The 461,373-nt window shown below is 37.2% G+C and carries 444 protein-coding genes, 3 pseudogenes, 3 riboswitches and 1 other annotated feature (1 of these 451 running past the window's edge); of the genes and pseudogenes, 76 read left to right on the top strand and 371 right to left on the bottom strand.

Annotated elements, in window-relative coordinates:
• Positions 1-815 carry the 5' portion of a phosphopentomutase gene (gene deoB / locus CSE16_RS05665; protein WP_099423005.1) on the bottom strand. 364 nt of this gene lie to the left of the window's left edge, so only the first 815 of its 1,179 coding nucleotides appear in the window; the start codon lies at positions 813-815; its stop codon lies beyond the left edge, outside the window.
• Between the two features lie 162 nt (positions 816-977).
• Positions 978-1,880: a site-specific tyrosine recombinase XerD gene (gene xerD, locus CSE16_RS05660; RefSeq protein ID WP_099423004.1), complete on the bottom strand. Its 903-nt coding sequence runs from the start codon at positions 1,878-1,880 to the stop codon at positions 978-980.
• A 182-nt stretch (positions 1,881-2,062) separates the two neighbouring features.
• On the opposite strand from xerD, the gene CSE16_RS05655 reads away from it, so the two are divergent.
• Together CSE16_RS05655 and CSE16_RS05650 are read left to right on the top strand one after the other, a co-directional pair.
• Positions 2,063-2,458 (top strand): MerR family transcriptional regulator, encoded by a 396-nt coding sequence (locus tag CSE16_RS05655; RefSeq protein ID WP_371514635.1) that lies wholly within the window; start codon positions 2,063-2,065, stop codon positions 2,456-2,458.
• Between the two features lie 36 nt (positions 2,459-2,494).
• Positions 2,495-3,820, top strand: a complete 1,326-nt coding sequence (locus tag CSE16_RS05650) for a hemolysin family protein (RefSeq protein ID WP_099423002.1) — start codon at positions 2,495-2,497, stop codon at positions 3,818-3,820.
• An 81-nt stretch (positions 3,821-3,901) separates the two neighbouring features.
• Here the strand turns inward: CSE16_RS05650 and CSE16_RS05645 are convergent, their stop codons facing one another.
• From CSE16_RS05645 to CSE16_RS05630, 4 genes are all read right to left on the bottom strand, one after another.
• Positions 3,902-5,383 (bottom strand): GGDEF domain-containing protein, encoded by a 1,482-nt coding sequence (locus tag CSE16_RS05645; RefSeq protein WP_099423001.1) that lies wholly within the window; start codon positions 5,381-5,383, stop codon positions 3,902-3,904.
• 239 nt (positions 5,384-5,622) lie between these two features.
• On the bottom strand, positions 5,623-6,090 hold the full coding sequence (locus CSE16_RS05640) for a ferric iron uptake transcriptional regulator (RefSeq protein WP_099423000.1): 468 nt from the start codon (positions 6,088-6,090) through the stop codon (positions 5,623-5,625).
• Between the two features lie 63 nt (positions 6,091-6,153).
• The gene (locus CSE16_RS05635; protein ID WP_099422999.1) at positions 6,154-6,663 is read right to left on the bottom strand and encodes a hypothetical protein; all 510 of its coding nucleotides are present in this window, start codon (positions 6,661-6,663) and stop codon (positions 6,154-6,156) included.
• A gap of 148 nt (positions 6,664-6,811) precedes the next feature.
• Positions 6,812-7,360, bottom strand: coding sequence for an NUDIX domain-containing protein (locus CSE16_RS05630; RefSeq protein WP_099422998.1), 549 nt, complete (start codon positions 7,358-7,360; stop codon positions 6,812-6,814).
• Between the two features lie 89 nt (positions 7,361-7,449).
• Here CSE16_RS05630 and CSE16_RS05625 point away from each other — a divergent pair, with 89 nt between their 5' ends.
• Positions 7,450-8,340 (top strand): aldo/keto reductase, encoded by an 891-nt coding sequence (locus tag CSE16_RS05625; protein WP_099422997.1) that lies wholly within the window; start codon positions 7,450-7,452, stop codon positions 8,338-8,340.
• The gene (locus CSE16_RS05620; RefSeq protein WP_099422996.1) at positions 8,337-8,828 is read left to right on the top strand and encodes a VanZ family protein; all 492 of its coding nucleotides are present in this window, start codon (positions 8,337-8,339) and stop codon (positions 8,826-8,828) included. The genes CSE16_RS05625 and CSE16_RS05620 overlap by 4 nt, the downstream gene beginning before the upstream one ends.
• 33 nt (positions 8,829-8,861) lie before the next feature.
• On the opposite strand, the gene CSE16_RS05615 is transcribed toward CSE16_RS05620, so the two are convergent.
• Together CSE16_RS05615 and CSE16_RS05610 are read right to left on the bottom strand one after the other, a co-directional pair.
• Entirely contained in the window at positions 8,862-9,116 is a 255-nt protein-coding gene (locus CSE16_RS05615) for a YqkE family protein (RefSeq protein ID WP_099422995.1), read from the bottom strand.
• A 22-nt stretch (positions 9,117-9,138) separates the two neighbouring features.
• Positions 9,139-10,320, bottom strand: a complete 1,182-nt coding sequence (locus CSE16_RS05610) for an acetyl-CoA C-acetyltransferase (protein ID WP_099422994.1) — start codon at positions 10,318-10,320, stop codon at positions 9,139-9,141.
• A 190-nt stretch (positions 10,321-10,510) separates the two neighbouring features.
• On the opposite strand from CSE16_RS05610, the gene CSE16_RS05605 reads away from it, so the two are divergent.
• A complete protein-coding gene (locus CSE16_RS05605; protein WP_099422993.1) occupies positions 10,511-11,467 on the top strand; it encodes an alpha/beta hydrolase in 957 nt (318 codons plus the stop codon).
• Positions 11,468-11,525: 58 nt separating this feature from the next.
• On the opposite strand, the gene CSE16_RS05600 is transcribed toward CSE16_RS05605, so the two are convergent.
• From CSE16_RS05600 to CSE16_RS05580, 5 genes are all read right to left on the bottom strand, one after another.
• Positions 11,526-11,999, bottom strand: a complete 474-nt coding sequence (locus tag CSE16_RS05600; RefSeq protein WP_099422992.1) for an S-ribosylhomocysteine lyase — start codon at positions 11,997-11,999, stop codon at positions 11,526-11,528.
• A gap of 34 nt (positions 12,000-12,033) precedes the next feature.
• Positions 12,034-12,774: an amino acid ABC transporter ATP-binding protein gene (locus CSE16_RS05595; RefSeq protein WP_099422991.1), complete on the bottom strand. Its 741-nt coding sequence runs from the start codon at positions 12,772-12,774 to the stop codon at positions 12,034-12,036.
• Positions 12,775-12,791: 17 nt separating this feature from the next.
• Positions 12,792-13,451, bottom strand: a complete 660-nt coding sequence (locus CSE16_RS05590) for an amino acid ABC transporter permease (protein WP_099422990.1) — start codon at positions 13,449-13,451, stop codon at positions 12,792-12,794.
• Between the two features lie 179 nt (positions 13,452-13,630).
• Positions 13,631-14,419 carry a transporter substrate-binding domain-containing protein gene (locus CSE16_RS05585; protein WP_099422989.1) on the bottom strand — a complete coding sequence of 263 codons (789 nt, stop codon included), beginning with the start codon at positions 14,417-14,419 and terminating at the stop codon, positions 13,631-13,633.
• Between the two features lie 167 nt (positions 14,420-14,586).
• Positions 14,587-14,805, bottom strand: a complete 219-nt coding sequence (locus CSE16_RS05580) for a YneF family protein (RefSeq protein ID WP_099422988.1) — start codon at positions 14,803-14,805, stop codon at positions 14,587-14,589.
• 214 nt (positions 14,806-15,019) lie between these two features.
• Here CSE16_RS05580 and CSE16_RS05575 point away from each other — a divergent pair, with 214 nt between their 5' ends.
• The 7 genes from CSE16_RS05575 (at position 15,020) to feoB (ending at position 21,215) form a co-directional block, all read left to right on the top strand.
• Positions 15,020-15,376 carry a lmo0954 family membrane protein gene (locus CSE16_RS05575; protein WP_099422987.1) on the top strand — a complete coding sequence of 119 codons (357 nt, stop codon included), beginning with the start codon at positions 15,020-15,022 and terminating at the stop codon, positions 15,374-15,376.
• A 13-nt stretch (positions 15,377-15,389) separates the two neighbouring features.
• Entirely contained in the window at positions 15,390-16,013 is a 624-nt protein-coding gene (locus tag CSE16_RS05570) for a PspA/IM30 family protein (RefSeq protein WP_099422986.1), read from the top strand.
• 110 nt (positions 16,014-16,123) lie between these two features.
• Positions 16,124-16,807 (top strand): cell wall-active antibiotics response protein LiaF, encoded by a 684-nt coding sequence (liaF, locus tag CSE16_RS05565; protein WP_099422985.1) that lies wholly within the window; start codon positions 16,124-16,126, stop codon positions 16,805-16,807.
• Complete coding sequence (locus tag CSE16_RS05560; RefSeq protein WP_099422984.1) at positions 16,804-17,829, top strand: sensor histidine kinase; 1,026 nt, start codon at positions 16,804-16,806, stop codon at positions 17,827-17,829. The genes liaF and CSE16_RS05560 overlap by 4 nt, the downstream gene beginning before the upstream one ends.
• Positions 17,822-18,451, top strand: a complete 630-nt coding sequence (locus tag CSE16_RS05555) for a response regulator transcription factor (protein WP_099422983.1) — start codon at positions 17,822-17,824, stop codon at positions 18,449-18,451. Before CSE16_RS05560 ends, CSE16_RS05555 begins: the two co-directional genes overlap by 8 nt.
• Positions 18,452-18,910: 459 nt before the next feature.
• Positions 18,911-19,159, top strand: a complete 249-nt coding sequence (locus CSE16_RS05550; RefSeq protein ID WP_099422982.1) for a FeoA family protein — start codon at positions 18,911-18,913, stop codon at positions 19,157-19,159.
• Between the two features lies 1 nt (position 19,160).
• Entirely contained in the window at positions 19,161-21,215 is a 2,055-nt protein-coding gene (gene feoB, locus CSE16_RS05545) for a ferrous iron transport protein B (RefSeq protein ID WP_099422981.1), read from the top strand.
• 352 nt (positions 21,216-21,567) lie between these two features.
• Here feoB and CSE16_RS22015 read toward each other — a convergent pair whose 3' ends face one another.
• The 3 genes from CSE16_RS22015 to CSE16_RS05535 all read right to left on the bottom strand — a co-directional run bounded on the left by CSE16_RS22015 (position 21,568) and on the right by CSE16_RS05535 (position 22,730).
• Positions 21,568-21,702, bottom strand: a complete 135-nt coding sequence (locus CSE16_RS22015) for a hypothetical protein (protein WP_256376309.1) — start codon at positions 21,700-21,702, stop codon at positions 21,568-21,570.
• Between the two features lie 44 nt (positions 21,703-21,746).
• Positions 21,747-21,983 (bottom strand): hypothetical protein, encoded by a 237-nt coding sequence (locus CSE16_RS05540; RefSeq protein WP_099422980.1) that lies wholly within the window; start codon positions 21,981-21,983, stop codon positions 21,747-21,749.
• Positions 21,984-22,205: 222 nt separating this feature from the next.
• Positions 22,206-22,730: a P-loop nucleotide/nucleoside kinase family protein gene (locus CSE16_RS05535; RefSeq protein WP_099422979.1), complete on the bottom strand. Its 525-nt coding sequence runs from the start codon at positions 22,728-22,730 to the stop codon at positions 22,206-22,208.
• Between the two features lie 297 nt (positions 22,731-23,027).
• On the opposite strand from CSE16_RS05535, the gene CSE16_RS05530 reads away from it, so the two are divergent.
• Complete coding sequence (locus tag CSE16_RS05530; RefSeq protein WP_099422978.1) at positions 23,028-23,417, top strand: hypothetical protein; 390 nt, start codon at positions 23,028-23,030, stop codon at positions 23,415-23,417.
• A gap of 42 nt (positions 23,418-23,459) precedes the next feature.
• Positions 23,460-23,777: an acyl-CoA dehydrogenase gene (locus tag CSE16_RS05525; RefSeq protein ID WP_099422977.1), complete on the top strand. Its 318-nt coding sequence runs from the start codon at positions 23,460-23,462 to the stop codon at positions 23,775-23,777.
• A 56-nt stretch (positions 23,778-23,833) separates the two neighbouring features.
• On the opposite strand, the gene CSE16_RS22010 is transcribed toward CSE16_RS05525, so the two are convergent.
• On the bottom strand, positions 23,834-23,959 hold the full coding sequence (locus tag CSE16_RS22010; RefSeq protein WP_256376308.1) for a hypothetical protein: 126 nt from the start codon (positions 23,957-23,959) through the stop codon (positions 23,834-23,836).
• Between the two features lie 147 nt (positions 23,960-24,106).
• Between CSE16_RS22010 and CSE16_RS05520 the strand changes: the two genes are divergently transcribed.
• The 3 genes from CSE16_RS05520 (at position 24,107) to CSE16_RS05510 (ending at position 27,125) form a co-directional block, all read left to right on the top strand.
• On the top strand, positions 24,107-25,495 hold the full coding sequence (locus tag CSE16_RS05520; RefSeq protein ID WP_157764754.1) for an HD domain-containing protein: 1,389 nt from the start codon (positions 24,107-24,109) through the stop codon (positions 25,493-25,495).
• 92 nt (positions 25,496-25,587) lie between these two features.
• The gene (locus CSE16_RS05515) at positions 25,588-26,118 is read left to right on the top strand and encodes a GNAT family N-acetyltransferase (RefSeq protein WP_253896174.1); all 531 of its coding nucleotides are present in this window, start codon (positions 25,588-25,590) and stop codon (positions 26,116-26,118) included.
• Between the two features lie 116 nt (positions 26,119-26,234).
• Positions 26,235-27,125 carry a hypothetical protein gene (locus CSE16_RS05510; RefSeq protein ID WP_099422975.1) on the top strand — a complete coding sequence of 297 codons (891 nt, stop codon included), beginning with the start codon at positions 26,235-26,237 and terminating at the stop codon, positions 27,123-27,125.
• A 95-nt stretch (positions 27,126-27,220) separates the two neighbouring features.
• On the opposite strand, the gene CSE16_RS05505 is transcribed toward CSE16_RS05510, so the two are convergent.
• The 3 genes from CSE16_RS05505 to CSE16_RS05495 all read right to left on the bottom strand — a co-directional run bounded on the left by CSE16_RS05505 (position 27,221) and on the right by CSE16_RS05495 (position 30,866).
• The gene (locus CSE16_RS05505) at positions 27,221-28,282 is read right to left on the bottom strand and encodes a hemolysin family protein (RefSeq protein ID WP_099422974.1); all 1,062 of its coding nucleotides are present in this window, start codon (positions 28,280-28,282) and stop codon (positions 27,221-27,223) included.
• Between the two features lie 43 nt (positions 28,283-28,325).
• Positions 28,326-29,642 carry a hemolysin family protein gene (locus tag CSE16_RS05500; RefSeq protein WP_099422973.1) on the bottom strand — a complete coding sequence of 439 codons (1,317 nt, stop codon included), beginning with the start codon at positions 29,640-29,642 and terminating at the stop codon, positions 28,326-28,328.
• A gap of 660 nt (positions 29,643-30,302) precedes the next feature.
• Entirely contained in the window at positions 30,303-30,866 is a 564-nt protein-coding gene (locus CSE16_RS05495; protein WP_099425758.1) for a YitT family protein, read from the bottom strand.
• Between the two features lie 764 nt (positions 30,867-31,630).
• Between CSE16_RS05495 and CSE16_RS05490 the strand changes: the two genes are divergently transcribed.
• Both CSE16_RS05490 and CSE16_RS05485 read left to right on the top strand, forming a co-directional pair.
• Positions 31,631-32,401, top strand: coding sequence for a glucose 1-dehydrogenase (locus CSE16_RS05490; protein ID WP_099422972.1), 771 nt, complete (start codon positions 31,631-31,633; stop codon positions 32,399-32,401).
• 129 nt (positions 32,402-32,530) lie between these two features.
• Positions 32,531-32,647, top strand: a pseudogene (locus CSE16_RS05485) (SAM-dependent methyltransferase); the annotation flags it as partial.
• 182 nt (positions 32,648-32,829) lie between these two features.
• Here CSE16_RS05485 and CSE16_RS05480 read toward each other — a convergent pair.
• From CSE16_RS05480 to CSE16_RS05470, 3 genes are all read right to left on the bottom strand, one after another.
• Complete coding sequence (locus CSE16_RS05480) at positions 32,830-33,258, bottom strand: iron ABC transporter substrate-binding protein (protein WP_099422971.1); 429 nt, start codon at positions 33,256-33,258, stop codon at positions 32,830-32,832.
• A 53-nt stretch (positions 33,259-33,311) separates the two neighbouring features.
• Positions 33,312-34,013, bottom strand: coding sequence for a tetratricopeptide repeat protein (locus tag CSE16_RS05475; RefSeq protein WP_099422970.1), 702 nt, complete (start codon positions 34,011-34,013; stop codon positions 33,312-33,314).
• A 226-nt stretch (positions 34,014-34,239) separates the two neighbouring features.
• Complete coding sequence (locus CSE16_RS05470) at positions 34,240-34,566, bottom strand: heme oxygenase (RefSeq protein WP_099422969.1); 327 nt, start codon at positions 34,564-34,566, stop codon at positions 34,240-34,242.
• A gap of 242 nt (positions 34,567-34,808) precedes the next feature.
• Here CSE16_RS05470 and CSE16_RS05465 point away from each other — a divergent pair, with 242 nt between their 5' ends.
• From CSE16_RS05465 to CSE16_RS05450, 4 genes are all read left to right on the top strand, one after another.
• The gene (locus tag CSE16_RS05465; RefSeq protein WP_099422968.1) at positions 34,809-36,254 is read left to right on the top strand and encodes a bifunctional metallophosphatase/5'-nucleotidase; all 1,446 of its coding nucleotides are present in this window, start codon (positions 34,809-34,811) and stop codon (positions 36,252-36,254) included.
• A 130-nt stretch (positions 36,255-36,384) separates the two neighbouring features.
• Complete coding sequence (locus CSE16_RS05460) at positions 36,385-36,912, top strand: NfeD family membrane protein (protein WP_172954356.1); 528 nt, start codon at positions 36,385-36,387, stop codon at positions 36,910-36,912.
• A gap of 24 nt (positions 36,913-36,936) precedes the next feature.
• Positions 36,937-38,460 carry a flotillin lipid rafts scaffold protein FloT gene (locus tag CSE16_RS05455; protein WP_099422967.1) on the top strand — a complete coding sequence of 508 codons (1,524 nt, stop codon included), beginning with the start codon at positions 36,937-36,939 and terminating at the stop codon, positions 38,458-38,460.
• A 504-nt stretch (positions 38,461-38,964) separates the two neighbouring features.
• Complete coding sequence (locus CSE16_RS05450; RefSeq protein WP_099422966.1) at positions 38,965-39,789, top strand: pentapeptide repeat-containing protein; 825 nt, start codon at positions 38,965-38,967, stop codon at positions 39,787-39,789.
• A gap of 50 nt (positions 39,790-39,839) precedes the next feature.
• Here the strand turns inward: CSE16_RS05450 and CSE16_RS05445 are convergent, their stop codons facing one another.
• The 12 genes from CSE16_RS05445 to CSE16_RS05395 form a co-directional block, all read right to left on the bottom strand.
• Positions 39,840-40,910 carry a branched-chain amino acid aminotransferase gene (locus CSE16_RS05445; RefSeq protein WP_099422965.1) on the bottom strand — a complete coding sequence of 357 codons (1,071 nt, stop codon included), beginning with the start codon at positions 40,908-40,910 and terminating at the stop codon, positions 39,840-39,842.
• A 198-nt stretch (positions 40,911-41,108) separates the two neighbouring features.
• Positions 41,109-42,146: a ribonucleotide-diphosphate reductase subunit beta gene (locus CSE16_RS05440; protein WP_099422964.1), complete on the bottom strand. Its 1,038-nt coding sequence runs from the start codon at positions 42,144-42,146 to the stop codon at positions 41,109-41,111.
• Between the two features lie 13 nt (positions 42,147-42,159).
• Positions 42,160-44,367 (bottom strand): ribonucleoside-diphosphate reductase subunit alpha, encoded by a 2,208-nt coding sequence (locus CSE16_RS05435; RefSeq protein ID WP_099422963.1) that lies wholly within the window; start codon positions 44,365-44,367, stop codon positions 42,160-42,162.
• 192 nt (positions 44,368-44,559) lie between these two features.
• Positions 44,560-44,739: riboswitch (cobalamin riboswitch) on the bottom strand.
• A 77-nt stretch (positions 44,740-44,816) separates the two neighbouring features.
• Entirely contained in the window at positions 44,817-44,957 is a 141-nt protein-coding gene (locus CSE16_RS21235) for a hypothetical protein (protein WP_157764753.1), read from the bottom strand.
• 30 nt (positions 44,958-44,987) lie between these two features.
• Entirely contained in the window at positions 44,988-45,662 is a 675-nt protein-coding gene (locus CSE16_RS05430; RefSeq protein ID WP_099422962.1) for a hypothetical protein, read from the bottom strand.
• Entirely contained in the window at positions 45,659-46,150 is a 492-nt protein-coding gene (locus CSE16_RS05425; protein WP_099422961.1) for an ECF transporter S component, read from the bottom strand. Before CSE16_RS05425 ends, CSE16_RS05430 begins: the two co-directional genes overlap by 4 nt.
• Entirely contained in the window at positions 46,137-46,568 is a 432-nt protein-coding gene (locus tag CSE16_RS05420) for a bifunctional adenosylcobinamide kinase/adenosylcobinamide-phosphate guanylyltransferase (protein ID WP_099422960.1), read from the bottom strand. The genes CSE16_RS05425 and CSE16_RS05420 overlap by 14 nt, the downstream gene beginning before the upstream one ends.
• Complete coding sequence (locus CSE16_RS05415) at positions 46,520-47,116, bottom strand: histidine phosphatase family protein (RefSeq protein ID WP_099422959.1); 597 nt, start codon at positions 47,114-47,116, stop codon at positions 46,520-46,522. Before CSE16_RS05415 ends, CSE16_RS05420 begins: the two co-directional genes overlap by 49 nt.
• The gene (locus CSE16_RS05410) at positions 47,089-47,871 is read right to left on the bottom strand and encodes an adenosylcobinamide-GDP ribazoletransferase (protein WP_253896173.1); all 783 of its coding nucleotides are present in this window, start codon (positions 47,869-47,871) and stop codon (positions 47,089-47,091) included. The genes CSE16_RS05415 and CSE16_RS05410 overlap by 28 nt, the downstream gene beginning before the upstream one ends.
• A gap of 3 nt (positions 47,872-47,874) precedes the next feature.
• Complete coding sequence (locus tag CSE16_RS05405; protein ID WP_099422957.1) at positions 47,875-48,417, bottom strand: bifunctional adenosylcobinamide kinase/adenosylcobinamide-phosphate guanylyltransferase; 543 nt, start codon at positions 48,415-48,417, stop codon at positions 47,875-47,877.
• A gap of 422 nt (positions 48,418-48,839) precedes the next feature.
• On the bottom strand, positions 48,840-49,220 hold the full coding sequence (locus tag CSE16_RS21740; RefSeq protein ID WP_253896172.1) for a glycine-rich domain-containing protein: 381 nt from the start codon (positions 49,218-49,220) through the stop codon (positions 48,840-48,842).
• Complete coding sequence (locus CSE16_RS05395) at positions 49,205-49,375, bottom strand: hypothetical protein (protein WP_157764752.1); 171 nt, start codon at positions 49,373-49,375, stop codon at positions 49,205-49,207. The genes CSE16_RS21740 and CSE16_RS05395 overlap by 16 nt, the downstream gene beginning before the upstream one ends.
• A gap of 789 nt (positions 49,376-50,164) precedes the next feature.
• On the opposite strand from CSE16_RS05395, the gene CSE16_RS05390 reads away from it, so the two are divergent.
• Positions 50,165-52,354 (top strand): YhgE/Pip domain-containing protein, encoded by a 2,190-nt coding sequence (locus tag CSE16_RS05390; protein ID WP_099422955.1) that lies wholly within the window; start codon positions 50,165-50,167, stop codon positions 52,352-52,354.
• Between the two features lie 544 nt (positions 52,355-52,898).
• Here CSE16_RS05390 and CSE16_RS05385 read toward each other — a convergent pair.
• The 3 genes from CSE16_RS05385 to CSE16_RS05375 are packed head-to-tail and all read right to left on the bottom strand — an operon-like array spanning position 52,899 to position 54,940.
• A complete protein-coding gene (locus CSE16_RS05385; RefSeq protein ID WP_099422954.1) occupies positions 52,899-53,315 on the bottom strand; it encodes a Fur family transcriptional regulator in 417 nt (138 codons plus the stop codon).
• Complete coding sequence (locus CSE16_RS05380) at positions 53,312-54,178, bottom strand: metal ABC transporter permease (protein ID WP_099422953.1); 867 nt, start codon at positions 54,176-54,178, stop codon at positions 53,312-53,314. Before CSE16_RS05380 ends, CSE16_RS05385 begins: the two co-directional genes overlap by 4 nt.
• Positions 54,179-54,193: 15 nt before the next feature.
• The gene (locus CSE16_RS05375; RefSeq protein WP_099422952.1) at positions 54,194-54,940 is read right to left on the bottom strand and encodes a metal ABC transporter ATP-binding protein; all 747 of its coding nucleotides are present in this window, start codon (positions 54,938-54,940) and stop codon (positions 54,194-54,196) included.
• Between the two features lie 105 nt (positions 54,941-55,045).
• Between CSE16_RS05375 and CSE16_RS05370 the strand changes: the two genes are divergently transcribed.
• Entirely contained in the window at positions 55,046-55,285 is a 240-nt protein-coding gene (locus CSE16_RS05370; protein ID WP_157764751.1) for an isopropylmalate synthase, read from the top strand.
• Positions 55,286-55,374: 89 nt separating this feature from the next.
• On the opposite strand, the gene pcp is transcribed toward CSE16_RS05370, so the two are convergent.
• The 3 genes from pcp to CSE16_RS05355 all read right to left on the bottom strand — a co-directional run bounded on the left by pcp (position 55,375) and on the right by CSE16_RS05355 (position 58,103).
• On the bottom strand, positions 55,375-55,998 hold the full coding sequence (pcp, locus tag CSE16_RS05365; RefSeq protein WP_099422950.1) for a pyroglutamyl-peptidase I: 624 nt from the start codon (positions 55,996-55,998) through the stop codon (positions 55,375-55,377).
• Positions 55,999-56,019: 21 nt separating this feature from the next.
• The gene (gene dacB, locus CSE16_RS05360; protein WP_099422949.1) at positions 56,020-57,438 is read right to left on the bottom strand and encodes a D-alanyl-D-alanine carboxypeptidase/D-alanyl-D-alanine endopeptidase; all 1,419 of its coding nucleotides are present in this window, start codon (positions 57,436-57,438) and stop codon (positions 56,020-56,022) included.
• A gap of 422 nt (positions 57,439-57,860) precedes the next feature.
• On the bottom strand, positions 57,861-58,103 hold the full coding sequence (locus CSE16_RS05355) for a spore protein Tlp (protein WP_099422948.1): 243 nt from the start codon (positions 58,101-58,103) through the stop codon (positions 57,861-57,863).
• A 175-nt stretch (positions 58,104-58,278) separates the two neighbouring features.
• On the opposite strand from CSE16_RS05355, the gene CSE16_RS05350 reads away from it, so the two are divergent.
• A complete protein-coding gene (locus CSE16_RS05350) occupies positions 58,279-58,989 on the top strand; it encodes a hypothetical protein (protein WP_371514531.1) in 711 nt (236 codons plus the stop codon).
• Between the two features lie 75 nt (positions 58,990-59,064).
• Here the strand turns inward: CSE16_RS05350 and CSE16_RS05345 are convergent, their stop codons facing one another.
• The 3 genes from CSE16_RS05345 to CSE16_RS05335 are packed head-to-tail and all read right to left on the bottom strand — an operon-like array spanning position 59,065 to position 60,826.
• Positions 59,065-59,610 carry a GNAT family N-acetyltransferase gene (locus CSE16_RS05345; protein WP_099422947.1) on the bottom strand — a complete coding sequence of 182 codons (546 nt, stop codon included), beginning with the start codon at positions 59,608-59,610 and terminating at the stop codon, positions 59,065-59,067.
• A 14-nt stretch (positions 59,611-59,624) separates the two neighbouring features.
• The gene (locus tag CSE16_RS05340) at positions 59,625-60,179 is read right to left on the bottom strand and encodes a nucleoside phosphorylase (RefSeq protein WP_256376317.1); all 555 of its coding nucleotides are present in this window, start codon (positions 60,177-60,179) and stop codon (positions 59,625-59,627) included.
• 29 nt (positions 60,180-60,208) lie between these two features.
• Complete coding sequence (locus tag CSE16_RS05335; protein ID WP_371514529.1) at positions 60,209-60,826, bottom strand: zinc dependent phospholipase C family protein; 618 nt, start codon at positions 60,824-60,826, stop codon at positions 60,209-60,211.
• 116 nt (positions 60,827-60,942) lie between these two features.
• Between CSE16_RS05335 and CSE16_RS05330 the strand changes: the two genes are divergently transcribed.
• The 3 genes from CSE16_RS05330 (at position 60,943) to CSE16_RS05320 (ending at position 63,120) form a co-directional block, all read left to right on the top strand.
• Complete coding sequence (locus tag CSE16_RS05330) at positions 60,943-61,758, top strand: lipid II flippase Amj family protein (RefSeq protein WP_172954424.1); 816 nt, start codon at positions 60,943-60,945, stop codon at positions 61,756-61,758.
• Positions 61,759-61,858: 100 nt separating this feature from the next.
• Complete coding sequence (locus CSE16_RS05325; protein ID WP_099422944.1) at positions 61,859-62,419, top strand: ATP-binding protein; 561 nt, start codon at positions 61,859-61,861, stop codon at positions 62,417-62,419.
• Entirely contained in the window at positions 62,416-63,120 is a 705-nt protein-coding gene (locus CSE16_RS05320) for an alpha/beta fold hydrolase (RefSeq protein ID WP_099422943.1), read from the top strand. Before CSE16_RS05325 ends, CSE16_RS05320 begins: the two co-directional genes overlap by 4 nt.
• 101 nt (positions 63,121-63,221) lie before the next feature.
• Here the strand turns inward: CSE16_RS05320 and CSE16_RS05315 are convergent, their stop codons facing one another.
• From CSE16_RS05315 to CSE16_RS05305, 3 genes are all read right to left on the bottom strand, one after another.
• Positions 63,222-64,007 carry an alpha/beta fold hydrolase gene (locus tag CSE16_RS05315; protein WP_099422942.1) on the bottom strand — a complete coding sequence of 262 codons (786 nt, stop codon included), beginning with the start codon at positions 64,005-64,007 and terminating at the stop codon, positions 63,222-63,224.
• 82 nt (positions 64,008-64,089) lie between these two features.
• On the bottom strand, positions 64,090-65,814 hold the full coding sequence (locus tag CSE16_RS05310; protein ID WP_099422941.1) for an ABC transporter ATP-binding protein: 1,725 nt from the start codon (positions 65,812-65,814) through the stop codon (positions 64,090-64,092).
• The gene (locus tag CSE16_RS05305) at positions 65,811-67,544 is read right to left on the bottom strand and encodes an ABC transporter ATP-binding protein (RefSeq protein ID WP_172954355.1); all 1,734 of its coding nucleotides are present in this window, start codon (positions 67,542-67,544) and stop codon (positions 65,811-65,813) included. Before CSE16_RS05305 ends, CSE16_RS05310 begins: the two co-directional genes overlap by 4 nt.
• A gap of 699 nt (positions 67,545-68,243) precedes the next feature.
• On the opposite strand from CSE16_RS05305, the gene CSE16_RS05300 reads away from it, so the two are divergent.
• Positions 68,244-69,101, top strand: a complete 858-nt coding sequence (locus CSE16_RS05300; protein WP_157764750.1) for a stalk domain-containing protein — start codon at positions 68,244-68,246, stop codon at positions 69,099-69,101.
• A gap of 390 nt (positions 69,102-69,491) precedes the next feature.
• Here the strand turns inward: CSE16_RS05300 and CSE16_RS05295 are convergent, their stop codons facing one another.
• From CSE16_RS05295 to CSE16_RS05265, 7 genes are all read right to left on the bottom strand, one after another.
• A complete protein-coding gene (locus tag CSE16_RS05295; protein ID WP_099425754.1) occupies positions 69,492-69,995 on the bottom strand; it encodes a 4'-phosphopantetheinyl transferase family protein in 504 nt (167 codons plus the stop codon).
• Positions 69,996-70,055: 60 nt separating this feature from the next.
• Complete coding sequence (locus CSE16_RS05290) at positions 70,056-73,013, bottom strand: amino acid adenylation domain-containing protein (protein ID WP_099422938.1); 2,958 nt, start codon at positions 73,011-73,013, stop codon at positions 70,056-70,058.
• 39 nt (positions 73,014-73,052) lie between these two features.
• Positions 73,053-74,798, bottom strand: coding sequence for a methyl-accepting chemotaxis protein (locus tag CSE16_RS05285; RefSeq protein WP_099422937.1), 1,746 nt, complete (start codon positions 74,796-74,798; stop codon positions 73,053-73,055).
• An 822-nt stretch (positions 74,799-75,620) separates the two neighbouring features.
• Positions 75,621-75,965 carry a YhjD family protein gene (locus tag CSE16_RS05280; protein ID WP_099422936.1) on the bottom strand — a complete coding sequence of 115 codons (345 nt, stop codon included), beginning with the start codon at positions 75,963-75,965 and terminating at the stop codon, positions 75,621-75,623.
• Complete coding sequence (locus CSE16_RS05275; protein ID WP_099422935.1) at positions 75,958-76,296, bottom strand: YolD-like family protein; 339 nt, start codon at positions 76,294-76,296, stop codon at positions 75,958-75,960. The genes CSE16_RS05280 and CSE16_RS05275 overlap by 8 nt, the downstream gene beginning before the upstream one ends.
• 17 nt (positions 76,297-76,313) lie before the next feature.
• Positions 76,314-77,570, bottom strand: a complete 1,257-nt coding sequence (locus tag CSE16_RS05270; RefSeq protein WP_099422934.1) for a Y-family DNA polymerase — start codon at positions 77,568-77,570, stop codon at positions 76,314-76,316.
• Positions 77,571-78,927: 1,357 nt separating this feature from the next.
• On the bottom strand, positions 78,928-80,358 hold the full coding sequence (locus CSE16_RS05265; RefSeq protein WP_099422933.1) for a MocR-like pyridoxine biosynthesis transcription factor PdxR: 1,431 nt from the start codon (positions 80,356-80,358) through the stop codon (positions 78,928-78,930).
• Positions 80,359-80,731: 373 nt separating this feature from the next.
• Here CSE16_RS05265 and qoxA point away from each other — a divergent pair, with 373 nt between their 5' ends.
• Genes qoxA through qoxD form a run of 4 tightly spaced genes read left to right on the top strand, consistent with a single transcriptional unit; the run spans position 80,732 to position 84,510 of the window.
• On the top strand, positions 80,732-81,622 hold the full coding sequence (qoxA, locus tag CSE16_RS05260) for a cytochrome aa3 quinol oxidase subunit II (protein WP_099422932.1): 891 nt from the start codon (positions 80,732-80,734) through the stop codon (positions 81,620-81,622).
• Positions 81,623-81,678: 56 nt separating this feature from the next.
• The gene (gene qoxB, locus CSE16_RS05255) at positions 81,679-83,625 is read left to right on the top strand and encodes a cytochrome aa3 quinol oxidase subunit I (RefSeq protein ID WP_099422931.1); all 1,947 of its coding nucleotides are present in this window, start codon (positions 81,679-81,681) and stop codon (positions 83,623-83,625) included.
• Positions 83,625-84,221 (top strand): cytochrome aa3 quinol oxidase subunit III, encoded by a 597-nt coding sequence (gene qoxC / locus CSE16_RS05250; RefSeq protein ID WP_099422930.1) that lies wholly within the window; start codon positions 83,625-83,627, stop codon positions 84,219-84,221. The genes qoxB and qoxC overlap by 1 nt, the downstream gene beginning before the upstream one ends.
• 1 nt (position 84,222) lies before the next feature.
• On the top strand, positions 84,223-84,510 hold the full coding sequence (gene qoxD, locus CSE16_RS05245; RefSeq protein ID WP_099422929.1) for a cytochrome aa3 quinol oxidase subunit IV: 288 nt from the start codon (positions 84,223-84,225) through the stop codon (positions 84,508-84,510).
• Positions 84,511-84,954: 444 nt separating this feature from the next.
• Here the strand turns inward: qoxD and CSE16_RS05240 are convergent, their stop codons facing one another.
• The gene (locus CSE16_RS05240; protein WP_099422928.1) at positions 84,955-85,842 is read right to left on the bottom strand and encodes a deoxyribonuclease IV; all 888 of its coding nucleotides are present in this window, start codon (positions 85,840-85,842) and stop codon (positions 84,955-84,957) included.
• A 12-nt stretch (positions 85,843-85,854) separates the two neighbouring features.
• A complete protein-coding gene (locus tag CSE16_RS05235) occupies positions 85,855-87,156 on the bottom strand; it encodes a DEAD/DEAH box helicase (protein ID WP_099422927.1) in 1,302 nt (433 codons plus the stop codon).
• Between the two features lie 179 nt (positions 87,157-87,335).
• Between CSE16_RS05235 and vrrA the strand changes: the two genes are divergently transcribed.
• Entirely contained in the window at positions 87,336-87,932 is a 597-nt protein-coding gene (gene vrrA, locus CSE16_RS05230; protein ID WP_099422926.1) for a VrrA/YqfQ family protein, read from the top strand.
• A 95-nt stretch (positions 87,933-88,027) separates the two neighbouring features.
• On the opposite strand, the gene CSE16_RS05225 is transcribed toward vrrA, so the two are convergent.
• The 3 genes from CSE16_RS05225 to CSE16_RS05215 all read right to left on the bottom strand — a co-directional run bounded on the left by CSE16_RS05225 (position 88,028) and on the right by CSE16_RS05215 (position 90,240).
• Complete coding sequence (locus CSE16_RS05225) at positions 88,028-88,777, bottom strand: HAD hydrolase family protein (RefSeq protein WP_099422925.1); 750 nt, start codon at positions 88,775-88,777, stop codon at positions 88,028-88,030.
• Between the two features lie 74 nt (positions 88,778-88,851).
• Positions 88,852-89,127, bottom strand: coding sequence for a YuzB family protein (locus CSE16_RS05220; protein WP_099422924.1), 276 nt, complete (start codon positions 89,125-89,127; stop codon positions 88,852-88,854).
• A gap of 282 nt (positions 89,128-89,409) precedes the next feature.
• On the bottom strand, positions 89,410-90,240 hold the full coding sequence (locus CSE16_RS05215) for a DUF1835 domain-containing protein (protein WP_099422923.1): 831 nt from the start codon (positions 90,238-90,240) through the stop codon (positions 89,410-89,412).
• A gap of 178 nt (positions 90,241-90,418) precedes the next feature.
• Here CSE16_RS05215 and CSE16_RS05210 point away from each other — a divergent pair, with 178 nt between their 5' ends.
• The gene (locus CSE16_RS05210; RefSeq protein ID WP_099422922.1) at positions 90,419-91,387 is read left to right on the top strand and encodes a 4-hydroxy-3-methylbut-2-enyl diphosphate reductase; all 969 of its coding nucleotides are present in this window, start codon (positions 90,419-90,421) and stop codon (positions 91,385-91,387) included.
• A gap of 44 nt (positions 91,388-91,431) precedes the next feature.
• On the opposite strand, the gene CSE16_RS05205 is transcribed toward CSE16_RS05210, so the two are convergent.
• Positions 91,432-92,136, bottom strand: a complete 705-nt coding sequence (locus CSE16_RS05205) for a response regulator (RefSeq protein WP_099422921.1) — start codon at positions 92,134-92,136, stop codon at positions 91,432-91,434.
• Positions 92,137-92,245: 109 nt separating this feature from the next.
• The gene (locus CSE16_RS05200) at positions 92,246-92,716 is read right to left on the bottom strand and encodes a sensor histidine kinase (RefSeq protein ID WP_253896170.1); all 471 of its coding nucleotides are present in this window, start codon (positions 92,714-92,716) and stop codon (positions 92,246-92,248) included.
• A gap of 35 nt (positions 92,717-92,751) precedes the next feature.
• On the opposite strand from CSE16_RS05200, the gene dctA reads away from it, so the two are divergent.
• Positions 92,752-94,005, top strand: a complete 1,254-nt coding sequence (gene dctA / locus CSE16_RS05195; RefSeq protein ID WP_099422919.1) for a C4-dicarboxylate transporter DctA — start codon at positions 92,752-92,754, stop codon at positions 94,003-94,005.
• Positions 94,006-94,598: 593 nt separating this feature from the next.
• Here dctA and CSE16_RS05190 read toward each other — a convergent pair.
• The 5 genes from CSE16_RS05190 to CSE16_RS05170 form a co-directional block, all read right to left on the bottom strand.
• Positions 94,599-95,576, bottom strand: a complete 978-nt coding sequence (locus CSE16_RS05190; RefSeq protein ID WP_099422918.1) for a bile acid:sodium symporter family protein — start codon at positions 95,574-95,576, stop codon at positions 94,599-94,601.
• 428 nt (positions 95,577-96,004) lie between these two features.
• The gene (locus tag CSE16_RS05185; RefSeq protein WP_099422917.1) at positions 96,005-97,126 is read right to left on the bottom strand and encodes a Nif3-like dinuclear metal center hexameric protein; all 1,122 of its coding nucleotides are present in this window, start codon (positions 97,124-97,126) and stop codon (positions 96,005-96,007) included.
• Positions 97,123-97,818: a tRNA (adenine(22)-N(1))-methyltransferase gene (locus tag CSE16_RS05180; RefSeq protein ID WP_099422916.1), complete on the bottom strand. Its 696-nt coding sequence runs from the start codon at positions 97,816-97,818 to the stop codon at positions 97,123-97,125. The genes CSE16_RS05185 and CSE16_RS05180 overlap by 4 nt, the downstream gene beginning before the upstream one ends.
• 327 nt (positions 97,819-98,145) lie before the next feature.
• Positions 98,146-98,484 carry a c-type cytochrome gene (locus CSE16_RS05175; protein WP_099422915.1) on the bottom strand — a complete coding sequence of 113 codons (339 nt, stop codon included), beginning with the start codon at positions 98,482-98,484 and terminating at the stop codon, positions 98,146-98,148.
• A 144-nt stretch (positions 98,485-98,628) separates the two neighbouring features.
• Complete coding sequence (locus CSE16_RS05170) at positions 98,629-99,771, bottom strand: acyl-CoA dehydrogenase family protein (protein ID WP_099422914.1); 1,143 nt, start codon at positions 99,769-99,771, stop codon at positions 98,629-98,631.
• A 668-nt stretch (positions 99,772-100,439) separates the two neighbouring features.
• On the opposite strand from CSE16_RS05170, the gene CSE16_RS05165 reads away from it, so the two are divergent.
• On the top strand, positions 100,440-101,726 hold the full coding sequence (locus CSE16_RS05165; RefSeq protein WP_099422913.1) for an adenylosuccinate synthase: 1,287 nt from the start codon (positions 100,440-100,442) through the stop codon (positions 101,724-101,726).
• A 242-nt stretch (positions 101,727-101,968) separates the two neighbouring features.
• Here the strand turns inward: CSE16_RS05165 and CSE16_RS05160 are convergent, their stop codons facing one another.
• From CSE16_RS05160 to CSE16_RS05140, 5 genes are all read right to left on the bottom strand, one after another.
• Positions 101,969-102,520: a hypothetical protein gene (locus CSE16_RS05160; protein WP_099422912.1), complete on the bottom strand. Its 552-nt coding sequence runs from the start codon at positions 102,518-102,520 to the stop codon at positions 101,969-101,971.
• Between the two features lie 420 nt (positions 102,521-102,940).
• On the bottom strand, positions 102,941-104,068 hold the full coding sequence (rpoD, locus tag CSE16_RS05155) for an RNA polymerase sigma factor RpoD (protein WP_099422911.1): 1,128 nt from the start codon (positions 104,066-104,068) through the stop codon (positions 102,941-102,943).
• A 31-nt stretch (positions 104,069-104,099) separates the two neighbouring features.
• A complete protein-coding gene (gene dnaG, locus CSE16_RS05150) occupies positions 104,100-105,926 on the bottom strand; it encodes a DNA primase (RefSeq protein ID WP_099422910.1) in 1,827 nt (608 codons plus the stop codon).
• Positions 105,927-106,229: 303 nt separating this feature from the next.
• Entirely contained in the window at positions 106,230-107,042 is an 813-nt protein-coding gene (locus CSE16_RS05145; protein ID WP_099422909.1) for a pyruvate, water dikinase regulatory protein, read from the bottom strand.
• Positions 107,043-107,051: 9 nt separating this feature from the next.
• Positions 107,052-107,690, bottom strand: a complete 639-nt coding sequence (locus CSE16_RS05140) for a transcriptional regulator CcpN (RefSeq protein WP_172954423.1) — start codon at positions 107,688-107,690, stop codon at positions 107,052-107,054.
• Between the two features lie 641 nt (positions 107,691-108,331).
• On the opposite strand from CSE16_RS05140, the gene CSE16_RS05135 reads away from it, so the two are divergent.
• From CSE16_RS05135 to CSE16_RS05125, 3 genes are all read left to right on the top strand, one after another.
• Positions 108,332-109,720, top strand: a complete 1,389-nt coding sequence (locus CSE16_RS05135) for a glycine--tRNA ligase (RefSeq protein ID WP_099422907.1) — start codon at positions 108,332-108,334, stop codon at positions 109,718-109,720.
• A gap of 147 nt (positions 109,721-109,867) precedes the next feature.
• Positions 109,868-110,332, top strand: coding sequence for a hypothetical protein (locus tag CSE16_RS05130; RefSeq protein WP_099422906.1), 465 nt, complete (start codon positions 109,868-109,870; stop codon positions 110,330-110,332).
• Positions 110,333-110,481: 149 nt separating this feature from the next.
• Positions 110,482-111,276 (top strand): EcsC family protein, encoded by a 795-nt coding sequence (locus tag CSE16_RS05125; RefSeq protein WP_099422905.1) that lies wholly within the window; start codon positions 110,482-110,484, stop codon positions 111,274-111,276.
• 553 nt (positions 111,277-111,829) lie between these two features.
• Here CSE16_RS05125 and CSE16_RS05115 read toward each other — a convergent pair.
• The 79 genes from CSE16_RS05115 to CSE16_RS04725 form a co-directional block, all read right to left on the bottom strand.
• Positions 111,830-112,627 (bottom strand): MBL fold metallo-hydrolase, encoded by a 798-nt coding sequence (locus CSE16_RS05115; RefSeq protein ID WP_099422903.1) that lies wholly within the window; start codon positions 112,625-112,627, stop codon positions 111,830-111,832.
• Positions 112,628-112,709: 82 nt separating this feature from the next.
• On the bottom strand, positions 112,710-113,486 hold the full coding sequence (recO, locus tag CSE16_RS05110) for a DNA repair protein RecO (RefSeq protein ID WP_099422902.1): 777 nt from the start codon (positions 113,484-113,486) through the stop codon (positions 112,710-112,712).
• A gap of 63 nt (positions 113,487-113,549) precedes the next feature.
• Positions 113,550-114,731, bottom strand: a complete 1,182-nt coding sequence (locus CSE16_RS05105) for a CapA family protein (protein WP_099422901.1) — start codon at positions 114,729-114,731, stop codon at positions 113,550-113,552.
• Between the two features lie 159 nt (positions 114,732-114,890).
• Complete coding sequence (gene era, locus CSE16_RS05100; protein WP_099422900.1) at positions 114,891-115,808, bottom strand: GTPase Era; 918 nt, start codon at positions 115,806-115,808, stop codon at positions 114,891-114,893.
• A complete protein-coding gene (locus CSE16_RS05095; protein WP_099422899.1) occupies positions 115,795-116,202 on the bottom strand; it encodes a cytidine deaminase in 408 nt (135 codons plus the stop codon). Before CSE16_RS05095 ends, era begins: the two co-directional genes overlap by 14 nt.
• A gap of 66 nt (positions 116,203-116,268) precedes the next feature.
• On the bottom strand, positions 116,269-116,619 hold the full coding sequence (locus CSE16_RS05090) for a diacylglycerol kinase family protein (protein ID WP_099422898.1): 351 nt from the start codon (positions 116,617-116,619) through the stop codon (positions 116,269-116,271).
• Positions 116,606-117,091: an rRNA maturation RNase YbeY gene (gene ybeY, locus CSE16_RS05085; protein ID WP_099422897.1), complete on the bottom strand. Its 486-nt coding sequence runs from the start codon at positions 117,089-117,091 to the stop codon at positions 116,606-116,608. Before ybeY ends, CSE16_RS05090 begins: the two co-directional genes overlap by 14 nt.
• A gap of 16 nt (positions 117,092-117,107) precedes the next feature.
• Positions 117,108-119,213, bottom strand: coding sequence for an HD family phosphohydrolase (locus CSE16_RS05080; protein ID WP_172954354.1), 2,106 nt, complete (start codon positions 119,211-119,213; stop codon positions 117,108-117,110).
• Between the two features lie 179 nt (positions 119,214-119,392).
• On the bottom strand, positions 119,393-120,352 hold the full coding sequence (locus CSE16_RS05075; RefSeq protein ID WP_099422895.1) for a PhoH family protein: 960 nt from the start codon (positions 120,350-120,352) through the stop codon (positions 119,393-119,395).
• Between the two features lie 2 nt (positions 120,353-120,354).
• On the bottom strand, positions 120,355-121,455 hold the full coding sequence (locus tag CSE16_RS05070) for a sporulation protein YqfD (RefSeq protein WP_253896169.1): 1,101 nt from the start codon (positions 121,453-121,455) through the stop codon (positions 120,355-120,357).
• Positions 121,456-121,460: 5 nt separating this feature from the next.
• Positions 121,461-121,697, bottom strand: a complete 237-nt coding sequence (locus CSE16_RS05065; protein WP_099422893.1) for an RNA methyltransferase — start codon at positions 121,695-121,697, stop codon at positions 121,461-121,463.
• Positions 121,698-121,831: 134 nt separating this feature from the next.
• Complete coding sequence (locus CSE16_RS05060) at positions 121,832-122,323, bottom strand: hypothetical protein (protein ID WP_099422892.1); 492 nt, start codon at positions 122,321-122,323, stop codon at positions 121,832-121,834.
• Between the two features lie 23 nt (positions 122,324-122,346).
• Positions 122,347-123,345, bottom strand: a complete 999-nt coding sequence (floA, locus tag CSE16_RS05055) for a flotillin-like protein FloA (RefSeq protein ID WP_099422891.1) — start codon at positions 123,343-123,345, stop codon at positions 122,347-122,349.
• Complete coding sequence (locus tag CSE16_RS05050; RefSeq protein WP_099422890.1) at positions 123,342-124,676, bottom strand: NfeD family protein; 1,335 nt, start codon at positions 124,674-124,676, stop codon at positions 123,342-123,344. The genes floA and CSE16_RS05050 overlap by 4 nt, the downstream gene beginning before the upstream one ends.
• 325 nt (positions 124,677-125,001) lie before the next feature.
• Positions 125,002-125,175, bottom strand: coding sequence for a 30S ribosomal protein S21 (gene rpsU, locus CSE16_RS05045; protein ID WP_004227078.1), 174 nt, complete (start codon positions 125,173-125,175; stop codon positions 125,002-125,004).
• Between the two features lie 111 nt (positions 125,176-125,286).
• Positions 125,287-125,955, bottom strand: coding sequence for a deoxyribose-phosphate aldolase (gene deoC, locus CSE16_RS05040; RefSeq protein WP_099422889.1), 669 nt, complete (start codon positions 125,953-125,955; stop codon positions 125,287-125,289).
• A gap of 251 nt (positions 125,956-126,206) precedes the next feature.
• Positions 126,207-127,556 carry a tRNA (N(6)-L-threonylcarbamoyladenosine(37)-C(2))-methylthiotransferase MtaB gene (gene mtaB, locus CSE16_RS05035; protein WP_099422888.1) on the bottom strand — a complete coding sequence of 450 codons (1,350 nt, stop codon included), beginning with the start codon at positions 127,554-127,556 and terminating at the stop codon, positions 126,207-126,209.
• Positions 127,557-127,800: 244 nt separating this feature from the next.
• Entirely contained in the window at positions 127,801-128,544 is a 744-nt protein-coding gene (locus tag CSE16_RS05030; RefSeq protein WP_099422887.1) for a 16S rRNA (uracil(1498)-N(3))-methyltransferase, read from the bottom strand.
• An 80-nt stretch (positions 128,545-128,624) separates the two neighbouring features.
• Entirely contained in the window at positions 128,625-129,563 is a 939-nt protein-coding gene (gene prmA, locus CSE16_RS05025) for a 50S ribosomal protein L11 methyltransferase (protein ID WP_099422886.1), read from the bottom strand.
• Positions 129,564-129,581: 18 nt separating this feature from the next.
• Positions 129,582-130,697 (bottom strand): molecular chaperone DnaJ, encoded by a 1,116-nt coding sequence (dnaJ, locus tag CSE16_RS05020; protein WP_099422885.1) that lies wholly within the window; start codon positions 130,695-130,697, stop codon positions 129,582-129,584.
• A gap of 485 nt (positions 130,698-131,182) precedes the next feature.
• Positions 131,183-133,033 (bottom strand): molecular chaperone DnaK, encoded by a 1,851-nt coding sequence (gene dnaK, locus CSE16_RS05015; RefSeq protein ID WP_099422884.1) that lies wholly within the window; start codon positions 133,031-133,033, stop codon positions 131,183-131,185.
• A 108-nt stretch (positions 133,034-133,141) separates the two neighbouring features.
• Positions 133,142-133,693 carry a nucleotide exchange factor GrpE gene (gene grpE, locus CSE16_RS05010; protein ID WP_099422883.1) on the bottom strand — a complete coding sequence of 184 codons (552 nt, stop codon included), beginning with the start codon at positions 133,691-133,693 and terminating at the stop codon, positions 133,142-133,144.
• A 12-nt stretch (positions 133,694-133,705) separates the two neighbouring features.
• Positions 133,706-134,740 carry a heat-inducible transcriptional repressor HrcA gene (hrcA, locus tag CSE16_RS05005; RefSeq protein ID WP_099422882.1) on the bottom strand — a complete coding sequence of 345 codons (1,035 nt, stop codon included), beginning with the start codon at positions 134,738-134,740 and terminating at the stop codon, positions 133,706-133,708.
• 108 nt (positions 134,741-134,848) lie between these two features.
• Positions 134,849-135,994, bottom strand: coding sequence for a radical SAM family heme chaperone HemW (hemW, locus tag CSE16_RS05000; protein ID WP_099422881.1), 1,146 nt, complete (start codon positions 135,992-135,994; stop codon positions 134,849-134,851).
• A 162-nt stretch (positions 135,995-136,156) separates the two neighbouring features.
• Positions 136,157-136,483 carry a geranylgeranyl pyrophosphate synthase gene (locus CSE16_RS04995; RefSeq protein WP_099422880.1) on the bottom strand — a complete coding sequence of 109 codons (327 nt, stop codon included), beginning with the start codon at positions 136,481-136,483 and terminating at the stop codon, positions 136,157-136,159.
• Positions 136,484-136,936: 453 nt separating this feature from the next.
• Positions 136,937-138,463, bottom strand: a complete 1,527-nt coding sequence (locus CSE16_RS04990) for a methyl-accepting chemotaxis protein (protein ID WP_099422879.1) — start codon at positions 138,461-138,463, stop codon at positions 136,937-136,939.
• Between the two features lie 442 nt (positions 138,464-138,905).
• The gene (locus CSE16_RS04985) at positions 138,906-139,772 is read right to left on the bottom strand and encodes a 2-oxoacid:ferredoxin oxidoreductase subunit beta (RefSeq protein ID WP_099422878.1); all 867 of its coding nucleotides are present in this window, start codon (positions 139,770-139,772) and stop codon (positions 138,906-138,908) included.
• 2 nt (positions 139,773-139,774) lie between these two features.
• On the bottom strand, positions 139,775-141,508 hold the full coding sequence (locus CSE16_RS04980) for a 2-oxoacid:acceptor oxidoreductase subunit alpha (RefSeq protein WP_099422877.1): 1,734 nt from the start codon (positions 141,506-141,508) through the stop codon (positions 139,775-139,777).
• 422 nt (positions 141,509-141,930) lie between these two features.
• Entirely contained in the window at positions 141,931-142,212 is a 282-nt protein-coding gene (locus CSE16_RS04975) for a stage V sporulation protein S (protein ID WP_099422876.1), read from the bottom strand.
• 194 nt (positions 142,213-142,406) lie between these two features.
• Positions 142,407-142,673, bottom strand: coding sequence for a stage V sporulation protein S (locus CSE16_RS04970; protein WP_099422875.1), 267 nt, complete (start codon positions 142,671-142,673; stop codon positions 142,407-142,409).
• Between the two features lie 189 nt (positions 142,674-142,862).
• The gene (locus CSE16_RS04965) at positions 142,863-143,561 is read right to left on the bottom strand and encodes a CpsD/CapB family tyrosine-protein kinase (RefSeq protein ID WP_172954421.1); all 699 of its coding nucleotides are present in this window, start codon (positions 143,559-143,561) and stop codon (positions 142,863-142,865) included.
• 25 nt (positions 143,562-143,586) lie between these two features.
• Positions 143,587-144,303 carry a YveK family protein gene (locus CSE16_RS04960; protein WP_099422874.1) on the bottom strand — a complete coding sequence of 239 codons (717 nt, stop codon included), beginning with the start codon at positions 144,301-144,303 and terminating at the stop codon, positions 143,587-143,589.
• A 196-nt stretch (positions 144,304-144,499) separates the two neighbouring features.
• The gene (rfbB, locus tag CSE16_RS04955) at positions 144,500-145,519 is read right to left on the bottom strand and encodes a dTDP-glucose 4,6-dehydratase (protein ID WP_099422873.1); all 1,020 of its coding nucleotides are present in this window, start codon (positions 145,517-145,519) and stop codon (positions 144,500-144,502) included.
• 44 nt (positions 145,520-145,563) lie between these two features.
• On the bottom strand, positions 145,564-146,454 hold the full coding sequence (gene rfbA / locus CSE16_RS04950) for a glucose-1-phosphate thymidylyltransferase RfbA (protein ID WP_099422872.1): 891 nt from the start codon (positions 146,452-146,454) through the stop codon (positions 145,564-145,566).
• A 500-nt stretch (positions 146,455-146,954) separates the two neighbouring features.
• Entirely contained in the window at positions 146,955-148,064 is a 1,110-nt protein-coding gene (locus CSE16_RS04945; protein WP_099422871.1) for a DegT/DnrJ/EryC1/StrS family aminotransferase, read from the bottom strand.
• Between the two features lie 17 nt (positions 148,065-148,081).
• The gene (locus CSE16_RS04940) at positions 148,082-149,299 is read right to left on the bottom strand and encodes an ATP-grasp domain-containing protein (RefSeq protein WP_099422870.1); all 1,218 of its coding nucleotides are present in this window, start codon (positions 149,297-149,299) and stop codon (positions 148,082-148,084) included.
• A gap of 328 nt (positions 149,300-149,627) precedes the next feature.
• Positions 149,628-150,848, bottom strand: a complete 1,221-nt coding sequence (locus CSE16_RS04935; protein WP_099422869.1) for an ATP-grasp domain-containing protein — start codon at positions 150,846-150,848, stop codon at positions 149,628-149,630.
• A 9-nt stretch (positions 150,849-150,857) separates the two neighbouring features.
• Entirely contained in the window at positions 150,858-152,105 is a 1,248-nt protein-coding gene (locus CSE16_RS04930; RefSeq protein ID WP_099422868.1) for an ATP-grasp domain-containing protein, read from the bottom strand.
• A gap of 281 nt (positions 152,106-152,386) precedes the next feature.
• Positions 152,387-153,670: a diaminobutyrate--2-oxoglutarate transaminase gene (gene ectB / locus CSE16_RS04925; RefSeq protein WP_099422867.1), complete on the bottom strand. Its 1,284-nt coding sequence runs from the start codon at positions 153,668-153,670 to the stop codon at positions 152,387-152,389.
• Between the two features lie 239 nt (positions 153,671-153,909).
• A complete protein-coding gene (locus tag CSE16_RS04920) occupies positions 153,910-155,373 on the bottom strand; it encodes a lipopolysaccharide biosynthesis protein (protein WP_216641129.1) in 1,464 nt (487 codons plus the stop codon).
• Positions 155,370-156,341, bottom strand: coding sequence for a glycosyltransferase (locus CSE16_RS04915; RefSeq protein WP_099422865.1), 972 nt, complete (start codon positions 156,339-156,341; stop codon positions 155,370-155,372). The genes CSE16_RS04920 and CSE16_RS04915 overlap by 4 nt, the downstream gene beginning before the upstream one ends.
• A 400-nt stretch (positions 156,342-156,741) precedes the next feature.
• A complete protein-coding gene (locus tag CSE16_RS04910; RefSeq protein WP_099422864.1) occupies positions 156,742-157,737 on the bottom strand; it encodes a glycosyltransferase family 2 protein in 996 nt (331 codons plus the stop codon).
• A 263-nt stretch (positions 157,738-158,000) separates the two neighbouring features.
• The gene (locus CSE16_RS04905; protein ID WP_157764749.1) at positions 158,001-159,104 is read right to left on the bottom strand and encodes an EpsG family protein; all 1,104 of its coding nucleotides are present in this window, start codon (positions 159,102-159,104) and stop codon (positions 158,001-158,003) included.
• A gap of 59 nt (positions 159,105-159,163) precedes the next feature.
• Positions 159,164-160,366, bottom strand: a complete 1,203-nt coding sequence (locus CSE16_RS04900) for a glycosyltransferase (protein ID WP_099422862.1) — start codon at positions 160,364-160,366, stop codon at positions 159,164-159,166.
• Positions 160,363-161,493 (bottom strand): non-hydrolyzing UDP-N-acetylglucosamine 2-epimerase, encoded by a 1,131-nt coding sequence (gene wecB, locus CSE16_RS04895; protein ID WP_099422861.1) that lies wholly within the window; start codon positions 161,491-161,493, stop codon positions 160,363-160,365. Before wecB ends, CSE16_RS04900 begins: the two co-directional genes overlap by 4 nt.
• Positions 161,494-161,495: 2 nt before the next feature.
• Positions 161,496-162,605, bottom strand: coding sequence for a capsular polysaccharide biosynthesis protein CapF (locus tag CSE16_RS04890; RefSeq protein WP_099422860.1), 1,110 nt, complete (start codon positions 162,603-162,605; stop codon positions 161,496-161,498).
• A complete protein-coding gene (locus tag CSE16_RS04885; RefSeq protein WP_099422859.1) occupies positions 162,565-163,623 on the bottom strand; it encodes a polysaccharide biosynthesis protein in 1,059 nt (352 codons plus the stop codon). Before CSE16_RS04885 ends, CSE16_RS04890 begins: the two co-directional genes overlap by 41 nt.
• A gap of 89 nt (positions 163,624-163,712) precedes the next feature.
• Positions 163,713-164,900: a glycosyltransferase family 4 protein gene (locus CSE16_RS04880; protein ID WP_099422858.1), complete on the bottom strand. Its 1,188-nt coding sequence runs from the start codon at positions 164,898-164,900 to the stop codon at positions 163,713-163,715.
• Positions 164,901-164,955: 55 nt separating this feature from the next.
• On the bottom strand, positions 164,956-165,558 hold the full coding sequence (locus CSE16_RS04875) for a sugar transferase (RefSeq protein ID WP_099422857.1): 603 nt from the start codon (positions 165,556-165,558) through the stop codon (positions 164,956-164,958).
• A gap of 60 nt (positions 165,559-165,618) precedes the next feature.
• Positions 165,619-167,460 carry a polysaccharide biosynthesis protein gene (locus CSE16_RS04870; RefSeq protein WP_099422856.1) on the bottom strand — a complete coding sequence of 614 codons (1,842 nt, stop codon included), beginning with the start codon at positions 167,458-167,460 and terminating at the stop codon, positions 165,619-165,621.
• 203 nt (positions 167,461-167,663) lie between these two features.
• The gene (galE, locus tag CSE16_RS04865; RefSeq protein ID WP_099422855.1) at positions 167,664-168,671 is read right to left on the bottom strand and encodes a UDP-glucose 4-epimerase GalE; all 1,008 of its coding nucleotides are present in this window, start codon (positions 168,669-168,671) and stop codon (positions 167,664-167,666) included.
• Between the two features lie 167 nt (positions 168,672-168,838).
• On the bottom strand, positions 168,839-169,321 hold the full coding sequence (locus CSE16_RS04860) for a VanZ family protein (protein ID WP_099422854.1): 483 nt from the start codon (positions 169,319-169,321) through the stop codon (positions 168,839-168,841).
• A gap of 331 nt (positions 169,322-169,652) precedes the next feature.
• Entirely contained in the window at positions 169,653-170,450 is a 798-nt protein-coding gene (locus tag CSE16_RS04855) for a TIGR00282 family metallophosphoesterase (protein WP_099422853.1), read from the bottom strand.
• 322 nt (positions 170,451-170,772) lie between these two features.
• Entirely contained in the window at positions 170,773-171,498 is a 726-nt protein-coding gene (locus CSE16_RS04850; RefSeq protein WP_099422852.1) for a PHP domain-containing protein, read from the bottom strand.
• A gap of 123 nt (positions 171,499-171,621) precedes the next feature.
• The gene (locus CSE16_RS04845) at positions 171,622-172,923 is read right to left on the bottom strand and encodes a glucose-6-phosphate isomerase (protein WP_253896168.1); all 1,302 of its coding nucleotides are present in this window, start codon (positions 172,921-172,923) and stop codon (positions 171,622-171,624) included.
• 356 nt (positions 172,924-173,279) lie between these two features.
• Entirely contained in the window at positions 173,280-174,188 is a 909-nt protein-coding gene (locus CSE16_RS04840) for an LCP family glycopolymer transferase (RefSeq protein WP_099422851.1), read from the bottom strand.
• Positions 174,189-174,282: 94 nt separating this feature from the next.
• Positions 174,283-175,047, bottom strand: coding sequence for a tyrosine-protein phosphatase (locus tag CSE16_RS04835; RefSeq protein WP_099422850.1), 765 nt, complete (start codon positions 175,045-175,047; stop codon positions 174,283-174,285).
• Between the two features lie 362 nt (positions 175,048-175,409).
• Positions 175,410-176,963: a ribonuclease Y gene (gene rny / locus CSE16_RS04830; protein ID WP_099425751.1), complete on the bottom strand. Its 1,554-nt coding sequence runs from the start codon at positions 176,961-176,963 to the stop codon at positions 175,410-175,412.
• 329 nt (positions 176,964-177,292) lie between these two features.
• A complete protein-coding gene (gene recA / locus CSE16_RS04825) occupies positions 177,293-178,363 on the bottom strand; it encodes a recombinase RecA (RefSeq protein WP_099422849.1) in 1,071 nt (356 codons plus the stop codon).
• Positions 178,364-178,522: 159 nt separating this feature from the next.
• Positions 178,523-179,791 carry a competence/damage-inducible protein A gene (locus CSE16_RS04820; protein ID WP_099422848.1) on the bottom strand — a complete coding sequence of 423 codons (1,269 nt, stop codon included), beginning with the start codon at positions 179,789-179,791 and terminating at the stop codon, positions 178,523-178,525.
• Positions 179,792-180,103: 312 nt separating this feature from the next.
• On the bottom strand, positions 180,104-180,682 hold the full coding sequence (pgsA, locus tag CSE16_RS04815) for a CDP-diacylglycerol--glycerol-3-phosphate 3-phosphatidyltransferase (RefSeq protein ID WP_099422847.1): 579 nt from the start codon (positions 180,680-180,682) through the stop codon (positions 180,104-180,106).
• A 47-nt stretch (positions 180,683-180,729) separates the two neighbouring features.
• Entirely contained in the window at positions 180,730-181,626 is an 897-nt protein-coding gene (locus CSE16_RS04810) for a helix-turn-helix domain-containing protein (RefSeq protein WP_099422846.1), read from the bottom strand.
• A gap of 74 nt (positions 181,627-181,700) precedes the next feature.
• Positions 181,701-182,498, bottom strand: coding sequence for a DUF3388 domain-containing protein (locus tag CSE16_RS04805; RefSeq protein ID WP_099422845.1), 798 nt, complete (start codon positions 182,496-182,498; stop codon positions 181,701-181,703).
• Positions 182,499-182,760: 262 nt separating this feature from the next.
• On the bottom strand, positions 182,761-183,018 hold the full coding sequence (locus CSE16_RS04800) for a DUF3243 domain-containing protein (protein WP_099422844.1): 258 nt from the start codon (positions 183,016-183,018) through the stop codon (positions 182,761-182,763).
• Positions 183,019-183,064: 46 nt separating this feature from the next.
• Positions 183,065-183,793: an elongation factor P 5-aminopentanone reductase gene (gene ymfI, locus CSE16_RS04795; protein ID WP_099422843.1), complete on the bottom strand. Its 729-nt coding sequence runs from the start codon at positions 183,791-183,793 to the stop codon at positions 183,065-183,067.
• A complete protein-coding gene (gene yfmH / locus CSE16_RS04790; RefSeq protein WP_099422842.1) occupies positions 183,790-185,094 on the bottom strand; it encodes an EF-P 5-aminopentanol modification-associated protein YfmH in 1,305 nt (434 codons plus the stop codon). Before yfmH ends, ymfI begins: the two co-directional genes overlap by 4 nt.
• Positions 185,095-185,097: 3 nt before the next feature.
• On the bottom strand, positions 185,098-186,360 hold the full coding sequence (gene yfmF / locus CSE16_RS04785) for an EF-P 5-aminopentanol modification-associated protein YfmF (protein ID WP_099422841.1): 1,263 nt from the start codon (positions 186,358-186,360) through the stop codon (positions 185,098-185,100).
• Positions 186,361-186,535: 175 nt separating this feature from the next.
• Complete coding sequence (locus CSE16_RS04780) at positions 186,536-187,495, bottom strand: ABC transporter permease (protein ID WP_099422840.1); 960 nt, start codon at positions 187,493-187,495, stop codon at positions 186,536-186,538.
• Position 187,496: 1 nt separating this feature from the next.
• A complete protein-coding gene (locus tag CSE16_RS04775; protein ID WP_099422839.1) occupies positions 187,497-188,543 on the bottom strand; it encodes an ABC transporter permease in 1,047 nt (348 codons plus the stop codon).
• Positions 188,544-190,085, bottom strand: a complete 1,542-nt coding sequence (locus CSE16_RS04770; protein WP_099422838.1) for an ABC transporter ATP-binding protein — start codon at positions 190,083-190,085, stop codon at positions 188,544-188,546.
• Between the two features lie 330 nt (positions 190,086-190,415).
• The gene (locus tag CSE16_RS04765) at positions 190,416-191,504 is read right to left on the bottom strand and encodes a BMP family lipoprotein (protein ID WP_099422837.1); all 1,089 of its coding nucleotides are present in this window, start codon (positions 191,502-191,504) and stop codon (positions 190,416-190,418) included.
• Positions 191,505-191,566: 62 nt separating this feature from the next.
• The gene (locus CSE16_RS04760; RefSeq protein ID WP_099422836.1) at positions 191,567-192,295 is read right to left on the bottom strand and encodes a GntR family transcriptional regulator; all 729 of its coding nucleotides are present in this window, start codon (positions 192,293-192,295) and stop codon (positions 191,567-191,569) included.
• A 206-nt stretch (positions 192,296-192,501) separates the two neighbouring features.
• Positions 192,502-194,787: an FtsK/SpoIIIE family DNA translocase gene (locus CSE16_RS04755; protein WP_305849720.1), complete on the bottom strand. Its 2,286-nt coding sequence runs from the start codon at positions 194,785-194,787 to the stop codon at positions 192,502-192,504.
• A gap of 173 nt (positions 194,788-194,960) precedes the next feature.
• Complete coding sequence (locus CSE16_RS04750) at positions 194,961-196,628, bottom strand: ribonuclease J (RefSeq protein ID WP_099422834.1); 1,668 nt, start codon at positions 196,626-196,628, stop codon at positions 194,961-194,963.
• Between the two features lie 257 nt (positions 196,629-196,885).
• Positions 196,886-197,800, bottom strand: coding sequence for a 4-hydroxy-tetrahydrodipicolinate synthase (dapA, locus tag CSE16_RS04745; RefSeq protein WP_099422833.1), 915 nt, complete (start codon positions 197,798-197,800; stop codon positions 196,886-196,888).
• Positions 197,801-197,816: 16 nt separating this feature from the next.
• The gene (locus tag CSE16_RS04740) at positions 197,817-198,857 is read right to left on the bottom strand and encodes an aspartate-semialdehyde dehydrogenase (RefSeq protein WP_099422832.1); all 1,041 of its coding nucleotides are present in this window, start codon (positions 198,855-198,857) and stop codon (positions 197,817-197,819) included.
• An 82-nt stretch (positions 198,858-198,939) separates the two neighbouring features.
• Positions 198,940-199,530, bottom strand: a complete 591-nt coding sequence (locus CSE16_RS04735) for a dipicolinate synthase subunit B (RefSeq protein ID WP_099422831.1) — start codon at positions 199,528-199,530, stop codon at positions 198,940-198,942.
• Positions 199,523-200,299: a dipicolinate synthase subunit A gene (locus CSE16_RS04730; protein ID WP_099422830.1), complete on the bottom strand. Its 777-nt coding sequence runs from the start codon at positions 200,297-200,299 to the stop codon at positions 199,523-199,525. Before CSE16_RS04730 ends, CSE16_RS04735 begins: the two co-directional genes overlap by 8 nt.
• Complete coding sequence (locus CSE16_RS04725; protein WP_099422829.1) at positions 200,296-200,565, bottom strand: YlmC/YmxH family sporulation protein; 270 nt, start codon at positions 200,563-200,565, stop codon at positions 200,296-200,298. The genes CSE16_RS04730 and CSE16_RS04725 overlap by 4 nt, the downstream gene beginning before the upstream one ends.
• A 153-nt stretch (positions 200,566-200,718) precedes the next feature.
• On the opposite strand from CSE16_RS04725, the gene CSE16_RS04720 reads away from it, so the two are divergent.
• The 3 genes and pseudogenes from CSE16_RS04720 to CSE16_RS21725 all read left to right on the top strand — a co-directional run bounded on the left by CSE16_RS04720 (position 200,719) and on the right by CSE16_RS21725 (position 201,751).
• Positions 200,719-201,090: a GntR family transcriptional regulator gene (locus CSE16_RS04720; RefSeq protein ID WP_099422828.1), complete on the top strand. Its 372-nt coding sequence runs from the start codon at positions 200,719-200,721 to the stop codon at positions 201,088-201,090.
• A gap of 64 nt (positions 201,091-201,154) precedes the next feature.
• Positions 201,155-201,493 (top strand): annotated as a pseudogene (locus tag CSE16_RS21730) (ATP-binding cassette domain-containing protein); the annotation flags it as partial.
• Entirely contained in the window at positions 201,494-201,751 is a 258-nt protein-coding gene (locus CSE16_RS21725) for a hypothetical protein (protein ID WP_253896167.1), read from the top strand.
• On the opposite strand, the gene CSE16_RS04710 is transcribed toward CSE16_RS21725, so the two are convergent.
• From CSE16_RS04710 to CSE16_RS04230, 97 genes are all read right to left on the bottom strand, one after another.
• Positions 201,729-202,955, bottom strand: coding sequence for a M16 family metallopeptidase (locus tag CSE16_RS04710; protein ID WP_099422827.1), 1,227 nt, complete (start codon positions 202,953-202,955; stop codon positions 201,729-201,731). The genes CSE16_RS21725 and CSE16_RS04710 overlap by 23 nt on opposite strands.
• Before the next feature lie 143 nt (positions 202,956-203,098).
• Positions 203,099-205,210, bottom strand: a complete 2,112-nt coding sequence (gene pnp, locus CSE16_RS04705) for a polyribonucleotide nucleotidyltransferase (protein WP_099422826.1) — start codon at positions 205,208-205,210, stop codon at positions 203,099-203,101.
• 341 nt (positions 205,211-205,551) lie between these two features.
• A complete protein-coding gene (gene rpsO, locus CSE16_RS04700) occupies positions 205,552-205,821 on the bottom strand; it encodes a 30S ribosomal protein S15 (protein WP_099422825.1) in 270 nt (89 codons plus the stop codon).
• 135 nt (positions 205,822-205,956) lie between these two features.
• The gene (locus tag CSE16_RS04695; RefSeq protein ID WP_099422824.1) at positions 205,957-206,907 is read right to left on the bottom strand and encodes a riboflavin biosynthesis protein RibF; all 951 of its coding nucleotides are present in this window, start codon (positions 206,905-206,907) and stop codon (positions 205,957-205,959) included.
• Positions 206,908-206,917: 10 nt separating this feature from the next.
• Positions 206,918-207,829, bottom strand: a complete 912-nt coding sequence (gene truB, locus CSE16_RS04690; RefSeq protein WP_099422823.1) for a tRNA pseudouridine(55) synthase TruB — start codon at positions 207,827-207,829, stop codon at positions 206,918-206,920.
• A gap of 131 nt (positions 207,830-207,960) precedes the next feature.
• Positions 207,961-208,305: a 30S ribosome-binding factor RbfA gene (gene rbfA, locus CSE16_RS04685; protein WP_099422822.1), complete on the bottom strand. Its 345-nt coding sequence runs from the start codon at positions 208,303-208,305 to the stop codon at positions 207,961-207,963.
• Positions 208,306-208,356: 51 nt separating this feature from the next.
• Positions 208,357-208,635, bottom strand: a complete 279-nt coding sequence (locus tag CSE16_RS04680) for a DUF503 domain-containing protein (RefSeq protein WP_099422821.1) — start codon at positions 208,633-208,635, stop codon at positions 208,357-208,359.
• Positions 208,635-210,935: a translation initiation factor IF-2 gene (infB, locus tag CSE16_RS04675; RefSeq protein ID WP_099422820.1), complete on the bottom strand. Its 2,301-nt coding sequence runs from the start codon at positions 210,933-210,935 to the stop codon at positions 208,635-208,637. The genes CSE16_RS04680 and infB overlap by 1 nt, the downstream gene beginning before the upstream one ends.
• 14 nt (positions 210,936-210,949) lie before the next feature.
• The gene (locus tag CSE16_RS04670) at positions 210,950-211,258 is read right to left on the bottom strand and encodes a YlxQ family RNA-binding protein (protein ID WP_099422819.1); all 309 of its coding nucleotides are present in this window, start codon (positions 211,256-211,258) and stop codon (positions 210,950-210,952) included.
• Positions 211,255-211,533: an RNase P modulator RnpM gene (rnpM, locus tag CSE16_RS04665; protein WP_099422818.1), complete on the bottom strand. Its 279-nt coding sequence runs from the start codon at positions 211,531-211,533 to the stop codon at positions 211,255-211,257. The genes CSE16_RS04670 and rnpM overlap by 4 nt, the downstream gene beginning before the upstream one ends.
• Before the next feature lie 39 nt (positions 211,534-211,572).
• Entirely contained in the window at positions 211,573-212,700 is a 1,128-nt protein-coding gene (nusA, locus tag CSE16_RS04660) for a transcription termination factor NusA (RefSeq protein WP_099422817.1), read from the bottom strand.
• Positions 212,701-212,713: 13 nt separating this feature from the next.
• Positions 212,714-213,199: a ribosome maturation factor RimP gene (rimP, locus tag CSE16_RS04655; RefSeq protein WP_099422816.1), complete on the bottom strand. Its 486-nt coding sequence runs from the start codon at positions 213,197-213,199 to the stop codon at positions 212,714-212,716.
• Positions 213,200-213,629: 430 nt separating this feature from the next.
• A complete protein-coding gene (locus CSE16_RS04650; protein ID WP_371514524.1) occupies positions 213,630-217,964 on the bottom strand; it encodes a PolC-type DNA polymerase III in 4,335 nt (1,444 codons plus the stop codon).
• A gap of 238 nt (positions 217,965-218,202) precedes the next feature.
• Complete coding sequence (locus CSE16_RS04645; RefSeq protein ID WP_099422814.1) at positions 218,203-219,909, bottom strand: proline--tRNA ligase; 1,707 nt, start codon at positions 219,907-219,909, stop codon at positions 218,203-218,205.
• 519 nt (positions 219,910-220,428) lie between these two features.
• Positions 220,429-221,685, bottom strand: a complete 1,257-nt coding sequence (rseP, locus tag CSE16_RS04640) for an RIP metalloprotease RseP (RefSeq protein ID WP_099422813.1) — start codon at positions 221,683-221,685, stop codon at positions 220,429-220,431.
• A gap of 61 nt (positions 221,686-221,746) precedes the next feature.
• Positions 221,747-222,892, bottom strand: coding sequence for a 1-deoxy-D-xylulose-5-phosphate reductoisomerase (gene dxr, locus CSE16_RS04635; RefSeq protein WP_099422812.1), 1,146 nt, complete (start codon positions 222,890-222,892; stop codon positions 221,747-221,749).
• Positions 222,893-222,914: 22 nt separating this feature from the next.
• The gene (locus CSE16_RS04630; protein WP_099422811.1) at positions 222,915-223,712 is read right to left on the bottom strand and encodes a phosphatidate cytidylyltransferase; all 798 of its coding nucleotides are present in this window, start codon (positions 223,710-223,712) and stop codon (positions 222,915-222,917) included.
• On the bottom strand, positions 223,709-224,503 hold the full coding sequence (locus tag CSE16_RS04625; RefSeq protein WP_099422810.1) for an undecaprenyl pyrophosphate synthase: 795 nt from the start codon (positions 224,501-224,503) through the stop codon (positions 223,709-223,711). Before CSE16_RS04625 ends, CSE16_RS04630 begins: the two co-directional genes overlap by 4 nt.
• Positions 224,504-224,847: 344 nt before the next feature.
• Positions 224,848-225,405 carry a ribosome recycling factor gene (gene frr, locus CSE16_RS04620; RefSeq protein WP_099422809.1) on the bottom strand — a complete coding sequence of 186 codons (558 nt, stop codon included), beginning with the start codon at positions 225,403-225,405 and terminating at the stop codon, positions 224,848-224,850.
• The gene (gene pyrH, locus CSE16_RS04615; RefSeq protein WP_099422808.1) at positions 225,405-226,130 is read right to left on the bottom strand and encodes a UMP kinase; all 726 of its coding nucleotides are present in this window, start codon (positions 226,128-226,130) and stop codon (positions 225,405-225,407) included. Before pyrH ends, frr begins: the two co-directional genes overlap by 1 nt.
• 206 nt (positions 226,131-226,336) lie before the next feature.
• Entirely contained in the window at positions 226,337-227,221 is an 885-nt protein-coding gene (tsf, locus tag CSE16_RS04610) for a translation elongation factor Ts (protein ID WP_099422807.1), read from the bottom strand.
• A gap of 231 nt (positions 227,222-227,452) precedes the next feature.
• Entirely contained in the window at positions 227,453-228,169 is a 717-nt protein-coding gene (gene rpsB / locus CSE16_RS04605; RefSeq protein ID WP_099422806.1) for a 30S ribosomal protein S2, read from the bottom strand.
• 159 nt (positions 228,170-228,328) lie between these two features.
• Positions 228,329-228,952, bottom strand: coding sequence for a DUF6115 domain-containing protein (locus CSE16_RS04600; protein WP_172954353.1), 624 nt, complete (start codon positions 228,950-228,952; stop codon positions 228,329-228,331).
• 8 nt (positions 228,953-228,960) lie between these two features.
• Positions 228,961-229,272 carry an RNA polymerase subunit sigma gene (locus CSE16_RS04595; RefSeq protein ID WP_099422805.1) on the bottom strand — a complete coding sequence of 104 codons (312 nt, stop codon included), beginning with the start codon at positions 229,270-229,272 and terminating at the stop codon, positions 228,961-228,963.
• Positions 229,273-229,283: 11 nt separating this feature from the next.
• Complete coding sequence (locus CSE16_RS04590) at positions 229,284-230,036, bottom strand: FliA/WhiG family RNA polymerase sigma factor (protein ID WP_172954420.1); 753 nt, start codon at positions 230,034-230,036, stop codon at positions 229,284-229,286.
• A 162-nt stretch (positions 230,037-230,198) separates the two neighbouring features.
• Positions 230,199-230,573 (bottom strand): multidrug transporter, encoded by a 375-nt coding sequence (locus CSE16_RS04585; RefSeq protein WP_253896166.1) that lies wholly within the window; start codon positions 230,571-230,573, stop codon positions 230,199-230,201.
• Positions 230,570-231,073: a chemotaxis protein CheD gene (locus CSE16_RS04580; RefSeq protein ID WP_099422803.1), complete on the bottom strand. Its 504-nt coding sequence runs from the start codon at positions 231,071-231,073 to the stop codon at positions 230,570-230,572. Before CSE16_RS04580 ends, CSE16_RS04585 begins: the two co-directional genes overlap by 4 nt.
• The gene (locus tag CSE16_RS04575; RefSeq protein WP_099422802.1) at positions 231,070-231,708 is read right to left on the bottom strand and encodes a chemotaxis protein CheC; all 639 of its coding nucleotides are present in this window, start codon (positions 231,706-231,708) and stop codon (positions 231,070-231,072) included. Before CSE16_RS04575 ends, CSE16_RS04580 begins: the two co-directional genes overlap by 4 nt.
• Before the next feature lie 55 nt (positions 231,709-231,763).
• Positions 231,764-232,210, bottom strand: coding sequence for a chemotaxis protein CheW (locus CSE16_RS04570; RefSeq protein WP_099422801.1), 447 nt, complete (start codon positions 232,208-232,210; stop codon positions 231,764-231,766).
• Between the two features lie 21 nt (positions 232,211-232,231).
• Positions 232,232-234,310, bottom strand: a complete 2,079-nt coding sequence (locus tag CSE16_RS04565; protein ID WP_099422800.1) for a chemotaxis protein CheA — start codon at positions 234,308-234,310, stop codon at positions 232,232-232,234.
• Positions 234,311-234,327: 17 nt separating this feature from the next.
• Positions 234,328-235,470, bottom strand: a complete 1,143-nt coding sequence (locus tag CSE16_RS04560; RefSeq protein ID WP_099422799.1) for a protein-glutamate methylesterase/protein-glutamine glutaminase — start codon at positions 235,468-235,470, stop codon at positions 234,328-234,330.
• Complete coding sequence (locus CSE16_RS04555) at positions 235,471-236,343, bottom strand: MinD/ParA family protein (RefSeq protein WP_099422798.1); 873 nt, start codon at positions 236,341-236,343, stop codon at positions 235,471-235,473.
• Positions 236,327-237,526 carry a flagellar biosynthesis GTPase FlhF gene (gene flhF, locus CSE16_RS04550; protein WP_099422797.1) on the bottom strand — a complete coding sequence of 400 codons (1,200 nt, stop codon included), beginning with the start codon at positions 237,524-237,526 and terminating at the stop codon, positions 236,327-236,329. The genes CSE16_RS04555 and flhF overlap by 17 nt, the downstream gene beginning before the upstream one ends.
• Complete coding sequence (gene flhA / locus CSE16_RS04545; RefSeq protein WP_099422796.1) at positions 237,523-239,556, bottom strand: flagellar biosynthesis protein FlhA; 2,034 nt, start codon at positions 239,554-239,556, stop codon at positions 237,523-237,525. The genes flhF and flhA overlap by 4 nt, the downstream gene beginning before the upstream one ends.
• Positions 239,557-239,579: 23 nt before the next feature.
• Positions 239,580-240,668, bottom strand: a complete 1,089-nt coding sequence (flhB, locus tag CSE16_RS04540) for a flagellar biosynthesis protein FlhB (protein ID WP_099422795.1) — start codon at positions 240,666-240,668, stop codon at positions 239,580-239,582.
• Position 240,669: 1 nt separating this feature from the next.
• Complete coding sequence (gene fliR, locus CSE16_RS04535; protein WP_099422794.1) at positions 240,670-241,446, bottom strand: flagellar biosynthetic protein FliR; 777 nt, start codon at positions 241,444-241,446, stop codon at positions 240,670-240,672.
• Between the two features lie 4 nt (positions 241,447-241,450).
• Positions 241,451-241,720 (bottom strand): flagellar biosynthesis protein FliQ, encoded by a 270-nt coding sequence (fliQ, locus tag CSE16_RS04530; protein ID WP_099422793.1) that lies wholly within the window; start codon positions 241,718-241,720, stop codon positions 241,451-241,453.
• A 13-nt stretch (positions 241,721-241,733) separates the two neighbouring features.
• Positions 241,734-242,399, bottom strand: a complete 666-nt coding sequence (fliP, locus tag CSE16_RS04525; protein WP_099422792.1) for a flagellar type III secretion system pore protein FliP — start codon at positions 242,397-242,399, stop codon at positions 241,734-241,736.
• The gene (locus CSE16_RS04520; RefSeq protein ID WP_253896165.1) at positions 242,396-243,061 is read right to left on the bottom strand and encodes a flagellar biosynthetic protein FliO; all 666 of its coding nucleotides are present in this window, start codon (positions 243,059-243,061) and stop codon (positions 242,396-242,398) included. Before CSE16_RS04520 ends, fliP begins: the two co-directional genes overlap by 4 nt.
• Before the next feature lie 4 nt (positions 243,062-243,065).
• Complete coding sequence (locus tag CSE16_RS04515; RefSeq protein WP_099422791.1) at positions 243,066-243,428, bottom strand: response regulator; 363 nt, start codon at positions 243,426-243,428, stop codon at positions 243,066-243,068.
• 24 nt (positions 243,429-243,452) lie between these two features.
• On the bottom strand, positions 243,453-244,676 hold the full coding sequence (fliY, locus tag CSE16_RS04510) for a flagellar motor switch phosphatase FliY (protein ID WP_099422790.1): 1,224 nt from the start codon (positions 244,674-244,676) through the stop codon (positions 243,453-243,455).
• The gene (gene fliM, locus CSE16_RS04505; RefSeq protein WP_099422789.1) at positions 244,669-245,664 is read right to left on the bottom strand and encodes a flagellar motor switch protein FliM; all 996 of its coding nucleotides are present in this window, start codon (positions 245,662-245,664) and stop codon (positions 244,669-244,671) included. The genes fliY and fliM overlap by 8 nt, the downstream gene beginning before the upstream one ends.
• Positions 245,665-245,718: 54 nt before the next feature.
• Positions 245,719-246,147 (bottom strand): flagellar basal body-associated protein FliL, encoded by a 429-nt coding sequence (fliL, locus tag CSE16_RS04500; protein ID WP_099422788.1) that lies wholly within the window; start codon positions 246,145-246,147, stop codon positions 245,719-245,721.
• Complete coding sequence (locus CSE16_RS04495; RefSeq protein WP_099422787.1) at positions 246,144-246,359, bottom strand: flagellar FlbD family protein; 216 nt, start codon at positions 246,357-246,359, stop codon at positions 246,144-246,146. Before CSE16_RS04495 ends, fliL begins: the two co-directional genes overlap by 4 nt.
• 79 nt (positions 246,360-246,438) lie before the next feature.
• Positions 246,439-247,428 (bottom strand): flagellar basal body rod protein FlgG, encoded by a 990-nt coding sequence (gene flgG, locus CSE16_RS04490; protein ID WP_099422786.1) that lies wholly within the window; start codon positions 247,426-247,428, stop codon positions 246,439-246,441.
• Between the two features lie 98 nt (positions 247,429-247,526).
• Entirely contained in the window at positions 247,527-247,907 is a 381-nt protein-coding gene (locus CSE16_RS04485; protein WP_099422785.1) for a TIGR02530 family flagellar biosynthesis protein, read from the bottom strand.
• Between the two features lie 12 nt (positions 247,908-247,919).
• Positions 247,920-248,663, bottom strand: a complete 744-nt coding sequence (flgD, locus tag CSE16_RS04480; RefSeq protein WP_172954352.1) for a flagellar hook assembly protein FlgD — start codon at positions 248,661-248,663, stop codon at positions 247,920-247,922.
• Positions 248,664-249,905 carry a flagellar hook-length control protein FliK gene (locus CSE16_RS04475; RefSeq protein WP_099422784.1) on the bottom strand — a complete coding sequence of 414 codons (1,242 nt, stop codon included), beginning with the start codon at positions 249,903-249,905 and terminating at the stop codon, positions 248,664-248,666. It abuts the gene before it with no gap.
• A 27-nt stretch (positions 249,906-249,932) separates the two neighbouring features.
• Complete coding sequence (locus CSE16_RS04470) at positions 249,933-250,547, bottom strand: MotE family protein (protein ID WP_253896164.1); 615 nt, start codon at positions 250,545-250,547, stop codon at positions 249,933-249,935.
• A gap of 4 nt (positions 250,548-250,551) precedes the next feature.
• Complete coding sequence (fliJ, locus tag CSE16_RS04465) at positions 250,552-251,001, bottom strand: flagellar export protein FliJ (protein WP_099422782.1); 450 nt, start codon at positions 250,999-251,001, stop codon at positions 250,552-250,554.
• Entirely contained in the window at positions 251,001-252,326 is a 1,326-nt protein-coding gene (gene fliI, locus CSE16_RS04460) for a flagellar protein export ATPase FliI (protein ID WP_099422781.1), read from the bottom strand. The genes fliJ and fliI overlap by 1 nt, the downstream gene beginning before the upstream one ends.
• Positions 252,327-252,331: 5 nt before the next feature.
• Entirely contained in the window at positions 252,332-253,123 is a 792-nt protein-coding gene (fliH, locus tag CSE16_RS04455) for a flagellar assembly protein FliH (protein ID WP_099422780.1), read from the bottom strand.
• A complete protein-coding gene (gene fliG / locus CSE16_RS04450) occupies positions 253,116-254,129 on the bottom strand; it encodes a flagellar motor switch protein FliG (RefSeq protein WP_099422779.1) in 1,014 nt (337 codons plus the stop codon). Before fliG ends, fliH begins: the two co-directional genes overlap by 8 nt.
• 14 nt (positions 254,130-254,143) lie before the next feature.
• Complete coding sequence (gene fliF, locus CSE16_RS04445) at positions 254,144-255,739, bottom strand: flagellar basal-body MS-ring/collar protein FliF (protein WP_099422778.1); 1,596 nt, start codon at positions 255,737-255,739, stop codon at positions 254,144-254,146.
• A 58-nt stretch (positions 255,740-255,797) separates the two neighbouring features.
• Positions 255,798-256,109 (bottom strand): flagellar hook-basal body complex protein FliE, encoded by a 312-nt coding sequence (gene fliE / locus CSE16_RS04440; RefSeq protein WP_099422777.1) that lies wholly within the window; start codon positions 256,107-256,109, stop codon positions 255,798-255,800.
• 6 nt (positions 256,110-256,115) lie between these two features.
• The gene (flgC, locus tag CSE16_RS04435; protein WP_099422776.1) at positions 256,116-256,580 is read right to left on the bottom strand and encodes a flagellar basal body rod protein FlgC; all 465 of its coding nucleotides are present in this window, start codon (positions 256,578-256,580) and stop codon (positions 256,116-256,118) included.
• 2 nt (positions 256,581-256,582) lie between these two features.
• Positions 256,583-256,975 carry a flagellar basal body rod protein FlgB gene (gene flgB, locus CSE16_RS04430; RefSeq protein WP_099422775.1) on the bottom strand — a complete coding sequence of 131 codons (393 nt, stop codon included), beginning with the start codon at positions 256,973-256,975 and terminating at the stop codon, positions 256,583-256,585.
• A 540-nt stretch (positions 256,976-257,515) separates the two neighbouring features.
• Positions 257,516-258,295 carry a GTP-sensing pleiotropic transcriptional regulator CodY gene (gene codY / locus CSE16_RS04425; RefSeq protein ID WP_099422774.1) on the bottom strand — a complete coding sequence of 260 codons (780 nt, stop codon included), beginning with the start codon at positions 258,293-258,295 and terminating at the stop codon, positions 257,516-257,518.
• A gap of 81 nt (positions 258,296-258,376) precedes the next feature.
• Positions 258,377-259,765, bottom strand: coding sequence for an ATP-dependent protease ATPase subunit HslU (hslU, locus tag CSE16_RS04420; protein WP_099422773.1), 1,389 nt, complete (start codon positions 259,763-259,765; stop codon positions 258,377-258,379).
• Positions 259,765-260,307 carry an ATP-dependent protease subunit HslV gene (gene hslV / locus CSE16_RS04415; RefSeq protein WP_099422772.1) on the bottom strand — a complete coding sequence of 181 codons (543 nt, stop codon included), beginning with the start codon at positions 260,305-260,307 and terminating at the stop codon, positions 259,765-259,767. The genes hslU and hslV overlap by 1 nt, the downstream gene beginning before the upstream one ends.
• Before the next feature lie 17 nt (positions 260,308-260,324).
• Entirely contained in the window at positions 260,325-261,224 is a 900-nt protein-coding gene (gene xerC, locus CSE16_RS04410; RefSeq protein WP_099422771.1) for a tyrosine recombinase XerC, read from the bottom strand.
• Positions 261,225-261,533: 309 nt separating this feature from the next.
• Positions 261,534-262,847, bottom strand: a complete 1,314-nt coding sequence (trmFO, locus tag CSE16_RS04405; RefSeq protein WP_099422770.1) for an FADH(2)-oxidizing methylenetetrahydrofolate--tRNA-(uracil(54)-C(5))-methyltransferase TrmFO — start codon at positions 262,845-262,847, stop codon at positions 261,534-261,536.
• Between the two features lie 24 nt (positions 262,848-262,871).
• On the bottom strand, positions 262,872-264,956 hold the full coding sequence (gene topA, locus CSE16_RS04400) for a type I DNA topoisomerase (RefSeq protein WP_099422769.1): 2,085 nt from the start codon (positions 264,954-264,956) through the stop codon (positions 262,872-262,874).
• Positions 264,957-265,081: 125 nt separating this feature from the next.
• On the bottom strand, positions 265,082-265,975 hold the full coding sequence (dprA, locus tag CSE16_RS04395; protein WP_099422768.1) for a DNA-processing protein DprA: 894 nt from the start codon (positions 265,973-265,975) through the stop codon (positions 265,082-265,084).
• Positions 265,976-266,134: 159 nt separating this feature from the next.
• Positions 266,135-267,037 carry a succinate--CoA ligase subunit alpha gene (gene sucD / locus CSE16_RS04390; protein ID WP_099422767.1) on the bottom strand — a complete coding sequence of 301 codons (903 nt, stop codon included), beginning with the start codon at positions 267,035-267,037 and terminating at the stop codon, positions 266,135-266,137.
• Positions 267,034-268,215 (bottom strand): ADP-forming succinate--CoA ligase subunit beta, encoded by a 1,182-nt coding sequence (gene sucC, locus CSE16_RS04385; RefSeq protein ID WP_099422766.1) that lies wholly within the window; start codon positions 268,213-268,215, stop codon positions 267,034-267,036. The genes sucD and sucC overlap by 4 nt, the downstream gene beginning before the upstream one ends.
• A gap of 167 nt (positions 268,216-268,382) precedes the next feature.
• On the bottom strand, positions 268,383-268,682 hold the full coding sequence (locus tag CSE16_RS04380; protein ID WP_099422765.1) for an EscU/YscU/HrcU family type III secretion system export apparatus switch protein: 300 nt from the start codon (positions 268,680-268,682) through the stop codon (positions 268,383-268,385).
• Complete coding sequence (locus CSE16_RS04375) at positions 268,679-270,589, bottom strand: hypothetical protein (RefSeq protein WP_099422764.1); 1,911 nt, start codon at positions 270,587-270,589, stop codon at positions 268,679-268,681. Before CSE16_RS04375 ends, CSE16_RS04380 begins: the two co-directional genes overlap by 4 nt.
• Positions 270,590-270,594: 5 nt before the next feature.
• Positions 270,595-271,368 carry a ribonuclease HII gene (locus tag CSE16_RS04370; protein ID WP_099422763.1) on the bottom strand — a complete coding sequence of 258 codons (774 nt, stop codon included), beginning with the start codon at positions 271,366-271,368 and terminating at the stop codon, positions 270,595-270,597.
• Between the two features lie 273 nt (positions 271,369-271,641).
• The gene (gene ylqF, locus CSE16_RS04365; RefSeq protein ID WP_099422762.1) at positions 271,642-272,520 is read right to left on the bottom strand and encodes a ribosome biogenesis GTPase YlqF; all 879 of its coding nucleotides are present in this window, start codon (positions 272,518-272,520) and stop codon (positions 271,642-271,644) included.
• Between the two features lie 97 nt (positions 272,521-272,617).
• On the bottom strand, positions 272,618-273,184 hold the full coding sequence (lepB, locus tag CSE16_RS04360) for a signal peptidase I (RefSeq protein WP_099422761.1): 567 nt from the start codon (positions 273,182-273,184) through the stop codon (positions 272,618-272,620).
• Positions 273,185-273,339: 155 nt separating this feature from the next.
• Positions 273,340-273,684: a 50S ribosomal protein L19 gene (gene rplS / locus CSE16_RS04355; RefSeq protein WP_099422760.1), complete on the bottom strand. Its 345-nt coding sequence runs from the start codon at positions 273,682-273,684 to the stop codon at positions 273,340-273,342.
• A 133-nt stretch (positions 273,685-273,817) separates the two neighbouring features.
• The gene (gene trmD, locus CSE16_RS04350) at positions 273,818-274,546 is read right to left on the bottom strand and encodes a tRNA (guanosine(37)-N1)-methyltransferase TrmD (protein ID WP_099422759.1); all 729 of its coding nucleotides are present in this window, start codon (positions 274,544-274,546) and stop codon (positions 273,818-273,820) included.
• Positions 274,546-275,064 carry a ribosome maturation factor RimM gene (gene rimM / locus CSE16_RS04345; RefSeq protein WP_099422758.1) on the bottom strand — a complete coding sequence of 173 codons (519 nt, stop codon included), beginning with the start codon at positions 275,062-275,064 and terminating at the stop codon, positions 274,546-274,548. Before rimM ends, trmD begins: the two co-directional genes overlap by 1 nt.
• A 321-nt stretch (positions 275,065-275,385) precedes the next feature.
• Positions 275,386-275,619 (bottom strand): KH domain-containing protein, encoded by a 234-nt coding sequence (locus CSE16_RS04340; protein ID WP_099422757.1) that lies wholly within the window; start codon positions 275,617-275,619, stop codon positions 275,386-275,388.
• A gap of 27 nt (positions 275,620-275,646) precedes the next feature.
• On the bottom strand, positions 275,647-275,919 hold the full coding sequence (rpsP, locus tag CSE16_RS04335; RefSeq protein ID WP_099422756.1) for a 30S ribosomal protein S16: 273 nt from the start codon (positions 275,917-275,919) through the stop codon (positions 275,647-275,649).
• Positions 275,920-276,011: 92 nt separating this feature from the next.
• Positions 276,012-277,370 carry a signal recognition particle protein gene (gene ffh / locus CSE16_RS04330; protein WP_099422755.1) on the bottom strand — a complete coding sequence of 453 codons (1,359 nt, stop codon included), beginning with the start codon at positions 277,368-277,370 and terminating at the stop codon, positions 276,012-276,014.
• Positions 277,371-277,382: 12 nt separating this feature from the next.
• On the bottom strand, positions 277,383-277,718 hold the full coding sequence (locus CSE16_RS04325; protein WP_099422754.1) for a putative DNA-binding protein: 336 nt from the start codon (positions 277,716-277,718) through the stop codon (positions 277,383-277,385).
• 171 nt (positions 277,719-277,889) lie between these two features.
• Positions 277,890-279,146, bottom strand: coding sequence for a signal recognition particle-docking protein FtsY (gene ftsY / locus CSE16_RS04320; RefSeq protein WP_099422753.1), 1,257 nt, complete (start codon positions 279,144-279,146; stop codon positions 277,890-277,892).
• Positions 279,143-282,724, bottom strand: a complete 3,582-nt coding sequence (gene smc / locus CSE16_RS04315) for a chromosome segregation protein SMC (RefSeq protein ID WP_099422752.1) — start codon at positions 282,722-282,724, stop codon at positions 279,143-279,145. The genes ftsY and smc overlap by 4 nt, the downstream gene beginning before the upstream one ends.
• Position 282,725: 1 nt before the next feature.
• Positions 282,726-283,487 (bottom strand): ribonuclease III, encoded by a 762-nt coding sequence (gene rnc / locus CSE16_RS04310; protein ID WP_099422751.1) that lies wholly within the window; start codon positions 283,485-283,487, stop codon positions 282,726-282,728.
• Positions 283,488-283,723: 236 nt separating this feature from the next.
• Positions 283,724-283,960: an acyl carrier protein gene (gene acpP, locus CSE16_RS04305; protein ID WP_099422750.1), complete on the bottom strand. Its 237-nt coding sequence runs from the start codon at positions 283,958-283,960 to the stop codon at positions 283,724-283,726.
• Between the two features lie 42 nt (positions 283,961-284,002).
• Positions 284,003-284,749 (bottom strand): 3-oxoacyl-[acyl-carrier-protein] reductase, encoded by a 747-nt coding sequence (gene fabG, locus CSE16_RS04300; protein WP_099422749.1) that lies wholly within the window; start codon positions 284,747-284,749, stop codon positions 284,003-284,005.
• Positions 284,740-285,693, bottom strand: coding sequence for an ACP S-malonyltransferase (gene fabD, locus CSE16_RS04295; protein ID WP_099422748.1), 954 nt, complete (start codon positions 285,691-285,693; stop codon positions 284,740-284,742). Before fabD ends, fabG begins: the two co-directional genes overlap by 10 nt.
• Before the next feature lie 26 nt (positions 285,694-285,719).
• A complete protein-coding gene (gene plsX / locus CSE16_RS04290; protein ID WP_099425746.1) occupies positions 285,720-286,715 on the bottom strand; it encodes a phosphate acyltransferase PlsX in 996 nt (331 codons plus the stop codon).
• Positions 286,715-287,284 (bottom strand): transcription factor FapR, encoded by a 570-nt coding sequence (gene fapR, locus CSE16_RS04285; RefSeq protein WP_099425745.1) that lies wholly within the window; start codon positions 287,282-287,284, stop codon positions 286,715-286,717. The genes plsX and fapR overlap by 1 nt, the downstream gene beginning before the upstream one ends.
• A 117-nt stretch (positions 287,285-287,401) precedes the next feature.
• Positions 287,402-287,824 (bottom strand): VOC family protein, encoded by a 423-nt coding sequence (locus CSE16_RS04280; protein ID WP_099422747.1) that lies wholly within the window; start codon positions 287,822-287,824, stop codon positions 287,402-287,404.
• A 91-nt stretch (positions 287,825-287,915) separates the two neighbouring features.
• Complete coding sequence (gene recG, locus CSE16_RS04275) at positions 287,916-289,979, bottom strand: ATP-dependent DNA helicase RecG (RefSeq protein WP_172954351.1); 2,064 nt, start codon at positions 289,977-289,979, stop codon at positions 287,916-287,918.
• A 74-nt stretch (positions 289,980-290,053) separates the two neighbouring features.
• Positions 290,054-290,737, bottom strand: coding sequence for an ABC transporter ATP-binding protein (locus CSE16_RS04270; RefSeq protein ID WP_099422745.1), 684 nt, complete (start codon positions 290,735-290,737; stop codon positions 290,054-290,056).
• A complete protein-coding gene (locus CSE16_RS04265; RefSeq protein ID WP_253896163.1) occupies positions 290,734-291,534 on the bottom strand; it encodes an ABC transporter permease in 801 nt (266 codons plus the stop codon). The genes CSE16_RS04270 and CSE16_RS04265 overlap by 4 nt, the downstream gene beginning before the upstream one ends.
• Complete coding sequence (locus CSE16_RS04260; protein WP_099422743.1) at positions 291,531-291,989, bottom strand: nitrous oxide reductase accessory protein NosL; 459 nt, start codon at positions 291,987-291,989, stop codon at positions 291,531-291,533. Before CSE16_RS04260 ends, CSE16_RS04265 begins: the two co-directional genes overlap by 4 nt.
• Positions 291,986-293,239, bottom strand: coding sequence for a right-handed parallel beta-helix repeat-containing protein (locus CSE16_RS04255; RefSeq protein WP_157764748.1), 1,254 nt, complete (start codon positions 293,237-293,239; stop codon positions 291,986-291,988). Before CSE16_RS04255 ends, CSE16_RS04260 begins: the two co-directional genes overlap by 4 nt.
• The gene (locus CSE16_RS04250) at positions 293,232-293,897 is read right to left on the bottom strand and encodes a nitrous oxide reductase accessory protein NosL (protein ID WP_099422741.1); all 666 of its coding nucleotides are present in this window, start codon (positions 293,895-293,897) and stop codon (positions 293,232-293,234) included. Before CSE16_RS04250 ends, CSE16_RS04255 begins: the two co-directional genes overlap by 8 nt.
• A 225-nt stretch (positions 293,898-294,122) precedes the next feature.
• Positions 294,123-295,043, bottom strand: a complete 921-nt coding sequence (gene sdaAA / locus CSE16_RS04245) for an L-serine ammonia-lyase, iron-sulfur-dependent, subunit alpha (RefSeq protein ID WP_099422740.1) — start codon at positions 295,041-295,043, stop codon at positions 294,123-294,125.
• Between the two features lie 12 nt (positions 295,044-295,055).
• On the bottom strand, positions 295,056-295,718 hold the full coding sequence (gene sdaAB, locus CSE16_RS04240) for an L-serine ammonia-lyase, iron-sulfur-dependent subunit beta (RefSeq protein ID WP_099422739.1): 663 nt from the start codon (positions 295,716-295,718) through the stop codon (positions 295,056-295,058).
• A gap of 201 nt (positions 295,719-295,919) precedes the next feature.
• A complete protein-coding gene (locus CSE16_RS04235; RefSeq protein WP_099422738.1) occupies positions 295,920-297,566 on the bottom strand; it encodes a DAK2 domain-containing protein in 1,647 nt (548 codons plus the stop codon).
• Positions 297,567-297,584: 18 nt separating this feature from the next.
• Positions 297,585-297,947, bottom strand: coding sequence for an Asp23/Gls24 family envelope stress response protein (locus CSE16_RS04230; protein ID WP_099422737.1), 363 nt, complete (start codon positions 297,945-297,947; stop codon positions 297,585-297,587).
• Between the two features lie 431 nt (positions 297,948-298,378).
• Between CSE16_RS04230 and rpmB the strand changes: the two genes are divergently transcribed.
• Positions 298,379-298,567 carry a 50S ribosomal protein L28 gene (gene rpmB / locus CSE16_RS04225; RefSeq protein WP_057985888.1) on the top strand — a complete coding sequence of 63 codons (189 nt, stop codon included), beginning with the start codon at positions 298,379-298,381 and terminating at the stop codon, positions 298,565-298,567.
• Positions 298,568-298,991: 424 nt separating this feature from the next.
• On the opposite strand, the gene CSE16_RS04215 is transcribed toward rpmB, so the two are convergent.
• The 14 genes and pseudogenes from CSE16_RS04215 to CSE16_RS04150 form a co-directional block, all read right to left on the bottom strand.
• Positions 298,992-299,621 (bottom strand): thiamine diphosphokinase, encoded by a 630-nt coding sequence (locus CSE16_RS04215; RefSeq protein ID WP_099422736.1) that lies wholly within the window; start codon positions 299,619-299,621, stop codon positions 298,992-298,994.
• Entirely contained in the window at positions 299,618-300,283 is a 666-nt protein-coding gene (rpe, locus tag CSE16_RS04210) for a ribulose-phosphate 3-epimerase (protein WP_099422735.1), read from the bottom strand. Before rpe ends, CSE16_RS04215 begins: the two co-directional genes overlap by 4 nt.
• A gap of 3 nt (positions 300,284-300,286) precedes the next feature.
• Complete coding sequence (gene rsgA / locus CSE16_RS04205; RefSeq protein ID WP_099422734.1) at positions 300,287-301,168, bottom strand: ribosome small subunit-dependent GTPase A; 882 nt, start codon at positions 301,166-301,168, stop codon at positions 300,287-300,289.
• Positions 301,169-301,179: 11 nt separating this feature from the next.
• Positions 301,180-303,147, bottom strand: a complete 1,968-nt coding sequence (pknB, locus tag CSE16_RS04200; protein WP_099422733.1) for a Stk1 family PASTA domain-containing Ser/Thr kinase — start codon at positions 303,145-303,147, stop codon at positions 301,180-301,182.
• Between the two features lie 2 nt (positions 303,148-303,149).
• On the bottom strand, positions 303,150-303,896 hold the full coding sequence (locus CSE16_RS04195; protein WP_099422732.1) for a Stp1/IreP family PP2C-type Ser/Thr phosphatase: 747 nt from the start codon (positions 303,894-303,896) through the stop codon (positions 303,150-303,152).
• A 9-nt stretch (positions 303,897-303,905) separates the two neighbouring features.
• A complete protein-coding gene (gene rlmN / locus CSE16_RS04190; RefSeq protein ID WP_157764747.1) occupies positions 303,906-305,054 on the bottom strand; it encodes a dual-specificity RNA methyltransferase RlmN in 1,149 nt (382 codons plus the stop codon).
• A 3-nt stretch (positions 305,055-305,057) separates the two neighbouring features.
• Positions 305,058-306,419 carry a 16S rRNA (cytosine(967)-C(5))-methyltransferase RsmB gene (gene rsmB / locus CSE16_RS04185; protein ID WP_099422731.1) on the bottom strand — a complete coding sequence of 454 codons (1,362 nt, stop codon included), beginning with the start codon at positions 306,417-306,419 and terminating at the stop codon, positions 305,058-305,060.
• A complete protein-coding gene (fmt, locus tag CSE16_RS04180; RefSeq protein WP_099422730.1) occupies positions 306,416-307,357 on the bottom strand; it encodes a methionyl-tRNA formyltransferase in 942 nt (313 codons plus the stop codon). Before fmt ends, rsmB begins: the two co-directional genes overlap by 4 nt.
• 3 nt (positions 307,358-307,360) lie before the next feature.
• Complete coding sequence (def, locus tag CSE16_RS04175; RefSeq protein ID WP_099422729.1) at positions 307,361-307,852, bottom strand: peptide deformylase; 492 nt, start codon at positions 307,850-307,852, stop codon at positions 307,361-307,363.
• Positions 307,853-308,123: 271 nt separating this feature from the next.
• Entirely contained in the window at positions 308,124-310,532 is a 2,409-nt protein-coding gene (gene priA, locus CSE16_RS04170; RefSeq protein WP_099422728.1) for a primosomal protein N', read from the bottom strand.
• Between the two features lie 20 nt (positions 310,533-310,552).
• Positions 310,553-311,098 (bottom strand): annotated as a pseudogene (coaBC, locus tag CSE16_RS04165) (bifunctional phosphopantothenoylcysteine decarboxylase/phosphopantothenate--cysteine ligase CoaBC); the annotation flags it as partial.
• A gap of 147 nt (positions 311,099-311,245) precedes the next feature.
• A complete protein-coding gene (gene rpoZ / locus CSE16_RS04160) occupies positions 311,246-311,470 on the bottom strand; it encodes a DNA-directed RNA polymerase subunit omega (protein WP_057985867.1) in 225 nt (74 codons plus the stop codon).
• A 3-nt stretch (positions 311,471-311,473) separates the two neighbouring features.
• Positions 311,474-312,091 carry a guanylate kinase gene (gene gmk / locus CSE16_RS04155; RefSeq protein ID WP_099422726.1) on the bottom strand — a complete coding sequence of 206 codons (618 nt, stop codon included), beginning with the start codon at positions 312,089-312,091 and terminating at the stop codon, positions 311,474-311,476.
• A gap of 17 nt (positions 312,092-312,108) precedes the next feature.
• Complete coding sequence (locus tag CSE16_RS04150; protein ID WP_099422725.1) at positions 312,109-312,984, bottom strand: YicC/YloC family endoribonuclease; 876 nt, start codon at positions 312,982-312,984, stop codon at positions 312,109-312,111.
• Between the two features lie 345 nt (positions 312,985-313,329).
• Between CSE16_RS04150 and CSE16_RS04145 the strand changes: the two genes are divergently transcribed.
• Positions 313,330-315,012: an Rqc2 family fibronectin-binding protein gene (locus CSE16_RS04145; RefSeq protein WP_099422724.1), complete on the top strand. Its 1,683-nt coding sequence runs from the start codon at positions 313,330-313,332 to the stop codon at positions 315,010-315,012.
• Between the two features lie 77 nt (positions 315,013-315,089).
• On the opposite strand, the gene CSE16_RS04140 is transcribed toward CSE16_RS04145, so the two are convergent.
• From CSE16_RS04140 to CSE16_RS03870, 55 genes are all read right to left on the bottom strand, one after another.
• Positions 315,090-316,592 carry a succinyl-CoA:acetate CoA-transferase ScpC gene (locus CSE16_RS04140; protein WP_099422723.1) on the bottom strand — a complete coding sequence of 501 codons (1,503 nt, stop codon included), beginning with the start codon at positions 316,590-316,592 and terminating at the stop codon, positions 315,090-315,092.
• Between the two features lie 300 nt (positions 316,593-316,892).
• On the bottom strand, positions 316,893-318,722 hold the full coding sequence (locus tag CSE16_RS04135; protein ID WP_099422722.1) for an oligopeptide ABC transporter substrate-binding protein: 1,830 nt from the start codon (positions 318,720-318,722) through the stop codon (positions 316,893-316,895).
• Between the two features lie 16 nt (positions 318,723-318,738).
• Entirely contained in the window at positions 318,739-319,653 is a 915-nt protein-coding gene (locus CSE16_RS04130; protein ID WP_099422721.1) for an ABC transporter permease, read from the bottom strand.
• 33 nt (positions 319,654-319,686) lie between these two features.
• Entirely contained in the window at positions 319,687-320,649 is a 963-nt protein-coding gene (gene opp4B / locus CSE16_RS04125) for an oligopeptide ABC transporter permease (protein ID WP_099422720.1), read from the bottom strand.
• Between the two features lies 1 nt (position 320,650).
• The gene (locus CSE16_RS04120) at positions 320,651-321,598 is read right to left on the bottom strand and encodes an ATP-binding cassette domain-containing protein (protein WP_099422719.1); all 948 of its coding nucleotides are present in this window, start codon (positions 321,596-321,598) and stop codon (positions 320,651-320,653) included.
• Positions 321,595-322,605 carry an ABC transporter ATP-binding protein gene (locus CSE16_RS04115; RefSeq protein WP_099422718.1) on the bottom strand — a complete coding sequence of 337 codons (1,011 nt, stop codon included), beginning with the start codon at positions 322,603-322,605 and terminating at the stop codon, positions 321,595-321,597. Before CSE16_RS04115 ends, CSE16_RS04120 begins: the two co-directional genes overlap by 4 nt.
• Before the next feature lie 488 nt (positions 322,606-323,093).
• Positions 323,094-323,723 carry an orotate phosphoribosyltransferase gene (pyrE, locus tag CSE16_RS04110; protein ID WP_099422717.1) on the bottom strand — a complete coding sequence of 210 codons (630 nt, stop codon included), beginning with the start codon at positions 323,721-323,723 and terminating at the stop codon, positions 323,094-323,096.
• Positions 323,724-324,431, bottom strand: a complete 708-nt coding sequence (gene pyrF, locus CSE16_RS04105) for an orotidine-5'-phosphate decarboxylase (protein ID WP_099422716.1) — start codon at positions 324,429-324,431, stop codon at positions 323,724-323,726.
• A gap of 2 nt (positions 324,432-324,433) precedes the next feature.
• Complete coding sequence (locus CSE16_RS04100; protein ID WP_099422715.1) at positions 324,434-325,345, bottom strand: dihydroorotate dehydrogenase; 912 nt, start codon at positions 325,343-325,345, stop codon at positions 324,434-324,436.
• Positions 325,342-326,115, bottom strand: a complete 774-nt coding sequence (locus CSE16_RS04095) for a dihydroorotate dehydrogenase electron transfer subunit (RefSeq protein WP_099422714.1) — start codon at positions 326,113-326,115, stop codon at positions 325,342-325,344. Before CSE16_RS04095 ends, CSE16_RS04100 begins: the two co-directional genes overlap by 4 nt.
• Before the next feature lies 1 nt (position 326,116).
• A complete protein-coding gene (carB, locus tag CSE16_RS04090; RefSeq protein WP_099422713.1) occupies positions 326,117-329,314 on the bottom strand; it encodes a carbamoyl-phosphate synthase large subunit in 3,198 nt (1,065 codons plus the stop codon).
• On the bottom strand, positions 329,307-330,407 hold the full coding sequence (gene carA, locus CSE16_RS04085) for a glutamine-hydrolyzing carbamoyl-phosphate synthase small subunit (RefSeq protein ID WP_099422712.1): 1,101 nt from the start codon (positions 330,405-330,407) through the stop codon (positions 329,307-329,309). The genes carB and carA overlap by 8 nt, the downstream gene beginning before the upstream one ends.
• Positions 330,407-331,681, bottom strand: a complete 1,275-nt coding sequence (locus CSE16_RS04080; protein WP_099422711.1) for a dihydroorotase — start codon at positions 331,679-331,681, stop codon at positions 330,407-330,409. The genes carA and CSE16_RS04080 overlap by 1 nt, the downstream gene beginning before the upstream one ends.
• Complete coding sequence (locus tag CSE16_RS04075; RefSeq protein WP_099422710.1) at positions 331,682-332,560, bottom strand: aspartate carbamoyltransferase catalytic subunit; 879 nt, start codon at positions 332,558-332,560, stop codon at positions 331,682-331,684.
• Between the two features lie 183 nt (positions 332,561-332,743).
• On the bottom strand, positions 332,744-334,039 hold the full coding sequence (locus CSE16_RS04070) for a solute carrier family 23 protein (protein ID WP_099422709.1): 1,296 nt from the start codon (positions 334,037-334,039) through the stop codon (positions 332,744-332,746).
• Positions 334,040-334,052: 13 nt separating this feature from the next.
• Positions 334,053-334,598 (bottom strand): bifunctional pyr operon transcriptional regulator/uracil phosphoribosyltransferase PyrR, encoded by a 546-nt coding sequence (gene pyrR, locus CSE16_RS04065; protein ID WP_099425742.1) that lies wholly within the window; start codon positions 334,596-334,598, stop codon positions 334,053-334,055.
• A gap of 643 nt (positions 334,599-335,241) precedes the next feature.
• The gene (locus CSE16_RS04060) at positions 335,242-336,174 is read right to left on the bottom strand and encodes an RluA family pseudouridine synthase (RefSeq protein ID WP_099422708.1); all 933 of its coding nucleotides are present in this window, start codon (positions 336,172-336,174) and stop codon (positions 335,242-335,244) included.
• Positions 336,171-336,650 (bottom strand): signal peptidase II, encoded by a 480-nt coding sequence (gene lspA / locus CSE16_RS04055; protein ID WP_099422707.1) that lies wholly within the window; start codon positions 336,648-336,650, stop codon positions 336,171-336,173. Before lspA ends, CSE16_RS04060 begins: the two co-directional genes overlap by 4 nt.
• A gap of 234 nt (positions 336,651-336,884) precedes the next feature.
• Complete coding sequence (locus CSE16_RS04050) at positions 336,885-337,865, bottom strand: methyl-accepting chemotaxis protein (protein WP_099422706.1); 981 nt, start codon at positions 337,863-337,865, stop codon at positions 336,885-336,887.
• 5 nt (positions 337,866-337,870) lie between these two features.
• Positions 337,871-339,013 (bottom strand): FIST signal transduction protein, encoded by a 1,143-nt coding sequence (locus CSE16_RS04045; protein ID WP_099422705.1) that lies wholly within the window; start codon positions 339,011-339,013, stop codon positions 337,871-337,873.
• Between the two features lie 157 nt (positions 339,014-339,170).
• Positions 339,171-339,497, bottom strand: a complete 327-nt coding sequence (locus CSE16_RS04040) for an AzlD domain-containing protein (RefSeq protein WP_099422704.1) — start codon at positions 339,495-339,497, stop codon at positions 339,171-339,173.
• Positions 339,494-340,210 (bottom strand): AzlC family ABC transporter permease, encoded by a 717-nt coding sequence (locus CSE16_RS04035; RefSeq protein ID WP_099422703.1) that lies wholly within the window; start codon positions 340,208-340,210, stop codon positions 339,494-339,496. Before CSE16_RS04035 ends, CSE16_RS04040 begins: the two co-directional genes overlap by 4 nt.
• A gap of 213 nt (positions 340,211-340,423) precedes the next feature.
• Positions 340,424-343,189, bottom strand: a complete 2,766-nt coding sequence (gene ileS / locus CSE16_RS04030; protein ID WP_099422702.1) for an isoleucine--tRNA ligase — start codon at positions 343,187-343,189, stop codon at positions 340,424-340,426.
• 332 nt (positions 343,190-343,521) lie between these two features.
• Positions 343,522-343,749 (bottom strand) — a binding site (T-box leader).
• Positions 343,750-343,818: 69 nt separating this feature from the next.
• Positions 343,819-344,364: a DivIVA domain-containing protein gene (locus tag CSE16_RS04025; RefSeq protein WP_099422701.1), complete on the bottom strand. Its 546-nt coding sequence runs from the start codon at positions 344,362-344,364 to the stop codon at positions 343,819-343,821.
• A gap of 95 nt (positions 344,365-344,459) precedes the next feature.
• Positions 344,460-345,248, bottom strand: a complete 789-nt coding sequence (locus CSE16_RS04020; RefSeq protein WP_099422700.1) for a YlmH family RNA-binding protein — start codon at positions 345,246-345,248, stop codon at positions 344,460-344,462.
• Between the two features lie 76 nt (positions 345,249-345,324).
• The gene (locus tag CSE16_RS04015) at positions 345,325-345,582 is read right to left on the bottom strand and encodes a YggT family protein (RefSeq protein ID WP_099422699.1); all 258 of its coding nucleotides are present in this window, start codon (positions 345,580-345,582) and stop codon (positions 345,325-345,327) included.
• A gap of 28 nt (positions 345,583-345,610) precedes the next feature.
• Positions 345,611-346,120, bottom strand: a complete 510-nt coding sequence (locus CSE16_RS04010; RefSeq protein WP_099422698.1) for a cell division protein SepF — start codon at positions 346,118-346,120, stop codon at positions 345,611-345,613.
• Positions 346,121-346,132: 12 nt separating this feature from the next.
• A complete protein-coding gene (locus CSE16_RS04005) occupies positions 346,133-346,801 on the bottom strand; it encodes a YggS family pyridoxal phosphate-dependent enzyme (RefSeq protein WP_099422697.1) in 669 nt (222 codons plus the stop codon).
• Between the two features lie 75 nt (positions 346,802-346,876).
• Complete coding sequence (locus tag CSE16_RS04000; protein WP_099422696.1) at positions 346,877-347,116, bottom strand: PRC-barrel domain-containing protein; 240 nt, start codon at positions 347,114-347,116, stop codon at positions 346,877-346,879.
• Positions 347,117-347,442: 326 nt separating this feature from the next.
• A complete protein-coding gene (gene sigG, locus CSE16_RS03995; protein WP_099422695.1) occupies positions 347,443-348,213 on the bottom strand; it encodes an RNA polymerase sporulation sigma factor SigG in 771 nt (256 codons plus the stop codon).
• 82 nt (positions 348,214-348,295) lie between these two features.
• The gene (sigE, locus tag CSE16_RS03990) at positions 348,296-349,003 is read right to left on the bottom strand and encodes an RNA polymerase sporulation sigma factor SigE (RefSeq protein WP_099422694.1); all 708 of its coding nucleotides are present in this window, start codon (positions 349,001-349,003) and stop codon (positions 348,296-348,298) included.
• 13 nt (positions 349,004-349,016) lie between these two features.
• Positions 349,017-349,838, bottom strand: a complete 822-nt coding sequence (locus CSE16_RS03985) for a sigma-E processing peptidase SpoIIGA (RefSeq protein ID WP_099422693.1) — start codon at positions 349,836-349,838, stop codon at positions 349,017-349,019.
• An 850-nt stretch (positions 349,839-350,688) separates the two neighbouring features.
• Entirely contained in the window at positions 350,689-351,858 is a 1,170-nt protein-coding gene (ftsZ, locus tag CSE16_RS03980) for a cell division protein FtsZ (RefSeq protein WP_099422692.1), read from the bottom strand.
• Positions 351,859-351,897: 39 nt separating this feature from the next.
• The gene (gene ftsA / locus CSE16_RS03975) at positions 351,898-353,190 is read right to left on the bottom strand and encodes a cell division protein FtsA (protein WP_099422691.1); all 1,293 of its coding nucleotides are present in this window, start codon (positions 353,188-353,190) and stop codon (positions 351,898-351,900) included.
• Between the two features lie 102 nt (positions 353,191-353,292).
• Entirely contained in the window at positions 353,293-353,658 is a 366-nt protein-coding gene (locus tag CSE16_RS03970; RefSeq protein ID WP_099422690.1) for a small basic family protein, read from the bottom strand.
• A gap of 14 nt (positions 353,659-353,672) precedes the next feature.
• Positions 353,673-354,380: a DUF881 domain-containing protein gene (locus CSE16_RS03965; protein ID WP_099422689.1), complete on the bottom strand. Its 708-nt coding sequence runs from the start codon at positions 354,378-354,380 to the stop codon at positions 353,673-353,675.
• Between the two features lie 23 nt (positions 354,381-354,403).
• Positions 354,404-355,141: a DUF881 domain-containing protein gene (locus CSE16_RS03960; protein WP_099422688.1), complete on the bottom strand. Its 738-nt coding sequence runs from the start codon at positions 355,139-355,141 to the stop codon at positions 354,404-354,406.
• Positions 355,107-355,940 (bottom strand): cell division protein FtsQ/DivIB, encoded by an 834-nt coding sequence (locus tag CSE16_RS03955; RefSeq protein ID WP_099422687.1) that lies wholly within the window; start codon positions 355,938-355,940, stop codon positions 355,107-355,109. Before CSE16_RS03955 ends, CSE16_RS03960 begins: the two co-directional genes overlap by 35 nt.
• Before the next feature lie 38 nt (positions 355,941-355,978).
• Positions 355,979-357,061 (bottom strand): FtsW/RodA/SpoVE family cell cycle protein, encoded by a 1,083-nt coding sequence (locus tag CSE16_RS03950; protein WP_099422686.1) that lies wholly within the window; start codon positions 357,059-357,061, stop codon positions 355,979-355,981.
• Positions 357,062-357,068: 7 nt separating this feature from the next.
• The gene (murD, locus tag CSE16_RS03945) at positions 357,069-358,421 is read right to left on the bottom strand and encodes a UDP-N-acetylmuramoyl-L-alanine--D-glutamate ligase (RefSeq protein WP_099422685.1); all 1,353 of its coding nucleotides are present in this window, start codon (positions 358,419-358,421) and stop codon (positions 357,069-357,071) included.
• A complete protein-coding gene (mraY, locus tag CSE16_RS03940) occupies positions 358,418-359,392 on the bottom strand; it encodes a phospho-N-acetylmuramoyl-pentapeptide-transferase (RefSeq protein WP_099422684.1) in 975 nt (324 codons plus the stop codon). The genes murD and mraY overlap by 4 nt, the downstream gene beginning before the upstream one ends.
• A gap of 88 nt (positions 359,393-359,480) precedes the next feature.
• Positions 359,481-361,397, bottom strand: coding sequence for a peptidoglycan D,D-transpeptidase FtsI family protein (locus CSE16_RS03935; RefSeq protein ID WP_099422683.1), 1,917 nt, complete (start codon positions 361,395-361,397; stop codon positions 359,481-359,483).
• A 59-nt stretch (positions 361,398-361,456) separates the two neighbouring features.
• Positions 361,457-363,631 carry a penicillin-binding protein gene (locus CSE16_RS03930; RefSeq protein ID WP_099422682.1) on the bottom strand — a complete coding sequence of 725 codons (2,175 nt, stop codon included), beginning with the start codon at positions 363,629-363,631 and terminating at the stop codon, positions 361,457-361,459.
• A 38-nt stretch (positions 363,632-363,669) separates the two neighbouring features.
• Entirely contained in the window at positions 363,670-364,041 is a 372-nt protein-coding gene (ftsL, locus tag CSE16_RS03925; RefSeq protein ID WP_099422681.1) for a cell division protein FtsL, read from the bottom strand.
• A 3-nt stretch (positions 364,042-364,044) separates the two neighbouring features.
• Positions 364,045-364,995, bottom strand: coding sequence for a 16S rRNA (cytosine(1402)-N(4))-methyltransferase RsmH (gene rsmH, locus CSE16_RS03920; protein WP_099422680.1), 951 nt, complete (start codon positions 364,993-364,995; stop codon positions 364,045-364,047).
• A gap of 27 nt (positions 364,996-365,022) precedes the next feature.
• Entirely contained in the window at positions 365,023-365,454 is a 432-nt protein-coding gene (gene mraZ / locus CSE16_RS03915; RefSeq protein ID WP_099422679.1) for a division/cell wall cluster transcriptional repressor MraZ, read from the bottom strand.
• A 385-nt stretch (positions 365,455-365,839) separates the two neighbouring features.
• Positions 365,840-367,456 (bottom strand): bacillithiol biosynthesis cysteine-adding enzyme BshC, encoded by a 1,617-nt coding sequence (gene bshC / locus CSE16_RS03910; RefSeq protein ID WP_099422678.1) that lies wholly within the window; start codon positions 367,454-367,456, stop codon positions 365,840-365,842.
• A 141-nt stretch (positions 367,457-367,597) separates the two neighbouring features.
• Entirely contained in the window at positions 367,598-367,993 is a 396-nt protein-coding gene (locus CSE16_RS03905) for a DUF3397 domain-containing protein (protein ID WP_099422677.1), read from the bottom strand.
• Complete coding sequence (locus CSE16_RS03900) at positions 367,990-368,886, bottom strand: 2-dehydropantoate 2-reductase (RefSeq protein ID WP_099422676.1); 897 nt, start codon at positions 368,884-368,886, stop codon at positions 367,990-367,992. The genes CSE16_RS03905 and CSE16_RS03900 overlap by 4 nt, the downstream gene beginning before the upstream one ends.
• A 68-nt stretch (positions 368,887-368,954) precedes the next feature.
• Positions 368,955-370,493, bottom strand: coding sequence for an acyl-CoA carboxylase subunit beta (locus tag CSE16_RS03895; protein WP_099422675.1), 1,539 nt, complete (start codon positions 370,491-370,493; stop codon positions 368,955-368,957).
• A 19-nt stretch (positions 370,494-370,512) separates the two neighbouring features.
• Positions 370,513-370,725 (bottom strand): acetyl-CoA carboxylase biotin carboxyl carrier protein subunit, encoded by a 213-nt coding sequence (locus CSE16_RS03890; protein WP_099422674.1) that lies wholly within the window; start codon positions 370,723-370,725, stop codon positions 370,513-370,515.
• Positions 370,726-370,957: 232 nt separating this feature from the next.
• Positions 370,958-371,341, bottom strand: coding sequence for a transcriptional regulator (locus CSE16_RS03885; protein ID WP_099422673.1), 384 nt, complete (start codon positions 371,339-371,341; stop codon positions 370,958-370,960).
• Between the two features lie 114 nt (positions 371,342-371,455).
• Complete coding sequence (locus CSE16_RS03880; protein ID WP_099422672.1) at positions 371,456-372,220, bottom strand: enoyl-CoA hydratase/isomerase family protein; 765 nt, start codon at positions 372,218-372,220, stop codon at positions 371,456-371,458.
• A 245-nt stretch (positions 372,221-372,465) separates the two neighbouring features.
• Positions 372,466-372,639 (bottom strand): 50S ribosomal protein L32, encoded by a 174-nt coding sequence (gene rpmF, locus CSE16_RS03875; protein WP_057985760.1) that lies wholly within the window; start codon positions 372,637-372,639, stop codon positions 372,466-372,468.
• A gap of 24 nt (positions 372,640-372,663) precedes the next feature.
• The gene (locus tag CSE16_RS03870; protein WP_099422671.1) at positions 372,664-373,197 is read right to left on the bottom strand and encodes a YceD family protein; all 534 of its coding nucleotides are present in this window, start codon (positions 373,195-373,197) and stop codon (positions 372,664-372,666) included.
• A gap of 190 nt (positions 373,198-373,387) precedes the next feature.
• Between CSE16_RS03870 and CSE16_RS03865 the strand changes: the two genes are divergently transcribed.
• Entirely contained in the window at positions 373,388-374,596 is a 1,209-nt protein-coding gene (locus tag CSE16_RS03865; RefSeq protein ID WP_099422670.1) for a nucleotidyltransferase, read from the top strand.
• On the opposite strand, the gene CSE16_RS03860 is transcribed toward CSE16_RS03865, so the two are convergent.
• Positions 374,593-375,642: a SepM family pheromone-processing serine protease gene (locus tag CSE16_RS03860; RefSeq protein WP_099422669.1), complete on the bottom strand. Its 1,050-nt coding sequence runs from the start codon at positions 375,640-375,642 to the stop codon at positions 374,593-374,595. The two genes, CSE16_RS03865 and CSE16_RS03860, sit on opposite strands and share 4 nt — an antisense overlap.
• Positions 375,643-375,734: 92 nt before the next feature.
• Between CSE16_RS03860 and CSE16_RS03855 the strand changes: the two genes are divergently transcribed.
• Positions 375,735-376,628, top strand: a complete 894-nt coding sequence (locus CSE16_RS03855) for a hypothetical protein (protein WP_157764746.1) — start codon at positions 375,735-375,737, stop codon at positions 376,626-376,628.
• Between the two features lie 60 nt (positions 376,629-376,688).
• Here CSE16_RS03855 and coaD read toward each other — a convergent pair whose 3' ends face one another.
• Genes coaD through CSE16_RS03840 form a run of 3 tightly spaced genes read right to left on the bottom strand, consistent with a single transcriptional unit; the run spans position 376,689 to position 379,185 of the window.
• Positions 376,689-377,171: a pantetheine-phosphate adenylyltransferase gene (coaD, locus tag CSE16_RS03850; protein ID WP_099422667.1), complete on the bottom strand. Its 483-nt coding sequence runs from the start codon at positions 377,169-377,171 to the stop codon at positions 376,689-376,691.
• Positions 377,164-377,739, bottom strand: coding sequence for a 16S rRNA (guanine(966)-N(2))-methyltransferase RsmD (gene rsmD / locus CSE16_RS03845; protein WP_099422666.1), 576 nt, complete (start codon positions 377,737-377,739; stop codon positions 377,164-377,166). Before rsmD ends, coaD begins: the two co-directional genes overlap by 8 nt.
• A gap of 27 nt (positions 377,740-377,766) precedes the next feature.
• Positions 377,767-379,185: an RNA polymerase II gene (locus tag CSE16_RS03840; RefSeq protein ID WP_099422665.1), complete on the bottom strand. Its 1,419-nt coding sequence runs from the start codon at positions 379,183-379,185 to the stop codon at positions 377,767-377,769.
• 51 nt (positions 379,186-379,236) lie between these two features.
• Here CSE16_RS03840 and CSE16_RS03835 point away from each other — a divergent pair, with 51 nt between their 5' ends.
• Positions 379,237-379,626, top strand: coding sequence for a DUF7147 family protein (locus CSE16_RS03835; RefSeq protein WP_099422664.1), 390 nt, complete (start codon positions 379,237-379,239; stop codon positions 379,624-379,626).
• Between the two features lie 249 nt (positions 379,627-379,875).
• On the opposite strand, the gene CSE16_RS03830 is transcribed toward CSE16_RS03835, so the two are convergent.
• The gene (locus tag CSE16_RS03830) at positions 379,876-380,148 is read right to left on the bottom strand and encodes a YlbG family protein (protein WP_099422663.1); all 273 of its coding nucleotides are present in this window, start codon (positions 380,146-380,148) and stop codon (positions 379,876-379,878) included.
• Between the two features lie 441 nt (positions 380,149-380,589).
• On the opposite strand from CSE16_RS03830, the gene CSE16_RS03825 reads away from it, so the two are divergent.
• Positions 380,590-381,498 (top strand): glycerophosphodiester phosphodiesterase family protein, encoded by a 909-nt coding sequence (locus CSE16_RS03825; RefSeq protein WP_099422662.1) that lies wholly within the window; start codon positions 380,590-380,592, stop codon positions 381,496-381,498.
• Positions 381,499-381,813: 315 nt separating this feature from the next.
• Here CSE16_RS03825 and CSE16_RS03820 read toward each other — a convergent pair whose 3' ends face one another.
• From CSE16_RS03820 to CSE16_RS03810, 3 genes are all read right to left on the bottom strand, one after another.
• Positions 381,814-382,263, bottom strand: a complete 450-nt coding sequence (locus tag CSE16_RS03820) for a YlbF/YmcA family competence regulator (protein WP_099422661.1) — start codon at positions 382,261-382,263, stop codon at positions 381,814-381,816.
• A gap of 78 nt (positions 382,264-382,341) precedes the next feature.
• Positions 382,342-383,808: a UDP-N-acetylmuramoyl-L-alanyl-D-glutamate--2,6-diaminopimelate ligase gene (locus CSE16_RS03815; protein WP_099422660.1), complete on the bottom strand. Its 1,467-nt coding sequence runs from the start codon at positions 383,806-383,808 to the stop codon at positions 382,342-382,344.
• Positions 383,809-384,159: 351 nt separating this feature from the next.
• Positions 384,160-385,224: a CAP domain-containing protein gene (locus CSE16_RS03810; RefSeq protein ID WP_099422659.1), complete on the bottom strand. Its 1,065-nt coding sequence runs from the start codon at positions 385,222-385,224 to the stop codon at positions 384,160-384,162.
• Between the two features lie 149 nt (positions 385,225-385,373).
• On the opposite strand from CSE16_RS03810, the gene CSE16_RS03805 reads away from it, so the two are divergent.
• Positions 385,374-385,730, top strand: coding sequence for a YugN family protein (locus CSE16_RS03805; protein ID WP_099422658.1), 357 nt, complete (start codon positions 385,374-385,376; stop codon positions 385,728-385,730).
• A 115-nt stretch (positions 385,731-385,845) separates the two neighbouring features.
• On the opposite strand, the gene CSE16_RS03800 is transcribed toward CSE16_RS03805, so the two are convergent.
• The 6 genes from CSE16_RS03800 to coxB form a co-directional block, all read right to left on the bottom strand.
• Positions 385,846-386,307, bottom strand: a complete 462-nt coding sequence (locus CSE16_RS03800; protein WP_099422657.1) for a DUF420 domain-containing protein — start codon at positions 386,305-386,307, stop codon at positions 385,846-385,848.
• Between the two features lie 55 nt (positions 386,308-386,362).
• Positions 386,363-387,277: a cytochrome c oxidase assembly factor CtaG gene (gene ctaG / locus CSE16_RS03795; RefSeq protein WP_099422656.1), complete on the bottom strand. Its 915-nt coding sequence runs from the start codon at positions 387,275-387,277 to the stop codon at positions 386,363-386,365.
• Between the two features lie 218 nt (positions 387,278-387,495).
• Positions 387,496-387,840 carry a cytochrome C oxidase subunit IV family protein gene (locus CSE16_RS03790; RefSeq protein WP_099422655.1) on the bottom strand — a complete coding sequence of 115 codons (345 nt, stop codon included), beginning with the start codon at positions 387,838-387,840 and terminating at the stop codon, positions 387,496-387,498.
• A 1-nt stretch (position 387,841) separates the two neighbouring features.
• Positions 387,842-388,468: a cytochrome c oxidase subunit 3 gene (locus CSE16_RS03785; RefSeq protein ID WP_099422654.1), complete on the bottom strand. Its 627-nt coding sequence runs from the start codon at positions 388,466-388,468 to the stop codon at positions 387,842-387,844.
• The gene (locus CSE16_RS03780; RefSeq protein ID WP_099422653.1) at positions 388,468-390,408 is read right to left on the bottom strand and encodes a cbb3-type cytochrome c oxidase subunit I; all 1,941 of its coding nucleotides are present in this window, start codon (positions 390,406-390,408) and stop codon (positions 388,468-388,470) included. The genes CSE16_RS03785 and CSE16_RS03780 overlap by 1 nt, the downstream gene beginning before the upstream one ends.
• Positions 390,409-390,447: 39 nt before the next feature.
• Entirely contained in the window at positions 390,448-391,518 is a 1,071-nt protein-coding gene (gene coxB / locus CSE16_RS03775; RefSeq protein ID WP_099422652.1) for a cytochrome c oxidase subunit II, read from the bottom strand.
• 766 nt (positions 391,519-392,284) lie between these two features.
• Here coxB and CSE16_RS03770 point away from each other — a divergent pair.
• Positions 392,285-393,196 (top strand): COX15/CtaA family protein, encoded by a 912-nt coding sequence (locus tag CSE16_RS03770; protein ID WP_099422651.1) that lies wholly within the window; start codon positions 392,285-392,287, stop codon positions 393,194-393,196.
• Between the two features lie 693 nt (positions 393,197-393,889).
• Here the strand turns inward: CSE16_RS03770 and pyc are convergent.
• The 3 genes from pyc to CSE16_RS03755 are packed head-to-tail and all read right to left on the bottom strand — an operon-like array spanning position 393,890 to position 398,854.
• Positions 393,890-397,324, bottom strand: a complete 3,435-nt coding sequence (gene pyc / locus CSE16_RS03765) for a pyruvate carboxylase (protein WP_099422650.1) — start codon at positions 397,322-397,324, stop codon at positions 393,890-393,892.
• Between the two features lie 18 nt (positions 397,325-397,342).
• Positions 397,343-398,512 (bottom strand): FtsW/RodA/SpoVE family cell cycle protein, encoded by a 1,170-nt coding sequence (locus CSE16_RS03760; protein WP_099422649.1) that lies wholly within the window; start codon positions 398,510-398,512, stop codon positions 397,343-397,345.
• 60 nt (positions 398,513-398,572) lie between these two features.
• A complete protein-coding gene (locus CSE16_RS03755) occupies positions 398,573-398,854 on the bottom strand; it encodes an Fpa/YlaN family protein (protein ID WP_099422648.1) in 282 nt (93 codons plus the stop codon).
• 169 nt (positions 398,855-399,023) lie between these two features.
• Here CSE16_RS03755 and CSE16_RS03750 point away from each other — a divergent pair, with 169 nt between their 5' ends.
• A complete protein-coding gene (locus CSE16_RS03750) occupies positions 399,024-399,524 on the top strand; it encodes a hypothetical protein (RefSeq protein ID WP_099422647.1) in 501 nt (166 codons plus the stop codon).
• Positions 399,525-399,535: 11 nt separating this feature from the next.
• Positions 399,536-399,739, top strand: a complete 204-nt coding sequence (locus tag CSE16_RS03745) for a YlaI family protein (RefSeq protein ID WP_099422646.1) — start codon at positions 399,536-399,538, stop codon at positions 399,737-399,739.
• 314 nt (positions 399,740-400,053) lie between these two features.
• On the opposite strand, the gene CSE16_RS03740 is transcribed toward CSE16_RS03745, so the two are convergent.
• From CSE16_RS03740 to typA, 3 genes are all read right to left on the bottom strand, one after another.
• A complete protein-coding gene (locus tag CSE16_RS03740) occupies positions 400,054-400,686 on the bottom strand; it encodes a fucose permease (RefSeq protein WP_099422645.1) in 633 nt (210 codons plus the stop codon).
• Positions 400,687-400,792: 106 nt separating this feature from the next.
• Positions 400,793-401,212 carry a YlaH-like family protein gene (locus CSE16_RS03735; RefSeq protein ID WP_099422644.1) on the bottom strand — a complete coding sequence of 140 codons (420 nt, stop codon included), beginning with the start codon at positions 401,210-401,212 and terminating at the stop codon, positions 400,793-400,795.
• Between the two features lie 28 nt (positions 401,213-401,240).
• A complete protein-coding gene (typA, locus tag CSE16_RS03730; protein ID WP_099422643.1) occupies positions 401,241-403,088 on the bottom strand; it encodes a translational GTPase TypA in 1,848 nt (615 codons plus the stop codon).
• Positions 403,089-403,364: 276 nt separating this feature from the next.
• Here typA and CSE16_RS03725 point away from each other — a divergent pair, with 276 nt between their 5' ends.
• Complete coding sequence (locus tag CSE16_RS03725) at positions 403,365-403,580, top strand: DUF5325 family protein (protein WP_099422642.1); 216 nt, start codon at positions 403,365-403,367, stop codon at positions 403,578-403,580.
• 192 nt (positions 403,581-403,772) lie between these two features.
• Here CSE16_RS03725 and CSE16_RS03720 read toward each other — a convergent pair whose 3' ends face one another.
• Both CSE16_RS03720 and CSE16_RS03715 read right to left on the bottom strand, forming a co-directional pair.
• A complete protein-coding gene (locus CSE16_RS03720) occupies positions 403,773-404,564 on the bottom strand; it encodes an inositol monophosphatase family protein (RefSeq protein ID WP_099422641.1) in 792 nt (263 codons plus the stop codon).
• Positions 404,565-404,707: 143 nt separating this feature from the next.
• Positions 404,708-404,905 carry a hypothetical protein gene (locus tag CSE16_RS03715; RefSeq protein ID WP_099422640.1) on the bottom strand — a complete coding sequence of 66 codons (198 nt, stop codon included), beginning with the start codon at positions 404,903-404,905 and terminating at the stop codon, positions 404,708-404,710.
• A 245-nt stretch (positions 404,906-405,150) separates the two neighbouring features.
• On the opposite strand from CSE16_RS03715, the gene CSE16_RS03710 reads away from it, so the two are divergent.
• Complete coding sequence (locus CSE16_RS03710; RefSeq protein WP_099422639.1) at positions 405,151-405,777, top strand: YktB family protein; 627 nt, start codon at positions 405,151-405,153, stop codon at positions 405,775-405,777.
• Between the two features lie 162 nt (positions 405,778-405,939).
• Here the strand turns inward: CSE16_RS03710 and CSE16_RS03705 are convergent, their stop codons facing one another.
• Positions 405,940-406,212, bottom strand: a complete 273-nt coding sequence (locus CSE16_RS03705; RefSeq protein ID WP_099422638.1) for a UPF0223 family protein — start codon at positions 406,210-406,212, stop codon at positions 405,940-405,942.
• Positions 406,213-406,493: 281 nt separating this feature from the next.
• Here CSE16_RS03705 and CSE16_RS03700 point away from each other — a divergent pair, with 281 nt between their 5' ends.
• Positions 406,494-407,963: an aminotransferase class I/II-fold pyridoxal phosphate-dependent enzyme gene (locus CSE16_RS03700; RefSeq protein ID WP_099422637.1), complete on the top strand. Its 1,470-nt coding sequence runs from the start codon at positions 406,494-406,496 to the stop codon at positions 407,961-407,963.
• Positions 407,964-408,029: 66 nt separating this feature from the next.
• Here the strand turns inward: CSE16_RS03700 and CSE16_RS03695 are convergent, their stop codons facing one another.
• The 7 genes from CSE16_RS03695 to pdhA all read right to left on the bottom strand — a co-directional run bounded on the left by CSE16_RS03695 (position 408,030) and on the right by pdhA (position 414,537).
• Positions 408,030-408,311 carry a hypothetical protein gene (locus CSE16_RS03695; RefSeq protein ID WP_099422636.1) on the bottom strand — a complete coding sequence of 94 codons (282 nt, stop codon included), beginning with the start codon at positions 408,309-408,311 and terminating at the stop codon, positions 408,030-408,032.
• A gap of 134 nt (positions 408,312-408,445) precedes the next feature.
• Positions 408,446-409,135 (bottom strand): LrgB family protein, encoded by a 690-nt coding sequence (locus CSE16_RS03690; protein ID WP_099422635.1) that lies wholly within the window; start codon positions 409,133-409,135, stop codon positions 408,446-408,448.
• Positions 409,098-409,508 (bottom strand): CidA/LrgA family protein, encoded by a 411-nt coding sequence (locus tag CSE16_RS03685; RefSeq protein WP_099425741.1) that lies wholly within the window; start codon positions 409,506-409,508, stop codon positions 409,098-409,100. Before CSE16_RS03685 ends, CSE16_RS03690 begins: the two co-directional genes overlap by 38 nt.
• A 149-nt stretch (positions 409,509-409,657) precedes the next feature.
• A complete protein-coding gene (lpdA, locus tag CSE16_RS03680; protein WP_099422634.1) occupies positions 409,658-411,070 on the bottom strand; it encodes a dihydrolipoyl dehydrogenase in 1,413 nt (470 codons plus the stop codon).
• Positions 411,071-411,075: 5 nt separating this feature from the next.
• Complete coding sequence (locus tag CSE16_RS03675; RefSeq protein WP_099422633.1) at positions 411,076-412,422, bottom strand: dihydrolipoamide acetyltransferase family protein; 1,347 nt, start codon at positions 412,420-412,422, stop codon at positions 411,076-411,078.
• A gap of 18 nt (positions 412,423-412,440) precedes the next feature.
• Complete coding sequence (locus tag CSE16_RS03670; protein ID WP_099422632.1) at positions 412,441-413,418, bottom strand: alpha-ketoacid dehydrogenase subunit beta; 978 nt, start codon at positions 413,416-413,418, stop codon at positions 412,441-412,443.
• Between the two features lie 3 nt (positions 413,419-413,421).
• Entirely contained in the window at positions 413,422-414,537 is a 1,116-nt protein-coding gene (gene pdhA, locus CSE16_RS03665) for a pyruvate dehydrogenase (acetyl-transferring) E1 component subunit alpha (protein ID WP_099422631.1), read from the bottom strand.
• A 504-nt stretch (positions 414,538-415,041) separates the two neighbouring features.
• Between pdhA and def (CSE16_RS03660) the strand changes: the two genes are divergently transcribed.
• Positions 415,042-415,599, top strand: coding sequence for a peptide deformylase (gene def, locus CSE16_RS03660; protein WP_099422630.1), 558 nt, complete (start codon positions 415,042-415,044; stop codon positions 415,597-415,599).
• 131 nt (positions 415,600-415,730) lie between these two features.
• On the opposite strand, the gene CSE16_RS03655 is transcribed toward def (CSE16_RS03660), so the two are convergent.
• The gene (locus CSE16_RS03655; RefSeq protein WP_099422629.1) at positions 415,731-416,501 is read right to left on the bottom strand and encodes a Cof-type HAD-IIB family hydrolase; all 771 of its coding nucleotides are present in this window, start codon (positions 416,499-416,501) and stop codon (positions 415,731-415,733) included.
• Between the two features lie 358 nt (positions 416,502-416,859).
• On the opposite strand from CSE16_RS03655, the gene CSE16_RS03650 reads away from it, so the two are divergent.
• Both CSE16_RS03650 and rnjA read left to right on the top strand, forming a co-directional pair.
• Entirely contained in the window at positions 416,860-417,069 is a 210-nt protein-coding gene (locus CSE16_RS03650; RefSeq protein WP_099422628.1) for a DNA-dependent RNA polymerase subunit epsilon, read from the top strand.
• A 5-nt stretch (positions 417,070-417,074) separates the two neighbouring features.
• Positions 417,075-418,742 carry a ribonuclease J1 gene (rnjA, locus tag CSE16_RS03645; protein ID WP_099422627.1) on the top strand — a complete coding sequence of 556 codons (1,668 nt, stop codon included), beginning with the start codon at positions 417,075-417,077 and terminating at the stop codon, positions 418,740-418,742.
• Positions 418,743-418,917: 175 nt separating this feature from the next.
• On the opposite strand, the gene CSE16_RS03640 is transcribed toward rnjA, so the two are convergent.
• Positions 418,918-419,574: a potassium channel family protein gene (locus tag CSE16_RS03640; protein WP_099422626.1), complete on the bottom strand. Its 657-nt coding sequence runs from the start codon at positions 419,572-419,574 to the stop codon at positions 418,918-418,920.
• 109 nt (positions 419,575-419,683) lie between these two features.
• The gene (locus CSE16_RS03635) at positions 419,684-420,115 is read right to left on the bottom strand and encodes a TlpA family protein disulfide reductase (protein ID WP_099422625.1); all 432 of its coding nucleotides are present in this window, start codon (positions 420,113-420,115) and stop codon (positions 419,684-419,686) included.
• A gap of 344 nt (positions 420,116-420,459) precedes the next feature.
• Here CSE16_RS03635 and CSE16_RS03630 point away from each other — a divergent pair, with 344 nt between their 5' ends.
• The 7 genes from CSE16_RS03630 (at position 420,460) to CSE16_RS03600 (ending at position 427,493) form a co-directional block, all read left to right on the top strand.
• Complete coding sequence (locus tag CSE16_RS03630; RefSeq protein WP_099422624.1) at positions 420,460-421,002, top strand: helix-turn-helix domain-containing protein; 543 nt, start codon at positions 420,460-420,462, stop codon at positions 421,000-421,002.
• Between the two features lie 17 nt (positions 421,003-421,019).
• Positions 421,020-422,120 carry an ABC transporter ATP-binding protein gene (locus CSE16_RS03625; protein ID WP_099422623.1) on the top strand — a complete coding sequence of 367 codons (1,101 nt, stop codon included), beginning with the start codon at positions 421,020-421,022 and terminating at the stop codon, positions 422,118-422,120.
• The gene (locus tag CSE16_RS03620) at positions 422,113-422,919 is read left to right on the top strand and encodes an ABC transporter permease (RefSeq protein ID WP_099422622.1); all 807 of its coding nucleotides are present in this window, start codon (positions 422,113-422,115) and stop codon (positions 422,917-422,919) included. The genes CSE16_RS03625 and CSE16_RS03620 overlap by 8 nt, the downstream gene beginning before the upstream one ends.
• Entirely contained in the window at positions 422,919-423,719 is an 801-nt protein-coding gene (locus CSE16_RS03615; RefSeq protein WP_099422621.1) for an ABC transporter permease, read from the top strand. The genes CSE16_RS03620 and CSE16_RS03615 overlap by 1 nt, the downstream gene beginning before the upstream one ends.
• Positions 423,716-424,792 carry an ABC transporter substrate-binding protein gene (locus tag CSE16_RS03610; RefSeq protein WP_099422620.1) on the top strand — a complete coding sequence of 359 codons (1,077 nt, stop codon included), beginning with the start codon at positions 423,716-423,718 and terminating at the stop codon, positions 424,790-424,792. Before CSE16_RS03615 ends, CSE16_RS03610 begins: the two co-directional genes overlap by 4 nt.
• A gap of 400 nt (positions 424,793-425,192) precedes the next feature.
• Positions 425,193-425,981: a M15 family metallopeptidase gene (locus CSE16_RS03605; RefSeq protein ID WP_099422619.1), complete on the top strand. Its 789-nt coding sequence runs from the start codon at positions 425,193-425,195 to the stop codon at positions 425,979-425,981.
• Between the two features lie 327 nt (positions 425,982-426,308).
• The gene (locus CSE16_RS03600; RefSeq protein ID WP_099422618.1) at positions 426,309-427,493 is read left to right on the top strand and encodes an MFS transporter; all 1,185 of its coding nucleotides are present in this window, start codon (positions 426,309-426,311) and stop codon (positions 427,491-427,493) included.
• A gap of 71 nt (positions 427,494-427,564) precedes the next feature.
• Here CSE16_RS03600 and CSE16_RS03595 read toward each other — a convergent pair whose 3' ends face one another.
• From CSE16_RS03595 to fadH, 3 genes are all read right to left on the bottom strand, one after another.
• Entirely contained in the window at positions 427,565-428,464 is a 900-nt protein-coding gene (locus CSE16_RS03595) for a transcriptional regulator CcpC (protein ID WP_099422617.1), read from the bottom strand.
• A 350-nt stretch (positions 428,465-428,814) separates the two neighbouring features.
• Positions 428,815-429,258, bottom strand: a complete 444-nt coding sequence (gene cbpB / locus CSE16_RS03590) for a cyclic-di-AMP-binding protein CbpB (RefSeq protein WP_099422616.1) — start codon at positions 429,256-429,258, stop codon at positions 428,815-428,817.
• Between the two features lie 476 nt (positions 429,259-429,734).
• Positions 429,735-430,502 carry a 2,4-dienoyl-CoA reductase gene (gene fadH, locus CSE16_RS03585; RefSeq protein WP_099425740.1) on the bottom strand — a complete coding sequence of 256 codons (768 nt, stop codon included), beginning with the start codon at positions 430,500-430,502 and terminating at the stop codon, positions 429,735-429,737.
• A 206-nt stretch (positions 430,503-430,708) separates the two neighbouring features.
• Between fadH and CSE16_RS03580 the strand changes: the two genes are divergently transcribed.
• A complete protein-coding gene (locus CSE16_RS03580; protein ID WP_099422615.1) occupies positions 430,709-430,888 on the top strand; it encodes a hypothetical protein in 180 nt (59 codons plus the stop codon).
• 57 nt (positions 430,889-430,945) lie between these two features.
• On the opposite strand, the gene CSE16_RS03575 is transcribed toward CSE16_RS03580, so the two are convergent.
• The 5 genes from CSE16_RS03575 to CSE16_RS22110 form a co-directional block, all read right to left on the bottom strand.
• Complete coding sequence (locus CSE16_RS03575) at positions 430,946-433,111, bottom strand: RNA degradosome polyphosphate kinase (protein ID WP_099422614.1); 2,166 nt, start codon at positions 433,109-433,111, stop codon at positions 430,946-430,948.
• A gap of 1 nt (position 433,112) precedes the next feature.
• Positions 433,113-434,654, bottom strand: coding sequence for a Ppx/GppA phosphatase family protein (locus tag CSE16_RS03570; RefSeq protein ID WP_099422613.1), 1,542 nt, complete (start codon positions 434,652-434,654; stop codon positions 433,113-433,115).
• A gap of 159 nt (positions 434,655-434,813) precedes the next feature.
• Positions 434,814-435,719, bottom strand: coding sequence for a chemotaxis protein (locus tag CSE16_RS03565; RefSeq protein ID WP_099422612.1), 906 nt, complete (start codon positions 435,717-435,719; stop codon positions 434,814-434,816).
• Between the two features lie 121 nt (positions 435,720-435,840).
• Positions 435,841-436,707, bottom strand: coding sequence for an NAD(P)-dependent oxidoreductase (locus tag CSE16_RS03560; protein WP_099422611.1), 867 nt, complete (start codon positions 436,705-436,707; stop codon positions 435,841-435,843).
• A gap of 247 nt (positions 436,708-436,954) precedes the next feature.
• A complete protein-coding gene (locus tag CSE16_RS22110) occupies positions 436,955-437,704 on the bottom strand; it encodes a 3D domain-containing protein (protein ID WP_099422610.1) in 750 nt (249 codons plus the stop codon).
• A gap of 398 nt (positions 437,705-438,102) precedes the next feature.
• Here CSE16_RS22110 and CSE16_RS03550 point away from each other — a divergent pair, with 398 nt between their 5' ends.
• The 3 genes from CSE16_RS03550 (at position 438,103) to CSE16_RS03540 (ending at position 440,397) form a co-directional block, all read left to right on the top strand.
• Positions 438,103-438,438, top strand: a complete 336-nt coding sequence (locus tag CSE16_RS03550; protein WP_099422609.1) for a sigma factor-like helix-turn-helix DNA-binding protein — start codon at positions 438,103-438,105, stop codon at positions 438,436-438,438.
• A complete protein-coding gene (locus CSE16_RS03545; RefSeq protein ID WP_099422608.1) occupies positions 438,435-439,457 on the top strand; it encodes a DUF4179 domain-containing protein in 1,023 nt (340 codons plus the stop codon). The genes CSE16_RS03550 and CSE16_RS03545 overlap by 4 nt, the downstream gene beginning before the upstream one ends.
• Before the next feature lie 316 nt (positions 439,458-439,773).
• The gene (locus CSE16_RS03540; RefSeq protein WP_099422607.1) at positions 439,774-440,397 is read left to right on the top strand and encodes a DUF2238 domain-containing protein; all 624 of its coding nucleotides are present in this window, start codon (positions 439,774-439,776) and stop codon (positions 440,395-440,397) included.
• A gap of 298 nt (positions 440,398-440,695) precedes the next feature.
• On the opposite strand, the gene aac(6') is transcribed toward CSE16_RS03540, so the two are convergent.
• The 5 genes from aac(6') to tenA form a co-directional block, all read right to left on the bottom strand.
• Entirely contained in the window at positions 440,696-441,133 is a 438-nt protein-coding gene (aac(6'), locus tag CSE16_RS03535) for an aminoglycoside 6'-N-acetyltransferase (protein WP_099422606.1), read from the bottom strand.
• 324 nt (positions 441,134-441,457) lie between these two features.
• Entirely contained in the window at positions 441,458-442,102 is a 645-nt protein-coding gene (gene thiE / locus CSE16_RS03530) for a thiamine phosphate synthase (protein ID WP_305849719.1), read from the bottom strand.
• On the bottom strand, positions 442,089-442,913 hold the full coding sequence (thiD, locus tag CSE16_RS03525; protein WP_099422604.1) for a bifunctional hydroxymethylpyrimidine kinase/phosphomethylpyrimidine kinase: 825 nt from the start codon (positions 442,911-442,913) through the stop codon (positions 442,089-442,091). Before thiD ends, thiE begins: the two co-directional genes overlap by 14 nt.
• Entirely contained in the window at positions 442,910-443,665 is a 756-nt protein-coding gene (gene thiM, locus CSE16_RS03520) for a hydroxyethylthiazole kinase (protein ID WP_099422603.1), read from the bottom strand. The genes thiD and thiM overlap by 4 nt, the downstream gene beginning before the upstream one ends.
• The gene (tenA, locus tag CSE16_RS03515; protein ID WP_099422602.1) at positions 443,652-444,335 is read right to left on the bottom strand and encodes a thiaminase II; all 684 of its coding nucleotides are present in this window, start codon (positions 444,333-444,335) and stop codon (positions 443,652-443,654) included. The genes thiM and tenA overlap by 14 nt, the downstream gene beginning before the upstream one ends.
• Positions 444,336-444,399: 64 nt before the next feature.
• Positions 444,400-444,499: riboswitch (TPP riboswitch) on the bottom strand.
• A 107-nt stretch (positions 444,500-444,606) separates the two neighbouring features.
• Positions 444,607-444,706, bottom strand: a riboswitch (TPP riboswitch).
• Between the two features lie 268 nt (positions 444,707-444,974).
• Here tenA and CSE16_RS03510 point away from each other — a divergent pair.
• Positions 444,975-446,144: an endonuclease Q family protein gene (locus tag CSE16_RS03510; RefSeq protein ID WP_099422601.1), complete on the top strand. Its 1,170-nt coding sequence runs from the start codon at positions 444,975-444,977 to the stop codon at positions 446,142-446,144.
• A 236-nt stretch (positions 446,145-446,380) separates the two neighbouring features.
• Here CSE16_RS03510 and CSE16_RS03505 read toward each other — a convergent pair whose 3' ends face one another.
• The 3 genes from CSE16_RS03505 to CSE16_RS03495 form a co-directional block, all read right to left on the bottom strand.
• Positions 446,381-447,406: a VanW family protein gene (locus CSE16_RS03505; protein WP_099422600.1), complete on the bottom strand. Its 1,026-nt coding sequence runs from the start codon at positions 447,404-447,406 to the stop codon at positions 446,381-446,383.
• Between the two features lie 322 nt (positions 447,407-447,728).
• Positions 447,729-447,914, bottom strand: a complete 186-nt coding sequence (locus CSE16_RS03500) for an aspartyl-phosphate phosphatase Spo0E family protein (RefSeq protein ID WP_253896162.1) — start codon at positions 447,912-447,914, stop codon at positions 447,729-447,731.
• Positions 447,915-448,007: 93 nt separating this feature from the next.
• Positions 448,008-448,196: a hypothetical protein gene (locus CSE16_RS03495; RefSeq protein WP_099422599.1), complete on the bottom strand. Its 189-nt coding sequence runs from the start codon at positions 448,194-448,196 to the stop codon at positions 448,008-448,010.
• Positions 448,197-448,378: 182 nt separating this feature from the next.
• On the opposite strand from CSE16_RS03495, the gene CSE16_RS03490 reads away from it, so the two are divergent.
• The 3 genes from CSE16_RS03490 to CSE16_RS03480 all read left to right on the top strand — a co-directional run bounded on the left by CSE16_RS03490 (position 448,379) and on the right by CSE16_RS03480 (position 450,026).
• The gene (locus CSE16_RS03490) at positions 448,379-448,564 is read left to right on the top strand and encodes a YkvS family protein (RefSeq protein WP_099422598.1); all 186 of its coding nucleotides are present in this window, start codon (positions 448,379-448,381) and stop codon (positions 448,562-448,564) included.
• 91 nt (positions 448,565-448,655) lie between these two features.
• Entirely contained in the window at positions 448,656-449,267 is a 612-nt protein-coding gene (locus CSE16_RS03485) for a CPBP family intramembrane glutamic endopeptidase (RefSeq protein WP_099422597.1), read from the top strand.
• A gap of 60 nt (positions 449,268-449,327) precedes the next feature.
• Positions 449,328-450,026 carry a chemotaxis protein gene (locus tag CSE16_RS03480; protein WP_099422596.1) on the top strand — a complete coding sequence of 233 codons (699 nt, stop codon included), beginning with the start codon at positions 449,328-449,330 and terminating at the stop codon, positions 450,024-450,026.
• A gap of 32 nt (positions 450,027-450,058) precedes the next feature.
• Here the strand turns inward: CSE16_RS03480 and CSE16_RS03475 are convergent, their stop codons facing one another.
• Entirely contained in the window at positions 450,059-450,505 is a 447-nt protein-coding gene (locus CSE16_RS03475; protein WP_099422595.1) for a MarR family winged helix-turn-helix transcriptional regulator, read from the bottom strand.
• Positions 450,506-450,594: 89 nt separating this feature from the next.
• Positions 450,595-452,049, bottom strand: coding sequence for an ATP-binding protein (locus CSE16_RS03470; protein WP_099422594.1), 1,455 nt, complete (start codon positions 452,047-452,049; stop codon positions 450,595-450,597).
• 166 nt (positions 452,050-452,215) lie between these two features.
• Between CSE16_RS03470 and CSE16_RS03465 the strand changes: the two genes are divergently transcribed.
• The gene (locus CSE16_RS03465) at positions 452,216-453,949 is read left to right on the top strand and encodes a B12-binding domain-containing radical SAM protein (protein ID WP_099422593.1); all 1,734 of its coding nucleotides are present in this window, start codon (positions 452,216-452,218) and stop codon (positions 453,947-453,949) included.
• Positions 453,950-454,032: 83 nt separating this feature from the next.
• Here CSE16_RS03465 and CSE16_RS03460 read toward each other — a convergent pair whose 3' ends face one another.
• From CSE16_RS03460 to CSE16_RS03445, 4 genes are all read right to left on the bottom strand, one after another.
• Positions 454,033-455,382 carry a TrkH family potassium uptake protein gene (locus CSE16_RS03460; RefSeq protein ID WP_099422592.1) on the bottom strand — a complete coding sequence of 450 codons (1,350 nt, stop codon included), beginning with the start codon at positions 455,380-455,382 and terminating at the stop codon, positions 454,033-454,035.
• A gap of 350 nt (positions 455,383-455,732) precedes the next feature.
• On the bottom strand, positions 455,733-456,494 hold the full coding sequence (locus CSE16_RS03455; protein WP_099422591.1) for a TerC family protein: 762 nt from the start codon (positions 456,492-456,494) through the stop codon (positions 455,733-455,735).
• A 352-nt stretch (positions 456,495-456,846) separates the two neighbouring features.
• Entirely contained in the window at positions 456,847-457,923 is a 1,077-nt protein-coding gene (locus CSE16_RS03450) for an SDR family oxidoreductase (RefSeq protein WP_157764745.1), read from the bottom strand.
• 29 nt (positions 457,924-457,952) lie between these two features.
• Positions 457,953-460,994, bottom strand: coding sequence for an efflux RND transporter permease subunit (locus CSE16_RS03445; protein ID WP_099422589.1), 3,042 nt, complete (start codon positions 460,992-460,994; stop codon positions 457,953-457,955).
• Positions 460,995-461,373: the final 379 nt, after the last annotated feature.

Here is a 461,373-nt window from a genome sequence, read left to right as displayed (position 1 = left end):
CGCTTTACGACATCTACCATCTTATCCATACCATCTGTATTGTTTTTTGTGCGAATCGATTCTGTCACTCCATCTCCGTTAAAGATGTCTGAAATTTTACCAATGGCAATCACATCAAGACCTGCATCCTTCATTTCCGCCATTGTTGTGCGACCGAATGGTGTTAATGCATAGTCATGACGGTTTGACGTACGTGTAAAGTTGCCTGGTGTTCCAACGAATGGACGCGCAATAATGCGACCAACTAAATATTCAGGATCAAGCGTTAATTCACGTACGATTTCGCAAATTTTATACAATTCTTCAAGTGGAATCACTTCTTCATGTGCAGCAATTTGTAGGACAGGATCCGCAGATGTATAAACAATTAGTGCACCTGTTTCCATATGCTCTTTTGCGAAGTCGTCAATAACTTGTGTACCGCTGTATGGTAAATTACAAATTACTTTGCGACCAGTTGCTTCTTCTATTTTTGCAACTAAAGCTGGTGGAAAGCCTTCTGGGTATACTTTAAATGGTTTATCAATATGTAAACCCATAATTTCCCAGTGCCCCGTCATTGTATCTTTTCCAACTGACGTTTCTTGCATCATGCCATAAAATGCTCGTGGATTTTCTGCTTTTTCAATCCCTTTCAATTCATGAATATTCGACAATCCTAAGTTGGCCATTGTTGGCATTGTTAAGCCGTCCATTTGTTCAGCGATATGACCTAATGTATGTGAACCTACATCTCCAAACATATGTGCATCTGGTGCTTCTCCAATACCTACAGAATCCATTACAATAACGTGAATTTTTTTAAACGGGTTCATAATTACTTTCACTCCTCTTTTATCTACTTTATTTTACAAAATTTTTCTCAACAAATAAAGGTCAGACATCCGATAACGCTGAATTTATCTTCGTTCAGCATAAAACACGCATCAATAGTGGAACTTTGGCTAAGAACACAGTATCCAACATCGTGTTGGCTTCTATGCCCGTGGATGAAATTGCTTATAAACTTCCGATAACCTCGTTTTACTTACATGTGTATAAATTTGTGTTGTTGAAATGTCTGCATGCCCTAATAACTCCTGAACTGCTCGTAAATCCGCTCCGTTTTCAATCAAATGTGTCGCAAAGGAATGCCGTAAAACATGGGGTGTAATCTCTTTTTGAATACCCGCTGTCAAAGCGTGGCCTTTAATAATTTTCCAACAGCCCTGTCTTGTAAAGCGTTTCCCTCTCTGTGTAATAAAAAACGCATCATTTTTTGGTGCGCTCCCTAATAATATGTGTCTCGCTTCGTTTAAATAATCCGTACAGGCATGAATCGCTCCTCTTCCTAAAGGAATAATTCGCTCCTTACCACCTTTACCAAATACACGAACGAAGCCCATCGTAATATGGATGTCCTCTAAATTCAATGCGATTAACTCACTAATCCGCATACCCGAGCCATATAATAATTCTAATAGCGCAATATCACGCACTCCTTGTGGTTTCTCAATTGTTGGAGCGGTAATTAATGCATCTATTTCTTCAATAGATAGCACCTTGGGCAAAGTTTGCTCTTTTTTTGGCATTTCTAAATGAACAGTTGGATCTTGTTCTGCTACTTTTTCACGCAATAAAAATTGATGAAAGGATCGCACCGACGATATTTGTCTTGAAATGGTTTTAGATGATTTCCCAACGGCACGTAAACTATCTAAAAAATTTAAAATATGATGACGTGTGACAATGTTAAAGGAATGAATATCTTGTTCAGCATGTAGATGACGTGCATAAGCAATTAAATCCCTTTTATAGGATTGCAGCGTATTATCTGAAAGCTGGCGTTCTACTTTAATAAAGTGAAGATAATCTTCAATTGGATCTTTTAATGATTGCATACAAATCACTCCCCAAAATTGCTTCTGTCCATATATAGTAACATTTTCTAATCGTTAGACGGTACTAATCCTGACACCTTGATTAATAAAAATCCATAAAATCGTGCGTAAATATTTTACAAAAGACATTCTTTACTTTATCCTTAAAACTATAACGTGACAGTTTGAGGTGATTATTTGGGATCGAGAAACTAAAAATTGGTGAGCTTGCCTCTGCATCAGGGGTAACAAAGCGAACAATTGACTACTATACTAATTTAGGACTGCTTACAGTGGAACGCTCCGCATCAAATTATCGCTACTACGACTGTGCGATGATTGAACGAATTCATTGGATTGAAGCGCAAAAAAAACGAGGGAAATGCCTCGAAGAAATTCATTCCTTATTGGCTCCAGCAACAATGATACATGAGGAAATAGATGTTCAAGACATTCGACTACAAATGCGCAAACTTGAAAAAGATGTCGCTATGCTTATGGAACAATTAGATGACAATGAAAAGCAAAAATTAAAGAAAAAAGTGTCTCCCGAAAGTGTAGCACTTATGCAATCACTATTATTAATTTTAAATAACTAGGAGGTGAACGTTCTACTTCGAGAGTAGAACGTATGTTTGACCACAATTATAAACTTAACGATTTTCACGATGTTAATCGCTTTAACCGCATTTTTCGTAGCGACTGAATTCGCTATTGTAAAGGTGCGTCAATCTCGTATTGATCAGCTCGTTGCTGAAGGTAAAACTGGCTCATTAGCCGCTAAAAATGTAACAACTCATCTGGATGAGTATTTATCAGCCTGCCAATTAGGTATTACGGTAACCGCACTTGGAATCGGTATGGTTGGAGAATCGACTTTTGAATTCATTCTCCACCCATTATTCGACACAATAGGTATTCCAACTGATTATATTCATTGGTTCACAATTGGTGGAGCCTTTTTCTTAGCTACATTTTTCCACGTAGTTGTTGGAGAATTAGCACCAAAAACGATTGCGATTCAAAAAGCAGAGGCTGTAACGCTTTTATTTTCTAAGCCAATTCAGTTTTTCTATAAAATCATGTTCCCATTAATTTGGTTATTAAATGGCTCATCCCGTCTATTATTAAAAGCTTTAGGTATGCAACCTGCAAGCGAACATGAAATTTCTCATACAGAAGAAGAATTACGTTTATTACTTTCAGAGAGCTATAAATCGGGTGAGATTAATATGAACGAATTAAAATATGTGAATAATGTATTTGAATTTGATGATAAAATTGCTCGTGAAATTATGGTACCTCGTACAGATATTGTTGGTTTTGAGATTCACGCATCTTTTGAGGAAGTATTAACACAAATTTCAGAGGAACGTTATACACGTTACCCTGTTTATGATGGCGACCGTGATAATATTTTAGGTTTCTTAAATATTAAAGATTTTTTAACACTCGGTATGAATAATCGCATTCAACCTGAAACCTTTATGTTAACTGATTTTATTAACCCTGTTATTCGGACAATTGAAACGACGCCAATTCAAAATTTACTACAAATTATGCAAAAGAAACGCATTCATATTGCGATTCTTTTAGATGAATACGGCGGTACAAGTGGTATGGTGACAGTTGAGGATATTTTAGAAGAGCTTGTCGGTGAAATTCGCGATGAATTTGATGATGATGAAATTCCGGAAATCCGCAAAGTTGAGGAGGACCATTACATTGTCTCTTCAAAAGCTTTATTGGATGACATCTCCAAACTTTTACAACTTGAATTAGAAGATCCTAATATTGACACAATCGGTGGTTGGTATTTTTCTAATATGCAAGACTTAAACATTGAAGATTCTTACATTCATGAAGGCTATGAATTTAAAATAAGAGAAATCGATGGTCACCAAATTCAATATTTAGAAATTAAAAAATTAGTTGCAATGGAAGTTACAGAAAAAGCGTAACAATTTTGCCCCTCTTCCACTTACAGTTGAATTCAAAAATGTCATCTCGCCCGTATTGCGGTAAGATGACATTTTTATTTACTACTTATTTGAAATGAATGAATATTGATCTTTTCCCATATTTTTTGATTGGTAAAGCGCTTTATCTCCGCGCATGAAAATATTCACTTCCGTTTCCTGAGGGTTTTCTTGAATTGTCCCACCAATACTTACAGATAACAATTTCCATATGGAATGTTCTTGTTGTTTCTTTCGGACACTTGTTAATACATCATTCGCTATATTATGTAGCTCCTGGTCATTCGCATCCTCCAAAACAATGGCAAACTCATCCCCACCAAACCGCACAACAGAACCTTTTTTACCGATAGCATTCCGCAAAATATCCGCCATCTGCTTGAGCACTTCATCACCTTCTAAATGCCCATATTGATCGTTTACTTGTTTAAAGTTGTCCAAATCAATTAATAATAAACCGATGTGCTTCATATTTTTCTTCTGGATTAATCGTTCGATATACTTTAAATAGGAAGAGCGATTATATACCCCTGTTAATTGGTCAAACGTTGCTAAACGAATCGTCTCCGTTAATATTTTCAAAATAATAACTAATAGTATGCCTGCTGTGACAATGCCTACTCCTAACAACATCCAAAACTGCTGTGTATTCTTATATAAAAGCTGCAATTCTGTGCAATTGCTATATTGCACATAGATAATCCTTTTCGTTGAATCCCCCTGCTCGTTTACCACATGATACGGAATAAAACGGTGTGTATCCATTTTTCCATTTTTTAAATTAATTATCACTTCCGCTGGTTGGTCGGTTTCAGTTACTTTTTGATACACTTCCTTTAACTCTGTACTTAACTCATCAATCGTTTTAATATCATCTCTCGTTTGTAAGAAGAATCCTTCTTCACTAATAATTTCAATACTATGTAAATCTTCGTATTCCACAATTAAACTATCTGCTGTATCAAAATAATTAAAGGTTTTAAAAATAGGGGAACCTTGCAATTCACCCCCTAACTCTAATATGTATTGTTTGTCTTTCGTAGGTAAAAAACTAAATTTCCACAAATCCTTCGTCACTTCTGCATTTTCTATACCGTCTGTATAAAATTCATCCCACTGTCTTCTTTTATCTAAAAACGCAGCAAACCTTGCACAGCATTCGGATAAATCGAGTCCGACACTCGGTTCATTCGTCGATACGACAATTTTATTTTGTGAATCAATTATGTAAAGTTGCATCCCTGTACGGTCATTTATTTCTTGAACATCCCATGAATAAATATCCGGGTTTGATTCATAATAGTTTTGTAAAAAAAGTAACTCGTTTTTCATTTGCTCAAAATATGTTCGATTAAAATAAAAATGTGCATTATCAACCATTTGCATATCCGACAATATATGATTTTCGATTAGCGCACGGCTTTCATCCTGGCGCTGCTTAATATCCTGTACTAATAGATGCCTATTTGCTAGTGTAATAACACATACGATAATAATCGTAAATATTAATAAACTGAGAAGTAATTTTGCCAATAATTTTTGCATAAAAAAACACCATACCTTATACTTATCTCGTAAATTTTACTATTAAACAAAGGAAATAACTTATAATTCCTCGATACCATTACTTTTACACTATATGATAAATAATACTATTATACTATTCATCAAATAGTAATTCCAATAAATTATCATTTTGGTAATATGCACTTCTTCTAAAAAAAGCAAAAAAAAATTGAACAGCCCCTCAGCTGTCCAATTTTCCAAATCATATTCAATCATTATTAGGCATTACTGTCTCCAACATTTTCTTCTTTATCATGACAACGCCAGCAAATGCCGTGGAACGTTAATCGATGGTCTTTAATAATGAAGTTCCAACGCTTCTCCACAATGACTTCTACGTCTTCCAATAAATCTTCTTGAATTTCGTCTACTGCGCCACATTCGATACAAACTAAATGATGGTGGAAATGTTTTGCACCTTCTTGACGCAAATCATATCGAGATACGCCATCACCAAAATTAATTTTATCCACGATTTTCAATTCTGTTAATAGCTCCAGTGTGCGATAAACTGTTGCTAAACCAATTTCAGGTGCCTTTTCTTTTACTAATAAGTAAACATCTTCAGCACTTAAATGGTCTTCCTCATGCTCTAATAAAACTGCTACGGTTGCTTCTCGCTGTGGCGTCAGCTTATAGCTCGCACTATGCAGTTGTTTTTTAATTCGATCAATACGGCTCTCCATGCGACGCCCTCCTAAACTCACTTCATTATACCAAATGAGTAAATCTGATTACAAGATAATGATTTACTTAAATAAATATGATATCACAAAATTTTCTCCAATAAATACAACATTCATTAAAATGAGCACCGCCACAACTTTTTTCCATGGAACAGCCCCTCTTATCGGTCGTCCAGAACGGTTTATTTGTCCACTTTTATATAGCGCGATCAATAAAAGACAATATAAAAATTGAAAAGGAAACCACCAAAGTGCATATAGTTTAATAGAATGGTGCTGAACAAGTAAAAAAACCGAGCTAAATCCTAAAAAGGTTACCTTAATCGCAATAATAATTGGGGCAATCATCGTTAAAAATTTATGTGTAGAAAATAATAATACCGTGATAATCGCTAATAAAAAAGGAATTATACTCCAAATAAACGTCGGTTTGTCCACCGAAAGTAATCGGCGGTCCCCCCATTCAATAATTTGGGTTACTTGCTGTATGTCAAACAGTTGATAGCAAGCTACCCCGCTAATAAAGCTTAGGACAATCATTGTTGCGTACTGAACATAGATCATTTTGCGCATGTTGGACTCCCCCTTGTCCATACAATCTATGCTTGTCTACTGCTCATATGCTAATAAATTTTAACTTCTATATTTTCACTTTAGAGATTAGCTTATTGTAAAAAAGGAGCGAATTATAATTCAACTACAAGGCCGATTCAGGTTGCAACTATACTGAGGCATTATTGATCTTCATCCATAACACCGCGAAAACGGTCTTTGCGTCGAAAATTTGCTGATTGTTAACCATCTGTTCCGCCTCTTCCACCGAAACTTCCATTAATTCTACAAATTCATCCTCATCTAATTGCGCAGCCGTTTGCATTTTTGTTAAATAACGCGCTACAAAAACATGAATAATCTCATCTGCAAACCCAGGGGAAGTTGAAAAAGATTGTAAATATTGAAGTGAATCTGTCGTATAGCCCGTTTCTTCCTCTAACTCACGACGTGCTGTAACGATCGGTTCTTCATCTTTTTCTATTTTTCCAGCAGGAATTTCAATAATCGAACGTTCAAGTGCTTTACGAAATTGTTCGACAAGTAGAATTTTGTTGTCTTCTGTAATAGCAATGATAGCAACCGCACCAGGATGATTAATAATTTCACGTTTACTTGTCGCACCATTTGGTAATATGACATCATCTACTTTTAACGAAATGACTTTTCCATCAAAAATTTTCTCTGATTGTATTGTTTTCTCTTCGAATTTTTTCATCATTAGGCCCCCACTTGTTTTGCATCTTATTTTCATTGTACCATTAGTATATACTTTTCTATCATACTGAAGATTGGAGGAAATTAAACATGAAAAAAAGAATTTTAGGCACTAGTCCTATTGAGGTTTCTGAAATTAGCCTAGGCTGTATGTCATTGCCTCCAAATAAGGCCTTAGCAGCGAACGTCATTGCTGCCGCTCTTGATTATGGCATTAATTATTTTGATACAGCCGATTTATATGATCGTGGTGTTAATGAAGAAATTGTCGGAGCACTCGTGAAGAAAAATCGACACGACATCATTTTAGCAACGAAAGGAGGAAATCGCTGGGAAGAGGGCAAAGAAGGCTGGCACTGGGACGCTTCACCTGCCTATTTGAAACAAGCCGTAAAAGACAGTCTTCGTCGACTGCAAACGGATTATATCGATGTTTATCAACTACATGGTGGAACAATCGATGACAATTGGGAGGAAATTATCGACACATTTAACCAACTAAAAAAGGAAGGGCTCATTCGCGAATATGGGATTTCATCAATCCGCCCTAATGTTTTCATTCCCTTTTTAAAAGATAGTGCCGCCATTAGTAACATGATGCAACTAAATATTTTAGATCAACGAGCAAGCGAATATTTCACGTCCATTCAACAGTCTGGTGCTTCTGTTGTGACACGGGGTTCGATTGCAAAAGGCTTGCTTACAAATGACTGGCGTAATCGTCTGCAATCCTATATGGGGTATGAAAAAGAACACGTGCATGAAATCATAAAAAAGATTGAGCACCACTATGAAGATGTTCATGCAGCGGCTCTTGCGTTTAATTTGCAATATGAAACAATTGCTTCCACTGTCATTGGAGCGCGAACGATGGAACAGCTTCAGCAAAATTTGACAGCGTATCAAAAAGCGCAACAAATCGATTCGATTTCTACTTTACTTGAATGGATAGAGCCGGAGCGTTATACAGAACACCGATGAAAAAAGCTATTATACTCACGATTGCTGCGCTTATCATCGTTATTTACGCCTCCAATATGACCTATCAGCAACAAACGATTGTACCCGAACTCCGCACACTATTAAAAGACAAACCATTAGAAGGCGCTTTAAGTTCGCTTGAAATACCTTATTGGGGAACGATTATTTCAATTGAATCAAGAGGCTATTTTTACTTTATTGAATTTTTAATTCGCAAGGCAACACATTTTATTGGTTATGGCATGCTTACAGTCATTTTTTATTTCTTATTTTTAAAACTAAGATGGCGGCTTCCAAGTATTTTAGCATTTGTAACTATTTTTATTATCGCTTGTTTAGATGAGTATCGTCAAAGTCAAATCCCTGGGCGAACAGGAATTTTCGATGATGTGCTTATTGATGCTGCAGGTGCTATCTTCTTTTTACTATTAGTCAAAAGTATTGTTTCCATTAAACGAGTTATCACAAAAAAAGCTGCGCACAGTTAAAATGCTCAGCTTTTTTTAATTTCCTTTATGAAATTAAAATTTCGAACCTTTATTACCGTATTGATCTAACAGCTCTTCAAAACTCATATTTTTCTCGCGTTGCTTGCGTTCAAATGCAGCTTTTGCGATACGCTCTTCTTCTTGAACCTTTTCTTCCGCAAGCATATCTTTTTTGGCTGCCTTCAATTTCGCCAGCACATCACCACCTAACTGATCAGCTAATGTTGCCGCCTTTTCTTTCGGTAGCTCAAATCCATTGTTCGTTTGTTGTTGTTTTTTCCTTGCCATCTTTTATTCACCTACAATTTTATTAGCGTTGGACGATTGTTGCGACACCTTGCCCGCCTCCGATGCATAAAGTAGCAAGACCAAGCTTTGCATCCTGCTTTTGCATCTCATGTAAAAGCGTGACTAAAATACGTGCGCCACTCGCTCCAATTGGATGTCCGAGTGCAATCGCGCCACCATTTACATTTAGTTTATCATGATTGAAGGCAAGTTCGCGATCAACTGCTATCGCTTGTGCAGCAAACGCTTCATTTGCTTCAATTAAATCCATCTGTTCTAACGTTAAATTTGATTTTGACAACGCCTTTTTCACAGCTTGAACCGGTCCTACCCCCATAATGGACGGATCAACACCTGCACTCGCATTGGCTAAAATTGTGGCCATTGGCGTCAAACCAAGCTCAAGTGCACGCTTTTTTGACATAACAATTACAGCTGCCGCGCCATCATTAATTCCCGATGCATTGCCAGCTGTAACCGAACCTTCTTTTTTAAAAGCCGGTCGTAACGTACTTAGTTTTTCCGTTGTCGAATTTGGCTTCACATATTCATCTTGTGCAAAAACAATGTGCTCCCCTTTTCGTTGCGGAATTTCAACTGGCACAATTTCATCTGAAAATTTGCCTGCTGCAATGGCCGCTGCGGCACGTGCTTGTGAGCGTGCAGAAAAGTCATCTTGCTCTTCTCTTGTAATTTGATGTAAATCGCATAAATTTTCAGCCGTAACGCCCATATGGTAGTCATTAAATGCACACCATAAGCCATCTTTAATCATTGTGTCAACAACCTTTTGGTCACCCATTCGGAAACCTTCACGTGCATTTTGTAAAACATATGGTGCTTGGCTCATATTTTCAAAGCCGCCCGCAATAATAATATCTGCATCCCCAACTGCAATTGCTTGAGCCGCTAAATGCACCGCTTTTAAACCTGAACCACATACTTTATTAATAGTCATTGCCGACACTTCATTCGGTAAGCCTGCATGTATGCTCGCTTGACGTGCTGAATTTTGTCCCAAACCTGCTGCTAACACATTCCCCATAATTACTTCATCTACTAAATTAGGATCTAAGTTAATTCGTTGTAGAGCCTCTTTCATTACAATCCCACCTAAAACCGGCGCTGCAATATCTTTTAACGTTCCTTGAAATGCACCAATTGCTGTACGTACTGCACTTACAATTACGACTTCTTGTGACACAAATTTTCCCCCTTTGCTTGTCAGTTCCCTTTGTTAAGCGAATGTTTAAAATTCATCCGTCAGCATAATTTTAACAAACATTCCGAATATTTTCGAGATAGGTTTATTTTTTCTACTTAAATAATTTGTGTTTTCTGTTGTATTATAGTGTTTCAAATAGGAAATTACTAAAACAAGTGAGGTGCGAACGATGAAAAAGAAATTTATGTTAGCTTCTAGTATCGCGACAACTTTTTTAGCTACCGCAACGGCTGTTTCAGGAATTATGCTAACAAACCGATTAATGTATATTAAACCTAAAGATGCAGCCTTCATCTATGATCGTGAAGTGAAAGCAAAAAGATTTGACGAAGCATGGTTTAATGGCTGTTTAAAAGAAGAATTAACAATCCAATCCCCGAACGATTACACAATAAAAGGGATTTTTCTAAAGCCCCTAACGACAAAAAATACGATGATTATTTGCCATGGCGTGACCGAAAGTAAAATGAATTCGATTAAATATGCACGCATGTACGAAAGACTAGGCTTTAACACGGTCGTTTATGATCATCGCCGCCACGGAGATTCTGGGGGTAAAACGACTAGTTATGGTCATTATGAAAAATATGATCTACAAGCGATTGTGCAAGCGGTAAAGGCTATTATCGGTGAGAATGCATTGTTAGGCATTCACGGCGAATCCATGGGCGCTGCAACGACTTTGCTCTATGCAGGTACGGTCGAGGATAATGCATCTTTTTATATTTCGGATTGCGCATTTTCAGATTTCCGTGAATTACTTGCGCGCATTATCAAAAATTCCATATCCATCGATTTTAAGTTTGCCATCCATTTTACTAATATTTTTATTCGACTGCGTGAAGGCTATTCGTTTGATCATGTAAATCCTAAGTTGGCTGTAAAAAATATAAGGAAACCTACGTTATTTATTCATAGTGAGCCCGATGATTTTATCCCGTCTACTATGACGGAACAGCTTTTTGATGCGAAGCCGGATGCAAAAATGTTAAAAATATTTAAGGACGGCGCTCACGCACAATCGTTCAATGTATCGCCATTTGAATACGAGCAAGTAATCACTAAGTTTTTACAAGATTTCGTCGGAAATTATTGGAATAACCTAGAGGGAGATCCGTTAGTATAAAAATAAAAGGAATGGAAATCCACTGTTTGTGATTTTCCATTCCTTTTTATTTAGCCGATTATTCCACTTTAAATATTATATGCCATTCATTCCGTTTTTCTAAAAATTCTTGCGCTAATGCTTGTGCACCTTCTAAACTATGACTCGCAGCCCATCCACATTGCACTTCATTACATGCAGGTACAGCAGTTGCAGCGAGTACATCTTGTGCAGTCTTCTCTAATATAGTTAAAATGCCTTCATAATCATCATAGTTTAAAAATGAAACGTAAAAGCCTGTTTGACAACCCATTGGCGAAAGATCCACGACAGCGTCAGAATGATTGCGGATACGGTCTGCCATTAAATGTTCTAATGAATGGAGAGCCGGCATTTCCATATGCGCCTTATTTGGTTGTTTAATGCGAATATCATACTTTGTTACAACATCCCCGTGCTGACCTTGCTTCGTACCTGCCAGACGTACATACGGTGCGACCACTTTCGTATGGTCTAAATCAAAGCTTTCTACATTTGTTTTTTCTGTTGCCATTGTTTGTTCCTCCTTTAAATTCCGTTAAAATTAATTAAATGAATTGCATTGATTGAATAAATGATTTGATGCGAATATTGTCATTTTGCTCGAAAAAGTGGGCAGTCGCACCATCAAAAACAATTTCGCCATGTTCTAAAAATAAAATTCGGTCCGCTACTTCGCGTGCAAAATTTAAATTATGCGTCACGATTATCATGGACTTTTCTTCTTCTGAAAGATCCTTTAACACTTTCAACACTTCGCCTTCTAATTCTGGGTCTAGTGCACTTGTCGGTTCATCAAATAGTAAAAACTTCGGCTCCATCGCCAAAGCCCGCGCAATTGCGACTCGTTGCTGTTGCCCGCCTGACAATTTCGAAGGATAGCTGTCCATTTTATGGCTAAGGCCTACTTTTGCCAGTAATAATTGACCTTTCGTCACAGCGTTTACCCTTTGTTCTTTTAGAACAGTTACCGGTCCTTCAATGACATTTTCAAGCACTTTCATATGTGGAAATAGATTAAAACTTTGGAACACCATCGCTGTGCGTTGACGAATTGCCAATGTATCCTTTTTCTCTACAGGTTTTGTTAAATCAATCATAATGTCATCTATAGAAATCGTACCTTTTTCTGGCTTTTCTAACAAGTTAATACATCTAAGAAGGGTGGACTTCCCAGAGCCAGAAGGACCTAAAATAACCGTTGTTTCACCTTTATTAAGGGTCAAATTAATATTTTTCAACGCTTCTTGCTGCCCAAAATATTTAGTTACTTGCTGAAACTTTACGATACGAAGCCACTCCTTTCTTATACATATTTAGACGCATATTTTTCAAGCCTACCTTGTAAAAACATCAAAAAACTTATAAAAATTAAATAAATAACTGCACACAGCGAATAAATAAGTAAAGGCTCATATGTACGTGCTGTGATTTGTTGTCCGATCATAAACATATCCGCTAGCGTAATGCTGGCAACAAGCGACGTCCCTTTTACTAAATCAATAAAGTCATTCGTAATAGGTGGCAATGAAATGCGAATGGTTTGTGGCGCAATTACACGACGCAATACTTGCCAATACGTCATCCCTAGTGATTCAGCTGCTTCCCATTGCCCTTTTGGAATCGCTAAAATTGAAGCACGAATCGATTCCGATGCATATGCACCTGTGTTTAAAGAAAATGTAATAATCGCGGCCGTCCATGCATCCAGTGTTATTCCTGCTTTTGGAAATCCAAAGAATACGATAAATAGTTGCACAAGCACTGGCGTTCCACGGAAAATCCATACATAAATTCCGAAAATACCACGCAAAACTTTATAATTTGAAATGCGGGCTAGCGCCGTCAAAACCGCAACTACTAAGGCAATCGCAAAAGCAACGAGTGAAAGCGGAATCGTCACAATTAGTCCCGCTTTCAAAATCGGCCAAATAGAGTCAAGTGCTATTTGCATTTCCCTACTCATTGATTACCACTTCCTTTCTTTCAATTATGCTTCGGCTTAATTGCGTTAGGTTTTAGAATTGTGCTCGCACAGGATGTTTGCCTATGTCCGTCGCATCCATGTGACAACGGCTAACTGACCTGCATCGTGCAGGCCTCCTTTCAAAATCGTTGACATCCACCACGACGACTCCATCGTTATTAGTCATTCGAAATAATATTTTCTCCAAAGTACTTTTCTGAGATGGCCGCAAATGTGCCATCTTCCGTTCGATTTTGAATGATTTCATTTAACTTTTTTCGGAATTGTTCGTTGTCTTTATTTAAAATTAATGCAATATTAGATGAACTTGTTGAGCCCTCTACAATTTTTAACTTTGCATCTGACTGTTCTTGTAAATACGTTAAAAACGTCACGCGGTCATGAATCGTCCCGTCTGCACGCCCTTGTAGGACTAATTCAATCGAACTTGTTAAATCGGTTGCCGGAACAATCTCTGCTCCTAATGCCTCCGCATCTTTCGCAAAATTACTCGTGATCGTTTGGGCTGCCTTTTTTCCATCTAAATCTTCAATTTTAGTAATATCTGATTTGTCTTTGTTTACAGCAAGTACGGCTACAGATTCCATGTATGGAATCGAAAAATCATATTTTTCTTTCCGTTCATCTGTAATCGAAACATTATTAATTACAAAATCATATTTATCTGTATCTAAACCAGCAATTAGTGAATCCCACTTTGTTTCAATGAATTCTGCCTTCACACCCAAATCTTCCGCAATTTGAGCAGCAATTTCATATTCAAACCCAGTTAAATCACCTGCTTCGTTATGGTAGCTAAACGGTGGAAATGTTCCCTCTAAGCCGATTTGAATTACACCATCATCTTCAATTTCCTTCAATTTATTTATGCTCGTTGCCTCGTCCTCCCCTCCACACGCCGCTAGTGCCAATGTCGCTAGTGCAAGTGCTGCAAACATTTTTTTCATTGTTGTTTCCTCCCAACTTTAAAACCTAGTTATTTGATAAGTTTTATATTATTACAAAGAATATTGAAAATCAATACTATTTTTAGAAACTTTTATAAATTCAGAACATTTAAAAGAACATAAAAAAACTACCCTTGTAAATTTCTACAAAGATAGTTTCAACTTCATTATTTATCTTGGAACTTGTTCATTTGTGACATCATTTGACGTACTTGCTTTTCAGAAGGTTTACGTCCCATTTGTGCCATCATCATACGAATCATTTGTTCATTAATTGGTGGATTTTCTTTTAAATACTTCATCATATATTGACGAGCAGCGTAGAAACCAATTGCTACACCTGCGATTAATGCTACTACAATACCTAAAATCCATGCCCATGTCATAACTTCCAACCTCCTCCACTACCAATATACCGAGAAAAACTCTCCAAGATGGATTATACACTAAAAAGATAGGCGTTTCTATATATTAATTTAAGACAAATCAGACTTAGTTGCCCTCCGCCTCTAGACCTAGTCAAAAATACAGTTACAGGTCGTTATCGAAAACTTATACACGCGATAAGATAGAAATATCTTAAACGAGGAGGAACAAAACATGAAAAAACTATTCGTATACACAGCAGGTTTCTTTGCAGCACTTGTTGCACTTGTCTTACTTGCACCCGTCGCAGGACTTTTAGTTTCCGGCTTATTATTAGCGGCTGGTTTACATTATTACACAGAAAGCACATCGACTTTCGGAAAAGTAATGAGCCTAGTTTTAGCACTTGCTGGATTAATTAGCGCATTATCGAACATTCCAGGATTTATCGGATTAGTTGCAATCGCGATTCTTTATTACATTTACAAATCACGTAAAAATGAAAAAGTAGAAATTTTTTCAACAACAGAAAAGAAAGAAGAAGATCCTTTCACAAACTTCGAACGTGAATGGGCAAAATTAAACAACTAAGGAGCGGATGAAGATGAAAAACTTATTAGTAAAATTAAAATATTCAATCCAAGCAGATTTACACGATTTATTTGATAAAAAGGTTGAAAAAAATCCTCTGTCCATGTTAAATCAGTATATCCGAGAAGCTGAAAAACAAACGGAGCAAACAGGCAAACTTTTAACGCGTCAAGCACAGCTGAAAAAAGAGTTAGAAGCTCAGCTCATTCAAACAGGTGAAATGCTTGAAAAACGCGAAAAACAACTAGCACTTGCTATAACTACAGAAGAAGCGGCATTAATCGCCTTTGCAAATGATGAGGTTGCCGCTTATGGCACACGAAAACAAGCCTTACTAGCAAGCATGGAAGCAGCAAATGAAGAATATTTTGCACTAGAACGCAAGTTTGAAACTATGAAGCATAAAATTAAAGATATGAAAGTTCGTCAACTCCAATTAATGGGGAAAGAAAATGTTGTACGTGCACATCACCAAATGGACAAAGTATTAACGGAAAATAAGGCTGAAAACTTCGATGAATTATCTACTTACATCGACGACTTAGCACAAAATATCGACCGAAAATATGAAGTCACAACGTTTGAAGCACGTTTAGCACAATTAGAAAAAGAGCAAAAATTAATCGAGCTTTCTTAAAAAATAAACTCTTGATTTTGAATGCTGTTGAATGAAGATCAATGTTATACTGCTATAAGGAGAAAGTCCTCGTACTTTCTCCATTTTGCACGTTAAAAGGAGGTTAGCCCATGTCTAAAATTTCATCTGATCAAATTGCGGTTATTGCCATCAGTTTTGCGTTAGTTATTTTAGTTGAATTGACACTATTTAATAATGGCAGCGTCTTTTTATTTATTGCTGGTTTGGCACTCGTTGTCTTTAGCTTCAAAAAGGAAAAGAAAAAACAAATCACTCTTTGGCTAGGTATTATTTTATTATTTTTTGCCATTATCACTTTATGGACACTTCGACTTCTAATAATTGGAGTTCTCGTTTTTGTCCTATATAAATATTTAACGAAAAAAGAGGAACAAATTGAAATTTTTAAGCATCCGCTAAATGAGCAGCTTCAGCAAAATAAGTTAATTGGGACTACCGCCGCTGAAACGGAAGCATTCCAATGGCGTGACATTCAAATTCAACGTTTTATTGGTGATATTACTTTAGATGTGACGCAAACCATTTTACCTCCTGGGAAATCTATTATTTCGATTCAACAATCTTTAGGTAAAGTTCGTGTCATTGTCCCTTATGAAGTGACCGTTAAACTCCATTACTCCACACTTTACGGAGAAGCGACTTGTTTTGATTATCATCCAAAACGCCTTATCAATGAGCAACTATCCTTTGACAATGGCGATAAGGATGCAAAACGGGTACTTGTCATTTATGTTACTTCTTGGATTGGTGATGTGGAGGTGCAACGCGGATGATTGCATTTATTAGCAGAATGTTCACGTTATTCATCACTTTTTCTATCATGCTATTTATGCTATTGTTGTCCATTTTAGGCGAACCTATAGAAGAAAATTGGCGTTTTTTATGGGATGCTACTTCCAATCAAGTGCCCATTATTGCCATTATGCTTACCCTATTATTAGCACTTAGTTTCGTTATTTCGACTTGGATGGGCATCTCCTTAATTTTGAAAGAAAATAAGACAACCCGCTTCGTCAAAAAAATTGCGGAACCCAATTTTTCTGAAAGTATAAAAAAAACAAGTGGCCCACTAAAAAAGGCATTGCGCGATGCCAATGATTTGATTGAAACCCAACGTGCTTCATTACAACGTTTAGCAACGGAAAAAGTGCAAACAAATGATGCGATTGTGCAAGAACGCCTTCTTGCCGAACGTCAACGACTTGCACGTGAGCTTCATGATTCGGTCTCTCAACAACTATTTGCGGCCTCGATGCTACTCTCTGCATTAACGGAACAAGAGCAAGATGCACAGTCACAAAAACGGCTCGGCCAAGTTGAAAAAGTTGTCCAACAGGCACAGCTTGAAATGCGCGCCCTTCTCTTACATCTTCGCCCTGTTGCATTGCACAATAAAACGTTAGCAGAAGGACTCGAGGATTTAATATTAGAACTACAGGAAAAAGTGTATTTCAATATTGACTATCAAATCGAAGAAATCGCTTTGTCAAAAACTGAGGAAGACCATCTTTTTCGCATCGCACAGGAAGCCCTATCGAACACGCTTCGTCATGCTAAAGCAAATGAAGTCGAGTTATTATTAATTGCACGCGATCAATTAGCCATTTTACGAATTCAGGATAATGGCTTAGGCTTTGATATAGATGAAGATAAAACCTCTTCATATGGCTTACGTAATATCGCTGAGCGTGCTGTGGAAATCGGCTGTACGTATAAAATTGTCTCCGTGCCGAATGAAGGAACCATCGTAGAAGTGAAAGTACCTTTAATAAGGGAGGAACCAAAAAATGATTAAGGTTGTCATAGCGGATGATCATGAAATGGTGCGAATTGGTGTTTCTTCTTATCTATCTGCACAACCTGATATTGAAGTGATAGGAGAAGCAACAAACGGCCAAGAAGCGGTCGAAAAAGTGCTCGAATTACGTCCAGATTTAGTGCTAATGGACAATGTGATGCCGATAAAAAACGGTGCACAGGCTACAGCTGAAATTTTACAGCAATGGCCGGAAGCAAAAGTAATGATGGTCACAAGTTTTATTGATGATGATAAGCTTTACCCAGCGCTAGAAGCAGGCGCTGTGAGCTATATTTTAAAAACGTCGAATGCCCGTCAAATTGCTGATGCCATTCGTAAAACAATGACAGGCGAGACCGTATTAGAGCCAGAAGCAACAACAAAAGTGATGGCTCGAATGCGTAATACAAATGCCGCGCTCCACGACCAGCTAACAGAACGCGAAATGGAAGTCCTTCTATGTATGGCTGCCGGCAAAGCCAATCAAGAAATTGCCGAACAATTATTTATTGCATTAAAAACAGTTAAGACACATGTTAGTAATATTTTAAGTAAATTAGAAGTACAGGATCGCACACAAGCTGTCGTCTACGCATTTCAAAATGGCCTTGTAAAATAAAGAATAGTAGAAGGCATCAACTCACGCAAAAAAAGTACGGGTTGATGCCATTTTTTATTTGAATCTGCTTGAAAACCCTTTATTTGTAGTGGTAGTAGAATTGTTTGGCATGAGATAGACATAGTCATCTTATTGCTCGAAAAGCAACAACAAGACGTTATAAAAATCCAACAATACAACTGTTGAGATGTTAAAAAACACATAATTTTAGATTGTTAATTTTTGTCGTTAGGGGTTATTAATTCAACTTTAATTCTGTCCGGTTCTTCAAAATATGCCGCGTAAATTTCTAGTTATTATGGCCCAATGGGTGCCTAGCAAGTAACTACTTGCCACCTTTCTTCAATCCTAAGCATATATTGGGGCTGAAGAAGTTTTTTATTTATTTCTTAATGGGATTGCTGTATAATAAAAGTTGCTCAAGGGAAACATTTTTATACAACCGAAAAAAAGAGGGAGATGACCAAGTTGAAGAATTCGATTACATTGCTTGACCTTTCGCCAGGCGAGAAAATGAACATAACATCCTTAGAATTAGAAAACGTAATGAGACGAAGATTACTTGATTTGGGTTTTGTACCGGGGTTTATTGTAGAAATGATACAATACAGCCCTCTCGGAGATCCACTTGCTTTTCGAGTAAGTGGAACAATAATTGCCCTACGTAAAGAGGAGTGTGTGAAAATCCTCGGGGAGAGAGTGGGCTAATATGAAAGATACAAATTTTCAAATTGCTTTAGCTGGAAATCCGAATACCGGGAAAAGCACTTTATTTAATGCACTCACGGGGTTAAATCAGCATACAGGAAACTGGCCTGGGAAGACGGTTGAACAAGCTGTTGGCTCATTCACCTATGAAAATCAAGAATTCACATTGATTGATTTACCTGGAACATATTCACTCTATTCCAATTCGACAGATGAAGAAGTTGCAAGAGATTATATTATTTTTGATAAACCAGATGTGACATTAGTTGTTATAGACGCAACGAGCATTACAAGAAATTTAAATTTAGCATTACAAGTGTTAGAAATGACTTCAAATGTATTAATCTGTTTAAATTTAATTGATGAAGCTGAAAAGAAAGATATAAAAGTTGATGATAAACTTTTATCGAAAAAGTTGGGCGTACCTGTTGTGAAAATCTCAGCTCGCAATAAAGTGGGCTTAGACGAACTTCGAAAGACAATTTGCCAAATGGTAGCAGGAAAAATACACACCAATGCATTTACTATTCCATATTCACAAGAAATTGAATATAAAATCGCAGAGATAGAGCCTTCTGTGAAATTGTTGGTTGGAGATTCCTATCCATCTCGCTGGATTGCGCTTCGTTTACTGGATTATGATGAGGTTTTTCTTAACACTCTGACTACTAAAGTTGAAGACTATGAAAGTTTGCAACAGATTGCAGATCAAGCAAAAGCTAACACATCTACTAATTTACGAGAAAATTTAGTTGCTAGTATATATAAACAAACACATGAGATTGCAAATAAAGTGATGTTGACAAATAATCGTTCTGATTTTAAAACAGAGAAGATTGATAAAATATTAACTTCTAAATTATGGGGTTTTCCAATAATGTTTGTCTTGCTCGGAGTTGTCCTATGGCTAACGATTGCTGGAGCTAATGTCCCTTCTTCAATGCTTGCCAACCTTTTTAATGCGATAGAAGGACAATTGACGATTTGGTTTAATTACATGAATGCACCTGAGTGGTTACACGGATTGTTAGTCTTAGGACTATTTAGAGGAACAGGGTGGGTTGTGAGCGTAATGCTTCCTCCGATGGCCATTTTCTTCCCTATGTTTGCGTTACTTGAAAACTATGGATACTTACCTCGTGTTGCCTTCAACATGGATCGGCTTTTTAAATCAGCTGGTGCACATGGCAAACAGTCTTTAACAATGGCAATGGGTTTTGGCTGTAATGCTGCAGCTATTATGAGTACTAGAATAATAGAGTCACCTCGCGAGAGAATGCTAGCTATATTAACGAATAATTTTATTCCATGTAACGGTCGTTGGCCAACACTTATCTTACTAGCTTCCCTATTTATGGCAGCTAACTATACAGGTATTAAAGCTACTTTTTTCACAGCCGGCATATTAATAGGGTTCGTACTTTTTGGAGTTGCCGTAACATTAATCGTTTCGTGGGTATTATCGAAAACAGCATTAAGAGGGATCCCTACTCATTATACGTTAGAACTACCGCCATATCGTCGACCAAAATATATGAATACAATTCTTCGATCTAGTATCGATAAAACGTGGCTCGTTTTATATAGAGCAGTAGTTGTTGCAGCTCCTGCAGCAGTTTTAACGTGGGTATTAGCTAATATCAATATTGGTGATACGAGTATTCTTATGCATTTCGTTCAATTCCTAGATCCATTTGCACAGTTGCTTGGTTTAGATGGATTTATTTTAGCAGCCTTTATCATCGGCTTACCTGCGAATGAAATAGTAATTCCGGTCCTATTAATGGCTTATTTAGCAACAGGCTCTTTAACCGAAGTCACTGAAATGTCGGAGTTAAAACAAATTTTACTGGATCAAGGATGGACTTGGTTAACCGCTTTAAATATGATGCTATTTTCATTATTGCATTATCCTTGTGGTACAACATTAGTAAATATCTACAAAGAAACAAAGAGTAAAAAATGGACGTTCGTGGCCTTTGCGATTCCAACTGGTATAGCAATTTTCGTAACCTTTACGATTGCTACAATTACAAAGTTTTTTGGTTGGGTGTAATCGTGAAATTAGCACATTGTGAAAGTAAAAATCTTCTACGTATGTTATTGTGTGGGTTTAGTAGTGAATATATGAAGGCATGCTTAAATATTTAATAAATGGAAGAGGTTTAGCGGTAGTCTTTCTCGAAGAAACTACCGTCCTTTCTACTTTAAATGAACATTTATCAATTCAAAATTTATCGTATCATAAAAATGCCCTTACCCGCGTGGATTTCTTCTGTCATCCGTCTGGCTCATAATTACTGCCAATATGCGACAGAATGCATAAATCTTTAATAACAGCAAAAAATAAATGCCCCAGAAGTATTTATATTTTACTCCTGGAGCACTTAGTTTCGTACCAATTTTATTTACTTCTTAGGTTTTTGAACATTATTATGAATTACTGCGTTAAATTCTGCTGAATATTCCTCACGATTGCTGTTGGTCTTCGGTTTATCGTCTTTCTTTTTCTTCTTAAAGCTTGTTTTACCTTTCTTTGCCATTACTTGTCCACCTCCATAATTTATTAATCAAAAGATACATTTGACTATTTATTTTTATTGGATTGTTGGTTCTTGTCATGGTTGGTTTTATTGTTTGTATTTTTTGCTTTTGCATCAAATTCTGCAGAAAATTCTTCGTTTAGGTTGTCATTTGGGTTATTGTTATTACTATTGCTGTCGTCAAGGTCCATACTTTTGTAAGTACCAAAAGGGTTATGCGTTCTTGCATTCATTGTCTTATTGCTGTTTCGGTTGTTTTTATTAGTGTTTCTATTCCCCATGGATGTTCACCTCCTATAAAGTAATGTGCGCAAGATAGGAGGAATTATTCTTTTGGTATGTTTCAAAACCTATTCTGGATTCTGACAAAGTGTGGAATTTTGAAGCTCTTTGCATTTAGTGCGGCAGGCGGCGGATTCTTATAAAATTTTGTTTCTGTATCTTTAGGTGATGTACTAGGAAATTCGATTTATAATACAGTGGGAACTGTGTAGGATAAAAAATCAATTATTAATATAATCCATTACATCTTCTATATAGGATTCCAATGGTTGACCTGTATTCAAAATGAAATAGTTACTATTGGAGGGCTTTTTGCTACTTTGAAGAGTAGATTGAAAAGCAGCTTCTAATTTTATCTCAGCTATTTGACTAATCATCCTTTCTCGATTTTTTAATCTATAATTTATTTCTATGAAATCATCAAGAAAACACTCAATATATTTATACTTCACATTATATTTAGAGGATAGTTTCATTCCCTTATCAACCATTTCCTCATATAAACATGGGCTATCAAGTATTACACTTTGCCCTAGCGATAAATGAAAGTCTACTAAGGAGAAATCAATGTTATATGATATTTTCCCAGCAAGTTTCCCATCAATCGCACCTTCATCAATAGAATTTAATAATGCTGACTTAACAATATCGTGGTCAATAATAATACATCCCGTTCTTTTAGCAATCTCACGTGAAAGAGTAGATTTCCCAGAACCAGGAAAACCAGACATTTGAATAAAAAACATGTTTTAACCCCCACTTCAATAAGTTATACATTTTCTCACAAAAATACAAAATTACACTAATTATTATCTATTTTACTTCATTAAGAGCATTCATCAATAATAGTTTTCTGCCCATAAAATCAAAAATACTTACTGGCACAGGTTTCTGTGGTTTACCGTCCGACTGTCTCAAAAATACTACATATATTTCAGTCATTAATACGGATTTCCCATTCTATCCAAATTAGCCTAGTTTGTTTATAATAAATTATTTATTGAAACTATGGTAAAATACAAGATATAGAAATGGAGAAATTTATGAAGAAACTAATTTACACAATCCTCATAATTACTTTCACAGGTTTATTAGGTCAATTTATTTGGAAGATAGAAACCGAAGATCCAATTACAAGTGGTGAAATTCATGCCCTTATAGAGCAAGGTGAAACCCAAATTGATTTAACAAAACTAACCGATTTGGAATGGACTGATGTAAGGGCATTTGGACCGTATACAACAGATGAAATGATTGAAGATTCAATGGGCGTAAAATTTTTATTTGGCGGAATTGACGTCATGGAAACCAATTTCTTATTGGTATTTGCGAATGATAAAAAAGTAGTTAAAACAGTTTCTATTTCTAGAAAATATGGAGACTATTCAATAAAGGATAATAAATTTTTGATTGTGGAAAACGTTAATAATTAATCATTAGAATCCTTTGAAATTTTATAAAATAAGGAGCACACTATGGAAACGACTTTTACGTACGAAAAATTTGAGGTCGATGGTATTTTAACATTACTCGATCCACTCTATATACTCGCTTTATTGTTCTCGGCATTGCTACTCATTGCCGTTTTGCGCTTCACCGTAAACCCAAAAATAATGCTTTTTGTCAGTGTATTTACCATTTTACTCATGGCACAAATTCATATTATCGGAGGCATTTTAGCAGATGAGCTTAACTTAGGGGACTCCAGCAAGAATTTTTATTTTTTAATCGCGATTGTTATCGTGCAGGTGGGCATAATAATCATTTCGTATACGAAAAGTAAGAAAAAATAATCGACCGGGTATCAACTTACGCATTTTAAATAGCGGGTTGATGCCCTTTTTTATGACTATTCTTGAAAACTATACCCCTTTTCATCTATTAAATACTCCTCTACCAGTTTTTCTAATTTCATTTTTTGAATTTCCAAATAGCGAAATGGCACAATAATAATGGTTAACAATACTGATAACACAAATAATTACCTACCTATAGAAATCATCCCCTTTCTCAAAAAATCCCCTTCACATCATCTTATTTACAATTTAATACAATTGGTATACATTTAAATTTCAAAATATCAAAATATTGGAAAATCGAGGTGGGATTGTTGATTAACGAAGTGAAGGATGCAATTATTCAAAAGTGCAATTATTTAACCGAAGCTGAAGTAATACAATTACAATCTGCAATGGCATTCTCAGAAAAAGCACATCAAGGTCAAACAAGAGCAACTGGAGAGCCATATATTATTCATCCACTTGAAGTATGCTTGATGTTATCAGAGTATCACGCAGACATAACTTCTTTAATAAGTGCTTTACTCCATGATGTAGTGGAGGATACCCACGTTTCTTTGAATGAAATTAAAGAATATTATGGTTCGCATGTGAGTTTCATCGTGGATGGATTAACAAAGTTTGAAAAAGGCTCATTTGAAAATGAAGAATACAAAGCCATAAATACGGAAAAACTCCTTTCCACTGCTTTACTTGATATTCGTGTCGCAGTAATTAAACTTGCAGATCGATTGCATAATATGAGAACTCTTGCTATTAAAAGAATTGAAAAGACAATTCCGTACGCCAATGAAACGTTACTATTTTTTTCTCCACTTGCCGAAAAGGTTGGATTATATAAGTTGCAGGAGGAATTAGAAGATTTAGGTTTCAGCTACTTAAACTCTCATCGATATACGCAATATAAAAAGATAATGGAAGAATACACTTTAATTTTCACTGATATTTCCCATAAAATTACCGATGATTTACAATTGAAAGACTTAAACAATGATATTATTCATGTTGAATGGAGAAAAACACCTCTCTATAAATCTTACATTTTATTAAGCGAGGGACAAGAATTTTCAGATCTTTTCACTATTCACATAACAACCAAAACAACACTTAAATGCTATTCTGTTCTGGGAATTATCCATTCCTTATTTGAACATGTGCCTCATAAGCTTATTGACCATATAGCAATAGAAAAGCATCCATTTATTAAATATTTGGAAACGAAAGTTAGAATAAACCAGCTTAATATTCGTGTAGTGATTCATGATGAAGCAACTAGTAACTTTTATAAACATGGTGTTTTTGAATATTTAGATGAAATCCAAATACAATATCTAAGTGAATCGTTATTAAGTAACTCCATTCATTCTATACAATCTATCGCACCTAATTCTGTTGCATTTTGTGATCTAATTTCATTTGAATTATTTCAAAAGGAGATAACAGTGTTCACACCGAATTTGGATTCAATCACACTTCCAGAAAACTCAAACATTATCGATTTTGCATTTGCATTTAACCCTTCACTGGCAAATAGAATGGCTTTTGCAAAAGTGAATGGTGAAGTTACATCTCTCCAAACAATACTACAAGATATGGATATTGTTGAAATCCATACGAATAAGCAGGTAATGGTGACCACTAAATGGTTAATCGGTGTAAAAACATCCAAGGCAATTAAAGAAATAATGCAAATTATTGATGCAAACAAGTAAATAGTAGCCAAATTGCTTTTTCGGAATGAAATGCTTTGCAGATTAGATTTCAACAGTAGTCACACTTCAATTTAAAAAGCGGGGTTTTCTTTTTGACGTTAAAAATACAATTGTTTAATTCTGAGGTAGCGGAACTAATGGAATTACTAAGTATGAATGAATGGCAATTTCACTCAAATCCTCAAATAAAAGCAGCCACTATTAAGAAATCAATTGAAAATGGTTATTATTCAGATGGTCGTGAAACTTTTTGGATAGTTGATAATAAACAAAAAGTAGGTGTAATCATAATTGATGACATTGATGATACCATTCCGTTGATTGATATTCGTTTGACCTCGAATCAACGCGGCAAAGGGATCGGTGTTAAGGCGCTGCAATGGTTACAAGAATATTTATTTGGGGTTAGAGGGAAGATTCGCATAGAGGGATATACTAGAGCTGATAATTTAGCAATGAGAAAATGTTTTTCGAACGCAGGTTTTGTAAAAGAAGGATACTTACGAAATGCTTGGGAAAATGAAGATGGCACACTATTTGATAGCGTATTGTATGCAGCCATTTTTGAAGACTGGAAAAATAACGTGGATACACAAACTAAAATAAATGATTTACCCTATTAATTTTGATACTTCCAGTTGCAAAACAACAGCAACTATACGACGAATTATATTAATACTTTCGCTGATCAACTCGCACTCTACCAGCTAGATGAGCAATTATAAACGGAGGATTATTAATGAACATTAAACCGACAGCAGATGTATTAACTTCTTGGATTAACAGTTATGTACCTGAGAGAGATTTCTTTTTTTTATCTTTAGACGGAATGAAAAAAGGGTTGGATTTTTCAGATGTACTCATTATGCCGATTGAAGAGTTTTACAATCACAATACATATGGACAGATTACCTTTTTAAATAGCTATGAATATTGGAATATTAAAAATGCACAGTATGTCGTAATTGCAGAAAGTAAATGGATAGAACAGCTATCAGAGTTAGAACGCGCATTCATTCTAAACGAACAAATACGATGTGAACGAGGATTAGTATTACCCGCTTCCTTTATCCAAGATATTTCGCAAATCCCACCAAGCTATGTGCATAATAATCAGGTTGTTTTACAACGTAGAATGTGGGAAAAATTAAGTAGATTATGTAAAGAACAGTTACTTACATCGATGGTTTACGAATGGTGGGATATAGGAGCATGTGAAGATATCCCCAATTTCTTACCGGACTTTCTAAAACCGTTTGCAAATAAATTTGGTGTTCATCAAGGCGCCAATTGTTTAGCGGCAGTGTTATTTGCAATTTCTGAAGGAAAACAACAATGGTTTATTAATGAATGGGTCCATCAGCATACATTTATAGAAAAGTTAAATTACTATCAATATGAAAAAGTATGCACTGAAAATTTACAGGAAGGCGATGTCGTTGTATGGATTGACGAAACGGATGTCATTCAACATGCAGCCTACCATATTGGACAAAATTTATTTTTTAATAAACATGGTCAAACGATATTTAATCCATGGAAATTATTAGCTAGAGAACAACTGGAAAACGAATGGATAGCATTAAAACAGGTTGTTTATAGACGTCATCATTGCAAAAGTAGCACGTGATGGTTTCATTTCTCACACATATCCCTCAGCATTTTAATATTTTTTTCTAGAAAAAGAAAGACACTTAAACAGATTGTACTGTTTAAGTGCCTTTTTCACGATGTCGTGAAGACGATATCTCCATCATCTTGAATTTCCCCAACGATTTCCGATAAAATATCTTCCATTGTCACAAGTCCGATGATGGCACCTTTGCCATCTGTTACTACGCCCATGTGTTTATGCGATTGCTGCATTTTTAAGAAAACCTCTTTAATTGCTGTTGAATGTTTAAAGCGTAGGATGTCATGAATAAAAGCTGTACGATCATTCGAACGACCCACAGCAATATCCGTTAACATTTCCTTCGTGTTAATAAATCCAATCACATCATTCTTCTTTTTCGTAACATCAATGACGGGATATCGTGTATATTCAAATTCTTCGATTACGGCTATCATTTGCTCAAGTGTTTGTTGCTTCTCTAGCATCACCATCTTTGAGCGTGGAATCATAATATCCTTTAATTGACGTGAATCAAAGGCAAAGATATTTTCTAAATAGGCAAGCTCCGTTTGATTAATTTCGCCGCCTTCATAGCTTTGCGTCACAATCAACTTTAGTTCCTCTTCAGAATATACCTCATCATGTCCCGCGGGCTTTACACCAAACCCTTTTAATAAAAGTTGCGCTGAACCATTTAACACTGCAATAAAAGGCTTTGACACTTGTCCGAACCAATAGAGTGGAGGCGCTAATAGAAGTGTCATTTTATCTGCATATTGTATTGCTAATGTTTTTGGCATTAATTCGCCAAGTACTACGTGTAAAAACGTGACTACCGATAGCGCAATCGCATAAGACAATGCTGTAGAAACTGTTTCACCTAAATTTAAATAATCAAAAACAGGTGCTAATATTTTCTCAACTGTCGGCTCACCAAGCGCACCTAGAATAAGCGCTGTAACTGTAATTCCTAATTGACATGCTGATAAGTAATAGTCAAGATTCTGTGTTACTTTCTTTGCAATAATTGCCTTTTTATTTCCTTCAGATATAAGCTGGTCAATTCGTGACATACGTACTTTTAAAATCGCAAACTCTGCACCTACAAAAAATGCAGTTAGTAAAATAAATAATGCGATTAATGCTAAGTTTAAAATAATTGTTCCGTCCAATAGATTCCCTTAGTTAAAGGGATTCACCTCCATTAATAATCCGTTATTGTTTAAGAAAATTTTGCTTAAAGACTACTTCTTTAATATGATAGTTGTCCACTTCACCAATAACCCATACATGATTACCGTGTTGTATTTCGACACCTTGAATTACTTCTGATTCAATTGCTAAACCTGATTGAAGTGCCCAACCACCAATTGTATCAATTCCTTCACTATCCTCGAATTCGAGACCGAAGCGATCTTCTAAATCTTCTAACATTACACGGCTATTAATCGTATATTCATTTTCGCCTGTCTTTCGGATTTCATCCACTTCGTCCGCATCAAATTCATCACGAATTTCACCCACAAGCTCCTCTAAAATATCCTCCATTGTTAAAATACCAGCAGTCCCGCCATACTCATCAATAACGACCGCGATATGCACACGTTCTTCTTGCATTTTTAACAATGCATTTTGTATTGAAGTTTGTTCAAATACAAATGGTATAGTGCGGACAAAATCTGTCAAATTCACATGACGATTCGTTACTATGCGGCTTAGTAATTTATTTGCGTTAACAAAGCCAATAATTTTATCTTTATCATTTTCTTCAACAACTGGATAACGGGTATAATTATGTTCATCTAAAATCGAGACAATTTGTTTTGTTTCCATATTTTGATCAATTGCAATAATTTCTCTACGTGGAACCATTATATCTTTTACAACGTGCTCATCAAATGTAAACACATTTTCCATGTATTCTAATTCTTGCTTATCAATTTCCCCGCCCTGGAAGCTTTGTGCCATAATTATTTTCAATTCTTCTTCCGAGTAAGCTTGGTCTTCACTAGCTGACTTTACACCAACTGCACGTAACAAAAAGCGAGATGTACCGTTTAATGCTTTAATAAACGGATACATTACTTTTCCAAAATAGTAAAGTGACGGTGCTAAAAGTAATGTCGTTTTTTCGGAAAACTGAATTGCTAATGTTTTTGGTGCCATTTCTCCAATTACCACATGTAGATAACTTACTACAGCAAGTGCTATACCATAAGATAAAATATTCATAACTGTATCTGGGGTATTTAACCATTCAAATACTGGATACATTAATTGTTTGATATACGGTTTTGTAAATGCACCTAAACCAATTGCTGTGATGGTAATACCTAATTGACAAGCTGATAAATAATAATCAAGATCACTTACTACTTTCTTAGCAATGACCGCTTTCTTATTGCCTTCATCAATAAGTTGATCAATCCTTGATTTACGAATTTTAACGACTGCAAACTCAGCTGCTACAAAAAATGCTGTCAGTCCTAAGAAGATAATTAATAAAATGATATTTAATATATTCGAGTCCAATATGTTCCCTCACATTGAGGGATTCACCTCCGTTTTTTCCTCATAAAATATTGCTTTTGATAGTCCAAAAAAAATCACATATAATATATACGAAAACCAGTACGTGATGGTTTCATGCAAATCAAATATTATCACCTATCTTTAGTATTTATCACAAAGGTGACCAACCTTAACCAATAATGACGCGCTCTTTTGAGTGATGTTATTGCCATTTATTTCCCCTTCGACTAATTGAATAAAGGAATGAAATTAAACCTACACGCAATATAAACATCAGAAACATTGGATAATAATTTTCCCTAAGAATGATAATTCATTCGTAGAAGAATGCGATTGCCAAAGCATAGTAAATTATCATAAAAGTCGTAACAGTGTGATTGATTTAGAAACTATTTTTTAAAATTCAACTATTTACCTGCTCTCGTTTAAAGAATCCCTCTATTATGAAAATAGAGGGATGTTGACTACTCGTTATAAAAATGCAATAAAGGCTAAAAAATGATCCATTGTGATAGCTTCCCAATTTATTACGAGTGATAAGCATAAAGATTCCATCATATTTGGTACACTTTAATCTATTAACAACATGTGAATATTCGATATCAAGCCCTGTATACTCAAAACGATGTTTTAAAAGAAGTCTATATTAGCTGGGAGATCCTATCTTGTAATATAACTCGTAGTTATACCAACAAAAAGTAAAGTTATTATAGAAAGATAAAACGTCTCGGAAGATAATAATATACCACCCCATATAATAACAATTGAATCCATGAGTAAGATAAATATCCCTGCATTTATACCCGTCTTATCACATAAAAACTGGGCAATAAAATCTGTACCTCCAGTACTTGTCTTATTTTTCAACATTAATCCAATTCCAATCCCTACAAAGATGCCGCCTAGAATAGAGCTATATATTGCTTCAATTTCAACTAGATTATTAACAGGTGTTAGTAAATCAATGAAAAAAGAAGAAATAATCATGCCATGTAAACTATTATAGAAATAATTTCTATATTTAAACCATGCGAATATAAAGATCGGAATACTTAATATGATAATTGTTAGTCCAGTATTTAAACCCCATATGTAATTTATTATTAATCCGATACCAACTGTACCTCCATCTAATATCTTATGTGGTACTAAAAATAAATTTATACCTAAAGATAGAAAGATACTGCCTATAATTAGTGCAAAACCTTTTTTTAGAAAGTACAGGTGGATCACCTCTTAATACAGACTTTTTTTAATGATACTTATACAAAACAAATATACTGTTAATTCCCAATGATAAATATATGTTCATTATTCAGTTTAAAGAAGAAAATCAGTTTCAATTTTTTTTATTTTTAGTTGTAATTATCTCGAAACATCGAAAACTAATACTATTTTGCATAGGAATGATTCATTGAAATACTAGGGAGATAATTATTTAATTCAATCTTGAATCGTTAAAAATAATCGCGTAAACCCCTTAAAAATCCATTTACACTTACCCGCACGAATTTTTACGACTATCTGTTTGAATGCCTTCCCTATCCATCACTCGTATCTTTCTATCCGTTTTCCCCATAAACATCGCCAACATTGTAACTATTTGTTGGGCATTTCCATCTTCGCATGTAGACGTAATCCTATAACCAATTAAATAATAGTCAAAAACTACTCAATATAGAGCCCTTTCCTCTACTCTGATAACTTGATGCTAAAAATACGAGTCTCCCCCACGGAATGATTTGATTGATTCAACAATAAAATTAATCGATCTTTCAGAAAATTACAACCGAATACTAATATAATAATTTATTTTCATAAACGAGGACATGGTTATAATCTTCTCGTCCTTAGCGACTAAAACTTCATTCTTATTCATTGACCAATCGTAAATGAATGTTGTATATTAATAATATAGTTTAATGTTAAACCATTTTAATTGAAGATATTTTTTTACAATTAAACAAATTTAGAGGAGATGACATTTTATGATGTTAATGGAAGGTAAAGCTGGTTTAGTAACAGCTGCTGGATCAGGTATTGGACGAGCTAGTGCACTAGCTTTAGCAAAAGCAGGCGCAAAAGTAATGGTATCAGACGTAAATGTAGACGGTGGTCTTGAAACAGTTAAATTGATTCAAGAAATCGGTGGCGAAGCACAATTCTTTAAATGTGATGCTAGTAAAGAAGAGGAAGTAAAAGCACTTGTTGACGAGACTGTAAACGCTTTCGGTAAGTTAGATTTCGCACACAATAATGCTGGCGTAAACTTACAACAAACTAAAATCGGTGATGCTGATTCAGCTGCATGGGATAAAACTATACAAATTAATCTATATGGTACGTTCTATTCTATTAAGCACCAAGTAAATGCCATGATGAAAAATGGTGGTGGTTCTATCGTTAACACAGCTTCTGGTGCTGGTATGGAAGGCGTTGTGAACATGGCTGCATATGTAGCATCTAAGCACGCGGTAGTTGGATTAACTAAATCTGCTGCATTAGAATACGGAAAAGAAAAAATCCGTGTAAATGCCATTGCACCAGGTTCTACTATTACACCAGCTATCGAACGTTGGGCACAGACTTCACCAGACCAATATAACGCGGTTTTAAAAGCTATGCCTTCAGGTGAAATGACTAAAGCTGAGGATCAAGGGAATGCAGTATTATTCTTATGCTCAGATTTAGCAAAACAAGTCAACGGCGTTATCTTACCTGTTGATGGTGGCTACGTAGCAGGAAAATTACCTTTATAAAAGATGTTTGTACACTCCAATACTTCCTACACTGAATTGTGTTAGAGGTGTTGGAGTTTTTTATTTATGAATATTTTTTATACAAATAGCAATTTTATAAAAGCTAATATTTTCAAAGGAGATTGATGTATGACAGAATTTTGGGAATCAAGTTTTATTGAAAATCAAATGATGTGGGGATTTGAACCTTCAGACTCCGCCATCTCGACGAAGGACTTTTTCCTTGAAAAGAAAGTTAATAGAGTATTTGGAAATCATTGAGCCACATAAAAATATGGAAAGTAAACCTCCATTTAAATTAATTATGGTCAAATGCCAAAAACAACTAAAAAACAATTGCTTAACATTTCACACGATTTGTACTATAAAATGCCGTTTCAAATTAGATGAAACGGCATTTTACTTGTTCTTTCTCATTTTCAAGTTAGTTACAGACGCTCCATAAACACCATTAATTTTTCGGATTGCTCCGTTAATTGCTGATGTACATTTTGCTGTTCTTCCTTTGTTGTGGCATCGTTAAAATTATTTAAAAGCTTTTCAATTGCTATGTAATGGTCAAACAATGTTTCGTCACCCTCAGATAAATTCCCAAAAATATCAATAAACATACTCAGCTGATATTGGAAATTATCATCCGCCATTGTTAACACCTTTTTATTAGAATCCACTTCAACTTCACCGTTTATAACCGATTTTTGAAAATCGATTAAAACTTCAAGTGAGCTTACAATTTGTTCTAAATATTGCTGTTCCTTCGCTTCACGTTTATTCCAATCACCGAATTGAATGATTAATATTAAAAATAAGATAATCGTCAAATAAATGGTGACACTTTTCCATGAAAATGGTTTCATGTGATTCCCTCTTTCCCTTCATTAATAAGCAAGTTCAAGTCATTTTACAATAATTAATTAAATAAATATTCCTTCATATTTTCAACAGTTGTATCAATTCCGTTTTTCAACGATTTTTGATCCTCTCTGCAGTATTCTGTCGCACTTTCCAAAGCAATGAGTGCACCTTCTAAAAATAGCTCCTGCTGTAAATCTTTATATAGCTGTGTTAATATAAGCGCCTTATTCCAGTACCAACGTGCATTTTCCGGATCAAGCTCAATCGCTCGTTCAATATAAATCATCGCCTCAAATGGTGACCAATTAAATCGGTTCATTGTTTGTCCTGCGATGCCATAAAATACCGCTTTATTTGGATTGTGCTTTACTGCGTGAATTAAACAATGGACACTTTCATCATAATGATGTGCCATTAAAAATAGCTGCCCTTGTACAAAAAAAGATTGGGCTTTTTGCTCCTCCTCCGCTTCTGTCGCATCCTTTTCAAGCTGCTTTATTCGAAGAGAAAATGGCTCTTCCTCTTTAATTGAACGAATTTCCTCTACTTCGTCAAATTCTCCATAGAGTTCATTACTACGCTCAACACTTTGTACCACCTTTTTTGTCACTACTGGAAACTTGTCATATTCATACTGCGCAAATAATTGAATTAATCGTTCTGCAATTTTATCTTCTTGTACATCTTTATTTTGCTTCGCCGCTTCATAGCAAGCTAAAAATTGGCCGTTATAAAATAAGTTTTCGATTTTTGACAATTCGACTCCCCCTACCGTTTACGTTAATTATTATACATGATTTATCTTCGTTCAGCTGAAAACTTCCATCTCAATAGATTGTGTGGTTGCTATATTCAGCCGATGTCGCATATTTTTTAGGGAGCTTTTCGATCATACTTAAAATGAATCTGGATAAAAGTTAGCCGAGGCGTATTTGATAGAAAAAGCCCGCTGTGACATTTTTATCACAACAGGCTTATGAGCTTTACTTTGAAACAGATGCAGCTACTTCAGCAACCACGATTTGTGAGCCAAGCATTGGAGATTCAGCTTGTTCACCATTTGTGCTAGCAGCAGGTCGTTTATGTGTTTCTTTAAACGCATCGCTTTCACGCCAAGCTTCAAAATTTTCTTTTGATGCCCAATACATGACAACACTCATTTCATCATACTCTTCAAACTGTGTAGAAACTAATACTTCGACCTTCTCAAATCCTTCAAATTGTTGTAAAGGACCTGGTTTTGCAAAGTTTGGTGCCATTTTCATTGCCATACCTTTTTTCACTTTTATACGGTTTGTTACGGTAATCATCTTGCCATCTCCCTCACAATTAAGTTCATACCTCGTTTGAAAAGCACTTTATGTAGCATCGTGCCCTTTCTTAGGCGGATGTCGAATGATGCTTATACTACGAATCCACTAAACAATTTTTATTTAATCACTTTCGTTGCACACATGCAATTAATAACTATTTGCAATTGTATTACATTAATCTCTCTCATATAAGAACACGGTATAATAACTATATGAAACTATGTATAAAGGAGTTCAAGATGAAGTTTTCAATAATTGCAACAAGTGATATTCACGGACATACAGAACGTTTTTCACAACTAGCAAAAATGATTCAAAAGGAAAAACCTGCATTATTAATTGATAATGGTGATTTTTTGCAAGGAAGTCACTTAAGCTATTACTATGAACAAGTCAAAAAAGAAACACATCCTCAAATCACCCTGGCAAATGAAATCCAATATGATGTCGCAATTTTTGGCAATCATGAATTTAATTATCCTTTGAAAGAGATCGCAAATATGAGAAAAGCTTGTCATTTCCCATGGATTGCGGCAAATATACAAGGTTTTGCACAACCTTATTTCATTAAAGAAGTTCATGGCATCCGAATTGCTGTTATTGGGGTTGTGACACAATTTGTACCACAATGGGATGAAAAGGGTTTGACAGCCTCGTTATTTTTCGAAACTGCATTAGAGAGCGCGAAAAGAACTGTACAGTATGTTCGATCACATGAAAATGTACAACTCGTTATTTTGAGTTACCACGGGGGATTTGAGCGTGATATAAATACAGGGCATCGAATTGATTTAGAAGATGGAGAAAATCAAGGCTATGAAATGCTGCAACAAATAGAAGGAATTGATATTTTCATTACGGGGCACCAGCATTTAGAAATCGCGACAACAGTAAATGGTGTTTCGGTAGTACAGCCCGGTGCAAATGCCCATTGCTTCGCTCAAATTACGGTGACAATTGAGAATGGTAAAATAACGCATAATCCTGAACTCATTTATGTGGATGATTCCATTCAACAACAATCTTTTGAACAATTTAACCATTGGAAAAACACCTGGATTGGTGACAGCGAAATCGATTTATCCTATTCCGATTTCTTCTCCCCTAGGTTCCAAAGCATTCCGTATACACAGCTCATCCATCAAATGCAGTTACATTTTACCGATGCACAGCTTTCCGTAACGGAGCTCCCCTACCATTCCACTGGTGGATTTTTTAAAAGTATCTACTTAGGTGATGTGCTCCATAATTTACCACGCACGAACTATTTAAAAGTTATTGCATTGACTGGTTCAGAAATTCGAGATGCACTGGAATTATGTGCAGCGGTGTTTGAATTGAATGATGCAAATGAAATTGATTTTAGTTCGATGATTCATTACCCCAAGCCGCATCCGTACACATATGATTGCTGGGGTGGGCTCGATTATGAATTAACCATTTCAAAAGCTGTCGGTCAACGTGTCACAAAACTGTATTATCAGGGCCGAGAAATTCAGCCAGATGATGTGTTTGAAGTAGCTATCAATAGTTACCGCGCCACAGGTTCACATCAATTTATGATGATGCAAAAACAGGCGATTCGAGAAGTCCCTACGATTATTCCTAAATTGATGATGCGTTATATTCAGGAGCAAAGCCCATTGAAAATTACGCTGACAAGCTCTTTCCAAGTTCGAAAATAGTGGATATGAAGGCGTTGTTCCGAGATGGGACAACACCTTTTTTCTTTTCTTACAATAATTTTATATTTTTTGAAACTTTTTACAATACAATCCGTAAATGTTAGTACGTACATAATAAGGGGGTGTTTACATGCTGTTTGGATTTTCAATAGAGCTAATTTATTTGACGATTTTAATCGGTATCGGCTGTCTCACGGTTGTTTATTTACTTTTCGCGGACGTAGCGGATGTCGCGATGGATGGTATGCCCTTTTTGGATCCCGCTGTTATTTTATCCTTTATCACATTAACTTCAGCTTCAGGCTATTTATTCGAACGATATTTCTCATTTTCTAGCGTCATGAATCTAATCATTTCAATCATCATTGCGTGTATCTTTACTGCACTAATTTACTTTTTTTTACTCGTTCCACTACGCTCTGCGGAAGTTTCCCTCGCCTATACAGATGAGTCATTGGAGGGGCAAGTCGGGAAAATAATTGTTCCTGTTCCACTAAACGGTTTTGGGGAAATGGTTATTGAAACCGTAAATGGCATCATTTCCAAGCGTACTGCTAGCTATCATGAAGTTGAAATTCCTTATGACACGCAAGTATTAATTATTGAAATGAAGGATGGCACGGCTTTTGTAGCGATTTATGAAAAAGAAGCATTTTAACATGAAACTAAAGGGGGATTTTCTTTGACTGGTTCATTGATTGCAATTGGAGTTGTCGCTTTTTTAATTTTATCGATCGTTATTGTTTATGTATCAAAGTACCGTACTGCAAGCCCGGATGAGGCGTTAATCGTGACGGGAAGCTATTTAGGGTCAAAAAATGTACATTCCGACGAATCAGGTAACCGAATTAAAATCATTCGCGGTGGTGGTACATTCGTATTTCCTGTGTTCCAACAAGCACAGCCATTAAGTTTACTATCTAGTAAGCTCGATGTCACAACTCCTGAAGTTTATACAGAACAAGGCGTACCCGTAATGGCAGATGGAACAGCCATTATTAAAATCGGTGGATCAATCTCTGAAATTGCCACTGCTGCTGAACAGTTTTTAGGAAAAGAAAAGCATGAGCGAGAAGGTGAAGCACGCGAAGTACTAGAAGGTCATCTGCGTTCGATTTTAGGTTCGATGACAGTGGAAGAAATTTATAAAAACCGCGATAAATTCTCTCAAGAAGTACAACGCGTCGCATCGCAAGATTTAGCGAAAATGGGCTTAATTATCGTTTCCTTTACAATTAAAGATGTCCGTGATAAAAATGGCTACTTAGAATCACTCGGAAAGCCGCGTATTGCCCAAGTAAAGCGTGATGCGGATATCGCCACTGCCGAAGCGGATAAAGAAACACGTATTAAACGCGCTCAAGCGGCTCAAGAGGCTCAACAAGCAGAACTAGCCCGTGCCACTGAAATTGCAGAGGCCGAAAAAGATAACCAATTAAAAGTTGCCGAATACCGACGCGAGCAAGATATCGCCAAAGCACGTGCTGACCAAGCATATGAACTCGAATCGGCACGAGCTAAACAGGAAGTAACCGAGCAAGAAATGCAAGTTCAAATTATTGAACGTCAAAAGCAAATTGAATTAGAGGAAAAAGAGATTTTACGTCGTGAACGTCAATATGACTCAGAAGTGAAAAAGAAAGCCGATGCGGAGCGCTATGCAGTAGAGCAACGTGCCATCGCAGAAAAGTCGAAGCTACTTGCAGAAGCAGATGCTGAAAAATACCGCATTGAAACACAAGCCCAAGCAGATGCGGAGCGTATTCGATTAGATGGTATTGCCAAAGCCGATGCAGAGCGCGCACGAGGTACAGCAGCTGCGGAAATTATCCGTCTGCGCGGTTTAGCCGAAGCCGAAGCGAAACAAAAAATTGCAGAAGCTTTCGAACAATATGGTCAAGCAGCGATTTTAGATATGGTTGTAAAAATGATGCCAGAATACGCAAAACAAATTGCAAGCCCATTAGCAAATATTGATAAAATTACAGTCGTTGATACTGGCAGCGGTGTTGGCGGTGGCGCTGGTAAAGTAACAGGCTATGCAACAGATTTAATGGCTGGTTTGCAAGAAACGTTAAAAGCATCATCAGGCATTGATATGAAGGATCTAATCGAAACGTATGTAGGAAAGGATTCATTAGGAAAAGCTCTGTCAATTCCACAACGTGAAGTTTTTTCACAAGTTGAGGAATTAGTAAAAAAATAAACCGAAGTTATTTCATTTGGATATAGCTCAAGTGCTGAAACAGCCAAAACAGGTTAAGAATAATTATTCTTAACCTGTTTTTTCGTTTTACCAGAATAGATTATTCCATTCACCGAAAACATAGGAGCTGCCCTGCCCTATAAGGAGAAATTGAGCCTAAAATGTGCAAAACAAAAAACACCAATACTGGTAATGTTGCAAATGGTGGCGTTGAAAAAGTGACTGCCATGCTAAGAATCTAATGTCCAGTTTACAAAAAAAACTCAAGGAATCTTCAGGCATTGACGTAAAAGAACTAAATGAATCGTACGTAGGAAAAACGTCGTCAAAATGAAATTTCAGAAAAATCCAATTTGTTTCTAGTTCCCTAATTGAAATATGCTTATAATAAAATAATCAGGTAGTTATTTCCACTAACTGATTACTCTTAATTTTTACGACTAGTGCTTATTTAGCGATCTTAACAAGCTCTTTCACTAGGCGTTCATTAGGGATGTGTAATTAATGTCTATTCAAGAAATGAAAAACTTACGTGCTGACTGTGGCAATTGTTTCGGTTTATGCTGTGTCGCCCTACCTTATGCTAAGTCTGCTGATTTTGCATTTAATAAGGACAGCGGGACACCTTGTAAAAATTTAAACACCGATTACCGTTGTAGTATTCATCAAAATTTAAGAAATAAAGGCTTCCGTGGCTGCACAGTATATGAATGCTTCGGTGCTGGTCAAAAGGTTTCACAACGAACGTACAAGCAAAACAGCTGGATAAATAACCCATCCACCGCAAGCGAAATGTTTAATGTATTTCCCATTATGCAACAGCTACATGAAATGCTTTACTATTTATATGAAGCTCTTAACTTGAAAGAAGCGCTGCCGTTGTATAAAGATTTGCAAAATGCTGTGGAGGAAACAGCTCAGCTCACTAATTTAAGTCCACAGTTGCTCTTACAGCTTAATATTCCGACTTATAGAGAAAGTATTAATAAATTGCTTCTCCAAACAAGTGAACGTGTTCGTGCAACTATAAAAAACAATAAAAATCCTGCTAAACAAATGAAAAGAACGGACTTTATTGGTGCTAAATTAAGAGGTACTGACCTTAGAGGAATGAATTTAAGAGGTGCTTTGCTTATAGCAGCTGACTTACGGGATTGTGATATGAGAGTCACAGATTTTATCGGTGCGGATATGCGGGACGCGAATTTAAGTGGTGCAAATCTTCTAGGCAGTATTTTTCTTACACAAGCTCAAATAAATGCTGCAAACGGCGACCGAAATACCGTATTACCACCAAACTTTAGCATACCCAAACATTGGCTCGTATAACAAAGCAAGCAGGTAGTTTTTCACTACCTGCTTGCTTCTTATTTTTACAATTATAGTTTAATCGTCCAACCAAATGGATCTTCCATTGTGCCATATTGGATGCTCGTTAATGTATCATAAAGCATTTGCGTAATTTCACCGATTTGTCCGTTATTAATTGTTAGAATTTCATCAAGCCATTTCAATTCCCCTACTGGCGAGATAACTGCTGCCGTACCTGTTCCGAATGCTTCTTCTAACGTCCCATTTCTCGCAGCTTCTACAATTTCAGCAAACGCAATTGCGCGTTCTTCGATTGGAATATTTTTTGATTTTAATACATTTATCATCGAATCACGCGTAATCCCCGATAAAATACTACCATTTAGTGCAGGTGTAACAACCTTCCCTGCAATTTTAAAGAAAATATTCATACTACCAACTTCTTCAACATACTTATTCTCTTTCCCGTCTAACCATAGCGTTTGAGCGTAACCCTGTTGACTCGCAAGTTCTGAGCCTTTTAAGCTACTTGCATAGTTACCAGCAGTTTTTGCCTCACCTGTACCGCCCACAACCGCACGTACATACTGTTGCTCCACTAAAATTTTCACAGGGTTAATGCCTTCTTTATAATAGGACCCTACTGGAGACATAATAATCATAAATTTATACTGCTTAGATGGATTTACACCTAAGTAAGGCTCTGTCGCAATAATAAATGGACGAATGTATAAAGATGTGCCAGGTGCAGTGGGAATCCAATCACGCTCAACACGAATCAGTTCCTTTAATGCTTCCAATGCAAATTCCTCGTCAATTTTAGGAATACAAAGTCTTTCATTGGAAGCATTTAAACGTTTGAAATTGCGATCTGGGCGGAATAAATGAACCTCACCTGAAGCTGTTGCATATGCTTTCAATCCTTCAAATACAGCTTGTCCATAATGAAATACCATAGAAGCTGGACTTAGCTCCAATGGCTGATATGCTGTAATTTTCGCATTATGCCAGCCCTTGCCTTCTTCATAATCCATTACAAACATATGGTCTGTAAATACTTTACCGAAGCCAAGCTGATCGTCTTCAATTTTGTCCTTTTTATTGGTTGTTAGCTCTTTTGTAATTTGATATGTCGTCATGTTCATTACTCCTTAACTAAATAATAAAATTGATACACTCTATCATACCACTTTATTTTTAGAAAATTTATAATTATTTATTATTTATTCATTTTTTTTATTAACTTAGCACAACAGCCCTTTTACTAAGGTTTCTACTATATTCCTAAAGCGATGATTAGTAACGACAGTTAAATTTACGCGAGCTACCATTTCCCTTTACAAATCATCAAATCCATTATCTTCTACGTTAATTTTCGTATATTGTCGTGAACGTTGTTCAAAGAAATCCGTTTTTCCTAAATCGACTTCTTCATATGCTTTAATCCATTTTAATGGGTTTTTACGATAGCCTTCAAAAGGCCGATCATGACCAAGTTGATTGCATCTTACATTTGCATAAAAGTAAATATACGCTTCTACATCCTCTACATCTAGCCCATCAATTTTATCCCCAATTATTTCTCTTGCCCAGTTGACTTCAAGCTCCGCCGCTTCTTTGAAAATCGCTTGTACTTCTTGCTCCCACTCTTGTGTTTGATATTGTGGATATTCCTCAAGCAGTTCCTTGTAAATTTTAATAAATAAATCAACATGTAGCTGTTCATCACGGTTAATATAATTTATCATCGTACTCGTTGCGACCATTTTTTGCTTGCGTGCTAAATGGTAGAAGAAAGCAAAGCCCGAATAGAAAAATAATCCTTCTAAAATGACATCATAAACGATGGCGCGTAGCATATTTTCAACAGTCGGATTTTCAGCAAATTCAATATAACCTTTCACAACGAAATCATTGCGTTTTTGCAACACCGGCTCAGTACGCCAAAAATCGAACGTTTGATCCTGCACATCTTTCGTAACAAGACTCGACAATATGTACGAATACGAATGATTATGAACGACCTCTTGCTGCGCTAAAATAATCATAAGTGCACTCAAGCTTGAATCCGTTAAATAATCCGCTACCTTACCCGCAAAATCTGTTTGAATACTATCTAATAATGCTAACAGCCCAATAATTTTCAAAAATGACGCTTGCTCATCCTCGGTTAATGTAGGAAATTGCTTCACATCTGTACTCATATTAATTTCGAAAGGCGTCCAAAAATTAGCTAGCATTTTTTTGTATTTTGGGTATGCCCAACTATAACGAACATCATCCCAGTTTAAAATATTTGAGGACTGTCCATTCACAATGCCCGTTGAACGGTTCGGAGCAGTCTTTTCCATAATTTTGCGTTTTTCTAATTGCATCTTTATTATCTCCTTAGCTTGAACAAGATTCACATTCTAATAATTCAGTTGATGTTGAACGGACATAATACGTCGTTTTAATACCACTACTCCAAGCATCTAAATGAAGCTGCAATAAATCCTTGGCCTTGATCGTATTTTGGACATATAAATTTAATGAAATCCCTTGATCAATATGTTTTGCGCGTGCAGCATTTTGCTTAATTGTCCAGCGCTGATCGATAAAGTAAGCGGATTTATAATACCAAGTTGTTTTCGAATTTAAATCCGGCACTGTCACCGGAATTTTGTAGTCCTTTTTCTCCTCAGAATAAGATTTCTGGAAAATCGGATCAATTGTCGCAGTCGAGCCCGCTAAAATCGATGTAGAAGAGTTAGGTGCTACTGCCATTAAATAGCCGTTGCGTAATCCCCCCGCGTGTACAAGTTGAGCCAACTCTCGCCATTTTTCAGACGTAAGACCACGCTCCTCAAAATACTTCCCAGTTTGCCAATCAGAGCCTTTAAATAGCGGATACGCACCCTTTTCCTGCGCTAATGCATTCGATGCTTGGATTGTTAAATAAGCAATTTCTTCATACAATTCATCAGCAAACTGAACCGCCTCATCTGATTCCCACGCGATTTCCTGGAGCGCTAGTAAATGATGCCAGCCAAATGTGCCAAGTCCGATGCCGCGATAGCGTTTATTCGTTAAATCGGCTTGTAGTACAGGAATCGTATTTAGTTCAATTACATTATCAAGCATGCGCACTTGAATTGGGATTAAGCGTTGTAAAGCTTGAGCTGGCACGGCACGCCCTAAGTTAATCGAGCTTAAATTACATACGACAAAATCGCCTGCTTTACGACGTGTTACAATCGTATCATCATCTAATATTTGCGATTCAAATTGCGTCGCACTCATGTTTTGAGCAATTTCCGAACATAAATTACTCGAATAAATCATTCCTGCATGCTTATTTGGATTTTTACGGTTTACTTCATCACGATAAAACATAAATGGTACGCCTGTTTCTAATTGACTGCGCATAATACGTTTCATAATTTCAATCGCAGGAATCACTTCTCTGGATAATATTGGATTATCCACACATTCCTCATAGCGTGTACGGAATGAACCTTCACCGCGCTTCTCATCATAAAAATCCTCTAAAGAATAGCCCATTGTTTTTCGCACTTCATAAGGATCAAATAAATGCCAACCCTCTCTTTGCTCAACCGCCTCCATAAAGATGTCAGGTAAGCAAACGCCCGTAAAAATATCATGTGCACGGAGACGCTCATCCCCATTGTTTAAGCGTAAATCTAAAAATGTTAAAATATCGCGGTGCCATACATCTAAATAAACAGCAATCGCCCCTTGACGTTGACCAAGCTGATCAACTGAAACAGCAGTATTATTTAGCTGCTTAATCCATGGCAGTACGCCACTTGATGCACCTTTATATCCTCGAATTTCTGAGCCACGACTGCGGACTTTCCCCATGTAAACACCTATACCGCCACCATATTTAGAAAGCGTTGCGACATCTGTATTCGTATCATAAATACTTTGCAAGCTATCATCCACTGTATCTATAAAGCAGCTTGAAAGTTGACCATGCGTTTTCCCTGCATTTGATAAAGTTGGTGTTGCTACTGTCATATACAAATTGGATAAAGCCCAATATGCTTCTTCTACTTTTTGCAAACGACTTTCCGTTTCATTTATCATGAGCGTCATCGCAATGATTAACCAGCGTTGTTGTGGGAGCTCTGCTAACGAGTTATCAAAATCTCGGACAACATAACGATCCATTAGTGTACGCAAGCCGATATAAGTAAATAATTCATCGCGGGATGGATCCATAATCGTTCCGAGCAATGTTCTTTCTGCTTTCGAATAATTTTCCACTAACATCGGATGAAGCAACTCTTTTTCTACTAACGTTTCTAGCCAGCCATTGAAGTTTTCATATGGTGCTGACACTTGGAATTTTTGCTGATGCTCACGGTAAATTTTTTCCGTTAATAATTTCCCCGCGACAAACGTCCAGTATGGCTCCTGCTCATCGATATAGCTAATCGTTTCAAGGATGCTTGCCTCAATCCAAGCATTCGTTGTTGCACCTTCATTTTTACGTAACCATTTTTGTGAAAAACGAAGCAATTGCTCCAAGTCTTCATCACCAAATTGTTGCACTAATTGTTCCAGTATTTTTTCCTGTACTTCTATCATGACAGCACTTCCTTTTCGTCGTAATCAACTTGGAAAGGTATCACTTGCCTAAAATAGCGCAGCATACTCTCCTTTTTAAACACAAAAAAACGAATCCCATAAAATTCGGATTCGCTACAATTAGAAATGGAAAGAGAATTTATTGCCTAGGAAATAAATCGCTCTATTCCATTTCCTAGCCCCCGAAGAAATGCGTCGTATACTTAAATTGGCAGGTCTCCTGGCTTTGCTTCATTCTTTGATTTCCCTTCCCGCTTATTCGCAGTGGATTATGAAATCATCGTCAGCATTACAGTTGCGGGGACAGCATTAGTTTTTCACTAATTTCCCTTTTAATCTACATGTTGTAGAACCTATCAAGTATTTTTACTATATATTGTGTATCTTTATGCTGTTGCCATTGTATCATATGAATTTTCACAAGGCAAGGGCTATACTTTTTTTATCAATTAAGCCTTGGCATAATTGCGTCCAGATTTTTTTCGAGCAATCTTGATAAACTCCCATAAAAAATCTGTGACATCCGCCGGGGCATTAATTTGATTCAGCATGGGTTCTAAGCCCACTAAATAAAATTGCATATTTGACATTCATACGCCATTTTTTAACGTAGGGGACCTCTACTGAAACAAGTTAATTTCTGTTATTGGTGCGGTCATTTGTTCAAAAAAGCTCTGGATATTTTGGTCATTTACAGCAACTAATACCGCGCATGATGGACCCGCTGATTTTTGTAAAGGGAGTGCGGTTTCATAAACTTTACAGCCTATAAAGCGCTCAATCTCTATGCCAATTCCTTTTGAACCAGTTGGCCAAAGCGCTTGGATAAAGCCTTCTTTTAATCCTGTATAAAGCTCGCCTAATGAAGCAATTTTTTGTGGATTATTGATTACTTCATTCCCTACTAATGGTTCGCCAACTACAAAATATTGGCAGTTTTCAGGATTACTTGCAAATGCTTTTTTCCCTAGCATCGTCAGTGACACAGCAGATTGAAGTGCTTGAAAATTCGTTTCACTAGATCCTGTTACCGGGGGCATTGGTTGATTTATTTCATTAAAAACTTGTTGAAATCCGTTTATGTATGACTGCCATGCATCGTCCCCTGAAAAGTTGGCTAATAACAGCTGCACAGGCATTGCCCCTGCACACCATTGCTCTAAAATTGCCGTTCGTGCCGTAAAATAACCAGTAACCTCATTGGGTACCTGTACTTCATCTTGTGGCTTTTCGCCAATACACCCAGCATTATCAATCGTTACAATGTTCTCACCTACTTGGATTGCATTTCTCATATTTGCGTACCTTGTCGTTGAACAACTAATTTTAATACAGGCATGACAATCATTGCCACAATGACATTAATAACTGTTGCGATGGACAAAGTGACAATCGAAGCCAAATAAAATTCAGCTGAAATTATAAAATAGAATGGCAACGGTGCAATAACCCCATTGGCAATAATGGCAAAAATCCATTTTGAAATATGAAAATTATTTTGGTGCAGTACCGTAAAAATGTAAACGATGAAAAACATTTCAACCGCAATTAGAACGTGGAATATACCAAGCGGCATCCCTGAAGTCAAACCTGTTGCAATATGTCCGAGCGCTCCAGCAATCCCCGCAAAAAGAGGTGGTAAAAAAACAGCACTGATGAATGCCGGTGCAGAATCAAGTGCTGCCGTTGAAATCGGCCCAGGCACTTTTATAAAACTCCCAATAACACAAATTGCTGCAATAAGAGCGGTTAACACCATTAAACGTAATTTATTTTTCTCCATGATCTATCTCTCCTTTTAAAATTTGCGGAAGCCCGTACCAAACACGAATGACGGTATTTGCTTCTTGACAAAGCTTTTGATAAATTCTTCCACATGTGTCACGCATTTGCCGTACCTCTTTTTCAAGTGGCACGACCCCTCGACTCTGGTCTGTGCATATACAAATTACTTGCGCATGCTTATTGAGCTCGCATAGCTGCTCGACAATCATTTCAGCAACCGCTTCTTCTGGTTGCTCTAGCATGGATTGAACAATTGTTTCGAAATCACTAATAACGACAATATCTTTTTCTTGAAATGCTGTAATATCCGGGATTTGCCCTTCACAATAATGTACTGGAACATTTCCTCGTTTTTGTATCATTGTTTCTACATAGTTTCGTTTACCGTTATAGGCGCCTCCGAGAATGACGTACATACTGCCCCTCCTAAAAATTGTTCTAGCTGGTCCCAATGCAATGTATAAAGTACGCGATGCTTGGCAAGCGTATTTTGAAACAATTGCTGCTGTTGTCCAAAATGCGAAAGCAATAGCCGAATTACCCCACCGTGCACGACAAACGTAAAGGTACCTTGTTGCACTATTAATTGTTGAAATGCTTGCAACACACGCTGTTCAAATGCCCAAAAATGCTCGCCATTTGGTGGTGTAACCTCATAAGGATCATCAATCCAAGCGCGATAAATTGGCTGGTTTTTTAATTGTTCGTAAGTATGCATTTCAAAATCACCAAAATTGCTTTCACGTAACTGCTTGACCCCTACATAGTTTGCATTCGGGAAATAGCATGCCGCGGTTTGCTGACAACGTATTAAATCACTGCCATAAACGACAGTTGGTGCTATTGTTAGCTGCGCCGATACTTCCTGTAAAATGGATTCATCTGTCCAACCAATGTATTTTCGTTCAACATTTGCGCGCGTTTTTTCATGCCGAATTAAATGAACAGTAATGCCACGAGCCATAATAGCACCTCCATCCCTTCACAATGCGCTCCGAGTAAATCTCCACTAACTCCACCAAAGTTTTTTATAATCCACTTTCGGTACAGCAAAACGCCGAGTAACATGGCTATTATAAGAATGACCATACTATAGTTTGCGAGTACAATACAAATAACGATGTAACCAACACATAATAGCACCACGCTGATGGAAAGCTGTTTTTTCCAAATAACACCTTTAAAATACGCTGCCAGTCCCGTTTGCTTCGACGTTTCGGTCGTTAAAAATACAGTCAACACACCAATTCGAGCAAGAAATGGAATGTATGTTAAAAATGGAATAATGGCAAAAGCCCCTTGCACAATCGCTTCATAAATAAAGCCTATTTTCAACAATAGTAAGCAAATCACACTAATGACACCGAATGCACCTGTTCGTGGGTCATCTAAAATAGCTAAACGTTTTTCTTTGTCTCCGTATGAAAAGTAAGCATCACTCATATCAATCCAGCCATCTAAATGCAAGCCACCTGTTACAACAATCATCCCGACAACGAGTACGATTGTGAGTAGTAACGGCGAAATATTACTATATGTAAACAAAACATAAGCTGTTGTCGCATACATACCGCCCATGATTAATCCAATAATCGGTAAAAACGCATACATCCATGTGACGGTTTTGTCGTTCATTGTGAGCTGCCTTTTCACGGGGATTGCCGAGAAAAATTGCCACGCTAATAAAAATCCAATTGCACTATTTTTCAACTTGTTCACTCCTTACTTCCATTGCTGTACAAGTTGGTATTGTACTTCATAGACTGACTCACAATGTGCAACAATCCACTGGTGAAGATTTCCAATGAGTGCCCGGTACAATTCTACTTCTTCATTACTTGCGCGCGGTTCATCCAATATTTCATTCGATACTATGACGACTTGCACCCCTTGCCGTTGCCATGCAAGAAGCTGTGTTTGAAAGGCCAACACATAATCTGCAATTCGCTGCTCACGATTTTCAAGCGTTTCTGTATGATACAGCACATTGGCCAACCATGTTGTGACACATTCAAATAACAGCACATACTGGGCATTGAGCTGCTTGATTGCATCTGGTATTTCTACTTGTATTTCAATTGTTTGCCAACGCAATCCCTGTTTTTCCCGGTCTAGCTGATGACGCGTAATACGTGCTACCATTTCTTGGTCAAATGCGACACCTGTTGCGATATAATAATACTGCAAATCCTGTCCAAATTGCTGAACAAGGCGCTCCGCAAAGGAGCTTTTTCCACTCCTTACACCACCTGTAATAAAAATCACCTACATCCCCTCCTTTACAACCTACTTATTAATCTCCACCCCCACCGCAGCTTGAGCAGGAACTATCAGACGAGCTACAACTACAAACGCTCGCCGATCAGCAACTCGTACAACTGGATGAACTGCTGCTACTTGCTTTCATGTAACTGAAAAATTCATCATAATGGAAATAGGAAACCGATAAAAAAGGAACGACCATTGCATTGTAATATTGCTGAATGGTGCGTTTATCATAATCTTTTACTCTATTTGCGGTTTTTTTCATCGAAGAAATAAGCGAGAGGACAACGGGCATGGATTTGGTATCACTTTTAAAATACATCGCGATAAGTTCATTTTCTGGTAAATTTCTAAATTTATCAATTCTATTGGGTTGTACAGTAAATATAAAAAACCTTTATAAAGATGGATGTTCTCCCTTCTTATGATAAAAGTTCTGCATACAGCCAATCAAAAAATCCGCGTAAATCTGGCTCTGGCTCTACATTTACATTCAGACTGTGATGAAGTGCCGCACCTAAATAATTTTTAGAAAAATCCCCATTCTCACGAGTAAACATGAGCATCTCATGCCATAATTCATCCACTTTCTCACTAAACATAAGCGATTCTTTTAAAAGAGCAGTCATAATAAAATAACGTTTCAAATCATGTAGGCGCCATTCATACTCATTGACCTTTAATTTATTTTGTCTCCTTACCCTCTCTTCTACATTTCCCATAAAACCTTTACTAAGAGATTGTTCCAAGTGATCCGTAATAAAACATTCCTTACAAGACGGCTGTATTAAACATCTCCACATAATCGTTTCGCTTCAGTGGTAAGTCCCATATGAATCATTGCTCCCATTACGATTTCATGCAGTTCTTTGTAGTCTTGAGATACATAATGAAGCTGAATTTCCCTCATTAATGCAAGTCGGGAAGCAACAGATGCGGAATAAAGGTATTTTTGCAACTCCTCCAAATCCAAGGTGTATATGCCCTTGAATCGAAAATGGTGTATGTAAGTCCAATAACTTTTAGAGTGTAGCGGGTACCCTGTATTTTCCAAAATTACTATGCATGACGTTAGCTCTTTATTTGTTTTCCATTATCTTACCATGGTCACTTTAATAAAGACCATCCTTTATTGCACAAATTGCTCCGTTATCTCAAACGTAGAAGATGGCTTGACTTGGTCATTCAGATGATTTTGCGCGAGCCTATAAGAAATAGAAAAAAAGGACAAGCATATATCCAATTCATTTTGGGGATTTTAGTAAATAACCGGTGAGGGCAAGTAAGAATCGCCTTTTACATTCAAACAAAACTTAAATTTGAATCTGCAACTTGGCAAGCATTGTTAGTTTCCACCTTCTGAAAAACGATAAATTTAGACATCTTTTGAATCGGTATAGCCTCACATTACATGTTATTGTCAAAATGGTAGTTAAGAAAAATAATTTCCTAAGCTATGTTTTAATACTTAAATTGGTACTCCCTAACTCTAAACCCTTTTGAAAGAATGTACTACATCTCAATTGTTAGAAATCGTCTAACAATTGGAGGTGCAGTTTATTTGGCAAAACATTGTTCAGTGTTAAATTTCAGGCAATTTTAACCTACTTTATTTAAAATAATAGTTGATCATTACAAAAATTAGTCTTTCTATCCCCTTGCCCTTATTTGGTTAGCCATTATTTATTGGGGGTATACTACAATCATTAAGTACCTATCAACTTCAATATAGTAGGGTGGACTAGTTATGAAAAATAGTTGGAATATTTTCAAGACAGACATTCAAAATATAAGTAGGAATTGGGTGGCTGCAATTCTTATAGGAGGTTTAGTCTTCCTGCCTTCTTTATATGCATGGCTTAACATTTATGCTTCTTGGGACCCTTATGCTAAAACTGATCAGATTCCTGTAGCGATTGTAAACGAAGATGCAGGAGCAAAAGTCCAGGGGGAACAGTTAAACATTGGAAATGAACTGATCGATACATTAAAAAACAATCAAGACATGAAGTGGTTTTTTACTTCTCGAAAAATTGCGATGGAAAAAGTTGAATATGGTGATTATTTTGCAGTCATCATTATCCCTGAAAACTTTTCCGAAAAGTTGGCTTCCATCGTATCGGGTAACCCCCAAAAGGCAGATATCGAATACTATGTAAATGAAAAAATTAACTCCATTGCGCCCAAAATAACGGAACAAGGTGCAACGGTTATTGTTCAAGATGTTAGCAGTCAATTCATCTCAAATGTGAATGGCGTCATTTTTGAATTCTTTAATGATTTAGGAATTGAAATAGAAAGCTACCTACCAGATATTCATAACTTTGAAAACTATGTATTCAAAATGGAACAAGAATTGCCAGCGATCCACAAATTGTTGACTGGTGTCCAAAAAGATGCCTCTTCTGTACAGAAAATTATCACTCAAGCTAATTTAATGGTGCCTCGTGCCGAACAAATAACGACTGAAGGTTTAAATCAAATTGAAAAAACAATCGATTTCTTGACGAAAGCACAAAATCGTTTAAATGAACTGGCCCCCACAATTGAAAATGATTTGAATAAAGTATCAAAAATTTCAAAAAGTTCTAATGAATTTCTTCAAAAAGTTCAAAACGTTAAAATGGATTTTACCGACTTGGATCGAGTAAAGGAGGACCTCGACAACAAAATAACCTCCAATATCCAAACAGTCGACTCGATCGGGAAGGACCTTAATTGGTTAAAGGACTTATCCAATAGCTCAAATGAATCGAGTTTGGAAGGAAACAACATAGAACTACAAACAAAACTAGATCAGGCAATTGATAAAACGAACAAATTGAAAGTTTTTTTACAAGAAACACAAACGAATACGCGAATAATCAATACACTTATAAAAGATAAAGAACAACAAATACAAAAAACATTGATTGATTTACAAAAAATAGCTCAGAATACATCCGTCCAACTGGATGCCTTTATAAACGAATACAAAAACACAATTGAACCAACTGTTCTTTCCGAAGTAGCCAATGCAAAAAAGACTTTAGGAAATGCCAAAGAAATGCTGTCCAGTATACAATCCACTTTACCGGAAGTCACACGTATTCTAAATAGCACAGCCGCCCATATTAAAGAGGGAAAAACAACATTGGATCATGCATTGACACAATATCCATATGTATATGACAAAGTGAACGAGCTAGCAGATACGTTACGTAAAGTTCAGGGGGAAACAAATCTCAATGAAATAATCCAGTTACTCCGCAATGATCCACAAGCGGAACGTAGCTTCTTTGAAGAGCCGATCGTCTTGAATGAAAACAAACTTTTTCCTATCGCAAATTATGGAACAGGAATGACTCCCTTTTATACAGTTCTAGCTATATGGGTAGGTTGTTTGCTTCTTATCTCACTTCTTGCTACAGATGCTAAACATGAAAATAATGTTAGCGAACGCGCGGTATATTTCGGTCGATTGTTTACATTCTCAGCTATTGGTCTTTTCCAAGCATTAATTGTAACAATTGGCGACATAGTACTATTAGGTGTGGATGTTAAAAATTCTTTCTGGTTTATAATATTTGGATTTCTTATTAGTTTCGTTTTCATGTCCATTGTTTATACGCTTGTATCCGTATTTGGCGATTTAGGAAAAGCGTTTGCAATCATTATGCTTGTCTTGCAAATTGCAGGGGCAGGCGGAACCTATCCAGTCGTTCTTTTACCAGAGTTTTTTCAGTTGATCAACCCTGCACTCCCTTTTACGTATGCAGTAGATATTATGCGTGAAGCTGTAGGCGGTATAGTTTGGCAGAGAGCATTACGAGATGCTTCCTTCCTTTTGCTATTTAGTTTAGCATTTTTACTATTCGGCACCTTCTTAAAAGAAAAGATAAACCGGAAAACAAAACTACTTCTTAAAAAGTCGCGAGAATCCGGATTATTTCACTGAGCTTTATCGTCACATTGAATAATTCGAGATTAAAGGAACAATTCGTAATAGGTACCAATTTCTCAAACGATTAATAAAGTTAATTCATTAATTCGTTAATGCTGTTAAGCTGATAAACCACGAGTTGGTTACAAGATTATCCTCCAAAATCACTTGATGTTTTGGACAAAAAAACAGATCATCTATATGAACTGCATCCCAATTGTGGAGGTGCATTTAGGCTTCGTTCTTTATCGACTATTTGATAAATTTAGCCCTTCTGCAAAATAAAATTAGAAAATGCCAAAACGCTGATTTAACAGCGTTTTGGCATTTTCTAATACAAGTAATTTTATTGAAAAGGGACTGATGAAGTAGCACCCATTTTTTTTAAACTTGTTTACTTTCACGTTTTCTTTAAGTTACCTGTTAGTTGGATAAGGTTTCTCATTTTAATGATATTGAAACCAAACAAACCATCCTGCTTTTAGCTAAAAATAAAGCTTTTTTAAACCTTCCTATTCCTGTAATCTAATATTAGATAGAACATTGCACAGGAAGTTTTTTAAGCAATTTGACATTGTGGACATTTTCCGTAAATTTCAAATTTATGTGCTTCAACCTTATAGCCGGGAAGCTTTTCACCGAGCATTTCCATCGGGCATATCGAAAGTTCCTTCACATTACCACAATCACGACAAATAAAATGATGATGATGGTGATCTGATTCGCAGTGCATACGGAAATTACGTTCGCCATTTAGCTCGGTTTCCTCTAAAATATCTAACTCAACAAAAGTAGCTAAGTTGCGATAAATCGTGTCAAAGCTCATTCCTGGGGAGTCTTTTTTTAATACTGACAACAAATCACGGGCAGTTAAATATTTGTCCGTAGCTGCAAACATATCCAAGATTAACGCTCGTTTATCTGTCTTTTTATAGCCATTGTCCTTTATTATTTCCCACGCGCGCGTTTCATTCACAGTAATTCTTCCCCTTTCGTTTTGGATGCCATTTTTAAAGTCAATTTTTTCAACATAATCACGATCAATAAAATGAAAATCGATGTGACAACAATTGTTCCACCTGGTGCTAGATTTAAATAGAAGGCCGATACTAACCCAATAATGACAGCTAGTTCACCAAATATGATCGAGTATATGATTGCTTCTTTAAAGCCGCGAGCTAATCGCATTGCTGCCGCTACTGGTAACGTCATTAAGCTTGAAACGAGTAATATACCAACAATACGCATACTTGCAGCTATAACAAGCGCGACAACTATCATAAATAATAGATGCACCCATTTCGCTGGCAAACCGCTTGCCTTCGCATACTCTTCATCAAATGAAAGGACGAATAATTCCTTGAAAAATAAGCGTAAAAATAAGATTACAATAATTGCAATTGCCATTACAATATACAAATCTTGTCTCGATACAGCCGATACCGAACCGAATAAATAACTCATTAAATCCGTGCTAAAACCACTCGCCAGTGAAATTAATATGGCGCTTATCCCAATACCACCCGACATGATGATCGGGATCGCAAGTTCTTCGTAATGCTTATATAATCGACGCAATCGCTCAATTAAAATCGACCCACTAACCGATGCCACAATGCCCAAATAAATCGGATTTAATAACGCCAATGCCGCCACCGATTGACTTAAATAAAGACTACCTGCAATTCCTGCAAGCGTCACATGTGAAAGCGCATCGGCAATAAGTGATAGCCTTCGTACAACAATAAATACCCCAAGTAATGGCGCAATAATCCCAATAATTAGCCCTGAGAAAAAGGCATTTTGTAAAAATTCATAGTTTATAATCGCTTCAATCATCTACGCCTGCTCCTCTTAATGAATCTTTCGCACAGAATGACCGTACCATGTATCTCTCTGCTCTTGCGAAATCGTATCAAAATCGTTTTTATAACCATGGAAATGAATCGTTTGATTTAAGCAGGCCACATGGCTAATACGGTCTGACACAGTATCGACATCATGTGTTACTAAAATCATTGTCATTTGGTGTTGAACATTTAAATGAGCGAGCATATCATAAAATGCCTGCACATTTTCATGATCGATTCCAACAGTTGGCTCATCCAAAATTAAAAGCTTTGGCTGTGCTACGAGTGCACGTGCAATAAAGACCCGCTGTTGTTGACCGCCAGATAGTTGCCCAATGTTTCGTTTCGCAAATGACTCCATTCCCACATCGGCTAATGCACGATTAATGAGTTCATCTGCATTTTTCGGTAAACGCTTAAATAATCCTGTCTTTTTCGCCAAGCCACTTTTCACAACTTCTTGCACAGTTGCTGGAAATCCCGAGTTAAACGCGTTGGATTTTTGCGAAACATAGCCAATCCATTCACGATGTTTAAAAGAATTCGCATTTTCACCAAACAATTCAATTTCACCCGTCATTGGCTTTAATAAGCCTAAAATTAGTTTTAATAAAGTTGATTTTCCTGAGCCATTTTGACCAAGTAGAGCTAAAAAATCTCCTTCCTCCACGCGTAAAGAGATATTTTTTAACACTTGCGTATATTCGTATTGAAACGAGACGTTTTTCATTTCGATTAAAGGTTTTTTCATTTTTTTCGCTTCTTTCTAATTCAAAATCATTACGATTTACAAGTTGTTAGTATAATTGACTTTTTACCAGATGTAAAGAGATTCATATTGAAAGGACTGCATGTTATGAACAAATTAGAGTGGTTTGAAAACTTCCAAAGTATGGATGATCGTGCGTTACAAAAATTTGCTAAAAAAGAGGATTTAAAATTTTCAATAGAGGAAATCCAACAGCTACGTCTCATTTTTCAAAATGCTTCATTAACTTGGCTTTTCTCTGGTATACCCGCCGCTGAATTAAAAAAAGCAGAATCACTAATCGGAGAAAAACGGTTAAAGAAATTAAGAAAAATAATTGGAGTATGATTAATTTTTTTATACATTGAAAAAGAGTATGGAAAACGAGTAAATAAGTTTTCCATACTCTCATTCTATTATTAAATCAGTTTATATTATTACCTAATAGAATCATTTTTACTTTTCACACATTCTTCGATACAAAGCTCGATACTTGCTAGTAAATCACGTTGGGCCCATCCTGGTAGCTTTCCATGTGCAATTGAGAGTTCAAATGATGCTGGGATATGAATAAATCCTGCCTGAACATTCGCTTGCTTACTCGCATAGTGTAAACCTTCATACATGATGTTATTACATAAATACGTGCCCGCTGTATCAGAAATGGTTGCAGGCAAACCCGCTTCATTTAAGCGGTTGACCATTGCGCGAATTGGCAATGTTGAAAAATAGGCCGCATTTCCACCAGCATGAATCGGTTCATCTACTAGCGCCACCCCTGCATTATCTGGTTCCCCATCTTTTATATTAATTGCGATTCTTTCCGGCGTAATTTTCGTACGTCCTGCTGCTAGCCCAAGAGAAATAATGATACTTGGCTGCACTTCTTCTACATATTTCAAAAATTGTGGCGGCGATTTTTCAAAGTCCACACTTAAAATACGCCCCTCCACTTGATAGCCCAATATTACTTTTTCATGTAGCGCCTTCACAATTTCCATTGTTGGATTGATTGGGTTTGATAAAAATGGCTCAAAACCCGTTAATAAAATTTTTTTCATTTACTTTTCCTCCATTAGATTTTATAAATTTTTCATGATATCAGCCATCATACGATCCATATGCACGGTTCCATTTGAACGGTTTTCCAATAAGATAGTGAAAATATACGTTTTACCACTTTTCCCCGTTACATAGCCTGCTAACGTATTCACATTCGGAATATAACCCGTTTTCGCATTTATTTTTCCCTTTACATCACTTGTTTTAAAGCGTTTTCGCAACGTCCCACCAACGAGACGCTCCTCATGACCTGCTACGGGAAGTGATTGATAAAATGTTTGGAAATACGATTTTTGCTGCACCTCATATAATAATGAAGACAAGCCATTCGCTGTCAAACGATTTCGATCAGATAAGCCCGAACCATCAGCCAATATCCAAGTTCCCATTGAAATATTTAACGCTTTCCCATATTCCTGCATTACTTGTAAACCAGCCGTTAAGCTCCCTTTCGCTTGTTGTTGCTGTCCCATTGATTTCACCAAAATATCCGCAATACTATTATTACTTAGCTTCATAAAGGCAGGGAAAATCGCCGACAATGTACGAGATTTTTTCATATGAATAAATTTTGCATCGGCTGGTACCTGTGCTGTCTTAATTTGCGTATTTTTTGCAAATTGAATGCCTGCACCTTGAAGTGTTAATTGGATTGCTTGTAGCGTATTTTTAGTTGGGTCTTGCAGGGTTACCCATTCCTTTTTACTACTTCCCTGTGGTAAATTACCCGAAATAATTATGCGATTCGTATTATATGAGCGCTCAATTTTTATCGTATTTTTTTGCCCTTTTGAAACAGTTTTGGCTTCATTCGCAATGGTCATTCCACTTAGATTCGGGATAATTTCATAGCTTGGCTTCGTTCCAACTTTACCAGGTGTTGCTGTAATAATGACGGTACTTGCATCAAAGTCTAGATTTTGTGACATCGTAATCGCTGACGTCCGCGCTCCAAAGTAGTAGGATTCATCAATTTTATCTACACCCGGTGGCAAAGTATTACCAGAAAAGTACGTATCATCACCAATGATATTTCCATTAATTTTGGAAATACCTTGATTTTTTAATGCCTTTGCAAATGCTAGAAAATCATCCTTATTTAATGTCGGATCACCCGTCCCTTTTATGTATAGATTGCCATTTAGTTCTTTATTAATGATTACCCCGTCAATATATAATTCCGTTGAAAAACGATAATCTTCTCCTAAAATATCAAGCGCAGCTGCACCAGTTAATAATTTCATATTGGAGGCAGGACGCATCAATTTTTCGCCATTGTGCTCATAAATTATCTTCCCTGTTTGCTTATCACGAATTGTCACAGCTACATTACCATTCCCTAAATTTTTCGTAACTGCATCACTAATGGAAGCGAAAGATTGCAGTGGAAGCGCAACGCATAATGTGATTAACAAAATAAAAGAAACGACTTTTTTCAAATATTTTTCCCTCCGTTCAACTCATAGAATTTTCAGTATTTTAAATGTAAGATAATTATAGCAAATTTGAATAGTGATTTTCCGATTTAAATGCGAAAAAAGCTTTTGCAAATATAAATTTTCTAATTGAGATTCTAATTATGGTGTGTTTGTTTAGGCTGACTAAGCACATGAGCCGCAACACTTTGTTGCACAAATCTGTACGACTCACTGTGTGCTTTGTGTAAGGCCAGCCTATATAAAAGTTTGGACTTCTGAAATTTTCTGCATAGATTACGCCGCTACCGTGGGAGGCGGCGGATTTCATATGTTCAATTTATATAAGTTACTTTTATATTTTCATCCTCACATAAAACACCATAATTACCCAAACAAATCCCCCCGCATTTAAAATTTTGCGGGGGGATTTTCATTAAACCTGCTTATTCAAAGCTTTTTTTCCTAGCTTTAAATGCTGCTTTGTCCCTCATTTGCTTTTCCATAATTTCGATGGAATGTTTACGCCGCGCATTTTTTTCCTGTAAGTGCTCTAGTTCCTCAGGCATCGCAAACTCCATACCTATTTCTGCCTCTTCTATATTCTTCTTCGTATTTTTAATCATCCTTCCAACACTGAGTGCATTGGTTGCCTTGCCATTGAAATTTTGCCGTTTTTGATTTTCCATCAGTTAACCTCCGCATTTATTTTAGATTGCTTCATTAGTTTGTTTTGCTTTATTTAATTTATACAAAATTAAATTTGGACATTTTTGAATTTTATTTGAATTGCACACTTACATCCAGAATTGAATATGCTAGTAGAATAGCCCAATCATATTACATCTAGCCGTCCATTGAGGCATGGAAAGGAATGATGGAAAAGTGTCCGCTTATTACTCAAATGATTTTTTCGCGTATCCACTAAGTGCTTCCTACCAACAACCATACGCGCAATATACGTCACCTATTCGGAATTTTTTGCCCCAACAACAAAGCTACAATCAGCAGCGTTGTATAAGTCAGAAAGAGGCCGATTACATGGCGATGAATCGATTACTGTGGTTGGAGCATGTTTACTGGACTCGAATGACGATTATTAGCATTGTCTTCCAATTACCAGATTTACCATTTGTACAGCAACGCCTTTTACGAAATGCAACCGATTTAGGTAATAGTCTTCGTCCTTTTTATGGAGACCAAATAGCGAATCATTATGCTAAGTTGATTGAAGAACATCTAGTTATTGCTGCCGAGCTCGTTACGGCAGCTGTAAAAGGCGATGCAACTACAGTAGTTACTAAAGAAAAAGCATGGTATAAAAATGCAGATGACATTGTTTTATTTTTAAGTAGCATCAATCCATATTTATCAAAAGAAGCTTTACAAAAAATGTTTTACAAACATTTAGAGTTAACGAAAAATGAAGCCGTGACAATGATTCAAAAAGATTATAAGGCAGCTGTTGCAATTTTTGATGAAATTCAGGCAGAGGCATTGGCTATGTCTGATATGATTGCCTCAGCAATTGTCCAGCAGTTTTTTTATCTATTTAAAAGTCCATACATGTGTTGATATTGAGTAAAATTTGTCCTGTAACATAATAAAAAGCTTCTAACCGTTATTATTGGATTAGAAGCTTTTGTTTTTTCAGTGTAGATTATTCTTTTCTTCCCATTCTTCTCTTAATATTCCCATACGAATTGAATCATAATAATGCCCTTCGTAATATCGCACTTTTCGAATCCTTGCTTCCATTTGCATGCCTAGCTTTTCTCCGACACGAATCATTCGTTCATTACCTGACCAAGTCGTAAAACCTACCCGAACTAACGGCAGCGTATTGAATAAATGGTCGATCCATAAAGTTAACACGCGGGTTCCTAAACCTTTGCCCCATGAGCCACTTTCGTGAAAAACAATGCCTACCTCTAGCCATTGGGAAGGTTGATGTTCCCAGTAATAAGAAACAATCCCTCTTATAACTCCGTCTACTTCAATAGCCCAAAAATTGTCTACACCAACCCATTTTGAACCTATTGGTAAAAATGCTTCATAACTCATTGCCTTATGTGGAAAATATGGTGCATCCCATTTTTTCCATTCTGGTTGCTCGTCCTTGTAGATTAACTCCCATAGACGAACTAAATCTGTTTCTGCCACTGGTCGAATGACAAGTTCTTTATCTGTATACATTGAGGTTCCTCTTTTCAATTAAACGATAGTGAAGATAAATAAAGTGCTAAATCTCTAATTTTTTCATCTGTTTCTGATTCAATTAACTCTCTTTCTTTTGTATAAGAATAGAGTGTATCCCCTTCAATTAAATGATCTGAAATGTTTAATAAACTAATAGCCTTTTTATTGAATTTTTTCGCTACTGCTAAAGTTGTTGCTGTTTCCATGTCTACACCCAAATGACCTTTCATAGCCCATCTATTAATTATTTCATGCGTTTCAAGTAGCATAGCGCTTGTAGAAATAACACTTCCTACTACATATGAATAGCCTTTTTTATTGCAATAATCTACAGCCGCAGAAACTAAATCCTTATCAGAATCAACTTTTTTCTCATTAGGTATATACCAATGAGAAGTGCCATCTTGCATTTCTGCTTCAGAAACAATTAGGATATCTCCATAGTTTATTTCTAAGGTTAATCCTCCACAATATCCAGTTTGAATGAACTGATTGGTTCCTGCAGAAGCAAATTGATGTGTAATTAGGGCTGCACTAGGACCACCATAAACGTTAGCAAAGCCTATACGATTCAGAAATGGCTATTGTCCCCTTTTCAAATGGAATCCCGCTTTTGATTGATCCAAAATAGCCCCATTTCCACAGATGTCTCGACATAGCCAACTATTTGATCAAACGTAAATACTTTAAGCTTTTCATTGATTTCACTTTCATTGCAATTCATATCCTCTATTACATATGGAATGAACTTTTTAAAATCCTCAAGCTTAACCTCTTCTAATTCAACGATTGTTGCTGGGCCTTCTAATAATTCTTGTAATTCTTCAGTGTAGCCATAGTATTCTAGTAATTTTCCGTTCAGTAATCGAAAGTCATTGTGATATAAATTTATCATTTCTTCATTCGATTCCATTCTATTTTTTAGCCAAGGTAGGTAAAACCCTTTAAGCCAAATATCATCGGCGATTAAATGTGTAAAATAGCCTAAAACAAAATCATTTTCAGCTTGTAGACGATATTTATGTAAAAAACTGTTATAATCCACACTTCTAGAATAATCATGAGCACTACCTGTAAAAAAATGTGATAAATCTTTATTCGAAGCGGCATCTGCTGCAATACCACCAAGTAAAAAAGAAGTTCGATCTTGTATAGCTATACTCTTTGCAATTTTATTCGCAATGATTAAATGCATAATTCTCGAACCCATCATTTCCCCTCTCCTCTAGTATTTTTCTGTATATTTTAAATATTTTACCAAAACAAGAACTAACTTACTATAAAATCGTCTACACTAACAACTATAAAATTATTTAGGGGTTGTTTATAATCGAATTGTTCACCGATAAATTAATCATAATCGCACTTTTCATATTAATTATTCATTCAATCGAAACGTTAGCTTATGCCGTACGTTTATCAGGTGCTCGTGTAAAGTTACTTGCATCCGCTTTATCTCTATTCAATGTGATGGTCATGGTTTCAAGATTAGCGAATATGATGCAACAACCATTTACAGGAAGTTTAGTGGATAATGCACCAACAGAAAATGCATTTATCTATGTAGAAAATCAATTTCGTATAATTATTGGTGCAGCATCTATTGGTACCTTAATCGGGATTCTTCTTCTCCCTACTTTTATTGCCCTATTTTCAAGAGCAATCATTCTTTTAGCTGAAGAAAGGGGGGACATCCCCGCTTTAATGAAAAGGGGTTTTACGTTTGAATATATAAGACGTGGCGTGAAACACATTCGTAAACCTAGTTTTACTTTTATAAAAGGCATTCGTATAAAAGAAATTCCCATTAAACTATTTGTAATCAATATATTTATCACAGCGATTTATACAATTGGGGTTTTATCTTCTCTCTATGCGGCTTTACTAGTCCCAGAGCATGAAACGACAGCTGCGATGGCTTCAGGGTTAATTAATGGTATGGCTACGATCCTCTTGATTATATTTGTTGACCCTAAGATTTCAATTCTAGCTGATGATGTGCTAAATAAACGAGGGAGCTATTTGGATTTAAAAAGAGTTTCTGTCATGATGATGGCCTCTCGATTTTTGGGCACTTTATTAGCTCAACTGTTATTTATTCCAGGGGCACATTATGTCGCTTGGTTTGCAAACTTGATTGCTTAAGTAAAATAAAAAAATCCTTCCCCTAAACATTCATGGGATGTTGATATTTTACAAATTATGCTAGAATTTAGTTAAATTAATTTTAGAGAGAGGTATTGTTATGAAAAGGATTGCGATTTTGACAATTGGAAAAACCCATAGCGGAAAATCAACTTTTGCAAAATTATTAGAAGCAAATCTTCCAAATTCAGTTATACTCGATCAAGACAATCATGCCGCATTTATCAATTCGTATTACCAAAAACTCCTTCCGACTAGCGGTCCCAATATTTTAAAGTTTGGACTTTCAACGTATATTTTGAACTATGCCATTCAACAAACAAACCTTCACATCATTTTATGTAATTCAAATTCAGAAAAAATCGACCGTGTTGAGTTGTTAAATTCATACTTCCCAAAAACGCAATTTATTCGTGTTCTTATTTACTTCAATGTAAACGATGAAATCCTGTTGAAACGGGTGAAAAAAAGTACACGGGAAACGAATATTTTTAGAGACACCTCATTTAGCTTTGAACAACTATTGGATAGACAATACAACGCAATCAATCCGCCTTCCAATGATGAGGCTGAACTAATTTTTACTGTAGATGAAAATACTGACCAGCTAAAGTTAATAACAAACATCATTCAAAATATAAAAATGGAGCTCCGTATATGAATTATACTGATAGATTCATAAATACCGACATTAATATGCATTATATTGAAACAAACGACTATGTTTATAATTTACTATCTCTTGTATATATTCCTGGAGCCTTGGGGAATGCTGAACAATTCATTGAAGAAACGAAATCTTTTTTTCCTAGACATTGTATTTCTATGAGTCTAAGAGGTAGAGGGAAAAGTGATGCTCCACTAAAAGGATATACTTTTGAAGAACATATACTGGATATTTCTTCAGTTATTAAAAAAAGTAATCTTAGCGCTTATTGTTTAATGGCATATTCTATGGGTGTTCCTTATGCAATAAGATATGCTACTTCAAACCCTAGTGAAGTAAAGGGATTAATATTATGTGATTATCCTGCAAAATACCCTAGAATTCCAGAACAATGGGTAGAAAGCGCACAGAAATTCGTTCAGGAAAATAGACAACATGTAGTCAAAGAAATTCAAAAAGATTCAAAGGAAATAATTTTATGGGAAGAATTAAAAGAAATTAAGTGTCCTGTATTAGTTATTAAGGGTGGAACAGAGAAGGCTTTACTAAAAAAAGACGCTGCTGAAAAATATAAAAGCAACTTGAAGCATGTTGAATTAATAGAATTCACTAACTCAGGTCATGAGTTATGGGTTCCTGACTACAATAAATTTATCATTTCTATAAAAGATTTTTTAAATAAAATAGATACTTAACTATTGCCTTTCCCCTATTAAAAGAAGTGATCAAGAAACCTATAAAATATATTTTAAAAGTCCCCACTATTTTCTTTTAGAAACCTAGTGGGGACTGCTATTCATATACCGATAAACTGTATCAAAAGCTCGTTAAATTTTTCTCGTTCTTCCCAGAATAGACCATGCCCACTGTACTGAAAAGGAACAAGCTGTGAGTTAGCAATTTTTTGATTTAGTTCCTGTGCTTGTGTAAATGGAATCACTTTGTCGTGAATACCGTGAACTATTAAAGTAGGGGCTGCTATTTGTTGAAGATCCGTATATAGTTGCTCATCTTTTAGTAGAACGATGACTGCCGCGGTTGACCACCCTGCCGCCTGTAATCCCATTTGAAAAAACCAGTCTGAGAATGGGCCTGTTATATACTGAAAGAAAAAGGTGTCTATTACATTCTGCATCATCTTAGGGCGGTCATTTAACGCCTCGTTAAGAAATGTATTCGCCGTCTCTGTTGTAAAACCTACAGGAGCAGCAGCGTCTACAAGGACCAATTTCGATACACCGTGACCATTGTATCGCGACATATACCGAATCGCGATTGACCCACCCGTTGAATGACCAACGAGTGTGAAATTAGTTAGTTGAAGTGTACTAACTACAGTACGGATGTCGTCCGCCAATCGGTTATAATTGTAGCCACTCATTGGCTTATCCGAATTACCGAATCCTCTCCAGTCAATTCCTATACAGCGATATCCCTTTGCAGAAAGAAAATCAAATTGATACTCAAACTGCTTATGACTTAATGGCCAGCCATGTATAAAAACGATTGTCTTGCTACCCCCAGGGTTTATATCTTCCACAAATAAATTTACTCCTGGTTCCACATTAACAAAGTATCCCATATGTTCCCCCATAAAAAGGCTTTATCAATAAGATATTCGCTTAAAAAAAATGGGTTACTGTCTATACACGGTTTTGCATGATTCAATAATCAGTATCTTTCATCTCATTCATCACTAATTCATAATACAATGATTTATTTTGTAATAATTCAGAATGACAACCTTGTTCTACAATTTTCCCCTTATCGATAACAAAGATGATGTCTGAATCTTTAATGGTAGAAAGTCGATGAGCAATAATAATTGTCGTTTTATTTTCTCTAATCATGGCAAGATTTTTTTGAATTATTTTTTCTGTGTTTACATCTAATGCCGATGTAGACTCATCTAAAATTAATACCTCTGGATCTCTAATTAAAGCACGAACTATTGCTAACCTTTGTTTTTCACCGCCTGAAATCGTTATTCCACGCTCCCCTAGTGAACTATCATACTTATCTGGCAATTTTTGAATCATATCATCAATACACATTGCTTTGGCTAAACTGATCATTTGAGTATCAGTAATTTGTTTATATCCCAGTAATAAATTATCCCTTATAGTACCTGGAAATATGTATGGATCTTGAAAAACAATACTGACTTTCGATTTCCAAATATCTTTTGAAATATCAGTAATATTAATATTATTTGACTGAATACTCCCCTCCTCAACCTCATATAAACTTTCAAGTAAACTTCCAATAGTTGACTTCCCACTACCACTAGGTCCAACTATAGCTATTTTCTTTCCAATTGGTATATCTAAAGAAAAATTTCTTAATATAAATTTTTCACCTGAATTATACCGAAAAGAAATATTATTAATTTTTAATGATTCAATTGAGGAAATCGTTTTAGTATTCTTTGTTTTATTTGGTTTTGTATTAAACCAATTGCTAATATTTTCAACTGAAGCCATCTTGCCTGAAAATGAAAATATTAAATTGTATACTTTTACAAATGAATGGAGCAGTTCTAATGTAAGTTGGTAAATAACAACTAATAAACCAATTGTCATGGACCCTTTAACGACAAGGTATCCACCATAGCCAATTACAATAATCTGCGCAATGGAAGTTATAGATTCTAGTGAGAATACCATTTTTATTTTTAGCTTTCCTTCCAACATGACACTTTTAAAGTATTTAATAAAACTGTTTTGATATCTCGTGTTTTCCCAATCACCTCGATTATTTGCTATCACATCACGAGTAGAAGTTATACATTCTTCTAATACAATTAGTAGTGAAGATTTTTTATCTTGAATATCTTTCCAAACTTTTTTTTGCTTATTTGATAGTTTTTTTCCCGATTTTATATAGAAAAGAGACAAAGTAAGAATCGATAAGAAAAGTATAGGAGATGCCTTTAAAAATAAAACACAAATAATAATAGTACTTACTAAGTGTTTTATAATATCCGAAATATCTTCTCCTATTAATCTTGCTACAATAGGTATTTCATTCGAAAAAAAATGCACATAGCGAGCATTTCGTTCTTTCTGAACTATATTGATTGGTGTACTATATAAAGTCGATAAACCTTGCTCAACTAATTGATATTTAACACGACCATGAATTTTACTTTGAATATAAGGATTAACAACAAATAATATTATGAATATTAAATAACATAAAGCTATTAATATTACATATATCCAAATACCACCAAAATCTGACCCCATAATTATTTGATCAATAATATATTGTTGCAAAGTGATTGAATAAACAAAGCTTATTGATTCAATTATTAATAAAAAAATAGAAGAAAAATATAATAACTTTTGATTTTTAATATAATACCAAATCCAATACATATTCTTCATAAGAGCCCAGCTTCTTTCGTTTGTATTATAAATTTCTTATAAAGACCATTCTTTGCTAGTAAATGCTCATGTGAACCAGATTCAGTAATCTTGCCATTATCAAGTACGTATATATGATCATAATTTCGAATCGTACTTAATCTGTGAGCAATGGTTATTACAGTCTTACCCATTAGAAAATTATCTAAAGATTTTTGAATATGATTTTCAGTTATATTATCTAAAGCAGATGTTGGTTCATCCAATAATACTATTGATGGATTCATTATAAATAGTCTTGCCAAACCCACGCGTTGTTTGAGTCCACCTGATAAAGTTACCCCTTTTTCATCAACTTTAGTATTATATTGATCAGGTAATTCCATAATATAGTCATGCAGGTGAGCTGCTTTTGATGCTTCAATTATCTCTTCTTCTGATGCGAATGGATTTCCAAATAAGATATTCTCTTTAATGGTAGATCCAAAAATATAAACATCTTGAAAGACAATGCCAATTGATTGTCTAATTGTACCCAAACTCAGGGAGTTAATTGGATTGCTATCAATTGAAATTTCCCCACTATTACAATCATAAAAACGTGTAATCAACTTGGTAATTGTCGATTTCCCACATCCTGACTCTCCAACAAATGCTATTTTCTCACCAGACTTAATATTAAAACTTAAATTTTTTAATATAGGATTATCAGGAGTATAACAAAAGGAGACATTTTCAAAATTGATATTTCCTTCTATCTTATTTAAATGTACAGCACCTTCCTGTTCAATAATAGTTGGTTCTAAATGGGTAAATTCATATAGTTTACTCGCTTGAAACATTAGCATTTTTTGCTCCGTTAAAAGAGTAATTATTGATGTTAATTTATGCATTGTAACTAAATATAATAGTAAAAATGAAACAAATTCCCCTGCAGATATCGTTTCTTCTTTTATTAATAAACAACCTAATAAAATTAGAATAATAGCTCCAAAGTAATAAGTAAAACGACGAATCGATCCTCTTAAATAGGCATACCAATACCGCTTTGTAAATAAATTTGTATTATTCTCTACCTCTTTTAATGTTTTATTTAAATCCCATTCAAAGCTATTAAACACATTCAATTCTTTGAGTAAAGAGACACTTTCATAATATTTTTGTCCTAAATTTATTTGACTATCCGCTAGTTTTTTTGCAATATTCGAAGCTTTCTTTTCAATCTTTGGACCAAATAAATAGTAGAGGGAAAAGCAAGGTATTATAGCTACACTTAAATAAAGACTAATATCTAACATGAAATAAACAGAAATTGAAACAAATAAAATATGTTGTATTATTTCAGGGAAATATCTTCTATATAATTCTTGTAATGCTGCAACTTCAGTGTTCACTAGGGCGAGTATTCTCCCAGTAGAGTTCTTTTCAAGATAACTAACACCAAGAGTTCGTAATTTTGTTACAATACTCCACTGTAAATCTCTCACACTATTTTCCTGAATGTATCGTTGCAAATATTCTTTCGAAGCTGTAGCGATTAATTTTAGTAATAATATTAAAAATATAGCGAACAAACAATAAGCAAATAATTTTATATTCTTATTTTTTAAAACATCGTCTATAAAATATCCAAACATTTTTGGAATTATTAGTTCGCTTACAGAGATAATTAATCCACAAATGATTAATAGTAAAACTTTACTTAAATAAGGCCTTATAAAGGAAATAGCCCATATATAAATTTTAATCAAACTTATTTCCTTAGAGTTTATATTTTTCATCTAATTCAGCAAGGATACTCCCACTTCTATACGTGGAGGAGGAATTGCTGTCCGCTTTTGGAGCGAAAACTTTCTCCCCTTGCCTTGCTCCCTTCTTGTTCGTTCTTTAGTTTCCATAAAAATAATGTCTAAATATTCTAAATATTATTATACAGAGACCGAGAAGGAAATGGAATAAAATTCTATTTTACTCTCCCTTGATTTCAAATGACTTTTAAACAACCTTATTTTAACTTCACAAATAACTATGGCATTATCGCATTGGACGCTCAGTGAACGGTGGAATACTAGGTGCTAAAATCAGTCATCCCTTGCGAAATGATTGCACACGAGGACAAATTTAAAAACCTGCTCAATTCAACGTTTGAGCAGGCTTATCCCTATAGTTTTTGTCTATTTACTTGTCTGAATCAATTTCATAAATCTTCTTTTAATGAGCTTATACTTCCCCTGTATCAAAATTAACGTTTTTAAAATTTAAATGCGCTCATTATTAAAGTAAAAAATACAAAAATTTCATACTTAATACATCTCTTATGAAAATACTGTATGTTCGTAAATAGTACTTTCCACAACCTATAATATTACAAATATCATATTAAAATCAGTAAAAATTAAAACCTTTTTATGGTAATATAGTGATATGTTTCATCGGAAAGGATGGAGGAAATGAAAAAGTTTTTAACGGTATTATTAATAATTTTAATGTTAAGCGGCACTAGCTGGGAAACGGCAAGTGCGAGTACAACGGTCACATTAGACGGCGGTAAAGTAGTCAACAACCGTACCCTCGTACCATTACGAGCTATTTTTGAAGAATTAGGCACGACAGTTCAATGGAATCAAAAAGATAAAACAATTACAGCAAAAAAAGGGCAAACGACAATTTGGTTAGAGGTTGGCTCAAAAACAACGAAAATTAACAACAAAGCGGTTACAATTGACGTGCCTGCGCAAGTGTATAACGGTTCGACATTAGTACCATTGCGCTTTATTAGTGAATCATTTGGCGTAAAAACTACCTGGAACGCAAAAGAAGAAACGGCTATTTTAACGGCAGACGATAAAACAATTATTGTTAACGCAGGCGAGTTTGATAGCGCATTTGCACTGGATACAATCGACATCAAATCTTCACCTGGTGAAATCTATGATACAATTGGTGTCATTTCAGACGGCGCAAACGTAAAAGTTGTAGGAGGTGTACCAACTGGTTACGATCAAGAAGATTGGTACAGCTATGAAATGTACGGCTGGTCGAAAATACAATATGAGGGTTTAACAGGTTGGGTGGCGACTCATAATTTATCATTCCAAAACCCGTACAACTGGGTACCAGGCATAAAAGACAACACGTTAAACCAACTAAAAAAAGAATTTGTCGGTAAAAGCGACAAATTCAAACTAGTTGAAGCGGGCGCATTTAATGGTGTTGGCTCACTAGAATTTTATGTACAATATGACGGTGTTGGCCAGTGGTACCGGGTAGTATCGATTAATCCAAAAACTGGTTGGTATCATGGGTGAAAATTGAATTTTTGGTATCCGTAGTCAAGACCCACAAAAGTGGACACTGCAATTTTGATTAAGAAACCTATAAAATATACGCTAAAATTCCCCACTAATTTCTTTTCGAAACTTAGTGGGGATTGCTATTTATTAGTCACTATACAGATTTGTACTAGCATTGCCTGTGTGCCACATGGGCTCAGCCAGCGAAACAAGCACATACTTTATCAGAATCTATACATGCTCATGTTTGGGAAAGAGCTGATTTTTTTACAAGTACATTTTTTATAAAAGCTGCTCCTGCCGCCACCATTATTGTAACTAGAATAATACATCCCCGCAATTACTGGTGGTAAATTGTAAAATAGGCACTTGTAGTGTAACGTACGTGTGAAATCATGTTGCCACTTATGAAATTTGAAAGAGCTTAATACTTTCTTGATACTCGCTACATACACTTATACATAATCCACTAAAAAACATAGTAGTAACATTCAAATCCATCATCTTATAACTGTTTAACTCACACATATTGTCGCTAATTCCTTCACCAGTATATTTTAAAATGGCTTCTTTTCTAGTCCAAACTTCAGAAAACAATCGACCTTGCTCTATTTTACTTTTTTCTTCTTTATGTAAAACCCAACCGTATAGCTGCTCGTCATATGCTAAATGACTAATTTCTATGTCTACGCCAACCTGACCTAATTCACTTAACGCAATGACTAAATATTCATCTGTATGAGACCAATTGATAAATTGCTTTTCATTCAAAATAAATGGCTTACCGCTTGCATATTTTTGTATATCCATATTTCCCATTATTTTTTTTATTAAAATAATCGACCAATTTGCTCTAGGTTCATTCCTATTCACTTTTTCCAACCAATTTTTCACTACATATAATTTCACCAAAAATAATTTCTCCTATAAAAAAAGCAAGGATATAAAAATATATCCTTACCTCATTTTTTACATTTTAACTGCTACTTTAATAAAGCCTTCTGTAATTGCATAATCAATTAACTTTCTAATATACTCTTTTTCTAATAGAGGTAATTGACTCATGCCTAAATGCTTCATCGTATTTTTACTATCAAATATAGCAGGTGAATCAATAGCACCATCACCATCTAGCTGAGCAACCGCTAGGTTCTTTATTTCTTCATTCACGTTTCCACTTAAAACATATTCATCATAATATGCTTTTTCTACCATTTCTATATCTAAATCCAACTTATTTAAAATTGAAATAAACTGCTCAAACGTAATAGGGTTTGGGTGACATACATGATAGACACGCCCAAAATGCTTTGCTGTCAGTAAAGATTTCACAACGACTTCTGCTGCAAAATCAATTGGTGTGAAGTCCACCATCCATTGTACTTTAGGTGCTTTATTAACCATGATCATCAGCTTCATCATTCGATAAAATGAATTTTCATTAATATTACTTTGGAAACGCCCGTCGCTATATCGACCTGTTAAATTACCCATTCGGTAAATGAAAACTTGTTTACCTTCTTTTGCTTTATCTAATATCCATTTTTCAGCTAACATTTTTGTATCTGTATAAACACTCTCTAGCTGTAAATGTTCAGGTATTTCAGTCGCTTCCTTTAATAAATTCCATTTTCCCTCTGCTAATAAATCTTGTATAACGCCCACAGTAGAAATATGGTGGAAGGCAATTTTCGAATTAAAATCGACTAACTCAAAAATATTTTTCGTTCCTTGAACATTCACTTTTTCAAAATGTTCTCTATCACCGAAATGCCTTACATCAGCTGCTGAATGAATAATCGCATCAATTTTTCTTGCTAATTGCATAAATGCTTCTTTTGGAAGACCAAAATACGCCTTCGTCAAATCACCATTTACAATCGTAATTTTTGTACTTAATTCTTTATTAAAATAGTTGGTCATCGTATCTTTTATACGGTTTTCTGCAGTTTCCCCCCGTACAAGCAAAATGACGTTTTTTCCTTCTTCAATCAATTTATTCGCTATATGACTACCTAAGAAACCTGTCGAGCCCGTTACAAAAATTGTTTGTGCTTCTAGTAATTCTTCATTCACTGGCATTTTTGGGTATTCGGCCAAATGTGTAAACTCACCATTAAACTGTTCTTCTAATACATCTGACGAGTTTAAAACCTTATTTGCTAAATTTTCTACCGTTTTCAAATCGAAGAAATCTTTAATCGTTAAAGCTGGGTACGTTTGTTTTAAGTGCGATAAAATTTCAATCACTTTTAAAGAGTGACCACCAATTTCAAATAGATTATCAATGACACTAATCTCATCAATTTTCAGTACTTTTTTCCAAACATCTACAATATCTTCTTCCACCTTATTACGTGGCGCAATGAATTGTTCCGACCGCGAAAGTGACACACGTTCAGCTTCGATTTTTTCTAAAGCCTTTCTATCTACTTTACCAGTCGGGGCAAAAGGAATGTCAGCTAGTTGTCGCAATTTTGTAGGCAGCATGTAACTAGGTAAATCTGTTTTCAAGGCATCGATTATCGAAGTAAGGTCAACTTGTTTGTTTGATGTAAAAAAGGCTTTCAAAATTTGGTCGCCGTCCTCTTTTTCTACTACAACAACCACATTTTCAACGCTTTCAATTTCATTCATTTTTGTTTCAATTTCAGCAATTTCAATGCGATGCCCACGAATTTTCACTTGAGTATCCATTCTAGAAACAAATTCAACATTACCATCTTTTAATTTTTTCACGAGGTCCCCTGATCTATATACAATTCCCTCATAAAGATCAGGATCAAATGGATTTTTGATAAATACTTCTTCCGTTTTTTCGCTATTATTTAAATAACCTAAAGAAATACCGACAGATGCTATCCAAAGTTCTCCTACTTCATTTTCTTCACATGCTTTGCCGTCTTCATTCACTATGTAAATTTTGTTCCCAGGTAGTTGCTTCCCGATTGGAACACTATATACATCACTAGGCAAATCTTTAGGTACTTCATATGCAGTTGCCATTACTGTGATTTCAGTTGGTCCATATAAATTAAAGAATCTCGTCTCACCACAAAAACTCGATTTAAACTTTCTCGCTAAATCACCCGTTAATAATTCTCCACCTACACCAACTAGTTTGACAGAGGCGAATAAATTCGAGTTATCTTCAGTTAGATGATTTACAATTCGATTAAAAAAAACTGTTGGCAGTACTGGAATCACTGTTATTTCTTCATTTTTCACAACATCTAAAAAATTACTTTCAGCCATTCTTTCTTCATCATCAATTAAATACAATAAAGAACCTGTCAAAAGTGACAGAAAAGTATCTAATACAGATGCATCAAAACTATAGGTAGCAAATTGTAAAATTTTATCGTGCTCATTTACTTGCCAATTTTCTTGCATGTAATGAACTAAATTAACAACACCTTGTTGGCGAATTAGCGTACCTTTTGGCTTACCAGTAGTACCTGATGTAAAGATTGTATAGCATACATCATCTATACTGTCACTTACATATTCAAAGCGTTCTGGTACAAAATTCGTCTTTAAATCTTCTAAAAGTAAAATATTAATCGAAGTTTTTAACTGTAACCCTTTTGTTTTTTGTAACGAATCCATGTTGCTTATAATAAATGAAGTATTAATATCTTCAATGATATAGTTATTTCGATCATTTGGATGTGTAGGATCTAAAGAAACATAAACTCCCCCAGCCTTTATAATTCCTAGTAATGAAATGACCGTATCAATACTTCTTTTTAAATAGATTGCAACAAAATCTCCAGTTTTAAGACCATTTGAAATTAAATAGTTAGCAATTTTATTCGATTCACTATCTAAATCCAAATAAGTTAATTGTCGATTTCTTTCTTTTAATGCAATAGAATTTCCTTGCTTTGAAACAACTTGTTTAAATTTACTTAAAATAGTTTCCATTTAATTTTTAACCTCTTCCAAATAATCAAAATAACCGTGCTAATTTTTAAACTTTTTCACTACCTCTTCTAATTCTTCAGATGTCATATTTAAATGCTCAGACATACTATTGATGTCACTTAAAGTACTTTGCTGATTTTCAACATTATCTACAATGCCTTGATACCCATCTACAATTTCTTTAGCATTTGAAGATAATGTAATAATCATAGCAGCTGATTCTTCTACGCCTGCAGAAATCTCTTCCGTTGCTAACGACACGGATTGTAATTTCATATTAATCTCTTTGTTGAATTCATAAATTTTATTAAACATTTCATTTGTTTTTTGAGTGGATGCTTTACCGCCATCAACACCCTTTTTAATATTCTCCATAAAGGATTCCGCTTCTTTTACCGCTTCTCGAACACGGCTGACAAGCTCGCGAATACCTTCAGTAGATTTAGCAGACTGCTCTGAAAGTTTTTTGACTTCTTGCGCTACTACAGCAAAGCCTTTACCATGCTCTCCTGCTCGAGCCGCTTCAATACTCGCATTTAAAGCTAATAAATTCGTAGCACTCGAAATATCAGTAATAACTTCTAAAATTTGACCAATTTCATCCGATAATTCCACTAAATTCTCAATATTTTTATTTGAATTTGCTACATCATCAACGATAGACTCCATTCGATTCGCAACCTCAGACGTGATATCGTTACCATTTTCTGAATATGAAGTAACTTCTTCGGCATATTTATAAACTTCCGCTACATCTGTAGCAATGTTCTGGACTTGAATAGACATATCTTCCATCGAACGAGCCGCTTCTTCAATCGAAGTTTCTTGCCCTTTTAAGTTCGTCTTCATACCATTAATAGAATTCGTAATTTTTTCAGAAGAATCATACGTTGACTTGAATGCTTTTTCTAATTGTCTTGAATCATCTTTTACCTTTATGGCCGTATTCGTTACACCATTAACCATATTACTTAAAGATGTGATCATTTCATTAAATCTTGCATTAACAGTACCTAATTCATCTCTTCCTTCTGGTAAATTAGCTATTAACTCACCTTTACTTGCTTTATTAATTCCTTTTAATAAATAGTTTAAAGGTTTTAATTGAGATTTAACGATAAAATACTGCAGGATTATAACCAACATTAATAATACAACTAATAAAATAGAAGACCATTTTAATAGTCCTGCTTGCCCTTCACCAACACTTGAGGCATCTACATCAATTGCATAATAGGCAATTAAATCCTTTTGCGCATTAAAAATTGGATACATAAATGTTAGCCATGTACCATAATCATCTTTGTATATTTCTGTGAATTCCGGTTTACCTGTTTCTTTTAATACTTCTAAAGCTTGTACGACTACTTCAGGCTGCTCATATAAAACACCAGGTTCAAAACCTTCCCCTTTAAACATTTCCCAAATTGCATCATCAAAAGAAATTAAAGACGTTTCATTCTTTTTTTCACCACTTAATTCAACACCATAAATATAACCTTGAGCTACAATAGGGTTGTATTCACTCATTTTGTTGAACATATCTGTATATTTTTTATGTATTTCACTTTGAGTATCTTCATCTTGCATTAATTTTTCAACTTCGTTACCTTCAATTTTTTCGTACCATGATTCTGAAATTCCTCTTGTTTGATCTCTAAGTTGTTCCTTTAATAAACTACCTTGTATAAAATAACTTACTCCAATAAGAATTACACCTACAATCAAAATACTTAAAATAGTAACTAGTATATTTTTTGTAAAAAATTTAAGGTTACGAAACATTTTTTTCCTCCTATATTTTATAATAAATTTTTTAATCTTTATTTTATTTAACTCTATTTCATTTTTTTACCTACTACCTAAAAATATATCCATATAATTCTAATGATTATATACTATACCATTAAACCTATTATTTTTTGAGTGCATATAGTCACTTATTACTTTAAAAAACCATAATATACATATTTTATATAGGTCCAATTACCCTTGATTATTACTTTATTATTTTAACTCCTTCGTGAACCATGCATAATTAACTAATTAAATACCCTCTTTAAAAGTCGTATATCAGAATTTTAATTTTTATCAGAATAATTAAATTACTTATCACTACTATCCAATTATAAAAGTCGCTGATTAAATAGAGCTCTTGAGCAAACTTTATAAAGTTTGCTCAAGAGCTCTATATTGTGACCCGGTTTGTTACTCTACATACGGCTGTCTGTGAGATTGCAGGTAAATTTTCGAAAAAAGTTTGGGCGAGTAAATTAAGCAACTGGCTTTGTTCAAAATGAAAATGTTTATATTATAAGCCTTAATACATAAGTACCTGACGATTTTTTTATCTTCTCTTGTAGTTCCTTTCATTCGTCATCCCTAGGGATGGAAAATAAAACGTCAAAATCATATAATCTGCAGGAAGAATTAATTAAAGGAAAGATTACGATGATGGAAAACGGGTATAACGAAGTTAAAGAGCTTTAATAGTCATGTTATTCACCTTTAGTAGACATAACGCCTGAATTAGGCAGTAACGATTAAAGGTTTAGCCTTTGTTATTACTGCCTGTTTTTATTGAAATTCGATATTTGATTAAAAGATTTATACTGAAGTTGCCTTTTGTATGAGCAATTGCTCTACTTCCGTTTTTAACGCTTGGTTTGCATAGCGAAGCACTATATCTTCACCAGCCGTAGCTATAATTACATCACTAAAATATGCATCAATTTTCATCCACCGAACAATACGTATACGCTTGTTCGCTAGCTGTCTTTTTTGCACAATATACGCCTCATTAAGATTCTTCATTAACAAATCCGTCCAACGACTATAAAATGCATGCATCTTCAAACCCTCCAGCTTTGTATAGTCTTGCTGAAGAGAGCGGATGGCCAGATCAAGCACAATAAACTCATGCACAATCGGTCGATCCTCTAAACTAATCATAGCCATCAACTACTTGTGCTGCTTGAATCATTGCAAAATCAAGCTTCTTTACAGCCGTTTCTGTTTCAACTAACAGCTGCTTTTTGGCCAAATGGAGGGCTGTAATCACCCCGAATTCCACAGACCATGTCCCCTGCTTAAAAATTGAAAAAGTAACCGCTAGCTTTTGCTTATATGCTTGTTCAATTGTTTGCTGCAAATCTTCTAGTTCCCATTCTGTTTTTTCTTTTGGTGATGTGTACGCTAGTTCTTTTTCCCAATCACGCAAACGCTGAATATGCTCTGGTAACATCATTGCCGTCCATTTTATCGTACCTCGGTCTTTGTTCATTTTCCTTCTACGCTCCTTTACGCAAGATGCCCTCCAATTAAACGTTCGCGTGAAATCGCTGTGCCTGGTTTCGTAAAAGAAACGGCACGTAAAACCGATGTCGCACCAAATCGCTCTCGTATGCTGTCTACAGTATGCCCTAAAAGCAAACGCTGCTCTTTGCCTGTATCAAATAAATCAAGTTGAATACTACGCTCTTGTTCTACATTAGAAATCCGTACTGACAGCTGACGCGCCGGTTCCCCAGCAAAATGTGTATCGAGTAATTCTTTACACGTCTTATAAATCGCCAACGTTTCATTTGTCGGTTCCGTTATCGTTTTCGAACGGTAAAAACCTTTCGTCATCGCGGCTTTACTATAAGACAGCCCAAGTGAAATGGTACGTCCTACATAACCAGCTGTACGTGTACGCCTTGCCACGTCCTCACACATTTCAAGCAGAACCACACAAATTTCAGCGCGTGTAGCATAATCACGCATCAGCATCTGCCCTTTTCCGAAACTAATTTGCCCACTAACAATCGGCTCACCAAAGGTCGAATAATCAATCCCGTGGGCATGATAATAGAGCTGATTGCCCATTACACCAAATCGTTGCTCAAGCGCCTCTAGGTTCATATTAGCTAAACCCCCGACCGTAAAAATCCCCATGTTATTCAAGTTTACTTCCATCCGATGACCGATTCCCCACATTTTAGAGAGCGGGCGAACTGGCCACAATTTTTTCGGCACATCCTCATACGTCCATTTTACAAAGCCCGCTTTTTTGGCCTCTAAATCAAGTGCCAACTTGGCCATTAACATATTCGGACCTAACCCAATGGCAGAACGAATATGAAATTGCTGAAAAATCGCTTGCTGAATCGCCTTTGCCATTTTTTCGGGAGACCCCCATAGCGTCTCGCTACCTGTCAAATCAATAAAACTCTCATCAACGCTATACACATGAATCGCCTCACGTGGAACGAACTGTGCAATGAGCTTTGTTATCGCCATCGACATATCTAAAAAAAATGACATCTTAGGCTCAAATAAACGGATGTCAGGATGATTGGGAATTTCATAACGTCTATTTCCTGTTTTAATACGAAATCTTTCTTTCATAGGTGGAGATGCCGCTAGTACGACACTTCCAGGCTGCTGAAAATTACCAATCACTGCAATCGGTACTTTCATGACATCCAGCCCCTCCAACATCGCAATACAACTTGCATAAAAGCACTGCATATCAATACAAATAATTGAACGATTCGGCAACGGACTGTCCATCATAAAAACACCCCCAAATAAAACGTATGTTCTCTTTTTTATTTTAAGAACAATTGTTCGTTTTTACAAGTGTTAATTTTATCCTTTAATTTAAATAGAGAATTTAAGTTGAACTAAAGGATTTTTCCTGTTGATGTAAACTTACCATTATGGATTCTGATAAAGTATGTGCTTGTTAGACTGGCTAAGCATTTATAAATGTAAGTAGATTTTTGATATGAGAGTTTCTTCGGCAGAGAAAAATAGCCGAATAGGAGGAGGGAAGAAGCGAGTCTTAGGAATACACTGATTTTTGGGCAGACTTCCCTAATTTACTTGCCACTTTATATTAGACGCATTCGAATCGTTTGGATTTGGATCCCCTTTATGCTTTTACGGGAAACGCTTCGTTAGATTATTGCATGAGTGAGCGCATAAAATCTATGACACCATTGGAGATGTTCGGCGATTATTTTGAGAAACCTAATTTTTCATCAAATTCACGAAAAATCAATTCTCCTGTATCCAAAGAAAGTGCGCCGCCATCATTTGATAATTTAATGGAACGGTTGAAATGTAGGGTATTTTGCGTTTGGAGGGATAGTAGGTCCATACTTTTTCATATATTTCTTGACTGAGGAATTCTTTAACCTTCATTGCCCGTTGTTTCTTTAATTCATACTTTTTTGTTTTTCCCCTTCATACTCATTTGATCGTAAAAAATGTAAAATTATCGTCTGGGACAAATGGGAACCGCTTGATAGAGTCCCTCTGATAAGACCCTTGTTTTCTTGTTGTATAAAAAAGAGTATTTCTCCATCTTAATGATTTGGGATAACGCTCTTTTTCTTGTCATTTAAATAATTTAGAGCCGGAAAAGCTCTAAATTATTTAAATAACTCAGTTTAAAATATACTTAAAGGCAAATTGCCCTGATTTTTTCTTAACAGCAGCAAATGTTATAAAAGACTGTTAGAGTATATGTTTAGTTGGTCATAATTACGATATCTCTCTAAAGCGAAGCATTATTTTAAATACCAACCTTTTCAAATAACAATTGAAACACTACTAATCAGTAGAAATTACCTCTTAATCTTTTTATTTCACTATAATTATAATCTGAATTAGTTTATCACCTTCCCTAAATATAAATATTTCATTGCCTGTGGAGATAATTGTGAATCAACCCACACTTCAATGATATTAAGTAGCCTAAATGGATTGTTTTATCCATGTCACTATCATAAATAATTTAAAAGTATTTTAAACCCTCCACTCGAAAACTTTTTCGACCATCCAATGACAAAAAATTAACAAAATAGGAATAGTTATCAAACCTTAATTCTTCAAATATAAAAGGTGCTTTTTCAAAAGTATATGTTTAAAAACAATTAAGAGCTTCGGCAAATCTTTTGATTCCTTCATCAATTGAATCTTCATCTTCTTTCGCGAAAGTAAAACGAACAAATCCATTTTTAGATCCCATTGTAGAACCTGGTACATACATGACACCTCTTTTAATGGACTCTTCAAGTAATTCAATTTCATCATAATTTTTAAGGATTTTACACCATATATGAATACCACCGTTAGGAATAGAATACTCCACCTGGTCTTTTAAATATATATTAAGACTTTTAATAATTTTATTTCGCCTTTTTTCTAACTCTTTTATTAAATTTTCCATATGAACATTGAAATTAGTTGATTCTAAAAAATCATTCGCAATCCATTGTGTATAGCTAGAATGGCCAAAGTCGATTTGTTGCTTTGCATCGGACAATCTTTCTATTACCGATGTTGGGCCAATAATCCACCCTATTCTCAATCCTGAAGCAACAATTTTAGATAGAGAACTAATATATAATACGTTTCCGTTCTTATCTAGTGATTTAAGGGTTGGTATTTTCTCCCCAGAAAAAGCTGTTAAACTATAAGGATCGTCCTCCACTACGGGTATACCAAGCTTTGAGGATATGTCCAAAATAGCTTTTCTTTTCTTTTCATTCAATAAAGAACCCGTTGGATTTTGAAAATCTGGATTCAAAAAAATCATTTTAATCCGGTGTTTCTTATATAATGACTGCAAATCTTCAGGGTTAATTCCATCCCGATCGACAGGTAGATAATGAATTTGTATACCTGCTGATTTAAAAATTGTCAGATTATAGTTGTAAGAAGGATCTTCTATTGCTATTGCATCTCCAGGCTTTAACAAACATTGTACAATTAAATGCAATGCTTGTTGGGCTCCTGATGTTATAAGTATTGAAGTAGGATGAGTTTCGATTCCCCGACTTTTTTTCATGTGTTTCGTAAGGGTTGTTCTAAGTATTTCACTCCCCTGCGGATGATCGTAACCTAGGCTTCCAATAAAAGAACGTGTCGAAGTTATCTCTCTTAAAAAACTTTTCGGGAAAAGGTCTTCTGACAATTCACCAGTAGCTAAATTTATTAATTGATGATCAACAGTTTCTTTTCTTATTTTTTGTGTTACAGGTAAGTTAGGTAAAAAGGAGCCCGCCACAATATACCTATTCCAACTAGGTATCCGTTTTTTTGTTATACCCCAAATATCTTTACTAATAGTAGTACCACTGCCTCTATTTCTTTCAATTAGCCCCATCGATTCTAATTCGTCATATGCATTTACTACAGTGCTTCTATTTATATTCAAGTCATTGGCCAAACTTCTCTCTGATGGCAATGGTTTATCAGGTGGAAATGTACCATCGGCAATTCCTTTTTCAATATATTCTGCGAGTTGCTTATAGATCGCCTTTTTTGCTTTTCTATCGGGTTTCCAATCCATATATATTCACCTCATTATTTCTACCAAACTTATTAAAATATTCCTTTTATTTTCTGCCATTGTCAGACAATCAAAATAATAAATATTAATATATATCCGTCTAAAATTGACCATCCACTTTTAGTTTATCATTACCATCCATTTAAAATTTCAATTTACATTTTCATATAAAAACCCCAGTTTGACGTATGTTCATCACATCAAAATTATACTAAAATTATTTTTTTGGTTTTAGAACATTTTGTGTTATCTTTCAAAACTCCTTGTTTTTAAAATTTTGTGCAACTATCATAAAAATCAATTGTGAATCAAATTCCACTCAAACCCATAGTAGCCTAAAACACTTTAAATAATAATTAAAAGGGGTTTGTTTATGAAAAATAGATGGATCAAGTTAATCGGTTTTTTCACTATTGTCACTATGCTAACTGGTTGTGACCCATTGTTAGTCTTGGACCCAAAAGGACCTCAAGCTCAAGTACAAGCCAAAGACATTATGCTATCGATAGGAATTATGTCCTTTATCGTACTTATTGTTTTTGTAATTTTAGCTTATATGCTAATCAAATTTAGGGCTTCTAAACAAAGTCCAAATTACAAACCTCCCCATATTAAAGGGAGCATAATGGTTGAGGTAATTTGCGTCGGAATCCCGGTCTTAATTGTCGCCTACCTTTCAATAATTTCAGTTGAAAGTAATTATAAGGTGGAATCACCTCCAGAAAAATACAAAAATGAAGAGCCACTCGTGGTTTATGCTTCAACATCTAATTGGAAATGGCATTTTAGTTATCCAGAGGAAGATATTGAAACAGTGAATTATTTATATATTCCTGTTGGGCGCCCAATTGAGTTTAAACTTTACTCATATGGACCAATTACAAGTTTTTGGATTCCTCAATTAGGTGGCCAGAAATATGCAATGGCCGATATGGTGAATACGTTGCATTTAGCTGCTGATATGCCAGGAGAGTATATGGGGAGAAATGCAAACTTTAACGGGAAAGGATTCGCTGAGAATACGTTCAACGTTACAGCGGTTCAACAAGCTGAATATGATAATTGGGTTAAGGAAGTAAAGGAAACGGCTGATATGTTAACTGAAGAAAAATTTAATACATTGCTAGAACCTGGACATGTTGGTCAATCAACATTTAATGGAACGCATTTAACTTTCTTACCACCACCAGAGGGTGAACACGGCGGACATCAACATGAGAAAGCTGAATCTAAAGATAATAAATCTCTACAAAACAATCATTAAATTATCGAAATTACCTAATTTACTAAAATGTTTACATTGAAAGGAGTCATAGTAATATGGATTACTTTGAACGATTTGCTATACCCCATCCAAGTCCTGCAATTTATGCATCGATGGTAGCAATTGGTCTTACCGTGATAGCAATCATTGTTGGATTAACTTATTTTAAAAAATGGGGCTACCTATGGCGTGAATGGTTAACGACCGTTGATCATAAACGGATCGGTATTATGTATTTAATTTCTGCTATCCTCATGCTTTTCCGAGGGGGCGCGGATGCTATTATGATGCGTGCTCAAATGGCTGTCCCTGACAATAAGTTACTAGATGCTCAGCATTATAATGAAGTATTCACAACACATGGAACAGTAATGATTATTTTTATGGCAATGCCATTTATTATGGCATTTATGAACTACATTGTGCCATTACAAATTGGAGCTAGAGACGTTGCATTCCCACGTTTGAATGCTTTAAGTTTTTGGTTGTTCTTCATGGGGGCAATGCTACTAAACATTTCTTTTGTTATAGGTGGCTCGCCTGATTCTGGATGGACAAATTATTTCCCACTCGCTAATAACGAATTTAGTCCATCAGTAGGAACTAACTATTATTTATTTGCTCTACAGATTTCAGGTCTCGGTACATTAATTACCGGTATTAATATGATTGTAACAATTCTCAAAATGAGGGCTCCGGGCATGACATTAATGAAAATGCCAATGTTTACTTGGTCTTCATTTGTTGCAAATGTGATTATCGTTTTCGCATTCCCCGTTTTAACTGTAGCTTTGACTATGGGGACTTTTGACCGATTACTTGCCACAAATTTCTTCACAACATCCGACGGTGGTATGGATATGCTGTGGGCGAATTTCTTCTGGGTCTGGGGACATCCTGAAGTATATATACTGATATTGCCAGCATTCGGTATTTACAGTGAGATTATTTCTACTTTCTCTGGACGGAATCTTTATGGCTATAAATCGATGGTCGGCTCAATGGTGATCATCTCCTTCCTATCATTTTTAGTATGGACACACCATTTCTTTACGATGGGACAAGGCGCTTTAACTAACAGTATATTTTCGATTACTACAATGGCAATTGCCATTCCAACAGGGGTAAAAATTTTTAACTGGTTGTTTACCCTTTGGAAAGGGAAGATTGTATTTACAACTCCAATGCTTTACTCCATGTTATTTATACCTACTTTTACAATTGGTGGTGTAACTGGAGTAATGCTTGGAATGTCAGCAGCTGACTATCAATATCATAATACAATGTTCCTTGTCGCCCACTTCCATATGGTGATTATTCCAGGTGTTGTATTTGCGATGTTAGCAGGCTTACATTACTACTTCCCAAAAATGTTTGGTTTTATGTTGAATGAAAAAATCGGTAAATTGACAGCATGGATTATAGCAATCAGTACACTTCTAGCCTTTATGCCTATGTTCTTTTCAGGCTTAGATGGACAAGCACGTCGCATGTACACTTATACTGAGTCTACTGGTTTTGGCATCTGGAATATGATTTCTTTCATTGGTGCAATTGGATTTGCAATTGGGTTTGCACTAATTGTTTACAACGTGTACTACAGTATTCGTTACTCACCAAGAAACATCGGTTCAGATCCATGGGATGCACGCACATTAGAGTGGGCTACGCCAAGTCCTGTGCCTTATTACAATTTTGCAAAGGTCCCTCATGTTATTTCAACAGAGGCTTTATGGGACGCAAAATACAATCAGCATGAGTTGTTCCCAGAGAAATATGAAAAAATTCATATGCCAAATAATAGCGGTGTGCCTTTCATATTAGGTTGCATTTTCTTCGCCTGGGGCTTCTCATTTGTATTTAGTATGTGGATTCCAGCTATTCTCACAACTATTGGTATTTTTATTTGCATGGCTCTCCGTTCGTTGGAAAAAGATCCAGGACATTATGTTTCTGTAGAAGAAATTAAAGCAACTGAAAAGAAAATGCGAGGTGTTCAATAATGAAGGTTGATCGATCGCTGCCGCTAGAATATAGTACACAGCAAAATCAAATGAATATATTAGGCTTCTGGGTTTTTATCGGTGCTGAAATTATGCTCTTTGGAACACTTTTTGCAGCTTACTTTGTATTAGGAGACCGTGTAGGAAATGGCCCTACAGGAGCAGAAATTTTTGAAATCACACCTGTTTTATTTGAAACTTTTATTCTCTTAACGAGTAGCTTTACAATTGGCCTAGGTATCCACGCAATGAGAAAGGGCTATACGAAAGCTATGATAACATTCTATGTAATCACGCTATTACTCGGTGTAGCATTCCTTGGTTTCGAAGTTTACGAGTTTATTCATTATGTTCATGTTGGTGCGGGATTACAGACTAGTGCCTTTACCGCTGCTCTATTAACAACACTAGGAACACATGGTGCTCACGTCACATTTGGTGTGTTTTGGGGGCTGCTCATCGTCTACCAGCTGATAAAACGTGGATTAACACCTGAAACAGCCAATAAATCATTCATCTTCTCTTTATACTGGCACTTTTTAGATGTTGTATGGATCTTTATCTTCAGTTTCATCTACTTGAAAGGAATGGTATAAAATGAGTGATTTATTTCCACTTAAACAAGTAATGGGGTTTGCATTATCAATCATTCTTACCATCATTGCTGCTTGTGTGTATTTTATAGATGGCGTATCATTTCCAATTATTATGACGATTTTATTGGTTACAGCATTTATTCAGGCTGGCCTACAATTGGTCGTCTTTATGCATGCTGGTGAAACAGAAGATAAATCTGCCATCTATACAAATATCTATTATGCATTAATAATTGCGCTCGTAACAATTTTCGGTACAATATTATGTATGATTTGGGGCTATTTATAGGTAGGAAAGAAAATATTTTATTGTATTTAATCCTCAGAAAAAATCCTCTTGAAGATATATAAATAAAAACGTCCTTTACTGTTAAACAGATTTACAGAAATCTATTTAAGGTAAGGACGTTTTTTTATTTATGAGAAATATAATGAATTTCTACGTTAGTATATCGCAACCCAATTTTGAGCCAATTTACACTATCTGTCTTTTCCAGAAAAACACCTGATAAACTGAATATAGATATAGTGATTTAACTAAAAAATATTTGAGGTGGGAAAGGTTTCCCACGCGCTTATCGTTATGATAAGTTACCAGATATCAGAATTGCCGCCCTGCTAATAATTCTAGGTGTCTATATAGGATTTACTCATTTTAAATCAAAACAAAAAGGTCTATCAAATTGTAATTTGATAGACCTTTTTGCTAGCTATTGAAATTCCTCCACCAAAACTACCCGCGCATTGCGTCGATTAGCTCTGGTTGGAACTTGCCATCTCGCAGCATGGCGATTTCTTCTTTATAAGGCGCTTGCTTATTTTTCGCGTCTGCCCCTACAAATGGCGTTTCTAAAATTTTCGGTACGTGCATTAACTGTGGGTGATGCACAATATAGTTCATCGCCTCAAAACCAAGCTCACCAAAACCAATGTTTTCGTGACGGTCTTTCCCAGCACCACGTACGTTTTTGGAATCATTAATGTGCAGTACTTTTAATCGATCTAAGCCAATAATTTTGTCGAATTCATTTAATACACCATCAAAATCATTTACGACATCATAGCCTGCGTCATGTGTATGACATGTATCGAAACAAACGGATAATCGTTCGTTATTCGTTACACCATCAAAAATACGCGCAAGCTCTTCAAAATTGCGGCCGATTTCAGTGCCTTTGCCAGCCATCGTTTCCAGTGCAATTTGAACTGGATAATCTTGTGAAAGTACTTCATTTAACCCTTCCACAATTCTCGCAATCCCAGCGTCTACTCCTGCACCGACATGCGCACCTGGATGCAAGACAATTTGTTTTGCTTCTAGTGCTGCAGTACGTTTAATTTCTTCTTGCAGGAAATTTACACCAAGCTCAAACGTTTCGGGTTTTGTCGTATTTCCAAGATTAATAATATATGGCGCGTGGACGACAATATTGCTCATGCCATGTTCTTGCATATGCATAAGACCTTTCGCAATATTCAATTCTTCAATTGGCTTACGGCGCGTATTTTGCGGCGCACCTGTATAAATCATGAATGTATTCGCTCCATAAGAAAGTGCCTCTTCACTTGCACCAAGTAACATTTTCTTACCGCTCATGGATACGTGAGAACCTAGCAACATCAATATTCCCCCCTATTTATTTGTACGACGTTTAATACGACGTTCGCGTTTTTTAACTTTTTCCATTTCCCACTTCATATTACGTTTATACCCTGGTTTTACCTTTTTCGGTTTTCGAACAAGGGCTTTCGCTTTTAAGTCGATTTCGTCTGCTTGCTTCACACGGTTTTTTCGTGAGTGACGCTCTTTCAGTTCTGACCATTCACCATTTTTCACATCTTTTTGTACAAATGGAATACCCATTTTTTCGATACGAACAATTGCATCTTCATCTTCTGGCTGGAACAATGTAATCGCTGTTCCTTTTGTGCCAGCACGAGCGGTACGACCTACACGGTGGACGAAAAACTCTAAGTCTTCTGGAAGCTCATAGTTAATTACGTGTGAAATCCCTTGAATATCAATTCCACGCGCTGCAAGGTCAGTTGCTACGATGTATTGGAATTCTAAATCACGAACTTGCTTCATCATTTTTTTACGGTCACGTGGTGATAAATCCCCATGAATTTGTCCTACACGAATGCCTTGCTCTGCTAAAAATGTCGCAACAGACTCTGCATTTTTACGTGTGTTACAAAATACGACTGCTAAAAATGGATTGATCCCTTTCATGACATCCAATAAACGTGAGTTACGTGATTTTGAACGTACAGGTACTAATACAAAATCAAGGCCTTCCGCAACAGGGCGTTTATCATTCATATGCACATGTGTTGGTGCATCCATATATTTCTTTAAGAACGGCTTTAATTTTTCTGGAATTGTCGCTGAAAATACGAACATTTCTAGCTTTTCTGGCATGCTTGAAGCAAAGCCATCGATTTCCTCGATAAAGCCCATATCAAAGGCTAAATCTGCCTCATCAATAACTAAAATTGGCGCAGTGTGTACTAGTAAGGCGTTTTCTTTTACTAAATCGCGAATACGACCTGGTGTACCTACAACAATTTGAGGTTGTGTTTTTAATCGGTCGATTGAACGCTGTTTATCTGTTCCGCCGATAAATAATTTTGAAGTAATTTCCGTGCCTTCTGTTAACTGGTTTAACGCATCAAAAATTTGTTGCGCAAGCTCACGTGTTGGAGATGTGATAACTGCTTGCACCTCTTGTTTTTCCTCTTGAATACGTTCCACAATTGGTAATAAAAAACTATGCGTTTTCCCTGTACCAGTATGTGCTTGTCCAATCGCACTTTTCCCCTTTAGTACGAGTGGAATAATTTCTTTTTGAATCGGTGTCGGCTCTGTAAATCCAAGCTTTGCAATGGCGTCCTGCAAAAATGGCTTGAAATTATAATCAGTATATTTTGACATGTTTCGTACCTCCTAACATCTGTCCTATTGTACCATGTTTCGTACATTTAAGTGACCATCTGCATATCATAACGATAAATAGTTTTGTCGTCAAACAGGAATGAGGGAATAGGGAAAAAAAATGCGAATTAATTGTCCATTTTAGCAAAATAATGCTGAATTAAAGAAAGGAGCTTATTATGCGTCCTCCGTTTTATTATCCAAATGGTTTTTTCATGAACTCTATGCCTATGCAAATGCCGATGCGCTATCCGATGTATGCACCTTATATGATGCGAGGTCCAATGTTTTCACAAATGCCCATGCCGCGCCAAATACCGTTCCAATCCGCGGGGGCAGGTTTGGCTGGAGCGGGATTGGCAGGAGCAGGTTTAGCTGGAGCTGGAGCAGAAGTAGCTGGTCTAGCGGGCGCAGCAGGGGCAGCAGAAGTAGCCGGAGCAGCCGCAGCCGCAAGTAGTGCCCCGCGCTTAGACAGTTTTTTAGCGGGAGCAAATTCCTTGTTTTCAAATGCCCAAAAGTTTACACCGTACGTTCAGCAGGCTGCTCCTATGTTCAAAAATCTGCCTGCATTATGGAGAATGTATAAAGGCTTTAAAGGAGAACCAGATACGTCTGCTGACTTGGCTCGAGACATTTTCGAGTCGACAGCCCTTGCTCCAACAGAACAAAGAAGCACTCAAAGACAACCGACCGCGCCAGAAACTTCACGACCATCCGTACCACCAACTTCGCGACCATCCGTACCGAAGATCTTTCAGCCGCCATATGACTTTTAACCTCTTAAAAAGAATTTCCGGTACAAAATTCACATGAAAATAGAGGGACTGCCACAAAAGAGTGAATTCTTTCGTGACAGTCCCTATGTTTTGAGCTAGTTGGTGAAAACAGTATTGCTTGCCCAATGTTGCGCAAGATTCTTAATTTTAAGTGCGACTTCCTTTTGTTCTACCCGCTCTGCTGCATAATTCCCTACCTCATGCATCCCGACACAAACGCTGTGCTGTGCCTGTTGGAACATTAATAAATCATTCACATCATTTCCAAAAGCGATGTATTGTTGGATGCCTAAACGATTTAAACCTTTAACTTTATTTAAATGATTTGAGCAGATATCGATAATTTTTTCTTCTTTATATTCAAAAATCGTGACGGGTAATGTATGTATAAATTCCTTTACATGGGACGGTGGATCAAATAATAATACTTTTGAAAATCCATTTAATTGTTCAATCGCTAAGCGTTTTGCTTTTTTCTCACTATTTATCCCACGGTACATCGGATGGTCCTCACTACCTGAATAAGCATAATCCCAATCGCTGTCAGCTAAATACGCTAATTGATGCTGCGTAATCAGTTCCATAATTTGCGTTTGAATCGATGCCTTTAAAAACTCTACCTCGATTTTTCCCTCAACAAATGTAAAAGCCCCATTACTCCCAATCATACGACATGAATGAAAGTCCTTTGGTATGACCGGTAACATATCACGAATTGGACGAGCAGACGCAAAAATAATTTCGTGACCAAGTTCTTCACAAAATTTCAATGCATCTGTTATTTCCTCATCAAGGGGTTGTCCTTGAAAGCAAATGGTTCCATCTAAATCAAATACAAAAATCATTTCCTCACCTCTACCGACTATTTTAACTAATTTTCGGTACAATGTGAAAGACAAATGCACCGCGCTAGAATTAGTTAAACTGAATTTACCTCTAGCTCCTGTTGCACGTTTTGGAGTAATGTATCCGCATCATCTCCAAGCACCATTTCACCATTGACGATGGCAAATAAATGGCATTCGCAAATTTCGCAATTGGAAGTACAGCCGGATTCAGTAATTTCTACATCATCGAGTTCGATGAGCACATCATACACGTCCGCAGCGCCTAATGATAAGTTCGTCATGCAAAATTCTACCTGATTTTTAAGTACCGTTCCCTCTTTTTTCTTTTTAAAAAATGAAAAAACCAAATGCTCTCCCCCATTATGTATAATTTTCCTTGTTCCTTATTATACACAATGATTCGTTCGAACGAGTTGGGTACACTTTAATCCATTGATAAATATAAGTTGAACTAAAGAATCCCGCCCGCTAATGAAATCCTTCTACTTAAGGATTCTGATAAAGTCTGCGCTTGTTTGGCCGCTACCGTGGGAGGCGACGGATTCTTAATTAGATTCCCATTCTCCAATATTAAGTAGGCTTCATATGTTCAAGTTATATATCGTCACAAAAAATAAACACTTTTTAACTTACATATCATTTAACTTCACTTTATACTTACGAATTTCACTTAAATCCCCTTCATACTGGAAAAAACCTTGTTCAATTAGTTTGTGTACACGGTAGTTAATCCATGAATCGGAAATATCATGCTCACTTCCCCCTAATACTTGCCCGATTAACCGCGCTGCATTGAGCCACGTTTTTTCGTCCTGTATTTCACTATGAAGCATTTTTGCCAGCTTAATAATAAAGGCATCATCGCGGTTTTCATCCTCATAATGCATTTTCCCATGTCGCCAAGTACGCACGGAACAATCATTTGCCAATAACTGTTCCGCTTCTTTTTGATAAGTAGCGAACAGCTCATCCGTCACAAGCTCCATCCACTCGTTTCCCATAAATTTCTTCATTTCCTCCGCGCCCATTTCACCTGAACGCCGGATTTCCGTCCATGTATCTTTACCTTTATAAAGTTCGAGCATATTGAAAAAGGTATTACATGTATAGCAAGTAACCTTTTTCTTTGCGAGTATTTTCGTAACAAAACGTAAACCAAACTGTTCTGCTGCGTTTTCACATGTCCAAATAATGATTTTCGTGCCTTCTGTTATTTGCTCTACTTGCTGAAGTCCTAATTCAAATAATTGTTTATAACGCTCACTGTCTTCCACGTCGAATAAATAATTATTTTCAAGCCATTGCAACCGATTTTTTAAACCGTTTTTTGTATGTATATCTTGAACAGGTCCTTCGCCAAAAAAACTCGGAAAAGCAATGATTGTTTCCAGCTTTCCTTTCATTGCAAAGCGTAAAGATCCATAGGCAGATTCACCAAAAATAATATGTACCGTTTGCATCCGTTCCCCTCCACCTCTTCATTACCTGGATTTTACCATAAAACTACCAAAACCATGTGCATCCTTCTACCAATTCCCCCCTTACAAATCTATAATCATACTCCCAGCAACGAAGTTTTGAATTAAACTTCTTAGTCAGCTATAATAGACATACTGAGTTTTGAAAGGGGTTTGCACAATGAAAGTCATTAAAATCAATCCACGCGGCTATTGTTATGGGGTAGTTGATGCAATGGTTATTGCACGCAATGCTGCGCTTGATACATCATTACCAAGACCAATCTACATTTTAGGTATGATTGTGCATAATAAACATGTAACAGATGCATTTGAACAAGATGGTATCATTACGCTAGATGGAGAAAATCGTAAAGAGATTATTGAGCAAGTAAATGAAGGAACAGTCATTTTCACTGCACATGGGGTTTCACCTGAAATTCGTGAAATCGCGAGACGCAAAGGGCTTGTTTCCATTGATGCAACTTGCCCAGATGTTACCGTTACACATGATTTAATTCGTGAAAAAACGGCAGAAGGCTATGAAATTATTTACATCGGTAAAAAGGGACATCCAGAGCCTGAGGGAGCAATTGGTGTTTCACCAGATCATGTTCACCTTGTGCAATCGATGAAAGATATTGAAAATCTTCAATTTGAGAACGAAAAAATATTAGTAACCAATCAAACGACAATGAGTCAATGGGATGTTTCCTTCTTAATGGACAGCTTAAAGGAAAAATTCCCTCATGTTGAAGTGCATAAAGAAATTTGTTTAGCAACACAAGTTCGTCAAGAAGCCGTTGCTGAGCAGGCAGGCGTTTCGGATTTATTAATCGTCGTGGGCGATCCAAAATCTAATAACTCAAATCGACTTACACAAGTATCGGTTGAAATTGCTGGTACACCGTCCTACCGTATTTCAGATATTTCTGAGCTTAAATTGGAGTGGTTAGAAAATGTTGAAACGGTTGCCGTTACAGCAGGGGCATCTACCCCAACACCAATTGTGAAAGAGGTCATTGCATTTTTAGATCAATTTGATAAAAATGATCCAGCAACACATGAAATTGTCCGTTCTGTAACGCTCGACAAAATTCTACCAAAAATTAAAACACCAAAACCAGTCGATAAAATTATGCCTTACTAAACGTAAAAGCAGTAGCACATTCCATACGCGCTACTGCTTCTTTTTCACTCTTCAAAAAAATATTGATTAACCGGTCGCCCTACACTTCCGTACAGAATATCAACATGAATCATCTGATTTTTCTCCATAAAATCTAAGTAGCGTCTGGCTGTTACTCTGGCTACGCCGATGCCCGCTGCCACATCATCTGCTGAGGCACCATCATCCAATTGCTTTAAATACTGCAAAACTTTTGCTAGCGTAGACCGGTTAAACCCTTTTGGCAGCTCCTGTGAAAATGTCTGCACAGGCTCTGGCTCTAAATTCATATGTTTTGTTTGTCCCATTATCTCATCTAATTCCTGCTGGGTTACATCTTCTGCGGACTCCATCTTTTCTTTGAACAAACGATAATTTAGCAATGTTTGCTCGATTCGTTCAAATGTAAAGGGCTTCATAATATAATCATACACACCTAAATGGAGAATTTGCTGGATTGTTTGTACATCATTAGCTGCTGTTACCATAAAACAATCTACCTCTAAATTGTTATAACGAATTTGGCGCAATGACTCAATGCCACCCTGTTCCGGCATAAAAATATCCATAATGACTAAATCTGGTGATAACTCTTTTATTTTTTCAATTCCTTTAATACCATTTGCCGCCATATCAATGACTTCAAATCCTTCAACACGCTCAATAAATTGACGATTTACCTCACGTACCATCGGATCATCTTCTACTAGTAACACTCGGATTGTTTTCACAATTAAACTCTCCCTATCCATTACGCCTCGGCTAACTTTTGTACAGAGTTTCCCTCTTCAACCTGGGTTTCCTCCCATTTTACAAGTAAAAAACTTCTGCTGAAACAAGTTAAAGCTCAAATGTCAAAATAAAGGTCGTCCCCTTATTTTCTTCACTCGCTATCTCAATTGTGCCATTTCCTTTAGTGATAATTTCTTGGATTAAATAGAGACCAATTCCTCGATTTTCGCTATGCTTCGTCGAAAATCCATTTTCAAAAATCTTTTCTACATCATTTGATGGAATACCTACACCGTTATCTGCTACTAAAATAGCTAGAATGCCATCATTATCATCAATTGAAATCGTTACTTCTTTTTGCTCTCGTTCGACTGCAATTAGTGCATCAAATGCATTTTCGATTAAATTCCCAAATAAAACAACAAAATCATGATGGTCCAGATACTCGGGAAAACGCGTCAATTTACTTTCTTCATCAATCAACACTTGAATGCCGAGCTCTTTTCCGCGACTAATCTTGCTTAATAATAGCCCAGATATATTTTCATTGTAAATGCGTTCATTTAAAAACTTCGTCACTTGTTCATGCTGGACTTTATACAGGGGGTTGCCTCATGAAATTACTAAAAAACTTAACAGTCCAAGTAATTATCGCCATCATTTTAGGTATTATCGTAGGTGCGATTTGGCCTGAATTTGGTGCAAGCTTAAAAATACTAGCTGATTTATTCATTAAGTTAATAAAAATGTTAATCGCTCCTATTATCTTCTTAACCGTTGTTATTGGAATTGGCGGTATGGGTGACATGAAAAAGGTTGGTAAGATTGGTGGTAAAGCCTTACTTTACTTCGAAATCGTTTCAACAATTGCCCTTGCAATCGGTATTATGGTTGCAGTCGTAATCAATGCTGGTGCTGGTTTTGATACTTCTAAAGCTGCCGACGCTGACATTTCGAAATATACATCTGCAGCTGAAGCTTCTGGTGAAGGTGGTTTAGGTGGCTTCATCTATGACATCATTCCAGAGAACTTTGTCGGTGCAATCGCATCAGGTGCTTTGCTTCCAACATTATTTTCAGCGATATTATTCGGTATCGCAACTGCTTCTTTAGGGGAGAAAACGCGACCTGTCATTACATTTTTCGAACAAATTTCAGAAATTTTCTTCAAAATTGTTGGAATGGTCATGAAAATTTCGCCAATTGGTGCTTTCGGTGCGATGGCGTATACAATCGGTTACTTCGGTTTAGGTTCACTAAAATCATTAGGCTTATTAATGGTTGCGGTATACGTTACGATGTTCTTGTTCATTGTATTTGTATTAGGCTCAATCGCTAAATACTTCGGCTTCAATATTTTCCGTTTTATTGCATACATTAAAGATGAAATTTTCATCGTTATTGGTACATCTTCTTCTGAATCGGCATTGCCATCATTGATGCGTAAATTAGAAAATTTAGGCTGTGGAAAGCAAGTTGTTGGTTTAGTCGTACCAACAGGCTATTCATTTAACTTAGATGGTACGTCCATTTATTTATCAATGGCTGCGTTATTTATCGCACAGGCGTATGGTGTCGATTTAACATGGCTTGAAATTGCCACACTTCTTGGGGTATTAATGATTACATCTAAAGGAGCTGCAGGTGTAACAGGTTCTGGTTTCATCACACTGGCTGCAACATTAGCTGCATTCCCAATGGTGCCAGTTGAAGGAATTGCCCTTTTAATCGGGGTTGACCGATTCATGTCCGAGGCCCGTGCTGTAACAAACTTAATCGGTAACGGGGTTGCATGTGTCGTTGTTTCTAAATCAGAGAATGACTTTGATGAGGAAATGGCCGCAAAAGCAATGCCTGTAAAAGGATAATATAAGTAAGTAAATATAAAAAAAGGCTACATTTCGTAGCCTTTTTTTCTTCTTATTTAATTTTTTCACTTCTTCCCATTCAATTACCATTGAGCACAATTTGATAGACGATTAATTATACTGCTTTTCTAATCTTATGATCTAAAACCGTTAACACAACAACTAATCCTTAAAATAGAGCAATCTTCCTTTCAAGCCAACAAAAGTTATACATTCATACAATCTAAATACCATTAATCATAATAGGTTCATGAACAAAAATAATAAATAACAAGCTAAAAGGACATAGCCTTCAATATTGCTAATACCCTTTTCTTATTCAGCTGTTTTAAATTGCACAAAATGACGTTTTGAAGATGGGTTATCCATCTGAGAGTACGAATTAATGAAATATTACATACACAGATTGTTAATCAAGACTATCAACCTATAACGATTGAAAATTACATCTGGTTATAAAAGGAGAAAATGGAAAACAAGTGGATGATGGACGTAGTCATTAAAAAAACGCTCAAAAGAAATGAGATGAGGAATTCCTCATCTCATTTCTTTTCATCTGATTGAAAATAGATCAGTTTTGTAGAAAGTAAAAATTACTTTTCATTAGAAAGTAAAAACTTTGGATTTTTTAATTTCTCCTCATTCTTTTCTTCCATACGACTAAAAATGGTTGCTAATATTGGACCTGATATATTGTGCCATACACTAAAAATCGCACTTGGTACAGCTGCTAATGGAGAAAAATGTGCAACGGCTAATGATGCACCTAGGCCCGAATTTTGCATTCCTACTTCAATTGCAATAGCTTTCTTTTTCGCTAAGTTCATACCGAACATCTTTGCGAATAAATACCCGATTAAGTATCCTAAACAGTTGTGTAAAACAACAACAGCAAAGATAATCAAACCAGTTTCAGCAATCTTTTGTTGATTACCCGCAACAACCGCAGTTACAATAGCAACGATCGCTACTACGGAAACGAGAGGCATCACCTTCACACTTGCTGTCGCTTGCTTGTTAAAGAGCTTCTGTACAATAAATCCTAATGCAATCGGAATAATAATTACTTTGATAATCGACATAAAGAGTGCACTAGGAGCAACATCAATGTACTCACTTGCAAATAAATAAATTAGTCCAGGTGTAACGATCGGAGCTAATAAAGTTGTGATGGAGGTAATCGTCACCGATAATGCCACATCACCTTTGGAAAGAAACGTCATAACGTTTGAAGATGTCCCCCCTGGGCAACAACCTACTAAAATAACACCGATTGCAATTTCAGGTGGGAGGTTGAATATTTTCACCAATAAAAAGGCTAAACTTGGCATAATCACAAATTGACCAACTACACCAACTGCCACATCTTTTGGTCTAGTTAATACTTCTTTAAAGTCCGCAACAGTTATTGTTAATCCCATACCAAACATAACAATACCTAGTAATATCGTGATATACGCTCCAATCCAAGAAAATCCATTTGGAACAAAAAAGGCAAGTGCTGCAAAAAGGAGCACCCAAATAGCAAATGTACTGCTAACAAACTGACTAAATCGTTCTAAAATTTTCATCCTGCACCTCTATGAAATATATTATTAATATAAAAGATTATATATAAATAGCGAAATTTATTCAATAGTTAAAATTATTAGAAAATTAATCCGTTTAAAGTGAATACTGATAATCCTCTTTTGCATATCTAAGTTTTGATTATTAAAACTAGTCCTTATAAATCATGAAATAGATTATATTATATTTTATTTTTAATGGTATATTTATCTACATTATTGAAGACCAGCGCGAAATCTAGGATACGTTTGGAACTGACGGGTGGAAAATCTGTGGAGATGTCGGGGAAAACGGGAGAATGTGTTCGATCGTGATTCTGAAAAAGTTCAATTTCTTCTTAAACTAAAGTTTTTTAGTTAAATAAAAAACGTCTCCTACAACTTGTAGAAAGACGTTAGAAACATTGATATTTCTTATTTCACCGAAACATTTAAACAAACGTAAACGGCTCTGTATGAATTATGGATTGAATAAACTGCACGGGTAATTTCTTCGCGTCACATAATTGAGTCATCTTCTGTGCAACCCCTTGAATCATTACCTTTTCAACATGATGTCCTGGGTCAACAATGCTTAAGCCTTGCTGCTCGGCATCTTGTGCCATATGGAAACCAATATCTCCCGTTACGAATACATCTGCACCTGCAAATTTAGCTGTTCGAATATATTTATTGCCGTCGCCACCAACGACTGCGACTTTATGAACAAGTCCGTCTACTGGACCGACAACACGTACAAATGGCACGTCCAATTGAACTTTGACGAATTGTGCAAATTCCTTTAACGTCATCGGTTTATTTAATAAGCCAATTCGGCCGAGGCCTTGCTCATTTGATGATACTTCCGTCGTCCATACATCATACGCCGGTTCCTCATATGGATGTGCATTGAGCATTGCTTTTAACACACGATTTTTTAACGACTGCGGGAACACGACTTCAATTTTCTGTTCGCTCACTACTTCCAATTGGCCGATTGCGCCAATTGTCGGATTTGCGCCGTCTAATGCCTTAAAGCGCCCTTGTCCATCTGTAGAAAAACTGCATGAATCATAATCGCCTAGTTGTCCTGCCCCTGCTTTAGCTAAAGCTGCGCGCATCTCATCCGTTTGGTTTTGCGGGACATAAACTGCTAATTTCATTAAATTCTCATGATACGTCTGTTCTAAAATTTCACAGTTTGTTAATTGCAAAGCAGCTGCTAATAAATCATTGACCCCACCTGGTGCCACATCTAAATTCGTATGTGCCGCATACACCGCAATATTATTTTTAATGCATTTTTCATATAAAGCACCTTGTGGATTGTCTGTGCGCAAATTGGAAAGCTTCATAAAAATAGGTGGATGGTGTGCAATAATAAGCTCACAGCCTTGTTCAATCGCTTCATTTACTACTTCATGCGTCACATCTAGTGTCACAAGTACCTTTGAAACTTCTTTATTCAATGTCCCAATCGCTAAACCAATCGGATCATTTGGCATACAGGCGAATTTTTTCGGTGACCAAGACTCAAATAACTGAATGATTTCTTGCCCATTGACTTTTTTCACTGAATAACCTCCTGTACCATCTCAACAAGTTGTGCCAGCTCTGTAAATTTCGCTTCGTTATCAGCGGTTTTTTCAGCTTTTTCAATCGCTTGCTGTACGCGTTGCCAATTAGCCACTTCACGTGACCATTTTTCAACAAATACAGGCGATTTCGTTGCAATTAATTTTGGACCTAATAATATTTCAGCTTGTGTTAATTCCATCTGTCCTCGTTGCAATACAAGAACTTCATACACTTTGCCGTCCTCTTCTAAAATAACTTCATCTTGTAATGCCCAACGATTAAGAAGTGCCCATTCGCGAATTGCTTTTGCATGAATATTTGGCTGTAAAATAAGACGCGTCACCGATTTTAAAGCTTGTGGATGCTTTTCTAAAATCGAAACAATGAGTGGACCGCCCATCCCAGCAATTGTCACAGTATCAATTTGGTCCGTTTCTTCAACTGCCGCTAACCCATCTGCCATGCGAACGGTAATTTTATTTGTTAAGCCTTCTGTACGTACTTGGCGTACAGCAGATTCGAAAGGACCTTTTACAACTTCTCCTGCTACGGCGCGTGAAGCAATCCCTTTGTGTACTAAATAGCATGGTAAATACGCATGGTCACTCCCGATATCTGCAACAACCGCACCCGTTGGAACAAATGATGCGACCATTTCTAAACGTTTTGAGAGCTTTTGTGCATTCATATTTCAATTTCCTCTTTTCTATTTTACAATGTACCCTTATTATATAAAAAAACCTCTCATTCGTCTTGTAGTTGAGAGGTTAATGCATTGAGAAGGACATAACTAAGGTCAAATTAGACGCTAGTTACTTTCGACTGAAATAAGATCAATTACACCTCGGAGTAATTGCGTCCAGAATTTTTTCGAGCTTGCTTAAAAAAATCCTCTAAAAATCTGTGACATCCGCCGGAGGCTTAACTTATTTCAGCGGGTGTTTGGAAACCCGCTGAAATAAGTTAAAAGCATAGACACTAGATTGCTCTAGTACCTATGCTTCGATTTTCAATATTATAGACCAGAAATGTACTCTGCTACAGCTTTTGCCTCTTCTTCTGTTTTAAGAATTGCAGGCATGCCACCGCTTTCAGTACCATTTAAAGCAACATCTTTAATGTGCTCAGCATCTAATCCAACGATTGAAGGACCCATGCTACCTTTTAAGTCACCACCGTGACATGAAATACAGTTCTTTTGAGCGATTTCTTCACCGCTTAATTCAACCGTTTCACCTGAAGTATCCCCTTCAGCACTATTCTTATTTGCTGCACCTTCAAATGACATGAAGAAAATTAGTCCAATACCGAATGTCATGATAAGTACGTAAGGAATAAGTGGATTGTTTCTCATTGCGTTCCCCTCCCTCATTAGTTATTCTCATTCTATCTGAAATAGAACCTAGTAAACACTAATAATTGTACTGTATATTCTGGAAAACGAAAAGCCCTATTCCCTAAGTTTTACTATGTTTGTAACAATTACGACAAATTACCATTAACGTTGCAATATATGTCTTGCAATAACCATTTTTTGGACTTCTGAAGTTCCCTCTCCTATCTCTAATAATTTAGCATCACGCATATAACGTTCCACTTCATACTCTTTCATATACCCATATCCTCCATGAATTTGGATTGCTTCATCGCACACTTCCATCGCCATTTCAGATGCATAGTATTTGGCAATCGCCGCTTCCTTGCCAAATGGACGTCCTTGATCTTTTAACCAAGCCGCTTTATAAACATAATTTCTCGCGATTTCAATTTTCACTTCCATATCAGCTAATTTAAACTGCGTCGCTTGAAACTGTGACAAAGTTTTGCCAAATTGTTTGCGTACTTTTGCATATTGAACAGCTTTATTTAAAGCACCTTGCGCAATACCAACCGCCATCGCCGCAATTCCGATGCGCCCACCATCCAATGTCGTTAAAAATTGCTTAAAGCCGTTTCCACGCTTGCCTAAAAGATTTTCTTCTTGCACTGTCACATTTTGAAGTAGCAGCTCCGTTGTATTCGAAGCATTTAAGCCCATTTTTTCATAATCGGATTTAATTTGGAAACCTGCTACATCGGTTGGCACGATAATCGCACTAATTTCTTTTTCATTATTTTGTCGATTCGTAATTGCTGTTAACGCTAAATGTTTGGCATAGCTTGCATTTGTAATAAACACTTTGGAGCCATTAATCGTATACTGCCCATTTTCTAAAACAGCCGTTGTTTCCGTGCCACCTGCATCAGATCCAGCATTCGGCTCTGTTAAACCAAATGCTCCAAAGGATTCTCCCGTACAAATCGGGACAAGATACTTTTGCTTTTGCTCCTCTGTCCCAAATAAATAAAGTGGTGCCCCACCTAAAGAAATATGTGCAGAATACGTAATGCCCGTAGAAGCACAAACACGGCTTAACTGTTCCGTAACAATTGCAAAACTAATGGTATCTGCCCCCGCACCCCCGTAAGCTTCTGGAAATGGTAAGCCCATTATCCCCATTTTTGATAATTCCTTAAAAATAGGTAATGGAAATTCTTTTGTCTTATCACGCTCAATTGCCCCTGGTGCTACAACTTCATCTGAAAATTCCCGCATCATTTTTTGCAACATTTGTTGTTCCGCTGTTAAGTCAAAATTCATGTCACCCCACCCTTTCTCCCACTCATGTATCACCTTTCATTCTATACGAAATATATGTATTTTTACAGAAAAATTAAGTTTTAAAGAGAATTTATATACAAATCAACAATCCGATTGTAAGCCCAAAACAAAAAATATGCGTTCTTTTCGGTGGGCAAAGCGAATAGCTAGCTATCTAAATTTTTTTCGGTTAGTTCGCTACTTTTCACATGTTGACTGGATTTGTTACATCCAACCCAGCCTATAAATCATTTATAAGTTCTGGCTGTTGTTGAATTGATAAATTCGGTAGCTCTGTCAGTAGCTTCACTAAGTATCGATACGATTTACCGACCGTTGCGTTAAACCACGCATTTGAAAATAAAAAAGGAATTCAACGGTTCGCAACATTATATGCAAGTAATCGCTTAATTTACCTCCCACCATAACACGAACGATAATTATCCATTTTATAATTTCGTTCGTGTTTTAACTTGTTTTCCATTGACTTCTACTGTTAATCACTGCTACAATAACGCTATTCGATATAATGATACATTTATTGAGTAAATAGACACTAATACGTAATTAAAAAGATCATTGTACGAGTTATTCATTTTTAAATAATTGGATATTTCGCTCAATTAAGGAGAAGAATAAATAAAATTGAGACTAACGGAGGTGCTGATATGACATCAGTTGTAGTTGTAGGAACACAATGGGGAGACGAAGGTAAAGGGAAAATTACGGACTTCCTTTCTAAAAAGGCAGATGTAATCGCTCGATTTTCAGGCGGCGATAACGCAGGTCATACAATCAAAATTGGCGATGAAACTTACAAATTACATTTAATTCCATCAGGTATCTTTTATAAAGAAAAAACTTCAGTGATGGGGAATGGGATGGTTATCAACCCAAAATCTCTCGTATCAGAACTAAAAGGTTTGGAAGAACGTGGGATTGTTACAACAAACTTACGTATTTCAAACCGTGCTCATGTAATTCTTCCATATCATATTTATCAAGATAAAGTGGACGAAGCTTCTCTTGGGGATAATAAAATTGGGACAACTTGTAAAGGGATTGGTCCGTGCTATCAAGATAAAATTGCACGTATAGGAATCCGTATTGCAGACCTACTTGATCGTGAAGTGTTTGAACAAAAACTGCGTGATAATTTAGAGAAGAAAAACCGTCTTTTCGAAAAATTCTACGAAGTGGAAGCCTTAAAATTTGAAGATATCTTCGAAGAATTCTACGGCTATGGCCAAGAGCTCGCGAAATACGTAACAGATACTTCTAAAGTATTAAATGACGTTTTAGATGAAGGTGGCCGTGTGTTATTTGAGGGTGCACAAGGAGTTATGTTAGATGTTGACCATGGAACTTATCCATTTGTTACATCTTCAAATCCTGTTGCAGGTGGTGTAACAACTGGTACTGGTATTGGTCCCTCTCATGTTTCTCGTGTTGTTGGAGTATGTAAAGCATACACTTCTCGTGTAGGTGACGGTCCATTTCCAACGGAACTATTCGATGAAGTTGGTCATCAAATCCGTGAAGTTGGTCGGGAATATGGAACAACGACAGGGCGCCCACGACGTGTAGGTTGGTTTGACTCAGTAGTAGTTCGCCACTCTCGTCGTGTGAGTGGGATTACAGATTTAGCATTAAACTCTATTGACGTTTTATCTGGTTTAGATACAGTTAAAATCTGTACAGCTTATAAATACAACGGTGAAGTGATTACCGAGTATCCAGCAAGCTTAAACATCATTGAAGCTTGTGAACCAATGTATGAAGAACTTCCAGGCTGGACAGAAGACATTACTGGAATTCGTACATTAGAAGAACTCCCAGAAAATGCTCGTAAATACGTAGAACGTGTTGTAGAGCTAACAGGAATAAACTTAATGACTTTCTCAGTAGGGCCAGCTCGTGAGCAGACAAACGTCGTTAAAGCTATCTGGGAATAAGATTGGAACTACTAACGGTAAACAACTGTTAGTAGTTTTTTTATCTGTAAATCCGAATCAAAAAATTTGTGCACATTCCGGTTCGCACGACGAATAGCCAACTATCTGAATTTTATCATGGATAGTTGGCTATTTACATGTTGCCTGGATATTTTTCGATCAAGGTATACAATCATATTTAAGTTTTGGCAGTTGTTGAATTGGTAAATTCGATAGTTCTATCATTAGCTTTAATAAAAATATCATATGTAAAACCAAGCGCCAATAATAATACAAAAACCGATGACTCCGGAAATTGTAAAGTATGTGATTTTCAGCATAATCCCACTAATGAGCCATAAAATACAGTTTGTAATTAATAAGGCAAAAAGCATATTATTATTCCCAGCAAAATAAGTCATACTTATTTTAACTGAAATTCCTAGCATTAATAGGGCTACTGCCAGTTGAAGCATAGTCGCTAATAATTTATTTCTTTTTGCAAAATAAAACGCCCCCACTAAGCAGCTTGCGGCAAAAATACCCGCAATGGCCACGACTACCCATTCATATTGAATTGTAAATAATAGCACTGTAAACAATAGTGCAATGACCGGAAAGATCGATGCAATGCTCCATTTTCTTCTTTTAATTACAGGGTTAATCGCTTTTTTCGCATTCCCTGAAATTTCTTCATTATTATTTCCTTCTGAATAAAGCGTCATTAAAAAATCACAGTAATGCTCTGGTAGCAATTTATTTTGCTTCCAAAAAGTAATTTCATTCATAATAATTTGTTTTTTTGGATTTGACATGTAAATTCCCCAAATCTACTTTATGTATTGATCTTCATTCAGCAAATGACTCCTGCTTCTATAGGTGGCAGGATGAATGAAAGTATAGCCTTTTCAGTGAGCGTCCTTACGCCAACTGAATGAAGATAAGCCCCCGGCGGATGAAAGGAATGAATATAAGGTTGTTAGCCTATGTCGTCGCATCTATGCGACAAACGGCTAACTGACCTGCACCATGCAGGCCTAAACACAATTCAAAATCCTGACGCAATTACGCCGAGGCGTAATTGAACCTATTACTATTGTAAGTATTTGTAAGGGTGCGTACATCAGTAAAAAGTAACAATCTTTTCTTTTTTATGGCATACTTTTTAGCTAAATAATAACATGAAAAAAAGGTGAAGAAAATAATTCAATTTTCTTCACCTCTTACATATCCTTTTATTCTAAGAAATCTTTCAGGCGTTTTGAACGAGATGGGTGACGTAATTTACGAAGTGCTTTTGCTTCGATTTGACGAATACGCTCACGTGTTACACCGAATACTTTTCCTACTTCTTCTAATGTACGTGTACGGCCATCATCTAAGCCAAAGCGTAGACGTAGTACATTTTCTTCACGATCTGTTAATGTATCTAGGACATCCTCTAATTGCTCTTTTAAAAGCTCATATGCTGCATGGTCTGAAGGTGATTGTGCTTCTGAGTCCTCGATAAAGTCTCCTAAGTGCGAATCATCCTCTTCACCAATTGGCGTTTCAAGTGATACAGGCTCTTGTGCAATTTTTAAAATTTCACGTACTTTTTCAGGTGTTAAGTCCATTTCTTCTCCAATTTCTTCTGGAGACGGTTCGCGACCTAAATCTTGCAATAATTGACGCTGTACACGAATTAATTTGTTAATTGTTTCTACCATGTGTACTGGAATACGGATTGTACGTGCTTGGTCAGCAATCGCACGTGTAATCGCTTGGCGAATCCACCATGTTGCATAAGTCGAGAATTTAAATCCTTTGCGGTGGTCGAACTTTTCAACCGCCTTAATAAGACCCATATTCCCTTCTTGAATTAAGTCTAAGAATAGCATACCGCGCCCAACATAACGTTTGGCAATCGATACTACTAGACGTAAGTTTGCTTCTGCTAATCGCTTACGTGCTTCCTCGTCACCTTCTTCGATACGCTCTGCAAGACGAACTTCTTCAGCTGCAGAAAGTAAGTCAACACGACCAATTTCTTTTAAATACATACGAACCGGGTCATTAATTTTTACGCCAGGAGGAACACTTAAATCGTTTAAATCGAAAGTTTCTTCGCTTGCTTCTTGTTTAGAAAGCGCTTCTTCTTCAAACTCTTCTTTTCCTTCAACTGTTACATCATTTTTTTCCACTTCATCAGCAAAGTTAAAAACTTCTTCATTCTCTACTTCAAAAAAAGCGAGCGTTTCAGAAATTTCCTTCATTGACATTTCTCCAACTTGCTTTGCCTTTTGTAAAAGCTTTTTCTTTACTTCTTCTAATGTAAGCCCATTTACTACTGTCTCTTTTGAATGTTTTGACTTTTCCGTCATAAACCTTCCTCCTTCTAAAAAACAAATCGCCTTAAATTCCCTTTACCGATCTTCTTAACTGGATAATCTGTTGGGCTATTTCAAGAGCTCGCCTATGTTCGTGCATCTTTTCTGCTTCTTTTTGATTATGCGTTAATTTTTCTATTTCTATTTCGATACGGTGTTTTTCAATATGCTTTAAACAATCACTAATTTCCGCTTCACCATTTTCTGGATCACGATCGATATATGCTGCTTCCATAACTATTTTACGCAATTCATTGTCATTTAAAACTTCTACAAAACGTTGAAAATCTGCCATTTCATATTCTTCATAAAAACCCACTAGACGGACAAATACGGATAAATATTCTTCATGAATAAATGGCGCGGTGTTTCCTAGTTTCAAAACTTTATTCACCACATTCACATCATGCAACATATGGGCAAGTAATAATCGCTCTGCTCGATCCGTCGCCGTTTTTGGTAGCTTTTGCTGAACCAATTCAATAGGTTGCTTTAATGCATTTTGATTACGTTTTTGTTCTTTAGCACCATCTGCTACAACTTTTCGTAACTGCGCACTAATCGCTTCTTGAGAAATATTTGTCTCATTTGAAAGCTGACGAATGTATAAATCTCGTTCTGTCGGTGAAGAATTATCTTTCAACGTTTCGAGAACTTCTTGAATGTATTGTAATGTGTCATTTTCAAATTGAAAGTTTTTGCCGCGCTTCGCATGCATCATCATAAATGCGATATAAGCGTGCGGTTTTTCGATTATTTGATTTTTAAACGCTTCTTGACCATAATTTTGGATGTAATCATCTGGGTCAAGCTTGTTTGGTAAAACAGCCACTTCAACTTTAATTCGTTCTTCATGTAACATTTGTGAAGCACGTTTCGCCGCTTCAAAACCAGCATTATCACCATCATAGCAAATCGTAATTTGCTGAACTAAGCGTTTGAGCTTTGTAATATGCTGGGGTGTAAGCGACGTACCCATCGTTGCGACTGCATTATATACACCTGCTCGATTGGCAGCAAGTACATCAACAAACCCTTCCATTAAGACTGCGTGACGTGTTTTTCTAATCGACGCACGAGCCTTGTCCAAATTGTAAAGCACCTGACTTTTATGGAAAATAGGTGTTTCTGGACTATTTAAATACTTTGCTTCATCTGCATTTTTGTTAAGGATTCTCCCTGAAAAAGCAACAGCTTTACCATTTTCATCTCGAATCGGAAACATAATTCTTCCACGGAAACGATCGAAAAATGTTTGGTCACTCTCTTTTTGAATGATGAGCCCACATTCTGCCATTACTTCTAAAAGAAAACCTTTACGCTCTAATAATATCGAAAGTGTATCCCAATTCGGTAACGCCCATCCTATTTGATGAGTTTCGATTTGTTCACGCGTAAATCCTCTTTCTAGTAAATAATTTAATGCTAATTCTCCATCTTCTGTATTCATCAACAAATGATGATAAAATTCGGCAGCAACTGCATGTCCTTCTCGCATCATTTCTTCTTTTTTTGAATAAGAAGTATTCGACGTCGTTAGCTCTGATTGCACTTGAACGTCTAATGGAATACCTGCACGATCTCCCAGCTTGATTAATGCATCCGGGAATGCGATATGCTCGATATCCATTACAAAAGTTATTGCATTTCCCCCAGCTCCACAACCAAAGCAATGGAAGATTTGTTTTTCTTGAGACACGGAAAAAGAGGGTGTTTGCTCTCCGTGAAATGGACATAATCCAAACCAGTTGCGCCCTCTTTTCGTTAACTGCATATAATCGCTAATCACATCGACTATATCAGACTGCGAACGAATCTGCTCAATCACATGTTCAGGTATTTTCCCAGCCATCTTTATCACCATCTACTATTACTATCTACATAATTCGAGAAGAAATAAAAAAACCCTCTAAAATACGACAAAATTTAAGATTTTTTTATTGAACTACTCATTCGTAATATTTTTACCACAATTTTATTATTATAAAACAAAAAACCGCTTGTTGCTATCTATTTTTTACTATTTCTGTGTTATCAACTATATTTCCTACTAAAAATAGAAAAAAAAGTAGTTTTTTTTTGAAGGATCGCTTTTCATATGATGGTTTACGACCAAAAAACCGCCTCTTTTCACTGAGGTGGCTTATGTGGGCTATTATTTTTCGCCTTCTAGCATGTCTAAAATCTTATTTGCAGTTTCTTCGACTGCCCGATTTGTTACATCAATAACCCGACATCCTATTCTATCAGCTATTTGGTTGAAATAGCGAATTTCCTGCTCAATTCGTTGTTGCTGTGCATAAGAAGCATTTTCCGTTAATCCAAGTGCGATCAGACGTTCTTTACGAATATTATTTAATTTTTCAGTAGAAATGACTAAACCAAAGCATTTTTGGGGGTCAATTTTCATTAACTCAATTGGTGGCTCCACCTCAGGAACAAGTGGCACATTCGCTACTTTATAGCTTTTATGTGCTAAATATTGCGAAAGCGGTGTTTTTGAAGTTCGTGACACCCCAATTAATACAATATCCGCTAATAATATTCCTCTTGGATCTTGGCCATCGTCATACTTTACGGCAAATTCAATCGCTTCAATTTTTTTAAAATAATCATCATCTAGTCGATGGACAAGGCCCGGCTTTTGTAACGGAGGCTCATCAAATGAAAGTTCAATTAAATCCATCATTGAACCTAGTAAATCAACTGTCGGTACATTATTTTCTACTGCTAAATTATAAAGTGCTTTTCGCATTTCTTTTTCTACTAATGTGAAAACTATTGCAGCTTGTTGGTTCACCGCGATTTGTACTATTTTTTCAATGAGCTCAACATCATTTATTCTGGGAAATTTGCGTATTCTCACTTTGTCAAAATTTGGCCGAAATTGGCTGACAACTGCCTTTACCGCATTCTCACCTGTTTCACCAACTGAATCTGAAACGACAAAAATTGTTAAATTTTTCATTGTGCCCACCTATAAATCATGCGTTTCAGCTAAAGAGATGAAGGCACGCGTAATACTTGTTTTTGTTAAGCGTCCAATTACTTCAACTCCATTTTCAGTTTCCTTTACAACAGGCATCGAATCAATTTCGCGTTCTATTAATTTTTTCGCTGTTAAAACTAAGGAATCTGACTGTAAGCAATACGCAATATTTGGCATTCTCGTCATAATAATATGTACCGGTATTTTATTTAAGTCTTGTGTACCTATACTCGATCTTAATAAGTCTTTGCGTGATAAAACCCCTTGTAAAAAATCATCTTTATCCAATACAAATAACGTTCCAACATCTTCTAAAAACATATGACATATTGCGTCGTAAACTGTCATACCTTCAGAAACAACTACTGGTGCAGATTGGAAATCCTTCACTTTTAAATTCAGCATAGACTCTGTAATTGCCACAGTGGATTTCTTTCCAGCATAAAAATAGCCTACACGTGGTCGTGCATCTAAAAATCCAGCCATCGTTAAAATGGCCAAATCAGGGCGCAACGTTGCACGCGTTAATCCAAGACGCTCTGCGATATGCTCTCCTGTGATTGGTCCGTTCTCTTTAACAATTTGCAAGATAGCATCTTGACGTTTATTGAGTTCTATTAGACTCACCCGCTTCAAATAATGTTATACTTTTATCTTAATTATTATATACTATTTCGTTCAATATTGCGAAGAAAACAATCACATGCTACAATATGAGCATAGAACGATATTGTTCATATTGTTCTTTCTAAACAACTTTATAATACAGCGATGATGGGATTAATAAGTATCAATTTAACTAGCAGCGAGTAGGGATAGTGTAAGCCTATATTCAAATTGAGAAACGGCACCCTGAGCTTTTTTAAAAGAGGTTTTTTAATTATGTTTTTAGTACAATCTTCGTACTCATAGTGGAGAATTTTTCCTCAAACGGCTGATGCAGTTTACATAATTTAGAAAACAAGCGGGGTGGAACCGCGGGTATATCACTTATGATGCACTCGTCCCCGGGCATAGTTACTGTGCCCGGAGACGGGTGCTTTTATTATTTTCATTCAGTGGGTATTCAAATATCCACTGAATAAAAATTAGCCTAGGTGAATGTCACAGATTTTGAACAGAATTTAATTGAGGAGGTTAGCCTAAATTCTTCGCGTCTATGTGACAACGGCTAACTGACCTGCATAGTGCTGACCTCACAATTCAAAATCTGGACGCAATTTCGTCGAGGCATAATTGATTACATTTTACATTAGGAGGAATTTTTCATGACACAAAAATCAATGGAAACAATCGTATCTTTAGCAAAACATCGTGGATTTGTATTCCCTGGATCTGAAATTTACGGTGGTTTAGCAAACACTTGGGATTACGGTCCACTAGGCGTGGAACTTAAAAACAACGTTAAAAAAGCTTGGTGGCAAAAATTCGTTCAAGAATCTGAGCACAATGTAGGTCTTGATGCAGCCATTTTAATGAACCCAAAAGCATGGATAGCTTCTGGTCACGTAGGAAACTTCAATGACCCAATGATCGACTGTAAAGCATGTAAATCTCGCCACCGTGCAGATAAATTAATTGAAGATGCTTCATTAGAGAAAACTGGAAACGAAATTATCGTGGATGGTATGAGCTTTGACCAAATGAAAGAAAAAATGGAAGAGCTTGAAGTGGCTTGTCCAGATTGCGGTAAAGTTGATTTCACGGATATCCGTCAATTCAACTTAATGTTCAAAACGCATCAAGGTGTAACTGAATCTTCATCAAACGAAATTTTCTTACGTCCTGAAACAGCACAAGGGATTTTCGTAAACTTTAAAAATGTTCAACGTTCGATGCGTAAACGTACGCCATTCGGAATCGCACAAGTGGGTAAATCATTCCGTAACGAAATCACACCAGGTAACTTCACATTCCGTACACGTGAATTCGAACAAATGGAATTGGAATTCTTCTGTAAGCCAGGCGAAGACCTTGAATGGCATTCATACTGGAAAAACTTCTGTAAAGATTGGTTATTAAACCTTGGTATGAAGCAAGATTCAATGCGTTTACGTGACCATGAAGATGATGAGCTTTCTCACTATTCAAACGCAACAACGGATATCGAATTCCGCTTCCCATTCGGTTGGGGTGAACTATGGGGGATTGCAGACCGTACAGACTTCGACCTAAAACAACATATGGAGCATTCAGGTGAAGATTTCACTTACATTGATCCAATTACAAACGAACGCTACGTACCATACTGCATCGAGCCATCATTAGGTGCAGACCGTGTGACATTAGCATTCTTATGTGATGCATATGATGAAGAGCAGTTAGAAGGCGATGACAAACGTACTGTATTACGCTTCCACCCTGCTTTAGCACCATTTAAAGCGGCTGTATTACCGTTATCAAAAAAATTATCTGAAGAAGCTGGCGATGTTTGGGCTGATTTACGTAAAGCCTTCCCAGTAGACTTCGACGAATCACAATCAATCGGTAAACGTTACCGTCGTCAAGACGAAATCGGTACACCATTCTGTATTACGTATGACTTTGACTCAAAAGAGGATGGTCAAGTAACAGTGCGTCACCGCGATTCGATGGAACAAACGCGTATGCCAATCGCTGATGTAAAAGCATATATCGAAAAACATTTACAATTCTAATCAAAATAATCAAGACCGAAATGTTGTACACACAACATTTCGGTCTTTTTTTACTTATTTCATTGGATGTCCCCCAGAACTTAAGAAGCAAATTAACTGAAAATAAGTTATAATTTTCTGACAAGTAATTAGAATGGGGGTATTTATATGTTTTTCCAGTTAAAAGAATCAACGAAAACTGATCATGATACATACCATAAAGCTTTTCAACTCGTAAAAGCTTTAATCCATCATGAATGTCCCGAACATCGTGCCAATCACCATATTTTGTATTCAGCAAATCAAAAATTGGAGGCCTACTTAGAAGCGCAAAAACATTTCCGTCAGTTCGAGGACCCTGCAACCGTTCTCGGAACATTTAGCACTGAAGCCTATCAAGTAGCAACCAAAAAGTATCACCAACTATATTTCATCATACGTGGCTACATGCATTTAAGCGATGAAAGCAGGCGTGACCATTTCAATCATCATTTTCGTTTTCATGCCGAAAAATTGAACACCATGTATTTACTATGGGAGCAAAAAAATTACTGGCAGCTACTAAATTTAGATATTTCATTTTACGAGCAATTAAAAGAAGATTTAGTCCCTTTGCTCACACAATTTGAATAGAAAACTTGTGCTCCTATTTTGACAAATACACCAGCAAGTAATGCTCTTCCTTAATTTAATAATAAATAATCGAATTCGAAACTTTTCGGGCATTCAATTCGTAAATATATGAAAATAACACGATGTTCATGTAAAAAGGAGGCAACTTAGTGGAATCAAAAGAACAATTAATACACCATTTAACGATAATTGAAGAATGGGAAAAGGATCAAAAAGGGCTATGGTTTTGGGAGAAAATTGGTCGAATCCCATTTAAAATACTTGATAAATTAACACCAAAAATCATTCAGGAGAAGATATCCTTATTAATCGACGAATTAGTAAGCTATGTTCAAACTGGTGGAAAATATTTAATGAGCGAAAAATCGATGCTCCAACATATCCAAAAGCATACATTGCATTCAATCGAGTCCATTGAGGATATTCAAACTATGCCGATTGCCGATATGATTGAAATAAGCGAAAAACTCCAAAAGAATCGCGCAAAACTGGCAACAGTCCAAGGTGCATCGGCAGGCTTTGGAGGCATTTTTACACTTGCCATTGATATTCCTGTTATCTTAGGGATGGCACTTAAAACATTGCAAGAAATTGCATTTATTCACGGCTATGATCCGAATGATAAAATGGAACGTATTTTTATCGTCAAATGCTTACAGTTCGCCTCTTCTGACATTGTTGGTAAGGAATCTATTCTAAAGGAATTATCAAAAGATTATACAGAACCGAAGTCAACAGAAAATATGGTGTCCCAAATGCAAGGCTGGCAAGAGGTGTTTTATACGTACCGCGATAGTTTCGGCATGAAGAAGTTTTTACAAATGATCCCGATTGCTGGGATGGTGTTTGGCGCATTTATTAATAAGTCCATGATTGAGGATATTGCTGAGGCGGGAATGATGCTGTATCGCAAACGTCGAATCATTGAAAGATTATCCGCATAAATCAACGTCAACTAATTCTTGAAAACCTACTTCAATTTTAGTTGACGCAGTTTCATAGATGGCTATCTGAAAACAGGATACCTGGTAAAACTCAACTTCCTCTTATTTCCACAATTTCACCAGCAATATATCGGTACTGCTCTTTCGTCGTTTTATGATAAATAATCCATTCATCATAACCTGAAAATAAAGAAGGTTTTTCAATCTGAAATTCCTGAATGGGAACAACTTTACCCTCACTTATGAGGTATTGTGATAACTCCCCAAGTACAAGTTGCTCAAATTCTGAAATCTTTTTTCTTCATTCAGCAGAAGACTCCCACCTCAATAGGCGTCGAGATGAATGCAAGTATAACTTTTTTCAGTGGACTTCCAATTGTGCAAGCACAATTCAAAATCCTGACACAATTACGCCGAGGCGTAATTGATGATAGACAAAAGCGGGTACTACTAGAAGGGGGAAACAAATGGACAAACTCACAATCCCAATCATCAACCTATTCAATGTAATCCCCCTTCTTTACACCGTTTACACTTCGGCGTTCAAGCTTCATTATTCCTCCATTTTCACCATGTCGAGATTTCGATGGTGAGCGTCCTTCATCCCATCAAAAAATCGGTATTTTTTTTGCAGATGTCCTTCAAGTTTTGAATCTAGATTTACTAAACTTTGCAAGTACATTTTTGATGCCATTATGCGCTCAGCAATTTCTGAAGGCTTTGTCGTTACAGTCCCATGCCCTGGAACAAGCGTATGAATGCCATGCTTGTGAAAGATTCCTTCCGCTTTTTCCATAGTCGCTACATAATCAGCATAGCTACTATAAATAAATGGAAACTCGACATCAGACAAATAATCTCCTGCTAGCAGGATACCCTGTTGCTCAACAATCGTAAATAACCCATCATTCGTATGCCCTGGAGCTAAATAAAAAATGAATGTCAATGATGCTAGTTCCAGCTTTTGCCCATCTTCTTCAATGACCATATCAACAGTAGGGTAATAAATCGAATAGTTTCTCGTAAGATAATATTGCGCATCAAATTTTTTAATTTGTTGAACGTCGTGTTCTTTATTTGGATTATTCGCAAACGCTTTTGAAGCAATTACGGTGGCATTTGGAAAAGCTCCCGCTGCAATAATATGATCAAAATCGCTATGTGTAAAAATTAAATACAGTTTCCGATTATTTAAAACACGCCCAACATAACTTTTAATTTCATCCACTTCATTGGGCAACCAATTTGGGTCTACTAAAATAACAGCATCTGTCGTTTCAATCAAAGTGGTCGTTGTCTTATACAAAGCACTTTGAAAAACCGTAATATTTTCATTTTGATAATGAATCATTTTGTCCTCCTGTACAATAATCGATAGAAAAAACCAGCTATTAGGTATTCCCTCTAACTGGTCTTATGCTTTCGATATCACTTTAATCCGTTGACTCTTTCTTTTCTCGCAATAATAATGGTGTTCGCTCTAATTGTTCAATAAAACTTCTTGATTTTAAACGAATCCCTGTTTGCTCCTCATAAATCGTCGTGACAATTTTTTTAATAAACTGCTTCGTCTGTGGCTTTAAATCGAGCTTGCCTACTTGGTCAATTGCCACTGTGTAAAACATACGAATGAACTTAAGTTGCGTTGGTGATAATCGGATTATATAAGGATCTCTATGAAAACAGCGATGACATAAAAATCCACCTTGCGTAAATGAAAAAGCAAACTCCCCATCGACTGCCCCGCAACTTGCACAAGCATGTAAAATCGGCTGTATCCCAGCATAAGCAAGCATCTTCCAATCCACAAATAACGTAATTGCTTCTGGGTCATATCCTTCTTCAATCGCAGTTAAAGCTTGTAATAACACGTCAAATGCAAACGGCTCTGCATTGCCTTCCTCTACTAACCGATCAACAAGCTCGATAATATAACTGGCATATGCCGTCGCTACGATATCGGTTTGTATATGACGCATTGCATTCAAATGCTCACCCTGTTGCAGCGTCCCCATTCCTGTTGTACGCTGCGCGAGGAAGGTACCATGCATAAAGGGCTGTGTCACCCCTGCTAAACGGCTTGTTGGCTTTTTAGCACCGCGCGCCATACAAGCCACTTTACCTGCTTCACGTGTCATCAACGTAACAATCTTATTGGATTCACCGTAGGCACGCGCTTTTAAAACGATGCCTTCCCATTTATGTAGCATCTTCGCACATCCTTTATTTCGTTCATCCTCTTATTATACATGACATGCTTCGTTGAAATCACTTTAATGAACTGTTACCCCTTCACCAAGCACTTTTTTTACCCACCCCAAGTTTTGAACTGCGCGTGCTTCTACATCTGCTAATGGATAAACGCGGTAAACACCGTCTTTATCAAGTAATGTTGCCGTTGCATCAAATTGAGGTTTGCCAATCGTGACGGTTTCGCCTTCTTTTGTAATTTCAAAGCTCCCAATTCCGCCAACCATTGTATTAGGCACAGTCAATATCGTCGAAAAGTAATTTCCGAGAGAATAAAATACATGTGTTTCGTGTCCGGCATCATTCTTAATTTTCTTATAAGGCTGCAATACATGCGGATGCGAACCAAAAATAATATCCGCTCCGGCCTTATTTAATACTTTCGCATGATGACGTTGATAATCACTTTCCGAAACCGTATACTCAGGACCCCAATGCATCGATACGACAACGACATCGACTAACCCTCGAAGCGCTTTAATATCCGCCGTCATCTTTTCCTCTTGAATATAGTTCACGATAAACGGAGAGCCTTTCGGTAAATATAAGCCATTAGTGCCATATGTATAGCCTAAAACACCAATTTTTATTGAACCAAATTCAAGAATCCTTTGCGCAGATGCATCTTCTTTCGACTTATAAGCACCTGCATAAGGCATGTTATACTTTGCTAAATTTTCAAAAATAGTTCGTATGCCGCCTTCCCCTTTATCAACCGTATGATTATTTGCAAGATTGACCATATCTACACCAGCATTTTGTAAATCACGAATAATATGAGGAGGACTTGAAAATTTGGGATACCCGCTTAGTGCATATTTATTCCCAACAGGTGGCGATTCTTGGTTAGCGAGTAAATAATCATAGCTTTGCATAAGTGGTGTGACCGTAGCAAATGACGAGGAAAAATCCTTATATTGGGCCAAACGTAAATGCAACAAAACATCTCCGAGCATCGCAAAACGGATCGAATCTTTTACAATAACAGGATCCGGTTCTGGTTCAACCATTTTTTTCACTACAGGCTCTTCTACCTTAGGAGATTCACTCACAAAATTTTCATGTGTTTCAATAATTGCTACTGTATTTTTTACATCTTTACGTTCCATTTCAATTGGATCTATTCCAAACGCAACCACAACAAACACTAATGCGGCGAGTGATAATATCCAAAATCCAAAAAGAATTTTATTTAACCTACTCAAAACTATCAGCACCACCTTTTATGTAAATTTTTCCCTAATTATAATAATACCAAATCTATTTTTTAAATCAATAGTAATAGCGCAATAGCAAAGAAACCACATAGTTAAATTGAATTTTCACAAAAAAACAGATGCGACATAAGCCACATCTGCAAAATTTTAATATTCGTCTTCGCGGAAACCGAAGTCTCGTAAATGCGTTTGTTTATTACGCCAATCTTTTTGAACTTTTACCCATAGCTCTAAATAAACCTTTGAGCCTAAAAGCATTTCGATATCTTTACGCGCTAATGAACCAACTTCTTTTAAAAGTGCTCCACGCTTCCCGATTACAATCCCTTTTTGCGAATCGCGTTCTACCATAATTGTCGCTTGCACATGAATCATATTTTCCTTTTCTTCATGCGGTTTAATACGATCAATAACAACTGCAATCGAATGTGGAATTTCTTCACGTGTTAAATGCAATACCTTTTCACGAATCAGTTCTGAAATAATAAATCGCTCTGGATGATCTGTTACTTGATCGGCTGGATAATATTGTGGACCTTCTGGTAAATATTTTTCAATCGTTGACAGTAAATTTTCCACATTATTTCCTTGTAATGCGGAAATCGGAATAATTTCTGCAAAATCAAATTTATCTTTGTATGAGTCAATAATTTTTAGTAACTCATCCGGATGTACAAGATCAATTTTATTAATAATTAAAAAGACTGGCGTTTTATTGCCTTCAAGCAATTCAATAATAAATTCATCGCCTTTACCAATCTTTTGTTCTGCATTTACCATGAACATAATCGCGTCCACTTCTCTTAATGCATTACGAGACGTTTTTAACATGAACTCGCCTAGCTTATGCTTTGGCTTATGAATGCCTGGTGTATCGATAAAAATAGTTTGTGAATTGTTTTGCGTTAAAACACCTTGCACTTTATTACGTGTCGTTTGTGGCTTATCAGACATAATCGCAATCTTTTGTCCGATTACGCGGTTTAGAAATGTTGATTTCCCTACATTTGGGCGTCCTACAATCGAAACAAAGCCCGATTTGTAGCCGCTATTATTTTGCTGCATTTTCCATATCCTCCGATGTGAAAGCACCTGGTAAAAGGTCTCCCACTGTTGTTTGTTGAACGTCTCCATTCATGTTTGTTAAATAGACTGGCATCGTTTGTGAACAAAACTCCGCCATTACCTGTCTACAAGCACCACAAGGCGAAACAGGTCCTGGAGTGTCTGCTATGATTGCGATTGCCGTAAATTTAGTCATACCTTCAGAAACCGCTTTAAAAAACGCTGTACGCTCGGCGCAATTTGTCATACTATAGCTTGCATTTTCAATATTGCAGCCATGATAAACCGTACCATCTTCTGTAAGTAGAGCTGCCCCTACCTTAAATTTCGAATACGGAACATAGGCCTTTTCACGCGCTACTTTTGATTGAGCTATTAATTGATCCATGTTCATGGGATTATTCCCTCCTATTCAATTACGCCTCGGCGTAATTGCACTTTCTACTGAATGAAAATATGGTTAAAACCATTTTGGTAAAAATATGAGTAGTCCGATTATAACACTTGCGCTCGCAAATACAAGTACAGCCCCTGCTGCAATATCTTTTGCGTCCTTTGCTAAAGGATGGATTTCTGGTGAAGATAAGTCCACAACTCGTTCAATAGCTGTATTAATCATTTCTGCACCGATGACAAGCGCGATGATGAGCGTTAAAATAAGCCACTCTGTTACGCTTAGTACCGTTACGATTCCTGCAATTACTACAACAAGCGTACTCATCATGTGAAAACGTAAATTTTGTTCCTTCGTTGCTGTTAAAATCCCTTGAACCGCGTAAGTAAATGAACGAAAAAATTTACGGACGTTCATTTGTATCACGACCTAAGCCGTAAGATTCTAATACTTCATCTTGCTTCCCAAACATGACTTTTTCATCTTCAGGCGTCATATGGTCATAACCAAGTAAATGTAAAAAGCCATGGACAGCTAGGAAGCCTAACTCACGCTCAAACGAATGACCATATTCCTCCGCTTGCTCACGTGTACGATCCGTCGAAATAATAATATCGCCAAGCACTCGTGGTATACCCTCGCCAATAATTTGAATTTCATCTTCTCCTAGTTCTTCAAGGGCAAAAGAAATGACATCTGTCGGTTGATCCTTATCACGATACTCGCGATTAATTTCATGAATGGCTTCATTTGTTACGAACGTTACCGAAACTTCCGAGCCATCTTCAATTCCTTCGATTTGGGCAGCATGTTGAAGCAGTTTTTCAACCAAATCCAGATCCGCTTCCTTTACTCCATTTGTTTCATCTAAAAAATCAATTGTTAACATGTTGTTCCTCCTAGCGTTATTTTGGATATTCAATACGTGAGTGGAACGTTCCATTTAATGTTTCACATAACACATCTTCAATAATTTTCAGCTCTTTTAATGAAATATCACATTCATCAAATTGGCCATCTTGAACACGGTCTTGAATAATCGATTGTACTAATTTTTGTATTTTCTCGGCACTTGGATGCTGCATCGAGCGCACGGCTGCTTCCACACTGTCTGCCACACTAATAATAGCCGCTTCCTTCGTTTGTGGCTTTGGTCCTGGGTAGCGGAATACACTTTCATCCAGTTCTTGTCCTTCTTCTTTTGCTTTAAACAAGAAGAATTTTAACAAGCTTGTCCCGTGATGCTGTAAACAAATATCAATAATTTCTTGAGGCATTTTATGCTTCCGTAGTAGCTCTGCCCCATCGGTCGTATGTGCAATGATAATTTTCGCACTGTTTTCAGGGGGCAAGGAATCATGCGGATTTGTCCCCATCTGATTCTCAATGAAAAATAAAGGTCTTCGCGTTTTCCCTACATCATGATAGTAGCAACCCACACGAGCAAGTAAGCCATCTGCACCAATGGCCTCACTTGCGGCTTCTGCCAAGTTCGCGACCATAATACTATGATGGTACGTCCCCGGCGTTTCTGTTAAAACCTTCCGCAATAACGGATGATTCGGGTTCGACAGCTCAATTAACCGCATCGTTGACAAGAAGCCGAATGCTGATTCAAAATACGGTAATAATCCCATAGTTAGCGCACCCGAAAGCAAGCCAGAAATAATACCTGCTGCTATATATAACGAAACTTCTCTCAAGCCATATCCTGACTGTGCCATTAATAAATAAAATGCAATAAACAATACATTCATAACTGTTACAACTGCAACTGATTGTAAAATGTGAGAACGCTTTTCTACGCTTCTCATAAAGAATAATGATGCAAAACCACCAAATAACACATAAAGTGCAGCATCCATTTGAAGAACGGCAGCATACCCTTCATGGAAAATGATTCCGGCCGAAGCAGCGGTAATAAGCGTTACAACACTTGCTGCACGGTCATCGGCAAGTAAGCGAACGAGCATTGTTGCCATTGCAGAAGGATAAACAAAGGCCAATACTAATTCAAAGTTTATAGCAATTAAACTAATGAGCTTCATCATAACAATTGCAATAGAATAAACAATGACCGTCACGAGCAAAGCATTTCGTTTTTTCGATAAGTCTTGCTTTGAACGTTCAAAAATTATGTAAAGAAACGACATTTGTAGGAAAATTAAAATAACTAATCCGACTATCGGCTTTACGGACGTTTTATTATCAAGCATCGCTAACAGTTCAAGCTGACGATAAACTTCTCGAGTAATCACTTCACCTTCTTGGACGATAATTTGTCCTTGTAAAATGCGCGTAGGCTCAACCGCTTCACGTGCTTGTTGTTTCGCAACTGCTGTTTTTTCTTCATCCAATATTTCTGTTTCCACAATCGCTACACGACCAATAAGGACTGCCAAGCTCATCAGTGGTTCAGGAATGGAATATTGCTGACGAATTTTACTTTCAAATTCATTGCGAAATGATACTAATTGTTCTTTTCGTATCGGTCGCACCAGACTTTCCTCTACTAAAGTAACCAGTGTATCTCGTGTAGTAATTATATTAGCTGATGAAGCATTCAATAAATTCATCAGTTGTCCATCCGAGATCGAAAAACTTGAGTGGTTATCTATTATATCTTTTAAACTCTTTCTCAATAAAGCAACTTGCTCAGCTGGAGGTAATTCATCCTCTTTTTCAATTTCCTTTTTTACTTCTAAAACAATATCAAATATTGTCATAACGAATGTCGAGCGATGTTCGGCAATTTCTTCATTTAATACGTAGACGGGTTCGATTAATTGCTCGGCAGTTTCTTTGTCTAATTCTGTTTTTTCTGTATCTTCTACCGTTTTTGCGGAACGAATCGTTTCTGGCGCTAGTTCTGTTAATTGAATATCATATGTAATACCTCGCACATTATCCAGCATCATCGTGAACTGTAATATTGCAGTGAGGAGAAGGACTATAATTAAAAAAGGTCTAAAACTAATCATTTTAATTATTTTCTTTATTTGCTTTACCATCATGCACCTCCAATTATGTATATAAGTATTCTACCAAATTTATGACAACCTGTTTATGAAAAGCCTCTATGTTTCCCATCATATTTGTCGATTTAAGGAAAAAGTAGTTTCACTTATTAAAAAAAAAGCTTCCAATTCCCTATATAAAGGAATGAAAGCTTCTTGAATGTGCAATTATTTTACAATTCTTTTTCCGAATAAGCTTGAATGACTTTAGCAACGAGCGGATGACGAACAACATCACCTTGCTCGAGAATTTGGAAATGAATATCTTTTACATGCTTCAATGTTCGCTCAGCTACTATCAAACCAGATTCGGTATTTTTCGGTAAATCAAGTTGTGTTTTATCACCTGTAATGACCATTTTAGAGCCAAAACCGAGTCGTGTTAAAAACATTTTCATCTGCTGATGCGTTGTATTTTGCGCCTCATCTAATATAACAAAGGCATCATCTAGTGTTCTCCCACGCATGTAAGCAAGTGGCGCAATTTCAATTGTCCCGCGCTCGATTAATCGCTGTGTTTGTTCTTGCCCATATATGTCATGTAACGCGTCATATAAAGGACGTAAATAAGGATCGACCTTTTCTTTTAAATCCCCCGGTAAAAATCCTAAAGATTCCCCCGCCTCAACAGCTGGACGTGTTAATATAATACGCTTCACATGCCCATTTTTTAATGACTGTGTTGCCATGACAACCGCTAAATATGTTTTCCCAGTACCCGCCGGACCAATCCCAAATATTAAATCTGCATGGCGTATAGCGCGAATATATTCACGTTGCCCAATCGTTTTTGCACGAATGGACTTACCCTTCGTATTACGTGCAATTTCTTCATCATAAAGCTCAGCATAGTATTCAATCGTACCTTTATTCGCCATTTCAATAGCAGTTGAAACATCACGTTGATCGATATTAATATTTTTACGAATCACGTTTAAAAGCGCCTCTAAAACAGCATGTGCTTTATGTTTTTGTGTATCATTATCACCGGCAATTTGAATCACTTCACCACGCGTAATAATTTGAACACCGTATGTTTCTTCAATAAGCGTTATATTTGCATCGGACATCCCTAAAAGCATCACCGCTTCATTCGGATTGTCAATTTGGAGCTCAACAAGTTTTTCTGACATACTCATTCTCCTTGATCAATTGGACGTGGTTTTGCAATATTTTCATTTACCAAAAATAGGACTTTCCCTTTTACTGTATCATCATCGGTCGTCACGTGCAAAAGTTTTTCATTTTTGATTGTTGATTCGAGAGGCAAGGACCGAATCATTTTCTCATGTAATAAAGGTAATACAAACGTATTTATTTCATCTTCATCAATCAGTTCCGTTTTTTGTTCAAATTTTTGGTAAGGCGTATATGAAATGATCGTTTTTAATGGTTTAATCGATTGTTGCTGCAATGCCTTTTGAAGCTGCTCCCAGTTCCATTTATACTCCCAACCATAATCTGACAATACATTTAATGTTACTTGTCTCGGAATGGAAAAAGTGGATTCTAGCCAATAATCCGCAAAAACTTCCCCTTGCGCATCCACGACAAAATGTTTACCATCTCGTTCCAATACACCAGATACGAGAGTATCGCCCTTATACACTGTTTCATTAGGGTCTACTTTACGGACGCCGCTTGAAATTTTAAAATGCGTAATAACGCCACTGTTAGATGCAATTAAATGCTGTTTTTTTGTTGCTTTCTTAGGAACCGATAATTTGGGCGCTAATTGTGGCGCAACGATAATATGACTTCCCTGCTTCGTTATATGTATCCACGAAAATTCACGAAACTGTTCCATCAATTGTTGACGCAATAAATAATCCTCGGTAAATTGCCCTCGTCTCACGGGCAATTGAATCGCTAATCCATCCGTTAAATATTGATATACCTCGTCTTCTAGCTCCACAGTGTTTGCCTGAACATCGATTTTCCAAACAAATTGTGAAAGGATGATCGGAATAACAAGTAATATGAGTAAACCAAAAATACTTACTATATCTTTTTGCAAAATTCGATTCGGTGTTGCGTACCGTATTTTTAATTTTACATAATAATTTCTACGAGCATTTCTTATGATCGGTAAATGAAAATGGGCTACATAAAAAGTAATTTCCTGTTGCTTAAAGCGGATGTTGTATAAAGGAACTTGATGATTTTTTAAATATTGTATGAACGATGATGCCGCATTCCCTTGCTTTAACGATATATATAATAAGCGTTGATTCATCTTGGTCATCGTTGAATGCGCTCTATGGTGATTTTTTGCAATGATTTACATGTTAATAAGAATCCATCTTCCTGTAAAAACTGCACCGCAATTTCTTTTCCTGTAACGTTCATATGAAATTGTTCAATCACACATTCATACTGTTCGGTCGTAATATTTCGAATTTGATACGTACCGTTATAGCGTATTTTTTCTGCGTTTGAAATTTTTAATGTAGGTTCTGCTGGAAATAACTTTTTCAAATCAATATGCCCCCTTAGCGATACTATATGCGTACAACCTTAAGGACATGTGTTACCTATCTCATTTGTTCAAATCTCTACACTAAGAAAAAACCATCTTACTTCACAATACTTGTGAAGTAAGATGGTTTGATTTATCTTTGTTTTGCCTTTGGTGGGCCTAATATTTCAGTCATAATAATTGCTTGCATCAATTCTTTTTGATTTGATGGAACAATCTTTAATTGATTTGCTTCTTGTTGCTTAATCATTTGTATGATTGGACGTTCTTGCATGCCACGATTACTTTTTGGCACTTCCTTGGATTCCGAATTTCGCTCTACAATTTCCCGTGCAGGCCTTGTTTTTGGCAATTCAACCTCTATTTTAGCAGGTTTTTCAATTGGCTTTAGCTCCGGTTTTCGTTTGTCATTTAATTGACCGAAAACTTCATTGGCAAAGTCTTCTAGAGATTTCGGTTGTTTCGTTTCTACCCTTCTAGGACGAACCTCTTCACGTGGTCGAGGAGCCGATTGATTGCTAAATGGTGGCATTGGCTTTGTTTGCTTCTTTTTATCTTCTGCTTTGCCTTTTGTAAATAAAGAACTTAACACAAACATGACAATCATAATGATGATACCTTCCATTTAGTGATCACTCCCTTCCTCGGTTATTTATTTGTTGGATCTGGCTTATCATTCGATGCTTTTGAAATGGATTCACGCATTGAAGTATCGGCTTGAATATTTTTGTAATTCATATAATCCATAATGCCAAAGTTACCTGAACGTAATGCTTCCGCAATCGCCATCGGAACTTCCGCTTCTGCTTCTACTACTTTTGCTTTCATTTCTTGCACTTTCGCAACCATTTCTTGCTCATTAGCTACGGCCATTGCACGACGTTCCTCAGCTTTTGCTTGTGCAATATTTTTATCTGCTTGAGCTTGCTCAATTTGAAGCTCGGCACCAATGTTTTTACCGATATCAACGTCTGCAATATCAATTGATAAGATTTCAAATGCCGTCCCAGAATCTAAACCTTTTGAAAGAACCGTTTGAGAAATCAAATCTGGATTTTCTAACACTTTTGAATGCGATACGCTTGAACCAAGTGTCGATACAATCCCTTCACCAACACGAGCTACAATTGTTTCTTCACCCGCACCACCAACTAAGCGGTCTAGATTGGCACGTACGGTAATACGCGCTTTTGCTTTTACTTCAATACCATTCATCGCAACCCCTGCAATAAATGGTGTTTCAATTACTTTTGGATTTACTGACATTTGTACAGCTTCTAATACGTCACGTCCAGCTAAATCAATTGCCGCTGCACGTTCAAAAGTTAATTCGATATTTGCGCGGTGTGCTGCAATTAATGCATTTACTACGCGGTCGACATTACCACCAGCTAAATAATGGGACTCTAATTGGTTAATTTGTACTTCAATACCAGCTTTATGAGCTTTAATTAACGGGTTCACAATTCGTGATGGAATTACGCGACGTAATCGCATCCCAATTAGTGTGAAAATACTTACTTTTACACCTGCTGCCAGAGCACTAATCCATAGTGCAACCGGAACAAATGTGAAGAACACGGCTAAAATTACGAAAGTAACCACGATTGCAATTATTAATGAAATTGCTGCTGCATCAATCATCATTTAACTTCTCCACCTTTTTCATTTTTTTCTCTCACGACAATGCGCGAGCCTTCTACTTTAATAATCTCAACATTTTTCCCCGCATCAATGTAACTGCCTTCTGTCACGACATCGATCCGCTCTTGGTCTTGCAAAATTGTACCGGCAGGACGTAGAGGCGTTAATGACTGACCAACTTTCCCAATCAGTTCAATTCGATTCATATTCGACACATAACCATCCTCTGTTTTCGTCGCATCCTTTAAAATAAGTCTATTAAATATATGCAGCCTTTTGCCAAAGAATTTCATAAGAATCACCATCCCTACTACCGCAACTATCATTGCGATTATAATTGAGTACGCCATATGGACGAAGCTTGCTCCTGAGAAAAGTAAACTACCTAGAATGAGGATCCCTCCAATAATACCTACAATTCCACCTGGAACGATAAACTCCGCCAACAGCAATATGAGGCCAACAACAAAGACAATAATCGTTTCATAGCCTGCAAATCCAGCAACTGTGTGTCCGAAGAAAAACAGCCCTAGTGAAGTCAAGCCCATAATACCAGGCACTCCAAAACCAGGTGAGTACAGTTCAACAACTAGCCCGATACTCGCAATAGATAATAAAATTGGTACGACAACTGGATTCGTAATGATTCTGGCAAGCTTTTCTGAGAAAGTTGGGTCAACCTTAACAATTTCACTGTCTCCTAAATTGGCCATCTTCATTACTTCTTGAATCGTACTTGCCGTTCCCTCTGAATACCCAACTTCCTTTGCATCTTCGGCTGTTAGGGTTAATAGTTTTCCTACGGGGGCCCGATACTCAGCTAAGTCGATGTTTTTATCAGCCATCGCAATTGCATATTGGGGATTTCGCCCAGAACTTTCCGCTGCAGAAGCCATTTGTGCCAACCAAGCACTATTGGCTTTCTCATCGGCAGCATTTCCAGCCGAATCAATTACTGCCGCTGCACCCATTGTAGCATTGGGAGACATATAAATCTGATCTGCATGAAGTGCGATAAAAGCTCCGGCTGAATGCGCTTTCGAATTAATAAAGGCAATAATCGGAAGTTGTGTTTCATCCATTAACTTCCCTATATCCGTTGCGGCATCGACAAATCCGCCCGGTGTATGTATTTCTAATAGGATCGCCTTCGCATTGTTTTGCTCCGCTTCCGCAAAACCGCGCTTCAAATATTGGTACAAGCCTTTTTCCACTTCATCCTCAATGGTGATTTCATACACTTTACCGTTCGCAAACGCCGTCATAGAAGGGACTATTAAAAGAAATGAAAGGACTATTAGAAATATCCAACTGAACCCTTTTGTACGTTTCATCATGTCACCTCATTTCTAAAAAATATGTATAGTTGTAATACGGATGACTTTGTAATAGGTTTCAAATTTTTCAAGTTATTTTTCACAAAATTAATCCTCGTGGTATTTTTTCCACTTTTCAATTTTGCGCTACTCCCCACCAACCATAAATTATATTCTCTTTTATGTATAAAATACCCTTTATTTGAAAATAAAGAATACTTACCATCAATTTATTTCCATATAACGCAAATAACCCACAAATCGAAATTTGTGGGTTATATCATTTGTCTGCTCAGTTCAATCTGAAAATTGCGTGTTATGAACGTAGGGATTTACAGGGAAATTACCACTTACGTTTACGTGCAGCTTCTGATTTCTTTTTACGTTTTACGCTAGGTTTTTCGTAGAATTCGCGCTTTCTAACTTCTTGAATTGTACCTGATTTTGATACAGTACGTTTGAAGCGACGAAGAGCATCTTCAAGCGATTCGTTTTTGCGAACGACAGTTTTTGACATCTCTCTTTCCCTCCCTCCGAACACACGTCAATACAAACATTAGCTATTAGTTAATGTGTACTAAAGTAGTATATCGTAACATTATACAAGAGTCAACAAAAACAATAGATTTTAATAGTTCGATTGTGATGTTAAACCATTCATAATCGCAACACCTGACGAAGCACCGATACGTGTCGCACCATTGTCAATCATTGTCTTCATATCTTCCAGGCTACGAACGCCTCCTGAAGCTTTGACACCAATTGTTGGACCTACTGTTTTACGCATTAATGCAATATCTTCAGCCGTCGCACCACCAGTTGAAAAACCTGTAGAAGTTTTTACAAAATCGGCGCCCGCTTCAACTGCTAATTCACACGCTTTAACTTTTTCTTCATCCGTTAATAAACATGCTTCAATAATTACTTTTACTAAAGTGCCGTTTGCCGCATTTACTACCGCTTTAATATCTTCCAAAACAACATTAAATTGACCATCTTTTAACGCTCCGATATTAATAACCATATCAATTTCGCCTGCTCCATTTGCAATGGCATCTTTCGTTTCATACGCTTTCACAGCTGAAGTGGATGCACCTAATGGGAAACCAATAACTGTACATACTTTTACATCAGTGCCAGCTAATTGCTCTGCACAAAATTTTACCCATGTAGGATTTACACATACAGATGCAAAAAAATATTGTTTTGCCTCATCACAAATTTTCTGAAACTGCTCCACTGTTGCTTCTGCCTTAAGTAGTGTATGATCAATCATTTTTGCATAATTTTGAGTCATGATAAATAGCTCCCTTTACGTTTAATTAAGTTGTCCGTACCTCTCCATCATAGCATGTAATTACCTATACGGAAATTGTCAGATAACTTTCCGTTTTCACCTTCCGCAAAGCATAGTTCAATTATTTTATCCGTATTACATAGTTCATATTCATCGCGATGGACGGTATATTTCAAATCGATAAATCCAAATCGAGATCAATCAAAAAGCAATGTAATGCTAGAATTTTTTCCAGTTTACATTGCTTTCTTTTATTGTGCTTGTTCTTCCATTATTCGCACAAATTGTCCTTCGTTATATGGATAGCCCGCTTTTGTAATTTTTACCTTCGTAAGTTTACCAATCAACTGTTCTGAACCTTCAAAAATTATTTTCAAGTAGTTCGTTGTATAACCTACGTATAAATTTTCATTAGCGCCTTCTTTAAAGCGTTCTTCGGGAATAACTTCCAATACTTCTTCTTCAAAGCGTGCTGCGTATTCTTTTGCCAATTGATCATTTAACGCAATTAAACGGTGTACACGTTCATTTTTCACTTCTTCATCTACTTGATCTTCCATTCGTGCAGCTGGTGTTCCTGTACGTTGTGAGAATGGGAACACATGTAATTCAGAAAACTTATGATCCCGAATAAAGTTATACGTTTCCATAAATTCTTCTTCTGTTTCACCTGGGAATCCAACAATAACATCTGAAGTAACGGCTAAATCAGGTAACGCCACTTTTAATTTCTCTAAGCGCTCTGCGAAAAACTCCATTGTATATTTACGACGCATACGCTTTAGCACCGTATCCGAGCCCGATTGAATCGGAATGTGTAAATGGTTCACTACAATTTCAGAGTTTTGTAATACTTCAATGACCTCATCTGTTAATTGAGAGGCTTCAATAGAAGAAATACGTAAACGTTTTAAACCTTTTACTTGTGATTCTAAATCACGTAATAACTGTGCTAAATTATAATCTTTGAAGTCTTGTCCATATCCACCAGTGTGAATACCCGTTAAGACGATTTCTAAATACCCAGCATCGACTAATTGCTGTGCTTGACGAATAACTTCTTCCGGATCACGAGAACGCATTAAACCACGCGCCCAAGGAATAATACAAAACGTACAGAAGTTATTGCAACCTTCTTGAATTTTAAGAGAGGCACGTGTACGGTCTGTAAAAGCGGGAACATCTAATTCCTCATAAACGCGATTTTTCATAATATTGCGTACCGCGTTAATCGGCTGACGTTCTTCACGGTATTGCTCTATATAACCAAGCAGTTTTTCTCGATCTTGTGTACCAACAACAATATCAACACCTGGAATAGCCATAATTTCTGCTGGTGAAGTTTGCGCATAACAGCCTGTAACGCAAATAACCGCATTCGGATTTTGACGAATAGCACGACGGATTACTTGACGAGATTTTTTATCACCTGTATTTGTTACTGTACAAGTATTAATAATATACACATCTGATTGATGATTGAACTCAACGCGATCATAACCTTGGTCTTTAAATAGCTGCCAAATCGCTTCAGTTTCATAGTGATTAACTTTACAACCTAAAGTATATAGACTCACGGTGCGGACGCTTTTTTCTTGCATAAGAATCAACCTTTCGATATTGCACTTTGTTTCTTAATATTTGATATAAACTTAGTGAATTTATTTTTTTCCATACGTCATTTATCATAACATAAACCTTTTGAAATCAATAATTTTTAAGTTTTTTGTACACACAACAAAAGCACCTCCCTGTTCAGGTAGCGCTTTTGTTTACAACATTAAAAACATAACCTAGCATCCAACGCTATTCTATGAAGTTTTATGAATTTATTGTGTGCCTCACTCATTCAAATTCATAAGAAATGGCAGAAAGTGCATATAACGGGGCCGTTTCTGCACGTAAAATACGGGGGCCGAGTGACATCGTTTGTGCGCCAGAAGCGATCAATGCCGCACTTTCTTGACGTGAAATACCGCCTTCCGGACCAAATATACATAATATTTTCGTTGAATTATTTTTAGACAATTTCTTGAGCTTATCCGAAAACTTTGTGCGTTCTGCTAATTTCGCATCTTCTTCATCGGCAATAAAAACCGCATCGTACTCTTTAATTTTTTGTAAAAGTTGTTTAAAGCTAATAGGGAATTCGATTAACGGTACAAGCGTTCGATGCGATTGCTCTGCTGCTTCCTGTGCAATCTTTTGTAAACGCTCTTGATTTTTCTTGCCCTTTTTTTCATCCCATTTTACAATCGAGCGTTCCGCTGCAAATGGTAGAAGTGCATGCATACCAAGCTCGGTCCCTTTTTGCGTTATGAGCTCTAATTTATCACCTTTTGGTAATCCACACGCAATGTCGACTTGAATCGGCATTTCTGGAGATGGAATCGTTTGTCCTGTTTGACAAACAATAACATCCACCTCAAGTGATGTAATTTCGCATATATGGGCAACATTATTCTGAACAATGATAATTTGATCCCCAATCGTCATGCGCATTACTTTACTTATATGACGCGCATTATCACCACTAATCGTAAACTCCTTTTGGTCATTTGCTGGCTGTTCTACAAAATAACGTTGCATCTAATTTTCCCTCTTTTTCAATTAATCCTTATTTAGACAAAAACAACAGCCGCGTAAAATGCAGCTGTTGTTTTGTTTTATTATGGGCGGCGTGAAATAATCGCTACCCAATCTTCCATCATCAATACTTCTTCAATGATGAAGCCTGAATTTTCAAGCGCTTCTTTTACATCTTCTTTTTTCGCACCGATAATACCGGATGTCACATAAAGTCCACCTGGTTTTACAATCGAATAAGCATCATCCGTAAATGACATAATAATTTCGGCTAAAATATTGGCTACTACGATATCCGCTGGTTCTTTTACCGTATCAAGTAAATTACCGTGGAATACTTCAACAACTGAATCCACTTTATTTAAGGAAATATTTTCACGTGCAGCGGTAACTGCCACTTCATCTAAATCTAGAGCATGCACACTTTTCGCACCAAGCATTGCTGCTCCGATTGAAAGGACACCTGAACCCGTTCCAACATCAACAACGGTATTGCCCTGTTGAACAACCTCTTCAAGCGCTTGTAAACACATAACTGTAGTAGGATGCGTTCCTGTTCCGAATGCCATGCCTGGATCTAATTCGATAATTAATTCATCTGTACTCACTGGTGTATAATCTTCCCAAGTTGGCACAATTGTAAATCGCTCTGAAATTTTTACCGGGTGATAATATTGCTTCCATGCTGTTGACCAGTCTTCCTCATCAATTTCGCATAGTGTTAAAACATTTTCACCAATATTAATATCAAAATTAACAAGGTTGGCTATTGCAAGTTTGATTTCTTCCACTGTTTCAGATAGGAAACTTGATGCAGACAAGTATGCTTTTAAAATGACACCAGTCTTTGGAAAGTCCTGTGGGTTTAAGGCATAAATCTCGCCAAATTTGTCGATTCTTTCTTTATCTAATTCTTTTGAATCTTCTATAACCACGCCATTTGCGCCTGCTTCATGTAGAATGTTCGTTACTGCATCAACTGCTTCATGTGTCGTTAATATCGAAAGTTCCGTCCACTTCACTTACAATCCACTCCCTTATTAATCGCCTTTTATTTTTTTCTTAATTTTATCGAATAGTGAGCTTCCTTGTTCTTCTGGAATGTCGCCACTAATTTCGGCAAACTCACGCAATAATTGTTTCTGCTTTTCCGTTAATTTCGTTGGTGTGACTACATTGACGATAACATATTGATGCCCTGTTCCATAGCCATGTACATTTTTAACACCTTTATCCTTTAATCGGAATTGCGCTCCTGATTGTGTACCAACTGGAATTTTTAATTTCACTTTTCCGTGAATTGTCGGTACTTCAATTTCGTCACCTAATGCCGCTTGTGGGAATGTTAATTTTAGTTCATACATAATATCGTCGCCGTCACGCTCGTAAAACTCATGCTTACGAACCGAGAATACGATATATAAATCACCAGATGGACCGCCGTTAAAGCCGGCTTCTCCTTGGCCTGACACGCGTAGTTGTTGTCCATCATCCACACCTGCTGGAATCGTAATTTTAATTTTTTTCTTTTTCGTTACTTGACCTGCACCACGACATGTTGAACATTTATCTACGATGATTTTCCCTTGACCGCGACAGCTTGGGCATGAACGTTTATTCATCATGCGACCAAATGGCGTATCCACCGCTTGGTTAATTTGACCAGCGCCGTTACATTGCGAACATGATTGTGGCGTTGTTCCTGGTTTTGCACCTGAGCCATGACAAGTTCCACATGATTCTTCTGTCGGAATTTCAATTTCTGTTTCTTTTCCGAATACAGCCTCTTCAAACGTAATGTTCATGCGATATTGTAAGTCGTCCCCTTTGCGAGGCGCGTTTGGATCTTGACGACGTCCGCCACCACCAAAGAATGAACTGAAAATATCTTCGAAGCCGCCGAAACCACCAGCTCCTCCACCGCCAAATCCAGCATTTGGATCTTCATGTCCAAATTGATCATAGCGCGCACGTTTTTGTTCATCAAAAAGGACTTCATACGCTTCTGCTACTTCTTTGAATTTTTCATCAGCACCTGGTTCTTTATTAATGTCCGGGTGATATTGTTTCGATAATTTACGATAAGCTTTTTTTATTTCATCTTTGCTTGCACTTTTTGCTATGCCAAGCACTTCATAGTAATCACGCTTACTCATTATTCACACTCCGCTCTTTTTACATAACGTCTATTTTAACATGTTAAAAAAATGATGTATACATTTTGCTACACCATTCGTTTTTTTTAAGTCTATTTTATCAATATACATTGAACTAAAGAATCCTACCTGTAAATGTAAGCTTTCTATAATGAATTCTGAAAGAGTATGACCTTATTAGGATAGCTAAGCACATGAGCAACATAGCTTTGTGCAAGGCCGGGCCAGCACGTTGTTGGTCACTCAGGCGTTGCCACAGGACGTGGCGATTTTATCCTGAGTTCCCCCCTGTATTAGTTTTCCCTACTGAAACTTTCTGCATCGAGGGCGCTGCTACCATGGGAGGCGGCGGAATTCTTATTTAGATTTTCATTCTAATATTAAGATAGTTTCCTATGTTCAACTTATTCGTCTAATCATTACTGTACCCATCACTTAGAAAAAGCCAAAGCCGCAAGCGGTCTTTGGCCTTGAAAATGAAACTATTATTTATCGTCTTTTACTTCTTCAAAGTCAGCGTCTACGATACCATCATCTTTTTTGCCTGCATCCGCGCCGCCAAAGTCAGCACCTTCTGCACCGCCTTGAGCCGCTTGTGCTGCTGCCGCTGCTTGCTCATAGACTTTCATTACTAATGGTTGTAATACGCCTTCTAATTTTTCTTTAGAAGCTTTGATGCCTTCAAGTTCACCATTTTCAAGTGCTGCTTTTAGTTCATCACGAGCATCTTCTACAGATTTCTTTTCGTCCTCTGTAATTTGTTCACCTAAGTCTGTAATTGTTTTGTCCACTTGGAACACTAATTGGTCTGCTTCGTTGCGAAGATCTGCTTCTTCTTTACGTTTTGCATCTGCATCTGCATTTGCTTCAGCATCTTTTACCATGCGCTCGATATCTTCATCAGTTAAACCAGAGTCAGATTGGATAACAATTGTTTGCTCTTTTTGTGTACCAAGATCTTTTGCTTTAACAGATACGATACCATTTGCATCAATATCAAATGTTACTTCGATTTGTGGAATTCCACGTGGTGCTGCTGGGATATCTGATAATTGGAAGCGACCTAATGTTTTGTTGTCCGCTGACATTGAACGCTCACCCTGTAATACGTGAATGTCTACTGCTGGTTGGTTATCCGCTGCAGTTGAGAATACTTGTGATTTTGATGTCGGAATCGTTGTGTTACGGTCGATTAATTTTGTCATTACACCGCCCATTGTTTCGATACCAAGTGATAATGGTGTTACATCTAGTAATAATACGCCTTGCACATCACCTGCAAGTACGCCACCTTGTACAGCAGCACCCATTGCCACTACTTCGTCTGGGTTTACGCCTTTATGTGGCTCATGACCTGTTGCTTTTTTGATTGCTTCAACTACCGCTGGAATACGAGTAGAACCACCAACTAAAATCACTTTATCTAATTCAGAAGCTGATAGACCTGCATCTGATAATGCTTGACGAGTTGGAACGATTGTACGTTCTACTAAATCATGTGTTAATTCATCAAATTTCGCACGCGTTAATGTTACTTCTAAGTGAAGTGGACCATCTGCTCCTGCAGTGATGAATGGTAATGACACTTGAGATGAAGTGACACCTGATAAATCTTTTTTCGCTTTTTCAGCTGCATCTTTTAAACGTTGCATTGCCATTTTATCTTTTGCTAAGTCAATGCCGTTTTCTTTTTTGAATTCTTCTACTAAGAAATTCATGATTTTTTGGTCGAAGTCGTCACCACCAAGTTTATTGTCACCTGCTGTTGCTAATACTTCGAAAACACCGTCAGCTAACTCAAGGATTGATACGTCAAATGTACCGCCACCTAAATCGAATACTAAGATTTTTTGGTCGATATCTTGTTGATCTAAACCGTAAGCAAGCGCTGCTGCAGTTGGTTCGTTAATAATACGTTCTACTTCAAGACCTGCAATTTTACCAGCATCTTTTGTTGCTTGACGTTGTGCATCATTGAAGTAAGCTGGAACTGTAATAACAGCTTTCGTTACTTGCTCACCAAGATATTCTTCCGCGTAGCCTTTTAAGTATTGTAAAATCATTGCTGATACTTCTTGAGGCGTATAGTCTTTATCTTCAACTGTCACTTTTTCATTCGTACCCATTTTTGATTTAATTGAGATGATTGTGTTTGGGTTTGTCACCGCTTGACGCTTTGCTACTTCACCCACCTGTTTTTCACCATTTTTGAATGCAACAACTGATGGAGAAGTACGGTTACCTTCTGGATTTGGAATTACTTTTGGTTCTCCGCCTTCTAAAACTGATACACATGAGTTTGTTGTTCCTAAGTCAATACCGATAATTTTGCTCATATTTCATTCTTCCTCCTAATATTGAAACACATTAAAATTGTGTTTAATCATGATAATGAACTTGCTAGGATGCCATACTTTAGACGAAGCATGGCAAGCTTATTATTATTATTCGTTTACTGATACCATTGATGGGCGTAGTATACGATCTTTTAAGCTATATCCTTTTTGCAACTCACGTAAAATAATGCCTGCTTCTTTTTCGCTATCTTGCTCTTGCATAACCGCTTGGTGCAAGTTCGGGTCGAATAGTTCACCTTCTGCTGCAATCACTTGTAAGCCTTCGTTTTGTGTCGCAGATAAAAGCTGCTGATACACCATATCTACACCTTTATATAGAGCCGTCGCTTCCTCTGTAGTTACTTCTACTTGAAGCGCGCGATCCAAATTATCTAAAACAGGTAAAAGTTCTGTTAAAATCGACTGTGCACGATATTTTTCAGCTGCTTCTCGATCTAATCGACCGCGACGAAGTAAGTTATCATAATCTGCACGTAAGCGAATGTAACGCGCTTCCTCATCTGCTAATTTTGCCGTCAACTCTTGAATTTTTACTTCTTTTTCATCGACAACAACTTCTTCAGTTTCAACTGCCTCTGATGTTGCTTCCTCATTTGTTGTTTGTTCAAGTTCTTCGTTTGTCTTTGTTGTTTCCGTCACTTGTAATCCTCCTTAAAGCTTATCATGTGTGCCTTTCATAAAGGCTTGCGATAAACCGTTGCGCATCACTTCAAGCAAAGTGACTACACGCTTATAATCCATGCGCGTCGGACCAATAATAGCAATAGCCCCTTGCTGCTCTTCATCCAATAAAAATGAAGCGGTAATTACACTACAGTTTTCCATCGCCAAATGATTATTTTCTGAGCCAATACGAATTTGAATACCCGATTGCTGCTGATTAAATAATGTATGCATTTGACTTTTCTTATCAATTAAATCCATTAGCATTCGTACTTTATTTAAATCGTGGAACTCAGGTTGATTTAACATATTGGATTTACCACCATAATACACTTTTCCTTCAGACTGACCAGCAGAAATAGATACTAAAGACTGAATAATAGATTCTGCTGCATTGACATGCTGTTTTAAAATCGATAACGCTTCTGTTTCCAATTTCATCTGAAAATCATGAAGCGGCACACCAACAAGGCGATCATTTAAAATGTTCACCATTTTCTCTATTTCTGAAGGACTGAATCCTGATGGTAACGGTAATACTCTATTTTCAACATGCCCATTGTCCGTTACGATAATGGCAACTGCTGTTTGTTCCGTCAATGGAACAATTTGGACTTTTTTCACGCGATGCTTTTTTACATCTGGTCCGAGCAAAATCGTTGTATACGTAGTTAATTCCGACAAAATATTAGCGGACTCTCGTATCACCTTTTCAGCTTCGAACATTTGTTTTTCAAATAGCGAATGAATTTGTTCGACATCATTTCCTGAAATAACTTGAGGTTTTAGTAAATGATCTACATAAAATCGGTAACCTTGTTCAGATGGGACTCTCCCAGACGATGTATGCGTTTTTTCTAAAAAACCTAATTCCTCCAGGTCCGCCATTTCATTTCGAATCGTAGCTGCACTATAAGTAATTCCTTCTTTTTTAGCTAACTGACGCGAACCAACAGGCTGAGCAGACATCACAAAATCATCTACGATTACTTGTAATATTTGTAACTGCCGATTTGTTAACATCTTTATCACCTCTGTTAGCACTCGCACAAGAAGAGTGCTAATATATTATATAAATTAGCAAATCTCTGGAATGATGTCAACGAAATCGATTCATTTTAATAATAAAATTTACTCGCCTAGTAAAAAGCGTTGGAAAACTTCATTGCCTAAAAATCGACCTTTTCTCGTCAAGCGAATTCCTAAGTCATCCGCTAGCACTAATTGTTGTTCTACAAGCTCCGATATAATTTCTTTGTAATAGGTAGACATCGGTTTCGAAAATTTACTTTCAAATTCTTCATGCGATACACCATTTGTTTTTCGTAGCCCTAAAAACATTTGCTCTTCCATTTTTTCATCTAGCGTCACAACATGTTCATTAAGCAATGGTCGCTTTCCGGATTGCAGGATGTCGATATACTTTTTAATCGGTGCAACATTCGAATATCGTACGCCTTGCAAATAACCATGCGCACCTGCTCCAAAACCGGCATATTCATCATTGTCCCAATAAATTTTATTATGCGTAGAAAGAAAGCCTTCATGTGCAAAATTACTTATTTCATATTGATGAAGTCCATGCGCTTGCATCGTATCCATTAATACACCGTACATTTCTGCCTCTAAATCTTCGGCAGGTAGATTTAACTTCCCTTTTGCATATTGAATATAAAAAATCGTTTTCGGCTCTACAATTAATGAATAAGCGGAATAATGCGGAAGCTTTAATGCAAGTGCCTTTTCTAACGTATGTTGCCACTGTTCCAGTGTTTGACCTGGTAAACCATACATTAAATCAATACTAATATTTCTAAATCCAACTCGCTTCGCCTTTTCAACCGTTTCATAAACATGGTCATTGGTATGTGTGCGTCCAATTTTTTTCAGCAATGATTGGTCAAATGACTGAACGCCCATACTTAACCGATTGACCCCTCCATCATAGAGGGCCTGTAATTTATCCTCAGTGAGCTCATCTGGGTTTGCTTCACTACTAAACTCTTTTACGTTTGACATCGGAATATGTTTCACAATTAATTGTGTGAGACGACGAATTTGAGCAGCAGAAAGCGCGGTTGGGGTGCCACCACCTAAAAAGATTGTTTCTACATTTGAAAAAGCATCTGGATTAGCTACCACTGTCATTTCCATCTCTTGTCCAAGCGCTTCTATATATTCATCCACTGGCTGATTTTTAAAAAACACTTTGTTAAAGTCACAATAATTACAAATTTGATGACAAAAAGGAATGTGAATATATACACCTCTAGCCATTCAATCACTTCCTTTAGTAAATTCAATTTCATACTTTATTGTAGCGTTTCTTTAACAAAATACAATTGTAAAGGCTAGTCATATTAATAGTAGAAAACGTTTTAAATTAATTTGATTGTTGAAAATAAAAAAACGCACCCAATTAAGAGTACGGAAAATCGTTTACATAGAAAAAGCAGGTTCTTCTTTATTTAACATCATAATAAAATCCATCGCATTTAAGTTAGGTAATTTCGTTGCAAACTGCTTTGCCTCTTCTACCGACCGAAATTGAAATGCATCTAGCTCTTTCGTTAATTCATATTGATCGTCAACTAAGTGAATCATATATAGACGAACAGTTGGATAACATCGCTTCTTTGCATCAAAATTTTCCGATGCTACAATTATCCCCATGTTATTTGATGTTGGACTGATTATTGTTTCTAGAATATGTAATTCATCAAGCACAAACCACTCCGGTACATTAATTTGAAATTGACTGTTCATAAAATTCATCCCCTAACTGATGTTTTGTTGTAGTACATGATAAATCTACGCAATCGCTTACATTCAGCTGTAAAACCTAATTTTACTAGTAATCTCTCTCTATCTAGTAACGAAAAAATACATACATAATTAATGCCATGACAAACAGCGTTATTAGCAAACAATTATGCATGATTTAATTCAATATCTCTAGTTTACTACAATCAATATTTTATTAAAAGTACAAAATTTATTATTATTCTGACAATTGTAATAGGTACATTAGATTATTGGGTTATTATATCAATTACGCCTCGGTATTATTGCGTCCGGAATCGGCTCTGTGCTTAGGCCTTCACGATGCAGGTCAGTTAGCCGTTGTCGCATGAATGCGGCGAACTTAGGCTAAATCATAAAGAGAATTCCTTTTCAATTCCGTGACATCCGCCGGAGACTTTAACTTGCTTCAGCAAGTTAAATATTAAACCTACCAATTGCATGTGTTAACGTGCGCATATTTTTGGCAATGTGACGAATTTCATTATGAATATCACTTGTTGCAAGCTTTTGCGTTGCAATTTGTTGTTTAACATATTGCATAGAAGCTAAATTTTCTTCTGAACGATTGCTTAACTCCATCGAATTTTGCGCAACAGCTTGGGTATGATTTGCAATTTCATTCATAATTTGTGAAACTTGCTCCATTTGGGGGCCAATTTGTTGAACTTGATGTGTAATTTCACGGAATTTAGTCGCACTTTTCTCAGTTGTAATAACGCCACAATCGACCGTCATCATTGCCTCGTCCATACTACGCGTTGCCTCATACGCTTCCTGCTGAATTTCAGATACAATGAATGCAATTGCTTTCGTAAACTCTTTTGATTGATTCGCTAATTTTTTCACCTCATGTGCGACAACAGCAAAGCCTCGACCATGCTCACCTGCCCGTGCCGCTTCAATCGATGCATTCAACGCTAATAAATTCGTTTGATCGGCAACAGCGTGAATCATTTCTACCGCTTTAGTAATATGTATGGATTGCTCATTTAACGTATAAATTATAGCGCTTGCCTTTTTCATCGCCTGTTCTAGTTCTTGCATTTGCATAATATTTTTTTGTACCATTCCTTCGCCTTCAACCGCAGTGGAAATTGTTTCACGAACATAATGTTCAATATGCTGCATTCGATTCGACATTTCATCAATACCCGATGCCACTTGTTGAACAGATGCAGCATTTTCGGACAACTGTATTGTAGAATACTGCAAGGAATTAGCCATTGATTCGGCATTCATTGCAATTTGCACAGCTACTTTCGTAATTTGCTCGGAATTATTTTCAAGTTCCTCATTTGCTTTTGTGGCAGATCCGGCATTTTTACGTACCGTTTTTAATAACTCCTTAATATCATCCACCATTAAATTATAATATTTCGTTGTTTCTCCCAGTTCATCATTAGCACCATGTGTAGCATAGTTCGTAAAATCTCCTTGCTGCGCTAACCGAAACAACTCTCTTAATTGACGGGTTGGCTTATTGATCGCACGTGTTGCCAAAATACCAACAATTATAATAAGCAATATCAACACGATTGAGATGGAAAGTATTAATTGATAGCCGAACGCAATATCTTTTTCATGTGCAATTAGCTGACTCGAAGCACGCGAAATGATGTATTGATTGATTTCCACTAATAATGAATTGGATGCATTTTTATTTAATTCATTCAAGTAATATTCCATTTTCGTATCAAAGGTGTTTGTTTTAAATTGCTGCAATTGCTCGTTCGGTATGATCCCTGTTTTTTCAAGCTGTTCCTTCATCTGATAGGTCAAATCAACGAGTAATAACTTCTGCTCGTACATGGATTTTGTTTCTTGGTCCATTTTTCTTAAATAATCCATGCTAAATACCGCTAAAATTACATTAGATACGATACAAACAATCATTAACACGACCAAGCGGTCTTTAATTTTTATAAAGTTTCGAAAGCGCATTTCACAATACCCCATTTATACGTAATTTTCATTTTAGTATAAGAAAATACTGTTAATGCGATTGGTGATATTTGTTAAAATTTTGTAAATAGAAAAATTAAACTTAAGAATTACACCTGCTCGTGCCATGATCGACCGATCATTTCAAGTGACAATAACTTGCTACAAAAGAGGGGGCAGACAGCATGTGTTGCAAGCTCGACTATATTAGAAGAACAGATTTTAGTGTTGAACTAGTATTTCATTATATGATTTAAAAATCAGAAAATGATTAAAATCATGTTGGTAGAATTTTAAACAAAGGGAGTTGATTGTAATGAAGTGGAGGCGATTCCAGCGGGAACTGCGAAACAGGGATTCTTTAGTTAAAGTTAAATAAACAGAAAAAACCACCATTTCCAGTAGATCAAAATGGTGATTTTTCTTACTTATTCAAAATACATTACATAAATTCTTTTGTAAATTGGGTAAATTGCTCTTCTGTTAAGCGAATATCAATATCCGTTAATGGTAGCTCTGAATAACCTTTAATTTTATCTTGATACGACGTCGTTTGTTGATCATGATAAATAATTCCCGTTACTAAGCCTTCATTTTTCATAACCGTTTGCATCGCCATTTCACGATTTGTATGGTCATAGCCTTCAACATCAGAAAGCTTCGTCAAGTTTTCTTTGAACCACTCATACGTATTCACCTTATTGTATGTTACACATGGTGAAAATACGTTGATGAATGAGAAACCTTTATGATTTAAGCCCGCTTCGATGATTGCTGTTAATTCTTTAATATCTGTTGAGAAGCTTTGTGCAACAAATGTCGCACCACTCGTTAAAGCAACTTCTAACGGTTTTATTGATGGCTCAATTGCTCCGCCTGGTGTTGATTTCGTAATGAAACCAGCAGCTGAACGTGGAGATGTTTGCCCTTTTGTTAAACCGTAAATTTGGTTGTCCATAACAATATACGTAATATCAATATTACGACGAATCGCATGGATTGTGTGCCCCATACCGATGGCAAAACCATCACCGTCACCACCAGAAGCAATGACTTTTAAATCTTTATTGGCCATTTTTAAGCCTTGTGCGATCGGTAATGCACGACCATGAATTCCGTGGAAGCCATATGAGTTAATATAGCCCGAAATACGTCCCGAACATCCGATACCAGAAATGACAGCTAATTCATTCGGTTCATAGCCAACATTTGCTGCTGCACGCTGAATCGCCGCTTGTACAGAAAAGTCACCACATCCTGGGCACCAGTTTGGTTTTACTGAATTCCGGAAATCTTTAAATGTTGCCATAATTAAATTTCCTCCTTCACTAAGTTTGTTAATTCACGTGGTAAGAATGGCGTACCATCATACTTTAAGACGTTCTTTATCTTCGCATGACCACCAATATTCATCTTCATAATATTCGCTAATTGGCCTGTTGCGTTATTTTCAACAACAATAACTTTTTTAGCTTTCTCAACAAGTGCAGCCATTTCATCAGATGGGAATGGATGAATTAGCTTCACATGCGCGTGATTCGCTTTAATTCCTTCTGCATTTAATGCTTCTTGCACTTCCTCAAGCGCACCACGTGTTGAGTTAAACCCAACTAATAACACGTCCGCATCTTCATGAGGTGTATTGGCATAAATCGGATTATTGAATTTTAATGCGGCAAGCTTACGCATACGTTTATCCATTTGTGTGCGACGGTTGCCTGTCGCTTCAGAAGGCTTTCCTGTTTCATCATGCTCGACACCAGTTACGTGGTGAATCCCACCTTTTGTACCAGGTAATATACGCGGTGAAACGCCATCTTCTGCATTTTCATAACGCTTGAAGTAGTCCTTTGTTTCAGTGTCTTCTACTTCTGTCACAATTTTACCACGTCGAATTTCAATTTTACTGTAATCAAATGGATCAACAGTTTGCTTCCCTAATGAAAGCTGTAAATCCGTCATTACGATTACCGGAAGCTGTAATTCCTCCGCAATATTAAATGCTTGGATCGTATCATAGAATGCTTCTTCCATCGTTGAAGGCGCAATAACGACTTTCGGAATTTCACCATGTGTGCCGTACAGCATCGCCATTAAATCCGATTGCTCTTGCTTCGTAGGAAGACCTGTTGATGGACCACCACGTTGTGTATCAAAAATAACAAGTGGCTGCTCGGTCATACCTGAAAGACCAATTGCCTCCATCATCAGTGAAAGACCTGGGCCGGCTGACGCTGTGAAAGCACGTACCCCACCATAGTTTGCACCAATAGCCATTGTTGCTGCCGCGATTTCATCCTCTGTTTGAATAACAGCTCCACCAACAAGCGGTAACTTTTTGATCATATATTCCATAATTTCAGAAGCTGGTGTAATCGGGTAAGCTGCCATAAAGCGAGAGCCTGCTGCTAATGCACCTAGTGCGGCTGCATCATTCCCAATCATGAACATACGGCGTTTACCGTCAGCTGGAGCTAGTTGCCATTCACCTACGCGCTCACCAATTTGGATGGCAATCGCTTCTCTACCGCGCTGAATTGCTTCAATATTCTTCGCTACAACTTCTTCACCTTTACGACCAAAAATCTCGTCTACAACGCTTTGGAAAACAGATTCTTCCAAATTTAATAATGCTGCAGTTGCGCCAATCGCGACCATGTTTTTCATTAATGACGTACCAAGATCTGCTGCAATATCTGTAAATGGTACAGCAAATAATGGTGCCACACAGTCTTCTGGATTTTTTGGATCGAATTTCGCATCCGCTAAAATAATACTTGCTGCTGTTAATTCTTTATAGTTTACGTCAATTGTTTCTTGATCAAATGCAACTAAAATATTTAAATCGTCCGCAATCGAGCGTACTTCTGTTGGACGAACCGTAATTTTATTATTCGTATGGCCACCTTTAATGCGAGAAGAGAAATGACGATATCCGTATAGATAATAACCTAAACGATTCATTGCCATCGAGAAAATTTCACCAGTACTCTCGATCCCTTCACCTTGTTGCCCACCGACTTTCCATGAAAGCTGATGTAACATATCAACATCTCCTTAAGATTGTTTTTTAGTGTAATGAAAATAGCCTTAATTTAAGCTTTATTTTGCTTTGATGCAAAATAAAGCGGCTAAATAGAGTTATTTTTCCTACATTAGTTTAACATGAAGTGACTACGTGTACTATTGCAAATGTCATATTGAGCCAAAAAATCAGACCTTTGACGGAAAAATTTTGCCGTATTTTTAAGTTGAATGAAAAAAATCCTGATGCAAGAAACAATGCTTGAAATGAACGCATATGAATGGAAACGAAATCACCTTATTATAGTTCCTTTTTAGGCGTTTATTTATTTGAAGGAAAACGTTACTTCCCTTACTAAGTGATATAAAATTTCTGTTTTTCTCCATGAAAAAACACTTATGCTAAGGAATAAATATCCCTTTTTCATAAGTGTTGTTTTTAATCAGCTAATGTTGACTTGACGACTTCTTTTTTCAACAAGTAGTTTGAGTGCGGTACGATCTTCCCCGCCAATCGTAATGTCCGCAAATGCTGGTGCACATATTAAATCCGTTCCGCTCGGTGCAACGAAGCCCCGTGCAATCGCTACCGCTTTAATTGCTTGATTTAAAGCCCCAGCTCCAACTGCCTGCATTTCTGCATAGCCCTGTTCCCTAATTACCGCTACCAGTGCACCTGCAACCGAATTTGGATTAGAACGAGATGATACTTTTAATGAATCCACAGTTATTTCCCCCTATTTTAAATTAGTTTATTACTAAGATGTAAACCGTAATTATCCAGTTTTTAATACTGCAATTATAATGCGAATATTCTAAAAATTAACGTTATTAAAGTGCTTATCCTTTACTCGTAAATATGGTTAAACTTTATTATCCACTTAAACAGATGGTCCAACGCATGGACAACATGTTTAGATTATCGGTTTCGTTTTTCAACGAGAAGCTTAAGTGCAGTTCGATCTTCACCTGCTATTGTAATATCTGCAAATGCCGGTGCACAAATTAAATCCGTGCCACTCGGTGCAACAAATCCTCTTGCTATGGCTACTGCTTTCACTGCTTGATTGAGTGCACCTGCACCGACTGCTTGCATTTCCGCATACCCTTGTTCTCGAATGACCGCTACCAGTGCACCTGCAACTGAATTTGGATTAGAACGTGATGATACTTTTAATGAATCCACAGCTATTCCTCCTCATATGGTTCCTCTTTTATGTTAGGACACTTGTATTTATTGTCCGTAGCCTATTGTATGTGCGTAGAAAAAGAAATAGACTTCGAAAGTTGCAGTTCTAAAACTTTTGATGAAATTATATGGTGTGCACATCATATTACAGATTAATTTCATAAAAAAAAATCGAACAAACTAATTTTATTCATCATAACTGTAATAGTCATAATAATGTTTATGACTAGGAAATACATAGTTATTTAATACAACGCCCAAAACATTTGCTTGAGAAGTAGCCAAGATTGCTGTTGCTTTCACAACAACCTCTTTTTCGACAACACCTGTATTGGCAATTAGAAGCGTGCCATCACATTTATTCGACAATATTTGTGCATCTGACACGACTAACAATGGCGGTGCATCAAATATAATCATTTCATAATCCTTCTTTACATCTTGTATCAATATGTCCAAAGCTTTTGAAGAAAGCAATTCCGCTGGGTTTGGCGGAATGGGACCACTCGTCATTACATTCAGTCCCTCTATAGATGTCTCTTGTATCGCTTCGTAAAATGCAGCTTTTTTTGCTAAAACATTAGACAGACCTAATTTGTTAAACGTTTTAAATGTCTGATGCAATGTCGGTTTCCGCAAATCTCCATCAATAATTAACACTCTTTTACCTTCCTGAGCAAAAACAACTCCTAAATTCGCTGCAATTGTAGACTTCCCTTCCCCAGGTGTTGAAGAAGTAACTAAAACCGTTTTTAACTCTTGGTCCGGCATAGAAAATGCGATGTTTGTGCGGATCGTACGAAATTGCTCTGATATTATCGATTTTGAATCTGAAACGGTTACAAGTTTTCGAGCCATCTTTGCAAGTTTTAGTTTTTTTTTCATTTTTCTACTTTTCAGCCCAAACAATTTAGTTCCTCCTTACTCTACGTAATAAAAGGCTCTTTTTTTCTTTTGCAATTAACCCGACTACCCCCATAACTGGTAAGCCAACAATATCCTCAATGTCTTTCTCATTCTTAATCGTTGTATCCAAAAATTCGAATAGAAATGCTAATCCAATACCTAACATTAAACCAATAACTGCCGCAATGGCTATATTACGCATCTTATTTGGTTTTACTGGGGTAGGATTTTCGCTTAATTTAGCGACAGATAGAATATTTATATTATCAACATTCATCAATTTTGGAATTTCCTCTTTAAATACTTCTGCTACCGTATTTGAAATTTCGACAGCTTGCTGAGAACTAGAATCCTCTACTATTATATTTATAACTTTTGAGTTACTTTCATTCGTTAAGGTAATTTGCTCTTTTAATGTTTCTGGTAATATATTTATTCCTTGTTTCTCAATCACCTTGTTTAAAATAACAGGGCTTGTAATGATAACATTATAAGTATTGATTAATTGTAAATCTGTTTCCATTTGCGACCAAGAATATGCTTCCTCACTGTTGCTTTTCTGATTGACCAAAATTTGTGTTTGCGCCTCGTAAATTGGGGTTAATACATAAAAGCTTATTCCTGCAGCAATTCCAACACTAATAACAGTTAAGATAACGATAAGCACTAATCGTTTTTTTATTATTTTTGCTATTTCTAGTAGACTGATTCTTTCTTCCAATTATATGCCCCCTCGTACCTTTAATGGATATTTTAATAAGTTTGTAAGTTAATGAAGTAAGCGTTAATCGCATTATGAGCTTCTCTATTATATGCGTCAATTCTCTCCATAATTACTTCTCACTAATAAAACTCGTTGTGATACATGCAAAAAGTCTGAAGCCTATTTCATTTAGGACTCAGACGATTTTGGTGATTCACAACGAATATTGCTTGTTGAAATATGTCAGATATTGACCATTAATAATTTGCTTCCACCATACCTCGTTCTCAACATACCATTGAACTGTTTGAATAATTCCTGTTTCAAATGTATAGGAGGGTTTCCAGCCTAATTGTTTTAACTTCGCTGAATCAATGGCATAACGCTTATCATGTCCTAAACGATCTTCGACAAACTCAATTAATTCTTCTGATTTTCCTAACGCTTGAATAATTGTTCTCACCACTTCTAAATTAGTACGTTCATTATGACCACCTATATTATAAATCTCTCCATTCACACCTTTATGCAAAACTAAATCAATTGCCGCGCAATGATCAAATACATGTAACCAATCTCGGATATTTTGCCCTTCCCCATATACAGGAACCTTTTCATCAGTTAATACGCGAGAAATGGTTAAAGGAATTAATTTTTCTGGAAAATGGAATGGACCGTAGTTATTCGAACAACGCGTAATATTAATGGGTAAACCATATGTTTCGTGATACGCTCTAACTAGTAAATCTGAAGATGCTTTACTAGCGCTATATGGGCTATTTGGTTTTAATGGTGTTTCTTCTATAAAAAAGGTCGTCGGGTCAAAATCTAACTCCCCGTAAACTTCATCTGTTGATATATGAACAAATTTTGTAATACCTACTCGCTTTGCTGCCTCCAATAAGACTTGAGTACCTATAACATTTGTTTGTACAAAAATACCGGGATTTGTAATGGAACGGTCCACATGACTTTCTGCAGCAAAATGAACGACATAATTGAATTTTTCTTTTTCAAAAATAGACATTATCAACCTATCATCTACAATATCAGCCTTTATAAAGTTGTAGTTATTCTTCATTTCAATCAGGCTATGTTTTGTTAAATCACCGGCATACGTTAAATTATCTAAGTTAAAAACATCATATTCAGGGTATTTTTCAACCATGTATTGAACAAAATTTCCTCCGATGAAGCCAGCTCCACCAGTAACGAGAATTTTTTTCTCTTTCATCCGTCCCACCTCTTTCAAACTTGTTCAACTGAAATAAAACAACTCTACATTGTCACATGAGAGTTGTTTAATGAATGTGAAACTTCCACCAAATATTTACCGTATTCCGTCTTCATAAGAGGCTCGGCAAGATCTAATAACTGTTTCTTTGTTATATATCCTCTTCTAAATGCTATTTCTTCAATACAAGCAATATATAGCCCCTGCCTTTTTTGTATAGCCTCTACAAAATTCGAAGCCTCGAGTAATGACTCATGCGTTCCCGTATCTAACCATGCCAATCCCCTACCCGTCAGTTCTACTTTTAGTTCACCTCTTTGAAGGTATTCATCTATAATAGAAGTAATCTCCACTTCACCCCGCGCTGAAGGTTTTACATTTTTTGCAATATCAACTACTTTATTATCAAAAAAATATAATCCCGGAACTGCGTATGAAGATTTGGGGTTTTCAGGCTTTTCTTCTATTGAGATAACTTCCTTCTCTTCATCAACTTCCACTACGCCATATGCACGTGGGTCTTTAACATAGCAGCCAAAAATAATACTTCCTTTCGTCAAGGACGCACCCTTCAACAATAGATTACTTAAATATGAACCGTAGAAAATATTATCCCCCAAAATTAGCGCCACGGAGGATTCTCCAATAAACTTTTCTCCAATAATAAATGCTTCGGCTAACCCGTTAGGACATTCCTGAACCGAATACTCAAAGTGCATTCCGAGATTGGCCCCATCTCCCAGTAGTTCTCGGAAGTCTTCAATATCCCTTGGCGTAGATATAATTAAAATCTCTTTTATTCCAGCTAGCATTAAAATAGAAAGTGGATAATAAATCATCGGCTTATCGTAAATCGGTAACATTTGTTTAGACATAGATTTCGTCAAAGGATAAAGTCGAGTACCTGAACCTCCTGCTAAAAGAATGCCTTTCATCTAATATTCACCTCTTTTTGAAAAAAACTATCCAATTTCAATCAATTACGCCTCGGCATAATTACATCCAGATTTTTTTCGAGCTAGCTCGTTAAGGATGTTAGCCTAAGTTCGTCGCGTCTATGCGACAACGGCTAACTGACCTGAATCACGCAGGCCTCCGCTAAAAATCCGTGACATCCGCCGGGGGCTTTGGACCAACACGATGTTGGTCACTCAGGCGTTGCCGCACGACGCGGGTCAACACGACGTTGATCACAAAGGCTTTATCACAGGACGTGACGGTTTTAGCCTTTGCTCCTCCAGCTTAACCTGAGTTCCTCTATTCAGCGGGAGTTTGAGCCCCCAAAGAATAAAGGTCATGCTTGGTATTCATCCCCCACTTATGTAAGTAAGGGACTTCTGCTGAAATAAGTTAAATATCAAACTATTGCAAAATCCTAATAATAAAAAAGGATGTATAAGTTCTACTTTCATCCTATAATGTTCTTACGAAAAATTTAATTAAAATTAGTTGATTTCACTTTAATAATTTCGCAAATTCTATCAATTTCTTCTAGCTGTAAATCTGCGTAAAGTGGAAGTGTTAACACTCTTTCTGCTATATATTTGGCAATAGGTGTTTCCTCAGATGAAAACCTTCCTTGATAGCATTCCAAACTATTTGTTAAAGGGTAAAAATACTTTCGTGTGAATATATTTTCACTCTTTAATGCAGCATGAACTTCATCACGGGAAAGTTGAAACCCATCAAATACAACAGGAAAATATGCGTAATTACTTTTCACGCCATTCTGAACCTGTGATATTTTAATCCCTTTAAAATCAAGAAGGTTTTCCATATATCGCTCAAATACTGCCTTTCTCTTAGCAATCTCCTGATCTACATTTCGGAGATTACATAGACCCATAGCCGCTTGAAATTCATTCATCTTAGCATTTCCACCAACATACTCTACGGTTTCTTGTCCAGTAATACCAAAGTTCTTATACGCATTCAATATATTTTCCAAACTAGGATCATTGAATGCTAATGCTCCACCTTCAATCGTATTAAACACTTTTGTTGCATGAAAACTGAACATGGAAACATCACCAAAGCTTGCTACACTTTTACCATCTACAGTGACACCAAAAGCATGAGCAGCATCGTATATTATCTTAAGATTATACTTTTTTGCTATTCTATCAATCTCAGCTATATTACAAACATTCCCATATACATGAACCGGTATAATGGCCGATGTTTTATGTGTTATTAAATTCTCAAGCATATCCGTTTGTATAGTGTAATCATCCGGATTAATGTCACAGAAGATTGGGGTTAAACCATTCCTTACAATTGCATGTGTTGTGGATGCAAATGTAAAGGGAGTAGTAATCACCTCACCAGTTAAATTCAATGCAGAAATTGCGTATTCCAAGGCTAAATGCCCATTAGAAAATAGCGTAACATGAGGCGTTTTAAAATATTGTTTTAATTTTAATTCTAATTGATTATGCTTTACACCCATATTAGTTAACCATTGACTATCCCATAAATCCCTAATCTCCTCAGAAAACTCCTCTAACTTTGGCATAGATGATTGCGTTACTTGTATTGGTTTCATTTTGTCACCCTTTAGCCTCAGTTATTTTCCACTAGCGAATTCTCAATATTTACCTTCACCCATTTTGTCATTTCATCCAATTTATCTAACATTTCATTCATTGAGGAGAACTGCAAAATCATTATTCCCACCTTTTCATGGGCTCCTGTTAGTGCCGAAACATTCTCTCCCTGCCTTACTAGTAATTCACATTCTACAATATTTTTTTGAATTTCTTCATGAAAATCAACACCTTTAAATACCCCTTTTTCCTGACTATTCAGCAAATAAACTGCCCAGTATCCTTTAGGTTCAACCATAGTTAAGTCACTACAGTTCTCTCCCAATGCGGCCTTAATCGTATATTTAACCATATCAATACCCGTTGCATAGTTTATTACCTGCGGATACAAGTCCCCACCATTTCTTGCACCAATCTCAATAAGATAAATATCTTCTTTATCATCAATTCTTATATCAAAATTGTAAGCACCTGTTTTCATATTTAATAAATTCAATGCTCTTTGGATTTCATGTTTAATTTTATCTTGAACACGCTCTGGCATAGCACATGGCCAACTAGCACTTACTGGGACGAATGGATTTATACGTGATACTGGGAAGTGTTCATTGGCAAAACACCAAAATACAAGTCTACCATCTACCGAAAATCCATCTCCCCCAATATGATAACCATAGTTTTCTATATACTCTTCAATAATAAAACGTTTAACTCTTGAAAAACTTAAAGCATCTTCTACTTTTTCTTGAAGACGGTCTATTGAATCAATTTTTGATACTCCCTTACTGCCTGATGAATCAACCGGTTTTACCATCACAGGCATTTTAAAGCTATGAAATTCAGCTTTAGCTTCTTGAAATGTGTAATATCCTTTCGCTCGAGGTACATTAAAGTTATTTCCCTTCAAAAACTCCCTAAACTTATCCTTATTAGACAGTATCTCCACTGATTGATATGGATTGGAAGGCAATCCTAACTTTTCGGCAACATAAGCTGCTGTTGGTGCTGCGGGATCCGAAGCATAACATACTATCCCATCTATTTTTAATGATCTAGCTAGGGATAAGACAGCTTCTTTATCAGTCGTACTCACATTGTAATATTCATGGGCATATTGATGACCCGGATTATTTTCTAAATAGTCACAGGTTATTACGTAGTGCCCCATTTCTCTTGCTGCTTTAATAACTGGAACTTGAGAATGGGACCCACCAAGCATTAATAATTTTTTCATTTTTTATACCTCACTTATTATTTCGGAAGTAATAATTTAGAATGATTAAATGAATGAATTTTCTGTAAACAATGACTAAAAATAAAAGCCCCCTTTACACTTCCCCTAAAGTTTCTAAGCCTATTCAAAGATTTTCCTTTGTAATTGTTACGGGTGTAGCCACAAATAATTACATAATTTCCCAATTCCCCTTGTTGCCTTACTTGCAGGAATCAAAGGATGTGCCGCGCTAAGCATTTATTGTTTCTTTCACTTTGTGACAAATACTTTATTTCATTGTAATTGTACGTTATATTGAAATGAATTGATTACCTTTATATTTAAAGCCTTAAATATTCTTTATTAAAGAATCTTCCACAATTACTTGAATCCAGTTGGTCATGTTATCCATCTTCTCTAACATTTCTTCCATCGAAGAATACTTAACCAACAACGTTCCTATCTTCAAATGCGACCCCGTAAAAGCAAAAACGGAATCTCCATTTTTTGCTGTTATTTCATGCTCAATTAGATTATTCTCTTTTAATTCTTTATGGATTTCTACCCCCTTAAATATCCCACTATTCAAACTATTCACAGCATAACTAGACCAAAACCCTTTTGGCTTAATGCATATTAAATCACTACAATCTTCACCAAGCGCTCCCTTGATTGTATATTCAACCATATCAATATCCGTTGCATATTTTGTTACTTGAGGTATCCAGTCCCCCCCATTTCGTGCGGCTATCTCTAATAGGTATACATCTTCTTCACTATCAACCAAAATATCGAAATTATAAGCACCTGTTTGCATATTTAACAAATCTAACACTCTTTGAATTTCATTATGGATTTTATCCTGTATATACTCAGGCAAATTGCTTGGAAAACTGGATCCAACTGGCACAAAAGGATTACTAGAAGTAGGAGAAAAGTGTTCATTCGAGAAACATCGGAAAACAAGTTTACCGTTTACAGAAAAGCCGTCACCGCCAACTTGATAGCCACATTTTTCAATATATTCTTCAATAATAAAACGTTTATTTTTTGAAAAACGTAATGCATCCTCGACTTTTTCCTGTAGAAGCTCGATTGAGTCAATTTTTGAGACCCCTCTACTACCACATGAATCAACTGGTTTGATCATTACTGGCATTTTAAAGTTATAAAAGTCCGCTTTAGCTTCTTCAAGAGAGTGATATCCTTTAGCTTTAGGCACATTAAAATTATTTTCTCGAAGAAACGTTTTAAATAGATCCTTCATTGTTAAAATCTCTACTGATTTATAGGGACTTGATGGAAGACCTAAATTTTCAGCAACATAAGCTGCTATCGGGGCCGCATGTTCTGACGCATAAGAAACAATACCGTCTATTTCTAATGACTTTGCTAAAGCTAGTACCCCTTTTTTATCGGTTGTACTGATATTGTAAGACTCATCAGCAAATTGTTGACCCGGATTATCTTCTAAATAGTCGGTAATTATAACATAAAGGCCCATTTCTTTTGCTGCTTTAATTGCTGGAACTTGAGTTTGTGCGCCACCAAGCATTAATAACTTTTTCATCTGTACACCTCATTTATTATTTTGGAGTGATAAGAGGCAAGCATTTGATACTTTACTATCGATATTTTCTTCAACTATATTTATTTTTACCCAATTCGCCATATTATCCATCTTTTCTAGCATTTCAGCCATTGATGAAAAACGCAGCAAAATTGTTCCTAGACTTTCGTTTATTTTTACCGCGGTTCCAGACGAGCTTGAAAATTCCATATATTTAACCAGATAATTTCTTTGAAAATTCTTCTCTATTTCAATTCCTTTAAATAAACCAGCTTTCTGACTAATTAGTGTGTAAATAGCCCAGTATCCACTTGGTTCAACCATTTTTAAATCGCTACAATCTTCATCTAATGCAGCCTTAATTGTATACCCAATTAAATCAATACCTTCTACATGTTCTATAACTTGGGTTAGATCACCACTATTTCGAGCACCGATATCTAATATATACACATTTTCTTTATAATCAACTTGAACCTCAAAAATTAATGGACCCGTTTTCATATTTAATAAATTCATTAACCTTTGAATTTCGGAATGGATTTTTTCTTGTAATTGTGTAGGTAGATTACACGGCCAGCTCTCACCTGTTGGTAGAAATGGATTAAAAGATTTCTTTTCAAAATGGTTATTAACTAGTTTAGAAAATGAAAGCTTCCCATTTACAAAAAAACATTCCCCACCAATTTGATACCCCTGTCTTTCAACATATTCCTCGATAATAAAACGTTTTGCTCTTGAATAAGATAAAGCATCCTTCACTTTTTCCGGCAAGAGTTCTATTGAGCCAATTTTTGATACACCCCTACTTTCCGATGAATCAATCGGTTTAATCATTACCGGCATTGTAAAAGTATGAAAATCTACTTTAGCTTCATCTAGTGTGGCGTATCCTTTTGCTTGTGGTACATTAAAATTATTTTCCTTCAAAAAGGATCTGAACATATCTTTATTAGATAATATTTCTACTGATTTATAAGGAAAAGAAGATAACTTTAATTCCTCAGAAACATAGGCAGCCGTTGGGATTCCAGGATCTGAGATATAACAAACAACACCATCAATGTGTAATGACTTTGCCAATTTTAAAATTGCTTCTTTGTCTGTTGTACTAACATTATGGTACTCGTTAGAAAATTGATGTCCAGGATTATTCTCTAAATAGTCAGTGGTTACAACATAATACCCCATCTCTTTCGCTTTCTTTATTGCGATAACTTGAGAAGATGAACCACCAAGCATTAATAGTTTTTTCATCTTTTTATACCTCTTAGTTAGATTTCATTTCATATTTACATAAGCACGGAAAACGCGTTCTATGCTTGTTACAGTGATTCATTTTTTTGCTTAACAAATATAGCTATCGGTAATGGTTATTATAAAAGATGACTTAGTAGAGCGAATACAAGAGAAAAATTAAGTATTTACGGTCATTTGAATTTATCCCTTAAGTAACTGAAAATAGATGTTTTTAAGTGTTTGAAGGCGCTAAGTCAATTCATATCGCATTTTGACTTTTAAAAGACCATTTAGATTAATTAAACGAATGAATTTTCTTGTAATTTTGGCTTATAAGATAAAATATCTAGTAATACTCCTTCTAAAGTTTCTAAACCAGCTCGAAGGTTTTCTTCTGTAATAGTTAGAGGTGGTAGGAGCTTTATAACTGAACCATTTCTTCCTGCCTTTTCAATTATTAATCCCCTATTGAAACATTCCTTTATAATCTTAGTATAAAGGCCAGAATCATCTATCTTAATTAAATCAATGCCCCAAATCATACCTATTCCTCTTATTTCAATCCTTGAATCTATTGTACAAACTCGAGTTTCTAAAAACCCTTTAATATAATTTGCTTTACTACGTACACTATTATCTAAATCTAACTTTTCACGCAATCTTATTGATGCTACTGAAGCTACAAATGCTAGTTGATTCCCTCTAAAAGTCCCATTATGTTCACCTGGTTTCCAAATATCATGTTCCGGTTTCATAAGTAATAATGACATTGGTAAGCCATAACCACTTATAGATTTAGACAATATAACAATATCAGGAACAATATCAGCCCTTTCGAACGAGAAGAAATCACCTGTTCTTCCACACCCTACTTGAATATCATCACATATTAACAAAATATCGTGTTTTTTACATATACTCGCTAGACCCTGTAGCCATTCATTTGAAGCAACATTTATGCCCCCTTCTGCTTGTATTGTTTCAAGAATAATTGCTGCAGGTTTTTCGATTCCAGAGTGATCATCTTCCAAAATCGTTTCAATATAATCTAGCGTATCTAAATTTAACGTCCCATTAGGAAAAGGCATGAAAGTTACATTAGAAAGTGGCAGCCCAGCACCTTCTCTAGAAGAAAGATTACTTGTTGTAGCTAAACTTCCTAATGACATACCATGAAAACCACCCATAAAGGCAAAAATATTATTTCTTTTTTTAGCCTTCCTCGCTAATTTCAATGCTGCTTCTACAGCATTCGTTCCTGTTGGTCCACAAAATTGAATTTTATAGTCTAAGTTTCGAGGTTTTAATATATTTTCAACAAATTCACTAATAAAACTTCGCTTTGAATGTGTATACATGTCTAGCCCATGTATAATTCCATCATTTTCTATATAATCCAACAAGTACTTTTTAATATACTCATTATTATGTCCGTAATTTAATGCACCAGCTCCAGCAAAAAAATCTAGATATTCTTTCCCTTTTTCAGAATAAATAAATTCATTCTTTGATTTATAGAAAACATCCGTATATTGTCTGCAATAGGAACGCACTATAGACTCATAGTTTTCAAAAATATCCACTCTTAAAACCTCCTTAGAGTTTAACTAAAGATTTACTATTATAGTATTCAAAGAACTATATACTTATTACTACATGGTAGTTTTCATATAATATTACAGATCTCAATTTAATATAATTTCTCTGCTTATCACCTCGCAGATAGGTTCATAAAAACCCCCTAACGAACGAATCTACTGGATTTAACATACAGCAGAAAATACGTAAGAAGGCTCAATTTTTTGACACTTATATAAATCTATTAATAAACCTCTGCAGTTGGGATTTTCTTATTTCTTTTTAGAATATCTTTCATCGTTAAAATTAAATAAATATAACATTCTAATCTAAACGCTTTGGCTAAACCAACATATATCGTTATGCCCGCCAAGATTTGCATACAAATTGTTACACCCTCAGATAACCTAAGCCATTGCACGCTAAATACAATAGCACCCATTGTTAACGCTATTAATAAAGATGGCATAATATCTTTCCACTGTTCCTTCACACTATAATTGAGTAATGTTAAATTAGGATAAGCATTAAGAAACACTGCTATAATACCACCTACAAATGAACCTATAGCCATAGCATGAACACCAAAAGGTATACCAATTAGTAAAATACCTAAGCCAATTATTTTTTTAATTATTTCCAGTTTCAAAAAAATATCACTACGTCCTAAAGCATTAATTGCCTGTAAATTAGCTGTGTGGAGAGGCCACAATGCATAAACAGCACAAAAAATTTGTAGAAATGGAACGGCTGGGAGCCATTTTTCCGTTAGCATTATTTTAACTAAAGGCTCTGCAATTACAGCTAAACCAATCATCATTGGAAAGACAATAAATGAACTTGTTACAATCGATCTTCGGACCATTTCTTTTATTCTTTGTTTGTTATCTTGTTGAGAAGATAAAGCTGGAAAAATAACAGATTGTATGGAGCCGTTGATGTTTCCTATAAGGATACTAGGAAACTGTTCGCCTCTATTGTAAAAACCTAACATCACTGGACTGAACATTTTACCAATTAAAAGGCTTCGAATATTCGAATATATAGTATCAATCAACGCAGACGCTAGTAACTTCCAGCCAAATGAAAATAAACTAATCAGCCTTTCTATAGAAAAGAACAATTGAGGTTTCCATTTTACTGTGTACCATAAAGTGGCTGTAAAAATTAATTGATTTGTTAATTGCTGTACTACTAAAGACCAAATCCCAAAATTGGCGTATGCCATCGCTATCCCGACAATTCCAGATATTACAACTCCTCCCAGGCTACTAACAAAGAGTTTTTTAAATTGCATATTTCGTGCAATAACTGCATTTTGGATTGAATTAAAAGTGCTGAAAAATAAAGTTAAAGATAGAATTCTTAAAACAAGAGTAAGTTGAGGATGGTCAAAAAATGAGGCTATATAGGGTGCTGAGATATAGAGTATGACATATAGTATAATTGTAACGAATAAGTTTAAATAAAAGACCGACGAGAAATCTATTTCATCAACTTTTTTCTTTTGAATAAGTGCTGTATTAAACCCACTTTGAGCTATTACTCCAGCTATAGTTATAAAAATTGAGACTAAAACAATTAACCCGAATTCTTCGGGTAGAAGCATTCGGGCTAGTATTATCATAACTATAAATTGAACCCCTTGTGTCCCCCCACGTTCCAAAAGTTTCCACAATAATGATGAGATGATTATTGATTTCGTCATCGTATTTCCCACTTACTCCATCTCCTTTTTGCAAATATCATGAGCTGTAAGATAGTTGGACAATACTGATTAAGGAATATAACAAACCTTTGCTTATATCCCAAAGATAGATAGTATTCTTTATTCTTGGCTGATTTAGCCTCTTTAAATTTTCTCTGTTCTAATAAAAGAAATACCTGGTTTTGATATTTTCTATGGTCTATAGTACTCTTATATTTACCATTTGTATATTGATTAATTTCATCTAACATTGCAGCTATCTCATAATAGTGTTCTGTTTTTTTTTTTATAGAAGCGTTTCTAGCGGTCCATGAGTTACTAACACCTGTTCTGTATGCTGACATAGACTCATCAATGTAATATACCGTACCTAGTAATGATAAATTTATTGCTGTAGGATAGTCTCCTACAGGTGCTATCTCAAAAAAAGCAGGTCTAATTTCTTCATATTTCGTAGGGTAGAACATTGAATTTGTTAGAAATAATGCTCCTCCACCTATAATCACTTCTTCAACAGTAAAAAGCTTATTTCTTTTACTTATGCGATGTTTAGATATCATCTTTTTTTCAGAGGCATTAACTATATAACCACCATGTACACACAAACTACATTCGGGATGTTTTTCCATATAATCCAGTTGCTTCTGTAATTTATATGGATCTGTCCAATAATCGTCTCCTTCACACAGCGCAATATATTTTCCTTGTGTTCTCTTGAGGATTATTCTACTTATTGATCTTCCTTTTGAATGTTGATTTTCTGTTTGATATATTGGTTTTATTAATTCAGGGTATAGCTTCTCATAATCTCTTATAATATCTGCTGTTCTATCCGTTGATGCATCATCATGTATTAGAATCTCAAACTTGAAAATTGTTTTTTGCATTAAAAAACTTTCAATAGCATCTGCTATATATTTTTCATGATTATAAGTAGTACAATGAATACTAACTAAAACTCTTTCCATTTACTCTACTCTCCTTAATCAAATTATTAATTCGCAGTCATTATTGCCTATTTACTTCCATTTACTCACTTCTATATATGCACGGGAAAAATCATCTATTTCTAATAGCTATGATTGAAAGAGCATATATGGAAATAATTTTTAATTGTTTTATAATGTTAGCATTGAGTTGAAATTTTATTTTCAAGCTATAATCTTAATATTTCTATGAGTATAAAATCTTTCTACCAATCCTATTTGTATATTAAGTAGCATTAATAACTTTACATACCCCACTGCCATTTCATTTGCTGCATTTACCTTTCGAAATTGCTATATTTGTATCTACACTCAATAGTGTGCGTTTTTTTTTTTAAGTAACTGTAAAATCTGTCTCCCAAAAAAGATACCATATTGCTTTTCACTTTAATTTCCGTTTAACTTTTATTAATATTTTAAAAATAGCAATACATGCATTAAACCCAATAATTTCGCACATTAAAGCAGTCAATTTTTTTTTGAATTCTTTTCCATACTTTAGAAGATACTGATGCTCTTTTAACATCGTTACTACTTCTTTTTTTTCATTTTTATTTAGTAGTCCTGAAAACCATATCGAAACATAATATCTCGTACTGAAATTATTTAATAAATTTGCTTTAAGATTATCTTCAATATCATATTTCCTTAATTCTTCATGCCAAAACGAAGATATAAATATACTGTCTTTAATGCTTTTTTTAGAAAAGGAAGCTGTGATAGAACCATCTCGTCCAAGTCTATAAACATAAATCGGTTTATCATAATATTTAACGTTTTTAGCTTTCAAAAAAATTTGAGGTGTCCACAGCATGTCTTCATAATTTCTATTCATTTCAAAAAAGAGATTATTCTGAATTACAAACTCTCTTCTAACCAAGTAAAGAACTGCAAACCAATTATATTCTTTATTATTTCCAAAAATATGTTCTAGACACTCTTTACCACTTATACCATCAATCTTTTTTTTACATATATTAATATCAGGTTCTTTAAAAACCCTTTTCAAGTGATAAAACATTTGATACCTAAAAAATATAAAATCTAATCCCTGATTTCCTTCAATTTCCTTTACTAAATCCTTTAAGAAATTCATTCCCCAATAGTCATCAGAATCCAGAAATATAATATACTCGCCAGTGGAATTGAGAATTCCAACATTCCTTGCATCAGATTGCCCGCTATTTTCTTTATTTATTAGTGTAATATTTGAAAATTCCCCTTCATACTCTCTACATATAATTTCACTATTATCTGTAGAACCATCATTAATTAATAATATTTCTAAATTCTTATAAGACTGAGCTAGGACACTATCAATACATTGTTTTAGATAATTTTCAACATTGAATACAGGAATAATCACACTTATTTTCATAAAAACTACTCCTTATCTTCATATAAAAATTAGGATTTATTTATGTTTGTTCTTTCTTCTTATTACTTTATTCATAAAATCTTTCTGCTAAAGCATGCGATGAAATGTCAAAGTGTCACGGACACATATGTGTCATTCAATAGGTAAGGCATAACAAAGAGATGCCGGCTTGTAAACTCTTCAACCCGAAGTCTTAGTTATTGAACACTTCCTTTTTAATTCAAATTCCCTAGTTTCTAGTTATATTATTAACTTGAAATTTTTCACTCTAAATAGTTTTTATATCTATTATTAAAATTGTACTCATTTTTATGAAATATATTAGTGTACGGTATTAGGAAAGAATTAGCATGTTCTAATCCTGTTCGTTCTTCTAAAGTCTTTAACTCCTTATTTAAATAAATCACACTCAAAAATACTAAACATCCCATATAGATTAATTTATTTATCTTATCTTTATATAAATAATAAAAATTAGTTAGTAATATGATATTTAAAATGCCCCCATAAAGAGCAATTCTTGCTGCTGTAATTTCCGAAAATTTAAGAATAAAATATAAACAATAACTAATGATATAAATATTAATAACCCTTTTGGAGAATTCACTTTTTTGTGAATATGCATCGTAATAAAAAAAAGCAATTATTAAAAAAATAATTCTAATTATACTTTGAAAATCAAGTATATTATTAATACTGTTATTAAATGTAGAGTAGGGTATGATTCTGTTGATAAAAGGTATCCAATTTAGATGGTTAATTATTAGACCTATCGGTAAAGTTGAAATCAAAATACTTGTTAGTACTAAATAAATGAGCGTTTTTTTTGCAAAATTAACTCTGGAAATAAAATACAACGGCAATAATACAATTGCTGATGCATGAATAAAGGATAATAAAATAGTGACTATAAACAATTTGACAGTCTTATTATTATCTAAGCATTCGAGTAAATAATATATTCCTATTGCCAGTGTAAGCCCCTGTCTTAATCCACTAAACGTCCAAACAAAATAATAAAAAGAAAAATATATTAGAAGAGAAAGAATTGGATTCTCACTATATCTCTTACACTTTTTACCTATAAAATACAGGTTAATAATAGCAATTAAAGATAAATACTGTTGATATGAAATGCCAAGACTCTTTAATACTGATCCAAAAAATCTAAATAAAATTTCTTGACTATCAACACTATACAAAAATTCTTTTACAGGTGATTCATTCAATCTGTTATATAAATATTCATAGGCAAAATAATCTGGACCTACACCATATCTAAAAAAGGCCAACCCTGCTAAAACAGTTGCAAAGATCAGAAAAAAAGTTTTGCTCTTACCATTTATTAGTGATAAAGTAATTCCCAATAAATAGACTCCATAATACATCTAGGTTCACCTACTATTCATGAAGAAGATAACAAAAATCACACGATATTATTGTAAATATTTACATAATCATTAAAGCGATCAAATTTACTATATAATTGATTCGACCTTTGTATACAAAAATCAAAGTAGGATGATTTTCTTTTCTCATAAACTGTTTCAATAGCCCTTTTTAAATTATTAATACCTTTCTTTTCGACTACGATGCCACATTTATTATTAATAATTTCTGGGCTTCCCCCTGTATCAAATGTAATTACAGGTGTACCACAGGCTAAAGCTTCTATATTCGTGGTAGGAAAATTATCTTCCATTGTTGGATTTAAAAAAACATCTGCTGCTGAATAAATTTCAGCCAGTTCTTGAATATCATTAGTTCTTGTTATACCAATTATATTTTTAGGTAATTCTTTTTTTTGTTTCTCCGATAAACCCACTAATACTATTACTTCATCTTTCTCTAATAACTTTGATAACTCCTTAAAGTAAGCGAAACCTTTTTTTGTATTCCAATTATTTGCCACTCCTAATATGAGAAATTTATTAAATAAATTATGTTTTTTTCTAAACATACTCTCTGTAGGTTTGAAAACATCTAAATTTATTCCATTGTGAATTACTTCGACAGGGTATTCTCCTAAAAAAGACTCTTGTACTAAAGCTGATAACCATCGTGATGGAGTGACTATAGTTAAATCTCTAACACCTGTGAAAATATCTTTTTTACTCATATAATTATTTTTAGAATTATCAACGATCAAACTAGTGGGGTATACATTTTTCTGTGGACAATTGCTACACCCCGTTTTCCACTTATCACAACTAATGGATTCAAAATGAGAACAATGTCCAGTAAAAGCCCAACAATCATGAAGTGTCCAAATAACAGGCTTATTAGATTTTTTTAGATAATCAAATAACATTTCAATATTGATATAATATCCATGAATGTTATGTAAATGAATTACATCCGGATTAAGAACTTCTACTTTTCTTAAAAATTCTATCGTAGCATTCCTTGATCCAAATCCATGCTTATCATATATCCGCGTTAAGGCAACATGTGCATAATTGTCAAAATTAGTTCCAATTCTAATGGTTGAATCACAATTAATTGGAAATCCTCTTCCGTATGCAATGAAACTATCATGTCCTTGATTAATCAAAATATGATGGATGTCTGTTGCAATTCTACCAGTACTCCCTACCCCACAAACTGAGTTTATCTGTAATACCTTCATAACTTGTTACTCCATACAACCCGATTCACATAATCCGTATATGACAAAATAATCCTAAGCACCTTATCAGACACATTAGGCCTCATGTAATCTTCAACAAATCTTAATGTTTCCGCTTCTTGCATTTCTAAAATTTCTATCCCTTGTAAAACTCTCTCTTTCTTCAACCCAACCATCATGACGGAAGCCTCCTCCATCGCTTCAGGTCTTTCATGCGCTTGTCTAATTTTTAGTGCTCTAAATCCAAGTATGGAAGACTCTTCACTTATCGTCCCACTATCACTGAGTACTACCTTAGCTTTCATTTGAAGCTTTACATAATCATTAAATCCTAGAGGTTTCATTATTTTCACCAATGGGTTAAATGCAATTTCTTTTTTATCAATCATCTTTTTCGTTCTAGGGTGTGTACTAACAATGACCGGCATATCGTATTTTTCTGCAATCGCATTTAAACTATCCATTAAATCTAAAAAGTTGGTTTCTGAATTGATATTTTCTTCTCGATGGGCAGATAAGACAAAATATTCACCCTCTTTTAGTTCTAACCTCTCTAACACATCTGAGTCTTCAATGTCTGCTTTTCTAGAATTTAAAACTTCAAACATAGGACTACCTGTTTTTATGATACGATCAGCAGGTAATCCTTCTCTTAATAAATATTCCCTGGCAATATCACTATATGTTAAGTTAATGTCTGAAATATGGTCGACAATTTTTCGGTTTATTTCTTCCGGCACTCGTTGGTCAAAGCATCGATTTCCAGCTTCCATATGGAAAATCGGAATATGTCTTCTCTTAGCTGCTAATGCACATAAGCAACTATTCGTATCCCCTAATACTAAAAATGCATCTGGTTTAATTTCTTCTAAAATAGGGTCAATAGTTATAAGAATATTTCCTATTGTTCCAATTGTTGTTTCGCTAGCAGCATTAAGAAAATAATCTGGTTTTTTTAAATTAAAATCATCAAAAAAAACTTCATTAAGTTCGTAATCATAATTTTGCCCTGTATGAACAAGTACGTGCTCAATTGCATTTGATTCCTCTAATTTATTTATGACTGCAGATAGTCGAATAATTTCTGGACGAGTCCCAACGACAGTCATTACTTTTAGCCTTTTTATAGTTACACCTCCAAATAGAAAGTATCCGGCTTCTCTGGATTGAATACTTCATTCACCCACATTATTGTGACCATATTTGTTTCACCTAGATTTTCAATATTATGCGTATACCCTACTGGAATATCCACAACTTCTAATTTTTCATCGCTAACGAAGTATTCTATTACTTCCTCTGAATCAATATTTCTGAATCGGATAACCCCATTCCCGTTTACAACTAAGAACTTTTCATTTTTTGTATGATGCCAATGGTTACCTTTTGTAATTCCTGGCTTTGAAATATTAACAGAAACCTGTCCTCGATCAGCTGTTTTTATGAACTCTGTAAAGGATCCTCTTTGATCAATATTCATTTTTAGATCATAGCTAAATTGGTCTTTTGGTAAATAGCTTAAATACGTACTATACAATTTTTTCGTAAAAGTGTCTGACATCTGAGGGATTGAATGTTCTTCGCGGCTATTTTTAAAAGAATATATTAAATCTTTAATTTCTCCTAAAGTAATTCTATGAATAACCGGAATTTCACAGAATTCTCCTACTCGGTTTTCACAACCATATAGTGCATTGATTAAATCTGTAACTAAATCATCTATATATACTAAACTTAATTGTATGGAACTATCATTCATCGCAATCGGTATATTGCGACTTATATTATGACAATACGTAGCTATTACACTATTGTAATTTGGTTTACACCACTTCCCAAAAACATTCGGAAGACGATATACGAGAACTTTTGCCCTAGTCTCCTTACTATATTCAAATAAAAGATCTTCACTTGACTTTTTACTCACACCATAAGGATTATTTAATTGCGCTTGTGTGGATGAAGATATCATAATGGGACAATTATTATTGTACTTTTTAAGTGTTTTTAGCAATATTGATGTAAATTCAAAATTTCCTTTCATGAACTCTGCTTTTTCTTTCGGACGATTAACCCCTGCTAAATGGTATATAAAATCTGCTTTTTCACAATATTCATCAAGTAAAGTTGAATCTGTTTGTCGTGAGAACTCAAAAATTTCTGAATAACCTCTACTCTTTAACTCTGCTATTAGATTTTTAGCTATAAATCCTTTTGAACCCGTAACGAGTATCCTCATTCGTATTCCAACCTTTCAGTTCTTCTTTCACAAAATCAAGTTTCAACAATTTTTCTTTTACTTGTTCGATCGTTAAACGATTAGTATTGTGGGAATTATACTCTTCATAACTAGATAATTTTTTATCTCCACCGAAGAAATATTTATCATAGTTTAAATCACGAGTATCAGCAGGTACCTTGTAGAACCCTTCAAACTCATGTGCAACCAAATACTCTTCACGAGTTAATAGTGTTTCGTAAAGCTTTTCCCCATGTCGTGTACCTATAATTTTTATCTCATTATCTACATTAAATAATTCTTTAACAGCTTGGGCTAAGTCACCAATAGTTGATGCTGGTGATTTTTGTACCATAATATCCCCAGCCTCCGCGTGTTCAAATGCAAATAATACTAGCTCAACTGCTTCTTCTAGACTCATTAAAAATCTAGTCATGTGAGGATCTGTAATTGTTAATGCTTTCCCATTTTTTATTTGTTCAATAAATAATGGGATGACAGAACCGCGTGAAGCCATCACATTTCCGTAGCGAGTACCACATATTAACGTTTTCTCAGGATTAACCGTTTTAGCTTTTGCTACAATTACCTTTTCCATCATCGCTTTTGAAATCCCCATTGCATTAATCGGATAGGCTGCTTTGTCTGTTGAAAGACAAATTACTTTCTGCACGCCATTATCTATGGCTGCAGTTAATACATTATCAGTACCTAATACATTTGTTTTTACAGCCTCCATGGGGAAAAATTCACAAGAAGGAACTTGTTTGAGGGCAGCTGCATGGAAAATATAATCTACACCATACATTGCATTTTTGACACTTGCAATGTCCCTTACATCACCAATATAAAATTTTAATTTGTCATTCTTATATAATTTACGCATATCATCTTGTTTTTTCTCATCACGTGAAAAAATGCGAATTTCTTTTATCTCACTATCTAAAAACCTTTCCATTACAGCGTTACCAAAGGAACCGGTACCCCCGGTAATTAATAAAGTTTTATTTTTAAACACATATTTACCCCCAATTGTTTAAAGTGCTGTTTTTTCAAGGTCTTTTCAAAATTGAGGCCAATCTTCTCACCTCTTATACCATCCCGTTGTTAAACATTCAATTTGAGTAAAGTGTTTTCTAGCACCGACATAAATTGTTCTTTGCTATAGTGTTCATAGTAATAGTCATATGCATTGTTAGCCATTTCGTCCTTTTTACTACTTCTACAAAACTGCAATATTAAATTTGCTAACTCTTTATAATTTTCCGCCTCACAACACAAACCACATTCTGCTGCTTTAATTACTTGATTTGTTTCACCATTAATTGCCCCGATTATAGGTTTACTAGCGGCCATATAAGATTGGATTTTTCCTGGTAATGTAGACGAAATAAATTCATCATCTTTTAATGTAATTAACATTGCATCTGCCATTCCATAATATTTTGGCATTTCACCCAGTGGTTTTCTTCCATAAAAAGTAATATTATGCAGTCCTAAACTTTTACTAAGAAGCTTACATTCCTCTAATTTAGAGCCATCTCCAACTATGTGAAAAGTAATACCAGAGTGATTACTTAACTCATATGCAGCCTTTACAATCGTTTCGACACTTTGCATTTCTCCTATATTTCCAGCAAATACAAAATTGAATTCATTACAACTTTCTGCTTCCACTTTTTCTGTAAATATTGTTTCAGCATATTGCGGCATATAAAGAATTGATTCACTATTTATTCCTATCGTTTCTTTAAGATAATTTTTAAACATACCCGAGCTAACCGCTACATAATCTGCAGAACTATAAATCCACTTTGAAATACAAAAAAACAACTTATAGATTATTGAACCTTCTTTTATACCACCGGCAGTTAAACTAGCGGGCCATAAATCGAGGCAATAAAGTAACATCTTTTTCTTATGCCTCTTTTTATAAACGATTGCAGGAACCCCCATAATAATTGGCGAAAGTTGATTTACTAATATCGCATCAAACTTTCCTTTCATAAATAGGGTCTTAACTGAAGCGGATAAGGCAAAGCTAAAATAATTTAAGAAAAGGGTTACTTTACTGCTTCCTCGGCCAATTTCAAAACTCCTTATTACTTTTACACCATTAATAACTTCTTTTCTCTTTTTCCCATAGCGATAATCATAAAGTACTTTTCCCTCAGGATAATTTGGGAGTCCTGTTAAAACTGTCACATTATGACCTTTTTCCACTAGTGATTCACATATATCTGATATACGAAATGGCTCAGGATAGTAATACTGGCAGATAACAAGCAGTTTCATATGAAGATTAACCTCCAACTTCTAGATCGATTGTAGTTCAATTATCCTTCAAACTTCATTTAGATTTAATAGCTCCCGTACCACCTTCAACAATCCCATTTGTTGTAAATAATCTAATAATCGTCCCAAAGAAACACTTTACATCCATCCAAAGACCTATTCTCCTTACGTACTCTCCATCTAGCTTCGCCTTGTTTTCAATAGTCAGTTCATCTCTACCATTAATTTGAGCCCATCCCGTTAAACCTGGTAGCACATCATTAGCACCATACTTATCACGTTCAGCAATTAAATCATATTGATTCCATAGCGCTGGTCGAGGTCCAATAAGACTTATATGTCCAATAAATATATTCAAAATTTGAGGCAATTCATCTAAACTCGTTTTTCTTAAGAACTTCCCTATTTTAGTTAGGTACTGTTCCGGGTTTTCCAATAGATGGGTAGGTGTATTCTCAGGCGTATCGATTTTCATCGTTCGAAACTTGAAAATTGTAAAATGACTTTTATGAATACCTACTCTCTTTTGTTTAAATAGTACTGGACCTTTCGAATCTAGTTTGATGATAGTAATTAACATTAAAAATAATGGGAATAATACGATTAATGAAGCGAAAGAAAATATAATATCGAGCGATCTTTTTACAATCATGTACAAGGCGGTTACAACTCCTTGATTTTCATTTAATAAATATGTTTTAAGCTTATTGAAGGAAATTTACACTTGCAGGTTAGGCAATTGTATTACTTTCTTTTTTAAAGACCACCTTCCATTAGCAACATCAATGATTCTTTGTTTAATTTCTAACGGGTCAAGAGTTTCTAATTCTGTTAGGAAGGACATTAATTGAATTTCATCCATACAATTCGCTTTGCCTACATGGATTTTTGGATAGACATGTTCTTCCTGTATTTCTGCTGCATTTAACAATTCCTCATACATTTTTTCACCTGGACGGATACCAGAGAATTCAATTTCAATTTCTTCTTCTGTTAAGCCGGATAAGCGAATCAAATTTTTCGCTAAATCTACAATTTTCAATGGTTCGCCCATATCGAGTACGAATACTTCTCCTCCGTGTGCCAATGCACCAGCCTGCAATACAAGCCTGGATGCCTCTGGTATGGTCATAAAATATCGAGTCATTTCCGGGTGTGTAACGGTGACGGGGCCTCCTGCAGCAATTTGCGCTTTAAACCTTAGTATTACACTTCCACGCGAGCCAAGTACATTACCAAAACGAACTGCCGCAAAGTTCGTTTGACTGTGTGTTGCTAAATTTTGAATAATCATTTCAGCGATCCGCTTCGTTGCTCCCATTACATTTGGAGGGTTTACTGCTTTATCAGTTGAAATCATCACAAAATTGGAAACACCAAATGTATGTGCTGATTCTGCTACATTTTTTGTCCCAAAAATATTATTTTTCACCGCTTCACGTGGGTTACATTCCATCAGTGGTACATGTTTATGAGCAGCCGCATGATAAATTACATCTGGTTGAAACTGTTTAACCACTTCAAAAATCCGTTCTCTATCCTGTACATCTGCAATAATTGGAACGAAATCTGTGTTTGTAAATTCTTTTTTTTCCGATAACTCCATATGGATTTTATATATTGAGTTTTCTCCGTGCCCTAGTAGAATTATATTTTTTGGTTGGAATTGTGCTACTTGTCGACAAATTTCTGAACCTATCGAGCCACCAGCACCTGTTACGAGGATAATTTTATTTGTAAGATTATTGGTGAGTGCCAACATATCGAGCTTTATTTCTTCACGGCCTAGTAGATCTTCGATTTTTATTTCCTGCATATCATTAACCGAAACTTTCCCTGTCATAACATCCTCAATTTTTGGCATGATTTTTATCGTTGCTTTCGTCTCTAAACAGCGCGTATAAATTTCTCGGATATCCCTTTTATTAAGAGACGGAATCGCCAAAATAATTTCTTCAATCCTTTTATCCTGTACAATACGGGGTATATCTTTCGTAGTCCCACATACTTTAACATCTAATAGTTTTAAATCTTTTTTATTTCGATCATCATCAACAAATGCTACCACTTGATATTCTGATGAATTTCGCTTAATACTGCGCAAGAGCATTGTACCCGCTTCTCCAGCCCCGATAATTAAAACTCGTTTTAAATTGCCATGAGGTTTAAATGAATTTCGGTCATGTAAAATTCTTAATAAAAAGCGTGAACCACCAATTAATACAATGTGCAATAGCCATGTAATAACCATTACACGTAAGTAAATATCCCCTTTTATTAAAAATTGCAACATACTTGCGGTCAAAACAGAAATAGTAACCGCATAACCTATTGTCATTAATTCCCTAACTGACGCTAAACTCCAAATACGATTATACAATTGGAAGAAGTAGGCCATAATATGGTGACTAATTAATAGAGTTATTGAACTCAGTATGATTAATGAATCGGAAGAAATATTTAGAGTAGGGTGTAATAACAAGTAGCTAATAAAAATGGCTGATAACACGATTAGTGAATCTAGAATAAAAAATAAAGTATACCTAGCGGTGTAATTCACTGTTTAGTCACCTCCCATATAATAATAAATAGTATTATTATGCGTTATTTAGATTATATGATTAAACTATCGAGCTATATTCCTTATATGTTTTATTACTAAAAGAGTTAATTAAAAATTTTGCGTGTATATTTACCAACTGATACCAATTGTTGAATAATATTGCCTGGCTTACAGTACTACTCACTAATGTAATCAATTATTTACCGCACCCTTAATTGCTCTATATTTTTTTCAAATCGCCACGCATCCCTGCACATCGCTTTAATATTATGTTTTGCAATCCAGCCCAATTCGCGTTTAGCTTTTAATACATTCGCATAGCTAGAAGCAATATCACCGGGTCTACGGTCAACGATTTCATAAGGTATGCCAACCCCATTCGCCTCTTCAAATGCTTCGATTAGTTGTAAAACACTCGTGCCTTGCCCAGTTCCTAAATTATAAATATGAACACCTTCTGTAAGGTTATCTAGTGCTGCTACATGCCCTTCCGCTAGATCCATAACATGAATATAATCGCGAACACCTGTGCCATCTACTGTAAAAAAGTCGTTGCCAAAAACCATCAATTTCTCTAGTTTCCCTTTCGCTACTTGAGTGATATATGGCATTAAATTATTCGGAATTCCGTTCGGATCCTCACCAATTAATCCACTCTGATGGGCTCCAATTGGATTGAAATATCTAAGTAGAGATACGGAGAATGAGGGATTCGTTCTTGCAATATCCGTTAAAACCCGCTCACTCATCGCTTTCGTTTCTCCATATGGATTGGTTGTAGGCAAAGGATCCAAAGTTTCTACAAATGGCACCGTGTTATTACCATAAACGGTTGCCGATGAACTAAATATGAATCGATTCACTTGATGTTTCAAACAAACTTTAGCAAGTAACAATGTACTAACAACGTTATTAAAATAATAATCTAATGGTAGCTTTACAGATTCACCTACTGCTTTTAAACCCGCAAAATGGATGACACTATCTATTTTATGTTGCAAAAAAATAGTTTCCAACGCTTGCTCATCTGTCACATCGATGTTATAAAAAGTAATTTCCTTACGCGTAATTTGACGCACTTTATTTATGCTATCAGCTTTACTATTGCAAAGATTATCAGCAACAATGACGGTATGCCCTTTTTCCAGTAATACAACACATGTGTGTACACCTATATATCCAGCACCACCAGTAACTAGGATATTCATCCGTATACCCCCAACTCGGTTTTTAATAAAAGATCTTTCATCATGACCGTTTTTAGTATTTTATGAATTATATTTAAACTATATTCATAATCAATAATTGACGGTTTTATGAAAACAAAAAAATCCCCTACAACCCTATTACAGGACGATAAGAGATTTTTACTTTCTTACAAGGTATCTTTACTAGGTATTTGTATGGAACGAGTAGTTTTACGTTTTGCGATCGAACTGAATAGTGATGATACAATAATGCCAGTAGCGGCACCTGCGCTATCGATCAATACGTCCTTTACTTGAGCTCCCCTACCAGCGACAAATAACTGATGAACTTCATCGAAAATGGCGTAAGTTATACAAAAGATGAGCGCAATCCCTACATTGCGATATCCATTTAGACCACTTCTCTTTAGTGCGTTTTGCAGCAAAATACCAAGAATAAAATAAATAAAGAAGTGAGCATTTTTCCTGACGACATGATTAATCGTATCGATAGGCACATCTTCTATAGGTACAACTTTTCCAACAGTTTCAATAATACGTTCTGTTATACCTAAGCTCAGATCATTAGAAATTGCGACTGATTGTTGAGAAAAGTAGAAGATAAGTGTCATCAACAAAATAACAGTTATCCAAGAAAGTGATTTTACCATTTTAGATTGTTTCCACCTCGATCATTGAAAGCCGTCTATAGTACGACCTAATAAGAATTAGGAAAAATTATTCAACAATGTAACTCTCATTTAATACTGTTCAATGTAGCTATAATTTATTCCTATATCGAAAAATGTTGTTTCAAATTTCCTTCAATATACTGTAATTCACTTTCGTTCGGTACAAAACAATCAATTACGCCTCTTCATATTTGCATCCGTATTTTAAAGAGTTGTTTAATAGAAAAAACACCTTCGCGTTAGATGAAGGGATAAGGCCCATTCTATTCAACGAAAGGTGTTTGATTAAGTTAAATTTTATATGTTTTATTTATGGCTGAAACGGATTGTCTTCATTAATATAAACACGTTCGTGACGTATGGCTTTCCCTGTTTTATCATCTAACTCGACAAAAAATGCACTTAATACTTCACGGCCCTGTTTCGGCACTTCATAACGCGCCGGCATATTCGTTTGGAATTTATACAGGACATTTTCTTTTCCCATACCAAGAATTTCATCGTACGGTCCAGTCATTCCAACATCGGTAATATACGCTGTCCCACCTGGGTAAATGCGATTGTCAGCTGTTTGTACATGCGTATGCGTACCTACAACAACTGATGCACGGCCATCTAAATGCCATCCAAGTGCAATCTTCTCACTCGTTGCTTCAGCGTGGAAATCGACAAATACTAATGGGGACGTTTTGCGTGCTGCCGCTACTAAATCCTCTGCCATCGCAAATGGATCTTCATGAGGTGGGAGGAATACGCGACCATGTAAATTAATTACAGAAATCGTTACGCCATTTTTCGATACTTGTACCATACCCTTACCCGGTGCATCTTTTGAAAAGTTCGCTGGACGAATTAAATAATCCGCATCATCAATAAAATCAAATATATCTTTGTTGTCCCACGTATGGTTTCCCATCGTTATGACATCCACACCCATTTGTAATAAATCATTATAAATTGAACGTGTAATACCGCGACCTGCTGCAGCATTTTCGCCGTTTGCAATGACAACATCTATTGCATACTTTTTCTTTAGACGCGGTAAGTATTTCTCTACTGCGTCACGACCTATCGAACCGACGATATCGCCGATAAATAAAACCTTCATTTATATAACCACACTTTCTATCTTGTAGCATTTATTTTAGCATTTAAATGATCGAAAACGCAAACCACTCTGAGATTTGGTAGTGGAAATAAATTAATCCACTTATTGTTCGTCGACTATTAATGTAGCTTTGCCAATAGATTAAATACCACTCCCACAACGCCAATATTCAACAAAAATATTATAAAAAAATTACCCTTCAAAAATTCAAAGAGTAATCTTTTATTTTTTTCGTATTCAAGATTTCTCTGAGAGATTGATCATTAAATGATGTGTGCTTTTCAAATATTTCAGCTCGTTTACCTCCACAACACCTCTCACTTCAGTCAATCCTTTGATTTACTTTTCCAAAAACCATAATTTTCACTTCAGCAAAATGTCCTTGTCTTAATTTCTTTAAAATCTTCACCCATTTAGTAATTTTATATGCCTGCGGAATAGAAGGCTGCTTCACATGCACAACAAATTGGAGATTACGCATGAATTGATCTGCATTTTGAAATTTAGGAATCAAATTGTAATTGCGTCCAAGCTCAATAAAGGTATGCGCATCACTTCCGACTAATCGATGCGCTTTTGGGTATTTTTTTGCGATTGACAACTGTTTTTCTGAAAAATAACTTTGTGTATTTCTTCCATTATGAATTTCAATAATATCGATTAAATCGATATTTTTACTTATTTCGATTTCCGGTAATACTGTTTTATATCTTTCTTCATCATATGGATGCGGAATATACACAAGTCCGCCTTGCTCCTTAATTTGTAACATCGTTTCTCTAACGGGTAATCCTGGCTCAATTTTTTGCTTAAGAAACAGGCCAATGACCTCGCCTTTTTCTGTAAAAATTTCTTCTCCAATCACCACGGATATGTTGTATTTCTCTAAAAATTCGCGATAACGCAGTGCCCCATCAATTTCATTATGGTCTGTAATCGCTACCACATCGATCCCTCTGCGCTTTAACATAAATAAATACAACCATTTATTTAACAAACTATCATGTGAATAGGCAGTATGTGTGTGTACTTCGAATCTCTTTTTCATCTAATAAGCCCCCTATTTTAGATTGTCGTAGCGATTATTTCTACATCTGTTAAGTTTGCTAAGCCATCTCGATTTTCAGGTGTACAAATAACATCCGCATATACTTACGAAAATAAAACATCTTTAGCTTTTATAAACAACGCTATTGATGAGCAATTCTAACGTTTTGATTTTATAATGCTCCACTCCAGGTTGATCAAATGGATTTACTTTTAATAAATAGGCGCTCATTGCACATGCCTTCATAAAAAAATATAAAAGAAATCCTAAATGATACGCATCGAGTTTTTTTAGATGAATCTGAATAATTGGGACACCTGCATCAGCATGAGCAGCGGTCACACCTTCTTTAGCAACCGCATTGATTTCATTAAAACTTTTATAGGTTAAATAATTGAGTGCATCCTCATCCCGTCCTTCAATTGGCAGGAAATAATCCATATCAACTTCATTAAAATGAAGCATCGTTTCAAACAATATCGGGCTCCCATCTTGAATAAACTGACCAATTGAATGCAAATCAGTAGAATAACAAATAGAACTAGGAAATAGCCCTTTTTGTTCCTTGCCTTCACTTTCAGCAAACAATTGCTGCCACCACTCCTGTAATTTTGCTAAAGAAGGTTCAAAACATGCGAGTAATTCCATTTGAAAGCCCTTCTTATAGAGCTCATATCGAATAACGGCATAGCGGTAAGCCATATTGCGCTCTACTTGCACTTCCTTAAAATGAATGGTAGCATCTCTTGCGCCAACTAATAATTGGTCAATATTAATTCCTGCAGCAGCAATCGGAAGTAATCCAGCAGGTGTTAATACGGAATAACGTCCACCAATATTGGAGGGAATCGCAAATGTTCGATATTGATTTTGGTCTGCAATCTTTCTCAAATGCCCACTTTTGGCATCTGTTGTGACGATGATTCGATTTTCGTGAGCATTGCCATATCTATCTTTCATATAGTTTCGAAGTACGCGAAAGGCTAGCATCGTTTCCATCGTTTCACCAGACTTTGAAATGACATTTATATAAACTTCTTTATTATTAAGATTATTTACTAGTTGTTTCATATAGGTGCCACTCAAATTATGACCAACATAGAGCACTTCAACTCCATTTTCTTGAAGTCCAAAATACGGTGTTAAGGCATCTTGTACCGCCTTTGCCCCTAAATATGAACCACCAATCCCGATCACCACTAATACATCCGCGTTTGATTTAATTTCACATGCAGTTTTATTAATTTCATGAATTAGTTTCGGGCTTTGCTGTAACGGGTTATCTACCCAGCCATTTAATTGCTCAGTAACATTTTCTAAATGCCTGTGTATGAGTGCTACTGTCGGAAAATACTTAGTCCAATTTATATTTATTCCAATTAACGATTCATCTAAACTCATATTTGCAATTAATTTATTGACCACATTCTCACTCATTTCAAGTTTATCGGTTTTATTAGTAATAGATTAGACTTTCAGGATACTTGTGTAGGATAGTAGTAGTTATTCGAGTGTGATTATTGAGATTGGGTGTTTTATGGCGTCGTCTAGTAGGGAGTATCATTTGCTACGGATTGGCTAGAGTTTTCTACTATCAATTGCGCTTCGTTGCAATTGCATCCAGATTTTTTTCGAGCATGCTCGAAAAGATCACCCAAAAACTGGGACATCCGGCAGGGGCTATAACTTGATTTAGCCTAGGGTAGAACCCGTTAAATTACAGGGATATTCAGCATTCATTCCACACACATATAGAAATGGAGAACTTCTGCTGAAGCAAGTTAATCGATTTCTAAATGTTTTTTTAATGTTCCTTGTAATAATTCAAGTTCTGTATCATTTAATAAATAATAATAAATGCCGTTCATCTTTTTTCCTGTACCATTTTTTAAATAATGCTGTTCGATATTTTTAAGGCTATTCGAATAATTTTTGCGTATCACTAGCATTTCATCTAGCTTTACATTCGTTTCAACATGGTTTTCTAATGTTTTTAATATCGATTTATAATTTAAAACGGTATTAACATGCAGACTATTTTTCATGACCCCTTGAATAATTTCCTTTTGCCGATTTTGTCTACCAAAATCCCCTTCTGGATCGTCATAGCGCATTCGAACATATTTCAATGCACTTTCACCATCAAGCTGCAATGGACCTTTTTGAAAATGCTGCCCTTCGTATTCAAAGTCTAATTTATTTTCAACCGGAATATCTCCAACAATGTCAATCAGTTCAACAAAGCTTTCCATATTAATTTTTGCTACGTAATCAATCGGAATATCTAACAGATGTTCCACGGTTTTCACTGACATTTCAATTCCGCCAAAGGCATATGCATGATTAATTTTATCTTGAACGTTTTTCCCGATAATTTCCGTATACGAATCACGTGGAATACTTAATAGTTTTGTTGTTTCTAGTGAAGGATTCACCGTTAAAACAATCATTGTGTCTGAACGACCTCTATCTCCTTGCCGTTCATCGACCCCTAAAATAAGTGCTGCAAAAGGTTCGCCTATTTCAATATCTATTTCCTCTTCCCTAGATGCAGGTAACTCAGCAATTACTGGTATATATATTTCATGTGCTGTCGTTTTAATGTCGTGATAGATTGTAGAAAATACAATAACAATCACGCCAATGATTGCCATTGTTAGTATTGCTACAATTTTATAAGCTTTTTTCATCGTACCCCTCCGAGAATTGTATGAACAAATCAATCTATTAGGTATCTTTATATTTATGTGATTTTATAGTATTTTATTCGTCCCAATCTATTTTTCAGATTATTTTCCACCATTTCATAGATTCTACTTTCTCTGGGTCATGGTAAATAAACGGTTCATTCTTTAGGATTCTCGTGTTATTTTCAAGGAGAATATCTGCCGCATTTCCTTCTTTTTTCTTCTCTAAATAAAAGAGCCCCTCATTAAATAAAAATGGGCGCGTCGTATCATTATGCACATCAGAACCATACGTATGCACTAAGTTTGCTTTTACTAAATTTAAAGCAAATTTTTGAACGGTCCTTCCGAATTGTCCTGTTAAACTGCCCGCAGTCAGTTGGGTTGTGGCGCCTGCATATACGTATTGTTCTAATTTTGTTGGATTGTCTTGGAACACTTTATTACGCTCAGGGTGGGCAATGATCGGGGTAATCCCCTTTTCTCGTAGTAGTTGGATGATTTTTATTGTGTAATGTGGCACAGAATAGGATGGGAGTTCGATTAGAAGATAATTTGATTTTGCTAATGTAAAGATTTGCTGCATCGAATAATAGGAGATTAATTTATCATGTAATCGCACCTCATGTCCTGTATGGATCGTTAGCGGCAGTTGATTTTTTAATAACTCCTCTTGCAATTGTTGGATACCTTTTGTTGTAGCTGCTACATCAACATGAAATTGTGGATGCATAAAATGTGAGGTAGAAATAATATCTGTTACACCGGCTTTTATTATTTGTTCAACAACGCGTAAAGCTTGTTCCTTACTTTTTGGACCATCATCAACATTCCATAACAGGTGACTATGTGAATCGACCATTGTATTACCCCTTTAAGTTCCTATTTGATTAACAAATCCTTCCTTACTGTAAAGACGCTTTTCCACAGAAATTAACCATCTTATGGTTATATAACCACATTATAGATTTACTATTTATTATAGAATTGAACTATCAATAATATTCATAAAATCAAAAAATATTACAACCCCCCCTCAATTTCTATGTGATTTTTTTGTATATTGCATTAAGAAACGCAGAAAAAACACCCATTTGATAGTAAAAAGTCAAATGGGTGTTTCGCTATTATTCAGTATAATTGCGCATTGTTATAATATTTCCTGCGTAAAATGGGCTATTGGCATTGATCCGTTGCCACAATTAGAAGATAAAATATAATGAATTATTTTGCATATTCGACAGCACGCGTTTCACGGATTACTGTGACTTTAATATGCCCTGGGTAATCCAACTCTTCTTCAATTCGTTTTCGAATATCACGCGCTAAACGATGTGAAGCCAGATCATCAATTTTCTCTGGCTGTACGATAATACGTACTTCACGGCCTGCTTGAATCGCAAATGATTTTTCAACACCTTCATAGCTTTCAGAAATTTCTTCAAGCTTTTCAAGGCGACGAATGTAGTTTTCAAGCGTTTCACTTCGAGCACCTGGACGAGCCGCTGATAATGCGTCGGCTGCCGCAACAAGCACTGCAATTACAGATGTTGCTTCTGTATCTCCGTGGTGAGATGCAATCGAGTTAATGACAACTGGATGCTCTTTATACTTCGTTGCTAACTCTACACCAATTTCTACGTGACTACCTTCTACTTCATGGTCAATAGCTTTTCCAATGTCATGCAATAAGCCAGCTCGACGTGCTAATGTCACATCTTCACCTAGCTCGGCAGCAAGTAAGCCTGCTAAATGCGCAACCTCAATCGAGTGCTTCAAGACGTTTTGACCATAACTTGTACGGTATTTCATACGCCCAAGAATTTTCATTAGATCTGGGTGTAAGTTGTGTATACCGACTTCAAATGTTGTTTGCTCTCCCGTTTCACGGATTTGTTCATCCACTTCACGGCGAGATTTTTCAACCATTTCTTCGATACGCGCTGGGTGAATACGACCATCTTGCACTAATTTTTCAAGCGCTAGACGTGCTGTTTCACGGCGAATTGGATCGAAACCAGATAAAATCACTGCTTCTGGTGTATCATCAATAATTAAATCGATGCCCGTAAGCGTTTCCAGTGTACGAATATTTCGTCCTTCACGTCCGATAATACGACCTTTCATCTCATCGTTCGGTAAGTTTACAACCGACACTGTTGTTTCTGCAACGTGATCCGCTGCAAAACGTTGTAAAGCAAGCGATAAAATTTCACGCGCTTTTTTGTCAGAGTCCTCTTTCGCACGCGTTTCAGATTCTTTCGTCATGACTGCGATATCTGTTGAAAGCTCTTTTTCAACTTCCTTCAGAATGATTTCCTTCGCTGCCTCACGAGTAAGTGCTGCAATGCGCTCAAGCTCTGTCTTTTGACTTGCAACCAGTTCTTCCACTTTGCTTTCCATCTGTTCAATATGCTGTTGTCTGCTTGTTAGCGCTTCATCTTTACGCTCCAAGCTTGTCTCTCTTTTGTTCAGAGCATCATCTTTGCGGTCAAGATTTTCTTCTCTTTGCAATAAACGGTTCTCTTGTTTCTGAAGCTCTCCACGACGGTCACGGATGTCATTTTCTGCTTCAGTACGAAATTTGTGAGTTTCATCCTTTGCTTCAAGTAGTGCCTCTTTTTTCAGAGCATCTGCTTCACGTTTCGCCTCTTCAACGATTTGCTCTGCAACATGCTTTGCACCAGTCACTTTTGATTCATTCACTTTTTTCATGTAGAAATAGATAACAGCAACACCGACAGCGAATCCTAGCAAAACAAGGAGTATTGATTCCATCATAGCATTCTCCTCCTAAGCCCATATGTCTGATGTTCAAGACGGCAAAATCGTCCTACGAAAATAACATTTTGCCTATTTCATTTCAAAATTTAGAAATTATACATGTTAATTGTATAATTCCAATTTAGCTATGTCAAGAATAGCCGCATTGCATGTGATTTTTATATCTAAGTTCCTGCGTAATAATACTTATTCCAAATGTTGTAAAACGATTCCTCCGTTTATAAAAACGCCTAATAAGTAAAAATATCATTTTGACCGTTAGTCAAAATGATATTTTTACTTAATTTAGGTTCTATATTATTACGCGAGAAAATGCGAATTACTTATTCTTCATCTTTCAATAAGTCTAATTCTAATTCTTCCTCTTCTTTATCTTGGTGATCATGAGCGCCAATTGTATAGCCTAACTCACCAATTCCAAAGTTTTGGCGGATTTTCTCAGCTACTTCATCACGAATTGCTGGATTTTCCTTAAAGAATTGCTTCACGTTCTCACGGCCTTGGCCAATACGGTCATTATTGTAAGAATACCATGAACCACTTTTTTGAATAATATCTAATTCTGCACCAATGTCCACGATTTCTCCTTCTTTTGAAATCCCTTCACCGTACATAATATCAACTTCTGCTGTGCGGAATGGTGGTGCTACCTTATTTTTTACAACTTTAATTTTTGTTTTGTTTCCAACAATATCCGTACCTTGCTTAATAGCTTCACCTCTACGAACTTCTAAACGAATCGAAGAGTAGAACTTTAACGCGCGTCCACCAGTTGTTGTCTCAGGATTTCCGAACATTACCCCAATCTTTTCACGAACTTGGTTAATGAAAATAGCTAACGTATTTGATTTATTAATAACACCTGATAATTTACGTAGCGCTTGAGACATTAAACGTGCTTGGAGACCCATGTGCGAGTCACCCATTTCACCCTCAATTTCCGCTTTAGGTACTAATGCAGCTACTGAGTCAATAACGATAATATCAATTGCGCCTGAACGCACTAACGCCTCGGCAATTTCAAGTGCCTGCTCTCCTGTATCCGGCTGTGCTAATAATAATTCATCAATATTAACGCCTAGCTTTTGTGCATAAACTGGATCTAATGCGTGCTCAGCATCAATAAATGCAGCTGTACCACCGTTTGCTTGAATTTCTGCAATGGCGTGAAGTGTTACGGTTGTTTTACCTGAAGATTCAGGTCCATAAACTTCTACAATACGTCCACGTGGGTATCCACCAACACCAAGTGCTGTATCAAGTGCAATAGAGCCTGAAGAAGATGTTTCAATTTTGCGGTCTGTTGATTCCCCTAACTTCATCACAGAGCCTTTACCGAATTGCTTTTCAATTTGTTTTAACGCCATATCTAACGCTGTTTTACGATCGCTCAAACTATTTCCTCCTTAAGAAAAAAGCCTATTTTTTACTGATGTCTCTATTATACTTGGAAATGAGATAACATTCAAGAAAAAAGCGAACGTATTTTCGGTTTTTGCTTCAAATTTATGAAATAAGCCTCTTTTTTCATTTAAAATGACAACTTCCTCGATTTATTTAAACATTTGGCGCCTTTTATATCCGCTTTTCACTAATTCGCGCATCAAATAACTGTACGTAAATTTTACCGCGCGCAGTCGATTCGTATTGCGCGAGCCAGAAAGGTGTAATTGATATGTGAGTGGTTGTTCATCCCCGATACAAATCGCTACCCATACTGTACCTGCCGGTTGATTGCCATGACCAGTAGGACCGGCTGCACCAGTCAAACCTACACCAATATTCGTTTGGAATTTTCCCTTTACTTGTACTGCCATAGCTGCCGCGCATTCACTACTAACAACGCTATGTTGATCGAGTAATGCTTTTGAAATGCCTAATTGTTCTATTTTCGCCTGCTCTGTATAAGTAACAACACCACCAACAAGTGTCCCACCTACCCCTGGAACTTCGGCAAGCTCTGATTGGAATAGACCTGCTGTTAAACTTTCAGCTACCGCAATCGTCAGGTGATTATCCATTAATAGTTCTACTAATTTTGATGCCAGCGAATCATCATCAATGCCGTAATGATAGTCCCCGACAAGCGCTAGGATTTGCTGTTTTTTCTCGTTAATTAATTGCCAAGCGCTTAGCTCATTTTCAGCCTTTGCTGTAATACGAAGCGTCACCTCACCATCAGAGGCAAGTGGCGCCACTGTTGGATTAGATTGGTCATCTAAAATCGCTTGTACTTGTACTTCTAATGCGGCTTCACCAATACCATAAAAACGTAGGACATGTGATATTATGACTGCACCATCATGCATTTTCGCTGCTAGTTTAGGCTTCGCTTCGAACTGGAACATTGGCTCTAATTCTTTTGGCGGTCCAGGTAATAAAATATACGTACGCTTGGCGTTTTTTAACAGCATCCCAGGTGCCATCCCATGACGATTTTCGAGCACATCACACCCTTTTAAAACAAGTGCCTGTTTGCGATTATTTTCAGTCATTGGTTGTTGATGTTTTGCAAAAAAGGCCTCGATTGAACGAAGAGCCACTTCATCCATAATTAATTCGGTATTCAAATGCTTTGCAATCACTTCTTTTGTTAAATCATCCTTTGTCGGACCAAGACCACCAGAAAAAATAATTAAATCCGCACGACTTTCTGCAATTTTAATAACTTCCACTAGTCGATTCGCATTGTCCCCTACTACCGTATGATAAAAAACATTAATGCCTAGTTCAGATAATTGATTTGAAATAAATTTCGCATTCGTATTGGCAATTTGACCTAGCAATAATTCCGAGCCTACTGCAATAACTTCTGCATTCATGAAATTCCACCATCCTGTCCAATTTTCCATTATAGAAACTGCATAATCCAAAAATCATCATTTCGGTTAAGACCAAAATGATGATTTTTTGACTGTATCATATCAATTGCGCACTTATTTACCTTGCTTCAACAGAAGTCCTCCACTTCTATAAGTAGGGGATGAATGCCAACTATGGTCTTAATTTAGCGGGCATTCAAACCCAAGCTGAATCAAGTTAATGTCCCGAGCGGATGTCACAGATTTTTAGAGGAGTTTTTCGAGCAAGCTCGAAAAAAATCTGGACGCAATTATGCCAAGGCGTAATTGATTTTATTTTGATTCCAGCAATGCACGACGATTAATATAGAAATAATCCCAGCCTGACCATACTGTGAAGATTAATGCAATGTACAGCATAATAACGTCAAATGGAATACCTACTAATGTAAAAATCGTATTGTGTAAAATTAAAGCTGAAATAGCGACAATTTGTGCCCACGTTTTAATTTTTCCGAGTTGATTCGCCGCTACAACTTCTCCTTGTCCTGCTAAAATTAAGCGTAAACCTGTTACAGCGAACTCGCGAGAAATAATAATAATGACAATCCAAGCAGGAGCTAATCCGATTTCAACAAGTAAAATAAATGCTGCTGAAACGAGTAATTTATCCGCTAACGGATCTAAAAACTTCCCTAAATTTGTAACTAAATTGTATTTACGTGCATAATAACCATCGACCCAATCCGTTGCTGAAGCAAAAATAAAGATTAACGCCCCGACAAAATAGTTTACTTGCATTTCTGCACCAAACAGCGTCATATTACCCCAGTCGAAATCAAACATCATTACAATCACAAATATTGGGATTAAAAGTATGCGTGAGACTGTAATCTTATTTGGAATATTCATTTTCTAACACCTTTCATTTGAAAGCAAATTGCCACCTGAAAAGATGACTATTGTCCCTGTTGTTCCATAACTAACTTCAAAATAATGTTTTGTGTAGTACGATCTTGTGTGTAAACTAATTCTACATCATTTACAAATACTTTTACCAATTTTGAATTCCCTAATCGAATTCGTGCATACGCATTTGCTGTCGAATCATGTTCAACAACTTCTCCCGCTTTGTATACTCGGGCCTCAATTTGTTCTTCTGCTCTTTTACCTGAAATTGCTTCACTTCGGATACCTAACCACGTATCTCCAGAAACTTCCAATCGAATATTTAACGTTTCTGTTCCTGAAACTTCATAAACTGTATTTTCTCCATTTACAACACCTGCACTAATTGCTTGTGTTTCGACTGGCTCTGTTATGACTGGTTCGTCTGGCTCTGTATCTGGCTCTTCAATTGGCTCAAGCGGTTTTTCTGGTGTCTCTTTATTTGGTTTATTATTTTGTTCATATTCAAGTGGTTTATCACTATCATCTGTTACATCCGGAATACTTCCTGATTTTTGTACGGTTAATGTCCAAATAACTACGATAATGACAATTAAAAATAAACCGAACATTATTTTTGGCATGGACTCCATCGTTTTACTTGTAGTGCTTGCAGCCATTCTACGACGACTTGGGCTTTGTGAAAAGGATTGTGCCACTTCTTCTTTTTGCACTTCTGGCACATCTTTTCGATACTCCATAAATAGTTGATCCGCATCGATTCCAACTGCTTCGGCATATTGTTTAATAAATGCTCGTACATAGAAAGAACCTGGCATAATTGAATAATTGCCTTCTTCAATCCCGATTAAGTACCGTTTTTGAATTTTCGTAATTTCTTGTAGATCATCTAAGCTATAGCCTTTAGCTAATCTCGCTTCTTTCAAGCGAGCTCCTAGTTCTGTCAAAAAAAACACCTACTTCTTAATTTATTCATTTTCTATTATACCTTATGTGAAAAGGTAGCGACATCCTCTGTGCTCTAGAGGTTAAAACCACCAAATCCTCCAAAATTATCAGATTCAGATAATCCATTATTTTTTTCAATAATTTCATAAGTGATTTCTTCATCGGGATGATGACGTAACTCAATAATGTAATCAAAATCTTCTATTTTATACGGTGAATGTTGGACAAATAAATCGGGATGTTCGATTACTTTGATTGTAGACATGCCCATCATTTCTCTCACTAGTTGCTGATGTCGCTCATCTGTGGAACGACGCGTCACTGCCCCATCTAAAATAAAGATATTATTGCCATTAAATTCATCGCCCATCAATGTATTTCGAACTGTTTGCTTAATCATTGTCGAAGAAATAAATATCCAGCGTTTATTCGCACAAACGCTAGCTGCAACAATTGATTCAGTTTTCCCTACACGCGGCATGCCTCGTATTCCAATGAGCTTATGACCATCTTTTTTAAATAATTCTGCCATAAAATCAACTAAAATACCTAGCTCGTCACGGACAAAGCGAAATGTATTTTTTTCATCGGCGTCTTTTGGAATATAATGACCGTGTCGTACTGCCAAACGATCTCGCAATTTTGGCTGGCGAAATCTTGTTACATTGATATTTTCCATTGTGGATACAATGGAAATAAAACGTTGAATGGATTCTTCGTTGTCTGTAAATAATAGCATTCCACGGTGTGCCTCATCTACGCCATTTATGGAGACAATATTGACACGAAGCAAACCAAGCAATGAAGCGATATCCCCTAATAGTCCAGGTCTATTTACTTGAATTTCATATTCAAAATACCATTCGCCCATTAAAATCGGTCCCCTCATTGATAAAACGCATAGTTTCTTTATTAGTTCCATGATAGCTGATTTTCTAAGCAATTAAAAGTTCGAATGTACGGTTTTTTACCTTATTTTAAAATATTTATCCTTCAATTTATATGAGCACATCCAGTGTATAAAAATCATTGCTATTTGAAATTCACATTATGTATGGTATTCCTCTTTACATATGCCCAAAAAAGATGCCGCTCACTTTTACTGAGTGACATCTTTTATCAGGAAATGGTAATTAGTGGGTCGTTTTTTGTTGAACAAGTTTCATTACACAGCTTGCGATTGCCTGCTTTTCATCTTTCTCTGCAACAGACCATAAATCCGAAAGTACGCGCTCCTGTTCATTTTGAGGATCAACATTTTTAGCTAAATACTCGCCAATTTGAACAGCCGCCTTTTCAATGACTTTATTTGGCATGCCATTTTCCTTTGCATCTGTTACTTGCTTTCCTAAAAAACTTGTCCATTTTTCCCAGCTTTGCAAAATATCCATATATTTCACTCCCTTTCACACATGTATTATGTGCAAAAAGCAATTATTATATGTACCATCCACCATTTACTCGTAATATTTGCCCCGTCATATAATCTGCTTGGCCGCTGAACAGGAATGCAACCATATTGGCAATATCATCTGGTTTCCCAAAGGCTTGTAGCGGAATTTGTTCTACAATATCGGCACGTTCTTGATCATTCAACATAGCATTCATATTCGTATCAATAATCCCTGGTGCAATGCAATTTACGCGAATGCCATTATAGGCCACTTCTTGAGCATATGCTTTCACAAAGCTATGTTGCGCACCTTTTACAGCAGAATACACAACTTCACCAGCCGCGCCTGCATCTCCCCAAATAGAGCCAATTAAAAGGATATAGCTGCTCGGATTCGCTCTTAGCTTCGATGCCAGTAATGCCGTTGCATGCATTGGGTTTTGAACATGCACCTTCCAAAGCTTCACCATTTCATTCACTGGTGTATCCTCTAATAGCCCATAGTATGCATGACCATTTGCAAATAGTATGGCTTGTAATGAGTAAATTTGACTAGCTAACGTTTGTGCGCCATCGTCTAAACTAAAATCTGCGTGTACGATTAAAAATTCTTGTTTAGGATAACGCACTGCTAATTGCTCTAAAAGCTCTTGCACTTTTTCTACGTTCGCATTGTAATGCAAATAGAGTGACCAGCCATCTTCAGCCAATTTTCGGCAAATGGATTGACCGATTTCACCCGATGCACCACAAACTAATGCGAATTTTTTCATTGTGTCGCGCGTTCACTCACCGGTAAAACCGTAAATACCGTTTGTTGTTCTTCTCCTTGAATCGTCTTAAATGCTTCTGTAACATCCTCGACTGTCAGTTGCTCGAGAGCAGGTACAACATCAAATAAATTCATCTCATTAAATTCATAGCGCGTAAATTGATTAGCAATAAATTCAATCGAGTTTAATGCGCGTAGGAAGAAGCCGATTTTTTTACGTTTAATACGCTCTACATCATCAGTCGTAAATAAATTTGTTTGTGTTGCTTGCGCTAATTTATCCTTAATCGCTTTCACTAACTCGTTAGGTCGTTCAGTATCTGAGCCAATGAGCGCAAATCCATACCCTTTTTCAAGTGAAAAATCATACGCATACGATTCATCAATTAAGCCGTTTTCATAAATGTCTGTATAAAATTGTGCTGCGCGGCCAAATAAACATTCTAATCCAATTTGTACAGCAAGCTCATGCTTTAACATTTGCTCGCCACTTAAGTTTGTTTCCTTCGCTTTTAAGCCGACATACACTTTTGGCTTTTGAACATCCATATGAAGGACACGCTCTTTAATTGCAACCGTCGTTGGCTCCTCATCAAATAAACGCGTAATTTCAGTCGCTTTCGGGAATTGCTTTTTATTTTGGTCTTCCTCAATAAATGTCATCATTTCCACTGGATCAACTGCGCCAATGGCGAATAGTAGCATGTTTGAAGGATGATAAAACGTATTATAGCAAGTGTATAAATGTTCTGCCGTAATGCCGTCAATCGATTCAATCGTACCCGCAATATCAATTTTAACAGGGTGTTGGTGATACATATTTTCAATCGCACCAAAATAAAGACGCCAATCTGGTGAATCATCATACATCGTAATTTCTTGCCCAATAATCCCTTTTTCCTTATTGACCGTTTCTTCCGTAAAATAAGGTTCTTGAACGAAATTCAGTAATGTTTCTGTACTTTTATAAAGGTGATCTGTTGCAGAAAATAAATAAGCCGTTCTTGTAAATGACGTATAGGCATTTGCTTGCGCTCCGACCTCACTAAATTTTTGGAAAACGTCGCCATCTTCTTTTTCAAACATTTTATGCTCTAAAAAATGAGCAATCCCGTCCGGAACTGTAATCTGTTCCGTTTCACCAAGTGGCACAAATGTACGATCAATCGAACCATATTTTGTTGTAAAGGTTACAAATGTTTTCGAAAACCCTTTTTTAGGTAAAATATAGACATCTAAACCGTTTGCTAATTGTTTATAGTACAGTGTTTCATCTAGTTGTTTAAATTCAATCTTTTTCACGGACTAGTCCTCCTTACCGCATAAAAAATACGTTGCTTCAAGCTTCAATTGCTGGGCCATTTTCTGAACATCTTCTTTCGTTACTGCCTGCCATCTCGCTGTCCATTTATCTAATGAAAACGGATCATTTAATTCTTTGTATTGGTCAAAAATTTCAATTTGACCACGCGCTGAATCAAGTGCTTCTTTTAATTGATTGATTAACATCGCCTTTGTTTGCGCTAATTCTAAATCTGTAATTTCACCCTTTTGTATTGCGATTAACTGCTCCGCTATTACTTCACGCGCTTTCACTTCATTTGCTGGTTCAATTCCCGAAACGACAAACAGTAAGCCATATTGTGCGGCATAGGAGCTAGAAGCGTAATAAGCCAAGCTTTCGCGCTCACGAACATTTATAAATATTTTGGAATGGGCATACCCACCAAAAATCCCATTGAAAATTTGCATTTTAGGGAAGTCTTCATCACCAAAAACGACCGGTGTATAATAACCGATATGTAGCTTCCCTTGTTTCATTTCTTGTGTTTCTTTCGTGTATCCCTGTATATCTTTAGGAACTTCCATATTCCGTTCGATTTTCTTCACTTCACGATCTTTAAATGGCAATGCTTCTTTAATTTTGGCTGTGATTTGCTCAACGTCGATATCACCGACTACATAAATATCGATTACGTCATGATTTAACATATTTTCATATGCCGCCGTTAAAGACTCTGGTGATATTGCTCTAATTTCGTCAATTGTTCCATTCGCTGAAATAGATGCTGGGTGATTTGGACGTAAAATTTCCATTATGCGCTTTTGTGCAAAACGAGATTTATCATCAAAAATCGATTGAATACGTTGAATAACCATTTCCTTTTCACGGTCAACGATAGCTTTTTTAAATACATTTTGTTCAAAATTCGGTTTGAAAATCGCATCCTGCAGTAATCCAATCACTTCATTTAATACACTATCATGCGCTAAATAGTTGTCATTTACAGTTTCTACGTTCATTAGTACTGTATGCTCTTCCCCACGTTTTGTCGTATCAAAATAGAGTACCGTCCCGAATAAATCATCTAAATAACTACGATACGCAGCGGACGTTGAAAAGCGCGCATTACTATGCTGGAGTACATTGGATAAAACTGTACGTTCAGAAGCACTTTTTTCGGTTAAATGTGTTCTCCATTTCACCGAAAAATTGACTGTTTTGAATTGGGCTGTTTGTCGTATATGCAGCGAAACACCCTTCGCTAATTGTGTCGTTAAAAACAAAAAAACTCCTCCTGACTACCTAAATAAATACTTATACTCCTACTATACATCTGTTTTGTTAATTTGTGAAAATTATTATTTTCCGTCACTCAATGTAGTGTTCCCAAATCAAAAAAGTTATAAGCAAGAAAAAAACTGCCCACACATTTTTTTCTTTGTGTGGGCAGAACTTTATTTATCGTTTTCCTTTAATATACGGTTGACCGGAAGCTTTCGGAGCTATGGCCTTCCCAATAAATCCTGCAAGTGCAAAAATTGTTAATACATAAGGTAAAATTTGCAGATAGACAGCTGGAATTTCTTTAATATAAGGAATTTGCGCGCCCGTAATACTTAATGTTTGTGCTAAACCGAAGAAAAGTGCCGCACCTAACGTACCAAGTGGATGCCATTTACCAAAAATCATCGCGGCAATGGCCATGAAACCTTGTCCCGCAATAGTAGAGCCTGAAAAGTCTGATGCGACAGTCATCGCAAATGCTGCTCCACCAATACCACCAAGCGCACCCGAAATCATTACAGCGATGTAACGCATCTTCGTCACATTGACACCCATTGTATCTGCTGCCATCGGGTGTTCCCCAACTGCACGTAAACGCAAGCCAAATGGTGTTTTATAAATGACAAACCACGCAAGTATCGCTACCGCAAACGCTAAGATCGATACACTATAAACATCATGGAATAATAGTTTACCAAAGAACGGGATATCAGATAAATAAGGAATTTCAAAGCGTTGAATCGGTGCTTGAATCATATCTGTTTGCCCTTTTTGATAAATCATTTTTACTAGAAATACCGCAATGGCAACCCCAAGCATATTTAATGCTACCCCTGTAACTGTTTGATCGGCACGGAATGATACCGCTGCAACCGCCAGTAAAAGGGAGAATAATAATCCAGTGACTAATGATGCTAAAATCGCTACCCAAATAACATTATGTCCAAATACATCATAATACTCTAAATTGACATAGATCCCAGTGAAAGCACCAATGACCATAATCCCTTCTAACCCGATGTTGACAACACCAGAGCGCTCAGAGAATACCCCACCGATACCTGCAAAAATTAACGGTGTCGCATATAAAATCGCAGAAGGGACAATGAAATATAACATTTCTAACAAACTCATGTTACTGGCCCTCCTTTTTCTTTCCAAATTTTTGTAAAGCTACTCGAATAATATAGCCGCTCGCTACGAAGAAAATAATCAATGCAATAATGATTGATACGATTTCTTCTGGAATACCGGCTTCGTTTGGCATATTTAATGCACCATATTTCAATGATCCGAATAAAGAAGCACCGAATACGACCCCAAGTGGTGTGTTTGCACCAAGTAAGGCAACCGCGATTCCGTCAAACCCAATACCGGAGAATCCCGCTTTAATCGATGCATTTTGGAAAGTACCTAATGCTTCCATCGCACCTGCAAGGCCGGCAAATACACCTGAAATCGTCATCGCTAAAATAATATTTTTGTTGACATTCATCCCTGCATATTCAGCGGCATTTTTATTAAATCCGACAGATTTCAACTCGTAACCACGTGTCGTCTTTTCTAAAATAAACCACATTACGAACACCATTAATAAAGCTACGATAATCCCTAAGTGCAAGCTTGAATTGTCCGTAATTTCGCGTAACCATGGCATACGCAATGTTGCACTTTCGACAACAGTAGGTGTTTTAAACCCACCATCTGACAAGTTTCTAATCACAGCGTTCGTAATGTATAACGCTGTATAGTTTAACATGATCGAAGCAATTACTTCGTGCACCGATAATTTCGCTTTCAAGAAGCCTACAATAAATGCCCAGAAGGCACCTGCTGCAGCTGCCGCAAGTAATGCTAATGGCAAGTGAATGAATCGTGGTAGCTCAAATGCATATCCAACGTATGCCGCAGCTAACCAGCCCATTAATAATTGCCCTTCTACCCCGATATTAAATAGCCCTGTACGGAACGCAAATGCGACCGCAAGACCTGATAAAATATAAGGAGTAATTTGTCGAATTGTATTTCCTATTGAATAGGAATCTCCAAAAATACCATTCCATAAAGCTATATAACCTTGTACTGGATCATAACCACTGACAACCATTACGATTGCGCCAACGATTAAACCAATAATGATTGAAACAACAGGAACGAGTATATTCACTACACGGTTTGACATTTATTCGTTCCCCTCCTTAACAGCCTTCACTTTTCTTTCTTCACCAGCCATTAATAATCCAAGCTCTTGCTCATCCGTATCTTTTGGATTGACAATATCCACGATTGTCCCATCATAAATGACAGCAATGCGGTCTGAAACGTTCATCACTTCATCTAGCTCAAATGAAATTAATAGAACTGCTTTTCCTTTATCACGTTGTTCAATTAAGCGCGAGTGAATAAATTCAATGGCACCCACATCTAAACCACGTGTCGGTAATGCTGCAATTAGTAAATCTGGATTTCGGTCGACTTCACGCCCAATGATAGCCTTTTGCTGGTTACCACCTGAAAGCGCACGTGCAGGAGTCATTTCCCCTTGCCCTGTACGAACATCGAACTCTTCAATTACTTGTCGTGCTTTTTCGTTTATTTTTTTATAATTCATAATGCCGCCCTTAGAAATCGGCTCTTTGTAATACGTTTGTAATGCAATGTTATGTCCAATCGGGAAATCTAATACAAGTCCGTGTTTATGACGGTCCTGTGGAATATGCCCAATACCTAATTCCGTAATTTTACGTGGCTTTAATCCCGTAATGTCCTTGCCATTTAACGAAATTTTACCGCTCTTCACTTTTCGTAAACCTGTAATGGCCTCAATTAGTTCAGATTGGCCGTTGCCATCAATACCCGCTATTCCGACAATTTCACCTTTGCGAACATTTAAGTTTAACCCTTTTACTTTTTCAATATTGCGGTAATCGGTAACAACTAAATTTTCGATTGCTAATATTTCTTCGGCTGGTGTAGCGTCTTTTTTCACCGTCTTAAAATCAACTTGACGTCCGACCATCAATTCCGCGAGTTCATCTGGATTCGTTTCAGCTGTAATCACTGTACCAATCCCTTCACCTTTACGAATAATGGTTACACGATCAGATACTTCCATAATCTCTTTTAGTTTGTGTGTAATAATAATGATAGATTTTCCTTCTTTTATAAGAAGCTTTAAAATGCTCATTAACTCTGTAATTTCTTGTGGCGTTAAGGAAGCTGTTGGTTCATCGAAAATTAAAATTTCTGCACCGCGGTACAATGTTTTTAAAATTTCCACACGTTGTTGCATACCAACAGATATATCTTCAATTTTTGCATAAGGATCAACATCTAAATTATATTTTTTAGATAATGCTGCAATATCTTTTGCTGCGTCCTTTATATTAATCATACCTAGTTTAGTAGGTTCACTGCCTAAAATAATATTTTCTGTAACAGTGAAGTTTCCAACTAACATAAAGTGTTGGTGTACCATCCCAATCCCTAAATCATTGGCTTTGTTTGGGTCTGTAATTTTAACTGATTCCCCACGTACTTTTATTTCACCGGCTTCAGGTTGATAAAGACCGAAAAGCACATTCATTAAAGTCGACTTACCTGCACCATTCTCTCCTAGTAGCGCATGAATTTCGCCCTTTTTTAATTGGAGGGTGATATTATTATTTGCTACGAAATTGCCAAACTCTTTGCGTATTCCTAGCATCTCAATCACATGTTCCACTTGATTCACTCCTTTAGGCTAATATTAGGATAATTTTTTTAAATTAACACATGAGAGATTTTCTATTCCCACTAATGAAGATAAAATCTTTCATCTATTAATTTTTTCATTAATATACTTTCGCTAAATAATAAAAATAACCTTCATTTTTTTATGATTTCTACCGCATACTCGCACTGTTCAAAAAAAATATGATCGTTTTCCACAAATAAAAGAACGCTTACATTTTTCCCCTTACCATTTCGTAGTTTAGTTGATTGAATAGGCTAAAAACTACAAAATCATCATAGGAGATATTTTCCCCTATGATGATAATCGTACCTAAATGAATTATTTAACTGATTCAGAAACAGTAATTTCACCAGAAGCGATTTTTTGTTTATATTCTTCTACTTTATCTAATACGTCTTGTGGAATAGCTCCACGAGAATCTGCTAAGCCAACACCGTCTTCAGCTAAACCGTAAACAGTTGTTGTACCACCAGGGAATTTGCCTTCTTTTGCTTTGTTAGAAATATCCACTACCGCTTTGTTAACACCTTTTAACATCGAAGTTAAAGTAATATTTGTTTTGTCATCCACTTTACCTTCTTCGTATTGGTCAGCATCTACACCGATTACCCATACGTTTGCATTCGGATCTTTTGCTTTACGCTCTTTTGCTTCAGAGAATACACCGTTACCCGTTGCACCAGCCGCGTGGAAAATAATATCTACGCCTGAAGAGTACATTGCGTTTGCAGTAATTTTACCTTTAGATGCGTCATCAAATGCTTCTGTATATTTGCTTTCAATTACGATATCTGGATTTACTGCTTTAGCACCTTCAACAAAACCTGCTTCGAAGCGGTTAATTACTGGAATGTTTACGCCACCTACGAAACCTACTTTACCAGTTTCAGACATTGAAGCAGCAACAACACCCGCTAAGAAAGCACCTTCTTGCTCTTTAAACATAATGTTTGCTACGTTTTCAGCCTCTACTTCAGCATCGATTAATGCTAACTTTGCTTTTGGATTTTCAGCTGCTACTTCACCAATTGCGTCACCCATCATGAAACCAACACCGAATACTAAATCGAAGTCACGACGTAATAAGTTGTTTAAGTTTGTGTTGTAATCTGCATCCGTGTTTGATTGTAAGTAATCATAGCCTTCTTTTTCAGTTAGCTTATTTTCAGCTCCGAAATCTTTAATACCTTCCCAAGCTGATTGGTTAAATGATTTATCATCTACGCCACCAACGTCAGTTACCATTGCTACTGTAAATGCGTCACCAGCTTCTTCTGTGTTTGCATCAGAACCTGAATTGTTGTTTGAAGTATCTTTTTCTTTGTCCTCGCCGCTACCACATGCCGCTAAAATAGCACCTGTTGCTACTACTGATGAGATTAATAAACCTAATTTACGCTTTTTCATTAATGAGTCCCCCTCAAAGGTATTTGTAATTAGCAGGAATTAAATAAGTTGAATTACTTGTTCTACACCCTTTTACGCACTACATGGAAGCTGAATTTATCAGCTCTAAAATAATTTTTTGAATAAAGTACGACGCGATCATTCTCGTCGTAATGAAGTTGTTTCAAAACAAGCAACGCTGATTCTGGTCCACATTTCAAAATAGGTGAGACCAACTCATGGTAACCAACAGGGTCAATATACGTTACAGCATAGGCAACACGAATATTTCCTGTTTGTTCAAGTGCTGAAAAAATTGAAACGGTTTGGTTCTTTATAAATTCTGATGGTAATAAGCTTGCAAGAACACGATCGACACAATACACGACTGGCTCGCCATCTGCCGTTCTAACACGTTCAATCGTGATTACATTGTCATCAATGTCTGCCTGGAATCGTTCGATATCTTCCTCGGTCACATTTTCTTCCTGCGCACTCATAAAAATTGTGCCTGGAACCATACCAGCATTTTCAATCATCGAAGAAATACTCGATAAATGTTCAATGCCAGATGTGAAAAGTGGCTTCGGATTTACAAATGTCCCTACACCGTGGCGTCTTACAATAATGTTTTCTTCTTCCAATAGTCGAAGCGCTTCTCGTAGCGTTGCACGACTAACACCAAGTGTTTTTGAAAGTTCAAATTCAGATGGCAGTTTTTCATTTTCACGATAAATCTCTTTATCGATATCTGACTTTAATCGGTCAATCACTTGTAAATACAAATGACGATGATCCGCTTTAATTGTCATTTTGTATCACCACCATAACATAGAGATCAGACATCTGATGTACAACATTCCTACTAATTCGTGATTAATATAACATTTTCACTAATAAAAGAAAACACTTTTATCGTAATGTGACATACAATATTTCATTTTTAGTAAATTTATTTGAAATTTGTATGTAAATATTGATAATTTGATTATTATGGCACTTTCGAATTAATAGACTTTTATGAGCGGTTTCCTAATACTTGTCTTGGTTTACTGCCTTCTGGTGGTCCAACAATTCCCCGTTGTTCCATTTGATCTATTATCCTTGCCGCGCGGGAATATCCGATACGGAATTTGCGCTGTAACATTGATACAGATGCGGTTTGCATTTCATAAATAAGTCTTACCGCATCATCGAATAACTCGTCCGTTTCATCAAGTTCATTTCGAACAGGTTCATCCGTTGGAATCATTGCCTCTTCGTATTGGGCCTTTTGTTGCTGGATGACACTATCAATGACATGACCTACTTCTTTATCACTTACAAAAGCTCCCTGAACACGTGTAGGTTTCGATGCACCTGCTGGTAAATAAAGCATGTCCCCACGCCCGAGTAAGCGCTCTGCACCTCCCATGTCCAAAATGGTACGCGAATCGACTGCTGAAGATACAGCAAAGGCAATGCGCGATGGAATATTTGCTTTAATAATGCCCGTAATGACATCCACAGAAGGACGTTGTGTCGCAATAATTAAATGAATCCCCGCTGCACGTGCCATTTGAGCGAGACGTGTTATCGCATCCTCTACCTCATTTGATGCAACCATCATCAAATCTGCCAACTCATCGACAATGACGACAATGTATGGCAATTTCGGTTGGTGCTCAATTGCTTGTTCATTACAGTGATTTATATGCTCATTATAGCCCTCTATATTCCTTGTGCCCGACATTGAAAATAAATCATATCGTCGTTCCATTTCTGCAACTACTTTCTGTAACGCTTGGGCTGCTTTTCGTGCATCCGTTACGACAGGTGCTAATAAATGGGGAATTCCATTATAAACACTTAATTCCACCATTTTCGGATCAATCATCATCATGCGTACTTCAGTAGGTGTCGCTCGCATAATAATCGAAACAATAATGCCATTAATACAAACACTTTTCCCACTACCAGTTGAACCTGCAACGAGTAGATGAGGCATTTTATTTAATTCGGCTGTAATTGCTTGCCCTGTCACATCTCGCCCTAAACTCACTAACAATTTTGAATCGAGTTTGTACTGTTCCTTTGCCTCGATTACTTCACGTAATGTCACCATTGCTACTTCGCTATTTGGCACTTCTATCCCAACAGCGGATTTTCCTGGAATAGGCGCCTCAATTCGAATATCCTTCGCTGCTAACGCAAGGGCTAAATCATCTTGTAGGCTAACAATTTTACTTACTTTCACACCTGTATCTGGCATGATTTCGTATTTTGTCACTGCAGGACCTAAATGAACTTGCGTTACTTTTGCCTTAACACCAAAACTTGAAAATGTTTGCTCTAATTTTTTTGCATTTTGCTGAATAACCGAATATTCGCCGCTTTGATCTTGTTCTGGTGGCGCATTTAACAACGTGATAGATGGTAGTATATACGACTGCTCTAAAGCAGAGTTTGGCAAATTCACTTCTTCAAGAGATACGCTCTCTTCCTCGGTTTTTGGTTCTTTCATTTGTTCATTTCTTATGTGTTCCACAAAGTTCGAAATAACTGGCTCTTCTTGTATAGGCGAATTCATAATTACGACATGTTCCTCAGCAGCGGCTTCCTCTGCTAAGTGTTGCTCTTGTGTGCGCCGTGAACGATTTTCCTGCACCGTCCTTGATCTTGAATTCCGATTGTTTCTCTGTAGCTTTCCCTTTAATTTAGGTGCCTTTTCTATTAATAAAGGGACAAAAGCCTTTCCCGTAATTAATATAATCCCAATCGCAAAAATGACTGTTGCTGCTATTTTCGCCCCAGCGGCATCAAATAAAACGTGTAACATACTAAATAGAAGTCCACCAATCATTCCGCCACCTAATGCATGACTTCGATTGGCTATGCCCTCTGTACTAATTAAAATCCGCCATGTTTCCTTTAAGACAGAATTAGAAATTAAAGAATTGGCTGCATATAGTTGTTCGAATAGCATACTATGGCTGAAAATGGTTAAGCTTGCCCCGACAAATAAAACACCGGAGACAATGCGATTATTAAAGGCAACTCCTCTTCTACGTACCATTAGCATCCCTGCAATTAAAAAGCAAAGGACTGGCACAATAAAATGTAAGTTCCCAAAGAAAAAGACAGCAATGGAAAATGTCCATCTCCCTATGATTCCAAATTCAAAAAATTCGATAATAGCAAAGGCAATTAAAAGTAAACCAATGATTTCGTAGGCAAGCGGATGAAGCTCTTTATCTTGACTTGTTGCCTTTGTTTTTGGTTGTGTCTTTGATTTTGCTTTTGTATTTTTAGTTTTACGTTTCAACGAGTGATTCACCTTCTTTATATCAATTAAGCCTCCACGAATATTGCGTTCAAACTTTAGTTTACGCTCATTTAGGCTAACGAACCTGCATCGTACAGGCATTCATTTCATTAATTTAGAGAAAAAAAGGATTTCCTACACCATCCGGCAAGAAAACCCTTTTATTTTCAATGTTAATATTCCATAATAATCGGAATAATCATTGGTCGACGCTTTGTTTTTTGGAATAAATATTGGTTTAATGAGTCACGAATTTCTTGTTTAATATTTGTCCATTCGAACGTATCTTTTCCAACATATTTTTCTATAACTTCACGCGCGATATCTGCTGATTCTTCCATTAGTTGCTCTGATTCACGAACGTAAACGAAACCACGTGATAAAATTTCTGGGCCAGATGCAATCTTCTTCTGTGCACGGTTTAACGTCACGACAACGATAAAAATACCATCTTGTGATAATAATTTTCGGTCACGTAATACAATATTTCCTACGTCCCCTACACCGATTCCATCAATTAAGACGTTACCAGCTTGTACACGTCCTGTCATACGTACTTTACCGTTTTTATATTCGACAATATCACCTTTGTCTGCGATAAAAATTTGTGATTTTTGTAAGCCGACCTGTTGTGCAAGTTTAGAGTGGGCAATTAACATGCGGTACTCACCTTGGATTGGTACAAAATACTTTGGTTTCATAAAGTTTAACATTAACTTTAAGTCTTCCGCACTGCCATGACCTGAAACGTGAACTTTCTTGTTAGAAGTCATCACTGTTGCACCAGCTTTAGCTAGTTGGTTCATTGTATTATACATTTGCACTTCCATGCTTGGAGATGGTGTAAATGTAATTAATACTGTATCGGTATTTTTAATTTTGACATCACGGTGGTGTTTTCGCACAATTTTATCTAGTGCATCAAGTGGTTCACCTTTATTACCCGTTGCCATAATAATAATTTCATCATCTTGATATTTATGAATTTCATTGACAGGTACTAATGTATCCTCGTCCACTTCTAAATAGCCAAGGTTTACACCGATATCAACAATTTTTTCTAAAGACTTTCCGACAACCGCCACTTTACGATAAGATTTGGCTGCTTGACTAAATACTTGCTGAATACGAATAAAGTTTGATGCATATAGTGCAACGATAATACGACCCGGTGCGGAATGGAACGTTTTTTGTAGTTCCTCTGCAATAACCGATTCACTCGTTGTATGACCTGGACGTTCTGCCTCAATCGATTCAGATAGAAGCATCAATACGCCTTCTTCACCAAGCATCGCCATTTTCGCTAAATTCGGTTTAAATTTACCTGTTGCTGATTGATCAAATTTAAATTCTCCCGTATGAACAATTGCCCCTTCAGACGTGTGGAATACAATCCCTAAAGAATCCGGGATACTATGTGTCGTATGGAAGAACGTTACATGTGTTGTAACGAAGTTCATGCGGCTATTACTTGTTACTTCAAAGAATTTTACTTGATAAGGTACAGGTAATTCTTTTAAATGTTCTTTTGCTAAGGCAATCGTTAGCTTTGAGCCGTATACAGGTGCCTTCACTTTTTTCAATACATAGGCAATCGAGCCAATTGCATCTTCATGTCCATGTGTTAAGAAGATTCCTTTTACACGATCTTTGTTTTCTTCTAAATACGTAATATCTGGAATGACAATATCAATACCGAGCATTTCGTCCTCTGGGAACATTAGCCCACTGTCTACTACGAAAAGCTCTTCGTCTATTTCAATTACATACATAGATTTTCCGATTTCGCCAACTCCGCCTAACGGAATGACACGGATTAGTTCATTTTTATTTTTTGTCACTTTTTTTTCCTCCTAAATTGTTCCGAACAGCAACCACTTAAATTTCATTATACGGTGAGAATGACGAGAGCACAAATAAAAAAAAGTGAATTTCTAATTGAATGTAATTTCGTCATTCCTTTCCAACCTCTTTTTCTCATTTGATACTTTTGGGTATTTTATTAAACAAGTCTTTAAATGAAGAGCGATAATATGCTTTAATAAAAAAAAACGGCATTTCGACATATTGTCAAAACGCCATTTTTTGTTCTTTTAGTTTATTTTTTTTGGTGTAAAGCACGGAATTCTTTTGCTTTTAATTGATACGTATCCCAAATTTGATCGAATGCTGCTTTTTCTTCTGGTAGCATTTCCATCATAGGTAGGCGTACATCTAATGTATCAAAACCAAGCTTTGTCATTGCATATTTGATTGGCGATGGGTTTGGTTGTGCAAATAACGCGCGCACTAAAGGCAATAATGCACGGTGAATTTGTGCCGCTTCTTCATGTCGACCTTGCTCAAATGCACGAATCATTTGTTGCATATCATTACCAACAACATGCGAAGCGACTGAAATAACCCCACGACCACCAATTGCAAGTAATGGTAATGTTAAACCATCATCACCTGAATACACGTAGAAATCTGAATTTACATTTTCAATAATATCGCCCATTTGATCTAAATTACCGCTCGCTTCTTTAATGCAAACAATATTTTCAACATCCTTGCTTAAGGCGATCGTTGTTTCCGCTAAAATATTGGCACCCGTACGTCCTGGTACATTATAAAGCATGATTGGGAGTGCCGTTTCCTTAGCGATTGTCTCAAAGTGAGCATGCATGCCGCGTTGATTTGGCTTATTGTAATATGGTGTTACGAGCATGATTCCATCTGCGCCATTCTCTTCTGCTCTATGCGTCATGGCGATTGAATAGGCCGTCTCATTATCTCCTGTACCCGCAATGACTGGCACACGCCCTGCCACTTTTTCTACTGTAAAACGAACAACTTCAATCTTTTCTTCCGTAGACATCGTCGGATTTTCAGAAGTTGTACCGCAAGCAACAATGGCATCGGTTCCGTTCTCTATTAAAAAATTAATAATGCGTTCTAACTCTTTATAATTGATGGCGCCATCTTTCGTGAACGGCGTAATCATAGCCGTTCCGATACGACCAAAATCCATGTAAAATACACCCCTCTTATAGTAAGTTATCCTCTAACATTGCTTCAGCTATTTGAATAGAATTTAATGCCGCACCCTTCAATAAGTTGTCTGCAACAATCCATAGGTGGAAGCCTTTTTTATTATCTAAATCTTGGCGAATTCTACCTACAAAAGTTGGATCTTCATTTTCAGCATAAAGAGGCATAGGATACAATTGTTGCGTAATATCATCTTGTAAAACAATGCCTGGTGCGTCTTGTAATGCCGCAAAAATGTCTTGCACAGTCGCTTCCTGTTCTAACTCGATATAAACCGATTCTGAGTGACCAGATACGACAGGAACACGCACACAAGTTGCTGCGACACTCAATTCTGGTGCTTCCATAATTTTTTTCGTTTCATTAATCATTTTCATTTCTTCATATGTAAATCCGTTATTCGTGAACTTATCAATTTGTGGGATAACATTACGTGCAATTGGATAATGTTTTACATCTGATTTAACGGGAAGAACGTTCGCTTCCACATTTTTACCAGCTTCCCACTGCGCACTTTGTTCACGTAACTCATCAATTGCTGCAATTCCAGAGCCTGATACTGCTTGATAAGTTGAAACGATTACTTTTGTTAAACCAAATTTTTCACGGATCGGTTGAAGTGCTGCTACCATTTGAATTGTTGAACAGTTCGGGTTGGCAATAATCCCTTTTGGAATATTTTTTAGCACATGGCGATTTACTTCTGGCACGACTAGCGGCACTTCTGGATCCATGCGGAAATGACTCGTATTGTCTATTACAATTGCCCCTCGTTTCGCTGCTTCTGGCGCAAGTTTTTCTGAAACGGAACCACCTGCTGAGAATAAAGCAACATTCACACCTTCAAAGCTTTCTGGTGTTGCTTCTTCAATTGTATACGTCTGGCCATTAAATTCGATAGACTTCCCTGCCGAACGTGCTGAAGCTAAAAACTTTATATGTTTAATCGGAAACTTACGCTCAATAAGTTTCTCCATCATTTTTGAACCTACTGCCCCTGTTGCTCCAACTACTGCAACTGTTAATTGTTTTGTCATTTCTCATCTCTCCTAAATTAAACTAGATACATAATGTTGGATATTGTATCATAAATAATTTCAATTGTGTGAGTTTATTTGATTATTTAAAAAATTGTATAAATATTGGCTGAACCTGTTTTTTATGAGCGAGCGAATACTCCACAGTTTCGAGCATTTTTGTGAAATCCGCTATTAGCGACGTCGGTTTCAAAATCGGATCATCCTGGCCAAATGGAATAAAATAAATGTTTTTTGCATTCATTAATTTCATTAAATTCATCCCGTTTAATCCAAGAGCATCATTCGTTGAAATACCAAGAACAACAGGTGAACCGTTTCGTAACGTCGCCTTCGCTGCCATTAAAACAGCACTATCCGTAGCAGCATTGGCAAATTTACTTATTGAATTTCCCGTCATCGGTGCAATAACCATGCAGTCGAGTGGATTTTTCGGACCAAATGGCTCTGCTTCTACAATGGAACTTACTACTTTTTCTCCCGCTAAAGCTTCAATTTTTTCAATCCATTCCTCCCCTGTACCAAATCGGGTTGCCGCATGTAATACAGAAGGGGTAATGATTGGTACGACGGTTGCCCCTGCATCACGAAATTGCTGGATTTTAGGGACAACCTCCTCATACGTACAATGTGAAGCCGTTATTCCAAGTCCTATTCGCTTTCCTTCAAGCATTTCTTTCCCTCCTAATGAGCTCGAGCATCGTTTCATACATGATTTTAGCTGCTGCTTGCGGAAAGTATTTCCCAGGTAATGCTGGCAACAACTCGTATTGTGATAATGTGAGTTCTTTCAAGCATCCCGGTGCAGATGCTATATCATAAATCGGACATTCAATGAATTGTGTATACTCTTTTGTCAACCAAGCATCTGGAATTGTATTAATGATCATATCGGCTGTACATTGATTTTTCTTATCTAAATGAATTCCTGTATAGCCATACGCAATCGCCTCGGCACATTGTGTTTCCGAGTTTACAGCTATATGAATATCGGCATGCATACGACTTAAAAACAATGCGAGGATTTTTGCCACTCGACCAAAGCCTGTAATAATAATTTTTTTACGTTGAACACTTACCCGTTGCTGATAAATGTGGGCTAAAAACCCTTCTGCGGTAAGTGCAGCATTTTTCCAAATAAAAGCTTCATTTTGCAAATAATAAACAGGTTTTGTATTTCGCAAATTTTCATTCCATTGTTCATCTAAACGACCTGCAAAAATGAGGACTTGATTGATACCAAATAATTCAGCGACTTCAATTTTTAATGGCTGGATTGGTAACACCAGTATCGTTGGATGGAATTCAAGTGCGGCCTTATTTAAGGCGTCATCCCACTTATTTGTGCACTTGTAATACACCGTACGTTGATTATCAGTTAATTCCTTCGCGAGCAATTTCATACGTTCATCAGTTCCAACAATCAGCCAACGTTCTGTCATTCGGTTGGATGGTCAATCGATGAAGTAGTTTTTTGAAATAAAATACGATCCTCGCCAATTAACAAAATTTCTTCCCATGGAATATATTTAATCGTAGGGGTTTTCTTTTTTTGGAATGGCATCTTCACCATTTGTGCAGGCATTTCAAATCCGATAATTTTCCCCGTCTTTGGATCAAAAATACATTCCGTCTCCGCTAAAAAACCATAGCGAATCCCCTTTTCCATTTCGATTAATTCCTTTTCAGCAAGCTCAGATAATAGCATCCTCAACCTCCTCTTCAATGAGCTTATGATTACTATATGCATTGAAAGTTTTGATTGTGCGGACTTGGATTTAAAATTTCTATTAGACAATTCCACGTTCCAACTGTATATACTGTACATATACAGTTAAGCCGAGTGAGGTGGATTTGATACATGTTTATAAAATTGAGCAATGCGAGCAACCAGCCGATTTACGAGCAAATTACAGAACAACTGAAGCAAGCCATTTTAACTGGTGCGCTCGTTGCGGGTAATGTACTACCTTCGATACGGGCATTGGCTATTGAATTAAAAATTAGCGTCATGACAACAAAACGAGCCTATTCCGAATTAGAGCGGGACGGCTTTATCGAAACCGTTGCAGGGAAAGGCAGCTTTGTCTCACAGCGCAATCAGGATTTTTTGCGTGAAGAGTTGGTCAATCAAATTGAAGGACATTTGACAAAAGCTGTGTCAATCGCAAAAGTAGCAAATATCCAGTCGGAGGAATTGTTTGAATTACTAAGCCTATTATTGGAGGAATGATGATGAACGCAATCTAGGTAAAACATGTTTCAAAGCACTTAAAAGTTTTCGTTTAAATGATGTTTCGTTTACGGTAGCATGTGGGACAATTGCAGGATTCATCGGCCAAAATGGTGCCGGAAAGTCGACGACTATCAAGCTCAATTTAAATTTACTCAAAAAACAAGCTGGAGAAATTCTTATTTTCGGCAAAGACCATCTTTTACATGAAATCGCTTTAAAAGCTCAAATCGGTGTTGTATTTGATGAACTTCACGTACCTAATAATTTAACGGTCAAAGAACTAAATAACATTTATTCGAAAGTTTATTCGACTTGGAATTGCGATTATTTTTACCGCCTAGTAGACCAATTAGATGTGCCTAAATTCGATAAAGTGAAAACGATGTCACGCGGCACGTAAATGAAATTAGGCCTTATTTTAGCCTTGTCCTATCACCCGAAACTTCTGTTATTAAATGAGCCAACGAGCGGGCTTGACCCGATTGTACGTGATGAAGTGCTAGAACTCTTACAACAATTTATGGAAAATGATGAACATGCCATTACAAGCTTTGCCAATCTGCCATCACAAAGTTTGAACAAGCAGAGTTATAAAAAAACGAATCAGAGTTTAGCCAAAAACTCCGATTCGTTGTTTATTCATTTTCTGGACCAATAATCGCAATGGCTGGTTCATTTAATAAAATTTTTGTAATTAATGCATCAATGGTGTCCATCGAAATGGCGTCAATTTTTGATAGCACTTCATCAACTGAGCGATGCTGTTGATGGATTAGTTCGTTCACACCATTACGATTCATATGTTCTTCTGTTCCTTCTAAGCCGAGCACGAAACTTCCCTTTAATTGCTCTTTTGCATTTTCAAGTTCGATTTCCGTTACGCCACCTGCGACCACATCAAATAAGGTTTGATCGATTTGCTGTTGCAACGTATCTAAGTTTTGCTTGGATGTGGATGCGTAAATCGTATAGGCCCCAACATCTTCATAGCATGATTGATAGCTAAATACCGAATACGCTAGCCCACGCTCCTCACGAATATCTTGGAATAGGCGTGAGCTCATATTACCACCAATAATATTATTTAACGCGATAAAGCTATATGTTTGAGGATCCTTCACGCCGATTGCTGGGAAAGAAATGGCGATATGGGCCTGCTCTGTATCGCGTGTTTTTTCAACTTCGCCTGCCGTAAATACTGGATACGAAGGTTGTGCTACTTCTGATTCAGCACTCGCGGAATACGTACCAAATAATTGTTCAATCACTTCGATTAAACCATCTGTAATATGACCAGCTACTGAAATAACGACATTTTTAGGACCATAATGCTTTGCCAAATACCTACGAATCATCGTCTCATTAAATGTTGCCAACGTTTCAGGTGTCCCTAAAATCGGGCGCCCTAGTGCATCATTTGGATACATGACGGACCATAGCTTTTCATGTACATCATCTGCTGGATCATCTTCACTCATATAAATTTCTTCGAGAACAACTTGACGTTCACGTCCGATATCTTCTTCACTAAATAGTGAATTGAAAAACATATCTGCTAAAATTTCCACTGCGAGTTCCGCGTGATGGTCTAATACTTTAGCAAAATAACAAGTATGCTCTTTTGATGTGAACGCATTGATTTCACCACCAATACGGTCAAATTCTACAGCAATTTGACGAGCTGTTCGATTTTTTGTTCCTTTAAATAGCATGTGTTCAATAAAATGCGTAATGCCATTTTCTTCAATGGTTTCATAGCGTGAGCCGGCATTGACCCAAATCCCAACTGATAAAGAACGCACATCTGGCATTTGCTCAGCCACAATGCGTACACCATTTTGACATGTAAGTACTTGTACCATGAAATTCTCCTATCTAATAATCATCATTAATTGAAATATCGTTTTTATACAATGTAAATATGCGAGCTTATATGCAAAAATGCCATTTTGATTTTCGTCAAAATGGCATTTATAAAGCTCATTACTCATTCATTTGAAGTGAATTATGCTTGCTCTGCACGTTCTTTTTCTTCTTTAACAACAATTTTACGAGATAAGTTTACTCGTCCTTGATTGTCAATTTCGATACATTTTACAAGTAATTGATCGCCCAATTTTAATACGTCTTCTACTGCTTTCGTACGTTCTTCTTGAATTTCTGAAATGTGTAGTAAACCATCTTTACCTGGGAAGATTTCACAGAATGCACCGAATTTTTCGATACGTTTAACTGTTGACATGTAGTATTCGCCAACTTTTGCTTCACGTACGATTGATTCAATAATTTCACGAGCACGGTTAATCATTGACTCATCTGATGAAGCGATATAAATTGTACCATCTTGCTCTGTATCAATTTTTACGCCTGTTTCGTCAATAATTTTATTAATTTGTTTACCACCAGGTCCGATAATATCACGGATTTTATCTGGATTGATTTTAATAACCGTAATTTTTGGTGCGTATTTTGAAAGCGTTGTACGTGATTCCGTTAATGTTGCAAGCATTGACTGTAAAATATGCATACGGCCGATTTTCGCTTGTGTTAACGCTTCTTCTAAAATATTGCGTGATAAACCATCAATTTTAATGTCCATTTGAAGTGCCGTTACACCTTTAGCTGTACCTGCAACTTTAAAGTCCATGTCACCAAGGTGATCTTCCATACCTTGAATGTCTGTTAAAATAGAGTAGTGCTCGTCTTTTTTAATAAGACCCATCGCAATTCCTGCTACCGGTGCTTTTAAAGGAACACCTGCATCCATCATTGCTAATGTTGATGCACAAATTGACGCTTGAGAAGTTGAACCGTTAGATTCTAAAACTTCTGATACGCAACGAATTGTATATGGGAATGTTTCTTCATCTGGAATAACTGCTAGTAATGCGCGCTCACCTAATGCACCGTGACCGATTTCACGACGACCCGGACCACGAATTGGACCTGTTTCCCCTACTGAGAATTGAGGGAAGTTATAATGGTGCATCCAACGTTTTGACTCTTCAACACCAAGACCATCAATAATTTGCACATCGCCTAAAGCACCTAATGTACAGATTGAAAGTGCCTGCGTTTGACCACGTGTGAATAGTGCTGAACCATGTGTACGATCTAATAGACCAACTTCAGAAGAAAGTGCACGAATTTCATCTAATTTACGACCATCTGGACGTACTTTATCTTCCGTAATTAAACGACGAACTTCATCTTTGACCATTTGATCTAAAATGCCTTTTACTTGCTTCATCGTTTCGTCCGTTACTTCTTGCTCTACATAAGAAGTGATGATGCGTTCTTTGACAACATTGATCGCTTCTTCACGTGCATGCTTTTCAACTGTTTGAATCGCAGTGTTCATTTCTGTTTCACAAGCCGCTTTAATGTCCGCTGTTAACTGTGCATCTAATTCGTAAAGTACCACTTCTACTTTTTCTTTTCCAACTGCTGCTACAATTTCTTCTTGGAAAGCGATTAAGTTCTTGATTTCTTCATGACCAAACATGATTGCTTCAAGCATGATTTCTTCTGTTACTTCTAATGCACCTGCCTCAACCATGTTGATGCCGTCTTTATTACCTGCTACTGTTAATTGGATCGTTGATTTTGCAGCTTGCTCTACTGTTGGGTTGATCACAAATTCGCCATCAACATATCCAACATGTACGCCTGCAATTGGTCCGTCAAAAGGAATATTAGATACAGCTAATGCTAATGAAGATCCAAACATTGCTGCTACATCTGAAGGATTGTTTTGGTCATTTGACATAACCATTGAAATAACTTGTACTTCGTTACGGAAGCCATCTGGGAACATTGGACGGATTGGACGGTCGATTAAACGAGAGGCTAAAATAGCTGACTCTGATGGACGTCCTTCACGTTTAATAAAACCACCTGGGATTTTACCAGCTGCGTATAGTTTTTCTTCATAGTTTACTGTTAATGGGAAGAAATCTAATGCTTTTGGAGATTTTGACATTGTTGCTGTTGATAATACTGCTGTTTCGCCATAGCGCACAAGTGCTGCACCATTTGCTTGTTTTGCTAACTGTCCAACTTCTATTACTAGTGGACGGCCAGCCCATTCATACGAAAAGACCTTTTTTTCGTTCATTAAATGAACCCCTTTCTTATTTGAAACACTTTACGTATCTTTTTATGTACTATAGTTAGTGTATCAAAAAAGCTATTTCTATGCTAAATTTTTTCATTAAAAATATTCATTAATTTATTAAATTACACCTTGGCGTAATTGCGTCCGGATTTTGAAGATAATTTTCATTTAGGCGCATTAAAATTGCATGATAGAAAAATACTATATTGTGTTTAATTTGACTTAAATACACATCTAAAGTCAAATCGCATTCATCCCGCCATCATAGTGGTAGGAGTACTATACTGAATTAAGATAAACATAATAAAAAGCGGGAAAAAATCCCGCTTTTTATTGTCAGATTAACGACGTAATCCAAGTTTATTAATTAATTCACGGTAACGTTGTACGTCTTTTTCACGTAAGAATTTTAATAAGTGACGACGACGACCTACCATTTTAAGAAGACCACGTTGAGAGTGGAAATCCTTTTTGTGAGTTGATAAGTGTGTGTTTAACGCGTTGATTTCTGCAGTTAATACAGCGATTTGTACTTCTGGAGAACCCGTGTCGCTTTCGTGAGTGCGGTACTCAGCGATAATTTCGTTTTTACGTAATTGTGTAATTGCCATTTGAAATGACCTCCTAAATTTTATTATATCCCCACTAGCACAGCAATCGCTGGAGTTGCGGATAGCCGAGCTAAGGTTCGTACGTTAAATTCGTACTTATGGATAATAACATAGATAAGCTGTACAAATCAACTATTATGATAGCTGTTCAAAATATTCAATTGCTTGTTGCTTATCTAGTTCGATTTGTTGGATGAGGGCATCAATCCCATTAAACTTTCGCTCACTGCGAATACGATTGTACCAGCCAACAACAACTTCTTCACCATATATATTTTTATCAAAATTAAGAATGTGAACTTCTACTGATAATTGTTTTTCATCCGGATTATTAAATGTTGGCTTATATCCGACATTACATACGCCGTTATACCACTCATTTTGCACTGAAATTTTAACAGCATAAACACCTGTCGCTGGTATGTAGCAGCCTGCCATTGGTTGGACATTGGCTGTTGGGAAGCCCATTGTACGACCTCGTTTATCGCCATGAACAACAATCCCTGGAACTTCAAAGGCACGGCCTAATAGGGAACGAACCTGCTCCATATCACCGTCTTGCAAAGATTTTCGAATGCGCGTTGAACTAATTTTATCTGCAACATCTTCTTGCTTTTCAACAATCGTTACACCAAATTTGCCCTTACTTAACTGTTCCATCATTTGCATATTCCCTTTGCCAAATGCTCCAAAAGAAAAATCAAAGCCTGCTGTTACATGCTGAATATTCAAATCCGTTATAAAGTGTTGGATAAACTGCTCGGGTGTCAGCTTAGCAAAGTCAGATGTAAAGTTCACTACAAATACCGTATCGATTCCTAAGCTTGTTAATGTATCTAATTTTTGAGCAAGCGGTGTAATATAAAACACTTTCTCGTTGCGTTCACCAAGTACGATCGACGGATGCGGATCAAATGTCATAAGCGCCGATTTAATACCGAGTTGCTTTGCCTTCTCTTTTGCTTTTTGGATAACCGCTTGGTGTCCTTTATGCACACCATCAAAAAAACCAACTGCTAAAGAGTAAGCTTCTGCATGATGCTCTTGGTTCAATTGATGCGGATATTTTAAATGAATGACGTTCATACTGTGCCTCCTAATCTAGTTCGGGAAACATTTTATCCGGTTTCATTTGGTCTAATTTTGTCGGATGTGCGATATATACCGCAAATGCTCTTCCTTCTAATCCATATACAATTTTATCATGTTCCTTTAGTAATGTATGGATTGGAAGTACTTGTCCATTGAAAATTTGCTTTTCGATGTCTGGTGTTATTTCGATATACGGGTAATTAGAGAGCGCGTATTCTACTGGTAATAAAAATTGTTGTGGCTGCTCTGCTTCCATTAATTCCGCAACTTCAGCAAGCTTCAAACAATTTTCTTTTGTAAAAGTACCCGATGCTGTGCGAACAAGTTCATGCATATGGGCTGGGAATCCTAATGCTTCTCCTATTTGAACGGCAAGTGTACGAATATACGTCCCCTTCGAGCACTTAATTCGAATTGAAAAATGAATTTCTTCCCCTTCGTAATGTTGTGCATCGTCTAATAATTCGAGTTCATGAATTGTAATTCTTCGTGTAGGTCGTTCCACTGTTTGACCGGCACGTGCATATTCATACAACTTTTTACCATTTACTTTCACCGCTGAAAACATTGGTGGCGTTTGTTCAATTTCACCTGTTAACGAATGAAGGGCTTGTAAAATTTGCGAACGGTCCAATGATTTGAACGTTCCATCCTGTGCTACTGTTTCACCTTCTGCATCCTCAGTCGTTGTTGTACGACCGATTGAAACAACCGCTTCATATGTTTTTCCTGTATCTGTTAAATATTCTGCAATTCGAGTTGCTTGCCCAATGCATATTGGTAAAACCCCTTCAACACCAGGGTCCAGCGTGCCCGTATGCCCTACTTTTTTTGTCTTTAAAATTTTGCGAAGTTTAAAAACGCAGTCATGACTCGTCATTCCGCGCTCTTTCCATAATGGAAGAATGCCATTCATTGTCGTGAAAGTCCCCTTTATATTTTTTTTAACGCTATCATCTAGCTACCTAAAGAGATAGGATTTTTTTGGTGAATGAAAGATAAAAAGCCTGCCTGCATAAATTATGCAGTGCAGGCTTTTGTTGCATTTTATTGACTCTCGTGTAAGCCACGAAGCAATGCATCGATTTTATTTCCATACTCGATTGCTGTATCGAATTCAAAAAAGAACTCAGGTGTGCGACGCAAACGAATGCGAGTGCCGATTTCTGATCGGATAAATCCAGATGCTTTTTCTAAAGCCTTCAGTGTTTCTGCACGCTCGCGTTCATTGCCTAAAGATGTGATATATACGGTCGCTTGTTGTAAGTCACCAGTAACAGCTACTTCTGTCACAGTCACAAACCCCACACGCGGATCTTTAATTTTGCGTCCAATAATTTCAACAAGTTCTTTTTTTATTTGTTCACCAACACGGTTAGAACGTAGAGACATAAAAGTCACCTCATTTTACGACTAAGTTGCCATTCTGTTAATGGACTTTTGTTATAAATATTCTCGATAAAATTCGAGTTGTTCCCATTGTGGATTTGACTGTAAAAAATGAATAGCATGCATCAACTCTCGTTCCGCAGCATCTTTTGAAGAAGCGACGGAAACAAGTGCTAACCTTGTGCGCTGCCAAACATCTTGATGGTCAATCTCAGCAACGGAAACATTAAATTTTTGTTTTGTACGGGTCACCATTCTCTGAAGAACAGCGCGTTTTTCTTTCAATGAGTGGGCAGTAGGAATCAAGAATTCAACTTCTGCATATACAATCATTATTTACGAATAATTTCTTCCATAATGAATGCTTCAATAATGTCGCCTTCTTTAACATCATTGTAGTTTTTAATTGTGATACCACACTCATAGCCTCTTGCTACTTCTTTTGCATCATCTTTGAAGCGTTTTAATGAATCTAATTCGCCTTCAAAAATAACAACATTTTCACGGATAATACGAACGCCTGCGTCACGAACCATTTTACCTTCGATAACGTAAGAACCAGCAATTGTACCCACTTTTGATACTTTAATCGCTTGACGAACTTCTGCTTGACCAACGATTTTTTCTTCGTACTCAGGGTCTAGCATACCTTTCATCGCTTGTTCGATTTCTTCAATTACTTTATAGATGATACGGTGTTGACGAATGTCTACGCCTTCCTCATCTGCTGCTCGTTTTGCGTTCGTATCTGGACGTACGTTGAAGCCAATAACGATTGCATTTGAAGCTGCCGCAAGAGAGATATCTGATTCTGTAATTGCGCCCGCACCAGTGTGGATAATTTTAACATTTACACCTTCAACATCAATTTTCATTAATGATGAAGCCATTGCTTCCACAGTACCTTGTACGTCAGCTTTTACGATTAAGTTAAGCTCTTTCATTTCACCTTGGCTCATTTGTTCAAATAAGTTATCAAGCGTCACACGTTGTTTTTCAGAGCGTTGTGCTTGAATCGCTGTCATTGAACGAGACTCACCAACTTGACGAGCAGTTTTTTCATCCTGGAATACGACGAAACGGTCACCCGCTTGTGGCACTTCGTTCAAGCCAGTTATTTCAATTGGCATAGATGGACCAGCTGATTTAATACGTCGACCAAGATCATTTACCATTGCACGTACACGACCATATGCATGACCTACTACGATTGGGTCACCAACACGTAATGTACCATCTTGAACTAGTAATGTTGCAACTGCTCCACGACCTTTATCAAGTTGTGCTTCGATAACTGTACCGATTGCAGTACGAGTTGGATTTGCTTTTAATTCACCTACTTCAGAAACTAATAAAATCATTTCTAAAAGTTGGTCAATCCCTTCACCTTTTAACGCTGAAATTGGTACGAAGATTGTATCTCCACCCCATGCTTCAGGTACTAAACCGTGCTCTGTTAACTCTTGTTGTACACGGTCCGGATTAGCAGATGGTTTATCCATTTTGTTGATTGCTACGATAATTGGTACTTCAGCAGCTTTCGCGTGGTTAATCGCTTCCACTGTTTGAGGCATTACACCGTCGTCAGCTGCTACTACGATAATTGCAATATCTGTAATTGATGCACCACGAGCACGCATCGTTGTGAATGCTGCGTGACCAGGGGTATCTAAGAATGAAATTTTCTTTTCATTAATTTCAACTTGATACGCACCGATATGTTGCGTAATCCCACCTGCTTCGCCCGCTGTTACTTTCGTTTTACGGATTGAGTCAAGTAACGATGTTTTACCGTGGTCAACGTGACCCATAATTGTCACAACTGGTGGACGCTCTTCTAATGCATTTTCGTCTACTTCTACGATTGACTCATCGAAGTACGTATCCAGGTCTGTTTTGTCGATACGGATTTCTTCTTCAACTTCTACACCATAGTCTGTACAAATTAATTCAATTGCATCCTTATCTAATTCTTGGTTAATTGTTGCCATAACACCAAGCATAAATAATTTTTTGATAATTTCTGATGGCTCACGGTGCAATTTTTTTGCTAATTCAGCTACTGATAAGCTTTCATAGAATGTAATTTTTTCTGGTAGTTCTTTTTGCACCATTGGTTGTGGTGCTGGACGATTTGTACGACGTTTACCGCCATTAATACCTGGCTTTCTACGTTGTTGGAAACCCCCCTTATTATTGTTGTTGCTATTATTACTTGGATTGCCGCCTTTGCGGTTATTGTTTGTATTTTGAGTCATATTTCTGTTTTGGTTACCTTTTGCATTCTTTTGTTTTTCGCCCTGTTGCGATTGTGGTTGCCCTGTGGCAATGTTTGTTTGCTTTTGTTGCTGATTCGTTGAAACAGCTTGTTGACGTGCTTGATTTTCTCTTTTCGGTTGCCCCTGCTGTACTCTTGGTGTTTCATTGGCAGCTTTAACAGTTGGTTTTATTGAAGTATTTTTTGTTGGTTCTGCTACTTGCTTAAAGACAGAATCAAGTTTCGAAACAGTTTCAACATCAATGACCGCCATGTGATTTTTCACGGGTTGATCAATTTTTGTTAAATGGTCAATAATTTCCTTACTCGTTTTATTTACCTTTTTCGCATATTCATGAACTCTTACTTTGCTCATCTGCTCACCCCCGATTAATTTTCGTTGAGTAGACTAGACATTTTTTTAGCAAATCCGCTATCAGTAATAGCAATCGCTACACGAGCTTCCTTCCCGGTAGCATGTCCAAGATCATAACGATCCCCAAAAATATAATACTCAACGTTGTAAAACGTACATTTATCTTGAATTTTTTTACTAGTATTTTTGGAAGCATCTGATGCAAGTAGCACTAATTTTGCATTTCCACCACGTATCTCCTTGACCACTAGTTCTTCTCCAGAGATTGTTTTTCGTGCACGTGCTGCTAAGCCTAACAGCTGAAGCAATGCGGGATTTGTCATACGATTGACTCCCTACGAATAAGGGTCAATAATTCCTCATAGATTTCATCTGGCACTTTTACATCAAGCTGGCGATCTAAAATATTCTTTTTACGCGCAATGTCAACAACCGCTTCTGTTTTCGAAACATAAGCTCCACGCCCAGGTTTCTTCCCCGTAACATCAACGCTTACTTCGCCTTCCTTTGAACGGACGACACGAATCAATGATTTTTTCGGTAACATTTCACCTGTTGCCACGCATTTTCGTAATGGGACCTTTTTATTTACAGCCATTTTACTCACCCTCCTTACAAAACTCCAACGAATGATGAATTATTCTTCGTCATCACCATATAAGTCGAAAGCAACTTCTTGTGAATCTTCTTGGGGAATGAATGTGCTCGTTTCTGAAGGATATAATCCTAATTCACGAGCATCTGTTTCGCTCTTAATATCAATCTTCCAACCCGTTAACTTAGCAGCTAATCGAGCATTTTGACCGCGTTTACCAATTGCAAGCGATAATTGGTAATCTGGTACTACGACTGTTGTTGATTTTTCTTCTTCATTAACTTGAACGTCTAAAACTTTTGAAGGGCTAAGTGCATTTGCTACGAAAACAACTGGATCCTCAGACCATTCCACAATGTCGATTTTTTCACCATTTAATGCGTTTACAATCGTTTGTACACGTGCACCCTTTGCACCAACACATGAACCTACTGGATCCACTTCTTCGTTATGTGCATAAACTGAAATTTTAGAACGGTCTCCCGCTTCACGTGCAATCGATTTCACTTCTACTGTACCATCATAAATTTCTGGTACTTCCATTTCAAATAGGCGACGTAGTAAACCAGGATGAGTACGAGATACAATTACTTGTGGACCACGAGTTGTACGTTCTACCTTCGTAATATAAACACGAATACGTGATTGTGGCTTATAAACTTCACCTTGAATTTGCTCATTTACAGGTAATGCCGCTTCTACTTTACCAATGCTTACGTAAATATTACGTGCATCTTGACGCTCAATAACACCTGTTACAATATCATCTTCACGGTCTACATATTCTTCATAAATAAGACCACGCTCTGCTTCACGAACACGTTGTGTTACAACTTGTTTCGCAGTTTGTGCTGCAATACGACCAAAATTGCGAGGTGTTACTTCTTCTTCTACCACGTCACCAATTTCGTAGGCTTCATTAATATATTTTGCATCTTCTAATGCAATTTCTAGACGTTCATCTTCTACATCTTCTACAACGTCTTTACGTGAATAAACAACCATTAATCCTGTATTAAGATTTAAGTCTACGCGTACATTTTGCGCTTGGTTAAAGTTGCGTTTATAGGCTGTAACTAAAGCGGCTTCAATCGCTTCAATTAACACATCTCTTGAAATACCTTTTTGCTCCTCTAGGGCAGTTAGGGCATCTAGTAATTCACTACTCATTTTGTTTTCACTCCTAAATTTGCTTATCTGAAAAATCAATGGCAAGTCGGGCTTGCGCAATTTTTTCTTTGTCAATTTGTACTGTTAGTTTGCGGGTTTTAATACGAATTTCAATTTCTAAATATGTTTCAGTATATGCACGTAAATAACCAAGGAATTCTTTTAAATCCTTTATTGGTTCATACGTCTTCACATAAATATATTTGCCAATTGCATTCTCGAAGTCCTCTTGCTTTTTTAATGGGCGTTCAGCGCCTGGTGAAGAAACTTCTAAATAATAGTTTTGCTCGATTGGATCATTTTCATCCAATTTTTCGCTTAAACGTTCACTTACTTGAGCGCATTGTAAAATGTCAATGCCTCCTGCTCGTGTGTCTACATAAACACGAAGGAACCAGTCGCGTCCTTCTTTTATGAACTCGATGTCAACTAATTCTAAATCAAGCTCTTCAACGATTGGTGTCACTAGCTCTTCAATGATCGACGTAATTTTACTCATCGTATCCTCCTTACGCCACTGTTTAACAAGTTCAAAAATCCAGCATTTTGTAGCTTGTGAATATTTTCATTCAAACAGGACGTGTTTTCATTGAAAAATTTGTGTAAATAGTTGTCTAAACAACAGAAAAGAGCGGGAAATCCCACTCTTTTGCTGGCGAACTATCAACAAATTATTACGTTTAGCATAGCACAAAGCCATTTTGATTGCAAATTTTGCTACTTATCGAAACTTTCACTTGCTTTATAAATCAATTACGCCTCGGCGTAATTGCGTCCAGATTTTTTTCGAGCACGCTCGAAAAAAATCTGTGACATACGCCGGGGGGCATTAACTTGATTCAGACGGGTTTAAATCCATCACTGAATAAAACGGATAGTTGTATATTTATCTCCCACTTATAGAAGTGGAGGATTTCTGCTGAAGCAAGTTAGAAAAGCGATAATTGGTTTGCATCTGGCATTCCTTCTAAACAACCAAGTTCATCCATATATTCAATCAATGTTTTCGATACACGTCCACGTTGTTGCAAATCTTCTTTTGACAAGAACTCACCGTTTTTACGTGCTTCGACAATTTGTTTTGCAACGTTTGTTCCAAGTCCTGGAATCGCATCAAATGGGGGAATCAACGAATTGCCTTCAATGATAAATTCACTTGCTTGAGAACGATATAAATCAATCTTCTTAAAGGTCATTCCACGCTCACACATTTCTAAAGCAATTTCCATCACGGTTAATAAACTTTTCTCTTTAGGCGCCGCATCCAAACCTTTCATATTGATTTCATCGACTTTTTTGCGAATCATGACAGAGCCTTGCGTCATAGCAATTAAATCAAAATCAGATGCTCGCACTGTAAAGTACGCAGCATAATATAAAATTGGGTGATGCACTTTAAACCAAGCAATACGTACCGCCATTAAAACATAGGCAGCTGCGTGGGCTTTAGGGAACATATATTTTATCTTTTTACAAGAATCGATATACCACTCCGGCACTTTCTTCGCACGCATTTCGGCTTCCATATCATCGGATAAACCTTTCCCTTTACGTACGGATTCCATAATTTTAAAGGCAAAGGATGGCTCAAGATCTTGGTAAATTAAATACACCATAATGTCATCACGACAACCAATTACTTCGGCCAAAACACATGTGCCATCTTTAATCAAATCAGAAGCATTTCCTAACCATACGTCCGTTCCGTGTGACAGTCCTGAAATTTGCACGAGCTCACTAAATGTTGATGGCTTCGTTTCTTCAAGCATTTGGCGAACGAACTTAGTCCCGAACTCAGGAATACCAAGCGTCCCTGTTTTTGTTCCAATTTGCTTTTCCGTTACACCAAGAGATTTCGTTGAACTAAAGATTTCCATAACAATCGGGTCATCTGTCGGAATAGTTTTCGGGTCAATTCCTGATAAATCTTGTAGCATACGAATAACCGTCGGATCATCGTGCCCTAGAATATCAAGTTTCAAAATATTATCGTGAATCGAGTGGAAATCAAAATGCGTTGTTTTCCACTCTGAATCTTGTGCATCTGCAGGGAATTGTACTGGTGTAAAATCATAAATATCCATATAATCTGGTACAACAATAATTCCCCCTGGGTGTTGTCCTGAAGTTCGCTTTACTCCGGTGCACCCTTGTACAAGTCTGTCCACTTCTGCATTGCGATAGGTGATGCCATGATCATTGCCATAACCTTTAACATATCCATAAGCCGTTTTTTCGGCAACGGTTCCAATTGTACCTGCACGGAATACATAATCCTCCCCAAACAGTACTTTCGTATAGTTATGGGCTTGTGGTTGGTACTCACCTGAGAAGTTCAAATCGATGTCGGGTACCTTATCTCCTTTGAATCCTAGGAATGTTTCAAACGGGATGTCTTGCCCGTCTTTTTTATAATGCGCGCCACATTCAGGACATTCTTTGTTCGGCAAGTCATAGCCTGATGCGACGGAACCATCTGCAATAAATTCGGAATGCTTACAGTTCGGACATACATAATGCGGTGGCAATGGATTCACTTCGGTAATTTCCATGAAGGTTGCCACAAGTGACGAGCCTACTGAACCACGTGACCCAACTAAATAGCCATCCGCTAGTGACTTTTTCACGAGCTTTGCTGAAATTAAATAAATTACTCCGAAGCCATGACCTAAAATTGATTTTAATTCCTTATCAATACGCGCTTGCACAATTTCCGGTAAAGTCTCTCCGTATATTTCATGCGCCATTTCATACGTTAAATTTGTTACCTCATCATCAGAACCCTCAATTTTCGGCGTATATAGGTCATCTTTAATCGGCTTCACATCACCGATCATATCGGCAACGAGCTGCGTATTCTTCACAACGACCTCTTTTGCTAAATCAGGTCCTAAAAAATCAAATTCCTTCAACATATCATCCGTTGTACGGAAATGAACTTGCGGTAAAGGCTGGCGATTTAATGGATTTGCCCCACCCATAGAGCCAATTAAAATTTGACGGAACTTTGCATCCGTTTCGTGTAAATAATGCACATTTCCTGTTGCGACAACGGGCAAATTTAATTTTTTCCCTAGCTTGACAATGCGGCGAATAATATCTTCTAATGCCCATTCATCATGCACCGTACCACCATCAACAAGCTGAGAATAAACTGGTTTTGGCATCACTTCTAAATAATCATAAAACTGCGCAATTCGTTCCGCTTCCTCTGGTGTTTTATTCATCATCGTTTCGAATAACTCACCGTTCGAACAACCTGACCCGATAATCAAACCTTGACGTAGCTTTTGTAAATCCGAACGACGTATCCGTGGTACACGATAAAATGTTTGGGTGTGGGAAATGGTAATTAGCTTAAACAAATTTTTCAATCCCGCATCATCTACGGCTAAAATCGTACAGTGGCTTGGACGCGCTTGTTTATAACCTTCTTCACCACCTACATGGTCATTTAATTCATTTAAATTTTGAATGCCTAAATCAGCTGTTTGCTTCAGTAAATGAAGCAATAATTCCCCTGTCGCTTCCGTGTCATAAATCGCACGGTGATGTTGCGTTAATTCAATATTGTATTTTTTCGTTAACGTTTTTAAGCTATGTGATTTTTGTGCGGGATTAACTAAGCGTGATAACTCAACCGTATCAATCCCTGGATGACGAACATGCTCCAAGCCAGCTTTTTTATAAGCTACATAGAGGAAGCCTAAGTCAAATGCCGCATTATGAGCTACTACTACTGCATCGCCAATAAAATCATGGAATTCTTTAATGACTTCCTCAATTTCCGGTGCATTCACGAGCATATCATCCGTAATATGTGTCAATTCTATAATTTTCGCCGTTAATTTACGGTGTGGATTCGAAAAGCGCTCAAACGTATCCAGTACTTGGCCATTTTTGATTTTAACTGCCGCTAATTCAATAATGGTATCATACACATTTGAAAAGCCCGTTGTTTCTACGTCAAATACAACATAGGTCGTATCCTCGAGTAATGAATCAATCGGATCGTAGGCAATTGGCTTACCGTCGTCTACTAAATTTGCCTCTACACCATAAATGACTTTAATGCCATTTTTCTTTCCAGCAGAATAGGCTTCTGGGAAAGATTGAACAACGGCATGGTCTGTTATGGCAATGGCAGGGTGTCCCCATTTTGCGGCCTGTGCTACTAATTTGTCGACGGGTGTCATCGCATCCATTTGGCTCATCGGCGTATGTAAATGCAATTCCACACGCTTTTCGCCTTCTGGTGCATAATCTTTACGTGGCTCTTTTTTGATTTCATTAATATCTTTTACCATCATGACTAAATCACGTGCGAATGTATCCATTTGGATCGAGCCACGTAGTCTTACCCACATACCTTTACTAATCATGTTCATTTTCGCAACATCTTCATCGCTATTAGAGAACATTTTCACCATTAAGGAATCCGTATAATCTGATACTTTCATCTCAAGAAGTGAGCGGCCACTTCGTAATTCCTTAATATCTACCGCAAAAATAAATCCTTCAATGATAATGGAACGCTCTTCTTCTAAAATAGTTCGAATATCAGCCGATTCTGCATTTTTGATAAAAGAGCCTAATTGGAATGGTGCATCGCTTGTTACCGCACCTGGATTGTCCGACTTTTCCTTTTCACGCATTGCAAAATCCGCCATTGCCTGTTTCGATAATCGCTCTTCTTCTACTTGTCGTTGCATATAGAATGCTTCTTGTTGTGCAATAAATTCTTCCGATTCTTCTACAAGCTTGAATTCTAGTGGGATATGCGGAAAACCAAATGCGCGATAAGATTCTGCAATCTTATCCGTATATTTCGCCTTCAATGATAAATATTCTACTTCTAGCATCGAAGTGACGACAAGCTTATGACCTGTCCACTTAGGTACTTGTTGTGATAAATTTTCACGTAATAAAGGCGACATATCTGAAATTTGTTCGATCGTAGGGTACCAATAATCTAAAATATGCTGCTCATTAACAATGGGATTAAAAGAATCAATTGTTAGTGAAACCGACGCGATATGAGAAAACTTTTCTGCCATCCGCGCTCGTAATAGTTGATATACTTCGAAGGGCAAAATATTGTTAACCTTTATTTTAAAATGCCATACACGTTTCTTTTTATGGACCGTTACTCGTTCGAGCTCACCTTTTTCAAAGAAGGACATATAGACGTCATCTGTTAGTTCAAGTTGTTGTAACAGAAGTAAGAACTTTTGTTTTGCCTCCTGTTGTGCCAATTCCTTCACCTTCCTTATTTACTTCAATATTATTAGTTTCACACGAAGTATTACTCATAGGCTTATTGAAATGCAAGCATATGAACTGTAAAACTTTACGGTAAAAAAACACAACTCACGCCAAAATAGCGCGAGTTGTTGTCTTTTTTATTTAGCTAATGTTAAGTATTGACTTATGCGCTTAATCAAAATACATCAATTTGTTTTTTGATTTATCTACCTTTTAAAATTATGTTTTACTAGTAGATTAGTTTTTACGGAAATATTCGTTTAAGCGGTCAAATACTTCTTCTTTTGCCCACTCAGCAGATTCACCTGTTGTACGGAATTTCACTTCTACAATGCCTTCTGACGCTTTTTTACCTACTGTAATACGAACTGGTAAACCAATTAAATCCGCATCTGCAAACTTAACACCTGCACGCTCTACACGATCATCATAAAGTACATCATAGCGGTATGATTTTAATAAACCATATAATTCGTTCGCTAACTGAACTTGCGCTTCATCTTTTGTATTTACAGAAACTAAATGGACATCATATGGCGCCAATTGAATCGGCCATGTAAATCCATTATCATCTTGGAATTGCTCGGCAACAGCTGCAAGAATACGAGAAACCCCGATACCATAGCATCCCATGATGAATGGTTGTGCCTTTCCTTGTTCATCAAGATAAGTGGCATTCATTTTTTCTGAATACGTTGTTCCAAGTTTAAAGATATGACCTACTTCAATACCTTCAGCAAATTTAATGATACCTTGTCCGTCCGGTGAAGGGTCACCCTCTTGAATAAAACGAATATCTTCATAAGAAGCAATCGCAAAGTCACGCTCTGGATTGACATTTAATAAGTGGAAGCCGTCTTCATTCGCTCCAGCAACACCGTTACAAATCGATTTAATCGCATTATCTGCAATTACTTTTACGTTTAACGGTAATTTTACCGGACCAATTGATCCTGGCGCACAGCCAAGTAATTCTTTAATCGCAGCATCTTCTGCAAGCTCCGCTGATTTTGCACCTAAAGCGTTTTTTAATTTAATATCATTAATTTCGTGATCACCGCGAGCTAATACAATAACAAGTTCTTCATCTATTTTAAATACTAATGATTTAATTACATTTGAAGCTTCAACATTTAAGAATGAAGATACTTCTTCAATTGTCTTTTGATCTGGAGTCGCTACTTTTTCAATTGCATTTTTTGGCGTGTCTGGCGTTGTGTATTCTACTACAACTTCCGCCATTTCAATGTTTGCCGCATAATCTGAAGTATCCGAGTAAGCAATTGTATCCTCTCCAATTTCAGATAATACCATGAACTCATGTGTCCCTTTACCACCGATTGAACCTGCATCCGCGATAACTGCACGGAAGTTTAATCCAAGGCGAGTAAAGATGTTCGAATAAGCACGGTACATATCGTCATACGTCGCATCTAAAGATTCACGAGATGCATGGAATGAATAAGCATCCTTCATAATAAATTCGCGACCGCGTAATAGTCCGAAGCGTGGACGTTTTTCGTCACGGAATTTTGTTTGAATTTGATATAGTGTTAATGGTAATTTTTTGTACGATTTAATTTCGTCACGCACAAGTGTTGTAATCACTTCTTCATGTGTTGCTCCTAATGCAAAATCACGATCATGACGATCTTTTAAGCGCATTAATTCTGGACCGTATGCTTCCCAACGGCCTGATTCCTGCCATAGCTCAGCTGCTTGCATTGCAGGCATTAATAGCTCGATGGAATTAATTGCTTCCATTTCTTCACGCACAATTTGTTCAATTTTCGTAAGTACGCGTTTCGCTAATGGTAAATACGAATAAATGCCTGATGCATTTTGACGAATAAAACCCGCGCGTAAAAGAAGACGGTGTGATTTTACATCCGCATCTGATGGGTTTTCACGTAATGTTGGAATAAACGTTAAACTTTGTTTCATAAAAGAGGGCCACCTTTATAATTCATAATTATTTAGCAATAGAATAAAACATCTTACTCAATTCATGTCTATATAAGTTAAACTAAAGAATTCCTCCTGTTAGATATCTGCCATAACAGGGGGATTGATTTTTATTCCGGTCCGGATGCTTTCCACGGGCACGGCCTGAGCCTGTAGTCTCGGGCCAACACGATATTAGTCACGAAGTCGTTGTCACAGAACATAACGATTTTATCCTTCGTTCCATTAGAGCTGTTCCCGCTGGAGTCGCCTCCCCTTTCATTCCAATCAACTTGCATTCTTATAAAGTGTTGTTAGCTTACTTTGCTGGAGTTTTCCCCCATTATAAAGCAAGATCCACATGTTCAAGTTATATAGTAAGATAAAATCAATAATAACCTAAGAAATTCTACCTTCTTATATACTAATAAAATTTAGCTTTGAACGCTAGTACTAATCGTACAAAACGCTCAAAGCTTCCTTTTTTAATCAATATTCATTTCAAATCTGCATTAACCGTTAGAAGAAGAAGCGTTGAATATCATTCCATGTAACGACTACCATTAAAATCATTAATAAAACAATTCCAACAAAGTGAACCATTCCTTCTTTTTGGCGATCCAACGGTTTTCCACGCACTGCTTCAAACGCGAAGAACAATAAGCGACCACCATCTAAAGCAGGTAGTGGTAATAAGTTCATAATTCCTAAATTGATACTTAACATCGCAGCCCAGTAGAGTACATTGTAAAAACCAAAAGTCACAACCGTTTCAGTCGTCTTATAAATGCCTACTGGTCCAGAAAGTGCATCAATTGAAAACTGTCCTGTAACTAGCTTGCCTAAAAGAGTACCAATTAAAACAATCCCATCATACGTCTGCTCTGCTCCATAGACGACCGCCTTTACAGGGTTTGTTTCTAGTGGACGCATAATACCAATTTGACCAACTGTTGTACCCTCTCCTTGTTCGACACCTTGTGGGACAACATTGGCCGTTACGATTGTACCCTTTCGATCCACTTCAAACTGTAAGCGTTGCTCCGGATTTTTTTGAATAATTGTAGACAATTGCTCCCAAGTGCTAATTGATTCACCATTAATTTTCATTACACGGTCGCCGTCTTGAAGTCCCGCTGCACTCGCTGGACGATCGTCGATAACTTCAGAAATGATCGGCTCACTTGAAGGTATTCCTTGGAATAAACCGATTATAACAAAAATGAAGAATGCTAAAATAAAGTTGAATAATGGTCCTGCAAAAATGGCCATCGCACGCGCACGAACTGATTTAGAGTTAAATTGGCGATCTAATGGTGCAATGATCAACTCTGTCCCATTTTCAACGATAGTTGCTGTACGTGATACGTTATAACGAACAAGTTTGTCCTCTTCATCATAACCTTCAATCCAAAGCTCTTTTTCTAAATCAGCACGTTCAACTTCTAAGAAAATTACATTTTGATATTGTGTTTTTTGATTTAATACGATTTTTTCAACTAAATTTTCTTCGTTTGTCACGAGTGCTACACGATACCCTGGCTGTAACTCAACGGTATCTGTGTCCTCACCCGCCATTCGAACATAACCACCGATTGGTAAAAGGCGTAGCGTATAAACCGTTTCACCTTTTGTCATGCCAAAAATTTTCGGACCCATCCCAATGGCAAACTCACGTACCATAATACCCGCGCGCTTTGCAAATATAAAGTGACCCAGCTCATGGAAAAATACTAGTGAGCCAAAAATTGCGATAAAGGCAATAACTGTTTGCATAATCTCCCACCTTCGTTTGAGTAAACTTCGCTAAAGTATCCCAGTTCACCCTTATACTTCCCTATTCTACCATGCTTACAACAGTTTTTCTCGTTTCACTATCGACATGTAAAATTGTTTGTAAATCTGGCAATAAAATATTATTATGCATATTCATCACACGTTCAATGCATTCCTCAATTTGTAGGAACGTTATTTTTTCTTGTAAAAATAACGCAACTGCTGCTTCGTTTGCTGCATTCATTGCTGTTAAAATCGTACCACCCATTCTCCCCGCTTCATAAGCAAGCTTTAAGGCACGGAAGCGATCAAAATCAACCTCTTTAAAATGAAGTTGACCAATTTGCGCTAAATTTAAACGTTGTCCATTTTGTAATGGTAAGCGATCCGGGTAGCTAAGTGCGTATTGAATTGGAACGCGCATATCCGGTGTACCTAGTTGCGCAATGACACTTGTATCTTCAAATTCAACCATTGAGTGAATGATACTCTCTCGGTGCAAAACAACATCAATATTGTCATAAGACATATCGAATAACACATGTGCTTCAATCACTTCAAGCCCTTTATTCATCATTGTTGCGGAATCAATTGTAATTTTTGCGCCCATCGACCAGTTCGGATGATTAAGTGCATCCTTTACCGTTACGCCGACTAATTGTTCGCGCGTTTTATCACGGAATGAACCACCAGAGGCTGTTAAAATAAGACGTTCGATTCGTTTTTTATTTTCACCGTTCATCGATTGAAATAATGCCGAATGTTCACTATCTACTGGCAAAATCGGTGCATTATACTTCTTCGCTTCCGCCATCACTAAATGACCCGCTGTTACTAATGTTTCTTTATTCGCAATAGCAATCGTTTTACCCATGCGAATGGCAGCAAGCGTCGACTCTAAACCAACACTACCTAAAACGGCGTTCACTAATACCGTCGATTCAGGATGCGTCGCCACGTCAACAAGACCTTTCTCGCCATATGTAAATGCAATCGTCGGATAATCCTTTTGCAACAAACGTGCCGCTTCCTCTGTTTGCATCGACACTAATTCTGGTTTAAGCTTTTCTATAATTTGACGTGATTTTTCAATGTTTTGTCCGGCAGAAAAAGCAACAAGCTTAAATTGGTCTGGGTGTGCAAGTAAAATATCAAATGTTTGCCACCCAATTGAACCTGTTGCTCCTAGTAAACTAATCTTTTTCACAGTAATACTTCCCCTCTTTTAATTACGCAAAGAAATGTAAAAAATGCAGTAATGGCACAACAAATAATAAACTGTCAAAGCGGTCTAATATGCCCCCATGACCTGGTAAAATGGTTCCTGAATCTTTCACACCATAATGACGCTTTATCGCTGATTCGACTAAATCGCCCATTTGACCGACAATCGATGCGATGATTGTGACAAAAATTAATTGCAAATAGCTTGCAGCGAATGGGTAAATCATTTGCATCGCGATAGCAAAAAGGACGGCAATGACGATACCTCCAACAAAACCTTCTACTGTTTTCTTAGGAGAAATTTCTGGCCATAATTTATTTTTCCCTAGTTTCCGTCCAACAAAGTACGCCCCTGAATCAGTTGTCCAAACAACGAGCAATGCATAGACAACAAATTCTAGACCGATAATTCGAGTTTCGATAAAGTAATGAAAGCCCAGTCCGACATAAAATATCCCTAATAAAATAAAGCCAATTTCATCAAAAGTCATTTTATTTTTCACGACCACTATATAAATTAACAATAGTGCTACAATCCCGTAAACAACCATTAATTTTGATGCATAGCCTAAAAATAGAACACCCTCTGCTGACCATGCTTCTGGAACAACAAGCAGCAACAGTGCGAACACACCTAAAATTCCCGGAATCGAAACGATAGAAATATCTTTCATTTTTAAAATTTCATAAAATCCGATAATGGCTAGTGCACATACAACAAGTGCAAATGGAGCACCTCCATAAATAACAAATGGTATAAATAATGCCGCAGCTACTACTCCGGTAATAATGCGTTGTTTCAATTCGTTTCTTCTCCTTTCAGCCCTCCATAACGGCGGTTACGGTTTTGATACACTGTGATTGCTTCCTTTAAGCATGCCTCATCAAAATCAGGCCAATGTGTATCTGTAAACCAAAACTCCGTATATGCAAGCTGCCATAACATAAAGTTGCTAATTCGCACTTCACCACTCGTTCGAATGAGTAAATCAGGCTCTGGTAAATGACCCGTCATGAGTTGTTGTGAAATATGTTGTTCATTTATCGATTCAATTGCAAGCGAGCCTGCTTCTACTTCTTTCATCAAATGTTGCACAGCCATCACAATTTCGGCACGACCGCCGTAGTTCATTGCAAAGTTTAAAATGAGTCCCGTATTATTTTTCGTAGCATCCATTGCATTTTTTAATGCTGCTTGCGTATATTTCGGCAACGTTTCCATAACACCGATCATCTCAATTCGAATATTACGTTCCATCAACTCTGGTAAAAATGAAGTTAAAAATTGTTCAGGTAATTTCATTAAAAATTCTACTTCTGATTTAGGGCGCTTCCAATTTTCGGTTGAAAATGCATACAGCGTTAATACCTTAACCCCTAAATCACAAGCACAGCGCGTAATTTTACGAATAGTTTTCATTCCCTCATGGTGCCCTGCAACACGTGGCATTGAACGTCTTTTTGCCCAACGACCATTACCGTCCATGATGATCGCAATATGGGTAGGAATGTCTTCACCTTTAACTAAGCCTACACTTTCGTTAATTGTTGGCGCAATCGTATTTGTTTTTTTCATTAAAAGTTTTTTAAACATCGTTAATTCCCCCAACTGCACATATCGGACTATTTTTAGTTTATCATATCAAAAAAGTGTATTCATGTCCTTGTTTAATTCTAATATGCACTCTTTTATAAAGCCTCTATCATACACTTCTCTTTTTAATCTATTATGTATTTCGTAATGAAATGACTATTTGCTAAACTTTTTCAATTTTCATCTTATTAGAATACCCCATAAAGCATAAAAAAATTATGGTAATCCACTTAAAAAAACGTCCTAACTAACAGGACGTTTTTATCCATTTAAAGTTCACTTGCATGTAGAAAATGCTATTGCGCCATTCATCATAACGCGATAGCATTAAATTTTGGAAGAAATTAGACTTTCAAAATTTCTTTTTCTTTTTCTTTTACAAGCTCATCTACTTTAACGATTGAGCTATCTGTTAACTTTTGGATATCTTCACCGAAACCGCGTAATTCGTCTTCAGTAATTTCTCCATTTTTTTCTAATTTTTTAAGGTCATCATTTGCATCACGACGAACGTTTCGAACCGCTATTTTTGCTTCTTCAGCTGTTTTTTTCACTTGTTTTACTAAGTCTTTACGACGCTCTTCTGTTAAAGCAGGAATCGCTAAACGAATTACATTTCCATCGTTTGTTGGTGTAATACCAAGATCTGAACGCATAATTGCTTTTTCAATTTCACCTAAAATTGTTTTGTCGTAAGGTGTAATTACTAATAGGCGCGCTTCAGGTACAGCAACACCGCCTAGTTGGTTAATTGGTGTTGGTGAACCGTAATAGTCTACTTGAATACGGTCAAGTAGTGACGCATTGGCCACACCCGCACGAATTGATGCTAGTTCTCGTGAGAAAGCACCAATTGATTTCGTCATTTTTTCTTGAGCTTGATCTAATACTTGCTTTGACATTACGCATCTCTCCTAACTACAGTTCCAATTTTTTCGCCCATTACGGCACGTTTAATATTTCCTTGTTCAGACAAATTGAAAACAACAAGCTTAATATCATTATCCATACATAATGTTGAGGCTGTTGAATCCATCACTTGTAAACCTTGTTGAATAACGTCTAAATAAGTAAGTGTATCATACTTTACAGCAGTAGGATCTAGTTTAGGGTCAGCAGAGTAAACGCCGTCAACATTATTTTTCGCCATTAAAATTGCATCTGCATTAATTTCTGCTGCACGTAATGCTGCCGTTGTGTCTGTAGAGAAATAAGGGTTACCCGTGCCCGCTGCAAAAATAACGACGCGAGCTTTTTCTAAATGACGCACTGCTTTACGACGAATATAAGGTTCTGCAACTTGTGTCATCACGATTGAAGACTGAACACGTGTTGGAACACCTAGATTTTCAAGAGAATCTTGCAACGCTAATGCATTCATCACAGTTCCTAACATGCCCATATAGTCCGCATTTGCACGTTCCATACCCATTTCAGCACCGATTTTACCGCGCCAAATGTTCCCGCCGCCGACTACTAAAGCTACTTCTACACCTAAATCAATTACATCTTTGATTTCACCTGCGATTGATTTGATTACTTCTGGTGAGAATCCAAAGCCTAGATCTCCTGCTAATGCTTCACCACTTAGTTTAATTACTACTCGTTTGTATTGGGATACACTCATAGTAGACCTCCGTTACTCATTTATTTAAAAGGAAATAGCATTTACTTTCTACATATGTAAACTATTTCACTTACATTGATTATATCGTACTTCTAGTTACAAATAGAAAAAAGTGACCTTTCCCATCTGTTAAAAATAGGGAACACGCAAATGGTGCTCCCTACTCTTTTTGCTTAATTTACCGCTAACTAAAGCGATATAATAAATTAGTTACCTTTAACTTGGTTCATTACTTCTTCAGCGAAGTTATCTTCACGTTTTTCGATACCTTCACCTACAGCGTAACGAGTGAAGCTAGTCACTGTACCACCTAAAGATTTAACGAAGTCACGTACTTTTTGGTCAGAGTTTTTAACGAATGCTTGATCTAATAAACATACGTCTTCGAAATATTTGCTAAGACGACCTTCTACCATTTTCGCAACGATGTTTTCTGGTTTACCTTCGTTTAACGCTTGCTCAGTTAATACTTTGCGCTCACGTTCAACTTCATCAGCAGAAACTTCATCACGAGATACGTAAGTTGGGTTGATTGCAGCAATGTGCATTGCAACGTCTTTTGCAGCAGCAGCTTCAGTAGAACCTTCAAGAACTACTAATACACCGATACGACCGCCCATGTGTAAGTAAGCACCAAATGCATCTGCATCTGTTTTTGTTTTAATTTCATAACGACGTAATGAAATTTTTTCACCGATTGTTGCAGTAGCTGTAGAAATTTGATCAGCAATTTTCACGCCGTCTTTTTCTAATTCTAAAGCAGCTTCAACTGATTCTGGTTTAGCAGTAAGTAATTGCTCAGCTAAAGAAGAAACTAATGCTTGGAACTGTTCATTTTTCGCAACGAAGTCAGTTTCAGCGTTTACTTCGATAAGGATTGCTTCATTACCGTTTTCTAAAATGTATGTTGTACCTTCAGCAGCGATACGGTCCGCTTTTTTACCTGCAGCAGCTAAACCTTTTTCACGTAAGAAGTCGATTGCAGCTTCTAAGTTACCTTCAGTTTCTACTAATGCTTTTTTGCAGTCCATCATACCTGCGCCAGTTTTTTCACGTAATTCTTTTACTAATTGTGCAGAAATTGTTGCCATATTGAGTTTCCTCCTAAAATTTATATTAATTTATTTAGTGAATCGTACTTTCAGCCTTACTATACTCGATAGTTGACGATGGAGGCAACCTTCATCAATTACACCTCGGCGTAATTGCGTTCAGATTTTTTTCGAGCATGCTCGAAAATACTCCCCTAAAAATCAAGTTAAAGTTCTCTCAAAAAAAGGTGATAAGGGTATCAGCCACTTATCACCTTTTTTGACGGTGAATTACTCAGCAGATTCTACTACTGGAGCTTCTTCTTCACCTTGTTTAGCTTCTAATAAAGCGTCAGCCATTTTTGCAGTTAATAATTTAACAGCGCGGATAGCATCATCGTTTGCAGGGATTACGTAATCAATTTCATCTGGATCACAGTTAGTGTCTACGATACCAACTAGAGGGATGTTTAATTTGATTGCTTCAGCAACTGCGATACGCTCTTTACGAGGATCTACGATGAACATTACGTCCGGAATAGCTTTCATATCGCGGATACCGCCTAAGAATTTCACTAAACGTTCGTGTTCTTTTTTAAGTTGGATTACTTCTTTTTTAGGAAGTACGTCAAAAGTGCCGTCCTCTTCCATTTTTTCGATATTTTTCATACGTTGAACACGTTTTTGAATTGTACCGAAGTTAGTTAAAGTACCACCTAACCAACGTTGGTTAATGTAATAGTTGCCTGAACGTTCTGCTTCATCTTTGATCGCTTCTTGTGCTTGTTTTTTCGTACCAACGAATAAAACTTTACCACCGTCTTGACCAACTTGACGCATGAAGTTGTAAGCTTCCTCTAATTTTTTAACTGTTTTTTGTAAATCGATAATGTAGATACCGTTACGCTCAACGAAGATAAATTTCTTCATTTTTGGGTTCCAACGGCGAGTTTGGTGACCGAAATGTACACCAGCTTCAAGTAATTGTTTCATTGAAATTACTGACATGTGTGTTTCCTCCTAAAATGTTTGGTTTTTTCCCTCCGCATTTTTCATCTGCAACAAGCTACTAGAATATGTCTAGCACCACTTACTACATCAAAATACGTGTGTAATGTTTAACACCGCTTGTTAATATAACATACTGAGCTGGCAAGTGCAACTACTTTACGCATGAAACTTAATAAGGAGTTCTATTTCTGTTTTACCTCTTTGCATCGTCTTTGCTATATCTTCAACGCTCATTCCTGCTTTATAATACGAAATAACTTGCGCTTCATACGTTTGTTCTTTTCGAATTGCTTCTTCAACAATTTCTTCTTCAAACGGTTGCTGCTTATTTAGCTCCAATTCCACTTGCAATACTTCTTCAGTTGATTGCGCCTTGTGCTGACTATAAGCGTTTGTAGCCTTTTTTTTCGGAATAAATTGACGTGTTTCGAGCATCAACATATCCTCTGTTGATGGTGCAGATTGTCCTTTTTGGTCAGCCTTTGTTTGTTGAATAGATTGCTGCGAATGAGGGGCCTCAATCTCAACAGGCGAAAGGGGATTTGTCACCTGAGGAACTTTCACATTGACGTTCATTTGTTGTAGCTCTGTAATGAGACGATCATTTTCTTCCTTCATTTCTAATAAATATAGGCTAATTGAATCGTCCATTTCACGAATAAGCTGGTTTTGACGAATTTCTAAATCTTTAAACTTCGAAAGTCTGCTATTTAGAAGGATAATGAAAAATATAGTTATTAATTGAATGATAAACAAAGCAATTATTATTCCTGTAATCATTTTTTCTCCTAGCCGCTAAAATCGAACAGATTGCCTTTAAAAGGGTGTTGTGCATCCTGTTCCTGCTGTTGCTTTTTTTTCTTATTTTGTTCACTCGATGTTTGCCCATTGTTTGAAGCGTCATTTTCATCTTCCTCACTAATGGCATCCATACCTTCTGATTTATTCACAGCTAATTGCTTCCGCTCAATTTCACGATTTAACGCTTCGTTTGCATCAAGTTGTTGATTGATTGTTTTTTGATGATGCTGATCAGCCATTTTCCCAGCATCGAACGTTTTAGGAATGGCAATTTGCAACTCTACGCCTTTTAAACTCATAACAATTCCTCCTATGCATTAATCATTTCAGAAGTTAATAGTTTACGTAATTTAAATAACGCTTTCGAGTGAATTTGAGAAATACGTGACGTAGATAATTCCAACATTTCACCAATTTCGGTTAAAGTCATTTCCTCTGTATAAAACAAACTAACGACAAGTTGTTCTTTTTCATTTAACTTTTGGATGTTTTGGGCCAAATCCCCTAATAGTTCCGAATGCACAATTTGTTGTTCGGGTGTTTTATTATGATCATCTCGAATAACGAAAGACTTACCTTCATTTTCATCTTGATCTAATTGTTCATTAATAGATAAAACATTCGAATAAAAATGTTCATGGAAAGTTTGATAGATTTCTTCAATAGGTATATTCATATGTTCTGCTAGCTCTTCTGGTGTTGCATGACGCATCAACTTTTGTTCTAAACTTTCGATTTGTCCTTCTAACTTTTTAGCCTTTTCACGAGCAGAGCGTGGTAACCAATCCTCTTTTCGTAACCCATCAATGATTGCGCCACGAACTCGAAAAGAGGCGTATGTATCGAATTTCAAATCGCGATTTATATCAAACTTGTTAAGCGCATCAAATAAACCCATCATTCCCAGACTAGTCAAATCGTCTCGTGAAACATTTTTGGGTAAACCTACCGCAATACGTTGTACATGATAGGACACGAGTGGCTTAAATTTTCTTATAAGCAGCTCACCCGCATCGGTATCTCGGTCAGTTGTCCAACGAATCCATAGTGCTTGCTCTTCCATATGCCTTTGCTGAGTCACCCGAATCCATCCTCCTTGACATCTAAACTTAGTTATTCACTATTATAGCAAAAATTCGACAAATAAACATGTGACAGAAGAATGATACATTTCCATTTTTGTCGTTTTTTAATCAAAAAAAGCCGACAAATGTCGACTTTTTCCCTATTTTGATACCGCTCCTTCTTGACCGTGTAACATTGTACGTACAACTTTGGCAATTTCTTCTGTATTATCCTCTTCAAACTCAACTGTTGTTCGTTCGTTTTGTGGAACGAATTGCTGCTGCTCTGAATTGAATGTCTCTACACTTGAAGTCGGATTTCCTTCTGAGTATGCAATATTCTCAGGTGTATACAAAACATAACCTATAAAAGCCCGTATGAAAAACATCGCGATAAAACCGATGAGAGCTACCACTAATGAGACACCAATTGTCGGTAATGGATAAGCAAAAGGATCTTGCACTGCCCATATAAAATATACAGCGAATGTACATAATGCTGCCCAAAAATTATAAAATAACGAACCAAACATCATATATCACTTACCCCTCGATTGACCGTACGAATATTTAACATACTCGTCTCTGGATTAAATTCAATTGTTCGCCCACTATTACCACCTGTATCTTCAGCGATAATGGGGATATTCAATTTTCTTAATTGCTCTTTAACCGCTTCTACATTTCTTGGTCCTATTCGCATCGAGTTTTTATCTGATGTAAATTGAAACATTTGAGCGCCACCAGCTATTTTCGCCTTAAGTTTAAAGCTTTGAGCACCTTGGAGTTTCACTAAATTTACTAAAGCAGCAACACCAGTATCCGCAAATTTCGCTTCATTTACCGATTCTGTTCTTCCTAAACTAGAATCTGGTAACATAACATGCACTAACCCAGCGATTTTTTTTGATTCATCATAAATGACCACGCCAACACAGGAACCTAAACCTGAAGTTCGAATCGTATTTGGCATTTTTACTACATCCATTTGAGCTATTCCAACTTTAACGACTTCATTAATTTGTGAAAGTATCATTCAGTCGATACTCCTAATGCTTTAAATATTGTTTCAAACGATTTTGGATCTGGCAATAGGAAAAAGTGTCCTCTTACTGCTTCATCATCTATAATATCTTCTTCAAAAATGGATGTATTAATTACAATTACAGTGTCGCTCACTTGGGATAGTTCAATTAAACCAATGCTAATTATTGCACCAAACATATCTACACTCAGTCCAGGTACTGTTGGATAAATCTTTAATCCTGTAAAATCAGACAATGCGGATAAATAGGAGCCCGATAAAATATTCCCCATCTCCTGCATCGCAGATAAACCTATTTCTGAAACAGGTGGCGCATAAAAATCAAACGAATCATCGCGGATTAATCGACGAATAAAACGATTTGCTTGTTCAATCGGAAGGATGAAAAACATGCTACCTTCCACATCACCTTCAATGCGTAAAAAAATACCCACCACTACATTTTCCGAACCACCAGCTAATTCCATCATGTCATTAAAAGAAACCATCTCTACCATTGGAACGTGCATATCGATTTTCTTTTGCAGTAAATCCGACAATGCCGTAGCCGCGTGAGCTGCTCCTATATTTCCAATTTCTTTTAGTACATCTAGGTGTAGCGATGTAATTTTGTCACTAAAGTTCATATATAGTCCCTACTTTAATAGATTCTAGGAGGAATCACACCCCCTAGAAAATTAATTAATCGAGCGGATTTAACACTTTATCTAAGTGAAGTAAAATTAATAAACGGTTGTCTAATTTTGCTACCCCGGCAATAAATTCTTCTTCTAATGAACCAACCACTTCTGGTTGTTGCTCAATCGATTCAGAATCAATATCTAATACATCATTAGCAGAATCTACAACAAATCCTACTTCCATTGTTTCAAGAGTGATAATTATTATACGCGTTGTTTCTTCATTTTCCGAAATAGGAAGTTCGAAACGTTCACGTAAATCAATTACCGGCGTTACAACACCACGTAAATTAATGACACCTTTTACAAAACGTGCTGTTTTCGGTACTCGTGTTATATGCATCAATTTTTCTATTCCTTTAACGTGAGAAACAGGAATGGCATACTCTTTATCTGCTAACTGAAATACTATGACTTTCAGATTTTTTTGCTCTACCGCATTCGCCATCTTTTACACCTCTTTTCCTTTTTACTTCATCAGTGCATTACAATCTACAATTAACGCAACTTTACCATTACCTAAAATAGTGGCACCTGAAATCGCAAAAATATTCGTTAAGTAATTTCCAAGTGATTTTAGTACAATTTCTTGTTGCCCGATGAATGAATCGACAACCAATCCTGCTAGTTTATCGCCTTTACGCACAATAACAACTGAATGGAACCCGTCCTCTTTCAGCTCTTTACGCGGCACTTCAAAAATTTCTTCAAGGAATACAAGTGGAACAACTTTCCCACGGAAATCTATTACTTTTTGATTATGAGCATTTAAAATATCTGTGTTACGGATAATTGATGTTTCAATAATAGATGATAATGGAATCGCGTAAATCTCTTTTTCAATTTCAACTAACATAACGGAAATAATCGATAGTGTTAACGGTAATTGAATGGAGAAGACCGAGCCTACATTTTGTGTGGAATCAATTGAAATATTCCCGCCTAATGATTCGATTGTTGTTTTCACAACATCTAAACCAACACCACGACCTGAAACATCTGAAATAACTTCTGCAGTAGAGAAACCAGAAGCTAAAATAAGCTCGTTAATTTGCTTATCGGTCATCGTTAAAGATTGTTCTTGTGTAACAATCCCTTTTGAAAGTGCCTTCGCCAATACACGATCGCGATTAATCCCAGCACCATCATCTTCAATTTCAATAAATACATAGTTACCACTGTGGTATGCACGTAATTGAACTGTACCTTCTTCTGGTTTACCTTTTGCCCGACGATCTTCTGGACTTTCAATACCATGATCCACAGAATTACGGATTAAGTGAACAAGTGGATCACCAATCTCATCAATTACAGTACGATCTAGCTCTGTTTCAGCACCAATTACATCCAGTGTAATTTTTTTGTTTAAATCACGAGATAATTGGCGAACCATCTTAGGGAAACGGTTAAATACTGTTTCCACTGGTACCATGCGCATTGTTAAAACAATATTTTGTAGGTCGCCCATTGTACGGCTCATGCGCTCTACTGTTTCATTTAGCTCACCATGATTTACTTCCGATGCAATCGATAATAAACGCCCACGGTCAATCGCAAGCTCTTCAAAAAGATTCATTAAAATATCTAATCGTTCAATATTTACACGAATTGTTTTACTTGAAGTATGACCTGTTGCCTTACTACTATTGTTTGTTGCTTGCGACTTTTGAGCAGGTTGTGCTGCAGGTTCGGCTTCAACAGTAGTCGGTACGTTTATTACTTGTACATGCTCTTCTACTTGCGCATTAGAAGTCACTGATTGAGTAAATACGTCTTGATGTATTTCATTCACTTCAACCGATTCAACTTCAGATACTTTCATCAACATTTTTTGTAAGTCTTCGGCATTTTCTTTCGAAATAAAAGCAACATAAAATTCATGATCGAATTGCTCTTCTTCTAATCGCTCTACAGTTGGATGAGATTTAATGACATCTCCATTTTTCTCTAAAATTTCAAAAACCATAAATACACGCGCTGCTTTTAATAAGCAATCTTCGCGTAAAGCGACTGTAATTTCATAAGCAGTGTAGTCTTGTTCTGAAGATTGGAGTAACACTGTTTTTTCAAAATCATCATATGATAATTTTAGCTTGGCAGCATCCATTTTTGTTTCAGCATTTGGCATTGCTATTGCAGGTACGCTCGCAACAGTCGTAGCTGCTGTTTCGCCAGATTCTATCAGCTTTAATTTTTCTACCGTTAATTGAACGTCACGCTTCCCGTTTCCACCATTTGCAATGTCATAAACCATTTCTTCTAAATGGTCTACCGATTCAAATACGACATCAAAGATTTCCGAAGTTACTTTAATTTTCTCGTTACGAATCGCATCTAACACGTTTTCCATTTTATGCGTTAAATCTGCTAAATCTTCAAATCCCATCGTCGCTGACATTCCTTTAAGCGTATGCGCAGAACGGAATATTTCACTAACAATCGCTAAATCTTCAGGATTTTTTTCTAATTCTAATAAATGTTCGCCACATGCTTGTAAATGTTCTTTACTTTCTTCGATGAACATTTCTAAATATTGATTTAATTCCATTTAGAAGGCACCCCTTTTTAGGACATATATTTCATAATCGTTTTTGCAATATCATCTACATCTGCCACTTCATCTACAAGCTGCGTTTCCACGGCAGCTTTTGGCATTCCATATACAATACACGTCTCCGCTGACTCAGCAATTGCCATTACATTTCCTGTTTTCTTTAGAGCGACTAAGCCTTTTGCGCCATCATAACCCATGCCAGTCATCACTATTGCGATTTTATCAAACTCTGAATATTGACTGACATCTTCAAACATGACATCTACTGATGGGCGATGTCCTGAGCGAGGTGGTTCGGTTTGATCTGTAACTATTGCGAACGTAGCGCCTACTTTTCTTAACTTCAAATGATAGCCACCTGGTGCAATATAGGCTGTACCCTTTTGTATAATATCCCCGTGCTCTGCCTCTTTCACGTGGATTTGACTCAATTGATCCAATCGCGTAGCAAGTGATTTTGTGAACCCTGCTGGCATATGCTGAACAATTAAAATCGGAGCATCTACATCTGCTGGTATTTTAGTAATGACTTCCTGCAGTGCTCTAGGTCCTCCTGTTGAAGTGCCAATTAAAATGATTTTTTTGGAATTTTTATGCCATTCTACATTTTTATTCACCGTTAATACAGGTGCTACTGTATTTTGGATAACAGGCGAACTTATCGTTTTCTTGGCTCTAATTGACTGGCTAACAGGTGGTGTCGATACACTTGACTTCGAAATCGTTTTTTTTAATTTTGCAATTGGAATTTGAGCTGCCTGAATCACTTTACGCACCAATTCATCTTGGATTTTATGTAAGTCTAATGAAATCGTTCCACTTGGCTTTGCTACTAAATCAACAGCACCGTATTCCATAGCAGTTAATGTATTATCCGTTCCTTGTTGTGTTGTACTTGATAGCATAACGACAGGAACTGGACATATTTGCATAATCCTTTGTAATGCCTCAAGTCCGTTCATTTCTGGCATTTCAACATCCATTGTGACGACATCGGGCTTAAGTTGCTGAATCTTTTTGATTGCATCTTTTCCATTTCGAGCAGTACCAACTACCTCTACTTTAGAATTGTCGGCGAAAAAATCACTTATTAGCTTTCGCATAAATGCAGAATCGTCAACAACTAAAAGCTTACTTTTATTTGAGAAGTCCAATTACTCACGCCCTTTCGAAAAGATACTTTTTAACTTTGATAAAAACTTATTCGTTTTTACTGTTGAATGAGCTTCTTCTGTTTGGTGATGAAGAAATCGCTCTACAATTTTTTGAATCGTTTTTGAAATCGGTGCATCTGGATATAATAATGAAAATGGTGTTTGCTGTCTTACTGCTTTGCGTACGACGGCATCTTCTGGTAATGATCCTAGTACAACAACCTCTTTCGATAAAAAACGTTCCATTACTGTTTTTAATCGATTAATTGTATCTTGTCCCTCTTCTATGTTGAATGCCCGATTACATAATAAGTAAAACGTCTTATGTTCATCTTTCATATGAATATATTTCATCATGGAGTACGCGTCCATAATTGAAGTGGGCTCGGCCGTAGAAATGACAATAATTTCATCTATTGACGTGAGTAAATCTAACGACCAGTTGGCCACTCCCGCCCCCATATCAAACAACACATAATCGTATTCTTTTTGTAACATTTCAAATCCTTCAATTAGGCGCTCAAACATTTTTTCAGACCATTCCATAATCGAAGACATTCCTGAACCACCAGAAATATAGTGCAACCCACAAGGCCCTTCAAACATGACATCTTGTATAGCTAAATTGCCATCCAAATAATCCTTTAAGCTATATTTCACAGCTTTACCTATTAAAATATGGATATTTCCCATTCCAATATCCATATCTAGTATAACGACTTTTTTACCTGATTTGGCTAAAAGTGTAGCGAAATTTGTCGTAAAATTACTCTTCCCTACACCGCCTTTACCACTAACAACTGCGATAGATTTTCCTAAGGCTCCTTGACTTTCAAGCATTCTTAATCGAAGTTTCTCAGCTTGGTCTCTCATCTACATTCTCCTTGAAAAACAGTTCCAATAAACTATCTAAATTCGCCTGCTCAATATCTTCAGGTACTTCTTGACCGTTCGTATAGTAAGCAAGACCTTTCCTATATTTAATCATTAAATTAAACATAGTGCCAATAGAATTTGTTTCATCAAGCTTTGTAAATATGAATTTTTCAATGAGTAAATCGCCAAATTGTTCAATAATTGCTTCTAAGTCTTTTTGCTTAGATGTTAAGGCAAGTACCAAAAAGGATTCTACATCTTCATTAAAATTAATCAATACTTTTAAATCGGCTACATATTTAACTTCTTTATAGTTTCGACCGGCTGTATCGATAAAAATTAAATCAAGATGATCCAATTTTTTTATCGCTTCCTTATAATCATTCGCATTATAAACAATTTCCACTGGTGCTTGTAATAATCCCGCATATGTTTTTAATTGCTCAATTGCAGCGATTCGATACGTATCCGTTGTAATAAAGCCTATTTTCTTTTTCTTTTCCAAAACAGCACGAGCAGCCATTTTAGCAATTGTCGTTGTTTTTCCCACGCCTGTTGGGCCTAGCACATTAATATATTTTTTCTCAAACGACAATCCGCCTATCGATAAATCTTCCATTTGTTTCTTTAAAAATTGATGCGTCAGTTGTTGCATTTCTAAATTTTGTAATTTAGAATCACTGTTTTTAGAATGGACAAAAAGCTCATCACTAATTGCTGTGATAAGCTCTTCGCCAAGTTCCTGCTCTTTTAAAAAATCGACAAATGGTAAGAGTTCATCTGGATATTGAGATTTTGTCGACATACGCTGCATAGATTGCATCATTAATTTTAAATCAGCAATTTCCTTTTTTAAGTCTTCAGGAAGTGTTGATTTTTCCTCTTGTGGAGCCTTAGTTGACTCCACATTCGGTAAAATAGGTGTACTCGGAACAATTACTTGTTCTTGTTTATACGAATTAGAAAGTGACTGAATGTTTTGTAAAGATGGCAAATTTGGTTTTTTTTCAACTTGATCGACTCCCGCAACGACCTCAAAACTTTTATGTTTCACTAAACCTAAAAACTTTTTCGTTACAACAACTTTCGAATTTAAAATAACCGCATCTTCCCCTAAATCAGCACGAATGAGCTTCATCGCTTCAGCAATAGAAGGTGCATTATATTTTTTCATCTTCATTCAACATTCACCACCCCTACACTTTGAATTTCCACTGCCGCATCAAGCTCATTATAAGATAATATTGGCACTTGTGGGAAATAGCGCTCAGTTAATTGTCTTAAATACATTCGGACACCCGGTGAGCATAAAATAATCGGAGACTGTTCCATATAAGAAATGCGCTCCACTTCCTTCGCTATACCCTCTAGCACGAATTGTGAATCTTGAGGGTCCATTGCTAAGTAGTTGCCATGATCCGTTTGCTGGATGCTATCTGCAATTAATTTTTCTACTTTCCCTGAAACGGTAATTACCTTCAATGCGGGTTGCCCACCGACATACTGTGCGGTAATTTGTCTCGCTAATGCTTGTCTTACGTACTCCGTTAATATATCCGTATCACTTGTAAGCTTGGCATAATCTGCAAGCGTTTCAAATACTATCGGTAAATTTCGAACAGAAACATTTTCACGTAAAAGCTTTGCCAATACTTTTTGAACTTCCCCAATTGATAATGGATTTGGAATTAGTTCGTCTATTAAAATGGCATGTGTTTCTCGTAAATGGTCTATGAGTTGCTTCGTTTCTTGACGACCTAATAATTCGTTTGCGTTTGCTCGAATAATTTCTGTCAAGTGAGTAGAAACAACACTTGGTGGATCCACTACTGTATATCCATACATCTCAGCGTCTTCTTTCACCTGCTCCGTAATCCATTTTGCAGGTAAACCGAATGATGGTTCAATTGTGTCAATTCCTTCTATTGAATCATCGTCTCCCGGACTCATAGCCAAGTAATGGTCGAGCAATAATTCACCACGTGCCATCTCATTGCCTTTAATTTTAATCCGGTATTCATTTGGCTGTAATTGAATATTATCTCGAATACGAACAATTGGTATGACAATTCCTAACTCTAAAGCAAGTTGACGTCGAATCATGACAACGCGGTCAAGTAAATCTCCACCCTGGGCTGCATCTACTAATGGAATCAGTCCGTACCCAAACTCAAATTCAATCGGGTCAACCGTTAATAAATTAATAACGTTTTCTGGACTTTTCATCGTATCTGATGCCACTTCTTCTTCAATTTCCATAATTTCTTCAGGTGTCTCATCCTTCTTATGATCCATTAAATAAGCACCTAATATTAATGCAGCTCCAATTGGAATTGTAATCCATAGTGGAATTGGTGTGAAGAAACCGAGTAACAGAATCGTTCCACCTGCAACATATAATAACTTCGATTGTGCAAATAATTGATTTGTAATATCCGAGCCCAAATTTCCGTTTGATGCAGCTCGAGTTACAACGATACCCGTTGCTGTCGAAATTAATAATGCTGGAATTTGTGACACTAATCCATCACCGACTGTTAAAATCGAGTATTTTGTGGCTGCCTCACTAAATGCTAAATCCATTTGCACCATACCAATGATCATCCCGAATAATAGGTTTATTGCTACCATGATAATCGATGCAATAGCATCCCCTTTTACAAACTTTGTCGCACCGTCCATCGCTCCATAAAAGTCTGCTTCCCCAGAAACTTTTTCACGACGCTCACGTGCTTCTTTTTCCGAAATGACACCTGCGTTTAAATCCGCATCAATACTCATTTGCTTACCAGGCATCGCATCTAATGTAAAACGTGCAGCTACCTCAGCAACACGCTCAGAACCTTTTGTAATTACGATAAACTGAATAATAACAAGTAATAGGAAAATTACTAAACCTACTAAAACATTACCACCTGTTACGAAATTACCGAACGTCTCTACTACATCCCCAGCATCACCTTCCGCCAAAATGGCACGAGTTGTCGACACCGATAAAGCTAAACGGAAAAGTGTCAATAATAGAATGGCTGTTGGGAAGATTGAGAAGTCCAATGCTTCTTTCATATTCATCGATGTTAAAAGCACTAATAATGCAAGTGTAATATTAATGATAATTAAAAAACTCAGTAACCAGTGTGGAAGAGGGATAATGAGCATGGCTACAATTAAAATAACTGCAGCTAAAACCCCTAGGTCGCGTATTTGCATTGTTGTCCCCCTGCTTTCATTCGTTAAATTTTACGTTTAATTCGATAGACATAGGCAAGAATTTCAGCAATTGCTTTGAAAAATTCTTCCGGTACAGTTTGTCCTACTTCCACTTGATCGTACATCGCACGTGCAAGTGGTCTATTTTCAACCATTACTACATCATGTTCTTTTGCAATTAACTTAATTTTTTGGGCAACAAAATCTGTACCCTTAGCAACAACTTTTGGTGCCTCCATTTGATTTTCATCATATTTTAAGGCAATCGCAAAGTGAGTGGGGTTCGTAATGACCACATCTGCTGTTGGCACTTCTTGCATCATTCGGCGCATAGCCATTTCTCTTTGACGTTGCTTAATTTTTGATTTAATCAGCGGATCACCTTCCGAATTTTTATACTCGTCTTTCAAATCTTGCTTCGACATCTTTAGTTGCTTTTCATACTCGAATTTCTCGTAAAGAAAATCGAATAAGGCAATAACAACGAGCATAAATGAAGCCGCAATCCCCATGATGGCTGATAAATAAGAAACTGTAACCAAAATTTGTGCTGGACTATGTAACGCTAGTGATAATACATCTTCTAAGTAAATAATAATAACAACCGTCGTCACCGTACCGATAAACGTTACCTTTAATAACGATTTGACTAAGTTTACTATGGACCTAACCGAAATGATTTTTTTAATCCCTTTAATGGGATCCATTTTCTTTAAATCAATTTTTAATGTTTCTGTCGTAAATAGTAAGCCAAACTGGAAATAGTTCGCTCCAATACCTGCAATCATTGCAACGACCATTACTGGTAATACTATAATCGCCATTTCCTTTAGTAATTCACCATACATTTTCATTACAGTTTCTGCACTCATCGTTTCGAGCAACATGTCTCGTTCGAGTGCCTGTAATAATACACCTTTCATGCCATCGTACATAAATGGTGCGTAAAATATTAAAAAGGCAAACGTGGCGAGTAATAAAACCGCTGCCGTAACATCTTGACTTTTTAATACTTGTCCTTTTTTTCTTGCATCTTGACGTTTCTTTGGTGTCGCTTTTTCCGTTTTTTCACCAGCGAAAAATTGAAGATCTAATGATACTAATAACTTCATACTATTCACCACCTAAAATAACCATTAAGTCGCGTAAAGATAAAATCATCAATTCGATTAAATCTTTCATTACTCCGACTAATACACCCATCGTCACAATTAAAACAAGAAAGCCAACAGCTATTTTAATAGGAAAACCAATAACGAAAATATTCATTTGAGGTACAGTTTTACCTGTAATCCCTAATGCCAATGTAACTAAAAATAGGGTTGCAACTATTGGAGCTGACATTTGAAATGCGATGGCAAATACAGCAGCAAACATTTTAATAATAAACATGACGGTTATTTCTTCTCCAAAATTCGGGAAAAACTGATCCATCGGTAAAAATTGATAACTATAAAAAATCCCATCTAATATTAAGTGATGACCATTGATTGCTAATAGTAATAGCAGTGCGATGAAATTAAGAAACTGACCCATTAACGGCGATTGTGCTCCTGTTTGCGGGTCAATAATATTGGCCATCGCAAATCCCATTTGGAAATCGATAAATCCACCTGCAATTTGCACTGCAGACATGACCATCGCAGCAGCGAGCCCAAGCATTAAGCCAATGATCGCTTCTTTTAAAATTAATAATAAATATTCTCCGTTTATTTCAAAAGGCTCTATTTCAAACGTATAATACATCATCCACGACAGGGCAACTGCTAAAAAAATACGAACTTGCGGCGGAATTGTTCGGTAAGAAAGTAAAGGGACTGATACGAAAAAGGCAGAAACACGCACTATAATTAACAATAGAATCGAAATATTGGGTAATAATTCCGTCATTTGCTCACCCAATATATCGAACTAAATTATTTAAAATACTATGAAAATAATCTGTCATTCTCGAAATCATAAATGGCCCAAATAATATAATTGAAACTAATACAGCAACGATTTTCGGAACAAAAGCTAATGTTTGTTCTTGAATCGAAGTCGTAGCTTGGAATATACTCACCGCTAAACCAGTAATTAGTGCAACTAGAAGCAATGGACCTGAAACAATTATTACTGTAAATATTGCGGTTTCTGCAATTGAAATGACCATTTCCTGTGTCATTATGTATCATCCCCTAAAAACTTTGAAGTAAAGATTTCATTACTAAATACCAACCGTCGACTAATATGAATAATAAAATTTTAAATGGTAGTGAAATCATTACTGGCGGTAGCATCATCATACCCATCGACATGAGCGTACTTGCCACAACCATATCGATTACTAAAAATGGTATAAAAATCATAAAGCCCATTTGAAATGCCGTTTTAATTTCACTTAAAGCAAAGGCAGGCACAAGCATTGTCAATGGAATTTCCTCAATGGTGTCTGGATATTCTGCTTGATTGTAGTCCATAAATAATTGTAAATCCTTTTGCCTTGTATGCTTTGCCATAAATTCTTTGAATGGAATCGTTGCACGATCATAAGCCTCTTCCAACCCTATTTCTTCATCAAAAAGTGGTTGTAGCGCTTGTTCGTTTACTTGTTGAAACGTCGGAGCCATAATAAAAAACGTTAAAAACAGCGCTAAACCAATAATTACTTGGTTTGGAGGCATTTGGTTCGTCGCCAGCGCTGTACGTGTAAATGACAATACGATGACGATTCGTGCAAACGAAGTCATTAATATTAAAATACTTGGTGCTAATGAAAGGACTGTTAAAAGTAATAATAAAGTAACAGATGTGGAAACATTACTTGGATCGCTTTCAGAAAAGACCGATAAAAAATCTGTCATTGTTTATCACTCTCCTGCTCTTTCCAACGTTCCAACTCTTCACTGCGTTCCTGTTTAATTTTGTCAATACGTTCATTAAACATTTCATTAAATTTTGGACTTTCAGTAACATTTGTTGGTTTATTTTTTTTCGAAAACTTATTAAATAATTCTGCGATATAAGGCGTAGCCGATGCATTTAACTGTTTATCCTCAAATTGAGTTAACAACCGTTCAACATCTTCGGGGGCTGAAATCTCTTTAATTAATTGAATGTCTTCCCCTACACCTAACACATAAATTTGATTACTAATTTGTACGATCTGAACAGACTTTTGCGGCCCTACCGACATTCCTCCGATATTACGAATAACAGAGTTTTGTTGATAGCTTAAGTTACGTTTGTTTAAAAACTTTAAAACAAATAGTAATAGTCCGAGTACAAAGACTAATGCTATTAAAATTTTTATGTATTCCCAGAATCCCATACCAACAGATGACGAATCAGAAGCTTCTGTTTCGTCATCTGAAGTAGTGTCTTCTTGGCAAATTTCAGGGTTTTCCATACAATCGTCCAAAAATTTAACCGATGCAAAAGTTCCATTCGAGCTTGGTATGATGGTTAAAGACATCACGATAATTCCAATGACAACCCAAAATCGAAATGATAATTTTGCTAGCATGAGATCAACCTAACGCTTTTTGAATGGCTTCGATTACACGATCTGCTTGGAAAGGCTTTACGATGAAATCCTTTGCACCTGCTTGAATTGCATCAATAACCATTGCTTGTTGGCCCATCGCAGAGCACATAATAACGACTGCACTTGGATCTGTGCCTTTAATCGCTTTTAACGCCGCAATACCGTCCATTTCAGGCATTGTAATGTCCATCGTTACTAAATCTGGGCGTAATTCATTATATTTTTCTACTGCTTGAACGCCATCAGCTGCTTCGCCTACTACTTCAAAGCCATTTTTCGTTAAAATATCCTTAATCATCATGCGCATGAACGCGGCATCGTCAACAATTAAAATCTTTTTAGACATACACTGATTCCTCCAATTAAAAATCTATCGTAAATTGTTCAAGCGATCTGCTTGGCTTAAAATATCTGTGATTCGAACACCAAAGTTCTCATCAATTACTACCACTTCACCTTTTGCAATTAGGCGACTATTCACTAAAATATCTACTGGTTCACCTGCAAGTTTATCCAATTCAATAATAGACCCACTTGATAACTCCAAAATTTCTTTTACAGAACGTTTTGTACGACCAAGTTCAACCGTAACTTGTAATGGAATATCTAATAGCATGTTTAAATTGCGGGCTTCAGACTGCGTAATATTCGCAGACTCAAAACTTGCGAACTGCGCTTGTTGCACATTGACCGGTGGCTGCTGTTGCTGTGTAGGCATTGCATACATCGGTTGTTGGTACATTGGTGGCTGTTGTTGAGCTACAGGTTGTTCATAGTACGGCTGTTGTTGCATTGGTTGTTGAACAGGTTGTGGCATTGGTGGTGCTGGTTGAGCTACAGGTGCTGGCTTATCTAAAACGGTTGTTGCCGCTGCCTCTGATTCGTCAACCTCTCCCATTAATGACTTTACTATCTTTTTACTAAAGTTTAAAGGTAATAATTGCATTAAGTTCGAATCAATTAATTCACCGATACGTAATCTGAATGAAATCTTCACTAATAGATCGTCATCAGGGATATTATCTGTCCCTTCATTTTGAGAGAAATTCATTAAATCAATTGACGGTGGTGATATATCCACCTTTTGATTAAATACTGTTGACATTGACGTCGCAGCAGAACCCATCATTTGGTTCATTGCTTCTTGTACAGCACTTAACTGAATTTCACTAAGTTCGGGCTTCGGATTTAATCCATCGCCACCTAACATTAAGTCTGCGATAATGGCAGCATCTGATTGTTTTATGACAAGTAAATTCATACCTGATAAGCCAATTGTATATTCAACTTGTACAGCAACATAAGGATGAGGGAATTCCTCCTCCAAACGGTTACGGTTGATCATTGAAATACTAGGCGTTGTGATATCTACTTTTTGTCCTAATAATGCGGATAACGCAGTAGCAGAACTACCAAAGGAGATATTTCCCACCTCACCTAATGCATCTTGTTCCATTGGATTCAGGTGATCATCTACATTGATTTCACCTTCATTTACTTTTTCATCATTATTGGTATTGGCAGGAACTTCCTCCAATGTCTCGCCCCTTAATAGAGCCTCAATTTCTTCTTGGGAGAGCATTTCATCACTCATCTTCGTCTCCTCCTTTCAAAGGGTCGATAATTTGGATAGCCATTTTTTTATTTAATTTACCTGGCTGAACCGTAAATTTCGGTAAATTCCCAACTTTCAATATAAGCGGGTCTTTAATTTTTTGATCGAGTTCAATGACATCACCAATGGCCATTGTTAAGAAATCTTCAATTGTAATATCAGAATTTCCTAACTCCGCAACGACTGGTAGCTTTGCTTGTTTCACTCGTGTTTCAAGCATTTGCGTTTGTTCAGGAGAAATTTCTTTCGTATTCGTTTGCATCCAATAGCGTACAGATAAATTCGGTACGATTGGCTCTAAAACAACATGCGGAATACAAATATTAATCATACCTGTTGTTTCACCGATAATCGTATTTAAAGAAATAACGACAACCGTTTCATTTGGCGAAATCATTTGTAAGAACTGTGGATTTACTTCAAGTTCAACGAGCATCGGATCAATTTCAGCAATATTTTCCCATGCTTCACGTAGATTATCAAACGAGCGTTCAAATAAATTCGTCATGATTTTTGTTTCAATTTCAGTCAAGTTATCTACATTACTATGACTTGACCCTGTTCCACCCATTATTCGGTCGAGCATTGAATAGGCAATATTCGGATTGATTTCCATTAAAATATTACCATCTAATGGCGGCACTTCAAAAACATTGATTAATGTCATATTTGGGATTGAGCGAACAAATTCTTCAAACGGAATTTGGTCTACGGATGCAACAGTTATTTGAACATAACTTCTCAATTGCGCCGAGAAGAATGTCGTTAATAAACGTGCAAAATTTTCGTGTATTCGGGTCAAACTTCGGATTTGGTCTTTTGAAAATCGAAGTGCACGCTTGAAATCATAAACTTTTACTTTGCGCGTTTCTTCTTCTTTCTTCATATCCGCCGCAGACATCTCACCGGTCGATATTGCGGATAACAACGCATCGATTTCAGATTGAGACATTATATCTCCTGCCATTTGCCCACCTCCATTTCATGATGTTTCAAAATGCCTTCTTTTTGCTGATTCCTTTTACGGAATGATGTATGAGGTAATGTACACTTGAGTTACTTCACCTTCTTGCATCAATTCATTAATTTGCGACTTGATTGTGTTTTGGAATGTTACTTTTCCTTGTTTACCTTCCAATGCTTTGACTTCCATTTCAGATAACTCTTGAATCACGATGTTTTTCACTTGGAAGTCACGTTTTAATAACTCTTGTGCAGATTTTTCACTTGTTGTTTGAACTTTTAACTGAAGACGAACAAAACTGCCATCCGCTAAATTCGTCGTAATTTCAGGAACATCAACTGATGAAATAACGATTTCATCAATTGTAGGCTCACTTACTTCCGGGCCCTTATTCAGCTGTGTAACTAACACAACCGCAATGACACCAACGAGTGTAATCGTAACTAAAATGATCAGCATAATCGTTAATAATTTATTGTTCTTCATTCTTCTTCACCTCGTAAATGCGGGTTTGATAATACTTGTATATGTTGATAAAAGGTTTTCACCTTTTGTCGCACCTGTTCTACATTTTCTAAAACAATAAATTTACTTCCAGTCGTTAGCGTAATCGTTGTATCTGGAAAAGCTTCGACTGTTTCTATGTATAAAGCATTTAAAGTAAATGCTTTGCCATTAAGGCGAGTTACTTCGATCATTGAAATGGGGCCGGACCTTATTAGAGAGCCGGCCCGACCCTCCCTTACAATGAGTTTTTTATATTATGAATCTAGGAACTTATCGTTTTAAGTTTACAAGCTCTTGTAAAATTTCATCCGATGTTGTAATAATACGTGAGTTTGATTGGAAACCACGTTGTGCAACGATCATTTCAGTGAATTCTTCTGAAAGGTCAACGTTTGACATTTCTAGGAAACCGGCATTTACAGAACCAATACCTGCTTGCGTACCTGCTTGTACAAGTGGGTCACCCGAGTTCGCTGTCATTTGGAAATAGTTCGAACCTGTTTTCTCTAAACCTGAAGCGTTCGGGAACTTCGCAAGTAACGCTTGACCAGCAAATTGTAGTTTACCATTAACGTCAACATAGTAAACTGAACCATCTTGGCCAATTGACATAGATTGTGCATTAGTTGGAATTCGAAGTGGGGCTACCTCACCATTTTCAGGTGTAATTTCACCATCTACGTATAAGTTATCTGTTCCTTGAGAGGCATCTGCTCGATCAGCATCTGACTCACTTGTTGCATCTGGATCAACTTCAGCATAAAGAGTATCATTTGGAACACCTACTAAATATTTACCATCACCATTTACTACATAACCGAATTTATCCATATAGAAGTTACCAGCACGTGTATATTGTGTATTTGTAAATCCAGCACCTATCAAAGGGTTTGCCGTTAAATCTTCCATATCCTCTGGTGTTGGTGCTTCTTCTGCAGCAGAATCCGCTACCATGAAGAATCCGTCACCTGAAATGGCTAAGTCTAATCCACGTCCTGTTGTTTGCATTGAGCCTGGATTATGTACTGTATCAATTGCAGCTAACTGTGACCCTAAACCAACTTGAATCGCGTTTACACCACCGCGAGCCGCTGAAGGACCTGATGCACCTGATTGTGTTTGTGAAATTAAATCTTTAAAGATTGTACGTTCCTTTTTAAAGCCGTACGTATTAACGTTGGCAATATTATTACCAATAACGTCTAGCTTTGTTTGGAAGTTTTTAAGACCTGAAATACCTGAATACATTGAACGTAACATAAAATGTCGTTCTCCCTTCAATTTTCAAATTTACTTAGTATTAAAGCTGTCTCAATCATTCAACAACTTGTAGACTTCCTTACTTCTGAAGGTCCAGTCTATAACACAATCGTACCGTCTATATTTGTAAATAATTGTTGCCTTGCTTCCGAACGATCTAACGCAGTAATCACAGTTCCATTTTTTGCACTAACAATCAATGCCGCTTGCTCCATTAAAACTAACGGTTGATTAACTCCCTTATCACGGGCTTCAAATACTTTTTCGGTAATCTCTTGCCATTCACTAGCTGAAATCGCAATATTCCGTTCATTTATACGCTCAGATGCATGTTTACTTATCTTTAACTCTTCAATTGATGCTTGATTTAAATGCTCAACAAACGATTGTTTCGATGTATTTGTATTAGTTTTTAAATTCGCAGCACTGGATTGCAACGGTGGATGATACGGTATATGTTGGAGATTTACTCGATTCATCTTGATCACCTCTTATACTGTTGGATCATCCGTTTTTGTATCATCGGATGGTTCTTTATCCGTCGTATCATCTTTATCAGTTGTATCCTCTTCTTGTTCAACAAGCGTAAAGTCATCACGCTTCAATCGTGTACCATCGTTTAAAATAAATTCAATGGCACCATTTTTCACTGTAATCGCTTCGATGATGGCGTCAATCACTTGCTCACCATTTTTATATTGAACATTTTTGCCGATAAGTTCACTTGCTTCTGCAAATGGATTTGTAGGTGTTGAACTTCCGCCACCTAAAATGGACGAAATATTACCAGGTGTAATTTCCTTACCATCCGCTAGTATGAAGACTGGTTCACCATTAGCAAATTTCAACTCTTTAATAACACCCGTACCTTCGTTGAAAATTGGCTTCCCAGCTTCATCAAGTTTATCTGTTAATTCATGCCATTTAACTTCTTTCCCGATAAACGATGAATAGGACATTAATTGCGTTTGATTTTGAGAAACTAAAAGATTTTCCATAGCCTTAGTCATGTTTTGCATTTGCTCTAAAGAAGAGAACTGGGCCATTTGAGCAATGAATTCTTTATCATCCATTGGGCTCGTTGGATCTTGGTTTTGTAATTGGGTTATTAAGATTTTTAAAAAGGCATCTTTCCCTAATTCACCATTAGTAGGTTTATCCGTTACTTTAAAATTTGGATCATTTACGGATAAATAGTAGTCATTTGTAATATCCTTTGAAATACCATTTGTCATTTACCGTGCCTCCTCACTTAATAGATCACTGAACGAAACTTTTTCCTCTTCGTTGTCATCCTCATTTTCTTCTACATCCTCTTGCTCTTGCTGACGGAAGAAGTTATTGAAGAAGTTTTGATCCCGTGCATTACGATCTGCGTCCTGTAAAGATTGCGCTATATCAATTCGATCCATTTGGATATTTTGTGCAACTAGCCCAGATTTCAATTGATTAATATTGTTATCAAGCAGTTCTTTTCCTAACGCTGTCGAAGCTAATAGTCGTGCAGACAACACGCCATCTTTTTGAACTAATTCAATACGAATTTGTCCTAAGTTTTCTGGGAATAGCTTTAATAATAATTTCATATTCCCTTGTTGACCCGATAACTGACTTCGATTCAATAAGTTTTGAATTTCTTTTATTAACGCTTCAGATTGCGCAGGCTTTTCAGCAGGTAATGTAATCGATACAGTTTTTGTTTGTGCCATTTGTTGCTGTTGCAATCCAACAGGTGTTGAAGTTTCTTGTTCTGTTTTCGTTCCTGTTTGCTGTGTTACTTGCTGAACAATTTGTTGGAACGTCACTTTCGGTGCTTCTTGCTGATTCGTATTCAATACTTGCTGCACTTGTGGCAACATCGATTGAAGTAAATCTTTTAATTGACCTAGCTGTTGCTCCTGCTGATACATCATGTCCGTTTTATTGCCTAAAAGTTCAGCCATTTTCAACAATTGAACGATTTGTTGTAACTCATTAGGTTGCATATCTTTTTGCTGCGTTCCTTGGATTGCTGCTAAAATTTCACTTACGATTGCCGGTGCTTGTTCAAGTAATGACCAAATATCGGTAATTGTTTGTTGTTGTGCGTCACCTAATAATTGCTCAACCATTTCAACGACTTGCTGTTCTGTTAATCCAAGTAATTCCGATAAGTTTTCCAGTGTTAACAGCTCATCAACGGCAACCGGTGTTTCAGCATCTCCAGCTAAAATAAATAATCCTGCTTCATCCATTTCGATGCCTAATTTTTCAAATAACTCTTCTAATGAATCGGTTGAAATAATCGATTCAATTTCTTCTGCAATTGAATCGGTTGGCTTTTGATCCACTTTTGCGGGCTGATTCGATTTGGACATGATCGTTTGAAATACACTTCCAAATTCCCCCGTGTTCGTAGCTGCTGCATCCGATTGTTTTGCACTTGGTTTTGATTGCGCTTTATTCGTTGCCATCGTTTGTAACATTGCGATATTCATTTATTTCACCTCCCCTCAAATAGTCCACTATTGCTGAGATAATAGCTCCGTATAACGAGCTGCATCTGCTGGACTCATCTTCGTAAATATGGCAGATAATGTATCGGGTTTCATATTAGACATAATTCGCAATGATTCGGTATCGCTCATTTGTACTAATATAGGTGCCGCTGTTTTGGCGGACATTTTTTCGAAAGTTGATAAAATTTCAGTGAATTCTTTTTGTGTTTCTTCTTGATTGCGTTTTAGTTTCTCAATTTCGAATTGTAAACGCTCTTGCTCTGCTAATAATTCATCCTTCTCTACCACAGCCGATTCAATTTGCGTTTGTAATTGAGTGATTTGAACTTCTTTTTCTTGTATTTCTGCTTGTAATGAAACGACTTTTTCTCCACTTAATGAGCTGTTTTCAACGCTTTCAGCCTCTTCTTTATTCATAAATGGAATTTTTTCAGTCACATTTCCAGCCAGTTTAAATACATTTGTACCTGTAAACGTCGTAACAATTAAAATAATTGCGACCGTAAACATAAGCGGAATTAAAAATAAATACACAAACTTTTTGATAAAGCCTGGGGACTTGTTTTCTAATTCCAGTTGTTCATCTAGGTTATTTACATTTTCCGTATTTTTTTTTGCCACGAAATCACCTGATTTCCTTCTTGTAATATGCAATCGTTGAAAGTTCATCTAATTGAATCGCTTCAATGCGCTGTTGATCTTCTTTGTAATGCTCGTAATCATTTTCACGCATTTTTTCGTATTTACGTACTTCCAAGTTTTTTTCTAATAATTTTTGTTCATGCCAGTTCATTTTGGCACGTGCTTGTACTACTTTTTGTTGAACATCAGCAATTGTTTTTTCCATGCTGTCTATAAATCTCGAATAATGATTAATTTCGTCAATGGATGCGCCCACAACTAATCGCTCTCGCTGATACGTCGTTAAATCTTCTTTTTTCTTTAATAAATCGTATAGCTTTGTCGCGATTTCCTCAAACACTTGTACTGATTCTTTAAATGCCATTTCGGATTCATTTTTTTCTTGTTCTTTCACGACAAGTATTTTTTCAAAGCGATATGTATATTTAGACATTATTTCGCACCGCCATTCGCTAATGCTACCAGTTCATTTACTGTTTGTTGAATGGACACTTTTTCTTTATAACCTTGCTTTAAAAACGCAGTAATTAAAGGCTCATATTGAATCGCTTCATCAATTTCACGTGAAGTTCCTCGTTTATACGCACCAATGTTAATTAAATCCTCAGACTTCGAATAATCAAAATACAATTCTCTCAATCGGCTTGCTGCTTTTACATGCTCTGGATCAGCTATATGGTTCATTAAACGACTGACACTTTTCAATACATTGATAGCAGGATATTGACCTTTGTTTGCCAAATTACGATCTAATACAATATGCCCATCCAAAATACCGCGCACTGCATCGGCAATAGGTTCGTTCATATCATCACCATCAACTAAAACCGTATAAAACGCTGTAATTGTACCATGAATATTTGTACCAGAACGCTCTAATAACGTTGGTAAAATCGCAAAAACAGACGGTGTATAGCCTCGTGTTGCCGGTGGTTCTCCGACAGCTAAGCCAATTTCACGCTGCGCCATCGCAACACGGGTAACAGAATCCATCATGAGCATCACATTATGACCACGATCACGGAAATATTCAGCAATAGCTGTGGCAGTGAATGCAGCCTTTATACGCATTAATGCCGGCTGGTCACTCGTAGCTGCTACGACAATTGAACGACTTAAGCCTTCTGGACCTAAATCTCGTTCAATAAATTCACGCACTTCACGCCCACGTTCCCCTACTAATGCAATAACATTAATATCTGCTTTTGTATTGCGTGCAATCATTCCAAGCAATGTACTTTTCCCGACACCAGAGCCGGCGAATATCCCGACACGCTGACCACTACCAACTGTTAGCATACCGTCGATTGCCTTTACGCCCACTTCAAGCTGTTCGTCGATTGGTGGACGATGAAGCGGATTTGGTGGTTCTTTTTCCGTTTGCACGGATGTTAACCCTCTTGGTAATGCTTGCCCATCAAATGGATTGCCCATCGCATCCAGTACTTTACCAATTAACTCTGGCCCGACCTTTACTTCTAAAGGTGTGCCAGTACCTTCAACTAAACAACCGATTGAAATCTCTTTTAATGAAGAAAATGGCATAAGGACAACAATTTCATCTTTAAAGCCAACAACTTCCGCTAAAATCGTTTGCTGTCCATTTTTTACCGTCTGAACATGGATTTTACAAACATCGCCAATCGAGCTTTCTGGACCTTGTGACTCAATCATTAAACCGACAACTCTCGTCACCCTACCAAACTTTTTAAATGTATTGAGATTTGGAATATGTTCAATTAATTGAGCCGTTTTCATCCGTATCATTCCTTACTGTCTAATAGTTCATTTAATTGTATACGTAGCTCTTGTAATTGCTCGTCTAGTGACACAACAATACGCCCATGATTCGTTTCGATATAGCTTTCATCATCAAGTAAATCCTCATTAACAAAAATCATAAACGGTACATTTACAGGGAACATTTCCGCTAATTCATCATGATTTTTCGTAACAACTCCATGATATTTCGGCGCAACATATAACTTGATTTCTTTCATTTCTCTTGCTTCTTTTAATGCACGTTTAATAATCGAAATAAAGAGATCTTCCTCTCGATCCAGTGCTACATTTAAAATATGCTCTGCCGAAGTTAATGCCAATTCTAAAACAACTGATTCTTGTGATTCAATGTATTTTTGCGCATTTACTTCAGCTAAGGTCATCGTAGCATTAGCTGTTTTTATCGATTGTTCCATATCAGCTTGTACTTTTTGATTCCCTTCCTCATAGCCTTGTGCAAATCCTTCGTCATATGCTTGTTGCTGAAGTATGAGTTTTTCTTCTTCCCAAGTTTGCTTTAATGCTTCAATTGCGGCAAGTTGTTCATTGCAAAATTGATCGAATTGTTTACGTTGCTCTTGAATTTCCTGCTCAGCTCTTTGCATCGTGTGCAGACGCTCTTGCTGTATGTCATCTAAAGTTAGTTGAGGCGCATCATCTGCTTCCTCAACTTCCTCTGTAAAGTGAATGGGTTCAAAAAAGCTTTGTAGTTTAATTTCTACAATATGTTCTTCTGCCGGATGTGCATTTGTCGAACGGATAATTCTAGACAATTACATCATCTCCTCCACCGCGTGCGATAATGATTTCACCCGCATCCTCTAAGCGACGAATAACAGCTACGATACGTGATTGTGCTTCCTCTACATCACGTAAACGTACAGGTCCCATTATTTCCATCTCTTCACGGAATGTATCAGCCATACGTTGTGACATATTGCGGAAAATAATATCTTTTACTTCGTCTGAAGAAACTTTCATCGATAGCAGTAAGTCTTCGTTTTCACAATCACGAATAACACGCTGAATAGATCGATTGTCGAGTGTAACGATATCCTCGAATACAAACATACGTTTCTTGATTTCTTCTGCAAGCTCTGGATCTTGAATCTCTAGTGCATCGAGAATTGTTTTTTCTGTTTGACGGTCGACACCATTTAACACTTCTACAACTGCATCTACGCCACCTGTTTCTGTGTAATCCTGTGTAACTGTCGATGAAAGCTTGCGTTCCAGCACAGACTCAATTTCACTAATTACTTCCGGTGATGTAGATTCCATCATAGCAATACGTTTCGCAATATCTGCCTGTACTTCTTGTGGTAATGAAGATAGTATTACACCAGCTTGCCCTGGCTCTAAATAAGATAAAATAAGGGCAATTGTTTGTGGGTGCTCATTTTGAATAAAATTAAAAATTTGTGCTGGGTCAGCCTTACGTGCAAAATCAAACGGACGCACTTGCAATGAAGAAGTTAGACGATTTAAAATGGCCTGTGCTTGTTCGGAACCTAACGCTTTTTCAAGTACCGTCTTCGCATAACCAATACCACCTTGCGTGATATAATCTTGTGCTAAAGCAATTTGATGAAACTCCTCAATAATATCTTCCTTTACTGTGGATTCCACTTTTTTTACACCTGAAATTTCTAACGTTAGACGTTCAATTTCTTCTTCACTTAAATGTTTATATACAGAAGCCGAAACTTCTGGTCCTAGAGAAATTAACAGTAAAGCTGCTTTTTGCTTTCCTGATAGATCTTTATCTTTCTTGGACACAGCTGAACCTCCTATTAGTCTTCAGCAATCCAACTACGCAATAGCTTCGCAAAATCTTCTGGCTTATCTTTTGCCATTTTTTCTAATTGCTTGCGGCGTACAGTCGCTTCAGTTTCTTTTTCTTCTGAAATATCTTCTACTTCTATTAATTGCTGCTGTCTTTCAATAATCCCTTGCTCTTCTTCTTGCTGTTTACGTTTACGAACACGTAATACGTAAACTACTAGTAATGCAATAGCGACTAATAAGATGCCACCAATTACCCATACCCACCAAGGAATAACCGATTCTGGTGCTGTTGCATTGGCATCATTACCGTGGAATTCTTGAACAGATACGACAATTCGATTGGCAATTTCTTCGTCTGTTAAATCACCTGCAGCTTCTTGATCGACAGAAGTACGCACAATTGTGGATAAAATTTGCTCAATATCTGTACGAACACCATCTGGAAGTGATGCCGCATCATCTGCAACTGGCGGTTCTACCATTACTTGAATACCTAGATTACGAATTTTATAGGGACTCTCTTGAATTTCACGATGAATTCGATTGACGTCATTGTTAATTGTTTCCTCGACGCGCTCGTAATCGCCATCTCCAGTTGTTCCTTCTACATAATCTATCAGGTTGTCTGTTGGATTTTCTGCTTCAGGCGAACCTTCCGCACCTGCACCGCCCGAATACGTTTCTGTAATTCGTTGTGCACTAATCTCAATTCCTGACATGTTTTCTTCATCAACAGGCTTGACTAAATCTTCTTGGCGATTTTCTTTTTTAAAGTCAACATCTGCCGAAACATTTACTACGACCTTATCCTGCCCGATAAGCGTGCCTAGCATTTGTTGCACTTGGCGTTGAAGATCACGTTCGATTGTTTTCTTCACTTCCATTTGCCCCGTCACACTGTCCATACCACCGCCACCATTTTCAGCAGCAGCTAAATCATAATACTCCGAGTACTGATTCATAATAGTTATATTATCTTTTGGTAAATTAGGAATACTCATTGACACTAAGTTGAACAATCCTTTAATTTGGTCATCTGAAAACTTATGTCCAGGAGCTGTGTCCAGCACGATTGCGGCTGTTGCCTCACCTTGAGCATCTTTTAAGAAAACACCGGAGTCAGGTAAAGTAATCATGACATTCGCATCTTTAACACCATCAAATTTACGAATTAAATTGGCTAATTCCGTTTCAGTTGCAGCCTTTTTGATTACATCAAATTCATTATCAGTCATACCGAAGCCTGCATTTGTCGTAAAGAATGAGTTATCAATTTCACCAGAATCAGGATAGCCCTGAGCTGCAAGCGATACTTTTAAGTTATCTACTTGCTCTTCTGGAACTAAAATTGTCGTGCCCCCATTAGCCACCTCATAGGAAACACCTTGGGCACTTAATGCCTCTGTAATTCTTCCCACCTCAGCCGTAGGTAGTTCTGGGAATAATTGAGCCATCGTTGTACGTGTTGAATAATATGTAAGTATACCTGCTAGCGCAATAACACCTATAATTGCTCCTATAATTGCGCCTTTTTGATTTTTCGTTCGACTCTGCCAGAAACTATTGGAGTCACTTTTAATTTTTGTAAATCGTTCATTCATTATGAATCCTCCGGTTATAGTGAATGCCCAACAATTTATGTTTCGTTAGACCAAATAATTATACACTCATTCGCATAATTTCTTGATAAGCTTCTACTGCTTTGTTACGAATTTCAATTGTTGCACCTAATGTAACACTTGCTTTTTGAGAAGCAATCATTACTTCGTGTAAATCGACATCTCCACCATTAATTAATTTTTGTGTCATCGTATCAGATTGCATTTGTTGAGCATTTACGTTAGATATCGCGTCTTTTAGCGCATTAGCAAACGTTTCTTGTGCATCTGCAGAGGTTACTTGTTTATTAATCGTGTTTATTTCATTCACAGATTGCGTAGGAGACATAAAAGATACTGCATTAATCGCCATTAGTTATCATCCTTTCCCGATTTCCAATGCTTTTGTTAGCATATTTTTATTTGCATTAAACACTGTAATATTTGCTTCGTATGAACGAGTAGCTGAAACTAAATCTACCATTTCTTTTAATAAATCAACATTCGACATTTGTACATAACCATCTACATTGGCATCTGGATGTGTCGGATCATACACAAGTTTAAATGGCGTCTCTTCGTCTTCTTTAATGGATGTAACCTTTACACCATTTCCGACACCGCTTTTCACTGTTTTCCCCATGGCAACATTTAGGAAGTTCGAAAACTGACCTTGTTGTTCTTTTAATGTAATAGATTTTTTACGGTATGGCTCCCATTCCCCGTTCACCTGTTTACCACGTGTTGTATCTACGTTCGCGATATTAGATGAAATAACATCCATACGTAATCGTTGTGATGTCAATGCAGAGGCGGTAGTGTTCATACTATGGAAAATCGACACTTTTATTTCCCTCCTTTAATAACTGTATTTAATGTTCTAAACTTGCCGTTAACACGTTCAATTAGCGCATTGTAATAAATTGTGTTTTCCGCTAACTTCGCTTGTTCAACATCCATATTTACCGCATTGCCATTTGGTCTTGATCGGAAATTATCATTTGAATAAACGCCATTTTTTCCAACCTCAATTTGAAAATCATAATGTCTTGCATCGTTCCGATTTGCAGAAATTGTCGATTTTTTCACATCATCTAATACGTCTTTAAAACTAACATCTTTTGTTTTGTAGTTTGGTGTGTCAACATTCGCTATATTTTGCGCGATGGCTTTGTTTTTTAATGTCGCGTAGGAAAGTCCTTTTTCTAGACTATTTATTGTTCCGCCAAAAAGATTCAAATTTTTCACCTCTACTATTCTTTCTTAATACTACAGTCATCTCTATATATTACAATTGTAATTATTATGAATCAAAGTGTCTATCGTCTTTCGGCTCTTTTTAGTAGTCTTTACGTACCATTTTTATGAACAATTCATTTGAACGTTTTTAAATACGTCTAAATTTCTTCACATTTCTACCACAAATAAGTACATAAGTAACTATCTATCCTGATATCTCCAATTTTAATGGTTAAAAGTAACTACTAACCGGCATGCTATTCAATGCCCCTCATTCATTCATTTCAAAACAATACACTCAAATTCGAAAGTTTAATCGCTACTTTACTACAATTTCCGACAAAAAAACTTATGTATGTAACAAAATGGTCAAAATATTGATTTTCAAAGTATCTTTCATCAATTAAATCAGGTTCACTCTAAGAGATCATATGAGTATTTACTTATAAACCATTCTATTTTTTTTACCATTTTTGCAAAAAAAATAAAGTGCAATGTTTTGTATTCCACAAACCATTGCACTTTAATCAATTCATTATTTTATTTCATTTTTATTTCAGCTAAAGCTGTTAAGAACTTATCATTAAGTACTTTGATATACGTTCCTTTCATACCTAAAGAACGTGACTCAATTACACCTGCTGATTCTAACTTGCGTAATGCGTTAACGATTACAGAACGCGTAATCCCAACACGGTCAGCAATTTTAGAAGCTACTAATAGCCCTTCGTTTCCATCTAGCTCTTCAAAAATATGTTCAATCGCTTCAAGCTCCGAATAAGATAAAGAATTAATCGCCATTTGAACAACTGCTTTTGAGCGGGCTTCTTCTTCAATCTCTTCTGATTTTTCACGTAAAATTTCCATACCTACTACTGTTGCGCCGTATTCAGCTAAGATTAAATCATCATCTTCAAATTGGTCACGAATACGAGCTAATACTAATGTACCTAAACGTTCACCACCACCAATAATTGGAACGATTGTTGTTAACCCTGTCGCAAATAATTCTTTATTTTCAACTGGGAAAGCAGTGTGTTCGTTTTCAATATCAAGGTTTGGAGATGTTTCAGTAATATTAAATAAGTTTTGAGTATATTTTTCAGGGAATTGACGCTCAGCAATCATTTTCTTAACGCGGTCATTTTCAATTTGTTGTTGAATTGAAATCCCTAGTAATTTCCCTTTACGGCTTACGATAAATACGTTGCTTTCAATGATGTTTCCTAATGTATCTGCCATTTCTTTAAAGTTTACTGGCTTTCCTGCAGACGCTTGGAGCATTGCATTGATTTTTCTTGTTTTTGCTAATAAATTCATTTCATTTCCTCCTACAGGACTAATTAATTCACTTAATATTCTAAAGGTTTTTATAATTTAATGATACTAATTCAACTTACATTATAAGATGAATTGTGACAAATCTTTGTTTTTAACGATATTTTCCAACTTTTGATTTACATAATTCGGTGTAATTTCAATATGTGCTGGAGCAATTTCTGATGCTTCATAGGATAGCTCTTCTAATAAGCGTTCTAAAATCGTATGCAAACGACGGGCACCAATATTATCGGTTTCTTGATTTACTTCTGTTGCAATTTCTGCGATTCGCTCAATGGCTGACTCTGTGAAATCTATTGTGACACCCTCAGTTTCTAGCAACGCTTTATATTGTAAGATCAATGATTGATCAGGCTCTTGCAAAATACGCACGAAATCCGCTTTTGTTAATTTTTCTAGTTCAACACGAATCGGGAAGCGCCCTTGCAATTCCGGAATCAAATCGCTAGGCTTCGACATATGGAACGCTCCTGCTGCAATAAATAGCATGTAATCAGTTTTAACGGAACCATACTTAGTTGTCACAGTAGAACCTTCAACAATCGGTAAAATATCACGTTGAACGCCTTCTCGGGAAACTTCTGCTGATGAAGAACCTTTACTTGCAATTTTATCAATTTCATCAATAAAAATTATGCCTGCTTGCTCAGCTCTTCGTATTGCTTCATTCGATAATTCGTCCGAGTCGATTAATTTATTCGCCTCTTCTTGCGTTAATATGCGGCGTGCGTCTTTTACTTGTACTTTACGCTTTTTGGTTTTTTTCGGCATTAAATTGGAAAGCATATCTTGCATACCACCAGCATTCATATCCATACCTGGCATTGCATCGAACAAAGACGGCGCAGCTTCAGTCACTTCAATCGTCACCCATTGTTCTTCAAGCTTGCCGTTTTTTAAATCTTGGGCAATTTGAGCACGACGAGTACGAACTTCCGTATCTTCCGCTTGATTTCCATCCTCTTGCGGATTATCTTTTTGACCAAAAAACATCTCAAATGGATTTTGAACAACTTTATCCTTCAACTTGGATGGTGCTAATAATTTCACAAGTTGCTCGTTTGCATTGAACTCGGCTTGCCCTTGAACAGCTTCAACCAACTCTTCCTTCACAAGTCGACGAGAAGCCTCTACTAAATCACGTACCATCGATTCCACATCACGACCAACATATCCTACTTCAGTAAACTTTGTCGCCTCAACTTTAATAAATGGTGCGTTCGTTAGTTTTGCAAGTCGACGAGCAATTTCTGTTTTACCAACACCCGTTGGACCAATCATTAAAATATTTTTTGGACTAACTTCATTTTTTAAGTCTTCAGGCAAGAGTGAACGACGATAGCGGTTGCGTAGTGCAATGGCCACTGCACGCTTCGCTGTTTCTTGTCCAACAATATGTCGATTTAACTGTTCGGTAATTTGTCTTGGCGTTAAATTATTCGCTGTCATTACAATGCCTCCAAGATAATATTATGGTTCGTAAACACACAAATATCTGCCGCTGTTGTTAAGGCCGCCTCTGCTATTTCTTTCGCAGATAAATGATCGCCTGCATGTTTTTTTAATGCGCGCCCTGCTGATAACGCATAATTTCCACCTGAACCAATTGCTAAAATTCCATCATCTGGTTCAATTACTTCCCCAGTCCCAGAAACAAGTAATAATGTTGATTGATCCATCACAAGTAGCATCGCTTCTAATTGACGTAACATTTTATCTCCACGCCATTGTTTTGCAACTTCGACTGCCGCTCTTTGTAAATTCCCATTGTATTCATTTAATTTCGCTTCAAACATTTCAAAAAGTGTAAATGCGTCCGCAACCGAACCCGCAAACCCAGCAAGTACTTTTCCATTAAACAGACGTCTGACCTTCCTCGCTGTATGCTTCATTACGACTGCATTCCCTAGTGTTACTTGACCATCACCAGCCATTGCACACTCACCTTTATGATGAATCGCAAAGATTGTCGTTGCATGAATTTGCCCCATTGCACATCCCCCTAAATTTAAGCTCTCGGATGACTATTCATATATGTCTTCCTTAAAGCATCTTTTGTTACATGTGTATAAATTTGTGTAGAAGATAAATTAGTATGCCCCAATAATTCCTGAACAGTTCGCATATCTGCTCCATTATTTAGCAAATGGGTCGCAAATGTATGACGTAGCATATGTGGATATATTTTCGTATGCATACTGGTATTTTCTATCATCTCACTTAATATATAACGTACACCGCGCGCAGTAAGTTCACCGCCACGCATATTAACAAAAACTTTTTGGTGATTTTGATTTTTCATCAATTGAGGACGCATTTGTTCAATATAGTAGATTAAGGCATCTTGCGCATATTGTCCAAACGGAATAATGCGTTCTTTTCGCCCCTTCCCCATTACACGAATGATTCCATAATGAAAATCAATATCTCCAAGTTCAACGGAAACACATTCACTGACGCGTATCCCAGTAGCGTAAAGTAACTCTAATAAAGCCATGTTACGTACTTGCTTAGGATCATTGCCTTTATTTTTCTCAAAAAGTTGATTCAGTTCTTCTTCATAAAAAAAGCTCGGTAATCGCTCTTCTTTTTTCGGATGATAAAGAGAACGAAACGGAGCATCATCTATATTCTGTTCGCGATTTAAAAAGCGAAAAAAAGAACGAATGGATGAAATTTTCCTAGAAATTGAAGTTCTTGCTTTTTGTTCATCATAAAGCTTTGTCACGTATAATCTTGCATGGATATAATCAATTTCCACTATATTGGAAACCCCTTCAGCTTCTAAAAAGCGAAAAAAATCAAGTAAATCATATTCATATTCACGCACGGTATGCAGTGAAAAGTTTTTTTCGAGTTGCACATATCGAATAAATTGTTCTAATGCTTCTGTCGATTGACTATCCATCTACTATACCTCCATGAAATTTCCATAAGTGGTTTTGGAACGTGTCATTATTTGATCATCACTATAAAAAACATACATACTGACACTATACCTATCAAGCAAATAATTCAAGTAAAAAACAAAGATTTATTCAATTTTCTCGTAATTTTAACAATAAAACAAATTATTATCTTGATTTCTTATTATTTTTTCAAAATTTAAAAATTAATACAATAAAATTTGCATGGTTTTAACCCGTCGTGATCACTTCTCCAAATGAACAAACATAAAAGCCCTTAAAGTATAACAATCTTTAAGGGCTTTTTGCAATTAAATTTTCTGAGAATTAATAAAATTCTGAATAGTTTCTAACGCACGGTTAGCGTGACGCTCTGCACGTTCCGGTTTTGACTTAATACGTTCCTCAAGTTCAGGGAAAATACCGAAGTTTACATTCATCGGCTGGAAATTTTTCGAATTTGCCAAAGTAATATATCGCGCCATTGCGCCTAATGCTGTTTCAGCTGGGAAATGTAATAATGGTTCGCCTTTTACTAAACGAGCTGCATTAATACCTGCGATTAAACCACTACCAGCTGACTCTACATAACCTTCAACACCTGTCATTTGACCTGCGAAGAAAATAGTCGGTTTTGATCGTAATTGATACGTATTATTTAATACTTTTGGAGAGTTGATGAACGTATTTCGATGCATGACACCGTAGCGCACGATATCTAAGTTTTCTAAACCTGGAATCATTGAAAAAACACGTTTTTGCTCTGGCCATTTTAAGTGCGTTTGGAACCCAACAAGGTTGTATAGCGTTCCGGCCGCATCATCTTGACGTAATTGAACAACCGCATATGGACGTTTATCTGTTTTTGGATCTTCTAAACCTACAGGCTTCATCGGACCAAATGTCATTGTTTTTTCACCACGAGCTGCCATTACTTCAATCGGCATACAGCCCTCGAAGTATTTTTCTTTTTCAAATTCTTTTAATGGCGCACACTCAGCTGTAATTAGCGCTTCTCGGAATGCATTAAACTCATCTTTTGTCATCGGACAGTTTAAATATGCCGCTTCCCCTTTATCATAGCGAGACTTTAAATATACTTTATCCATATTAATCGATTCTTTTTCGATAATCGGCGCTGCTGCATCGTAAAAGTATAAGTACTCTTCGCCTGTTAAGCCTTGGATTTTTTTCGCAAGACTTTCTGAAGTAAGTGGTCCTGTTGCAATAATTGTAATGCCTTCAGGAATTTCCGTTACTTCTTCATTAATCACTTCAATTAGTGAGTGATTTTTTACCTTTTCTGTTACATAGCCTGCAAATTCGTGACGATCTACTGCCAATGCACCACCAGCGGGTACAGAGCAATTATCCGCTGCTGCCATAATTACTGAATCGAGCATACGCATCTCTTCTTTAATTACACCTACCGCATTTGTTAAGCCATTTGCACGTAAAGAATTGGAACAAACTAATTCTGCAAATTTATCGGTATGATGTGCGGGAGTTTGCTTTACTGGACGCATTTCATAAAGGCGCACGTTTACACCGCGCTTCGCAATTTGCCATGCGGCTTCTGATCCAGCAAGACCTGCCCCTATTACATTTACTATTTGTTGTGTCATAATTTTTTACCCCACTATATAATCTTATTGTGACGGTGTTTCCTCGTAATCACAGTCACTGTTTGTACATTGAATTTGAACACCTTTTTTCAACTTTTTCTCTACTAATGATGCACTACATTTCGGACAAGGTCTACTAATTGGCTTATCCCACGAAACGAATTCGCATTCTGGATATCGATTACAGCCATAAAACACACGCTTTGTTTTTGATTTTCGTTCTACAACTTCGCCCTCTTTACATGTTGGGCATTTTACATCAATTAATTTCACAATCGCTTTTGTGTTGCGGCAGTCTGGAAAATTTGAACATGCCATAAATTTCCCGTAACGACCTAATTTATAAACCATGGCGGCGCCACATTTTTCACAATCTTCTCCGGCTGGCTCATCTTTAATTTCAATTTTTTCCATGACCTCATCCGCATATTTTACGCGTGGCTCGAAATCTTTATAAAAGTCATCAATTACTTTCACCCATTTTGTGATGCCTTCTTCAATTTCATCCAAATTTTGCTCCATTTGAGCCGTAAATTCAATATTGATGATTTCTGGGAAAAACTCGAATGTCGCTTGATGGACAATTTCTCCTAGCTCGGTTGGAACAAAACGTTTTGCATCAAGCTGTACATAGCCACGTTTTTGAATCGTGTCTAAAGTTGGTGCGTATGTCGATGGGCGCCCTATTCCTAATTCTTCTAACGCTTTTACTAAACGCGCCTCAGAATAACGTGGTGGTGGCTGCGTGAAATGTTGTTTTGGTTCAATCTCAATGGATTTCACTTTATCCCCAACGGCCATTTCAGGTAACAGTTTCGTCGTTTCTTCTGCTTGGTCATCCGTACCCTCAATATAAAGCTTCATAAAACCAGGAAATTTAACTTGAGATCCATTCGCTCGGAATACCACATCCACATTTTGTAGGTCTACCGTTACCGTATCTAATACAGCTGGTGCCATTTGACTTGCGATAAAGCGTTCCCAAATCAAACGATATAAACGCAATTGATCACGACTTAAAATCGCCTTCAACTCTTCAGGTGTACGCATTGCACTTGTAGGACGAATCGCTTCATGTGCATCTTGAGCATTGGCTTTCTTTTTCGGTTGTTTTACTTCTTGCGCAATAAACGCTTCGCCATATTTCCCATCAATATAAGCGACTGCTTCGGCTTTTGCCGTATCAGAAATACGTGTAGAATCCGTACGCATATACGTAATTAAACCAACAGCACCTTCTTTTTTACTCAGTTCAATACCTTCATAAAGTTGCTGTGCAAGCATCATCGTTTTTTTCGCACGATAATTCAATTTACGTGCTGCCTCTTGCTGTAAAGAAGAAGTTGTAAACGCAAGCGCTGCATTACGTTTTCTTTCTTTTTTCACAACATTCATTACCTCAAAAGAATCGCCTTTAATATTTTTCAAAATTGCCTGTACTTGCGCTTCATTCGTCAATTTGACTTTTCCTTCAGCGTCCCCGTAGTAAAGTGCATCAAATTGCTTTTTACCTTTTTCAAATGAACCTTCAACAGTCCAGTATTCTTCAGGTAAGAAATTTTTAATCTCATTTTCACGATCAATAATTAAACGCAGTGATACCGACTGAACGCGACCTGCTGAAAGTCCTTTTTTAACCTTTTTCCATAAAATCGGACTAATATTATACCCTACAAGTCGGTCTAAAATTCGACGCGCTTGCTGTGCATCTACTAAATCCATATTAATTGGACGCGGATGCTTAAAGCTTTCTAAAATAGCATCTTTCGTAATCTCATTGAATACAACGCGACAATCCGAATCTATATCTACGTTCAACGCATTTGCTAAGTGCCAAGCAATTGCTTCCCCTTCGCGATCTGGATCGGCTGCTAGGTAGATTTTTTTTACTTTTTTTGCAGCTGTTTTTAATTCTTGAAGGACAGGACCTTTTCCACGAATTGTAATGTATTTCGGTTGATAATCATTTTCTGTATCAATACCCATTTGACTACGTGGCAAATCACGTACATGTCCAATCGATGCCTTCACTTTATATTTCTTTCCTAAATAACGTTCTATTGTTTTTGCCTTTGCGGGTGATTCCACAATTACTAAATAATCTGCCATCTATTATTCCTCCTTAGAGAGGTTTTTATTTTATCAAATTCGCTTTTTTGCGATTTGTCAATATTTTTTCAAAGCGTTTCCTGTTGCAAAATGTATAACAGATTGGCGGATAATGCAACTTTTTTTCAACGAAAACTTGAAAACATTTGCAATTCATCTAGTATTTGATGCCCGCTCCATATCGGAATTGCTCCTTCTTTAATCAATTTATTCGTACCTTTTGATTGTTCAGAAGTAATTAATCCCGGAACAGCAAAAACATCCTTTCCCTGCTCTAGCGCTAGCTCTGTCGTAATAAGCGTCCCACTTTTCAGTGCGGCCTCGGTTACGATTAACGCTAAACTCAATCCGCTAATAATTCTATTTCTTGCAGGAAATTGCCATTTTTGCACGCCGACATAGGGTGGATATTCTGTTAATAACAACTGTTCTTTTGCTAAGTGCTCGCCTAACTTTTGATTTTCTTTTGGATAAAAATGAAAAAAACCGTGCCCTAATACAGCAATTGTTTTTCCACCATACCTCATCGTAGCTTCATGTGCGAATCGATCCGCTCCTTTTGCTAATCCGCTTACTATGACAAATTGTTCATTTATGAGTGGAGGTAATATTAATTTTAGCGCTTCCTCACTATACTTAGACGCATTTCTCGAACCAATTACAGCAATTTTTTTAGGGTGTTGTAATAGGCTCAGGTCGCCCTTCACATAAAGAACGGTTGGGGGGTCATATATTTTTTTTAAAGACTCTGGATACAAATCACTCACATACGGAATCGGCATAATTTGATGTGTTAAATAATGATCCTCTAACGCGATTTCAAGCATTTTTCTATAATGAAATAACAAACGATTGGCACTTTCTTGTTTAATATTCAACATTCTTGCCAATTGTTTAGCAGGGCAAGTGGAAAGTTCGTTTAAATCCCCTAAATATTGGAGCAATCGTTGGAATTTATGCCATGTAAGAGGATATACATAATGTAATGTGAGTAATTGTTTTTGGAAAGTATTCGTCATTTAAACACTCCTTATTTTTAATAGAAGAAAGTGAAATGACCGCTTAATTTGTTTTATTTGAGTTTGTAGCGAAGTGTAAGCATCGATTGAGACAATTTATTCAATTTGTTTCTTTTTTAAAAAAAAGATGTAGCGCATGGCGACGCTACATCTTTTATTTTAATGTGTCTTACAAGCTTCGTATAGACCTTTTTCTTTAATTACTTTAATTAATGTTTCCCCAATTACTGAAGGCGTAGGTGCAACTTCAATTCCTGCTGCATTCATCGCTTTGATTTTTTCTGCTGCAGTACCTTTACCACCTGAAATAATGGCACCAGCATGCCCCATACGCTTCCCTGGAGGTGCTGTTTGCCCTCCAATGAATCCTACGACAGGTTTTGTCATGTTTGCTTGAATCCACTCAGCAGCCTCTTCCTCTGCCGTACCACCGATTTCACCAATCATAACAACTGCATACGTTTCTGGATCTTCATTGAATGCTTTTAAGCAATCGATAAAGTTTGTCCCATTTACAGGGTCTCCACCAATTCCGACAGCTGTCGTTTGACCAATTCCCTCTTGTGATAATTGATGCACCGCTTCATACGTTAGTGTACCCGAACGTGAAACAACGCCAACATGACCTTTTGTATGAATATAACCTGGCATAATACCAATTTTACACTCATCTGCCGTAATCACGCCTGGACAGTTCGGTCCGACTAAACGAGTCTTTTTGCCTTCCATATAGCGCTTTACTTTTACCATGTCTAATACAGGGATATGTTCCGTAATACAAATCGTCATATCAAGCCCTGCATCTACTGCTTCAATAATTGCATCCGCCGCAAAAGGAGCTGGTACATAAATAACCGAAACGTTGGCACCTGTCACATCTACAGCTTCTTGAACTGTGTTGAATACCGGCACGCCTTCGATTTCTAGGCCGCCTTTACCTGGTGTAACACCTGCCACGATTTTTGTCCCGTATTCAAGCATTTGCTTTGTATGGAAAAGGGCTGTTTCTCCTGTAATTCCTTGTACAATAACTTTTGTCTCTTTGTTAATGAATACACTCATGACTTAACCCCGCCTTCAGCCTCTACTAGCTTCACAATTTTTTGTGCCCCATCTGCCATTGAATCAGCCGCCACAATATTTAAACCTGATTCATTTAGCAACTTTTTACCAAGGTCAACATTTGTCCCTTCTAATCGAACGACTAATGGCACAGCTAACCCTACTTCTTTTGCAGCAATAATAACCCCTTGAGCAATAACATCACATTTCATAATGCCACCAAAAATATTAACAAAAATCCCTTTAACATGAGGATCCGATAAAATGATTTTAAAGGCTTCTGTTACTTTTTCTGCCGTCGCACCGCCCCCAACGTCTAAAAAGTTTGCGGGTGAGCCGCCATAATAGCTAATCGTATCCATCGTTGCCATTGCAAGTCCTGCACCGTTTACCATACAACCAATGTTACCATTTAGTGAGATATAGCTTAAGTCATATTTTGACGCTTCAATTTCTTTTGGATCTTCTTCGTCAAAATCACGTAATTCTACGATATCTTTCTGACGGTATAATGCATTTGAATCGAAGTTGAACTTAGCATCTAGTGCCACTACTTGATCATCACCCGTTACAACAAGCGGATTAATTTCAACTGTCGATGCATCTTTGTCAATAAATGCTTTGTAGATGCCTAACATTAATTTTGACGCTTTGTTTACAAGGTTTGCTGGAATATTCATATTAAATGCCATACGTCTTGCTTGGAATGGCATTAAGCCTGTTACTGGATCAATCACTTCTTTGAAAATTTTCTCAGGATTTGATTCAGCCACTTCCTCAATATCCATACCGCCTTCTTCAGAACCCATCATTGTTACACAAGAAGTCGCACGGTCAAGTACTAAACTTAAGTAATACTCTTTACGAATGTCTGAACCTTCTTCTATATAAAGGCGTTTTATTTCCTTACCTTCTGGACCCGTTTGATGTGTCACTAAAATTTTCCCTAATAATTCTTTTGCGTATGAACGCACTTCATCAAGGTTTTTAGCAATTTTTACGCCGCCTGCTTTCCCGCGACCACCAGCATGGATTTGTGCTTTCACTACTGTTACATTTGCCCCTAATTCTTTTGCTACCTTTACTGCTTCCTCTGGTGAAAAAGCTACGCTCCCTTTCGGAACAGCTACACCGTATTTTCTTAAAATTTCTTTCCCTTGATATTCATGGATATTCATGATACATCCTCCCATCGGACAATTGGAAATTATTCTACTAACATATTCATTTTAAACAATAATTCAGAAAATGTCTATCTTTGTCGCAAAAACCTTTTTAACATCGTTTTATCACGAATAGTTCTACCTAGTCAGATAAATTAAAAAAATGGCAAGCTCCGAAAAGCTTACCATTTATCGTTATTTGATTGTAGTTTATGCTGTTCATCCAATCTGTAAATAAAAGCAAAAACTTCTGCGACAGCCTGATATAATTCTTCAGGTATAGATGTATTTAAATCGAGCTGTCCCAACAATTCTACGAGGCTCGGGTCCTCATAAACGGGAACATCATGAAGCGCTGCCTGCTGTAAAATATTTTCTGCAATTTTTCCCTTCCCTTTTGCCACAACGGTCGGCCCATCGCTTTTTGAAGGATTATATGATAAAGCAATTGCCTCTTTTCGTATAAATTTTTTCTCAGTCATACGCGAATATCCACACCACCTTGCTGTTCTTCCGGCTGGATCGGATTCTTTGTAGCCACTTTTTGTGTTTGATCTTCAAAAGGCTTAATAAAGATGCCGGATAAATGGTATTCCTTTTCAGTGAGCCCTCGTTTTAACGTTTCCTTTAACGGTATTGCTAATTGTTCTAGGCTCGGATGATCATTAAATACATTAATCGTCACAACGCGATTTTGTACTTGCATGTCGATCACCGTTTGCTCTAGCGATTCCATATTTAAATAAAATAAAATGCGGGCGAAATTTGCATCAATTTTTCCGTCGTCCTTCATTCGCCCATTCCATTGTAAGGTAGCATCCATTCTTTTACCGAAAAACTCGAGTGGCACTTGCATGACTATTTGATGTTGATGACCATTTTCACCTGATAAAAGCTGCATACCATTCATTCGAGCTAAAACTGTATCGGCCGCATCACGCAATGCAGGTGGTGTTTGTAAATCTTGTACAAGCGCTAATAATTGTGGCTTTATTTGATTTGCAATCGCTTGAATATCCCCTGCCTTACTCGACAATGTAGCTTCGTAGCTCACCCCTAAACCTTTTAGGACCGTTTTAATTGCCTGCTCCATTGCCTTACTATCAGCTGCTGATTTGACTTGTGCTTCTGCCTGTATAAGTGCACTTTGAATGGCTGACTGTGGACTATTAGCTGATACTTTTACTAAATTTCGCAGTAATGAATCATTCACAGCTAGGTTTGAATCAGGCTTTATTAACGATAGCAGCTGGTCCTTGACCGTCATTCCTCGCTCATCTTGTGTGAACAGTCTAGAGGAGCTATTGTCTGTAAAGGCTTTTACTAGCTGCTCTTGCAATTGTTTCGTGAACACCTCGATAGATTGCTTTGACATCGGGATTTGCGAAAAACGCCCTATGAGCTGTTGGATTTGCTCTTTTTGTGATATGTTTAATAAATTTTCATTTGCTACCCAAGCTTTTAATTGCTCGATTACTGGTTTCATTTGCTCTGGTGACGTTTGAGCAAGTTGCTGAATCATTTGTCCCACTTGTTGCGGCAAACCACTTTGCTGAGATTGTAATGGCTGTGTAGTGGATGGTTGCTGAATGGATTGCCAATTTTGTAATGTTGCATTTTGTGGCAAGATCCCAGCTCCCTTCAACACTGTCAGCGCTTGCAATTTAACTGAAATGGCGGCTGATGAATCCATTAAAGATTGCATGCTACGTGAAAGTAATACACCGCCAGTTTCCGCATCTAGAGGCTTCGCTAATTGCTGAATTTGCTGCAATAAATTCATTTTTAATGCGTCATTTCCACCTTGCTGCGTTGCTAATAACTGTGCTAAATTCGCTAAATTTACAGACATACCATCCGTTTTTGCCCCTTGGGTCAATGCCTGAAATACTGTATTTGTAAAAGGCATTTTCAGTTCTACCATACGCTGTAACGCCTGTAATGCATCATTTTTCAATACACCTTCAGGCAGTTTTTTCATCCAGCTTTCGGCAGCGACTAACTGCTCCTTCGAAATCGGTAGCTGTTCCTTCATAAAATGAGACAGCACTTGTCGCATTTCTGATGTCTTCGGTAAATTCATCGTTTCTAGCAGTTGATTCATTTGTTGCGTGGGAGTCATTGTTTGTGACATTGGGCCAGATACGACTTTTAATTCTGTTTGGGGGTTTGTATTTGTCACTTGGAAAAAATGAGCATCCCCAACTTTTAATGGCATCTCAAGTTTTGCCATTAATTTTTGTCCCCCAACTTGAATTTCCGCCATTTGGTCGGGATACAGTTTTTTTATCGTACCGTGAAATACTTGATCTTGCTTAAACGTCAATGACTGATTAGTTGTCGGTTGCTGCGTATTCATTTGTATCGGGTTAAATGATGTAGACGTCATAAAGGTTACTCCCTTTTTGCAATCATAGATTTTATTGGTTCAAATGTTTTTCGGTGATGACTTGTCGGACCGAATTGTGCTAGCGCTTCTAAATGCTGTTTCGTTCCGTACCCGGCATGCTGTGCAAAACCGTACAGTGGAAACTGCTCATGTAAGCCTTCCATGTAATGATCACGAGCGGTTTTCGCTAAAATGGAGGCTGCTGCAATCGCCAAACTTTTTGCATCCCCTTTCACAATGGACGCTTGTGCAATATCAATAGGTAACGTCATGGCATCCGCTAAAACGAAATCAGGCTGGATTGCAAGCCCTTCAATGCTTTTTTTCATCGATTGTCTTGTTGCTTCATAAATATTTAAACGATCAATTTCATCAGCACTTTGAAAATGAATCGCGTACGCTATTGCATGTTCTTTAATTCGTTTCGCATAGTTTTCACGTAGCTCTTTTGATAGTTGCTTTGAATCATTTATTCCGTGCAGCTCTTCGCAATAATTCGGTAATATAACCGCCGCTGTTACGACAGGACCCGCTAATGGACCCCGCCCCGCCTCATCAGTACCTGCGAGATAAGCATTTTCGTGTGGCAAATAGGAAGCATCAAACTTCAGCTTTTCCTGATGGGCCGCTAACAATTGACGTTGCTTTTCTAGCCGTTTACAATATTGCTGCCACGCTTTTTGAACACCACTTCTTCCATCTTCTTGTATGCCATCCATCCACGGTTCATAGTGCTGGGCCATTTTTAATGCTTGTGTAATTTCTTTAATTGTTTTCATATCGTTCTCCTAGTTAATGTCTATTCATTGTATCGGTTCTTTTTCAAAAAGGTAAAATGCTCACGTATCTAAAGATTGAATTTAGCATAGATAAGGTTCACCTATATATTGGGAGTTTATTTCCATGCCGTTACGGACACTTTACGCGAAAGTCGCCTTTTCTTCATTCCATTCAACTTACATTTTTAAAGTGCTTTTGTCATCCCGATTATGATGATAAGCAATAAATAACAAAAAGCCTACACATAATTTGCGTAGACTTCCATTTCATTGTTAATTTTCTTCGAGTTGTTCTTTTTCAATTTGTTCCTCAACAAAATCAAATGTTAGTTTCCCTAAGTGTTGATTACGAATGTCGCGTACTATTAATAATGCTACTTGGTCATAATCAATTTCGCCACCTTGGGCAAAAACACGTCTTAGCTTGCCGATATGATCGAAAGTTACGACTAACTCTTCATCAATCGCTTCAATGTCGTAGCGTTCCTGCATACGGGTTGGATAACGCTTAGTTAAAAATTGCAAGCCATAAACGGCAAGGTCTTCCATATTCATAATGGAATCTTTAATTGCGCCTGTTAACGCTAATTTATAACCAACTTCTTGATCCTCGAACTTTGGCCATAATATCCCCGGTGTATCAAGTAGCTCAATTTCTTTCCCTACTTTAATCCATTGTTGTGCTTTCGTTATTCCTGGTGTATTTCCTGTTTTCGCCAAATTTTTCTTCGCTAAGCGATTAATAAGCGTTGACTTTCCTACGTTTGGAATGCCGACAATCATCGCGCGAATTGCACGCGGCTTCATCCCTCTTGCTTTCATACGCGCCCATTTCTCTTCTAATATTTCCTGAGCAGCTTTTGTCACGGCCTGTAACCCTTTTCCTTCTAATGAGTTAATTGCAACCGCCTTATGCCCTCGTTCACTAAAATATTGAATCCAGCGACGTGTTTGTTGCTCATCTGCCATGTCTTGCTTGTTTAAAATTAATAAACGTGGTTTTTGATGAATAACTTCGTCAATCATCGGATTACGAGATGAAATTGGTAAGCGTGCGTCCACAAGCTCGAAAATAATATCGACTAATTTCAAGCTTTCAGAGACTTGGCGACGCGCTTTTGCCATATGCCCCGGGAACCATTGTATCGTCATGTTGTGTACCTCCAATTATTTCTTACATACTACTATCTTTTCCATATCCACGGGAAAATGAGGAGATTACTCGCCCCTCTCCTCAGTCTTTGCCTATTTATTTCACTACTGCAATTTCATTTAAAGGCCAAAAAATGATGCTTGTATTCCCAATAATTTCTTCTTGAGGAACTAGACCAATATGGCGACTATCTTTACTAAAGCGACGGTTATCCCCCATTACGAATACATAACCTTCTGGAATCCCATTAACAAGTGATGGGTCAATATCTTTTAGTGAAAAATCGCCAGTTAAATTGCCTTCGCTAATTTCCGCCTTGTATGCATCTAAATACGGTTCATCAATCGGCTCGCCATTAATGTACAGCTGATCGTCTTTATATTCAACATAGTCACCAGGTAAACCGATTACACGCTTAATATAATCCTTTTGTTCAGGTGCATGGAATACAACAATATTAAAACGCTCTGGCTCCCCTATTTTATAGCTAAACTTATTAACAATCATTCGGTCGCCGTTTTCAAGGGTTGGCATCATCGAATCCCCATCCACTACAATTGGTGTAAATAAAAAATAGCGAATAAATGCTGCGATTGCAAATGCAATGAGTAGAGCTTTTGTCCATTCCCAAAGCTCATTTTTTTCTTTTCCAGTACTCTCCATGTAGCGTTCCCCCTTGACCTGTCACATATATTGTAAACGAAATATGTATTTCAAGCAAAAAAATAATCCTTCTTGCATATCTATTGAATTTTTGCATACTTTTCAATGATGAAAGAAAAGGGACTTGTAAGAACAAGCCCCTTTCTAAACAGATCTTATCGAATTTCTTTAATACGAGCTGCTTTACCGCGTAGGTTACGTAGGTAGTAAAGTTTAGCACGACGTACTTTACCTTTACGAACTACTTCTAATTTAGCAATTTTTGGTGTGTGTACTGGGAAAGCACGCTCAACACCAACGCCGTAAGAAATTTTACGTACTGTGAAAGTTTCGCTAATTCCACCACCACGACGTTTAATAACTACACCTTCGAATAATTGAATACGCTCACGAGTACCCTCTACGATTTTAACGTGTACCTTAACTGTGTCACCAGGACGGAATGAAGGTAAGTCTGAACGTAGTTGATCTTTAGTGATTTCTGTAATAATGTTTGACATTGTTTTCTCTCCTTAGACAGATGCTCATGCACGCTATATGTTAGCCACAGCGGAACACCGTAATTCAGCGCTTTACATAGAAGCACAGATTGAATTTTATCATAAAAAATAGACGCTTGCAAGTAGTTTTGCTTTACATTTCAGACTTTATTTTTTCAATTATCTTTAATTGCTTCGGCGTTAATTCAAGTGCCTCTATAAGGTCTGGACGTCTTTCAAGTGTTCGCTTAAAAGACTGCTCCTCACGCCATTCATCAATTTTCGCATGGTTTCCTGACAATAAGGTTTCTGGCACCGTCATCCCTCTAAAATCAGCAGGACGCGTGTAATGAGGGTGTTCTAGTAACCCCGTTGAAAAGGAATCTTGAATATGAGAATCCGCCTGACCAAGTACACCAGGGAGCAAACGAACGACTGCATCTATTACGGTCATCGCAGGTAGTTCGCCACCCGTTAAAACAAAGTCCCCGATAGATATTTCATCGGTTACTAAATATTGACGAATACGCTCATCATAGCCCTCGTAATGCCCACATAAGAACACTAAATCCTCTTCTTGTGCTAACTCTTCTGCTTTTTTTTGCGTAAAGCGTTCGCCTTGAGGACACAATAAAATAACGCGTGGCTTACGACCTTCTGTAATGGCTTCTACGGCTTTAAACATTGGCTCTGGTTTTAATACCATCCCAGCACCGCCACCGTATGGATAATCATCTACTTGCTTATGCTTATTTTCACTGTATTCTCGAATATCAGAAACCGCTAGTTCTACAGCTTGCTTTTCTTGTGCTTTTTTTAAAATAGATGCCCCAAAAACACCATTAAACATATCTGGAAATAAGCTAAGTACATGAATTTTCATTATAATAGTCCATCCATCACATGAATGATAATTTTTTTATTGTCGACATCAATTTCTTTCACAACATCCTCGATATAAGGAATATAATGTTTCTTCCCGCCTTGTGCTTGGATTTCCCAAACATCATTTGCGCCCGTTTCTAATATTTCCGTCACAATCCCAATTCGTTCGCCTTCTTCAGAAAACACTTCACAATCAACTATTTCAAAGTGGTAAAATTCATTTTCTTCTAGTTCATCGTCTGCTAATTGGTCAATCGTTACTTTTAGCATCCCTTCTTTAAAAGGCTCTACTAAATTGATGTTTTCCATTCCTTCAAACGTTACTAGTATAAAGTTTTTATGGCGACGATTTGAAGCGATCGTTATCCAAGTCGGCTTATTATCATCTTTTTTAAATGCTGCTAACTTCGACCCAACCGAAAAACGTCCTTCTTCAAAATCCGTTGTTGATAAAATGCGTAATTCTCCACGAATCCCATGTGTATTAACAATACGACCCACATTAAACCATTCCATGCCTATTCACCTCGTAAAAAATTTATTTAACTTGCTTCAGCAAAAGTCGGCCACTTTTATAAGTTGCCGATGGATGCCAAATATACTCTTAATTCAGTGAGGGTTCAAACCCTGGCTGAATCAAGTTAAAGCCCCGGCAGATGTCACAGATTTTTTAAGGGAGGCCTGCGTGATGCAGGTCAGTTAGCCGTTGTCGCACGGACGCGACGAACTTAGGCTAATATCCCCAACGAGCATGCTCGAAAATAATCTGGACGCAATTACGCCAAGGCGTAATTGATATGAAAAAAAGAAGGGAAAGCAACTGCCCCCTCCTTTTTCTTAATCCAATATATCGACGTAAGTCTTCTTCTTATGGTGACTGCTTGCTGCTGAATACACAATCGTCCGAATCGCTTTCGCAACACGTCCTTGCTTGCCTATGACTTTTCCTCGATCCTCTGGATGAACAAAAAGCTTATAAACAACTCGATTAGAGCTTTCATCCGTCTCAATACGGACTTCTTCTGGATAATCGACTAATGGTTTAACAATTGCTTCAATCAGCTGCTGCATAAAGCCACCTCCGAGTTATTTACTGAATTATTTGCTATATTTAGCGTTATGGAATTTTTCCATAATACCTTGTTCTGAGAACAGGTTACGTACAGTATCAGATGGTTTAGCACCGTCAGCTAACCATTTAAGAGCTTTCTCTTCATCGATTTTTACTGTAGCTGGTTGAGTAAGTGGGTTGTAAGTACCTACTGTTTCGATTTGACGACCATCACGTGGTGAACGAGCGTCTGCTACTACGATACGATAGAAAGGAGATTTATTAGCTCCCATACGTTTTAAGCGAATTTTAACTGCCATTTTTTAAGCACCTCCGAATAAGTTTCACACAAGATATTATATTAGCAATGTCTTGGTTGTTTGTAAAGGTTTTTTTCTTAACACCTTATTATTTATTTAAATAATGAATCAAAGCCTGGCATTTTCATCTTTTTCTTCCCTTTTCCAGACGCCATTCCAGTCATTTGTTTCATCATTTTTTTCATTTCTTCAAATTGCTTTAATAAGCGATTTACTTCTTGAATCGACGTACCTGAACCTTGAGCAATCCGTTTTTTCCGGTTCGCATTCATAATTTCAGGTGTCGTTTTTTCAGCAGGTGTCATTGAATAAATAATCGCTTCAATGCGACCCATTTGCTTTTCATCGACTTTGACATTGTCTAAGCCCTTCATTTTCCCTGCACCTGGTAACATTTTTAAAATTTCATCTAATGGACCCATTTTTTTCACGGCTTGTAGCTGCTCAATGAAATCATCAAATGTAAACGATTGCGTCATGAACTTTTCTTCAAGCTCTTTCGCTTTCTCCATGTCTACATTTGCCTGTGCTTTTTCAATTAATGATAAAACGTCACCCATCCCTAAAATACGAGATGCCATACGTTCAGGGTGGAATGGCTCAAGTGCATCCATTTTTTCGCCCATACCAACAAATTTAATCGGTTTTTCTGTAACAGAGCGAATCGAAAGCGCGGCACCACCACGTGTGTCACCATCTAACTTGGTTAAAACTACACCTGTAATACCAACTGCATCATCAAAGTTTTGTGCAACATTTACAGCATCTTGACCCGTCATCGCATCAACAACTAAGAACACTTCATCTGGCTCTTTTAATGCACGAATGTCCTTTAATTCTTGCATCAGTTCCTCGTCAATATGTAGACGACCGGCTGTATCAATCAACACAACATCATGATGCTCTTCTTTAGCATGTTCGATCGCTTGTCGCGCAATTTCCACAGGTGAAATATCAGTTCCGAGCGAGAATACTGGTAATGATAATTGCTTTCCTAATGTTTGTAATTGCTGAACCGCAGCTGGACGATAGACGTCGGCAGCGACTAAAAGTGGTTTTTTATTATATTTTTTACGTAAAACACTCGCTAACTTTCCGGTAGTCGTTGTTTTACCAGCACCTTGTAAACCTACCATCATAATGACAGTCGGTGGACGGTTGCTAAATTTAATCGGGCTTTGTTCGCCACCCATTAAAATAGTCAATTCATCTTGTACAATTTTAATGACCTGTTGCCCTGGTGTTAATGACTTCATGACATCTACACCGACAGCGCGCTCACTAACTTTTTTTACGAATTCTTTGACTACTTTTAAGTTTACGTCCGCTTCGATTAAGGCAAATCGGACTTCACGCATCATTTCTTTAACGTCTTGTTCCGTAACTTTCCCTTTACCTTTAATCTTTTGGATCGTACCTTGGAGTCGTTCTGCTAAACCTTCAAAAGCCACTTTGTTCGCCTCCTAATCCGATTCCTTCAATTGTTCAACTAATGCGAGTTGTTCATCTACCGTAGATGAACCATCCTTTATCGCATCCGTCATCTGTTTTAACACTTGCTGACGTTGTTGGAATTTTTCAAATAGCCTTAATTTATCTTCATATTCTTCAAGCATCGCCTCAGTACGGCGAATATTATCGTAAACAGCTTGTCGAGAAATGCTATAACTTTCAGCAATTTCACCTAATGAGTGATCATCTAAATAATATAGTTCCATGTAGCTTCGCTGTTTTTCTGTCAATAATGCTTGATAAAAGTCGAAGAGAAAGTTCATGCGTGTTGTTTTTTCAAGCAGCATCTTTATCTCTCCAATCATAATTAGTCCATCTTATCATAATCCTGAAAAGGTTTACTGTCAAGGCAATTCCCTTGTCTTTAAACAATAATTATTTGTATACAATCTCCTTAAACAGTAAAAACCCACCACTTCCAATAATATGAAAATGGTGGGTTTTAATACGTGTTTATTTTAGTCGTTTTCTACTTCATTTAGTTCTTTTTCTAGACCTTCTGCAAATAAGCCATAAACATAGCGCTCTGCATCGAATGGTTGTAAGTCATCCATTTTTTCACCAAGACCGACAAACTTCACTGGAATGTGTAGCTTATTGCGAATTGCTAACACAATACCACCTTTTGCTGTACCATCAAGCTTCGTTAATACAATTCCCGTTACATTTGTTACTTCTTTAAATGTTTGAGCTTGTACCAATGCATTTTGACCAGTTGTTGCATCTAATGCTAATAAAACTTCATGTGGTGCATTCGGAATTTCACGTGAAATGACACGATGCACTTTTTCAAGCTCATTCATTAAGTTCACTTTATTTTGTAAACGACCAGCTGTATCACAAATTAAAACATCGGCATTGCGTGATTTCGCCGCATGAATTGCATCATACATGACAGCCGCCGGATCGGATCCTTCTGATTGCGCGATTACTTCACAACCAACACGCTCTCCCCAAACTTGTAATTGGTCAATCGCTCCAGCACGGAACGTATCACCTGCAGCAAGCACAACTGTATTACCTTCCGATTTCAAACGATGTGCTAGTTTTCCAATTGTTGTCGTTTTACCAACACCATTTACCCCTACAAATAAAATAACCGTCAATTCACCTTTAGGTTGCATTGCTATTTCAGTTAGATTTTCGCCACCTGATTCATAAATTTCTACTAATTTTTCAGAAATTAACGCTTGAATACCCTTTGTATCTTTTATGTTTTTTCGTTGTACTTCAAAACGTAATTTATCCATTAATTCCATTACCGTTTCAAAGCCTACGTCCGCTTGTAATAAAACATCTTCTAGTTCTTCAAAGAAATCTTCATCCACTTTACGGTAACGAGCGACTAAATCGTTTACTTTAGATGTAAATGAATGACGCGTTTTTTCAAGTCCCGCTTTAAACTTTTGTGTAATCGACCAAGCAGAAGGTTGTTCCTCTTCTTCAACGACCTCTTCATTGACTACGATTTCATGTTGCTCTACTTCCATAACTTCTGGTTTCGAAATTTCTTCACGTTTTTCTGGAAGCTCAGCTTGTATAACGGCTTCCTCTTCCAGCTTATGTTCTTCAACAGGCGTATCCATTTCTTCCTTTTCCGTTAATTGCAACTGTGAATTATCGGTATCCGGTTGAGTTTGGTCTAATTGGTCTAATGACTCTTTTTCTTCGCCACCACCTATTAATTTCTCTTTCAGTCGTTTAAAAAAACTCATTTTTTAACACTCCCTTGACTTACTATATCCGCTTCTTCTTCCAGTTTTACCGATACAAGCTTCGAGACACCCGATTCTTGCATTGTAATCCCATAAAGTACATCGGCACCTTCCATCGTTCCTTTACGGTGCGTAATAACGATAAATTGTGTGTGTTCACTAAATTTCCGTAAATAACTACTGTAGCGCGCTACGTTTGATTCATCTAAAGCGGCCTCTACCTCGTCTAAAATACAGAACGGAACGGGACGCGTATTTAAAATGGCAAATAATAGTGCAATCGCAGTTAATGCACGCTCTCCACCCGATAATAGGCTCAAGCTTTGCAAGTTTTTCCCCGGTGGTTGAGCAATAATTTCAATACCCGTTTCTAGTAAGTTGTCCGGCTCAAGCAATACTAAATCCGCCGTACCACCACCAAATAATTCGCGGAATGAAATTGCAAATTGCTTCCGAATCAATTTGAATGTTTCATTAAATCGATCCGTCATTTCATGGTCCATTTCACTAATCGCTTGATGCAAGGTTTCTTGCGCAGCGACTAAATCTTCACGTTGCTCGCTTAAGAAAACATAGCGCTCTTGTACCCGTTCGAATTCATCCATCGCGGATAAATTAACGGGACCAAGCTCTTCAATCGATTGCTTTAATAGCTTTACCTTCCGGCGAACTTGTTCTTCTTCTACGATTTCAATCGCTTCATCTTGCGCAGAAATACTATCTAAATCATATTGTTCTAATAATTGTTGTTGCAAATTTGTTATTTCAAATTCAACACGACTTCGTTTTAGTTCTAACGACCGTAACGCATCCACAAAGCTTTTATGTACACGTTGCACTTCTTGCAATTGTGTCTCTGTTTCTGTTACTTGCTCATGAAGCGCTGTTCGAGATTCTCGCTTTTGTTGAATCGTTTCATTGAGCACGTTCTTTTTATTCGTCCACTCGACAATTGTTTGTTCCAATTCTTCTGGTGAAGGACCACTTAATCCATCGTCCGATTCAATCCACGCAATTTCCTGGGAAATCTTCTCGACCAATGCTTGGGCCTTCGTTAAATTCAGTTCAATACTAGCGATTGAAACTTGAACTTGTGTTAACTGTTCTTGTGCAACTGCAAGCGCTGAACGTTGCTGTGCAAGCTGTTCTCTTAAAACGTCTTTTTGTGTTTCACTTTGCGTTTTAGCAAGTGTTAATTCATCTACGTTTTGTTGCACAGTTTGTAATTCTACCTTTAACTCAGCAAGGCGTTTTTGCGCACGTTCTTTTTGCTCGTATAATACTTCTTTACGCGATGATAGCGTCGATTGCTCCGATTGCGTAATGGAAACCGTTGATTGTAAATTTTTAACCGTCATTTCTAGCTCTAATAATTTCGCGCGATGAATTTGCTCCTGTTCACGCATCGAGTCACCTTGCAGCTTCATCTCATCTAAATCATGACGTAATTGTACAATCTCAGCTTTTTTCGTAGCGACCGTTTGCTCTGCAATTGAAATTGTCGAATTCATCTCAGCTAATGTTTCGGTTAACTTATCCAGCTCAGCTTTTCGTGAAAATAATGAACTTTGTTGTTTTACCGCACCACCAGTTAAAGATCCTCCCGCATTTACAATATCTCCTTCAAGTGTCACAATACGGTATTTAAAACCGCATAGACGGGCAATTTGACTCGCTCCTTCTAAATTTTTCGCAACAAGGACATTTCCAAGTAAATTTTCAACAATCGCACGGTTTTCTTCTTCAAAATTAACTAATTCATAGGCAAGCGAAATAAATGCGGGGTGATCTTGTACACCCATTAGCTGTTGTGGCATTAATTTTCGAGAACGCATAACCGTTTTTGGTAAAAATGTTGCACGACCCGCACGTTTTTGCTTTAACCAACCAATCGCTTTTTGCGCATGTTGTTCTGTTTCTGTAACTATATGCTGAGAAGCCGCGCCTAATGCTGTTTCAATCGCTTGTGAGTACGATGCATTCACTTGAATCAGTTCAGCTACCGCGCCTTCAATCCCTTGTAACTGTGCGCGATCACGTGCTAATAACACTTCCTTAACACCGTGGAAGAAACCTGAGAAATCAGCTTCTAGCTCTGCTAATGTTTCTTTTCGTGCTTTTAGCTGTTGATGATGCTGATAGGCTTTATAAAGAAGTGCCTGCTTATCATCTAAATCCGCAGTTACAGTTTTAAATTGAATTTGTGCGATGTCATAACGACCTAGCTGCTCTTTTATCGTTCCCTCTACTTGCGCTAACGTTTTCAATGTTACGTCTCTTAAAATTAATGCCTGATCTAAGTCCTTTTGCATTACTGTAGAACGACCTGACATACGTTCAACAGATTCTTGCTCTTGCGTAAGCTGTTGTTCAATATTTTTCAGTTCATTTTTTACCGTTGCTTCTTCATTTAATAAGTTAATATACGTATTTTTTGCTTCTTCAATCTCTTCTTCGATTTCTGTAGCGCTACGTGTTAACGCTTGTTCAAGTTGCTTTAAGGCAGAACGAATTTGTTGCACAGCTTCCTTTTTTTCAGTAAACTGCTGGCGCTTTTCTTGCTCATTTAGCTCCAAGTCTGTTACAGCATGCTTCGCTTCCGTCCAATTCCCACGCAATTGTTGAATTTGTTTTTCAGCATTAGAGCGTTTTTCATTAACTAACGCTTTTCGCCCTTCCCAACGCTCTACTTCCGAGCTTGCCTCGACAAGCTGTTCTTGTGAAGCATCAAGAATATCATCAATTGTTTTTAATTCTGTACGGATTTTGTTTATAACTTCTTCTAATGCCACAATATTTGTCGCATGCTTTTTTTCCGTAGTAGACAACGTTTGATGTTCTTCAACGAATACTTTTAATGTTTTTTCATGCGCTAATAAATCGTGGACCATGAGCGAAATATCAAAGTCTTTTAGTTCCGTTGTCATTCGAACATAATCTTTCGCACTGGATGCTTGGATTTTCAAAGGCTCAAGACGAACCTCGATTTCGTGTAAAATATCGAGTACGCGATTTAAGTTTTCATCTGTTTCAACAAGCTTATGCTCTGCTTTTTTCTTGCGTAATTTATATTTCAAAACACCGGCAGCCTCTTCGAAAATACTTCGTCGGTCGTCTGGACGGCTGTTTAAAATTTCATCGACACGTCCTTGAGAAATAATTGAAAACGCTTCTTTCCCCAGTCCGGAATCCATAAACAGATCCGTAATATCCTTTAAGCGACATTGCTGATTATTCAACAAGTATTCACTATCACCCGAACGATACACGCGTCTTGTCACACTAATTTCTGTATATGGAATGGCAATTCGTTCATCTGCATTGTCTAATACTAATGTCACTTCAGCAAAATTTAACGGTTTACGCGATTCACTACCTGCAAAAATGACATCTTCCATCTTTGCGCCACGTAACGATTTGGCTGACTGCTCGCCTAATACCCAGCGAATGGCATCCGTGACATTACTTTTCCCACTACCATTCGGCCCAACTACCGCCGTAACCCCTGGTACGAAGTCAATTCCAACTCTTTCTGCGAATGATTTGAAGCCTACTACTTCAAGTCGTTTAAGGAACATTTTATTCCCCCTCTTGCTTTGACTGCTTTAACATTTGCATGGCACTTTGCGCGGCCTGCTGTTCAGCCTCTTTCTTTGATTTCCCTCTTCCAATGCCCAGCTCTTGGTCATTTAATAACACGCGAGATACGAATGTTCGATTATGTGCCGGACCTTTTTCATCCACAATTTCATAATGCAATAAGCCATTATTCGTTTGTTGGATAATTTCTTGTAATTGACTTTTAAAATCCATCACATGCGAAAAAGCACCGATTTCTACTTTAGGATATACGATTCGCTCTAAAAACTCGACAACTGCCGTTAAACCTTGGTCTAAATAAAGGGCACCTACGAAGGATTCAAAAACATCCGCTAATAATGCTGGACGTTCACGACCTCCCGTTAACTCTTCCCCTTTACCTAAAAGGACAAAATGCCCGAAGTTTAATTCATTGGCAAAAATGACTAACGACGGCTCGCAAACAATTGAAGCACGTAGTTTTGTCAATTCTCCTTCACTCATATGCGGGAATTTTTCAAATAAATATTTCGACACAGATAACTCTAAAACGGCGTCCCCTAAAAACTCTAAGCGTTCGTTGTCAGTAAATAACTTTCGGCGATGCTCATTCACATAAGATGAATGTGTAAAGGCTTGGTGTAATAAAGATGTGTTTTGGAAATGGATATTCAGTTCCTCTTGTATAACTTGAAATTGATTTCTTACTTTTTCAGGGAGTACACCTGCTTTTAGACTATTCCCTTTTCTTCTTTGCATCATAGACTTTTCTGCCTTCCTTCTAGTTTCTATCGTTTAGTTTACCTTGTTCCATAGCAATGTGCAAAGGTATTCAGTCAAAAAATTAACGATAGATTACACCTCGGCATAATTGCGTCCACATTTAACAGGATACATACCTTTCACCTGCAATTCCACATACATAATTTCCTTTATAACAACCAAAAAGAGGCACCTATCACAAAAATAAATTTGCGATAGCATGCCTCTATATGGAATTAGCTAATTTTTTTCTCAATGTAAGAAATTGCATCTCCAACTGTAGCAATTTTCTCTGCATCCTCATCAGAAATTTCCATATCGAACTCATCTTCAAGTTCCATTACTAGCTCAACAACATCTAATGAATCTGCACCTAAGTCATCACGGAATGATGCTTCAGCTTTTACTTCGCTCTCATCAACGCCTAGGCGGTCAACGATTACTTTTGAAACACGTTCAACTACTGTAGACAAATCAGTCACCTCCCCTCAAAGATTGTGTAGGTAGTACCGTTTTTATACCATGACCATACCGCCATCAATATGTAACGTTTGTCCGGTAATATAGTTCGCATTATTTGAGGCAAAAAACGCCACTGCTTTTGCGATATCTTCTGGCTGCCCTAATTTTGCTAACGGAATTTGCTTGAGCATAGCATCCTTTAAATCCGCTGGTAGCCCATCCGTCATTTCTGTTGTAATAAAGCCTGGCGCAACTGCATTGACTAAAATATTGCGACTCGCTAGTTCCTGTGCCGTTGTTTTTGTTAATCCAATAACGCCTGCTTTTGCCGCGACATAGTTTGCCTGACCAGGATTTCCTGCAACACCTACAATTGAAGAAATATTAATAATGCGGCCTGCACGTTGTTTCATCATTTGACGTGTTACTGCTTTCGTACATAAAAATACACCTTTTAAATTCGTATTGATGACATCATCCCACTCGTCATCTTTCATACGCATTAATAAGTTGTCGCGTGTAATGCCCGCGTTATTGACTAATATATCAATTGAGCCGAAAGTGTCCATTGCTGTTTTCATTAATTGTTGGACAGAATCCGTATCCGCAACATTTGCCTGTACGGCAATGGCTTGCCCACCAAGTGCTTGAATTTCTTCAACAACGTTTTGAGCTTGCTGTGCACTCCCACTATAGTTTACTACAACTTGAGCCCCTTGACTTGCTAGTTCGAGTGCTATTGCACGTCCAATACCGCGTGAGGCACCTGTTACAACTGCACATTTCCCAGTTAAACCCATTGTGTCCACTCCTTTGATGCTTCAACAACTTGCGCTAAGCTCTCCTCGTCATAGACACAATATGTTTGCACACTTCGATCAATTTTTTTCACTAAACCAGATAATACTTTACCTGGACCACATTCGATGAATACCGTAACACCATCTGCGATAAGCTTTTCAATATTTTTTTCCCATTGAACAGAATTCGTTACTTGGTCAACCATTTCACGCTTGATCTGTTCTACATCTGTTAAAATTTGTGATGTCACATTACTGACAACCGGTATTTGAGGTTCATTTAATGAAAGTTCCTCTACAACCGCCGCCAATTTATCCGCCGCCAGTTGCATTAATGACGAATGGAATGGACCGCTCACAACTAACGGTAGCGCTCGTTTTGCACCCGCTTCTTTCGCTTTTACACATGCCATATCGACACCTTGTTTCGTCCCTGAAATCACAATTTGACCAGGACAGTTGAAGTTAGCTACTTGCACTACTTCTCCTGCATCAGACACTTCTTGACAAACAGCCGCTAACGTTTCACCGTCTAACGCTAAAATCGCAGCCATCGCTCCTTGTCCGGCAGGTACCGCCTCGTCCATAAATACACCCCGTCTATGAACTGTCGTTACCGCGTCTTCAAACGTTAATACGTTCGAGACAACAAACGCACTATACTCCCCTAGTGAATGCCCCGCTGTAAAATCCGGTGTAATCCCTGCATCTTGTAATTGTTGTGCAATCATTACACCTGTTGTTAATAAAGCAGGCTGAGCATGATACGTTAATGTCAGTTTTTCTTGCGGACCATTTAACATATAATCCGTTAACGCAAAACCTAACACTTCATCCGCACGCTCATAAAATCCCTTACTTTTTTCGTTACTAGCAACAAAGCCCGCTCCCATCCCTACTGTTTGCGAACCTTGCCCCGGAAAAATAAAAGCAATTTTTGTCATTATAAGTTCCCCTTTGTGAATAGAAATTACTCTGTTATTGGCATTTGTGCAATCGTTTCAGCAATGGTTTCACATACATTATGCTCTACCATAATATGCGCTTGACGAATCGCACTGTAAATTGCCTTTGGATTAGATGAACCGTGCGCTTTAATGACTGGTGACTTCAGGCCAAATAATGCAGCACCACCATACTCGGTATAATCCATTTTATCTTTTAGTTGTTTTAAGTCATTTTTAACTAAAACAGCGGCTAGCTTTGATTTTGTAGAAGACATAAACGAATCCTTTAACATTTTGAAAATCGTTCCTGCTGTCCCTTCAATACTTTTAAGCACCATATTTCCTGTAAAGCCATCCGTTACAACAACATCCGCTACCCCATTTAATAATTCACGTGCTTCCACATTGCCTTCAAAATTGAAATTGGCTTCGTTTAGCAGTGTAAACGCGGATTTTGTTAAATCATTTCCTTTTTTTTCTTCAGTACCGATGTTCAATAACCCTACACGTGGCGATTTTTGAGCACGTACTTTTTTCACATAAATGTCGCCCATGATTGCATATTGTAATAAATTTTCAGGCTTTGCCTCTGCATTTGCTCCTAAATCGAGCATTAAAAAGCCATCGCCGTTTATCGTCGGTAATGTTGTGGCAAGTGCTGGGCGCGCAACACCATCAATACGACCTACTTTAAATAATCCGCCTGCCATTAAAGCACCTGTATTCCCCGCAGATAAGCACGCATGTGCACGACCTTCTGCAACCGCTTCTAGCATACGTGTCATCGACGAATCTTTTTTACGACGTACCGCTCTTGCTGGATCGTCCTCAGCTTCAACAACTTCTGCGCAATGAATTACTTGTAAGCGTTCATGCTGCTGGATAAATGGCGCCATTTTTTGTTCATCACCATATAGCTGGATTTCAACATTCGGAAAATCCGCAAGTGCTAATAGGACACCTTGCACAATCGCTTGCGGGGCGTTATCTCCACCCATACCATCTACTGCTAATTTCATCATTTCTCTTCACCTTTCGTGCGGTACATTTCAAAGTCACCCTTGAATACAACTTCATTATCAACGGTCGAAATCACTTCTATGAATGTACGATTTTTTTCAGGTTGCTTTCCCGTAACAATCGCTTTTGTAACAACACGATCACCTGCTCGAACAGGTTTCACAAAAGCCACATTGGATTTTGCCGTTAATGCTAGCTCATCATCAATTACCGCTACTGCAAGCGAATTGGCCTGTGCAAATAAATGATGCCCTCGGGCAATTCCATTACGTTGAAAAACATGCTCTGAGCTTACATCAAAAATCGATAATGCACGATTATCTAACTCTATGTCAATTATTTCACCGATTACTTCATCGAGTGGCAGTGATTTTACTTCATCATATTTTTTTGCAGCAACATCTTTAATGCGTTCTCGCAATTCCGGTATTGCAAGCTCCATACGATCTAATCGAATCGTTTGAACGCTCACATTAAACTCAGCTGCTAGTTGTTCATCTGTGACGAATGGATTATCAGTAATTTTTTCCGTCAATAACGACTGACGCTCTTTTTTGGAACGCTTCATACGCATTTATTACCTGCCTTCAATTTTCTCTTTGATTAGTATTAGCACTTGGTACTAATACCAATATACATGGATAAAAAAAAGAACGCAACAGTTTTTTGTTACGTTCCACCGATTCTACTCTAATTCATGGCTTAATTGCCACGCGATTCCGAACTTATCCGTCACTTGTCCATAGCATTTACTCCAAAATGTTTCTTGCAATGGCATGGTTACGCTACCTCCGTTGGCAAACAGTTCAAATATCGTACGTAATTCTTGCTCATTGTCCGACGTATAGGCAAGCGTTATATTGTCACCTTTCGTTACCTGTGGAGAACCTGGAAAAGTGTCCGAAAACATCATTTTACTGTTTTCTAATTCAATAAACGCATGCATGACTAAATCTTTTGCCTCTTTCGGAATTGGATGCTCCGGATTAGGTGGCATTTCACCAAATGTTGAAATTACCACATTTTTTGCATTGAAAGCTTTTGCATACAATTCTACCGCTTCTCTTGTTTCACCGTTGAATACTAAATAAGGAGTCATTTTAGACATTCTTTTGCACCTCTTCTTCATTTATAATAGTCTTTGTAATTATGAATTATTCCTGTTTAATTTTACCGTAAAATTCACTTTTTAAACACCCTTAATCGATTCGTTCTCCTTCAAGAATACCTGAATCGACTAGTTTTTCTCTTAACACAGCATAATCTGGTTGTTGCCAAAAATCTTCATCATACAGCATACGCGCCGCATCTTGTCTTGCTATTTCAAGCGCACGATAATCATGAACGAGATCTGCTAATTTAAATTCTGGAAGGCCACTTTGTCTTTTCCCGAAAAAATCACCCGAGCCACGTAATTCCAAATCCTTTTCAGCAAGCCGGAATCCGTCATTAGTCTCGGTCATAGACGTCATTCGTTCTTTTCCTTCATCCGTTTTTGGATCCGCTATTAACACACAATACGATTGATGTTCACCACGCCCTACTCGTCCTCGGAGCTGATGCAGCTGTGCTAGTCCAAAACGTTCGGCATCATAAATGGTCATAAATGTCGCATTCGGAACATTCACCCCTACCTCTACAACCGTTGTGGATACTAACACATGAATCGTTCCATCACTAAACGCACGCATAACCGCATCTTTTTCATCTGAATGTAGTTTTCCATGCATTAAACCTACTTTAAATTTATTGCCAAAATAAGCTTGCAAATGTTCATATGCCTCTACTGCATTTTGTACATCCAGCTTTTCGGATTCCTCGATTAACGGTGTTATGACATACGCTTGTCGTCCAGCTTCTAATTCCTTTGCCATACGCATTAACACGCTATTCATTTGCTCTTTTTTCATCCAGTGCGTTTCAATTTCTTTTCGACCAGCTGGCAACTCATCAATAATTGAAACGTCCATTTCCCCAAATGCTGTAATGGCAAGTGTTCGAGGAATTGGTGTTGCTGTCATAAATAACACATCTGGATTTTCACCCTTTTCACGCAAAACCCGACGTTGCTCGACTCCAAAGCGGTGCTGCTCATCCGTAATAACAAAACCTAATTTATGAAAGACAACATCTGGTTGAATTAACGCATGTGTGCCGATGAGAATATCAATTTCACCATTTGCTAATTGTGCCAATAATTCACGGCGCGCTTTTGCTTTTGTAGAGCCTGAAAGCAAGGCAACCTTTACACCGATTGGATCAAACCAAGTATGTAAGCTTTCTGCATGCTGCTCAGCTAAAATTTCGGTTGGTGCCATAAGTGCCCCTTGAAAGCCTGCTGTGACTGCTGCATATAACCCAAGTGCCGCAACAACCGTTTTTCCTGACCCTACATCCCCTTGCAATAAACGATTCATGCGCTGTTGCAGCAATAAATCTTTACAAATTTCATTGACAACCCGTTTTTGCGCACCAGTCAATTCATACGGCAATGTCGCGATAAATTCCTTTAGCTTGATTAAATTATAGTGAATAGAAATACCTTTTTCGTTTTCCTTATTCACCTTTCGTAAGGCTTGAATGCGCAACTGAAAATCTAATAATTCCTCATAAACGAAACGACGACGAGCTTGTTTTGAATGCTGTGCATCTGTTGGAAAGTGAACCCCCTCCAGCGCTTCTTGAACGGCTAGCAATTGATAGTCCTCTCGCAATTTTAACGGTAAAGATTCAGCGAGCTCAGCTGCAGCAACATCCAGCGCTTGACGCATATATTTACGGAAACGTTTTTGTTGAATATTCCCTTTTAAACTATATACCGGTTCAAAATCGACCTGCTCTGTTTTAGGTCCAAAGGATACCGAGGAGCCAACGATCACTTGGCGCCCACGGTCCCATTTCCCTGTAACAGTGACGACCATCCCTGGCGCTAATTTTTGACGCAAATAATTTTGATTGAAAAATACGACCTTTACTAAATGCCTCCCAGCAAGGGCGGTAAATTGTAAACGCGATTTATTCTTCCCTAAAAATAAAGCTGTAGGGGCACTTTCAACACGCGCCTCAATCGTAACGCGTTCATTATGGGGCGTCTCCACTAAATCTTTTAAACGGAAATCTTCATGCCGATAAGGAAATGTCCATATTAAATCAGCAATCGTATGAATACCCAGCTTCTCTAGATTTTCCGCAGTTTCCTTACCGACTCCTTTTAAACTCGATACTGGTTCATGTATCAACTCCCGCCACCTCCTTCTACGCATACTTTATTTTCATAGCATAGCACAAAATAGGCGCACATGTTCGTGTTTATTGTTATCAAATACGCCCCTTCACTTTATCCTTCATTATCTTTGCGTAGCATGAGCCATAGCTGCTCTAAATTTGTCACGCCATACTGCGCCTTTACCTGCTGTACAGATCCAGCTAAAATAGCTTCCCCATTTTGAATCATTAGCACTTCATCCGCTATTTCATCAACTGTTGCTAATAAATGCGTCGAAAATAAAATCGTTTGACCTTGCTCTTTTTCCTGTAATAATTGTTTTTTTAGTTTGGAAATCCAATACGGATCCAACCCGTTTGTCGGCTCATCTAAAATATATAAATCACTTTCCCCTAACATGCTTTGAGCCCAATTTAATCGCTGACGCATTCCTTTCGATAAGTTTCGTACAACATCATTTGTAGCGCGTTCCAATCCGACAAGGTGTAATATGCGTTGTTGCTCAGCATCCGAACATTTTTTCAGCTGACCTAATAGCTTCATTATTTCATTAATCTTCAATGTTGTTGGAAACTCTAAATCATCGGGCATAAAACGAATACGATGGGAGTCTATGCCGGTAATCGTACCGTCTTCAGGTTGAATTTGACGCATTAATAATTTGATGAGCGTACTTTTTCCCGCCCCGTTTTCACCGACAAGTGCCGTAATTTTCCCTGGCTTTATCTTGTAATTAATTGGCCCGAGTCCGCGGTAGCCCTTATAACGCTTCGATAAATTTATTAATTCAATCATGAACGCTTCTCCTTCCATTTCAATTGCCATACAGCAAGCAGAAGTGGTGAAATCATCCAAATTAATGTCAAAATAATAGCAACTGTGATTCCTAATGCTGATGTGTAAAATTGCGTTAAGCTATAAAATGATTTCCCTAAAACCCCTGTTTGGTTAATCATTAATAAAAATAAAAAACGTAGCCATTCAAATGGATTACTATGTAAATGGACGTATAAAAGCTTTTCAATCACATAATTCGGTAAAATCGTCCCTAGAGCCATGACAATATAATTACTTAGTAGCGAAAAGAACCCCCATATCCCCAAGCTTAAGCCGAGGGCATGAAGCCGATGACGTGCGAATGTACCAATCCAAATACTTAATGCACTTACAATGAGCACAAGCAATAACGCGAGAAGTAAAAATGTCGGATGAATGGAAATGCCCCCTAAGAAGCTTCCCAATAATAGAACAATCGTTTCTGTTGTTCCTAAAATAAGTAAAAACAAGACGATGAGTGCAATGAATTTCGAAAAGACATATCGGCCAATAGATAGCGGATACGTTCGTAGTAAGCGATACCACCCGGATTCCGTATCTTGTGCGACTCCCATTGCACCGATCGTTAAAATGAATAATGGCAGTAAAAATAATAAAACATTCACCAAAGAGGCATTGTAGCGATCAAATACCATTTGCTCCCCAGCATTTAACTGCTGCAACAGCATAATGGACACAAATAATAATAAAAATAAAGCGAGGACAATATACAGCCATTTACTACGAACAAGCTGTTTTAATTCTGAAAGTATCAATGCGTATGCACTCCCCATTTAAAGTCCGTCAATAATGCTTCATAGCTTAACAATTGTCCATCGCCATTTTCCTGTACATAGTCGGTCAAAGCTTGTTCCTTTTCAAATGCAAGCACACCATAATTCATTGGCGTCCAATAATCGGCATTATAGACGAAGTACGCTTCCTTCACATCAATCCATTGTCCTGTATCCTCTGAATAAATATAGGCAATCACGACTTCCTTTGCCGATTCACCTTTTAAAAAATCGATTAAGCAACCTAAATCATCAAAAACTTGATAGTCGTTATTTTTAAAAATTGCTTGTGCTGCATAATCTGGATGGGAAATCGCCATATTGCATATTTCACAAATATCCGTTTCCAAATGAATTTCACGCGCGGTTAAATCTGCATTGCCACAGCCCGCTAATACAAGCGTCATCAAAAATAATAAAATTAGTTTACGTTTCATAGTAGCTTCCTCCATCCTGTAATTAGTAACCCTAAAATTAATAAACTCACTACGAAATAAGGCCACCTAAAATCCATTTCGATCGATGCGTTGTTAACTAATTTCGGTCTTTCATCAAGCAGTACATTTTGTGAGGAGAGCAATAAAAGTGCATCTAATGTTGTTAATAATTGCACGCTGCTGCTACCTAAAAAATATTGATAGTTCGGTCTTTTTAACACCCATTGACCAAATGTAGACGTTGCAATATAAGGAGCATCCCCAATATGATCCCCATCTAAATCATAGCCACCATAGTCATCGTAAGCATTTTGCGACAATATTAATCCATCAATCGAACTTGCTGTTGTTAATACATTCATTCGTAAACGATTGTTTGAAAAAACGCTGTCCCAAACGTCCATCCCACTAATAGCAATAACATTCATGACGAGTTCATTTCCCAACATATCGATATCGGACGCCTTTTGCAGCTGAATGGCCGTTTTATTTTCACGTAATTCATTTTCTTGAATCGTTGCCAATTTACTGTCATAAATCGTCAATGCTGTCCCATGAACGGATTGCTGATGAGCGACCAAATTATCCTTGAGCATAATATTTTTGGACATCATCACCATAATCCCAGTTGTATACTCGGAAATATTACTGCTTTCTACGATAATATCCTCACTATACATACTATGGACACCGTATCGCCCATCACGTAATTGGCTATTGAGGATACGAACTTGCTTGCTCTCCTCTACATAAATGCTATCAAGCGTTCCCGTTAATTTGGCATCATCAATTAAAATAGTTTCAGAGCGTAAAACCGTTATACCGTGCTTGCGTTTAGCTAAATCGCTCGGAATGCCTGTTAGTTCAATTTGTTCGAGTGTAATATTTTGTGAGTTTACAATATAAACTCCTTCTTCACTCGACGCAAACGAAGCATTGAAAATAGAAATATTTTTTACATTTTTCATAAGAATACCTTGCTCACCTTGAAAATGAATCCCTTCAATTCGAACATCGTTGGATTCAATTTTTAAAGGTTGTTCTATTATTACATTATTTGCACGGATGATTATCGGCTTTGTAAGAGTGAGCGATTCCTTAATTACAACATCATTCAGCAATAGTTCTTCACCCGGCTTCAATGAATCAATTTGCTGTTGCACTGAGCTAGCTGCCGCTGTATCATTCTCTAAAAATACAAGCAACAGGAAAAAAAGGGCAAAAAACACGCCCTTTTCACTATTACTCATGTACATCTTCTCCATCTTCTGTTTCCATATGTCCTTCGTGATCTTCAACATCCATCTCCTCAGGACCTTTTCCTTCTGCCTCTTTTTCCTTCATTTTTTTCATCATACGTTCTTTTGCAGTCGCTTGTATTGTTGCTAATTGCTCCACATGCGCCGCTGGATTTTGTGCAATATATGTTTTTGCATCTTCTTCAAATTTAAAGAAAATATAACCCCAGTTCATCGGAGATTTTAATTCAGTTTTGACAATAGTTGCTTCTTCAACATTTAGCCAGTTTAACGAAATATAGTCTCTTACATATTTTTCATTTTGCTCTTTAAATTTTAATTCGGCATTGACTAAGCAACCGATATCATCATAAAATGCTGTCGTTCCATCGGCTTTTATCGCCTGTGCAGAGAACACACCCATTTCATGCTCGCGTGTATACACTTTCATATTACACATTTCACAAAGAGACTCCTCTGTCGGTTCTTGTAAACGTTCATCTACTTCCCAGTCTTCCGTAGACGATAAATACGTCGGTGCTTGCTGTGTAGCAACTGCTTCTGTTTTTACTTTCGACCCACTGTTAGCATCATTTTGTTGCCCATTTTCATCGTTTCCACATGCTGCTAATGTAAATAACAGCGGAATTGTCACAAGCCATTTTCTCACTATGTATCCCTCGTTTCAGCTATTTAAATGTTCTCACAGAAAATCAGCTTCCATTGATTTTTCCTCATTTGTAGAACATTTATATAACTTTAGTTTACTGAATAATTGTGAAATTCAATTGAAAATAGTTTGACAAAAATCGTTGTAATTTGTGAAGTTCATTTCACTATTGTGAAAAATAAAAAACACGCATCAATTAAATTGATTACGTGTTTTTGTACTTATTTAATTATTCGCCGCGCGCGATTTTAATAGACTCTTTAAGTCCCCACCATCAAAAATCGCATGAGTAATAGCCTTACCTGTTGGTGTTGCCGCTAGTCCGCCACGAGCCGTTTCTTTTAAATTGGGGCTCATTGCCTGTCCGATACGATACATCGCACCAATCACTTCATCACACGGAATACGACTCGTTACTCCAGCAAGTGCCATATCTGCCGCAACGAGTGAATTGGATGCCCCCATCGCATTGCGCTTCACACAAGGAACTTCAACAAGTCCAGCAACTGGATCACATACAAGACCTAGCATATTTTTTAATGTAATCGCAAACCCTTCTGCACATTGCTGTGGTGTTCCTCCAGCCATTTCAACAATTGCTGCCGCCGCCATTGCCGAAGCACTTCCCACTTCTGCCTGACAGCCACCTTCAGCACCTGAAATCGACGCATTATTCGCAACAACAAAGCCGAATGCACCCGACGTGAATAAATAACGGACCATTTGCTCTCGCGTTGGATTTAATTTATTTTTCACAGCAAACAATGTCCCTGGTACGACGCCTGCCGAACCTGCAGTTGGTGTCGCACAAATTGTCCCCATCGCTGCATTTACTTCATTCGTTGCAACCGCCTTACTAACAGCATCTAACAATAAATCGCCTGCTAATGACTTGCCACTTGCGATGTATTTTTGAATTAATACCGCATCGCCACCCGTTAATCCTGTCACAGATTGAACACCACGTAAACCGCGCTCAACCGCTTCTTCCATCACAACTAAATTGCGGTCCATTTGCGAGAAAATTTCTTCACGAGTGCGCCCGCTTATTAACATTTCTTGCTCAATCATAATTTCAGAAATAAGTTTCCCTTCATTTTCAGCTCGTTCTACTAACTCACGCACACTATGAAATAATACATCCATTCAGTTCACCCCTTAGTTGTTAATTTTCGACACCTTCGTAATATGTGGAATATACGAAATTTGATCGATAATTCGTTTATCTATGTTTTGGTCCACTTCAATAACCATTAATGCCGTTAACCCACGTTCAATACGCGACACTTCCATATGCCCAATATTTACATTGTGCATTGCTAAGCAATTCGCGACATTGGCGATGCATCCTGCGCGATCATCATGAACAACTAAAATGGCTGGCATTCCACCCGTTAAGCGCAATTTAAAGCCGTTCACTTCACTAATTTCAATTTTTCCTCCGCCAATTGAAATGCCTTCAACGCTCATTTCATTTTCGTCATCTCCCATGACAAGGCGGGCTGTGTTCGGATGCTCTTTATTGGCCGTTTCCGGGAAAAATTCAAATTGTAAGTTAGCAGCCTGTGCCTCTTGAAAAGCGGTTTTAATTCTTTCATCATCCGTATCATAATCTAATAAGCCTCCAATTAAGGCAACATCCGTCCCATGACCGCGATACGTTTCAGCAAAGGACCCATATAAATAAATCTTCACCCATTTTGGTTGACGTCCGAATAAATCCCTTGCGACACGCCCGATACGAGCAGCCCCTGCTGTATGTGAAGAGGAGGGGCCAATCATAACCGGACCAATAATATCAAAAACCGATGTAAACTTCATCGCATAACCCCCTATATATCATGTAACACATTACTAGTATTGTACCTATTTTTTCTACAATAAACAAACTTCCTGTTATCCAATCTATCATTTAAAGTAAAATTCGACTCACATTTACTAGATGCGAGTCGATTGTTTGAAAAATATGAAGATGAATAACGAAAGCAGTGCATATAAAAAGCATGCACTGCTTCGGATTTGTTATTCGACTGAAAGAATAAATGGATAAAGTGATTGTTTACCATCGACAAGTTCTACTTCTGCATCTTCATAATTTTCTTCAATGAAGCTTTGCAATTGTTCTGCTTGCTCAGCCGTCGCATCTTCACCAAAAATAATTGTAACGATTTCAGAATCTTCGTCCATTAAATTATCAAGTACTTGTTTAGCAGCGTCCATCATTTCAGTTGTTGATAATATGATTTTCCCTTCTGCTAAAGCCATATAGTCATCTTTACGAATTTCTACACCGTCAATCGACGTATCTCGAACCGCAAATGTTACTTGACCTGTTTTTACATGCGCAAATCCTTCTGTCATGTAATTTTTATTATTTGCAACTGACTCCTCTGGGTTGAAAGCTAAAATTGCCGCCATCCCTTGTGGAATTGTTTTTGTAGGAACAACAGCCGCTTCAATTTCTAAAAGCTCTGCTGCTTGTTCTGCTGCCATAATAATATTTTTATTGTTCGGTAAAATAAGTACGCGTTCAGCACCAATTTCTTGAACAGCCTTCACAATGTCTTCCGTTGAAGGATTCATTGTTTGGCCGCCTTCGATTACATAAGATGCACCAATTGAACGTAATAAATTTGCTACGCCTTCACCCATAGCAATTGTTACGATCGCAAATGGAACCTTTTGTTGTTTTACTTTAGCTGGTGTTTTTGGCGCTTCATTGACAATCGCCGAATGTTGTTCACGCATATTATCTACTTTGATTTTAATTAAGCTACCGTATTTTTGCCCTGCTTCTAGCACCGCACCTGGTGTTTCAGAGTGAATATGTACCTTTGCCACTTCATCATCTGAAATAACAAGCAAAGAATCACCCATTGGATTTAGCTCTTGGCGGAATTGCTCTTCATCGAACGGTTCTTTTTCCGCTTCAAAACGAACCATAATTTCCGTACAATAACCAAATTCAATCGCAGAAGTATCCATAAAGTCTTGTACTCGGTGATGTTCTGCATTAATTAAATCATCTAAAGACGATTCATTTTTTGCAGGCAATGGCTCACCCTTCATCGATGCGAGGAATCCTTCATAGACGAAAAGCAACCCTTGTCCACCACTATCAACTACGCCAACTTCTTTTAAAACAGGCAATAAATCCGGTGTACGATTTAGTGATGCACGTGCTTCTTCAATAAATGCCTCCATAACAGCAATTAGGTTGTCCTCAGTTTCAGCAACTTCGACACCTTTAGCTGCCGCTTCTCGTGCAACTGTAAGAATCGTACCTTCAACAGGCTTCATAACCGCTTTATATGCCGTATCGACACCTGCTTGGAATGCATTCGCTAAGCCTTTTGCGTCGATCTCTGAATTTTTTTCAATCGCCTTACCGAAACCACGGAATAATTGCGATAAAATTACGCCTGAATTTCCGCGCGCCCCCATTAGTAAGCCTTTTGATAATGCCTGTGCTGTTTTACCGATATGAGCACCTGCATGTAGTTCTGTTTCATCTGCACCAGATGTCATAGACAAATTCATATTTGTCCCCGTATCCCCGTCTGGCACAGGGAATACATTTAGAGAATCTACATAACCTGCATTTTGGTAAAGGTGATGTGCACCCATTTGAACCATTTCTGCAAATTTAATTCCGTCTAAAGACTTCATCCGATTCATTTCCTCCTCTTACACATTCGCAACACGAACGCCTTGAACAAAAATATTTACCGATTTAACGCTCATACCTAATGTTTTATTTACTGTATATTTTACTTTTGATTGAACTTGATATGCAATTTCAGAAATTTTTGTACCATAGCTTACAACGATATACATATCAATATGTAGGTCTTCACCCGCTTGGCGAATTAGTACACCTTTTGCAAAGTTTTCTTTACGCAAAATATCTGTTAATCCGTCACGAATTTGGTGTTTAGACGCCATTCCTACAATACCATAACACTCGATTGCCGCTCCACCAGCAATTTGTGCAATCACATCATTTGAAATATCAATATGGCCGAATTCGTTATTCAATTCTACTGACATAATAATGCCCCCTTGGCTCTATTTGACTAATCTCTATTGTACTACACAAAAGCCGATTATAAAAGAAAACGTTCACTTACGTCTAGTTGAAAGTTATCATTTTTTCAAATTTCGACATGGTGAAGAATAAAGCATCTGTTTTTTATTGCCATTATTTCAGCTTCATTCTAGACATCCTATTTCTATTAATTTGTACTATTATCTTTTTTTTATGTCCTACATGTATTAATAAGCCGATTTAATCAATTTCGCTTTCTCTTTTTCCGTCAATTTCTAAACTTTCCAAGCTGATTTAGGTGTAAAGGTTTTTTTCTTGAAAGGTTGCGTAAAATGTCTTGCACTCACTCGATAGGTATGTTAAATTATTATGGTATGTGAAATATCGAACTGAAATGTAGCTTTCAGATTCAGCTGTAAGGAGGAATTTTACAATGCCAAAACAATGCGTAATTACTGGCCGTAAAGCTCGTACAGGCAACAACCGTTCACACGCTATGAACGCAACCAAGCGTACTTGGGGTGCTAACCTTCAAAAAGTTCGCATTTTAGTAGACGGTAAGCCTAAACGTGTATGGGTTTCTGCCCGTGCTTTAAAATCAGGTAAAATCGAGCGCGTTTAATCGCGTTCTGAGTATCAGCATTTGCTGATGCTCTTTTTTTATGTGTAAATTACCTTACTTTTTTCACACAAAAAAAACTGATCCAAGCTCACCATTAAGATGAACTTAAACCAGCTTTATTTAGATGAAAGTCAATCAATTACGCCTCGGCGTAATTGCGTCCAGATTTTTTTCGAATGCACTCGAAAAACTCATCTAAAAATCTGTGACATCCGCCGGGGCATTGACTTGATTCAGCCGGGTTTGAATCCCCATTGAAATAAGGACACACATGGCATTCATCCCCCACTTATAGAAGTGGAGGAATTCTGCTGAATCAAGTTAATTCTTTTTATCTCTCCTAAATAGTCTAACGCATCCTCGTGCCATACCACTAATCCATCTCGGTAATTGAAAAGTATAAACTCTCAGCTAGGCTCCCCCTTTAATCTTTGCTTGTTATCATTAAACATATGCCTTCAGCGAATGATATATACCCGTCTTGTTCGATTTCATTGCTTGTGAAGCGGGATGTTCCTTGTTCAATAACTTCATTCGTCGTTTCATACTTGACACCTCGCAACGTCACCTCTTTTATTGTTTGCCCATACGCAAAAAAGGATACGAACGGATATTCCGTTTTATGTAAAGAATGCTTTCCAGGCAATAAAAAACACATTTCATTTTGGTCATTGATAATTTTAAACACGATTGAAGGGAATCGTTTTTGAAGCGAATAAATGGAGCGTAATGCGGCCTCGTAATGATCCAGTCGACCACCTGTCACACCTGTAAGCCAAATTTGAGTCGGTTCATATTGCAATGCTCGTTGTAAAGCTAAATCCGTATCCGTCTCATCCTTTATCGCTTGAAACTTCTCTACATGGTCGACAACTTCTGAAATTCGCGCAAATTCATCTGCTGTCACCGAATCAAAATCACCTACAATAGTATGCGGTCGAATGCCTTGCTCAATCAAATGCAAAGCCCCACGGTCCACACCAATCCATTTATCGGGTGTTAAAGAAAAGGCGACCTCTTTTATAGGGCCGCCTGCACAAATCGCTACAATCACTTAATAGCGTCCAATCCTGATTGTTTAATTTCTTGTAATGCTTGCGCGCGATCTTCTTTTCCATAAATAGCAGAGCCCGCTACGAAAATAGTAGCACCTGCTTTGGCACATGGAATAATAGTTTCTGCGTTAATCCCACCATCGATTTCAATCTCAATATTTAAATTACGCTCTTTAATTATTTCTGATAAAGCTGCCACTTTCGGCACGACCGAATGGATGAATTTTTGCCCGCCAAATCCAGGGTTCACCGTCATAAATAACACCATATCAATATCCTCTAATACATGTTGGATACTTTCGATTGGCGTATGCGGATTTAACACAACGCCCGGTTTCACACCAAAAGAACGAATTAGCTGAATAGTGCGATGTAAATGACGGCACGCTTCTACATGGACCGTAATATAATCGGCACCTGCTTTTGCAAATTGCTCAATGTATTGATCTGGATTTTCAATCATTAAATGAACATCCATTGGTAATGTTGATAATGGACGAATCGCTTCAAGCGCAATCGCACCAAATGAAATATTTGGGACAAAATGACCGTCCATTACGTCAATGTGAATCAGCTCTGCACCTGCTGCCTCAACTTCTTTTACTTCTTCACCTAATTTTGCAAAATCTGCTGCTAAAATGGATGGTGCAATTTTAATCATAGTTTAGTACCTCGGCTTTCGATCAATAATTTCTTGTAAAAACTGTTGATAGTGTTCATAACGATAGGAACGAATTTCTCCAGATTCAACTGCATCTTTCACTGCACATTTAGGCTCCTTAATATGTAAACAGCCTCGGAATTTGCAGTTTTCACTAATACGTTGGAATTCTGGTAAACATGCTGACAGTTCTTCTTTTTCAATTGTATCAAAATCAAATGAACTAAAACCAGGAGTGTCGGCAAGCAAACCTTCACCAATATCAATTAACTCCACATGTCGCGTCGTATGCTTGCCTCGTCCTAAGCTTTTCGAAATATGCGCTGTTTTAAGTTCCAATGATGGGATTAGCGTATTTAATAATGTCGACTTCCCGACGCCTGATTGACCGGCAAGAACAGATGTTTTTCCTTTTAAATAATGACCTAATGTCGTCAATAATGCTGGATCATCTTTAAAAGTTAAAATCACTTCATAACCCATTGCCTCATAATCTTTGACGTATTGTTGAAGCGATTGTTTTTCCTCAACATCCAATAGATCTAACTTTGTCAGCACGATAATGGGCTGCACATGAAACGATTCCAAAACAACTAAAAAACGATCCAATAAAATTGTATTAAAATCAGGTTCTTTTGCTGAAAATACTAAAAGTGCTTGGTCAATATTCGCAATTGGTGGACGCACTAATTCATTTTTACGCGCATAAATTTTATCGACAGATCCATCCGATTCCCCATCGTAAGAATACTCTACAAAGTCTCCTACTAACGGGGATTCTCCGCGATTACGGAAAATCCCACGCGCCCGACATTGAATCAGCTTTCCATCTTGCTCTATATAATAAAAACCACTTAATGCTTTTCGAATTTGGCCTCGCGCCATCCAATCTCCCCTTACTGCGGAATACTTTCGTACGTAATTGTTTTATTTTCAATGACAATATTATCACGCATAATTTGATAAGCGCCCTTTTCCCCTTCGACAATTGTTAATTCAATTGAATAAGGTGTTGGTCCTGTAATCGTGAGCGTTTCAGCTGGATCCGCCAATGTACGCGTCTTATCCTGTATATAAATAACTACTGTGTGTTCGACTAATTGTTCGATCCCATCTTCAAATACTGGTTCATATGGAATCGTTATTTCATGGCGATAAACTCTTTCTTCCTTCGCTTCTGGTCCTTTAGAAATTACGACGTTAACCGTATCCCCAACTTTAAGCTTCGTTCCCGCAGAAGGCGTTTGTCGCATTACTTCACCCTCTGGCACTGTCGATGAATGTTCTTTTCCTGTAACATGGATTTTAAAACCTGAGCTTCTTTCGTATGCTTTACGATTCGCTTCATTGTAACCATGTAAACTAATGAGAGAAACTGGCTCCGGTCCTTTACTTACAGTCAATACAACATCTGTATCTTTTGCGATAATTTCTTCATCAGCTGGTGGGGATTGGTCAGTAATTGTTCCGACTAGTTTGTCTGAATACGCTTCAACAATTGTGACACTTTTAAAATTATCTTGTCCCAAAAGCATTGACTGCACTTGTTCGCCTTGCAAATCCAAATAATTTTCCATCACCAGTGTTTCTTCGCCGATACTGACAACTAAATTAATTTCCGTCCCTTTTACTTGCATCGAATTCGCTCCTGGGTCCATTTCCATAACGGAATCTACTTCAATTTCCTCCGAATTACGTTGTTCCTGTTCGCCAATAACAAAACCTTTACTCTCGAGCGTTTGAATTGCCTCTGAAATCGGCATATTCCTAACATCTGGTACCTCAATCTTATTCGGCGTTAGCATAAAGGCTAATACAATGCCAATGACAACGAGCGCCGCAAATATGCCTGCGTAAATCGGCCATTTTTTCTTTTTCTTTTGCTGCTTACTAACGGAATCCGCTTTTGTAGGTTCGGATTTTACAGTTGGCTCACTATGCTTTGGTATTGCTGGTTGCACTGGTTTTGGATCTTTAATAATCGGAATTAATTTTGTTGCTTCATTATCAAGTGGCGTCATGAATTTTTGTTCATCTTTGCGTTTCATCGTTAAGCATGTATCTAGATCCGCTTCCATTTCTTCCGTCGATGCATAGCGATGACGCATATCCTTTGCCGTTGCCTTAAGCACAATATTTTCAATACTTTGTGGAATCGATGCGTCAAAATCACGAACAGATGGTGTTTCTGATTGTAAATGCTTTAATGCAATCGACACTGCAGATTCTCCGGAAAACGGTAATTCTCCCGTTAATAATTCATACAATACAATACCAAGTGCATAAATATCCGACTTCATTGAAGCAATGCCACCGCGCGCCTGCTCAGGAGATAAATAATGAACCGTTCCGAGTACAGAATTTGTTTGTGTATACGATGTTGCACCTAAAGATGTAGCAATTCCGAAATCTGTAATTTTAACATTGCCTTCTTCATCCATTAAAATATTTTGCGGCTTAATATCTCGGTGGATGATGCCATTTTCATGCGCTTGAGACATTGCGGATGTTAATTGTTTCATAATATGGACACTGCGCGCTGGAGATAATGGTGAAAACTCTTGTATGTATTGCTTTAATGTTTTCCCTTTAATGTACTCCATTACAATGTAGTGCATATCGCCATCTTCACCAACATCATAAATACTTACAATATTCGGATGTGTAAGACTGGTTGCAGACAATGCCTCCCGCTGAAAACGTCGGTGCAATTCTTCCTCATTCGAAAAATCATAGCGTAAAATTTTAATGGCTACATCGCGATTTAAAATAATGTCATGCGCCAAATAAACGTTGGACATGCCACCGCCGCCGATTAATTGCAATATTTTATAGCGACTACTTATATGCTTACCTACAAGCATTCCTACACCTCCTCTTTAGTTGTAATTAATACGAGGGAAATATTATCTTCTCCGCCGCTATCATTCGCAAGCTGGACAAGTTTTCGACCTTTTTCTTGAAGCGTTACGGGTAGTGTAATGATCGCAGCCATTTCAAAGGTAGATAATTTATTGCTTAAACCATCTGAACAAATGAGTAAATACCCTTCATCCTGTAAGTCAATTTCATAAAAATCTGGTTCAATATGCGATTCCGTGCCAAGCGCCTTCAAAATAAAATTACGCTGTGGATGATGCTGTGCTTCTTCTTCACTAATTTCCCCATTTTCCACTAAAATATTTACGTATGAATGATCTCGTGTAATTAATTTCACTTCGTTATTTGTAAATAAGTACGTACGACTATCTCCAACATGGCTAATAATGCAATGATTTTGATCAAGCAGTACGGCAATGAGTGTTGTCCCCATCCCTTTACAGCCTTCATGCGATAAAGAATATTGATAAATTTTATGATTAATATGGGAAACGGCATCCCGAAGCCATTCCGTTTGAGATTCCTTAGTTGCAAATTGTTGTGCATCAATATTCAAAAATAAATGCTGCATTTCATTTATAGCCATTTCACTCGCTACATCACCTGCGTTATGTCCACCCATGCCATCTGCTAAAATTGCAAGCTTATAATGATCGGGGCGTTCAAAAAACGCCGCCCGATCTTCATTTATCGTTCGCTTTAATCCAATATCACTTTTCACTGTAAAGTTCATAAAGTCCACCTACTTTGTTTCTTGTGATCTTTCTTGCGCACGCAATTGGCCACAAGCTGCTGCAATATCTGCACCTTGCTCACGACGAATCGTTACGTTAATACCTTTTTCTTTTAACGTTTTTTCAAATGCAAAAATTTTGCTACGTGATGTACGAATATAATCGCGTTCTGGCACGTAGTTAATTGGAATTAAGTTAACATGACATTTAATATTTTTAATTAGTGCAGCAAGCTCTAATGCTACTTCTTCCGTATCATTTTCACCTGACATTAAACCGTATTCAAACGTTACACGACGTCCTGTTTTTTTCGTGTAGTATTGTACAGCCTCCATTAACGCCTCTAGCTTATAAGCACGTGCAATTGGCATTAATTTTTGACGCGCTTCTTGGTTTGGCGCGTGCAATGAAACAGCAAAGTTAATTTGCATGCCTTCATCCGCAAATTCATAAATCTTCGGCACTATACCAGAAGTAGAAACGGTAATATGACGTGCTCCGATGTTTAAACCTTTATCATCATTCATGATTTTTAAGAAACTCATCATCGCATCATAGTTGTCGAATGGTTCACCAATTCCCATAATAACAATGCTTGATACACGCTCATCTGTTTCATCAAGCTGTTGCTGTACTTTTACAACTTGCTCCACAATTTCGCCTGCCATTAAGTGACGTTTTAGTCCGCCTAATGTTGAGGCACAGAATGTACAGCCGATACGACATCCTACTTGTGTTGTGACACAAATTGAATTTCCGTACTCATGGCGCATTAATACGGTTTCAATTGAATAGCCATCTTGTAATTGGAATAAAAACTTAATTGTACCGTCTTTAGATTCTTGTTTAATAATCGTTGAAAGCGTTGTTAAAGTAAATTGTTGTGCTAGTTTTTCACGTAAACCTTTAGATAAATTTGACATTTCCTCATAGTTTTTTACGCGTTTTTCATAAAGCCATTCATAAATTTGGCCCGCTCGGAATGCTTTTTCACCATTCTCTACTAACCAATCTTTTAATTCATCTAGACGAAGCGAGTATATAGAAGGCTTCAATTGTGGCTTTTCCTTTTTTTCGCGACGTGCTGGTGTTGCTGCTGTTTCTTCTACCAAATCCTTAATACGCTCATCAAATTGTTTTAATTGTTCTTGCTCCATTAGTTAATTGGACGCTCCTTTTTTTACGAATGCAGCAACGAAAAATCCGTCACTACCAATATCTTGTGGGAATACTTGTAGCATCCCGTCTTGTTGTTTCGCTTCTAGTTGTGCTGGTAAATTTTCTAAACGTACCGCTTCCATTTCTGGGTGTGCAGCTAAAAAGGCATTTACCGTACCTTCATTTTCGCGACGATCCACTGTACAAGTAGAATACACTAATCGACCATCCGTTTTTAATAATTGGACTGCATTTTCTAAAATCGCAAGTTGAATCGATTGTAGGCTTTCTAAATCTTCCTCACGCTTTGTATATTTAATATCTGGCTTACGACGCATAACACCTAGCCCTGAGCACGGCGCATCTACAAGAATCGCATCATAGCTTTCTGCTGGAAGGATGCCCGCCGCCTTACGCCCATCTAGTGGTGCTGTTTGAATAATATCAAGCCCTAAGCGCGTTGTATTTTCATCGATTAAATCTAATTTTTTCGGATGTAAGTCCGTTGCTAAAATTAACCCTTCATTTTGCATTTTTTCAGCTAAATGAGTCGTTTTCCCTCCTGGTGCGGCACACATATCAAGCACCTTCATACCAGGCTGTGGGTTTAAAACTGTTGCAGGAATCATCGAGCTTTCATCTTGAATGGTAATTAGTCCATTACGAAATGCTCCTGTGCGAGCTGCTTGGCCACTTTCAAGATGGATACATTCTGATATATATTCACTACGACGCGCCTTTACACCTTCACGCTCTAAAGTTGTCAGCACTTGTTCTACTGTTGCCTTTGTCGTATTGACACGAACGGTTTGAAGCGGTGCAATGTTGTTTTCCTGTAGCATGTCACGTGTCACATCAAAGCCATAGCTCTCCACCCAGCGATCGACAAGCCACTGCGGATGACTCGTTTCAATGGCAAGACGCTCATGATCATCTGAAATTAACTCTGTCGAGCGAACGCCTTCGCGTAAAATCGAGCGTAAAATACCATTGACCATTGAGGCAATTCCTTGATGCCCGCGACGCTTCGCAATTTCTACGGCCTCATTAACCGCTGCGTGTGCAGGAATCCGTGTTAAATAATGCATTTGATATAGCGACATACGCAGTAACCAACGTACCCAAATATCTACTTTCCCACGTATGAATGGCTCTAGGTAATAATCTAATGTTAGCTTATGCTGCAAAGTTCCATAAGTAAGCTCTGTTAACAGCCCACGATCCTTTGCATCAATTTTATATTTTTCAATTGTTTGGTGTAATAATAAATTGCTGTATGCTTGACTTTTATCGACTGTTAATAAAATCGTTAATGCCGCATCACGCACATTACCATCCCAAATTACTGGCTTTTTTTTATTCATTCAAAGCGGTCTCCGATCTGTAATTTTGAGCCCGTACCACGTAAAAACTCTTCTGCTGTCATTCGTTTTTTTCCAGCTGGTTGCACGTCATAAAGTGCTAATGTATTGCCGTCACCTGTTGCAACTTCGAAATGATCCTTTGCAATTTTGATGACTTCACCCGGAGTAGCATTTGTCGCTGTTTCTCCTAACTTTGCCCACCAAATTTTAAAGTTTGACCCTTCGAAAGTTGTGTAGGCAACTGGCCATGGGTGTAACCCACGTACTTGATTATATAATGTACGTGCTTCTTTATTCCAATCCATTAACTCTTGCTCACGGCTAATATTCCGTGCATATGTCACTTCATCTTCATTTTGCACAATGCGCTCATTTGTACATGCAATAATAGCGGGCAATGTTTCTTTTAATAGTTCGCGACCGACATCACTTAATTTTTCAAACATGCCACCTGTATGATCCGTATCTTCAATCGCAATTTCACGCTGAGAAATAATATCGCCAGCATCTAACTTTTCAGCCATATACATTATGGTAATACCTGTTTTCGCTTGTCCGTCTATAATCGCCTGGTGGATTGGCGCACCCCCACGATAATGCGGTAATAACGAGGCGTGTACATTAATGCAACCAAGCTCTGGTGCATCGAGCAATTCTTTCGGTAAAATTTGACCGAATGCCGCTGTTACAATTAAATCAGGCTTTAATGCTAGAATTTCTTGTAATTCCTGTGAACCACGTAATTTTTCTGGCTGGATGACAGATAATCCAAGAGCTAACGCTTCTGCCTTTACCGGAGGAGGCGTTAATACTTTTTTTCGCCCAACAGGACGGTCTGGCTGTGTTACAACGGCTGCTACCTCATAGCCTTCCTCATGTAGCATGCGCAATATTGGCGCAGAAAACGAAGGAGTTCCCATAAAGATGATTTTTGTCATCGATTATTCCTCCTCTTCGTCCGCGTACAATTCCTCTAGCTCAGCTGCAGTTAATACACGTGTCATTTTCGAATCAAATAACACACCATCTAAATGGTCAATTTCGTGTAATATACAACGTGCTTCAAAATCTTCTGCTTCTAGCTCATAAACACGGCCTTCACGGTCAGAAGCTTCAATTTTCACATAAGTTGGGCGCTTTACCATACCAAATAAATCTGGGAAGCTTAAGCAACCTTCTACATCCTCAGCATCCCCCCGTGTTTCAAGGACGATTGGGTTGATCATCTCTAAAATATCTTCACCTAGCTCGACAATCGCGACACGTAAGCCAACATTTATTTGTGGCGCAGCAATACCTACCCCATCATGTTCAACCATTGTTTCATATAAATCATCTAAAAGCTGAATCATTTCTTCATTAATGACTTCCACTTCTTTTGTTTTTTGCGATAAAATTTTCGCTGGATTTTTCACTACTTCTTTAATAGCCATTTTTGCATACCTCTTTCTAATTATATCAATTACGCCTCGGCTAACTCTTGTCCAGATTTTTTTCGAGTTTACTCGAAAAAATCCTCTAAAAATCTGTGACATCCACCGGGGGCACTTGGCCAACAGATGTTGGTCACTTTGGCGTTGCCGCACCACGTGGCGTTTTTAAACAGAGTTCCTCTATTCAGCCGGGCTTGAACCATCTCTGAATTAAAGAAATACTTAGAATTCTTTCCCACTTATTGAAGTGGAGGACTTCAGCTGAATCAAGTTAGATCATCGTTGGATCTAAGTCAACCGTTAACACGATTCCTTTTTTTATCCAGTCTGAGCGATACATTTTTATTAATTGTAAAAGCACTGGGATTAAGTTTGGTTCTTTTTTATATTTTATCAAACATTGGTAACGATATCTATTTTGGAGTCGGCTAATACTTGCCGTCGTTGGACCGATGACTGAAACATCGAAGGATAAGTTAGAACGTAAATATTCTGTGGCCCGTCCTGCATATTCCGCCGCCATCACAACATCCTCATGGGAAACTTGAATGAGCGCAATATAATAATACGGCGGATAGCCTGCTGTATGCCGACTATACATTTCACGTTCATAAAACGGTGTATACAACTGTTCTTTCGATAATTCAATGGCATAATGTTCCGGTGTATAGGTTTGAACGAACACCTCACCAGGTTTCTCATGACGTCCAGCTCGCCCACTTACTTGCGTCATTAATTGAAATGTTTTTTCAGCCGCACGATAATCTGGTAAATGCAAGGATGTATCTGCACTTAACACACCGACGAGCGTAATATTAGGGAAATCTAGCCCCTTAGCAATCATTTGTGTGCCCAATAAAATATCTGCTTCTCCCGAACCAAAGGCATCGAGTATTTTTTCATGAGCACCCTTTTGCTTCGTCGTATCTACATCCATTCGTAATACGCGAGCGCCTGGAAAGTACTTGGAAATTTCTTCTTCGACTTTTTGTGTACCTGTTCCAAAATAACGAATATGCTCACTTTGACATTGCGGACAATTGCTTGGAACATACTCATCATACCCACAATAATGGCATTTTAGCTTTTCATTCGAACGATGATACGTTAACGAAATATCACAATTTGGGCATTGAACTGTTGTCCCACAATCGCGACATAGCACGAAGGAGGAATAGCCACGGCGATTTAAAAATAAGACGGATTGTTCTCTTTTTTCAAGTCGTAACCGTAAAGCCTCTGCTAAAGGCTGAGAGAACATCGAACGATTACCTTCCTTCAATTGTTCACGCATATCCACAATATGAACGGTCGGCAATGCTTGGTTTTTCGCACGATTTTCCAAAGTTAATAACGTATATACCCCTTTTTTTGCTCGTGCAAAGGATTCTAATGCGGGTGTTGCACTACCCAAAATGACAGGACATTCGTAATACTGACTACGCCAAATGGCCACATCGCGTGCATGGTAACGGGGCGAATCTTCTTGCTTGTAAGTCGATTCATGTTCCTCATCTAAAATAATCAATCCTAAATTCGTAAACGGAGCAAAAATAGCCGAGCGCGCTCCTACAACGACTTTTACTTTCCCTTGTTGGATTTTGCGCCACTCATCATATTTTTCACCTACTGAAAGCCCGCTATGCATTACTGCGACCTGTTCTCCAAATCGCGACCTAAAGCGCTCGGTCATTTGAGGTGTTAAGGAAATTTCCGGTACGAGGACGATTGCCTCTTTTTGTTGGGCAATCGTCTGTTGAATCGCTTGAAGATACACTTCCGTTTTACCACTACCTGTAATTCCGTGTAGTAAAAAAGTTTCCTGGCGTTTTTCATCCAGCGCTTTTTTTATTTTTGTTAGTGCAAAATCCTGTTCATTGGATAATTGTAAAAAATCCGTTCGGGTCACATCTTTCGTAAATGGGTCGCGATACACTTCTTGTTGAATATATGCCGCTGCCCCTTTTTCAATCACATTATTTAAAACAGCATTCGTTATGTCAACCGCTTCACAAATTTCATCTGGTGTGAAAAGTTGACCTTCAAATAATTTCATCCATTGCACAAGTTGCTTTTGCTTTGGAGCTCTTGCCGTCAATTTTGCTTCCACGGATTCCAATTGCGCCAGCGTAGCAATCTGAACTTTTCGCACTTGCTTAATCTGTCCCTTTTGCTTCACAACGTTTTCGATTAGGAGATCCCCTTTACGAATTGCCTGTTTTAATGGCTTCAGTAGGGCGTCCTTTTCAACAATTTTGAGGTTCACTTTCGCATTTTTTTCAAAATACGGTTGGATTGCTTCGGGCAATTGTTCGACCTCGGTTACCAAAACGGCAAATTTTTCATACTTCGCTCTTAGTGCGCCAGGAAGCATCACTTGAAGGGCATCGATTTCATAGCAAATGGTTTGATTTTTTAACCATTTTGCCATTTTCAGCATTTCATCTGTTAAAACAGACTCGATATCTAAAACTTCTGCAATGGATTTAATTTTATCCAGCGGTACTTCCGTCTCGTCCTTTATGCCCACAACAAAGCCAAGAACATTTCTCGGACCAAATGGCACTCTAACGCGACAGCCCTTTTCAATTAACTCCAACCACTCATTTGGAATGACATAATCAAACGGCCGATCAACTGGATAAGCGGATACATCAACAATGACTTCTGCAATGACCATTACGCATTCGCTTCACTTTCAGCACTTTGCACAAAATGATTCACAACAAGCGCGGTAATTTTTTCAGGCTCCTCTAAACGCCCTTTACCAACATAGCCACATGCTAAAAAACCTTCTGATGGTTCAATAAACTTCACACCATCTTCTATTAATTGGGCAATATTTCGTAACACCGCTGGATGTTCATACATATGTACATTCATTGCTGGTGCAACCCACACAGGTGCTGTTGTGGCAAGTAATGTTGTTGTCAACATATCATCTGCCATGCCATGCGCCATTTTCGCAATTACATTGGCTGTTGCTGGTGCCACAATGACTAAATCTGCCCAATCAGCTAAATCAATATGGGCAATGACAGCTGAATTTTTTTCGTCAAACGTGTCATAAAACACATCATTTTTTGACATAACTTGAAAGCTTAAAGGTGTGACGAATTGTTTTGCCGAAGCGGTCATGATCACTTTCACGTCCATGCCTGCTTGTGATAATTTGCTGACGAGCGCGACTGCTTTATAAACGGCAATTCCTCCTGAAACGCACACTAACACATTTCTTTTTTTCATATTCGAAACCTTCCTTTCAAATGACAAGCTCCCAAAGAAAAATTCTAAGGGAGCTACTTCACAAGTAATATCGAATTAAATCACAAAGAAAGGACGATCTTCCGCCAACGAGCACAAGATGATGTCCTTTCTAAATTTTTAAAGAAGTTAAATTTCATCCTCATAAATCGTCGAAGCATCTTGTTCCGCTTTTTTAAGCTTTCCTGCTGCTACTTCTTCTAAAGCTCTTCCAACTGGCTTATAAGATACGTATGAGCTTAATTGCTCGCCGCCCTCTTCTTGCATTTGACGAGCACGCTTTGAAGCTAAGCTCACTAAAGAATATTTTGAATCAATTTGTGTTTTTAACTTATCTACTGATGGGTATAACATATTTTATTCTCCTCTCAACATTGACAAATATCGTTTTTCTACACGTTCACGGCGACAATGCTCTGCCACAATAATGGCATTAATTTTATCACATGCATTTTGAACTTGATCGTTTTCTACGACATAATCGTATAAACTCATCATTTCAACTTCCTCACGAGCTGTTGCAATTCGACGAGCAATAACTTCTTCTGTTTCTGTTCCTCGTCCAACTAAACGTTGCTCTAATTCAGAAATGCTTGGTGGTGCCAAAAAGATAAACAACGCATCTGGTGCTTTTTCTCGAATTTGTGCGGCACCTTGAACTTCAATCTCTAAAAATACGTCACGACCCGCTTCTAACGTTTCCTTTACATAGGCAAGCGGTGTGCCATAATAATTACTTACAAATTCAGCATGCTCAAGTAAGCCACCTTGTGTAATTAATTCTTCAAATTGTTCACGCGTTCTAAAGAAATAGTCTACACCATCTACTTCTCCTTCGCGAGGATTTCGCGTTGTCATCGAAATCGAATATTCATAGTTCGTATCAGGTTGTAAAAATAGCTCTTTACGAACAGTTCCTTTTCCAACACCTGATGGACCCGATAATACTATTAATAAGCCACGTCGTTTTTTCATCTGTAACTCCTTTTAAGCTATTCAATATTTTGAACTTGTTCTCGCATTTTTTCTAAAATCGTTTTTGCTTGCACTACGGCAATCGAGCAGTCTGCCGATTGATTTTTCGAACCTATCGTATTAATTTCACGATGCATCTCCTGCATAATGAAATCCAGTTTACGACCAATTGCAACAGACTCGTTTAACGTCTCTTTCAGCTGAACAAAGTGGCTTTCTAAACGATCTAACTCTTCTGCTATATCAATTCGCTCAGCAAATAATGCGACTTCAGTTACTAAACGATCTTCAATCATCTGTCCATGATTTATTTCTTGTAGACGCGCAATTAAACGGTCACGATACTTGGCAACCGCTTGTGGTGCTCCCTGTTTAATTTGAGCAACTTGCTGCTGCAATTCATCCTTATAATGTAGCATAACATTGCGCAATTCATGTCCTTCACGCTCACGCATCGTAATTAAACTTGTTATGGCTTGTGCTAATGCATCCTTCACCGCTTGGATAATTTCCTCCAGCAAAAACTCTTCTTTTTCGATTTGCAGTACTTGATCCAAGTTTGAAATTTCTTGCATTGTCCACTTTGCATCCATCATAACGGATTGCGAAAGCTCGTTTTTTACTTTCAAGTACGCTTCTAGTAATGGCCAATTGATACGGACAACTTGCTCTGCATTATGCAACTCTTTTAGAAAAATAATAACATCTATTTTCCCACGAGAAACAGTATCCGACAACATTTTTTTCACAATTATTTCTGATTCCATCCATTCTTTTGGAAACTTCGTATTAATTTCTAAAAAACGATGATTCACAGCACGAATTTCAACCGTGAGTTGAAATCTATTCGTCGTTGTGACCCCCCTGCCGAATCCGGTCATACTACGCACCAAGGTTCGTCACACCCTTCTTTGCATATTGCACCAATTATATCATATGTTAAACCAATTAGTATGTACCTTTTATAGAAAATTGAACAACTATAACTTACATTGACCAATGACGCCTTAGCGTAATTGCGTCCAGATTTTGAATTGTGCTTGCACAATTCAAAATCTGTGACATACGCCGGAGGCTTTATCTTCATTCAGCGGGTGTTTGGACACACACTAAAAAAGACTAAAATTTCATTCACCTCACCACCTATAAAAAGGAGAGAGTTTTCTGCTGAATGATGATAAAAATGTTATGATAGGTAGACTAGTAAGAAATAATATCGTTATGAAAGAGGAATGAATATGGCATTTGACGGTCTTTTTACACGTTCGATGAGCAAAGAATTAGCAATCCTTTCATCGGGACGAATTACAAAAATTTATCAACCGAATGCGTTAGAAGTTGTTTTCCAAGTTCGCGCAGCAGGCAGTAACTATAAACTATTGTTTTCCATTCATCCTTCTTATTCACGCGTACACTTGACAGAGCAAGCAATCGAAAATCCCGCTGAGCCACCGATGTTTTGTACATTATTACGTAAACATATTGAAGGCGGCTTTATTTCAGCAATTAAGCATGATGCTTTTGAACGTGTCCTTACGTTTGAAATTGACAGTAAAAATGAAATTGGCGACGCGGTAAAACGTGTTTTAATTATGGAAATTATGGGGCGACATAGCAACCTTATTTTAACTGATGCAGAAAACAATAAAATCATCGACAGTTTGAAGCATTTACCACCTTCCGTAAATAGTTATCGGACGGTGCTTCCAGGGCAAACGTATGTTGCGCCACCCCAACAAGATAAAACTTCATTAACTGGCCTTACGGATGATGAACTGCGTAGTTTTTTTGCGCAAGAAGTAACAGCAAATGAAATCGTAACGCATTTTGCAGGTTTTTCACCTCTTCATGCGAATGAATTATTGCACCGCTTGAACACTCAAGATCCTGTTACCGCTTGTCGTCAGTTGATGAATGAGATTGCTACAATCGCAAAACCAACCTATGTTGAAGAAAATGGAAAATTATATTTTTCTCCTACTGAACTTACGCATTTGAATGGTACTGAGACGCACTATGCTACGCTGGGCGAGTTATTGGACCGTGTATTTTTTGCTCGTGCCCAAAGAGATCGCGTCAAGCAGCAGGCTGGCGATTTAGAGCGCTGGCTACAAAATGAAATAAATAAATTAAAGCTTAAACAAAAAAAGCTCCAAAAAGATTATGAACGTGCCTCTAATTTAGAGCAGTTCCAACTTTATGGTGAGTTATTAATGGCAAACCTATACAATTTCCAAAAGGGCCCTGAGTTCGTAGATGTGGAAAACTATTACAGTGAAACTGCTGAAAAAGTGCGCATTCCACTTAGCCCACGCAAATCGCCAATCGAAAATGCGCAAAGCTACTACACAAAATACAATAAAGCAAAAACGGCACTTATTATGATTGAAGAGCAGCAAGCAAAAACAACGGATGATGTTACATATTTAGAAATGCTTGCGCAACAAGTACAACAAGCCTCACCATCCGACATTGAAGAAATTCGTGAAGAGTTAGCCGAGCAAGGTTTATTACGCTTACGCCATGCAAAAAGAAAAAAGAAACCAACGAAACCGGAGCCAGAAAAATTTATTTCTTCGACAGGTACGATGATTTCAGTTGGAAAAAACAATAAACAAAATGACCATTTAACGTTTAAATTAGCAAAGCGTCATGAAGTTTGGCTGCACACTAAGGATATTCCGGGTTCACACGTAGTTGTACATGCCGAATCTCCAGATGAAACAACATTAAAAGAAGCTGCTATTTTAAGTGCCTACTATAGTAAGGCGCGCGAATCGTCTTCTGTGCCTGTTGATTATACGGAAATTCGACATGTCAAAAAACCAAACGGCTCAAAGCCCGGCTTCGTTATTTATTTCGAACAAAAGACACTTTTTGTTACCCCCGATGAAGCCATTGTCATGCAAATGAAAAAGTAATAACGAAACAAAAATGTCATTTTGACCATTACCAGTCAAAATGACATTTTTTATTCAAGCTATTTAACGAAAACGATTTATTTCTTCATCGTTTTCGTTTTTTTGTAGTTTACATGCCATTCAAGTGCCTCTTCTAAATTATGCGGTGTATGGGCATTTCCTGATACTTCTACTGCGCGATTATAATATTCTCGAAGTGCCTCTTTGTAGTCAGGATGCACACAATTTTCGATAATCGCCTGCACACGCTCTTTTGGCGCCATTCCGCGTAAGTCAGCAATCCCTTGTTCCGTTGCAATAACATCCACATCATGTTCCGTATGATCATGGTGCGCAACCATTGGCACAATTGATGAAATGTCGCCGCCTTTTGCATACGATTTCGTTACGAAAATAGCAATTCTTGCATTACGTGTAAAGTCTCCTGAACCACCTAATCCGTTCATCATATGCGTTCCTTGTACATGTGTTGAATTGACATTTCCATAAATATCCGCTTCCAACGCCGTATTGATCGCAATAATACCTAATCGACGAATCACTTCTGGATGGTTAGAAATTTCTTGCGGACGCAATACTAAGCGGTCTTTATAATTATCAATATTACCGTAAACGCGCGCGCCACATTCTTCACTTAAAGTAATCGACGTACCCGATGCAATTTTAATTTTATTCGCATCTAATAGGTGGAATACCGCGTCTTGTAGCACTTCCGAATAGATTTCTAGTTCTTCAAATTCAGAGTTTAAGAAGCCGTTTAATACCGCATTTGCAACAGAACCAACACCTGATTGTAACGGTAATAGATTTTTTGGCAAACGACCTTTTTTAATTTCCGCTCTTAAGAAGCTCAGTAGATGTTGTGCGATTTGCTCTGTTTCTTCATCTGGTTCAACAATTAATGAAGGCGCATCCTTAATTGTTGAATGGACGATCCCTTTAATTTTATTAATATCGACAGGAATCCCTTTTGTCCCAATACGATCACTCGCTTGTAACATCGGTATCGGGTCGCGTTCCCCTTGGTTTCCAGGTATATAAATATCATGGATGCCTTCTAAATTAGGTTGTTCTGGATTTAATTCAATTATTACTTCTTTTGCCATTTGAACAAGAATCGGAGAGTTTCCTACTGAAGTCGTCGGAATAATCATGCCGTCCTCTGTAATTGCCGACGCTTCAATAATCGCAAAGTCAATCGGTCCAATAATACCTTGTCGAATTAATTCGGCATTATGTGATAAATGCATATCCGTATATAAGACTTTTCCTGTATTAATGGCTTTTCGAATGGCTGGGTCCCCTTGATATGGTGCACGCTTACGAATAATACCTGCTTCTGCCATCAGTTGGTCTACTTCTGGCCCTAATGAAGCCCCTGTATATACATCCACTTGGAATTTTTCCGTTTTTGCTTTTTCAACTAATGCAAGCGGAATCGTTTTCGCATCACCAGCACGAGTAAAACCACTCATCCCTAGTGACATCCCATCTTTAATCCAAGATGCTGCTGTTTCTGCTGATACAACCTTGTCCTCCAATGCATTGCAACGAATTCTAGCGTTTAATACTGTATCCATAAAAAATGCCCTCCCCATTCTCCAGTAAAAGTAATTTTTATACTTGTCATGTTTTCAAAAGACATTTAAAAACATAAGTAAAACCATGAATGATGAAATAATTATTTAAACGATACTACTTTTGGACAAATTATCCCTTACGATAGAAATATTCTACATTAAATTGTGGAATACCTTCTTAAAACATAAATATTTTAAACTCGTAATTTCTTCAATACTATTTCTCTATTAATTCCCCCTACATTCCAAAACAAAAAAACCCGAACTCTTTTAGGAGTTCGAGGTTTTTTTAGTTAAAAATTATTTAACTGGCTCTTCAGCTACTAATTCAACTTCATGCCATTTAGTTACACTCGCCCAATCAACGTTGTAAGTTTTCACACGTTTGTTAACTGGAATAATCTGTGTACGGAAGTACGTTGGAATTGTAGTTGCGTTAGCAAACATATATTCTTCCCATGCACGGAATGCATTTGCACGGTAACTAGCGTCGATCGCTTCTTTAGAATCGATGTCAGTTAATAATTTTGTTAAGTCGTCCGAAACGAAACGGCTATAGTTGAATGATGCTTCTTTACCATATAAACCTGCTGGAGATGGGTTTGTACCAGTACCCCATGCAGCCATGAACATATCGATTTCAGCATCGTCAGCTTTAACTTTATCGTAGAAGCTGTTGAACTCGATTAAACGACCAGTCGTTAATTGTACATCTAAACCTACATCTTTCCAGTTTTGACGGTAGTACTCAACGATTGCTTCGTCAGTATCTGAACCCGACATACCAGCTAAGTTGATTGAGAATTTTTTTCCAGCTTTATCTTCACGGATACCATCGCCATCAACATCTTTGTACCCAGCTTCATCTAATAATGCCTTCGCTTTTTCAGGATCATAGTTGAATCCTTCTAAAGTGTTGTCATGGAATGAAGCGAATGTTGGTGGAATTAATGATGTTGCACGAGAACGTAATCCTTGGTAGAAACGTTCAGTTACTTGCTCAACATCAATTGCATAAGCAATCGCTTGACGTAATTTCACGTCATTCATTTTTGCTTTTTCATCTGTAATGTTGATGTTTTGAGCTGTATCAAACTTCCCTAATTTGAAACCTAAGTAAGAATAAGCTAATTCTGGACGAGCTAAAACAGTTAAGTTTGTTAAATCTTTTACGCCATCATATTGCGTTGTTGGGTAAGAAGAAGCCATGTCATATTGACCTGTGCGTAAAGCTTCACCAATAGATGCTGATGGAACAACTTGTACTATTACTTTATCTAATTTTGGTTTACCTTGCCAGTAGTTTTCGTTTGCTACGAACTGAATAGATTCACCGTCAACTAATTTGTCTAATTTGAATGCACCTAAAGTAACCGGTGATTTACGAACTGCATCTGAAGATACTAAATCAGCTACAGGAATATCTTTTAAATAATGTTTAGGCGCTGCATAGCTCCATAAACCGTCACCGCCAGAATAGATTGCAGGTGATACTTTTTTGAATGTAATTTCAATCGTTTTGTCGTCGATTTTTTTAATACCTGAAATTGTATCAGCTTTACCTGCATTGTACTCTACAGCACCTACGATGTTTTGGAAGTCGCCATCATAACGCACACCCGTGTAATCTTTGTGACCAATAAGTTCGTAAGGGAAGATAAGATCATCAGCTGTTAATGGCGTACCATCAGACCACTTCACATCTCCTTGGATCGCTACAGTAACTTTGTTGTTGTCAGCATCAACGCTTAATTTCGCAATACCTTCGTCAGTGATTAAGAAGTCACCGTCATTTTCGAAAATTGAGTTTGTCATGAATTGCATAAGTTGATCATCATAATTATCTTCATATAACTCTGCCGAGAAAACCCCTTGGAATGGAGAATCTGTTACTAAAGCGTACTTTAACGTACCGCCAGCAATAGCGTCCCCTTCATTTGTTACTTCCGATGCAAGCGTTGGTTGTTCAACAGATGAACCACCTTCTTCTTTTTTGCTTTCTTCTGTTTTTTCAGTTCCTTTATCAGTTGGTTTTTCTGATCCAGTTTCTGAATCTTTTTCGCTACATGCAGCAAGAACTAACATGATGGCGAAAACTGTAGAAAGAAGTAGCCAATACTTTTTCTTCATCTCTTTTTCCTCCCTTTTATCCTAGTCGTTGTTTCGCGTCAGCTGATCGACGTAACGCTTGCCCAACGTAATTTATACCAAGCATCAATACTAAAATTAAGATCGATGCGGGTAACCAAATCCACCATTTAGACGATAAAATAATCGGGTTCATGGCATAACTTACTAAAGTACCTAAACTTGGTGTAGACGGTGGTAAACCAAATCCTAAGAACGATAAACCTGTTTCAATACCGACGTTACCCGCAAAACTTAGCGTAACTTCAACAATTAACAGTGAACTTAAGTTAGGAAGTAACCCTTTGAACATAATCGCAAAATCACTTGTACCCATTGTTTTAGAGGCACTGATGTAATCGCGACGTCCTTCAGATAGTGCTTTTGAACGCACCAATCTGGCCGTACTCATCCATTGAAATGCTGCAATAATTAATATCAATTCCGTCATTCCATATTTCGGAATAATCGTTACAACTACGATAATGATCATTAATGTTGGTAATGTGATGAAAAAATCGATAATACGCATGAAGAAATTATCTATAAATCCACCGTAATACCCCATAAGAATCCCTAGACCAATCCCTACTATATTTGCTATTAACGTAATAACAATAGCGATAAGAATCGAGTTTTTTGCACCAATGATTAGCTGACCAAACATATCTCGTCCAGCCTCATCTGCCCCTAGAACATACCCTCTTACTCCTGGCTCCGTATAGCGTTCTAGCAAGTTAACCTTCATAACTGCAGCTTGATCAATAAAAAAGTAGGCTAAAACTAGTACTGCGGTCATTAGTGCGATAAGCCCTAAAAATGAAAACATTGCCAATTTATCTTTTTTAAACTCTCGCAAAACAACTTGAATCCCTGTTGGTGGAGAGCTTTCAGATTTTAAATTATCTACTGCTTGTTCTTTTTTATTTTCCATCTTGAAATCATCTCTCCTTAGTCATTTTTTGGTTTAGTCTATGCGAATTCGCGGGTCTACAATACTTAATATAATATCGGACAATAGACTACCCAATAATGCTAAGAAGCCATATAACATAACTAGTGCTGTAATGACACTATAGTCACGACTTAGAATGGAATCCATAAATAATTTACCCATTCCTGGATATCCAAATACTGTTTCGATGAAAATCGATCCACCAAGTAAGCCTGTAATAGTAAATCCTAAAAATGCAGCTATTGGTAATAACGAGTTACGGAAAATGTGACGTGAATACACTTTTTTCATCGGAATCCCTTTGCTTCTCGCCGTTTTAACATAATCCATCGTTTTTGCATCAATAATTTCTGTGCGTAAATATTGAATAATTCCAGTTGTTCCTAATATTGCATAGGACACGGCTGGTAATATTAGGTGATAAAACTTATTCCAGTAATATTCCCACGTCCCAGCGTCCAAACCTACATCTACGGTACCACTTGTCGGGAACCACATGATTCGATAACCGAAAATATATACGAAGATTAAGTACAGTACGAACGCTGGAATCGCAAAGCTGATAAAACTGTACAAAACAATGGCTTTATCGGCCAAGGTGTCAGTATACCTTCCAGCAATGACGCCTAATGGAATTGCGATTAAATACACTAAAATAACACTTAATAAAGCAAGTGCAAACGTATTCATTGCACGGTCACCAATGAGGCTCGCAACCGGTTTTTTATGTGTATAACTTTGTCCAAAGTCCCCTTGTGCGGCATTTGTAATCCAGTTATAGTACTGGACGTACCAAGGGTCATAGAAACCTGCTTTAATTCGTAATTCTTCAATTCGGTTCGGGTCTGTCTCTGGTGTAATTAAACCTGTAAACGGATCTCCTGGCATTTGTTTTGCTAGAATAAAGATGAGGAGACTTAAAATAAATAGTTGCGGGATCATAATCAAAACACGTCGAATGACCGTTTTCCACATACTATATCCCCTCCTTTTCTGTTTCAGTCATCGCGACTTTATGCGAGTCTGAAATTGATTTTAACGGGTATACTTTCCCTTGTGCATCATAATATTTATGCTGCTCTTCTTGATAGATTGCCTCTACCTTTTGACGCTCAACTTTACGCTCTAAACGCGTTTCAGGCTCAATATTAGGAATAGCAGATAATAAGCGATTTGTATAAATATGTTTTGGATTCGTATAAATATCCTCACGCTTCCCTGTCTCAACAAAGCGGCCTTTATACATGATTGAGATGTGATCACACATGTGACGAACCACACCTAAATCATGCGAGATAAATAAATAACTAATGCCATATTGCTCTTGAATTTCCTTCATAAAATTAAGCACTTGAGCTTGTACAGATAAGTCCAAAGCTGATACAGGCTCGTCCGCAATAATCATTTTTGGATTACATGCAACAGCACGCGCAATTCCTAAACGTTGCTTTTGACCGCCCGAGAATTCATGAGGATACTTAAGTAAAACATCTTCTGACATCCCGACAATCGCAAGTAGTTCATTAATACGCTTTCGCTCTTCTTGCGGTGATAACTTCATAAAGTTACGGATTGGTTCAGCTAAAATATCAAGTACGCGTTTTCGTGGATTCATACTTGAGTGTGAATCTTGGAAAATCATTTGAATGTCACGATTATATGCGGAGTCACGATTACGTCGTTGATTCGTTACCTCTTGACCTTCGTAAATAATTTTGCCTGACGTAATTTTTTCCAATCCGATCATTGCTTTACCTGTTGTTGATTTTCCAGAACCAGATTCACCTACAAGACCGTAAGTTTTCCCTCGTTCAAATTCCATCGTAACGCCATCAACGGCAAATACATGGTCAACTACTGTATTGAAAAATCCACCTCGGATAGGATAGTGAACTTTTAAGTCTTGAACTTGCATAAAACTCATCCGTTTACGCTCCCTTCCTTGTCTTCAAAATAGAAATGTTCCCAGCATGTACAGCGAACAAGATGTCCTGGACCCACCTCATGAAGCTGAGGATTTTTTTCATGTACCGATTCATCCAGCCATGGAACACGAGAAGAAAAGCGACAACCTTCTCTTGGTAAATTCATTAATGAAGGCACCATACCTTGAATAATTTCTAATTTTTCGTTTTCACTATGCGTTTGTGGAATCGAATTTAATAATGAACGAGTATATGGGTGCTTCGGATTTCTAAATAATTCGATAACTGGCGCTTCTTCAATAATTTCACCTGCATACATAACAGCTACTCGGTCGGCAATTTCTGCTACAACCCCTAAGTCATGTGTTATTAAAATAATGCCAGACTGAATTTCATCTTGAAGCGATTTTAATAAATCTAATATTTGCGCTTGGATTGTTACATCCAGTGCTGTTGTTGGCTCATCGGCAACAATAATAGCTGGCTTTCCAGATAATGCAATCGCTATCATTACACGTTGACGCATACCACCTGATAATTGGTGAGGAAACTGATTTGCTACGCGAGGCGCATTTGGAATACCAACTTGCTCTAATAGTTCTAGAACTCGTGCTTCACGTTGTGATTTGTCTAACTTTGTGTGATAAATTAAACCTTCTGCAATTTGCTCGCCAATACGCATAAGTGGGTTTAATGCCGATAAAGGATCCTGGAATATAAATCCTATATCATTCCCTCGAAGTTTGTTGAATTGAGCCTCTGTTAAATTAGCTAAATTTTGATTGTTGTATAAAATTTCACCTTCAACTTTTGTATTGATTGAATTGTGTAACCCTACAATCGAAGTAGCTAAAGTACTTTTACCGCAACCCGATTCACCAACAATTGCTAAAATCTCATTGTTGCGAAGCGTTAATGAAACATCGTCTACCGCTGGGTAAAAAGTATCTTTAATACGAAAACTAGTCCGTAAATTTCGGATTGTTAATAATTCATTCGTAGACACTAAACCAATCGCTCCCTTCTTAAATTAAATAAATCAGACGTTTATCTTCATTCAGCAAGTGTTTTCTGCTGAATGAAGATAAACATTTCCTACACTCTACTAAGCTAGTATCTACTCTAATTACTCACTAGATGTCGATCTCACACTCTCGCTATGTACATGTTAATTTATTGAATTATAATATAAATTATCCATAAAATAAATTAGATGTCAATTACTAAACTTTCTAACTATTCTAATTTAACACTCTTTTTTAAAAAATAGCAAATTAATAGTTAAGTTTAAATATTCCGTTAATTTAGTGCATTAAACAGGTAAAATGTATTAGTTTTTTAAGATAATTTATTCAATAGTAGTCCTTAATATGTATATGTTACTCATTTTTAAGTATTACAAGAAGAATATGGTTATTATATAACTATAATAAAAACGTGTAAAGTAAATTTTCAGTACTTTCACACGTTTTAGAATTGTTTGTTATTTATCTATTATAAATTACCTTCTTTTAAATCTTTATGCCAGTTTTTTAAGAAAGGGATTTGACTTTCTTGAATTGTTCCTGATTCATTTGCCGCTTCAATTAAGTAATCAAAATTCGTTAGTGAAACATATTTTACGCCTGCATCAGCAAATGCTTGTTCTGCTTTTGGTAAATTATATGTATATACACATACAACACCTAGTACTTCACAGCCTGCTGCACGTAATGCTTCTACCGCCGTAATCGCCGAACCACCCGTAGAAACGATATCCTCTACGACAACTACTTTATCGCCTGCTTTATATTTGCCCTCAATTTGATTGCCACGGCCATGCTCTTTCGCTTTTGAACGGACATAAACCATTGGTAACTCTAAATTATCTGCAACCCACGCTGCATGTGGAATACCAGCAGTTGCTGTTCCCGCAACAATACCACAACCTTCAAAATTATCTTGAATAAGAGAGGCTAACCCTTTTGCTAATTGCTTACGAATGATTGGATCTGAAATCGTTAAACGTGTATCACAATAAATTGGTGATTGAATGCCAGATGCCCACGTAAATAAATCCGTTGGGTTTAACTCTACTGCTCCTACTTTTAACATTGCGTGTGCGATTTCATTTTGTAATGACATTTATTTTTCCTCCCATAATTGACAAACTTCTTGATAGGCTAAAACTGGATTCGCCGCTCCCGTAATTGCTCGACCTACTACGATGAGTGATGAACCATCTTGTCTTGCACCGTCTGGAGTAGCAATACGTTTTTGATCATGCGCTTGCCCACCTAGCATACGAATCCCTGGTGTTACACGTAAAAAATCTTCTCCACAAGCTTCACGAATTGCGCGCGCTTCATGAACCGAACATACGACACCATTTAATCCAGCTTGCATTGTTACTTGAGCATAATGTAAGACCGATTGTTGCAACGATAGCATAATTTTTTGCTCTTCTTGCATTTGTTGCTCGGTTGTTGACGTTAGCTGTGTCACGGCAATTAATGCTGCACGTTGCTTACCTGCTGCTGTTCCCGCTTCTAATCCTTCTAGAGCGCCTTCCATCATGGCACGGCCTCCCGCAGCATGGACATTCACTAAATCCACACCTAGACGCGCTAAACCTTTCATTGCTGATTTCACCGTATTTGGAATATCATGTAGTTTTAAATCTAGGAAAATATTATGTCCTTGATCTTTTACTTTTTTTACGATGTCTGGACCTTCCTGCATGTAAAGTTCCATACCTATCTTTACAAACAAAGGCTCATCAAAGTGATTTAAAAATTCAAAGACCTCTTTTTCACCTGGAAAATCAAGGGCAATAATCGGTTTATTATTCATGCTTATCGATGGCTCCTTCCGATAATTTCAGAAATATGTTCTACACCTAGCGAGTCTAACTTCGCTGGTAGTTCGTCAATAATTGTTGGGCACACAAAATGATCGACAAAGTTTGCTGTCCCTACTGCCACTGCTGATGCACCCGCTGACATAAAGTCAATAACATCTTGAGCACATGTCACGCCGCCCATTCCGATAATCGGAATGTTGACCGCTTTATACACGTCATAAACCATGCGAATAGCTACCGGTTTTATTGCTGGACCAGATAATCCGCCTGTACCATTTGCGATAACCGGCTTTCCTGTTCGCTCATCTAAACGCATTCCAACTAGTGTATTAATCATCGTAATACCGTCTGCTCCGCCTTCTTCTACAGCTTTTGCAATATCGACAATACTCGTTACATTTGGTGATAATTTCACATAAACCGGTACGCTTGAAACAGCTTTAACCGCTTGTGTTAATTCTTTTGCTGTTTGTGGATCCGTACCAAATTGAATGCCCCCACATTTTACGTTTGGACATGAAATATTTAATTCTAACGCTTTCACATTTGGCGCTTTTGAAATGCGTTCCGCTACTTCCACATAGTCTGCTACTTCTGTTCCAGCTACGTTGGCAATAATCGGCACATCATAACCTTCTAAAAATTTCAGCTCTTCCCCCATTACTTTTTCAATTCCTGGGTTTTGTAGACCAATCGCATTTAACATTCCGGCAGAAGTTTCTGCTACACGCGGTGTTGGATTCCCTTTACGTGTTTCTACGGTTGTTGCCTTAATCATAATGGCGCCAAGCTTTGATAAATCATATAGTTGTGCATATTCACGGCCAAAGCCGAAACAACCAGAAGCTGGCATTATCGGGTTTTTTAAATCTAATCCTGGTAATTCGATATTAATACGGCTCATAATGCCACAACTCCTTTCGGGAATACAGGTCCGTCTGAGCATACTTTGACATAGTCTTTTTCGTGCTTCTCTGTCGTATCACATACACATGCAAAACATGCACCAATTCCGCAGCCCATGCGCTCTTCAAATGATAAATAGCCTTCTTTTTCATGGTAGTATTGCTCTAATGCACGCAGCATTGGTATTGGACCACATGAATAAAATAGATCAAAATCTGGCTTTACATCATCAAAAACCGTTGTCACAAAGCCTTTTGTACCTTTAGAACCGTCTACTGTTGCGTAATACGTATCTCCTAATGCTGAAAACTGCTCTTCATAGAAGCATACATCTTCCGATTGGAAACCTAATACATGAATTGTTTTAACGCCACGCGCATTTAACTGCTTCGAAAGCTCATGTAAAGGTGGCACACCAATCCCACCACCTACTAATAATGCGGTTTGGCCTGATTGTGCTGCTTCCACTGGGAAACCGTTTCCTAGTGGTCCTAATACATCCACAATTTGTCCTTCTCTATTTGTTGCAAGGAATTGTGTTCCTCGTCCTTCTGCACGGTAAATCATCGTAAATTCATTTTTTTCTTTGTCTACATTTGCAATACTGATTGGTCGACGCAATAATGGCTCGAACGTATCGGACACCTTTACATGAACAAACTGGCCAGGAGTCATATCCTGAACCAGTTGCCCTTGTAGTGTCAATTCGAAAATGTTCGTAGCGATTTGTGATTGTGCAACGACCGTCATTTTCTCTTGACGAATCATCTTAGTGTGTTACCTCCGCTTTTGGCATTTCTTCTGCTGTAAATGTCATCGATTCGATTACGCGTACCATAGCCTCAGCTGTATCTAATGAAGTTAAGCATGGAACGCCATTCTCTACTGATTCACGACGGATGCGGAAGCCATCACGTGCCGGTTGCTTACCTTTTGTTAATGTATTCACAACAAGCTGTGCTTCGCCGTTTTGAATCATATCGATTAATGTTTTACCTTTACCACCAATTTTTTCTACGACGTCTGTTTTTACACCATTTTGCTCGAATAGTTTTGCAGTACCTTCTGTTGCTACGATGCGGTAGCCAACTGTTGAGAAGCGTTTTGCTAAAACAACTGCTTCGTCTTTATCTTTATCCGATACTGTGAATAATACAGTACCGTGTGTTTTAATTTCCATTCCCGCTGCAACTAAGCCTTTGTATAATGCTTTTTCTAATGTCGCATCTTTCCCCATTACTTCCCCTGTCGATTTCATTTCAGGGCCTAATGTAATGTCAACACGACGTAATTTCGCGAATGAGAATACTGGCACTTTTACGAATACACCCGCTTGCTCTGGCGCTAATCCTGTTGGGTAGCCTTGTTCCACAATCGATTGACCTAGGATCGCTTTTGTTGCGATATTAGCCATTGGGATATTTGTAATTTTCGATAAGAATGGCACTGTACGAGAAGAACGTGGATTTACTTCGATTACGTAAATTTCTCCCTCGCTCATTACATATTGGATATTCATTAATCCGACAATACCTAAACCACGTGCTAAACGCGTTGTGTAGTCTACTAAAGTCTCCTTTTGTGCATCCGTTAATTTTTGCGGTGGATAAACGCTGATTGAGTCACCTGAGTGAACACCTGCGCGCTCAATATGCTCCATAATACCTGGAATTAATACATTTTCACCGTCGCAAATCGCGTCTACTTCGATTTCTTGACCCGTTAAGTAACGGTCAACAAGTACTGGATGATCTGGAGATGCTTCTACTGCATGCTCCATGTAGTAAGCAAGTTCCTCTAAGTTATACACGATTTCCATCGCGCGACCACCTAATACGTAAGAAGGTCGAACAAGTACTGGGAAGCCTAATTTTTCACCGATGACTAATGCCTCTTCTTTTGAAACAGCAGTTTCACCTTGTGGTTGCGGGATTTTCAGCTCTTGTAATGCCGCCTCGAACTTGTTACGGTTTTCTGCACGGTCAATATCCTCTAAAGTTGTACCTAAAATTTTCACGCCATTCGATTCTAATTTATCTGCTAAGTTGATTGCTGTTTGACCACCGAATTGAACAACAACACCTATTGGTTGCTCTAAGTCAACGATGTGCATCACATCTTCAATTGTTAATGGCTCAAAGTATAATTTATCTGAAATCGAGAAGTCAGTTGAAACTGTTTCTGGATTCGAGTTAATAATGATTGCTTCATAACCCGCTTCTTGAATCGCCCATACAGAGTGTACTGTTGCATAGTCAAACTCAACACCTTGACCGATACGGATAGGACCCGAACCTAGTACAATAACTGATTCTTTTTCAGAGCGAATCGATTCATTTTCGTCTTCATACGTACCGTAGAAATATGGTGTGTTTGACTCAAATTCCGCTGCACATGTATCAACCATTTTATAAACAGGAATGATGCCCGTTTCTTTACGGAATGCATAAATTGCTGCCTCTGTTGTTCCCCAAAGTTCTGCAATCTTTTTATCTGCAAAGCCTAAACGTTTTGCTGTGCGTAACACATCTTTATCGTTTTTATTCGCAACAAGTGTCGCTTCCATCGTAACGATTTTTTGTAACTTGTGTAAGAACCATAAATCAATCGCTGACCATTCGTGAATTTGTTCGATTGTAACTCCGCGACGTAATGCTTCACCGATGAAGAATAAGCGCTCGTCTCCTGCTTTTCGAATACGTTTTTCGATCCAAGCGTCTGTTAGCTCTTCTGGGTTTTTCATTTCAATGTGTACGTGACCTGTTTCTAAAGAACGAACCGCTTTAAGTAAAGCTTCTTCAAATGTGCGACCAAGTGCCATTACTTCACCAGTTGCTTTCATTTGTGTACCTAAGTTACGTTTTGCTGATTCGAATTTATCGAATGGCCAACGTGGAATTTTCGCGACAATATAGTCAAGTGCTGGTTCGAAACAAGAGAATGTTGAACCTGTTACTGGGTTTTTAATTTCATCTAATGTTAATCCAACTGCGATTTTTGCTGCTAATTTAGCAATTGGGTAACCTGTTGCTTTTGATGCTAATGCTGATGAACGAGATACACGTGGGTTTACCTCAATTACATAGTACTGAAAGCTATTTGGATCAAGTGCTAACTGTACGTTACAGCCACCCTCAATTTTTAGTGCACGGATAATATCTAAAGAGATATTACGTAGCATTTGATTTTCGCGGTCAGTTAGTGTTTGTGTTGGTGCAACAACGATTGAATCCCCTGTATGAATCCCCACTGGGTCAAAGTTTTCCATGTTACATACAACGATGGCATTATCTGCTGCGTCACGCATTACTTCATATTCAATTTCTTTCATACCAGCAATTGATTTTTCCAGTAGACATTGTGTAACTGGTGAATATTTTAAACCTGAAGTTACAATTTCCTCTAGCTCTTGATCGTTGTGACAAATACCGCCGCCTGTACCACCAAGTGTGAAAGCAGGGCGAACAATTACTGGATAACCAATACGTGCAACTAACGCTTTAGCTTCGACCATGTTATGGATAATGTCTGATTCTGGTACTGGTGCGCCTAGTTCATACATTAAATTACGGAATAAGTCGCGGTCTTCTGCTTTATGAATCGCGTCTAATTTTGTACCAAGAATTTCGATGTTTAGCTCATCTAAAATGCCAGACTCATCTAATTCAATTGCCATGTTTAGACCTGTTTGTCCACCAAGTGTAGGTAAAATCGCATCAGGACGTTCTTTACGTAAAATACGTGATACGAACTCTAATGTAATTGGCTCGATATATACTTTATCTGCGATTTCTGTATCCGTCATAATTGTTGCTGGGTTTGAGTTAATAAGGATTACACGGTATCCCTCTTCTTTTAATGAAAGACATGCTTGTGTTCCTGCATAGTCAAATTCTGCTGCTTGACCGATAACGATTGGACCTGATCCGATTACTAAAATAGTTTTTATATCTGTACGTTTAGGCATGTTGGTTCTCCTTTGCTGCTTCAATTTCCATCATTTCCATAAATTCATCAAATAAGTGATTTGAATCTTCTGGACCTGGTGATGCTTCTGGGTGATACTGTACTGAGAAAATCGGGAATTTTTTATGACGAACCCCTTCGCATGTACCGTCATTTAATGCGACATGTGTTAATTCTAAATCTGTACCTTTTAATGACTCAATGTCGATTGCATAGCCATGGTTTTGAGATGTGATATCTGTACGACCTGTACGTAAATCTTTAACTGGGTGATTTCCACCACGGTGTCCGAATGGTAATTTAAAGCTACTTGCTCCGGATGCTAATGAGAAAATTTGGTGACCTAAGCAAATACCGAACATTGGGACTTTTCCGATTAAGTTTTTAACTGTTTCGATACTTTCTGCTACGTCTACTGGGTTACCAGGACCATTTGATAGCATAATGCCATCTGGGTGCATCGCTAAAATTTGCTCAGCTGTCGCGTTATAAGGTACAACAATTACGTCACAGTCACGCTTATTTAATTCACGTAAGATTCCGTGTTTCATCCCATAATCAATTAGCACTACGCGTTTACCGCGACCTGGTGATGGATAAGCAGCTTTTGGCGATACTTCATGCACATGATTAGTAATAAACGGTGTGTTTTGTAATTCTGCTACGACTTTTTCAACATCTACGTCTGCATCTGCTTCAGTTAAAATCGCGCGTACAGCACCTTTTGAACGGATAATGCGCGTCAATTTACGTGTATCAATGCCTTCAATACCAGGAATGTTTTGAGAAGCTAGGTACTCGTCTAATGTCATATCTGAACGCCAGTTAGATGGTTGATCTGCTAATTCACGTACTACGAAACCACGAATTGCTGGTGTAATCGATTCAAAATCATCACGGTTAATGCCGTAGTTACCAATTAACGGATATGTTAGCGTGATAATTTGTCCGTAAAATGATGGATCTGATAATGTTTCTTGGTATCCTGTCATCCCTGTAGTGAAGACAACCTCACCTTGCGATGCTTGGTCACTTCCGAATGCAGAACCTGTAAATACTGTGCCATCTTCTAAAATTAATAAACGTGTTTTCATTATTTTGCCTCCTGATATGCGATTTTACCTTCGCAAATTGTCATGACTGGCCAACCTTTTGCAACCCAACCATTAAATGGTGTGTTACGCCCTTTTGTCACAAAGCCATCCGCGTCAATTGTTTGCTCTTTATTTAAATCAATTAGCACTAAATCTGCTGATGCACCGATTTCTAATGTGCCATATGGTAAGTCAAAAATTTGTGCTGCTTTTACGCTCATCCAATCAACTAATTGCTTTAATGTCCATTTCCCTGTTTCTACAAAGTTTGTGTACAGTAATGGGAACGCTGTTTCAAACCCGACAATCCCAAATGGAGCGCCAACCATACCGCAGCATTTTTCTTCTATTGTGTGTGGTGCATGGTCTGTTGCAATACAATCTATTGTGCCGTCTAATAATGCAGCATGTAATGAATCCTTGTCGTCTAGCGCACGTAATGGTGGGTTCATTTTCCAGTTTGCATCGTCAGAAGGGATGTCCATTTCCTCAAGTAGTAAATGGTGTGGACAAACTTCTGCTGTTACTTTAATGCCCGCTGCTTTAGCGTCGCGTACAGAACGAACAGATTCTTTTGTTGAAACGTGACAAACATGGTAACGAGCACCTGCTGCCTCAGCAAGTAATACATCGCGAGCAATTTGTACCGATTCACAAATTGAAGGAATACCTGGTAAACCAAGTTCTTTATTACGCGTTCCTTCATGCATAACACCATCGTAAATTAATGAGTTATCTTCACAGTGTGCTACAACAACTACATCCATTTTTGCCGCTTGTTGCATTTGTTCATACATTGTTGAAGCTAATTGTATACCGACACCGTCATCTGAGAATGCAACCGCACCATGTTCTCTAAGCTCTTCCATATTCGTTCGAACTTCACCAGAAATATCTTTCGTTAATGATCCAAATGGTAGGACGCGAATAACCGCGCTGTCCTTAATTAATCCGTTAATTAATTGCATATTTTCAACTGAATCCGGTACAGGCTTCGTATTTGGCATCGCACAAATTGTTGTGAAACCACCTTTTGCTGCAGATGCTGTTCCAGTTGCAATTGTTTCTTTATGTTCAAAGCCCGGCTCTCGTAAATGTGTATGTACATCGACGAATCCCGGTGATACAAAATGACCTTGTCCATCAATTACGTTCGCACCTGCTGGAATTTCTCCATCGAAGCCAGTGATTTTTCCATCTTCAATTATTATAGTAGAAACTCGTAATTCGCCTTGCTCATCTAATCGTTTTACATTTTGAATAACTGTTGTCATTTATTCTCTCCCCTTCAAAATTGTTTCTACAATTGCCATTCGTGTATATACACCATTCCGCACTTGCTGGAAAATACGAGAGCGTTCACACTCTACTAATTCATCGGCAATTTCAACATCGCGATTCACTGGAGCTGGATGCATAATGATTGCTGCCTTCTTCATCATTTTTTCGCGTTCTGGTGTTAAGCCGTACTTCACGTGATAGCTTTCTTTCGAGAAGCTTTTACTTACTGTATGACGCTCATGCTGAATACGTAACAACATGATGACATCACTATCTTCAAGTATTCCATCCCAAGAATAGAATGCCTCAAAGTCGCCCGCCCATTCTTGTGGACATAGGAAGCGTACATTCGCACCTAATTTTGTTAAGGCTGTTGCATTTGATTTAGCTACGCGACTATGTGAAACATCACCTACGATTGTGACATTTAAACCTTCAAATGTGCCAAACTCTTTTTTGATTGTGTATAAATCTAGTAAACACTGTGATGGATGTTGACCTGCACCATCGCCTGCGTTAATGACCGCAACGTTGATTCCTTCTAGCAGCTCATTGTAATATTCGTCTTCTTTTGCACGAATAACTACTGCATCAATGCCAATCATTTCTAATGTTTTAACTGTGTCATACATCGTTTCGCCTTTCACTGCACTTGAAAAGCCAGCGTCGAATGGGATAACCGTACACCCTATTTTACGCTCTGCCATTTCAAAGCTCGTTTTCGTACGAGTACTTGGCTCAAAAAATAAGTTTGCTACGTTGTAAGTTCGGGCTGTTTTTGGCTCTTCGCCATTTTCAAACGCCTTCGCTCGGTCTAGGATGTGTAAAATTTCTTCATTTGATAAATGTTCCATTGAAAGTAAATTTTTCATAAAGCGCCTCCAATAATGGTGAAATATGAAGCAATTGTGTTTAAATTTCAGAAAAAAAGCCTAACTGACGTCATCAGCTAGGCAAGGAAGGCATGACGAGCTAAAGCTAGGTAGTATACACCTATCTCACGTTCATCAAAGTTCCCTTGCTTGCCTCTCTGGACAATTCTTTAAAAGGTACTATTATTTTGTTTCATAAATATCTTTTTCTACTTTTTCACGACCTGGTAGGAGTAAGTTTAGCAGGACACCAATGATTGATGCTAATGCCATACCTTCAATCGCAAAGCTTTCTGTGAAGCGAATAGCTGCTCCGCCAATTCCAACTACTAGGATTACCGATGCAATAACCATATTGCGGTTATTCCCGAAGTCTATATTGTTTTCTACGAGCATACGTAATCCGCTAGATGCGATAATCCCGAATAATAGGATTGAAATACCGCCAAGTACGGCCGTTGGAATTGTTTCAATAATCGCCATTAATTGACCTGAGAATGACACCACAATCGCAACGACTGCTGCACCTAAAATGACGTAAACTGAGTATACACGTGTAATCGCTAGAACCCCGATGTTTTCACCGTAAGTTGTTTTTGGTGGACCACCGATAAGCGCTGATGCAAATGTTCCTAATCCATCCCCTAAAATAGAACGGTGTAAACCTGGGTCTTTCACATAATTTCGATTGACGACTTTCCCTAATACAAGTTGGTGACCTATATGCTCTGAAATCGTTACAATTACGATTGGCACCATTCCGAAAAAGATCGCCCATGTAAAGTTCAAATCATAATCAACACCTGGAATCAAGAAGTCCGGCATGGCAAAGAATTTGGCTTCTTTAACTGCTGTGAAGTCTACAATTCCTATCGCTACAGAGTAAATGTACCCGACAATAATACCTATTAAAATCGGCATGGCACTTAATATGTTTTTAAAGTAAACATTGACGATGATGGCAGTCAGTAGTGTTACTAATGCTGCAGAGAAATGTAACCCACTATACTCCCCATTGACGTTCATCGCCATTTCAACTGCGACACCTGATAACCCAAGACCGATTACGATAATTACTGGTGCTACAACGATTGGCGGTAAAATGTTCATTAACCATTTATAACCTGTTTTCCAAATGACTAAAGCAATGAGGGCATAAACTAAACCAACGAGCATGGCACCCATCATGGCGTTTCCTGGATTTACTGAAACACCTGCTTCACTTAAACCTGCTACGATAACGATTGGCGAGATAAAGGCGAATGAAGAACCTAAATACGCTGGTACTTTAAATTGTGTTATAAGTAAGAAGATAATCGTCGCAATTCCACTTGTTAAAAGGGCGATTGACGGGCTAAGTCCCACTAGTTTTGGCACTAAAATTGTTGAACCAAACATGGCAAACATATGCTGGAAACTGAATGTAATAAGTTGGCCAACACTCGGCTTTTCATTGATATCTAATACTGCTTTTGACATGTTGACAACTCCCTTAATCTTCTTTATGAATTGTTATTAAATCTTGTCCATCTACTTCTACTAAGTTGACAACAATGCGTTCATGACCAGCAGTCGGAATATTTTTCCCTACATAATCCGCACGAATTGGCAACTCACGGTGACCTCGATCTACTAACACGGCTAGCTGTATTTGTGAGGGCCTCCCTAAATCCATGATTGCATCTAGTGCTGCCCGTACCGTTCTACCTGTATATAATACGTCATCTACAAGAACGATTTTTTGGTTATTTACTTGATAATTAATATCGACTTGTTGTACTTGCGCTTGATCATTCTCATGCTTCGTTGATAAATCGTCACGATACAGTGTAATATCTAGCTCACCCGTGCGAATTTCTTTCCCCTCAATCGTTGCAATGCGCTCCGCCAATCGCTTCGCTAAATAGGCACCACGCGTTTTAATACCAACTAAAATAACTTCATCAATGCCTTTATTACGTTCAATAATTTCGTGCGCAATTCGAGTAACTGCCCGGTTTAATGAGGGCCCATCTAGTAATTCCGTAATTTGTGGCATATCGCTTCCCCCTTCATCGTTTTTTTTCATGTTCACGTACTTCCAATCCAAAATAAAAACCCCCTAGATTTTTATCTAGAGGGTTGAAAAAGTCAATGTTAAAAAACGGCACACGAGTGTCTTCACATAAAAAACTCGATAACGTTTCATATCATACCTTCTCAGCCTCTCTGGACTGCCATTAAAGGTGAACACTATTTAAATGAGTTCGTGATTACTTACTTGCTCTCGTCAAGTTGTTTCATTCACTGTTGTTTAGTATAGGCTTGTTTCATTCTACTGTCAACCCATTTTAAAAGGTCAGATAACCACTTTAAAATGTTCTATTAGTGGGAATTATCTGACCTTTAATTCTTATTAAAAATTCTAATTAAGAATGTGTCTTTTATGCTAGCTACGCACTTTATTGGCATCCATAATAAAAAACTTAAATCGAAATGATAGAATCTTTTGTTTAACTTATATAAGTAAAGAGAAAAGGCACCTCTTGTTCAAAATCGAACAAGAAGTGCCTATTTATTATTTGAAGATGGTAATTATCACTTTTACAGTACCCTTCACTAGAACATAAGACAATTTAAACACATTTACGGGAACGCTTTTGTACACTAGCTAATAACAAATAATAAATGGTCTAACAAAATCACTCAGTCTCATCTTTTTTTAATGTTGCTTGAGCGCGAATTTCTGTTAATAATTGTTCAAAGTCTGCTGGTAATGGTGCTTCAAACTCAATATACTCTTTCGTTACAGGCTGAATAAAACCAAGTACGCCCGCGTGTAATACTTGACCTCCGAAATCAATTGTCTTTTTCGGACCATATTTCGGATCTCCCGCTAGAGGGTAGCCAATATAATTCATATGCACACGGATTTGATGCGTACGACCTGTTTCTAAACGGCACTCTACTAAAGTAAAATTGCCAAAGCGTTCTAAAACCGTGAAATGTGTCACAGCATGCTTTCCTTTATCAACAATCGCTTGTTTTTGACGGTCTTTCGAATCGCGTCCAATTGGCGCATCGATTGTTCCTTTATCATGCGGAATATGGCCATGCACAAGTGCTGTATATTTACGTGTAACCGATTTATCTACTAATTGATTCACTAGTCCTTCATGCGCTATATCATTTTTTGCAACCATTAGTAAGCCCGTTGTATCTTTGTCGATACGATGTACAATCCCTGGTCGTGCTACACCATTAATTCCTGATAAATCAGTGCAATGATGCATTAAACCATTTACTAAAGTACCTTTAACGTGACCTGGCGCCGGATGAACAACCATACCACGTGGCTTGTTAACAACTAAAACATCGCTATCTTCATAAATAATTTCTAAGTTTAAATCTTCTGCAATAATTTCTAATTCTTCTACTTCTGGCACGTCCACTTCAATAACGTCGCCTTCTTTTACCTTATATTTCGCTTTTACTTTAGCGCCATTCACGGTAATACGATCTTGATCTAACCAAGTTGAAACTTGTGAGCGTGACCAAGCTTCTTCTATCTGTGAAAGTGCCTTATCCAAACGTTCTCCAGCAAATTGTTCTATTGTTAATGTGACTACTGTCATTTTTCCACCTTTTTCTTTTCTGCTTTTTCTTCTAAAATAATCGTAATAAAGAGCATGACTACTGCGATTGTTAATGCAGCATCCGCAATATTGAAAATCGGGAAGTCATAATTGATGATGGGAATGAAAACATCGAAAAAATCCACTACTTCTCCACGGAATAGTCGGTCGATAAAGTTCCCTAATGCACCGCCTAATAACAGCATTAAACTAATTTGAAATAGCGGCTTGCCTTTTGCCTCAGTATGGTAAAAATACAAGATCGCAATAATTACGGCAATTGTCACAATCGTAAATAACCACATTTGCCCTTCCAGCATGCCCCATGCAGCGCCACGATTACGATGTGATAATAGTCCAAACCACGGGTCCCATATACTAATACGTTCCCCTAACTCCATATTTTTAACGACAAGCCATTTTGTCCATTGATCAATAATGACTGCAAATAATGCTAATCCGTAATATTTATACATAGCAAGTCCTCCGTTTACGATATATCTTTCCTATTTTAACATAATTATATGTTTGAACGACAATTTTAACGATAGAAATATCTTTAGAAAAACACATCTCACGCCAAATACCATGTGATAAATAAACGGAGGGGATTCTTTAATTCATTGTACATGGAATTCATTAAATACATATAATTTTCTAACTTTTATACAAAGAAATCATTTTTAAGTAGGATATTCTTTTACAGCTTATTATAAATGGTCATTTTTTAAAGCTGTGATTAAATGATTCACTTGTATAATAAACGTAATCATATCATTCGCATTATACGATTTGCTTTCAGAAAACCCATATAGCTGTTCAATTTGATCCATCGACATTTTTGAAGATTGTACAATTTGCTCTAATAACTGTTGGAATGATACAACTTGATTTAATGTCTGACTTGTTGCTTGTTGAATGGCTAACATATTTTCCGCAAGTTTACTCTCTGATTGCTCAATTCGTCCAAAATATTGTTTTGTTTCAGCAGACATTTGCTGCGTCTTTTGAACCGTTTGCTGTTCTTGATGAATATTCATGACAACGTCTTCAATATGTTGAACAATGTCATTCACCTTTCCATTAATTTGGATAAGCGCATTTTTACTTTGCTCTGCCAACTTTCTTACTTCAGCTGCCACCACCGCAAAACCTTTTCCATGTTCACCTGCACGTGCAGCTTCAATAGAAGCATTTAATGCTAATAAATTTGTTTGATCTGCAATGGCGCCAATTAATTTTGCAAAATCCATAATTTCTTTCGTTTCTTGTTGTACCACACCAATCGATTGTCCGAACTGTTCGAAAATCTCACGAACATTTCCCATTTGTTCATATAGCTCGTTCATTTGATTGCTACCTTCGACAATGAGCTGGCGATTGCTTTCAACTTGAGCTTCAACGGTTGCTGTAATTTGTTGAATTTCTTCTGTTTCTTGAACAATGGAATTGGCGCGTTCATTTGAAGATTGTAACAGCTGCTGATCTTGCTGAATGGATTCAGAAATAACCGTGATGCGCTCCATAAACAGGCTATCACTTTCCGTATTTTTCGTATTAGCTTTATTCAATAACTCTAATAGTTCTTCTACGCTGGCAATGACTTGAGTACGTTCTTCTAGCGTTAACGCATCGAGTTCTTGTTGAACATCTTCAGTTAGTTTGTTTTTCATAAATAGTTGCTTTAGCATGTTGTTCACCCCAATCGTAATTTTCCAAAGCCAATAAGGAGCAATGTTTGGTTTAATTGTGACTTATTTAGTTGTTCACCGTAACTTGAAAAACCACATAAATTCGGCAAAACACTCAACTGCGTATTCAACTTTGAAAAGAGTTGCTCATTTTGAAATTGGAGCTTACGTAAAATGCAGTTACTTCCTAATACACCATGTAGCTCTGTAAAACGATTGGTAAAATCAGCAATAGTTTTTTCCATTTCAAGTACTGGATTCTTTGGCTCTAAAATATCAACTATTGCCCCCTCATACACCTGACAATAAAATTCGACCTCTCCAGAAGACTTTGCTTCAAAAGGTGAGGCAATTAAAAAATCATGATTAAACTTTCGCCCAAGTGGATGTAATGCAAAATGCTTTCCTAACTCATTTTTTGGGACATTAATTAACTTTGCATAAACTTCTGCCGCTGGTCGATGGTTCATTTCATAAACTATTCGTTTTTCTGGATCTGCTTTTGTTATTTTCACCTGTTTTCCTGTGCTTTTAAATATATTTTCTTTATGAATATAAAATTCAACAACAGGCTTTAAAAAGATTGCCGCCCCGCCAGTTGTTGTTATTTCACCATTAACACTAACTTTCGTCATCACAAATTTCGCATCATCACCTGCAGTACCCCCAAAAATCGGAAACCCGTCATATTGAAAAATTGAATTCACGACTGACAACATTTTTTCTTCCCCTGCCTTTAAGCCTACCGGAAAAACAAGGCCAAGTCCTTCTTTTTCAATCATCTTTGATGTAACTTGTATACCGATTGATTTTGCCGCCTGCACTATATTTTCTCTATCAAAAATTGGGTACTTAACGATGTCCTTCATTAAAACGGCTTTCGCTTTACCAAAACTTTTAGAGAAACTTTGCGCAGACAAACTTGATTCACTATAACCTTGTGGTCCAATTTCACCAGTTGTTGTGACACCAACAATTTGGGCTTGCGGATACTTTTCTTTGAATAATTCTGTTAGTTTTTCAAATGAATAGACTGTACTTGCAAAAAATAAAACTAAACCTGGTTCTTTATGTAAGTTACGTGCTAGTTCTTCCACCGCTTTTTCCGGCTGCTGCGTCGTCGTTAAAGTTGAGTAAATAAAATCCATACATTATCCCCTTCTATAAAAATCAATTTTTACATATTATTTGTATTTCAATGCGAGAAAATTATAACATAATTCAAATTTTTAATGTAATTCACTGAATATATCCTAAAAAAAGGCCCCCCAGCTATAAAACTAATTAAGTCTCCCCTTAAATAATTTAGCTAAAGAAAAAACGTAGCGCAGCCATCGTTAAAACTCCTGCAATAACTGTTTTTGACAAGCTTTTCGTCACTAACGCAACAAGTAAAGTTGGAATAAATGCGCATAAATGAAGCCAATCAATTGTCACTAGTTGAGCTTCTTTCACAAACATCCCTTCAATTACGAGTGCAGACAAAATACAAACGGGAATGTAAGCAAGCCAGCGTAACACAAAATCCGGCATTTGCACATTTTTTACCAACACAAAAGGTAGAATTCTTGGAATCCAGGTTACAAGTGCACAACCTAATATGAGCAGTACCATTGCCATTGAAGTTATCATTTTTCAGTTACCACCCCAGTCGTCGCAACAATTAACGTTGAAAGTAAAACAGCTAAATGTCCTGGCATAAAATAAAGTAACCCATACATAATGACAACCATCAAGCCAACTAGTTTTATGTAATGCATTAATTTTACCCGCGGAATACTAGCAAGTGTCAAAACGAGTAAGGCAACGAACATAGCAACGAGTGCGTAATCAAGACCCCATTTCTCCGGGTCAGGTAACCATTGCCCAATAACCCCTCCAATCGTACAAGCCACTATCCATGTTAGATATGCAGTTACATTGAGCCCGTCCATCCATTTACCGCCAAGACGCCCTTCCTTACCAGCTGATACAACTGATACCCCAAACGTTTCATCAGTTAACAGCGTGCCAAAACCAATATTACGCAGTGTCGAATAGTTTGTAAAATACGGCGCTATAGTTAAAGACATAAGTAAATGTCGTAAATTAACAATAAATATCGTTAATACAACTGCTGAAACAGGTGCCCCTGCCAAATAAAGTCCACAAAATATAAATTGCGCCGAACCTGCATAGAGGAGTACTGAAAGTAAAAATACTTCAAGAACTGAAATACCAGAAGCAATTCCGACAACACCAAATGCTACACCTATACTTATGTATCCTAAAAGTGTCGGAACACAATCTTTCACACCTTGTAAAAATGTATCTGGTGTGATTGCTTTCGAATAACTTTGTTCCATTTTTATGCCCCCTTAAATTTCATTCTTTTCAGAAAACTAAAAAGGTAGAAATAAAGGGTTGCCCCGTAAGTCAAAACTACGGAACAACCCCTTGTAGATGTAATAAAATTCTTCACATAATCATAGCTTCTGCGGGGGTCGTAACAAGACCCCTATATCCTTGAAGCAAAGGAGTTGCCAAAAATCGAATTTTGATAATGCTCCATTTTAATGTTATACGTAATAGTTTTCGACTACATCCGCACAACGCTTACATAATGTAGCATGCGCTTCTACTGCCCCAATTGTTTCAGAAATTGTCCAACAACGTTCACATTTTTTACCGTCTGCTTTTTCAACGACAAGTGACGTTTTTTCTAATACAAGGCTGTTTGTAGGCGCATTTTCTTTGTTACCTGCAACGACAAATTGAGAAACGATTGAAAGTTGTGCAAAGTTAATTTTTTCATCACTTAATAATTCAACTGTTTCGCTATCTGCATAAACCGAAATTTTCGCCTCTAAAGATTTACCGATTGTTTTCGCATTACGAGCTTCTTCTAAAGCTTTTAATACTTCATTACGAACGGCAATTAATTTCGTCCATTTCGTGCGTAATTCTGCAAAGTTGGCTTTTTCGTCTACTTCAGGGAAGTCCATTAATTGGATTGACTGCACTTTGCCTTCTAATTCTACATATTCCCATAACTCTTCCGTAGTGTGAGGAATCATTGGCGTTAATAATTTTAACAATGCCATTAATGTATCGTGCATAACCGTTTGCATTGCACGGCGGTCTTTATTATCCATACCCTCGATATATACAACATCTTTTGCAATATCTAAGTAGAATGAAGAAAGCTCGATTGCTACAAAGTTGTTTACTGTTGAATAAACAGTTGAGAAGTCATAACGGTCATATGCTGAACGAATTGCTTTCACAACATCTTGCAAGCGCATATACATATATTGATCCATTTCACGTAAATCATCATACGCTACACGGTCCGTCTCAGGGTTGAAGTCTGTTACGTTCCCATGTAAGAAACGCAATGTGTTACGTACTTTACGGTATGTCTCAGAAACTTGTTTTAACATATCCATTGAGATACGTACGTCAGCTGTATAATCTACTGACGCTACCCACATACGTAGGATATCCGCACCGTATTGATTCATTACTTTTAATGGATCAATTGTATTACCAAGTGATTTCGACATTTTGCGTCCTTCACCATCTAATACGAAACCGTGTGTTAATAAAGCTTTATACGGTGCATAACCGTTAATCGCAACCGATGTGATTAATGATGAGTTGAACCAGCCACGATGTTGGTCTGAACCTTCTAAGTACAGGTCAGCTGGATATTTCATACCGCGCTCAACAAGTACACCTTGGTGAGATGAACCTGAATCGAACCAAACGTCCATAATGTCATTTTCTTTCGTGAATTTACCGTTAGGGCTTCCTGGATGTGTAAAGCCTTCAGGTAATAATTCTTTCGCTTCTTTTTGGAACCAAATATTTGAACCATGCTCACGGAATAATTTTGAAATGTGCGCGATTGTTTCTGGTGTGATAATTGGTTCTTCGTTTTCAGCATAGAAAATCGGAATCGGAACACCCCATGCACGTTGACGAGAAATTACCCAATCCCCGCGGTCACGAATCATATTGTAAAGACGTGTTTCGCCCCATGCTGGTGTGAATTCAGTTGCTTTTACTGCATCTAATAATTCATCACGGAAAATTTCTACCGATGCAAACCATTGCGGTGTTGCACGGAAAATTACTGGTTTTTTCGTACGCCAGTCATGTGGATATGAGTGCTTGAATTTCGATACATTTAATAATGCACCTTCTTCTTTTAGCTTCTCAATCACAATCGGGTTTGCTTTTTCATAGAATAGCCCTTCAAATCCTGGCGCTTCATCTGTATAGCAGCCACCATTATCTACTGGAGATAAGATGTTTAAGCCGTAACGACTCCCAATTTGGTAATCGTCCTCACCGTGTCCAGGCGCTGTATGAACACAACCCGTGCCTGCTTCAGCAGTAACATGATCGCCTACCATTACTAATGAATCACGCTTGTAAATTGGGTGCTCCGCAACAAGCATATCTAGTTCTTGCCCTTTTACTTCTTGAACAATTTGCACATCTTCCCAACCAAAAGTAGTTGATAAATTTGCAAGTAAATCTTTCGTTACAATATATTTTGAACCATTTGCTTCTACAACTACGTATGTGAATTCAGGATTTACTGAAATACCTAAGTTCGCAGGAATTGTCCAAGGTGTTGTTGTCCAAATAACAAATTTAGCATCTGCTGGCACGACATTTTTCGCATCTTTAATGCCAAATGCTACATAAATTGAATACGACTCAACATCTTTATATTCGATTTCTGCTTCAGCTAAAGCTGATTCTGAAGATGGTGACCAGTAAACAGGTTTTAAGCCTTTGTAAATATAGCCTTTTTCCGCCATTTTACCGAATACTTCAATTTGACGTGCTTCAAATTCTGGTTTTAACGTAATGTAAGGATTTGCCCAGTCACCGCGTACGCCTAAACGTTGGAATTGTGTACTTTGGTTAGCTACTTGCTCATATGCATATTTTTCACAAAGCTCACGGAACTCCGCTACTGACATCTCTTTGCGCTTAACACCTTTATTTGTTAAAGCTTGCTCGATTGGTAAACCATGTGTATCCCAGCCTGGAATATAATCAACATGATAACCTGTCATAGATTTTTGACGGTTAATCATATCTTTAATTACTTTATTTAACGCGTGACCTGTATGAATATCACCGTTTGCATAAGGAGGGCCATCGTGTAATACGAAGTGTGGGCGGCCTTCCGTACGTTCTTTTACTAGTTTGTTAATATCCATTGCATCCCACTGTGCTTGAATTTGTGGTTCTTTCGTCGGCAAGCCACCGCGCATCGGGAAATCTGTTTTTGGCATTAATAACGTGTTTTTATACTCTACCATTTCAAAAGCCTCCTAAATAATTTAGATGTAAAATTTAGATAACCACTGCAACTAGGGGTTAATTTCCACTCCGGTAAGGACGCTTTCCGTGGGCACGGCTCCAACTAACTTATTTCGAGAGGAATCTCGAAATAATTGGATTTTTCGCTCGTGCTGTTCCCGCAGGAAGCTTTGCTCTGTAGCGAAAGGCGTCAACCGTCAGCTACACTCGCCTCTCCTTCATTCCAATCAACTTACATTTCTAGCGCATTGCCACCCTTATAGTTTGGTGATACGCCTTAAGGTCAAGTAAATACCTATAATTACCTACAAAAAAGCCCCTCATCCCTCCGAAAAGGGACGAGGAGCATTACTCTCGTGGTACCACCCTAATTTTGCAATACATAAGATTGCCTCATTAGACACTGTAACGTCGTGTAAAACGAAATAACCTACTTAAAAGACTTTCGGCTATTTAGCTCAGGAGTGATTTTCCGTTTAGCTTGCTTCGTTCGAGCTTTCACCTTCCTCGAATCGCTTCACCACAAATCTAAACATACTGTCTCCGTCTTTGCCCTAGTTGCAATTTGCATCCTATTAGTTATTTTTCAGTATATGAAAAGCACTGTCGGAATGTCAAGCACAATTCATTAATACGTTAATTTTCCTTCTTTTAGCATTTCATCAGAAGCTTCTGGACGGTTATGCTCTTGGATTTCTGTAAGACCTACATCATATTCAAGTAAATGCTCCCAATCATCCGTATTCAATAAGTCTAGTTGCGCTTCAACGAGCATTTTAAAACGATTGCGGAAAACTTTCGATTGTTTCTTTAATTCATCTATTTCAATCGTAACTTTACGCGCTTTTGCCATCGCATCATTTACAATACGATCCGCATTTTTTTCCGCTTCTTTTACAATCAATTTAGATTCTTTTTGAGAGTTACGGCGGACTTCATCAGCAGCCTCTTGAGCTACGACGATTGACTTTTGTAATGTTTCTTCTAGTGAACTATAATGGTTCATTTGGTCTGCCATGGATTTCACTTTTTCTTCTAATTCTTTCTTTTCTCGCAAAAGAATCTCATAATCTTTAATAATCTGATCTAAAAATTCATTTACCTCGTCTTCTGCATAACCACGGAATCCACGCGTAAATTCTTTATTATGTATATCAAGAGGTGATAATGGCATATCGTTCGACTCTCCTTTGCACGAATGTATTTAAAATTTATTATAATCGTTTCTATACTGAATAACATCAAATTTCCGGAAATAAAACTGGAAATTTATACTTTTTGCTCTAAACGACCTATTTGTAATCGTATTTTGTCTTTTTTCGTTCGCCCTTCTGTCATAATTATTTTCACTCTTCCGAAGCCTCGAGCAGAAATAATATCACCTTCTTGTAATTCAAAAGAAGTCGCTTCTCGAACAGTCCAGTTTACTTTCACTTTACCAGCACCGATTAAATTTTGTGATTTTTGGCGCGATATATTTGCCACCGTTGCCAATACAACATCTAAACGCATGGAAGAAACAGTATATGAGCTCTCCACCCATTGCTCTTCAATTTGAAGTAATAGCATCGTTGTTTGGATTTCCTCTACATGCACTTTAATTTTTCCGATACCCGTTAAATTTGCACGAACATAGTCAGCAATTTCCATAGCCATTATAAATTGCACCGTATTTTCTGCGAGACGAATATCGCCAAATTTACTACGGTCTAATCCGATCGATAACAAAGCACCTAATACATCTGGATGTTTGATTTGAACAAATTTAGACGGGTAATTGACTGCATAACAAGCCATTTGAAAATCTTCCTTCGTTGCCTGGAAGTAAGAAGGCGCGATTAGCATTCGCTGTCTTTCGGCATGATCAAAGAGCCCTTCTGTAAAAACGTGAACGTCCTCTGATTGACGAATGATGGATTCCACGATAAATCGTTGTCTTGGATCAAGGAAGTCTGTTAATTTCGGGGCATAACGATCCTCAACTTCACGTTGCCATCCGATTACTTGTTCGATAAATGGCTGCTCATCTTTCCGAAAATGTTGAATTAAATGCTGCATAAAATCACCTTCCCTCTCGTGTCAATTATGTAATATCAAAAAGAACCCCTCTACATTGTAGCAGAGGGATTACACCTTAGAGTAAATATCCAAGTACGCTGTATACACCTTGTTCAATGAATACAAGTACAAATAGTCCAACGATTGGCGAAATATCAATCATACCAATTGGTGGGATAAATTTACGGAAAAATCCTAAATACGGTTCACATGCTGTCTCAAGGAATCTACCAACCGCTGATTCTTGTAGCGCTGGTACCCAAGACATAAGTATGTACCCGATTAACATAAATCGATACACGAGAAATGCTGTTGATACAATTGAAAAAATCATAGTTTACTATACCTCTCTACTTAAAATATTACTCAAACACAAAATTCGAAATTTCTCCAGATACTTCTACATTTTCAGGAGTACATAGGAAAATATCTGTTCCGATTCGCTGAATGTCGCCACCTAAAGCATACACTGTTCCGCTTAAAAAATCGATTATTCGCTTCCCTTGGTCTCTATCAATACGTTGTAAATTAACAACAGTCGCTCGTTTATTTTTTAATTGCTCGGCAATATCTTGCGCTTCTGCATAAACTCGCGGCTCTACTAAAACTAGCTTCGAGTTTTTAGAAGAGGTCGCAGCTTGCAAACTTACAACATTATTTGGAACAGCAACTTCATTATTGCGTATTTGGGGCTGGGTTTTACGCTCTTTTTTCATGCGATTTTGGATAACCTGCTGTGGCATCTGTTCTTGTTTTGGTGATGAAACAGGCTTGGGAACAGGTTGTTGCATTTGGGCTGCTTGACCTGGAGCTTGTTCATCTTCTATATCTTCTAGATAAAAGAATTTGTCGAAAATATTTTTTATGCTCATCTTACTTCCTCCTTAGCCAACAAGAGCTGTTCCAATCCTCACAAATGTCGCACCTTCTTCAACTGCAATCTCAAAGTCATTTGACATGCCCATCGACAGTTCAGTACATGGTACATTCGGTAAACGTAATTGTACAACTACCTGTTGCAACTGTTTTAATTCACGAAATACTTGGCGAATTATATGCTCATCGGCTGTATAAGGCGCCATTGTCATTAATCCTACGACTTCAATTTTTGTAAACGGTTGCAGTTGTTTTAAAAACTCTAAAGCTTGCTCCTTCGTTAATCCTTGCTTAGACTCTTCACCTGAGACATTAACCTGAACAAAACATTTCACAACATTTGTTGCACGCTTTTCTATTTCTTCGGCCAAACTTAAGCGATCTAAAGAATGCAAATAATCAATTTGCTGAATAACTTGTTTTACTTTACGCGTTTGTAAAGAGCCAATATAGTGCCACTCGACATCCGAATGAATCGACTCTAACTTTCGTGCCAAGCCTTCTGGACGATTTTCACCTAAATGTATTATACCCGCTGCGATCGCTTCCTCGGTACGTGCTACATCCACTTCTTTTGTAACGGCAATAATCTTAACTTCTTGCATTTGGCTTGCTCGCTGCTTTGCATATTCTATTTGTTTTTGAATTAGTTCTAAATTATTTATTATTTTCGTCACTTTTTTCCCAACTTTACAACAATAGTTTCTTTTATTGTAACAAGGGCTATCATTATTTTCAATGAATAGCGCGACCTATTCCTCGCTTGTTTTTACAAGAATAACATCTTTTCCGACTGTGAGTATATGACTAAATGAGACTTTTCTAGTACTCTCTTCCCCTTGAAATAGGTGGTAAAACTTTTTTGGTGTAGAAATTATAAAGGCTAAAATAGTTCCTTCCTTTTCACAAACCTCTGCGTCCACAATGTATCCAATAAACTTTCCACTGGATGCCTCAATAATTTCCTTTTCCTGCACAGAAGAAAAGCGCATTTCCCCATCCTTTCATTTCGTTCAATTACTTAGTCGAATTAAATATTTATACACATAATTTTTCCGCTTAACATAAAGATTAATTATTTGTTGAAATTAATTAGAAAAAACACAACAAGATCAAGATAGACCGAGTTGTGTCTTTACCATGCGGATTTTTTTGTCCAACACGACGTTGGTCACAAATGTGTTGTCACAAAACATGACAGGTTTAGATTTTTTGCCCTTGATTTTGATCCTTATCTTGGCTCTTCACCCACTTGTCTGTTGCAGTAGGAAAAGTAGTTTGTAACGATAGGCAAAGCTGTCAGCCACACCTGTATTTATCATCGATAATCACGCTTCATCAATTCAATCGCACTTTTTTCGATTCTTGAAATTTGTGCTTGTGAAATGCCTAAGGATTGTGCAATTTCTGTTTGTGTTTCCCCATAATAAAAGCGCTTTGTTACAATCATTTGTTGTCTTACATCTAATTTTTTTAAGCTTTCCTGCACGGAAATTGCTCCTACCCATTGTTCTTCCGTTACTTGATCCTTAATTTGATCTATCATGTAAATGGCATCACCGCCATCTGAATAAATCGGCTCTTGTAAGGACATTGGATCTTGTATCGCATCTAATGCGAACAAAACATCCTCTTTTTTCATCTCGATTGCCTTTGCGATTTGTTCAATCGTTGGCTCCACTAAAAATTCCGCAATAAAGGCTTCTTTCGCTTTCATTGCCTTATATGCGATATCACGTAGCGACCTAGACACGCGTAAAGAATGATGGTCGCGTAAATGGCGGCGAATCTCACCAATAATCATTGGGACTGCATATGTTGAGAAGCGGACATTATGCTTCAAGTCAAAATTATCAATAGCTTTTAAAAGACCAATACACCCAACTTGGAACAAATCATCCGCTTGCTCACCTCGGTAAGCAAAACGCCCAACGATACTTAAAACTAAACGCAAATTACAAATAACTAATTCTTCACGAACATAGTCTTCTCCTTGTTGCAAACGAATAAATAAACTTTTCATTTCCTCATGCTTTAATACGGGTAAAGTAGAAGTGTCGACTCCGCATAATTCAACTTTAGTACGCATTCAATCTCACCTTCCAGACTGTTCTCTTTCGTTTAAGTTTGTCCGGAATAAAAAACTGTATGCACACCAATTTTAACCATACTTAAGCAATTGGCTCATTTAAATGCTCACGTAAATCTAAAATGATTTTTTTCTCTAAACGCGAAATATAAGATTGTGAAATACCTAAATGATCTGCCACTTCTTTTTGTGTCATTTCCTCTTTTCCATTTAAACCGAAGCGGCATTCCATAATATATTTTTCACGTGGTGTTAGTTTATCAATCGCACCAAACATATGCTGTCTTTCTAACTTACGTTCAACATCCATTGTAATAATATGCTCTTCTGTTCCTAAAATATCCGATAATAACAACTCATTACCGTCTGCATCAGAATTTAATGGCTCATCTAACGAAACCTCTCCCTTCATGCGGCTTGTTTTTCGTAGATGCATTAAAATTTCGTTTTCAATACAACGGGAGGCATACGTCGCCAATTTGATGTTTTTGTCTAAATTAAATGTTTCAATGGCCTTAATTAAGCCAATTGATCCGATACTTATTAAATCTTCTATTGGTGTAGCAGTATTATCAAACCTTCTTGCTATATAAACGACTAAACGCAAATTACGCTCAATTAACATATCTCTGGCATGTAAGTCACCATTCATAAATGCTTCAACAACAACAACTTCTTCTTCTCTTGTAAGTGGAATAGGCAATGAATCATGTCCTCCTATATAATATGTCCCTTTTTTGAAATACTTGTTAAATAAGTTTAATAATATATTTTTTATTTTTTGAAGCAATATTGATCCTCCTTTATCTATTTGTAAGAACAGATACATGTGCAATCATTTGAGCCTTTTGCGGGAAACGAGCATCATTTTTTGTAAAAATAACATAATGATTTTTATCTATTTTCTCATTAATTTTTATTTGCGCTCGAAACGCAGGGACTAAAACGGAGCTATTCTGTACAGTTGTTAGCGGAACAATACGGATATTTTTCCGAAGTTCTTTAGAAAACATTTCAAGAGCTAATGGATCATGTTCCGACCATTTTTCTAAGCTTGCTTCAAAAGTAGGCTCTAATTGCTCGTGAACGGCTTTAAAAGAGATGAAATGTACAGGTGCTCTACTTAACGGTTCAAGACATTCATTTCCAGTATCGATATAGGCTAGTAACCTCAACGTTTGGTCAAATAACTCAACCTCACAGTTTGTAACATATTGTTGCTGGACGACTTGTTGTAATTTGTTAAACCAACTTCTTTTCATCAAAAATAAACTACTACAAGCTATGCCTAAACAGAACAAAATATAAGCAAAAATGGAATGTTTAAGTAAATAAGGTTGAACTGCACTAAGTAAGCCTCCTGCCAGAAATGTTCCCATCATTAACCAGCTACCTTGAACAAAAAAACTGCTCCATCGAAATGAAAATGCAATTCCTATCAATACAATAAAACTAACAATTGTCATTACGATTGATTCATAAAAAACAACAGCTATAAGGGCACTGCAAAAAGCACCACTTATTAATCGCCATGTCTTTATCGGATATCTAGTCACTGCTTGTGTAAAGCGAAGTAAAATAATATTGAAAAAAAAGTTAAATAAGACGATGAGTTCCCCTATCATGTATTGTTGTTCCTCCTATAACCAAGACTATCATTGAACTCATACATAATTTGTCAAATCATAGAAGGAATTAACATAATTTTATAGACATAATGTCAGACAAATTAAATTATTTCGACATTTTGATGCCATACCTAAATATATATAAATTGAAATAAAGAATCCCTATTAATAAATTCATCAATAAAGGAGGGGAGTTGATTTCCAATGCGGTACGGACGCTTTCCACGTGCACGGCTCCAACTAACTTGTTTCGAGATGCATCTCGAAACAAGTGGATTTTCGGGCCAACACGAAGTTGGTCACGAAGGCGTTGTCACAGGACGTGATGGTTTTAACCTTCGTTCCTATGTTGCTGTTCCCGTAGGAAGCTTCGCTCTGTAGCGAAAGGCGACAGCCGTCAGCTACACTCGCCTTCCCTCCATTCCAATCAACTCTTTCTGTTTAAATTTCAACCAACCTACCTCCTAATTATTTACCTCCTGATATAAAGTTCTTTTCATATGTTCGAATCTAATATTGAAATACTAGTACAACACAAAAATCTGCCTTGTAATACATACGTGCTTGCAATACATGCTGATTGGAATAGGATGAAAATCTAATTAGGATAACGCCGCCTCCCACGGTAGCAGCGCAATAAATCTAGAAAGATTCAGAAGCAATACTTTTTAAAGGCTGGCTTTGCACAAAGCACACAATTTATAAGAATCCATAATAGTAAACTTACATCAAAAGAGTAGAATCTTTTGTCTAATTTTTATAGAATCATCTCATTACGAAAAAAAAAGAGGTTGTTCTAGTAGTCACTTTTATGGACTACTAGAACAACCTCTATATTATGAATCTATTATCGGTTACGATTTCGATTGCGTAAAAATGTAGGAATATCTAATGTTTCTTCCTGTTGATACGTTTGCTGCGTTTGCTGACGTGGCATTTCTTGTTGAACATGCTCTTGCGCACGCGGCTGTTGCGTTTGCTGCTGTGGTGCTGGCTGTGTAGACGCCGCCTGTTGACGGGCACCTAGAGTTGGACGAATTGGCGTTGGATTTGGAGCGCTAAAGTCATCCGAAAAGCCTGTTGCGATAACAGTTACGATAATTTCATCATTTAAATTATCATTAATTACCGAACCAAAGATCATATTAACCTCTTCATCTGAAGCCAATTGAACTATATCAGCTGCTTCTTGAACTTCATATAAACTTAAGTTCGAGCCACCTGTAATATTCATAATCACACCTTTTGCTCCGTCAATTGACGTTTCAAGAAGTGGAGATGAAATCGCCTTTTTCGCTGCTTCAACAGCACGGTTTTCACCTGCCGCAATACCAATTCCCATTAGTGCAGAGCCTTTATCAGACATAATCGTTTTTACATCGGCAAAGTCAAGGTTAATTAAACCTGGCGTTGCGATTAAATCTGAGATACCTTGAACACCTTGTCGTAAAACATTATCCGCTTCTCGGAACGCTTCTAACATCGGTGTCGATTTATCAACGATTTGAAGAAGTTTATCATTTGGAATGACGATTAACGTATCTACCGCTTCTTTCATCGATGAAATACCACCGATCGCTTGCGTTTGACGCTTTCGTCCTTCAAATGTGAATGGACGTGTAACAACACCGACTGTTAATGCGCCTAAATCACGTGCAATTGACGCAATTACTGGCGCTGCACCAGTACCAGTACCGCCGCCCATACCAGCTGTTACGAATACCATATCGGCACCGCGCAATACTTCTTCAAGTTGTTCGCGACTTTCTTCAGCTGCCTTCTTACCAACTTCAGGATTCGCACCCGCACCAAGACCGCGTGTTAATTTCCCACCAATTTGTAATTTATATTCAGCTTTTGACAAATTTAAAGCTTGTGCATCTGTATTAACAGCGATGAAGTCCACACCTTGAACCCCATGCTCAATCATGCGATTTACGGCATTGTTACCACCGCCGCCTACACCAATTACTTTAATGACAGCTAGTTGATCCATACCTGTTTCAAATTCTAACATAGTCTCTCCTCCTAATTTATGACAACTTCCATTTTCGTATTAATCGAAAAATTTATTTAATAAGTTTTTAGCGCGATCAATAACTCCAACTTTATTGTCGCTTTCCACTCTCTCCGACGCACTTGCTTGTTTTTTAGAAGGATTTGTTTGAGCAGGATAAGGCGCATAAGAAGGGACAGTGCTATTGGCACTTCTACCATAAAACTTGTCATCTGCATTTGCATAATGAATTAGTCCAACAGATGTCGTGAATCCAGGTTCACGAACACCAATATAATTTGGTGTAAACACGCGCACACGTGTAAGCATCACTTGGCGGGCTAATTGAGCAATTCCTTCAATTTGGGCTACGCCACCGGAAATTACTACGCCTCCAGGTAAATCTTGTATTCCCATTTGTGCTAATTCATCTAAAACTAATTCAAATAATTCTTCTAAGCGAACTCCTATAATTTCAGCAATGTAACGTTGACTATATTGGTCTGTTGCATCGGTACCTACTACTGGTACTTCAAATAACTGTTCGTCAGATGCATCATCATAAAAGGCATGTCCATATTGCTTTTTAATTTTTTCGGCTTGCTCTGTTGGCGTTTTTAAAACGATGGATAAATCCTTTGTAATATGTTCGCCTCCGACAGGTATTACGGCAGTACTTTTTAGAAGTCCATCTTGGAATAAGGCAATCGTTGTAGAGCCCCCGCCTAAATCAATATAAGCAGTCCCTTGATTTTTTTCATCTTCTGTTAACGTAAATGTACCTGCCGCTAATGGTTGTAAATAAATTTCACGAATTTGTAAACCTGCACGCTCAACACAACGAAGCACATTATGTACAAGTGTTTTCGAAGTCGTAATCATCGTTGCGTCCATCTCTAGACGTATTCCAATCATTCCACGCGGATCTTTTATCTCATCTAAATTATCGACAATAAATTGTTTTGGAATTAAATTGACTAATTCACGCTCAGGTGGAATTGACATCACCTGTGCAGAATCGATTACACGTTCTAAGTCGTCATCTGTAATCTCTCTATTTTCGCCATTTACAGCTACAACCCCTTTTACAGATTGTAAAAATGTTTGATTAGCTGGTACACCAAGTACAACCTCATCAATTTTGATGCCAGTCATTCTTTCAGCTTGCTCGACGGCTTTATTTATTGACTGCACGGTAGCATCAATATCAACAATTGCACCTTTACGGATACCTGTTGATTTTACATGACCTACACCTATTACGTGCAATTGATCATCACTCATCTCTCCAATAAGTACCTTAACTGAAGACGAACCAATATCTAGAGAAACATATATTTCTTGATGATTCAACTTGTTGCACCTCCTTCGATTACTCCTATTTTTTATTCTATTGTAAATTTACTTGATTGTCTAAGTAAAACAGTAATTTGTCATCAAAATTTAACGTTAATTTTAAGAGTTTTCACTTTTTTTCATTCGTCTATTGTCTAATTTTGTTAATAGTATACGACGGATGACTGCAATATTCTGAAATAAACGGACACCAAATGCAAATATTGCCGCTAAATATAGATCCACACCGATGTATACACCTAAAAATGCTAACCCTGCTGCTAATAAAATATTGAAGAAAAAACCAGAAATGAACACTTTATCATCATAAACTTGTTGTAATTGTGCCCGAATCCCACCAAACATCGTATCTAATGCTGCTAATACCGCTATTGATAAGTAATTTTCATAAACAGAAGGAATTTGAATATCTGTCAAAATACCTAACACTACACCAAAAATTAATCCTAATAGTGGTAACCACATATTCACATCCCCTTTTACTTCTCAATTAAATATTTGCTATGTTGTAGTTCAACTGTGGAATTAATTCTTACATTTTGTTTGGCATCATGGACTGTAAGCGTTAAATTATCGATAAAAAACTCATCTTGAAAGGATGATGCTAGTAAATGATTGGATAATTTTTGAGCTTGCTCATATGTTTGCAGAATAATATTTATTTCAAAATCCGCTTTTTTAATTGGTTCACTATTAATTGTTGTTTTACCGTTAATATCACGGATTGCACTATTGTATGTTAATCGTTTTTCATCAATTTCTATCGCCTGGGCATTATTTCGATATAAATCATTTGTTAATCGAATTAGTAAATCAGGGGAAATTGGCTTCAATTCAAAACCAAATTGGATTAACTCTTGAGAGGGCTCAATCGTTAGTGTAACTCCTGGACCACTAATTGGTAATAAACCTGCCTGTTTTTTCAAATCATCCACTGTCTCTTGTAATAGAAGTTCTGGATTATTAAATTCAGCGTCCTCATATTTATTGACTGTACTGGACAAAATGCTTAATGACGATAATAATTCTGAATGACGTTTTTTTTCCTCTGATAATTCTTGGCGTATTTCCCAAATGTCTCTTGTATCTCGTTCGGTTGGATTTTGTACTGTATTATATTGAACAGCTAACATAAAACCAATGATGAACGATATAATTGTAATGTTTCGGTACATTTTTTTCGTCATCACATTATCCTCCGAATGATGTACTAACCTTCTTCATTTATAGACTGCATTTGAATTAGATCACTTTTTTCTAACGTCACGACAACCCGTTCATTTAGCAATTGATCAAATACACCACCTGTTAGCTCCAATGATGATATTAAAACCTCTTGTTTTCCAACTGCTTCAATGACGAAGGGCGCTGGGTACTGATTCCCATCAATTGTGATAACTGGACCATTACAGCTAATATAAGAATTCATTTTTAAGCGTTGACCGTTGATAGCAATCGCTTCTGCACCAGCGATTTTCAATTCATTCAGTACTTTAAAAATATGACTTTCATGCACGATGTACTCATTAGGATTTGTACTTCCAGGATTGTATTCGGCATCTTGCAATGTCACTTTAATGCCCTTTCCTTCTCCAGATTGAATTCCTAACAATAAGCGGAGTTGTTCGGCTTCTTTTATATTTCTTTCATACTGAACCTCGTTTGAAGAATATTCTTTTTCATAGGTACGGATTTTTTCTTCTAATTCGACCAGTTCATCTGATAATTCCTTATTACGTTCTTGCTGCACAATCAATTCTTCCCTATAGTGATTTTCTTGTTCATAATAGTGCGAGGCTGTGCTTAATGTCCGCTTGTCCTTCGATAGATTATACGAAAAACCAATAATAAAGCCTGTAATAATACAAACCGTTAATAAGGCTAAATATTTTCGAGTAAAAGGAGACGGTTTTTTAGTCGGTTGATTGTTGTTCATCATCTTGTTCATCCCCCTCTATATCTTCACCTTCCTCAGATTCAGGTATATCGATTGCATATTCCTCTGAGAATGGGCGATAATAAGAGCCGACTTCAATATCAATAATACCTTTTTCAAAGGTATCTTCATTTTCAATTTGTGCAATAATGGATGGATAATAATTAAGTTTTTCAGCCAAAGTATTGACATCTGCACGCACTTCATAACCATCATTCATAAACAATGTAATTGCATATGGATCCGTTTCTAATGGATTTGCATTGATTTGAGAAATAAGTGACAATACTTCAGGCTTCAATAGGGCGAGCTGCTTCAATATTTTTTTTCGCAAAGATTCATCTTCAAAATCCAAAAAAATGGGCGCGTCAACCGGTACCATTTCGCTTGACTCGCTAAAAATTATTCCGTTTTCTAACATCGGATAAAAATCGCCTTCTTGAGAAATATAAGCAACTTTATGCCATTCCTCAATGGTAATTTGTACCGTATTAATATATTGACGCTCCACTTCTACTGATTTTATCCATTCATTTTTAGCAATTTCTTTTTCAATATCTTCAATTTTGAATCCCCACATAGACTCATTTAAAATTAAGCCTGATTGTTTTAAATAATAATCCTCGTCCTTTAAGTTGGAACCTTGAATATTAACTTCCTTTATATCACTGTATGGTGATTGAAAATAAAGAAGTAATAGGATGATGAATAAGAAAATGGTTGTTAAAAATGCAAATTTAAGGTTCGTTCGCCGTTTCCGCCTTTTTTGCATTGCAGGTACACGTTCAGTTATATCTATTACTTTTTCCATCATCACTACTCCTTTCTTTCACCTAATTGATGTAAATTTTATTCCTTTGAAAAGTTTAAAATAAGCGATACGGTTAGCCATACAACTAATAGTGAGGTTCCACCATAGCTAATGAACGGCAATGTAACACCGGTAACAGGTAATAAATTTATCACTACCCCTATATTTAAACACGCTTGAATCGCAATCGTTGTCGTTAATCCACAGATGACATAAAAATGGAGTTGATTATTGCAAGATAACGCCAATTTATATCCGAATAGTAAAAAGCACGCAAAAATAAGCAGCAGTCCCATACCACCTAACAAACCTATCTCTTCTAAAATAATGGAAAAAATAAAGTCATTTTGTGGCTCAGGTAAATATAAATATTTTTGTCTACTTTCTAAAAATCCATGTCCAAACAATCCGGCCGGGCCAATTGCGAGCAAAGATTGAACCGCTTGGAAACCACTCCCTAAAGCATCCGCCCAGGGATTTAAAAAGGCTTCAATTCGTTTTAAACGATATGGAGCCGCGGCAATTAATGCTACCAAGCCAATAATACCTGTTAAAATTAAGAACAGGTACAGCTTGACTGGGTATTGCGCGATAAAAAGTAATAGAAACGCTGCCACGACTAAAATAAATACTGCACCAAAGTCCGGTTGTAACATTATTAACAAAGACGGGAGAAGAATAACTAGAAAGTGTTTCCATTGCACAATTCGCTGTCCCGCTTTTCTATTTGCTAAAAGAATACTTAAATAAATTAAAGTCGTTATTTTAGCAAGCTCTGCTGGTTGAACCGTTAGTGAACCAACGCCAATCCAACTTTGAGAGCCATTTCGCACAATACCAATACCAGGTATTAATACTGCGATTAATAACAAAATGGATACCCAATAAAAAAACACCCAAGTTTTCGGTTTTTGTAACACTTTCATGTTCATCAACACTAAACAACTAATAACCGCTATTACAAAATAGATACCTTGCTTTATATAAAACGGTGTTTGTCCAATATAATGTACAGAACTCCAGTACGTACCGGCGGAATAAATGAACACAATTCCAATGATCGATAAAATGAAAGCGCTACTAAAAAACCATTGTTTGAATTGATGTGACAGTGTAACTATCCTTTCTTTATGAAAGCTTCATGACACGATCGATAAATAAATCTCCTCGAATTTCAAAACTCGCATGCTGGTCCCAACTTGCACACGCTGGTGATAATAAAATAATATCTCCTTGCTCAGAACATTTCGCTGCATATCCTACCGCATCTTCCACATCAATGGCTCTGACGACAGTAGTAACTCCACAAGATTTTGCGAACTCAATAAAGCGTAATGCTGTTTCACCAAATGCTACGACCGCTTTGACATGCTTCATTTCTTCACGTAGCTCTTCAAATGAATGCCCGCGGTCTAAACCACCTGCAAGTAAGACGATCGGCTGTTCAAATGCTGATAACGCACTTTTCGTTGCTAATACATTCGTTGCTTTGGAATCGTTATAAATTTTTCGACCATTCCATTCACGAACAAATTGCGTTCGATGGCGAACACCTACAAATGTCGAAAGTACGTTTTTAATTGCTTCTATCGGACACCCTTGTAAAAGTGCGGCTGCTACTGCACATAAAATATTTTGCAAATTATGCTCTCCAGGTAAGACGATTTCATTGCAAGCAAGGATTGCATCCCCATTCCAGTAAATGTTCTGCATATCCGCACTAATTCCATTGTCTTTTTTACCCCTTGTTGAAAACGGGATGAGCGTTGCGTTCGATTTTTGCGCATATTGACGAACAATTTCTTGGTCATCATTATAAATAAAGAAATCATCTGTTGTTTGATTGCGCGTCACACCGAATTTTGCCTCTGCATATTCTTCAAATGTGCCGTGATAATCTAAATGCGCCTCATATAAATTCGTTAAAATCGCAATACGTGGTTTAAACATACTTGTACCCATTAATTGAAATGATGAAAGTTCTGTCACAATCACTTGATCCTCTGTTGCTGCTGCGGCAACACTACATGCAACCGTACCGATATTCCCTGCAATAAGTGGTTGTAAATGACCAAGTTGCAGCATTTCAAATAGTAGTGTTGTCGTCGTCGTTTTACCATTTGATCCTGTAATACCAATAAACGGTGCCTCACTTACTAAATATGCGAGTTCCATTTCAGTTATAACCGGTATATTACGTAGTATGGCATCTGCTACAATCGGATTTGAATAAGGAATACCTGGATTTTTTACAACTAATTCAAATCCTTCATCCAATAAATCCTCTGGATGGCGACCACAAATAACAGTAATTCCTTTTGTTAATAAATCCTGTGCTTCTGAGTTGGCATCAAATGGCTTTGCATCATTGACCGTTACAAATGCACCCAGCTCATGCAACAATTCTGCAGCTGCTACGCCACTTTTCGCTAAACCTAGCACTAATATCTTCTTAGACTGCAAACCTGTATATTCAATCATAATAACGCCTCCGCTAATACTGCTAGTAATGCTACGACTAATCCTGTTGACCAAAATACGATGACTACTTTCCATTCAGACCATCCTGATAACTCGAAATGGTGATGAATTGGACTCATTTTAAAAATACGTTTTTTCCGAAGTTTAAAGCTCCCCACTTGCAAAATAACGGATAGTGTTTCAATTACGAAAACTAAACCAATTAAAAGGAGTAACAGCTCTTGCTTCACTAAAACTGAAATCATAGCAAGTGCACCACCAAGTGCTAACGAACCAGTATCTCCCATAAACACTCTTGCAGGGTTTGCATTGAAAATTAAAAAGCCCAGTAATGCCCCTGTTACAGAAAAGGAAAATAATGCTATATCGCCTTGTTCATTAAATAATGCGATTACTCCAAACGCAGCAAAAGCAATAGATGCAGTACCCGATACTAAGCCATCAAGCCCATCTGTTAAATTGATTGCATTCGAAAACCCTACTAACCAAAAAATTAAAAAGGCTACATAGAAAATACCTAAGTCAATGGAAATGTCTGTATAAGGTAGCCCAATCGAAGTTTCAAATGCACCTAATCGTAATAGTAAAAAGGCGGCTACTGCAATTGCAATTTGCCCAATTAGTTTTTGTAGTGATGTTAATCCTAAATTTCGTTTAAAAATAACCTTTAAGCCATCATCTAAAAATCCAATTACACCAAATCCAACTAAAACAAGTAATAGTACGACTGTCTGTGTTGTAAATAAATCATATAGGGTTGCAACAATCGTTGTTGCTACAATAATTGCTAGTAAAAAAATGAGACCACCCATTGTCGGTGTACCCGCTTTTTTCATGTGAGATTGCGGGCCTTCCTCACGTATACTCTGACCAAACTTCAGCCTGCGTAGCAGTGGAATTCCAATTGGGGTTAAAATGACCGTCAAAAGGAATGAGGAAGCTAGAATAGTCAATGTTATTGGTAATGTCATAATAAATCTCCTTTAAATCTTCTGTCTGTATAAACATCATTCACTATAATAGTTGTTTTAGATGGATTTTAATAGGTCCAATTGCGATTTAATCGTCTAAATATAAATGAATTACATCATCTTCATGAATGAGGCTGTTAGCAATTGGTATTTGTTCAACAACTTTACTTCCCGTACCGTGCCATTCAATTTTATACGGATACAAATAGGTAACAATTTTTTCTGGTGATTGTCCGACAAAGTTTGTAACGCGCGTCGTCAACTTATCTCCCCACACATATTTCCGATCAAGTTGCTCCTGTTGTTTCTCGATGTTTAATATCGGCGCTGCATCTTCAATAATTTGCCCGACAACTGGAGCTGCGATTACGCTTCCAAATTGCAGCGAGCTTTTCGGATGATCAATCGCCACATAAACTAGAATTTCAGGGTCGTTCGCTGGTGCAAACCCTATAAAAGATACGATATAGTCCCCATCTTTATAGCGCCCATTTTCAACCTTTTGTGCTGTCCCAGTTTTACCTGCAATTCTTAACCCATCGCGGTAAGCTTGTCGCCCAGAGCCATTTGCAACTACCGACTCTAAAGCGTCTCGAACAATGCTTGATGTCTTTTCACTTACTACTTGATCCTTTACAATCGGCTCATTTTGAATAAGGACTTCATTCGTGTTTGGATCGACCACTTTTGAAATGACATATGGCTGATATAAGGTTCCCCCATTAATAACTGCCGCAACGGCTTGCATTTGTTGAATTGGCGTGACAGATATACCTTGACCAAATGAGGTTGTTGCATGCTCAACTGGACCGAAGTTTTCTTTTGAAAATAAAATACCAGAAGATTCACCTGCAATATTCGAGCCTGTTTTTTTGCCAAAACCAAAACGATGAATATATTCTAATAATTTCGTCGCACCTACTCGTTGACCTAGTTCAACGAAGCCAGGGTTGCATGAGTTTTGTACAACTTCTAGGAATGTTTGATCTTTATGTCCACTTCTGTTCCAGCAGCGTAATCTTGCCCCTTCTACCATTGTATAACCAGGGTCATAAAAATGCTCCTTCTCCAAATCTACAACGCCTTCTTCAAGTGCCGCGCTTAATGTAATAATTTTAAATGTCGAACCCGGTTCATAGGACATAAAAACTGGTAAATTCCGATTATAAACAGCAGGCTCTACTTCCGCAAAATTTGCCGGATCGTACGTTGGGTACGAGGCAAGCGCTAATATTTCTCCGGTTTTTGGATTCATCGCAATAGCCAAAGCTTGATCGGCATCATTTTTAAGCATCGCCTCTGATAATGCACGTTCAACATTTTTTTGTATTTCTAAATTAACCGTCAACTGCAGTGTTGCGCCCTCTTTACCATCTTTCCATTCATCATCCGCATGATCAAGCGCTATTCCTTTAGCGTCTGTGAATAATCGGACAGCAGCATCTGAGCCAGTAAGTAACTTATCGTACTCATATTCAATTCCTGCAAGTCCTTGATTATCTACACCTGTAAAACCGAGTAATCGAGCAAGTAAATTCCCATTCGGGTAATGTCTTACATAGTCAACACCCGTATATAAACCTGGAATTTGCTTTTGTTGAATCGTGACGGCTTGCTCATACGTAATATTCTTTCCCTCTGGTGCAATTTTTACTATTGAAATTCGTTGCTCTAATTTTTTTAATATCGCCGTTCGATCTTTATTAAGAACATCAGCAATTGCATCGGCAACTTGTTCTTTATCTTTATTTTGTGAAGGCATAAAATATAAGGTCGGAGCAAGCTCATTTGAAACAATAACCTCTCCATTACGATCTACAATTTTCCCACGCTCAGATTTAAACGTTATTTCCCGATCCCAACTTTGTTTCGCTAATGTCGATAGTTCGTTATATTGAACCAGTTGTAAGCTTACCAACTTAACAAAAATCGCCACGCCGAATAGTACAAATGCGATGGCGATCCATGTTAATCGTTTTTTTGAATTATTTGATACCCACTTCAATAATGACACCTCGCTTTACACAAAGTATGTCTTGAAGTAACTTTCTATTCAAATTCAAGCTAATCTTGCGGCAAAGATTCGTCATCCTTTATTATTTCTTCAGGTGGTGTCGAATATTGCTCTTGAGGCGTTTTTAATTTTACGACAATTGGTGAATTATCAATAATCATCGTCCCACGAGAAACACTTTGACTTTCGACATAACCTTCTCCAACTATTTCGATTGGGAGTTTCGATAACGTTTTATAAACAAGCACATTTCGTAACGACCAATTTTCAAAAGTAGGAAGCGTGATGACTCCATCTGTTTTCAAGAAAACAATACTGTCTTTTGTCAGTACCGTATCGGCCTTCGGGTATTGTTCAAGAATTTGACCGCCTTCTCCAATAATGATAGGTTTTAAGCCGTCTCCCTCTAACTCTGCTACTACTTGATCCGTATGATTCCCTACAAGATTTGGTAATGTTTTCGTCTGAACTTCAGCAACATCAGATGGGTTAATATTCATGTATTTCAAACTGTTTAAAGCAACTGAATTAAATACTTGTGATACCGGTTCCGAACCAGCTTCCGTTGCAGCAAGCTTCGGTTTTGCTACTGCGACATATACGACTAATTGCGGGTCATCTACTGGTACCATCCCTAAAAACGAATAAAGGAATTCATTTTTACCCCAGTCATAACCAGGAAGTCCATTTGCTTTTGGCATTTGTGCAGTACCTGTTTTCCCTGCAACCTCGTAACCTTCAATTTGGAAGCGCTTTGCATTCCCTGCTTCTCCATATACGGTTGAAGCAAGCAATTCTCGCACGGTTTTGGCAGATTCCGGTTTAATCGGCTGACCTTTTTCAGTTGGCTTTGACTGTAAGACAACCTCTTCCGTATTCGGGTTAACAATTTTATCAATGACGTACGGCTGCATCATTTTCCCGTCATTCGCAATTGCTGTTATGCCTTGAATTAACTGAATTGGTGTAACTGTCGAACCTTGACCAAACGTCGTCGTATACTTTTCTAATGGGTAGCGTGAATTAATGACACCGCTTGCTTCCCCTGGTAAGTCAATTCCTGTTTTTTGACCAAATCCGAAAGCTTTTAAATACTTTTCATATGTTTCCCAGCCCATAATATCCAACAGGTTGGTCATCGCTGTATTGGATGATCGTTGGAGACCTTCTAAATAAGTAATCGGTCCCCAACCGTATTGATTATGATCTCGAATCGTATCTTTATAAACTTTATACGTACCCGATTGATACTTTGCATTCGGGTGCCAATTCCCTGAATCCACCGCAGCTGCAACTGTAAACGCTTTAAATGTCGACCCTGGCTCAATTGTGTTTTCAACAACATCATTTAACCAATTCGTTTCCAATCCAACTCGCGTATCTGGATCAAATGTAGGTCGTTGTGACATTGCTAAAATTTCACCTGTTTTTGGATTGGCAACAACACCGACCATCGATTGCGGATTGTATTGATCATTGACACGCGACATCGCATCATCTAGAAAACTTTGAATTGTTTTATCCAATGTTAAATAAATATCATTGCCATCTTGTGCTTCTTGTACAATTTTATCACTGCTTGGCAATAAATAGTTTCTAGCATCCTTTTGATATTGTAAACTGCCATCGGTGCCCGTTAATTGTTCATCATAATTCAATTCTAAACCCATTTTTCCGACTACTTCAGAATTGCCGTCCTCATCCGTTTCACGTGTTGCATACCCAATTAAATGCGATGCGAATTCACCATTCGGATAATGACGCTTTTTGTCACTAAAAAACAAAATGCCAGGCAAATTAAGACTCTCGATTTGATTTTTAGTTTCATGGCTAATGCCCCGACCAGCCGTTCCAAACTCTACTTGATATTTGTCTTTGTCTTTACCAGCAGATAACTTTTTATAAATTTCATCCTCACTCATCGGGATATACTCGGCTAATGCTTTTGCTGTTTCTGCTATATCCACAACATGCTGTGGTTTTTTCGGGTTTTCCGAAGCAGATTCTTTAATCACTGCGACAAGTCGATAACTTAGCGTATCTTCAGCAATAATATTGTCATTACGGTCCAAAATTCTTCCTCGGTCCGCTGATAACACGAAATTTCGTTCGTATTTTAACAATGCCTCTGCTTCTAGCTCATGTCCATTTACAACACCGGTCGCTTGAATGGATACAAAACGCCAATATAACAGTAAAAAGAGCCCTCCATAAATTAACAACATTAGAAAGGCTCCCAATTGGTAACGAAATTTTCTCTTGTTCATTCCCCCGGCACTACTTTCACATTTTTTTCATTGAGTGTTAAACCGAGTTCTTTCGCTTTTTCCCAAATACGTTCGTGAGTAGATAATTCACTTACACGAACTTTTAAATCTACGTTATTATTATTTATTTCAGTAATGTCTTTTTCAATTTTTTGAATTTCTATACTAACTGTTTGGATTTCTCCTTGTGTTTGCAATAAAGATACTGCAAACGAAACTATTACCACTGCAAAAATTAAAAATAAGAATTTTTCCCGTTTTGAAAACCAATCCGGTTTATGTTTTTTCGGTTGGACTGGTTGTTGCTGCTGATGTGTTTCAGGTAGCACTGGCTGTTGTATATATGGTTGTCTTGCCCGTAATGCCATATTTTACCCACGTCCTTTATCGTTAATTTTTTCAGCAATGCGTAATTTAGCTGAACGTGAACGATTATTTGCTTCTAACTCCTCTTTTGATGGTAAAATTGGTTTTCTTGTCACCAATTTAAGTACCGGCTTTAAATGATCTGGAATAACGGGAAACCCTGGAGGTAAATCCGGTAATGACGAACCCTCTTTAAATAGTGTTTTCGTTAATCGATCCTCTAAAGAATGGAATGTAATCACGCTAATTCGGCCACCAATCGCTAATAAATCAATCGCATCTACTAACGAATCTTCCGCCGCGCCCAATTCATCATTTACGGCAATTCGAATCGCTTGGAAAATACGTTTAGCAGGATGTCCACCTTTTCTACGTGCTGGAGCTGGAATACCATCTTTAATCAGTTCAACTAATTGTCCAGTTGTCTCAATCGGCGCAATTGCTCTGGCTTGCTCAATCTTACGCGTCACTTGCTTTGAAAACTTTTCTTCTCCATAACGGAAGAAAATACGAACCAAATTTTCATACGACCATTCATTCACAACATGGTATGCAGAAAGCTCTGCTGTTTGATCCATTCGCATATCAAGCGGTGCATCATGGTGATAACTAAATCCACGTTCTGGCGTATCTAATTGTGGCGATGAAACCCCTAAATCGTATAAAATGCCATCGACTTGATGAATGTTTAGGTTAAATAGTTCTTCTTTTAAATATCGGAAATTAGCATGTACAAATGTGACACGATCTAAATACTCGGCTAATCGAACTTTCGCATTTTCTATTGCTGTTGTGTCTTGGTCGAAACAAATTAATCGACCTTGTGATGATAACTGTTTAACTAAGTATTCACTATGACCTGCACCGCCTAAAGTACAATCCACATAAATACCATTCGGATTGATGTTCAGTCCATCAACAGTTTCTTTCAATAATACAGTTGTGTGATCGAACATAACTTGAAGCTCCTCTTACGCTTTAATTTAAAAATCAAAGCCAATTAAATTTTCTGCAATTTCATTAAAGGATTCAGCCGATTCATCAAAGTATTTATTCCAAGCTTCTTTTGCCCAAATTTCTATTTTACTCGATACGCCTACAATGACGCAGTCTTTTTCAAGATTCGCGAATTGTACGAGTGTGGATGGAATGTTAATTCGACCTTGCTTGTCTATTTCAACCTCTGTTGCACCAGAAAAGAAGAATCGAGCAAATGCACGAGCATCTTTTTTAGTCATCGGTAAATCTTTTAATTTTTCTTCGAGTTTTCGCCATTCTTCCATAGGATATCCAAAAATACATTGATCAAGTCCTCGCGTTATCACAAAACCTTCTCCAAGAATATCTCGGAACTTTGCTGGAACGATCATTCGGCCTTTAGAATCAATAGAATGTTGGTATTCTCCCATGAACATGCTACTCACCCCACTTTACTAAATAATGTACCACATCCCCCCACTTTCCTCCACCATTTTCAGTACTTAAAGCGCAGTATATTGCAAATTACGAAAATAGGCATATTCTCATACATATGTTCTGTGTAAAAAGTTGTAAAAAAAGAGTTATCTTTGTTAAAAGATAACTCTCTCGCAATCAATTATACCTAGGCATAATTACGTCCAGAATCGGCCGGGGATTTGGACCAACACGATGTTGGTCAATTCAGGCGTTGCCACAGGATATAGCGTTCTTAGTTTGCTTTTCACTATTTCAGCATTTTTTTAAAACTCGCTAAATAGTAACTTAAAAACCACATTCAATTCATCGTCTAGTAGAGTTTAGAAACTTCCACTGAAAAAGTTAAATTGATATGATTTGATGTTGTTCTGACAGATTCATCGGCAACTGAAGTAAATCATCAACAAACGATAAACCATATGCATTGATATATTGATACGGATTATAAATACGCTCTTGATAACTACCATTAGGAAAAAGTTCCAATAGCAACGTTTTATATTGGCGAATTACTGCGTCATGCTTTTGCAATACTTGCTCCGAAATTTTCGCTTGCAAATAGCGGAATTGTCGATCATGATACGCCTTATTTTTTTCAAGCAACTTTTCAACATGATAATTTTTATCTTGTAAGTACTCAGACAACGCTTCATATTGCCCCATTAACTGTTCATTCATTCGCCCAATCAGCTGCTGTGCTTCTTGATCTTGTATTTCAGCAATAAATTGCAACAACTTCTCTTCTGCTTGCCCAGCGAAGACCTGTGCCACAGTCAATTGTTGCTGTTCAAGAATTTGTTGCACTTGTCTCGTCACGATTGTCAAATTCAAACGAGGCGCAAAAATAGGCATTTGTAATTGTAATGTTGTGAACGCAGGCTTTAATGTTGCCCAATACGCCAATTCACCCGGTCCACCAACAAATGCTAATACCGGAATCGCCATTTCCTGCATTAATGGACGCGTGACAACATTATTACTTAACACTTCAGGACAATCCTCCGCCAGATGCAGTAGCTGCACTTCAGTCAGCTTCACCTGTGCAAGTGCATTACTAAAATGCCCATTTTTTCGTTCTAGTAAAAAACGTTCCCCCTCTTTTACGAAAAAGAGGTTCGCATTATTTTCAGTTGCACCTATCGGCATTGAATAACCTGCTTGCGCTAATTTCTTTTCTTGCTCGACTACTTGCGCTGCAATTTTTTCATTGTTTTCAATGAGCTCTTTAAAATAGCGTTGCTCGTATTTTCGGAAAGGCGCATAAGTAGCATCTAATAATAGTAACCCGTGATTTTTAAATAAATCATTCATTAATACAGTAAAGAAATCTGTAAACGTATCACTACTTTTTGCATGAGCTAAAACAACTGCCATTAATTGCTCCGTGTATTCCGTTTCACCAAAATCTTGAAACACAGTTTTAACAAATTGTTCGATTGCTTCTGGATTTAATTTTGTCGTTGATGCCATCGTTTTAAGCTTCGAGCGTTCGCTATACCCACGCTTTTTAACTTCCGCATCCAAAATTGTATACGTATGATTAATTTCTTCAATGTCATGATCCTCACCAGCAATCCAAAACATTGGAACGACTGGTTCGTTTAGCTTTTCACGTTGCTCTTGTGCCAATAAAATAACAGAAATCGCTTTATGAATCGAATAAAGCGGACCCGTTAAAAGCCCTGACTGTTGCCCTCCTACGATTACCATTGCACCGTGTTCAAGCTCTAGAAGATGTTTGTTTGTTTTTTCATGAACTCCGTACTTTTCCATAAAGCTACGAATAATTTCCGTGAGCTCTTTTGAACGATATATATTATTTTGCAAATAATTTGCCCGATCAATAAAAGATTGTTCGTTGTATTTGTATTCAAAAAACGAATGGATATCCGCATTTTCAGACCAATAATCCGTTACTAATTTCGTATTCACTGGGGATTGTATTTGTTCCAGCTTCATTGTAAATCTCCTCTACTTCCCTCTACTCGATTGCATATTATTATATAATTTCAATTTCGTTTTTTCATTTTATGCTGCCATCTTTATTCTATACGTTCTACCCGTGTAGTGGAAAGAAAATGCTTATTCAAACTTCAATGTTTATATAACTACCATGTATATCGTAACTGAGTGCACTAAACCAATGACCCAGACAAAGAAATAACTCGTTCCTAATAATAAAAAATAGGCACGCCAAATTTTCTTTAACAATAGCATCACTTGTATTTCTTTTTTCTTTTTCCAATCAATATATGTAAAAATAACGGCAATCGATAGCGCCAGTAAGTATATCGGGATAAATAACGATAACTCCCATAGCGCTTGAATGGCAACTGGGACAGAAAAAAACAATATAATTGTCGTGACATCCGCCGCTAAACCAATCACCTTATGTTGTTCCATTCTCATTTTTCGACAACTTACAAATACGATAAGAAATGCAAGAAGTGGACATAAAATGATTGTTGCTATTATGTATTGCAAAAAATGTATCACATTCTTTCACCACTCTCCTCTAACGCTTTTACAAGCAAATAAAGCGTTTGCAAAATCGGTAATTGCTTATTATCAATATGCGCCTTTTTAATAATTGCTCCGACAATCGTTTCAATTTCCGTTTCCCTACCTGCTAATACATCCGCCAGCATAGAAGATGTATTTTCGGCCGTTCGTTCGCAAAGCGCGACCACTTGTTCAAAATGGAAGTTTTCTGCAAATTGCGGAAAAGCCATTATCATTTCATTATATAATTTTTTTAACAGTTGAAAAGCATCTATTCGTTGAATCAGTTGCCCATTTGGAACTTGTAAAATAGCTGTTAAAGGATTTATAAAACAATTTAACCACGCTTTTTCTAGCAACATCGCTTCCGCATCTCCTTCAAACACGATTAGAAAACGCTCGGATGAATAGGCTCCCAAGTGGGAAAAGAAAATTTTTTCTCCCTTAGCAACAGCTATTTTCATCGGACCAATCCCTTTATGCGCAACATGATATTCATTTATTTTTTGCGCACCAAATTGAACCGAGCAAAAAGCAATTTGATGAAACGGCAACCGAAGAGCTTCGTCATAATGCGCTAAGCCATTTTGCAAAAATAAAATAGGTGTGGTCGGCTTCACTGTTTGCAACTGTTTAAAAACATCCTGTAATTGACCGTATTTTACCGCAATGACTATTATATCGGCATCACCACTTAAACTAGCTGCTGCATCAATCGGGAAAACAGATGTCGTCCCATCACAATTTGTTCGCATTAAGTTATTTACTTTTAGTTGCACGGCTTGTTGCTCTGTTCGTGTAATCAATTTGACACTCGCCTGCTTTTCCGCCAAAAAGCTCGCCACTAACAAACCTACTGCACCAGCACCAATAATTTCAATTTTCATACAGGATCCCCCCATATTCGCTCGAATTAAAAAGGTCTGCCTCCAAGACAGACCTTCAGCTAACAATATTATACTGGATAGACTGGATGTTTTCGATATGGAAGAGTCATTTGCTTTGAATTATAGTAATTAAAACGTTGAATCAATGTTTCTCGAAGTTGATTTGGTGCAATAATTTCATCAATAACCATTTCTGATGCCAGCTTATACAAATCAATTTCTTCTTTATATTCTGCTATTTTTTGCTTCACAAATTGCATGCGTTCTTTCGGATCTTCAATCGCTTCAATTTTATTTGAGTAAACAGCATTTACAGCCGCCTCAGGTCCCATGACAGCAATTTGCGCTGTAGGAAGAGCTATGACCACATCCGGTTCAAATGCCGGACCACACATCGCATATAAGCCCGCTCCGTATGCTTTACGGACAATGACAGAAATTTTTGGTACAGTAGCCGAACTCATAGCGGAAATAAATTTTGCACCATGACGGATAATACCTCCGCGCTCAACCTTCGTCCCAATCATAAAACCAGGGACATCCGCTAAAAATAATAGCGGGATTGAAAATGCATCACATAATGTAATAAACTTCGCTGCCTTATCAGCAGAATCAATAAACAACACGCCACCTTTTATTTTCGGTTGATTCGCAATAATACCAACTACTTGACCATCTATGCGCGCAAGCCCTGTAATTAACTCCGGTGCGAATAGCTTCTTTATTTCAAAAAAACTATTTTCATCAATTAATCGATCGATGCAATCATACATATCAAACGGTGCATTTTGATTTTCAGGAATGATTTCTTCCAATGCTTCCCCACTTTTTGGCGGCTTCATTTCAACAAGTGGCGGATATTCTGAAAAGTTCGCTGGAAAGTACCCAATGTACCGGCGTGCCTCTTCAATCGCTTGTTCTTCATTATCAGCAAGAACATCTCCACAGCCGCTTACTGTGCAGTGCATACGCGCGCCACCCATTTCTTCTAGCGTTACCTTTTCACCAATCACTTTCTCCGCCATTCGAGGGGAACCTAAGTACATCGATGCATTGCCTTCTACCATAATAACAATATCGCAAAATGCTGGAATATAAGCGCCACCGGCTGCTGAAGGGCCAAATAAAATACAAATTTGCGGGACTACGCCACTCATGCGAACTTGATTATGGAAAATCCGCCCCGCCCCTCGCCTTCCCGGAAACATTTCGAGTTGATCTGTAATACGTGCCCCCGCCGAATCGACTAAATAAAGAATCGGTACTTGAAGTTTTTCAGCCTTTTCTTGAATACGGATAATTTTCTCAACAGTTCTAGAACCCCATGAACCAGCTTTTATCGTCGAATCATTCGCCATTACACAAACCGTTTGACCATCAATTTGTCCAATAGCCGTCACAACACCATCCGCTGGTAAATCGCCTGCCTCACAGTTTGCAAATCTACCATCTTCTTCATATTTACCATCGTCAAATAAAAGCTTTAATCGATCACGAACAAATAATTTATTTGTTTCTTTCAATTTGTCATGATATTTCGAATGTCCACCCGCATAGATTGAATCAATTTTCTGCTGTAAATGTGTATTGTACGTTTGCTGCGTCACGTATTTCTCCCCTTTGCATTTATGCTAGTTCCACAAGTACATCATTTTCTTCAACAAAATCGCCTTCAACGACGCGAATTTTCGTTACTGTTCCGTCCCCTTCAGCATCATGCGGAATTTCCATTTTCATTGATTCCAAAATAATTAATGTTTGCCCCTTCGTTACGCCGTCCCCTTCTTTAACACTTACCTCAAAAACTGTTCCCGCCATTTGTGCTTTAACTTCTGCCATTTTAAAATGCCCCCTTAGTAGATATTTTCCTTAGAATGACATCTCTCTCTTTGAATAACACAAGATGATGCCCCTACTTATGTAGATAAGCAAGTGATACTTTGTTATTTACAAAGAAAACACTATGCTTCTACTTCTATTGTAAGCTACCATTAAATTTAAATTCAAATAATTTCGTCTATTTTCTCGAAAAATAAGTTATTTTCTACTAAAATCAGCATTCACGTAATTTTCATTTCTTATCTCCAACTAAATTAACACCTTGCTGTACCCACTTTAATACTTTTTCATATTCAGATTGTAACTCGGTATGTTTAATTTCCAGCTCATTATAAGCTTCCGTTAATTCCTCAAAACTGGATAACGCTAGTTTTAAATGACTGCGCATCAATTGTTTCGGGCGCTTACGAACACTATTTAATACTTGCCCGTACTGTAATCTTAAAGTTTTATTCCATCGAAACCCACAAGCTTGCTTCGTTCGATTTAATTCACGCGCCGCTTGCTCAAATGCTTCTAGCTGCGTTCGGCCATTTTGCACCGCCTGAATGACAATTTCCGCTAATTTTTCGTCATCCATAGCTGTCCATTGATCTTTTCTTCTCTTTTGTTCCATGTTAAACCACCTCACATTTTTTACTACTATATGCGAGGATGGTTGAAATAGAATAAAAAGCGAGAGAAAAACGCCTCTTAATTTGGTTATAAATTAAGAGACGTTCCATCATTTTTATTTGGATTTATTTAAGAAGTTATTTACCGCTTCATGATGCGCTTCGGATTCCCATAATTTCGCGCACAAATGAATCTCTTCCATAACGCGTTCATACATATTACGTTCACGCCATTTTCGAAGTTCAATTTCTTTATACGCTTGGTGTACTGAAGGGTGAATTTTTGCCATATGTTCAATAAAATCAGCAAGCGCTTGTTCCTTTGTCCCTTCAATATAGACGCGCATTGCCCAACCAATTTCATATAACGTTTGGGCATCATATGCTTTAGCATCCACGAGCATTTTTAGCGCACGGTCATGCCTTAGCCCGCGTTCAAATAAATAAGTTCCCCCACCCCATCCAGAAGTAATCGCTAACGACCCTTGAATAAATCCAGCCTTTGCATGTGACGCCATAATTCGGAAATCACATGCCGTTGCAATCTCACAGCCACCGCCAACCGCAGTACCATTAATAAGCGCGATTGTCGGTACTGGTAATGTGGCTAGATCATATAAAATATTCCCCATTTTACTCAACATACCAAAAGCTTGCTCTTCCGTTTCAAGCGAGTGGAACTCTGATAAATCGCCCCCCGAGCAAAACGACTTCTCACCAGCCCCTGTTATAACTAAAAAACGAACATTTTGGTGTTCTTTAATGTATGTAATGACTTCCTTTAACCCATCCATAACGGCATAATTAATTGCGTTACGCTTTTCTTCACGATTTATTGTAAATGTTAAAATTCCATCTTTATTTTCAATTAAATAATCCATTTCCCCATCCCCCTTATTATCATTTGTCATCAAAATTGAATCCCTATTTTCCCCTATGCAGCTTCCCCTGAAATAAAATAATTCCTATCTACCAAGAAAACCCACATAATATTATAGTAATGTAGACTTTTTATTTTGACAATGCATTAATTAATTTGGTTTTGAATGAGCATAATACAACGAGAAAAAAGACTAGACGAGAGCCATGGTCTCTCATCTAGCCTTTATATAGCGTAAATACTGAATTATTTCGCTACTACTTCTTTACCCTTGTATTGTCCGCAAGCTTTGCAAACATGGTGAGATAATTTAGCTTCTCCACAGTTTGGGCAAGCTACCATACCAGGTAATGATAATTTGAAATGCGTACGACGCTTTCTTTTTGCAGTTTTAGAAGTTCTTCTAAATGGTACAGCCATTGATGGCACCTCCTTACAGATTATCTATTTATCTGTTTGATCAAAATACTTAGCTAAAGCAGCCAGTCTTGGATCCAATTTTGGTTCGTCAACTTTTTTCGCTAACTCTACTTCTTCATCCGTTGAATAGGACCAGTTTTTACCACTTTGCACTTGTCCTTCGGTATTCTCTTTGAATACTTGCATCGGTACTTCAAGAAGAATTAATTCTTCAAGAACTGGCTTCATGTCAATAACGTCTCCATCTATAAAATGAATATCGCTAAAAACATCCCCGCGTTGTTCCTTATCAACCCAGCTGAAAATTTCAACTGTTTCAATATTCACGGGATATTCAACATCTTCCCACGTGCGCGCACATGGAAGCGTCAATGTAGCGCTAATCGTTAGTTGACAAGTCATTTGCGATGCACCAAAAGTACATAGCCCTTTTACATGAACGGGTGAAACGTTACGAATATCTGAGTTTCGGATTTCTAGGTTATCCAATTGTACATTTGTATCAAGTGGCATTCCCTCTTTACGATACTTAGATAATTGATGAATTGACCATTTCATTCGTTAATCACCTCGAGACAACACTGTTGATTATATAGTGAACAAAAATAGATGTCAAGATAATTTCTTGTCACTCATTCAATTCACGCTTATAATCAATATGAATTGTATAAATTTGAAAAAAAGCAATCACCCTTTTGGATGATTATTTGTATTAATAACAACTTATTTTATCGTAAGGAGGATGTTTATGCAAGCCGTCGGAATTGTCGTAGAGTACAACCCTTTTCACAATGGACATTTACATCATGTACAAGAAGCAAAGCGTACAACAAATTCAGATGTGGCTGTCGCAGTAATGAGCGGACAATTTCTTCAACGTGGAGAGCCAGCACTCGTTGACAAGTGGCATCGCACAAAAATGGCATTGGCGAGTGGTGTTGATGTTGTTATTGAGCTCCCATATATTTTTAGTACAGCACAGGCGAATCAGTTTGCTGCTGGTGCTGTAAAATTACTTCATGCGATTCAATGCACCACATTGGCATTTGGAAGTGAACAAGGCAGCATCGAGCCCTTTTTAAATAGCTATCATTTAATTGAAAACAATCGGACACAGTACAACCACACAATTAAAGAGCATATTCAACTTGGTAAAAGCTATCCACAAGCGCTGTTTTTCGCTTATGAACAGCTTAAACAACAACATCCCAATTCATACATCGATTTAGCGCAACCGAACAATATTTTGGGCCTTCACTATGTGGAGGCAATCCAACAAATAAACAGCCCGATGGTACCTACAACAATCCAAAGAATTGCTGCGGGCTATCATGATTCCATTGATGTTCATAAAGAAATTGCAAGTGCAACAGGAATTCGAAAAGCATTATTTAGCGGGGATTCATTAGAGGATATTTCGCAATTCCTTCCGACTGCTAGCTTTCAGCAATTAGTACAATGGCAGCAAAATCATCAACAATTTGCATCATGGGAAAACTTTTGGCCGCTCGTAAAATATGCAATTTTACGTCATACACCTGCACAGTTACTCCAATATGCAGATGTTGCGGAAGGTTTGCAAAACTCATTAATCAAACATGCTGCCCAAAGTGGCACTTATAGTGAATTTATGAATGCACTTAAATCAAAGCGTTACACTTGGGCCCGCTTACAGCGAATGATTACACATATTTATACAGGTATAACAAAAGAGCAATTACACTCGCATACTGAGCCTTCTTATTTGCGCATTTTAGGCATGAGCGCGAATGGCCAGCGCTATATTTCAACAATAAAAAAATCGTTATCCTTACCTCTCATCAGCCGTGTTGCTGCTGTTTCCGACCCTATTTTGGAGCTTGATTTAAAGGCTACACAAATGTATCGTTTGGGCATTGAACAATTTTCAAACAAAAAAATAGACGAAGATTATCAATCTCCGCCTATCCGTTTTTAATTTTTGGGCTCTAGCTTCTCTAAATACTGCAAAGCATCATCAATTGTTTTCACTGGGACAATTTTCATTTTTGTCCCAATCTGTTCTGCAGTTTCCTGAGCCTTCTTATAATTTGAAACGATGGTTGGGTTACGCTCAAGCATCGCTTCTGTTATGTCATCGTCTGGTGCAAAGAAAATCTCCATACCTTCTTTATCAGCCGTTACGACCTTTTTTTCGATCCCACCGATTCGTCCCACTTGCCCATCTTCATGCATCTCACCTGTACCTGCAATTTTGTAGCCCTTCGTTAAGTCCTCCTCGAGTAATTGGTTTAGTAATTCAAGTGTAAACATTAGGCCTGCTGACGGCCCCCCTATATCCTCTGTTTTAACCGTTACTTTAGGGTCTGTTTTAATCGATTTACTCTCTGAATACGTAATGCCAATTCCGTAACGTCCTTCTGTTCCTGGAATTTCTTTGATTGTAAGCTTCTCATCAATTAATTTATTCGCGCGCTTTACAACAAGCTGAACTTCATCACCTTTTGTTTTCGGTTTAATTATTTCAAAAAATTCTTTTAAACTTTCAATCCGCTTGCCATCTGCCTCCACAATTTCGTCGCCTGGCTTTAATATTCCCTCTGCCGCACCACCAGAAATGACATTTAAAACATATAAACCTTTGTACGTGATACGGTAGTCTAATCCCGCTCGATTAAAAGCAACATAAGTCGCGTTGAATTGTGAATCCGTCATGTATTTTAATTGTCGTAAATTATATTCTTCATCATCCTCTTCTTCTTGGCGGACATCGGTCATTTTAATAACATCATAAAAATCCAACACATGTGCAAGCGCATAAGTAATCGGAGTTGCACGTCCCATTGAAACGGTTGTCATATTAAAAGTCCCTACATCGTCTACATCTCCTTTTTGAACGGAAATAAAGTCTGCAATATTATACGTGCCACCTGGTTTTGTTACGTAATAATCGAGGCGATAAAATGACAGCACCCCAAAAATAATGACGAACAAACCTAATAAAACTTTCGTTAACTTATTCATATAATAACTCGCCCCCACCATCTTTGTACGACTATTCTATTTTGTATTCGCATATAATCAAGTGTAGCACTTGGACAAAAGAATGACAAAAAATGAAGAGGATGAAAACCGCCATTTGGACAATCATTTTATGCATTTCCCTTATCGTTTTATTATTGATGTTTCCTCAAGTTGCTCATGAAGGTGCCGATTTAGGCGTTGCTTTGTTCATGGAAGCATTATTTCCATATTTATTACCTTACTTAATATTAACGAATTGGTTTATTCGATTAACCGCACAGCCAGCAAAAACGGCTTCCTATTTCTTATTTTTTAAAACATACCTCATCAGTGCTGTTGGTGGCTTTCCAACCGGTGCCGCTACGATTGCCCATCTTTCAAAACAAGGGCAGCTCACACCAAAACAAGCCGCTTATTTACTCGGTATTTGTCATAGTCCAAGCCCGTTATTTGTTTTTGGTTTCGTTGGACATGACTTATTTCAATCCACTACGATTGCTTGGAACTATTTACTGTTAGTCCATGCTTTTTCTTTGATTATATTAACCCTTTCTTATTTTTATCTTCCGAAAGCAAATTTTACTGCCCAGCCTTTTAAAAAGGATACCGAACCCTTTACAAATAGTATTAAAGATAGTGTGCCAACCGTTCTTATCGTAGCAGCAACAATCGTTTTTTTCACAACTGTATATAGTGTGTTTTTACATAGTACGGATTCATTGTTCAAAACTTTACCTGAATACTTTCATTTAGCGGTTGCTGGCTTACTTGAAATGACGAATGGTTTATTTTTATTGCACAATGTTCTTACTGGAAATACATTGCTCCTTGCGACTGTCGCACTATTAACAACACAAAGTTTAAGTATTCATTTGCAAGTAATTGTCATTGCCCGTTCTGCAAAAATTGCGATTCGTCCTTATATTTGGATTCGATTATTATACAGTATAGTCATCCCGATATTGTTCTTCCTAATTTTCCTTTGAGGTTCAATTTTCTAATAAAAAAAAACGACAAGACCATTTATTTTGGTCTTGTCGTTTTAATTAATCAAATTTTTCTTTAAGTGCTTTTTCTACAGCTGCTGGAACTAATTCGCCAATATTTCCGCCGTATTTTGCTACTTCTTTTACGATGCTTGAGCTTAAAAAAGAATATTGATTTTTTGACATGATGAAAAATGTTTCAATATTTTCATCAAGCACTCGGTTCATTGATGTAATTTGCATTTCGTATTCAAAATCTGAAACAGCACGTAACCCACGTACAATTGCTTTTGCATTTTTTTCACGTGCATAATCAATCAGTAAACCCGATGAAGTTTCGATACGAATATTTGCTAAATCTTTCGTTACTTCTGCAATTAATTCGATGCGTTCCTCAATGGAAAATAATGCTTGCTTCGATGAATTATTTAAAACAGCTACATATACAACATCAAATACATCCGCAGCTCGTCGGATAATATCTAAATGTCCCTTCGTTATCGGGTCAAAGCTCCCCGGTACTACTGCTATTTTATCAGTCAATCGTTTCTCCCTCTTCCCCTAGGTCACGATAAATCGAGATAATCGTACTTCCATATGTTTCTTGACGCGTAAGCTTAAACGGTCCATAGCTGTCAGGTAGTGTTACCTCTCTTGAATGCTCACAAAGGATGATTGCATTAGTAGCTAATTTCCCCCCTTGTACTAGGGCATCCACTAAATCATAATATTCACTTTTATGATAGGGCGGATCTACAAATAAATAATCAATCGCAATATCTCTTTTTAACAACGCTTTAACCGCACGCATTGCGTCTGCACGAAATAATTCGGATACTTGCTCATAGCGACATTTATTAATATTTTCCTGCAAAGTTTGGAAGGCGCGGCTATCTTTTTCAATAAATAGTGCACGGTCCGCACCACGGCTTAAAGTTTCAATCCCTAAACCACCACTACCCGCAAATAAATCCACTGCAATCCCACCGTCAAAAAACGGTCCGATTATATTGAAAATGGACTCCTTTATTTTGTCGGTTGTTGGTCTTGTTGTATTGCCAGTAATTGCTTTTAGCGGCATTCCTTTTCGTTCTCCTGCGACAACACGCATATTTTCACCAAACTTTCTCTATCATCGTTATAATTCTTCAGATGTTTTAATCGTGATGCGATTATCCGATTTTGTTAATTCAATTAAAAATAATCGTTGTAGCCATGATTCTTCAATATAATATTGATCCGCAATGATTTTAACCGGTGTAGAAACGGTGTTATACCGTCGTTGATTGAATACATAAAAGCCGGGCTCGCTTGGGAAACGGAATGCACGTGTTTCACTCTTCACATAATATCCATTTTCCCCAATTTCAACTTGATAGCCAATCGCATTTAATAGCGCATCAGCAGCATATAACACTTCGCCATCTTTTAAAATAACATGGATATCCTTTTGTTCATGCAAATTGACAAAAATCTCTCGTGAGTCAATATATAAAAAAGGATAAAATGATTTAGATGCAGCATTCATTGTAACGAAATTTGTTGAAGCTCCGAGTACGGCTGACAGTTGTTCATCTAAAACTTTTGCATTTATCTTTTCACCTTCTAGCGCGATTAAACGCTCATTCCAATCCTCTAATTGTTGATCGGTCATTTGTGCCGTCATTGTTGAAGCCACTTCTTTTGTTTTTTCGCTTCCAAATACAGTGCCTGTTAAGTAGGATGCGACAAGTTCCTTAATCCAATGTGGGCTATCGCCAAATTGATAACTCGTTTCAAGCTGTGAAATAATGACTTTTTGCTGCACTTTTGCTACCGTGATATCAGGTAAAAACAGCATACGATAGCCTTCTAGACCATCCGTATTCGAACCATTAATAACAGCTAAGTGGTCCTCACTTAAGAAATTTACTTGCTCAAGCTTGTCATAAAATGCTGCTTGCAATGGTTCTTGGGAATAAACGGAAAGTATATCTGTTTGCTTTTGTAAATCAAAATTTCCTGATTGCCAGAAAATATCTTTAACAGGGCCTTTCCCACTAAACATCGAGTAATTTACGTGGGATAATTGCTGCTCACCAATTAGCGGTAAACCAGTTACCCATTGACCCTCTACATCGTGATCCGTTGTAATATGTACAGTCGAAAATAAAACATCTCCATTATTTAATGTGGCAAAAATATTTTTCATTAACTTTCCTGATTGCAAACCATTTTCAAGCGGTATCACATACGAAATCGATTGCGCACGCGTTTCTCCCGCTTTAAATTTTATAGAGTCTTCATTAAGACGTGAACAGCTATGCTCACTTTCAAGGAAACAATTTGGATTTACAGCATTTTTTGGCCACTGAATCGCAATTTCCTCAGTCGGTAAGTTTTTAAAATGTTGTCGAATATCTAAACTTTCACCACGGTACACAATTTCAATCTCCTGGGAATAATGATAGCCTTTATCAACAGTGTCAACTTGTTCCGAATAGACTTGATACTGCACAAATAGCATCGTCCCTATTAATACTACTAAAAACGAAAAAATACTTACGGCAATTTTCATGTGCCTGTCCTCCTGCATCATGATACTATTGTATAGAAAGGATGTGTCTTAATGATTCAACAATTTATTGAACTAGGTCAAGGCTATGGCGATGTTTTCGAGCTTTGCGAATTAATCCAAACGAATGAGCACCGTATCCATAACGCGTTCATCTTCACTGCTAATCATAATGGTAGCATGGTTGCTTCACTTGCAGTAGCGTTTAAGCCATCTGGTGAAAGCAAATTCATGCCGATTTATATTTGCCGCGAAGGGATTCCATTCAATGAAGAAAAACCTTCGAAGCGGATCGAAATATTCCAGCAAGTTGTGCATACCGCAAACAAGCAAGAAAATACTTTCGAAATAAAGCATTCATCTATTTTTTCGGAAACAAATCAGTTTTATCAATACCTAATTGGAATTTTACGGCTAAATCACTATTTGCCACCAATGCACTAAATCAATTCTGTCTTGGCGGAATTGCGTCCATATTTTTTCGAGATTGCTCGAAAAAATCCACTTAAAATCTGTGACATCCGCTGGAAGCTTGGGCCAACAGGACGTTGGTCACTTAGGCGTTGCCGCACTACGCGGCGTTCTTAGCCTGATTTCTACTATTTCAGCTGGGGTCTGAACCCCACTGATAGTTAAATTCATAGTCGGCATCCATCCGCACTGAAAGAAGAAGTGGATTATTGCCCAAACAAGTCAAAGGCCGACTTTATAATCATATTCCTTTGCTTTATCTGGTTTTGAATTTTCAAATTCCGTCTTTAGGAGTGGTCGATACGATTCTACAACGTCTTTCACAAATGGAAGGCGTTGTATTTTATTTTTAAGTGATTCGATTTCATCACGGTTACAATAAATAACTACATATTTCAACTTTCTCGAAATAAAGTTCACGTGACCATATTTTCGTAATGATTTGGCATGCTTCATTTGATGCACATACACAATCAGCCCTTGTCTTTCGTTCATGTAAAATCCCTCTTTTCTTATATCAATTATGCCTCGGTATAATTGCGTCCGGAATCGGCCGGAGGCTTTAACTTGATTCAGCCAGGGTTTGAATCCCAACTGAATGGAATGCATACTCGGCATTCATCCTGCCACTTATGGAAGTGAGGGACTTTTGCTGAAGCAAGTTAGAAAAACATAACTTGCGCTAAATAACGCAAGTTGATGTCTTTTCATATGTGCATTTCCGCTAATTTTTTACTTACATATCCAATAAAAGAATACCAAATGTACAATTTGATAGCAACAGAGTTTAGACATCTCAGTATATTTTCCGTTATAATGGAAATCAGTAGAGTGACGATACGCCTCATGCGCTAAATCAACCATGTACGCTCTATTTTTATTACACCAATTTAGATTATTAAAATGAATGATTTACGGTTAAAGGAGGACGATATTATGGGTAAAAAAACGAACATTGCAATTGCTATCGCTGCAGCAAGTGCAGCTGCTTGGGCAGGATCAAAAGCGATTTCTAAACCACAAAAACGTGAATTAAAAGAGGCGCTACAATTTGAACGTCCAGTTGTCATTGCCCATCACGGCGGGGCTGGTTTAGCTCCTGAACACTCATTACAAGCATTTGAAAAAGCGGTATCATTTGGTGTAGATGGCTTCAGTATTTGCATCCGCCTCACGAAGGATGAGGAAATTATCGCCTTTCATGATGCCACAGTAGATCGAACTACGAATAGCTCTGGCTATGTAAAAGATATGACTTTAACAGAGCTACAACAATTAAACAATGGGTACAATTTTGAATGCTTAGAAGGCAACAAACCTTACCGTGAAGAAAGCGTCGCAATTGTGTCACTTCGCGAATTGCTTGAGACGTATACAGATAAACTGTTTATCATTAGTATTCAAGACAGTCCTGATACGTATGAAGGTAGCTTAATGCCTTCAAAATTATGGCGATTAATTGAAGAATTAGCTGTCCAAAATCAAATTATTGTGACGAGCCCACATAGCGAGCAAATTGACCGCTTTAACCTTTATGCACGCAACAGCATTGCATTAGGTGCCGGTGAAGCCGATATTAAAAAAGCGATTACAGCCTACACAAGTCAATTCGGGCATCTTTACAATCCTAAGGTTGATTTATTCCAGGTACCATTAAAATCTGGTGTTTTCAACTTTGACTCACAAAAGTTCATTAAATTTTTAGCAGATTTAAATGTACCTGTTTTATATTCTGAAATTGACGATTTAGTGACAATGAGCCGCGTTGTTCGTCAAGGGGCTATTGGTGTCGTGACAAATCGACCAGATATCGCAGAATTATTAATTCAAAAAGTAACGCAATAACTATAGAAGGTTACCCCTTGCGAAAAAACGGAAGGGGTAACCTTTTTTTAGATTTCACACCGTAACTTAGGTTTGAATTTTTGCAAGGGCGAGTTGAGCGACCAACATTTTGCTGAACGAAATACCCTCTATACAAAAAACGCCATCTGCAATATGCGCAAATGACGTATTTGTTTCCCTAAAATCAATTACACCTCGGCGTAATTACGTCCAGATTTTTTTCGAGCTTGCTCGAAAAACTCCTCTAAAAATCTGTGACATCCGCTGGGGGCATTAATTTGATTCAGCTAGGATTTAAACCCCTGCTGAATCAAATTATGCTGAACAAGAACAGCCGCCACCCGTTCCGCAGCCCGTACTACAAGAAGAGCCCGAACTTGCAAAAAACGGATTACTCACAGGTACCTTTACCGCTTCTGAAACAGAATGCCCAATAATGAGACTAATTTCATCGAGTAAATCTTGATAATCATTTTCCGCTAGCTTTAATGTCGCAACTTGCTCGTTTAAATCGAGATGGCGTTTTTCTGTTCGTATTTGTTTCATAATTATATTGTAATCTGGATGGTACTTACCAAAACGCTGTACATCCTCGTATTGATCTTTTATACGTTGGAAAGCCTTAATTCTTTCTGAAAGTTCGATATCCTCATAAACAGCCTTATACGCTTGGCGAAGTTTTTGAGCCTGCTCAGAGGAAAGAATCATCGCACTTAATTCATCGACCTCATCTAAAATGAAAACCCATTCAGAAGTCATGAGCATTGTATATTCCCCCAATCTATCACTTAATCATAACAGAAAAAATAAGGAAATAAAGCGAAACATCTCTTCAAAATAGATTCACGAAACTTCCAACTGCTTTAAAATCCGTTCCACACATTCTTTATCAGAGAAGTGCGTAGTTTGCTTTCCAATCTGTTGCGTTTGCTCATGACCTTTCCCTAAAATAACAACTGTATCCCCTTGCTGTGCCATTTTGATTGCCTTTTCAATGGCCTGTTGCCGATCTAACACGCTTTCAAATTGTTGCAAAGATGAAAATCCCTTTTTTATTTGTTCATTAATTTTTTGGGGAGATTCCCCTCTCGAGTTATCTGTCGTTAAAATAATGTAATCTGCAAAAGCCGAAGCAACCATGCCCATTTTCGGTCGTTTCGCTTGATCTCTATCTCCACCACAACTAAAAACAACAATTAATTTATTTGACGTATGTTTTTTTAATGTTTGCAAAATACCTTTCATCGCGTCTGCTGTATGAGCGTAATCAATATAAATGGCCATTCCAAGTGGATTTGGAATTTGTTCAAATCTTCCTTTAGGTAATGACAAAGATTGTGCAGCCTGACAAAGATTATGAAATGGGAGTCCTAGTATGACAAGACTTGAGAGCGCCGCAAGCACATTATTTCTTTGATATTCACCGATAATCGGCAGTGTCACGACATGTTTTTCGCTATCAGCTTGAATACAACATACCGAAACATTGTTCGTTTCATATAAAAGTTGTAAATGAACATCGACTTTATTACCTGTTCCAAAATAATATTTTTTGTTTTTCGCAATAATTCCAATGGAACGACAAACAGCATCATCATTATTTATGACGATTTTTTTCGTAAGCTTTGTTAAAATTTGTTTGGATTTTTTATACTCATCAAAACTGCCATGATCCTCGATATGATCTTCTGTAACGTTTAAAAATACACCTAATGCAACATCACAATAATCGAGTCGATGGTTGGCTAAACCCATTGACGAAGCTTCTAATACAACATAATCAATTTTTTGTTCTAACGCTTTCGATAATAAAAATTGTAAATGTTTTGCTTGTAACGTTGTTAATGACTCCAATTCTTGATAACATTTTTCACCGTCGATAAATACCCCGTTTGTTCCAATGACCATAACCCGATGTTGCAATTTATTTAATAGTTGCCCGATGAAATGTGTTACCGTCGTTTTCCCATTTGTTCCTGTTACAGCAATGACGGTTAACGCTTCGGAAGGAAACCCATATAATTTGGCGCTAGCAAAAGCTAAAAAACTTAAACAATTGGGCACCCATATGATGGGAATAGGAAGCTTCAATGAATCAAACTGCATTTCATCTTCAACGGCAATCGCTACCGCACCGTTTTCCATTGCCTCATCCAAAAATGTTAGTCCATGATAATGTTTTCCTTTTCGCGCGATAAATAAATCGCCCGATTTTACTCTTCTTGCATCATCTTCAACGTGATTAATTTCTGTTCGAATAGAACCCTTCACTGTGCAAGGCCAATCTTTTACTAGTTCTGCTAGTTGCACGCCCACACTCCTCCATTTACTATATGAAACGAATGTAAAAACGACACAAAAAAACGTTCACCACATTAGATAAACGTTAATTTTATTGCTATATAAATTGAATATTAAAGAATTCCTTTCTTTTAGAAATTTTCCATAACAAGGCGATTGATTTCCACTCCAGTCCAGACACTTTCCGCGGACACGGCTCCAGCTAACTTGTTTCGAGATGGTTCTCGAAACAAGTGGATTTTCAAGCCAAAACAAGCACGCACTTTATTCGAATCCGTATTAGAAAACTTACTTCTGCAGAAGATTTTTTTACTTAATATAGGCAAGCGCATATTTTGACTAAGACTCTTCATCTCACCTTCAATTGAGGTGGGCGTCTTCTGGTGTACTAATATAAATTTGTGTATAATAATCCACAAATGCCCCAGATCCAATTTGATTAAATTGGTCATTTAAAATTAAATCTCGATGTTCTTTTGAATTAATCCAACCATGTACGACTTCGATTGCATCTACATAATTGGTTGCAATATTTTCTCCCGAACCCTGATAGACGATTTCATGCATATCGAGACGTTCTGTTAATGAATCTGTTATCTTTTCATGCGTTATCATCTTTTCCAAAAACATCTTTTCACTGCGATCCCCGGCAACTGTCGCTAACTGCCCCATGTACTGTAAAATAGGCAAATCATTTTTCTGACGGTAAGAATTGACAAGTTCCGTTAATTGCTTGCCGTTTGCTAAATTAATTTCGATTTGTTTGAAACTAGACGGTGTACTTGCTTCTAACAGCTCTCCAGCAAATTGCATTTCATAAGGCTTATGCAGTACTAATGTTTTTCCATCCAAAAATCGAATGCCATCCAGCTGCTGTTTTTCTTCATCTATGTATAATTGTGCAAAAACATCTTCATACTTTACTAAAATTCGATTCTGCATATCCTTTTCATTCATCGCGAACATATATATATTTTCTGCAATTTCAACAGATACTTCTTGTTCAAAAATGGTCATACGATATACATCATCCAATGATTGACCAATTTGATATGGTGCTATATTATAATTCAAATCATTTGTATACACTTGAGTTACCATCTCATGATCAACTCCGACCATTAATGTATGACCGTTTAACTGATAGACCCACCATTCATAGCCAAATGCAGAAACATCCACTCGATTTGGTTTTCCGTACCGTTTCACTATTTCTTCGCTAGATTTTCCAATATACGTAGAAATACCGGTTGTCGGTCTTGGTAATTCATCCCCATCTAGATTTTCATGTAGTACATTGGATACTGGTTGTGTAATTTGATTAGGTCCTTCTAATAATTCTGTCGTTGTAGTATCAAAATCCGAATAATAATAAACCATCCCCAAAAATGTTGCAACAATTAAAATACGAAATAGCGCTTTCATGTGCCCCTCCTTAAGTGCAACTTCCTCCTCATAATTATACCAATTGTAGACACTATGACACAATGTTGTCATTGCAAGAATTACCATTTTGCTCTATTATTAAATTTGAGCGTATATTTATGTACGATATGCAAAAGGAGGATATCTAGATGTATTTTGAAAACACACAACTTGAAGAAGTAAAAGTTGATCAAGAAGTTTTATCTACAGTAATGGGCAAATTCGGTTTAGAATGCCATGGCGCATGGGATTATGATCGTATGACATTTGACCGTTGTTTCGATGTACGTGAAGGTCGTTTTTATTTACGCGTTTTCTGCAATGCCGTAACTGGTGATGTAGGAGCTCATAATGCAATGTTAAACATTAACAAACCAGCTATCGGTAAATACTACTACCCACACGGTGTAGAGTATACTGACGAAGTGTTCCCCGCACATCTTGTAAAAGAATGCGAAACAGTATTATCTAATGTTCGTAATGAACTTTCTGCATACGGAATTTAATACACCTAAAAAAGCTGGTACATTATCCAGCTTTTTTTATATGTTTAATTATTTTACTACTCTTTAAAATATACATAAAAGGCTCCCTACATTAAAATAGGAAGCCTTCTTTCATCTAAAAACCTAAAATTGCTTTAATTACCGATGTCGTTTCTCCACCTTCATAAATCACATATAAAAGTAAATAAACTAGTACACCTGTAATTGCAACAAAGAACCAAATAATACTTGTAATTGGACCGATTCGACGGTGTAATTTTAAGTTATTTTTAAATCCTGATAATAAACTTGTCAATCCAAATACAGCTCCAACTGTCGCCAACGTAATATGGAAAACTAAGAAGAATGTATAGTATCCTTTTAATTCATCTGGTCCACCAAACGCTGTATTGCCAATGAAAACAGTTCGTGAAACATAAATAATAAAGAAAGTAAGTGCTGATACACCTGCTGCCATCATTACCTTTTTATGTGCCTCAATTTTTCTTTGTGCAATTAATACCCAACCAATCGCTACTAATACTGCACTAACAACGATGAAGAATGTACTAATTGTCGGTAACATAGGTACGCCCATTCTAAATTCCCCAATCTACATAAAGTAAAATTCCAATGAATACGATCTGAATTTGCTATTGATATCGTGTTCGATTTTGGAATTCCTTTAAAGCATTTTCTGTAATTTCCTTTTGACTAGTACGCTCTGTATCCCACCATTTACGGAAAATACGGAACAATAATACACCAAAAATAATTTCTTGAATAATCTTCATTAACACGCCACCCACTTGTTGGTCTGATAATAAGTCCATATTCGAGAATAATTCTGGTCCTGATAAAGAAAGACCTGAAAGTGTTGATGATGGCACACATAATTCCATCGCCTTTAACCACATCGCACTATCACTGTATGTAAGATACATTGGACTTGAAGCAAAAATGATCAACGCACATGCCGGTGTAATTAATACCGCATTCGATGCAATATAGCCAAGCTTATGGATATTTTTCATTTCATGCTGACCATCGACCTCATTTAGTAAAGGCCAATACATAAACAGTGCGGAAATAAATAAAATCATCGTGAAAACGCCATGAAACGTCTCGTTCAATTTAATGGCATCAAAGATTAAAGGTAAATGATAAATCGAGAATAAACCAGTGAAACCTAAAATACCCACTAATGGTCTTGTAAAGATTTTAACGATTGTCCGTATAACAGGCGCTTCCACTACTACTTTCCAAACCCACCAAGGAATACCTCTAATAACGAATATCGGTACTAAAAGTAATAGTATGGCCATCTGTGCCATATGCATTGTAAACATAATATGACCTAGTAAATCAATTGGCGAGCCTTTTATAATATACAGCACAATCATACCAAGAATGAAGTAAATTGCCTCACTCTTCTTTAATGGTTCGCTTACTTTAAAATCTTTCCTCCATGTAATCGTTACTAAAAAATAGACTACGGTCAAAAAAACGATAATTCCGATTAAGTATGGGCTCCATAAAGCTTGGAAACCAAATATACTAATTGGCATATAATCATGCTCCTTTAAACATCAGTTACTTTATTATAGATTGCCTATTCTTTAACTTCAATGGAATAACTATGACAATTGGTTGAATTCAAACATGTATTTTATGTATTGCTTAAATTGAAATTCATTAGGTATAAGTTTTCAAAAAGGGCTTCTTATAAAAAGTCTAATACAAAAACCGTCCCTAGCTTATGCTAAGAACGGTTTTTTCTGAATGATTAGCCCCACCAAATAATTGTCGTAAACGCTACAAAGAACGTGAACGCAAGGAAGGCTCCACTCCAAATAAAGAACTCAATGACACCAACCATATGTGTAGAACGGTCTTCTAAGTGCATGAATGCATAAAGTTGTAATACTACTTGAATACCAGCTAATAATAAAACTACCGGCACAATATATGTTGCTGGAAAGCCTGCTACAACTGTAGAAAACGCGATAAATGTTAAGAAAATCATTATCGCAAAGTTTACTACTTGCTTCCGCATATGTGCTTTTGAATGCGCTCTGTCATATTCGTATTGCGCTTGAGTACGTACTTCGAAATGAGTTTCGTGTGACATATTATCCCAACACTCCCATCAGATATACTACTGTAAAGATGAATACCCATACAACGTCGATGAAGTGCCAGTATAAAGAGGCCGCAAAGAACTTCGGTGCGTTGTATAAGTTTAATCCACGACCGCTGTTGCGGATGATTAAACTAGAAATCCAAATTAAACCAATGATAACGTGTATCCCGTGCATTCCAACGAGGGTAAAGAACGCCGAAGAGAATGCTGACTGAGTATAACCAAAACCAATATGAACATAGTGTTGGAACTCATAAATTTCTAAACCTAAGAATCCTAAACCTAAAAGAACTGTAATTCCCATCCAAGTACGAACGCCACTATAGTTATAATTCTTCATATGATACATTGCATACACAGAAGTTAAAGATGATGTTAAAAGTAACATCGTCATAATGAACGCTAATGGTAACTCATACAAATCTTTGGCAGCAAATGTCATACCCGCTGGACCATGGTCTTTTAGTGCGATATAAGTAGCAAACACACTTGCGAATAAAACGGTATCAGAAGCAAGGAAAATCCAAAGACCTACAATCTTGTTTTTCCCTTCTAATGTTGCTTGTTCAGGGTGTTTTGGCCAAGTTTGTGGAGTAAATTTTTGATTAAGATCCATTACTTGCTACCCCCTTTTTTACCTGTTGCACGGTAGTGAGCTAAATCTGCTTCAATTGCTTCAATTTCCTTCACTGTTACATGGAAACCAAGGTCATCTTTGAATGAACGAATAATCATACATGCAATTGTTAAACCTAAACCACCAATGATTAATGCTAATGAAACTGCTGGTGAAGTACCTGGCGCTGTACCTGCCTGTACTTGATCGCCCCACGGACTATAAAGCGCACCGAATGCAGCGATGAACGTACCAATTGACATAACTAAAGGTAAAATCGAGTTGTTTGGCATGTGAATTTCGCCTAGTGGCTCAGCATATACCATACCTTCTTTATTACCCTCTTCTTTTTCAATCCAATATGGATCGTATCCACGAACAAGTGGCGTTTGTTTAAAGTTATAGAATGGTAGTGGAGTTTCGATTGCCCACTCAAGTGAACGACCATCTCCCCAGTAATCGCGACGGTTAACTGGTTCAGATTTAATCGATAATAATACGTCTACTACTAATAAAATAACCCCAACACCCATCATCATGGCACCGATCGTTGATATGAAGTTGAATAAATCCCATCCTTGGCCGTCCATATACGTGAATACACGACGTGGCATACCCATTAATCCTAAGAAGTGCTGTAAGAAGAACGTTAAATGGAAACCAGTGAAGAATACCCAGAAAGTAAGTACTCCTAATTTATGATTTAACGTACGGTTAAACATAATCGGCCAGTAGAAGTGAGCTGAACCAAATAACGCAGTTACGATACCACCAACAATTACGTAGTGGAAATGAGCTACGATGAAATAAGAATCGTGTAATTGGTAGTCAAGAGGTGCCGTTGCTTGCATGATCCCCGTAACACCACCCGCAACGAATGACGGGATGAAACCAAGTGCATAAAGCATTGGTACTGTAACTTTAATCGATCCACCCCAAATCGTTAAGATCCAGTTGAATACCTTCATACCTGTTGGAACGGCAATCGCCATTGTTGCAACAGCGAAGATAGCGTTCGCAGTAGCACCTAAACCAACTGTGAACATGTGGTGAGCCCATACCATGAACCCTAAGAAACCGATTAAAATTGTTGCGAATACCATTGAAGAATATCCGAATAAACGTTTACGAGCGAATACTGGAATGATTTCAGAGAATAATCCAAACGCTGGTAATACTAAAATGTATACTTCAGGGTGACCGAAAATCCAGAATAAGTGCTCCCAAATAATTGTGTTACCACCCATTGTATGATCGAAGAAGTTTGCTCCGAACATACGGTCAACTAACATTAAGAATAATCCACCAGTAAGTGGAGGGAATGCAAATAAAATTAGTGAACTTGATACTAAAGATGTCCAAGTAAATAACGGCATACGCATGAACGTCATACCAGGTGCACGCATTGTAATAATTGTTACGATGAAGTTAATACCAGAAATTAATGTACCTGCACCAGAAATTTGTAGACCTAGAATATAGAAGTCAATACCATGTCCTGGTGAATATAAAGATAAGGATGCATATGATGTCCACCCTGCATCAGGTGCTCCGCCTAGGAAGAATGATAGGTGAAGGAAAATAGCACCTAAAAAGAACAACCAAAATCCTAGCGAGTTTAAGAATGGGAATGCAACGTCACGCGCACCAATTTGGAGCGGTACAATCGCATTCATAAATGCAAATAATAATGGTGTCGCTGCTAAGAATAGCATCGTTGTACCATGCATAGTTAATAGTTCGTTAAATAGGCCTGCAGAGATGAACGTACTTTCAGGGAACATTAACTGAATACGCATCAGTAACGCTTCAAAACCTGCAATAGCGAAGAACAATGTACCGGCAGCTAAATACATAATGGCGATTTTCTTATGATCGACCGTTGTTAAATAGTCCCATACATGTGCCCCGAAGCCCTTTTTCTGTGTAACAGAGCTCACAACATTAACCTCCTTCAAAGTTTCTATCTAATTATTTGATTATTTTTCAATAGATAACGTCATTAAGTATTCAGCGATTGCTTTCGCTTCTTCTTCAGTAACGTTGTATTTACCAGTCATTGTATTACCTGGCTTGTAATACTCGGGATCCATAATCCAATCCGTTGTATCCTCAACTGTGTGATCCATGAAACCAGCTAAACGGTTACGATCACCAAATGTACTTAAGTTTGGACCCATACCAGGACCCGCAACAGCCGAAACTGCGTGACAGCCTAGACATGAGTTTGCAAATGTTGCTTCACCAACGTTAGCAGATTCTGCGCTCGCCGTGTTACCTTCAGTTGCTTGCATTGATGCTACCCAAGTATCGAACGCTGGGCGATCAAGTGTTTTCACTTTGAAATCCATTAATGCGTGGGAAGGGCCACATAACTCAGCACATTTACCGTAGAATACGCCTTCACCTTCATTTAAATCTTTTGATTCTTTACCAAACTCTAAGTAGAACTTGTTAATTCCATCAACGTTCGTGTCCATTTTCCCACCAACAGCTGGAATCCAGAATGAGTGTTTTACATCAGTTGCGATTAAATTGAAGTATACTTTTTCATCAGTTGGTACTACTAATTCTTGTGCAGTAATAATACCTTGCTCTGGATACTCAAATTCCCACCAATATAATTTTGCTGTTACATTTACTGTAAGCGCTGTTTTATTTCCGTTCTCATCTACTTCATCCATTGCAGCAACATCCGCAAATTTATAAGTAGAGCTTAACGTTGGAACAGCTAAGATTAATAATAAGATAATCGGAATGACTGTCCAAATCACTTCAAGTGTGTGACTTCCTTCAACTTGCTTTGGCATGTGGTTTTCGCCAGTTCTTGAACGGCGGAACTTAAAGAAAGCAACTAAATAGATAACCGATACTACAATTACTACAGCGAACATGATTATAGATGTAAGTAATAGAAGATTTAACTGCTCTTTACCTACTGCACCTGCTGGGCGAAGTGTAGAAATATAATCTTCACCACATGCTGAAAGGAAAACTGTCATTACTGTTAATAGCGAGAATAAACGCCATTTTTTAAGCCCTTTCATCATAGCTTAATAAACCCCTCTTTCTTTACTGTATTTTCATGTGTAACCAGGACTATGGTTATGTTCTATGTTACATAGATTAATATCCTTTTAGTCCTCACATGTCGGCCGCGAACTATGCCGTTAAAAACAATTCTACTTACTTTTTGATTAGAGTACTTGTATTGAAATTTTGGATGCTTTTAATCTGCCTCTATTTTATTGACCTTAAACATGACATAACGTGAATCGATCACGCTATGAAAAATAAATGCACAAGTACGTGAAATCATTTAAGTCAATGTATTTAGAAAATATACCAAATCCTTTTGAATGTTGTGATTAAGTTTGAATGAACAAATCCCAATCTTATGAGTGCAAGAAGATCATTCATTAAAGTTTTGGCATTTAGATTCGGATTTCAGCAGAGTAATAACAAAATCTTACAATACATTACCTCTCCTTTCAAATTTGTAAGCATTTTCCGCTACCATAACTATATCTAAATTTGTAACGGATTTCTAGACGTTTCGTTAAATTTCGACGAACACACATCGAAATGCCAGTGAAGCGTTTAGAAATGTAAATCAACATATATATAGTAATGCATTTTCTTACAATATTTGTGAAGGATAGGAGACAAATTTATGAACAATTTGTGAAAAACTGGTTACTAATTTGGTAGATTTTATGATTGAAGTTGTCTTTTATCCATTTATTCGCTATTATCTAAAACTAGAGACGCTTTTTTTTTGAGCGATGTTGATTATCAAAGTAGGTGGCTCACTTTATGCAGCACAAGTATAGTAAATATTTAAAATGGTTTGCTGTCGCAGCAACAATTGGAATGTTACTCATTCTTTTAGGTGGTGCACTCGTTACAAAAACGGATAGCGGGTTAGGCTGTGGGCGAAATTGGCCTGACTGTAACGGTTCATTAATACCTAAGGAAATAACAACGGAAGTTTTAATTGAATTTTCGCACCGCGTTGTGACAGGTTCTGTTTCCATCTTCATTCTTGTATTAACAGTTTGGACTTGGCGCACTTTAGGGCATATTCGTGAAGTGAAGTTTTTAGGGATTACGGCTATGTTCTTCCTCATTTTGCAGGCTTTAATCGGGGCTGCACAAGTTTTATGGGGACAAGGTGACTTTATTTTAGCGTTACACTTCGGCATTTCGCTAATCTCGTTTGCAGCTGTATTATTGCTCACATTAATCGTATTTGAAGTCGATACAAAATTCAATGCAGATAAGATTTTTATGAGCAAAAAGTTAAAATTACATACGATTAGCATTACCTTATATTCATATGTCGTCGTTTATTCAGGCGCGCTAGTACGCCATACGGATGCAAGTTTAGTTTGTCCTGACTGGCCATTGTGCCGAAATGATCAACCATTCGCCATTCCATATAATTTGTATGAATGGGTGCAAATGGGACATCGTTTTGCTGTATTATTATTAGTAGTTTGGATTGCATATATTACAATTTATGTTATGAAAAATTACAAGCAACAACGTGTTATTTATTGGGGCTGGGTCATCGCAGCTATCATTGTCGTTTTACAAGTGCTAGCAGGGATGCTTGTTGTACTATTAAAATTACAATTATTCGTGGCATTAATGCACTCATTATTAATTACATTATTATTCGGACTTCTTTGTTATATGATTTTACTTGTATCTCGAAGTAAATAACGAAAAAAATCTGACCCACTTTTTGTTGGGTCAGATTTTTTTGGTTTCTATTTTTGGTCTTTACCTAAATATCCGGTGGACTATATAAATTGAATAAACCTTCTGCAGAAGTATGTTTTCTAATATGGATTCTAATACAGTGCATGCTTGTTTAGGCTGGCTAAGCACATGAGTCACACAGCTTTGTGCTTTGTGCAAGGCCAGCCTCTATGAAAGTTTGGACTTCTGAAACCTACTGCATATAGTGCGTCGCTGCTATGGGAGGCGACGTATTCTTAGAAAGATTCTTCCCATACATCAACTTCCATTTTTAAGGATTCCGAACTTACTCTAAGGTAATAGACAAATTGCGTAGTTTAATAGACCTTTCCCCTCTATCATTATACAATTTAGTTCACAATTGCAAATTTATAATCTATTTCACGGCATTTAACAGACAAAATAGGGCAGTTAATAGACAAGCAACGTTTCATTAGACCATTTCACCACCTCACAAGAACTTCCCTAAATTCCCCATCCCAAACTAGCGCAACACTTCAATTTATTTAGTTTTCATAACAGAAACATGCTGCAAGACCGCGCGAATTTATTGTAAGAACAGATTCTGGTGTTGACCCTAATTTAAAGGAGAAATCATACATTTAAGTTTTAACTAAAAAAGACAACCCTACAAATAGGATTGTCTTCGAATTCTTACTCTAATTCAATTAATAGATCACCTGTTGAAATAGCGTCACCAGCTAATGCGTACACTTCTTTTACGACACCATCTTTCGGTGCTTGAACGGTTGTTTCCATTTTCATAGCCTCTGTAATTAATAAATGGTCCCCACGTTTTACCGTACTCCCCTTGTTAACAACAACTTTTAATACTGTTCCTGGCATTGTTGCACCAATTTGGTTCGGATTTGCAGGGTCCGCTTTTAAAGCAATGCTACCATCTACTTCTACAGTTAAATCTTGAATGACAAGCTCACGTGATTGACCATTCATTTCAAAATAAAGGACACGTGTACCATCATGCTGAGGCTCTCCAATTGAAACGAGTTTAATAATTAATGTTTTCCCTTTTTCGATTTCTACTTCAATTTCTTCGCCCAATTTCAAACCGTATAAAAACGTAGGCGTATCCAATACAGAAATATCACCAAATAAATCGAATGCTTGTACAAATTGTTCAAACACTTTCGGATAAAGGGCATAAGCTAAAATTTCTTGCTTCGAAGGTGTACGTTTTAATTTTCCTTCCAGCTCGACGGATAGCACTTCAAAATCGACAGGCGCAAGTAACTCTCCTGGTCGCACTGTAATCGCTTCACGTTCTTTTAACACCACTTGCTGAAGCTCTTTTGGGAACCCCCCATGTGGCTGTCCTAAATAACCTTGGAAAAATTCAATAACAGACTCTGGGAAATCAATGGCAACGCCGCGCTCTAACACATTATCTTCTGTTAAATCATTTTGCACCATAAATAAAGCCATATCACCGACAACCTTCGATGATGGTGTTACTTTAACAATATCGCCAAACATTAAGTTCACTGTCGAATACATTGTTTTTACTTCATCCCAGCGATCCCCTAGCCCAACCGCCTTCGCTTGTTGCTGCAAATTACTGTATTGACCACCTGGCATTTCATGTACATAAACTTCAGAGTGTGGTGCATTCATCCCACTTTCAAAGTCTACGTAATATTTACGAACATCTTCCCAGTAATAAGAAAGCTTTTCTAAACTTTCAATATCTGCACGTACAGTACGATCCGAACCTTTCATTGCATAGTACAATGAGTTCGCACTTGGTTGTGATGTTAAGCCAGCCATAGAGCCTAATGCTGTATCAATAATATCTACACCCGCTTCAATTGCTTTTGCGTATACATAAATTCCATTCCCACTCGTATCATGCGTGTGCAAATGAATTGGTAAGCTTGTTGCTTCTTTTAATTCCGAAATTAATCGGTAAGCTGCCTGTGGTTTCAACAACCCTGCCATATCTTTGATCGCTAAAATATGAGCACCTGTCGACTCTAGTTCACGTGCCATGTCTTTGTAATATTGCACGGTATATTTCGAACGCGTGTCATCCAAAATATCCCCAGTGTAACAAATAGAGGCTTCCGCTATTTTCCCACTATTACGTACTTCATCGATCGCTACTTCCATCCCTTTAATCCAGTTTAACGAGTCGAAAATACGGAATACATCAATGCCTGATGAAGCCGACTCTTGAATAAATTCACGAATTAAATTATCCGGATAGTTTGTATAACCGACCGCATTTGCGCCGCGCAATAACATTTGGAACAGCACATTTGGCATTTGCTTACGTAATTTTTCTAAGCGATGCCACGGATTTTCTTTTAAGAAGCGATACGCGACATCAAATGTAGCCCCGCCCCACATTTCAAGTGAAAAGTAATTATGCATAAGTCGCGCCGTTTCATCCGCAATTTGGAACATATCTTGCGAACGAATACGTGTTGCTAATAATGATTGGTGCGCATCACGGAATGTTGTATCCGTTAATAATACATCTTCTTGTTCTTTAATCCACTTTACTAAACCATCCGCACCCCGCGAATCTAAAATTTGCTTTGTCCCACTTAACGGTGGAATCAATATGTCCACTTTTGGCTTTTCAGGTTGTACAAAAATTGGCTTCGACCGTTTTTCAACACCTGGAAATCCGTTTAATGTGACATTACCGATATAGTTTAATAGTTTTGTTCCACGGTCTTTTCGCTCATGAAACTCAAATAATTCTGGTGTCGTATCAATAAAGCTTGTGTCAAATTTACCTGTTAAAAATTTGTCATGAAGCACGACATTCCCTAAAAACGGAATATTTGTTTTTACGCCACGAATACGGAATTCACGTAAGTTTCGATCCATTTTAGCAGCGGCTTCGGCAAACGTCATACCCCATGTTGAAATTTTGACAAGCAATGAATCGTAATACGGCGTAACAACTGCCCCTTGGAAGCCATTCCCTGCGTCTAATCGGACACCAAATCCCCCACTTGACCGATACACCATTAATTTTCCAGTATCCGGCATAAAGTCATTCGCTGCATCTTCTGTCGTTACACGAGATTGAATAGCGAATCCAAATAATGGTATTTTTTCTTGCGTCGGAACTCCTACCTCTGCAGAATGTAAATCTTGTCCCTGCGCTACTTTTATTTGAGCATGAACAATATCAATTCCTGTAATCATTTCAGTAATTGTATGCTCAACTTGAATGCGTGGATTTACTTCGATGAAATAAAACGCTTCATCCGCCACTAAAAATTCTACTGTACCAGCATTAATATAGTCGACGTTTTTCATTAGTTTTACTGCTGCATCGCAAATACTATTGCGCAAATTTTCTGAAATCGAATTCGATGGAGCTATCTCTACAACTTTTTGATGACGACGTTGGATTGAACAGTCACGCTCATATAAATGAACAATATTCCCGTGTTCGTCACCAATAATTTGCACTTCGATATGCTTTGGCTTAATAATCGCTTTTTCAACATACACTTCATCTGAACCGAATGCCGCCTTTGCCTCTGATTTTGCACGCTCATAAGCAGAAGCTAATTCCTCCGCACGTTGCACTAAACGCATGCCACGTCCACCGCCACCAAGTGCCGCTTTAATCATAATCGGGTAACCATACGTTTCACCAAAAGCGCTCACTTCATCGAGACCGTCAACTGGACCGTCTGTACCCGGAATGACTGGAATATCTGCAAGAATCGCTTGTTTTCGGGCTTTCACTTTATCTCCAAACATATCTAAATGAGAAGAAGTTGGTCCGATAAATTGAATTCCTTCTTCTTCACAACGACGAGCAAATTCTACATTTTCAGATAAAAAGCCATACCCTGGATGGATCGCATCAACATCAGCATCTTTAGCTATTTTGATGATCCCCTCAATATCCAAATAGGCATCAATCGGCTTTTTACCCACCCCTACAATGTAAGCCTCGTCCGCTTTAAAACGGTGATAGGAGCCGCTGTCTTCACGCGAGTAAATCGCCACCGTTTTAATATGTAATTCATTACACGCGCGTAAAATTCGAATCGCAATTTCTCCACGATTTGCTACTAAAATCTTTTGAATCGACTTCATTTCTCCTCATCCCCCTAATTACTTTCTTTTCTCTAATTTGTGATACGTGGAGACATTGATTAATATCCCCATTGCGATTGATAGCAATAGTATAGAAGTACCGCCATAGCTAATAAAAGGTAACGTTACCCCAGTTAACGGGATGATGCCCGATAAACCACCTAAATTAATAAAAGTTTGAACCCCTATCCAAGTCGAAATGCCCGCCGCGAGCATACGTGCAAGCGGGTCTTTTGTTGTCATTGCAATGTACAGACCGCGCATTACAATAAAACCTAAACCAAAAATAACAATGGAAACACCAACAATGCCAAGTTCCTCTGCAATAATAGCCATAATAAAGTCGGTTTGTGGCTCTGGTACATAGCCGAGCTTTTGGATGGATTGCCCAAGTCCACGTCCTTCTAAGCCACCAGCCCCAATTGCATAATAGCCATTTATTACATGATATCCTGTGTCGAGTGGATCACTAAATGGATCTAAATAAGACGTAATTCGACCTCGACGACTCGGGTTAAATACGGTATCCCATTTGAAAATTAAAATTCCAATTGCACCAACAACACCAAGTGCACTTAATAAGCCGAAAATCTTTTGCAGTGTTTTCCCCTTCATACCACTTGCTATAACGACTGACATCGCAATACAAACAATGATGCCAAGCGCCCCTAGATCGGTTTCAAAACCTACCATAAGTACGATAAAGAGCCACATACCTAACGGAGGCATAACATCGTCAAAAGATAAGAGCTGCATGGAACCTTTATGAATACTTTTACGGTAAAAGGTACCCGCAAAGTAGATAATAATAAAGAGCTTAGCAAATTCTGACGGTTGAAAGTTCATGATTCCTATATCAATCCAACTTCTCGCACCATTTACATTTTTACCAGCAATCATTAGCGCCACTTCAAGGAAAAACATCATCCCAAATAATAGCCCCAATATCTTCTTATCTGCAAATTTTTTATACGGAAAAATAACCGCAACTAAAAACAAGATAAACGCCAAACAAATATTTAATAATTGGCGTTTGTAATAATGGTCAGGAGCTTGATCAAAAAGGACTATGGACACCCAAATACTTGCACTATAAATCATCACTAACCCGAATAGAGTTAGGAAGATATAGACAAAAAATAACCCATAATCAAAATTACGTAAATACTGTTTAAAATAACTTTTCATTCATCAAAACCTCTTTTTTGAAAAAAAAACCCAAACCGCTTGGAGCGTTTGAGTTTTCTTTTATTTGTCTGTATACGCTTCGTGCAATAAAGAAAGTTCTTTTTCAAGTGAACTTAAAATTCCCTTTCCTTGCTCACGTTCAATCAACCCAAGTTTTACTGCAAAATCAATTTCACGTGATAAGCCAAACATTTGTGTATCTAAAACTTCTTCATATAATGGACAAGATGGCATTGTTAAATTATCCATTTGTACTCGAATTAATTGAGCAATTTTATCTGCATCCGCAGTTAATAGCTCGAATGCTTTTTCCTGAAATGAAATCTGTGCTTTCGTATCCATGAGGACGCCCCCATCTATGATATTTCTTCGATTCTACCTTAGTAAAGTGTATCTTTTTACATTCAAAAATGCAAGTGTCTTTGTATGATTTACGAGCAATTCAATTATATTTCTTTCTAGATTAAATAGCGTTATAATAGAAACGATATTAGGTAAGGGGGACTTAGCCATGGGTGAAACAATTATTCCAATTAAAGGTGAGGTAACATACCAATTAACATTGGATCCAACCGTCTGGATTTTTGATGATCGAAAACTTGATCTTACTACATATTTCATTACGGAAAAAGTAGAAGAAGATAATGAAAAATATTTACGAGATATGGGCGCACACTGGTCACGCGAAATAATGGAAGGTGCGGTATTCCCACCGACATTGAAAACGGAGCGTAAATTCGACCGAAAAGGGATGTTAACAGGGACATTTGGGATGGAATTAAAGCCATTCCTTAAAAATGCGGAAATGAATGAATGCGCTACTGAGGTCGTTTTTGAATGCTCGACAAATGAAGAACATTCTTTCTCGATTGAAGAAGCTATCACGCTCATTTTAAAATTCAGTCAAGATGGGAAACCATTAGTAGAAGATGGACCTGTTCACATTCTACTTGCTAACGGTTCAAACATTGACAATCCAATCAAAAACGTAATAGCGATTCGTATTCAATAGGAGGAAAATTCATGCGTGTAAAATGTGTTATTTGCGATACGATACATGATTTACAAGATGATTTACCATTAGCTAAAAAACTGCGTAATCGCCCAATTCATACGTTTATGTGCCGCACTTGTTCTGCGCGCATTGCAGAAAATACAGGAAAGCGTTTAGACACTGGGAAATTCAAATTTTTCCGAACATCGTCAAAATTTGATGAAGAGTTCTAAGTGTGAAATTTCTAAATGCTTATATAAAAAAGTGCCGATTGCAGTCAAATCGGCACTTTTTTTAACTCAATTACGTCTCGACTAATTACGTCCAGATTTTTTCGAGCTGGCTCGAAAAAATCCACTTAAAAATCTGTGACATCCGCCTGGGCATTAGGCCAACACAATGTTGGGCACTCAGGCGTTACCGCATGACGCAGCGTTCTTGGCCAAAGTTCTCCTACTTCAGCTGCGGTTTAAACCCCCACTAAATTAAGTGCATATTTGGCATTCACCCCCCACTTTTAGAAGCGAAGGACCACTGCTGAATCAAGTTAAAATTCAAATTGTTGCGTGTCAAATGCTATATCCCCAAAACTTTTTGCAGTAATCGCGCTTAGTTGGAAGAATTGTATAACTTCATATGAAACTCCTTCATAATCTCGTTCATCTTCTACTACAAATGTTTCTAATTTAACAGATACATCCGCAACCTCAGTTTTTAAAGTTTGTGCAATCGTAGCCGCATCCTTCTCCGAAAGGGGCTCTGGTAAAATCATTCTTACCGTTAAACTTTCAATCGTTACGTCTTTATATGTACTTGGTTTTGTTAAAGGCTCGATCTGTGCATTCGTCATAACAAGACCATTCATTTGTTGCTTCAATAAGTCATTAATTTGCACATTAATATTTTCTTCATAATAGTTTCCTATAAATTTATCATCTTGAACATTGAAATCATACACAATTTTCGAGTCCTTTGATTGTACAGTCAATTCAAAATTATCGCTAAATATACTCGCCGTTGATTTTGCTACAATAAAATTCTCTTGATACATGTTACTTAACTTCTCTGCCGCTTGATCTTCTTTAGAAGATGTTATTAATGCTGGTATAAATACGATTATCGCTATAATTGCTAACACTATACTTGTACTAATGACTACTTGCTTCTTTGTAAATGTCATTGCGATCTACTCCCATTTTTTTATTCTACTTTACTCAATTATTATGTATTACTTCAATGAAAAAAAGGTATAGAAAAACAAATCGTTTCTCTATACCTCTATTAATTTATATTTCTTTTGCCGCATTGACTGCTTTAGCTTCTTCTCGCTTTTCACGCCATAAACGTGATTTATAGACGATTAAGATTAAGGCAGCTACGATCAAACCTTCAATCATTGGTAAAAATAACGCTAAGAACGTTAATACGATACACCCAAAAAACAAGAATGTATAGATGATTACATTTCTACCGAATGAAAGCTTTTTGGCAAAACCTAATTTGTAGACAATTGCTGACATAAGGAACACGATAATAAACGTTGCATACCCGGCTATATCATAGCTTGGCAAATTTTCATATAAAAATCTTGTGATTCCAGACATACGTTCAAAAACGCGATCCTTTTCATCTAAACTTACAGTAGATGCAGATGCTAATACTAAATTTAATGCGCTACTTGTTACAGCCATCATATTCAACATCATTCATCCTTTCCCTATTTATGCCGAATTATTATTCGTTTTCAGCAGTTTTTTTCTTTTTAGCCATACGCTCACGTTCGTTTTTATCTAAAATTTGTTTACGTAAACGGATAGATTCTGGTGTTACTTCTAGGTACTCATCGTCACCTAAATATTCTAAAGCTTCTTCAAGCGTTAAAATACGAGGCTTTTTAATAACATTCGTCGCGTCTTTGTTAGCTGAACGAATGTTTGTTTTTTGTTTCATTTTAACAACGTTTACAGTGATATCACCGTCACGGTTATTTTCACCAACAACCATACCTTCGTATACTTCAGTACCTGGCTCGATGAATAATGTACCACGGTCCTCGATACCCATCATACCGTAAGTAGTTGATTTACCGTTTTCCATAGATACTAATACACCTTGGTGACGTCCGCCAACTTTACCTGCAACTACTGGTTGGTAAGAATCGAATGTGTGGTTAATAATACCGAAACCTTTTGTGATTGACATGAATTCAGTTGAGTAACCGATTAAACCACGTGCTGGTACGTTAAAGATTAAACGAACTTGTCCAGAACCGTTGTTAACCATATCTAACATTTCACCTTTACGCGTACCGATTGATTCAATAATAGAACCAACAGCATCTTCAGGAACATCGATTTGAACGCGCTCGATTGGCTCACATCTAACGCCATCAACTACGCGGATGATTACTTCTGGTTTAGACACTTGTAATTCATAACCTTCACGACGCATGTTTTCGATTAAGATCGATAAGTGAAGCTCACCACGACCAGAAACCGTCCAAGCATCAGGAGAGTTAGTATCTTCAACGCGTAAAGATACGTCTGTTTGTAATTGTGCACGTAAACGATCTTCAATTTTACGAGATGTTACCCATTTACCTTCGCGACCTGCGAATGGTGAGTTATTTACTAAGAATCTCATTTGTAAAGTTGGCTCATCGATACGTAATGGTGTTAACGCTTCTGGGTGCTCAGTTGGACAAACAGTTTCACCTACGTTGATGTCTTCCATACCAGAAACGGCAATTAAGTCACCAGCTTTAGCTGTTTGAACTTCTTCACGCTTAAGACCGAAGAAACCAAAGATTTTTGTAACACGGAAGTTTTTCACTGTACCATCAAGCTTCATTAATGAAACTTGTTGTCCTACTGAAATCGTACCGCGGAATACGCGACCGATACCAATACGACCAACGAAATCATTATAGTCAAGTAGTGCTACTTGGAATTGTAATGGTTCGTCAGAATTGTCAACTGGCGCTGGAATTGCTTCAATAATTTTTTCGAATAAACACTTCATGTCTTCTTCTTGATCAGCAGGATTATCGCTTAATGAAGCTGTACCATTTACACCTGAAGCATAAACTACAGGGAAGTCTAATTGATCATCTTCTGCGCCAAGCTCGATGAATAATTCTAATACCTCGTCTACTACTTCTGCAGGACGAGCTGAATCTTTATCGACTTTGTTTACAACTACGATTGGTGTAATTTTTTGTTCTAATGCTTTTTTTAGTACGAAACGAGTTTGAGGCATACAACCCTCATACGCATCGACAACTAGTACAACGCCATCTACCATTTTCAGGATACGTTCTACCTCACCACCAAAGTCGGCGTGTCCAGGCGTATCAAGGATGTTGATACGTGTATCATTATAATTTACTGCTGTATTTTTTGCTAAAATCGTAATACCGCGCTCGCGCTCAATATCATTTGAGTCCATCGCACGTTCTTCAACACGTTCATTTGAACGGAAAGTACCCGATTGTTTTAATAATTGGTCTACTAAAGTTGTTTTACCATGGTCAACGTGTGCAATAATTGCGATATTGCGAATGTCTTGACGTAAGTTTGTCATTGTTCCACTCCATATTCTTTTTTCAATTGTTTAACTGTGATATTATAGCACAAGAAAGATTAATTGTCTTTTTGTAAAGATGAATATCATTTTTTAACTTGATTCAGCAGAAGTCCTCCACTTTTATTAGTGGGGGATCACCCCCGGCTGAATCAAGTTAAAGCCCCGGGGGATGTCACAGATTTTTTTCAAGCAAACTCGAAAAAAATCTGGACACAATTACGCCGAGGCGTAATTGATTCACATATAATCGTTAAGAATGGAGGTTATTATCGTATGAATAAAGCAAAAGCAGTCATGTTCATCTATGCACTCTCTGCGATTCTTTCAATGGTTGGTATCGGCTTCTCAGTTGCACTTGTGTTTATGACTGGAACAAATTTTGAAACGACTGGAATTATCGGGATTATTGTAGGATTGATCGCCATGTGCGCCATTTTCGGTTTAGGATTTGTAACAAAACGAAAATTTAGAGAACAAGGCCTACTTTAACTTCTTTCAGCAAAAGTCTCCCACCTTAATAGGTGGTCTGATGATGTTGGTTTTAAGTTACTATTTGGCGGATGTCCCGGATTCGGTATGGAGTTCTTTGTGCTAGCACAAAGCCGAATCTGGAGGCAACTATGCCAAGGCATAATTGATTTTATTTAAGAAAGCTTCGGCGCGATAAGCACCGAAGTTTTTTTATTTTTCTTCAATATATTGATCTAAAATCAGTTGATGAATGGATGGATTTGCAATTAAAAATGTATCGGTAGTTAAAAAATCGAATGCATTACCATTAAAATTCGTCGCAATTGCACCGACTTCTTTTGCGATAATCGTGCCCCCACCAATATCCCATGGTGCTAATCGCATTGAAATATAAGCATCTAATTTACCACTGACAACAAAGGCTATTTCCATAGCAGCCGATCCATACGAACGTGTACCACGCACTGTGCGAACTAAATCAATAATTTTATCATGATTAATTTTGTTATTCGGTGTAACCCAATTGGCATTAATTCCGATTACAGCTTCGTTAATGCTTAACGGTTGTAGTTTGCGTAGCGACGAGTCATTGTACCATGCCCCTTCACCCGCAATCGCATAAAACAAATCCTCACGCATGACATCATATATGTATCCTAAAATACCAACTCCATCCTCAAATACACCGATAGAAATCATAAAATGGCGATGTTGCTTTACGAAATTCATCGTACCGTCAATTGGATCAATAATCCAAACTACACCTTCTAAGCTATCTACTTTTTCACCCATCCCTTCTTCACCTAAAATTCGATGAGTTGAGTCAAAGCCTTTTATTTGCTCAATAAAAAATAGTTCCGTATCTCGATCAATATTTGTTACTAAATCATTCGCATTTGATTTTGTTTCAATTTCTATGTCATACGAGAATGCAGCTCGAATTCTTTTCCCTGCTTCAAATAGTATTTCTTTCGCAAATTGATCAACCTGTTTTACATCCATCATTTGTCCACCTTCCAATCTACAAGCCCAATTATATTTTTATTGAAATCAATTACGCGTAATATAAATAACCTTATTATAGCAAAAAATCACTTGCTTTTTATAATAAGCAAGTGATTTTTTATTTTGAATATTTTTTCTTGTTACGCATATGCATGTAATCCATTTAACTCCTCTTGAATCTCAATTAAGCGCTTCTTAGATTTATCCATTTCATTTTTATTTTTTTCATTCATTGCTACATACAAAGAAGCCAATTCATAATCCATTTCTAATAATAAAACCTCTTCATATTGCTTTTCAATATCCACTTTGCGTATAATTTTAATCATCTGTTTCATACAAATATCACTTCCTCAGTCTTTTTTTATAACTTTTTTCATGTGAGTTAGTTCATGATTTCATTCGGTAAAATTTGACTTCATATGATTAATTGCTACTATTGTTGAATACAACCCTAAAAATTTTTTATCCAAAATACCACCGAACCCCTTCAACTATCCTCACCGTAAAAAAGTTTCTCTTAACAGATTTTTTCCCAAAAATGAATTAAAATAAACATTAATATTGAAAGGAGTTTATTATTTTGACTCAGGTAAAATGGAAATTAGATGACTTTCAGGTTTTTGAAATTAACGGATTAGACGAACGAATGGAAGCTTTAACGTCAATGATAAGACCTAAATTTTTTACACTTGGCGAATTTTTTTCATCCTACTTTAGTACAATAACGGGGGAAGAGTTTTTTGCGCATGTAGCAAAACATGCACGTCGCACAGTTAATCCTCCTAAAGATTCATGGGTTGCCTTTGCACCATATAAACGTGGTTATAAAGCGTTACCACATTTTCAAATTGGCTTATGGGGTACACATGTATTTATCATCGTTGCAATCATTTACGAAGCGCCACATAAACAAGAAATGGCCACTCGCCTGTTAAATCAGATTGAAATTTTCGATCAATTGTCCGATGATTTCATTGTTTCAGGTGATCATATGTCACCTGACGCAATTTCACTTGAAACAGCCCGCAATAAAATACTAAACCAACTCCTTGTTCGTCTCCGTGATGTGAAAAAAGGTGAATTTTTAATCGGTCGTCATATCCTAGCAGAAGATGCAGCAAATTTGTCTTCTGAGCAATTTATGCAATTGGCAGAACAAACCTTTGAGGATTTAATTCCCGTTTATAATGTCATCATAGGAAAATAAAGTGTCTATATTATTAATATGTACAATTAGCTAACAAACATTCCAGTCATTTGAATGTTTGTTAGCTTTTTTTAATTTTTGCTCATAAAAAGGAAAAACACCCTGTAACGATTAGGTTGTCCCTAATGTTTACAAAGCGCTTTGTTTGTTTTTACTTATTTTTTATTTCAAACGAACGATTTGCCCGTCTTCTAATTCTTTTGCTAATTTCACAACTCGGTATGGGATGTATGTGCTCGCTTCTTCAAATTCACGACAAATCGTCTTTTCCTCTGCTTGAGAAGGGACAATTTGTTTAAAGCGTTTATAACGCGCCATCATCACTTCACGTTTTATCCCTTTTTCATAAGCCATTTCTACTGCTTCAAAAAAATGAACGACATCAACCATTTCTTGTGTTGACCAATCTGTTGATAGTGGGTATGAGTATTCCATAATGTTTACCTACCTTTTCTTTTACTATTCTCATTTTAAACGGATGCTCTCCGCTTCTGCAAATATCTGCATTATATACCGTTCTTTTTGAAATTTCTTGAATCACAAAAACGAATTATTCAATTAACCAAACTTCACGAATCACAAGCCCAAGGCAAGGAATACGCGCATTCCTAAAAATAAAATAAAATAATTTAAAACATTTATATAGTCAGCCTGTTTAATAGGTGCTATAATTCACTTGTTTTTAAAAAATACTATATAGTGAGGTGGTACCTGCGTTGTCACAATTAGAGACTCCTTTGTTCGATGCACTACTTAAACATCGAAACAGACATCCTATTCAGTTCCATATCCCAGGTCATAAAAAAGGGCAAGGAATGGATCCAGCCTATCGAGAATTTGTAGGCGACAACGTTTTATCAATAGATTTAATTAATATTGCTCCACTAGATGATTTACATTCTCCAAAAGGTGTCATTATGGAAGCGCAAAAACTTGCTGCTGAAGCCTTTGGAGCCGATCATACATTTTTTTCCGTGCAAGGTACTAGTGGCGCCATTATGACGATGATTCTAACCGTCGTCGGTCCAGGCGATAAAATAATAGTACCGCGGAATGTACATAAATCCATTATGTCTGCGATTGTATTTGCCGGTGCGATTCCTATTTTTATCCATCCTGAAGTAGATAGTGAGCTCGGTATTTCCCATGGTATTTCACCCGAATCGGTGGAACGTGCACTAACAAAATATCCAGATGCAAAGGCCGTACTTGTCATTAATCCAACTTATTTTGGATTCGTTGCTGATTTAAAGCGTATTATTGATATTGCCCATGAAAAAAATATTCCGGTCGTTGTCGATGAAGCTCATGGTGTTCATATTAAGTTCCATGATGATTTACCTTTATCTGCGATGCAGGCTGGAGCAGATATGGCTGCAACAAGCGTTCATAAACTTGGTGGCTCGATGACAGGAAGCTCTGTGCTTAATGTCAAAGAAGGCCTTGTATCCGCAAAGCGTGTTCAATCAGTCTTTTCTATGCTAACAACAACCTCTACTTCATATCCGTTGCTTGCATCACTAGATACGGCACGTCGTCAATTAGCCGTTCATGGACATGACTTATTAGAGGAGGCCATTCGTTTAGCAAAAAATGCTCGAAAACGAATAAACGCAATTCCACATTTACACTGTGTAGGCCGTGAAAGGTTAGGCTCTTCTGCAACCTATGATATGGATCCATTAAAGTTGTTGATTAGCGTGAAAGACTTAGGCATTACAGGTCATGTTGCAGAAGAATGGTTACGTCATAATGCCAATTTAGAAGTTGAGTTATCCGACCTTTATAATATTTTATGCGTTGTGACATTAGGCGATTCTAAAAAAGAAATTAATCTATTAATTCATGCATTAAATCGTATGTCACAAACATTCGATTCAGAGGCTACAATTACGGAAACGAATGTGAACATCCCTGAAATTCCGGCACTTGCTATGACGCCTCGTGATGCTTTTTACGCACCAACAGAAAGCATTCCACTTAAGGAAGCTGAGGGCTATATTTGCGCAGAATTTATTATGGTCTATCCACCTGGAATTCCTATTTTTATTCCCGGGGAAATAATTACTCAAGATAATATTGATTTCATATTGATGAATATCGCGGCTGGATTACCTGTGCAAGGTCCAGAAGATGATTCATTAAAAAATATACGCGTCATCAAAGAGAGAAAAGCAATTTATTAACGCTAAAAAGAAGTGTCCCACAAGGGATATTTGAGCATGAAATCTGTAAAAAAAATTGCCGAAACGTTAATTTAACAGCGTTTCGGCATTTTTTAATTCAAGTATTTGGTTGAATATAGGACTTATTAAGTAGACCTTTTCACCCTTTAGTTCATTACAATTAAATGTAAAAACATTAAAAATTACCCCTAAAACAAAAATGATATTTGTATGAAAAGCAAGAAACACTACCATAAACCCTCCCGCAAAAGGAATACCATCTGCTGTTTCAAACGGCAAAAAGATAATAATAAAATGATAGATTAAAAACACAAAGCTATTCACTACAACCAGAATTAAAAGCGCCATGCCAATCGCAGAAACCCATATAGGGATTTTTTTTTAGGTATAAAGAAACCGGCAAATAATTACAACCTATAATGGTAAGTGCTAAGACTAACCTAACAACTCCCTCTCCATTCACTTCAAATATACCCTTTTTATTAAAGAAATATGAGAGCAAATAACGGCACAATAAATGCACCGAATACAGCGCTCAATCCCATTGCTAACGAGCCGATTGATAAATCCTCGTCACTGTACTCCTTAAGCTTTGTTAACCCCACACCATGCGATGCACTTCCCATAGCTACACCACGACTAATTACAGAATCAATTTTAAATAACTTAAATAGTACGGGCCCTAAAAAAGCGCCTGTAAATCCGGCAATCATGACCAAAACAACCGTTAATGGTGGAACACCCGCGACAGAATCACTCACTTGCATCGCAACGGGTGTCGTTAACGATTTCGGTAAAGCGGTTAATATAAAGGAGTCCTCCGCACCGCTAATTTTCAAAAGTGTAAATACACTTACTAACCCTGCACATAATGCAACTACAATACTAATTACGATCGAATACTTATATTTAAAAATAATTTCACGCTGTGTATACAGTGGGAATGCTAATGCCACTACCGCGGGACCGAGCATTTTTGAAATCCATTGCCCCCCTTCCATGTATTGTTCATATGGAATATTAAAGACAAGCAATACAATCGCAATCGTGCATGTCGCCGTTAAAATCGGCAACAAAAACGGGTGGCCTACTTTTAAGTAAAGTTTATCGAAAGCGATAAATAGCAGCACCGTACTAACTATGATGGCTAGCACTTGAAGTAGCTGAAGCATGTTTCTTCTCCTCCTGACCTATTTCGCGTTTTTCTATGTATTGACTTACCTTTCCCGTTACAATGATTGTAAATAACGTGCTGAGTATGACAGCAATCATTAGAACGGCACCTTCTTTTGTAAGCAACTCTGGATAGTCGATAATGGCCACAGTTGAAGGAATAAAAAATAAACTTAAAAATGCTAACATGAAGTTTGCGCCCTTTTGAACATGCTGCACTTTGATGAGATTGAAATAAAGTGATAACCATAATAAAAGTAACCCAATTATACTTCCAGGAATGATAATACCTGTTGCTTCAACAATCGCCATCCCTAGCAAATAATACAATATTAAAATACCTATTTGAGCTATCGTTCGAATAATATCCATGTTCCTCTCCCCCCTTTATTACCCTTCATTTTACGTCTACTCGAATTTTCTGTCTATTCTTATTTTTGCTCCCACAATAACAAAAGTACCCCATAGGATAGACTTTTTTCAAAGTTCTACGCTATAGGGTACAGTTTTGTAAAGAGAAATTATTTCGTTACGATATGGATTGGGTTGCCTAATAAAACTTCAGCAGCTTCCATCGTAATTTCACCTAATGTTGGGTGAGCATGGATTGTTAATGCGATATCTTCTGCAGTCATACCCGCTTCGATTGCAAGACCCATTTCAGCGATCATATCAGATGCACCAGCACCAACGATTTGAGCACCAACTAATAAACCATCCTCTTTACGTGCAACTAACTTCACGAAGCCATCTGTTTCGTTTAACGCTAAAGCACGACCATTTGCAGCGAATGGGAATTTAGCAGCTTTTACTTCTAAACCTTCAGCTTTTGCTGATTCTTCAGAGTAACCTACCGTTGCCATCTCTGGGCTAGTGAAGCACACAGCTGGAATCGCTAAGTAATCTACTACTGATGGTTCACCTGCGATTGCTTCTGCAGCTACTTTACCTTCATAAGAAGCTTTATGTGCTAATTGTGGACCTGATACGATATCACCGATTGCATAAATGTTTGATAAAGAAGTACGGCATTGTTTGTCTACTTCTAATAAGCCACGTTCTGCATATTTAATACCGATTTCTTCTAAGCCCATTTCATCCGTATTTGGACGACGACCTACAGTTACTAAAACGTAATCTGCTTCAACCTTCTTCTCTTCACCAGCTACTTCATAAGTAACGATTACGCCATTTTCGTTTTCTTCAACGCCTTTAGCAGATGCGTTTACTTCAATTTCAACGCCTTTTTTCTTAAGACCTTTTTTAACGATTTGCGTCATTTGTTTTTCGAAACCAGCTAAGATATCTTTGCCGCCTTCGATGATTGTTACTTGTGAACCTAGGTTTGCATAGGCAGAACCTAATTCCGTACCAATGTAACCTCCACCAATTACGACTAATTTAGCAGGAACTTCTGGGAATGATAATGCACCAGTTGAACTTACTACGCGCTTAGTGAATTTGAACGTTGGAATCTCGATTGGACGAGAACCAGTTGCTAAAATTGCATTTTTAAATGTATATGTTTGTGCATGATCGCCATCGATTACACGTACAGTGTTAGCATCTACAAAGTATGCTTCCCCTTTAACGATATCCACTTTATTACCTTTTAATAAGCCTTCAACGCCGCCTACTAATTTCTTTACAACGCTATCTTTGAATGCTTGTGCTTTAGACCAATCAAGTTTAACGTCTGAAGCTACAACACCCATATCATCTGAGTGTTGTGCATGTTCAAAGCGGTGACCAACTGAAATTAACGCTTTTGATGGAATACATCCTACGTTTAAGCAAACGCCCCCTAATTGGCCTTTCTCAACGATTGTTACTTTTTGTCCAGTTTGTGCTGCACGGATTGCTGCAACATATCCCCCAGGACCTGAACCAACTACAAGTGTTTCTAATTCGATTGGAAAATCTCCTACTACCATTTTGTTTACGCCTCCATTAATAATAAGTCTGGCTCACTTAGCAAACGTTTTAAATGATTTAAAGCATTTTGCGCAGTTGCCCCATCGATCATGCGATGATCAAAGCTCAAAGACAATGCTAACACATGTGCGGCTACAATTTCACCATTTTTTATTACCGGTTTCTCTGATATACGACCAATTCCTAAAATTGCGACTTCAGGATGGTTAATTACCGGAGTAAACCATTGGCCTCCTGCCGAACCAATATTTGTAATAGATATAGAAGCGCCTTTCATTTCGTTCGGTGCTAATTTACCATCACGAGCTTTTACCGCAAGTTCATTAATTGCAGCTGATAATCCAAAAACAGACTGACGATCTGCATGTTTAATGACTGGAACTAATAATCCTTTTTCAGTATCAGCGGCAATACCTATATTATAATAATGTTTTTGAATAATTTCCTGTGTCGCGTCATCTAATGATCGATTGAATTCAGGATATTTGCGCAACGTCGAGATTAATGCCTTCACAACATAAGGTAAATACGTTAATTTTACACCTTGCTCCGCGGCGATATCTTTGAATTTTTTACGGTGCGCGACTAAAGCCGATACATCTACCTCATCCATTAACGTTACATGAGGGGCTGTTTGTTTTGAATGCACCATCGCTTTTGCAATCGCTTTGCGAATACCGCTCATTTTTTCCCGTGTTTCAGGGAAGTCTCCTTCAAGCACAACTGGAGCTACTTGCTTTGTTTCCTGTGTTTGTTCTTGAACTGAAACCGTCTCTTCAGAAGGAGCTGCAACTTCATTGCCCCCTGTTAAGTAGCTTTCAATATCTTCTTTTAACACACGACCGTTTTTCCCTGTACCTGTTACTTGAAGAATAGCTACACCTTTTTCACGTGCATATTTACGAACAGATGGCATCGCAATAATACGTTGTGAAGTTCCCTCAACTGCTTCAATTGAAGTTGGAGTTGGCTCTGTTTTAGCCGTTTCTTTTGGTGTCTCTTCTTTTTTTAATTCTTGTCCAACTTCAGCAGTCGCTTGCACTTGTGCCTCCGTTTTGGCAGATTCATTTGCATCGTGATGTTCATCACCTTTTAGCTTTAGGTCTTCGTAGCCAGGTGCATCGAAACGAATCAATGCGTCACCTACTATCGCAACAGTACCTTCTGCTACAAAAATTTCTTCCACTGTTCCTTCAACAGGTGATGGGATTTCTACAACAGCCTTATCGTTTTGAACTTCTGCTAAAATGTCATCCTCTTTTACTTGATCACCCGGTTTAACGAACCACTTTACAACTTCCCCTTCATGAATACCTTCACCGATATCTGGTAAACGAAACGTAAACGCCATTTATCTCACCTTCAATTCTTAGAATGTTAATACTTTCTTTGCCGTTTCCATTACATCTTTATACGTTGGTAACCATACACCTTCTGCTTGAGGGAATGGATAAATTGTATCTGGCGCTGCGACACGTAGTACTGGCGCTTCTAAAGATAAAATGGCACGCTCTGTAATTTCTGAAACAACATTTGCCGCTATTCCCGCTTGTTTTTGCGCTTCTTGAACAACAATTGCACGGCCCGTTTTTTCAACTGAAGCAATAATTGTTTCGATATCTAACGGTTGAATTGTACGTAAGTCAACTACTTCTACTGAGTAGCCTTCTTTTTCAAGTTCTTCCGCTGCTTTTAAGCTTTCGTGAACCATTAAACCGTATGCAATAATTGATAAATCTTTACCTTCACGCTTTACATCGGCTTTACCAATTTCTACTGTATATGCTTCTTCCGGAACTTCTTCTCGGAATGAACGGTATAGTTTTAAATGCTCTAAGAAAATAACTGGGTCATTATCACGAATAGATGCAATTAATAAACCTTTTGCGTCATATGGCGTTGATGGAATAACAACTTTTAAACCAGGTTGCTGCGCCATTAACCCTTCTAATGAATCCGAGTGCATTTCAGGTGTGTGTACGCCACCACCAAATGGTGAACGAATCGTTACAGGTGCATTATACGTACCACCTGAACGGTAGCGCATACGAGCAAGCTGACCGCTAATCGAGTCCATCACTTCATACACAAATCCAAAGAATTGAATTTCAGGAACTGGTCGGTAACCTGTTAAAGCTAAACCAATTGCTAAACCACCGATACCCGATTCTGCAAGTGGTGTATCAAAAACGCGCTCTACGCCAAATTCTTTTTGAAGACCTTCTGTTGCACGGAAAACCCCACCGTTTACACCAACATCTTCACCGAATACTAAAACATTTTCATCATTTTTCATTTCGCAGCGTAATGCGTCTGTAATTGCTTGAATCATCGTCATTTGTGCCATGGCTTATTTCGACTCCTTCTCTTTGAAAATTGCATATTGTTCCTTTAAGTTATATGGCATATCGCTTGCGTACATATTGTCCATTAACTCAGTCACCTTTTGCTTCGGTGCTTGGTCTGCTAATTTAATCGCTTCTTTAATTTCTTCTTTTGCACGTTCAATTACTGCTTCTTCTTTTTGCTCACTCCACAAGCCTTTTGCTTCTAAGAAGTGACGGAAGCGAATTAATGGATCTTTTGCTGCCCATTCATTGTCCGTGTCAGTATTACGGTAACGCGTTGGATCATCTCCAGCCATCGTATGTGGACCATAGCGGTAACACATTGTTTCGATTAGTGTCGGACCTTCTCCAGCAACAGCTCGATCGCGCGCATCCTTTGTTGCTACATAAACAGCTAATGGGTCCATTCCATCAACTAATACAGATGGAATACCAGCGGCAATTCCTTTTTGCGCAATTGTTTTAGCAGATGTTTGTAATTCACGAGGCGTCGAAATTGCAAATTGGTTATTTTGTACAATGAAGATTGCTGGTGATTTGAAAGCACCTGCAAAGTTAATCCCTTCATAGAAGTCCCCTTGTGAAGATCCACCATCACCTGTATATGTGATTGCAACTGATTTTGAACCACGTTTTTGCAAGCCTAATGCAACACCTGCTGTTTGAATATACTGTGCACCAATAATAATTTGTGGCGCTAAAATATTTACACCCTCAGGCACCTGGTTTCCAATAAAATGTCCGCGGCTAAATAAAAACGCTTTCGATAATGGAAGTCCATGCCATACAAGTTGAGGTACATCACGGTAGCCTGGTAAAATCCAGTCTTCTTTTTCTAAAGCAAAGTGCGATGCCAATTGCGATGCCTCTTGCCCTGCAGTCGGTGCATAAAATCCTAAACGCCCTTGACGGTTCAACGAAATTGAGCGCTGATCCAAAATACGTGTATATACCATTCGAGTCATTAACTCTACTAATTCTTCATCCGATAAGTTTGGCATTGCTGTTTCATTTACAACTTCGCCTTTTTCATTTAAAATTTGGAACATTTCGAACTTCGCTTCAATCTCTTGCAAAGTTCCAGTTGGGTTGAACTGTTTCATCATTTTTTCATCCATGTTTTACATCCCCTTTAAACTGTATTAAAAAAAGTTATAAATATATTAGTACAACATTCTATAGATTTGAGTATAATGAATAAAATCCTATCGGTCAATCATTATTTACCTCCAAATTAAACGTTTTCCTTTCGATACTTTAAAATGTAACAGTTAGCCGTTCTGTTACACAAAGAATATCATTCTGTGCTATAATAGTTTCTCATATAGATTATATTCATTTAGTTCCCATCCACAGCATGGGTTGATTTCCATAGCCCACTTGGACACTTCCCCTCCATTCCAATCAACTTTTGACGAAAAGCCTTTTATTTTAATGCAAATAATTATTTCACCTTCAATAACATGCCCATCTGTCCATTGCTTTACACTTTATTTTTAAGTGTTATTCGATTTAATTTCCTACTTATTACTATTTTTATTTTCGATTAGTTTTTTCATACGAACGTTTAAACGATTGGTGTATACTATTAATTATAAGTAATAATTGAAAGGAAGTTTCACATGATTTTAATGGAAAATATAATTCGTGATGGTCATCCAACATTGCGTACACGAGCTGAGGAATTTACGTTCCCTCTTACTGCGGAAGATAAAAAACTAGCTAAGGATATGCTGCAATATTTAATTAATAGCCAGGATGACGAATTAGCAGAAAAATATGGTTTGCGCGGTGGGATTGGCTTAGCTGCGAATCAAGTAAATTGTCTTAAACGAATGTTTGCACTTCATTTAGAAGACGAACATGGCGAGCAATTAAGCTTCGTAGCATGCAATCCGAAAATTGTTAGTCATTCAGTTGAGCAAACATACCTTACAAATGGTGAAGGTTGTTTATCCGTAGATCGCGCTGTACCAGGTTACGTTCCGCGCTATGCTCGTATTACGGTGAAATTTATGACCATTGACGGTGAAGAAAAGAAAATGCGCCTATCTGGATTACCAGCAATTGCATTTCAACATGAACTCGATCATTTAAACGGTGTTATGTTTTATGATCGCATCAATAAAAAAGATCCATTTGAAGAAATCGAAAACAGCGTACCATTTGGCAGAGATTGATCTTTTCATCCCATAAAAACCTTTAATGAAAGACGGCCCTCTCGCTACAATGGCACGAGGGTCGTCTTTTTAGTTATGCTCAAATCGCACACCAAGGCATAATTGCGTACGAAATCAGATACAAGATTAGATTAGATTAGATTTAATTGTTTCATAGCAAATGCTAAGCCATCCTCATCAACATGCTTCGTTATAATAGAAGCAGCTGCTTTTGCTTCTTCGTGGCCATTCCCCATCGCTACGCCTATTCCAACAGCGCTCAGCATTTCGACATCATTCAAACCATCGCCAAATGCAATTACATCTTCCATTGAAACTTGTAAATGCTCGGTCAATTTTTGAATCCCTCTTGATTTCGAACCTTCCTTTGGCAACATATCACAAGAAAATTTATGCCATCTAACGAATTGAACATTAGGAAACTCTTTTTCATACTGTTCTTGCTCATGCGACTCTGCAAATAATAACGTTTGATAAACTGGATTTTGTAAAAAATACGTGGCATCAATCTTTGGATATGGATAATGCAGCGAATTCAAACTTTCTTCAATAGTTAGTTGTTTATCTACGGAGGCAATCATTTCGTATTCATTTAAAAAGACAAACGGGTGATTACGAGATTCACCAAAAGCAATGATTTTTTGTAGCTCATCATTGGCGATTTGGTCTGTATAAATAACTTCCCCTTTATGCACAACATATTGCCCGTTAAAAGTAATATATGTATCGATTTCAAGCTCCTCTAACAACTCTCGAATCATAAATGGTGCACGCCCTGTTGCAATTGCCACCTCGTGCCCATTTTCACGTGCTTTAAAAATAGCTTCCTTTGCAGAGATCGGTAACACTTTTTGTGCATTATATAACGTTCCATCTACATCAAAAAATAGTATCTTTTTCATTGTTTTTTCCTCACTTTTTATTAGTCTCTTTACAAGAGATTGAATTTTCTGTATAATTAATTTAAGGAGTGATGACCTATGTTAAAACGTCTCAAAAAGAAGGTATTGAAACAGTTAAATGGCATCCTCGGGAAAAAATTGATTGCCTAAAGAAATTTTACTATTCATGGCGTGCCTCAATTTAAGCATTGAGGTTACGCCATTTTTTTCTTCTTAATCCTAAATGGTTCTTCTCAATTGTAAAGTAATTTGATGAGCTTTTCTTTATTTTAAAGGACTCGCATGATAAGATAAAGGAAATGCATTTTTTCTATTATAGAAGTGCAATAATTATGTTCGTAACTAAAGGAGAGTAACTATGATTTACAAAGTGTATTATCAACAAAACATCAATGACATTCCAGTTCGCGAAAACACAAAAACTCTTTATTTAGAGGCTTCTTCTGAACGTGAAGTTCGTCACTATTTAAAAGACCGTAATTATAACATTGAGCTTGTTCAACTATTAGAAGGTAACTACCTAGAATATGAACAAGCAAGCCCTAATTTCACTGTGGAGAATGCTTAATCCTTATGAAATTCGTTAAGAATGATCAAGCAGCTGTTTTCGCGCTCGGCGGACTGGGCGAAATCGGCAAGAACACATATGGAGTTCAATTCCAGGATGAAATTATTTTAATTGATGCTGGTATTAAATTCCCGGAAGATGATTTACTCGGCATTGACTACGTTATCCCAGATTATACTTATTTAGTACGAAACGTTGACAAAATAAAAGGGCTTTTCATTACACATGGTCATGAAGATCATATTGGTGGTATTCCCTATTTATTACGTCAAGTAAATGTACCTGTATATGGCGGGAAGTTGGCGCTAGGTCTACTTCGTAACAAATTAGATGAGCACGGCTTATTACGCACGACAAAGCTAATTGAATTTAAAGAAGATGACATTATCAAATTTAGAAAAACATCTGTTAGCTTCTTCCGTACAACGCACAGTATTCCTGACGCATTTGGAGTTGTTGTAAAAACACCACCAGGTAATATTGTCCATACAGGAGATTTTAAATTTGACTTTACACCGGTTGGCGAGCCAGCAAACTTAACAAAAATGGCTGAAATCGGTCGTGATGGTGTACTATGCTTACTTTCTGATAGTACAAACGCTGAAAAAACAGAATTCACGATGTCTGAACGTACAGTCGGGAAAAGTATCGACGAAATTTTCCGCAAAGTGGATGGCCGTATTATTTTTGCAACATTTGCATCGAATATTCATCGCTTACAACAAGCTACGGATGCAGCCGTAAAGTACGGACGTAAAGTGGCTGTATTTGGTCGTTCAATGGACAATGCGATTACAATTGGACGTGAACTCGGTTATATTACCGCACCGAAAGAAACGTTCATTGATGTGCAAAGCTTAAATCGTCTACCAGCCAATGAAGTGATGATTTTATGTACCGGTTCTCAAGGGGAACCAATGGCTGCATTATCACGTATCGCAAATGGTACACATCGTCAAATTCAAATCCAACCGGGTGATACAGTTGTATTCTCATCTTCTCCTGTTCCAGGTAATACGATGAGCGTAAACAAAATTATCAACTTATTATTCCGTGCTGGTGCTGAAGTCATTCACGGAGCATTAAATAATATTCATACATCTGGTCATGGTTCTCAACAAGAACAAAAATTAATGCTTCGATTAATGAAGCCGAAGTTTTTCATGCCGATACACGGTGAATATCGTATGTTAAAAATCCATACGGAACTTGCTGAAGCATGTGAAGTTCCATTAGAAAACTCATTTGTCATGGATAACGGTGAGGTATTAGCATTAAGTCCAAATGAGGCGCATGTTGCTGGTCGAATTCCTTCAGGTGATGTATATATTGATGGTAATGGAATCGGAGATATAGGTAATATTGTTCTACGCGATCGTCGCATACTTTCGGAAGAAGGTTTAGTCATCGTTGTTGTAAGTGTCGATATGGAAAAAAATAAACTTGTGTCAGGTCCAGATATTATTTCTCGAGGATTCGTCTACATGCGTGAATCAGGTACGATGATTAATGAAGCGCAAAAGATGTTAAACCATCATTTAAATAGCAGTATCCAAGAAAAAGATACACAATGGAATGACCTTAAAAATGAAATTACAGACGTTTTAGGACCGTATTTATACGAAAAAACAAAGCGTCGTCCCATGATTTTACCAATCATTATGGAAGTATAATAAAAGGAGAATGTGCACATACGTATGTGCACATTCTCCTTTTCATCATCTTTCAGCTATTGGTGTGTAAACACAAAAAGACATCAACCACGTCCCTCCTTGAACAAGTTGATGTCTCTTTTTAACAAATCAATTAATCCTCAGCTAAATCGAGTCCTGATTCTGCTCAAATAAGCTAAATTACCTTTTGAACAAAGCGGTTAATATCCACATCCGCACCAATAATAAGCAGCACATCTCCTACCTCAATACGTTCCGTTGCAGCAGGTGAAATCATAATTTCCTCACCGCGTGTAATACCAACAATATTAACACCATATTTCGCACGAATATCCAGTTCAATTAAAGAATTACCAGCAATTTTATCACTCGCCTTAATTTCCATAATCGAGTGCTCACCAGAAAGCTCTAAATAATCTAACACACTGTTTGAAATCATATTATTTGCAATACGAATGCCCATATCACGCTCAGGATGCACAACATAGTCCGCGCCAATTTTACGTAAAACTTTTTCATGATAATCATTTTGCGCTTTTACAGTAATTTGTGGAACACCTAGTTCTTTCAATATTAAAGTTGTTAATATACTAGCTTGAATATTCTCACCAATCGCTACAATTACGTGTTCAAAATTCCAAATCCCCAAAGACTTAATGACAGATTCTTCAGTCGTATCAGCCACTACTGCCTGCGTCGCAATTTGTGCAAATTCGTCTACGCGTTCACTATCAGTATCAATTGCCATTACATTTGCACCTTGTTTAACAAGTTCTCTTACAATACTTCCTCCAAATCGACCTAAGCCGATAACAACAAATTCTTTTTTCATCCGTTCTCCTCCGTGCAAAATCAGTTGCCCATATTTTATCGTAAAAATTGGTTTTTCGCTATTAAAATTGTCGCATCATTTACTTCTCAAGCAAAATATGACTGTGACTTTAAATTATCCGACTTATTTTTTGTTCTAATTGTTTTGTTGACATTAAGCCTACTTTATAAAACCGAAGCAATCCTTCTTGGTCAAATAAATAAAATGCAGGCACAATTTGATTTTGAAACGCATCTGATATTTTTAATTCACTGTCCACAAATACTGGAAATGGAATAGCGAGATTTTCTATCTTATCCTTTATTGGATCCATCGCTTTATCCTTTTCAGCTCTTGGCATGTGGACAGTCAAAATATTGAGCTTACTCCGAAAAATCTGTTTAAGCTCATTTAATTTCACTAACGACCCTTCACATTGTTTACAGCTAATGGACCAAAAATAAATAAGCACGAGCCTTCCCTCAATTTGTCGCTCAAACTTATGCTCATTTAATATTACCTCTTCACCTTCAAGTGGAGGCATTGGGTTACGTATTTTCATATTTCCCTCCTTACACTAGAATATGTCTCAATCTTTCTTTCGTCACTTCAATTCGTATTACATTTAAACATTTACGTACATTCTTCAACGAACTCGAAAGGTTGTTTTCCATTCCAAACTTACGGCGACAATACATCTTTTTAACTAAACGTTTCTTAATTTGGGAGGTTTAACACAGTTCCATCACTAGCCGTAAATTTGTTTAGCTTTTCTATACAATTCCCCTTGAAAATCTGCTGACATTATGTATAATTATAATTGTTTTCGTAAACTTAAAGTTTTGTTAAAGTAAACTTCCATACTTAAAGTTTAACAAAAGTAAACTTGGAGAGGAGCGTGACCGTATGCAAATTGGAACGAAAATCAAGGCGCTCCGATTAAAAAAAGGATTGACCCAGGAGGAGCTTGGTGAACGCACTGATTTGACAAAAGGTTATATTTCACAACTAGAACGCGATTTAAACTCTCCATCAATTGAAACTTTATTCAATTTATTAGAAGTTCTCGGGTGTACACCACGAGACTTTTTTGATGATGAGCATGAAAATGAGAAAATTGTTTTTACAAAGGACGATCAAAAAAGCTTTATCGATCACGACAAAAAATATGAAATCGAATGGTTAATTCCAACTTCCAATGAAAAAGAAATGGAGCCGGTCTTCATTACTCTTCAAAAGGATGCCGAGTTTAAAACATTCGAGCCATCTTTAGCGGAAACTTTTATTTATGTTTTAAATGGTCGCATTCGCGTTGTCATCGGCAATGCTGAATATATCGCAAGTGAAGGAAACGCTGTCTACTATGAAGCTTCTTCAAATCATCAAATTTTTAATGCACATAATGGTATAACGAAACTGTTATTAGTTGCAACTCAATCTTATTTATAATTTAGGAGGTACACGAAATGGATAACGCGATTATTCGCTTTGAAAATGTCACAAAATCATTCGACGATGGAACAGTCGTATTAAAAAATATTAACTTCGAATTAGAGCGAGGTAAATTCTACACATTACTCGGTCCATCTGGCTGTGGTAAAACAACCATTTTACGTATTATTGCCGGCTTTACAGAGGCTTCAACAGGTGATGTTTTTTTTAATGGAAAACGTATTAACAATATCCCTGCAAATGAACGTCAAGTAAATACTGTATTTCAGGATTATGCATTATTCCCACATTTAAATGTTTTCGAAAATGTGGCATTTGGTTTACGTATTAAAAAAGTAAAAGAAGCTGAAGTTCGTGAGCGCGTACAAGAGGCGTTAAAATTCGTCAACTTAGCTGGTTATGGCAACCGTGAGATTCCAGAAATGTCAGGTGGGCAACGTCAACGCGTTGCAATTGCTCGTGCGATTGTCAATGATCCAGAAGTGATTTTATTAGACGAACCATTATCAGCACTAGATTTAAAGCTACGCACAGAGATGCAATATGAGCTACGTGAGTTGCAACAACGTCTTGGCAAGACATTTGTATTCGTTACACATGACCAAGAAGAAGCGCTTGCGATGAGTGATGAAATTTTCGTTTTATCACACGGTGAAATAAAACAATCTGGTACACCTGTAGATATTTATGATGAGCCGATTAACCGCTTTGTGGCAGATTTCATAGGAGAATCGAATATTGTAGACGGTATCATGATTGAAGACTATAAAGTAAGATTTGCTGGCAAAATATTTGAATGTGTCGACGGCGGAATGAAACCAAACGAGAAAATCGATATTGTCATCCGACCTGAAGATTTAGAAATTACAACGCCTGAAAAAGGGAAATTAATTGTAACGGTTGATACGCAATTATTCCGCGGTGTGCATTATGAGCTTTCCACTTATGATGAAGCTGGCAATGAATGGCTCGTACACTCTCTGAAAAAAGCAGAAGTTGGCGAAGAAATCGGTTTGGACTTTGATCCTGAAGCCATTCATGTCATGCGTTTAAATGAAACAGAAGAAGATTTCGATAAGCGTCTTGAAGCGTACGGGGATGAAGAACATGAATAGTAAAACAGCTAAAGCCCCGTTAATTCCATATTTATTTTGGATTATTTTATTCGTTATCGCACCAATCGCCTTAATTTTATATTACTCACTACTTGATTTAAATGGCCATTTCACATTAGCCAATTATGCAAAATTCTTTACACCTGTTTATTTAAAAATGACACTCAGTAGCTTTTGGTATGCATTTTTAATTACACTATTTACATTAATTTTTGCATATCCAACAGCCTATTTATTAACAAAAACAAAACATAAGCGACTTTGGTTAATGCTCATTATTATCCCTTCTTGGATTAACCTATTATTAAAAACGTACGCATTCATTGGTATTTTCGGCCTTTATGGTCCAATAAATGCGCTAATTGAAGTGTTTGGCTTTAATCCGAAACAAATTTTATTTACGGACTTTAGTTTCGTTTTCGTAGCTGTTTACATTTTCATACCGTTTATGATTATTCCAATCTTTAACTCATTAGATAAAATGAATCCATCATTAATTTTTGCGGCTCGTGATTTAGGCGCATCTGCATGGACGACTTTCCGTCGCGTAGTATTCCCTCTTACAATTGATGGTGTAAAAGCTGGTATTCAAGTAACATTTATTCCTGCATTATCATTATTCATGATTACACGATTAATTGCTGGGAACCAAGTCATCACACTCGGTACAGCCATTGAGCAGCAATTCCTTGTTTCACAAAACTGGGGAATGGGTTCGACAATTGCTGTATTCTTAATTGTATTTATGTTATTAACTATGCTTGTTACGAAACAAAATTCTAAAGGAGGGCGCGCATAATGAAAAAATTATCCGCTGCTTCAAAGGCGTATTTAGTCCTTGTCTTTGCCGTGCTTTATGCGCCTATTCTCTATTTAATTTTTTACTCATTTAACAGCGGCGGCAATATGAACAATTTCGAATCCTTTACACTTGAGCATTACCAGGCTGTATTTGATGATTCACGCCTCATTGTTATTTTAATTAATACCGTGATTGTTGCCTTATTATCAGGCTTAATTGCCACGGTTATTGGAACGCTTGGTGCGATTGGTATTGTTTCAATTAAAGATAAAAAAATGCGCAATACGCTCCTTTCATTAAATAATGTTTTAATCGTTTCACCAGACGTTGTGATTGGTGCCAGCTTCTTAATATTATTCACAATGATCGGTGTTAAATTAGGTTTTGCTTCGGTACTCGTATCGCATGTCGCTTTTAGTGTACCAATTGTTGTTTTAATGGTTTTACCGAAGCTATTAGAAATGAACACATCATTAATTGATGCGGCTCGTGATTTAGGTGCAACGAAAAGAGATGTTTTAACACGTGTTATTTTACCGTATATTTCACCTGGTATATTCGCAGGTTTCTTTATGGCCTTAACGTATTCTCTCGATGATTTTGCTGTTACGTTTTTCGTTACCGGCAATGGGTTTAGTACATTATCTGTAGAAATTTACTCTATGGCACGTGCGGGAATTTCATTAACCGTTAATGCGATTTCAGGTTTAGTATTTGCGATCACTGTACTCGTTGTCATCGGTTATTACTTCATTAATCAACGTACAAAATCAGCGATGGCGGAGGGACAACGATGAGAGATTTATTACAAGCGACGATTGCCATTGTCATTCTCTGTGTGCTATTATTTGTCGCTGCTGGCCAAATGCAATCAAAAGGCAATGCAGGTAGCAAAGATACGTTAACCATTTTCAACTGGGGCGAATATATCGACACAGATTTAATCAAAAAGTTTGAACAAGAAACAGGCATTAATGTCATTTATGAAACATTCGACTCCAATGAAGCGATGTTAACAAAAATTCAGCAAGGTGGCTCGGCTTATGATATTGCCGTTCCATCTGAATACACAGTGGAATCTATGAAAGAAGATAATTTACTCATTCCGCTGGATCACACATTAATCCCAAACATGAAAAATCTTAATGCTGATTTTTTAAATTTATCTTTTGACCCGAATAACGAATTTTCACTGCCTTATTTTTGGGGTACGGTCGGCATTGTTTATAATCCAAAATTAATCGAGGACCATTTAACATTCGAAACTTGGGATGATTTATGGGATGAATCTTTAAAACGTAAAGTGTTTTTAGTAGACGGCTCACGAGAAGTAATTGGTATGGGGTTAAATACTATCGGTGAATCATTAAATATTAAAGACGATGAAATTTTACGTCAGGCAACCGATAAATTAATTACATTATCACCAAATATTAAAGCGATTATTGGCGATGAAATTACACCATTAATGATTAATAACGAAGCTGCTGTTGCGCTAACTTGGGCGGGGCAAGCAGCAGATATGATGTCGGAAAATGAAGACCTTAACTACGCGATTCCTAAAGAAGGTACTAACTTGTGGTTTGATAACATGGTCATCCCAAAAACATCAAAAAATGTAGAAGGTGCACATAAGTTTATTAACTTCATGTTAGATCAGGAAAACGCAGCTCAAAACGCTGACTACGTCGGCTATTCTACACCAAATGAAGCAGCATGGGACATTATGGACCCAGAAGTCATCACAGACGAACGTTTCTATCCAAACCATGAGCTACGCGATAAGCTAGAAGTATACGAAAACCTTGGTCTTGAATGGCTAGGAAAATACAACGAATACTTCTTAGAATTTAAAATGAGCTTGAAATAAAAAAAGCAGCTATCCTTGAATGGATAGCTGCTTTTTTTCTTAAGAAAACATTCATAAAATCTTAAGAAATTGCTTTACTTCCTATTAATTTTTGTCCGATATACTATAACTAGATTCAGCAGAAGTTCACCTTTTCTAAAAGTGGAAGATGAATGCCTAATAGACACTTTACTTAGCTTGGGTTCAAACCCTGGCTGAATCTAGTTACCCCCCGGGGATGTCACAGATTTTAAAGGGGAGGTTTTCAAGCAATTTTGAAAAAATCAGGACAAAAGTTAGCCGAGGCATAATTGATTTATGTAAAACCACATTTTAAGAATAAGAACGGAAAAAATTGCCCACACTTTTGTGGAATTCTTCAATTTAATGCAAAAAAGTAAACGATAAAAGAGGAAATGTAATGAAAAAATGGATCGTACTTTTATTAATAATTGCTATTGGTTTATGGGGTTTCGATGTGAGTCGCTCCACTTCTAATGAACAGCCCCAGCAAAATTTACACATCCATCATGGCGATTTACGATTAATTAATAACCAATTTGCAGTGGATGAAACAACCATTCCGAATGATATTATAAAAGCAAGTGAAGTCATTCAATATGCAGAAATTTCGGATGTTACTACGGAAATTTCACAACGTCTTGCCCACTATTTAAATACGATGTTAAAAGAAGCGCATGGAGAAGGTATTTCGAACTTTTTAATCAATAGTAGCTTCCGTGATTTCAACACGCAACAAAGTGTATTTAATGAATTCGGTGGGGACTTTGCGCTGCCAGCTGGTTATAGTGAGCATAATTCTGGTCTTGCCGTCGATATCGGATCATCGAGCGGTCCAATGGGGTTATCTGATGAAGGTAAATGGCTCGCACAAAATGCTTGGCGTTATGGATTTATTTTACGCTATCCTGAAGGGAAGACAGAAATAACAGGCATTGCGTTTGAACCTTGGCATTTCCGATATGTCGGATTGCCTCATAGTGAAATTATGTATACAGAGCAGTGGGTACTTGAGGAATATATTACCTACTTACAAACAAACGGCTTTTACAAAACCAAAAATGGCATATTGGTTTCATACTATTCGTCCATAGAAAAGGCACAGGAAGCTCTAGAAAATTCAAATAGCTATGAGCTATCTGGGGATAACCAACAAGGCATAATCATTACAACTAAACAACATGAATAACATGAAAGAAGCTGGCGTCATAAGGATGTGTAATTTACCCTTATACCCCAGCTATTTTTTCTTTTATGCAATCCCCCCTGCCTAAGGAAATTTGTACTCTTAAACTTTTAGAATGTTCAAAGAAAAGGTGATTTTTGTCATGAATACAGGTACAATATGTTTACTGATGAAAATCAATTAATGCTCGGCTATCTTTTGTCCAAATTTTGAATTTGTACTAAATTTGGATGTTTGCCAGAGTTCCCCCATTCAGTGATTGATTTAACACTCACTGTAAAATAGAAAATTTCAGGTATGGAACGAATTGAACAGAAGGGTAGGCTCTAGATGGAACAAAAATCAAATAAAATTGTACTCTATTTATTAATGTTCAATATGTTTATTACGATGGGTGGCATCGGAATCATTATTCCCGTCATGCCTGCATATTTACACCTTTTCGGGGTAGGTGGCCAAGTACTTGGCTTTTTAATTGCGGGATTTGCGCTTGCACAATTTTTACTTTCTCCTGTGGCAGGTGACTTATCAGACCGTCATGGACGAAAAATCTTTATTATTTCCGGACTCATTGTGTATGGGTTTTCACAACTATTATTCGGTTTTGCATCCGAAGTGTGGGTTTTATTTTTAGCTCGTTTCTTATGTGGTGCAGGCGCTGCCTTCATAATGCCTCCAATTATGGCATTCGTGGCGGATATTACAACCTTTGAAGAACGCGGAAAAGGGATGGGTATGATCGGTGCTTCCATGTCACTTGGATTTATGATTGGCCCTGGAGTTGGTGGATTTTTAGGAAACATCAATTTAACTTTCCCATTTTATTTAGCTGGTACTGTGGCGATTGCAGCAGCCATTCTATCTGCCATCTATTTACCAAACATTAAAAATACAGTTACGAATAAGGCACCGCGTGAAAATCTGGTCAAACAACTAACACGTTCATTGAAAACGTCTTATTTTGTATTTTTACTCGTAGTCTTTACATTTAGCTTCGGCATTGCCAATTTCCAAACGACACTATCTCTTTATTTAGATAAGGAATTTAGCTACACTCCAACTGATATTGCAATTATTTTAACAGTTGGCGGATTTGCTGGCGTCATTTTACAAATGTATGTAATAAATATTTTGTTCAAACGTTTTGGAGAAATGAAAGTAATATTAATCAATTTATTACTAGCGGCTATTACAATGTTACTTATCATTTTCGTGAATGGCTTCTTTGTTATTTTAATCGTAGCTACGTTGTTCTCTATTGCAACAACATTTATTCGACCAGCAGTTAATACTCTTATTTCGAAAATGGCGGGTGATGAACAAGGCTTTGCCGCAGGAATGAACAATGCGTATATGAGCTTAGGCAATATGTTCGGTCCTGCACTCGCAGGTATTTTATTCGAATGGAATTCAGAAGCTCCCTATTATTTAGGCTCCGTTATTTTAGTCGGTTGCTTCATACTCGCTTTTATTTGGACTTCAAAAAAAGTGCCACATTTAATGAAAGCATCCTAAACAAATAAAGCTGTCTCCATTTTTAAATTATTGGAGACAGCTTTTATTTTGGTCAAAATCAGTAGTCATTACTAATTTTCGCCCTTGGAATAATCATATAAGCATCTTGCGTGGTCTTGTACTACATCCACGAAAGCCTCGACTTGACGCAATTCAAATGAGGAATCATAGCCAATGAGCCACGTATCACGCGTAAGTCCGTGATCCTTTTCTGAATTAGTTAATGGAATTTTATTGACCTTTTCTTCCCCATTCAATGTAATGGAAGGTAAAATCGCATAGCCTATCCCGTTGACCGCCATTTGTTTGCACGTCTCGATTTGGTCGACGATAATTTGATGCTTTGGATTGAAATTAAAATGTCGCTGCCACCATTGCTGAATTTCTTGATAATAATTCGAATCACTTTTAAATTGAATGAACGGGCGGTCTGACGTCAATATTTCTTCTATATCCGCTAATTCCTTATCCACTAAATACATCATATCGCGAAATAAATGAATTTTTTTGCCTTTCCAATCTGCTTGACCACGAACAATTCCAACATGTGCCTCTCCTTCATAGAGAGCCTTTACAATTTCAGAACTCCAGCCCGTCATTAATGAAATTTTGGCATCTGGATATTTCGTCACAAAATCCTTTAACACTTTTGGCAACCAATTTTGGCCGACAATCGATGCACAGGCAATTTTCAATGTACCATGAACCTTTGAATTGAGCGCTTGAATCGTTTCAAACACTTCCTCCTGCTTTATAATGATTTCATTTGAATATTGGATCACTAATTCCCCCGCTGGTGTTGGTGTTAATCCCTTTTGTGAGCGAATAAATAGCTGTGCTCCCCATTCCTTCTCAATTGATTGCAAACGCTGCGATAATGCTGGCTGCGTTAAAAATAAACGCTCTGCCGCTTTCCGCATATTTTTTTCTTCTGCTAAAATCTTTATAATTTCTTCTTCATTTACAGTCATTACGATTCCTCCATTGCATGGCATGATAGCCGATCAATTATGCATCGGCTAACTCTTGTCCAGATTTTTTTCGAGCTTGCTCGAAAAACTCCTCTAAAAATCTGTGACATCCGCGGGGACTTTGGGTCAACACGATGTTGATTACAAAGGCGTTGTCACAGGAGGTGACGGGTTTAGCCTTTGTTCCCTTCCTTTAGCCAGAGTTCCACTACTTCAGCTGGAGTTTGAACCTCCACTGAATGAAGGACATACTTGGCATTCATTTACCACTTATAGAAGTGGAGGACTTCTGCTGAAGCAAGTTAAAAAATCGACAAAATCCCCCATTGGACTTTGCCGACTCTTGTTATCTATGCATTATGCTGATAAATATACTTTTTTAATTGCTTTAAAATAATTCGTCGCGTCATAATACCAACAAATGTGCCATCCTCATCCACAACACATAAGAAGGCATGGTTAATGACTAAATCAAGTGCACGCTGAAATGTATCTGAGAGCTTTAAATACGCAACCTCTGGATCCATAACCTCATCTACTCGAATTTCTGATAATTTTTCATATTCAATTCGTTCTAAACCTAAAATGGCCTCTGTTATCATTTTTGTACTTAATAAGCCTTGTAATCGGTACTTCATATCCAAAACAGGAATTGAAGAATAGCCTGTTTTCGTTAGTACGAGTAAGGCATGCTCTGCATTATTTCCACTCTGTACATGTGCTACTTTTTCAGATGAAATAATAAATTCACTAATAGGCAAATCCAATAAAGCTCTGTTGTTAACTGAAATCATGAACTTCTACTCCTTTATCCCGCTTATAACGGGCAGTAAACACTAAGTAAGCTGAGGAATCACCGCCGTCGAATCACTCTAGATATCAACGTAAACAGCTTACCTCTATCATAACATAATTACCAATTTTATGACCATGAATGGTGCCTAGTGATTGAAAAAGATGAGTAAGGTACTAGTCATGCCCTTCTCTCCCAATAAAAATACGCAACAAAACGAAATAAACTCCTCGTCTTGTTACGTATTTTTTATCAATCTTAGTCAAATATTCTATTTTGCCTTGGCATAATTGCGACTGGAATCCGCCGGGGGCTTGGGCCAACACGATGTTGGTCACTCTGGCGTTGCCGCAGGACGAGGCGTTTTTGGCCAGAGTTCCACTATTTTAGCGTTCGTTGAGACACCCACTGATTAGTAACCTAAAACCCACATTCATCTCACTACCTATAGAACTGGGAGATTTCTGCTGAAAGAAGTTAAAACGGGAATTGGTTTAGCCATGATCCACCATCAAGCGTGATACATTCTCCATTTAAGTAACTCGCTTTATCTGAAAGCATAAAAGTCGCTAAATCTGCAATTTCTTCTGGTGTCCCTAAACGGCGTAATGGAACTGAATTAATTGTACGCTTTGCTTGTTCTTCAGACTCCCATAATTTATCAGCTCCACCTGTTCGTTCAATCGGCCCTGGAGCTATGGCATTTGCACGAATTCCATATTGTGCGCCCCACTCAACGGCAAGCGTTCTTGTAATGGAAAGCACCCCTGCTTTAGCGGCAGCAGAATGGATGACACCTGCACCTGCACCCCAAGCATACGTAGCAACCATATTTAACATGGAACCTTTAATTCTGTTTTCAATCCAGTAACGTCCCACTGCCGACGAACAATAAAAAGTACCATTTAATACAATATCAATAACTGCTTTCCATCCATTTGGTGACAATTTTTCTGCATGCACTAAAAAATTCCCAGCAGCATTATTAACTAAACTATCTACTCGGCCAAATTTTTCAACCGTAAAATCAACCATTGCCTGTGCTTGATCTGGATCGCGTACATCCATTTGGAACGTTTCAATGGTAGAACCTAATGCTGAAATTTCATGCTTTGCATTGGCTAAACGTTCTTGATCGCGACCTGTAATAACAACATTTGCACCTTCTTTTACAAATTGTTTCGCCATACCAAGGCCCATCCCACTTGATCCACCTGTAATAATAATTGTCTTATTTTGTAACATCATAAAAACTCCCCCTTTTCCAAAAATGAACAACCATTCATTAACTTATTTTACTATAAAACTCAGAAAATACCTATAAATTTCTGAATATTTCTACTTTAATTCTTTTTTTTATTTTTGGGGTTATTTTTACTGATCGAAATACCATTAATTTAAACTCGTCAAATTAATTGGAAAGCAGATTTATTCGAAGGAGGTGTACTCTTATGAAAATTATAAATTCGATTGTAGGATTTATTATTATTTTTATAGGTTGCTTTTTTATGACCATTACAATTGAACATGAATCCTTCCAAACACTTATCTACAAATTTTTAGGCGCATTTATTATAATCGGTGGACTTCATTATCTTAAAAAGGTTTCTAATTTCGGTAAACAAAGATAGCTACATTAAAAAAAGCGTGTGCCAAAAATGGCAATACGCTTTTTCCTTTTAACGTTTTTATTCTTCAACAATCGTCCCTAAAGATTCAACTAAAAATATTTCTTGGCTATTAATGCGCGTATCACTATTATGGTCCTCTTTATAATGATATTTACCATTTGAATCTTGAATCCGCGCTTTTTGATTGTCTTTTAATTGCGCTTCCATAATTCCCATAATTCGTTTTTTAATGTCTGGGGAATAGATTGGGAATAAAATTTCCACTCGTTTAATCATATTCCGTGTCATCATATCTGCAGAAGATAAAAATAAATTATTTTCTCCATTATGATGGAACCAGAAAATACGCGAGTGCTCTAGGAAACGTCCAACAATACTCGTCACCGTTATATTTTCGCTGATTCCTGCAATCCCTGGACGAATACAGCAAATGCCTCGAATAATTAGTTCAATTTTTACCCCTTCAATAGAGGCTTCATACAGTTTCATCATTAAATCCTTGTCCGTTAAAGAATTCATTTTTGCACGAATAAAGCCATTACCATACTTTTTATGCATGTTAATCTCTTCGTTGATTAAATGAATGAACTCATCTCGAATATCAAAAGGTGCTACCACAAGATGATGGAATTCTGGTTTTTCTGTATAACCACTCAAATAATTAAAGAAGTTTGTTGAATCAATTCCAAATTCTTTCTTCGACGTAATGATGCCCATATCTGTATAAACTTTAGCCGTTGCATCATTGTAATTTCCTGTTCCAAGATGCACAAAGCGTTCAATTTTCCCGTGACGACGACGTACAACTAATGTAATTTTAGAATGCGTTTTCAAATTATTCATACCGTAAATAACTAAGCATCCTGCTTGCTCCAATTGTTTTGCCCAGTGTACATTATTTTCTTCATCAAAACGTGCTTTTAATTCTACTAATACCGTTACTTGCTTGCCGTTTTCTGCAGCTTGCTTTAGTGCTTGAATAATCGGTGAATTCCCGCTAACACGATACAATGTTTGCTTTATTGCTAACACACTCGGGTCTTTTGCCGCCTCTGCAATAAAATCGACAATCGGTACAAAAGATTCAAATGGATGATGGAAAAATAAATCTTGGATCAATGCTTTTTCGAAAATGTTTTCATCTGATTGCAAGTCTTGCGGTGGTTGTGGAATAAAGCTTACATATTCTAAATGCTCCCTGCCAACTGAAATCGCTTTAACAAATCCAAACATGGCCGTTAAATCGAGTGGCCCATCAATTTTAAAGACATCAGATTCTTCAATTTCAAATTCGTCTAGTAAATACTCTAAAACGTCATCATTCATTTCACCATCACGAACTTCTAAACGCGAACCAACGCCCCATTTACGCTTCTTCAACTCTTTTTCAATTTCAACGAGTAAGTCTTGTGCACCTTCTTCATGAATCGTTAAATCCGCATTACGCGTTAATCGGAATGCCTGCGTCGATTTCACTTTATAACCAAAAAATAAGCGATTAATATTATTTGAAATCACATCTTCTAATACAACATACACCGTTTCGTTATTTAGAGAAGGTACTTTTATAAAACGCTCTAACACGGATGGCACTTGAACAATTGCTACTTTGTCCATTCCTTCATTATCCATTCCGCTATTTTCTAGCATGACAAGTAAATTTAATGTGCGCCCTAATAATGTCGGGAAAGGACGATAAGCATCTACCGCTACCGGTGTTAATACTGGGAAGATTGTTTCCTCAAATAGTTCATTAATATAACTTTTTTGTTCTGGCGTTAGTAGTTTTAAATCTCGCACATACACATTTTCTTGTGGCAGTAAATCATCAACTAAATGACGATAAACTTCTGTTTGACGACGTACTAAAGCTTGTGTACGCTCCGCAATTTTCGCTAGTTGTTCTTTCGGTGTTAAACCCGATTTATTTTCAGGCTTATGGAAGTTAGCACGAATTTGATCTTGAAGACCTGCAACACGGACCATGAAAAATTCATCTAAATTAGAGCTAAAGATTGCTAAAAACTTTAAACGCTCTAATAATGGATTATTTATATCTTCCGCTTCCTCTAATACGCGTTCATTAAATGCTAACCAGCTTAGCTCGCGGTTATTATAATATTGTGGTTTGGCGATTTCTTCTAATAATCGTAACTTTGCTTCTTCATCGTTTGGTTGTAAATGGGGGTTCGAAACACGATTTTCTTCTACATTTGCCATCATACTAATTCCACCTTTCATTATTGAATACTAGTTGCACAGTTTTTTTAAATACGCGTTCAATATGTTTTTTTTGTTTTTCAGCTTGTGCGAGCTCTGCGATTGCACGTTCGTTCGTCGTGATGACAAGCCTGATGTAATCTTCTACTTTTTCCATTGCTATATTTTTTACGACAGATCGTTTCGTCATATTTAATGCATAAATAAACTTTAGTATCGCACCAAAATCCCGTAATTTTTTTAAATCATCCTTTGAAATCCATGTTTCAAACGGTTGTGCAAAACGACGGAAATAATCACGATTTTTATAGGATGCGATTAATGCCAGCTTCACTCGCTCTACATGCGATAAACCATCAATTGATTGATTCGAAATTAAATAAAACGTATGCTGACTGAAAGAATCCAATTCAATATATTCCCCAATGGCATACACACGTGCCGCCTTTTTCAATAACTGCAAATCGTTTTCCTCACGATTAAATAAATTGAATTGACAGCATTCCTCGTAAAATTGTGTAGCTAACTGTACGAGTAATTCTACTTCCTGCTCTGAACGTTTATAAGTCAAAGCTAGCCGCCGTGCGTTTTCATCAAAAACATTGTACTGATTGTACGCCTTTGGATTTCCCTGTAAAACACGACTAATTATGAGCCCTTCTCGTAACCCCTTTTTACTAATTTGGAAGTTATCTGTATGTACAACCGTCATTAGCGCTATAAAAACTTCAAGTGCAGGAACGATAATATCTGCTCGGTCTGAAGATAAACCATCTAACTGCTTTAACTGCTCAAAGGAAAGCTGTGTTAGATGATTTCGTAAATTCACTAAATCATTTTTTTTCATTTCGTATTGATGAACGCCAGATAACGGATACTCCACCTGCTGTTGATGAATTTGAGCGACATTTCGCGCACTTCCCCCAATTGCAATAACAGGTAAATTGACATCCTTAATCCAATCCATGGACATAAATTGCTTCGTGACAAAGCTTCGTAATTGCTCTCTTTCTTCGGCGCTAATAATCGTACCACTAACGAATCTTTGCATAAGTGAAACCGTACCAAATGGAAAACTAACAGATTTTTGTAACTTTTTATTGTTAAATACGGTAATTTCTGTGGAGCCACCACCAATATCAATTGTGACAGCAGATGGAGTATCCATTGAATTTGCAACTGCAACAAAACCATAATACGCTTCTTCATCTTCGCTTAAAATATCGATAGACAGTCCCGTTTCTTCCTTCATTCGCGCAATGATTTCAGTGTTATTTATTGCTTGCCTTATTGCGGCAGTTGCGGCAGCTTTCACATCGGTTACATCATAATCAGTCAAAATGAGTTTAAATGAATTTAGGATATCAGCTAAAAGGCAAATTCCTTCCTCCGACATTTCTCCACTTGGCAAAATATATGTTCGCAAACGTGCTACCGTTTTTATATTGCCAAATTCGCGCAAGCCCTCATTTTTGTCGTATGAATATAATACTAAGCGGACTGTGTTGGAACCAATATCAATAATGGCTGTCTTCAAATTTTCCATTTTACGCTGTCACCTCTTGCTGAAATTTAGTTAAACTAATTTACTTTTAACACTTATTCATACATCTACTTTTCAAAAAAAGCCGGAATTACTTTTTCAAGTATCCGGCTTAACTTTTAATTTGTACATTTACAACTAGAGTATTTATTAAACTTACATCTATAAAATTAACTTATCCATTTTTAAAATTAACTCTGCAATTTCTGGTTTTGAAATTTGTTCTTCTGCTCCAACTTGGTCACCTTTATGACGTAAATCATCTGTAATTAAGCTCGAGAAAATGATAACAGGTAATTTTTTCAAATCTGTATGTTCTTTAATTTTTTTGGTTAAATGGTGACCATCCATTTGTGGCATTTCAATATCTGTTACAACCATTTGTACATGATTTTCAATATTTTTGTCAGCTTTCACAAGTGCCTCTAAGTATTCATAGGCATCTCTTCCATTTTCGAAAAATTCTGTATTTACATAACCAGCTTCATTCATCGTATCAAATAACAGTTTTCGTAATAAAGGCGAATCTTCCGCGATAACGACTTTTTTCTCGGTGCGTTCACGCTTCCCTAGCTTTTTAACGGCATCTACACTAATACTTGATTCTGGATTAATATCAACCATAATTCGTTCAAAGTCTAATAATAAAATCATTTCATCATTACGCTTAATGACGCCAATTACTTGAGAAGTGCCACCTTGATACATATCAGAAGGTTTTTCAATCTGATCCCAAGAAATACGGTGAATTTGCGTTACATTATCCACATGGAATACAACTCGCTGTTTATTGAACTCTGCAACGATGTATTTTTGCTGTGGGCTACGGTTATCAGTCGGAATGCCTAAAACTTTTAACATATCTACAACTGGCAATACCTCTCCACGCAATTGAATAATGCCTTCCACATGAGGATGCACATGCGGAATAAATGTAACAGGAATTGGCTGAATAATTTCTTTTACTTTAATTACATTTATACCAAATTTATTATTAGCAACTTCGAATTCAACGATTTCTAGTTCATTAGTACCGCTCTCTAGTAAAATACCTTTTTGGTTCTCCAAAGTATGCTACTCCTTCCAATTTTCCCTTTTTTAATATACCTATATTGTATCATATGGTATTAAAATGTCATATAAACGTTTTGTGACACAATGGGAGACTAATTATTATCAAATATGTCAATTAACGATAGTATTTAATTAATGCTTGTGTTCCGTTCTCACCATAGCCTTCTTCAAGCAGCTTGTCATACATTGACTTTGCTAAGCTTAAGCCTGGTAATTGTAAATTCATACGTTCTGCCTCATCTAGTGCAATTTTCATATCTTTAATAATATGTTTTATATAGAAACCTGGATCTAAATCTTCGTTAAGAATGCGCGGTGCTAAATTGGATAATGACCATGAACCGGCTGCTCCGGCAGTAATCGAGCGCAATACATCTTCCATTTTTAATCCAGCACTCAAGCCATAAGCCATCGATTCACAGACGCCAATCATTCCAGATGCAATCACAATTTGATTACACATTTTTGTATGCTGTCCAGCACCTGCATTTCCTTGGTAGACAATATTTTCTCCAAACACTTCAAAAATTGGTTTTAGCTGTTCGAAAACTTCCTGATCGCCACCAATCATTAACGATAAAGTGCCATTTTTCGCCCCAATATCCCCACCTGAAACTGGCGCATCAAGACTATGTATTCCCATTTCTTTTGCTTGCGCATATAGCTTTTGTGCTAATGTTGGTTCTGATGTTGTCATGTCCACTACAATTGTACCTGCTGTTGCTGATGAAAAAATTCCTTGTTCACCATTATAAACTTCTTCCACATCAATTGGATATCCTACCATTGTAAAGATAATTTGCTGACCCTTACTCGCTTCAGCTGGTGTGGCAGCCCATTTTGCTCCTAGTGAGATTAATGCGTCCGCCTTACTTTTTGTACGTGTATAAATCGTTACTTCATGTCCTGCACTTATTAAATGTTTAACAATACTCGCACCCATTACACCGGTTCCAACAAATCCAATTTTTTTCGCTTCCATCTTCTATACCCCCAACTGTTTTTATTCCATTCTAACAAAATAAGGGTAAACTTCAATGTAACGAAAGGAATTGTTACATAATTTAAATAAATTTAAATAGTAATTTTCTTCAAATAGATCTCCATTACTCTCAGTGTCAATAAGTAAATATTTCGAATTGTGCTGTTGCCTGCATTGTGTAGACAACAGCACAATTTTCTCCATTTGGAAATCTGTAATATTCGCTCAGTCGCTATGGGCAGATTAATTAATTTAATACTTTTAGTTTTACTGTTTTGACGCCCCATGCCATTGCATTATCATAAGATGGAATAAACACATCAATTTTATTTCCTTTAATAGCTCCACCTGTATCTCCAGCAATCGCTTCCCCGTAGCCTTCTACCCATACCTTTGTGCCAAGTGGAATGACCCGCGGATCTACTGCGATTACTTTTTGATTTGGATTGGCTCGCAAATCAATACCATAAGCTGTCGTACCAGAACATCCTGTACAATAAGCCGTATAGGCTGTTGCGGTCATAACCATTTCTTTGGACTCCTCGGTAGAATCGGGAGGCTCCACTTCCACTTTCGGTTCCACGATAGGTGGTGGTGATGGGTTATTGGCAGTTACAACGTTTTTTTCCTGCTTTTCTGACTCATCTTTTTCAACCGTAATCACATTCGCTTCCTCAGCACTTACGTTTAATTCCTGACCAGGGTAAATCAAATAATCCGTTAAATGATTTATACTCATAAGTGAATCGAGTGAAATATTGTGCGCTAGTGCAATGCGGTACAAATTATCCCCCTCTACAACTGTATAAACTCTTTCCACTAAACCCTCGTTTAAAGTGACCGTCGAACCCCAATCGTAAAAGTTCATTTCTTCATCGACATATATATCGGTAAAATTGACATCACTTATTGGGGCAGGATAATCTGCTGCATACGTTACCGAATTCATCGAAATTGCAATAATTGCAAAGATAAAAAAAGCTCTAAATTTCAGCATAATGCTCCTCCTTTGTAATAATCTGGTGAATTTCGTCCAGTTTTACCCTAAAATTACAAAAGATAAACATTTTATAAAATAAAAAAAGGAACTTATTTCAATAACCACCTCTAAATGAGCATTTTCACATGCAAAATTCCCCACGGAAAATGACACGAATTCGCAGAAATTTGCTAGTACTCCGACTGAATTTTAGTTCTATCCATCATATTTCAGATTCTATCCATCAAACGTAATCCAACTCCCTTTATAGAAATAAAAGTTAAAATTGTACATCTATACGATATACTAATAATGACAAGCGCTCACTCAATGAATGCACTTTTTTGAGAATAATTTGTACATCTTCTCGTTGTACTAAGTGAAAAAGCTTTTATTCAAAAGAGGGAGGAAAATACATGAAAAGTACACCGATAAACTTTATTGTGCGAATAAAAAAACAAAAAGAAGACGCACTTGAATACATTATTGATGCGTATATGCCACTCGTAAAAACGATTGCTATGAAAATTTATGAACTAATACAAAAAGAAGCGAAAAATGAAATCTTATTTGCACTCACCCAATTAGAAGAGCTCGATCGCAACATTTTCATGATGAAATACTATTTAGAAATATCAAATAGTGAAATTGCAGATTCACTAGGGCTAACAAAAGCTGCTGTTGATAATCGGATATATCGCGGAAAAAAAGTATTGGCGACAAATCCAAAATTAAAGGAGCGATTCGTATGAGTATGAAAGAATGGATGGAGCTCGATGTGGACCAGCTTGAATTAGAAGATGTAACGAACATGGAAAAGTCACGTGTAAAACAGCATGTACTAAAAAAACGGAAGAAAACAACGATTTGGCGCAAACTACCCTTAGCAGCCATACTATTTATTAGTACAGCAACTGTAACAAGCTTTGCCTTCCCCTCAATTGCATCACAACTTCCATTTATGGATAATGTCATTCGCTTTTTTGATGATGAATATAAGCAGATTACAAATTTCGAAACGTTCTCAAGTGAGATTGGTTTGTCGCAAACGAGCAATGGGATGACCGTTATGATTGACAGTGCTGTATACGATGGGACAAATGTTACCGTATCCTTTGCAATTGAAACGGAATATGATTTTGGCGATTCCATGTATGTTCGTGCACCTCACTGGTTTGATGTTGTAGGGGCTAGTGGAAGCGGTGGAACTGACCGAATAACTAAAATAAGTGATACTCGTTATGTAGGGCTTGCTAGTTTCACACCTCGTTTTAAAAACGATGCCTATCCTGAAACAGTCGAAGTCACATGGAAGCCTGAAGCTTTTTATAACTCTGTTACAAATATAGAAGTCGAAGGTGACTGGTCATTTGCTTTTTCACTCGACCGTTTAGCAGGTAACTTACAGACCCTAGATAAAACCGTTGCAAATTCAGAGGTGAGCTTTACCCTTCAATCAATTGAATACACAGACGTTTCAACTGTATTCTCTTATAATCAAGAAGTTCAAGAAAGCTTGCTAAAAAAATGGAAAGAAGTAACACCTATTTTCTATATTACGGATAATCTGGGTAATCAATATATGGAGGGAACTGGCGGTGCTGGCTCAACATCCGATAACTATCGAACATTTGAGGGCACCACCTCGTTTGGAGCAATTCATGAAGATGCTTCCGAGCTCATTATTAAACCTGCTGCAATTGCAAGCTTAATGTACGGTATGGGACATATTGAAATAGAATTAGAGCCTATTGTAATTGATTTAAAGTGATTTGATAATCAAACATATTAACAGGGGCACCCTGCGGAAAATCAACTCTAGTAGTAACCTTTACAGAAAAAAAGCGTCCGTTCTGGAATGAAAGTCCCATCGCATTACGGTGAAAAATTAAGCATCAAAATTTTATAAAACAAAAAAGAAACTCATTCTCCCAACAGTTAAAGCTGTTAATGGAATGTAGTTTCTTTTTCAATTAACAATAATAATATAAATTGCGACATATGAAACATGCTTTCTATAAGCCCAAGATAAGCTGTATAAGCAATTCCTTCTCACCCCATACTGATTTAAAAAGAGGTGACTACATTTGAATTCAACAAAACAAAAAAATATCCATGTTTTGCTATTGATTATCGTCGTGATTGTTTTCATTTGGTCATTTATTAATCCTAAAGCCTATTTAGATTGGCTTGCAGAAGTAAGTCCAGCCGTATGTATAATTATTATTGTCATTGCAACTTATAATAAATTCAGATTCACTACTCTCTCCTATTGTATTATCGCTCTTTTGTCGATTTTCACCTTTATTGGTGGTCATTACACATATTCTGAAGTCCCTTTTTTTAACTGGATACAAGATGAATTTAATTTGAAAAGAAACAACTATGATCGGCTTGGTCATTTTCTAAAAGGTTTAGGCGCCATTGTCGTAAGAGAAGTATTAATCAGTTTTACCCCGTTAAAAAAAGGTGCGTGGCTATCTACTATTACAATCAGTTTCATGTTAGCGATAGCCGCGCTGTATGAAATTATAGAATGGCTAAGCACGAAAATTTCAAAAGGTAGCCAATCATCGAAAGACTTTTTAGGGATGCAAGGCGATAAATGGGATGCACAGTGGGATATGTTCTTAGCTTTTATCGGTTCGGTTTTGACTATCCTTATTTTCACAAAATTACATGATAAATTATTACGAAGGAAATCCAAATAAAAGCCTTTCAGCATATTTGCTACTCCATTAATACCTATTTAATTTCGAACATTTTCCGGAGCACTAAAAAAACAGGATGCAAGTAATTTATATGACAAACGGAGCCATATAGAAGTAGTTACCTTAGTACTCGGAATACGAGCATGAGCAGCAAATAAGCTGTAAAAAGCAAGTTTGCCATCACTTAGTATAATAACTTGAACGAAGATAAACTTTTTACGTTTTTTGAATACAAAAAAACTGTATAAAAGCAATAGTAGCTGCTTTTATACAGGATCGGTGAAATTTTGTGATTTCGTTAAATTAAAGTTTTAGTAAAACAAATAATCCGATTCGCTTCAATAAATCCTAGTCGTATGTGCATTGCTAGGCTTTCTTCATTATGTAGTTCACAGTCGCTAGCAAATTCTTTACAGCCTTGTGTTTTGGCCCATTGTTCACAAGTAGCGATTAATTCTCTTGCCACCCCTTTCTGACGATAAGCATCTTTCACATATACCCCTTCTAAATAACCGACCGGACTTGTTGCGGTACCTTCTACATAATCATGGCGTATTTGACACTGCGCAAAACCAATCTCTTCATGTTCAGAAAAAGCCAAGAAAATAACCGCATCCGGCTGTACAATTATATTTTTCATCTCATCAGCCAATGTGACAACCTCATTATCTGGCCATAACGCCATAGCAAGCTGAGCGACTGTTGTAATATCTTCTATAGTAGCTTTTTTTAACATACTATCTCCCCCAGTTTTAATTTGTCTTATTTCAACTCAATTTTATAGCCTAATATTTCGCTTTATTACTACAATAAAAATCATGTTGGTCTTATTCTAACAAAATAACTGGTACTTTGAAATATATGGAAACCCAATTAACAATTAATCAATTCTAATCAACAGACCTATTTAGATAACAAACGGCTAGTTAAATGTAGTGTCCTTCCAAAAAAGGAGCTTTTATTACTTACTAACCACAAAAAAACTAAGGAGCGTATTCCATTGACAAAGAGAATACGTTCCTTAGTTTGATAAAAATAACAATAAGCAATAGCAGATCCTTTAATTAAAGAATTGGCCAACTGGATTATCTTTTATTGCTTTCACCGTCGCATTTATGTCGTCGCTCTGACAAATAGCTGAAATAACTGCTACCCCGTCAGCTCCTGCCGCTCGGACTTCGTAAACATCCTTCGTTGTAATACCCCCAATTGCAACAATCGGATAGGATGGATATGCCTCTCTCGCTAGTGTTAAAAACGTAACACCTGCTGCATCTTTCGCATCGAGTTTAGAGGTCGTTTCAAAAATGGGTCCGATCCCGACATAATCTGCACCATCCTTTACAGCGAAATCCATTTCTTCCATCGAATGCACAGATACACCGATCCATTTGTTTGGAAAAGGCGTACGAATTTGTGCCAGCTCGGTATCATCTTGACCAATATGTATACCATCCGCATCAATTTCTAACGCCAATTCAACATGATCATTGATAATAAACGGTACATTGTATTGACGGCATAACTTCTGGCAGCTTTTGGCGAATTCCACGAGCGCTGTACCAGTTAATGCACCATCACCCTTTTCTCGCAGCTGAAACATCGTAATACCTGCTTGTAGTGCTTTCTCTAAAATAACGAGTGGGTCTCCGCTGCAATTGATCGTTCCCATAATAAAATATACATCTAATTCATGTCGTTTCAACAAGCTGTACCTCACCTTTCGATGATATTTGCTTATAGGCAAAATGATTGGTCGGTCCATTTCCATTTCCAATGTTCAAAGGATTTTCAATGGCGGCCTGAATAAATCGTTTCGCCTCAATAATTGCATCCCGCACAGCATAGCCTTTCCCTAAAAAAGCAGTTACTGCCGCAGAAAACGTACAACCAGTTCCATGTGTATGCCGTGTATGAATACGCTTACTACTTAAGGAAAATGTTGAGCCATCCTGGAAAAATACGGTATCTACCGCTTCCGTACCTTCTAAATGGCCCCCCTTCATTACAACGCATTGCACACCTTGTCGTAAAATTTGCTGTGCTGCCACTTGTATATCAGTTGGAGTTGTAATCGTCATTCCTGTAATGACTTCTGCCTCTGGAATATTAGGTGTCAGCACAGTTGCTAAAGGTAATAACTTTGTTTTGAGTGCTTCGACCGCTTCCCGCTGTAATAAACTAGCCCCGCCCTTTGCAATCATAACTGGATCAACGACAAGCTGTACGTCCATTTTCTGTAAAACTTCCGCAACCGTTTCAATAATGTCAGCTGAAAATAACATCCCCGTTTTTAGAGCGGTTACAGGCAAATCTGCAAATACAGCCTCCATTTGAGCTTGAATAAAACCAGGCGGCGTGGGAAAAATATTAGAGACTCCTATTGTATTTTGTGCAGTTAAAGCAGTAATAACAGTCGTCCCGTATACACCAAGCTCCTGAAAGGTTTTTAAATCTGCCTGTATACCTGCCCCACCACTACTATCCGAGCCTGCAATCGTCATCACAATATTCATAGCTGTTCCCTCAATGAATATTTTTCAAGGCCATTTAATACGCTCACTTGTACCGATCCCATATATTGCGCTTCACCACTAGCCTCTGCCGCTATTTGTTTATATTGCTGTAAAACTTGCTGTAAATTTGTTATTTTATCCCCTTCAACAGATAGTGCTGCACTACAAATGGCACTCAATAAACAGCCTGAACCAGTAATTTGAGTCATCCGTACATCGCCACCAGCAATTTGCTCCACTACATGACCATCCGTTACAATGTCTGTTTTTCCCGTTACAATAACCGTTGTATTCCATTTTTTTGCTACTTGCTTTGCAACTTCAACAGTATCCATGTCTCCTTCTCCACTGTCGACACCTTTGGATTCCCACTGCACACCAGCAATTGCGGCAAGTTCCCCTACATTACAACGGATTGCGTCAAAACGGATTTGCTCAAGCAATTGCTGAACGATTTTTTTTCGGAATTCGGTTGCACCAACCCCTACAGGATCAAGTAAAGTCGGAACATTTAATTCATTCGCTTTTTTTCCTGCAATCAACATCGCCTCAAATGTCCATGAATTTATTGTCCCGATATTAATTAACAATGCATCTGCCATTGCGACCATTTCCGCCACTTCATCCTTATCATCTGCCATGACAGGAGATGCCCCTATTGCTAGCAAGCCATTCGCTGTAAAATTTGCGACAACATAATTCGTTATACAGTGGACGAGCGGTTTCTTTTTATGAATATTATACATAGTCATATTGAGCAACCTCATTTTCCCAGTTTTCTAATGTCCAAGGCATTTCCCAAAACTTCCATTCGTAATAACAGCTTTTCACGAAATGTGCTTTGAAAATGGCGCTTTTTTCAGGCTGTTCCTTGACATAGCGGTCCATTATCGCTTTTTGTTTTTCAATTGTCGCTTTAAAATCGTCTGCACTATACATCGCAATCCAATCCTCATATAGCTTAACGCCCGGTTTTGCATCTTTATATTTTTCACCGATTTCCTGATATAACCACGGACATGGGAACATCGCTGCAAAAGCCTCTGCAACATCTCCATTATGTGCAGCATTATACATGTGGCTCACATAATTATAAGCAGCTGGGGCAGGCTCGAACGCTTTTAGCTCCTCTACGGATACAGCAAGTTCTGCAAACACAGTTCGGTGTAATTCAAGCTCTCCTTCGTTAATAGATTGTGCCATATCAAGATAATACGAAATGTCGTCATTATGCTCCGCTTTCGAAGCTGCAATCGCTAGCACTTTTGTGTAATGCTTTAAATAATACGCGTCTTGCATCATATAATATTTAAATTTTTCAATTGGTAGCGTGCCATCAACAAGCCCTTTCACAAATGGATGCTCAAAGCTTCCTTCCCAGTATAAATCCGTTTCTTTTCTTACCTCATCACAAAATGTCATCTTTCTTCCTCCTTGTGTTAGGCTTAAGAACAAAAAAAACGCTCCTAAATGCGTATAGCAAAGAAGCGTCCTACTCATTGCTCCCTACGCCAGTATTAACTGAACAGGTTCTAAGGGTCAGGTTTTAACCTTCTCAACGCCGATGCGTCCCCCCGCTAATAAAATATTTTCTTGGAAAAACAATTACTCCTGAGCTTTGGGCCAACACGAAAAAAACAAAAAACTCCCCTTAAAGGAGAGCTCATGTACAAAAAAAATGCGAAATGTGTTAATCGCTATGTACTTTGCTCCCTACGCCAGTATTAACTGAACAGGTTCCAAGGGTCAGGTTTCAACCTTCTCAACGCATACGCGTCCCCCTGCAAATATTTTAATTACCTTTATGCTACCATTCTTTCCATTGCATTATCAATAGAATTTTTTCAACTTCTGACAATGCGCAATACAATTCCAATATTTAATTGGGCAGACGGATAGCCATATAAATTCGTGCAGGTATGGGAATGGTAATTGTGAAATTGTCAAATTTCAGGTCTGGAAATCCTCATTTAGAATAACTAAAAAAACAGGAATTCTTCCATCGTATAACTAAAGTTTATTGACACATCCTTAAATTTAGAAAGGTGGCGATAAGTTAATTTGTTAAAAAACTATTATGCGGATTTGCATATTCACATTGGTCGCACATTGAATGGACGCGCAGTAAAAATTACGGGTAGTAAAACATTAACATTGACGAATATTTTACAAACAGCCAGCTCACAAAAGGGGCTCGATTTAATTGGAATTATCGACTGTCATTCACCGGGCGTATTAGAGGAAATGGCGCAATTGATAGCACAAGGTTCTCTTGTACCACTTGCTGACGGTGGACTGCGGTATGAAAATACAACACTTATTTTAGGCACTGAAATTGAAATTTACGATACGAATTGTCATGGTCCGATTCATGTGTTAGCATACTTCCCAACAATTACGGTTATGAAGGCTTTTTCAGATTGGATGAGTCAACATGTAAAAAATATACATCTCAGCTCGCAGCGTATTTATTGTGATGCAAAAACATTGCAGCAACAAGTAGCTGCACTCGGTGGTTTGTTCATCCCCGCACATGTGTTTACACCTTTTAAAAGCTTATATGGGAAAGGGGTGCGACAAAGCTTAACGGAAGTATTTGATCCGGCAATGATTGATGCGGTTGAACTTGGTCTTAGTTCCGATACCGAGATGGTCAGTAAAATAAAAGAACTTAAACATTATACATTTGTCACCAATTCTGACGCTCACTCCCTTGGTAAAATGGCGCGAGAATATCAAAAACTATATTTAGCAGATGCAAATTTCGTTGAGTTGTTAAAAGCATTGCACAATATTGATAATCGCTCTATAAGCGCTAATTATGGGTTACATCCTTTACTCGGAAAATATCATCAAACTGTTTGCGCTAAATGTGGCAGTCATGTACAGGATGAGGCGAAACTCTGTCTCAATTGTGGGAGTAAACAAATTATTAAAGGTGTGGCGAAACGCATACAGGAGCTGTCCTCCGATCATACGACAGAACGAAAAAGACCGCCCTACATCCATCAAGTACCATTAGATTTCATACCGGGTATCGGTCCAAAAATAATAGAAAAGTTACTCGCCGCATTTGGTACTGAGATGGACATACTACACCGAGTAACGGTTCTTCAATTGGCGACAGTTGTACCACAAAAAATTGCAGAAAGAATTGATTTAGCAAGAACGGGGCAGCTATATTTTGCAGTTGGTGGTGGCGGGGTTTATGGGAAGGTTCAATTTGATTAACCAAATAAAACCTTCCAGATTGCTTATTTAATATCAATTACGCCTCGGATAACTCTTGTTCAGATTTTTTTTGAGCTTGCTCAAAAAAATTCACTAAAAATATGTGACATCCGCAGGGGGCTTTGGGTCAACACGATGTTGGTCTCTCTGGCGCTGCCACAGGATGGGGCGCTTATTAGCTTAAGTTCCTCTATTCATCCCCACATATCGGAGTGGAGGAGCTCTGCTGAATCAAGTTATTGATTCTTTTTTAGCATCCCCATATAATCCTCTGATGTTCTTAATTCTACTGTGAGCGAGCCATTACGATAAATCGATTTTATTATAAAAGGGACACCGCTTATATTTTGAAAACGGTAATCCAATGTGCCATAGGAAACCGTTGCATCTCTTCCTTTTGGTACATAGCCTATATCTAATGAATGATGATGTCTTTCAAGCGTGGCAATATGCAGTTGATCAATCGCGTTAAATAGTGTCGAAGATGTTTGGCAAATCCCCCCACCAATGCCCATTACAAGCTTTTTATTAATAATTTCAGGTGCAGGTTGATAGCCATTTGCCTCATCTCTAGGACCTACATTCGAGTTAAACGAAAAATAATCTCCACTTCCGACAATAATGTTATGAATCGCATTTGCCGACAGCTCGATGTTTTTATTTCTCCCTGTATTAGAAGATTTAAAATAAGTTGTATACGAAGCGATAACTACATCATCTAAGCTTTCAATATTAGCGGCACTATAATTACTTTCGGTCACATATAAAGGTAATGCAATAGTGGCATTTTTACTAGATGCCGCCAAAATTTTTTCCACTAATTCACTTTCCTTTAAAATTACCATAGGACTGCCCTTTATAATTTTGCCGTCGTCCGCTTCTTTATCAAGCACCATTTTCTGATCATAGCCAGTAGTAGTTGACGAACCTCTCGCTAATTCCTTCACGATCTTTTCGATTTCATTGACGTAAACTGTAAAATCCTTTTCGTACCCGAGCTCAGTCGGCCTAATTGTTTTGATTACTGTGGACGTGTTTGGATCAAGTAATTTAATAACAACAGGCTGTACGACAACTGCTTCATTTTGACTCTTTTTTGGGCCCATATCCGTTTCATAATGAACAACTTTCTTTTTTAGTTCCTCACTCGTTTGCTCGAATTCATTGATTTTAGTGCGCTCTTCTTCCTTTTCTAAATAGCCAAAACACCCCACCAATATAACAGAGCAAAAAGTAATAAGTAGTATAAGGTTTTTTTTCATCCCGATTTACCTCTATCCACCTTAACAATGGTGTTATTTTAATTCACTTTGGCATTTTATGCAGATGAAGGTAAGCGTGTGTCATGTCTGCTATTAAGCTTAAGGTTATTATGGGCTTTATGGGTTGTTTTAATAAAAAAATCATGTACTTTCTTCTCCCAACCATATCATGCAAACATTTTCTTTTCACAAAAAAAGAGAGTAGCCGCGATTTACGCTACTACTCTAAAGGGGGAAATGAGAATGTTGCTGTGTTCATAATTAATATTCCCTACAATTTATTTTTTAAACATTTATTTTAATTTTTTGTGTAATTTATTATTTAATTTGATTGTCTAAAAGAATTAGGTGTATTTTCATGTTGTTGTTGCTCTTCAAATGCATTAATTAGACGGTCGACTTGTTTACTTAAATTAATGGTTTCTATACTTTGCAGCCCATTTTCAATGCCTGATTTTATCATTAACTGCCGCTTAGCTTCGAGTGCTATTAATATCGCGTCGTCCAATTTCCTACCCCCTATCTGATTAATTACTCTATACAATTATACTTCCTTTTCATTGCTCATTCAAAAAATTCATTTTTCTTTTTTCGACATTTTTTATGCTCTAGGCTCTTTCAAAAACGTATAAATAACGTCGCCACCTTGTTTCGCTTCTCCACGAAATTGTTTAAATTGTTCATCCTTTATTAGTTGTTCACGAAATTGTAAATAATGCGATTTTTTAATATGAATAGTTTCAACTTCTCCATTGCGAAGTTGATCCACCATTTTTTTTAAGTCATCCATAAAAATTACCTCACTTTGATTAATTACTTAATTTGTATCCATCACATCAATATATCAAACAATACAATAAAAATTAAAACAAAATTGCAACCAAATTATGAAAATATTAAAAAAAAGCCTTTACGAAAGCACATTTTTGTAGCAAACTGTTAATTATTAGTCGATGAAGGAGCTGACTGCTAATGAGAATTGCTGAAGTTGGAAATATTATCGAGTTTAAAGATGGTCTTAAAGGAATTGTAGAAAAAGTGAATGAAAACTCTGTAATAGTCGATATTACAATGATGGAGAACTTCCATGATTTAGAAATGGAAGGTAAAACAGTTGTAAATCATAAACGTTATAAGATTTTAAATGTTCAAGATTAAAAAATGAAGATAAAAAATACCCTTTTTAGCATCGATAAGATGCTAAAAGGGTATTTTTTTGATACGATAGTTTAAGGAGGTCATGTTCAAAATGAAAAATCATAAACAAACAATTTTACTCCTTCTGGCTCTGGTTTTTATTTTCAGTATGATGTTTTACACTTTTCATGAAAAAGCAATTTTTTGGTATTTATATACCTTTACGCTACTAGTTGGGATTGCTCTTTCTTTAGTTGCAAGTAAATTTGAAGATCGACTACCGACATGGCAATATTTACTGTTTGGTATTGGATATGGCACAATCATTTATGGCATAGTGAAATTAGGCGCTCTACTATTACCTTTCATAAATGCCGATTTCTCAACTGAAATCGCAAAATTTTTAGAGGTTTACGGTCCTAAAAATATTTATCATTATCTTATGTTGATTTTCATTATTGCAACGGGAGAAGAAATGTTTTGGAGAGGCTATGTACAGCAACAGTTAAAACGATTTACCTCACCTATGTGGGCCGTCTTCGTTACAACGCTTTTGTTTTCATTATCATTAGCAATTAGCGGATTTATCCCTGGTGCAATGGCAGCAATGGTTGGGGGGTTAATCTGGGGGACATTATATGAATGGAAAAAAAGCTTACCATTAATAATTGTCTCACACGTCGTGTTTGTTTTATTATTATTTTTAGTTTTACCGTTAACTTAATAAGACAAGTGAAGCAATTAATGCAGACTAACCAATCAAACTACTGAAGGAGGAATTACGATGAAAAAAGGCATGACTATTTTTTGTTCTGTAATTATATTATCTATGCTACTTGTAGCGTGTAATACAGATACGAAGGAAGTTCCAGAAACATCGGCACCAATTCCCGATCAACAACCAAATACAACAAATACCGAAGAAAAATATGATGATTCTCAAACAACTACTGCACAGCAACCAACAAGTACGCCAGAAGATACGCAACCAGAAGTGTCACCAGATGAAACGACAAATTCAACTATTACTTATACATCTAATGGACAAAAAGTTGAGCAAGAAGTGCAAACTTCTTCAAGTGAGCAATCCGGCTACAGCATTCAACACTTAGATAGTTACGCGTTAGTTGCTGAAGAACCTGGTAAAGATTCGCTTTATTTTAAAGAGGATGATGCTTTATCGATGGGGATTGAAGTCGTAAACAAAACGGAAGCTTCTTTTGAGGATGTAAAAACAAGTGCCATGGATACAATAGCGGCAATCGCTCCAGAAGGAAAATATAATGAGCTTGATTTAACAAAGACATTAAAAAATCAAAAAGGGATACTTCACTCTGTGGGCTATGAAACCATTCTAGAAGCTGACAAAGTGACAATCGTTGTATTCGAACATGAAAGCAAATTAATCAAACTGACAATTTATGACACACCAGAAGCAGATTTAACCGATGCATTTTTACAAATGGGCTTAACAATACATTAGTTCAAAAAGGGATGGTGTAAAACCATCCCTTTTTAATATGATAAGTCTTTTATTGATAAGCCTAGCTTTTTGAGTAGCTCGATTGCTGTTGCCTTTTCATCACTCGATAAGGCACTTAATAATTCATGCAATTTTTGTTCATGCTCTGGAAATAATTCACCCATAAAAGCAGCCCCTGCCTCTGTTATCTCTGCATATGTCACACGACGATCACTCGGGCACGAAATACGAGCTAAATAACCACGTTTCTCTAATTTATCCACTACATATGTGATGGACCCACTCGCTAATAAAATTTTATTACCAATTTGTTGAAGTGGTTGACGTCCTTTATGATAAAGTAGTTCCAGCACGGCAAACTCCGTGGGATTTACACCATGTTTTTGAATAAACTGATTAGTTGATTCATTGATTGCTTTATGAACTCTTGAAAGCACGATAAATAGCTTTAAGGACTGTTTAATTTCATCTGATGCCATAAATAATCTTCCTCGATTTCTAATATAGTATGCTTATTATAGCTATGAAATGAAACCTTTGTCAAAACACCTTTTTATATAAAATCAGCTTACGAAGTTTTCTCCATTGAATCATTAAACTGATTAAATAAACTGATGTTATCTATAAAGTTGTTGTCAGAAAGTTCAAAATCAACAATAAATATTGTCCCTTTGCCCTCTTCACTTTCAACAGAGACCTTCCCTCTATGCTCATCCACCACTGATTGCACAAGTAACAGACCTAATCCTGTTCCTTTTTCCTTTGTTGTATAAAAAGGGTCAAAAATATTTTCAAGCATCGTTTTACTCATCCCGTGCCCCTGGTCTGAAACGGAGAGCTGGATGCAATCCTTTGATTTGTAACCAAGATACACTCGAACATACCCACCTATATCTACAGATTCAAGCGCATTTTTCACTAAATTAATCATCATTTGCTTGAGGCGATTTTCATTTCCGTATATAATAGGTTCTCCGATATCATCGTATTCACATTCAATAATTGTATTGGATAGAATCGCTTTCGGTTGCAAAATATCAATGACTTCATGCATAATATTTTTCAAATTCACATAGGCTAAATCGAATTTTTTAGGCTTGGAGAAATCTAATAAATCCTTTAATAAGTCGTCCATCCGTTGTAATTCAGATTCGACAATATTGAAATACTCATGATTTTTTTCATCAGAGTATACTTTTATCATTTGTAAGAAACCTTGAATCGACGTCATAGGATTGCGTATTTCATGTGCAATTGTTGCAACATTTTGTCCTACAATCGTCAACGTTTTTTGATGCTCGACCTGTTCTAAGAGCATAATTCTCTCACTTTGGTCTGTAATGGTAGTAAGTAAAATACCTAACACTTCATCCATTTTACTTTCGAAATGGATGTACCGAATGCGTCCATTTGAATCACACTTTTTAACAATAATCTCAGCCGTTTCTTTTTTAGATAATTTATCATAATAATTAAAAATTAAGTGCGATTCGTAACTACAATCTTCAAATAAACAATCATGACTTCTATTTTCAATTTGTCGAAGGTCGCGTTTTAGAAGCTCTAGAGCCATATCATTGGCTATGGCAATTTTGCCATTTAAACTTGTTAATAATACCCCGTTCGAAATACAATTAATCAGATGTTGTAACTTATCAAAATTGTTAATTTCCTTAAGTTCTGTTTTCATTACATGACATAATGTAAATCTTCCAAAAATAAGCTGCTTGTCATTAATGAAATAACCGACTAATTCTATTGTCACTTCTCTTTTTTCTTGATTAATGATTGTAATAACACAAGTTGCTTTTGAATTATGCTGTAAATTTTCGATAAATTGAGCCCATTCTGTCATTGATTCATCTGTTAGTTGTAAATAGCTTGATATAGCACTCGATATCTGAAGAGCTTCTACAGCTTTCGTATTCATGAACTCTATTTTCCTAGAACGATTTAAAACAACAACTAATTCATCCACTTGCTGAAATAATTCCTCTAACAATTGATCAAAATGAGTTTTCACGTCTCAAATTACCTCCACAATTAACAAAATTCAATTTTCAGAATATTTTATGAGCCAATTTTAATTATTCCATAAAAATCCACATTATAAAATGGGTATAATTTATCATATTGTTTGCCTATTAATTGACTGCTACAATAGAATATATGAAGAGGAGATAATAAATATGAAAATAGTTTTAAGTACATTAAATGCAAAATATATCCATACAAATTTAGCAATTCGCTGCCTAAAAGCTAGCGCCCACCCTGAGTTTGACTGTGAATTGGCTGAATATACCATTAAGGATCCTGCCTTTAATATCGTTTCAGATTTATTTCAAATGAAACCCGACGTTATCGGATTCAGCTGTTACATTTGGAATATAAAAGAAACCATTGAAGTCATCCAAATGCTCAAAACTGTACTACCAAATGTTAAAATTGTGCTCGGAGGTCCTGAAGTTTCCTACGATGTACATGATTGGTTAAGAAAGAATTCGGAAATTGATTTCATTATCATGGGTGAAGGTGAATTGTCCTTCAAAAAATTATTACACTATTTTAATGAAGAAATTTCTTTAGAAGAAGTTCCTGGAATTTGTTATTTAGTGGATAATAAAGTGAAAATCCACGCACAACCACCTAAGATTGACTTACGTGAATTGGCATCGCCTTTCCGTTTTGAAGAGGATTTACCGCATCTAGGAAAACGAATCCAATACATTGAAACAAGTCGAGGCTGTCCTTTTAGCTGTCAATTTTGCTTATCTTCTATTGAAGTAGGCGTTCGCTACTTTAACCGTGAGAAAATTAAAGAAGACATCCGTTATTTAATGGACAATGGTGCGCGAACGATTAAATTCGTTGACCGTACATTTAATATTAGTCGCAGCTATGCAATGGAAATGTTCCAATTTTTAATCGATGAGCATAAACCAGGCGTTGTTTTCCAATTTGAAATTACGGCAGATATTATGCGTCCTGAAGTGATTCAATTTTTGAATGACAATGCACCAAAAGGGCTTTTCCGTTTTGAAATTGGTGTTCAATCAACGAATGATTTGACGAATGATTTAGTAAAACGTCGCCAAAATTTCGAAAAGCTAACACGTACTGTAACGATGGTCAAAGAAGGCGGAAAAATTGATCAACACTTAGATTTAATTGCAGGATTACCAGAAGAAGATTACGCTTCTTTCCGCAAAACATTTAATGATGTATTTAAAATGCGTCCTGAAGAGCTACAACTCGGTTTCTTAAAGCTATTACGTGGGACTGGCTTACGCCTTGAAGCTGAAAAATTCGGTTATACGTATGTTGATATTGCACCGTATGAAATATTCTCAAACAACGTGTTAACATTTGATGATATTGTCCGTATTAAACACGCTGAAGATGTTTTAGAAAAATATTGGAATGCCCATCGCATGGACAATACAATAGAATATCTAGTGGCGCATGTATTTGAAACACCTTTTGATTTCTTCCAAAGCTTCGGAACTTATTGGGAAACGAAGGGCTGGTCACGTATCGGTCATCAATTAGAGGATTTATTCAACCGTTTAATCGAATTTTTACAAACGCTCGATCATGTTGATTTAAACATTGTTATTAGCTTAATGAAATACGATTATTTACTTGCACAACAATTCCAGCCGCGCAAATCGTGGTGGAATGATCGTTTAACAGAAGTTGAAATGAAGTCCGTTTATACACGCATTAAAGAAAATCCAGCAGTAGTAGGCACTGATTTTGCTGAGATGATGGTCAGTGAGCGTGATTTATTTAAGCACTCATTAATTTTGCCATTCCATTTTGATTTAGCAACGTACACACTAGGACAGCCAACGAAAAAAACAGGCTATTTGTTCACGTACTTCCGCAATGGACAAACACCATATTTTTATACGTTTAACTAATAACGAAAAATCCACCACTTTAACAAAAAGTTAAAATGGTGGATTTTTTTATGTTTGTAAAACAATTTCCTGTATCGGATAATCTACCCAATAATGACACGCTCTTTCGGATAATGGTAATTTTTTTTGTTTGTTTTTCCACCAAGGGAATATAAGAACGAAATTAATCCTACACGTCCGATGAACATTAGTATCATAATAACGACCTTACCAAACGTCGATAAATCCCCTGTTATCCCTAGTGACATTCCACATGTTCCGAATGCGGATGTAATTTCGAAAATAATTTCAGTCATTGTTGCATGCTTTTCGGTAATAAGTAACAGCATTGTGGCACCAAGCACCATAAATATCGCAAAAATTAACACCGCAAATGAACGAAAAACATCAATTAAATGAATTTCACGTTTAAAAATTTGAATACTTGATTGTCCTCGCGAATAAGAGATTAAAAATAAAATAACAATTGCAAAGGTAGTCGTCCTTATACCGCCACCTACCGAACTCGGTGATGCCCCGATAAACATAAGCAAGCTCATAAACAAGTCTGTTGCCTCACTAAATGTTCGGACGTCATAAGTAGTTAAGCCGGCTGATCGAGTCGACACGGAATGATACATCGCAGAAAAGAGCGCTTCATGCCAAACCATACCTTTAAACGATTGAAATGACTCTAAAATGAATATAACGACTGTACCAATAACAAATAATGCACCATACGTGAAGGTCGTAATTTTTGTAAATAAACTAAATCGAAATGCAGGATCCCTCTTCATTAAAAAGGTTTTGACCTCTATTAATACAGGGAAACCAATCGCGCCTAAAAAGATTAAAATCATCGTCACAAACTGCACGAAATAATCGAGATGGAATGGTTGCAGGCTCATCCCTGTAATATCAAATCCACCATTGGTAGTAGCGGAGATAGAGGCAAAGACCCCATTAATTATAGCTTCTTCCCATGTATCAAAATAATGTTTAAAATGTATTGACAAGATAATGGCACCAATTACTTCAATTAATAGTAAAATTTTTGCAATTTCTTTTATTAATAATACTACCCCAGAAAGATTATATTGATTGTGGTCAATCATTATTAACTGACGCTCACGCATCCCGATTTTTTTCCCGACAAGCAACCAAATAAATGTACCAATCGACATAATACCGATAGCCCCAAATTGTAAAATAAGAAGGATCATCGCCAATCCGAGATGACTATACGTTTCTGCAACAGTTACGGTTGTTAATCCCGTTACACTTACCGCACTAACAGCTGTAAATAAACTATCCATATAGGAGACGTCTACCCCTTCTAAATGTACACCTGGGATCCGCAATAGTAAAAATGAAATGAAAATCGCAATAGAGTAATATGTAAGCAATATTTGGAAAGGCGTAATTTTACGCGAAACGAGCTGTTTTAAAGGCATTAAATAGCCTCCTTTTCAATTGGAACTTTTTTTCTTAGTATAATGAATTCTTTCAATAAAGAAAAGATAGTACCTTTTCAGTATTGGGTCTTTATCAAAATATATGCTTGTCTTTGTAAAGTCAAAAAAATTCTTCTGCAGATGGAATTTTTCTATTATGGATTCTAATCAAGTGTGCCTTGTTTAGCTGACTAAGTACAAAGATAAGCCTATGTGGCAAGTACGAATGGATTACAAGAACAGATTCTGGTGTTGAGCTTACGTATCTATTAGATAAATATTCAAAACAATTAAAGGCGAAAATGTTGAATTAACAACATTTTCGCCCTTTACAACAAGCTCCGTTTCTCTTAGTTCGCTTGCTTTTTATTTTTAACCACGCTGACAACATATCCGCCAATTGCTAGGCTCAGTAATACGACCCAGAAAATGATTTTCCAAGTAGTAGAGTGCGGGAAGTGTGGATCAATAATTGCTAAATTTTCGTGACCTAAAGCCATTACCGCTAACTTAACCCCTACCCATCCAACAATTAAGAATGCGGTTGTTTCAAGTGCCGGATAATCATTTAATAATTTCACAAACATTTGTGCAGCAAAACGCATAATGACAAGTCCGATGAAACCGCCTAGGAACATAACAGCAAACGGCCCTGCATTAATGCCGCCAATTTCCATCTCACCAATAGGAGGTAACGTGATGGCAATTGCTACTGCAGCTAACATAGAGTCAATTGCAAATGCGATATCCGCAAGCTCTACTTTTAAAACGGTCATCCAGAAGCCAGAGCCCTTTTTTTCCACACCTTCTTCAACAGATTCCTCTTTCTTAAAGTGATTATCATATAAATGCTTTATCGATATGAACAGTAAGTAAGCTGCCCCTATCGCTTGAATTTCCCAATACTTCGCTAAAAACGTAATTAGGAATAGTGCAACAAAGCGGAATAGGAATGCTCCAAATAACCCGTAAAATAGTGCCTTTTTTTGCTGCTCTTTTGGTAAATGTTTTACCATTACAGCCATTACAACTGCATTATCAGCAGCAAGTAAACCTTCTAAAAATACAAGTACAAGTAAGACCCATGCATATTCTAAAAAAATTGCTTCCATGAGAGATGTCCCCCTTTTATTTTCGTTTACCCTTTTCTGAGTAATTCCCATGATTGAGTTGAAAAATAATCCGTTTTCGGCAAAAAGAAAAGACCTCTACCTAAATAAATAGGCAAAGGTCTTGCTAAGCACGTTTATGCTATCACACCCGATGGCTCCTAACCATGTAATGACGAATGTGAAATAAGGTCATTGAAATGATAGAAAATGCTTTGATTCGTCATATTTCTATCCAATTCCCATATAGCTACTCCCCTTTGACAACAAGTCAACGGATATTCAATTCAATTATATTTATAGTTTAACGATAAATCCAAAAAAAATCAACAAATTATTGTCGTCGTTAGTCTATTTATACATAATAACTTTTAAGATGCTTATTTTCTTCATAAAATTTTATGAGTACCGGTAATGTTTCCATTAGATCGCAACAAGTTATTTCCGAAGATGCGATTAATTTGTCAAAGTCTTTTGTATCAAATTTCCCTTCGTAATCTAAATAGTCGATTGTTTGCGATGTTACATGTACGAGTTTACGAATACTCGGTTGTTCAAGCATGGCTTTGGCTATTCCTAATGATAATATACCAAATGTCTTTTTCCCCGTCATTATTTTCGCAATTTCTTGATAAATGTGAGCTGCGGTATACGGTTGACTTCCAGTAATATGAAGCGTCTCTCCAGCTGCTTCAGGCAACATACATAGTCGCACACTAGCCTCTGCAATATAATCGACAGAAACCATCTGAAGTAATGTATGTTTACTCCCTAATTGCGGTATGACAATTTTTCCTTTGAAATACTCTACTGCATTGAATAAAAAGTAAATGCCATCAAATTTTTGTGTAACCCCTGTTTTAGAATGCCCATAAATAATGCCCGGGCGAATAATCGTAATCGGAAGCTCAAGTTTTAAATCGTCTACTAATAATTCTGCCTCAAATTTCGTTTCCTCATAGTAATTATGAAACGCGATTGGGCGAATAAGTTCCATCTCTAAAATTGCCCCTTTACGTTTACCCGCAATGCATGCCGAACTAAAATACATATAACGCTCCAATTTTTCTAAACGACATACAAAATCATTCACATTTGCCGTACCATGAACGTTTACTTTCCAAGCGACTTCACGAGATACTGCAAAATCATAAATCGCAGCTAAATGCCATACAAAGGTAATTTTCGGGTTAATAATGGCCAATTCTTCGTCTGCTAAACCTAAATTTGGAAGTGTAATATCCCCTTCAAAGAGGACGATTTGACACCCTTCATACTGCCCCTCAATCAATGTTCCCTTCGACTTTGCTTTTGCTAAGTCCGATGGTAAAACGACTGCAAAAACTTGCTTTGTAATTCCTTCTTTAAAAAGTTGATGAATTAATTCAGTTGCGACGAAGCCAGGAAACCCTGTTAAAAAGTGAATTCCCATTTCATTTCCCCCTGTTTTGAACGAACAGTTCATATCTCTTTTTCAATTAGGCTATAAATTATTGGTACAATAAATAATGTTAAAATCGTCGAGCTTAGCAAACCGCCGATTACGACAACCGCCATCGGTTCGTTCATCTCCGTCCCTTCCCCAATTCCTAAAGCTAATGGAATTAAACCAAGTATCGTCGTCAATGCCGTCATCAAAATAGGGCGAATTCGGTCTTGTGCCCCTTCAATAATCGCCTCTTGAAGTGCCAATCCTTGTTGACGTTTTTGATTAATATAATCGACTAAAACAATACCATTATTGACAACAATGCCGACCAATATTAAAACACCAATAATTGCCGTGACACCGAGCAAGGTATTAGTTACCAGTAACGCACCAGCCACTCCAATCACCATAAGAGGTACACTAAATATCATGACAAATGGAAGCTTAAACGACTCAAACTGTGCTGCCATAACGAGATACACAAGAATGACAGATAATACAATCGCTAGTATCATATCCTGTTTGGCACTATCAAATAATTCACGATCGCCACTGTTGACAATTTTAGTCGAACTAGGTACTTCCGCGTGTTCGATTGCGGCATCCACTTTACGCGAAATACCACTTAATGATTCGGATGAGTGATACTTCACAAAAAAGGCTACTGCCGCCGCTTGATCGGAGCGTCTAATCGCTGTTTGTGCTGCCTTCTTTTGAATATCCGCGAGCTGCTGCAATTCTACAAATACACCTGCATTTGTTCGAAGCTTCATTTTGTTCAACGCATCGACATTTTGATTATAGGCACGACCAAATCCGGTATAAACCGCTAAAATTTCACCGTCATCGGCAATTATTTGTGTTGTAAATGTTCCTCGTGTCATATTATTAACCGTTTGTGCGATTTGTGCGGGTAAAATACCATATTGATGTGCCGCATCTCGATTAATTTCAATTTGAATTTCTTCTTTTGTAGCATCTAAATCTGTCATTACTTCTGTGACCGTCTCAATTTTTTCTATTTCCTGTTGAATCGCGCGTACTGTGTCAGTTAATCGGTTTTCATCTGTATCGGTCACACGAAACGTTAATGTATGCGGGGTCGAACCAGAGGAAGAAGCTAATGAATACGTTACTTCCGCGCGCTCGCCAATTTGTTTTTCAACTTTTTGTTCCAATTGCTCGATAAATTCAAAAATCGATTGTTCACGCTCTGCTATTGGCACTAATTTAATGGAAATCTCGCTTTCATTTTGGCTTGTCGTCCCTCGTGAAACGGATTGCTGATTCCCTCCGATTAAACTTACATAAACATCAACGACTGTTTCTTCACGAAGCAGATTTTCAATTTCCGACACGACTGCTTCACTTGACTGCATGGACGCGCTTTTTGGCAATATTACCGACATTGTGACGAAACCTTCATCTGTTGCAGGGATAAATTCCGTTCCTGTTTTGTATATTGAAAACCCTGATGCGACTAATAAAATTACAGTTATTGTCATTACAATTAAGCGATGCTGTAATGCCCATTTAAGCGTTTTAGCAAATTGACGATACAAGGTAGATTGCTGACGCCTTTCTACTAAATTCCCTGGTTTTGCAGTTAATAATCGACTAGCGAACATTGGGACAACTGTTAATGCAACGACTAATGAAGCAAATAAACTAAATGAAATTGTTAAAGCAAATTCGGTGAAAATCTTTCCGATCAGTCCACTAATAAAAATAACTGGAACAAATACGGCCACTGTTGTTAAAGTGGACGCACTAATGGCCATTGTTACCTCCTTTGTTCCCTTAAAAGCAGCATCTCTTGGTGATTGTCCTAACTCTATATGACGTTCGATATTTTCGATGACGACAATAGCATTATCCACCAGCATCCCAATACCGAGCGCTAATGCACCTAACGTCATAATGTTTAATGAAAAATCGGCAAAATACATCAAAACAAATGTCACGATAACTGCATATGGTATCGCTACCCCTATAATGAGTGGGCTTCTAATGCCGCGCAAAAATAAAAATAAAACAAGCATCGCAAAAATCCCACCAAAAATGAGGGACGAGCCAATATTATTGATTGCAAGGCGCACGTAATTCCCTTGATCAAAAAGAATGGTTGCTTCTACCCCTTCATACTGTGGTTCCTTTAATAATGCCGCTAACTCTTGTTGAAACACTTCGGATACACTAGCCGTATTCGCACCAGATTCCTGTAAAACGGACATCAATACAGCAGGTTGATTATTTGCTCGTGTAATCGTATTTGTTTTTTGCTCTTTTCGTTCAACTGTTGCAACATCACTTATTTTTAATGCCTCTCCGGTTAAAGGATTGATTGAAATAATTAAGTCCGCAATTTGTTTTGGCGAAGTAAAGGAGCTTATGACACGCGTTGTCAGTAATTGTCCTTCATTCGTCGAAATTTCCGCTCCTGGCATTGAAATATTGCTTGCTTGAATGATTTGTACTAAATCGGCTTGCGTTAAACGATTAGCTTCCAATTTATCGGGATCCGCTTCTACTTGAATTTCCTCTACAAGCTTCCCGGATACGGTAACACTTGCAACACCTTCCGTACGCTTCAGTTCTTGTTCTAAAGATTCCGCAACCTCTCTTACGTCCACCTCTTCCTCGTTGGCGGAAAGGGCAAGCTGAATAATCGGAAACTGTGCAGGATCAAATTTTAAAAAGCTTGGTTTCCCTGCATCTTGAGGCAAGGGCACCATATCTAAGCGTTGTAAAATATCCGTTTGCACTTTATCCATATTGGTCGACCAATTGAATTCTAAAATGATAAGATTAGAGCTTTCTAATGATGTTGACTGCACTTTTTTTATTCCTGGTAGTGTCGCCAAAGTAGCTTCTAATGGCTTCGTAACCTTTTCATTCACCTCAGCAGGACTTGCCCCAGGATAATTCGTAACAACAACGCCAACTGGTGGATTCAAGTCTGGAATTAACGTTACTGGAATTTTGAAAAATGATACCGCCCCTATTACTAATACGAAAATCATCGAAACGATTGTAAATACAGGTCTTTTTATCGAAAAACCACTAATTTTCATGGATGAATAACCCTTTCTTTAAATGCCTCTCTTCGTTACAATTCGAGTTTTGTTGTATGTTTCCCTTTTTTGTCGAAAAATAACTCCTATTCATTTGTCATGTTGTGTCATATTTATGATTGTTGGCTTGGATTTTTAAATTATTCAATATGGGGTGGATTGAGGAAATCTTTTTATAGAGATGTTTATACAAATTGGTAGTTAATGCTGAATCGAGAAGAGGAGGAAAGGTTTGTTCATATTGGAAAAATGTTATGTAAACTAAAACCTTTTCGTGAAAAGAAATACGTTTTCTTGTTGAACCGAATAGTGTAATTACCATGTTACAAAATCTTGGCTCATCACCATAACTTAGGGTTGACCTTATAAAAATTCAGCA

Origin of the sequence: Solibacillus sp. R5-41 (assembly GCF_002736105.1) — a bacterium.
In the GTDB taxonomy this organism is placed as follows: Bacteria; Bacillota; Bacilli; order Bacillales_A; family Planococcaceae; genus Solibacillus.
The sequence above is the reverse complement of the archived record's forward strand: the minus strand, read 5'-3'. Positions and strand labels throughout refer to the sequence as shown.

What these genes read in the sequence shown, in the direction of transcription:
- CSE16_RS04475 (WP_099422784.1), bottom strand. Translation starts at nt 249,905, where the DNA reads ATGAATATCGCAATGTTACAAACGATGGCAACGAATAAAGCGCAATCA.
- smc (WP_099422752.1), bottom strand. Translation starts at nt 282,724, where the DNA reads ATGTTCCTTAAACGACTTGAAGTAGTAGGCTTCAAATCATTCGCAGAA.
- CSE16_RS03455 (WP_099422591.1), bottom strand. Translation starts at nt 456,494, where the DNA reads ATGGAAGCAATTTTTTTAGAATATGCATGGGTCTTACTTGTACTTGTA.
- CSE16_RS04580 (WP_099422803.1), bottom strand. Translation starts at nt 231,073, where the DNA reads ATGATACTTTCACAAATTAATGAAGTCGTTAAAGTTGGAATAGCTCAA.
- CSE16_RS04840 (WP_099422851.1), bottom strand. Translation starts at nt 174,188, where the DNA reads ATGAAAAAAGCTTATAAAATTGTAGCAATACTAACAATGGCAATCATT.
- CSE16_RS04565 (WP_099422800.1), bottom strand. Translation starts at nt 234,310, where the DNA reads ATGGAATTAAATCAATATTTAGAAATGTTCATCGAAGAAAGTAAAGAA.
- recG (WP_172954351.1), bottom strand. Translation starts at nt 289,979, where the DNA reads ATGCGTAGAAGGAGGTGGCGGGAGTTGATACATGAACCAGTATCGAGT.
- ctaG (WP_099422656.1), bottom strand. Translation starts at nt 387,277, where the DNA reads ATGCCAATTAGTATATTTGGTTTCCAAGCTTTATGGAGCCCATACTTA.
- CSE16_RS04910 (WP_099422864.1), bottom strand. Translation starts at nt 157,737, where the DNA reads ATGAAAATAAGTGTGATTATTCCTGTATTCAATGTTGAAAATTATCTA.
- CSE16_RS04740 (WP_099422832.1), bottom strand. Translation starts at nt 198,857, where the DNA reads ATGACAAAACAATTAACAGTTGCAGTAGTTGGAGCAACAGGGGCAGTA.
- lspA (WP_099422707.1), bottom strand. Translation starts at nt 336,650, where the DNA reads ATGTATAAATATTACGGATTAGCATTATTTGCAGTCATTATTGATCAA.
- rpmB (WP_057985888.1), top strand. Translation starts at nt 298,379, where the DNA reads ATGCCAAAACAATGCGTAATTACTGGCCGTAAAGCTCGTACAGGCAAC.
- CSE16_RS04890 (WP_099422860.1), bottom strand. Translation starts at nt 162,605, where the DNA reads ATGAGGATACTCGTTACGGGTTCAAAAGGATTTATAGCTAAAAATCTA.
- CSE16_RS03705 (WP_099422638.1), bottom strand. Translation starts at nt 406,212, where the DNA reads ATGGAATACTCATACCCACTATCAACAGATTGGTCAACACAAGAAATG.
- ylqF (WP_099422762.1), bottom strand. Translation starts at nt 272,520, where the DNA reads ATGACGATACAATGGTTCCCGGGGCATATGGCAAAAGCGCGTCGCCAA.
- fliP (WP_099422792.1), bottom strand. Translation starts at nt 242,399, where the DNA reads ATGACAGATTTTTTATCGGTCTTTTCTGAAAGCGATCCAAGTAATGTT.
- CSE16_RS05590 (WP_099422990.1), bottom strand. Translation starts at nt 13,451, where the DNA reads ATGAGTAGGGAAATGCAAATAGCACTTGACTCTATTTGGCCGATTTTG.
- typA (WP_099422643.1), bottom strand. Translation starts at nt 403,088, where the DNA reads ATGACAAACTTACGTCAAGACATTCGCAATATCGCAATTATTGCACAC.
- CSE16_RS04965 (WP_172954421.1), bottom strand. Translation starts at nt 143,561, where the DNA reads ATGAAAAAAAAACTAAAACTTGCAAAGATGGCTCGAAAACTTGTAACC.
- pyrR (WP_099425742.1), bottom strand. Translation starts at nt 334,598, where the DNA reads ATGCCACAAATTACGGAATTACTAGATGGGCCCTCATTAAACCGGGCA.
- CSE16_RS03805 (WP_099422658.1), top strand. Translation starts at nt 385,374, where the DNA reads ATGTATTTTGAAAACACACAACTTGAAGAAGTAAAAGTTGATCAAGAA.
- CSE16_RS04765 (WP_099422837.1), bottom strand. Translation starts at nt 191,504, where the DNA reads ATGAAAAAGCGTAAATTAGGTTTATTAATCTCATCAGTAGTAGCAACA.
- CSE16_RS04010 (WP_099422698.1), bottom strand. Translation starts at nt 346,120, where the DNA reads ATGAGCATAAAAAATATTTTCGACAAATTCTTTTATCTAGAAGATATA.
- tenA (WP_099422602.1), bottom strand. Translation starts at nt 444,335, where the DNA reads ATGACATTTTGTGATGAGGTAAGAAAAGAAACGGATTTATACTGGGAA.
- CSE16_RS05210 (WP_099422922.1), top strand. Translation starts at nt 90,419, where the DNA reads ATGAAAGTCATTAAAATCAATCCACGCGGCTATTGTTATGGGGTAGTT.
- deoC (WP_099422889.1), bottom strand. Translation starts at nt 125,955, where the DNA reads ATGACTCAAAATTATGCAAAAATGATTGATCATACACTACTTAAGGCA.
- CSE16_RS05175 (WP_099422915.1), bottom strand. Translation starts at nt 98,484, where the DNA reads ATGAGAAACAATCCACTTATTCCTTACGTACTTATCATGACATTCGGT.
- CSE16_RS05135 (WP_099422907.1), top strand. Translation starts at nt 108,332, where the DNA reads ATGACACAAAAATCAATGGAAACAATCGTATCTTTAGCAAAACATCGT.
- fliQ (WP_099422793.1), bottom strand. Translation starts at nt 241,720, where the DNA reads ATGACACAGGAAATGGTCATTTCAATTGCAGAAACCGCAATATTTACA.
- CSE16_RS05180 (WP_099422916.1), bottom strand. Translation starts at nt 97,818, where the DNA reads ATGAATGCACAAAAGCTCTCAAAACGTTTAGAAATGGTCGCATCATTT.
- rplS (WP_099422760.1), bottom strand. Translation starts at nt 273,684, where the DNA reads ATGTCAAACATTATTACAGAAATCACTAAAGATCAACTACGTTCAGAC.
- trmD (WP_099422759.1), bottom strand. Translation starts at nt 274,546, where the DNA reads ATGAAAATTCATGTACTTAGCTTATTTCCAGATATGTTTAATGGTGTT.
- CSE16_RS05060 (WP_099422892.1), bottom strand. Translation starts at nt 122,323, where the DNA reads ATGGAAGGTATCATCATTATGATTGTCATGTTTGTGTTAAGTTCTTTA.
- CSE16_RS05265 (WP_099422933.1), bottom strand. Translation starts at nt 80,358, where the DNA reads ATGGATTGGAAACCCGATAGAAAAGCAAAAAAGGCGATCTATAAGCAA.
- fadH (WP_099425740.1), bottom strand. Translation starts at nt 430,502, where the DNA reads ATGTTACAAAATAAGACAATTATTATTACAGGTGGATCAAGTGGGATG.
- CSE16_RS04340 (WP_099422757.1), bottom strand. Translation starts at nt 275,619, where the DNA reads ATGCAGCAGCTGATTGAAGCAATTGTTAAACCATTAGTCGATTATCCA.
- ftsL (WP_099422681.1), bottom strand. Translation starts at nt 364,041, where the DNA reads ATGGCATTACGGGCAAGACAACCATATATACAACAGCCAGTGCTACCT.
- CSE16_RS04940 (WP_099422870.1), bottom strand. Translation starts at nt 149,299, where the DNA reads ATGAAAAAATTATTAATGCTTGGTGGGTCCCATTCTCAAGTTCCAGTT.
- CSE16_RS05370 (WP_157764751.1), top strand. Translation starts at nt 55,046, where the DNA reads ATGAACAAATTAGAGTGGTTTGAAAACTTCCAAAGTATGGATGATCGT.
- lepB (WP_099422761.1), bottom strand. Translation starts at nt 273,184, where the DNA reads ATGGAGAGTACTGGAAAAGAAAAAAATGAGCTTTGGGAATGGACAAAA.
- CSE16_RS03600 (WP_099422618.1), top strand. Translation starts at nt 426,309, where the DNA reads ATGGAACAAAAATCAAATAAAATTGTACTCTATTTATTAATGTTCAAT.
- pknB (WP_099422733.1), bottom strand. Translation starts at nt 303,147, where the DNA reads ATGCTTGTAGGTAAGCATATAAGTAGTCGCTATAAAATATTGCAATTA.
- dnaK (WP_099422884.1), bottom strand. Translation starts at nt 133,033, where the DNA reads ATGAGCAAAATTATCGGTATTGACTTAGGAACAACAAACTCATGTGTA.
- CSE16_RS04990 (WP_099422879.1), bottom strand. Translation starts at nt 138,463, where the DNA reads ATGCGCTTTCGAAACTTTATAAAAATTAAAGACCGCTTGGTCGTGTTA.
- fliJ (WP_099422782.1), bottom strand. Translation starts at nt 251,001, where the DNA reads ATGTCTAAATATACATATCGCTTTGAAAAAATACTTGTCGTGAAAGAA.
- hemW (WP_099422881.1), bottom strand. Translation starts at nt 135,994, where the DNA reads ATGGCTAGAGGTGTATATATTCACATTCCTTTTTGTCATCAAATTTGT.
- lpdA (WP_099422634.1), bottom strand. Translation starts at nt 411,070, where the DNA reads ATGGTAGTAGGAGATTTTCCAATCGAATTAGAAACACTTGTAGTTGGT.
- CSE16_RS03475 (WP_099422595.1), bottom strand. Translation starts at nt 450,505, where the DNA reads ATGGCATCAGATGAAATTAAACAGTCCTTAAAGCTATTTATCGTGCTT.
- CSE16_RS05555 (WP_099422983.1), top strand. Translation starts at nt 17,822, where the DNA reads ATGATTAAGGTTGTCATAGCGGATGATCATGAAATGGTGCGAATTGGT.
- CSE16_RS04720 (WP_099422828.1), top strand. Translation starts at nt 200,719, where the DNA reads ATGTTTATAAAATTGAGCAATGCGAGCAACCAGCCGATTTACGAGCAA.
- CSE16_RS04860 (WP_099422854.1), bottom strand. Translation starts at nt 169,321, where the DNA reads ATGGTAAAATCACTTTCTTGGATAACTGTTATTTTGTTGATGACACTT.
- CSE16_RS05465 (WP_099422968.1), top strand. Translation starts at nt 34,809, where the DNA reads ATGAAGTTTTCAATAATTGCAACAAGTGATATTCACGGACATACAGAA.
- CSE16_RS03735 (WP_099422644.1), bottom strand. Translation starts at nt 401,212, where the DNA reads ATGATGTTGAATATGATGGCTGTAACAAGTAGCGCATTAAATTTAGTA.
- CSE16_RS04835 (WP_099422850.1), bottom strand. Translation starts at nt 175,047, where the DNA reads ATGGTCGATTCACATAGTCACCTGTTATGGAATGTTGATGATGGTCCA.
- murD (WP_099422685.1), bottom strand. Translation starts at nt 358,421, where the DNA reads ATGATTGAATATACAGGTTTGCAGTCTAAGAAGATATTAGTGCTAGGT.
- CSE16_RS04100 (WP_099422715.1), bottom strand. Translation starts at nt 325,345, where the DNA reads ATGAGCCGTATTAATATCGAATTACCAGGATTAGATTTAAAAAACCCG.
- ftsY (WP_099422753.1), bottom strand. Translation starts at nt 279,146, where the DNA reads ATGAGTTTTTTTAAACGACTGAAAGAGAAATTAATAGGTGGTGGCGAA.
- CSE16_RS05570 (WP_099422986.1), top strand. Translation starts at nt 15,390, where the DNA reads ATGAAAAACTTATTAGTAAAATTAAAATATTCAATCCAAGCAGATTTA.
- feoB (WP_099422981.1), top strand. Translation starts at nt 19,161, where the DNA reads ATGAAAGATACAAATTTTCAAATTGCTTTAGCTGGAAATCCGAATACC.
- xerC (WP_099422771.1), bottom strand. Translation starts at nt 261,224, where the DNA reads ATGGATAGTCAATCGACAGAAGCATTAGAACAATTTATTCGATATGTG.
- CSE16_RS21235 (WP_157764753.1), bottom strand. Translation starts at nt 44,957, where the DNA reads ATGTCAAATATGCAATTTTATTTAGTGGGCTTAGAACCCATGCTGAAT.
- CSE16_RS05575 (WP_099422987.1), top strand. Translation starts at nt 15,020, where the DNA reads ATGAAAAAACTATTCGTATACACAGCAGGTTTCTTTGCAGCACTTGTT.
- CSE16_RS03480 (WP_099422596.1), top strand. Translation starts at nt 449,328, where the DNA reads ATGAAAAAAGGCATGACTATTTTTTGTTCTGTAATTATATTATCTATG.
- ftsZ (WP_099422692.1), bottom strand. Translation starts at nt 351,858, where the DNA reads ATGTTAGAATTTGAAACAGGTATGGATCAACTAGCTGTCATTAAAGTA.
- rbfA (WP_099422822.1), bottom strand. Translation starts at nt 208,305, where the DNA reads ATGTCTCTACGTTCTAACCGTGTTGGTGAACAAATAAAAAAAGAACTT.
- vrrA (WP_099422926.1), top strand. Translation starts at nt 87,336, where the DNA reads ATGCGTCCTCCGTTTTATTATCCAAATGGTTTTTTCATGAACTCTATG.
- CSE16_RS03930 (WP_099422682.1), bottom strand. Translation starts at nt 363,631, where the DNA reads ATGTTGTTAATTTATGGAGGGCTCTTTTTACTGTTATATTGGCGTTTT.
- CSE16_RS05420 (WP_099422960.1), bottom strand. Translation starts at nt 46,568, where the DNA reads ATGTACGTCATTCTCGGAGGCGCCTATAACGGTAAACGAAACTATGTA.
- CSE16_RS05290 (WP_099422938.1), bottom strand. Translation starts at nt 73,013, where the DNA reads ATGGAAACTATTTTAAGTAAATTTAAACAAGTTGTTTCAAAGCAAGGA.
- CSE16_RS03810 (WP_099422659.1), bottom strand. Translation starts at nt 385,224, where the DNA reads ATGAAAGCGCTATTTCGTATTTTAATTGTTGCAACATTTTTGGGGATG.
- CSE16_RS22110 (WP_099422610.1), bottom strand. Translation starts at nt 437,704, where the DNA reads ATGCTGAAATTTAGAGCTTTTTTTATCTTTGCAATTATTGCAATTTCG.
- hslV (WP_099422772.1), bottom strand. Translation starts at nt 260,307, where the DNA reads ATGGGGCAAATTCATGCAACGACAATCTTTGCGATTCATCATAAAGGT.
- flhA (WP_099422796.1), bottom strand. Translation starts at nt 239,556, where the DNA reads ATGCAAATACGCGACCTAGGGGTTTTAGCTGCAGTTATTTTAATTGTA.
- dprA (WP_099422768.1), bottom strand. Translation starts at nt 265,975, where the DNA reads ATGACGAATACTTTCCAAAAACAATTACTCACATTACATTATGTATAT.
- CSE16_RS04850 (WP_099422852.1), bottom strand. Translation starts at nt 171,498, where the DNA reads ATGAAAAAGAGATTCGAAGTACACACACATACTGCCTATTCACATGAT.
- CSE16_RS04370 (WP_099422763.1), bottom strand. Translation starts at nt 271,368, where the DNA reads ATGAAAACAATTAAAGAAATTACACAAGCATTAAAAATGGCCCAGCAC.
- CSE16_RS04820 (WP_099422848.1), bottom strand. Translation starts at nt 179,791, where the DNA reads ATGAATGCAGAAGTTATTGCAGTAGGCTCGGAATTATTGCTAGGTCAA.
- rsmH (WP_099422680.1), bottom strand. Translation starts at nt 364,995, where the DNA reads ATGTTCGATCACACAACTGTATTATTGAAAGAAACTGTTGATGGACTG.
- flgG (WP_099422786.1), bottom strand. Translation starts at nt 247,428, where the DNA reads ATGTTACGTTCAATGTATTCAGGTATTTCAGGTCTTAAAAACTTCCAA.
- CSE16_RS03570 (WP_099422613.1), bottom strand. Translation starts at nt 434,654, where the DNA reads ATGGAAAATTTGAAGACAGCCATTATTGATATTGGTTCCAACACAGTC.
- CSE16_RS04260 (WP_099422743.1), bottom strand. Translation starts at nt 291,989, where the DNA reads ATGAAACGTAAACTAATTTTATTATTTTTGATGACGCTTGTATTAGCG.
- rpsU (WP_004227078.1), bottom strand. Translation starts at nt 125,175, where the DNA reads ATGTCAAAAACTGTCGTTCGCAAAAACGAATCGCTTGAAGATGCTCTT.
- CSE16_RS04760 (WP_099422836.1), bottom strand. Translation starts at nt 192,295, where the DNA reads ATGACAATTAAAGCGGATCATCGTCATTTGTATTTACAAGTGATTGAC.
- CSE16_RS03900 (WP_099422676.1), bottom strand. Translation starts at nt 368,886, where the DNA reads ATGAAAATTGAAATTATTGGTGCTGGTGCAGTAGGTTTGTTAGTGGCG.
- CSE16_RS04045 (WP_099422705.1), bottom strand. Translation starts at nt 339,013, where the DNA reads ATGGATTTTATTTACTCAACTTTAACGACGACGCAGCAGCCGGAAAAA.
- CSE16_RS03550 (WP_099422609.1), top strand. Translation starts at nt 438,103, where the DNA reads ATGAAAAGTACACCGATAAACTTTATTGTGCGAATAAAAAAACAAAAA.
- fliL (WP_099422788.1), bottom strand. Translation starts at nt 246,147, where the DNA reads ATGAAGAACAATAAATTATTAACGATTATGCTGATCATTTTAGTTACG.
- CSE16_RS05390 (WP_099422955.1), top strand. Translation starts at nt 50,165, where the DNA reads ATGAAAAATAGTTGGAATATTTTCAAGACAGACATTCAAAATATAAGT.
- CSE16_RS03595 (WP_099422617.1), bottom strand. Translation starts at nt 428,464, where the DNA reads ATGACTGTAAATGAAGAAGAAATTATAAAGATTTTAGCAGAAGAAAAA.
- CSE16_RS03450 (WP_157764745.1), bottom strand. Translation starts at nt 457,923, where the DNA reads ATGGGAATTCACTTTTTAACAGGGTTTCCTGGCTTCGTCGCAACTGAA.
- CSE16_RS04485 (WP_099422785.1), bottom strand. Translation starts at nt 247,907, where the DNA reads ATGAATCGAGTAAATCTCCAACATATACCGTATCATCCACCGTTGCAA.
- CSE16_RS04495 (WP_099422787.1), bottom strand. Translation starts at nt 246,359, where the DNA reads ATGATCGAAGTAACTCGCCTTAATGGCAAAGCATTTACTTTAAATGCT.
- nusA (WP_099422817.1), bottom strand. Translation starts at nt 212,700, where the DNA reads ATGAGTAGTGAATTACTAGATGCCCTAACTGCCCTAGAGGAGCAAAAA.
- CSE16_RS05375 (WP_099422952.1), bottom strand. Translation starts at nt 54,940, where the DNA reads ATGAAAAAACCTTTAATCGAAATGAAAAACGTCTCGTTTCAATACGAA.
- bshC (WP_099422678.1), bottom strand. Translation starts at nt 367,456, where the DNA reads ATGAAGCTGGAACAAATACAATCCCCAGTGAATACGAAATTAGTAACG.
- CSE16_RS04195 (WP_099422732.1), bottom strand. Translation starts at nt 303,896, where the DNA reads ATGAACTTTACAGTGAAAAGTGATATTGGATTAAAGCGAACGATAAAT.
- CSE16_RS04000 (WP_099422696.1), bottom strand. Translation starts at nt 347,116, where the DNA reads ATGCGCTTTTCTTCTGTGCAGGAAAAGGAAATTATTGAGGCATCCAGT.
- CSE16_RS03485 (WP_099422597.1), top strand. Translation starts at nt 448,656, where the DNA reads ATGAAAAATCATAAACAAACAATTTTACTCCTTCTGGCTCTGGTTTTT.
- CSE16_RS04325 (WP_099422754.1), bottom strand. Translation starts at nt 277,718, where the DNA reads ATGCTGCTTGAAAAAACAACACGCATGAACTTTCTCTTCGACTTTTAT.
- fliR (WP_099422794.1), bottom strand. Translation starts at nt 241,446, where the DNA reads ATGACGGAATTATTACCCAATATTTCGATTCTATTGTTAATTATAGTG.
- CSE16_RS04980 (WP_099422877.1), bottom strand. Translation starts at nt 141,508, where the DNA reads ATGTTACATCAGCTTTCATGGAAAGTCGGTGGGCAACAAGGTGAAGGG.
- mraY (WP_099422684.1), bottom strand. Translation starts at nt 359,392, where the DNA reads ATGACATTACCAATAACATTGACTATTCTAGCTTCCTCATTCCTTTTG.
- CSE16_RS04375 (WP_099422764.1), bottom strand. Translation starts at nt 270,589, where the DNA reads ATGACGTCTACATCATTTAACCCGATACAAATGAATACGCAGCAACCG.
- CSE16_RS05415 (WP_099422959.1), bottom strand. Translation starts at nt 47,116, where the DNA reads ATGGCTCGTGGCATTACTGTTCATTTAATTCGGCATGAAAAAACGCGC.
- rpsB (WP_099422806.1), bottom strand. Translation starts at nt 228,169, where the DNA reads ATGTCAGTAATTTCAATGAAACAATTACTTGAAGCTGGTGTACATTTC.
- CSE16_RS03825 (WP_099422662.1), top strand. Translation starts at nt 380,590, where the DNA reads ATGGGTAAAAAAACGAACATTGCAATTGCTATCGCTGCAGCAAGTGCA.
- ymfI (WP_099422843.1), bottom strand. Translation starts at nt 183,793, where the DNA reads ATGAAAAAATTCGCATTAGTTTGTGGTGCATCGGGTGAAATCGGTCAA.
- CSE16_RS03820 (WP_099422661.1), bottom strand. Translation starts at nt 382,263, where the DNA reads ATGCTCATGACTTCTGAATGGGTTTTCATTTTAGATGAGGTCGATGAA.
- CSE16_RS03840 (WP_099422665.1), bottom strand. Translation starts at nt 379,185, where the DNA reads ATGAAAATTGCCGTAAGTATTTTTTCGTTTTTAGTAGTATTAATAGGG.
- CSE16_RS04140 (WP_099422723.1), bottom strand. Translation starts at nt 316,592, where the DNA reads ATGGATACAGTATTAAACGCTAGAATTCGTTGCAATGCATTGGAGGAC.
- CSE16_RS04995 (WP_099422880.1), bottom strand. Translation starts at nt 136,483, where the DNA reads ATGAACAGTCAATTTCAAATTAATGTACCGGAGTGGTTTGTGCTTGAT.
- CSE16_RS03830 (WP_099422663.1), bottom strand. Translation starts at nt 380,148, where the DNA reads ATGAACGAAAGACAAGGGCTGATTGTGTATGTGCATCAAATGAAGCAT.
- CSE16_RS05580 (WP_099422988.1), bottom strand. Translation starts at nt 14,805, where the DNA reads ATGACATGGGCATGGATTTTAGGTATTGTAGTAGCATTAATCGCAGGT.
- CSE16_RS04380 (WP_099422765.1), bottom strand. Translation starts at nt 268,682, where the DNA reads ATGACTGAGAAAAAATTTATACGAAAAGAGGCAATTGCTTTATCATAT.
- dnaG (WP_099422910.1), bottom strand. Translation starts at nt 105,926, where the DNA reads ATGGCTGGGAAAATACCTGAACATGTGATTGAGCAGATTCGTTCGCAG.
- CSE16_RS04020 (WP_099422700.1), bottom strand. Translation starts at nt 345,248, where the DNA reads ATGCAGCATTTAATTCAACATTTTCGGAAAGATGAGCAGCCATTTATC.
- CSE16_RS04670 (WP_099422819.1), bottom strand. Translation starts at nt 211,258, where the DNA reads ATGACAAATCCCGCATTGCTTCAGCTGTTAGGCTTAGCAGCACGTGCA.
- CSE16_RS03685 (WP_099425741.1), bottom strand. Translation starts at nt 409,508, where the DNA reads ATGGATATTATTCGAACGATAGCTCAAATAGGTATTTTAATATTGTAT.
- dnaJ (WP_099422885.1), bottom strand. Translation starts at nt 130,697, where the DNA reads ATGAGTAAGCGTGATTACTATGAAGTGCTTGGCATAGCAAAAAGTGCA.
- CSE16_RS05225 (WP_099422925.1), bottom strand. Translation starts at nt 88,777, where the DNA reads ATGATTTTTGTATTTGATTTAGATGGAACCATTTGCTTTCAAGGACAA.
- CSE16_RS03865 (WP_099422670.1), top strand. Translation starts at nt 373,388, where the DNA reads ATGCAAGCCGTCGGAATTGTCGTAGAGTACAACCCTTTTCACAATGGA.
- CSE16_RS03870 (WP_099422671.1), bottom strand. Translation starts at nt 373,197, where the DNA reads ATGAAATGGTCAATTCATCAATTATCTAAGTATCGTAAAGAGGGAATG.
- CSE16_RS05235 (WP_099422927.1), bottom strand. Translation starts at nt 87,156, where the DNA reads ATGTCAAAATATACTGATTATAATTTCAAGCCATTTTTGCAGGACGCC.
- ileS (WP_099422702.1), bottom strand. Translation starts at nt 343,189, where the DNA reads ATGGTAGAGTATAAAAACACGTTATTAATGCCAAAAACAGATTTCCCG.
- CSE16_RS05605 (WP_099422993.1), top strand. Translation starts at nt 10,511, where the DNA reads ATGAAAAAGAAATTTATGTTAGCTTCTAGTATCGCGACAACTTTTTTA.
- CSE16_RS03880 (WP_099422672.1), bottom strand. Translation starts at nt 372,220, where the DNA reads ATGGATTATTTAATTGAAAATAAAGATGGAATTTTAACATTTACAATA.
- CSE16_RS04735 (WP_099422831.1), bottom strand. Translation starts at nt 199,530, where the DNA reads ATGCTTGAAGGAAAGCGAATAGGACTTGGAATAACGGCTTCACATTGT.
- CSE16_RS03615 (WP_099422621.1), top strand. Translation starts at nt 422,919, where the DNA reads ATGAAAAAATTATCCGCTGCTTCAAAGGCGTATTTAGTCCTTGTCTTT.
- rnpM (WP_099422818.1), bottom strand. Translation starts at nt 211,533, where the DNA reads ATGGCTGTAAATAAAAAGGTCCCATTACGAAAATGCGTGGCAACAGGT.
- CSE16_RS03800 (WP_099422657.1), bottom strand. Translation starts at nt 386,307, where the DNA reads ATGGGCGTACCTATGTTACCGACAATTAGTACATTCTTCATCGTTGTT.
- CSE16_RS04585 (WP_253896166.1), bottom strand. Translation starts at nt 230,573, where the DNA reads ATGATGTTTGGTTCGTTATTTTATAATTTTTGGGCAGCATTATGTACA.
- CSE16_RS03545 (WP_099422608.1), top strand. Translation starts at nt 438,435, where the DNA reads ATGAGTATGAAAGAATGGATGGAGCTCGATGTGGACCAGCTTGAATTA.
- CSE16_RS05285 (WP_099422937.1), bottom strand. Translation starts at nt 74,798, where the DNA reads ATGTTTCGTAACCTTAAATTTTTTACAAAAAATATACTAGTTACTATT.
- CSE16_RS03835 (WP_099422664.1), top strand. Translation starts at nt 379,237, where the DNA reads ATGATTCAACAATTTATTGAACTAGGTCAAGGCTATGGCGATGTTTTC.
- CSE16_RS22015 (WP_256376309.1), bottom strand. Translation starts at nt 21,702, where the DNA reads ATGGCAAAGAAAGGTAAAACAAGCTTTAAGAAGAAAAAGAAAGACGAT.
- CSE16_RS03740 (WP_099422645.1), bottom strand. Translation starts at nt 400,686, where the DNA reads ATGACATTTACAAAGAAGCAAGTAGTCATTAGTACAAGTATAGTGTTA.
- CSE16_RS04930 (WP_099422868.1), bottom strand. Translation starts at nt 152,105, where the DNA reads ATGAAAAAACTATTAATGCTTGGTGGTTCATCTTCTCAAGTTATCGCA.
- CSE16_RS04235 (WP_099422738.1), bottom strand. Translation starts at nt 297,566, where the DNA reads ATGAAGTCTTTAGACGGAATTAAATTTGCAGAAATGGTTCAAATGGGT.
- CSE16_RS05460 (WP_172954356.1), top strand. Translation starts at nt 36,385, where the DNA reads ATGCTGTTTGGATTTTCAATAGAGCTAATTTATTTGACGATTTTAATC.
- recO (WP_099422902.1), bottom strand. Translation starts at nt 113,486, where the DNA reads ATGCTACATAAATGGGAAGGCATCGTTTTAAAAGCGCGTGCCTACGGT.
- CSE16_RS04775 (WP_099422839.1), bottom strand. Translation starts at nt 188,543, where the DNA reads ATGTCAAACCGTGTAGTGAATATACTCGTTCCTGTTGTTTCAATCATT.
- sucD (WP_099422767.1), bottom strand. Translation starts at nt 267,037, where the DNA reads ATGAGTGTATTCATTAACAAAGAGACAAAAGTTATTGTACAAGGAATT.
- CSE16_RS03790 (WP_099422655.1), bottom strand. Translation starts at nt 387,840, where the DNA reads ATGTCACACGAAACTCATTTCGAAGTACGTACTCAAGCGCAATACGAA.
- CSE16_RS05450 (WP_099422966.1), top strand. Translation starts at nt 38,965, where the DNA reads ATGTCTATTCAAGAAATGAAAAACTTACGTGCTGACTGTGGCAATTGT.
- CSE16_RS04025 (WP_099422701.1), bottom strand. Translation starts at nt 344,364, where the DNA reads ATGCCATTATCACCTCTTGATATACATAATAAAGAATTTACGCGTGGA.
- CSE16_RS04730 (WP_099422830.1), bottom strand. Translation starts at nt 200,299, where the DNA reads ATGACAGAACGTTGGCTGATTGTTGGAACTGATGAACGTATGAAATTG.
- coxB (WP_099422652.1), bottom strand. Translation starts at nt 391,518, where the DNA reads ATGATGAAAGGGCTTAAAAAATGGCGTTTATTCTCGCTATTAACAGTA.
- sucC (WP_099422766.1), bottom strand. Translation starts at nt 268,215, where the DNA reads ATGAATATCCATGAATATCAAGGGAAAGAAATTTTAAGAAAATACGGT.
- fmt (WP_099422730.1), bottom strand. Translation starts at nt 307,357, where the DNA reads ATGACAAAAATCATCTTTATGGGAACTCCTTCGTTTTCTGCGCCAATA.
- sigG (WP_099422695.1), bottom strand. Translation starts at nt 348,213, where the DNA reads ATGCGTACTAAAGTTGAATTATGCGGAGTCGACACTTCTACTTTACCC.
- CSE16_RS03460 (WP_099422592.1), bottom strand. Translation starts at nt 455,382, where the DNA reads ATGCCTTTAAAACAGCTCGTTTCGCGTAAAATTACGCCTTTCCAAATA.
- hrcA (WP_099422882.1), bottom strand. Translation starts at nt 134,740, where the DNA reads ATGTTAACAAATCGGCAGTTACAAATATTACAAGTAATCGTAGATGAT.
- CSE16_RS03715 (WP_099422640.1), bottom strand. Translation starts at nt 404,905, where the DNA reads ATGAAACAGATGATTAAAATTATACGCAAAGTGGATATTGAAAAGCAA.
- CSE16_RS05075 (WP_099422895.1), bottom strand. Translation starts at nt 120,352, where the DNA reads ATGTCAGAAAAACTTGTTGAGCTCCAAATTGACAATCCGAATGAAGCG.
- CSE16_RS04515 (WP_099422791.1), bottom strand. Translation starts at nt 243,428, where the DNA reads ATGTCTAAAAAGATTTTAATTGTTGACGATGCCGCGTTCATGCGCATG.
- ybeY (WP_099422897.1), bottom strand. Translation starts at nt 117,091, where the DNA reads ATGTTAACAATTGATTTTTTAGATGAAACAAATGGAGTAAAGGAAGCG.
- CSE16_RS05355 (WP_099422948.1), bottom strand. Translation starts at nt 58,103, where the DNA reads ATGGAAAATCAAAAACGGCAAAATTTCAATGGCAAGGCAACCAATGCA.
- CSE16_RS03490 (WP_099422598.1), top strand. Translation starts at nt 448,379, where the DNA reads ATGAGAATTGCTGAAGTTGGAAATATTATCGAGTTTAAAGATGGTCTT.
- CSE16_RS03860 (WP_099422669.1), bottom strand. Translation starts at nt 375,642, where the DNA reads ATGAATAAGTTAACGAAAGTTTTATTAGGTTTGTTCGTCATTATTTTT.
- CSE16_RS05070 (WP_253896169.1), bottom strand. Translation starts at nt 121,455, where the DNA reads ATGAATCAACGCTTATTATATATATCGTTAAAGCAAGGGAATGCGGCA.
- rpsP (WP_099422756.1), bottom strand. Translation starts at nt 275,919, where the DNA reads ATGGCAGTTAAAATTCGCTTAAAACGTATGGGAGCTAATAAATCTCCT.
- CSE16_RS05645 (WP_099423001.1), bottom strand. Translation starts at nt 5,383, where the DNA reads ATGCAAAAATTATTGGCAAAATTACTTCTCAGTTTATTAATATTTACG.
- CSE16_RS03785 (WP_099422654.1), bottom strand. Translation starts at nt 388,468, where the DNA reads ATGGATCTTAATCAAAAATTTACTCCACAAACTTGGCCAAAACACCCT.
- CSE16_RS05095 (WP_099422899.1), bottom strand. Translation starts at nt 116,202, where the DNA reads ATGAACATGGATCAATTAATAGCTCAATCAAAAGTAGCGCGTGAAAAG.
- CSE16_RS04050 (WP_099422706.1), bottom strand. Translation starts at nt 337,865, where the DNA reads ATGCTAAAGCAACTATTTATGAAAAACAAACTAACTGAAGATGTTCAA.
- flhF (WP_099422797.1), bottom strand. Translation starts at nt 237,526, where the DNA reads ATGAAGATGAAAAAATATAATGCACCTTCTATTGCTGAAGCGATGAAG.
- priA (WP_099422728.1), bottom strand. Translation starts at nt 310,532, where the DNA reads ATGGTCATTGCAGAAGTCATTGTTGATGTATCCGCTTATCCAGTTGAT.
- CSE16_RS04800 (WP_099422844.1), bottom strand. Translation starts at nt 183,018, where the DNA reads ATGGATATTTTGCAAAGCTGGGAAAAATGGACAAGTTTTTTAGGAAAG.
- CSE16_RS03580 (WP_099422615.1), top strand. Translation starts at nt 430,709, where the DNA reads ATGAAAATTATAAATTCGATTGTAGGATTTATTATTATTTTTATAGGT.
- fabG (WP_099422749.1), bottom strand. Translation starts at nt 284,749, where the DNA reads ATGGGTTTAACTGGGAAATGTGCAGTTGTAACAGGTGCCTCACGCGGT.
- CSE16_RS05470 (WP_099422969.1), bottom strand. Translation starts at nt 34,566, where the DNA reads ATGATTACCGTAACAAACCGTATAAAAGTGAAAAAAGGTATGGCAATG.
- CSE16_RS03445 (WP_099422589.1), bottom strand. Translation starts at nt 460,994, where the DNA reads ATGAAAATTAGTGGTTTTTCGATAAAAAGACCTGTATTTACAATCGTT.
- CSE16_RS03695 (WP_099422636.1), bottom strand. Translation starts at nt 408,311, where the DNA reads ATGGCGCTTTTAATTCTGGTTGTAGTGAATAGCTTTGTGTTTTTAATC.
- rlmN (WP_157764747.1), bottom strand. Translation starts at nt 305,054, where the DNA reads ATGGAGCAAGAACAATTAAAACAATTTGATGAGCGTATTAAGGATTTG.
- CSE16_RS04570 (WP_099422801.1), bottom strand. Translation starts at nt 232,210, where the DNA reads ATGGCGAATGCGGTAGAGCAAAAAAATCTGAAAGTCATAGTATTTCAG.
- CSE16_RS04230 (WP_099422737.1), bottom strand. Translation starts at nt 297,947, where the DNA reads ATGTCAGTAGAATTGAATAACGAATTCGGCCATATTGATATTTCAAAT.
- CSE16_RS04880 (WP_099422858.1), bottom strand. Translation starts at nt 164,900, where the DNA reads ATGAAACTGCTTGTTATCTGCCAGTATTACTATCCTGAGCCATTTCGT.
- topA (WP_099422769.1), bottom strand. Translation starts at nt 264,956, where the DNA reads ATGGCAGATTATTTAGTAATTGTGGAATCACCCGCAAAGGCAAAAACA.
- CSE16_RS05510 (WP_099422975.1), top strand. Translation starts at nt 26,235, where the DNA reads ATGAACATTAAACCGACAGCAGATGTATTAACTTCTTGGATTAACAGT.
- CSE16_RS04095 (WP_099422714.1), bottom strand. Translation starts at nt 326,115, where the DNA reads ATGATTCGTCAAGAGAAAATGACGGTCGTTGCACAATCACAAATCGCT.
- CSE16_RS04040 (WP_099422704.1), bottom strand. Translation starts at nt 339,497, where the DNA reads ATGATAACTTCAATGGCAATGGTACTGCTCATATTAGGTTGTGCACTT.
- CSE16_RS05350 (WP_371514531.1), top strand. Translation starts at nt 58,279, where the DNA reads ATGGAAAGGAATGATGGAAAAGTGTCCGCTTATTACTCAAATGATTTT.
- CSE16_RS04130 (WP_099422721.1), bottom strand. Translation starts at nt 319,653, where the DNA reads ATGGAAAATAAAAAAGAACAAGCAGTAGATAATTTAAAATCTGAAAGC.
- era (WP_099422900.1), bottom strand. Translation starts at nt 115,808, where the DNA reads ATGCAGCAAAATAATAGCGGCTACAAATCGGGCTTTGTTTCGATTGTA.
- CSE16_RS04280 (WP_099422747.1), bottom strand. Translation starts at nt 287,824, where the DNA reads ATGTCTAAAATGACTCCTTATTTAGTATTCAACGGTGAAACAAGAGAA.
- CSE16_RS05170 (WP_099422914.1), bottom strand. Translation starts at nt 99,771, where the DNA reads ATGAATTTTGACTTAACAGCGGAACAACAAATGTTGCAAAAAATGATG.
- pyrE (WP_099422717.1), bottom strand. Translation starts at nt 323,723, where the DNA reads ATGTCATTACAAAATGAAATCGCACACGCAATGTTAAAAGTAGGAGCA.
- CSE16_RS03625 (WP_099422623.1), top strand. Translation starts at nt 421,020, where the DNA reads ATGGATAACGCGATTATTCGCTTTGAAAATGTCACAAAATCATTCGAC.
- fliI (WP_099422781.1), bottom strand. Translation starts at nt 252,326, where the DNA reads ATGAAAACGGCTCAATTAATTGAACATATTCCAAATCTCAATACATTT.
- flhB (WP_099422795.1), bottom strand. Translation starts at nt 240,668, where the DNA reads ATGAAGTTATTAGTATCATTAGATCTTCAATTTTTCGCTGGTGAAAAA.
- CSE16_RS05270 (WP_099422934.1), bottom strand. Translation starts at nt 77,570, where the DNA reads ATGATGGACAGTCCGTTGCCGAATCGTTCAATTATTTGTATTGATATG.
- CSE16_RS05620 (WP_099422996.1), top strand. Translation starts at nt 8,337, where the DNA reads ATGAAAAAAGCTATTATACTCACGATTGCTGCGCTTATCATCGTTATT.
- CSE16_RS05130 (WP_099422906.1), top strand. Translation starts at nt 109,868, where the DNA reads ATGTTTTTCCAGTTAAAAGAATCAACGAAAACTGATCATGATACATAC.
- CSE16_RS04855 (WP_099422853.1), bottom strand. Translation starts at nt 170,450, where the DNA reads ATGAAGGTTTTATTTATCGGCGATATCGTCGGTTCGATAGGTCGTGAC.
- pdhA (WP_099422631.1), bottom strand. Translation starts at nt 414,537, where the DNA reads ATGGATGAAAAAATGATGAAACAGTTCAACCCAACTGGAACTTTGCAA.
- CSE16_RS04900 (WP_099422862.1), bottom strand. Translation starts at nt 160,366, where the DNA reads ATGAAGGTATTACAGATAAACTCAGTTTGTGGGGTAGGGAGTACTGGT.
- CSE16_RS21725 (WP_253896167.1), top strand. Translation starts at nt 201,494, where the DNA reads ATGAAATTAGGCCTTATTTTAGCCTTGTCCTATCACCCGAAACTTCTG.
- CSE16_RS05640 (WP_099423000.1), bottom strand. Translation starts at nt 6,090, where the DNA reads ATGGAGAGCCGTATTGATCGAATTAAAAAACAACTGCATAGTGCGAGC.
- rpoZ (WP_057985867.1), bottom strand. Translation starts at nt 311,470, where the DNA reads ATGTTATACCCATCAGTAGATAAGTTAAAAACACAAATTGATTCAAAA.
- CSE16_RS03760 (WP_099422649.1), bottom strand. Translation starts at nt 398,512, where the DNA reads ATGAAAAGTTATTTTAAACAGTATTTACGTAATTTTGATTATGGGTTA.
- CSE16_RS03605 (WP_099422619.1), top strand. Translation starts at nt 425,193, where the DNA reads ATGAAAAAATGGATCGTACTTTTATTAATAATTGCTATTGGTTTATGG.
- carA (WP_099422712.1), bottom strand. Translation starts at nt 330,407, where the DNA reads ATGAAAACACGTTTATTAATTTTAGAAGATGGCACAGTATTTACAGGT.
- rnc (WP_099422751.1), bottom strand. Translation starts at nt 283,487, where the DNA reads ATGATGCAAAGAAGAAAAGGGAATAGTCTAAAAGCAGGTGTACTCCCT.
- CSE16_RS05430 (WP_099422962.1), bottom strand. Translation starts at nt 45,662, where the DNA reads ATGAGAAATGCAATCCAAGTAGGTGAGAACATTGTAACGATTGATAAT.
- CSE16_RS03640 (WP_099422626.1), bottom strand. Translation starts at nt 419,574, where the DNA reads ATGAAAAAAGAATTTGTTGTTATCGGCTTAGGTCGATTTGGAGGAAGT.
- CSE16_RS03960 (WP_099422688.1), bottom strand. Translation starts at nt 355,141, where the DNA reads ATGAACAAGATGATGAACAACAATCAACCGACTAAAAAACCGTCTCCT.
- CSE16_RS04680 (WP_099422821.1), bottom strand. Translation starts at nt 208,635, where the DNA reads ATGATTGTATATGCAGAAGTTGAATTCTTGATTCCTACTGCCCACTCA.
- CSE16_RS04270 (WP_099422745.1), bottom strand. Translation starts at nt 290,737, where the DNA reads ATGATTGAATTAATAAATTTATCGAAGCGTTATAAGGGCTACCGCGGA.
- fabD (WP_099422748.1), bottom strand. Translation starts at nt 285,693, where the DNA reads ATGACAAAAATTGCTTTTATTTTTCCGGGGCAAGGTTCGCAAACAGTA.
- CSE16_RS04595 (WP_099422805.1), bottom strand. Translation starts at nt 229,272, where the DNA reads ATGAGTTTAAAAGGCGTAGAGTTGCAAATTGCCATTCCTAAAACGTTC.
- CSE16_RS03965 (WP_099422689.1), bottom strand. Translation starts at nt 354,380, where the DNA reads ATGACGAAAAAAATGTACCGAAACATTACAATTATATCGTTCATCATT.
- CSE16_RS05490 (WP_099422972.1), top strand. Translation starts at nt 31,631, where the DNA reads ATGATGTTAATGGAAGGTAAAGCTGGTTTAGTAACAGCTGCTGGATCA.
- CSE16_RS03955 (WP_099422687.1), bottom strand. Translation starts at nt 355,940, where the DNA reads ATGGAAAAAGTAATAGATATAACTGAACGTGTACCTGCAATGCAAAAA.
- cbpB (WP_099422616.1), bottom strand. Translation starts at nt 429,258, where the DNA reads ATGATTTCAGTTAACAACAGAGCTTTATTGGATTTGCCTATTAGTGAA.
- pgsA (WP_099422847.1), bottom strand. Translation starts at nt 180,682, where the DNA reads ATGAATATTCCAAATAAGATTACAGTCTCACGCATACTTTTAATCCCA.
- fapR (WP_099425745.1), bottom strand. Translation starts at nt 287,284, where the DNA reads ATGAAGCGTTCCAAAAAAGAGCGTCAGTCGTTATTGACGGAAAAAATT.
- CSE16_RS05440 (WP_099422964.1), bottom strand. Translation starts at nt 42,146, where the DNA reads ATGCAATTAGAAAAACGCAAAATTATGGAAAAGACTGCTCCGAACCGT.
- thiM (WP_099422603.1), bottom strand. Translation starts at nt 443,665, where the DNA reads ATGACTATGTATAATATTCATAAAAAGAAACCGCTCGTCCACTGTATA.
- galE (WP_099422855.1), bottom strand. Translation starts at nt 168,671, where the DNA reads ATGAATATCCTAGTTACTGGTGGTGCTGGATATATAGGTGTACACACA.
- CSE16_RS05090 (WP_099422898.1), bottom strand. Translation starts at nt 116,619, where the DNA reads ATGAACGTCCGTAAATTTTTTCGTTCATTTACTTACGCGGTTCAAGGG.
- rimP (WP_099422816.1), bottom strand. Translation starts at nt 213,199, where the DNA reads ATGAGTAAAATTACGTCGATCATTGAAGAGCTAGTGACACCAATCGTT.
- CSE16_RS04725 (WP_099422829.1), bottom strand. Translation starts at nt 200,565, where the DNA reads ATGCTATTATCTGAGCTTGCTGAAAAGGAATTAATCGAAATGGAAAAG.
- CSE16_RS03720 (WP_099422641.1), bottom strand. Translation starts at nt 404,564, where the DNA reads ATGGATGTAAAACAGGTTGATCAATTTGCGAAAGAAATACTATTTGAA.
- CSE16_RS03985 (WP_099422693.1), bottom strand. Translation starts at nt 349,838, where the DNA reads ATGATAGGGGAACTCATCGTCTTATTTAACTTTTTTTTCAATATTATT.
- liaF (WP_099422985.1), top strand. Translation starts at nt 16,124, where the DNA reads ATGTCTAAAATTTCATCTGATCAAATTGCGGTTATTGCCATCAGTTTT.
- CSE16_RS05560 (WP_099422984.1), top strand. Translation starts at nt 16,804, where the DNA reads ATGATTGCATTTATTAGCAGAATGTTCACGTTATTCATCACTTTTTCT.
- CSE16_RS04710 (WP_099422827.1), bottom strand. Translation starts at nt 202,955, where the DNA reads ATGGTACAAGTACTTACATGTCAAAATGGTGTACGCATTGTGGCTGAG.
- pyc (WP_099422650.1), bottom strand. Translation starts at nt 397,324, where the DNA reads ATGAAGTCGATTCAAAAGATTTTAGTAGCAAATCGTGGAGAAATTGCG.
- CSE16_RS05530 (WP_099422978.1), top strand. Translation starts at nt 23,028, where the DNA reads ATGAAGAAACTAATTTACACAATCCTCATAATTACTTTCACAGGTTTA.
- CSE16_RS03465 (WP_099422593.1), top strand. Translation starts at nt 452,216, where the DNA reads ATGAAAATAGTTTTAAGTACATTAAATGCAAAATATATCCATACAAAT.
- CSE16_RS04645 (WP_099422814.1), bottom strand. Translation starts at nt 219,909, where the DNA reads ATGAAACAAAGTTTAACGTTTATTCCAACATTACGTGAAAACCCATCA.
- CSE16_RS03650 (WP_099422628.1), top strand. Translation starts at nt 416,860, where the DNA reads ATGATTTACAAAGTGTATTATCAACAAAACATCAATGACATTCCAGTT.
- CSE16_RS05635 (WP_099422999.1), bottom strand. Translation starts at nt 6,663, where the DNA reads ATGCGCAAAATGATCTATGTTCAGTACGCAACAATGATTGTCCTAAGC.
- rpe (WP_099422735.1), bottom strand. Translation starts at nt 300,283, where the DNA reads ATGATTAAAATTGCACCATCCATTTTAGCAGCAGATTTTGCAAAATTA.
- CSE16_RS03855 (WP_157764746.1), top strand. Translation starts at nt 375,735, where the DNA reads ATGAAGAGGATGAAAACCGCCATTTGGACAATCATTTTATGCATTTCC.
- rpsO (WP_099422825.1), bottom strand. Translation starts at nt 205,821, where the DNA reads ATGGCAATTACACAATTACGTAAAAACGAAATTATCGCTGAGTACCGC.
- gmk (WP_099422726.1), bottom strand. Translation starts at nt 312,091, where the DNA reads ATGAAAAAACGACGTGGCTTATTAATAGTATTATCGGGTCCATCAGGT.
- CSE16_RS05160 (WP_099422912.1), bottom strand. Translation starts at nt 102,520, where the DNA reads ATGTCAAATCCAAAAAAACAAATTATTATGAATGAAATTACTTTTTGG.
- sdaAB (WP_099422739.1), bottom strand. Translation starts at nt 295,718, where the DNA reads ATGAAGTTTACATCGGTTTTTGATATTATTGGTCCGGTTATGATTGGC.
- CSE16_RS04060 (WP_099422708.1), bottom strand. Translation starts at nt 336,174, where the DNA reads ATGACAGTAGTCACATTAACAATAGAACAATTTGCTGGAGAACGTTTG.
- fliM (WP_099422789.1), bottom strand. Translation starts at nt 245,664, where the DNA reads ATGGCAGGAGATATAATGTCTCAATCTGAAATCGATGCGTTGTTATCC.
- CSE16_RS04625 (WP_099422810.1), bottom strand. Translation starts at nt 224,503, where the DNA reads ATGTTTAAAAAACTTTTAATGAAAAAAACAAATACGATTGCGCCAACA.
- CSE16_RS03675 (WP_099422633.1), bottom strand. Translation starts at nt 412,422, where the DNA reads ATGGCGTTTACGTTTCGTTTACCAGATATCGGTGAAGGTATTCATGAA.
- rny (WP_099425751.1), bottom strand. Translation starts at nt 176,963, where the DNA reads ATGGAATCAATACTCCTTGTTTTGCTAGGATTCGCTGTCGGTGTTGCT.
- def (WP_099422630.1), top strand. Translation starts at nt 415,042, where the DNA reads ATGATTTTAATGGAAAATATAATTCGTGATGGTCATCCAACATTGCGT.
- CSE16_RS05215 (WP_099422923.1), bottom strand. Translation starts at nt 90,240, where the DNA reads ATGCAAACGGTACATATTATTTTTGGTGAATCTGCCTATGGATCTTTA.
- CSE16_RS04075 (WP_099422710.1), bottom strand. Translation starts at nt 332,560, where the DNA reads ATGAAAAATTTACTTTCAATGGAACATTTATCAAATGAAGAAATTTTA.
- CSE16_RS21740 (WP_253896172.1), bottom strand. Translation starts at nt 49,220, where the DNA reads ATGTGGAGATGTTTAATACAGCCGTCTTGTAAGGAATGTTTTATTACG.
- CSE16_RS05080 (WP_172954354.1), bottom strand. Translation starts at nt 119,213, where the DNA reads ATGGTAAAGCAAATAAAGAAAATAATTAAAATGATTAGTTTTAGACCT.
- rsmB (WP_099422731.1), bottom strand. Translation starts at nt 306,419, where the DNA reads ATGAATAAAAAAAAGCCAGTAATTTGGGATGGTAATGTGCGTGATGCG.
- CSE16_RS04145 (WP_099422724.1), top strand. Translation starts at nt 313,330, where the DNA reads ATGGCATTTGACGGTCTTTTTACACGTTCGATGAGCAAAGAATTAGCA.
- qoxA (WP_099422932.1), top strand. Translation starts at nt 80,732, where the DNA reads ATGAAAAATAGATGGATCAAGTTAATCGGTTTTTTCACTATTGTCACT.
- pcp (WP_099422950.1), bottom strand. Translation starts at nt 55,998, where the DNA reads ATGAAAAAAATTTTATTAACGGGTTTTGAGCCATTTTTATCAAACCCA.
- floA (WP_099422891.1), bottom strand. Translation starts at nt 123,345, where the DNA reads ATGATGATTGATGCAGCAGCAATTTCATTAATAATTGCAATCGTGGTT.
- CSE16_RS05300 (WP_157764750.1), top strand. Translation starts at nt 68,244, where the DNA reads ATGAAAAAGTTTTTAACGGTATTATTAATAATTTTAATGTTAAGCGGC.
- CSE16_RS03890 (WP_099422674.1), bottom strand. Translation starts at nt 370,725, where the DNA reads ATGGCAGAAGTTAAAGCACAAATGGCGGGAACAGTTTTTGAGGTAAGT.
- CSE16_RS05535 (WP_099422979.1), bottom strand. Translation starts at nt 22,730, where the DNA reads ATGTTTTTTATTCAAATGTCTGGTTTTCCTGGTTCTGGGAAATCTACT.
- CSE16_RS04520 (WP_253896165.1), bottom strand. Translation starts at nt 243,061, where the DNA reads ATGCTAGCAAAATTATCATTTCGATTTTGGGTTGTCATTGGAATTATC.
- CSE16_RS03575 (WP_099422614.1), bottom strand. Translation starts at nt 433,111, where the DNA reads ATGATGGCAAATGTAGAAGAAAATCGTGTTTCGAACCCCCATTTACAA.
- CSE16_RS05550 (WP_099422982.1), top strand. Translation starts at nt 18,911, where the DNA reads ATGACCAAGTTGAAGAATTCGATTACATTGCTTGACCTTTCGCCAGGC.
- rsgA (WP_099422734.1), bottom strand. Translation starts at nt 301,168, where the DNA reads ATGGCGCGAGGCCAAATTCGAAAAGCATTAAGTGGTTTTTATTATATA.
- CSE16_RS03750 (WP_099422647.1), top strand. Translation starts at nt 399,024, where the DNA reads ATGGGTGAAACAATTATTCCAATTAAAGGTGAGGTAACATACCAATTA.
- opp4B (WP_099422720.1), bottom strand. Translation starts at nt 320,649, where the DNA reads ATGTGGAAAACGGTCATTCGACGTGTTTTGATTATGATCCCGCAACTA.
- thiD (WP_099422604.1), bottom strand. Translation starts at nt 442,913, where the DNA reads ATGAATATTGTGATGACGATTGCAGGCTCGGATAGTAGTGGTGGGGCA.
- sdaAA (WP_099422740.1), bottom strand. Translation starts at nt 295,043, where the DNA reads ATGGATGTATTATTTCATAGTGTGCGTGAGTTAGTAGAACGAGCTGAA.
- CSE16_RS05525 (WP_099422977.1), top strand. Translation starts at nt 23,460, where the DNA reads ATGGAAACGACTTTTACGTACGAAAAATTTGAGGTCGATGGTATTTTA.
- trmFO (WP_099422770.1), bottom strand. Translation starts at nt 262,847, where the DNA reads ATGACACAACAAATAGTAAATGTAATAGGGGCAGGTCTTGCTGGATCA.
- CSE16_RS03725 (WP_099422642.1), top strand. Translation starts at nt 403,365, where the DNA reads ATGAATAAAGCAAAAGCAGTCATGTTCATCTATGCACTCTCTGCGATT.
- CSE16_RS05585 (WP_099422989.1), bottom strand. Translation starts at nt 14,419, where the DNA reads ATGAAAAAAATGTTTGCAGCACTTGCACTAGCGACATTGGCACTAGCG.
- rnjA (WP_099422627.1), top strand. Translation starts at nt 417,075, where the DNA reads ATGAAATTCGTTAAGAATGATCAAGCAGCTGTTTTCGCGCTCGGCGGA.
- CSE16_RS05310 (WP_099422941.1), bottom strand. Translation starts at nt 65,814, where the DNA reads ATGAAGAATATGTATTGGATTTGGTATTATATTAAAAATCAAAAGTTA.
- CSE16_RS05345 (WP_099422947.1), bottom strand. Translation starts at nt 59,610, where the DNA reads ATGTATACAGATAAAGAACTTGTCATTCGACCAGTGGCAGAAACAGAT.
- CSE16_RS05050 (WP_099422890.1), bottom strand. Translation starts at nt 124,676, where the DNA reads ATGAAACGTACAAAAGGGTTCAGTTGGATATTTCTAATAGTCCTTTCA.
- frr (WP_099422809.1), bottom strand. Translation starts at nt 225,405, where the DNA reads ATGTCAAAGCAAGTATTAGATCAAGCTCAAGAAAAAATGACGAAATCA.
- CSE16_RS05240 (WP_099422928.1), bottom strand. Translation starts at nt 85,842, where the DNA reads ATGTTGCTAGGTTCTCACGTATCCATGAGCGGTAAGAAAATGTTACTT.
- CSE16_RS03505 (WP_099422600.1), bottom strand. Translation starts at nt 447,406, where the DNA reads ATGAAAAAAAACCTTATACTACTTATTACTTTTTGCTCTGTTATATTG.
- CSE16_RS03745 (WP_099422646.1), top strand. Translation starts at nt 399,536, where the DNA reads ATGCGTGTAAAATGTGTTATTTGCGATACGATACATGATTTACAAGAT.
- qoxC (WP_099422930.1), top strand. Translation starts at nt 83,625, where the DNA reads ATGAAGGTTGATCGATCGCTGCCGCTAGAATATAGTACACAGCAAAAT.
- CSE16_RS04555 (WP_099422798.1), bottom strand. Translation starts at nt 236,343, where the DNA reads ATGAGAGACCAAGCTGAGAAACTTCGATTAAGAATGCTTGAAAGTCAA.
- CSE16_RS05540 (WP_099422980.1), bottom strand. Translation starts at nt 21,983, where the DNA reads ATGGGGAATAGAAACACTAATAAAAACAACCGAAACAGCAATAAGACA.
- pnp (WP_099422826.1), bottom strand. Translation starts at nt 205,210, where the DNA reads ATGAACGAAAAAAAGGTCTTTTCGTATGAATGGGCTGGCCGTCCACTA.
- CSE16_RS03630 (WP_099422624.1), top strand. Translation starts at nt 420,460, where the DNA reads ATGCAAATTGGAACGAAAATCAAGGCGCTCCGATTAAAAAAAGGATTG.
- CSE16_RS05190 (WP_099422918.1), bottom strand. Translation starts at nt 95,576, where the DNA reads ATGAAAATTTTAGAACGATTTAGTCAGTTTGTTAGCAGTACATTTGCT.
- CSE16_RS04935 (WP_099422869.1), bottom strand. Translation starts at nt 150,848, where the DNA reads ATGAAAAAGTTATTAATGCTTGGTGGCGCACAAACTCAAGTTCCAGCA.
- def (WP_099422729.1), bottom strand. Translation starts at nt 307,852, where the DNA reads ATGGCTATTAAAGAAGTAGTGAAAAATCCAGCGAAAATTTTATCGCAA.
- CSE16_RS03755 (WP_099422648.1), bottom strand. Translation starts at nt 398,854, where the DNA reads ATGGATACGAAAGCACAGATTTCATTTCAGGAAAAAGCATTCGAGCTA.
- CSE16_RS05425 (WP_099422961.1), bottom strand. Translation starts at nt 46,150, where the DNA reads ATGGAGAAAAATAAATTACGTTTAATGGTGTTAACCGCTCTTATTGCA.
- qoxB (WP_099422931.1), top strand. Translation starts at nt 81,679, where the DNA reads ATGGATTACTTTGAACGATTTGCTATACCCCATCCAAGTCCTGCAATT.
- CSE16_RS05115 (WP_099422903.1), bottom strand. Translation starts at nt 112,627, where the DNA reads ATGATTCATTATCAAAATGAAAATATTACGGTTTTTCAAAGTGCTTTG.
- CSE16_RS04015 (WP_099422699.1), bottom strand. Translation starts at nt 345,582, where the DNA reads ATGATTTTTTCAATTGTATCAACAGCATTTCTCGTGTATCGATTTATG.
- CSE16_RS05145 (WP_099422909.1), bottom strand. Translation starts at nt 107,042, where the DNA reads ATGAAAAATTTAACAATTTTTGTCGTTTCAGATTCAGTTGGTGAAACA.
- fliY (WP_099422790.1), bottom strand. Translation starts at nt 244,676, where the DNA reads ATGAGTGATGAAATGCTCTCCCAAGAAGAAATTGAGGCTCTATTAAGG.
- CSE16_RS04590 (WP_172954420.1), bottom strand. Translation starts at nt 230,036, where the DNA reads ATGGAAGAGCAAGCACTATGGATTCGTTGGACAACTGACCGAGATACC.
- CSE16_RS04920 (WP_216641129.1), bottom strand. Translation starts at nt 155,373, where the DNA reads ATGACGAAATCAATAATCATCTCATCATTATTGTGGAAACTTTTGGAA.
- CSE16_RS05315 (WP_099422942.1), bottom strand. Translation starts at nt 64,007, where the DNA reads ATGGGATACTTTGTTAATGTGGAACCAGGAGTAAATTTATTTGTGGAA.
- CSE16_RS04575 (WP_099422802.1), bottom strand. Translation starts at nt 231,708, where the DNA reads ATGAACTTTAGTGACAAAATTACATCGCTACACCTAGATGTACTAAAA.
- CSE16_RS03560 (WP_099422611.1), bottom strand. Translation starts at nt 436,707, where the DNA reads ATGGAAGCGAAAAAAATTGGATTTGTTGGAACCGGTGTAATGGGTGCG.
- rsmD (WP_099422666.1), bottom strand. Translation starts at nt 377,739, where the DNA reads ATGCGTGTTGTCGCAGGAGAACGAAAAGGAATGCCGCTAAAAGCAATT.
- mtaB (WP_099422888.1), bottom strand. Translation starts at nt 127,556, where the DNA reads ATGCAAGAAAAAAGCGTCCGCACCGTGAGTCTATATACTTTAGGTTGT.
- tsf (WP_099422807.1), bottom strand. Translation starts at nt 227,221, where the DNA reads ATGGCAACAATTTCTGCACAATTAGTAAAAGAATTACGTGAAAAAACT.
- CSE16_RS03690 (WP_099422635.1), bottom strand. Translation starts at nt 409,135, where the DNA reads ATGCTTCAGCTACTTCAAGTGCTAGCCATCATAGTTAGTACGGTGCTG.
- CSE16_RS03770 (WP_099422651.1), top strand. Translation starts at nt 392,285, where the DNA reads ATGCAGCACAAGTATAGTAAATATTTAAAATGGTTTGCTGTCGCAGCA.
- CSE16_RS04120 (WP_099422719.1), bottom strand. Translation starts at nt 321,598, where the DNA reads ATGAGTTTTATGCAAGTTCAAGACTTAAAAGTTCACTATCCTATCCGA.
- CSE16_RS05280 (WP_099422936.1), bottom strand. Translation starts at nt 75,965, where the DNA reads ATGATTAGTTTAGAGGATCGACCGATTGTGCATGAGTTTATTGTGCTT.
- CSE16_RS05445 (WP_099422965.1), bottom strand. Translation starts at nt 40,910, where the DNA reads ATGACGACATATCAAATTACAAAAGAGCTAACAACCAATAAAAAGGAC.
- CSE16_RS05600 (WP_099422992.1), bottom strand. Translation starts at nt 11,999, where the DNA reads ATGGCAACAGAAAAAACAAATGTAGAAAGCTTTGATTTAGACCATACG.
- pyrH (WP_099422808.1), bottom strand. Translation starts at nt 226,130, where the DNA reads ATGAGTGTATCCCAATACAAACGAGTAGTAATTAAACTAAGTGGTGAA.
- carB (WP_099422713.1), bottom strand. Translation starts at nt 329,314, where the DNA reads ATGCCTAAACGTACAGATATAAAAACTATTTTAGTAATCGGATCAGGT.
- CSE16_RS05480 (WP_099422971.1), bottom strand. Translation starts at nt 33,258, where the DNA reads ATGAAACCATTTTCATGGAAAAGTGTCACCATTTATTTGACGATTATC.
- hslU (WP_099422773.1), bottom strand. Translation starts at nt 259,765, where the DNA reads ATGACAGCGAATAATTTAACGCCAAGACAAATTACCGAACAGTTAAAT.
- CSE16_RS03970 (WP_099422690.1), bottom strand. Translation starts at nt 353,658, where the DNA reads ATGTGGTTACCACTATTAGGATTAATTTTTGGTGTAGTGTTAGGTATT.
- CSE16_RS05030 (WP_099422887.1), bottom strand. Translation starts at nt 128,544, where the DNA reads ATGCAACGTTATTTTGTAGAACAGCCAGCAAATGACCAAAAGGAGTTT.
- CSE16_RS04915 (WP_099422865.1), bottom strand. Translation starts at nt 156,341, where the DNA reads ATGGAAAGAGTTTTAGTTAGTATTCATTGTACTACTTATAATCATGAA.
- CSE16_RS04945 (WP_099422871.1), bottom strand. Translation starts at nt 148,064, where the DNA reads ATGAAACCAATACAAGTAACGCAATCATCTATGCCAAAGTTAGAGGAG.
- fliF (WP_099422778.1), bottom strand. Translation starts at nt 255,739, where the DNA reads ATGAATGAACGATTTACAAAAATTAAAAGTGACTCCAATAGTTTCTGG.
- CSE16_RS05325 (WP_099422944.1), top strand. Translation starts at nt 61,859, where the DNA reads ATGAAAAGGATTGCGATTTTGACAATTGGAAAAACCCATAGCGGAAAA.
- CSE16_RS03620 (WP_099422622.1), top strand. Translation starts at nt 422,113, where the DNA reads ATGAATAGTAAAACAGCTAAAGCCCCGTTAATTCCATATTTATTTTGG.
- CSE16_RS04600 (WP_172954353.1), bottom strand. Translation starts at nt 228,952, where the DNA reads ATGATTACAGGAATAATAATTGCTTTGTTTATCATTCAATTAATAACT.
- rpoD (WP_099422911.1), bottom strand. Translation starts at nt 104,068, where the DNA reads ATGACGGAAAAGTCAAAACATTCAAAAGAGACAGTAGTAAATGGGCTT.
- rfbB (WP_099422873.1), bottom strand. Translation starts at nt 145,519, where the DNA reads ATGAAAGAGAAAAAAATTCTCGTTACTGGTGGAGCTGGCTTCATCGGA.
- CSE16_RS03670 (WP_099422632.1), bottom strand. Translation starts at nt 413,418, where the DNA reads ATGGCACAAATGACGATGATTCAAGCAATTACAGACGCATTACGCTGC.
- CSE16_RS03495 (WP_099422599.1), bottom strand. Translation starts at nt 448,196, where the DNA reads ATGGATGACTTAAAAAAAATGGTGGATCAACTTCGCAATGGAGAAGTT.
- CSE16_RS05320 (WP_099422943.1), top strand. Translation starts at nt 62,416, where the DNA reads ATGAATTATACTGATAGATTCATAAATACCGACATTAATATGCATTAT.
- CSE16_RS05615 (WP_099422995.1), bottom strand. Translation starts at nt 9,116, where the DNA reads ATGGCAAGGAAAAAACAACAACAAACGAACAATGGATTTGAGCTACCG.
- CSE16_RS03885 (WP_099422673.1), bottom strand. Translation starts at nt 371,341, where the DNA reads ATGGAACAAAAGAGAAGAAAAGATCAATGGACAGCTATGGATGACGAA.
- infB (WP_099422820.1), bottom strand. Translation starts at nt 210,935, where the DNA reads ATGAGCAAAGTAAGAGTTCATGAATATGCGAAAAAGGTAAATAAAACG.
- dapA (WP_099422833.1), bottom strand. Translation starts at nt 197,800, where the DNA reads ATGGATTTTGGTCGTATCGGAACGGCTATGATTACGCCGTTCACGAAA.
- rfbA (WP_099422872.1), bottom strand. Translation starts at nt 146,454, where the DNA reads ATGAAAGGCATTCTTTTAGCAGGAGGTTCAGGTACTCGACTTTATCCT.
- CSE16_RS05625 (WP_099422997.1), top strand. Translation starts at nt 7,450, where the DNA reads ATGAAAAAAAGAATTTTAGGCACTAGTCCTATTGAGGTTTCTGAAATT.
- plsX (WP_099425746.1), bottom strand. Translation starts at nt 286,715, where the DNA reads ATGAAATTAGCAGTAGATGGTATGGGTGGAGATAACGCCCCGCAAGCG.
- dctA (WP_099422919.1), top strand. Translation starts at nt 92,752, where the DNA reads ATGAAATTACTAAAAAACTTAACAGTCCAAGTAATTATCGCCATCATT.
- CSE16_RS03610 (WP_099422620.1), top strand. Translation starts at nt 423,716, where the DNA reads ATGAGAGATTTATTACAAGCGACGATTGCCATTGTCATTCTCTGTGTG.
- flgD (WP_172954352.1), bottom strand. Translation starts at nt 248,663, where the DNA reads ATGACAAATGGTATTTCAAAGGATATTACAAATGACTACTATTTATCC.
- CSE16_RS05435 (WP_099422963.1), bottom strand. Translation starts at nt 44,367, where the DNA reads ATGATAGAAGTACAGGAAAAAATACTGGAACAATTAGTGCAACAATTT.
- CSE16_RS04135 (WP_099422722.1), bottom strand. Translation starts at nt 318,722, where the DNA reads ATGAAGAAAAAGTATTGGCTACTTCTTTCTACAGTTTTCGCCATCATG.
- CSE16_RS05335 (WP_371514529.1), bottom strand. Translation starts at nt 60,826, where the DNA reads ATGATGGGTTCGAGAATTATGCATTTAATCATTGCGAATAAAATTGCA.
- rimM (WP_099422758.1), bottom strand. Translation starts at nt 275,064, where the DNA reads ATGGAATGGTTTAATGTGGGTCGTATTGTTAATACACATGGGATTCGT.
- CSE16_RS04805 (WP_099422845.1), bottom strand. Translation starts at nt 182,498, where the DNA reads ATGGGCGAATGGTATTTTGAATATGAAATTCAAGTAAATAGACCTGGA.
- CSE16_RS04035 (WP_099422703.1), bottom strand. Translation starts at nt 340,210, where the DNA reads ATGGAACAAAGTTATTCGAAAGCAATCACACCAGATACATTTTTACAA.
- CSE16_RS04080 (WP_099422711.1), bottom strand. Translation starts at nt 331,681, where the DNA reads ATGACAACAGTTATTCAAAATGTAAAACGATTAGATGAGCAAGGCGAA.
- CSE16_RS04985 (WP_099422878.1), bottom strand. Translation starts at nt 139,772, where the DNA reads ATGGCAACATTTAAAGATTTCCGGAATTCAGTAAAACCAAACTGGTGC.
- CSE16_RS05630 (WP_099422998.1), bottom strand. Translation starts at nt 7,360, where the DNA reads ATGAAAAAATTCGAAGAGAAAACAATACAATCAGAGAAAATTTTTGAT.
- CSE16_RS03635 (WP_099422625.1), bottom strand. Translation starts at nt 420,115, where the DNA reads ATGAAAATACGTAACCCAATGCCTCCACTTGAAGGTGAAGAGGTAATA.
- rseP (WP_099422813.1), bottom strand. Translation starts at nt 221,685, where the DNA reads ATGCAAACAGTTATTGCCTTTATCGCAATTTTTGGCTCACTAGTATTT.
- CSE16_RS05165 (WP_099422913.1), top strand. Translation starts at nt 100,440, where the DNA reads ATGACATCAGTTGTAGTTGTAGGAACACAATGGGGAGACGAAGGTAAA.
- qoxD (WP_099422929.1), top strand. Translation starts at nt 84,223, where the DNA reads ATGAGTGATTTATTTCCACTTAAACAAGTAATGGGGTTTGCATTATCA.
- fliE (WP_099422777.1), bottom strand. Translation starts at nt 256,109, where the DNA reads ATGGCGATTAATGCAGTATCTTTTATGTCTCCTACGCAATCTGTGAAT.
- CSE16_RS04070 (WP_099422709.1), bottom strand. Translation starts at nt 334,039, where the DNA reads ATGTCAAAAGCAGTATTAGATATCAATGAAAAGCCGAGTGTTGGCCAA.
- CSE16_RS04255 (WP_157764748.1), bottom strand. Translation starts at nt 293,239, where the DNA reads ATGAGTAATAGTGAAAAGGGCGTGTTTTTTGCCCTTTTTTTCCTGTTG.
- CSE16_RS04695 (WP_099422824.1), bottom strand. Translation starts at nt 206,907, where the DNA reads ATGAACGTCATTCATTTAAAATATCCGCATCAATTGAACCAAGAGCAT.
- pyrF (WP_099422716.1), bottom strand. Translation starts at nt 324,431, where the DNA reads ATGAATAATAAACCGATTATTGCCCTTGATTTTCCAGGTGAAAAAGAG.
- mraZ (WP_099422679.1), bottom strand. Translation starts at nt 365,454, where the DNA reads ATGTTCATGGGAGAATACCAACATTCTATTGATTCTAAAGGCCGAATG.
- CSE16_RS03655 (WP_099422629.1), bottom strand. Translation starts at nt 416,501, where the DNA reads ATGAAAAAGATACTATTTTTTGATGTAGATGGAACGTTATATAATGCA.
- rpmF (WP_057985760.1), bottom strand. Translation starts at nt 372,639, where the DNA reads ATGGCTGTACCATTTAGAAGAACTTCTAAAACTGCAAAAAGAAAGCGT.
- codY (WP_099422774.1), bottom strand. Translation starts at nt 258,295, where the DNA reads ATGAATTTATTAGCAAAAACAAGAAAAATCAATGCAATGCTCCAAGCG.
- truB (WP_099422823.1), bottom strand. Translation starts at nt 207,829, where the DNA reads ATGAATGGCATTCTTCCATTATGGAAAGAGCGCGGAATGACGAGTCAT.
- CSE16_RS05380 (WP_099422953.1), bottom strand. Translation starts at nt 54,178, where the DNA reads ATGATTGAAGCGATTATAAACTATGAATTTTTACAAAATGCCTTTTTC.
- xerD (WP_099423004.1), bottom strand. Translation starts at nt 1,880, where the DNA reads ATGCAATCATTAAAAGATCCAATTGAAGATTATCTTCACTTTATTAAA.
- CSE16_RS04780 (WP_099422840.1), bottom strand. Translation starts at nt 187,495, where the DNA reads ATGAGTTTGTTAGAAATGTTATATTTCATTGTCCCTTCTGCGATTTTA.
- CSE16_RS05275 (WP_099422935.1), bottom strand. Translation starts at nt 76,296, where the DNA reads ATGAACAAAGACCGAGGTACGATAAAATGGACGGCAATGATGTTACCA.